Origin of the sequence: Streptomyces sp. D2-8 (assembly GCF_023184515.1) — a bacterium.
Lineage (GTDB): Bacteria > Actinomycetota > Actinomycetes > Streptomycetales > Streptomycetaceae > Streptomyces.
In genome coordinates this window covers 515,658-974,985 of the sequence record NZ_JAAHBP010000001.1, presented here as the reverse complement: position 1 = coordinate 974,985, position 459,328 = coordinate 515,658, and the positions used below count along the sequence as shown (strand labels likewise).

Genomic DNA, 459,328 nt, shown 5'->3' with positions numbered 1-459,328 from the left:
GATCGGCACGGTCGGCCAGCCGCTGCCCGGCTCGGTGATCCGGATCGCCGACGACGGCGAGGTGCTGCTGCACGGCGAGCACATCTTCAAGGAGTACTGGAACAATCCGGGCGCGACTGCCGAGGCCCTGGCCGACGGCTGGTTCCACACCGGTGACATCGGCACCCTCGACGAGGACGGCTACCTCAGGATCACCGGCCGCAAGAAGGAGATCATCGTCACCGCGGGCGGCAAGAACGTCGCCCCGGCCGTGATCGAGGACCGCATCCGGGCGCACGCGCTGGTCGCGGAGTGCATGGTGGTGGGCGACGGGCGGCCGTTCGTGGGCGCGCTGGTCACCATCGACGAGGAGTTCCTGGGCCGTTGGTGCTCCGACCAGGGTAAGCCGGCGGGTTCCACCGCGGCGTCGCTGAGCGAGGACCCGGACCTGCTGGCCGCGATCCAGGCGGCGATCGACGACGGCAACGCCGCGGTGTCGAAGGCGGAATCGGTGCGGAAGTTCCGCATTCTGCCCTCCCAGTTCACGGAGGAGTCGGGCCACCTGACGCCCTCGCTGAAGCTGAAGCGGAACGTGGTGGCGAAGGACTACGCGCACGAGGTCGAGGCGATCTACGCGAAGTGACCCTCGATCGGGCCGGTCATGGCGCGGTGTCCTCGGCGAGGACCCGCGCCATCGTGCGTTCGGCGAGCGCGGTGATGGTCACGAAGGGGTTGACCCCGAGCGACCCGGGCACGAGCGAGCCGTCGGTGACGTACAGCCGGGAGTATCCCTTGACCCGCCCGTAGTCGTCCGTCGCCCGGCCCAGCACGCAGCCGCCCAGCGGGTGGTAGGTGAAGTCGTCGGCGAAGACCTTGCTCCTGGAACCGAACAGGTCGTACCGGTAGATCGTCGCGTTGGCCGCGTTGATCCGGTCGAACAGCTTCCTGGCCATGGCGACGGAGACCGCCGAATGGGCGGCCGTCCAGCCGAGCCGGAGCCGGCCCGAGCCGGTGTCGTAGGAGAAGGACGCCCGTTCCGGGTTCCTGGTGATCGCCAGGTAGAGGCTCACCCAGTGCTCCAGGCCCGTCGGCAGCGGGGCGATCTCGGCGAACACCGGGTTGGCGGTGTTCGCCCAGTCGTCGATGCCCATGACCGGCATGGTCGACTGGTTCGCGCCGACCGTGTCCCACAGGTGGTTGGCCCGGCCGAGCATCACGTTGCCGTTGGTGCCCCAGCCGGCGCCGACACTGGCGTCGAGGCCGGGCAGGGTGCCCGTCTCCCGGGCGCGCAGCAGCAGTTCGGTGGTGCCGAGGCTGCCGCCGCCGAGGAAGAGGTACGTGCAGCCGTACTCCTTGGTCTCGACGACCCGGCCGGTCTCGTCGATGCGGTCGGCGGTCAGGACGTAGCTCCCGTCCGGCGCGCGGCTGATCTCGCGCACCTTCTCCAGGGTGTGGACGGTGACGTTGCCGGTGCCGAGCGCGGCGGCGAGGTACGTCTTGTCGAGGCTGCGCTTGCCGTGGTTGTTGCCGTAGATGACCTCGCCGCCGAGCGCCGACCTGGGGGCGGTGCCGGCCGCCTCGCGCTGCATGTGGCCGAAGTCGTAGACGCTCGGCACGAAGGTGGTCCGCAGGCCGGTCTTCTCGGCGTGCTTGCGGGAGACGCGGGTGAAGCGGTACCACTCCGTCGACTCGAACCAGGCCGGGTCGACGGTGGTCACGCCGAGGGCGGCCCGGGCGCGCGGGAAGTACGTGCCGTACATCTCGTCGGCGTCGACGGTGGGGAACTGCTCGGCGAAGTACGACCGGGGCGGGGTGACCGCCATGCTGCCGTTGACCAGGGAGCCGCCGCCGACGCCCCGGCCGACGTACACGGACATGTGGTCGAAGTGCACGCGGTCCAGGACGCCGGGGTAGCGGCCGATGTCCCTGTTGACGACGTCCAGCCAGAGGAAGGTGCCGAGCGGGGCCTCGGTGCGGGTGCGGAACCACATGGAGCGGTGGTCGGGGGCGCTGGTGGTGCAGAAGACCTTGCCGTCGGGGCCGGTGGTGTTCCACAGGCGGCCCATCTCCAGGACGATCGTGCGGATGCCGGCCTGGCCGAGACGGAGGGCGGCGACCGCGCCGCCGTAGCCGGAGCCGACGACGATCGCCGGGGCGGTGTCGACTGCGTCGGGCTGGGCGGCTCGGGCGCTTTGGAGGCCGATGCGGGTGAAGCCGAGGGTGGCTGCGGTCTGCAGGGCTGCCACGCCGAGGATGTGACGTCTTGTCAGCTGACGCTGCATCAGTTTTACTGTCATGCGCGCAGCATCGGCGGAATTTACGGTTCCGCCTAGTGGGGTGCGACTTGATCCTTGACGGCGGGTGCAGGTTATCCGTGGTTCTTCGCGCAGTTCCCCGCGCCCCTGAAGGGCACCCGCACTACAGCAAATCTTTGAGGCGCTCCGCGAGCAGGTCCCAGCGCCACTTCTCCTCGACCCACTCCCTGCCCCGCTCGCCCATCCTGCGGCGCAGCTCGGCGTCGCCGAGGAGGACGGTGATGCGGTCGGCGGCTTCCTCCGGGGAGCCGCCCCGCACCACCCAGCCCGTCTCGCCGTCCAGGACCGCGTCCGGGGCACCGCCCGAGTCGCCGGCGACGACGGGCAGGCCCGTCGCGGAGGCCTCCAGGTAGACGATGCCGAGGCCCTCGACATCGAGGCCGCCCCGGCGGGTCCGGCAGGGCATCGCGAAGACGTCGCCGGCGCCGTAGTGCGCGGGCAGCTCGGACCAGGGCACCGCGCCGGTGAAGCGGACGGCGGAGGCGACGCCGGTCTCGTGCGCGAGCCGCCGCAGGTCCTGCTCGTAGGGGCCGCCGCCGACGAGCAGCAGGATGGTGTCCGGCTCGGCCGCCAGGATGCGGGGCATGGCCCGGATCAGGGTGTCCTGGCCCTTGCGCCGCACCAGCCGGGAGACGCACACCACCACCGGGCGGTCCGTCAGGCCCAGTCGTGCCCGGATCTCGTCGCCGCCCGAGCCGGGGTGGAAGGTCTTCTCGTCGACGCCGGGCGGCAGCTGCGTCATCCGGGCGGCCGCCTCGGGCGTCAGGGCGGAGGCGATGCGCGAGCGGGTGTACTCGCCGAGGTAGGTGACCGTGTCCGTGGCGTCGCCGATCCGGCGCAGCAGCTGCCGGGCGGCGGGCAGCTGCGCCCAGCCGGCCTCGTGGCCGTGCGTGGTGGCGACCAGCCGCTCGGCGCCCGCGCCGCGCAGGGCCGGGGCCATCAGGCCGAGCGGGGCCGCCGCCCCGAACCACACCGAGGTGCACCCGTGCTCCCGCAGCAGACCGACGGCCCGCCGGGTGGCGCCCGGAGTCGGCAGCAGCATGGTCGTACGGTCCCGTACGACGGTGAAGGGCTGCTCGGCGTCGAAGGCGCGGGTCGCCTCGACGCCCTCGCGGGTCCGCTTCCAGGTCGAGGCGTAGACGACCAGCTGCTGCGGGTCCAGCCGCAGCGCCATGTTGTGCAGGAAGGCCTGGATGCCCCCGGGCCGGGGCGGGAAGTCGTTCGTCACGATCAGGGTCTTGCGCACGCCGCCGACCCTACCGAACCGCCCTCACCGCACTGCGCGGCAGCATGTATGGCACGCTCACAGCCGAGGGGACCATCATGGCCCCATCAACACGGCGCGCGAACGGGCAGGGATCAGGTGAAGAGGACGGGCACGAGGCGGTCCCTGGCATGGCTGCCGGTGGTCTGGTGTCTCACGAGGCTGTTGCTGCTGCTGTTCGTCCTGAAGGTGTACGTCTTCCCGGGCCCGGACGTCACGAGCGACGTGCACGTGATCTACCAGGGCTGGTACGACGTCCTGCGCACCGGAACGTTCCCGCTGGAGGACGTCACCTGGCAGTACCCGCCCGCCGCCGCGCTGGCGATCCTCTCCCCCGGCCTGCTGCCCTTCCTGGACTACGCGACCGCGTTCTTCGTCCTGGTCTGCGTCACCGACCTGGCCGTGCTGGCCCTGATGACGTACGTGGGACGCCGCCCGGGCCGGTCGCTGCGCGGCGCCTGGGTGTGGGTGATCGGCGTGCCGCTGCTCGGCCCGACGGTGTACGCCCGCTACGACGTGATGGTCGCGGCGGTGGCCATGGCCGCGCTGCTCGCGGGTGCCCGGCACCCGAAGGCGATGGGGGCCCTGGCGGCCTTCGGCGCGCTGCTGAAGGTCTGGCCGGCGATGCTGCTTCTCGCCGCCCGCCGCCGCAGCGCCTGGGCGTCGGCGCTGGTGACCGGCATCGCGGTGACGGGCGTGTTCGCGCTGGCCATGCCGGGTGGGTTCGCGTTCCTGACCTTCCAGCGCGACCGGGGCACCGAGGTGGAGTCGCTGGGCGCACTGGTCTTCCATGTCGCCCGGCACTTCGGCTGGCGGGGCGAGGTGAAGCTGAACTACGGCTCGATCGAGTTCCTCGGGCCGTATGTGAGCGAGGTGAGCACGGGCGCGCTGTTCCTGACCGGGGCGGCGTTCGGCTGGCTGGTGCTGTGGCGGCTGCTGGCCCGGCGCTTCGAGGAGCACACCCTCGCCGACGCGGCCTTCGTGGCGGTGCTGATGTTCACCACCACCAGCCGGGTGATCAGCCCGCAGTACATGGTGTGGCTGGTCGGGCTGGCGGCGGTGTGCCTGTACTTCCCGGGCAGCCGGATGCGGCTGCCGGTCGCGCTGGTGCTGGTGGCGTGCCTCGTGACGGTGCTGGAGTTCCCGTACTACTTCGCCAACGTGGTGGCCAGTGACGGCCTCGGCCTCACCTTGCTGTTCCTGCGCAACGGCCTGCTGGTGGTCGCCGCACTGATCGCGGCCCGCGCCCTGTGGCGAGCGACCGTACCGCCCGTCACGCCCCCCGCTCCCGTGCCGCCTCAGCCGGCCCGTACGGACGAGACCCCGGTCTCCTCCTGAGCCGGGGCCCGCCGGAACAGCACCCCCGCCAGCCCACACTGCACCGCCGTCGCGAGCGCCAGCGCGAGACACACCCCGGGCAGCCCGAGCCCCGTCAGGACGTACGCCAGGGCCAGCTGGACCCCGGTCCCGAGCGCGGTCACCCGCAGCAGCAGCGGAGCGCCCCCGCTGCCCTCGAAGACGCCGCCGAGGGCTATGAGACAGGCCATCAGCAGCAGGTAGGGCCCGGCGCAGCGCAGGAACAGCACACCTTCGCGCGTGACCCCGGGCCCGGCGCCGAAGGCGGCCATGAGCCACGGGGCGGTGACGGCCAGCAGGACGGCCGCGGTGACGCCGAGCGCGCCGGAGACGAGCACGGCCTGCCGGCCGATCGCCCACCGTTCGTCGGCCCCGGCGCCGCGCGTGTGCGCGGTGTGGATGGAGGCCGCCTGCCGGACGGCGTAGAAGGCCATGGTCGCCACGTACATGACCTTGTAGGCGATCGCGTACGCGGCCACCGCCGTCACTCCGAGCCGCGCCACGATCCCGACCAGGACCAGGGCGCCCGTCTGCCGCACGGTGAAGTCGGCGGACATGGGCAGGCCCGTCGTCAGCGTCCGCCGCAGGGACACGGCCAGAGCCTCGCCCGGCTCCGTCCCGCGGGCCGTCCGCAGCAGGATGTCGCGCCGGATCGCGCCGAGTCCCACCCCGAGCGCCACGCACCGGGACAGCACTGTCGAGACGGCGGCGCCCCGGACGCCGTAGAGGTGGATGAAGAGCGGGTCGAGGGCCAGGATCAGGCCGTTGGACAGCAGGGCGAGCCGCATCGGTGTTCTCGTGTCGCCGGCGCCTTTGAGGATGCCGTCGACGAGTTGCTGGGCGAAGAAGACGGCCATGCCGGGTATGGAGAGCGTGAAGTAGGCGACGGCGAGCGGGAGGGCGGCGCTGTCGGCCCCGCCCAGCACCAGTCGCGCCAGCGGTTCGCGTCCCAGCAGGCCGCCCGCCACCACCAGCGGCGTCACGACCGCCCACAGGGCCCATCCGCCGCGCACGGCCGCCCGGACGGCCACGAGGTCGCCGGCACCGCGGGCGTGCGCGACCAGCACGGTCGTGCCGGAGCCGAAGACCAGGGCGACGCCGAGCAGCACGTTCTCCGTGTTGGTGGCCACGGCGACGGCGGCCACGGCCGGACTGCCCAGCCGGGCGACCCAGACGGTGTTGATGATCCCTGCGGCGACAGAGGCGAGGAGCGAGAAGTAGACGGGGCGGGCGAGCAGGACGAGCTGCGTGCGGTGGGCGTTCACGGTGACTGTTCCCCCTGGGTCCTGGCGAACCTCGATACGAGGTAACTCGATTCGAGGTAGCTCGTCAAGAGGTAGCATGCGGTCTCACCCACCCGCAAGGAGGGCCATGCTGGAGCTGTCGATCCTGGGCTTCCTGGCCGAGGAGCCGCTGCACGGCTACGAGCTGAAGGAGCGCATCAGAGCGCTCACCGGGCATGTCCGGCCGGTCAGCGACGGCGCGCTCTACCCGGCGATCACGCGCCTGGTCGGTGCGGGCCTGCTCGACCAGCACACCGAGCCGGGCGCGAGTGCGGCCCCGCGGCGGATCCTCGCCCTCACCGCCAAGGGCCGCGAGGAGCTGCTGGAGCGGCTGCGCCACCCGAAGCAGACCGAGATCACCGACCACGTCCGCTTCAACACGGTTCTGGCGTTCCTGCGCCACCTGCCCGACCGGCAGGAGCAGGCCGCGGTGTTGCGCCGCCGGCTGGACTTCCTCCAGACCCCGGCGAGCTTCTTCTACGAGTCCGGCAAGCCGGTCAGCGCCGAGGAGACGGACGACCTGTTCCGCCAGGGCATGCTCCGGGTCGCGAGAGCGACGGGCGCGGCGGAACGGGCCTGGCTCCGGGAGGCCGTCGCGCTGCTCGATCAGCCCAGCTGATCGAGCAGATACGCCCGCCACTTCTCCGTGAAGGCCTCGGGCGTCGTCCCCAGGACCTTGCGCATCGCGTCCTCTACCGCCCCGCTCCGCTCCCGGTGCTCCCCGACGGCCCGGTAGAACTCGCCCAGCCGGCCCTCGCCCCAGTGGTCGGCGATCAGCCGGCACGCCGTCCAGCCGCTCTCGTAGGAGCGGGCCAGACGGCTCGCGTCGCCGGTGAAGCCGAAGTCCTCGTCGTCCGGGAGCGCGGTGGGGACCCGGCCCTCACCGACCGCCCGGGACAGCTCGGGCGCGGCCTCGACAGGGGTGCGGCCGGCGGCGCGGTAGCCGACCCAGTCGGCGTACCCCTCCGACAGCCACAGGGGCGTTGCGGCCGTGGTGCGGGCGCGGGTGGCGACATGAGTGGTCTCGTGGGTGACGACGACCTGCTCGCCGAGGCCGCCGAGGAGCGCGAACGCGTCCGGGTTCACGATGATCCGGTCCGCCGGCGCCCCGGTCCGTGCACCCGTCTCGCCGGTGGTGACCGCCGCGATCCCGCGGTAGGAGGAGGCGGGCGAGCCGAGCAGCCCCGCCATCCCCTCCAGTGACTTCGGCACGAGCACGACGACCCGCCGGCTCCAGTCGGTGCCCCACGCGTCCGACACGGCGGGCACCGCACGGTCGGCCAGGTCCGCGAAGTCCCGCAGCGACCGCCCCGACTGCCCGACGCCGAGCACGAGACTGCGCTGCCCCCGGACGACTTGCACGGTCCCCTGGTCCCAGAGCTGCTGCGCGGCCTTCTTCGCGGGCCGGTCGGTGTCGACGGACCACTGCCCGTCCGCGTCCCGGCTCAGCCGCAGGGAGCGTCCGGCGGTCACCGGCGCCCGGTCGTACCCGGCGACGCGGTAGCGCAGTTCGGCGTCGGCGGTGGCCGTGTCGCCGGTGCGGCGCACCGCGGTCACCCGGTACGACCAGGCGGCCACGGGCACCGTGCGCAGCCTGGCGAAATCCGTCCCCGTGCCCGTCCGTTCGTAGGCCCGCTCGTCGCGGTCCAGGACCGCGGCGGCCCGCCGGTCCAGGAGCCGCTGGACGTCGGCCGTGGCACGGTCGGCCGCGGACCGCCCGCCGCACCCGGTCAGGGCGACGAGCAGCACGACGAGCGCCGGCAGCGCGGACCCCGACCTTCGACCAGCCACGTTCCCGATCGTACGGGCGCCGGGCCGCGCTGGTCAGACCCTGGTGACCGACGAGACGGGCATCATCCCGACCGGGTCGTAGCGCACGGGCGCGCCGGGGTAGGGCGCGTGGATGACCTGGCCGTTGCCCATGTACATCCCGACATGGCTGGCGTCGCCCCGGTAGATGACCAGGTCACCGGGGCGGGCCTCGGACAGCGGGACCTGCCGGCCGGCGTACCGCTGGGCCTGCGAGGTGCGCGGCAGGGAGACCCCGGCCTGCGCGTACGACCACTGCATCAGACCCGAACAGTCGAAGCCGGAGGGCCCGTTGGAGCCCCAGACGTAGGGCTTGCCGAGCGCGCTGCGGGCCGCGGCGACGGCGGCGGACCCGCGGCCCGAGGCGGCGGTGACACTGCCGAGGTCGGGCATGCCGGGGCGGCCGGAGCGGGAGGCCCGTTCGTAGGCGTCGCGCTCGGCGTCGGGCAGGGAGTTGAGCAACCGCCGGGCCGTGGCGAGCTTCTGCTCCACGGTCTTCTTGTGGGCGGCGACGGCCTTGCGGCTCCTGTCCAGTTCGCGGAGCTTGTCGGCGGCCTCCTCGCGGTCCTGGGCGAGTTCGCGCATGGCGCCCTGGAGTTCCTTCAGCTCACCGGCCTGGTGGGCGGTGAGGCGGTCGAGCCGGGACGCGTGGTCGAGGTAGTCGTCCGGGTCGTCGGAGAACAGCAGGGCGAGGGACGGGTCGATGCCGCCCGAGCGGTACTGGGCGCCGGCGAGCGAACCGAAGGACTCCCGCATGGAGTTGATGCGCTGCTGCTGGCGGGCGATGCGGTCCCGGACGGTGCCGACCTCGTCGCGCAGTTCGTCGGCGCGCTCGTCGGCCTCGTTGTACGCCTCGGTCGCCTTCTCGGCCTGCTCGTAGAGCCGGTCCACCCTGGCCCGGGTGTCGTCGAACGGTGCGGCGTCGGCCGGTGCCGCGCCCAGGGCGGCGGCCGCGACGGACAGGAAGCCGACCGCGGCACTGGCGCCCCGGTCGAACCCGGACGGTGCTGGGCGGCGATGGGACCCCACGGGAAGCCGCTCTCCTTCCGCTGGCGGACTTGGAACGCGGCAGACAGTAGCCCCGCGACAGGGGCCCGCCAACGACCATCCGTGGGTATCCAGCGCGACGCCCCGCCGCTGACGCAGGTCAATGGCGGGGCGTGGGCTCACTCGGGACTGTCGGGATTCGCCCGAACGGCGGACACGGTGTCCTGATCTTGAGGACGCCGGGGAGGCGCCGAGGGGGTGCCGGGGGCTGGGGTCAGACCCGGACGCCGAACATGAACGGGCCGCCGATGGTGTCCATCGACTCGTAGCGGACGACCGTGCCGGTGCGCGGGGCGTGGATGATCTGCCCGTTGCCGGCGTAGAGGCCGACGTGGTGCAGGTCGTTGAAGAAGAAGACCAGGTCGCCGACCTTGAGCTGGCTGACCGAGTAGATCTTGGTGCCGGCTCCGGTCTGCGCCTCGGAGGTGCGCGGGATCTGCACGCCGGCGGCGGCGTAGGCCCGGGAGGTGAGGCCGGAGCAGTCGTAGGAGCTCATGCCGGTGGCGCCGTAGACGTAGGGCTTGCCGAGCTGGCTCTGGGCGAAGGAGAAGGCGGCGGCGGCACGGCCCGAGCCGGGCGGGGCGTCGGCGGTGAGGGCGTCGCGCTCGGCGGCCCGGCTGGCGCGGTTCTCCTCCTCCTTGAGCTGTGCCTTCTGGGCAGCGGTGAGGGTGTTGAGCAGCTTCTGCGCGGAGGCGAGCTTGCCCTGGACTTCCTTCTTCTTCTTGCCGAGTTCGGTGCGGGTGGAGGCGAGGTCCTTGAGCTTCTCGGAGGCCTCGGCGCGCTGCTGTGCGAGTTCGCGCTGCTTCTCCTGGACCTTTTTCAGCGCCTCGACCTGCTGGCCGCTCAACTGGTCGAGTGTGGAGGCCTTGTCGAGGTAGTCGTCCGGGTCGGCGGAGAGGAAGAGCTGGACCGAGGGGTCGATGGAGCCGGTGCGGTACTGCGACGCGGCGGCGAGGCCCAGGCTGTCGCGCAGCTCGTTGAGCTCCTCCTGGCCGCGGGCGACGTTGTCCTGGATGGTGGAGATCTCCTTCTGGAGCTTCTCCTGCTTCTCCTTGGCCCCGTTGTACTTCTCGGTGGCGTGCTCGGCCTCTTCGTAGAGCTTGTCGACCTTGGCCTTGACCTCGTCCTTGCTCGGCTTCTCACTGGGGGCCGCGTTGGCGGCCTGCGAGCTGAAGGCGACGGCAGCGGCGGCGGCGGTGGTCAGCACGGTCACACGTGCGCGGCTGGGCTGCTTCGGACGACGGTGGGACGCCACGGGTGAAAAGCTCCTTCTGGCCCCTCCGCCGTCTCTCCCGATGAGTGATCACCCGAGCGGAGGTTCGGCCCGACCCTAGTGACCTTCCTGTGATCAGTTCAAATCCTCAGATGAAAAATCGCGTCACGGTAGGCCAACTTTTTCTCAGGACTCACGGGCGGTGAGACCCACTTGACGCAACGTGGCTCACAGGTCCCACCAATCCGGGCATCACGCCCGGACGTTACGCATGGGGCGTACGTCTCCTAGGCCCGTGAAAGCCGCTTGAGGAGCATGGCCGAGGCGACGGGGCGGGCACCGGCCCGGGCCACGCCGTCGGCGACCTCGCGGTCGGTGGACGCCACGATGACCGGGCGGCCCGGCGGTTCGGCGCGCACCAGCTGGCGGATGAGTTCGTCAGCGGTGACGCCCGGCTTCGAGAACAGCACGCGCACGCCGCGCGGCGGGGCCAGCAGCACCGGCGCGGCGAGCTCGGCGCCGTCGAAGACGCAGGTCACCTCGGCGCCGCTCTGCGCGGCCAGTTGGGAGAGCTGCCCGAGCAGCCGCAGGCGCTGCTTCTCCAGCGGCATCTGCGGATAGCCGGTCTTGGTGACGTTGTAGCCGTCGACGACCAGATGGGCCTGCGGCAGCGCCAGCAGCTGGTCGAGGACCTGCGGGTCGTGCTCGGACAGGGCGCGGGCGGCGATGTCCTTGGGGCTCATCCGGCCCGGCTCGACGGCGTCCACGGTCTCGGCGGGCCGCACCGAGACCGGCGGCAGGGCCAGTTCGCGGCGGAGCCCCTGGGTCGCGTCCAGCAGAGTGTCCAGCAGCAGCCGTACCCGCATGTCCTCGACGCTGCGGCCCTCGCGTGCGGCCCGGCGCGCGGCCTCCAGGGCGGCCTCGGTCTCGCCCAGCCGGGCCTTGACCCGCCGGGTCTCGCTCTCGGCGGCGGACACCTGAGCCTGCCCCTCGGCGCGGATGGCCTCGATCTCGCCGTGCGCCTTGCGCAGGGCGGCCTCGCCGCGCTTGACGTCGCTGAGGGCGGCGCGCAGCTTGCGGTGCAGTGACTCGGTTTCCTTCTTGGCCGATTCCAGCTCCGTGCGCAGTCGCTCGGTCTCGGCCCGGGTGTGGTCACGGGCCCGGTCGAGTTCGGCGCGCAGCCGCTCCAGTTCGGCCCGGCTCTCCTCGTCGGCGCGCTCGGCGTCGGCCCGCTGGGCCTCCTCGCCGGCGGCGGTCACCAGCTTCACCCAGCCGGGGGGTCGCAGTACGTAGGCCGCGGCCGCCACGTCGAGCGGGTCCGCGGCCGGGGGCGGGGAGCCTGAGTCGAGGGCGCCGGTCAGGTCCGGCTGGGCCTCTCTGAGCTTCTCCCCGACGCGCTGCCGGAACAGCGGGTCGGTCTCCAGCGCGGCCGCCATCGCGTTGCCGGCGAACTTCGCCCGGCGGTTCGGTGCGAACCGGGCGTACTGCCTGAGCTGCGCGGGCAGCTCGCCGACCGTCAGTGAGCCGAAGCCGTCGGAGACGATCTGCACGACCCTGCGGCGCACGCCGTCGGGCAGCGGACGGTCGAGCACCTCGGCGGCGCCGTCGCCCGGCCCCCCGCCTGTGGTCTCCACCATCCGTCACACCCCAATGCCTGTGCGGGCCTGCTCCCCTCAGGAGCCGGCGCCCGGCCTGTCCACGAGTTCCACCTGGTCCGCCGCGTTACACCAGCGGCAGCGCACCGACTCGATGGTCTCACTGAGCACCTCGCGCTCCTCGACCTTCGGCTCTCCGGCCAGGTCGAGGTGGACGTACTCGACGACCTTCGACGAGCGGGTCACGTCGAACCTCGTGAGGTTGCCGCAGAGGGTGCAGCGCCACCGCGTCTCGGCGGTCGGCAGGGGAACCGTCATCGTGACCTGTTCTCTTTCCTTCTAGTGTCCGTGACGCGACCGGCATCCCCGGTGCGTATGGCTCGTAACCCTACGGCCTGGCGGGTCCTCGCCGCCTGCGTGTCCATGGCGGCGAGGCGGTCTGGGCGGTTGCGTCCGGTTACGTCATGCTCTGTGTTCATGATCCGCAAGTGGAGTGCGTCGATCGTCCGGGCCGGCAGATCGGTCAGGGGGTCGTCGGCACCGGTGACGTACGCACTGATCGTCCTGTGCTGCCTGGCCTTCCTGGCCGGACCCGCCTCGGGCCTGAATCCGGCGTACGGCACGGGCGACGAGCTGCTCGCCGTGCAGCGGGCCTACTTCCGCCGCTGGGGCGTGATCCCCGCAGAACTGTTCGAAGGGTCCGGAGGGTCGGCCCTCACCCCCGCGACCGCGCTCTTCGTCCACGGCAGCTGGGTGCACCTGCTGGGCAACATGCTCTTCCTCTACGTCTTCGGAGCGATGACCGAGGAACGGATGGGCCGGGTGCAGTTCACCCTGTTCTACGTCGGCTGCGGCTACCTGGCCCTGCTGGGCTACGCCGTCGCCAACGCGGACTCCGAGCAGTCCCTGGTCGGCGCCTCGGGAGCGATCTCGGCGGTCCTCGGTGCGTTCCTGTACCTGTTCCCCCGGGCCCGGGTGACCAGTCTCCTGCCGTTCCTGTTCTTCCTGCCGGTGCGCTTCCCGGCCTGGGTCGTGCTGCCGTTCTGGGCGGCGCTGCAGTGGCTGGCGGCGGGGCGGGCCTCGGACGGGCCGGGGGTGGCCTACCTCGCCCACCTGGTCGGATTCGGTCTGGGCTTCGGCTATGCGTCGGTCCGCTACGGCCGCCCCACCAGCCCTACTAGAGTGAAGGCCGCCCCTGCTCCGGCCCCCGAGGGAGAGAACCAGCCGTGATCACCGCGATCGTCCTCATCAAGACCAGCGTGGACCGGATCCCCGAGATCGCCGAGTCGATCGCGGCGCTGGACAGCGTCAGCGAGGTCTTCTCCGTCACCGGCACCTACGACCTGATCGCGATGGTCCGGGTGAAGGAGCACGAGGACCTGGCGGAGGTCATCCCGGGCCGGATCAGCAAGATCCCCGGGGTGGAGGGGACGGACACGCACGTGGCGTTCCGTACGTACTCGCAGCACGACCTGGAGGCGGCGTTCTCGATCGGGCTGGACAACTGAGGACCACCCCGGCCTGAGTACACCGGCCTCCCGGCCGCCGGCTCAGGCGGAGGTGTCCGGCACGCAGCGCCCGTCCTCCGTGCGGTAGTTCCACTGGGCGCCGTCCGTCACGAGTTCCTTCACCGCCCGCACGAACCGCTCCACGTGCTCGTCCGGGGTGCCCGCGCCGAAGCTGACGCGGATGGCGTTGAGCGACTTCTCCCCGGGCGCGGCCTCCGGTGACCCGCACTCCCCCTGTGCCTGCGGGTCGCTGCCGAGCAGCGTGCGCAGCAGCGGGTGGGCGCAGAACAGCCCGTCCCGTACGCCGATGCCGTACTCCGCGGACAGGGCGGCGGCGAAGTGGGAGCTGTTCCAGCCCTCGACGACGAAGGAGAGCACGCCGACCCGCGGCGCGTCGTCCCCGAAGAGGGACAGGAACCGCACCTGGGGGACATCGGCGAGCCCCTCCCGCACCACGCGGACCAGGTGCTGTTCGCGGGCGACGACGGTGTCGAAGCCGGCCTCGGCCAGCGCCTTGCAGGCGGAGGCGACGGCGTAGGCGCCGATGACGTTGGGCGACCCGGCCTCGTGGCGGGCGGCGCTGTCGTGCCACTCCACGTCCACTCCCCCGTCCTCACGCCGGCTGACCTTGCGGCTGGCGCCGCCGCCCGCGAGGTACGGCTCGGCCGCGCGCAGCCAGTCGGCCCGCCCGGCCAGGACGCCCGAGCCGAAGGGGGCGTACAGCTTGTGGCCGGAGAAGGCGACCCAGTCGACGTCGAGGTCCGCGACGGACACCGGGTGGTGCGGGGCCAGTTGGGCGGCGTCCAGCACGATCCGCGCACCGTGGGCGTGCGCGGCGGCCGCGAGCTCCCGTACGGGCCACAGCTCGCCGGTGACGTTCGAGGCGCCGGTGACGCAGACCAGGGCCGGCCCGTAGGGGTCCCGGGCGGCGAGGGCGCGCTCCAGGGTCTCGACGGCCTCACGGGGGCTGCGCGGGGCGTCGAGGCAGGTGACGCGGGCGCTGCGCCAGGGCAGCAGGGAGGCGTGGTGCTCGGTCTCGAAGACGAAGACCTGGCAGTCGGCGGGGAGCGCGGCGGCGAGGAGGTTGAGGGAGTCGGTGGTCGACCGGGTGAACACGACCTGGTCGCCTTCGCGGCAGTCGAGGAACTCGGCGACGGTCCGGCGGGCGTTCTCGAACAGGTCGGTGGACAGCTGGGAGAGGTACCCGGCACCGCGGTGCACGCTGCCGTAGTACGGCGCGTAGGCGGCGACGTCGTCCCAGACCCGCTGGAGTGCCGGGGCGCTGGCGGCGTAGTCGAGCGCGGCGTAGGTGACCTCGCCGCCGGTCACGAGCGGCACGGTGACATCCCGGCCCAGAACGGGCAGCGGGGCACAAACGGACGGGGTGACGGCAGCGGTGGAGACAGACATGGCGGAACTCCCGTGAGAGACAGGGGGTGAGAGAAGAGGGGTGTGCGGAGGCGGGGCTCTGCGGCCCTATCGCATTCGCTTGCTCACGGAAGAACTCCTCGACGACCAGGACCCCTGGTATCGCGAGGGGTCCGCGCTTGCCGTAGACCTCGCTGCCTACGGCCTGGTCTTCACCCGGGGCACCCCGCCACGGACGGAGGGTTGCCGGACAGTCGGCCGGGGCCTCATGACTGTCACTCATGACCTGATCAGGAAAGTACGCGAAGAGATCGGCGTCCCGCAACCCGAGTCCGGATCACGGGACGCCGTACGGGCTCCGCTACGCGTTGCTCGCGGCCACCCAGCGCTCCAGCGTCCGCTTCGCCGCCCCGGAGTCGATCGACTCGGCCGCCTTCACCATCCCGGCGCGGATCTGCTCGGCCAGCGGCGCGGTGGTGGGCTCCAGGGCCACCAGTGCCGCCGCCGAGTTCAGCAGGACCGCGTCCCGGACCGGGCCGGTCTCGCCCTCCAGCAGACGGCGGGCGACCTCGGCGTTGTAGGAGGCGTCCGCGCCGCGCAGCGCCTCCACGGGGACCAGCTCGAGGCCCACGTCACGCGGGTCGAAGGTCTCCTCGGTGACCCCGCCGCCCCGGACGATCCACACCCGGGACGTGGCCGTCGTGGTCAGCTCGTCGAGGCCGTCGTCGCCCCGGAAGACCAGGGACGAGTTGCCGCGCTCGGCGAAGACGCCCGCGACGATGGGCGCCATGCGCGGATCCGCCACACCGACGGCCTGGGCGCGGACCCGGGCCGGGTTGGTGAGCGGACCGAGGGCGTTGAACACCGTGCGGATGCCCAACTGGCCGCGAGCCGCGCCCGCGTGCCGGAGCGCCGGGTGGAACTTCACCGCGAAGCAGAAGGTGATCCCGGCTTCCTCGGCGACCTCGGCGACACGGTGCAGCGGCAGCTCCAGGTTGACGCCGAGCTTCTCCAGCACGTCGGAGGCCCCGGACGCCGAGGACGCGGCCCGGTTGCCGTGCTTGACGACCTTCGCGCCGGTACCGGCGACGACGATCGAGGACATCGTGGAGATGTTGACCGTCTTGGCGCCGTCGCCGCCCGTGCCGACGATGTCGACCGTCGCCCCGGGCACCTCGATCACGTTGGCGTGCTCGTACATCGTGCGGACGAGACCGTTGATCTCCTCGACGGTCTCGCCCTTGGCGCGCAGGGCCACGACGAACCCGGCGATCTGCGCCTCGGTCGCCTCGCCGCGCATGATCCGGTCCATCGCCCAGGCGGTGTCGTCCGCGCCCAGGTGCCTGCCGTCCAGCAGGCCGTTCAACAGCAGGGGCCAGGAGCGGCCCGCCGCGGTGTCGCCTCCAGCGGGGGTCACAGCGCTCATAAGCCGCTCCAGGGGTCAGGCGTCCCGCACTACGGGACGAGAGTCTCAACGAGGTCCACCCTATCCAGCCCGGGGCAGCGCGAAGGGCCCCGTCCGGATGGGGGTACCCCCTGCTCTTTTGAGCTTGGGGGACGGACGGGGCCCTTCTGTGGCGTGGCGAAGCAGTGATCAGTGGTGGCCGTGGCCGCTCGTGATCTCCCGGTACTCCTCGGCGGTGGGCTTCGGAATCTGGGCACCCTCGCCGTAGTAGGCGTCGCTGAGCTTGGCGCGCAGCTTCTCGGAGCCCTTCACCTTGCGCTCGACACCGTTCTCGTCGACCGTCGGGCCGATCTCGGCCGGCTTGTACTGCTCGTGCGCCGTGAGCGTGTACATCTGCTCCTGGCTGAGCGGCTCGTGCACCTCGATGAACTCACCGTGCGGCAGGCGCTTGATGATGCCCGACTCGCGGCCGTGCAGCACCTTCTCCTTGTCCCGGCGCTGCAGGCCGAGGCAGATGCGCTTGGTGACGATGAAGGCGAGGACCGGTCCGAGGAAGAACCCGATCCGGACGAACCAGGTGACCGAGTTGATCGACAGATGGAAGTGCGTGGCGACGATGTCGTTGCCACCGCCGATCAGCATGATGATGTAGCCGGTGATCCACGCGACACCGACACCGGTGCGGGTCGGGGCGTTGCGCGGCCGGTCCAGGATGTGGTGCTCGCGCTTGTCCCCGGTGACCCACGACTCGATGAACGGGTAGAGGGCGATGATCCCGAGGAAGACACCGAAGAGCACCAGTGGGATGAACACACCCAGGACGAGGGTGTGGCCCCAGAGGTTGATCTCCCAGCCGGGCATCGCCCGGATCAGACCCTCGGCGAAGCCCATGTACCAGTCGGGCTGGGCACCGGTCGACACCATATCGGGACGGTAGGGGCCCAGGTTCCAGATCGGGTTGATCGTCGCGATCCCGGCGAGGGCCGCGGTGAAACCGAAGACCAGGAAGAAGAAGCCTCCGGCCTTGGCCATGTAGACCGGCAGCAGCGGCATGCCGACGACGTTCTTGTTGGTCCGGCCGGGACCCGCGAACTGGGTGTGCTTGTGGTAGAAGACCAGGATCAGGTGGCCGACCACGAGCCCGAGCATGATGCCCGGCAGCAGCAGGATGTGGATCGAGTAGAACCGGGCGACGAAGTCGGTCCCCGGGAACTCCCCGCCGAACAGGAACATCGAGATGTACGTGCCCACGATCGGCACGGACAGGATCGCGCCCTGCGTGAAGCGGACACCGGTGCCGGAGAGCAGGTCGTCCGGGAGCGAGTAGCCGGTGAAGCCGGTGAACATGCCCAGGACGAACAGCAGGAAGCCGAACATCCAGTTGATCTCACGCGGCTTGCGGAACGCGCCGGTGAAGAAGACGCGCATCATGTGCACGAACATGCCGGCGAGGAAGATGATCGCCGCCCAGTGGTGGATCTGCCGGATGAGCAGACCGCCGCGGACGTCGAAGCTGATGTCCAGCGTGGAGGCGAACGCCTCCGACATCAGCTGCCCCTGGAGCGGGACGTAACTGCCGTGGTACTCCACCTCGTTCATCGACGGGTGGAAGAACAGCGTCAGGTACACACCCGTCAGGATGATGATGATGAAGCTGTAGAGGCAGATCTCACCCAGCATGAAGGACCAGTGGTCCGGGAAGATCTTGCGCATGTTGGCCTTGGCCAGGGAGTAGATCCCCAGGCGGCCGTCGGCCCAGTCGGCGACCCGCTCTCCGGCGGGCGCCTTGCGGCGGTCGTCCTTGTTACTCATCCGCGCTCCCAGAAGGCAGGACCGACGGGCTCTTCGAAGTCGCCGAGCGCCTCGAGGTAGCCCTCGTCGTTCACGCCGATGCGCAGCTGCGGCAGGGCGTGACCGGCGGGACCGAAGATCACTCGGGCACCGTCGGACAGGTCGAAGGTGGACTGGTGGCAGGGGCAGAGCGCGTGGTGCGTCTGCTGCTCGTACAGGGAGATCGGGCAACCGACATGGGTGCAGATCTTCGAGTACGCGACGATGCCCTCGTGCGACCACTCGAGCTCGCGCTTGTCCTTGATGTCATCCGGCTGAATCCGGATGATCATCAGGGCGGCCTTGGCGATCTCGTTCTGGAACCCGTGGTCGTGCTCCTCCAGGCCCTCGGGCTTGGCGAAGGTCAGCGAACCGACCGCGACATCGGACGGACGCAGCGGCTCGTTCGTGTTCATGTTGACGAGCAGCTTGCCCTTGGACCACAGCGTGTGGCGGAGCTTGGTGCCGGGCAGCGGACCGAGGTCGCGCAGCAGCACGACGCCGGAGAGCGGCACCAGCGTCAGCGCGCCGAGCATCGTGTTGCGGATGAGCTTGCGGCGGCCGAGCGCCGACTCCTTGGCGCCCTGATTGAAGTCCGCGAAGACCTTCTCGCGGACCTCGGGCTCCGCCGCGATCGGGTGCCGCTCGTCGGCGATCTCCACGTCCGACATCAGGGTGCGGGCCCAGTGGACGGCGCCCGCGCCGATGCAGAACAGCGCGATGCCGAGCGTCAGGCCCAGCGCGAAGTTCAGCGCGCTGATGTGGCCGAGCGGGAAGATGAAGACCGACTTGTCGACCGGGATCGCCACGAAGGAGGCGATGAAGGCGACGGTGGCCAGCATCGACACCGTGAACATCAGGGCGACCGCGCGCTCGGACCGCTTGGCGGCCCGATCGTCGATGTCCTGGATCCGGTGCTCGTGCGGCGGCAGGCCCGGGTCGGCGAACGGGTGCTTGTCGTCCGCGACGCTCACCGCGCCGTGCCCGTGCTCGTCATGTCCTGCGGACTGCGCGGCGGGCAGGTTCTCTTCTGGAATGTCTTGGCTACTCATGACTTCTTGGCCTTTGCGGTCCGGGCGGCGACCCACACGGCGACGGCGATCAGCCCGCCGAGACCGAAGATCCAGCCGAACAGACCCTCGCTGACCGGCCCGAGGCCGCCGAGCTCGAGGCCGCCGGGGCTCTCGGACTTGCTGCTGTTGACCGCGTCCAGGTACGCGATGATGTCCTTCTTGTTCTTCTCCGACAGCGTGGTGTCGGGGAAGGACGGCATGTTCTGCGGGCCGGTCTGCATGGCCTCGTAGATGTGCTTCGGGTCGACATCCTCGAGGGACGGCGCGTACTTGCCGTGCGTCAGCGCACCGCCCTTGCCGGTGAAGTTGTGGCACTGCGCGCAGTTGTTGCGGAACAGCTCACCGCCCTTGGCGATGTCGGCACCCTCAGGGCCGTACTGCTCCTCCGTCGGGATGGACGGACCGGCGCCCAGCGAGGCGATGTAGGCCGCGAGCTGGTCGATCTCGGCCTGGCTGTAGATGTTCTTCTTCTTCGGGACCTGCGGGCCCTGGGAGGTGGCGGCCGGCATACGGCCGGTGGCCACCTGGAAGTCCACGGCCGCGGCGCCCACACCCACCAGGCTCGGCCCGTCGGAGGTGCCCTGACCGCCGGTGCCGTGGCAACTGGCGCAGCCGACGGCGTAGAGCTTCTTGCCCTCCTCGATGGTGAGGGACTGGGCGGTTTCGTCGGCCTGCGCCTGGTCCGCGGGCGCGAACACGGCGTACAGCCCCCCGGTGCATGCCAGCGCGAGGAGTAGGACGACGAGCGCCGCCAGCGGATGGCGTCGTCGTGCGGAGAGCTTTTTCACGGATTACCCCGGTGTCAGGATCTTCTGCGTCGATGCTTCTGGGATGCGCGCTTCGTCGAGCACGCGCGGATGCGGGCCCTGCTACTTGATCATGTAGATCGTGGCGAAGAGACCGATCCAGACGACATCGACGAAGTGCCAGTAATAGGACACGACGATCGCGGCCGTCGCCTGCTCGTGGGTGAACCTCCGCGCCGCATAGGTCCGGCCCAGGACCAGCAGGAAGGCGATGAGACCGCCCGTCACGTGCAGGCCGTGGAAGCCGGTGGTCAGGTAGAAGACCGAGCCGTACGGGTCGGAGGACAGGGACAGGCCCGCCTCCTTGACCAGCTCGGTGTACTCGAGGACCTGACCGCCGATGAAGATCGCACCCATCACGAACGTGACGATGAACCACATCCGCAGCTTCTTCACGTCACCGCGCTCGGCGGCGAAGACGCCGAGCTGGCAGGTGAGCGAGGAGAGCACCAGGATGGTGGTGTTCGCCGCCGAGAACGGGAAGTTGAGATGGCTCGCCATCTCCTTCCAGTGATCGGGACCCGTCACCGATCGCAGGGTGAAGTACATCGCGAAGAGGGCCGCGAAGAACATCAGCTCGGAACTCAGCCAGATGATCGTTCCGACGCTGGTGAGGTTCGGCCGATTGACCGACGGGTGCGCGTGCCCGGTTTCTACTGTCGTTGCTGTCGCCACGACCGACATTATGTCGGTCGCTTATCCCGCCCTCACTCCGGGGGGTGCCGTTCGGAGTGTCTAAGCCGGTCGTACCGGTGTTGACGTGGTGTTCAAGGGAGTAGCATCCGGCCCAACGGGCCTGTCCTTACGACGCTGACGTCACGGAGGAACAATGCAGCCGACCGCCACGGTGCTGGTCTACAGCGACGACTCCAACACCCGCGAGCAGGTGCGCCTCGCCACGGGACGGAGGCCGGCTCCGGACGTTCCCGTCGTGGAGTTCATGGAGTGCGCGACTCCCGCCGCGGTGCTCACGGAGCTGGACCGGGGCGGGATCGACGTCTGTGTGCTGGACGGTGAGGCCGTGCCGATGGGAGGCATGGGGCTCTGCCGGCAGATCAAGGACGAGGTGTTCGACTGTCCGCCGGTGCTGTTGCTGATCGGGCGGCCTCAGGACGCGTGGCTGGCGACCTGGAGCCGGGCCGAGTCCGCGGTGACGCTGCCGGTGGATCCGGTGGAGTTCGCGGCCGCGCTGGCTTCTCTGTTGCGGGACAAGGCGGCTTTGAACGCCTAGGGGCTCGGTTCGCCTTGTTCTTCGGCGGCTGCGGGCGCGTGGGGGCTGTTCGCGCCCACGCGGCGGAGCCGCATGTCGACACAGCCCCGCGCCCCTGAAGGACGTGCCCCTGAGGGCGTCTAGACGCTCTGGGGCCTCAGGCGGGCCCGGTCGGCGTCCGTGGGGCCGTCCGGGGTGCCGCCCAGGAGGGCGCTGCCGGTGCGCCACTTCGCCCAGTCGAGGTTCCAGTCGCCGAAGCCGTTGCCGAAGGGGGCCATCGTGTCGCCGCCGGAGTTGACGACCTTGACGATGTCGCCCTCGCGGACGGTGTCGTAGAACCAGGAGGCGTTCTCGGTGCTCATGCCGGTGCAGCCGTGGCTGACGTTGGCGGAGCCCTGGGAGCCGACCGACCAGGGGGCGGCGTGGACGTACTCGCCGCTGTTGGTGACCCGGACCGAGTGGTGCACGATCAGGTCGTAGAAGTCCGAGGCTCCGATGCTGGCGCTGGTCATGCGGACGGTGCCCTCCTTGGCCAGGACGACCTTGACGCCGTTGCGGGTCTCGTAGCCGGGCATACCCGTGGTGACCGGTATCTGCCGAACGATCTCGTCGTTCTTGTAGACGGTCATCTGGTGGGCGGCGGCGTCCGTGACGGCTATGAGCTTGTCCGCGGTGGTGAAGGTCAGCGGCTCGGCCTTGCCGCCCCACATCCGGTCGCCGATCTTGATGCCCTGCAGGTTGCTGCGGACCTGGACGGTGGCCTGGGCGGGCCAGTAGTCCTTCGGGCGGTAGTGGAGCTTCTTGTCGTCCACCCAGTGCCAGGCGCCGTCCGTGGAGGGCGTCGAGGAGACCTTGAGGGCGCGTTCCACGACGGCCCGCTGGGCCTTGTCCTTGACGGGCCGGCTCAGCTCGGCCGTGACGGGCTGGCCGACGCCGTAGGTGCCCGTCTTGGGTCCGAAGGTGACGTCCAGGCGCTTCTTGGTGGTGGGCTTGCCGGTGTCGAAGGTGACGACCTTGCGGCCGGGCGCCCCGTCCTCGTCCTCGGTGCTCACACGGACCGTGTAGCTGGCGTTGGCGGCCAGCGGGGTGGTGCTGTGCCAGCGGCTGCCGTCGGCGGCGAGTTCGCCCGCCACGTAGCGTCCTGAGGCGTCGTGGGCCGTGACGTCCGTGATGCGCCCGTCGGAGTCCTCGACGACTTCCAGGGGCTTGTCCGGGTCGGCCTTCTGGCGGCCCCCGTCGGGGGCGTTGAAGGAGATCTGGTCCGCCGCGTCGTAGGGACGGGCGGCGAGCGGGTTGCCGTCCGAGCCGCAGGCGGTGACGCCCGCGCAGAGGGTGATCACCAGCAGCGTGCAGCCGACGACGGTGCGGGGGCGGGATATCACTGTGTGGCTCATGACCTCACGCTAGGAAGCGACGTCAACAGCGGCACGCCGAGCGACTCGTACGAGTGACACGCATTACGGCAAAAGCAGGGGCCCGGACGCTCCTCTCGGAGTGTCCGGGCCCCTGTCAGGCACGGGTCGTGCTACTGGGTGCGGTTCTCACCGCGGTAGTACTCGAAGACCCAGCCCCAGACGCCGATCAGGATGATCGGCAGCGAGAAGTACATCAGCCACCAGCCGACGGCGACCGACAGGAAGGCGAGGGCACCACCGATGCCCAGGGAGAGCGGCTGCCAGCTGTGCGGGCTGAAGAACCCGACCTCGCCGGCGTCGTCCGCGACGTCCGCCTCCTTGTTGTCCTGCGCACCGACGTCCACCCGCTTGGCCGTGAAGCCGAGGTAGAAGCCGATCATGATGGACAGGCCGAAGGCCAGGAAGAGGGCCGTGGTACCGGCCGGCTCCTTCGACCACACGCCATAGACCACGGCCATGACGAGGAGGAAGACGCTCAACCACATGAACATCTTGCCCTGGATCTTCACTTGCCGGCCTCCTTGCCGCCAGCGAGGGCCTTGTCACCGTGGCCCGCGTTCTCGAGCTGGTCGAGAGCGGCGATCTCCGGGTGGTGCAGGTCGAACGCCGGGGATTCACTGCGGATCCGCGGCATGGTGATGAAGTTGTGCCGCGGCGGCGGGCAGGAGGTCGCCCACTCCAGGGAGCGACCGTAGCCCCACGGGTCGTCGACGCCGACCGGCTTGCCGTACTTGGCCGTCTTCCACACGTTGTAGAAGAACGGCAGGATCGACATGCCGAGCAGGAACGAGCTGATCGTCGAGACCGTGTTCAGCGCGGTGAAGCCGTCGGCCGCCAGGTAGTCGGCGTAACGGCGCGGCATGCCCTCGGCGCCCAGCCAGTGCTGGACCAGGAACGTGCCGTGGAAGCCGATGAACAGCGTCCAGAAGGTGATCTTGCCGAGGCGCTCGTCCAGCATCTTGCCGGTGAACTTGGGCCACCAGAAGTGGAAGCCGGAGAACATCGCGAACACCACGGTGCCGAAGACGACGTAGTGGAAGTGGGCCACCACGAAGTAGGAGTCGGAGACGTGGAAGTCCATCGGCGGCGAGGCCAGGATGACACCGGTCAGACCACCGAACGTGAAGGTGATCAGGAAGCCGGCCGCCCACAGCATCGGTGTCTCGAAGGACAACGAGCCCTTCCACATCGTGCCGATCCAGTTGAAGAACTTCACACCGGTGGGGACGGCGATCAGGAACGTCATGAAGGAGAAGAACGGCAGCAGCACACCGCCGGTGACGTACATGTGGTGCGCCCACACCGTCACGGACAGACCCGCGATCGCGATGGTCGCGCTGATCAGACCGAAGTAACCGAACATCGGCTTGCGGGAGAAGACCGGGATGACCTCGGAGATGATGCCGAAGAACGGCAACGCGATGATGTACACCTCTGGGTGGCCGAAGAACCAGAAGAGGTGTTGCCACAGCAACGCCCCGCCGTTGGCGGAGTCGAAGATGTGCGCGCCGAACTTGCGGTCCGCCTCCAGGGCGAACAGCGCGGCCGCGAGGACCGGGAAGGCGAGCAGGACCAGGACACCGGTCAGCAGCACGTTCCACACGAAGATCGGCATGCGGAACATCGTCATGCCGGGGGCGCGCATGCAGATGATCGTGGTGATGAAGTTGACCGAGCCGAGGATGGTGCCGAAGCCGGAGAAGGCCAGACCCATGATCCACATGTCGGCGCCGATGCCCGGGGAGCGGACGGCGTCCGAGAGCGGGCTGTAGGCGAACCAGCCGAAGTCGGCCGCACCCTGCGGGGTGAGGAAGCCGCCCACCGCGATGAGCGAGCCGAACAGGTACAGCCAGTAGGCGAACATGTTCAGCCGGGGGAAGGCCACGTCCGGCGCGCCGATCTGGAGCGGCATGATCCAGTTCGCGAAGCCGGCGAACAGCGGCGTCGCGAACATCAGCAGCATGATCGTGCCGTGCATCGTGAACGCCTGGTTGAACTGCTCGTTCGACATGATCTGCAGACCCGGCCGGGCCAGCTCGGCGCGCATGAGCAGCGCCATCACGCCACCGATGACGAAGAACGCGAACGACGTGACCAGGTACAGCGTGCCGATCGTCTTGTGGTCCGTCGTCGTCAGCCACTTGACCACGACACTGCCGCGGTTCTGGCGCCTGACCGGCAACTCGTCCTCGTAGTGGGACCCTGCTGCCGCGGCACCCTGGGGTTCGTTGAGGATGCTCACAGGTTGTTCGTCTCCCGGTTCTTCTCGTGGCTCGTCTGCGCGATGCCGGCAGGAACGTAACCGTTCTGCTGCTTGTCCACGAGGTCCTTGAGGTGCTGCTCGTAACGCTCCTGGGAGACGACCTTCACGTTGAAGAGCATCCGGGAGTGGTCGACACCGCAGAGCTCGGCGCACTTGCCCAGGAAGGTGCCCTCCTTGTTGGGGGTCACCTGGAAGGAGTTGGTGTGGCCCGGGATGACGTCCTGCTTCATGAGGAACGGCACCACCCAGAAGGAGTGGATGACGTCACGCGAGGTCAGGACGAAGCGGACCGTCTTGCCTTCGGGGAGCCAGAGCGTCGGGCCCGGGTTGTTGGTCTGCGGGTTCCGCGTACCGGGGGTGCCGCAGTCGTAGACACCGCCGGCGTCGGCCGGGAAGTCCTTCTTGAAGCGGTCCGGGATCGCGTCCAGGTCCTTCGAGGTCTTTGCGTCCCCGGTGGAACCGGCGACCGGCTCGATGTAGTTGAAGCACCAGCTCCACTGGAAGCCGACCACGTTGACCGTGACGTCGGGCTTCTTCTTGAGGCTGAGCAGCTCGGACTCGTCACGGGCTGTGAAGTAGAACAGCACCGAGACGATGATGAGCGGGACCACGGTGTACAGCGCCTCGATGGGCATGTTGTACCGGGTCTGCGGAGGAACCTCGACCTTGGTGCGGCTGCGCCGGTGGAAGAAAGCACTCCACAGGATCAGACCCCACACCAGCACGCCGACGGCGAGCGCAGCCGCCCAGGACCCCTGCCACAGGGAGAGGATCCGCGGAGCCTCTTCCGTGGTCGGGGTGGGCATACCAAGGCGGGGGAAGTCTTCCCAGTTGTACGAGCAACCGGTGGCTGTCGCCAAGACCAGGCCCGCGGTCAGTGCCTGCAGCAGCTTCCGCCGCATCGGGCGCCGCGGCGAGCGGTCGGAGCCGTTGGGACTCACGTAGCGCCTTCCCGAGAGTCTCGCCCGCGCGGATCGGCTGCGGCCTGGCCTTCTCGCTGGTCGGTCGCGGCCCTGCGTCGGGCAGGGGTTTGGATGTTTATGCGGACCAAACCCTAGCCGACGCCCTCCGGGGGTTCTCGGGGAGGGGTGCCTACTCACTCGGGTGGTTCGCTGAATTGGCGGCTGCGGGCTGTTTGTGGCTGTTCGCGCCCCGCGGCGGAGCCGCAGATGTCACCGCCCCGCGACCCTGAGAACCGCTGCCCCCCGGGACGTTCTAGCGTTGCTGTGTGCCCTACTTCGATGCTGCTTCCGGTGCTCCGCTCCATCCCGTCGCCCGGCAGGCTCTGCTGGCCTCGCTCGACGAGGGGTGGGCGGATCCCGCGCGTCTGTACCGGGAGGGGCGGCGTGCCCGGGTGCTGCTGGACGCGGCGCGGGAGGCCGCTGCCGAGGCGGTGGGATGCCGGCCGGACGAACTGGCCTTCACCTCGTCCGGAACCCGTGCCGTGCACACGGGGATTGCCGGGGCGCTGGCCGGGCGGAGGCGGATCGGGCGTCACCTGATCGTGTCAGCGGTCGAACACTCTTCTGTCCTCCATTCGGCCGAGCTGCACGAGGCGGACGGGGGGTCCGTCACCGAGGTGACCGTAGACCGGGGCGGGGCGGTGGATCCGGTCGCCTACGGGGATGCCCTGCGCGCGGACACCGCACTGGCGTGTCTCCAGTCCGCCAATCACGAGGTGGGGACCGAGCAGCCCGTCGCGGCGGTGGCCGAGGTGTGCCGGGAGGCCGGGGTGCCGCTGCTGGTGGACGCGGCGCAGTCGCTGGGGTGGGGGCCGGTGGACGGGGGCTGGTCGCTGCTGACGGCCAGTGCGCACAAGTGGGGCGGGCCGTCCGGGGTCGGGCTGCTCGTGGTCCGCAAGGGTGTGCGGTTCGCGGCGCAAGGGCCGGTGGACGAGCGGGAGTCGGGGCGGGCGCCCGGTTTCGAGAACATCCCGGCGATCGTGGCGGCGGCCGCGTCGCTGCGGGCCGTGCGGGCCGCCGCGGCCGAGGAGGCGGTGCGTCTGCGGGAGCTGACGGAGCGGATCCGGGCGCGGGTGCCGCAGCTGGTGCCCGACGTGGAGGTGGTGGGCGATCCGGTGCGCCGGCTTCCCGGGGTCGTCACCTTCTCCTGTCTCTACGTCGACGGCGAGGCGCTGCTGCACGAGCTGGACCGGGAGGGTTTCTCGGTCTCGTCCGGCTCGTCCTGCACGAGCAGCACGCTGACGCCCAGCCATGTACTGCGGGCGATGGGCGTGCTGAGTGAGGGGAACGTGCGGGTTTCCCTGCCGCCGGGGGTGGCGGAGGAGGATGTGGAGAGGTTCCTGGCCGTCCTTCCCGGGGCTGTGACGGCCGTGCGGGAGAAGCTGGGCGCGCCGGTCGCCTCCCCGGTCGCCCGCGAGGAGGACGTCCTGGTCGTGGACTCCCTCGGCAAGCGCTGCCCGATTCCGGTGATCGAGCTGGCGAAGGTCATCGGCGATGTGCCCGTGGGCGGGCTGGTCCGGGTCCTGTCGGACGACGAGGCGGCCCGCCTGGACATCCCGGCGTGGTGCGAGATGCGAAGCCAGGAGTACCTGGGCGAGGAGCCGGCGGAACAGGGGACGGCGTACCTGATCCGCCGGGCGAGCTGAGCGTCCCGGGGCGCGGGGCTGCGCCGATGTGCGGCTCCGCCGCGTGCGCGCGACCAGCCCCCACGCGCCCGCGGCCGGCGACGGTCAGGCGAGACGCCCTTGGACCTCCGTCGCCGCCTCGTCGCCGTACGCCTTGGTGAACCGCTCCATGAAGTGCCCCCGGCGCAGCTGGTACTCCTGCGTCCCCACCGTCTCGATGACGAGGGTCGCCAGCATGCAGCCGACCTGCGCGGCCCGCTCCAGGGAGACACCCCACGCCAGACCCGAGAGGAATCCGGCGCGGAAGGCGTCGCCGACGCCCGTGGGGTCGGCCTTGCGCTCCTCGTCGGGCGTGCCGACCTCGATCGGGTCCTCACCGGCCCGCTCGATGCGGACGCCGCGCGCGCCCAGGGTGGTCACGCGGTGGCCGACCCGGGAGAGGATCTCGGAGTCGCTCCAGCCGGTCTTGGTCTCGATGAGGCCCTTCTCGTACTCGTTGGAGAAGAGGTACGTCGCCCCGTCCAGAAGGATGCGGATCTCCTCGCCGTTCATCCGGGCGATCTGCTGGGAGAAGTCGGCGGCGAACGGGATGGACCGGGAGCGGCACTCCTCGGTGTGGCGGAGCATGGCCTCCGGGTCGTCGGCGCCGATGGAGACCAGGTCGAGGCCGCCGACGCGGTCGGCGACGGTCTTCAGCTCGATGAGGCGGGCCTCGCTCATGGCGCCGGTGTAGAAGGAGCCGATCTGGTTGTGGTCGGCGTCCGTCGTGCACACGAAGCGGGCGGTGTGCAGCGTGTCGGAGATGCGGACGGAGTCGGTGTCGACGCCGTGCCGCTCCAGCCAGGCCCGGTACTCGTCGAAGTCCGCGCCCGCGGCGCCGACCAGGATCGGCCGGGTGCCGAGCTGCCCCATGCCGAACGCGATGTTGGCGGCGACGCCGCCGCGGCGGACGTCGAGCTTGTCGACCAGGAACGACAGCGAGACCGTGTGCAGTTGGTCCGCTACGAGCTGGTCGGCGAAGCGGCCGGGGAAGGTCATGAGGTGGTCGGTGGCGATGGAGCCGGAGACTGCGATGCGCACGGCGTGGACTCTCCTGAGGGAGGCGGACCTTGACGGTTCACGCTATCGGGTGGGCGGGGCGGCTCTGAAGGCATCAAAACTACCCGATAGTAGATCTTTCTCCGTGAGCTCGACCGTGCCTACGGTGCCGCTATGACGAACCTCAAGGTCCACGCCCCCGCTCCGGTCGATCTGGAAGGCGAGCTGGCGTCGCTGCCGGGTGACGGGGCGCGGATGGCTCCGCACTGGGCGGTTCCCGACCGGGTCGCCTCGCGGCCGGTCTCCCCGGCCCTGATCCACGGCGTGTCCGTACCCCTGACGTCGGCGCGGCTGCTCGACGCCATGGAGGAGTACGGGGACTGAACGGCGCACTCGCGGGAACCGTGTGCTCCCCCGCTGCGTCCCATCGCTGTCCCCCGTAAAGGGGAGGCGGGATACGACCCACCAGCGGTCCGTGTGTGACCGGGCCGGGTCCCATGGGACAGCTGTGCAGCCGAAGGAGCGATGCGGTGAACACCGAGCGACCCGACAACGACGACGACGCCAGGGAAGCGGGCGGCGCCACCGCCGACGCCCCGGAGGTCGAGGAGCCGGGTACGGCGGACGCCGGGGCCTCGGCGGACGCCGGGACCTCGGCGGACGCCGGGACCTCGGCGGACGCCGAGGTGCCGGCGGAAGCCGGGGCGTCGCCGGGTGCCGCTGAGCCCGAAGAAGCCGCCGACGCCGCCGAGGCCGAAGACACCGCCGAGGCTTCCGAGACTTCCGAGGCTCAAGGTGAGACCGCGCGGGCAGCCGAGGGCGGTGCGGGCGAGACGGCGGCCCCCGCAGCCGAAGAGCCCGGTACGCCGGAGGCCGCCGAGACGGACGCGCCCGAAGACCGGGGTGCCGACGGCGAGCGGGCAGCCGCGACCGGGGCCCCCGAAGCCGCCGCGGATGGCGCGGGCGACGAGGAAGTCCACTCCGGCTCGGCACCGGCACCGGCACCGGCTGGCGACGTCACATCCGACGACACCGGCACCGAGAAGTCCCGCCCCGGTGCCACCCCGGCACCCGCCGGCGACCTCCCCCGCGACGAAGAGGACTTGGTCCGCCACGGCGGTGGCCGTCCCCGTACGCCCGCGATCATCGCCTCCGTCGCCGCCGCCGTGCTGCTGATCGGCGGCGGTGGGGCCTGGCTCGCCTCCAACGCCTCCAGTGGGCCGGGCGGCGGCCAGACGTCCGGTGCGCCCGGTGGGGACGACACTCCCCCGCCGCTCGCGCTCGACGGCTACTCGGAGTCCACGGCGGACGGCGGCAACGGCATCGCGCCCGGCGAGCCCAACCCCTACGGCGCCACCTACCGGGTCGACGGCCCCCTGCCGGACGGCCCTGGCAAGGCGCCGGTGTACCGGGCACGGGGCGAGGTCACCAAGCAGGAGGTGGCCCGGCTGGCGAAGGCCCTCGGGATCGAGGGGACGCCCGTGGCGCGGGGCGAGGCCTGGAAGATCGGGGGCCAGGACGGGTCGGGTCCGAGCCTCCAGGTGAACCAGCAGGCGCCGGGGGCCTGGACGTTCAGCCGGTACGCCCCGGGCACCGACAACTGCAAGGGCACCGACACCTGCACCGCCCCCCAGTCCGGTGGCACACCGGTGAGCGAGGACGTGGCCGAGAAGGCCGCCGCGCCCGTGCTGAAGGCGGTGGGTCAGGACGACGCGAAGCGCGACGCGAGCCAGGTCATGGGGGCCCAGCGGGTGGTGAACGCGGCTCCCGAGGTCGGCGGGCTGCCCACGCACGGCTGGACGACCGGGATCACGGTCGGTGCGGACGGCGAGGTCGTGGGCGGCAGCGGTCAGCTGAAGACTCCGGTGAAGGGCGACACGTACCCCGTGGTCAGCGCCGGGAAGGCGCTGGAGCTGATGAACGGGCAGCCGAAGAGCGATCACCGGATGGGCATCGGCGGCTGCGCCAGCCCCGTGCCGCTCAAGGACAAGCTGGAGCAGCCGTGCGAGCAGCCGGCGAGCGGTGCTCCCGAGCAGGACACGGTCACGGTCGAGAACGCGGTGTTCGGGCTGGCCGCGCACGTCGTCGACGGGCGGCAGGCGCTGGTGCCGTCGTGGCTGTTCGAGGTGACGGCGCCGGGCGCGAAGGACCCGTTCACCGTGACGTACCCGGCGGTGGAGCCGAAGTACCTGGCCTCCCCCGAGCCGAGTGAGCCGGGTGACCAGCCGACGTCGGCTCCCGGTCCGCGCGAGGTGAAGGTGGACGGGTACCGGGCCGAGGGCTCGGAGCTGACGGTGACCTTCACGGGCGGGGTGTGCGCCGACTACGACGTGAAGGCGAGCGAGAAGGGCGACGAGGTGACGGTCTCCGTGACGTCGACCCCGTGGCCGGACAAGGTCTGCGTCATGATCGCCAAGCAGTTCCAGGAGACCGTGCCGCTGGACGAGCCGCTCGGTGACCGGGCGGTCGTCGACACGGACGGCAAGGCGGTCCCGCTGGCCAAGGAGGGCGCGCGGCTGCCGGCTCCCCCCACGCAGGAGCGCTAGACACACAGGAGCGCCAGAGCCGTACAGCGCGAAGGCGGCGGCCCCGTCGGAGGGGGCCGCCGCCTTCGTCGTGTCCGCGGCCGCCGGTGGCGGCTCGGCAGGCTCAGCTGAACGAGTCGCCGCAGGCGCAGGAGCCCGTCGCGTTCGGGTTGTCGATCGTGAAGCCCTGCTTCTCGATGGTGTCCACGAAGTCGATCGTGGCACCGCCCAGGTACGGAGCACTCATGCGGTCGGTGACGACCTTCACACCGCCGAAGTCCTTCTCCACGTCGCCGTCGAGGGCGCGCTCGTCGAAGAAGAGCTGGTAGCGCAGGCCGGAGCAGCCGCCGGGCTGGACGGCGACGCGCAGCGCGAGGTCTTCGCGGCCTTCCTGGTCGAGCAGCGCCTTGACCTTGGACGCGGCGGCGTCGGTCAGGATGATGCCGTCGGTGACGGTGCTGGTCTCGTCCGATACGGACATCTACATCTCTCCCGGGTTGTACGGAGACTGCTTGCCGACGGTTGCAACCGGCGGGGCCGCGGATTCATTCCGGGCCGGGCGTCGATCCCGGCTCCTTTTCATGCTCGCACACGCACCGGGAACCGGAAAACGGCTCTTTCCGGGTCTTCCCGGGAATGAACGACGGCTCACCGGGATTCACGTCACACCGACGCTATGGACATCGTCAAAGTGACGTGAAGCGGTTATGATAGATAGCGTCAAATCGACGAAAAGTCGCAGAAACAGAAAGGGTGCGTGTCGTGACCACCGCCCAGACCCAGGAGCTCGACGTACAGCCGACGCCCCTCGCCCTGCTGCTCCTCGGCCGTGAGGCCGACCCGAAGAGCGAGCGCGGTGTGGAGTGTCCCGGCGACCTGCCCTCGCCGTCCGACCCGGACCTGGTGGAGCGCGCCCGCAAGGCGAAGGAGAAGCTCGGGGACAAGGTCTTCGTGCTCGGCCACCACTACCAGCGCGACGAGGTCATCCAGTTCGCCGACGTGACCGGTGACTCGTTCAAGCTGGCCCGGGACGCGGCCGCCCGCCCGGAGGCCGAGTACATCGTGTTCTGCGGCGTGCACTTCATGGCGGAGTCGGCGGACATCCTGACGTCCGACGACCAGAAGGTCGTCCTGCCCGACCTCGCCGCCGGCTGCTCGATGGCCGACATGGCGACGGCCGAGCAGGTCGCCGAGTGCTGGGACGTGCTGACCGAGGCCGGGATAGCCGAGCAGGTCGTGCCCGTCTCGTACATGAACTCCTCCGCCGACATCAAGGCGTTCACGGGCAAGCACGGTGGCACCATCTGCACCTCGTCCAACGCCAAGCGGGCCCTGGACTGGGCCTTCGAGCAGGGCGAGAAGGTGCTCTTCCTGCCGGACCAGCACCTGGGCCGCAACACCGCCGTGCGCGACATGGGCATGTCCCTGGAGGACTGCGTCCTCTACAACCCGCACAAGCCGAACGGCGGTCTGACGGCCGAGGAGCTGCGCGCGGCGAAGATGATCCTGTGGCGCGGCCACTGCTCGGTGCACGGCCGATTCAGCCTGGACTCGGTGAACGACGTGCGCGAGCGCATCCCGGGCGTGAACGTCCTGGTCCACCCCGAGTGCAAGCACGAGGTCGTGGCCGCGGCGGACTACGTCGGTTCGACGGAGTACATCATCAAGGCCCTGGAGGCCGCGCCGGCCGGCTCCAAGTGGGCCATCGGCACGGAGCTGAACCTGGTCCGCCGCCTGGCGAACCGTTTCGCGCCCGAGGGCAAGGAGATCGTCTTCCTCGACAAGACGGTCTGCTTCTGCTCGACCATGAACCGCATCGACCTCCCCCACCTGGTCTGGGCGCTGGAGTCCCTGGCCGAGGGCAACCTCGTCAACCGCATCGAGGTGGACAAGGAGACGGAGGCCTTCGCGAAGCTGGCCCTGGAGCGGATGCTGGCGCTGCCGTAATCCGCCCCCTGCCCGTCGTCACCCCGAGTGCGGTGTCCGCTCGGGGTGCGCGGGGTCGAGGCTGAAGACGGCGCCGCCGGGGGTGGTCGCGACCAGGGCGCCTTCGAGGAGCCGTACCCTGCCGGCACCCCAGTCGGTGCTGTTGCTCTGTTCCCGCGGCAGCGTCTCCCACAGCAGCGTGCCCTTCTTCGCGTCGAGCGCACCGACGCGGCCGCTGGCACTGGCGAGGTACAGGGCCCGGGTCCGCGGGTCGTACGTCGCCTCGCTCGGCTGTTCCAGGCTGGTCGGGGTCTGCCACAGCGGGCGGCCCGTGCGGGCCGACACGGCGGTGACCCGTCCGCTGGCGGTGGCGAACCACAGGGTGCCGTCCGCCGTCGTCACCTGTCCCTCGTACTCCTCGGCCAGCTTCGTCGTGCTGTGCGCACCGGTGCCGGGGTCCACCCATCGGATCCCCGCGTACGGCGCGTCCTGCCCGACGAGGGTGTTCCCGTCCTCGTCCTGGGTCAGGTCCAGGAACAGGAGCCGACCGTCGAAGGCGCCGAGCAGCCCGGCCTGGCCCGGTACGGTCAGCCGGCGTGCCGGGCCGTCGGCCCGGTGCAGTTCCATGACCAGGTTGGCCTCCGGCCCCTCCTCCGGGGTGCACTGCAGGTACAGCTTCCCGGCGGCCTCCACGATCCCGCAGAAGTGCTTCGCGGGCAGCCGTTCCGTCCAGCGCGGGTCGCCGGTGCGGGGCGAGCGGGCCGTCACCGAGGTGCCGTCGCCCTCCGGGATCACGACGAGGTCGCCGGAGACGACCACGTCCACCCGCTCGTCGTTCACCGCGCGGTCCCAGAGCCGGTCGCCGGTCCCGGTGTCGAAGGCGAAGACCCGGGTCGCCCCTTCGCCGGGGGGCTCCTGCTGGACCAGGACCGCGTCGTCCCGGATGCCGAGGATCTCGAACCTGGAGATGTCGTCGCCGGTGACGGACGCCGGCGGGCCGGCGCGCCAGACGGTCCCGCCCGTCCTCCCGTCCAGGCGTACGGGCAGGATCCCGTCGCCCGCGCAGTAGACGGCACCCTCGTACACCTGACACCCCGGCCCGCCCCGCAGCCCGCCGGTCTGCGGCTTCGGCGTCTTCCGCACGCCGCGCCCGGCCGTCTCGTACACCGTCGTCTGCCAGGGCTTCCAGCCGGTGGGCGGCGCCGCCCACCGGGAACCCGCGGAGGGTGAGGAACCGGACCGGTCCGCGCTCTGCGCCCAGCCGGGGCCGAGCGTCAGATAGGCCGTCAGGCCGAGGGCGACCGCGCCGACCGTGCCCGTCACGGCGAGCAGCGGGCGGATACGGCGGCGGGGGCGGACGGGGCCCGGCGGGTCCGCCACGGTCACGGGGCGGGTCACCTCGACGGCCGGGAGCCGCTCCGCGCGCAGGGCCAGGGTGGCCGGATCGCCGTGGGCCCGCTCGGGCAGGACCGTCGCGAACTCCCGGGCCAGCTCGTCGAGTCCGGGCCGGTCCGCGGGGTCCTTGGCCAGGCAGCGCTCCAGGAGCCCGCGCAGCGGCGGCGCGACCCCGTCCAGCACCGGTGCGTCGTGGACCACTCGGTAGGCCGTCAGATAGGGGCTGTCCATGTCGAAGGGGCCCCGGCCGGTGACCGCGTACACCAGCAGTGAGCCGAGTGAGAAGACGTCCGACGCCGGGCCGACCGTACGGGCGTCGACAAGCTGCTCCGGGGACATGAAGGGCGGTGTGCCGATCATCTGGCCGGTCTCGGTCAGCGTCTGGTGGTTCTCCGCCGCGCGGGAGATGCCGAAGTCGATGACGCGGGGCCCGTCCTCGGCCAGCAGGACGTTGGCGGGCTTCAGGTCCCGGTGCACCACCCCGGCCCGGTGGATCTCCCGAAGCGCCTCCACCAGGCCCAGGGCCAGTCGACCCAGTTCGGCGTCGGGAAGGGCGCCCCGGTCGCGGATCCGCCGGGCGAGCGAGGGCCCGGGCACGTACTGGGTCGCCATCCAGGGCCGCGCCGCCTCGGGGTCCGCGTCCAGGACCGGCGCGGTGAAGGCACCGCTGACCTTGCGGACAGCCTCGATCTCCTGCCGGAACCGGGCGCGGAAGACGGCGTCCGCGGCGTACTGGGCATGGACGACCTTGAGAGCCACGTCGCGGCCCGAACGCGCCCTGCCCCGGTAGACGACGCCCATGCCCCCGGCCCCGAGCCGGTCGAGCAGCCTGTAGCCGCCGACCGCCTTCGGGTCGTCGCTGTGCAGCGGCACGCCCGAATCCCCTTCCCCCGTAGAGCAGTTCGAGCCCACAGGATACGGAACGCACAGGACGGCGGCCGGGCACCGGCCCTGGAGGTCCGGTGCCCGGCCGCCGCCGGATCAGGCCGTCACACGCCCGCGGGCTCGGGCTCCTGCGCGGTCTTCTCCTGGGCCGGGAGGCCCTTCTTCGCCGCGCGCTTCTTCGCCCGGCGCTCCTTGCGGAGTTCGACCATCGCGTAGAGCGTCGGGACGAGCAGGAGGGTGAGCAGGGTCGACGTGACCAGACCGCCGATCACGACCACGGCCAGCGGCTGGGCGATGAAGCCACCCTCGCCGGTGATGCCGAGGGCCATGGGCAGCAGGGCGAAGATCGTCGCCAGGGCGGTCATGAGGATCGGGCGCAGCCGGTGCCGGCCGCCCTCGATCACGGCCTCGACGACGCCGTGGCCCTGCTTGCGGTACTGGTTGATCAGGTCGATCAGCACGATCGCGTTCGTCACCACGATGCCGATCAGCATCAGCATGCCGATCATGGCCGGGACGCCCATCGGGGTGCCGGTGGCGATCAGCAGGCCGATCGCGCCGGTGGCGGCGAACGGGATGGAGACGAGCAGGATCAGCGGCTGGACCAGGGACCGGAAGGTGCCGACCAGCAGCATGAAGACGATCGCGATGGCCGCCAGCATCGCCAGGCCCAGGTTGGCGAACGCCTCGTCCTGGTCCTCGGAGACACCGCCGATCGACGCCGTGGCGCCGTCCGGGAGCTTCAGCGCGTTGATCTCGGACTGGAGCTGGGTGCTGACCGCGCCGGTGTTGTCGCCGGTCGGCTTCGCGGTGATGGTGGCCGCGCGCTGGCCGTCGATGCGGGTCATGGAGACCGGGCCGTCGACCAGCTTGACCGTGGCGATGTCGCCGAGCTTCGCCGCGCCGCCCAGGCGCAGGTCCTGAAGCTGCTTCAGGGTCCTGGCGGGCTTCGCCGAGCGGATGACGATGTCACGCTCGGTGTCGTCCAGGACCGCCTTGGCCGCGGTGGTGCCGCGGACGGCCTGGGCGACGGCGGCACCGAGGGTCTGGTCGTTGAAGCCGGCCGCGGCGGCCTTGTCGTTGGCCTTGACCGAGATGCGCGGCACGCTCGTCGCCAGGTCGCTGGAGACGTCCGTGACGTCGTCGAGGGAGGCGACCGCCTTGCGGACCTCCTCGGACGCCGTGCGCAGGACGTCGGCGTCGGCGGCCTTCACGACCACGCTGAGGTTCTGGCTGCCGAAGCCGTCACCGGCGGCGACGGTGGTCGTGCCGATGCCCTTCAGACCGGCCAGGCCCTTCTCGATGCCGTCCTGGACGTCCTCGTAGGACGCCGAGTCGTCGAGCATCACCTGGTACGAGGCCTGGTTGCTGTCCGTGCCGCCGCCGAAGGCCGCCATGAAGCCGGACGAGCCGATCGTGACCTGGTAGTCCTTCACGCCCTCGGTGCCGGCGAGCAACTGCTCGACCTTCTTCGCCTGGGCGTTCGTCGCGGCCAGGCTGGTGCCGGGCTTCAGCTCCTGCTTGACGGTGAGGACTTCCTGCTCGCCCTGGTCGAAGAAGTTCGTCTTCAGCAGCGGCGCCATGCCGAACGTGCCGACCAGGACGACGATCGCGAGGGCCACACTGGTGAGCCGGCGGCGGGTCGCGAAGCGCAGCACCGGGACGTAGATGCGCTGCAGGCGGCTCCTGGCCTCCTTCTCCTCGGCGAGCCGACGGGCCTCGTCCGCGTCCTCGGGGGTGCCCTTCGGGGGCCGCAGGAACCAGTACGACAGCACCGGTACGACCGTCAGCGACACGAGCAGGGACGCCAGCAGCGCGGCCGTCACGGTGAGGCTGAACGAGCCGAACAGCTCGCCCACCATGCCGCCGACCAGGCCGATCGGCAGGAACACCGCGACGGTGGTCAGCGTCGAGGACGTCACCGCGCCCGCGACCTCGCGCACCGCGGTGAGGATGGCCGACTGGCGCTCCTCGCCGTAGCCGAGGTGACGCTTGATGTTCTCCAGGACCACGATCGAGTCGTCGACGACCCGGCCGATGGCGATGGTCAGGGCGCCCAGCGTCAGGACGTTCAGCGACAGGTCGCGCGTCCACAGCACGATCAGGGCGAGGACCACGGACAGCGGGATGGACACCGCCGTCACGAGGGTGGAGCGGATCGAGGCCAGGAAGACCAGGATCACCAGGACGGCGAAGAGCAGACCGAGGCCGCCCTCGGTGGTCAGGCCCTTGATGGACTTGGACACGGCCGGGCCCTGGTCGCTGACGACCGTGAGGGTCGCGCCTGACCCGAGGTCCTTACGCAGGTCCGGGAGCTTGTCCTGGACGGCGTCGGAGATGGCGACCGCGCTGCCGTCGCGGTCCATCGTCACGGCGACGGCGAGGCTGGGCCTGCCGTCGGTGCGGGTGATGGAGTCGGCCGGGGCCTCCTGCTGCTTCACCGTGGCGACGTCGCCGAGGCGCACCGGCTTGCCCTTGCCGGGCTCGCCCGTGACCATCAGGTCCTGGATCTGCTTCAGCGAGGTGAAGCCGCCGCCGACCTGGACCGTGCGGTTGGCGCCGCCCTCGTCGAAGGAGCCGGCCGGGACGGTCGCGCCGCCCGCCTGGAGCGCCTGGGAGAGGGACTGCGAGGTCAGGCTCGCCTTGGCCAGCTTGGCCTCGTCGGGCGTGACGGTGACCTGGAGGTCGCGCACACCGTCGACGGTGACCTGGCCGACGCCGTCGATGCTCTTCAGGTCCGGCACGACGGTCCTGTCGAGCTGGTCGGCCAGGGCCTGCTGGTCGCGGCCGGAGGTGACGGCGAGGACGACGGTCGGGATGTCGTCCGTGGAACCGGCGACGACCTGCGGGTCGACGTCGTCCGGGAGCTGGACACGGGCCCGGTTGACGGCCTGCTGGACGTCGGCGACCAGCTGCTTGGTGTCGTTGCCGTAGTCGAAGGACGCCATGATCACGGCGTTGCCCTCGCTGGCGGTGGAGGTGACGCCGCTGATGCCGTCGACGGCTTCGAGGGTGTCCTCGATGGGTTCGACGACCTGCTTCTCGACCACGTCCGGCGACGCGCCCTGGTACGGCGCCAGCACGGACACCACGGGCAGTTCGATGGTGGGCAGCAGCTGCTGCTTGAGCTGGGGTATCGCGATCGCCCCGAAGACGAGCGCGATGATCGATATCAGCCCGGTCAGGGCCCGTTGCGCGAGGCTGAATCTCGACAGCCAGGACATGGGTGAGGGTCTCTCTTCTGTGGAGCGGCAGAAGCGGCAGCGGACGCGCAGATGAGCGCCCGCCCCTACACCCTGAGCCACGGGGGGCGGGGGTTCCGTAGGCCCCAGGTCCCGTTCCTTATACGGCGCATACTCCCGGCGCAGTACACCCGGGTCGAGCTCACTCCACCCTTGGACGGACCAGGCCGGACTCGTACGCGGTGACCACGAGCTGGGCGCGGTCCCGGGCGCCCAGTTTGGCCATGGCCCGGTTGACGTGCGTCTTCACGGTCAGCGGGCTGACTTCGAGGCGCTCGGCGATCTCGTCGTTGGAGTGCCCGCCGGCCACCTGGACCAGGACCTCGCGCTCCCGGACGGTGAGCGAGCCGAGCCGTTCGCCGCGGGCCGGGTCGCGGTCGCCGTCGGCCGGGTCCTCCGTGGCGAGGAACCGGGCGATCAGGCCCGTGGTGGCCGCCGGGGAGAGCAGGGCCTGGCCGCCGGCCGCGATGCGGATGGCGTTCAGCAGTTCCTCGGGCTCGGAGCCCTTGCCGAGGAAGCCGGAGGCGCCGGCGCGCAGCGACTGCACGACGTAGTCGTCGACCTCGAACGTCGTCAGGATGACCACCCGGACGTCGGCGAGGCCGGGATCGGCGCTGATCATGCGGGTCGCGGCGAGACCGTCGGTGCCGGGCATGCGGATGTCCATGAGCACGACGTCGGCGTGCTGCTCCTTCGCCATCCGGACCGCTTCCGCGCCGTCGGAGGCCTCGCCGACCACCTCCATGTCGGGCTCGGAGTCGACGAGCACGCGAAAGGCGCTGCGGAGCAGCGCCTGGTCGTCGGCGAGCAGGACACGGATGGTCATGCGGGGCCCTCCCCGGTCGGTGTGCGGTTCTTGACCGGCAGGATCGCATGGACGCGGAAGCCGCCGCCGTAGCGGGGACCGGTGGTGAGGGTGCCGCGCAGGGCGGTGACGCGCTCGCGCATGCCGAGCAGTCCGTGGCCGCCGCCGGTGTCCTGGGTCTCGTGCTCGCCGCTGCCGTCGTCGAGCACGGTGATCTCGATGTGCGGTCCGACGCGTACGACGCTGACCTCCGCCTTGGCCTGCGGCCCGGCGTGCTTCTGCACGTTGGTGAGGGCCTCCTGGATGATCCGGTAGGCGGCCAGGTCGACGGCCGCGGGGAGGGTGGTGCCCTGGTCCGCGCGGGCGACCTCGATGTGCAGGCCGGCGTTGCGGAAGGTACCGCTGAGTTCGTCGAGGCGGTCCAGGCCCGGGGCGGGTTCGGTGGGGGCCTCCGGGTCGCCGGACTGCCGGAGCAGGCCGACGGTGGCGCGGAGCTCGTTGAGCGCGGAGCGGCTGGCCTCGCGGACGTGCGCGAGGGCCTCCTTGGCCTGGTCGGGGCGTTTGTCCATGACGTGGGCGGCGACACCGGCCTGCACGTTGACCAGGGCGATGTGGTGGGCGACGACGTCGTGCAGGTCCCGGGCGATCCGCAGGCGTTCCTCGGCGACCCGGCGGCGGGCCTCCTCCTCGCGGGTGCGCTCGGCCCGTTCGGCGCGTTCCCGGATCGCCTGGACGAAGGCGCGGCGGCTGCGGACGGCGTCACCGGCCGTGGCGCCGATGCCGGTCCAGGCGAAGATCGCGAGGTTCTCCTGGGCGTACCAGGGCAGGGAGCCGGCCGACATGGCGGCGCCGGTCAGCACGGTCATGGTGAGCAGGCCGACGCGCCAGGTGGTGGGGCGGTCGGTGGTGGAGGCGACGGTGTACAGGGCGACCACGGCGGACATGGCGACCGGGGCGCGGGGGTCGCCGGTGACGGACTCGATCACGGAGACCGTGCCGGTGAGGGCGAGAACCGTCATCGGGGCGCGGCGGCGGAAGACCAGGGCTGCGGCGCCGAGGGCCATGAGGACGAGACTGAGGGCGTCGGGGGTGCGCAGGGCCCAGCTGACGCTGTCGCGGTGCCGGGGCTCCACGAAGGAGCCGGCGACCATGCAGACCAGGACGGCCGCGGCCAGCACGGCGTCCATGGCCAGCGGGTGTGCTTCGGCCCGGCATCTGGCCCGCGCGAGGGTGCTCACGGCTGTTTACGGTATCCGGGCCGGGGGCCGGGCCCCCACGCCCGCGTCGGCCCGGGCATCGGCGTGGGCAGCATTCAGCCCGGGATCAGACCGTCGTCGCTCAGGAGCTCCCGGACGTCCTCCAGCGTCGCGTCCGGAGACGGCAGGATCAGTTCCGACGGTTCCAGGGAGTCGTCGGGGAGGGGGTCGCCCAGGTCGCGGACCCTGGTCAGGAGGGCTTGGAGGGTGCGGCGGAAGCCGGGGCTGTCGCCGTTCTCCATTTCCGCCAGGAGTTCGTCGTCCAGCTTGTTCAGCTCGGCGAGGTGGCTGTCGGCCAGGCTCACCTGGCCCTCCCCCATGATCCGTACGATCATGTCGCCCTCCTAGGCGTGGACCCCTACTGCTTGTCGAAGCGCGGAGTGTCCTGCGGCTGCTGGGACTGCTGCTGGCCCGTGCCACCTTCGAGGGCCTGCTGCCCGCTGCCCGAGCCTCCGGCCAGTTCGGCCTTCATGCGCTGCAGTTCCAGCTCTACATCCGTACCACCGGAGAGCCGGTCCAGCTCGGCTTGGAGGTCGTCCTTGTGCATGCCGGAGGGGTCCTCCAGGGCACCTGAGGCGAGCAGCTCGTCGATGGCCCCGGCGCGGGCCTGGAGCTGGGCCGTCTTGTCCTCGGCCCGCTGGATCGCCAGGCCGACGTCGCCCATCTCCTCGGAGATGCCGGAGAAGGCCTCGCCGATCCGGGTCTGCGCCTGCGCCGCCGTGTACGTCGCCTTGATCGTCTCCTTCTTGGTGCGGAAGGCGTCGACCTTGGCCTGGAGCCGCTGGGCCGCGAGGGTGAGCTTCTCCTCCTCGCCCTGGAGCGTCGCGTGCTGGGTCTCCAGGTCGGTCACCTGCTGCTGGAGCGCGGCCCGGCGGGAGAGCGCTTCCCGGGCCAGGTCCTCACGGCCCAGCGCGAGCGCCTTGCGGCCCTGGTCCTCCAGCTTGCCGGACTGCGACTGCAACTGGTTCAGCTGGAGTTCCAGACGCTTGCGGGAGGTCGCCACGTCGGCGACGCCGCGGCGGACCTTCTGCAGCAGCTCCAGCTGCTTCTGATACGAGTAATCGAGGGTCTCGCGCGGGTCCTCGGCCCGGTCAAGGGCCTTGTTCGCCTTCGCGCGGAAGATCATCCCCATACGCTTCATGACACCGCTCATGGGCTTCGCGCGCCCCCTTCTGACGACCTGGCTCCAGCTCCTGCGACAGAACCCACAGTACGGGCCCTGCATCCATTACCGCACTGTTCGGGGACGGATGCGCTCATCCCCAAGGACGACTGCGTGCGCTCCCGCTCCGGCGTAGGGAGTAGGTGGTCCCCGGGGTTACCGGAGCCGTACACCCCTGGGAACATCCGGAGGCGTACGCAACGTCCCCTCTGTCCCCTTACTGACGACTGGTGTTGCCGGATCGTTCCCCACAGGGCTGGGGTCCATGCCCAGAAGCCCTTACCCTTGGGTTTTGTGTTCCGTAGCCGTGCGAAGGATGAGAAGGCCCAGGACGCCGACAAGGCGCCGGTGACCGACTCCAGTCAGCCCCGTCACCCCGAGGCCCCCAAGGGCCGCCCCACGCCCAAGCGCAGCCAGGCCCAGTCCTCGCGCCGCAGCGTGGCCAACACGTCGATGACGCGCAAGGAGGCCGCCAAGCGACAGCGCGAGGAGCGCCGTACCGCGATGGAGCGGCAGCGCCAGGCGCTGGCGAGCGGCGACGAGCGGTATCTGCCCGCGCGTGACAAGGGACCGGTCCGCCGGTTCGCGCGCGACTTCGTCGACTCCCGCTTCAACATCGCGGAGTTCTTCCTGCCGATGGCCGTGGTCATCCTCGTGCTGAGCATGGTGCGGGTGGCCTCGCTGCAGAACGTCGCGCTGCTGCTGTGGCTCGTGGTGATCGTGCTGATCGTGCTCGACTCGTTCGTCACGGCCTTCCGTCTGAAGAAGCAGCTGCACGAGCGCTTCGCGGGTGAGAACAAGCGCGGCGCCGTCGCCTACGCCCTGATGCGCTCGCTCCAGATGCGCCGGCTCCGGCTGCCGAAGCCGCAGGTCAAGCGCGGAGAGCGGCCCTGACCACGACGCCGTTCTCCGGGGGTGCGGCGGATGCCTGGCTGGACAGGCTGGGCGGGCTGCGCGATGTCGTCCGGCAGGAGCTGGTGGCCCGCCAGCTGGACGAGCAGATAGTCGGCCGGTTCCCGGTGGGTCAGCGCCTGCGGGTGCTCGACGTGGGGATGGGCCAGGGCACGCAGGCGCTGCGGCTGGCCCGGGCCGGGCACCAGGTGACCGGTCTGGAGCAGGACTCGACGATGGTCGCCGTGGCCCGGGAGTCCCTCGCCGGGGAACCGCAGGGCATCCGGGCGCGTATGCGGATCATCGAGGGCGACGGCCGGGACACCGGCGTGCACTTCCTGCCGGGCAGTTTCGACGTGGTGCTGTGCCACGGCGTCCTGATGTACGTCGAGGAGCCCGACCCGCTGCTGGCGGGCCTCGCCCGGATGCTGGCGCCCGGCGGGCTGCTGTCGCTGCTCGTGCGCAACGGGGACGCGCTCGCGATCCGGCCGGGCCTGTCCGGTGACTGGTCCGGGGCGCTGGCGGCCTTCGACACCGTCTCCTACCGCAACCGGCTGGGGCTCGACGTACGGGCCGACCGGCTGAAGGACCTGACGTCGACGCTCGCCGGGATCGGGGCGCCGTTGCACGCCTGGTACGGGGTGCGGGTGTTCACCGACACGGCGGCGGACGGCGCCGAGGCCCCGGCCGACGTGGAGACGCTGCTCGCGGTGGAGGAGAAGGCCGGGCGGACCGATCCGTACCGCGGGGTGGCCGCGCTGCTGCACCTGTGCGGCGTGCGCGGCTGACCAGCGGAACAGGGGGTGTGGGCGAGAGCCGTCGGCCCCCGCCCACCGGGCTCACGCCTCGGCCGCGTGCAGGCTCATCGGCCCGTAGATCTCCGAGGCGTCCTCGAACAGCCGCACCTGATCGGCACCGCCCTCCTGCAGGGCCTTCCAGTGCTCCCCGATCCAGGACTCGGCGTCCCCCTGAGTGGGGAACTCCTCCGGCGGCACCGCGGGCTGGACCTCCGTCCCGTCGGTCTTCTCGAACCGCCACGTCCATGCCGCCATGTACGCCTCCCATGTGTGTGAGCACACTGCACAGCAAAAGCCGGATCGTGGTCCGGCTCCTTCCCAGAGCCTATGCGCTCCGCCGGGTGTGCCGTCATAGGACTGCGGGTGACCGGTTGCGCGCGGGTTGTCACCCACGAATCCCGGACGGGGGCCGCGCGCGGGGGCTCCATACGGGGTGCCAGGCGCGCAGGTGCCGGGTGGGCAGGCGAAAATCGGTGCGTGGAACTCACTCTGCTCGGCACCGGCGCCCCCGCGGGTCTCCCCCGCCCCGACTGTCCCTGCGCGGCCTGTGCGGCCGCCCTCGGCCCGGACGCGCGGGCGGCCACCGCGCTGCTCCTGGACGGGGCGCTGCTGCTCGACCTGACGCCGGGCGCGGCGTTCGCTGCGGCACGGGCGGGCCGTTCCCTGACCGGCGTACGGCAGGTCCTGCTGTCTCATCCGCACGACGGGCCGCCGGTCGAGGTGCCCGCGGGGCTGCCGCAGCCCGGGCGGGTGCCGGACGGGCGGGAGTTGACGCTGCTGACGGGGCACCGGGTGCGGGCGGTGGCGCTGGACACGCCGGGCACGGGGTACGCGGTGACCGGGCCGGAGGGGCAGCGGCTGCTGTATCTGCCGCCGGGCGGGGCGCCCGCGGGCCTGGAGGAGCCGGCCGAGTCGTACGACATGGTCCTCGCGGATGTCGTGGGGCGGCCGGACGCGCTGGCGAAGCTGCGGGCGGTGGGGGCGGTCGGGCCGACGACCGATGTCCTCGCCGTCCATCTGGACCACGACGTGCCGCCCGGCCCCGAGCTCGGTCGGCGGCTCGCGGCGGCCGGGGCGCGGGCGGTGCCGGACGGAGTGACGCTGATGGTGGGGGCGTACGAGGACGTGCCGGACGTGCCGCGGCGGACCCTGGTGCTGGGCGGGGCGCGGTCGGGCAAGTCGGTGGAGGCCGAACGGAGGCTGGAGGCCTTTCCGGACGTGCTGTACGTGGCGACGGGCGGGTCGCGCAACGGGGACACGGAGTGGTCCTCGCGGGTGGCGGCGCACCGGGAGCGGCGGCCGGGGTCGTGGCAGACGGTCGAGACCTGCGATCTGGTGCCGCTGCTGAAGCAGGAGGGACCGCCGCTGCTGGTCGACTGCCTGTCGTTGTGGCTGACGGACGCGATGGACTCGGTCGGGGCGTGGGACGACGCGGTGTGGGCGGAGCGCGGGGAGAAGGCTCTGCGGGAGCGGGTGCGGGAGCTCACGGAGGCGGTGCGGGTCACCCGGCGGACCGTGGTCGCCGTGTCGAACGAGGTGGGGTCGGGGATCGTGCCGTCGACGGCGTCGGGGCGGCGCTACCGGGACGAACTCGGGCGGCTGAACGCGGGGTTCGCGGGCGAGTGCGAGCACGTGCTGCTGGTGGTGGCGGGGCAGGCGGTGGTGCTGCGGGGCTGATCGGGGCCCGGCGGCACCAGCGCCCGCCCCGGGCTACGGAGCTTTGCGGGCGATCACCCGGTAGGTGTTCGCGAAGCGCGTGCGGCGGGTCACCGGGGCGATGAGGTGGTCCGCCAGCGCCGCCAGGGCCACCAGAGGGACGCCCGCGCGGAGCAGGGCCGTGCGGGTGTGCCGGTGGACGGGGGGCGGGGGGATCGCCCGCCAGGGGGTGTCCGGGGCCGGCAGGGCGTGGGAGAGGGCCAGGGACGTGGCACCCGCGAGGTCGTGGGGGACGTGGACCGGGCGGTGGTCGAGCGTCAGGATCGTGCAGTTCGCCGACTCCAGTTCCGCGCGGACGTTCTGCGGCGGGAGGAGGTGGAGGTGGCGCGGCTGGTCGTAGGGGAGCCACCAGCGGCCGAGCAGGGCCGCGAAGACGCTGCGGGGGCTCAGGGTCTCGATGAGCAGATGGCCGCCGGGGCGCAGGACGGCGAGGGCGGCCCGGAGTTCCGCCCGGGGGTCCGGCGTGCCCTCCAGGTGGTGGAGCATGCTGACCACGTCGTAGCGGGCGCGCAGCGGGCCGGCGATCCGGGGGTCCGTCAGACGGCCGACGTGGGCCTCCTCGACGCGGTCGGCGGTGCGGGCGCGGACCACGCGCGGGGTGGGGTCCAGGCCGTCGAAGGCGGTGTAGGGGAAGAACTGCCGGGCCGTGGCCGGGAATCGGGCGTGGCCCGTCCCGACGTCGAGCCAGCTCTCCGGCTCGCCGCAGCGCAGCATCGCGCGGGCCGCCGAGCGGTGGCGGCGCGGGCTGCCGCGCAGGGCGAGGAGGCCGTCGCTCGCCGGGTCCCTGGGCGCCCCGCGCGCGGTCCGGTGATAGAGGGCGAGTCCCTCCGGCGTGAGGCGGGGGTTCTGGAAGGTGTGGCCGCAGTCCCGGCACGCGTCGACGGTGAAGCTGCCCGGCTTGTACTGCCGCAGGTCACCGGTGCGCAGCCGGTTCCGCAGCCGGGCGGAGCCGCACCAGGGGCAGTCCTCCCGGCGCGGTTCATGGACCCGGGCGGTCGTCGCCTGGGGGGCGGGGGGTGCTGAGGAGGCGGGGTGTGCGGGCATGGGCGGCTCCCGGGCGCGACGGCGTACGGCAAGGACGTACGGCGGGGACATCGCACGAACGCGTACGACAATCCGCTGCAAAACGGAACGTATGGGATGCGGATCTTGGGTGCAACGACGTCGCCGTGACGGAGTGGTGATGTGGCGCCGTGCTGTTCGAGCGGGGCCGGTACTGTTCGGCGAATGAGCTCGCTTAATCTCGACGACTTCACCGATCTGATCGAGCGTCCGGACGGCGGGATCCGCCGCGACGCCGAGGCGCGCCGGGAGCGACAGATCGTGCCGCCCGGGTCGCTGGGCCGCCTCGACGAAATCGGTGAGTGGCTGGCGGCGGCGCAGTCCGCCGTGCCGGTGCGGCCGGTCGAACGGCCGCGGGTGGTGCTCTTCGCCGGTGACCACGGCATCGCCGAGCTGGGCGTCTCGGCCCGGTCGGCGGGCAGCGCCGCGGAGTTGGCGCGCGAGGTGCTTCAGGGCGGCCGGCCCGTCTCGGTGCTGGCACGGCGGCTGGGCGTGCCGGTGCGGATCGTCGACATGGCCCTGGACTGCGACCCCGAGACCCTGCCCGAGGACGTCGTACGGCACCGGGTGCGGCGCGGCAGCGGGCGGATCGACATCGAGGACGCGCTGACGCTGGAGGAGGCCGAGGCGGCGTTCCGGGCCGGGGTCGCGGTGGCCGACGAGGAGGCCGACTCCGGTACGGACCTGGTGGTGCTCGGCGATGTGAGCGTCGGCGGGACGACGGTGGCGGGTGTGCTGGTCGCGGCGCTGTGCGGGGTCGACGCGTCGGTCGTCACCGGGCGCGGCGGGCTGGCGATCGACGACCTGGCGTGGATGCGCAAGTGCGCGGCGATCCGGGACGCGCTGCGCCGGGCGCGGCCGGTGCTCGGGGACCAGTTGCAGTTGCTGGCGACGGTGGGCGGGGCCGACCTCGCCGCGATGACGGGCTTCCTGCTGCAGAGCGCGGTGCGCAAGCTGCCGGTGGTGCTCGACGGGGTCGTGACGGCCGCGTGCGCGCTGGTCGGGCAGCGGATCGCGTTCCGGGCGCCCGACTGGTGGCTGGCCGCGCACGACAGCGGGGAGCCCGGGCAGGCGAAGGCGCTGGACCGGATGGCCCTGGAGCCGCTGCTGACCCACGGGGTGACCGTCGGGGAGGGTGCGGGCGGCCTGCTGGCGCTGCCGCTCGTGCAGGCCGCGGCCGCACTGGCGGCGGAGCTGCCCGAGAAGCCGAAGGAGTCCGAGGAGCCGGCCGGGGCGGAGGTCTCGGAGACGCCCGACGAGCAGTAGCGGCCCTGAGATCCAGGTCACTCACGCCTGGCTCAACTTCGTCCCGTTCCGGTCGGTCTTGGAACGTGGTGTCGGTTCGACCGAGTCGCAGACACCCTCAGACGTAACCGCGCACGGACGAGGACGACCGCCGGATGACCACGCTCACCCGCTGGGCCCGCGCCGAATGGGGTCCGCTGTACGCCGCGATGCGCGGGCCGCTGGCCGAGCGGCGGTGGCGGGCCGCGCCGATGACGGTCGCGGCCGTGTGCCTCACGGCTGTGCTGCACTTCGTGCACCACCAGGCGTGGGGCTACCGGTTCGTGCAGAACGCCGGCGGCGTGCGGGCCGAGGACCCGTTGTGGCAGGCGCTGCTGCGGACGCCGCTGTCGCTGTTCGTGCCCGCGCTGGATCTGCCGGCGTGGGGCGCGCTGGCGCAGATCCTGCTGGTGTTCGGCATCGCCGAGCTGTGCCTGGGCCGGTGGCGGACGCTGGTCCTCGCCTACCTCGCGACGCTCGTGGGCACGCTGTACGCGCGCCTGGGCATCTGGCTGGGCCCGGACTCGTGGCCGGGTCTGCCCGCCTCGGACCGGTGGGTCGTGGACACCGGGCCGTCGGCGGCGGTGGTGGGCCTGGCCGTCTTCCTGGGCCTGCGCTACCGCGCGTACCTGACGGCCACGGTGGTGATCGTGGCGATGGTGGTCGAGGTCGTGGTCAAGGAGAACCTCGCGGGCAAGGAGCACCTCGCGGCGATCGTCGCGGTGCTGGTGCTGTGCGCGGTCGGCGAGCTGCGTCAGCGGTGTTCGAGGGAGCGGGCCGGCTCGGGGTCGGGCGTGCCGCCGATCCAGTCCTGAAACCTGCGCCGGGGGCCCACCCAGCGGCGGTCGTGGTGGTAGGCCCGCAGGCCGGATTTCGCACGGGCGCGGGGGCGGTTCCGGTAGAACCGCTTGGCCCACGGGGAGGTGGGGCGGGCCAGCCGTACGGCGCCGATCAGGGCGATGAGGGGGATGATCACGCCCAGCACGGCGATGCGGACCTTGCCCTTGAACAGGGCGACGAGGGCGAACGCGAAGTTCACGAGGACGTTCCCGAGGACGACGGCGCGGTTCTGCTGCTGGTCCTCGGAGAGGTCGTTGACGCCCAGCGGCGAGAAGCCGAGCAGGAGCAGGCCGACGAGGGAGGCGGTGAGGACGACCATCTCGACGCTCTTGCGGCCGTCCGGGGTCCAGTAGACGTCGGCGAGGTGCAGCACCAGGGCGAACTCGTCGAGGACGAGGCCCGCGCCGATGCCGAAGATCACCGCGGCCAGCGCCGAGCCGAAGCCGTACTGGCCGCCGGCGACCGCGCCGAAGCCGCCGATGATCGTCAGGATGACGCCGGGCACCACGTGGTGGACGTGGACACCATCGCCGGCGCTGATGTTGCGGAAGGGGCCCTTGCCCGCCCGGATGAGACGGGTGATGCCCCGGGTGATCACGAAGGTCAGGACGAAGGAGACGAGAGCGAGAAGCAACGGCAGCTTGCCGGGTTCCATGATGTTCCGCTCGAACCATCCCATATGCGCACTTTATCCTCGGCTGCCGTTCCCGCTCTCCCGACCGGCCGGTAGCCTGCGCCGGTGCCCAGAACCTCACCCCTCGACGGCCTCCGCTTCGCCTTCGGCACCCTCACGGTGATCCCCGTCCGGGTGACCCGGTGGGACCGGGAGGCCGCACGCGGCGGCATGCTGTGCGCTCCGCTGGCCGGACTCGCGGTCGGTGCCGCTGCCGCCGGGCTCGGGCTGGTGCTGCTGTTCCTGGGCGCCGGCGCCCCGCTCGCCGCCGTGGCGACCGTCGCCGTGCCGGCCGTCCTCACCCGGGGGCTGCATCTCGACGGGCTCGCGGACACCGCCGACGGGCTGGGCAGCGGGAAGCCCGCCGAGGACGCGCTGCGGATCATGAAGCAGTCGGACATCGGGCCGTTCGGGGTCATCACCCTCGTTCTCGCCCTGCTCGCGCAGGTCGCCGCGCTCGCCCAGGCGTACGACGCCTCCTGGGCCCGGGGCGCGTGCGCCGCCGTCGTCTCCGCGACCCTCGCCCGGCTGGCCCTGACCCTGGCGGCCCGGGCCGGGGTGCCGGCGGCGCGGCCGGAGGGGCTGGGGGCGGCGGTCGCGGGCGTGGTGCCGCCGCGGGGGGCGGTGTTCGCCGCCGTCGCCGTCGCCGGGCTCGCGGCGGCGGCCGGTGCCGCCCACGGGCCGTACGGCATGGTCCGCAACGTGCTCGCGGTCGTTCTCGCCCTGGCCGCCGCCGAGGCGCTGCTGCGCCACTGCACGCGCCGCTTCGGCGGGGTCACGGGGGATGTCTTCGGCGGTCTGGCGGAGACCGCGGCGACCACGGCCCTGGTCGTTCTGTCACTGGGCTGAAACGATCTCCTCGTCCCTCTCCTTCCCGGGCCGCTCAGCCGCTAGCTTCCTACCCCGACACACAAGTGATCGGGGGATGTTCATGCCGAAGCTGCGCCGCGCCATGGCCTGGTTCGTCGATTTCGCGCTGGTGGTGGCGCTGGCCTCGGCGCTCGCCGCGCTCACCTTCCACCGGGTCTCCGCGCTCGTCACCGACGTGCCCGAGCTGGCCACCCGCGGCGGTTTCGACCTGCTGACCTCGCGCGGTGACGTGCTCGACGCCTCCCAGGACCTGGGGGTCTCGCTGTGGAGCAAGTCGGTGTTGTACGTCGAGCAGGCCTTCGGGCTGCTGGTGCTGACGGTGTTCCTCTACCAGTGGGTGTGCCTGGCCGTGGCCGGGCGCACGGTCGGCAAGGCCCTGGCCGGGCTGAAGGTCACCCCGAACCACCCGCGCGGGGTCAGGGCGGCGCGGCGGGCCGCGGTCACCACCGCGGCGGACGTCGCCGTGTACGCCGTGGCCTGCGTGCTGCTGGTCGAGGGTCGGATCGTGCTGTCGGTACTGGTGTGGGCGGTCGCGGTGGTGCTGTTCCTGCTGAACGCGCTGCCGGTCCTCTCCCCCGGCCGCCGGTCCCTCGCCGACCGGGTCGCGGGCACCGCGGTCACCGGGATCGCGCTCAGCAGGCCCGTCGCCACGCCCCCAGTTCGTACTTCTTGAGCAGCGAACTGAGCTTCAGCCGGCGCGAGTCGGCGCAGAACCGGCCGGTGGGGATCTCGTACTCGGCGTGGAAGACGGCCTTGCCCGCGGCGACGAACGGCTTCAGGGCCGTGCACTCGCCGTACTGGGCGCACTGCTCGTTGACCGCGAAGTCGAAGTCCCCGACGAGTTCCGGGATCTGGTCCAGGTCGTTCTTCAGGCCGACGGCCAGGCCGCGGTCGTGGGCCAGCCGGGCGATGAGGCGGTTGTAGCGCAGCTGGTCGGCGGCCATGAGCGGGAAGCCCGTCTCGTTGCGGTAACCGTCCATGTTGTCGGGCTCCACCGCGTCGAAGCCCTTGTCGCGGCACATGTCGATGCGGGCGGCCATGAGCGGCTCCAGGACGTCGGTGCGGCGGATGTCGAGCCAGCGCTCGCCCTTCCAGCCGTTGCCGCGGCCCAGGACGGCCTTGGGGAACTTCCCCGCGTCCGGCCGGAACTCCTCCCAGGCACCGGTGGACAGGTAGCAGATGACCTTGCGTCCGTCGTCGTGCAGCCCGGCGACCGTGTCCTCGGAGTGGTCGAAGCCGTCGATGTCGTAGACCGGCACGTCGACGGAGGTGTCCAGGCGCCCGCTGAGCTGCCACTGCCAGGCGGTGCCGGGGCGGGGTTGCCAGCGGGGGCCGGGCTTGTCGTCGGAGGTCCGGGTGCAGCCCGCGAGCAGCACGAGGAGCAGAGCGACGAGCAGGGGCAGGCGTCTCACGGGGTGTTCTCCGGGTTGTGCAGGGTGTACGGCAGGGTGCCCCAAGGATGATCTCCGGTTCCGGGCACCGCGCACAGCAGCGCCGCACCCCGCGCCCGGGCAAGACCCTCCGGGTCGGCGTCGGGTGGGACGCCGTACACCAGGTGGCACAGCCGTACGTCCGGGCCGCCGGGCCACGTCTGCGGGGGCTGCGCGCGGTACGAGGCCCAGGTGCCCTCGAAGGTGACGAGGACGTCGGCGATGCGGGCGTAGCAGGGGTGCGGTGCCGCGCCGTGGTTGAGGACGAGGGTGCCGCAGCCGACGCCCCAGGCGGCCACCGCCAGCTTCTGGTAGTGCTCGAACCCCTCGGGCCCGGACGGGACCTGGTCGAGGAAGGCGCCGTCGGTGCCGTACCAGTCGCGGTGCCGGGTGAGGTCGCGGACGACGTTGTGGGCGGCGCGGCGGCCGTAGTCGGTGTCGGCGTACCCGAGGACCCGCACTCCCGCGGCCCGCAGCCGGGCGGCGACCTCGGCGAAGGCCGCGTCGGGGCGGTCGCCGGGGCCGCTGGCCGGGTTGAGGACGACTCCGTAGAGGCGGGGCGCCGCCGCGACGATCGCGTCCCATTCGGCGGGGCGGACGGACGGGTGCTCGTAGTACGGGACCAGGAGAGTGCTCATCGGTGGGCGGTTGCCCTCCCCAGCAGGACGCACACCAGGGCGGCCTGGACGGCGGCCGCCGTGCCGTACACGACCGCTCCCGCCAGGTGCGGATCGCCGGTGCGGGTGACGAGGAGCAGGGTCTGGACGAGGGCCGCGGCGCAGCACACCGCCGTCGCGCCGGTCACCGCGCCGAACGACTGGAGCAGCAGGCCCGTCCACAGGACCACGCCCAGCAGGAGCAGCCCGGCCAGTTGGGCACCGCCCGGGACCGGGGCGTGCGGCCACAGGGCGGAGACGGCGAGGCTCAGCGCGAGCAGGACGGCGAGGTAGGCGGCCAGGCACCGCACGACCGTCAGGAGCGTGGTCCGGCGGAAGTCCCGGGCGGTGCTGCTGGCGCGCAGTCCGGAGAGGCTGTCGCTGCGGAAGCGGTACAGCAGCCACTCGGCGGGGCCCATGCTGAGGGTGAGGGCCACGGCGGCGGGCGCGGCGACCGCGCTCGACGACTCGCCGGCGAGGACGTCGCCGAGTGCCGCGTACAGCACGAGGACGCCGGTGGCGAGCCCGAACAGGGCGTACGGCAGGGAGCCCGTGAGCCGGGGTGCGGCGGAGCGGCGGTGGGCGGGGAGGGTACCGAAGGCGCCGAACGGGAGCAGGGCGACGAGGCCGGCGGTCCAGCCGTGCTCGTCCTTGAGGGCGGGCGCCACCTCGCGCAGTGCGAGCACGGCGACGGCCGAGAGGGAGCCGAGCAGCAGGGCCGGGCCCGCGGCCTCGGGCAGCGGGTCGACGAGGGACAGGACCGCGCCCATCGCCATCGGTGCGAGGGCGGCCAGCAGGAGCCGTTCGCGGCCCATCACCAGCAGGACGGTCGCCGCGGCCAGATAGCAGGACTGCCCGGCGGCGAAGGCGGCCACGGCCGGGGCGGCGCCGCCCGCGCACAAGATTGCGACCAGGGAGCCGAGCAGCGCGCCCGCCGGGGCGCCGAGCAGCAGGGCGCGCCGGGCGGCCGGCCGGTCGCCCAGCCCCAGCCACGCGTACGCCCGGTGGGCGAGGCCCTGGTTCCAGGTCCAGCCGCACAGGGCGCCGGCGAGGAGCGACACCGTGCCCGCGGGGAGGCCGAAGTCGCCGGGGCCGGCGAACAGCGGCGCTCCGAGGACGTAGGCGAGGCCGGGCAGGGCGAAGACGACGCCGCGCAGCAGGCAGCCGAGCAGGCCGGTCCGCCAGGGGTCGGGGGCGGGGCCGTCGGGCTCGGGGTAGCGGCGTTCGACGCGTTCGTAGAGCGTCTCGGCGAGCGCGAAGGAGTTCGTCACGCCGTACCGCTCGCGTATCTGGTCGTCGGAGAGGCCGTCGGACTCCAGCAGGGCGGCTATCTCGTCCGGGTGGACGGCTGCGGCTATGAAGTCCTCCAGTCTGCCGACGAGTTCGTCGACCGGGTCGGGCCGGGCCCAGCTGGGGGTGCGCTGCCGGGGAATCGCCGGGAGGGTGTCCGGGCGGGAGCCCGGGGGGAGCCAGACGCTTCCGCTCACCAGCCGGCCCCGTCCGTCGCGGTGGACGCGTACCAGGGGTCGCGCAGTTCCAGCGTCCAGTCGGCGACGGTCTCCAGCGTCGGCTCGTACACCTCGTCCTCGCCCGCGAGTTCCTTGTAGATGGTGCGGAAGGCGTCCACCGAGCGGCGCAGCGTGAACCGGTCGATGACACGCTGGCGTGACAACTCGCCGAGCTCCAGGCGCCGTCGGTCGTCCTTCAGCAGGGTGAGCGCGGCGGCGGCCATCTTCTCCGGCTCGCGCGGGGGCACCACCAGGCCCGTGTCGCCGACGGCCTCGCGCACCCCGCCGACGTCCGTCGACACCGTCGTACGGCCGCAGGACATGGCCTCGATGATGGAGAACGGGAAGCCCTCGGAGATCGACGACAGCATGACGAGGTGCCCGGCCGCGTAGGCGCGCCAGACCTCGGTGATGCGGCCCTCGAAGGTCAGGCCGTCGGTGACGCCCAGTTCGGCGGCGAGCTTCTCCAGCCGGGTGCGGTAGGCCTCGCCGCCGGGCGGGACCGGGCCGAAGAGCCTCAGCCGGGTCGCCGGGATCTCGGCGCGCACCATGGCGTAGGCGCGGAGCAGGGTCTCCAGGTCCTTGATGGGGTCTATCCGGCCGCACCAGGACAGGGTGGGGACCTCGGGCTCGGGGCCGGCGTGCGGGAAGGCGGCCGGGTCGACGCCGTTGTAGACCGTGCGGATCTTGTCGGCGTCGGCGCCGCCGCGCTCCTCCCAGCGGCGGTTGTACTGGTTGCACGGCGTGATGAGGTCGGCGGCGCGGTAGCCGTAGGAGTTCAGCTCGCGGTAGAAGCCGAGCATGAAGGCCTTCACGGGCCAGCGCTGGGCGCCCTGGCGGTAGCCGAGGTAGCGCTCGCGCAGGTAGATGCCGTGCTCGGTGAGCAGGAACGGTACCCCGTCCAGATGGCGTGCGGCGAGCGCGGGCAGGGTCGCGAGGCCGCTGCTGACGGCGTGCGCCACGGAGTCCTCGGGGATGCGGACGCCCAGCGGGCGCAGGGCGTGCTCCAGCAGGTCGGTCGCGGTCAGCGCGTCGTGCACGGTGGGGCGGGCGGCGGCCGTCGGCAGATGCGGCATGGTCCAGATCCACATCAGCGACCGCAGCGCCGGCTCGGTGCGCAGTGCGGCCGACAGGCCTCCGTCCCGGGCGAGTTCGGCCAGCTCGTTCAGGGAGTCGCCGAAGTCGGCGTGCGAGCCGGGGTCCAGGAAGGAGAGCAGGAACCGCTCATAGCTCTCGGTGAAGCGGCGGCGGGCCCTGCCGTACGGGGGCCTCGCGCGGCCGGGGCGCGGGCCCCAGGTCGGTACGGAGGTGTGGCGGTAGACGTTGGGCGGCAGCTCCCAGGTGACGGGTTCACGGCCGCTGCCGGTGAGCGAGACGATGTGGAAGTCGACCTCCGGCATGCCCTTGACGAGCTGGTCGCACCAGGTGCTGACGCCGCCGTGGACGTGCGGGTAGGTGCCTTCCGTGAGCATGGTGACATGACGGCCTGTTCGCCTCATGCGGTGTTTCCCCCTGTGGTGCGGATGGTGTGCGGGGAACTGCTGCCGGATCCCGAGTGCGGGACCGTGGTGGCTGGTCGCGCAGTTCCCCGCGCCCCTTTAGGGGTCCTTTCACTATGCCCGCCCGGGTCGCGCGGTCTGGCACCGCGCCTCGCAGCGTTGCCAGACCACGCGACCTGATCGGACGCTCATAGTGGAATGACCCCCTAGGGCAACTTGAGCGTGAGAGCCGACTGGAGTGCCGCGGGGGTCGTCCAGGCCGAGCGGGCTCCCGCGTACGGGGTGCCGAAGGCGCTGGTCCCCAGCAGGAGTTGCTTCTTCGTGCCCTCGGGGGCGGTCACCGGGATCTGCGTCCCCGACGGGGCGGTGACCGTGACCGTGTTGCCGATGCGGTACGCCGTCACCCGGTTGTTCGCCAGGGCGGTCTGCCAGGCGGCGCGGCGCTGCACCTCGGTGCCGATGGCGCTCTGCCGGGGGTTCTCCAGCGGGGTACCGTCGGTGAACAGTGCCCGGTAGTCGGCGAGCACCTTCTCCACGACCGGGTAGAGCAGCCGGTCCTCGGCCAGGTTGGACTGGTGCGCGTAGTGCGGCCGGGGGTCGCCCGCGAGGACGTGCCCGAGGGCGATGCGCGCCTCCTGCGGGACGATGTGCCCGGCGTAGCCGGTGGCCGGGTCGAGCGGCTCGTCCAGACACGTCGACGTGGGGTTGTCCTCGCAGACACCGCTGCCGCCGTCGGCCCGCGAGGTGTAGACCCAGTTGTACTCGTCGGCCATCTCGGCCGCCGTGCCCACGTTGTAGTACACGTTCATCGGGTGGCGCGGGACGGTCAGCGCCTTGCCGACGGCCCGCTGCTCGGGCTCGCGGGAGTTGTCCGAGGCGATCCACTTGACGCCGGTGTCGGCGAGGGCGCCGGCCAGGTTGGGGTTGTCGTTCGGCTGCTGCGGCAGGGTCTTCAGGCCGGAGTGCTCACCGGTGACCAGCTCGGTGCGGTCGACGGGCAGGCCCTTGTTCACCGCCCAGTTGTGGTTGTCGCGGATCTGCGCGGCGATCTCGGAGCGGCTCATGTACTTCGTCGAGCCGTCGGCGTTCTTCGCGCAGCTCCACGGCACGCTGGAGGTGTCCTGGACACAGCCGAGGAACGGGTGCGTGTAGGTGTGGTTGACCCAGCGGTACTGGGCCTTGTCGGCGAGCAGCCGGGCGGCGAGGGCGTCGGTGCCGCCGTGCTCGGTCTTCCACTCCTCGCCGGAGCCGGCGTTGAAGACCATGTCCATGGTGAAGCCGTGCTCGCGCTGCCACTGGGCGGCGTAGGCGGCGTCGTCCGCGGTCATGCGGATCGGCGTGGTGCCCTCGCCGTCACCGCCCGCGCAGTCGAAGTCGCCCGGGGTGCAGTTGCGTTCGGTGTCCCAGCGGCTGTCCGGGGCGAACACGTCGTCGACGTGCACCGCGAAGGAGTTGCGGGTCTGCCCGAGGTGCACGCCCTGGGTGAGCCACTCGACGATGCCGCGGGCCAGCAGCCGGAACTGCTGCTGGCTGTTGTTGTAGTTGAAGGTCACCACGAGTTCGCGGCGGCCGTCGTGGGCGTACTCGCCGACGAGGCTGCCGCGGCCGGTGCCGCCGGGCACGGGGATGTCGACGTAGCTGGTGAAGCCGGGGCGGGGCCGGGCGGCATAGCCGTAACTCTCCTGCACGGCCGGGGCGTTGTCCTCGAAGCGGAACGCGCCGTCGAGGTAGCCGAACCAGCCGGCCTTCCCGGCCGCGGTGACGGATGCCTCGCGCCCGTCAAGAGTGCCTGCCCAGCCACCCTCGCTGGTGTAGTCGAGTCCGACGTCCGGGTGCGCCCAGGTGTAGGCGTCGACCTGCGGGATGCCGTAGGTCCGCTCGTAGGTCTCCAGCGCGGTCTGCTCCGCGGAGCCCGCGCCGAAGGGGGCCTCGTTCGGCAGGACGACGCCCTGGTACTTGGCGCGGGGCCGGCCGCTCACGGTGTCGCTCAGGAACGACGCCGTGATCCTCGGCCGTCCGGAGTCGTTCAGGTCGATGGTCGTGTACGGGATGCCCGTGCTCTTCAGCTGGGCGGTGACGGCCTTCACGGGGCTGTCGCCGTTGTCCACCACCAGCACCTTCAGATCGATGCGTGGTTCCGTCGCGGCCGCCGCCCCGGGCGCTGCCGCCCCGGCCGTGATCATGCCGGCCGCCGTCATCGCGGCAGCCGTGTTCTTCCATCTGCGCGCACGCTGCGCCATGGTTCCTCCCCCAGAAGATCCCAGGGATCCTCTTGCGGTCGAACAGAGGAGGACCCGTGGAAATCATGCAAAGCGGCGAGCAGGACACTCACCGGATCGCGACGAGTGTGACTCAGTTCACCGACATGGAGGATCAAGAAATGGCCACTACGCCATCGACAGGTGAACGTCCGCAGGAATGAGCGAACCGGACCACGCGCGTAGTCTCGTCGTCGAGTGTTCGCCGCACCGGGGAAGGCCCCGTGAGACCCAGACCCTCAGGTCGGAATAGGGTCGGCTGCCGGGCCCGGTCGACCCACACCGCTCGACCACAGCAACTTCACATCGGAAGCGAGATTTCACCACCGTGACTGCTCTCACTCTCAGCACCGCCGCGGCGACCGGTCTGCGGGCCGACGCGATCGTGATCGGTGTCGCCAAGGGTGCCAAGGGGCCGGTCGTCGCACCGGGCGCCGAGGCCGTGGACAAGGCGTACGACGGCAGGCTCGCCGGCGTTCTGGAGACTCTCGGCGCCTCCGGCGGCGAGGGCGAGGTGACGAAGCTGCCGGCGCCGTCCGGCTTCAAGGCACCGCTCGTCCTGGCGGTCGGCCTGGGCTCGGCCCCGGAGAAGGACGCCGAGTACGGCACCGAGGCCCTGCGCAAGGCCGCCGGTGTCGCCGCCCGCGCCCTGGCCGGGTCGAAGAAGGCCGCCTTCGCCCTGCCGCTGAGCGACGCCGCCGACGCCGGCGCGATCGGAGAGGGCGCGCTGCTCGGCGCGTACTCCTTCGACGCCTACAAGGACAACGGCAAGGACCCCAAGGCGAAGAACGGCAAGGCTCCCCTCGCCGAGATCGCCCTGCTGGGCGGCAAGCCCCGCGACAAGGCGTACAAGGCCGCGGTCGAGCGTGCCGCCGCCGTGTCCGAGGAGCTCAACCGCGCCCGCGACCTGGTCAACACCCCGCCGAACGACCTGAACCCCGAGTCGTTCGCCGCGGTCGCCCAGGCCGCGGCCAAGGAGCACGGCATCAAGGTGCAGGTGCTCGACGAGAAGGCCCTGACCAAGGGCGGCTACGGCGGCATCCTCGGCGTCGGGGCCGGCTCGGCGGCGGGACCGCGCCTGGTCAAGCTGTCGTACACCTCCTCCAAGGCGAAGAAGCACCTCGCCTTCGTCGGCAAGGGCATCACCTACGACTCGGGCGGCATCTCGCTGAAGCCGGCCGGTCACAACGAGACGATGAAGTGCGACATGAGCGGCGCGGCCTCGGTGTTCGCCGCGGTGGTCGCCGCCGCGCGTCTCGGCCTGGAGGTCAACGTCACCGGCTGGCTCGCCCTGGCCGAGAACATGCCCTCCGGATCCGCGACCCGTCCGGGTGACGTGCTGCGGATGTACAGCGGCAAGACGGTGGAGGTGCTCAACACCGACGCCGAGGGCCGCCTGGTGCTGGCCGACGCGCTGTGGGCGGCGTCGCAGGAGAAGCCCGACGCGATCGTGGACGTGGCGACGCTGACCGGGGCGATGGTGCTGGCGCTGGGCAACCGGACGTTCGGGATCATGGGCAACGACGACGCGTTCCGCGCCGCGCTGTGCGAGGCGGCCGAGGAGGTCGGGGAGCCGGCGTGGCCGATGCCGCTGCCGGAGCACCTGCGCAAGGGGATGGACTCCCCCACGGCCGACCTCGCGAACATGGGTGAGCGGATGGGCGGCGGCCTGGTCGCCGGTCTGTTCCTGCGCGAGTTCGTGGGCGAGGGCATCACCTGGGCGCACCTGGACATCGCCGGGCCGGCCTTCAACGAGGGCGGGCCTTTCGGGTACACGCCGAAGGGCGGCACGGGGACGGCGGTGCGGACGCTGGTGCGGCTGGCGGAGCTGACCGCCGCCGGGGATCTGGGCTGACCCGCGCCTGAGAGTTCGGTCTCGTCCGCTGTGTGGCGAGTGCGGGGGTGTGGGGGCTGCTCGCGCGGTTCCCCGCGCCCCTGCGGGCGCTCCTTCGGGCGTGGCTCATCTGAACGTGGGGCGTCTCACACCGCAGCCCGGCGTCTCCTTGTGTGCCGACAAGTGCGAAGATGGGGCTCGGCAGGACAGGGCCCCACCGAAGGGCCGAAGAACGAGCGGCCGGACACCAGCCGCCTGCCGGTCACTGAAGACCGGCTCACGGCGCACATGCATGGAGGACGTGACGTGGCGAACGACGCCAGCACCGTTTTCGACCTAGTGATCCTCGGCGGTGGCAGCGGTGGTTACGCCGCGGCCCTGCGCGGGGCGCAGCTGGGCCTGGACGTCGCCCTGATCGAGAAGGACAAGGTCGGCGGCACCTGCCTGCACCGGGGATGCATCCCCACCAAGGCCCTGCTGCACGCGGGCGAGATCGCCGACCAGGCCCGCGAGAGCGAGCAGTTCGGTGTGAAGGCCTCCTTCGAGGGCATCGACATCGCCGGGGTGCACAAGTACAAGGACGGCGTGATCGCCGGCCTGTACAAGGGCCTGCAGGGGCTCGTCGCCTCCCGGAAGGTGACGTACATCGAGGGTGAGGGACGACTGTCCTCCCCCACGTCCGTCGACGTGAACGGCCGTCGCGTCGAGGGCCGCCACGTCCTGCTCGCGACCGGCTCCGTACCGAAGTCGCTGCCCGGCCTGGACATCGACGGCAACCGGATCATCTCGTCCGACCACGCCCTCGTCCTGGACCGCGTGCCGAAGTCCGCGATCATCCTGGGCGGCGGTGTCATCGGCGTCGAGTTCGCCTCCGCGTGGAAGTCCTTCGGCACCGAGGTCACGATCGTCGAGGGCCTGAAGCACCTCGTCCCGGTCGAGGACGAGAACTCCTCCAAGCTCCTGGAGCGCTCGTTCCGCAAGCGCGGCATCAAGTTCAACCTGGGCACCTTCTTCCAGAAGGCCGAGTACACCCAGGACGGCGTCAAGGTCACCCTCGCCGACGGCAAGGAGTTCGAGGCCGAGGTCCTGCTGGTCGCCATCGGCCGCGGCCCGGTCTCCCAGGGCCTGGGCTACGAGGAGCAGGGCGTCGCGATGGACCGCGGCTACGTCCTGGTCGACGAGTACATGCGCACGAACGTGCCGACCGTCTCCGCCGTCGGTGACCTCGTCCCGACGCTCCAGCTCGCGCACGTCGGCTTCGCCGAGGGCATCCTGGTGGCGGAGCGCCTGGCCGGTCTGAAGACCGTTCCGATCGACTACGACGGTGTCCCGCGGGTGACGTACTGCCACCCCGAGGTCGCCTCCGTGGGCATCACCGAGGCCAAGGCCAAGGAGATCTACGGCGCGGACAAGGTCGTCGCTCTGAAGTACAACCTCGCGGGCAACGGCAGGAGCAAGATCCTGGGCACCGCGGGCGAGATCAAGCTCGTCCAGGTCAAGGACGGTGCCGTCGTCGGCGTCCACATGGTCGGCGACCGCATGGGCGAGCAGGTCGGCGAAGCCCAGCTGATCTACAACTGGGAGGCGCTGCCCGCCGAGGTCGCGCAGCTCATCCACGCCCACCCCACCCAGAGCGAGGCGCTCGGCGAGGCCCACCTGGCCCTGGCCGGCAAGCCTCTCCACGCGCACGACTGACCCCTCGGTCGACGAACGCGACGACACAGACTTCCGCACTTTCCGTAAGGAGCAACCGAAACCATGGCGGTTTCCGTAACCCTTCCGGCGCTCGGCGAGAGCGTCACCGAGGGCACTGTCACCCGCTGGCTGAAGGCCGAGGGCGAGCGCGTCGAGGCCGACGAGCCGCTGCTGGAGGTGTCGACCGACAAGGTCGACACCGAGATCCCCTCGCCCGCAGCCGGTGTCCTGTCCTCCATCAAGGTCGCCGAGGACGAGACGGTCGAGGTCGGCGCCGAGCTGGCCCTGATCGACGACGGCAGCGGCGCGCCCGCCGCCGCCCCGGCCCCCGCCGCGGAGGAGGTCGCCGAGCCGGCTCCCGAGCCGGCCGCGGCCGCCCCGTCCACCGAGCAGGCCGCCCCGGCTCCCGCTCCCTCCGCCGACGCCGCTGCCGGCGGCGGCTCCGCCGAGGGCACGGACGTGGTCCTGCCCGCGCTCGGCGAGTCCGTCACCGAAGGCACCGTCACCCGCTGGCTGAAGTCGGTCGGTGACAGCGTCGAGGCCGACGAGCCGCTGCTCGAGGTCTCCACCGACAAGGTCGACACCGAGATTCCGGCGCCCACCTCGGGCACCCTGCTGGAGATCGTGGTCGGCGAGGACGAGACCGCCGAGGTCGGCGCCAAGCTCGCCGTCATCGGCGAGGCGGGTGCCGCTCCGGCCGCCGCCCCCGCGCAGGAGGCCCCGGCCGCCCCGGCGCAGCCCGAGCCCGCTCCGGCCCCGGCTCCGCAGCAGGCCGCCCCGGCCCCGCAGGCTCCGTCGGCCCCGGCCCCGCAGCAGCAGGTCACCCCGGCTCCCGGGCCGGCTCCGGCCGCTCCTGCCCCCGCCCCGGCTCCGGCCCAGGCCCCGGCCGCTCCGGCCGCCGCGGGGCCGGCCGACGACGGCGCCTACGTCACCCCGCTGGTGCGCAAGCTCGCCGCCGAGAACGGCGTCGACCTGGCCGCCGTCAAGGGCACCGGCGTCGGCGGCCGCATCCGCAAGCAGGACGTCATCGCCGCCGCCGAGGCAGCGAAGGCCGCCACCGCCGCTCCGGCTCCCGCCGCCGCTCCGTCGGCCGCGAAGAAGGCCCCGGTGCTGGAGGCGTCCCCGCTGCGCGGCCAGACCATCAAGATGCCGCGGATCCGCAAGGTCATCGGCGACAACATGGTCAAGGCCCTGCACGAGCAGGCGCAGCTGTCCTCGGTCGTCGAGGTCGACGTCACGCGGCTGATGAAGCTGCGCGCCCGTGCCAAGGACGCGTTCGCGTCGCGTGAGGGCGTCAAGCTCTCCCCGATGCCGTTCTTCGTCAAGGCCGCGGCCCAGGCGCTGAAGGCGCACGCGCCCGTCAACGCCAAGATCAACGAGGCCGAGGGGACCATCACCTACTTCGACACCGAGAACGTCGGTATCGCGGTGGACTCCGAGAAGGGCCTGATGACCCCGGTCATCAAGAACGCCGGTGACCTCAACCTCGCCGGTATCGCCAAGGCCACGGCCGACCTGGCGGGCAAGGTCCGCGCCAACAAGATCACCCCGGACGAGCTGTCCGGCGCGACCTTCACCATCTCCAACACCGGGTCGCGCGGTGCGCTCTTCGACACGATCATCGTGCCGCCGGGCCAGGTCGCGATCCTCGGCATCGGTGCGACGGTCAAGCGCCCCGCCGTCATCGAGACGGAGGAGGGCACGGTCATCGGCGTCCGCGACATGACGTACCTGACCCTGTCCTACGACCACCGCCTGGTGGACGGCGCCGACGCCGCGCGTTACCTGACGGCGGTCAAGGCCATCCTGGAGGCCGGCGAGTTCGAGGTCGAGCTGGGTCTCTGACCTTCCTGCACGGCTGAGCGGTGCCCCTGTCCGGACATCTCCGGGCAGGGGCACTGTGCTGGGGGCGCGGGGAACCGCGCGACAGGCAACGACCGGCCCGCAGCCGCCCACAGACGCATCCGACCGAGCTCCACGGCGTGCCGGAAACACCGTGTGCGCCTCGTCTCACCTGCGTGACAGCACCCACGTCGGCCTCACCCGCGGAGCGAACCGGCCGTATTGTCTAAACGTCAATCCCGACTGAGGAGCCCTCATGACCGCGCCCGTCATCCACTCGCTCCGCGAGCAGATCCGCGAGCACATCCTGGAGGGGATCATCAGCGGACGCTGGCAGCCGGGCGAGCGGATCGTCGAGCGCCGGATCGCCACCGAGCTGGAGGTCAGCCAGACCCCGGTCCGCGAGGCCCTGCGCGAGCTGGAGTCCCTGCGCCTGATCGAGTCCGCTCCGAACAAGGGCGTGCGCGTCCGCAACCTCACGGCCGCCGACCTGGAGGAGAGCTACCCGGTCCGGGCCGGTCTGGAGGCCATCGCCGCGGAGCTGGCCTCCCCGGGCCTCGCGGAGGACTGCTCGGCACTGGAACCCCACGTCAGCGCCCTGTACGAGGCCGACCGCGTCTCCGACGGCACGGCCCAGGTCCGTCACACCGTCGCCTTCCACCGCGAACTGGTCCGTGCCGCGGGCAACTCCGTCCTGCTGCACACCTGGGAAGGCCTCGGCATCGAGGTGTTCACGGCCCTGTCGATCCGCTGGCTGGGCACCCAGCAGCAGTCGTACGCCGAGGAGCACGAGGAGCTCGTCGCCGCGTTCAAGCGCCGCGACCCCCGGATCGCGGAACTCGTGAAGGCGCACGTCCTGGGCTGCGCGCCCCGGGCGTGACACTCGAGCACATCCCCGCTCAAACGCCTCCGACCTGCGAAAACCATGCGAAATCCAGTCACCGCGTGCCACTGCCGGAGGCACCGCGTGCCTACTTTCTCGTGATCAAGAGGTTTTGCCTCTCAACCCTTTGATCGATCATCGATCAGCGAGTTACAGTCGCCGACGGGCTTGCCACCCAAGCCCCGCGCCCTGTCCTGCCAAAGACAAAGGGCACCCCCGAACCCTTACCGATGAGGGAACCCCCTTCGACTGAGGAAGGCGGCGACATGACCGACCCCAACGCCATCCAGCCGAGCGAGCTCGACCAGCTCCCGGACCGGGACCCGGAGGAGACCGCCGAATGGCAGGCCTCCCTGGACGCGGTCGCCGAGGCGGCCGGGCCGCACCGTGCCGCGTACTTGATGCGGCGCACGCTGGAGCGCGCCGAGGGCGCCGGCATCGCGCTGCCGAAGCTCCTCGAGACCGACTACGTCAACTCCATCCCCACCGCCGCCGAGCCCGGCGTGCCCGGTGACGAGGCGATGGAGCAGCGGATCACCGCGTGGAACCGCTGGAACGCGGCCGCCATGGTGACCCGGGGCAGCAAGTACGGCGTCGGCGGCCACATCGCCACCTTCGCCTCCGCCGCCTGGCTGTACGAGACCGGCTTCAACCACTTCTTCAAAGGCAAAGAGGCCGACGGCTCCGGCGACCAGCTCTACATCCAGGGCCACGCCTCCCCCGGCATCTACGCCCGCGCGTTCCTCGACGGTCGCCTGAACGAGGAGCAGCTCGACAACTTCCGCCGGGAGGCGGGCGGCAACGGCCTGCCCTCCTACCCGCACCCGCGCCGGCTGCCCTGGCTGTGGGAGTTCCCGACGGTCTCCATGGGCCTGGGCCCGCTGTCGGCGATCTACCAGGCGCGCTTCAACCGCTACCTGGCCAACCGCGGCATCAAGGACACCGCCGGTTCGCACGTGTGGGCGTTCCTCGGCGACGGCGAGATGGACGAGCCCGAGTCGACGGCGGCCCTCGCGCTGGCGGCCCGTGAGGAGCTGGACAACCTCACGTTCGTCATCAACTGCAACCTGCAGCGCCTCGACGGCCCGGTCCGCGCGAACTTCAAGATCGTGCAGGAGCTGGAGGCCCAGTTCCGCGGCGCCGGCTGGAACGTGATCAAGACACTGTGGGGCACGGCCTGGGACGAGCTGTTCCGGCTCGACACCACGGGCGCGCTCGTACGCCGCCTGCGCCAGGTACCGGACGCGCAGATCCAGACGTACCAGACCCGCGACGCGGCCTACATCCGCCAGGACTTCTTCGGCGCCGACCCGGCGCTCGGGGAGATGGCGAAGCTGCTGAGCGACGACAAGATCCTCGAGTGCTTCCACCTCTCGCGCGGTGGGCACGAGGCGCGCAAGGTCTTCGCCGCGTACAAGGCCGCCGTCGAGCACAAGGGCGCGCCGACCGTGATCCTGGCCCAGACGGTCAAGGGCCACACCCTCGGCAAGGGCTTCGCGTCGAAGAACGCCAACCACCAGATGAAGAAGCTGTCGGTGGACGAGTTCAAGAACATGCGCGACCTGCTCGAACTGCCGATCAAGGACAGCGACTTCGTCGACGGCGTGGTGCCCTACGGCCACCCGGGCGCCGACTCGCCCGAGGTGCGGTACCTCCAGGAGCGGCGTGCCGCCCTCGGCGGTCCGGCCCCGGCCCGCCGCGTCCACCCGGTCGCGCCGCTGCCCGCCCCGGCGGACAAGGCGTTCGCGTCCTTCGACAAGGGCTCCGGCTCGCAGAACGTGGCCACCACCATGGCGTTCGTCCGCCTGGTCAAGGACCTGGTCCGCGACAAGGAGACGGGCAAGCGCTGGGTGCCGATCGTCCCCGACGAGGCGCGCACCTTCGGTATGGAGTCGCTGTTCCCGTCGCTCGGCATCTACTCGCCGAAGGGCCAGACGTACGAGCCGGTCGACCGCGACCAGCTGATGTACTACAAGGAGGCCCAGAACGGCCAGATCCTCAACGAGGGGATCACCGAGGCCGGTTCGATGGCCGACTTCATCGCCGCTTCGACGTCGTACGCGACGCACGGCGAGACGATGATCCCGTTCTACATCTTCTACTCGATGTTCGGCTGGCAGCGCACGGCCGACCAGATGTGGCAGCTCGGCGACCAGCTCGGCCGCGGCTTCCTCGTCGGCGCCACGGCCGGCCGTACGACCCTGACGGGCGAGGGCCTGCAGCACGCCGACGGCCACTCCCCCGTCATCGCGGCGACGAACCCGGCGGCGCTGTCGTACGACCCGGCGTTCGCCTACGAGGTCGCGACGATCGTCAAGGACGGTCTGCGCCGGATGTACGGCGAGGCGGCCCCGGGTGAGGACCAGGACGTCTTCTACTACCTGACCGTCTACAACGAGCCGCTGCCGCAGCCCGCGAAGCCGTCCGTCGCCGGTGTCGACGAGGGCATCGTCAAGGGCCTGTACCGCTTCAACACGGCGGAGTCGGCGGGCATCACGCCCCCGGCGAACGCCCCGCGGATCCAGCTGCTCGGCTCCGGTACGGCGATCCACTGGGCGCTCAAGGCGCAGCGGCTGCTCGCCGAGGAGTGGGACGTGGCGGCCGACGTCTGGTCGGCGACGTCCTGGAGCGAGCTGCGCCGGGACGCCCTGGAGGCGGACGAGGCGCTGCTGCGCGGCGAGGAGCGGGTGCCGTTCGTGCGGCAGGCGCTCCAGGGTGCCGAGGGCCCGGTGCTGGCGGTCTCCGACTACATGCGCCAGGTCCCGGACCAGATCGCGCAGTGGGTCGAGCAGGACTGGTCCTCGCTGGGCGCCGACGGCTTCGGCCTCTCGGACACCCGCGAGGCGGCCCGCCGCCACTTCGGCGTCGACGCCGAGTCGATCGTCGTCGCGGCCCTGGCCCAGCTCGCGGGGCGCGGCGAGGTCAAGGCGACGGCCGTGAAGGAAGCGCGCGCGAAGTACGGTCTGTAGGAACGCCGAAGCGGTCGCCGGCCTCCCGTGATCCGGGGGTCGGCGGCCGCTTGCGTGGTACCGCCTGGACGCTACTCGGCGTGCGGGACGGTCGCCTCCTCGGCGGTCGGTCCCGGGTCGGGATGGCCGCGGAGCCGGATGATGGCCAGCCCCAGGCCTCCCCAGACGATGAGGATCGCGATGATCATCATGATGATGGCGCCGCCGGACATCAGCGGTCCTCCTCTCCATGCCGCTTACGGTGGGCCTCGGCCTCGTCGGGGGACTCCATGTCCAGGTCGCTCAGCCCGCCCTCGGCCGCCTTCCACGGGATCAGGGAGAGCAGCACGCCGACCAGCAGCGCCGCGATCGCCACGCTCCAGCCCGCTCCCAGCAGGAAGTCGGTGGAGTAGCCCTCGTAGTTCTCGTCGAACTCGGAGCGCAAGCTGTCGATCATCATCCAGCCCAGCACCACCGGGGTGATGATGCCGAGGCAGATGCGCCACCAGTGGCCGAGTCGCACGGCGGAGGTGGCGTCGGCGTCCCGTTGCAGTTCGGGCAGCTTGCGCATGAACCAGGCCACCGCGATCACGCCGACCAGCGCGGCCATCGCGATGCCGTACTGGTTGATGAAGTGGTCGGAGGCGTCGAGCAGGAAGACGCCCTCATTGGTCGGGAACAGCAGGATGGAGGCCACCGCCACAGCGCCGCCCACGCCGAACACGGCGGGGATGCGGTGCATGCCGGTGCGGTCCTGCACCGCGGAGACCACCACCTGGACGATCGAGATCAACGAGGACAGACCCGCGATCACCAGGGACACGAAGAACAGCACGCCGAAGGCGCCGCCCAGCCACATCTCCGAGATGATCGTCGGGAAGGCGACGAACGCCAGTCCGAGCCCCGCGGTCGCCACGTCCCCGACCGGCACCCCCGCGGCCTGCGCCATGAAGCCCAGCGTGGCGAACACGCCGATGCCGGCGAGGATCTCGAAGGAACTGTTGGCGAACCCGGCGACCAGGGCGGAGCCGGTGAGATCGGCGCGGCGCCGCAGGTAGGACGCGTAGGTGACCATGATGCCGAAGCCGATCGACAGGGAGAAGAAGATCTGGCCGTAGGCGGCCACCCAGACGCTGCCGTTGGTCAGCTCCGACCAGTCGGGGCGGAAGAAGGCGTCCAGCCCCTGCGCCGCACCGTCCAAGGTGAGGGCCCGGATCACCAGGGCGACGAAGAAGACCACCAGCAGCGGGATGAAGATCTTGTTGGCCTTCTCGATGCCGCGCCGGATACCGAACGCCAGGATGCCCAGCACCACCACCCAGACGGCGATGAGCGGCCACAGCACCCCGGAGACGTAGCCGGAGACGAAGCCCGGCTCCTCGGACGCCTTGAGGAAGCTGCCGAAGAGGAAGCCCTCCGGGTCGTCGCCCCAGGCCTGGTCGGCGGAGAAGCCGATGTAACGCACCGCCCAGGCGATGATGACCGCGTAGTACGTGGCGATCACGAAGGAGATCGCCACCTGCCACCACCCGAGCACCTCCGCCGGGCGGGCCATCTGCCGCAGCGCCGCCGGGGGCGAGGTCCGGTATCTGCGCCCGATCGCGTATTCCATGATGAGCAGCGGGATACCGGCGGTGAGCAGGGCGATGAGATAGGGGAAGAGGAAGGCGCCGCCACCGTTCTCGTAGGCCACAGCAGGAAAGCGCCAGATGTTGCCGAGTCCGATGGCGGAGCCGATCGCCGCCAGCAGGAAACCCGTGCGTGTGGCCCATTGTTCGCGAGGCTGTTTCGTCATGTGTGTCCTCGTCGAGGGACGTACCGATTGATCAACCGAACCTCTGCACGCTGAACTCCGACCGACGTTAACAACGGTGACGGTGAGATCACAGGATCTGTACACCCAGGCAGGTGGCCGCGCCCGGCACAATGGCGGTCATGCGCGCTGCCCGGCTGATCAAGATGGTGCTGCTGCTCCAGTCCCGGCCCTCCATGACGGCCGCCGAGCTCGCCCGTGAGCTGGAGGTGTCGGAGCGGACGGTCACACGGGACGCGCAGGCGCTGTCGGAGGCGGGCGTGCCGGTGTACGCGGACCGGGGCCGGGCCGGTGGCTACCGGCTGGTCGGGGGGTACCGGACGCGGCTGACCGGGCTGCACCGCGGCGAGGCCGAGGCGCTGTTCCTGTCCGGGGTGCCGGGGGCGCTGCGCGAGATGGGCCTGGAGGACGCCGCCTCGGCGGCCCGGCTGAAGGTGTCGGCGGCGCTGCTGCCGTCCCTGCGGGACGCTTCCAGGACGGCCTCCCAGCGGTTCCATCTGGACGCGCCGAACTGGTTCAAGGAGCCGCAGACGCCCGCGCTGCTGCCGGCGGTCGCCGACGCCGTGTGGGACGACCGGCGGATCGGCGCCCGCTACCGGCGCGGGGAGGACGAGGTCGTCCGGGAGCTGGAGCCGTACGGGCTCGTGCTGAAGGCGGGCGTCTGGTACCTGTGCGCGCGGGTGGCCGGGAGCGCGTCCTTCCGGGTGTACCGGATCGACCGGTTCACGGCGGTGGACGCGGACGGTGAGCGCTTCGAGCGGGAACCGGACTTCGACCTGCCCGCGTTCTGGGAGGAGCGGGCGGAGCAGTTCGCGCGGTCCATCCTGCGGGCGCGGGTCGTGGTGCGGCTGTCCCCCGACGGTGTGCGCGGACTGCCGTACGCCCTCGATTCGCTGTCCGCCCGGGAGGCCCTGGCGGACGCGGACGCCCCGGACGAGGGCGGCTGGGTGACGGTGGCCCTGCCGGTGGAGTCGGAGGAGGTCGCCCACACCCAGCTGGCGGCGCTGGGCCCGGAGGTGGAGGTGCTGGCGCCGGAGAGCCTGCGTGAGCGGTTCGCCGCGGACGCGGCACGGCTGGCCCGGCTCTACCTGCCCTAGGGGGCTTCTGACGGATCTCCGTGGAAGAAGGAGCGGCGTTCGGTGCGTGCTCTCGGCGTGCCGGGCCTCGCGACACCGCGGAGATCCATCAGAAGCCCCCTAAGGGGTCCTTTCACTATGCCCGCCCGGGTCGCGTGGTCTGGCACCGCACCTCGCCGCGTTGCCAAAAGGCCCTAGTAGCTCCGCTACGAGGACCTTCCGGCGCCTTGCGATGCACGGCACCAGAGCACGCGACCTGATCGGACGCTCATAGTGAAAGGACCCCTAAGCCGGACACGGCCTCGGACGGCGCATAACGATCCCGCGCACTCCGGGTGCGCCCCTGTGTCCCAGGGCCGATGCTTGACCCGTGATGGACGAGACGGAGTTCTGGGAGCTGGTGGACGACGCCCGGGAGGCCGCCGAGGGCGACCCGGAGGAGCAGGCCGACCTGCTCGTGGACCGGCTCGCCCAGCTGGACCCGGACTCGGTCCTGGACTTCGCCCGGCACTTCGAGTCCCGCTACAACCGCGCCTACCGCTGGGATCTGTGGGGCGCCGCCTGGGTGCTGCTCGACGGGGCGAGCGACGACGCCTTCGACTTCTTCCGGTGCTGGCTGATCGGCCAGGGCCGCGAGGTGTTCGAGGGCGCCGTGCACGACCCGGACGCGCTCGCCGGTCTGCTGGGCGAGTTCGACGAGGAGATCGACGGCGACGGCGAGGAGCTCGGTTACGCGGCGGACGAGGCCTACGAGCAGCTCACCGGCGTGGTCGCCCCCGACCTGGCGATCGCGCCGCCGCCCCCGGAACCGGAGGGCACGCCGCTCGACTTCGAGAACGAGGGGCTGCTCGCCGAGCGCTACCCCCGGCTGTGGGAGCGCTTCAGGGGCTGATCAGACGACCCGGCGGCGGCTCGTGTCGGAGGGGAGGTACGCGTGCGTCTGATCGGCCCGCACCGCGTGGTGCATCGGAGCGGCGTTGGCCTGGTCGAGGGCGGACGCGGTGACCGCGGCCGGGCCCAGGACGACGGTCACGACCGCGCAGAGCACCGCCCAGGGGCCGCGCGCCGCCCCCGTCCGCGGTCCCGGGTCCCCCGCGTTCTCCGTGGCCTTCCTGCGACCGTTGTTCATGGTCCCCTCCTCCGGTCGGCTGTCTGTGGGGACGACCGTAGGGGGCGTTGATCTCAGGACGCTGCGCGTTCGCTGTGGCCTTCCTGTGCACCGTCCGGACGGCCCTGGAGCCGGGCCGCGAGCTGTCTGATCTCGGGCAGGCGGGCGTGCAGGGCGGCGCCGGGGCAGCTGGTCATGTAGCCGTCGTTGTGACCCGCGAGGGCGGGCAGCCTGGCGGTGGAGCCGGCCGCGTACCGGCTCAGGCCGTTGCTGGAGACCAGGCGGACGTCCGAGCGCGGGTCGGTGCCGGTCAGGCCCAGCTTCCAGGCGGACAGCGCGGCGATCGCGCGGATCATGGGCTGCGGGACGGGCATGCCCTCGGTGAAGGTGCCGAGGGCGGCGATGCCGGTGGTGCGGTGGTTGAAGCCCTGGGTGTGGGCGCCGGTGACGGCGCGCTCCACACCGCCGGCGCGGCCCTCGTAGATGGTGCCGCAGCGGTCGACGACGAAGTTGTAGCCGATGTCGTCCCAGTCGCGGGTGCCGGTCTGGCCGGTGTAGAGGTCCCGGATGATGCGGGGCGCGTCGGCGCAGTCGTAGCCGTTGGGCGAGTCGGTGTGGTGGACGAACACGGCGGCGACCCGGTCGTCGTAGCGCGGGCGGGGCTGCGCGCGGGCGGCGTCGCCCAGCCAGTGCGCTCTGGGCACGACGGGCGGGCGCGGGGCGGTGTAGGAGGCGGTCCGGGAGGACGGCGGGGCGGCGCGGGAGCCGGTCTCGGCGGCGTTCTCGACGCCGTGGGCGCACAGGACCAGCGCCACGACGGCGGCGACGCCCGGCAGGCAGCCGAGCACCACCCGGGCCGCGCGCGGCAGGCCGGCTATGCCGGGTGTCCCGTCGGCGGAGTGCCTGCGTGCGCCCCGCCGTCTTCGGAAGACACGCATGGTCCCACTGTCGGCCTGATCCGGTCCGTCCGCGATGTGTGATGTGCCACCCGGTGGAACCATCGTCACGGTCCGCGACGTTTTTCCGTGTGCACGCCCGCGCGGCCGATTCCGATCATCCCGTGCGCGTGTGACTGATCACCGGGCCCTCCCCCCGCGTATTAAGGGGTTCCGAGAGAAAGGCGGCGTGCGTGGACCTGCTCGACATCCTGCTGTTGCTTGTCGTCCTGGCCTACGCGGCGTCCGGGTACCGGCGCGGGCTGGTGGCCGGCTGTGTGTCGCTCGCGGGCTTCGTGGGCGGCGCGGTCGTCGGCGTGTGGATCCTGCCGTGGGTCATGGACCTGGTGGTACCGGGGACGACGCGGGCGACGGTGGCGGCGGTGTTCACGGTGCTGCTCCCGGCGGTGGTGGGGCACGAGCTGGCGGGGCGCCTCGCGCTGCGGCTGCGGCGGGAGCTGGACCGGGGGCCGCTCAGAGTGGCGGACGGGATCGGCGGGGCCGTGGCCAACTCGGTGGCCGTGCTGATCGTGGCGTGGGTGGCCGCGAGCGTCCTGGGCGCGTCCTCGTCTCCGCTGGTCACCTCGGCGATCCGGGACTCGCGGCTGCTCGGCGCGGTGCAGCGGACGATGCCGGACACGACGCCGGCCTGGTTCTCGGGGGCCACGTCCGCGCTGACGCAGGCGGGCTTCCCGCAGGTCTTCAACCCCTTCGAGAACGAGTCGACGGCCGAGGTCGCGAGGCCCACCGGCGACAGCGTCACGGCGGCGGCCACGGAGGCCGCCAAGCGGAGCACGGTGAAGGTCGAGGGCGTCGCGGGCACGCAGGGCCGCGAGGGCAGCGGGTTCGTGTACGCGCGGGAGCACGTGATGACCAACGCCCACGTGGTGGCGGGCATCGACGAGCCGACCGTGCAGATCGGCGGGGTCGGGCGGACGTACGAGGCGCGGGTGGTGCTCTTCGACCCGCAGAAGGACGTGGCCGTGCTCTACGTGCCGGGCCTCAGGGCGCCCGTGCTGCGGTTCGACGACAACGCCGAGCGCGGCGACTCGGCGGTCGTCGCGGGCTATCCGCAGGACGGCGACCTGAACCTCCAGGCGGCGACGGTCGCGAACCGGGTGCGGGCGAGGGGCCAGAACATCTACAACGACGGGACGGCCACCCGGGAGATCTACTCGATCCGCTCCACGGTCCGCCCCGGCAACTCCGGCGGCCCGCTGCTCACCACGGACGGCCGGGTGTTCGGCGTGGTCTTCGCCCGCTCCACCTCGGACGCCGAGACGGGCTACGTCCTGACGGCGGACGAGGTCGCCTCCGACGCCCGGCGCGCGTCGGCCGCGACGGCCCCGGTGGACACGGGCGAGCCGGCCCCGTCCTAGGCCTGCTCACAGGAGGCGCCCCTCACAGGAAGCGCCCCATGAACACGTCGTCGACGTACGTCCCGTCGAGCAGGAACTCCTCGGGCAGGATCCCCTCGACGACGAAGCCCTCGGCCTCGTAGAGCGCCCGGGCCGGGGTGTTGTGTCCGAGGACCCGCAGGCCGATGCGGCGGGCGCCGCGCCGGCGGGCCTCGTCGACGGCGGCCCGGACCAGGGCCCGCCCGACCCCCAGGCCACGCGCCTCCTCGGCGACGGCGAGGCCCTGGATCTGGCGGACGTGCCGGTTCGAGTCGAGCGGGGTGGGGAAACCGAGGTGGACATAGCCCGCGAGACGGCCGCCGAGCTCGGCGACCAGGCAGTCCTCGGGGGCGTGCCGCTCGCTGAAGAAGGGAGGGTACGGCGGCTGCGGCTCGGGCATCACCGCGTGCAGGTGCGACCAGGTGAGCCGGTCGAGCAGGGCCAGCTCCCCGTCGTCCTCGGGCCGGGCGGCGCGGATGCGCGGTGCGGGGAGCTCGGGCATGGGCGTCACCCTACGGCGAGCGGATCAAGGCCTTGCAAGGGTTTTACGGCGCCACCCGGCAGGATGGGTTTATGGAACATTCAAGAATTGCGGTGGCGGGTGCGTCCGGTCTCATCGGCAGCGCCCTGGTGCGGTCCCTGACCGCCGACGGTCACGAGGTGCACCGCCTGGTGCGCGGCACGCCCGGCACGGCCGGAGAGATCCGCTGGGACCCCGAGGGCGGGCACGTGGACGCGGCCGGGCTCGCCGGGTGCCACGCGGTGGTGAACGTGGCGGGGGCCGGCGTCGGCAACCGGCGCTGGACGGATGCCTACAAGCAGCGGATCCATGACAGCCGGGTGAAGGGTACGGCGGCCCTCGCCGAGGCGGTCGCCTCGCTGGACGCGAAGGACCGGCCGCGGGTCTTCGTGAACGGCAGCGCCATCGGCTACTACGGCGAGACCGGGGAGCGGACGGTCGACGAGAGCGCACCCGCGGGAGAGGGCTTCCTGCCGTCGCTGTGCGTGGAGTGGGAGGGGGCCGCCGCACCCGCCCAGGAGGCCGGTGTCCGCACGGTGTTCACGCGGACCGGGCTGGTCGTCTCCCGCAAGGGCGGCGCCTGGGGTCGGCTGTTCCCGCTGTTCCAGGCCGGGGCCGGCGGGCGGATGGGCGACGGGCGGCAGTACTGGTCGTTCGTCGCGCTGCACGACGAGGTCGCCGCGATCCGGCATCTGATCGAGACCGACGGCCTGTCCGGGCCGTTCAACCTCACCGCCCCGAACCCCGTGACGAACCGTGAGATCACGGCGGCGATGGGACGCGTGCTGCACCGCCCGACACTGTTCCCGGTGCCCGCGGCCGTGCTGCGGACCGTGCTCGGCGAGATGGCCGGGGACGTCCTCGGCAGCGCCCGGGTGCTGCCGACGCGCCTGCTGGAGTCGGGCTTCCGGTTCGCCTTCCCGGAGATCGAGGGGGCGATCCGGGCGGCGCTGTGACGGCTCCCGGCCCTGCCGGGCCGGGCCTCGGCGATGCACACCGGCCGCCTGTCCGGGATCCGACCGGCCGTTCCGAGACAGCTCCTCGAGGCGCGCACCAGCTCCCCAGTGACCACTTCATGCCCACCAGGCGTCCGTATGCGACCGCTGTGCGACCGTGCCCTGCCGATGCGCGACTCCCCATGACCGATCACGGTCCTACCCTCGACCAGAACTCGCGTATCCCTGCGGCCTGTTGAGGGCATGACGTCTCCAGCGCCCGCGCAACCTCGAGGAGGGGCACGTGCTTGAGCCCGCGTACCAGGCGGACGTGGTCGTCGTGGGGGCCGGGGTCGCCGGACTCTCGGCCGCGCACCGGCTGACCAGCGCAGGAGTGACGACCATGGTCCTGGAGGCCGCCCACGGGGTCGGTGGCCGCATGGCGACGGAGAAGGTCGACGGCTTCCGGCTCGACAGGGTCGGTCAGTTGCTGTCCACGGCGTATCCGGAACTACGTCTGACACCCGGTCTCGACGGGCTGGTGCTGCGGCCCTTCGCGCCGGGTGTCCTGCTGCACGGCGACGGACGCCACCACCGTGCCGGCGTCCAGCCGGGCGCAGGGGGCGCACGGGGCGCACTGCACGCGGTACGCGCGCTGGCGAGTGCTCCCCGGCCACCGTCCGCACCGAGGCCGCCCAGGAGGCCGGTGGCCGTGCCCGGCCGCCAGGTCTCCGTCCCCCGGAGCCGGTCCGGCGCGCCGCTCGGCACGGCCGTCGACCAGGCCCGGCTGGGTGCCGCCCTGACCCGACTGGCGGGCACACCGGCCGAACGGCTGCTGAGCCGCCCGGAGTTGCCCGCCGGCGAGGCCCTGGCGGCGCGCGGGCTGCCCGCCCGTACGATCGACGGCTTCCTGCGTCCGCTGCTCGCCGCGCTGCTGTGCGACCCGGGTCTGACGACGTCCAGCCGGTGCGCGGACCTCGCGCTGCGCGCCTTCGCACGGGGCCGGTTGTGTCTGCCGGAGGGCGGCGCGGAGGCCCTGCCGGAGCTGCTGGCGCGCACGCTGCCGCCGGGCACGGTGCACACCGGCGTGCGCGTCACCTCCGTCTCGACGACGTCGGTGACCACCGCGGAGCACGGTGAGATCCGGTGCCGGGCGGTTCTGGTGGCGACGGGTGCGCGCGCCGCCGCCGAACTGCTGCCCGGGTTGCGGGTGCCGGAGTTCCATCCGGTGACGGTGGTGCACCACACGACGGACGAGCCGCCGGGGACGGGGGCGTCCCTGCTGCTCGACGCGGACCTCGGCGGGCCGGTCGCGCACACGGCGGTGGTCAGTCATGTCGATCCGTCCCGGGCTCCGGCAGGACGGGCGCTGGTGTCGTCGACGGTTCTCGGGCGGCCGCCGGGGGATGTCGACACGGCGGTGCGGATGCATCTGGCCCGGCTGTACGGGGTGTCGACGGCCCGGTGGGAGACGCTGGCCGTGCATCGGACGGTGGAGGCGGTGCCGGCGATGCGGCCGCCGCATGATCTGCGGCGGCCGGTGCGGTTGATCGCCGGGCTGTATGTGTGCGGGGATCACCGCGACACGAGCACGGTCCAGGGCGCTCTGCACTCCGGGCATCGCGCGTCGGCGGCGATCGTGGCGGACCTGGGGGCGGGACGGTCGATGCATGTCGCTGATCCGCTGCCGTCTGTGCCCCGGGCTGCGTAGGTGGTCTGTCGGGTGCGGGCGCGCTGTGGCTGGTCGCGCCCACGCGGTCCAGCCGCACATCGACACAGCCCCGCGCCCCTGGAGCTCTCACCCCAAGGCCGCCACCTTGTCGCGGTAGGTCCGCACGGGCGCCGCGTCCTTGTACGGCTCCAGTCGCCGCTCGAAGTCCCGCACGTACTCCACCGCCCGCACCGAGCGCATCTCCGCCGCCTGGCCCGCCGCTTCCGCGGCGAGCTGGCAGGCCTGGTCGAGTTCGCCGAGGCCCAGGCGGGCGGTGGCGAGGACCACTCGGCAGAAGAGGCGGCTGCGGGCGTAGGAGGGGGCCCGGAGCTGGAGTGAGCGTTCCGCGTGCTGGGCGGCGGCGCGGAACTGCTGCAGATCACGGTGGCAGTGGCCGAACTCGTCGGCGAGCTGGGCCTCGTCGAAGAACTTCGCCCAGTGCGGGACGTCGTCCCCGGGCCGGGCCGTCTCCAGGGCGCGTTCGGCGCGGACCAGGGCCGCGGTGCAGGCCCGGACCTCGCCCAGCACCCCGTGCCCGCGCGCCTCCGAGGCGTGCAGCAGGGCCTGGACGACGGGCGGCCCGGAGGTGCCGGCACCCTGCTGCGCCACGCGGGCGAGCTGGACGGCCTCCCGCCCGTGCCCGAGGTAGACGGCCTGGCGGCTCATGGTGACCAGCACATAGGCCCCGTACGTCCGGTCCCCGGCCGCCTGGGCCAGCCGCAAAGCCTGCACGAAGTAGCGCTGGGCCAGTCCGTGCGCGGCGATGTCGTACGACGTCCAGCCCGCGAGCCGGGTCAGGTCGGCGGCGGCCGCGAACAGCCGGCGGCCGGTCTGCTCTCCGTAGGTGCCGCGCAGCATGGGCTCGCACTCGTGCTCCAGGTAGCGCACGAGGGCCTGGCGGGCGTGACCGCCGCCGTAGGCGTCGTCGAGGGTGCGGAACAGCTCGCCGACCGAGCGCAGGGCGGCGATGTCGCCGGCGGTGACCTTCTGGCCCGGTCCGCGCTCGGCCCCGCCGCGCTGGCGGGGCAGGGACGGCACGCCCTGCTCGGTCGTGGCCGTGGGGCGCAGCGCGGGGCGGCCCTGCACCGGGACGCGGGCGGCGGGCGGCTCGCCCCGGGCGACCTTCTCGTCGGCCCGGCCGATCAGCCAGTCGCGGCTGGGCACGACGAGCCCGGCCGGGGTGAAGGCGATCTTGCGGAGCTCGGCGTGACTGCCGGAGTCCTTGCGCCACAGGCCGCTGACGATGTCGACGGCCTCCTCGGGGGTGGCGGCGAACTCCAGCCCCGCGTAGACCGGGGCGCAGGCGTCCAGGCCGAGGTCCTGGGCGGTGAGGCGGCGGCCCAGACGCCGGGTGAAGACCTCGGCGATCAGGGCAGGCGTGGTACCCCTGGGCTGCTGACCGCGCAGCCACCGGGTGACGGATGTCTTGTCGTATCTCAGATCAAGCCCGTGTTCGAGACCGAGCTGGTCCACGCGACGGGCGAGTCCCGCGTTGGAGAACCCCGCTTCTGCGATGAGCGCGGCGAGCTGTCGGTTGGGGGTGCGCTGCGCGGGTCGTTCCGTCATGGTGCGGTGCGGTCTCCTGCCTTCCGGTGCTGGTGATGTGCCGGATTGCCTGTGAGCAGGCCTTTTGGCTTGCTGGACGGCGCGAATGTAGCGGAGAGTAAGCACCCCATCACACATTTTCACGGACATTCATCCGATCGTGTGAGGATTGACCCCGGGACTGACGTGTTCGGGCCGGACGTACAGTGGCTTGGGCGCGTTACGTGCCTGACACACCCGTCCGAGGGAGGCGCTTGCCGTGAGTGAGTTGCGGTTCGTCCGCATGGGGTTCGGTGACGAGGCCGTCGAGTACCAGGAGGCGTGGGACGAGCAGCGCCGGGTGCACGCGGCGCGCTTCGCCGACGAGATCCCCGACACCGTGCTGCTCCTGGAGCACCCCCCGGTCTACACGGCCGGACGGCGCACGGCGGACAACGAGCGGCCCCTCGACGGCACCCCGGTCATCGACGTGGACCGCGGCGGCAAGATCACCTGGCACGGCCCCGGCCAGCTGGTGGGCTACCCGATCCAGAAGCTCCCGCGCCCCGTGGACGTCGTGGCGCACGTACGCCGCCTCGAGGAGGCCCTGATCCGCGCCTGCGCGGAGTTCGGCCTGGAGACGAGCCGGGTCGAGGGCCGCAGCGGCGTGTGGATCCTGGGCGACCCGGTCGAGCAGCGCCCCGCGCCCGGCGGGCTGGCGCTGGACTTCGACCCCCGGCTGCACGACGAGGAGTTCGACCCGCGCATGAACGGCCCGGAGTACGCGCCGTCCAACGCGGGCCAGCGCCGGGAGGACCGAAAGATCGCCGCGATCGGCATCCGCGTGGCCAAGGGCGTCACCATGCACGGCTTCGCGCTCAACGTGAACCCCGACAACAAGTGGTTCGACCGGATCATCCCGTGCGGCATCCGCGACGCGGGCGTCGCCTCGCTGGCCGGCGAGCTCGGCCGGGACGTGACGATCGAGGAGGTCCTGCCGGTCGTCGAGCGGCATCTGCGGGAGGTCCTGGAGGGCGCGGAGCCGAAGCCGCGGGAGATCGAGAAGGCACCGGCGACCGTCAGCCCGTCCGGCGTGTAGGACGAGCCGCCGGGTTTCAAATCAACGGGCGTACCCTTGAGGACGCCGAAGAATCAATCGCTAGGGAGCCGGTCGTGTCCGCAGTCGCACCCGACGGACGCAAGATGCTGCGCCTGGAGGTCCGCAACAGCCAGACCCCCATCGAGCGCAAGCCCGAGTGGATCAAGACCCGGGCGAAAATGGGTCCCGAGTACACCGCGATGCAGAAGCTCGTGAAGAGCGAGGGCCTGCACACGGTCTGCCAGGAAGCCGGCTGCCCCAACATCTACGAGTGCTGGGAGGACCGCGAGGCGACCTTCCTCATCGGCGGTGACCAGTGCACCCGGCGCTGCGACTTCTGCCAGATCGACACCGGCAAGCCCGAGGCGCTCGACCGCGACGAGCCCCGCCGGGTCGGCGAGTCCGTGGTCACGATGGACCTGAACTACGCCACGATCACCGGCGTCGCCCGCGACGACCTGGAGGACGGCGGCGCCTGGCTGTACGCCGAGACCGTGCGCCAGATCCACCAGCAGACCTCCGGACGCGAGGCCGGCCGCACGAAGGTCGAGCTGCTGGCCCCCGACTTCAACGCGGTCCCCGAGCAGCTGGAGGAGGTCTTCTCCTCCCGGCCCGAGGTGTTCGCGCACAACGTCGAGACGGTCCCCCGGATCTTCAAGCGCATCCGCCCCGGCTTCCGCTACGAGCGCTCCCTGAAGGTGATCACCGAGGCCCGCGACTACGGCCTGGTCACCAAGTCGAACCTGATCCTCGGCATGGGCGAGACCCGCGAGGAGGTCAGCGACGCGCTCAAGCAGCTGCACGAGGCGGGCTGCGAGCTGGTCACCATCACGCAGTACCTGCGGCCCTCCGTGCGCCACCACCCGGTGGAGCGCTGGGTCAAGCCCCACGAGTTCGTCGAGCTGAAGGACGAGGCCGAGCAGATCGGCTTCTCCGGCGTGATGTCCGGGCCGCTGGTGCGCTCCTCGTACCGGGCCGGGCGGCTCTACGGGATGGCCATGGAGAAGCGGGACGGGCACATCGCGGCGCAGGCCGTCTGACGAACCGTCACCACCCCTGCCCATCGAGGGGCGGGACAAGCGTGTGAATTCGCGCACAAGAGACTACCCGCCGGTAGTGACCGATTTGACGCGGTCCTGACCGTCCTCGCAGATGAGGGCACATGTCAGGACCGCGTCGGCGTTCCACCACTCCCCGCCGGGGCTTCATGGGTGTTTGACCGGCCGGTCACGCCCTGGTAACACCAATCAGTGACGCTGAACTCACAGCACGTACACCACGTACCCGAGGGGGGACCTCACCCATGCAGGCCGCGCCGCCCGTCCGCGCCACCGCGATTCCGTCCTTCACGACCGCACTGCGTGCCGTCGAGTCGCTGCTGATGAGCAGCGGTCAGCGCACCGCTCGCCGCAACGCCTGGAACTCCGTGCTCGAGGACCGCCGTCGCGCCAAGGACCGGGTCGAGACGCAGCGCGTCATCGAGCAGTCCCTGTCCGTCCGTCCCTGATCCTCCGGCCCTCCCCCAGGGGCCCTCGCGGGCACTGCCGTCGTCGGCGCTTGCGGGGCCACGTAGACTTCGGGGCATGGCGAGGAAGGAACCTGCAGCGGACGCTGCGAACCCCGGGCGACTGAAGCAGATCGCTCTGACCTACAAGATGACCCGCAAGGCCGACAAGAAGATCGGTCTTGTACTCGCGGCAGTCGGAATCGTCACCTTCGGTGTCTTCCTCGCGATCGGTTTCTTGATCGGTCACCCCATCTATCTCGGCATCCTGGGCCTCCTGCTCGCCTTCCTCGCGTCGGCGATCGTGTTCGGGCGCCGGGCCGAGCGGGCCGCCTTCGGGCAGATGGAGGGACAGCCCGGCGCAGCGGCGGCGGTGCTCGACAACATCGGCCGGGGCTGGACGACGGCCCCCGCGGTGGCGATGAACCGCAGCCAGGACGTGGTACACCGGGCGGTCGGCAAGGCCGGCATCGTCCTGGTCGCCGAGGGCAACCCGAACCGGGTGAAGTCCCTGCTGGCCGCCGAGAAGAAGAAGATGAACCGCATCGTCGCGGACGTCCCGGTGCACGACCTGGTCGTGGGCACGGGCGAGGGCCAGGTCGAGCTGAAGAAGCTGCGGACGACCATGCTGAAGCTCCCGCGCGTGCTGACCGGCCCGCAGGTCACGGCCACCAACGACCGGCTGCGCGCCCTCGGTGACCTGATGAGCAACATGCCACTGCCGAAGGGGCCGATGCCGAAGGGCATGCGCCTGCCGAAGGGCGGGCCGAAGACTCGCTGACCCCGCACCCGACATGACCGAAGGGGCGCCCGGATCACTCCGGGCGCCCCTTCGGTCATGTCCGTCCGGGTCCGCCGGTCAGATGCGGACCTCGACCGTGCCCGCGAGCCGGTCGTGCAGGCCGCGGCCGTCGCGGTCCCAGATCAGGGCGGGGATCGCGAGGAAGAGCAGAACCGTGCGCAGGGCGGCGCGCCACGGACTGACCCGGCCGGTGTCAAGGGCGAGCACCCGCAGGCCGAGCAGGCGCTTGCCCGGGGTGAAGCCGACCGAACCGACCGTGAGGACCATCAGCGCGAACATGATGAGCGGCGCCCAGATCTGGGCCGCATCGTTGTAGCTCTGCGTGATGAGGCCGTATGCGATCAGGAGACACAGGCCCCAGTCGACGGCGAGGGCGCCGAGCCGGCGGCCCGGGCGGGCGATGGAGCCGGGTCCCTCCTCGGGCAGACCGAGCTGCTCGCCCCGGTATCCGAAGTCGACACCGGCCTCTTCCGCGGCCGCGCGGGGCCCGGAAAGCCACGATCCGAGTGCTTGCCTGTTGTCCACCCGTCCACGGTACTGCGCCCATAAATGACCAGAGCACGGCGGGGTGTGTCCGGGCTACGGTGGAGGGTGAGCCGGTTAACTTGTGCGAAACAAATGAGTCACGCCCGAGAAACCACCCGTCCCTAGGGTCGAGGTCAGCGTGTGCCACCCGCACTGGCCGCACGAACGAACTACCACCCCGGCGGGACGGTCGGGAGTAGGAGGAGCTGGATGTTCCAGAACGCCGACGAGGCCAAGAAGTTCATCGCGGACGAGGGCGTCAAGTTCATCGACGTCCGCTTCTGCGACCTGCCGGGCGTGATGCAGCACTTCACGATCCCTGCCGAGGCCTTCGACCCGGCCGAGGAGCTCGCCTTCGACGGCTCCTCGATCCGCGGCTTCCAGGCCATCCACGAGTCCGACATGGCGCTCCGCGCGGACCTGTCGACCGCCCGGGTCGACCCGTTCCGCCGCGACAAGACCGTCAACATCAACTTCTTCATCCACGACCCGATCACGGGCGAGCAGTACTCCCGTGACCCGCGCAACGTGGCGAAGAAGGCCGAGGCCTACCTCGCGTCGACCGGTATCGCGGACACCGCGTACTTCGGCCCCGAGGCCGAGTTCTACGTCTTCGACTCGGTCCGCTTCTCCACCTCGGCGAACGAGAGCTTCTACCACATCGACTCCGAGGCCGGCGCCTGGAACACCGGTGCGGTCGAGAACAACCGTGGTTACAAGGTCCGCTACAAGGGCGGCTACTTCCCGACGCCGCCGGTCGACCACTTCGCCGACCTGCGTGCCGAGATCTCCCTCCAGCTGGCCGCCTCCGGCCTCCAGGTCGAGCGCCAGCACCACGAGGTGGGCACCGCCGGCCAGGCGGAGATCAACTACAAGTTCAACACGCTGCTCGCCGCGGCCGACGACCTCCAGCTCTTCAAGTACATCGTGAAGAACGTGGCCTGGCAGAACGGCAAGACCGCGACCTTCATGCCGAAGCCGATCTTCGGTGACAACGGCTCGGGCATGCACGTGCACCAGTCGCTGTGGACCGGCGGCCAGCCGCTCTTCTACGACGAGGCCGGCTACGCGGGTCTGTCCGACACCGCCCGCTACTACATCGGCGGCATCCTCAAGCACGCCCCGTCGCTGCTGGCCTTCACCAACCCGACGGTGAACTCCTACCACCGTCTGGTCCCGGGCTTCGAGGCGCCGATCAACCTGGTGTACTCGCAGCGCAACCGCTCCGCGGCCATGCGTATCCCGATCACGGGCTCCAACCCGAAGGCGAAGCGCGTCGAGTTCCGCGCGCCCGACTCCTCCGGCAACCCGTACCTCGCCTTCTCGGCCCTCCTCCTCGCGGGCCTCGACGGCATCAAGAACAAGATCGAGCCGGCCGAGCCGATCGACAAGGACCTCTACGAGCTGGCTCCCGAGGAGCACGCGAGCGTCGCGCAGGTGCCGACCTCCCTCCCGGCCGTCCTCGACCGCCTGGAGGCCGACCACGAGTTCCTGCTCCAGGGTGACGTGTTCACCCCGGACCTGATCGAGACGTGGATCGACTACAAGCGCACGAACGAGATCGCGCCGCTTCAGCTGCGTCCGCACCCGCACGAGTTCGAGCTCTACTTCGACGTGTGATCGACGCCTGACCGAGGCATCACGCCCGCGCCCCCGCTGTTGTTCCGACAGCGGGGGCGCGGGCGTTTGTTCTATTCTTGGGGCAAGGACCACACGGGGGTGGAGTGGGAATGCCCGAGCACGAACAGGACGACCAGGATCGCGAGTTCGACCTCAGATGGGCGGACGGAGCCGAGCACAAGGAGCCCTCGGCCCGGGCCCGGATGCTCGCCGCGCGCTGGAAGCACGACCCGCCCGGGCCCGTGCCGTTCCGCGCCGACCCGGAGCACGCCGGTTCCCGCCGCCGCCGCTCCTCGTGGATCTCGACCGCCGTGGTGCTCGGGTGCGTGGCGGCGGTGATCGTGCTGCTCGGGTACATCAACTTCAGGGCGCCGTACTAAACGGCGTCGCGGCGTCGGTCCCGGATCTCGGGGAGTGGCGCGAAGCCGGCTGCCCGGTAGGTGGCGACGGCGGCGGCGTTGGAGCTCGGGGTGCAGACGAGCGCGCTCGACGAGCCCAGCTCCCGCAGGGAAGCCGCCGCGGCGACGGTGATCGCCCTGCCGTGGCCCCGGCCGCGATGATCCCGGTGCACGCCCATCGGTTCGAGCAGCCCGGGCCTGCCCGGACCGGCCGACCACACCGTCACCGTCGCCACCGCGTCGCCCCGGTCGTCGTACGCGACCAGACACCGGGCGTCGGCATACGGCGGACCGGCCGCCATCGCGTGCCAGTGCGCATCCGTGAACGTCGACTTGTCGAACGAAGCCCGCTGCACGGCCGCCCGGACATGCGCCTGCTCCGGCCCGATCACCTCGATCCGCACGCCCGGGTCCTCCACCGGCTCCCCGAGATCACGGCGCAGCGGCGTCCACGGCTCGTCGGTGTCCCAGCCGTCCTGGAACAGCAGATCCTGGACCGGTGTGCCGAGCGGCGCCTCGACGTACGCCTTCCCCTCTTTCAGCACGCCGCGCTCCGGCTCGGCCAGGTCGCCCACCAGCCGTTGTGCCAGCTCCTCGTCCTGCTGGGCGTCCGGGGCGATCGTCAGCCGCAGCAGCTCGGGGCCGTCCAGGAGCCCGACGGCGAGGATCCGTCCGTCACGGCTCCAGGTCCGCACCGCCGAGGCCGTCGCCCTCGCACCGAACCGCCAGAACCAGCCCACGTCTCCCGGATGCAGCTGCATCGGCGCCCCGTCGTACTGCCACTCCCGCAGCACGCCCACAGCCTCGCTCAAACCGTCGATGCCCGGCATGTTCAACACCATCGCCATAGCCCGATCTCACACCACCGCTCCGGCGGTACGCAGGGATATGGCCGCATGGGCCGGCTGCTAGTGCCCCGGCAGGCAACGTTCGCCCCGTCGCGACGCCCGGCACGCTCCCCCAAGCTCTTCGAGCAGGGGGGACCCCCACTCGCCGCACCGGCCGAAAGCCCAAGTACGTCCAGTACGAGGACTTCCGGCCGGCACGCCGAGAGCACGCACCGGACGCCGCTCCTTGACGGGCAAACGTTGCCTGCCGGGGCACTATCGTCCGGCCCCGTGAACGACAGTGTGTACGTGGGCAACGCCGGCAAGGACGCCGCTGTGGACCGGGGATGGATTCTCGGGCATTTCAAGGACGCCGGGGATCCGCGGCACAGCGACGCCGTGGAGATCAAGTGGGGGGTGCATCCTCGGGGGGACGAGCGGGCGGAATGGGTGCGCGGGGAGGAACGCACCGCGCTGCTGGTGCTGGTCAGCGGGCGGTTCCGGGTCGAACTGCCCGGGCGCAGCGTGCTGCTGGAGCGGCAGGGGGACTACGTCGTGTGGGGGCGCGGGGTCGATCACTCGTGGGTCGCGGAGGAGGAGTCGGTCGTGCTGACGGTGCGGTGGCCGTCCGTGCCGGGGTACGCGGTGACCCGGGGCGGCTGACGGCTTTGCCGGTCCTGGGACCGGTCACGACCCGCTCATGGGGAGCACCGGGTGCACACTGGCTGTGGGACGAGTGCGCGACTGCGGGGTGATGCAGATGCACAGCCGCTTCCGGAGCGATCGGCGGTTGACCACCCGTATGGGGATCACGCTGTTCCTGCTCGGATTGTTGTACGTGGGGTTCGTCGCCGCGTTGATCGTGCTGCTGAAGTCGTGGGTGCTGGTCGTGGTGATCGCGGCGGCGCTGCTCGGGGCGCAGTACTGGTTCTCCGACCGGATCGCGCTGTACGCCATGCGCGGGCGGGTCGTGGAGCGGGAGGAGTATCCCGAGCTGCACGCGGTGATCGACCGGCTGTGCGCCCTGGCCGACATGCCGAAGCCGGTGGTCGCCGTGTCCGCCATGGACATGCCGAATGCGTTCGCGACCGGGCGGAATCCCGATCACGCGGTGGTGTGTGTGACGACCGGGCTGCTGCGGCGGCTGCGGCCGGCCGAGCTGGAGGGCGTGCTCGCGCACGAGCTGTCGCACGTGGCGCACAAGGACGTCGCCGTGATCACCGTCGCGTCGTTCCTCGGGGTGATCGCGGGGCTGATCGTGCGGTTCGCCTTCTACTCACAGCTGTTCGGCGGGGGCAGGAGGGACCAGAACACGGCTGCCGTCTTCGCCGCGGTGATGGGGGTGGCGGCGGCCGTCTACGCGATCAGCTTCCTGCTGATCCGGGCCCTGTCCCGGTACCGGGAACTGGCCGCGGACCGTGCGGCCGCGCAGCTCACCGGCCGGCCGTCGGCGCTGGCCTCCGCGCTCACCAAGGTCACCGGCGACATCGCCCGCATCCCGACCAAGGACCTGCGCACGGCCCAGGCCTTCAACGCCTTCTACTTCACGCCGGCGCTGGGCCGCGAGCCCGGAATCGCACGGCTCTTCTCGACCCACCCGAGCCTGGAGCAGCGGCTCGACCAGCTGGGCCGGATCTCCGCCGAACTGGGCGAGGCGGCCGCACCCGGAGGGGCGTGATCGACGCATGGGGCTGCTGGACATCCTGCTCGGCCGGACCAAACCGGTGGGGGCGGATCTCGACCGGCTCTTCGCGCTGCCCTCGGCTGCCGTGACGCTGGAGGCCGCCACGGGCTTCACGCCGACCGGGCAGGGCGCGGTGTGCTTCGCCACCGTCGAGGGCGCGGCCTTCGAGCAGTCCCACCGCGAGGTGCAGGCCCTGCTGGACGCCGACACCGACCGCGAGGGCCCGCCGGTGGAGCTGCTGCGGGACGACTACGGCTACTCCTGGCTGGTCTCGCGCCGCTCCCCCGACCAGCTCTCCGCGCTCGTGAACGACCTGCACGCCGTGAACAGCCAGCTGGAGGTCACCGGGTTCGGCCCCCAGCTGCTGTGCTCCCTGGCCGGGTTCGAAGACCCCTCCGGCCGCCGGCTCGCGCTGGTCTACCTCTACAAACGCGGCACGTTCTACCCGTTCGCGCCCCTGCCGGACGGCACGCAACGGCGCGACAACGCACTCGAACTCCAGGTGCGGTCCGCGCTCCTCGGCGATCTGCGCATCGAGCAGGACCTGAGCCGCTGGTTCCCGGTGTGGGGAGCGCCGGGACTGTGAACGCCGCTCATGGGCCGGGGCCGCGTGAGTGAATGGCCGGATGAGTGAGCCGATCCCTTTCACGCATGTCATCGGAGACGAACGGCTGAGCGGGCTGTCCGCCGGCGGCGGTGAGCCGGACCGGGCGACGGTCGTGCTGCTGCACGGCGCGGGCAACGGCAGCAAGGAGCGACTGGTGCCGCTGCTGGCGGAGTTCGCCGCGCACGGCTGCCACGCCCTCGCCTTCGACTTCTCGGGGCACGGGGAGAGCACCGGACTGCTGCGGGACCTGAGCCTGCGCCGCCGCTTCGAACAGGCCGTCTCCGTCATCGACACCCGCGCGCGCGTGGACGGGCCGCTGGTCCTGGTCGGGTTCAGCATGAGCGGCCAGACGGTGGCGGATCTCGTGGGGCACTACGGGGAGCGGGTGGCGGCCCTGGGGCTGTGCGCGCCGGCGGTGTACGCGGGCGCGGCGTGGGACGTGCCGTTCGGCTCGGGCGACGGGCGGTTCAGCGAGATCATCCGCGCACCCGGGAGCTGGCGCGCGGCGCCCGCGCTCGACGTCCTGCGAGGGTTCGAGGGAAGGGCCGTGCTCGCGGTGCCGGGCACGGACGAGGTCATCCCGCTCGCCGTGACGGAGGCGTTCTCCCATGCGCTGGCCCGGCACGCGCAGTTCACCCTCTGGGAACTCCCCGACGCCGAACACCGGTTGGGCCTGTGGTTCCGTGACCATCCCGACGACCGGCGGGAGTTCGTCACCGCCGTCCTGACCGGACTCGGCGAGCAGGGCTGGACGGCGACCCGCGCGTGGGTGGCCAAACAGCTCCCGGAGGGCCGTACGGTCGACAAGTCGGCCTTTCTGACCGGTGGCTGGACCGCCCAGCTGCGGCGGCTCACCCTCGACGACGGCACCGAGCTGGCGCTGCGGACCTTCGTGAAGCCCTTCTTCCGGCGCCACGCGCCCGGGCTGCTGGCACGCGAGGCGGAGATGCTCACGCTGCTGGCGGAGCAGGAGGGCGTGCCGGCCGCCGAGCTGATCGGCGTGGACGCGACCGGCGAACACTGTGACCATCCGTCCCTGTTGATGTCCGTGCTGCCGGGGCGGGTCCGGGTCGACGAGGAGGAACTCGGCCCCCGGGTGGACCTGCTGGCGGATCAGCTGGCCCGGATCCACCGGATTGTCCCCCGGGAACGTCCGCGCGCGTACCAGGCGTGGACATCGCCGGCGGCGGTCCCGGCGGGGTGGGAGCGGGCCGTGGACGTCCTCCGCCGCGAACCCCCGCCCTACGACGGCTGCTTCCTGCACCGGGACTTCCACCCCGGGAACGTCCTGTTCACGGGTGCGGGGGCCGGTCTGCGGGTCAGTGGTGTCGTCGACTGGGTGGAGACCTCGTGGGGGCCGGCCGACCTGGACGTCGCCCACTGCTCCACGGCACTCGCGCTGCTGCACGGCCCCGAGTACGGCATCGGCTTCCGGGAGCGCTACGAGGCCTGCGGCGGGCGGCGCCTGGCCGACGGCCCGGAGCATCTGTACTGGCGGCTGCTCGATGCCCTGGCCTACGTCCCCGACGCGGCGAAACTGGCGGGGCCCTGGCGGGAGCTGGGACGGACCGATCTGACGCCAGAGGTGCTGGGCGGGCGGCTGGAGGCGTATGTGACGGAACTGCTGGAGCGGTACGCCTGAGGCGGCGGGCCGGTCACGGTCTCGAGCAGGTGGCCAAGCTCGACGCGGCGAGCCACGGCCCGGCGCCGTACCCCTACTTCCCCTACGAGCGCCAGGAGGGCTTCGCCCGCATGAACCCGCCGGTGATCACGGCACCCCGCCGGGCCGCATGAGCGAGCGCCGGGCACCCCGCGAAAGGGGTACCCGGCGCTCCGGTCGTGGGCTGCCTCGGCTCAGCGTGCGTACCGCATGAACGCGCGCACCATGTGGCACGTCGTGTCCGACGGCGGGTGGACGCCGATCAGTTCCGCCGTGTCGCGGATCGTCTCGTTGCGGGCCTGGTTCGGCATGTAGACGCCCGAGTCGAGCAGGGCGATGGCGAGGCGCATCGCCTTGAGGCGGCGGTTGTGCGTCACGTACCACTGGCGCGGCCGGCCCGGCGGCAGCGGCCGCTTCTCCACGGGCACGTACGGCAGGTCGAGCAGGACGGGACGCTTCGCGGTGGACTGGGTGGGCAACGGCTTCGACTTCAGGGCGGCAGCGGGCACAGGCATCCTCCTGTCGCGGTCGGGCGGCTCACCGAAGACGTCGGCATCCCCGGCGCCACCCTCGAACACTGTTTACAGTTTACCGCCCGGCACTGACAACGGGCAGTCCGCAGAGTCCGACAAACGCCCAGGTGGATAAGGGAATTGGCACCGTGTCACGGCAGGTCCGCGAGGTACGGATGAGGCGCCGAAAAATCGAACAAGCCGGTCGGCGCGTACCGTGTGCACATGGAGATCTGGATCAACCCCGCGTGCTCGAAGTGCCGCAGCGCCCTGACGCTGCTCGACGCCGAGGGCGCCGACTACACCGTCCGCCGCTACCTGGAGGACGTGCCGAGCGAGGACGAGATCCGCGGCGTGCTCGAGCGCCTCGGTCTCGAACCCTGGGACATCACCCGCACCCAGGAGGCCGACGCCAAGGAGCTCGGACTCAAGGAGTGGCCGCGGGACGCCGGTTCGCGCGACCGCTGGATCACGGCGCTCGCCGGGCATCCGAAGCTGATCCAGCGCCCGATCATCACCGCGGACGACGGCACGGCGGTGGTCGGCCGCACCGACGAGGCCGTACGGGAGGCCCTGTCGCGCTGACGCACCAGGGACCCCCAACCCGCTTGTGGCGCAGGTCACTTGAGTGACTCCTGTAACCGCTGAGTAACCTCGTTCGGTATCTCGTACATAGCGGCGTACGCTCCCCTACCTCTTCAGGAGGCGCGCATGTCGCGCAGGAGAACTCTCGGCACGAAGAAGAAGCTCGCACTGCTGGTGAGCGCGGCGACGGTGGCGGGAGGCGGGGCCTTCGTCATGGCGAGCACGTCGAACGCCGCCCAGACTCCCAAGTCGGCGTCGGAATCGACCGTCTGCCTGGGTCTCGCCACCGCCCTCGGCAACAACCAGAAGTTCATCGCGGACCAGCGGGCCAACCCCGACGCGCAGTCCGAGGCGCGGATCGCCAACCGTGAGGCGGTCGTCGCGGAGATCAAGCGGAAGCAGGAGGCGTCGGGGTGCGCTGTCGGGGAGTCGGCTCAGGACTCCCAGGCCGCGCAGCCGTCGCAGCCCGCCCAGTCGGCACAGCCCTCGGACCCCGCCGCATCGGCGCAGCCCTCGCAGCCCGCCGAGTCCGCCCCCGCCGCCGACCCAGGTGACGGTGCCGCGGCTTCGGGGCAGCAGGTGTGCAACGGCTCCACGGTCACGCTCTCCGGCGAGGGCGGTGCGCCTGCCGCGTCCAGCAACCAGTTCCCGGCCGGCACGAAGCTGAAGGTCACCAACCTGGACAACGACAAGTCCACGACGGTGGAGGTCACTTCGGTCTCCGGCAGCTGTGCGCTGCTCAACAACGCGGCCTTCGAACAGGTCCGTGAGCCCGGCAAGTTCCTGATCCGCCGGGCCCTGATCGAGAAGGTGGGGTGAGGCCGTACGACCCGTTGAATCGATGAGGCGGCGGCCACCCCCTCGGCCGCCCCTCGTACGTGTCACCGGTCCTGCTGCCCCCGGCCGGGGGCAGCAGGACCGGCGCGTCCGGAACGTGCGGCGCCGGTCACCGGCTGGACGGAGGGGAGCCGGTGACCGGCGCCGCCTCCGGCAAAAACGCCCTCTCGGCGTGAAGTACGGCAGAGCATGACCAGGTAACACGGGGTTCACATTCGAGCAATGGCCGGGAAATCGCCTGTTGCGAGGCTGCCGGGCGGCAGCAGACGCGGCGCCTCGGTGCCGCGGCGCCGCAGCACCCGCGATACGCGCCCAGACACACCCCCGAAGGATGTGGCCCGTGACCTTCAAGGCTGAGTACATCTGGATCGACGGCACCGAGCCGACGGCCAAACTGCGCTCCAAGACCAAGATCATCGCGGGCGCCCCCGCCGGTCTCGACGCGCTGCCGATCTGGGGCTTCGACGGGTCCTCCACCAACCAGGCCGAGGGCCACGCCTCGGACTGTGTGCTCAAGCCGGTCTTCACCTGCCCGGACCCGATCCGCGGCGGCGACGACATCCTGGTGCTGTGCGAGGTCCTGAACATCGACCTCACCCCGCACGCCAGCAACACCCGTGCGGCGCTGGCCGAGGTCGCGGAGAAGTTCGCGGCGCAGGAGCCGGTCTTCGGCATCGAGCAGGAGTACACGTTCTTCAAGGACGGCTACCCGCTCGGCTTCCCCAAGGGCGGCTTCCCGGCCCCCCAGGGCGGCTACTACTGCGGTGTCGGCGCCGATGAGATCTTCGGCCGTGACGTCGTCGAGGCCCACCTCGACAACTGCCTGAAGGCCGGTCTGGCCATCTCCGGCATCAACGCCGAGGTCATGCCCGGCCAGTGGGAGTTCCAGGTCGGCCCGGTCTCCCCGCTGGAGGTCTCCGACCACCTGTGGGTGGCCCGCTGGCTGCTCTACCGCACCGCCGAGGACTTCGACGTCGCCGCCACCCTCGACCCCAAGCCGGTCAAGGGCGACTGGAACGGCGCCGGCGCGCACACCAACTTCTCGACCAAGGCGATGCGCGAGGGCTACGACGCGATCATCACCGCGGCCGAGTCCCTCGGCGAGGGCTCCAAGCCGCTCGACCACGTCAAGAACTACGGCGCCGGCATCGACGACCGCCTGACCGGTCTGCACGAGACCGCCCCGTGGAACGAGTACTCCTACGGCGTCTCCAACCGCGGCGCCTCGGTCCGTATCCCGTGGCAGGTCGAGAAGGACGGCAAGGGCTACATCGAGGACCGCCGTCCGAACGCCAACGTCGACCCGTACGTGGTGACACGTCTGCTCGTCGACACCTGCTGCTCGGCGCTGGAGAAGGCCGGCCAGGTCTGACTGACCGGCGCGCTGCACGGCTCCCGAGGGGGCGCTCACCGTTCGCGGTGGGCGCCCCCTCGCGCTGTCTGCACGCCGCCCGGCGGGTGTCCGAACAGTGAGAGAAGGCTCCCGGCGGGCGAGCGCCTCTGCTTCAATGGGCCCATGGCCAGCCTCCAGAAGCACACCGCGACGGGTCGCCATGACCTCGAGCCCTTCTGGCCGTCCCGCCAGGACCACGATTTCGACCGGGTGTGTTGCCGCGCGATGAACGCGCGGGCCCTCTAAAGCCGTACACCCCGGCCTTCGGCCAGCGCGAACCGCGTACGTCCCTCGGCGAGCCCGACCACGAATCGCGGCCGTCGATCTCTCCGACGAACTCCTCGCGCGAAAGAGCTGACCTCTCATGGCGACCACTCGTTCTCTGTCCACCGCCGCCCCTCTCAACGCCCCCGCGTCCCACGGCCCCCGGCATCGGTTGCGTGCCGTCGACCGGGACGAGGTGGTGACGGTCGCGGACCTGCTGCCGCCGGGTGCCACCTGGCTGCCGGCGCCGCAGCACACCGTGCCCACGCTGCCGGGGCAGCCGCCGATGATCGGCTACCTGGTGCTCGTCCCGGCCGACCAGCAGCCGCCGTTCCCGGTGACGGTGCCCGGCCTGCCGCAGAACGCCGGCCCGGAATCCGGTGCCGAGCCGGGCGGCGAGCCGCTGATCCGCGTCGACACCGTGCGGCGCACCGCCCGGGTGGCCGGGCAGCCGCTCGACCTCACGTACCTGGAGTTCGAGCTGCTGGCGCACCTCGTGGCGCACCCGGGCCGGGTGCACACCCGCGACCAGCTGGTCGGCACGGTGTGGGGCTACGGGCACGTGGGCGACGGCCGCACGGTCGACGTCCACATCGCCCGCCTGCGCCGCAAGCTGGGTGTGGAGCACCGCGACACGATCCGCACCGTGCGCCGCGTGGGCTACACGTACGTGCCGCCGACGGCGCACTGAGGCGCGCCCAAGTCCCGTCCCGGTCCCGTCCCGTCGTGTCCTGTCTGCTGACAGCAGATCCCCGTTCCCTCCCCTCGCCCCACCGGGCAGAGTCACCGGCATGAGGCTTCTGATGCTGGGTGGGACGGAGTTCGTGGGGCGGGCCGTCGTGGAGGCCGCGCTGGGGCGGGGCTGGGAGGTGACCGTCTTCCACCGGGGGCGGCACGACGCGCCGCCGGGCGTGCGGTCACTGCTCGGTGACCGCACCGCGCCCGGCGGACTGGCCGCCCTCGCCGACGACCCGGGCGAGTGGGACGTCGTCGTCGACACGTGGTCGGCGGCGCCCCGCGCGGTGCGGGACACGGCGCGGCTGCTGGAGAGCCGCGCCGGCCGCTATGTGTACGTGTCGAGCTGCTCGGTGTACGCGTGGGCCCCGCCCGCCGGCTACGACGAGGACGCGCCCGTGGTGGAGGGGGCGTCGGCCGACGCGGAGCAGACCGCGTACCCGCAGGACAAGCGGGGCGGTGAACTGGCCGTGCTGGACGCCTTCGGCGCGGACCGGTCGGTGCTCGTACGGTCCGGGCTGATCCTCGGCCCGTACGAGAACGTCGGCCGGCTGCCCTGGTGGCTGGGCCGGACGGCGCGCGGCGGTCCGGTGCTGGCGCCGGGCCCGCGTGAACTGCCCCTCCAGTACGTGGACGTCCGCGACCTGGCCGGGTGGATCCTGCACGCGGCCGAGCGGGAGCTGAGCGGGCCGTACAACCTGGTCAGTCCGCAGGGGCACACCACCATGGGCGAGTTGCTGGACACCTGTGTCCGGGTCACCGGCGGCGCCGCCGAGCTGCGCTGGACCGAGCCCGGGGAGATCCTTGAGGCGGGCATCGAGCCGTGGACCGAGCTGCCGGTGTGGGTGCCGCCGGGCAGCGACCTGCACGATGCCCTGCACAGCGCGGACGTCTCCCGGGCGGTCGGGGCCGGGCTGGTCTGCCGGCCCGTCGAGGAGACCGTGGCGGACACCTGGCGGTGGCTCCAGGACATCGGGGGCGTGGCGCCCCAGCGCCCGGACCGGACGCCGAAGGGCCTCGACCCGGAGGTGGAGGCGAAGGTGATCGCGTCCGGCACCGGTGGCTGAACCACCTCCCGCTTCCCCCGGGAGGTGTACGTAGCACCACCCCCCGACCGGGTGTCCCGGCCCCGTGACCCGGCACGCCCGCTCGGCGAGACTGACGCCATGACCATGGACACGAAGAACGGCAACGGGCGGACGACAGGGCGGGGCATCGGGCTCGCCGCGATGCGGGGGCTGGCGCTGGCCCTCGTCTCCCTGCCGGGGGCGGTGCTGTGCTTCTGCCTGTCCCTGCTCTCGATCGCGCTCATCCCGATCGGGGTCGGGATCATCACGACGCCGTACGTGCTGACGGGGGTGCGGGCGTTCGCGAACTCACGGCGGGTGCTCGCGGCGGAGTGGGGCGGGGTGCGGATCCCTCCGGCGTACCGGCCGCTGCCGGAGGATGCCAACCCCTGGGCACGCACCTTCGGGATGCTGCGCGACCCGGCGACCTGGCGGGACCTGCGGTGGCTGCCGGTCGACATGACCGCCGGGTTCGTCACCGCGCTGCTGCCGGCCGTGCTGCTGATCTATCCGCTGGAGGGATTCGCGCTCGCCATCGGGCTGTGGCGGGTCTTCCCCGACGGGTACTGGTACGGGTTCGTGCCGGTGACGGGTCAGGCGTCCGCCTTCGGTGCGGCGGCCCTGGCTCTGGTGCTGCTGTTCCTCGCGCACTTCCTCACCCCGCGCCTGCTGGACGTCCACTTCCGGCTCACCCGGGCCGTGCTCGGCAGCAACCAGGGCGAACTGGCCGAGCGGGTGCGGGTGCTGACCGAGACGCGGCGCGACGCCGTGGACACCTCCGCCGCGGAACTGCGGCGCATCGAGCGGGACCTGCACGACGGGGCCCAGGCCCGGCTGGTCGCCGTCGGCATGGACCTGGGCACCATCGAGGCGCTCCTCGACAAGGACCCGGCCCAGGCCAAGGAGCTGATCGCGCAGGCCCGCAGGTCCTCGGTCGAGGCGCTGTCCGAGCTGCGCGAGCTGGTGCGCGGCATCCACCCGCCGGTCCTCGCCGAGCGCGGCCTGGGCGACGCGGTACGGGCGCTGGCGCTGCGGCTGCCGGTGGCCACCGAGGTGAGCGTGGACCTGCCCGGGCGGGCTCAGGCGCCCGTGGAGTCGGCCGCGTACTTCGCCGTGAGCGAGGTGCTCACCAACGCCGTGAAGCACTCGGGCGCCGACCGGATCTGGGTCGACCTGCACCGGGCGGACGGCATGCTCCGGGCGACCGTCACGGACGACGGCAAGGGCGGAGCGGTGATCGGGGCCGGTTCGGGGCTGGCCGGGGTCGAGCGGCGACTGGGTACATTCGACGGCGTCCTGGCCGTCAGCAGCCCCGCGGGCGGCCCCACCATGGTCACCATGGAGATCCCTTGCGCGTAGTCCTGGCCGAAGACCTCTTCCTGCTGCGCGACGGACTCGTCCGGCTGCTGCGGGCGCACGGCTTCGAGATCGCGGCGGCCGTCGAGACCGGGCCCGAACTGGCCGCCGCGCTGGCCGAGCTGGACCCGGACGTCGCCGTGGTCGACGTACGCCTGCCGCCCACGCACACCGACGAGGGCCTGCAGTGCGCGCTCGACGCCCGCGGGAAACGGCCCGGACTGCCGGTGCTGGTGCTCTCCCAGCACGTGGAGCAGCTGTACGCGCGCGAGCTGCTCGCCGACGGCAGCGGTGGGGTCGGCTATCTGCTGAAGGACCGGGTGTTCGACGCCGAGCAGTTCGTGGACGCCGTACGGCGGGTCGCCGCCGGGGGCACGGCGATGGACCCGCAGGTCATCCAGCAGCTGCTGGCCCGCCGTTCGGGCGACGACCGGCCGCTGGCGCGGCTGACGCCCCGGGAGCGTGAGGTGCTGGAGCTGATGGCGCAGGGCCGGTCCAACGCGGCGATCGCCGGGAAACTGGTCGTGACGGAACGGGCGATCGCCAAGCACACCGCCAACATCTTCGCCAAACTGGGTCTTGAGGTCTCGGACGACGACAACCGTCGCGTGCTGGCGGTTCTCGCGTATCTCGACCACGGCCGGTGAAACCGGACCCGCCAGTTCACCCACCGTGGATGATCAACAACTCCCGGTGCTCCAGCGGCTGTTGAGAACACAGAGTCCTCACGAATCTCGCATCAATTTCCGGGACCCCTGAACACCCGTGGGACGCGCTCCGTATGGAAGGGCGCCGCTTCACTCCTGTCGGGCGCCTCGATGCCCCCGAAAAAGGAAGTCAGAGGAGTTCCATGGGACGCAACACAAGAAAACGCCGTACGCCGCTGGCCACCAAGGCCGTAGCCGCATCGGCGGCCCTAGCGCTCGGTGGGGGCGGGCTGATCTGGGCAAACTTCTACGCCTCGGCGCACGAGGAGAACTCGGCGAACCAGACGAAGTCCGCGGGCGCACAGATCGCCACGATCCAGTGCCCGGACGTAGGACAGAAGCTGACCGACGTGCCGGACGGTGCTCGCCAGGGGGTGGACAAGGAGCTGGCCAACCTGGACAAGCAGATCACCGAGGCCTACACCCGTCTCGCCTCCACGCGTCAGGCCCAGGCCGGTGACTCGGGCTTCGTCAACAACGCCATCCTCGGCCCGCTGAAGTCGAAGCGGACCGCCGTCATCGACCGGATCGGCATCAACATCCGGCGGGTGGGCGGACAGGCCCCGGGCAACCTCGAGCAGCTGGCCGCGTGCCAGGGCATGGCCGCCGACGCCAACACCAACGACGGCCAGGCCGGCGACGGCCAGAACAACGACGGCCAGAACAACGACGGCCAGAACAACGACGGTCAGAACAACGACGGTCAGGACCAGGGCCAGGACAACGGTCAGGGCCAGGTCGGCGACAACGGCAACGGGGCCGCGGGCCCGGTGGCTGCCGACTTCGTCAACATCAACGATGTCCAGCCCAACTCCCGTAACCTGCCGAACGGTCTCGCCGCGAACGGCGACGGCGGGTCCACCGGCTCGTTCACCGCGAAGTGCGGTGTCAACGAGAACGACCTGTTCAACAGCGACAACCTGATCGTCGCCCCGGGTGTCGACAACGGCGCGCACCACACGCACGACTACGTCGGCAACCAGGACAACGACGCCTTCTCCAGCGACGAGGACCTGGCCAACGCCGGCACCTCGTGCCAGAACCAGGGTGACAAGTCCACCTACTACTGGCCCGTGCTGCGCCTCCAGGACGGCACGCAGGAGTTCGACGCGGGTGACCTGGGCGGTGGCGCCGAGGGCAACGTCGGCAAGATCCTCAAGGCCAGCCAGGCGGACATGAAGTTCGTCGGCAACAAGGCGGGCGACGTCGTCGCGATGCCGAAGTTCCTGCGCATCATCACCGGTGACGCCAAGGCCTTCACCAACGGCCTCGCCAACGCCAACACCTCGTTCAGCTGCACCGGCTTCGAGGACCGGCAGGTGACGGACAAGTACGTGATCTGCCCCGAGGGCAGCCAGGTGGTGCGGACGTCCAACTTCCAGAGCTGCTGGGACGGACAGAACATCGACAGCGCCAACCACCGTGACCACGTGGCCTTCGTCCAGCAGGACGGCAGCTGCGCCAACGGCTTCAAGGCGATCCCGCAGCTCCAGGTCCGCCTGGTGTACGACGTTCCCGCCCCGACCATCGAGAACGGTCAGGTCAAGAGCCCGTACGCTGTGGACGGCTTCCCGGAGCAGCTGCACAAGCCGATCACCGACCACAACGACTTCATCAACGTCATGGACGAGAACCTGATGAACACGGTGGTTCAGTGCATCAACAGCGGCCAGGACTGCGAGTAACGGCCCGCTAGAAAAAGCCGGCGGTGGGAGATCCCACCGCCGGCTTTCTCATGCGTCCGGCGAAGCGACGCGGTCAGTTGTCGTGGTGACCGGAGTGCGCCGGCTTGTCGTCCTTGCCTCCGCCGGGGGCGTGACTCGCGTGGTTGAGCCCCACCTCCACGGTGCCGCCCAGCGTGCCGCGCAGCGCCTGCAGCACATCCTCGTGGCCGACGGCCACCCACTTGCGGCCAACCAGGTAGAAGCCGCCGTAGTCCTTGGCCGTGTTGATCCACTCGCGCTGGCCCCGGTCCGTGGAGAAGGTCGCGAGGACGTACTTCTCCTTGCCCTTCTTGCAGAGGGCCTGGCGGATGGTGTCGGCGTCGGTCTGCATGTTCGGCTTGCAGTCGGCCTCGGCCGCGATGTGCTCCAGGCTGCCGGTCACCGCCTCCGGAACGGCCGCCTCGTCCTTGTCGCCGGATCCGCCGCAGCCGGTCAGCGCCAGTATCGCCACCGCGCCGCTCAGCGCGAGCATCGGTCGGGTCACCCTCATCTGTTCCTCCGGTCCTTGGCGGCACGGTCCTTGTCACGGCACGATCCGGACGCATGCCGCACGGAGCCCCGGCAAGAGGCTCTCGCCTTCGATACGGGTGCGGCGCCCTCCGTGCTCAAATTCCCCTGCCCCGGTGTGCACTCCTGTGCGAGGGTGGCCCGGTGGATCAGGACTGGGAAGACCGTGTGGCCGCCCTGTGGGACCGTATCGACGACTACGCCGAGACGGAGGAGGACGAGGCCCGCTTCCGCGCCGACGTCGACGCCCTCGTCGCCGAGCTGCCCGAAGGCAGTCCGCACGCCCCGTTCGAGCAGGCCTGCGCCTGGGACTCCACGGGCCGCTCCGACAAGGCGGTCCCCCTCTACCAGGAGGCGCTCAGGCGTGGCCTCGCCGACGTCAGCCACTACAAGGCCCGCCGGACGAAGATCCAGCTGGCCAGCTCGCTGCGGAACATCGGCCGGGCCGAGGAGGGCGTCGCCCTGCTGACACCCGAACTGGTCGCGCCGTCCGACGAGCTGGACGACCCCGTACGCGCCTGCCTCGCCCTGTGTCTGTCGAGCCTCGGCCGCGACCGGGAGGCCCTGGCGCTGGCCCTGGGCGCCCTGGCCCCGCACCTGCCGCGCTACCAGCGGTCCATGGCGAACTACGCCCGGCTGCTCGTGGAGCCAGGGGAGCACCCGGGGGCGTGACGCTCCGCAGCCAGGTGACCATCCAACGATTCGCTCGTTCTGCTGAACGTGCAGTCACAGGATGTCGCCCAGCGCCCCGCGCCCTCCTCCGCCGGCCCGGTCGTCGACGTCGAGCAGGCCGAGGCCGCGCTCGTCGAGCACTACCCGCGGCTGGTCCGGCTGGCCTACCTGGTGCTGCCACCCGGGCTGGGCCGTAGCCGCCGCGTCCTGACCGCACATGCCCTCACCCAGCGGGCACTCCCCCGCAACCGCACCCCCGCCCCGGTGATCCCGGCCCAGTCCACCGGCCGGGACGGCGACCCGGGCTACGCCCTGGTCCGTCTCCAGGTGCTGCGCACGGCACTGGAGGCGGGGCTGCCGCTGAGGGCGAGGGCGTGGCCCAAGAGGTCCCAGCTGCCGCCGCTGCTGCCGCACGTGTGGGGCCTGAAGCTGTTCCCGCGCTCCGGCGGCGCCGACGAACTCGCCCTGGACCAGCGGCTGTCCACCCTGTCGGGCCCGGCCCGGGCCGCGTACGCGCTGCGCGGCCTGGAGCGGCTCACGGACGACGGGGTGTGCAAGGTCCTCGCGGCGGCGGGCGTCGCCGACCCGGAGGGTGCGGTACTGGAGGCCGGCGGGATCCCCGCCCAGTACGGGCTGCTCGACTCCCCCGAGTTCGACCCCTGCTCGCTCCAGGCCCGCCCCACCGACCTGATGCGCCGCCGCCAGCACCTGAAGGCCGCCCTGGCCGCCGGTGCCGCCCTGCTGGTGTGCGGGGCGCTGCTCGGCCTGCCCGGTGACGGCTGGGGCCCCGACGGCGCCGCGGCACCTCCGTACGCGCGCAACCCGGCCGCGCAGGCCGCTCTGGACCCGGCGAAGCTGACCCGGGTTCCCCCCGCCGCGTGGCGCAGCTCGGCGCGCACCGACTTCTCCGTGTGGCCGGCCCGCGGCGACCGCACCGGCGACCAAGCCCTGCTGCGCCGCGCCCTGGCCGTGTGGGCCCGTCCCGGCGAGAGCGTCCAGGTGTCGGCGACCCCCGGCACCCTCTCCGGGGGCCCGGCCGGACCGCCCCAGCTGCTGTACGCGGGGACGGTCGACGCGGCGCGCGTGGTGATCCTGTACGACGGTCTGCGCATCGCCCGGTACGCCGAACCGAAGGACGGCACGCAGGGCGCCGCCCTCGACTTCGCCCGGGTCGACGGGGCCGGCCGGGCCGAGGCGGGCGCGGTGGTCCTGGGCCGGTCCGACGGCAACGTCCGCTACCTGACGGCCCCCTGGGTGCGGAAGGCGGGCGAGCGGGACCTGATGAAGCCCGGCTCAGGGGCGATGGACCTCGCGCTCACCGGCGGGGTGACCGCACCGCTGGCCAGCCCGGCCCTGCGGTCCGGCCCCTGCACGTCGTGGAACGTGGTCCAGCTGACCGACGACACCGGGACACGGCTGCTGACCGACCTCGGCGAACTGGTCCCCGCCCGGCTCACCGCCGGACGGCCGGGCTCCCCGGGTGAGGTGTCCGGCGCCGCGGCGCTGCACATCTGGCAGCCGTTCGCCTGCTCGCTGGGGACGGTGCGTTCGGCGGGGGTGCGGAGCGTCAACGCCTGGGCGTTCAACGAACAGCCGCTGCCCGACGCGAGCGGCTCGGGAGCGTGGGTGTGCACGCGGGCCGAGACCTGGCGGGGCGGCGGGGCGCGGGTGCTGGCGCAGTTCCACACGCCGGGCGGGGCGTACGGGGCGGTGGCGGCCAAGGCCGAGAACGTCCCGTCGTGCGGACCGCGTGACCCGCATGTGCTGGCCGGGGTGCTGTGGAAGGCGAAGGCCGGCGACTGGTACCTGCTGGCCGCCGGCAGCCGTGAGACCGCGTCGATCCGGGCGACGGGCGGAGTGAACGGGGCGGCGCGGAGCAGCCGGCTGACCGTACCCGCCGAGCAGGGGGCGCAGGCGCAGCTCAAGGGCACCCTGAAGGACGGGCGTTCGCTCGGCGGGCTGCGCTGACGGGGGCGGATTTCGGGCCCGTCCGGTGAGGGCGGTCGAACCCCGCGATCGATCCGGCCCGTTCGAGGCCGGAATCAATCGGTAAGGTGTTCGTATGACTACCGGGGTTCGCCGCAGAATGGGAGTCGAGGAGCGGCGGCAGCAGTTGATCGGCGTCGCCCTCGAACTGTTCAGCCGCCGCTCGCCCGACGAGGTCTCCATCGACGAGATAGCGTCGGCCGCGGGCATTTCACGCCCGTTGGTCTACCACTACTTTCCCGGCAAACTCAGCCTGTACGAGGCCGCGTTGCAGCGTGCCTCGGACGACCTCGCGGCCCGGTTCGTGGAGCCTCACGAGGGTCCGCTGGGGGCGCGCCTGCTGCGCGTGATGCACCGCTACTTCGACTTCGTGGACGAGCACGGGCCCGGTTTCTCCGCCCTCATGCGCGGCGGACCCGCTGTGGGTTCCTCGACGACCAACGCGCTCGTCGACTCCGTACGGCAGGCCGCGTATGTCCAGATCCTTTCGCACCTGGGCGTGACCGATCCGCCCGCGCGCCTCGAACTGGTCGTCCGTTCCTGGATCTCGCTCGCCGAGTCGACGGCGCTGATCTGGCTGGACGGCCGGCGCATCCCGCGCGAGGAGCTGGAGCCCCAGCTCGTCAACGACTTCGCGGCCCTCGCCGCGGTCAGTGCCGCCTACGACGAGGAGATGGCCGCGCTGCTGCGCGGCATCGTCAAGGACGAGCCGGCCGACGGCCCGTTCGCGTACCTGGCCGGCCGGCTCGTCACCCTGGCGAGCTGAGCCCGCTCAGCTCTCGGACTTCGCGTACGACGGATCCAGGTCGCGGACCTCGGCGGAGGCGTGCAGCGCGAGCCCCTCGGCGGGCTTCAGGTGGGTTCGCAGCAGCTCCAGCGCGGCCTGGGTGAGCCGTGCCTTGGTCTCGTCGGTGCGGCCGGCGAGCAGGGCGATGTGGACGTGCACATGGGCGTGCCCCTCGGCTTCGGGGCCGACCACGATGTCCTCGGTCGGACGGAACCGGGTCTTGCACGCCGGGGGCTTGGCGGCCGCGATCTCGACGGTCGCCTCGTGCAGCGCCTTCGCGAAGCCGGGCCGGTCGAAGTCGTCCGCGAGGTCTGCGGAATAGTCGACGGTGATCTGCGGCATCAGTACTCCTGTTCTGGGCGGCCAACGGGCTCACCCTAACCGCAGGGCAAGCATCGCGATGTCGTCCTCGCGGTCGTGGCCGAAGCAGCCCAGCAGCACGTCGCAGAGGGTGTCGAGGCCGGGCGGGGCGTCGGCGGCGGCCGTGCGGAGCTGGTCCATGGAGGCGGACAGGGGAATGCCGCGGGTCTCGATGAGACCGTCGGTGACCATGAGCAGGCGGTCGGTGCGGTGCAGACGGCACTCGGTCGCCGGGGGCCGCTCCAGGCCCAGCCCGAGCAGCGGGCCCCAGGCGTCGGCGTACCGGGCGCCGCCCCCGTCGCGCAGGAGCAGCGGCGGGATGTGGCCGGCGTTGGCGATCCGTACCCGCCCGCTGCCGGGGTCGACCAGGGCCAGGCACACGGTGGCCGTGACGTCGGGGTGGTACTGCTGGAGCATCCGGTCGAGCCGCGCGGCCAGCACGACCGGGTCGCTCTCGTCGACGCAGTAGGCGCGCAGGGCATGGCGGATCTCGACCATGACGGTGGCCGCGTCCAGGGAGTGCCCGACCACGTCCCCGACGGCGGTGAGCACCCCGTCGCGGGTGCGCAGGGCGGCGTAGAAGTCGCCGCCGATCTCGGTCTGCTCACAGGCGGGCACGTAACGGACGACGATGTCGACGCCCGGCAGGTGCGGCAGCTTGTGCGGCCGGGGCAGGAAGCTGTGCTGGAGGGTGAGGGCGACATGCCGCTCCACCTGGTACATCAGCAGCGGTTCGGCGGCGAGCACGGTGGCCTGGGCGAGGCGGGCCCGCAGCCCGTCGTCCGCGGGGTCGCTGATCGCCGTACGCCGGACGGGCGTGGCGAGGCACACCGTCGTCCGGCCGTCCTGGGCCGTCGCCACGGTCAGGCGGGCGTCCTCCTCGACGCCGGGCCGGAAGATCCCGGCCGGCCAGAGCGGCGCGGGGACGACGGTGGTGTGCACGCCCGTGCGGCCCTCCGCGAGCCGGGTGACCAGCCGGGCCGCCGCCCGGTGGGCGTCGCCGTCCGCGGCGGCGGGGTGACATCTGGCCGTGCCGCGGTACGGCTCGTCGTCCGGGCCGACGACGAACACCACGGCGGGTGAGGCGGTGAGGCGTGCGGCGCCGTCGGCGGCCGCGGCGGCCAGTTCCCGCGGGCAGCGGGCCGCCTGCACGGTGATGACGGCCTCGGCCAGCAGCGTCAGCCGGTGGACGACGGTCTCGGCGCCCGTGGTGCGGCGGGCCCCGCGTAGGGCGGCCCGGACGACGGCCTGGATCTCCCGCGGTTCGGCGGGCACGGTCAGATAGGCGTCCCCGCCGGCGTCGAGTCCCCGGCACCGGTCGCCGGGTGCGGTCGCGGCGGCGGAGAAGTGCACGACGGGCAGCGCTGCCGTGCGCGGCTGGGCCCGGACCCGGCGGCACACTTCGAAGCCGCTCATGTCGGGCAGACCCACGTCGACGAGGGCCACGTCGGGCAGGGTGCCGTCCCGCAGCCGGACGTCGAGTTCGACGAGCGCCTCGGCGCCGCTGGCGACGGGCACGACCCGGTGGCCGGCCCGTTGCAGCACCGCACCCATGGCGTACCGGCTGGCCGCGACGTCGTCCACGACCAGCACGGTGGTGCCGGGGCTCTGCTGCGTGCCGCTGGCGTCCATCTCGACGGCCCTTCGGGGCGTATGGGGGTGGGGCAGACCGTAGGACACGGCCTGCCCCACCAACGTAGTGCGCTATCCGGCGGTCCGGGTGAAGACGGCGACGGTGCGCCCCGGAACGGCGAACGTGCCCGATTCGGCCGCGTAGGAGGAGGACTTGACGATAGAGTCCGCCCCCGCCGCCTGCACCGGATGCAGCCGGTAGCCGGCCCCGGCGAGTGCGGGGACGCGCTGCTCCTGGCGCTGAGGCGTGGCGTTGAAGACGACGACGAGGTCACCGAGCCGCATGGTGATCACGCCGGGTGTCTCGTCCGTGCCGGACAGCGGGAAGGAGAGCCGGGACTGCACCTGCCCGGCCGTGCCGAGGGAGAAGTCCTGCTCGGCACTCCGGATCCGCAGCAGGTCGCGGTACGCGGCCGAGGTGCCCTCGATCTGCTCGCAGCCCACCTCGACCTTGCTCAGCAGGGGCTTGGCGTACGGCCACTTGTCGGTGTTGTCGGCCGCCATGGGCAGTCCGCGGCCGAAGCCGTTGCCGTCCTCGCAGTTCCAGTGGACGGCGTTGAACCAGTCGCCGCTGTCGTAGGAGTTGCGGTCCAGGGACTTGGAGCGCAGCAGGTCGGTGCCCGCCTGGGAGAGGGCCGGGCCCTGCGAGAGGGTGGCCGTCGCCATGGCCAGGACCTGCATCCGGGCCCGGTCGGCCGCGTTCGTCGAAGCGGGCAGCTTGAAGGCGAGCGCGTCGAACAGGGACTCGTTGTCGTGGGCGTCGGCGTAGGCGAGGGCGTCACCGGGGGCGTCGGCGTAGCCGGCGGGGGCGCCGTTGTACTCGACCTCGGAGCCCTTGACCTCCTTGCCGCCGGTGTCGGTGAACCGGTAGCCGGCGAGGTTGCCGGAGAGCCCGACCTTGATGAGGTCCTGGTAGTGGAGCAGGCGGGCCTTCTGCTCGGCGCGAGTGCCGTTGTTCTTCGAGGAGTTGGGGTCGGTGTACAGGCCGGACGCGAAGCCCTGGACACCGGGGTCCTCGTCGAAGGGGCCGCCGCCGCGCACCGCGTCGCGGGCGCGGTCGGAGAAGGTGGCGATGCCGGTGCCGGCCATGTTCTTCTGCGTGGCCTGCGTGAACCGGGCGTCGTCCGCGACCTCGCCGAAGTTCCAGCCCTCCCCGTAGAGGATGATCTTCTTGCCGTCGACACCGTCCTTCGCGAGGGTCAGCGCGTCGAGGGCCTTCCTGACGGCGAGGATGTTGGCCTTCGGGTGGTGGCCCATGAGATCGAAGCGGAAGCCGTCGACCTTGTACTCCCTGGCCCAGGTGACGATCGAGTCGACGACGAGTTTGCCCATCATGGCGTTCTCGGTGGCGGTGTTGGCGCAGCAGGTGCTGTTCGCGACCGAGCCGTCGGCGAGGAGCCGCTGGTAGTAGCCGGGCACGATCCGGTCGAGGACGCTCGTCTTCTCCTGGCCGCTCGCCGCGGTGTGGTTGTAGACGACGTCCATGACGACCCGCATCCCGTCGTCGTTGAGCGCCTTCACCATCCTGCGGAACTCGACCGTGCGGGCCGTGCCGTCCGGGTCGGTGGCGTAGGAGCCCTCGGGGACCGTGTAGTGGTACGGGTCGTAGCCCCAGTTGTAGGCGTCCTTCGCGGCGATCTTCCCGACGCACTCCTGCTGCCGGTCGGAGTCGGCCGGGAAGGAGGCGAGGTCGCAGTCGGTCGTCGCCTGGTCGGCCTTCTTCTCCGGGATGGTGGCGATGTCGAACGCGGGCAGCAGATGCACGTACGAGGTGCCCGCCTTCGCCAGCTCGCGCAGGTGCCGGGAGCCGTCGCTCGCCGTGTCGGTGAAGGCCAGGTAGGTGCCGGGGTGCTTCGCCGTCCGGTCCTCCACGGAGAAGTCCCGGATGTGCAGCTCCTGGATCTGCGCGTCCCTCAGCGGTACGGCCTTGGGCTTGGTGTACGCCGACCAGCCGGAGGGCTTGAGGGCCTTGTCGTCCAGGTCGACGACGAGGCTGCGCTCCGAGTCGGCGGTGAGGGCGAGGGCGTAGGGGTCGGTGACCTTGTTGGTGACGATCTTGCGGACGCTGGGCGCCCAGACCTTCACGACGTACCGGTAGGGCTTGCCCTTCCAGGACGCCGGGCCGGTGACGGACCAGACGCCGGTGGTGGCGTGGCGCTTCATCGGGACGGTGGAGTCACCGATCTCCAGGGACACCTGCTGTGCGGTCGGCGCCCAGACGGTCAGGGTGGGGCGGCCCTTGGAGAACGTGGGCCCGAGGTCGGTCTCGGTCGCACTGGAGTACAGGTCGTCGAGGACTCCGGCGATCTGGACGCCGGTCGCCGCGAGCACGGCACCGTTGGCGGCGTGCTGGGTGGCGACGACCTGGCCGCGCAGGGCCTCGCGGACCCGGTCGCGGTCGCGCGGGTCGACGGTCCAGGCGTCGTACTCCTTCAGATGCGGGAACGTCGCCTTCTGGGCGTCGGTCAGCTCGCTCTTCGACAGGCGCAGCCACTTCGCGCTCCCGGTCAGGGCGCCGTCCCTCACCGCGAGGGAGCCGTCGCGTGCGTAGAGCAGCTGGGTGGAGGCGGCGGCGTCGGAACCGTTCCAGGCGAGGGTGTTCCGGTCGATCCAGACCGCCTTGGAGGTGGTCAGGTCGAGGGCGGCCGCGCTGCCCGCGGGCTGCGGGAGCAGGTACTTCTCCTGGCCGCTCACCAGCCACACCTCGTGGCCGTTCGCCTTGAGGTCGAGCGACTGGTCGGTGGGCAGGTCCTTCTCGTCGCCCTTGTGCAGGATGTAGCTGAGGCTGGTGGCACCGTCGGTGAGCGGTACCTCGAAGACTGCGCCATAGGAATCAGTCTTGACCGGCTTGAGCGGGTTCGACCAGTCGGTGGGATTCGCGGCGCCGGTCCAGACGTGCAGGCCCCAGCCGTCGTAGGTGCCGTCGGCCCGGTGGTAGTGCAGGACGGCCTTGCTCTTGTCGGGCGCCGGATACTCGGGGCGCTCGGTGGTGACGGTGTCCTTGCCCTGCTCGATCCAGACCTCGCCGGTCTTGGTGACGTCGATCGTGCGGTCGGTGGAGACGTCCTTGGTGCCGTCCTTGTCGATGACGAGGAAGCCGACGCTGGAGGCGCCCGGCTTGAGCTTGACGTAGGCGAAGGCGCCGTAGGCGTCACGGCCGATGAAGGCGTGGCTCTCGGGCCACTCGGTGGCCTCGCCCTCGGCGAGGTCGCCCCAGGCGTACAGGCCCCAGTCGGCGTAGTCCCCGTCGGCGCGCTTGTAGTGGACGATCGCGTAGTCGCGGGAGGACGCGGTGGGCGGCTCCTCGGCGGGCGGGGTGCCGGTGGTGGACGCGGCCAGGGCGCCCGCGGTGCGGCCGGCCGAGTCGATCACCACGGCCTTGTACCGCAGGGCCGTGCCGGGCGCCACGTTCTTCCCGATGGTGTGGGTGACCTTGTACGGGGCGTGGTCGGCGGAGCCGAGGACCCGCCACTTTCCGTTGCCGGTCTGGGCGGCGAAGACGACCCGGTTCAGCTGCCCGCCGTCGACGTCGGCGGTGACCTCGACGGTGCCGGTGGCGCCGGCCGCCGGGGCCTTCAGGGTGATCGTCGGCGCGGTGGCGGGCTTGGCGAGCCTGCCGGACGCCTTGAGGACGATCGCCGAGCCGGCCGGGACGGTGACGGTGAGCTTCTTGTCGCCGTCGCTCTTGGCGGAGGCGCCGGTGCCGTAGATGCCCTCGAAGGTCATGCCCGCCGAGCCGGTCGCGAAGGTCGCGGTCTTCTTCTCGGCGGCGTTGTTGAAGGCGACGACGTATTCGGTGCGGGTCTTGGCGTCCGTGCGGGAGAAGGCGTAGACGCCCGGGCCGTCGGCCGCGTACCGCTGCTGCTGGACGCCGTCGGTGAGGGCCGGGTTGGCCTTGCGGAGCCCCGCGAGCGCACTGATCTGCCGGTAGAGGGGCGCCTTGGTGTCGTAGGCGTCCTCGGCGTGGGTGTCGTCGGTGCCGATGCGGTCGTCGTCGAGGTAGTCGGCGGTACGCGAGGCGAACATGCTCTGCCGGGCGTCCTTGTCACCGCCCGGGCCGGTGAAGCCCTGCTCGTCGCCGTAGTAGACGACGGGGTTGCCGCGGCTGAGGAACATCAGCTCGTTGGCGAGCTTGTCCTTCCTCAGCAGCTCGGCGTCGGTGGCCTTCGGGTTGTCCTGGTTCAGGAAGGACCCGATCCGGCCCATGTCGTGGTTGCCGAGGAAGGTGACCTGCTCGTACGCGTTGGCCTTGCCGGTCGTGTACTTGTAGTCGTCGCCGAAGACGCCCGCGAGCTTCTGCGCGCTGCCGCCCTGCGAGGCGTACTGGCGGGCCGCCTCCTGGAAGGGGAAGTCGAGTGTGGCGTCGAGCCGGCCCTGGGTGACGTACGGGGAAGTGACGTCGGTGTCGGCGGAGTAGACCTCGCCGAACATGAAGAAGTCGTCGCGGCCCTTCTTGGCCGCATAGGAGTCGAGGGCCGTGGCCCACTGCGTCCAGAACTCCATGTTGACGTGCTTCACGGTGTCGATCCGGAAGCCGTCGATGTCGAAGTCGCGCACCCAGCGCTGGTAGATCTTCTCCATGCCCCGCACGACCTCGGGCCGCTCGGTCCACAGGTCGTCCAGGCCGGAGAAGTCGCCGTGCGCGGAGCTCTCACCGGCGAAGGTGGAGTCGCCACGGTTGTGGTACATCGTCGGGTCGTTGAGCCACGAGGGGACCTTGTTCTTCTTGGCCACCACGGGTGTGCGCGGGAAGGAGCCGCCGTCGACCTCCGGGAAGTCCCGTCGCCCGTCGGCGTAGTCCGCGTCGTCGAAGGGTTCGCCGTCCTTCGTCAGGTACGGGAAGGCGCCCTTGGAGAGGTAGTCGTACGACTTCTCCTTGTAGTCGACGACGTCCGCCGTGTGGTTGGTGATGACGTCGAAGAAGACCTTCATGCCCTTGGCGTGGGCCTTGTCGATGAGGGTCTCAAGGTCCTTGTTGGTGCCGAAGTGGGGGTCGACCTGGGTGAAGTCGGTGATCCAGTAACCGTGGTAGCCGGCCGAGGCGTTCGCCCCGGTGCCCTGCACGGGCTGGTTCTTGAAGATCGGGGCCATCCAGAGGGCGGTGGTACCCAGGCCCTTGATGTAGTCGAGCCGCTTGGTCAGGCCCTTGAGGTCGCCGCCCTGGTAGAAGCCCTTGTCGGCGGGGTCGTAACCGGTGGTGAGGCGGGAACCGGTCAGGCCGCCCTTGTCGTTGCGCGGGTCGCCGCCCGCGAAACGGTCCGGCAGGACGAAGTAGAACTGCTCACGGGTGGCGTCGTGGCGGGCGGGCTCTGCGGCGAGCTTCGCGTCGGACGGGGGCGCCGGCGGGGTGGCGGCCCCGGCGGCGAGCGGCTGGACGAGTGCTGCGGCCAGCGCGGTGGCGGTGACCGCGGCGACCCGTCCGGCACGGGCGGTTCGGCGCCTTGCGGGCGCACGCCATCTCGGTATCACTGACGTGGACTCCTTGCATTGCGGCTCTCTCGGGTCCGACCCCGCGCGACCGTATCGCCGCCGAAACGCTTACAGCAAGAGTCTTGAAACTGCTGGTAAGAATTTTCAGGACCCGGGCAGGTCGAGCGCAGCGTTCCGCAAGCGTCGATCCCGCCCGCACCCCAACGGGAGGCCCGGGCTCAGCAGGTGGGCTTGCCCGAGTGGAGGGCGAGGGCGGTGTTCGCGCCGAGCGTGGCGGTGAACTGCCCGCTGGAGTTCACCGTCACGGTCCTGTTGTTCTGCACATCGCAGTACGTCCCCGCCGGCAGCGACGTCTGGTACGTCCGGGTCAGCGACCCCGACTCGTGGTTGATGGCCACGAAACCCTTGCTGCCCCGGCCGAAGGCGATGGCGTCGGCGCCGTTGTCCCACCAGTTGGTGACCGCCTGGCCCCGGGTGGCGTTGCGGAAGCCGACCATGGACTTGATCTCCGGCCAGTTGTGCTGGCACTTCCAGCCGTCCTGCCAGCAGGCGCCGACCTGGCCGCCGTTCGGCGGGCCGGCGTCGTGGTCGGTGAACTCGTAGCCGGAATTGATGTCGGGGGCGCCGTACGGCCAGGCCAGCATGAAGACGTTGGCCAGGGTGTAGGTGGCGCCGTCCTTGTAGCTGAGGGTCGAGCCGTTGCGCTCGGTGTCGTGGTTGTCGACGAAGACACCGGAGACGCCGCTGTTCAGGTAGCCCCAGCCCTCGCCGTAGTTCTTCAGGTAGGCGAGGTTCTCGTTGTTGAAGACCCGCTTGAGGTCGTAGGCGTAGCGGAACTCCTGGACGTCGCCGTTGCCGGTGTACTCGGTGGGCTGGACGGCCTCGCCGGAACCGTGGATGACCTCCTGCTTCCAGTACACCGAAGGGTTGCTCAGCCGGGACTTGACGTCGGCGAGGTCGGCGGTGTCCATGTGCTTGGCGGCGTCGACGCGGAAGCCGTCGACGCCGAGGGAGAGCAGGTCGTTCAGGTAGCCGGCGATGGCGCCGCGGACGTGGTTCTCGCCCGTGTCGAGGTCGGAGAGGCCGACCAGTTCGCAGTGCTGGACGTTCCAGCGGTCCTGGTAGTTGCTGATCTGGCTCGTACAGTCGTCGAAGTCGGGCGCGGAGTACAGACCGGGGTAGGTGTACTTGCTGTACGACGAGCCCCCGGTGCCGGTGCCGCTGCCGGCCGACATGTGGTTGACGACGGCGTCGACGACGACCTTCACACCGGCCGCGTGGCAGGTGTTCACCATGTTCTGGAAGGCCGTGCGGTCGCCGAGCCGGCCGGCGATCTTGTAGCTGACCGGCTGGTACGAGGTCCACCACTGCGGGCCCTGTATGTGCTCGGCGGGCGGGGAGACCTGGACGAAGCCGTACCCGGCGGGCCCGAGGGTGTTGGTGCATTCGCGGGCGACCGAGGCGAAGTTCCACTCGAAGAGGACGGCGGTGACGTCCTTGGTGCCAGGTGGGGAGGCCTGCGCACTAGTCGGGTTCATGACAATCGAAACCGCGGCGAGCGCGACGGCGGTGGCGAGGAATCTGCGGGTCATGTGGGGCTTCCTTCTTCGTTGAAGGTTCTTGCTGCAAGGTTCAGAAACCTTGCGGTGACGCAGATATTAGAGGCCCGCCGCCCGAAAGGGCAGCGGGCCGTACGAAATTCAACGCAAAAATCAGGCGCGGGCCCCCGCGGTCGCGGTGGTCCACCACACCGTGGTGTCGGCCGGCACCTTCGCCTCGTCGTCGACCTCGACGATCTCCCCGCTCGCCACCAGCACCCGGCCGTACGCCGGCATCGCCACCGACTCGCCGGTGGTGTTCGCGACGCACACGAACTCCCCGCGCCGGAAGGCCAGCACGCCCTCGGGCGCCCGCAGCCACTCCACGGACGTGCCGGCACCCAGGTCGGCCTGCTCGCGGCGCACCGCGAGCGCGGCCCGGTACAGCTCCAGGGTCGAGCCGGGCTCGCCGGTCTGCGCCTCGATGCTCAGCTCACCCCACCCGTCGGGCTGCGGCAGCCAGCTGCCGCCGTCACCGAAGCCGTACGACGATCCCGTCCGGGTCCACGGGATCGGCACCCGGCAGCCGTCGCGGAAGCCGTCCTGGCCCGCGCCCCGGAAGTACGCCGGGTCCTGGCGCACCTCGTCCGGCAGGTCGACGACGTCGGGCAGGCCGAGCTCCTCGCCCTGGTAGATGTACGCCGAGCCGGGCAGCGCCAGCATCAGCAGGGTCGCGGCCCGGGCCCTGCGCAGCCCCAGCTCGCGGTCGCCGGCCAGGCGGATCTGGGTGCCGAGGCCGGGCGGGTTGGCGAAGCGGGTGGCGTGCCGGGTCACGTCGTGGTTGGACAGCACCCAGGTGGCGGGGGCGCCGACCGGGCGCATGGCATCCAGCGTGCGGTCGATGACCTCGCGCATCTCCTCGGCGTCCCAGTGGGTGCTGAGGTACTGGAAGTTGAAGGCCTGGTGCAGCTCGTCCGGGCGGACGTAGTGGGCGGTGCGCTCGATGGTCGGCGTCCACGCCTCGGCGACGAAGATGCGCTCACCCGAGTATTCGTCGAGGATCAGCCGCCACTGCCGGTAGATCTCGTGCACGCCCTCCTGGTCGAAGAACGGCATGACATCGTTGCCCAGCAGCTTCACCTGGTCGTGGGATCCGAGGTCGGGCAGCCCCTCCGCCTTCACCAGACCGTGGGCGACGTCGATACGGAAGCCGTCGACGCCGATGTCCAGCCAGAAGCGCAGGATGGAGCGGAACTCGTCGCCGACCGCCGGGTGCTCCCAGTTGAAGTCGGGCTGCTCGGGGGCGAAGAGGTGCAGGTACCACTCGCCGGGCGTGCCGTCGGGTTCGGTGACGCGGGTCCACGCCGGGCCGCCGAAGATCGACTCCCAGTCGTTGGGCGGCAGTTCGCCGTTCTCCCCCTTGCCGGGGCGGAAGTGGTAGCGCTCCCGCAGCGAGGAGCCCGGGCCCTCGGCGACGGCCCGCTTGAACCACTCGTGCTGGTCGGAGGAGTGGTTGGGGACCAGGTCGACGATGATCCTCAGGCTCAGCTCGTGGGCGTCGCGGATCAGCGCGTCGGCGTCCAGGAGGTTACCGAACATGGGGTCGACAGCGCGGTAGTCCGCGACGTCGTAGCCGGCGTCGGCCTGCGGCGAGGCGTAGAAGGGGCTGAGCCACACGGCGTCCACGCCGAGGTCGCGCAGGTACGGCAGACGGGTGCGGACACCCTCCAGGTCGCCCATGCCGTCACCGTTGCTGTCGGCGAAGCTGCGCGGGTACACCTGGTAGATGACCGCGTCCCGCCACCAGTCGCGGCACTTGGCGACGGCCACGGCGGACGTGGGGGTGGGGGCAGGTGCGGCTGAGTGCTGGCTCATGTCGTCCTTGATGCGTCACAGGATGTCGGTCATGGATGGCGTCGGTGGGGGTGACGAGGCGGCCGCGGTACAGCGGGGTCGGATGGGCACCGCGGCCGCCTCGGGCTGGTGGACTGCCGTTCGGCTGCGCCCCGAGGGGCGCCGGGGGTCAGCCCTTGGTGCCGCCGGCGGTGAGCCCGGTCACGAGGTTCTTCTGCACAAGGTAGAAGAACGCGGAGACGGGTATCGCGATGAGCACCGCGGTCGCCGCCATCAGGTTGCGCTGGGCGTCGTGCTCGCTGACGAAGCTCTGCAGACCGACGGCGAAGGTGTACTTCTCGTCGTCCAGCATGAACACGGTGGCGAAGGCGACCTCACCGAAGGCGGTGATGAAGCTGTAGAAGGCGGCCACCGCCAGACCCGGCCGGGCGAGCGGCAGGATCAGCCGGAAGAACGTACCGAAGGGCGTCAGTCCATCCACGCGGCCGGCCTCGTCGATCTCGAACGGGATGGTGTCGAAGTAACCCTTCAGCAGCCAGGCGCAGTAGGGCACCGCGGTCGAGCAGTAGACCAGGACCAGACCGAAGTAGGTGTCGACGAGCTGCAGGCTCGACAGGATCTGGTACATCGGCACGATCAGCACGGCGATGGGGAACATCTGTGTGCACAGGAGCACCCACATGAACTTCTTGTAGCCCGGGAAGCGCATGCGGGACACCGCGTAGCCGGTCGTGGCGGCGATGACCACTCCGATGACGGTGGTTCCCAGGGACACGATCAGCGTGCTCTGGAGCCAGTGGAAGAAGGCGGTCTCCTGGAGCACGAAGCTGTAGTTGTCCAGGGTCATCTTCGACCAGATGCGCCCGGGGTGCAGGTAGTCGTCCTTGTCCGGGCCGAGGGACAGGAAGACCAGCCAGACGATCGGGAAGAGCGCGATCAGGCTCGCGAGGATCAGCAGGCCGTGGGAGAGGAGGTTCCCGGCCGCGTTGCGCCGGCCGCGCCGGCGCGCGGGGGCGGACGCGGGGGCGATCGCGGGGACCGGAGCCTCGCCCGCGGACTGCTGGACGGTCGTGGTGCTCATGGGGACTCCTGCCTCAGATCGCGAGCTGCTGCTCATCGCGGTTCAGCCAGCGGCGGTAGAAGGAGGTGAAGACGATCAGGATGCCGAGCAGCAGGATGCCGTAGGCGGCCGACTGCGCGAAGTCGCGCGGCTGCTGTCCGAAGCCGAGCTGGTAGGCCCAGGTGACGAGGATCTGCGCGTCCGGCGCGGTGTTGCCGAACAGCAGGAAGATGATGGCGAACTGGTTGAACGTCCAGATCACGCCGAGCAGCACCACGGTGGAGCTGACCGACCTGAGGCCCGGCAGGGTGACGTAGCGGAACTGCTGCCAGCGGCTGGCGCCGTCCATCTCCGCGGCCTCGTAGAGGGAGGAGTCGATGGACTGCAGACCGCCGAGCAGGGAGACCATCATGAACGGCACACCGCACCAGGTGTTGACCATGATCGCGGCGAAGCGCTGCCAGAAGGTGTCCTCCAGCCACGCCGGGCTCGGCAGGTGCAGCATCTCCAGGGCGGAGTTGATGATGCCGGAGTCGGCGAGCATGAAGCGCCAGCCGAAGACGGTGACGAAGGTCGGCACGGCCCACGGCAGGATGAGGATCAGCCGGTAGAAGGTGCGTCCCCGCAGCTTCTGGTTGAGCAGCAGCGCGAGGCCCAGACCGATGGAGTAGTGCAGGGCGACGCACAGGGCCGTCCACACGATCGTCCAGATGAAGTGGGACCAGAAGCGCTCGTAGGCGGTCTCCCCCCACAGGATGTCGGCGTAGTTGTCGAAGCCGATGAACTTGTAGGTGGCCTCGATCTCGTTGACGCCGATCGTCCGGGCCGTGTTGAGGCTGGTCGCGTCGGTCAGCGTCAGATAGAGGCCGTAGGCCAGGGGGTACAGCACGAGGACGCCGAGCACGACGGCCACGGGCGCGATCATCACGTAGGCGTACCAGTGCTTCTGGTAGCTGTGCTTGAGGCGCCGGCCCAGCCCGGACCGGGGACCGCGGTCACCGCTCCGCCTGCCGGTCGCTCGGTCGATGGCGACTGTCATGTTCGACAACCTTCTTCGCGAACTGGAGATCAGCTGGAGATCAGGGGGTACGGCACACAGGCCGGTGGCCGCCGGATCCTTCCCCCCTCTGCGCTGGAGGATCCGGCGGCCACACGGGCCTACTTGCTGTAGTCCGGGAGCAGCTTGGCGATGGAGGTCTCGGCGCTGCTCAGCCCCTGGTCCAGGGACTTCTTGCCACCGGCGATGGCGAGCAGTTCGTCGTCCAGCGGCGTCCACAGCGAGCTGTACTCGGGCAGCTCCGGACGCGGCTGGGCGGCGGCGAGCACGCCCTGGTAGCCGGCGATGCCCGGGTCGGCCTTGACCTGGTCGGTGTAGGCGTCGTCGCGCGTCGGCAGCGTGTTGTTCTTCAGCGCGATGGTCTCCTGGGCCTTGGCCGAGGTCATGAACTTCACGAACTTCAGCGAGGCCTCCTGGTGGGCCTTGTCCGAGCCCGCGTACACCGAGAGGTTGTGGCCGCCGGTCGGGGCGCCCGCCTTGCCGGAGGAGCCGGCCGGGACGGTGGCGATGCCGAGGTTGGCCTTGTCCTTGAACGCCGAGCCCTTGTAGAAGTTCGTGATCTCCCACGGGCCCTGGATGATCGAGGCGACCTTGCCGCTGACGAACGCCTCCTGGATGTGGGCGTAGGCGTCGGCGGTGGTGTCGGCCTTGTGCAGGCCCTTGCCCTTGAACAGGTCCTGCCAGGTGCCGTAGGCCTTCTTGGCCGCGGGCGAGGTGACCGTGATCTTCTTGGCGTCGACGTCGACGGTGTCGGCGCCCTCGCCGTAGAGGAAGGAGTGGGCGTAGTAGGACTGGGTCGAGCCCCAGTAGCCGTCGACGCCGGTCTTGTCCTTGATCGTGGCCGCGGCCTTCTTCAGGTCGTCCCAGGTCTTGGGAGCCTCGACGCCGGCCTTCTCGAACAGGGCCTTGTTGTAGACCAGGGCCAGGGTGTCCGTGGTGAACGGCGCGCCGTAGGTCTTGCCCTCGTACTGGGCCTGCTTGATCAGGTTCGGCTTGAACTCGTCCTGCTCGGCCAGGGCGTCGGTGCCGTCCAGCGGCAGGAAGAAGCCCTTCTTGGCGAAGGCGGGGGTCCAGCCGACCTCGGAGCGCAGCACGTCCGGGGCGCCCTTGGAACCGGCGGCGGTGTCGAACTTGTTCTGCGCCTGGTCGAAGGGGACGTTGACGTACTTGACCTTGATGTCCTTGTTGGCGGCCTCGAACTCCTTGACCAGGGCCTTGTACGTCGGCGCCTCGTTGGTCGCGTTGGAGGTGTCCCACCAGGTGATGGTGACCGGGCCGCCGGCCTCGTCGCCGCTGTCGCTTCCGCCGCAGGCCGTCGCCGCCAGGGCGAGGGACGCCACCAGCGCGGTGGCCGCTATGCCACGCCGCATGAGTTCTCCTTGAGGGTGAAGCCCGTTCGTGCTGCCGACTGCGCCGTTGGCGGCCGGGCGTCGGTGACATTAACCGCGCAGCAAAAAGTTGCAAGCGATGCGGATGGTTACCCCGCCGTGACCTCCCCTCGACCCCTGTCACGCCCGGAGTTCCGGCTGTTCGACAGGCAGTCGGACGGCTGTGCAAGACTCTGCAAGCACTTGCTATCCGTTTCCGCCGGGGGAATCATCCGTTGCGGACCGGACGCCGACCACGACTCTTTTTGGGGACCGCGATGACCCAGCAACCCGCAGCGGGCCGTGCGACGGCACGCATCAGGCGTCCCGTCGGTGTGCAGGGAGAACCCCGGCCGCTACAGTCCAGTGCTGTGACCACACGGCTTGCCGACATCGCGTTGCAGGCGGGGGTGAGCGAAGCGACCGTCAGCCGCGTCCTCAACGGGAAGCCGGGCGTCGCCGCCACCACCCGCCAGTCCGTGCTGGCCGCTCTCGACGTGCTGGGCTACGAACGCCCGGTGCGCCTGCGCCAGCGCAGCGAGGGGCTGGTGGGGCTGATCACCCCGGAGCTGGAGAACCCGATCTTCCCGGCCCTGGCGCAGGTCATCGGCCAGGCGCTGACGCGGCAGGGCTACACGCCGGTACTGGCCACCCAGACCCCGGGCGGCTCGACCGAGGACGAGCTCACGGAGATGCTCGTGGACCGTGGGGTCGCCGGCATCATCTACGTCTCCGGACTGCACGCGGACACCACCGCCGACATGCAGCGCTACGACCGGCTGCGCGCCCAGGGCGTGCCCTACGTGCTGGTCGACGGCTTCTCGCCGAAGGTGCAGGCGCCGTTCATCTCCCCCGACGACCGCGCGGCGATGAGCCTCGCGGTCACGCACCTGGTGTCCCTGGGGCACACCCGGATCGGCCTGGCCCTCGGGCCCAAGCGGTTCGTGCCGGTGCAGCGCAAGATCGAGGGGTTCGTGCGAACAGTGCAGGACCAGTTGGGTCTGGGCGCCGAGACCGTCGAGGCGGAGCTGGTGCAGCACTCCCTGTACACCCTTGAGGGTGGTCAGGCGGCGACCACGGCGCTGATCGAGCGGAACTGCACGGCCGTGGTGTGCGCCAGCGACATGATGGCGCTGGGCGCGATCCGGGCGGCCCGGCAGCTCGGCCTGGACGTGCCGAAGGACTTCTCCGTGGTCGGCTTCGACGACTCCCCGCTGATCGCCTTCACCGACCCGCCCCTGACCACGATCCGCAAGCCCGTCCCGGCGATGGGGCAGGCGGCCGTGCGCACGCTGCTGGAGGAGATCGGCGGGACGCCCGCGCCGCACAGTGAGTTCGTGTTCATGCCGGAACTGGTGGTGCGCGGTTCGACCGCTTCGGCTCCCGGGGAACGCGGTCGTTCCTGAGGCCCGCGGCCTGATGTCGCCCTAGGACATGCGGCTCGGGCCGGGCCGCGGGATGATCGGTGGGGAAGTCCTTTTCTGGCAGACTTTGCGCCTATGGGTGAAACGACCGTAACGAAGCCGGAGGGCCTGGAAGCGGCCCTCCCGGACCCCGTTGCGGCCGATCCGGGGCGTGGTCCGCTGAACCGGCTGCGCACCCCGCGCCGGCCCCGGTTCTGGTTCGAGATCCTGCTGATCGCGGTGAGTTACTGGACGTACTCGCTCGTCCGCAACGCCGTACCAGAGCAGAAGGCCGAGGCGCTGCGCAACGCCGACTGGATCTGGCGGGTCGAGCACCATCTGGGCATCGCCGTCGAGGAGTCGGTCAACCACGCCGTGAACGCGGTGCATTGGCTCATCGTCGGAATGAACTACTACTACGCGACGCTCCACTTCATCGTCACGCTGGGTGTCCTGGTGTGGCTGTACCGTCGCCATCCCGGCCGTTACGCGGCAACCCGCCTGGTGCTGTTCGCGACCACGGCCGTCGCCCTGGTCGGTTACTACCTGTATCCGCTGGCGCCCCCGCGGCTGATGAACGGCGGCGACTTCATCGACACGGTCATGGTCCACCAGACCTGGGGTTCGATGGCGTCCGGCGATCTGAAGCACATGTCCAACCAGTACGCCGCGATGCCGTCGATGCACATCGGCTGGTCCGTGTGGTGCGGGCTGACGATCTTCGCCCTGGCGAGAATCCCCTGGGTGCGGGTGCTGGGCGCGCTGTACCCGGTGCTGACGCTGGTGGTCATCGTGGCCACGGCCAACCACTTCTGGCTGGACGCGGTCGGTGGCGTGCTGTGCCTGGCCTTCGGGTTCGCGGTGGCCGGGGTCTGCTACGGACGGCAGCCGTACGCGCTGCCGCAGACGGTGCCGGCGCGCGGACCGGACGCCTCCCGGAAGCGGAACGGGCCTGATCCGAACAGCCGCCGGCGTCAGCGCTCGGCCGCCCCGTAGAACAGCTCCTCCACCACGCCCCGCGCCCTGCGTGCGGTCCGCCGGTACCCGTCGAGCATGTCGCCGACATGACCGGGGCCGTAGCCCAAGTACCGTCCTACGGCGGCCAGTTCCCGGGGATCCGAGGGGAAGGTGTCGGCGGCCCGGCCGCGGACCAGCATCACCGCGTTGCGGACGCGGGTCGCGAGGACCCAGGCCTCGTCGAGGGTCGCCGCGTCCTCGTCCCGGATCAGCCCGGCGGTGCGGGCCGCGGCCAGGGCCTCGCGGGTGCGGGTGGTGCGCAGGCCCGGCTCCGTCGAGCCGTGCCGCAGCTGCATGAGCTGCACGGTCCACTCCACGTCGGACAGACCACCCGGCCCGAGCTTGGCGTGCAGCTTGGGGTCGGCGCCGCGCGGCAGCCGCTCGGACTCCATGCGGGCCTTCAGCCGCCGGATGTCGCGGACGGCCTCGTCGGCGAGCCCGTCGGCCGGGTAGCGCAGCGGGTCGACCAGCTCGATGAAGCGGCGGCCCAGGTCCTCGTCGCCTGCGACGGGCTCGGCCCGCAGCAGCGCGTGCGACTCCCACGTCAGGGCCCACCGGCGGTAGTACGCCGCGTACGAGGTGAGGGTGCGGACCAGCGGCCCGGACTTGCCCTCGGGGCGCAGGTCGGCGTCGATGAGCAGGGGCGGGTCGGCGCTGGGGATCTGCAGCAGGCGGCGCATCTCGGAGACGACCTTGTTCGCCGCCTCGGAGGCCTCCCGCTCGTCGACGCCGTCGCGCGGTTCGTGCACGAACAGCACGTCCGCGTCCGAGCCGTAGCCCAGCTCGTGGCCGCCGAACCGGCCCATGCCGATGATCGCGAACCGGGTGGGCAGGTCGTCCCCCCAGCCGTCCCGCACGACCGCGCGGAGCGTGCCGGCCAGGGTCGCGGACGTCAGGTCCGAGATCGCGCCGCCGACCCGGTCCACCAGCGCGCCCTGGTCGGCCTCGGCGGGCTGCTCCTCGGTGCCGTAGGAGCCGACGATGTCGGCGGCGGCCGTGCGGAACAGCTCGCGGCGGCGCACACCGCGGGCGGCCGTGACCGCCTGGGCGCCGCCCTCGGCGCGCTTCACCGCGGCGAGTATCTCCTGCTCCAGATGGGCGCGCGACCGTGGCTCCAGGCCGCCGCCGTCGCCGTCGCCGAGCAGCGCGACCGCCTCCGGGGCGCGCATGAGCAGGTCGGGCGCGAGCCGGCCGGCGGACAGCACACGGGCGAGGTTCTGCGCGGCGGCGCCCTCGTCCCGGAGCAGCCGCAGGTACCAGGGGGTCTTGCCGAGCGCGTCCGAGACCTTGCGGAAGCCCAGCAGGCCCGCGTCCGGGTCGGCCGAGTCGGCGAACCAGCCGAGCAGCACGGGCAGCAGGGTGCGCTGGATGGCGGCCTTGCGGGTGACGCCGGAGGCCAGTGCCTCCAGGTGGCGCAGGGCGGAGGCCGGGTCGGCGTACCCGAGGGCGACCATGCGTTCCCGGGCCGCTTCGGTACTGAGCCGGGCCTCGCCGGTGGCGAGCTGGGCCACCGCGTCGAGCAGCGGCCGGTAGAAGAGCTTCTCGTGCAGCCGGCGTACGACGCCCGCGTGCCGCCGCCACTCGCGGTGCAGGTCGGCGACCGGGTCCTTGCGCAGGCCCAGGGAGCGGCCGATGCGGCGCAGCTCGGCCTCGTCCTCGGGGACGAGGTGGGTGCGCCGCAGCCGGAACAGCTGGATGCGGTGCTCCATGGAGCGCAGGAAGCGGTAGGCCTCGTCGAGCTGGGCCGCGTCGGCCCGGCCGACGTAGCCGCCGGCGGCGAGGGCCCCCAGCGCGTCCAGGGTCGTACCGCTGCGCAGGGAGGTGTCGGCCCGGCCGTGCACCAGCTGGAGCAGCTGCACGGCGAACTCGACGTCCCGCAGGCCGCCCGGGCCCAGCTTCAGCTGGCGGTCGACCTCGGCGACGGGGATGTTCTCCACGACCCGGCGGCGCATCTTCTGCACGTCGGGGACGAAGTTCTCGCGCTCGGCGGCCTTCCACACCAGGGGCTGGACGGCGGCGACGTACTCCTCGCCGAGGTCGAGGTCGCCGGCCACCGGGCGGGCCTTGAGCAGCGCCTGGAACTCCCAGGTCTTGGCCCAGCGCTGGTAGTAGGCGAGATGGCTGGAGAGAGTCCGCACGAGCGGGCCGTTCCTGCCCTCGGGCCGGAGGTTGGCGTCGACGGGCCAGATGGAGCCCTCGACCGTCGTCTCGGAGCAGATCCGCATCATGTGCGAGGCGAGCCGGGTCGCGGCGCGCACGGCCTTGGTCTCGTCGGTCCCCTCGGTGGCCTCCCCGACGAAGATGACGTCCACGTCGGAGACGTAGTTCAGCTCGTGGCCGCCGCACTTGCCCATCGCGATGACCGCGAGCCGGCACAGGGCGGTGTCCTCGGGCGCCGCCGCCTCGGCGATGGCGAGGGCGGCGCGCAGGGTGGCGGTGGCGAGGTCGGCGAGCTCGGCGGCGGACTCGGCGACGCCCGTGGTGCCGCACACGTCCCGGGCGGCGATGGACAGCAGGCAGCGCCGGTAGGCGACGCGCAGGGAGACCGGGTCGGCGGCTTCCGCGAGGCCGGCCTCGAACTCCTCCACCCCGGGGTGCAGGTCGTACGCCTCGTACATGACGAGGGCCTGCCAGTCGTCCGGGTGCCGGGTGAGGTGGTCGGCGAGGGCGGTGGAGGCACCCAGGACGCCCAGCAGCCGGTCGCGCAGCGGCTTGGAGGAGATCAGGGTGTCCAGCAGTTCCCGGCGGGCGCCGGGGCTCCGCTGGGCCTCCAGCAGCCGGACGAGTCCGAGCAGCGCGAGATCGGGGTCGGCGGTGACGCCCAGCGCCTCCAGCAGCACCGGGTCGTCGCGCAGAGGCGCGAGCTCAGGGCTGTCCAGGAGCCGCTCGGCGGCGGACGCGTCGGTGAAGCCGTGCCGCAGCAGCCGTGTGAAGGTACTGCTCCTGCGCCCCGGCGCCGCCGTCATCCGGGCCTCCCTCGCACTGTTCCTCGGACATCCATCGGATCAAGGTCATACGGCTTTGAGCCTAACCGCACAGGCCGGGGGAAGCGCCGACGAGTTCGGCAGGCGGACGGGGCCGCGCGTGCTACGGGGACTGGCCGCGACGTGGGAGGCGACGTACGGCGCTTTCTGGCCACATGGGGTACGGGAAGGCCATTTCCGCCACGGCACGGGCCGTGGGGCCGTCCACTCGGTGGCGCCGCACACCGTTTTCGGCTTCGGTGAGGGGGAGCCGTTCAGCCGGACGAGCCGGCGGTTCGCACGAGGCCGGACGAAGGAGTCACGCCATGGACATCACCCTCGAAGTCATCCCGCTGCCCGTGACCGACATCGACCGCGCCCGGGACTTCTACCGGGACAAGGTCGGCTTCCACGTGGACATCGACCAGGAGGTCATGCCCGGGATGCGGATCATCCAGCTGACCCCTCCGGGTTCCGGCTGCTCGATCGCCCTGGGCGAGTCGATCTGGCAGATGACCCCCGGCCCCACCCCGGCCCCCGGCTCCTACCAGGGCCTGCAACTGTGCGTCGCCGACATCAAGGCGGCCCACGCGGAGCTGGTCGCCCGCGGCCTCGACATCTCGGAACCGGTCCAGTACTCCCCGGACGACGGCGCCACGTTCATGCACTTCCAGGACCCGGACGGCAACGGGTGGGCGGTGCAGGAGTACCGGCGGCGGGCCACGGAGCCGCTGCATCAGCTGCTGGCCGACCTGAAGCGGCAGCAGGCCTGACAACCCGGTCAGGAATCGAGAAGCACGGTTCCCGGAGCGCGATTAGCGTCGTTGTCATGACTTCCATCGCATCCGTCACTCTCGAGGTGGCCGACCCCGCCGCCGCCGGCCGCTTCTACTCCGCCGCCTTCGGGCTGGACGACCGGCTGCGCCTGCGGGCGTCGGAGGCACCGTCCTCCGGCTTCCGCGGGTTCACGCTGTCGCTCGTGGTCTCCCAGCCGGCCGATGTGGACGCCCTCGTCGACGCGGCCGTGCAGGCCGGCGCGACGACGCTGAAGCCCGCCGCCAAGTCGCTGTGGGGCTACGGGGGCGTCGTGCAGGCCCCGGACGGGACGATCTGGCAGATCGCGTCGTCGTCGAAGAAGAACACCGGCCCGGCGACCCGGCAGGTCGACGAGTTCGTCCTGCTGCTCGGCGTCGAGGACGTGAAGGCCAGCAAGCAGTTCTACGTCGATCACGGCCTGGCCGTGGGGAAGAGCTTCGGCGGCAAGTACGTCGAGTTCGCCACCGGACCGGGCCCGGTCAAGCTGGCCCTGTACAAGCGCCGCGGCCTCGCCAAGGTCGCCGGCGTCTCCCCCGACGGCACCGGCTCCCACCGCCTCGTCATCGGCGGCGACGCCGGGCCGTTCACCGACCCGGACGGATTCGCGTGGACGACGGCGTCGGAGAACGCGTCGGTGTGAGCGGTGCCGCGGGATGTCCGTCGGCCGAGGCCGGCGGGACCTACAGCGCCGGAAGGTTCTTCCGCAGTTCGAACGCGGTCACCTCGGACCGGTACTCCTCCCACTCCTGGCGCTTGTTGCGCAGGAAGAAGTCGAAGACGTGCTCGCCGAGGGTCTCGGCGACGAGGTCGCTGCGTTCCATGAGGGTCAGGGCCTCGCCGAGGTTCTGGGGAAGCGGCTCGATGCCCATGGCGCGGCGCTCCGCGTCGGAGAGGGCCCAGACGTCGTCCTCCGCGCCGGGCGGGAGCTCGTAGCCCTCCTCGATGCCCTTGAGGCCGGCGGCCAGCAGCAGCGCGTACGCCAGGTACGGGTTGGCGCCGGAGTCGAGGGAGCGGACCTCGACCCGCGCCGAGCCCGTCTTGCCGGGCTTGTACATGGGGACGCGGACGAGCGCCGAGCGGTTGTTGTGGCCCCAGCAGATGTACGAGGGGGCTTCGCCGCCCGCACCCGCGGTGCGCTCCGCGCCGCCCCAGATGCGCTTGTAGGAGTTCACCCACTGGTTGGTGACCGCGGAGATCTCCGCCGCGTGCCGCAGCAGGCCCGCGATGAAGGAGCGGCCGACCTTGGAGAGCTGGTACTCCGAGCCCGACTCGTAGAAGGCGTTGCGGTCGCCCTCGAAGAGGGAGAGGTGGGTGTGCATGCCGGAGCCCGGGTGCTCCGAGAACGGCTTCGGCATGAACGTCGCGTGCACGCCCTGCTCCAGGGCCACCTGCTTCATGACGAGGCGGAACGTCATGACGTTGTCGGCCGTGGACAGCGCGTCGGCGTAGCGGAGGTCGATCTCCTGCTGGCCGGGGGCGCCCTCGTGGTGGGAGAACTCCACCGAGATGCCCATCGACTCCAGCATCGTGATCGCCTGGCGGCGGAAGTCCATGCCGACGTTGGTCGGGGTGTGGTCGAAGTAGCCGGAGTTGTCGGCCGGGGTGGGGCGGGAGCCGTCCAGCGGGCGGTCCTTCAGCAGGAAGAACTCGATCTCCGGGTGGGTGTAGAAGGTGAAGCCCAGGTCGGAGGTGCGGGCCAGGGCGCGCTTGAGGACGTAGCGCGGGTCGGCGAAGGACGGGGAGCCGTCCGGCATGAGGATGTCGCAGAACATGCGGGCCGTGCCCGGGGCCTCCGCACGCCAGGGCAGGATCTGGAAGGTCGACGGGTCCGGCTTGGCGATCATGTCGGACTCGTAGACCCGGGCGAAGCCCTCGATCGCGGAGCCGTCGAAGCCGATGCCCTCGTCGAAGGCCTGCTCCAGCTCGGCCGGGGCCACGGCGACGGACTTGAGGAAGCCCAGCACGTCCGTGAACCACAGGCGTACGAACCGGATGTCGCGCTCCTCCAACGTCCGGAGCACGAACTCCTGCTGCTTGTCCATCTTCCGCTTCCCCATCCTTGCTGGTCAGGCCGCCTGTCTTCCGTACCACGGGAGGCGGTCGGGCACCTGAGCATCCCACCACACCACCATTTCGTACGCGTTGCGGACCATGATCGCCCGGGCGACCCGGGGCCGAACGCCTCACACACGGCAGGTGAACTGCTCTTCCGCCCATAGTGCCTGCTCGCACCGACATCCGTAACGGCCGGTTCCCCTCCCCGCGCCCCAGCTTAATTTGCATCTCAGATGCAAGTTTAAATATCGTGCGCACAGTCGAGCCCTGAGGAGCCCTGATGCTGTCCGACCAGTCCGCCGCCACCGTCCGCGCCACACTCCCCGCCGTCGGCGGGGCCCTCGGCGCGATCACCGAGCGCTTCTACGCCGGGCTGTTCGCGGCCCACCCGGAGCTGCTGCGGGACCTGTTCAACCGGGGCAACCAGGCCTCCGGCACCCAGCGGCAGGCGCTGGCCGGTTCCATCGCCGCCTTCGCCACGCACCTGCTGGACCGCCCCGGGCAGCGGCCGGACGCGATGCTGCAGCGCATCGCCCACAAGCACGCCTCGCTCGGCGTCACCCCGGAGCAGTACCGCATCGTCCACGAGCACCTCTTCGCCGCCATCGCCGAGGTGCTCGGCGACGCCGTCACGCCCGAGGTCGCCGCCGCCTGGGACGAGGTCTACTGGCTGATGACGAACGCCCTGATCGCCGTGGAGCAGCGGCTGCGCGAGGAGCGCGGCGGGCACACCTGGCGGGCCTGGGAGGTCGTGGAGCGGGTCGCCGAGACCGCGGACGTCGCCACGTTCCGGCTGCGGCCGACCGACGGCGGCCCGGTGCGGGACTTCCTCGCGGGCCAGTACGTCTCCGTCCGCGTCGCCCTCGCGGACGGTGCCCGGCAGATACGGCAGTACAGCCTGTCCGGGGCGCCCGCCCCGGACCTGCGGCAGATCAGCGTGAAGCGCGTGCGCGAGGCCGGCGCCCCCGACGGCGAGGTCTCGAACCACCTGCACGCGCGCGTACAGGTGGGCGACGTCCTGGAGCTGTCCGAGCCGTACGGCGACCTGGTCCTGGACGCCGGCCCCGACACGCCGCTGCTGCTGGCCTCGGCGGGCATCGGCGTGACCCCGATGACCGCGATGCTGGCGCACCTCGCCGACTCGGGGCACCGCGCCCCGGTCACCGTCGTGCACGCCGACCGCTCCCCCGCGGCCCACGCCCTGCGCACCGACCACGAGGCCTACGCGGCCAAGCTGCCGGACGCGGCCGTCCACCTCTGGTATGAGCAGGACGCCCCCTCAGGCGCCCACGCCGGCCTGGTCGACCTCACCGGCGTCCCCCTCGCCCCGGGCACGCGCGCGTACCTGTGCGGCCCGCTGCCGTTCATGCGGGCGGTACGGACCCAGCTGATCGCGAAGGGCGTGGCACCCGCCGACATCCACTACGAGGTGTTCGGCCCGGACCTGTGGCTGGCGGGCCGGGAATAGGGCCTGCCGTTCGGATCAGGCCCTAGCCGTCACGGGGGTCGGCGCCCCGCGAGATCCCCAGCAGCAGTGCCCCGGTCGGCTCCGCCACGATGTCCTCAACCGTGACCGGGTCCAGTGAGGTGAAGAACGCCTCCTGGGCCCGGCGCAGGGCGGTACGCAGGCGGCAGGCCGATTTGAGGGGGCAGGGGGTGGGGCCCTCGCAGTCGACGACGTCGCCGCTGCCCTCGAAGGCGCGGACCACGGCGCCCACCGAGGCCCTACGGCCCTGCTCGGTGAGGGTGAGTCCGCCGCCGCGGCCGCGGCGGGCCTCGAGCAGCCCCATGTGCTGGAGCTCGGCGACGACCTTCGCCAGGTGGGTGTACGGCACGTCCATGCCGTCCGCGACCTCCCGGGTCGTCGGAGTCGACTCGCCCGCGACGGCGAGCCGCATCAGGACCCGCAGGGCGAGGTCGGTGGAGCGCAGCAGCCGCATGCAGGCAGCGTAGGTAATGGGAATCCGTGGTTCAAATTATCCGGTGGGAGCGGGCCCCGGACCCCCGAAGCTGTCGCGCGGCTGTCGGTGCCGTATCGATTCGGCCCATTCCGGTGGCTGCTCTACGAGGCGCCACGCCTCCCCCATTACGATCAGCCCACCCGACCGTCACTTTTCCCACGAAGGACACCTCATGGGCTCCGCCAACAAGAGCAGCACGGACCGCAAGGCGCGAATAGAGCAGATGCGGCGCGCCGAGCAGTCCCGTGAGCGTCGCAACCGGGCCCTCACGATCGGGGCCAGCGTCGTGGTCGTGGTCGGACTCGTGGTCGGCGGCGTCGTGCTCGTGCGGTCCCAGGACGACAAGGGCAGCACCACCGCGGCGGCGAGCGACTCCTCGGGCAAGGGCAAGTTCGTGACGGGCAAGGACGGCGTGAAGACCTGGGAGGGGAAGCTGGCCCGCAACCACGTCACCAAGGCCGTGAAGTACGCCTCCGAGCCGCCGGTCGGCGGTGACCACAACCGGGTCTGGATGAACTGCAACGGCGACGTCTACACCGAGCAGCTCGACAACACCAACGCCGTGCACTCGCTGGAGCACGGCGCGGTGTGGGTGACGTACAACGCCGCGGCGAAGAAGGCCGACATCGACGCGCTCGCGGCGAAGGTGAAGAAGACGCCGTACACGCTGATGAGCCCGGTGGACGACCAGAAGGACCCGATCATGCTCTCGGCGTGGGGCCACCAGCGCACGGTGACGGGCGCGAGCGACCCGAACGTGGACACGTTCCTGGAGAGGTTCGTCCAGGGCGAGCAGACCCCCGAGCCGGGTGCCGCCTGCACGAACGGGCTGTCCAGGTGAGGCACGTCGGTCTGATCGCCGGGGCCGCGGCGGCGGCGCTCGTCTCCGCCGGTGCGATCACCTACGCCGTCGCCGGGGACGACGGCAGCGGCAGGACGCCGTCGGCCGAGTCCGCGGACGCCGGGTTCGCGCGGGACATGGCGGTGCACCACCAGCAGGCCGTGGAGATGTCGTACATCGTGCGCGACCGCACCGAGGACGAGGCGGTCCGGCGCCTGGCGTACGACATCGCGCAGACGCAGGCCAACCAGCGCGGCATGATGCTCGGCTGGCTCGACCTGTGGGGCCTGCCCAAGGTGTCCTCCGAACCGCCGATGACCTGGATGGACATGGGCGGCATGGCCTCCGGCAAGGACGGCGCGCTGATGCCGGGCATGGCGACCAACTCCGAGATGAAGAAGCTCGGCGAGCTCAGCGGGAAGCGGGCGGAGGTCTTCTTCCTCCAGCTGATGACGGACCATCACAAGGGCGGCGTCCACATGGCCGAGGGCTGTGCGGACAAGTGCGCGGTCGGCGTGGAGAAGCGGCTCGCGCAGGGCATGGTGGACGCGCAGCAGTCGGAGATCGGCCTGATGACGGACATGCTCAAGGAGCGGGGCGCGGCGCCGCGCTCGTAGGGACGGTGGGCGCGTAAGCCCCACATCGCCCCGCCCGGCTGCTTCTTGGGCTCTTCTTGGCCTCCGTGGAGCGCTTCTTGGGCTGCGCCATTCCCTGGCATGAACGGTTCATCGCGAGAGTGGCGACCGTCGAGTGATCCACTCGCGACGAACCGCACGGGGGGTTCCATGAGATCCAACCGCGCTGCCGCTTCAGTCGGCCCTGGCCAAGGGGGTGGTGGCAGTGGACATGAACGACGACCACCTCGCCGCCTGGCACCTCGACATCCACGGCAACCCCGTCGGCGAACCCAAGCGCTTCTTCTACGAACTGTCGGGCAGCACACAACACCGGGACGCCCAGATCCGCCACGCGCTGACCCGGCTGCTGCACCACACCCGCCGCCGCGCAGCCACGGCGATCGCGCTCGGGGACCTCGACTTCACCGACGGCAAGAGCCGGGAGAAGCGTGGCCGTAACAAGCGATTCCGCCGTCCGGTCTCCCGCTTCCCCACCGCGCGCCTCAAAGCCAGGCCGGTGTCGATGGCCGCTGAGCAGAACATCGCCATTGTCGCGGTCGACCCCGCCTACACCTCCCGGTGGGGTGCCCAGCACTGGCAGCAGCCGCTGACCACACCCACCCGCAAGACCACCCGCCGCGACGCGGCAGCCGTGGCGATCGGACGGCGCGCCCTGGGGCATCCGATCCGGCGACGGGCGGCACCGCCCCGTAACGACCAGAGCGATCGTTGCGGGCACCGGACCGTCCAGGCCGGACCGGGCACCCCGGGGCGTGAGGAACCCCGCCCCCGCATTCCCGGACCACGACCAGGAGTCGTGCCGCCCGCACGCCGAGCGAAGGCGGGCGACCAGCGTGCCCAACACCGTTCGGAGCACGCGGCTGAGCACGAGCCCTGGCACCAGGACTCACTCCCACTCAGTCTTCAGGAACGGTGACCCACACCACCCCATTGCGTCGCTCTGACGATTACACTGGGCGGCGTGCCTCAACTACGTCTCGCCCTGAACCAGATCGACGCCGGCGTCGGCGACCTCGCCGGGAACACCGAGTCGATCGTCCGCTGGACCCGGCACTCCGCCGAGCAGGGAGCGCATCTCGTGGCGTTCCCGGAGATGGTGCTGACCGGGTATCCCGTCGAGGACCTGGCGCTCAGGTCGTCCTTCGTGGAGGCCTCGCGCACGGCGCTGCGCTCGCTCGCCGCCCGCCTGGCCGAGGAGGGCTTCGGAGAGCTGCCGGTGATCGTCGGCTATCTCGACCGCAGTGCGACCGCCCAGCCGAAGTACGGCCAGCCGGCCGGCGCGCCGCAGAACGCGGGTGCGGTGCTGTACGGCGGCGAGGTGGTCCTGAACTACGCCAAGCACCACCTGCCGAACTACGGCGTGTTCGACGAGTTCCGCTACTTCGTGCCCGGCGACAGCATGCCGGTGCTGCGGGTGCACGGCGTGGATGTCGCCCTGGCCATCTGCGAGGACCTCTGGCAGGACGGCGGCCGTGTCCCCGCCGCCCGTTCGGCGCAGGCGGGCCTGCTGGTCTCGATCAACGCCTCCCCGTATGAGCGCAACAAGGACGACACGCGCCTGGAGCTGGTCCGCAAGCGGGCCCAGGAAGCCGGCTGCACCACGGCGTACCTGGCCATGATCGGCGGCCAGGACGAGCTGGTGTTCGACGGCGACTCGATCGTCGTCGACAGGGACGGCGAGGTCGTGGCCCGGGCGCCGCAGTTCTCCGAGGGCTGTGTGGTCCTGGACCTGGACCTGCCGGCGGCGTCGGCGGACGCGCCGACGGGCGTGGTCGACGACGGTCTGCGCATCGACCGGGTCGTCCTCTCGGAGGAGCCGCTCGCCCCGTACGAGCCCGAGCTCACGGGTGGTTACGCGGACCGTCTGGAGGACGACGAGGAAGTCTACTCGGCGCTGGTCGTGGGCCTGCGGGCGTACGTCGCGAAGAACGGCTTCACGTCGGTCCTGATCGGCCTGTCGGGCGGTATCGACTCGGCGCTGGTCGCGGCGATCGCGTGCGACGCGGTGGGCGCGCAGAACGTGTACGGCGTGTCGATGCCGTCGAAGTACTCCTCGGACCACTCCAAGGACGACGCGGCCGAACTGGCCCGCCGCACGGGCCTGAACTACCGCACGGTCGCGATCGAGCCCATGTTCGACGCGTACATGGGCTCGCTGGGCCTGACGGGCCTGGCGGAGGAGAACCTCCAGTCGCGTCTGCGCGGCACGCTGCTCATGGCGATCTCCAACCAGGAGGGCCACATCGTCCTGGCCCCCGGCAACAAGTCGGAGCTGGCGGTCGGCTACTCCACGCTCTACGGCGACTCGGTCGGGGCGTACGGCCCCATCAAGGACGTCTACAAGACGTCGGTCTTCCGCCTCGCCGAGTGGCGCAACCGGGCCGCCCTGGAGCGCGGCCAGACCCCGCCGATCCCCGAGAACTCCCTCACCAAGCCCCCGAGCGCGGAACTGCGCCCGGGCCAGGTCGACACGGACTCGCTGCCCGACTACCCGGTGCTGGACGCGATCCTGGAGCTGTACGTCGACCGGGACCGGGGCGCGGACGAGATCGTGGCGGCCGGTTTCGACGCGGAACTGGTCGCGAAGACGCTGCGCATGGTCGACACGGCCGAGTACAAGCGGCGCCAGTACCCGCCGGGTACGAAGATCTCGCCGAAGGGCTTCGGCAAGGACCGGCGGCTGCCGATCACGAACGGGTGGCGGGAGTCGCTCTGACGGGCAAGGGTCGGGAGGTACAAGCCTCGGCTCGGCATCCCGGGCCCGGCGGTCGCCCAGCGCCACACGGCGCTGGAGGCCGCCGGCCCCGTCGAGACCCGAGTTCCACCTGACCACGGGAGCCCGCCGTGAGGATCCATCTCACCAGCGTCTTCGTCGACGACCAGGCCGAAGCCCTCCGCTTCTACACCGAGGTCCTCGGCTTCGTGAAGAAGTACGACGTCCCGGTGGGCGGGAAGGACCGCTGGCTGACCGTCGTCTCCCCCGAGGAGCCCGGCGGCACGGAACTGCTGCTGGAGCCCGCCGGCCACCCGGCCGTCGAGCCCTACCGCGACGCGCTCGTCGGCGACGGCATCCCGGTCGCCCAGTTCGCCGTCGACGACGTCCGGGCCGAGCACGAGCGCCTGAGCGGCCTCGGCGTCCGCTTCACCCAGGAGCCCCTGGACATGGGCCCCGTCACCACGGCCGTCTTCGACGACACCTGCGGCAACCTGATCCAGATCGCCACCCGGCCGCAGCAGTGAGCCTGCGGCGCGCCGGGTCCCACGCACACCGCCACCACCGCGACCGGCAGCCGACCGGGATGCCCGTCAGGTAGCGTCGGGCCCGTCGTGAAGGGGGCCTGGTCATGAGTGAGCGTGCCGTTCCGGCGCGTGTGCTGACCGCCGAACGCCTCGCCGTCGAGGCGGGGTTCGCGAAGAGCTGCATCCCGGAGGTCGGCAGGCTGCTGAGGACGGCCGCCGCTGCCAAGCCCGGTGGGGTCGTCGCCGAGAGCGGCACGGGGTCGGGGGTGGGGACCGCCTGGCTGCACAGTGGTCTCGGGGTCGGTGCGCGGCTCGTCACCGTGGAGCGGGACGAGGAGCGGGCCCGGCGCGCTGCAAGGATCTTCGCCGACGACAGCCGCGTCAGCGTGCTGGCCGGCGACTGGCGGCTGCTCGAACGGCACGCCCCGTTCGACGTGTTCTTCTGTGACGGCGGCGGCAAACGCGACGATCCCCGGAGGGTCGTCGAACTGCTCGCTCCCGGGGGGATTCTCGTCCTGGACGACTTCACTCCGTCGGCCGAGTGGCCGCCCCGGTTCGGGGGTGAGGTGGACGAGCTGCGCCTGTTCTATCTGACCCATCCGGAGCTGGAGGCCTCCGAAGTCCTCACCACGCCCACGAGTTCAGCGGTCGTCGCGGCGCGGCGCCAGGCCCCCCGGTAGGCAGAAAGAACGGCAGCTCATGGGACCGGGTCCCACGGGCTGCCGCGTGCCGGAAGCCGTCAGTGGCGCACTGCTTCCGCCTCCTGCGGGACATGGCTCGCCACGATCCGCTCGCGTCCGGCGACCGGAGCCCGGCGCCGGTCCACCGCGTAGGCCAGCGACGCCACGGCCAGGCCGAGGACGGCCAGGGCCACGCCGGCCAGGGCCGGGGAGGTGACGCCGAAGCCCGCGGCCAGGGCGAGGCCGCCGATCCAGGCGCCGCCGGCGTTGGCCAGGTTGAAGGCGGCCTGGTTGGCCGAGGAGGCCAGGGACGGGGCCGAGGAGGCCTTCTCCATGACCATCAGCTGCAGCGGGGAGCCGGTGGCGAAGGCCGCCATGCCGAGCAGGATCACGGCCACGGCGGCGGTGATCTCCGTGCGCATCAGCAGCGGGAACAGCGCCAGGACCGCCACCAGCGAGGCCAGGCCGCCGAACAGCGTGCCGCGCAGGGAGTGGTCGGCCAGGCGGCCGCCCAGCAGGTTGCCGGCGGTCGCGCCGACGCCGAACAGCGCCAGCAGCAGGGTGACGCCGGCGCCCGCGTAGCCGGCGGCATCCGTGAGCATCGGCGTGATGTAGCTGTAGGCCGCGAAGAGGGCGCCGAAACCCGCGACGGTCGTGCCGAGCGACAGCCAGACCGGGAGGGAGTTCAGGGCGGCGAGTTCGCCGCGCAGGCCGTGGGCGGTGGTGTGCTCGTGGTCGTGCGGGATGAGGAGGGCGAGCGCGGCGATCGCCGCCAGGCCGATGGCGCTGACGCCGAGGAAGGTCGCCCTCCAGCCGAGGTGCTGGCCCATCAGGGTCGCGACCGGCACGCCCGCGACGTTCGCGACCGTCAGGCCGAGGAACATCAGGGAGACCGAGCGCGCCTTGCGTTCGGGGGCGACCATGCTCGTCGCGACGACGGCGCCCACGCCGAAGAAGGCGCCGTGCGGCAGACCGCTCAGGAAGCGGGCGGCCAGCAGCCAGCCGTTGTCGGGCGCGAGGGCCGACAGAGCGTTGCCCACGACGAACAGTCCCATCAGGCCGATCAGGACCGTGCGCCGGGACATCCTGGCGGTGACCGCGGCCAGCAGTGGGGCGCCGATGACGACGCCCAGCGCGTACGCCGACACCAGATGGCCGGCGCTGGGTATCGAGATGTTCAGGTCGTCCGCGACATCGGGCAGCAGCCCCATCATCACGAACTCGGTCGTGCCGATGCCGAAGGCGCCCACGGCAAGGGCGAGCAGGGCCAGGGGCATGAAGGAGCCTTTCGAGACTTGCTTGGAGATCCGTACGCGTATGTTCAAGTACGGAACAAAGTCTCGCAGGCGCGCTATTCCACGAGGTGACGCCGCAGCTGCGGATTTCTGTCGGAAATGCCCTGACCAGCGGGTTTCAGGAGCCGCTTGTGGTGACCCTCACACGGGCGGCGACGGGGAGATGGTCGCTGCCGGTCTGCGGGAGGGTCCACGAGCTCTCCGGCTTCAGGCCCCGGACCATGATCTGGTCGATGCGCGCCATCGGGAACGAGGCGGGCCAGCTGAAGCCGAAGCCGTTGCCGGCCGCGCCCTGCGTGGAGCGCATCTGGGACGTGACGGCGTTGAGCGCGCGGTCGTTCATGGTGCCGTTCAGGTCGCCGAGCAGGACGACGTTCTTCAGCGGCTCGTGGGCGATGGCCTCGCCGAGGTAGTCGGCGCTGCGGTCGCGCTGGCGGGCCGTGAAGCCGGCCTCCATCTTCACGCGCACCGACGGCAGATGGGCGATGTAGACCGCGAGCTGCCCGGACGGGGCGGTCACGGTGGCGCGCATCGCGCGCGTCCAGCCCATGTCGAGGTCGACGTCCCGCACGCCGGTCAGCGGGTACTTGCTCCACACGCCGACCGTGCCCTGCACCGAGTGGTAGCGGTAGGTCGACGCCAGCGCCTGCTCGTACGTCGGGACCTCGTCCGGCGTCAGCTCCTCCAGGGCCAGCACGTCCGCGCCGGAGGCGGCCACGTCACGGGCGGTGCCGGCCGGGTCCGGGTTGTCGGCGTTGACGTTGTGCGTGACCACCGTGAGGTCGCCGCCGGTCGCGGTCTTGTCGCTGAGCTGGCCGCCGAAGAGGTTCAGCCACACCACGGACGGCAGCACCAGTGCGATCAGCGCGGTCGCGGACCTGCGGACCAGGGCGAGGACGAGCAGCACCGGGACGAGGAGCCCCAGCCAGGGCAGGAACGTCTCGGTGAGGCTGCCCAGGTTGCCGATCGCGTTCGGGATGCGCGAGTGCAGCCCCATGACCAGGGCCAGCAGCGCCGCGCAGGCGGCGACGAACAGTCCGCGCCGCCAGATCCTCGGGTCGCCCCGCCAGGAGCCCGCCAGCCGGTCGAACAGGCGCCGAAGCCGGGTTCCCCGGTGCTCGGGCCCCGAGCCGCCGTTGTCCGTCTCCGTCATGTACGCCTGCTGGGCCATACCGTCGCCTCACTGCCTGCCGTGCACACCATCGCCCCCGTGTCTTTACGACCCTAGGGGATGATCCGTTCCGTTCCCGCCGTCCCTCGACGGCCGTACGGGGGCGATGACGTTCGACCCCCCGCGGTGAGTTCCGATCACGCCCGCCGAAAGCGCCCTCTGTGACGAAACGCGCACACTAGGAGCCGCGGGAGGCCGAACTGACAGAGGGTGAGCTGCCGGGGCGCAGTCCTTCGAGCAGGGTGTCGACGACCTGCTCGGCGAGGTCGTCGGGGAGGTCGGCGTCGGGGCGCAGCACGGCGCGTACCAGCACCGGGCCGACGAACAGGTCGTTCAGCAGTTCGAGGTCGAGGTCCGCGCGCAGTTCGCCGTTCTCCCGGCCGCGGCGCAGGACCTCCAGGCCGAGCCGGCGGCGCGGGGCGACGACGGTGGCGTGGTACGCCGCCCAGAGCTTCGGGCTGCTCTTCATCTGGGCCTGCACGCTGTGCAGGATCGCCGAGGAGCGGTTGGCCAGGCCGCGCCGGCGCACCTGCTCCAGCAGGACCACGAGGTCGTCGCGCATGGAGGTGCCGGGGAGCGGCGGGTCCGGGGGCTCGGCGGCGCGCACGACGTCGACGAAGAGCTCCTCCTTGCCGCTCCAGCGGCGGTAGATGGTGGCCTTGCCGACGCCGGCGGTGCGGGCGATGCGCTCGATGGACAGCTCGGCGAGGGGCACGCCCTCCTCCAGGAGCTTCATCACGCCCTCGATGATGGCGCGCTCGACGGCCTCGCTTCGGGGGCGGCCCCTGGTGGGACCGTCGTGCGGGGAGTGCCGTTCGGCGAGGCTCACGTCGCTGCGTCCTTTCCTGACGGGGCACATGCGTTCCCGGCTGCGGGAAAAGGGAATTCTCCCGCAGGTCTACGACCCTGTGTGCGACAACTCCGCTCCCTCGTCGGCCTGCTGGGACGCCGACGGCTTCCCCGGCAGGCACAGCACCACGACGACCGCTCCGGCCAGGGCGACGCCCGCACCGCACAGGGCGGTGACGTGCATCGCGTGCAGGTACGCGTCGTAGGCCGGGGTGACGAGGGACTCGCCCCGCGGGCCCAGCTCGGCCGCGACGCCGAGCGTGGCCTCGATGGACTCCCCCGCGGTGTGGCGCAGGGCCGGGGGCAGCGCACCGAGCTTGTCCTCGATGCCCGTGCGGTAGGCCGTGGACAGCACCGAGCCGAGGACGGCGATGCCGAGGGCGCCGCCGACCTGCCGGAAGGTGTTGCTGAGCGCGGAGGCGGAGCCGGCCTTCTCGCGGGGCAGGGCCTGCATGATGACGACGCTGACCGGCGTCATGATGTGCGCCGTGCCGGTGCCCATGAGGAAGAAGATCACTTCCAGGATCCAGATGGGGGTGCCGGCGTCCAGGGTGGTGAAGGCGGCCAGCGTGGCGGCGATGACGAGCAGGCCGGCCGTGGTCGTGGCCCGGTTGCCGAAGCGGTCGACCACCAGCCGGGCGCGCGGCGCGAAGATCAGCTGGGCGGCGGCCAGCGGCAGCATCAGCAGGCCGGTCTGCAGCGGCGAGTAGCCGCGCACGCTCTGCGTGTAGAAGACGGAGAAGAAGGTCACGCCCATCAGCGCGAAGAAGACCAGCGCGACGGCGGCGATGGCCGCCGAGAAGACCTTGCTCCTGAAGTACGTGACGTCGACGGACGGGTGGTCGCTGCGCTTCTCGAACACGACGAAGGCCACGAGCACGGCGAGCCCGGCGCCGATCGTCGCCAGCACGGTGGCGTCGGTGAAGTCGGCGAGCCGGCCGCCCTCGATGATGCCGTAGACGAGCAGCACCAGGCCGACGACGGACAGGACGACGCCGACGGGGTCGATGCGGCCGGGGGCCGGGTCGCGCGAGTCGGGCACCAGCCACAGCATCAGCGCGAGCGCGAGCAGCACGATCGGCACGTTGATGAGGAAGACCGAGCCCCACCAGAAGTGGTCGAGCAGCACGCCGCCGGTGATCGGGCCGATGGCGATGGCGAGGCCGACGCCACCCGACCAGATACCGATGGCCTTCGGCTGCTCCTCGCGCTCGAAGACGTTCATGAGGACGGCGAGGGTGGCGGGCATCACGAACGCGGCACCCAGGCCCATCACGGCCCGGAAGGTGATCAGCTCGCCCGGCGAGCCGGAGAACGCGGCGCACGCGGAGCCGATGCCGAACACGGCGAGACCGCCGAGCAGCACCCTCTTGCGGCCCAGCCGGTCGCCGAGCAGCCCGGCGGTGAACAGCAGGCCCGCGAAGACGAGGGTGTAGGCGTTGATCGCCCACTCCAGTTCGCTCTGCGTGGCGCCCAGGCCGGTGGGAGCCGGGGTGGAGATCGTCTTGATGGCGACGTTCAGGATGGAGTTGTCGAGCACCACGATCAGCAGGCTCATCATCAGCACGCCGAGGATCGCCCAGCGGCGCCGGTGCACCGCTTCCGGTACACGCGGGCCGGCGGGGGCGGCGGGGTCGGCAGGAGCAGTCATGCACGCAACCCTAGAACCATTTCGATACGAGACCGTCTCGTATTGGAATTCTCTTACCGGGATCTTACGCAACTTTCCGCTCGCGGGCTCCCGGGCGGAACTCACAGGGGCTCCCCAGGGGCTCCTCTAGCCCTCGGTGGCACGAGGTGCCACCATGGACGTGGTCCGGGGACGCCGTCAGGGCGCCTCGAGATGACGTGTTAGGAGCCGTGTAATGACGCAGCTTCCGGCTGCCCAGACTGCTCAGGCGAAGCCCTCCGACAGCGGCAAGGCGCTGTACGGGGGCAAGGGCACCCGCCGTATCACCGTGCGCGACATCGCCGCCGCCAAGGAGCGCGGCGAGAAGTGGCCGATGCTCACCGCGTACGACGCGATGACCGCGTCCGTCTTCGACGAGGCCGGGATCCCGGTGATGCTCGTCGGCGACTCGGCGGGCAACTGCCACCTGGGGTACGAGACGACCGTGCCCGTCACCCTCGACGAGATGACGATGCTGTCGGCGGCGGTGGTACGGGGCACCTCGCGTGCCCTGATCGTCGGCGACCTGCCCTTCGGCTCCTACCAGGAGGGTCCGGTGCAGGCGCTGCGCTCGGCGACCCGGCTGGTGAAAGAGGCGGGCGTGCAGGCCGTGAAGCTGGAGGGAGGCGAGCGGTCGCACGAACAGATCCGGCTGCTCGTCGAGTCCGGCATCCCGGTCATGGCGCACATCGGACTGACCCCGCAGTCGGTCAACGCGATGGGCTACCGCGTACAGGGGCGGGGCGAGGAGGCGGCCCAGCAGCTGCTGCGGGACGCGAAGGCCGTGCAGGACGCGGGGGCGTTCGCGGTGGTGCTGGAGCTGGTTCCGGCGGAGCTGGCCGCCGAGGTGACGCGGGTGCTGCACATCCCGACCGTCGGGATCGGGGCGGGCCCCGAGACCGACGCGCAGGTGCTGGTGTGGACCGACATGCTGGGTCTGACCGGCGGGCGGGTGCCGAAGTTCGTGAAGCAGTACGCGAACCTGCGTGAGGTCATGGGGAACGCGGCGAAGGCGTTCGCGGAGGATGTCGTCGGCGGAACGTTCCCGCAGGAGGAGAACTCCGTCCACTAGAGCCACAGCGGCACCACGGACAGCCCGTCGACCTTCCCCCAGTCGACGGGCTGTCCCCTTTTGCGCCTGAACCGGCGCCGCTCTCGCGGAGGTGGCCGGTCGCCGTCGTGGTTGCTCAATGTGAGGGTCGCGGTGGCCGTCGGTGGGGTGTCGGCGGCTTGTCGGTGTTTTGTCGGTGGGCCCTGAGACGGTCTGTCCCATGACGCGAATCGACACACGAACCGGCGGCGCCGCTGTGACCGTGCGGGGGCTGGTGAAGCACTACGGGGAGACCAAGGCTCTGGACGGGGTCGACCTGGAGGTGCGGGAGGGCACCGTGATGGGGGTGCTCGGGCCGAACGGGGCCGGGAAGACCACCCTCGTGCGGATCCTGTCCACGCTGCTCACGCCCGACTCGGGGCAGGCGACGGTGGCCGGGTACGACGTCGTACGGCAGCCTCGGCAGCTGCGGCGGGTGATAGGGCTCACCGGGCAGTACGCCTCCGTCGACGAGAAGCTGCCCGGCTGGGAGAACCTGTACATGATCGGCCGGCTGCTCGACCTGCCCCGCAAGCAGGCACGCGCGCGAGCCGACGAACTGCTGGAGCGGTTCTCGCTGACCGACGCCGCCAAGCGGCCCGCGAGCACCTACTCCGGCGGTATGCGGCGGCGGCTCGACCTGGCCGCCTCGATGATCGGCCGGCCCGCCGTCCTCTTCCTCGACGAACCGACCACCGGGCTCGACCCGCGCACCCGCAACGAGGTGTGGGACGAGGTGAAGGCCATGGTCGGCGGCGGTGTGACCGTGCTGCTGACCACGCAGTACATGGAGGAGGCCGAGCAGCTCGCCTCCGAGCTGACGGTCGTGGACAAGGGCAAGGTCGTCGCGGGCGGGGGCATCGAGGAGCTCAAGGCCAAGGTCGGCGGGCGGACCCTGCGGATCCGGCCGGCCGACGCCCTGCACCTGCGGCCGCTCGCCGGGTACCTGGACGATCTCGGCATCACCGGGCTCGCGACCACCACCGTGGACACCGACTCCGGCACCCTCCTCGTCCCGATCCTCAGCGACGAGCAACTGACCGCCGTCGTGGGCGCCGTCACGAGCCGCGGCATCACGCTCGCCGCCGTCAGCACCGAACTGCCCAGCCTGGACGAGGTGTTCCTGTCCCTCACCGGCCACCGTGCCAGTGCCCCGCAGGACACCGCGCCCGCCGAGGACCTTCAGGAGGCCGCCGTATGAGCGCCGTGACCGTCGACGACGCCAAGGTGGACGCCCGCATCTCGCTGCGCGGGCACCTGCGGCACACCAGTGCCCTCGTCCGCCGCAACCTGCTGTGGATCCGCCAGGACCCGGAGTCGATGGCCGACGCGCTGCTGATGCCGGTCATCTTCACCCTGCTGTTCGTGTTCGTGTTCGGCGGCTCGATCGGTCAGGCGCTGGGCGGCGGGCAGGATCAATATGTGCAGTACGTGATCCCCGGCATGATCGCGATGATGAGCATGACGCTGTCCCAGGGCGTCGGCACCGGCTTCAGCCAGGACTTCAACTCCGGTGTCATGGACCGCTTCCGGTCCCTGCCCATCGGGCGCGGCTCGGTGCTGTTCGCGAAGATCTCGGTGGAGCTGCTGCGGATGCTGTTCGCGACCGCCGTGCTGATGATCGTCTCCGTGGCGGTCGGTTTCGACATCACCAACTGGCCCGGGCTGTTCGCGGCCGTGGCCCTGTCCACCGCGTTCGCCTCGTCGATCATGTGGGTGTTCCTCACCCTGGGCGTGATCATGAAGAGCGCGCAGTCCGTACAGGCGATGGGCTTCCTGGTGCTGTTCCCGCTGCAGTTCGGCTCGTCGATCTTCGCGCCGACCACGTCGATGCCGGGCTGGCTCCAGGCCTTCACCGACTACAACCCGCTGTCCACGCTCGCGGACGCCGCGCGCGGCCTGATGGTGGGCGGGCCGGTCGCGCACGACCTGTGGGTGACGCTCGGCTGGTCGGTGGCGATCACGGCCGTGATGGCGCCCGTGGCGATCCACAAGTTCCGCACCAAGAGCTGACCCACGCGCCCGGTCCGCGTCAGAAGAGGGCGGCGGCCTCCTCGAGGGAGAGTCCGCCGCCCGCGGCGTACGCGGCCTCGTACGCCGCGTCGCCGAGTTGCGCCCGGGCCCGCCGCACCGCCTGCTCACGGGTCGCGCGCTCCTGCATCCGGGCGACGTGGCCGACCGGCAGCAGGGCGTCGAACGCACCCAGGCAACGGGCCGCGTCGACGGCGCGCCGACCCCTGTCGAGGGCGGCCAGGGCCCCGGCGCCGATGAGCAGGTACCCCGAGCGCATATGGGGCGCGACAGCCTCGGACAGCGGGTCGGCGGCGCGCTCCAGCGCCTTGCGGATGCGGTCCAGGCAGTCGTCGTAGCGCTCCTCCTCGGCGTCCAGCCAGGCCTCCGTGCCGAGGATGAAGGCGTCGAAGACGATGAAGTGGGCGATACGGAAGTCCTGGCGCAGCCGCCGCAGTTGCTCGCGGGCCTCGGCGACGCGGCCCGTCATGCCGAGCCGGCCGGCGAGGAACAGCCGGGCCGCGGGCATCGCCTCGCTGTGCGAATCCTCGCGCTGGGCGATCACCTCGCGCAGCAGCCGCTCGCCGCGTTCGCCCTCGCCGGCCTCCAGCAGCGCGCTGCCGAGCCGGGCGGCGAGGACGGCTGCCTGGGCGCGGGCACCGAGCTGCTCGGCGTGGGAGATGGCCGCCTCGTATTCGGCGGCGGCCCGGGCGTGGTCACCCTTGCGTTCGTGGGCCTCGGCGCGGGCGGAGAGGGCCTCGGCGATGCCCCAGGCGTCACCGAGACGCCGGTAGATCTCCAGCGACTCGTCGGCGTCCCGGGCGGCGTCGCCCGCCCAGTCGGTGCGGTTGGCGAGGAAGTTGGCCCGCATCTGGAGGCCGGAGGCCAGCTCCCAGTCGAAGCCGGGGGTCTGCCGGCAGGTCTGGACGGAGGCGTCGATGATGACGCGCAGCCGGTCCATGTCGCCGGTCAGCATCACGGCGAAGAACCAGAACAGGCCGGGGAGCCGGCAGTTCTGCGGCAGACCGGGCTCGTAGGTCCGGGCGATGGTGCGCAGCTTCCGCTGGGACCGCGGGTTCTGCCAGGCATCCAGTTCGGTGTCCATGCACGCGAGATGGGCGAGGTGGATGCCGCGCCGGGCCTCGGCGAGGACCTCGCCGGTCATCGGGGGCGGGGCGTCGGTGCAGCGCTGCCACACCGCGGTGGCGGGGCGGACGGGTTCGGTGAAGGGGTCGGGGCCGAGCGCGATGACGTCGCGGTACCAGTTGCGCGCCTCGCTGCGCAGGTCGCGCATCTGCCAGTACCAGACGAGGGACAGCGCCAGGCACAGCGCCTCCTGCTCGTCGCGCAGGGCGACGGCGTGGCGCAGCGCGGTGCGCAGGTTCTCGTACTCGCGCTCCAGCCGGTGGATGGCGGAGAGCTGGTCCGGACCGCGCAGCAACGGATCGGTGGTGCGGGCGAGTTCACGGAAGTACGTCAGATGGGCGCGCTCGGCGTCGGCGCGCCGCCCGGACTCGTCCAGCCGTTCACCGGCGTACTCGGCGACGGTCTCCAGGAGCCGGTAGCGCATCTCCCCGTCGGCCGGCTCACCGGGCGGGGCGGCCACCACCAGGGAGCGGTCGACGAGCGAGCCGAGCGTCTCCAGGGCGGCCGGCCCGCACACCGCCTCGGCGGCGGGCAGGTCGCAGCCGCCGGAGAAGACCGACAGCTGGCGCAGGACCTCCCGCTCGTCCTCGTCGAGGAGGTCCCAGGACCAGTCGACGACGGCTCTGAGGGTCTGCTGGCGGGGCAGGACGGTGCGGCTGCCGGAGGTGAGGAGACGGAAGCGGTCGTCGAGCCGGTCGGCGATCTGGCGGGGTGTGAGCATCCGCAGCCGGGCTGCGGCCAGTTCGATGGCCAGCGGCAGGCCGTCGAGGCGCCGGCAGATCTCCGCGCACGCCCCGGGATCGTCCTCGATCCGGAAGCCGGGCCGGGCCGCCGCGCCCCGGTCGGCCAGCAGCCGCAGCGCGACCGGCTCGGGCAGCGGCTCCACCGGGCGCAGCAACTCCCCGGGCACGCCGAGGGGTTCCCGGCTGGTGGCCAGGACGGTGAGGTCCGGGCAGCGCGCCAGCAGCTCCTCGGTGAGCCGGGCGGCGGCGTCGGCGACGTGCTCGCAGTTGTCGAGGATCAGCAGCATGCGGGGCCGGGAGCAGTGCTCGGCGAGCCGCTCGACGGGGTCGTCCAGCCGGTCCGCGACGGCGGCGCGGATGCCTTCGGCGCCGGCTCCGTACAGCACGGTCTCGCGGGCGCCGACGGCGGTGAGCACGGCCTCCGGTACGGCGTCGGGGTCGTCGACGGGGGCGAGTTCGGCGAGCCACACACCGCCGGTCATGGCCTCGCGCACGGTCTCGGCGGCCTCCTGCGACAGGCGGGTCTTCCCGGCGCCGCCGGGGCCGAGCAGGGTGACCAGCCGGGCCGCCGCGAGATCCCCGCGGAGGGTCTCGATGTCGGTTTCCCGGCCGATGAACGAGGTGAGGCGGGCGCGGAGGTTGCCGGCGGATCCGCCCGGCCCCCCGGCGGCGGGCGCGCCTGCGGGCATGTCCCCGAGGCGGAGCAACTCCGCGTGCAGGGAACGCAGTTGCGGCCCCGGGTCGGCGCCGAGACGGTCGGCGAGCAGCCGCCGGACATCCTCGTAGGCGTCCAGTGCCTCCGCCGCCCGGCCGGCGTCCCGCAGGGCCCGCAGGCGCAGGGTCTGGAGGGGCTCGTCCAGGGGGTGGCCGTCGCACAGGGCGGTCAGTTCCGGCAGGGACTGCTCGGCCTGGCCGAGGGCGAGGGCGGCGGTGTGGCGGGCGCGCAGCGCGTCCAGGCGGCGGGTGTCCCGGCGGGCCGCCTCGGCGGTGCGGTCGGGCAGGTCGGCGAGGGCCGGGCCGCGCCACAGGGCGAGAGCGTCGTCGAGGACCACGGCGGCCTTGGCGGGGTCGCCGTCGGCCAGCGCCCGCAGTCCCTCGCCGGCCAGCCGCTCGAACCGGTTCAGGTCGACGTCGTCGGGCGCGGCCGTGAGCCGGTACCCGCCCTCGACGGAGGCGACCGCGTCCGCCCCGAGCGCCCTGCGCAACCGCCCGACCAGTGCCTGTAGCGCCCCGTGCGCGTCGGCGGGCGGCCGCCCGCCCCACACCTCGTCGACGAGCAGCCCCGCGGGCACGGTCCGTCCGGCGCGCAGTGCGAGCACGGTCAGCAGCGCGCGCAACCGCGCCCCACCGACCGGAACGACCGTCCCGTCGGCGCGGAGCGCCTGTGTGGTGCCGAGGATGCGGTAGTGCACGGGGTCATTGTCTCCGGTGTACGGGGGCGGGTCACGGCGGTTGACGGCGCGGCGGGCCGGTCAGGGGCGGGTGTTGGGGCTGGGTCATCGGTGGCGCCGGTCCGGTGCGGGTGTGGGGGCCTCGGGGTCATCGGCGGCGCGGGCAGGGCGGGGCCGTGCACGGACCGGCACCGGCCGCCGGAGTCACAGCAGCCGGACACGGCTGAGCCCCTCACCCACCCGCGCGAGACGCCGAGGTCACAGCGGCCCCGCACGGCAGGGCCCCCAGGTCGGTGTGGGTGTGTCGGGGTCATCGCGGGGCCGTTCACGCACCCGCGTGGCGGCGCCGGGCCCGTCGCCGCGGGGGTGTCGCCGTGCTCAGCGTCTCCAGGAGGGCCGCCAGGTCCGCCGCCCCGATGCCCCGGGTCTCCGCGCCGGGCTCCGCGCCCTGCTCCGGGATGCCCCGGGCCTCGCGTACGGCGTGGGAGAGCCGGGAGTCCGTGCCCGGCACGTCCAGGGTCACCACCACGCCGGACTCGCGTGAGCGCCGTCCCCGCCCGTCAGCGGCCCGCTCCCCCTCGGTCTCGGTGAACCATCGCGGGCAGCGCTCCACCGCCCGCAGCCCGCGCTTGCCCGCCACCGGCTCGTAGGAGCGCGATCCGGGCGCGGTCTCGGCCCAGGCCTGGGTCAGCACCTGTACGGCCCGCACCCGGCCGCCGGCCTCGGGCCACTCGGCGCCGTGTCGCTCGACGGACAGCAGCCCGACCGCCCGGGTCCGCTCCCCCGGCTCCGGGCGCCGGTCCTCCTCGGCGTCCGGGTCCGCCCCCAGGGCCACCGGCAGGCCCGTCTCCTCCCGCACCATCCGCACGCCGCCCACGTCCTCCACCGGCCCGGCGACCTTGGTGAGCTGGTCGTGCCAGCCGCCGCCGAGCACGGTGTCCGAGTCCAGGAGCAGCAGCGGCCAGCTCACCTCGTCCCCCACCGAGAACGGCGTGCCGCAGCACTCCATCTGCCAGTCCTCGTAGTACACGTGCCACAGCCCCATGCCCCCACCCTCCCCGGAACCGACCACCCCGCGCGAGACGTTTTTCACCTGCGCCCGGTACCGTCGGGCCGTCCCACCCCGTGTCGATGAGTGCAGGGAGCCCCATGACCACCGCCATCACCCGCCACAGCGAGCGGCGGATCAGTCCCGTGTTCGTCGGGATCGTCGCCGTGACGGCGGTCACGGGCTGGGCGACCTGGACCGGGTTCGCCGAGCAGCCCGGTGTCGCCGTGTTCCTGTTCGTGACGGCGGCGTGGATCGTCTCGCTGTGTCTCCACGAGTACGCGCATGCGCGTACCGCCCTGCACAGCGGCGACATCTCGATCGGCGCGAAGGGCTATCTGACCCTGAACCCGCTGAAGTACACACACGCGCTGCTCAGCATCGTGCTCCCGGTGATCTTCGTGATCATGGGCGGGATCGGGCTGCCCGGCGGTGCCGTGTTCATCGAGCGGGGGCGGATCCAGGGGCGCTGGAAGCACAGTCTGATCTCGGCGGCGGGACCGCTGATGAACGTGCTGTTCGCCGTCGTCTGCACCGCCCCGTTCTGGCTGGACGCGCTGGACGGCGTGCCGAGCGACTTCCGGTTCGCCCTGGCCTTCCTCGCGCTGCTCCAGGTGACGGCCGCGCTGCTGAACTTCCTGCCGGTGCCGGGCCTGGACGGCTACGGCGTGATCGAGCCCTGGCTGTCGTACGGCATCCGGCGCCAGGTGGAGCCGTTCGCGCCGTTCGGCCTGCTGTTCGTGTTCGCGCTGCTGTGGCTGCCGGCGGTGAACGGCGTGTTCTTCGACGTGGTCGACACGATCCTGAAGTCCCTCGGGATCAGCGACTTCGAGACGTACTGCGGTCAGGAGCTGTACCGCTTCTGGCAGGGCTCGAACGAGTTCTGCTCGGCGGCCCCCTGACGGGCGCGGATCAGCCGGTGACGGACTTCTGCTGCCTGGCGCGCTTGACGTAGTACCAGCACATGTTGGACGACAGGCCCGCCAGCAGCACCCACACGATCCCCAGGAAGCTGCCCCGCGTGAACGAGACGACGGCGGCGGCCACCGAGAGGACGCAGACGATCAAAGCGTAGAGGCCGAGGCGGGGCATGAGGGTGACTCCTGTCAGGGGACACTGCGGCACTGCTGGTGCCGTCCAGTGTCCCCCATGGAGCTCACCGGCTCACACGTCGGTGACGCGGAGCCCGGCGTGCGCCTTGTACCGGCGGTTCACGGAGATCAGGTTCGCCACCAGCGACTCCACCTGGTGGGCGTTGCGCAGCCGCCCGGCGAAGATGCCGCGCATGCCGGGGATGCGGCCGGCCAGGGCCTGGACGATCTCCACATCCGCGCGGACCTCTCCGAGCACCATCACGTCGGTGTCGATCTCGTCGATCTCCGGGTCCTGGAGCAACACGGCCGACAGGTGGTGGAAGGCGGCCGTGACCCGGGAGTCCGGCAGCAGGGCGGCGGCCTGCTCGGCGGCGCTGCCCTCCTCCGGCTTGAGGGCGTAGGCGCCCTTCTTGTCGAAGCCGAGCGGGTTGACGCAGTCGACGACGAGCTTGCCGGCCAGTTCCTCGCGCAGGGATTCGAGGGTCTTGCCGTGGCCGTCCCACGGCACGGCGACGATCACGATGTCGCTGCGGCGCGCGGTCTCGGCGTTGTCGGCGCCCTCGACGCCGTGGCCGAGCTCCTCGGCGGCTGCCTGGGCACGGTCGGCGGCACGCGAGCCGATGATCACCTTCTGGCCGGCCTTGGCGAGCCGGTAGGCCAGGCCCTTGCCCTGCGGCCCGGTCCCGCCGAGCACCCCGACCACGAGTCCGGAGACGTCGGGCAGGTCCCAGGGGTCCTTGGCGGGTGCCTTCTGGGCGTTGGCGGTGGCAGCACTGTCGGTAGAGGTCATGGCCCCGACTCTACGACCGCGGCGGCGCCCCTACGGCTCAGGTCAGCTGGATCGGGTGGCTGGGGGTGGTGGCGTACCAGCGCCACTCGGGCCGCTCGGTCTCCTGGGTGATCTCCTTCGGGGCCGACCAGGTGCGGCCCTCGTCGTCGCTGTGCCGCACCCGGACGCGGCGCCCGTCCGCCGCGCTCACCTTGCCGCGCCGGATGGCGTCCTCGGTGGCGAGGGCCGCGTTGCGCACGTGCACGAGGAGGACGCGGCCGGTGTCGAGGACGGCCGGGGCGGGATTGCCGGCGAGGGCGTCGCCGTTGCGACCTGGAACGGCCCCCAGGTCGGCCGCCCCCCTCGCAGAAGGCGAGCAGGTCACCGGCGCCGGTGGCGACGACGGCGGGGGTGCGGAAGCCGGCGTACCCCTCCTGCCCGGCGCGGAAGGGGACGCCGGTCTCGGTCATCGGCGGGTTCCTCCGGTCGTTCGACGGCGGTACGGGTGAGCGGTCGGCCTCCCCAGGCCGGGCGAATGCGGGGTGAACTCCACGTCACGAGTGACCGTTTGGGGCAGGATGCGTTCCCATGGATGCGGTACGGGTCGCACTGCTGCGGGAAGTGCTCGCCGGGACGGAGTGGCTGGGGGCCACGCGGCGGTTCGCCGGGGCGCTGCGCGGCTCGGTGGTGTCGCACGGGGGCGGGCTGCTGCTCGTCGGCACGCCGGAGTACGAGCCGTGGCATCTCGCCGCGCACCTGGTGGACGAGGCCGCCTGGTCGGGCACGCCGGAGCTGGCCCCGACGCTGGTACGGCACGGCGCGCACCCCTCGGATCCGGCGCATCTGGCGGTCGGTCTGGGACGGCTGGAGGCGGCCCGGCGGGGCGAGACGCTGCTGGTGGTCGCTCCGGAGGGGCCTGCCGCACGGCTCCTGGAACGGGTGTCCGACGCGCGTCGGGCCGGCGCGACGGTCCTGGCGCTCGGCCCCGGCCAGGGCGAGCTGCCGTCCATGGCGCACGAGGCCCTGGCCGTCCCCGACGGCTCGGAGCTGGACCTCGACACGGTGCAGCACCTGGTCAGCGCGGCGGCTGGGGAGAACGCCCTGCCGGCCCCGCGGGGGCGGCGTCGCCTCCGGGACCGGGTGGCGCGGCTGGCGGAACACCTGACGGCACCGCCACCGGCCCGCTGGTGACGTCGGGCCTCCCGCTGCCGACCTCGGGGGCACCCCGCACATCACGAACGCCCGGGGCCGCGGCCCCGGGCGTCGGTGGGATCAGTTCTCGTCGTCCCGGCCGCCCGCCGGGGCGTCGTGCCACTTGGGGTCGTTCTCCCACTGGAGGTTGCGCTCGCGGGCGGTCGCCATCGCGTGTTCGGCCTCCGTACGGGAGGCGTACGGCCCGAACCGGTCTTTGTTGGGGCATTCCGGCCCCTCCTCGACCTTCTTGTGCTCCAGGCAGTAGTACCACTCACCCGGCTTGCCGACCGTGCGCTTCTTGAACAGGGCCATGACCAGCTCCTCTCGCCATCGACATGTTCCCCCATGGCCGCTGGTTAGACTCGCTGGCATGTCTGGCCAGTCGCTGCTCGTACCAGGGGAGCTGTCCCCCACCCGTTCCGTGCCCGGAAACATCCGTCGTCCCGAATACGTCGGCAAACCCGCGCCGACGCCGTACACCGGACCGGAGGTGCAGACGCCCGAGACCATCGAGGCGATGCGCTTGGCCGGCCGGATCGCGGCCCGGGCGATGGCGGAGGCCGCGAAGCTGATCGCCCCCGGGGTGACCACGGACGAGCTGGACAAGGCGGCGCACGAGTACATGTGCGACCACGGCGCCTACCCCTCGACCCTGGGCTACCGCGGCTTCCCGAAGTCGCTCTGCACGAGCGTCAACGAGGTCATCTGCCACGGCATCCCGGACTCGACGGTCCTGCGCGACGGCGACATCGTCAATCTCGACGTGACGGCGTACATCGGCGGGGTGCACGGCGACAACAACGCCACGTACCTGGTGGGTGACGTCGACGAGCCGTCGCGGCTGCTGGTGGAGCGGACCCGGGAGTCCCTCGACCGGGCGATCAAGGCGGTCAAGCCGGGCCGGCAGATCAACATCATCGGCCGGGTCATCGAGTCGTACGCCAAGCGCTTCGGCTACGGAGTGGTCCGGGACTTCACCGGGCACGGCATCAACTCGTCGTTCCACTCGGGCCTGATCATCCCGCACTACGACAGCCCGCACGCGACGACGGTCATCCAGCCCGGCATGACGTTCACGATCGAGCCGATGCTGACGCTCGGCACACACGAGTACGACACGTGGGACGACGGCTGGACGGTCGTCACGAAGGACCGGAAGCGGACGGCCCAGTTCGAGCACACGCTGGTGGTGACGGACACGGGCGCGGAGATCCTCACGCTGCCCTAGCCCCCCCGGCCCACACACCGCGGAACGGCCCGCTCTCCCCGGAGGGCGGGCCGCTCTTTTCGGAGTGAGGTTTTTGCCGACAGGTCGTCGGGAAAAGTGTGGCCATGGATTCCTTTTCGACGCTCCTTCGGACCGCATCCCGTGAGCAGCACGAGCAGGTCAGGGGCTCGACCTTCATCGGTGACCTGCTGGGGCACAAACTGGGAGTCGATGCGTTCGCGCGCTACACGGAGCAGCTGTGGTTCGTGTACGGCGCACTGGAGTCCGGCGCCCGGCATCTGGCCGCGGACCCGGTGGCCGGTCCCTTCGTCCGTCCGGAGCTGTTCCGCATGACGGCGCTGGAGCGTGACCTGGAGTACCTGCGCGGTCCCGGCTGGCGGACGACGGCCGGCGCGCTGCCGGCCACCCTGGAGTACGCGGACCGGATCACGGCATGCGCCCGCACCTGGCCGGCCGGGTACGTCGCCCACCACTACACGCGCTACCTCGGCGACCTCTCCGGCGGGCAGATCATCCGCGACACGGCCGAGAAGACGTGGGGTTTCCCGAAGAAGGGCGACGGGGTCCGCTTCTACGTCTTCGAGGAGATCCCCAACCCGGCCGCCTTCAAGCGGACCTACTGCGAGCTGCTGGACGCGGTGCCCGGTGACGAGCTGGAGCGGCAGCGGATCGTGGCCGAGTGCAAGCGGGCGTACGAGCTGAACAACGCGATGTTCGAGGCACTGGGCGAGGAGTTCCCCCTGACGGCGTGAACGGACGGGCCCCCTCGCACGCGGCGAGGGGGCCCGGGTTCGGCTCGGGAGAGAGCCGGGGCTGTCCTGCTCAGATGTCGAACGGGCCGTTGTGGCAGACGGCCCCGCCCCACTCGATCTCGGCGGTCTCGGCCTCGAGCTCACCGAAGTACGGGCTGCACGCCACGTGGTGGCCGTCGCGGTACTCCGAGCCGTCGTCGTTGGCGGAGGCGGCCGCCGCACCGGTGGCGGACAGGGCGGCGGTCAGGGCGACGACGGCCAGAGCGGAACGAATGCGCATGAGAATCCTCTCGCGGTGGTGCTTGGCCGCGCCCAGAGGTCCCCGTTCACCGCCGCGCACACACGCTGTTCCACCCGCACGGACGCGCTCCGGCCGGGTCAGCGCTCCAGGTGGACCCGTCCGCCGACCTCGGTCCATCCGCCCGGCTGGGGTGCGGCCAGGATCTGGGAGCCCGCACCCTGGGTGATGTTGAGGGCCCGACCCAGCCGGTCGGTGAGCAGCAGGGCCGCGGCCCCGGTCGCCTCGTCCTCGTCGATGCCGTCACCCCGGCCGGGGAAGGCCCGGGCCCGGATCCGCCCGGCGGGCTCGTCCTCCCACGCCCAGGCGTAGATCCACTCCCCCGGCGGCGGCACGGCCAGGTCCTCGACCTCGGCGGCGCTGCCGTACTGCCGCAGCGTCCGCGGCGGCACCCACTCCGCCCGCGCCTCGATCCAGCAGAACTCCCCGTCCTGCCGGGCGCCGGTCACCCCCGCGGGCGTGACCAGCTCGGGCACGTCGAGCAGCCAGGCCGCCCCGACACAGGGATGCCCGGCGAAGGGCAGCCGTAGCGTGGGGGTGTAGATGTCGATCACTCCGCGCTCGGGATCGTCGACGAACACGGTCTCGCTGAACCCGACCTTCGCGGCGAACGCCTGCCGCTCACCCTGCTCGGGCATCACGGACCCCTCGCGCACGACACCGAGCTCGTTGCCGTACCCACCCTTCGGCCCGCAGAAGACGCGGAGCACGTCGTAGTCAGTCACGTGGTGCATTCAAACATCGCCCGGACGGTCGAGGCACCGCAGGCGAGGTGGGGCATCCACGAGATCCCGAGATACCACCTTTGACCTTCCTTTGACTCAACCATGACAGCGATTTTTGGCCACTTGGGCCATCCTTATGTGCCGTCTTAGGTGAGCCTCACCTTCCTCTCTCCTGGAGCCTTCATGCGACCCGCCCGCCCCGCTTCCGCCGTCCTCGCCGCCGCGGCGGCCCTGGCCGCCGTCACCGGCTGCACCGAGAAGAGCGACGCCAAGGACGGCGACCACGTGATCAACGTGACGGCGACGGACGACACGTGCCAGGTGTCGAAGAAGGAGTTCCCGGCCGGGCACGTCGAACTGGCCGTCGAGAACAAGGGCTCCAAGGTCACCGAGGTCTACGTCCTCTTCCCCGACGACCGCGTGGTCACCGAGCGGGAGAACATAGGCCCCGGCACCAAGCAGCGGGTCACCGCCGAGGTGAAGGCCGGCGACTACCAGATCGCCTGCAAGCCCGGCATGAAGGGCGACGGCATCCGCCAGGCCGTCAAGGCCACCGGCGGCAAGGCCGTCAAGCGCGACCCGCGCCTGGACAAGGCCGTCGCGGCCTACCGCGCCTACGTCCAGCAGCAGGCCGACGAGACGCTGCCGAAGGCCGAGGCGTTCGCCCGGGCCGTCAAGGACGGCGACCTCGAAGCGGCGAAGAAGGCGTACGCCCCCTCCCGCATCGGCTGGGAGCGCACCGAGCCGGTCGCCGAGTCGTTCGGCGACATCGACCCCAAGGTCGACGTCCGCGAGGACGGCCTGGAGGACGGCCAGGACCCGGCCACCGACTGGACGGGCTGGCACCGCCTGGAGAAGGCCCTGTGGCAGGACAAGAAGATCGGCGACCGCGAGAAGGACCTCGCCGACCTGCTGATCAAGGACCTGAAGGACTGGCAGGCCCGGGTCGGCAAGGCCGAGATCACCCCCACCTCCATGGCCAACGGCGCCAAGGAACTCCTCGACGAGGTCGCCACCGGCAAGGTCACCGGCGAGGAGGAGCGCTACTCGCACACCGACCTGGTCGACTTCAAGGCCAACGTCGAGGGCGCGCAGAAGTCGTACGACCTGCTGAAGCCGGTCGCGAAGGAGAACGACGCGGTCCTCGTCACCGAACTCGACGAGCAGTTCACGGCCCTGGACAAGCTGCTCGACCGGTACCGCCCGAACACGACGTCGTACGACTTCACCTCCTACGACAGGGTCGGCAAGACCGACCGCAAGGAGCTCTCGGACGCGGTCAACGCCTTGGCGGAGCCGCTGTCGAAGCTCGCCGCCGCCGTTGTGAAGTAGCGGGGGGCCACGATGACAAACACCAACTCCCCCTCTCCCAGCCGCCGTTCGCTGCTCGGCTGGGGCGGCGCGGGCCTGGCGATCGGCGCGGCCGCGGCCGGCGGCGCGGTGGCGATGGCCCGCACCGAGGACGACACCGAACCGGCCGGCTCGGCGATCGCCTTCCACGGCCCGCACCAGGCGGGCATCGCCACCCCGGTGCAGGACCGCCTGCACTTCGCTGCGTTCGACGTGACGACCGATGACCGGGACGCCTTCGTCCGGTTGCTGAAGGACTGGACGGAGGCCGCCCGGCGCATGACGGCCGGGCACGCCGTCGGCGAGGGCGCCTACGGCGGCCTGGCCGAGGCGCCCCCGGACGACACGGGCGAGGCGCTGGGCCTGAAGCCCTCCCGCCTGACCCTCACGATCGGCTTCGGCCCGTCCCTGTTCGAGAAGTTCGACCTCGCGGACCGCCGCCCGGAAGCCCTGGTCGACCTGCCGAAGTTCGCGGGCGACAACCTGGACAAGAACCGCAGCGGCGGCGACCTGTGCATCCAGGCCTGCGCCGACGACCCCCAGGTCGCGGTCCACGCGGTGCGCAACCTGGCCCGCATCGGCTTCGGCAAGGTCGTCATCCGCTGGTCCCAGCTCGGCTTCGGCAAGACGTCGTCGACGACGCCCGAGGCGCAGACGCCGCGCAACCTGATGGGCTTCAAGGACGGCACCCGCAACATCGCGGGCACGGAGACGGACCGCCTGAAGAAGTTCGTCTGGGTCGGCGAGAAGGACGACCCGGCCTGGATGCGGGGCGGTTCCTACCTCGTCGCCCGCCGCATCCGCATGCACATCGAGACCTGGGACCGCACCTCGCTGCAGGAGCAGGAGGACATCTTCGGCCGCGACAAGGGCGAGGGCGCCCCGGTCGGCAAGGCCAAGGAGCGCGACGAGCCGTTCCTGAAGGCGATGAAGCCCGACGCGCACGTCCGGCTCGCGCACCCCGACACCAACCACGGGGCGACGATCCTGCGCCGCGGCTACTCCTTCACCGACGGCACGGACGGCCTCGGCCGCCTGGACGCGGGCCTGTTCTTCCTGGCCTACCAGCGCGACGTCCGCAAGGGCTTCATCCCCATCCAGCGCAGCCTGGCCGCGGACGCGCTCAACGAGTACATCCAGCACGTGGGTTCGGCGCTCTTCGCCGTCCCGCCGGGCGTCCGCGACAAGGACGACTGGTGGGGCCGGGCGCTGTTCTCGAAGGAGGCCTGAGCCCGTGTTCTCCAACTACCTGATCGGTCTGCGCGAGGGCCTGGAGGCGAGCCTGGTCGTCTGCATCCTCATCGCCTACCTGGTCAAGACGGACCGCAGGGACGCCCTGAAGCCGATCTGGACCGGCATAACCGTCGCGATCGCCCTCGCACTCGGCTTCGGCTGCGCCCTCGAATTCGGCTCCCAGGAGCTGACGTTCCAGGCGCAGGAGGCCCTGGGCGGATCCCTCTCCATCCTCGCGGTCGGCCTGGTGACGTGGATGGTGTTCTGGATGCGCCGCACGGCCCGCCACCTCAAGTCGGAGCTGCACGGCAGGCTGGACGCGGCGCTGGCGATGGGCACGGGCGCGCTGGTCGCGACGGCGTTCCTCGCGGTGGGCCGCGAGGGCCTGGAGACGGCCCTGTTCGTCTGGGCCTCGGTCCACGCGGCGAGCGACGGCACGCCCCGCCCCCTGCTCGGCGTCGCCCTGGGCCTCCTGACGGCGGTCCTCCTGGGCTGGCTGTTCTACCGGGGCGCGCTGCGCATCAACCTGGCGAAGTTCTTCACGTGGACCGGCGGCATGCTGGTGGTCGTCGCGGCCGGCGTCCTGGCCTACGGCTTCCACGACGTCCAGGAGGCCGACTTCCTGCCCGGCCTCACCGACAAGGCCTTCGACATCTCCGGCACGATCCCCCCGGACAGCTGGTACGGCACGCTCCTGAAGGGCATCTTCAACTTCCAGCCCGACCCCACCACCCTTCAAGTGGCGGTATGGCTCCTGTACTTGATCCCGACCCTGGCCCTGTTCCTCGCCCCCGGCCGCACCACCACCACGACAACACCGGTGCGCGACAAGGTGTGACAACGCACGGCTGTCGGCCCCGATTGCCCGCAGCTGAGCGGGACTGCGCGCCCGCCCCCGCGGACCCGCACCCGCGTACGGCGAGAAGGGGCCGTGTCGGGGGGTGTCCGCCCGCAGCGGTTGGCGCGTCGACGACCAGTCAGTCGGCGTGAGACCCCATCGCGCCGTTCCGAGGACGGACACCCCCCGACGCGGCCCCGACCCACACCCGGCGCCAGGCTAAGCACGCGCACCCACCCACCCACCCCCGCCCAATCGCCGGAGGCACCCGGTAGGGTTCGCCTCCGGAAAGGGGAAGGTGAAGGTACCCGATGAGCAGGGATCGCGACCCTCGAACGCTCCGCAGGCCCGCCCGGAGCGCCCTCATAGCAACCTCGGCGACCGCTTTGTCGCTGACGGCCAGTGGATGCGTCGTCGTACACGGCGAACGGGAGATCCTCCCGTCCACGACCCGCGCCGAAGCCGCCGAGGCCCTCCAGGAGTTCACCACGGCGTACAACGAGGCCGACAAGGCCTACGACGGCACTCTGGACGCCGACCACACCACGGGCGCCCTCGCCGACATCGACTCGGCCCGTCTCAAGGCCGGGAAGGCGAACAACCCGGACGGCAACCCGAGCCACACCCCGCTGAAACTGACGGACGCGAAGTTCACGATCCCCAAGAAGGCCGGCTGGCCCCGCTGGTTCGTCGTCGACGCGGCCGGCAACAAGGGCGGCACCGCCCGCTGGCTGCTGGTGTTCACCCGCAGCAGTCTGGACGACCCGTTCCAGGTGGCGTACCTGACGCTCGTCGCCCCGGGCAAGGTCCCGCAGTTCAAGAAGGACGCCGACGGCTGGGCCGAGTCCGTCCCCGTGAACTCCACCGACCTGGCCACCGACCCCGGCGACCTGAGCCGGACGTACGCGACGTACCTGAAGAGCGGCGGAGAGGCCTTCACGGACGGCGCCCACACCAGCCAGTGGCGTGCCCTGCGCCAGAAGAACGGCAAGAAGCCGGGCATGGTCACCCAGTACATCGACGAGCCGCTGACGAACGGCGACTACGCACCGCTGGCGCTGCGCACGGCCGACGGCGGGGCGCTGGTGTTCTTCACCACTCGGCACTACGAGAAGCAGACGGCCCACGCGGGCACGTCCGTCCCCGAGCCGAACAAGGACGTCCTCGCCCTGACGAAGGGCGAGATCAAGCAGTCCCTCACGATGGAGTTCGTCTCCAACGAGGTGGCGCTGGACCCCAAGGGCCAGGGCAAGGTGACGATCCTGGGCAGGATCCAGGGCATGACGTCGGCGGAGGGCTCGTAGACCCGGTCCTCACGGCACGGTCGCCGACAGGCCTCAGTGCCGCAGAGGCCAGCCCGCCCCGCTGGCCTGGTCGGCATCCTCACCGGCATAGCGCCCGCCGACCTCCGTGAGCACCTCCAGCAGGCTCAGCGGATCCGGCAGCGCGTGCTCCGGCCCGCGCACCCACCGCACCGCCTGGCCCTCACCGGGCAGCCGCGCCGGCGGTACGAGGACGTAGGAGCCCCGGCAGTGCCAGCGCAGTCCGGGGTGCTCGTCCGCCGTCTCGGGGTGGCAGTCCAGTTCGCACGGCCACCACTCGTCCTCGTCCTCGGGCGTACCGCGGGTGAGGGTGAAGAAGAGGAGGCGGCCGTCGTCGCTCTCGGCGACCGGCCCGACCTCGACACCGGCGGCGAGCAGCCGCTCCAACGCGTCGCGACCGGCATCGAGGGGCACGTCGAGGACGTCGTGCACCATGCCGGTCGCGGTGATGAAGTTGGCCTGCGGCTGATGGCGGGCCCAGCGCTCGATCTGGGAGCGTTCGGTGGTCGACTGCGTCTGCCAGGCGAAGGACACCGGGTGCCGGGCGGGGGTGGGACAGCCGACGCGGTCGCAGGAGCAGCGGTACCCGGACGGGTGGGCCGCGGGCGCCAGGGGCAGTCCCGCGTCGGCGGCGGCGAGCAGCAGGGCCTCACGGCCGCCGTCCCCGGCGGTCTCCTTCGGCCGGCGCCCCGCGCGCAGCCACTGGGTGAGTTTGCCCTGCCGGCCGGTCCGGCCGCCGAACTGCGCGCTCATCTATCCCCTCGCCTCGCCGTCGTGCGGAACAGCATGCCTCATGGTCCCATCTTCCCGCACACCGGGGGGCCAGTGCCCACATCCGGGACAGGAAGGGCGCAACGTACACCGGGTGTCCGATGGGATGAGAAACGACGAGCCACCCTCTCCACCATGATCGGGTGTCATTGCCCGCTTTGCCGTGACATGGCGTCCTACCGTGGTCGCCATGGTCACATGGATCGCGCTGACGGGTCTGGCCTCCGTGGCTTCCATGGTCTCGCTGACCCTCACGGGCCCCGGCGGCCGCGCCCCGGCCCCGCTGGAGTGGGGCGCGGGTCCGCTGACCGTGGCGGCCCTGCCCCGGATCACCTACGTCGCGCACCGCGGCGGCGCCCGTGAGGTCCCCGAGAACAGCATGGCGGGGCTGACGGCCGCCTACGAGCGCGGGACGGCGCAGGTGCTGGACTTCGACACGCGGCTGCTGCGCGACGGCACGCCGGTGGTGTTCCACGACGAGACCCTGAACCGCACCACCTACCTGGGCGGTGAGGTGCGCGGCCTGGACGCCCGGGAGTGGCAGGGCGTCCGGCTGCGCCCGAAGGACCGGCTCCCGGGGAGCTGGCGGTCGGAGCGGCCGCCGACGGTCGCCGAGGTGCTGGATCGTTTCGGCGGGCGGATCGTGCTGATGCTGGAGGCGAAGGACCCGCGGAGCCTGGACCGGCTGGCCGCGCTGATCCGGGCCCGCGGCCTGACCCGCTCGGTGTTCGTGAACTCCAACGACCCCGAGGTGGCCCGGCGCGTCCACCGCCTGGGGCTGCTCGCGCAGTTGTGGCGCTCGGCGCGGCAGTTGCGCACGGACCGCCCGGAGCGCTGGCGGTCGTTCGTGGACCTGCTGGACGTGGACCACCGGGCGCGGGACGTGGATCTGGTGCGGGCGGTGAACTCGGGGATCGCGCGGGTGTGGGCGCACACCGTGGTGACGGACGCACAGCGGGACCGGGTGCTGGCGCTGGGCTGCGGCGGCGTGATCACGGACGCGCCGGGGCGCCTCGCCCGGGCCGCTCAGCGCGGGGCCAGGCCGTGAAGGGCATAGTCGACGAGGGTGTCGGTGTACTCGTGGGAGATCGGGCCCGTGCGCTGGAGCCAGCGCTGGGCGAGCGGGGAGATGAAGAGCTCCAGGGCGATGCGCGGGTCGATCTCGGGCCGTACCTGGCCGGCGTCCTGTGCGGCGCGCAGCCGGCCGATGTAGAGGTCGAGTGAGGGCTGCATCAGCTTGGCCACGAGCTCGCGCCCGAGCTGCTCGTTGACGACGCCCTCGGCGGCCAGGGCGCGGGAGGGCGCCTCGAACCTCGGGTCGCGCAGTTCGTCGACGGTGGCGCGCAGGACGGCCTTGAGGTCTGCGGCGAGGTCGCCGGTGTCCGGGAAGGTGTACGGCTCCGGCCCGGCCTCCGGCGCGGACTGCTCGGCCAGGTCGAGGAACGCCTCCATCAGGACGTCCGCCTTGGACGACCACCACCGGTAGATCGTCTGCTTGCCGACGCCGGCGCGGGCGGCGATGCCCTCGATGGTGGTCTTCGGGTAGCCGGCCTCGACGACGAGCGCGAGGGCGGCGTCGTAGATGGCGCGGCGGGACTTCTCGCTGCGCCGGGTGGAGTCGGGGGCGGGCTTGCCGGGGGCGGGCTGGGCGGAGTTCTGGACGGCCATGGGTCGAATTTACCAGGTTGACAAGACGGAGCGTCTCGCGGACAGTGGAGCAGTATGCACGAGACGAACCGTCTCGTCGCGGAAGATGTCAGGGAAGAAGTCAGGGAAGGAGCCCGGGATGACCCGAGGCGGAGCCGGAAACATGCTGGGTGTCGGCGGATCGCGCAGCAACCTCGGCCGCAGGGCGCTGCGCGGCGGCGGCCAGGGCGGCCGGATCGGCGGCGGTCTCGACCCGCAGGCCCAGAAGCGCGAACTGCTGCGCAAGCTCCAGGAGAAACGACAGCAGCGAGAAGCGCAGGAAGAGGGAGGCACGGCGGGCGAGGCGTCGTGAGCCTCCCCCGCGCGAGGGAGAGCGGACCCCCGCGCGCGGGATCCTCCCGAGCTGTCCGACGGATGTACTGAGGCGGTCGCGGCAAGCGACCGGCGGACGCCCGCCCCACGGACACCCGGGAGGACTCGGCTCATGACCGCATGGACCAGACGACGGCTGCTCACCTCGGCGGCCACGGCCGTCTCGGCGGCGGGCCTCGCCGCCACGGCGGCCCGACCCGCGCGAGCGGCGTCAGCGACCGCCCGCCCCGGGGACGCCGACGTGGCCGACGCCCTGCGGGCCCTGCCCGGACTGCGCCTGATCGAGGAGCGGCAGGACGCCGAGGCGGGGTACCGGCATTTCGTCCTGGGCCTGCGCCAGCCGGTCGACCACACGAACCCGGACGCCGGTACCTTCGAGCAGCGCCTCACCCTGCTCCACACCGCCGCCGACCGCCCCACCGTGCTGTTCAGCACCGGCTACCAGGCGGTCCTCACCCCACGGCGGACCGAACCGGCGGTCCTGCTCGGCGCCAACCAACTCCAGGTCGAACACCGCTACTTCGGGACCTCGCGCCCCTCGGACCCCGGCTACGCCCACCTCACCGTCCGCCAGGCCGCCGACGACCACCACCGTGTCGTCCGGCTCTTCCGCCGGCTCTACCCCGGCGCGTGGCTCTCCACCGGCGGCAGCAAGGGCGGGATGGCGAGTGTCTACCACCGCCGTTTCCATCCCCATGACGTGACCGGCACCGTGGTCTACTCGGCCCCGAACAACGTCGACGACCGCGACGACTCCGCGTATCTCCGCTTCCTGGAGACGGTCGGCACCCCCGACGCCCGGGAAGCCCTGAAGGCGGCCCAGCGGGCGATCCTGCTGCGCCGTACCGAGATGGTCGCCCGCTACGAGGGCTGGGCGGCCGCCACCGGCGACACCTTCCGGCTCGTCGGCAGCGCCGACAAGGCGCTCGAAATCGCCGTCCTGCGCGCGCCGTTCATGTTCTGGCAGCGCGGCACACCGGCCGACGTCGCCGCGATCCCCGGACCCGGGGCGACGGCCGACGAACTGTACACCTGGCTGGACGACACGGCGGGCCTGGCGCTGTACGCCGACACGACCGCCCGGCACTACATCCCGTACTGGTACCAGATCGGCACCCAGCTGGGGTACGTCAGTGTCCCCACCGCCCACCTCGCCGGCCTGCTCCGACACCCGGGCGCCATCGAGCCGCGCAGTTTCGTCCCCCGGGACATCCCCCTGCGCTTCGACCGGGGCGCCATGCCCGACATCGACCGCTGGGTCCGCCGCCGCGGCAGCCGGCTGCTGTTCGTCCACGGCACCCAGGACCCATCCGTGGCCGAGCACTTCCGCCCCGGGGGGCCGGACTCACGGGTGCTGTGGGTGCCGGGCGGGAATCACGGTGCCGACCTCGCGGACCTGTCCCCCGCCGACCGGAAGTCGGCGGAGGACACGCTGGTCCGCTGGGCGGGTCAGGAGTACCTCACGCACACGTTGGACACGTAGCCCACGGTGCCGCGGTAGTTGACCTTGCGCCGGTAGTGGTAGCTGTCGATCCCGCAGGTGTTCTTGTAAGAGCCACCGTCGACACCCTTGATGTCGCAGCCCTTGGTGCCCTTGTACCAGAGGCGCAGGCTGGTGGACTTGGTGCCGGCCGACCTGCGGACGTGGACGGTCGACAGGGCCGTGAGGCTCTGGCACTTCGCCGACGCCGCGACGGTGTCATGTCGTCGCTCCGGTCGGCCGCCGTGCCGGAGGCGCTCGGCACGAACCCGGCCAGGGCCAGGGCCGCCACCGCCGGCGGAGCGATCAGCGGCTTCTGAAGCTCAGGCAGGGGGCCAGGCGTCTCCCCAGTCGGCGTCCCGTGCGGCCTTGTACAGGTCGCCGTGGCGTTTGGTGACGGTCGTGCGGCGCAGGGACGGTTCCGTCTCGCACAGGTCGAGGAGGACCTGTCCCTTGCGGATCTGGGGGCGCCGGACGACCCGGGAGGGAGCCGGTTCGACGGGGAAGCGGGCGGCGGCGACGTAGGCGAACTTCTCGTCCTCATACGCGAGGGAGCCGCCCTTGACCTGGCGGTGCAGGGAGGAGCGGCTGACCCGGGCGGAGAAGTGGCACCAGTCCGTGCCGGGGGCGATGGGGCAGGCGGCGCTGTGCGGGCAGGGGGCGGCGATGCGGAAACCGGCGGTGATCAGCCGGTCGCGGGCCTCGATGAGGCGGGCGTAGCCGTCGGGGGTGCCGGGTTCGACGATCACGACGGCCCGGGCGGCGGCCGCGGCGGCGTCGACGAGGGCGGTGCGGTCGGCGGCGGTCAGCTCGTTGAGGACGTAGGAGACGGTGACGAGGTCCGTGCCGTCGAGGGTGAGCGCCGCTCCGATCCGGGAGCGCTGCCAGCGGACGTCCCTCAGCTCCGGGTTGGCCGCGGCGATCTCGCGCCCCAGGGCGAGCGCGGGCTCGGACCAGTCGAGCATGGTGACGGGCCGCTGCCCGCCCCACACCGCGCTCACGGCCCAGGCCGCCGCGCCCGTGCCCCCGCCGAGGTCGGTGTGCCCGCCCGGCACCCACTCGGGTGCGGCGTCCGCGAACGCCTCCAACGCGGAGCGCACGGCCTCGAAGGTCGCGGGCATCCGGTAGGCGGCGTAGGCGGCGACGTCGGCCCGGTCCCGGAGGATGGGAGCGTCGGTCGGGGTGGCCCCCCGGTAGCTGGCGATCAGCCGCTCGACCGCCTGCGAGGCCTGCCGGGGCGGCAGCCCGTCGAGCAGACCGGCGAGGGCGGCACGGAGGTTTTCGGCCGGGAGTGCGGGGGCGTTCACCCGGCGATTCTACGAGGCGGACCGGGGTGGGCGCCGCGCCCGCCCGGGGGCCCGCCCGGACCCCCGACCACCGGCCGACCGCACCGGCACCTCCCCTCCCCCTCCGCGCCCGGGACGGCAGGGCTCCCCCGGACCGACCGCGTCGGCCACCGCAAGAGGACGCGAACGCCCGGGCCGGGGCCCGACGAGGCCACCGCGAGAGGCCCGCAAACGCCCGGGCCGGGGCCCGCCGCGCTCGCCCGGGGAGACCCCCGGGCTCCCCGACCACCGACCGGACTGCACCGGCACCACCCGGCCCCGGGACCGGCAGGGCTCCCCCGGACCGTCCACGCCGGCCACCTCAAGAGGACGCGAACGCCCGGGCCAGGGCCCGACGAGCCCGCCGGGGCGGTCGCCGCGCACGCCCGGTGGGGGGATCCCCGCCCGGGACCGGCAGGGCTCCCCCGGACCGTCCACGCCGGCCACCTCAAGAGGACGCGAACGCCCGGGCCAGGGCTCGACGAGCCCGCCGGGGCGGTCGCCGCGCACGCCCGGTGGGGGGACCCCCGCCCGGGACCGGCAGGTCCCCCCGAGCCACCGTGAGAAAGCGCGACCACCCACCCACGGGGCCCGTCAAGGCCGTGAGGAGGTTCAGGACGTCACCCTTACCCGGAGCCCCCGGCGCACCCCTCGCCGAAGCCGGCCCCCGAAGAGATCACCGCACCGCCCGCGCCACCCGCGACGCCGCTGCCGCCCTCGGGGCGCTGTCCGGGCGGCGGCGGATCGGATGGACGGTGTTCGTGAGGAGGATCAGGAACGTGTCCGTGGCCGGGTCGAGGACGAGGGACGTGCCCGTGAAGCCCGTGTGGCCCGCCGCGCCGCGGCCCGCCAGGTCGCCCATGAACCACGGCTGGTCGAGGGAGAAGCCGAGGCCCGGCGGCGTGAAGAGGAGCTCGACGAAGTCGGGGCCGAGGATGCGGGCGGGGCCGTAGGAGCCGCCGGCGAGGAGGGCGCGGCAGAACACCGCGAGGTCCCGGCCGGTGGAGAACAGGCCCGCGTGCCCGGCCACGCCCCCGAGCGCCCAGGCGTTCTCGTCGTGGACCTCGCCCCGCAGCATCCCCCGGTCCGCCTTGGCCCACGGCCGGCGCTGGTCCTCCGTCGCCGCGGCGTCCGGGCACGGCCCGAAGTCCGTCGCGGCCATGCCCAGCGGCCGGGTGATGCCGTCGTGGATGAGGACGTCGAGCGTGCGGCCGGTGACGCGCTCCAGGACGTACTGGAGGAGGAGCATGTTGAGGTCGGAGTAGCAGTACGCGCCCGGCACCCCGACCGGCGGCTCCGCCTGGAGCGCCGCCAGCCGCTGCGCGTCGTCGGCGCAGTCGTACAGGGGGAGTTCGGGCCGCAGCCCGGAGGTGTGGGTGAGCAGCTGCCGTACGGTGATGCCGTGCCGGGCGGCCGCCGTGAAGTCGGGCAGATACGCCCCGACCTTCGCGTCGATGCCGAGCGTGCCGCGCTCGATCTGCTGCACGGCGGCCACGGCCGTGAACAGTTTCGTGAGGGACGCAAGGTCGAAGGGCGTGCCGACGGTCATCGGGACCCGGTCCTCGGGCGGCAGTTCCACCCCGGCGTCGGTGTCGGGGTCGTAGGCCGCGTAGCGGACGGCCCAGCCCGCCGCCTCCTCGACCGCGACCACCGGGCCGCGTCCCACGACCAGGACGGCGCCCGGCGCCCAGGGGCGCTGCCCGGTGGTGAGGACGTGCACCTCCCGGACAAGCTGGCGCAGTTCCGCGGGGTCGAGTCCGGCCCGTTCCGGCGTGCCGTCGCGCAGTCTGGCGCTCAGCTGACTGCTCCCTCCGCGCTCGGGCGGTTGCTCTCCTTCTTCCAGGGTCGGCACATTCCCATGAAGCAGGCCAGTGCCACCAGTGCGGCGGCCAGTTGGACGACGGCCATCGGGAGGGCGGTGTCCTCCCCGGCGACGCCGACGAGCGGGGAGGCGACCGCGCCGATGAAGAAGGAGGACGTGCCGAGCAGGGCCGACGCGGAGCCGGCGGCGTGCTTGGTGCGCATCAGGGCGAGGGCCTGGGTGTTGGGCAGGGTGATGCCCATCGCGGACATCAGCACGAACAGCGCGACGGCGACGGGCGTCAGGCCGACCTCCCCGAAGACGCCGAGGGACATCAGCAGCAACGCGGTCGCGGCGGTGATGACGATCGCGAGGCCGATGCCCAGCACCCGGTCCAGGCTGACCCGGCCGACCAGGACCTTGCCGTTGATCTGGCCGACGATGACCAGCCCGACGGAGTTGACGCCGAACAGCAGGCTGAACGTCTGCGGGGAGGCGCCGTAGATCTCCTGGATGACGAACGGGGAGGCCGCGATGTAGGCGAAGAGGGAGGCGAAGGCGAAGCCGCCGGTGAGGGTGTAGCCGGCGAAGGACCGGTCGGCGAGCAGGCCGCGCATCGAGCGCAGGGCCTCGCCGACGCCGCCGCTGTGCCGCTCGGCGGGTGCCAGGGTCTCGGGCAGCCGCATCCAGACCAGGGCCCCGATCAGCACGCCGATGACCGTGAGGACGGCGAACACGCCCCGCCAGTCCGTGACGCGCAGGACCTGCCCGCCGATGAGCGGCGCCACGATCGGGGCGACCCCGGAGATCAGCATGAGGGTGGAGAAGAAGCGGGCCATGGCCATGCCGTCGTAGAGGTCGCGGACGACGGCACGGGCGATGACGATGGCGGCGGCACCAGCGAGGCCCTGGGCCAGCCGGAAGGCCACCAGGAGCTCGACGGTGGGGGCGAGTGCGCACAGGACGGTGGCGACGACGAAGACGGCGAGCCCGGCCAGCAGCGGGCGGCGACGCCCCCACCGGTCGCTCATCGGCCCGACCACGAGCTGCCCGAGCGCCATGCCGGCCAGGCACGCGGTGAGCGTGAGCTGGACGGTCGCGGCGGGCGCGTGCAGGGAACGGGTGACCTCCGGCAGGGACGGGAGGTACATGTCCATCGCCAGCGGAGGCACGGCGGTCAGGCTGCCGAGGAGGAAGGTGACCAGGAGCCCGGTGCGGCGGTGCGGTGTGCGGTCGGGCCGCTCCGTCCCGGCTGCGGCCTCCTGCGCGGTGTTCGATATGGACGCCCCACCCTCGGGCATGAGTCCCTCCCTCTGCGAGTCGATCGCCACCTATGCTCTCAGCTCGTACGGACTGCTCGTACGACTGCTCATACGAACAGCTCGTACGGTCGGTTCGTACGGAATGCTCGGGGTCACGAGGTGGAGGCGGGGCGCGATGACGGCGGACACGGTGCGGTGGGGGATCCTGGCGACCGGCGGGATAGCGGGCGCGTTCACCGCGGATCTGATCGACCTGCCGGACGCGGAGGTCGTGGCGGTGGCGTCGCGTTCGGAGGCCTCGGCGAAGACGTTCGCGGAGCGGTTCGGGATACCCCGGGCCTACGGCGACTGGAACGCGCTCGCGCAGGACGAGGACATCGATGTCGTCTACGTCGCCACCCCGCACACGGCGCACCGGACCGCCGCCGGGCTGTGTCTCGCGGCCGGGCGGCACGTGCTGTGCGAGAAGCCCTTCACGCTGAACGTGCGCGAGGCGGAGGAACTCGTCGCGCTGGCGCGGGAGCACGGGCGCTTCCTGATGGAAGCGATGTGGATGTACTGCAACCCGCTGGTGCGGCGGCTGAAGGCGCTGGTCGACAACGGGGCGATCGGCGAGGTGCGCAGCGTCCAGGCCGACTTCGGGCTGGCCGGCCCGTTCCCGCCCTCGCACCGGCTGCGGAACCCGGAGCTGGGCGGCGGCGCGCTGCTCGACCTGGGCGTGTATCCGGTGTCGTTCGCGCAGCTGCTGCTCGGGGAGCCCTCGGACGTCGCGGCGCGGGCCGTGCTCTCCGAGGAGGGCGTCGATCTCCAGACGGCGGCGGTGCTCTCCTGGGACGGCGGCGCGCTCGGTTCGGTGCACTGCTCCCTCGTGGGCGGTACGGCGACCTCCGCCTCGGTCACCGGCTCGAAGGGCAGGATCGACATCCCGCACGGGTTCTTCTTCCCGGAGAGTTTCGTCCTGCACCGGGACGGCCGCGACACCGAGGAGTTCACGGCGGACCCGGCGGACGGGCCCCGCAACAGCCTGCGCCACGAGGCGGCCGAGGTGATGCGGGCCGTGCGCGCCGGTGAGACCGAGTCCCCGCTGGTCCCGCTCGACGGCACGCTGGCCGTGATGCGGACGCTCGACACGATCCGGGACCGCGTCGGGGTCCGCTACCCGGGCGAGACCCCGGACGAGGACCTGACGGCGGAGCTCACGCCGGCGTGAGCCGGCGGGCCCTCCCGTACGCTGCGGGCCCATGAATGCCAAGGACAATGCGATCGCGGTGGTGACCGGGGCGGGTTCCGGCATCGGCCGGGCGGTCGCCGTGGAACTGCTGCGCGCGGGCTGGTCGGTGGCACTGGCCGGCCGACGCGTCGAGACGCTGGAGGAGACGGCGGCCCTGGCGCCCGGGGCCGATTCTCTGGCGGTACGGACGGACGTCTCACGCCCCGAGGACGTGAGCGCCCTCTTCGCCGCCACCGTCGAGCGCTTCGGCCGGGTCGACCTGCTGTTCAACAACGCGGGCACGTTCGGGCCCGGCGGCGTGCCGGTCGAGGAACTGCCCTACGAGGCGTGGCGGCACGTGGTGGACACCAACCTCAACGGGGCGTTCCTGTGCGCGCAGGCGGCGTACCGGCAGATGAAGGAGCAGGACCCGCAGGGCGGCCGGATCATCAACAACGGCTCGATCTCCGCGCACACGCCCCGCCCGCTGTCGGTGGCCTACACGGCGACCAAGCACGCCCTGACCGGCCTGACGAAGTCCCTCTCCCTGGACGGGCGGCCGTACGGGATCGCGGTGGGGCAGATCGACATCGGCAACGCGGCCACCGACATGACGTCCCGTATGCAGACGGGAGCCCTGCAGGCAAACGGGGAGGTCGCCCCGGAACCCGTGATGGACGTCGCGGACGTGGCCCGCACGGTCCGGCACATGGCGGAGCTGCCGCTGGAGGCGAACGTGCAGTTCGCGACCGTACTGGCGACGGCGATGCCGTACGTCGGACGCGGCTGAGCTCGCGGCGGAGTTCGTCAACTCGTCAACCTGCACAACCGGAATAAGAACGTCCGCACCATTGCGGCCGGTAGGGAGCTTATGCTCAAATCTCCTACACGAAAGCTTCACAGTTGGAGCAGAGAGCTTCCGTCGGCCACATCCAGGGGGGGATGCGGCAGTCGTTCCACCGCACCGGGTGGGGGTGGATTCCGCGAGGGACCGCGGAGTACGCACCGGTGCGCGTGGAACGGCTGCCGCACACGTCAGGAGCCGGATGTGGGATCACCGCCCGAGCAGCCGGTCGACCTCTGCGAGTTGCCCGCTGGTCAGGGCCCCCTTCTCCAGCGCCCCCGCGTTCTCCTCCGCCTGGGCGACCGACCGGAAGCCGGGGATGGGAACCGTGCGCGGGCTGCGTGCCCACAACCAGGCCAGGCCGCCCTGGGCGAGCGTACGGCCCCCGCTGGTGAGGACGTCCCTGAGAGCATCGACGCGAGCGAGCCACTCCGGGTCGGCGCCGGACCCGTCACCGAAACCCTGCAGCCAGGCCGGGGGCCTGCTGCGGATGTCCCCGGCCTCCAACGGCTGCCGGTCCCGGCGCTTCCCCGCGAGCAGCCCCATGGCGAGCGGACTGCGGTTGATGCTCGCGAGGCCCGCCTCCTCACACAGCCGGAGCATCGCGGGCGCGTCCTGGAGGACGTTCAGCGCGTGCTGGACAGCGGCGCAGTGCCGACCCTCGGCGAACACGGCGGCGCGCACGGGGTCGTCCGTGCTCCACGCGTAGGCCCGTATCAGCCCCTCGCGGACCAGTTCCTCGCACGCGTCCCGGAGCAGGGCGGCCTGCTCGGTGTCCGCGTCGGAGAGATGGAACTGGTAGAGATCGACGTAGTCGGTGCCGAGCCGGGCCAGGGACGCGGTCAGGGCGCGGCGCAGATACGCCGGGGAGTCGTCGCTGCCGGTGAGGGTGCGGGTCTCCTCGTCGAACACGTTGCCCCACTTGGTGGCGACGACGACATCGGCCCTGCGCTTGCCCAGGGCCCGGCCCAGCACCCGTTCGCTGTGCCCGGCGCCGTAGGTGTCGGCGGTGTCGAAGAAGGTGACGCCCAGGTCGAGGGCGCGCCGCACCGCCCGTACCGACTCCTCGTCGTCGACCGTGCCCCAGCCGAGCGGCTGTCCGTCGGCGGCCTGCCATTCACCGCCGATCGCCCAGCAGCCGAAGCCGAGGGCGCTCACCTCGATGCCACTGCGTCCCAGCGGCCGTGTGGTCTCCATGCCGGGAGAGGCTAGAAGTTGGAGTGCACACGAGGACAAGCCCCTGCGGGAGACGGATTTCAGGCCTGCCCGGTCTCGAAGCGCGTGATCCTGCCGTCGTCGTCCACGGTGAAGCTCCACCGGGTGCGCATCTCGCCCCAGGTGTCGTTGCTGTAGCGGGCGAGGAGGGAACGGCCGCCGTTGGACTCGTTGTCGACCTCCATGTGGCCGTGGGAGGAGAAGATCTCCCGGTCCACCCAGTCGGCGAGGTCGCGGTCGGAGCCGTCGTCCGTCATGGTCGCGCCCGGGGCGAGGAGCTCCATGAAGCTCTCGCGGTCGTGGTTGTTCACGGCGGCCACGAAGGCACGGACGGCCGGATCGCTGAGGCGCGTGGTCTGGATCGTCATGCCAGCCAGCCTCGTACCGGCCACCGCCCCACGCCACCCGTGCCACCCGAACGGCGTCCCCGGCGGCTCCGCCAGGTGTAGCCCCGGGTCGCGGGTGCGACGGTGGAACCCGGCGAGAGACGCCCTTTCTGTTCCTACTGCTCTGTTCCTGCCGCTCTGTTCCTGCCGCTCTGTTCCTACTGCCCGCTCCGGGAGACGACGTGACGCGTAACGACCGACGTGATCTGGGCCTGCTGCTGCTCCGGCTGGGGGCGGGCGGCGCGCTGGCCGCCCACGGCGCGCAGAAGCTGTTCGGCTGGTTCGGCGGGCACGGCATCGAGGGGACCGGCCAGTTCATGGAGTCCGTCGGCTACGTGCCCGGCAAGGCCAGCGCGACGGCGGCGGGCCTCGCGGAGACCGGCGGCGGCACGCTGCTGGCCCTGGGCCTGGCGACCCCGGCCGCGGGCGCGGCGGCGGCCGGCGCGATGGCCGGAGCGGCGGCGGTGCACGCCCCGAACGGCTTCTTCAACCAGGGCGGCGGCTACGAGTACGCGGCGACGCTGGGCCTGACCGCCGCGGGCCTGGCCGTCACCGGCCCGGGCCGCCTCTCCCTGGACCACCTGCTCGGACACGCGGTGAACCGCGGCTGGATGATCCCGGCGGCCTTCGCGGCGACGGCGGCGGGCACGGCGGTGGTGGTGGGGGCTCGGGCGAGGCGGTTGCGGAAGGCGAAGGAGGGGGAGCAGGAGGCGTTGTTCGAGGAGGAGTACATGGAGTAGGGGGCCGGGGCCCGGGGCGTTGTCAGTCCCGCATGGCAGGCTGCGGCTCCATGAACGAACAGTCCTCCGCCCCTGAACTCTGGTCCACCATCGACGCCTTGTCGGAGTGGCTCGACACCAACCGCCCGGTCGAGGGCCGCGAGGGCCTCCTCCTGCGCATCCTGAAGCTCTCCGAGGAGGTCGGCGAGGTGTCGGAGGCGGTGATCGGGGCGACGGGGCAGAACCCGCGCAAGGGGGTCACGCATACGTGGGAGGACGTGGAGGCGGAGTTGTGTGATGTCGCCATCACGGCGTTGATGGCGTTGCGGACGCTTACGCCGGAGGCACGGGAGGTGTTCGGGGGCCATCTGGAGCGGGTCAGGGAGAGATCGCTGACGTCGACGCGCCCGTGACCGCTCCGTTGGTCCCGTCCGGGTTGACCAGAACTGCAGCCTGCTGAGCCGGGGACGTCCGCGAATCGGTGACTGGCTGGACAATCCTCGGATTCCGTACGCCCGGGCAGCTCCAGATCGCTACCGTGAGGGCCGGTACATAGGGAGGGAGCCCATGCGGGCAGACACGGTCGACTTGCGGCGGATTTTCGGCAGGGACGTTCGGTACACGGTGCCTCTGTTCCAGCGGCCCTATGTATGGGACCGCGACGACAACTGGTCCGCTCTCTGGGAGGACATTCGCCGCACGATCGAGCGCGCCGAGCAGGCTTCGCGCACCGGGGAGACGGTGGCGCCCCACTTCCTCGGCGCGCTGGTCTTCGATGAGACGCCCTACCTGTCGTCCAATTTGGAGACACGGCAGGTCATCGACGGCCAGCAGCGGTTGACCACGCTCCAGCTCTTCCTGTTCGCAGCCCGGCTCTCCGCCACGTCGCGCGACCATGAGCGTTCCGTGAGACTGTTGACCAAATTCCTGGAGAACGACGCCGATCTGTTCGATCAGCGGAAGCACCCCGATCATCTCTACAAGCTCTGGCCGACCAACGCCGACCGCAAGGAGTTCCGGGCGGTGATGCTCGGACAGGCGGGTAACGGGCGGCTCGCCGAGGCCGTCACGTACTTCCGGCAAGAGATCGACGCCTGGCTTGCCGAGTCGTCCGAACCTGACGATCGGCTCGAGACTCTGGTGCAGACGATGCGGGAGCACCTGCGTCTGGTTGTCATCGACCTGGAGAAACACGATGACGCACAGGTCGTCTTCGAGACACTCAACAGCCGCGGCACACCGCTGGAACATGCGGACCTGATCAAAAACCTGTTGTTCCGTAACGCTGAACACGCCAATGCCGACGTCGACCGGCTTTACACCACCTACTGGGCGCCTTTCGATCAAGACGAATGGCGGACCGAACAGACCACTGGTCGTATCACACGCAGCCGCCTCGACGTTTTCCTGACCTACTGGCTCACGATGCGCAGCCTGCGCGAGTTCACAGCGTCAACCCTGTTCAAGGAGTTCGAGCGCTGGCTGCTCGACTCGTGCGACCACACCGTCAGCACTGAGGACGTCTTCGGCGAGCTCGCCCGATACGCCCAGATCTACGACAGCATCGACCAGCACCCCTTAAACGGCGTCGAGGGCCGGTTCCTGTACCGGATGAAGGTCATGCAGACCTCGACGCCGATGCCCCTGCTGCTCTTCCTCTACGGGCTGGGGGAGGATGTGTTGCCCGTCGAGCGACGGCAACGGGCGATCCGTGCCATCGACAGTTACCTCGTGCGCCGGGCGATCCTCAACCTCAGCAACCGCGACTACAACCACGTCTTCCGCGAGCTCGTAGGGGCCGCGACGCAGCAACCCGAGTGCGCGGATGAAGCCGTCATGAAGGCTCTGTCCTCCTTGCAGGGCCATCACCGGCAGTGGCCCAGTGACGCCGAGTTCCGTGCGGCGCTCGAACAGGCTCCCCTCTACTCCCGTCTGTACCGCCACCGTGTCCGCGTCCTCCTTGAGGCCCTTGAGGACGAGCTGCGTACCGACCACACCGAACAACTCATCGCACCGGTCGGCGAGCATGTCGCCGCGAAACTGACCATCGAGCACGTCATGCCGCAGAGCTGGCGTGACAACTGGCCTCCCCTGGAGAACGATCCGCTTGAAGGTGCCGACCGCGACGAGCTGGTTCATACGCTCGGCAACCTGACTTTGGTCACGGCCCGCCTGAACCCAGCTCTGGGGAACATGCCTTGGCGCGAAAAGCGGCAGTGGCTCAGCGAGCACAGCCTCCTGCGTCTCACCCATGGATCCTTGCTCAATCCTCCGCCAGCCGTCGGCATCAGCGACTGGGCCTCGAACTGGGACGAGGATCGCATCCGCGCACGCGGGAAGTATCTGGCGTCCCTGGCCTTGAGTATGTGGCCGTCGGCAGACGCCTTGCTCGCACGCCCTCTCGACGCAAAGCCTGCCACCAAATAATCGTCTGGGTTCAGCCGGTCCGCTCGATGCGCTCAGGTTGTCGGCCGGATCGGCTAGCTTGTTGCTGAGCCGCTTCCCCAGCTCCAGCCCTGCGGACCCGACCGAAGGACAGACGTGCAGACCACGCCGCTCAGCCCCGAAGATCCGGCACGGATCGGCGGCTTCGAGCTGTTGGGCCGGATCGGCCAGGGCGGCATGGGACAGGTGTACCTGGGCGAGTCCCCAGGTGGTGAGCCGGCCGCAGTGAAGATCATCAAACCGTCGGTCGTCGATTCGACCGCCCGACTGCGCTTCGCGCAGGAGATCGAGATCCTGAAGACGGTCTGGGGCGCGCGGATCGCGCAGCTCCTCGACGCGGACGCGGAGGCGGAACAGCCCTGGCTGGCCACCGAGTACGTGGAGGGACCTGACCTCGGCAAGCATGTGGTGACGCACGGCCCGCTGCCCGCGCTCCTCGTCCTGTCGCTCGGCGCCACTCTCGCCGAGGGCCTGGGCTATGTACACAAGCAGGGACTGCTGCACCGGGATCTGAAGCCCGCGAACATCCTGCTCGGCCCTAACGGTCCCAAGATCATCGACTTCGGCCTGGCGGTCTTCGCCGAGTCGAGCGCCTCCCTCACCGCCGCCAACACCGTCGTAGGCACCCCGTCCTGCATGCCGCCCGAGCAGGCCAACGGTGTGAAGCCTCTGACGAGCGCCGTCGACGTGTACGCACTCGGTACGGTTCTGCTGTTCGCCGCGACCGGCCACCTGCCGTACCACGCGAACAACATCCACGTGCTGTTCCACATGGTGACCGATCCGGCGACCGCCCCCGATCTGACCGGGGCGCCGCCCGAGCTGGTCCCCCTCCTGACGGCCATGCTGTCCCACAATGCTCAGGACCGGCCCACGATCACCGAGGTCGTCCAGCAGTGCCGTGGCCTGGTCGAGGCGCAGGGGCTGAAGCTCGCCCAGGCACGTCGGCGTCTCACCACCTACACGGCGGCGCCACCCCAGGATTTCCCGACGCTGCTGTCGGTACCGGTACCGGAAAGCGCGACGCCTCCGCCCCTCCCCGTCGTATCCGATCCGGCAACCACGCAGCTCCATGACGAGCTGCCGACCGTACCCGGGGTCGCGGAGGAACCCGCTCCGGATACCGGGCCGACCATGCGTCTGGCCGCGCCACGGCAGGCAGCGCAGGCCGAGCCGCCCGCTCAACCGGCGCCTGCGGCGGCGGTGCCTCAGGACACAGAGGATCAGCAGAGCGCTCAGAACGCACAGGACATGCCACGGCGGCCCCGCCCCACCGGTCGGACCCCGGCCCGTTCCCTGCGCCATTCCGCCCAGGCCCGCCGCACCGCCCAGCAGCTGCGCGAGGCCTACGCGGCGCGCGCCGCGTTCTGAGCCACATCCCGCCCACCGTCCCGGGGGCCTCCCCGGCATCCCCGCCCGCGCATCATTGACCTGCGAGTCTGCCCCAGTGAGGGTGGTTCACGCGCTTTGCCGCCCATACGGCACAGTGGAGCGGTACAACAGCGTGAGCGACAGGTCTGCCCGAGCCGGGCGGCGACCGCGACAACAGCACAGCACGACGGACACGGGAGGCAGCGGGTGACCGCCCAGCAGAGCAGCACCGCACCGGTCGGCCCTCGCCCTGACGGGGAGGACCAGTTTCCGGCAGGCGCGCAGGTCTTCGTGCGCGACGAGGTGTGGCTCGTGCGGAACTCCGTGCGCACCGAGCACGACGGGGCCAAGGTCGACGTCGTGGGCGTGTCCGACTTCGTACGGGACCAGGAGGCCGTGTTCTTCACCGGCCTGGACACAATCGAGCTGATCGACCCCCGCCGGACGAGGCTGGTCCGGGACGAGTCGTCGAACTTCCGCCGCTCCCGTCTCTTCCTGGAGGCGGTTCTGCGCAAGACCGCGCTGCCGCAGTCCGAGCGCCGGCTGGCCCTCGCCGACTCGTTCCTCCTCGACTCCCTCCCCTACCAGCGCCGCCCCGCCGAGCTGGCCCTGTCGGGCCGCAACCTACGTCCGCGGCTGCTGATCGCCGACGTGGTCGGTCTGGGCAAGACCCTGGAGATCGGTCTGACGCTGGCCGAGCTGATCCGGCGGGGGCGTGGCGAGCGGATCCTGGTGGTCACCCCGCAGCATGTCCTGGAACAGTTCCAGCACGAGCTGTGGACCCGGTTCGCGATCCCTCTCGTGCGGCTGGACTCGATCGGCATCGAGCGGATCCAGCGGGAGATCCCCGCGGGCCGGAACCCGTTCACGTACTTCAAGCGGGTCATCGTCTCGATCGACACCCTGAAGAACACCGACCAGTACAAGCATCACCTGGAGCGGATCAACTGGGACGCGGTCGTCATCGACGAGTCCCACAACCTGATCAACCGCGGCTCCCTGCGCAACCAGCTCGCGCAGATCCTCGCTCCGCGCACGGACGCCCTGATCCTGGCCTCCGCGACCCCGCACAACGGTGACGCGAAGTCGTTCGCGGAGCTGATCGGCCTCCTCGACCCGGCGGCGATCCGCGATCCGGAGCACTATCGTGCCGAGGACATCGAGCACCTCTTCATCCGCCGTACGAAGATCAGCCCCGAGGTCCGCGAGCAGATGAAGGGCCAGTGGGCGGACCGCGGCCCCTCCCAGTCGGTACGGTGCGCGGCCACACCCGCCGAGGAGAAGATCTTCGAGGAGCTGGCGGCGGTCTGGCTGCCCGGGGAGAACGGCACCTCGGTGAGCGCCGTACCCCTCTTCCCGTACACCCTGCTGAAGTCGTTCCTGTCCTCGCCCGCCGCTTTGAAGGCGACGGTGGCCGCACGCATCAAAACGCTGGAGAAGAAGGACGAACCGACGGCGACCCGCGCCGAACTCGCCGCGCTGCGCACGCTCCAAGAGCTGGTGGCGCCGATGACGGAGACGGACTCGGCGAAGTTCACGGCGCTGGTCGAGCAGTTGAAGGCGATCGGTATCGGCCCGAAGTCGGACACGCGGGTGGTGATCTTCTCCGAGCGGGTACAGACCCTGGAGTGGCTGCGTACGGTGCTCCCGGTGGCGCTCGGTTTCCGGGGCCGGGCGGCCGAGGAGTCGACGCGGGTGATGCACGGCGGCCTGTCGGACGAGCAACAGATGCAGTGCGTGGAGGACTTCGGCCTCGCGGACGCGCCCGTGCGCATCCTGCTGACCGGCGATGTGGCGTCCGAGGGCGTCAACCTGCACCGCCAGTGCCACCAGCTGATCCACTACGACGTGCCATGGTCGCTGATCCGCATCGAGCAGCGCAACGGCCGTATCGACCGGTACGGGCAGGCGCACCAGCCGCAGTTCCGCGCGCTGATCCTCACCAGTGAGGTGGAGGGAGCGAAGGACGACACGGTGGTGGCGGAGCGACTGCTGGACCGGGAGGACCAGGCGCACCGGGCGCTGGGCACGGCCGAGGCGGTGACGGGCCTGTACCGGGCGGAGGCCGAGGAGAAGTCCCTCATCCAGGATCTGCTGCGCGGCCGTACGGTGGACGAGTCGCTGGACGCGCACCGGGCGGAGGCCGAGGCGGACGCGGCCATGGACGACTTCCTGGCGGACTTCTTCGGTTCGGTGGGCGACGCCGAACCAAGCATGGGGGACGGCGATCCGCAGGACGCGCAGGGAAGCGGCTCCGACGCGTTGGCACCGGGCGGCGCGGCTGCGGGCAACGCGGCGGTGCCGCGGCTGTTCACGTCGACAGCCGAGTTCCTCGACGAGGCACTGCGCGAGGTGTTCCCCGACGCGACCACCAGCCTGGACCTGCACCGGGACACCGAGTCGGGCCTGCTGTCCTTCCGCCCGCCCACCGACCTGGTGCACCGTCTCAAGGCACTCCCGCTGGACTACGTACGCGAACAGCGTCTGCGCGAGCGGCTGTTGGTGACCTTCAACCGCCGGCTCGCCGAGCACTCCCTGAAGCGGGCCCGCGAGTCGTCCACGTCCAGCTGGCCGGAGATCTCCCTGCTCACGGATCTGCATCCGGTGGTGGAGTGGCTGACGGACAAGGTCCTGGTACGCCTGGGCCGCCAGGAGGCCCTGATCATCACGGCGGACGTGCCCGAGCCCACCTATCTCGTCCAGGGTGTCTACTCCAACGCGTTGGGCCGTCCGACCGTCGTCAAGTGGATGGGCGTGACGCGGGGCGGCACGGTCGAGGACGACATGGTCGGGCTGCTGCACCGCTCCGGGGTCGGACCGACCATGGCCAACCCGATGCGCCACGGCGAACCGGTGACCGCGCTGGAGGCCGGCATCCCCGACGCGCTGGCCGCTGCCGAACGGTTCCTCGACCAACACCGTGACGCCTGGGACGAGCCGCTGCGCAAGCCGATCGACGACTACAAGGCACGCCTGGGCGACTGGGAGCAGCCCACCCTGGCCGGGGAGCGGACTAAGAAGTCGCTCGCCTCGCTCGCGGACTCGCTGCTGACCACCGGCCGCCCGCTGATGCGGGTCCTCGCCGTCCTGGTCCCCGATCCGGAAGCGCCCTCGTATCCGCCGTCCACGGCTTGAGCCCCGCGCCGCCCACCCACGGCCCGGCCCCGCCCGCCAGGCTTCCCGACCTGTGATTCCCTGAGAAGAGACCGGACATGACGTACGACTCCCTGGTCAACCGAGGAGACTACTTCTCGGCGCACTACCTCGCCGAAGTGCTGCCCAAGGACCTCAAGTCGGGACTGCTGGCCACCTGGAAGCAGCGCGAGGACGAGGCAAGGGCAGAGGCCGAGCGGGCGGCCACGGCGGGAGCCGACGCGACGTCCGAAGCGGCCCCGGGGGAACCGGACGCCGACGCCCTGCCGGTCACCCCGCGCGCAGGCCTGCGTGAGCTGCGTCGCCGCTACTTCCGGGCCCGTTCCTCCTTCGCCCTCCCCGAGGACGAGGACGGTACGGCCGCCGCCCAGGACACCGAGGACGACTCGGCGACGTACGACTCCCCCGCCTGGTGCGAGCGGGTCCGCACCCTGAACGCGGAGGTGCTGCGCGCGCTCGGCTACGACGCCAAGCCGCGCACGATGACGGTCACGCGCGCCGACCAGCCGTACGAGGTGCGGGTGGCCCACGCCGAGAAGGGCCTGGTCGCGGTCGACTGCGGCTGGGCCGCCGAACCGGACGCCGCCCTCGACCCGGAGGGCCCCGGCCGCCTCCTGGAGCCGGTACCGCTGGACGGCCGGAACACCGTACCGACGGGCTCGAAGCTCGCCTCGTTCCTCTTCGCCTGCGAGGACGCGCCCCGCTACATGCTGCTGCTGGTCGGCGGGGTCGTCGTCCTCGCGGACCGGATGGTGTGGGGCGAGGGACGCTACCTCGCGGTCTCCCTGGACGCGGCCCTGCAACGCAACGACACCAAGGCGGGCGGCGAACTCGACACGATCGCCGCCCTGTTCGGCGCGGACTCGCTGCGCACCCCGGAGGAGGGCGGCGAGAACCCCCTCTCCGAGCTCGTCGACAAGTCCACCAAGCACGCGGTCGGCGTCTCCAGCGAACTGCGCGACGGTCTGCGCCTGAGCGTCGAGCTGATCGCGAGCGAGGTCCTGGCCCGGCTGCGCGACCAGGACGTACGCCCCGAGGACATCGGCGAACTGCCCGATCTCGGCAAGCAGTTGACCCGCGAGTCACTCCGCTACCTCTACCGCGTCCTGTTCCTCCTCTACGCGGAGGCCCGCCCCGAGCTGGGCATCCTGCCCGCCGACTATCCCGAGTACCAGCAGGGCTACGGCCTCGGCCGCCTCGGCGAACTGATCGCCGAACGCGACCTGGTCGACGAGAAGTCCCGTCAGGGCACATACCTGTACGAGTCCCTGGACCTGCTGTTCCGCAAGGTGCAGGAGGGCTACCGTTCCCGCCGCACGCACGGGCCCGCAGCCTTGGAGACGGACGGCGTCGAGGCGGACGCCAAGACCAGCGAGGACGTGGGCCTGCGCTTCGAGCCGCTGCGCTCCAAGCTGTTCGAGCCGGAGTCGATCCGGCTGATCGGCCTGGGCGCGATCCCGCACCCCCACGACGACTCCGACGACGCCGACGGGTACGACGAGGAGGACGCCGAGGCCGGCCTTGAGGGCTCAGGCCGACTCCTGGACACCCGGCTGCGGAACGCCACCCTCTACAAGGTGCTGCGCCTGCTGATGATCACCCGCGGCAAGAAGGGCGAACGCGGCGGCTTCATCTCGTACGCCCAGCTCGGCATCAACCAGCTCGGGGCCGTGTACGAGGGTCTGATGTCGTACAGCGGATTCATCGCGGCCGACAACGAGGATCTGTACGAGGTCGCCAAGGGCGGCGATCCGAAGGACGGCTCCTGGCTGATCCCGAAGTCGAAGATCGACGACTATCCGAGCAACGTGTTCGTGTACCGCCGCGACGAGGAGACCGGCGAGGACGTCCGCGTCACCTACGAACCCGGCTCGTTCGTCTACCGCCTCTCCGGCCGCGACCGCCAGACCTCCGCCTCGTACTACACCCCCGAGTCCCTCACCAAGGTCACGGTCCAACTGGCCCTCCAACACCGCCTGGACCAGGACGGTACGACGACCGAGGCGCGCGAGCTGCTCGACTGGAAGATCTGCGAGCCGGCGCTCGGCTCGGGCGCGTTCCTCAACGAGGCCATCAACCAGGTCGCGTCGGAGTACCTGCGCCGCCGCCAGGAGGAGCTGGGCACGCCGATCGACACGGAGAAGTACGCGATCGAGCTCCAGAAGGCCAAGGCGTACATCGCCCTGCACAACTCCTACGGCGTCGACCTCAACGAGACCGCCGTGGAGCTGGCTGAGGTGTCCCTGTGGCTCAACACCATGCACCCCGGCATGGAGGCCCCGTGGTTCGGCCTGCACCTGCGGCGCGGCAACTCGCTGATCGGCGGCCGGCGTGAGGTCTACCCGGCGGAGAAGCTGAAGAAGGCGGCCTGGCTCGGGACGACGCCGGAACGCTTCCCCCTGACGGACGCGGCGAACGGCCTCCCGGTGACGGTGACCGAGCGCACGACCCGGAGCGGTTCGGTGCAGCGCGTCACCGAGAACGCCGTCCACCACTTCCTCCTCCCCGCGAAGGAGTGGGGCGCGGTCGCGGCCGAGAAGGAGGCGAAGGCGCTCGCCCCGGAGGCGGCGCGCACGCTCGGCAACTGGCGCAAGATGATCACCCGGACGCCCACCGCCAAACAGTCGGAACGGCTTCAGGCCCTGGCCCGGCGGGTCGAGTTCCTGTGGGAGCTGGTCGTACGGCGCCTGGAGATCTCGGAGCGGGACATCTCGCGCCGGATCGACGTGTGGGGCGCGGAGGACGGCTGGCTGCGGTCACCGGAGGTCGCGGTGCAGCGGGAGAAGGTCGTCGCTGACCTGACCGCTCCCGACACCCCGTACTGGCGCCTCAAGACGCTGATGGACGCGTGGTGCGCGTTGTGGTTCTGGCCGGTGCAGGAGGCTGGGCTGCTGGACGGTACGGCGGCGGTGTATGAGCGGGGGGCTGAGGAACTTCCTTCGGGTGCGGTGGCGGAGGGGTTGCGGGCGGCGGACGAGTCCGGGGTCCTGATGTCCTGGGAGACGACCGACCTGTTCGGCGAGGTGACTGGTGAGGGCGAGCTGACGGCGGCCTCGGTGGAGCGCCGGCGGACGGGGCGCCGCAAGGAGGCCATCGGGGGTGCGCGCAAGCGGGCGGTGGTTCCGCTGGCGGGGCTGGACGACTGGCTGGAGTTCGCGGAGGCACTGATCGGCACGGAGGATGTGCCGGCGGACTCGCTGGTGGCGGAGTTCGGGACGCTGGCGGAGCTGGAGCCTTATGAGGATGCGCTGCCGGATCTGATGGGCATGGAGCATTTCCAGCAGTTGGAGTTGCGGTTTCCATGGGCTTCGGTGGCGGGGGATGTGGCGCGGGCGCAGGGGTTCTTCCACTGGGAGTTGGACTTTGCGCAGGTGTTTGCTAAGGGTGGGTATGACTTGCAAGTTGGGAATCCGCCTTGGGTTCGGCCTCGGTGGCAGGAGGATCTGGTCCTTGCGGAGCTAGAACCATGGTTTGTACTGGCAGAGAAGCCAGGCGTGACTGAGTGGCAACTCCAGAAAGAAGACGTATTGGGAGAGGCAAACGCCGTCAACTCTCAATATTTCCTGATGGAGCTAGCTGCCAACACTGGCGTGGTTGCAATGCTGGGAGACCCTGCAACGTACCCACTGCTCACAAGTACGCAGCCGGACCTATATCGGGCTTTCATGTGTCGAGCATGGGGAAATCTAGGCCCTAACGGGATCGCCGGACTAATTCACCCCGACACACACTTTGGCGGCACCAAAGAGGGGAAGCTCAGAGAAACAGCCTACGCCCACCTGCGCCTCCACAGTCAGTTCATGAACAAGATGAAGCTTTTTTCTGAGATTAGCGACAATGCCCTCTTTGGCCTACACATCTACGGGCGACGCCAGCCGACGTCTTTCGCTCACGTGAGCTGGCTTTTCGCAGCAGAGACCCTAGTCGACTCCCTTAAGCATAGCGGAGAGGGCCGGACTCCCGGCATACGACACATGGGCGCATGGGATCTCCGCCCTCACCGTACGCGAATTATTTCGGTAGATGATGAGCGATTGGATAGCTGGCGACGGCTCTCAACCGATACCGCCGCACCACTCACCCAAACGCCCCTTCTGCACCCGGTGACCACCTTGGAAGAGGGAGCAATCTACGCACTGAGCGTGGTTAGAGATCGGGCCGTTGACCAAAGGCCACGAATCAGCAGCGGATATCACGAAGCCAACGGCAAGAAGGACGGCTACATCCGCTGGGTGAACAGGGAAGTCGCCACCCTGGACGACGTTGTACTTCAGGGTCCACATTTCGGCGGCGCACTTCCCTTCGCTAAGGAACCCAAGATCCCCTGCCGAAGCAATAATGACTGGCTCCCCGTAAAACTGTCGGACCTCGAACCCAACTTCATCCCCAAAACAAACTACACGCGCGCGTGCGCATTGAGCAGATATCAGGAAGCTCAAGATATCTGGGACGGTCGACGCTACACAGAGCATTTTCGCCTCGCCTGGCGACGCATGATCCCATTCAATAGCGAACGCAGCCTATTCTCAGCCCTCATTCCACCTGGACCCGCACACGTCAATGCCGTCCATTCCATGGCATTGGACAATAATCGACTCACTGCCCTTAGTGCAGGATTCTGGGCTTCTCTGCCGCTGGACTACCTACTGCGCATTACCGGGCGGGCGGATCTTCAGGTTGGAGGAGCACCTGACATGCCCGCCCCCACCCCGAATCATCCTCTAGCGCACCCTCTTCTTCTCCGAACTTTGCGCCTGAACTGCTTGACCGGCGCCTATGCACCTATTTGGCGAGAACTCTTCCATGCCACCTGGCTTGGATACGAAAACTGGGCTGCGAAATGGCCCAACCTTTCGCCTATTTCGGAGCATCTCGTATCCAACTGGACAAGCGAGACGCCTCTCCGTACCGAATACGAGCGCCGCGCAGCCCTCGTCGAAATCGATGCCCTCGTGTCTGTATGGCTTGGCATCACTGCCGATCAGATCACTGCAATCTATAAAACTCGCTTTCCCGTCCTTGCGGAACGCGAAGCTGAAATGTACTTCGACGCAAATGGGCGTAAGGTCGCCCGCGATTCATACGCCTATGGCCACAGCCAAACCAAGGAGACCTACCCCGCCCTTCTAGCGCACCTCGTATCACCCGACACCACCCCACCCCCCGAGGGATACCAAGCCCCCTTCTACAAAGCAGACCGTGAGGCCGAGATGCGGGGTGCTCATGCACACTTCCAAGCGCGCTTGGACGCCGAGATTGCCGCAGGGCGATGGACTCCACCCGAAACCTGCGGACGGTGGGACGAGGCGCCGGTAGATGACTGACCGTCAGTGGCGCGTGCCGACGCCACACCCGCCGTACCCCACCCCGCCCCACGCCTCCCGATAGGTTCCGTCCATGCCAGGACAGTTGCTCGAACTGCACGTGGAGAACTTCCGCAGTCTGCGGGACGTGACCATCCCCTTAGGGCCCCTCACGGTCCTCGTCGGTGCGAACGGTGTCGGCAAGTCGAACGTCCTCAAGGTCTTCGAGCTACTCGCCGACATCATCCGAACCGACCTCGAACCCGCCCTCGAAACCCGAGGCGGGTTCGACGAGGTCGCCTTCTGGGGCGGCCCCAAACGGCCGACCACCCTTCGCATTCGACTCAAGGCGACCTGGACCACCCACTCCAGCCCCAATGCCCCCGACGAGTACGACCTCAAGGTCCGGCGCTACTCAGCACCGAGCAACCGGGACTACGGCCGCTACCGCCTCACCCGCAGCGAGAGCTTCCAGTTCAAGCGGACGCGGGGGCGAGGACGCCGTATCACCGTGTCGGGCGAGCGCGCCACCGTGGTCGACACCCGGCCGAGCAGCGGTCTTGAGGACAGCAGCGAGTTCGGCATCCAGCGACTCAGCAGCGGCCTCTCCACCCTTCCCCGCCTGACCAGCACGGAAGGCGGCACTGAGGTCGCGCGGGTTGCGCACCAGCTTTCCTCGTTCCGGGTGTTCGATGTGAACGTGGACGCGGCGCGCCAGCCGTCCCGGGTCAACTACGACGCCCTGTCGTCCAACGCAGACAACCTGGCCGCCTTCTTGTACGTACTCCACATGGGCGACCACACCGGGGACGAAGATCTTTGGGACCGGCTGGTGGACGACGCGCGTTCCGTGCTCCCCCAGTTGCTGGACATCGAGTTCGTCCAGGTCGGAGGCGGGGCCGACCGAATCACGGTCTTCCTTCGCGAACGTGGTCTGCGGCGTCCCACTCCCCTTGCCGACGCCAGCTATGGAACCGTCCGCCTCCTCGGCCTCCTGGCTCTGCTCTACGACCCCTCGCCCCCCGCCCTCACATGCATCGAGGAGATCGACCACGGTCTTCATCCGCAGGCACTGCGGCTGATCGTGGAGCGGTTGCGTGAGGCCAGCGCGCTCACTCAGTTCATTGTCGCCACCCACTCCCCCGCCCTCACGGATCGCCTTCTGCCCGAGGAAATCGTGATCTGTGAGCGCGACGACGACGGCGCCTCCCTCATCCCCGCCATCACCACGGGCGACGTACGCGCGATCGTCGAGGAGAGCGGAGACCTACCGCTCGGCGAACTCTGGTTCTCCGGCGTCCTCGGAGGCGACCTCACCGGGGAGGAGCTGTGAAAGCCAGAAACAAAGGGCCGCAGGGGCGCGGTGTCATCGTGCTCGCCAGCGAGGACTCCAACGACTGCCGGATCGTCGCCGAGATCATCAAGCAGCATCACCCGGACCTTGGCAACGCCCGGCTCGTCGAGATCAGCGACAAGACTCGCCTCAAGACGGCCACCGGCTCCGAACTCGCCGCCCGCATCCGCACGATCATCGGTAAAGCGAAGGGCCGGGCGCTCCGGGCGAAGGGCCCGCTGGTCGGGCTGGTGATCCACGAAGACTTGGACGGCTACACGGACGCCGCGTACACCCGTGTCCGTGCGAACGTCGCCGGAGCTCTCACCCGTGAAGGCCCCTGCAACTCGGCGTTGGCGCTGGCCGCTTGGGAGTCGGAAGCCTGGCTCTTACTCTTCCCGGACGCCTTCCCTGCCGTCCGACCCAACTGGAAGATTCCCGCGCAACTCCAAGGCCGCGACACAGGAACCATCAAGAGCCCCAAGGAAGAACTCAAGCGCAGGCTGGGTTCCCCGGCCTTCCGGGAGAGTGACGGGCCCAAGGTAGCCGAGGAGGCCCGGTCGCTAGGCCTACTAGCCTCGGGCCCGAACGGTACCAACCGCTCCTACAAGGACTTCGTCCACGAACTCGGCCAGTGGTCCGCAGCCTCCGTTCCAAGTCCCCGCCGCAGGTGAGCCGTTCAAAGCCGCAGGGTGATACTCAGGTGGTCTGGTCGACGGCGTACCCGACGAACACCTGCCAGGCATCCGGGCCAACAGCCAGTCCAGGACGGGCAGTGTCCTTGGAGTCCCGCACATGGACAGCCTGAGAACAGGTGGCTACCTCGACACACTGACCACCCTCACCGCTGCTGTAGGTGCTCTTGGCCCAGGTCAGTTCCGTCGCGCCCTTCATAGCTCCCCCAGCAGTCCCTCGATGAAAGCCATCGACTCTCGTGGAGTGAGAGCCTGAGCCCGGATAATCCCATACTGCGCCTCAAGCTCCCGAACGGGCGTCCGCTCGGTATAGAGGTGGCTACTTTTCTGAACCTCTGCGTATGCGATCCGCTGCCCCGCCCTGGTCTCGATCAGAGTGAAAGGACCTGCAAGTCCCGCATGGTCCTCCCGCTGCAACGGCATGACTTGGATCTCGACGTTGCGGTTCTGCCCGGTGAGCATGATCTGCTCAAGTTGGCTGCGATGAACCTCAGTACCGCCGATGGGGCGGCGCAGTACAGCCTCCTCGATGACGAAGCTCATCAACGGTGCGGGCCATCGGGAGAAGATCTCTTGCCTGAGCATCCGGGCGGCCACCCTCTGCTCGATCGTCTCCTCGTCCAAGAGCGGTCGGCGCATCGCGAATACGGCGCGCGCGTACTCCTCTGTCTGTAGAAGCCCATTGATCAAGTGTGTGTCGTAGACATGCAGCTCAACCGCCTCCGCCTCCAACCGAGCCGCATCCCGGAAGAACGCCGGGAACTGCGCCCGCGCAACCTCCTCCTTCATCTCCTGCAAGACCCCGCCCGCGTCAAGCAGTTCGTCCGCCACGTCAATGAACCGAGGCGGCGGCACCCGCCTCCCCTGCTCGAACGCCGCGATCGTGGACGCCGAGTACCCGGTCCGCGACCCGAACTCGGCCCGCTCCAACCCCGCCCGCAGCCGGAACCGCTTCAGCTGCCGACCGAACACTCGGAGGATGCCCGACCCCGGCTCGGGCGACCTCGAAGCCTCCGTCTCGCCCTCCGAGGCCATGTCCGCAGCCATGGTTTCGTCCGGCTGCTGTACCAGTTCGCTCACCCGCCCGCTCACCTCCACCGCCCGTACCCACTGACGGCCACGCTAGAAAGCACACGGTCACTACACCGCCAAACCTCGAAAGTTCACCCGCACAAGTGCTCATGCCGCCGAGAGAAGCACTTCGGCCTTGTGACGACCATGCCGTTCCCGGCAAACCCGGCCGAGGGGCCGAGTCGCGGTCGAGGTGAACTGCTGCTCACATGGAGGGGGTTGATAGATTTGCGTGAGCGACGGAAGGCAGCTATTACACGGCTCGCCTAAGCATGACTGGCGACGGGACGGGGGGACCGAATTGGCTTGGGAAGAGTGGGAGAGGGCCAAGGCTGCGGCGTCGGAGGGCCAGGCTGCGCGGATGCGGCTGAATCAGGCCGGGGCGGCAGGTGCCGGCGACTCGGATCTCGTGGTGCACCAGGACGACCTCGGGGCCGTCGGTCACGAGGCGTTCATCCTCCACGGCGAGCTGAAGAAGAAGGCCGACGTCGCCGGTACGGGCGTGGACAAGAACGGATCGGGGTCCACCATGCAGGCGGCCGCCGCGCTCAAGAGCCACAACCTCGGGCTCGGTGCGGAACTGGAGTCGACGGTCGAGATCTGGACCTCGCAGGTGAAGCACGTCCTCCAAGCCTGCGCGCACATCTCCAACCACCTCGACTACAGCAAGAAGCTGTATGCGCGGGAGGACGCCGGGATCGCCGCCGAGATCCGGGGCCGTACTGGACCGTTGCCCGTCTCAGCGCTGAACGACTACTTCAAGTAGGTCGCGCCATGGGAGATTTTTCGTACTCGGACCTCATGGCCCTGGACCTCACCAAGCTGGGCACGGCTGCGTCCGACTGGAGAACGATGGCCGGCGATCTGGCCAAGCTCACGACCGACGTACGGGACGGCTTGACGAAGAAGTCCGACGGCGCCCGTTGGAAGGGCGTCAACGCCGGCGTGACCAAGGACTTCGTGCGCAAAACGGCCAAGGAATTCACGGACCTCCAGACAGAGGCCGAGAGCATCGCCAACGTCCTCGGCGACGCCCACGCCGAGCTGACGCGGTACCAGAAGCAGGCGCAGAGCCTCACCGATTCGGCGCGCAAGGGCGACCCGGCCCACGAACCGCCGGACCCAGGCCTCCTCGTCTTCGACGGTCCGGGCGGCACGGTTCGCGTCTCGGAGGCGATGTGCACTCCCGAAGGCCCCGACCAGCGCACCAAGGACCGGATCCAGTGGTACGCGGACACTCTCACCGGAATCGTCCAGCACGCTGCCGAGGTCGACGCGGCGGCAGTACGCGCGCTGCGCAAGAGCCACGGCAACGACCCGCACAACGCGGGCCATGCTAAGTACACCTCCCTTGACGAGGAACAACTGCCGCGTGCGAAGGAACTGGCCGCGCTCGGCGGGGACGCGAGCCCGAAGCAGCGGGCCGAACTGGGACGCCTGTGGGAGTCCCTGAGCCCCGAGGCACGGGCACAGCTCTGGCTGGCGCAGAAGGACGACCTGCTGGCAGCAGGCATTCTCAGCCCCACCATGCCGCAGATCGCGGCGGACGCGGGCTCGGGAAAACACGGGTCCGAATCACCAGGCTTCGACGAGTGGGCCACCAAGCAGAAGATGGAGTTGCTGACGGAGGGCGCCGACTGGAAGGGCATGACGGACGCGTCCCGTCATATGGCCCACTACCTGGGAAACAGCGGCAGCGTCATGAACCTGCCCGTGGACAAGATGATGACGGACGTCCCCGCCTTCAGGACGTACGTCGACGACATCGTCCGGCTGAACCAGGACGACTGGCGCAAGCAGGCTCTCGCGGAGTTCGAGAAGAACGGAGGAAGACCGGTCGCCTTCCCGGTCGAGGCGAAGCAACCCGAGGGCTTCTACTTCACTCAGCAGGTTGATCCCAACTGGTTCTACGCGGTGGGCGGCGCCAATACCAACGTCACCGGCGTGGTGACGGCCGTTCCGGATGTGAATGGCAACCCCAAGATCAGCATCGACTACCAGGCAAACGTCTGGGACCGCTACAACTGGGACGAGGGCAAGGGCGTCAACGTCGGCCCGCTGGACATTCCCGACGGAGAGATGGCCAAGCTGCACCGGGTAGGCCTCGCCCAGGAGTTCGACATGACGGGCAGTAGCAGCGTCAAGAACTACGATCTCGGCTCCTCGGAGCCCAACGACGACCCGCTACCGGGTCCCGACGACAGCAGGGACGGACGCTTGAATCCCGGCCGAGAGCAACAGCAGGACCGTACGACCGGCAGGGCGGCGGAGAGGGCGGACGGCCGATGAACGACGTCGACGCGTACCGGGCACCCGAGGAAGGCGGCGGCAACGGCGGTCGTGGTGGCCGCCGCTTGTGGCTCATCGCAGGCGTGACCGCCGGCGTACTGGCCCTCTCGGGCGCCGTGACCACAGGGGCGTGGCTCCTCGCCGACCGGGGCGGTGACGGCGCCGACGACCGCGTGGCGGAACAGGCTGCGGACGCGAAGTGGGCCGAGGGAATCTCGTCGGAGTGGATGAGCGAGCAGATGGGCCTTGACGTCCCGGTCACAGCCCGGTCCCCACAGGCCGCGTACGAGGTCACCTCCCGTTTCGACACGGGCCTGCTCACCTTCACGCTGACGAGGTCCGAGGCGGAGACCTACCTGAAGGAGCATCCCGCGGAGGGCAAGTGGCTGGAGCCCTCGTCCGCGCAGGCCGACGTAACTCCCCATGACTTCGCCCACCTCGGGCTCCCGGAACCCGAGACGTTCAAGGACGGCATGCGCTACGGCTACGTCTGCCCCGACGCCGCCAAGGCCACCGAGGACCCCGGCACCTCCGGAACCCCCGACAACCCGTACGGCACGTCCGACGCGTACGACACGTCCGACAAGCGCTGCGTCCGTCTGTACGCACACGAGTACTCGCCGAAGCGCACCCGCATCTACCTCCGCGCCCACTTCGAACCTGGCATCAGCCCTCTTCCTGCGACCCCGTCCTCATCGGCATCGGCAGACTGAGGACCTCGTCGGTGACTGTCGCCGCGATCGTGGACGCCTGGTTCCCGGTCCGCGACCCGAAGTCAGCCCACTCCAGGTCTGTCCGCGGCCGAAACCGCTTCAGTTGCCGTCCGAACCATCGCCATCCAGGTGCGACGTGGCGCCGAGGTTCTCGGCTACGACCCCGAGCACCTCACCGATCAGCAGGGCGGCACAGTGGAAACAGCCTTGCAGGATCTTGCGCAGAACATCTTCATCGCTTCGGAGTACCTGGCCCAACTCAAGGCGGAGAGCGAGTTCGCCGATGTGCCGGCCGAGGAGATGACACCGGCCCAGTACCAGGAACTCGCCGCGCGTTACAACGGCGGGCCGTACTGGGAGACCGACGACGCCCAGGACTACGGGCGTGGGTGCGCGAACGATCTGGACGAGGCAAGGAACGCACTGCGCTGATGACCAGCCCTTCCCACGTGGACGACGACCGCGGCTGCCTCCGTGTGGTCCTCGCTGTACCCCTCACCCTGCTCACCCTCATCGCCGCGTACTTCTGCTGGACGGCACTGACCATCACGCCGTCCGGCACCTGGGACGACGACGCGTACGCCGGAATCGTTCTGTCGTGCGTCCTCACCATCGCTGCCGCCGGGGCCGCAGCGGCGCTGTGGCTGGTGCCTTCGGTGCGGAGGGCCATGCCGTGGTGGTGGATATTGCCGGCTCTGCTGTTGGGCGTGGTCGCAGGAGCGCGGTGGGCCGTGGGCGGATAGGCCAACCGCCCACCGTCGCACGCCACATCCGCCATGCCTTGCGAGGCCCATCGCGCATGGTCACGAAACGTACGAGGCCATACGGATTGTCAGATCCCGCGGATACCCTGTCGGGGTGTACGACATGACGGATCCGGTCGCCGCTCGTCAGGCAGCGAAAGCCGCTGAACAAGAGCGCCTGAAACGTGCGCGTGAACGCCGGGAGAGCCAGGGCTCCTCAAGCGTGAGCGGTTTCGTTCAGCGCAAGTGGCGTTGGCTCGGCGTCGGGGGCGGTGAAGCGGTCGAAGCCGTGCTGGCCATGCTCACGGAGGCAGCGGCAGCCACCGGAATGCCTGAAGCTGAGCGGGCGGTCCTCGCGCAAGCCCTCGAAGGTGATCCGGACCGTGAGAGCCTGCTACCCGCGGTGCGCGCGGGGTTGAATCTCCTTCCACCGGAGTCGGTGCTCGGCCATCTGCGGAACCTCTGGGCGACCGGTGTGCGATGGCTCAACGAGGCAGGCCTGGAGCGGTGCAGAGTGCTGTGTTCGACGGCGCCCAGCCTGGACCTGATCAGCAAACGTGCCCACGCGGTCTCAGGCGGCCCCGCCTTCAGCCTCTTCGCGACCGCGGCCACTCGCGGCGCAATTCCCGTGCCGAACCGCTTTCTCGACGAACTTCTCGCATGGGCGCCCCTGTCCGTCATCGACGATCTGATCGACCACGGCGGCCTCATGCCCGAGGACGCACCCTGGACGAGACGGGACGAGCGGGAGGGCTTGTATCTGCGGGCCCGTCTCGCCCCCACAACGGTCACCGGTGAGCAGGCCGAGCGCCTCACATGGCAGGCGTACCAGCGTCGGCAGTCCTTCCTCCTCGGCGAGACGCTCGTCCGAGAGGAACCGGACGATGTGTGGGACCTGCTGTACGACGTCGTCATCGAAGGCGACGTGACGGCCATGGACGCACTCGACATGGCTCTGCCCCGGCCTCAGCAGATCGAGTTTCGCGACCTCAAGTCGGGTGCGTTGTCCGGGCAGTGGCCGCCGAGCATGACCGACGACCGAGGACTTTGGCTGCTCATGGCCACCCTGTGGCGCCCAGGCAACCTTGTCGACGCCGGACGGAGTCCGTTCTACGCCCTCGTCGCCCTGAACCGTGCCTACGACCTCGTGAAGTTTGGTGACCTGGAAGCGGCGGCCCAGCAGGCTCGCTCCCTCACCCGTGACAGCGTGAGCAACCGCAAGGTTCCCGCGGACCTGGTACTGGAGGCCAACGTCCTCGCGGCGTACGTGGCCGTGGCACAGAGCGAGCAGCTCGATTCCCCCGCGGGACGGGACAAGCTTCTCGACTCCGCCGAGGAGTACGCCGGCAAGGCCGCCACGCAGGGAGGGGTCGTCGCCGAACGCAACCTCCGGCTCCTTCGCGGCTGGAGGGCGACGAGAAGGAACGACCGCGGTCGGTTCAGCAATCCCTTCCTCGACATCGGCCTCGATCACGGAGCCGACGGGTGGGAGGAACGCTGCCGGGAGATATTCCGGGAGCGCGAGGGCGACGCCAGGGGCCAGTCGGAACTGAACATGGCCGAGGAACGCATCCGAGGCGCGCTGCGCGGAGAGGCGGGCTGGGACGTCATCTACCAGCTGCCGCTCGACCGGTCGCGATACGACATGCCCTCTCAGGTGCCGAAGCATCTGGTGCCTCCGGTGGAGGCCCTGCCACGCCGGACCGCGGTGACGAGTGGCGGCGAGCTGGAGGCCATCCGCGCCCGGGCCGCCGTAGAACTCCTCGACGACTTCCGGACCACCGCGCCGCGCCTCGACCGCCACAGCTCCGCACGATGACCGCTTCGGCGCCGTCGTCCTGACCCACCGTCCGAGCCGAACGAAGTAGAGCAGCCTGATGCCTCCCAAGAAGAAGATTCCCAAGAGAGAGCGACCACACCGCCCGTGCCCCGCGTGCGGCCAGACGCAACCCGGGGCACAGGGCGCGCCGTCACCACACAAACCCGGAGGTCTGAAGCGCCGCCGGGGGCAGCACACGGATGCCCCGGTCAAGCCCACGGAGGCCCGTGCCGTCGAGGCTCCCCCTCGTCCCGATCCGATCGACGCGATGACGGTCATCAAAGGGGTGGCGGCCCGCGTACCGGAGGCACTGGAGGCTGCCGGGGCCGAAGCAGCGCCCCCGGCCGGCGCGCTCACCGCGGCGGTGCGCAGGGCGGTGCTCGACGAGTTCCGCACGCGCGCCCAGTTCGCCGGACGTCTCGCCGAGATCGACGCGCTGCTGTGGTCCCGGGCGGGAGACAGCCGCGAGACCGTCGAGGGCGCGATGACGGCGCACCTGCGGGAACTGCGGCTGCTGCGGGTTACGGAGCCGGAGGAGAGCGACCGGTTCGTGGTGACCGAGGGCGAGGGAGACGCCTTCGAGTTGCTGAGTCCGGCATACGTCGACGAGTTGACAGGGAAGGTCATTCTCGCGGGGCAACTCCGGCGCATCGCCGGGCCCGCGGGCATGAAGGCGGGGGAGGAAGCATGACGGCAGCCGGAATCGACTTCGGGACCACCAACTCGGTCGCCGCCCAGTGGAACGGCGAGTACGTCGAGTTGCTGGAGATCGGCGGGCAGGGCCTGGACGCGAACTGGAGGCGCGAGGGGTTCGAGCTGCTCTACCCGTCGGTCGTCGGCACGAGTTCCCTGCGGCCGGGCACCCTGTTCGGCTGGGAGGCGAAACTCCGTTCCGAGCAGGCCGTCGAGGCGTGCAAGCGGATGCTGCGCGAGGAGCCGTTCGTCAAGCTGGGCGGTGAACGCTTCGCCGCGACCACCGCCGCCGCCGGCGTCTTCCACGCCATCGCGGGGGCGGCGGAGGAGGAGGCCGCCACCGAGATCCGCGAGGCCGTCATCACCGTGCCCGCCAACGCGACCGGCGCGGCCCGGTTCCGGACCCGTGAGGCCGCCCGTGCCGCGGGCATCACGGTCCGTACCCTGCTGAACGAGCCGACGGCGGCGGCGATCGCGTACGCGCACGAGATGGAGATCGACGGCGAGTTTCTGGTCTTCGACTGGGGTGGCGGCACGATGGACGCCACCCTCCTCCTTCACGATGACGGGTTCTTCGACGAGAAGGCGAGCCGGGGCGTCAACCGCCTCGGCGGCCTGGAGATCGACGCCCGACTGCGCCGCATGGTCCTCGACCAGGCGCCTGCCCGCGGGCGCTGGAGCGACTCCGAGAAGCGGATGTTCGCCCTGGAGATCGAGCGGGCCAAAATCCTCCTCTCCCACCAGGAATCGGTCCGCATCCAAACGCCCGACGACGTCACCGTCGAGATCGGGCAGGACGAGTTCTCCGAGGCCATCCAGGACCTCATCAACCGGGCCCTCGACCCGGTTGAGGAATGCCTGGAGCAGGCTCGGATCGACCCGCAGGACCTCACCGCGGTACTGATGATCGGCGGCAGCAGCCAGATCCCGGCAGTGCGCGCCGCGGTCTCGGAGGCACTCGACTGCGAACTCGTGGACACCTCCCTGTGCGACCCGATGACCGCGGTCGCCGAGGGAGCGGCGATCAGCGCCGCCGCCATCGACGGCGAGCTGAAGAGCATCATCCGGGTGGTCAACACGCACGCCCTGGGCACGATCACCAAGGACCGTGGGGGCAGGCGGAAGTTCAGCGCCCTCATCGACCGTAACCAGCGCCTTCCGCAGCGGCGCGTGAAGTCGTACGAGCCGACGAAGGACAACGTCTCCCAGCTCAACGTCGAGGTCTGGGAAGGAGACCCGGACCGCGAGGTCAGCCACCCGGACAACGTCAAACTGACCGACCTCGTTCTGACCTACCCCCGACGCTGCACGGCCGAGGACGGTGTCTTCGACCTGGAGTACACCTACAGCAAGGAAGGCCTGCTGACCGTCCGGGCGACCCTCCAGAAGACCGGCGAGGTCGTCCTCGACGGCGAGGTGAAGGTGTTCGGGGACGGGAACGTCCTGCCGGAGGTGAAGAAGGAGCTCGACCGGCTGCTCGCCCTGGCGCCGGCCGCCCGGCCCGCGGCCACCCCGACCCATCCTCCGCAGGTCCGGCCCCAGGGCCAGGGCAACGGGGCGCCCAAACCCGCCCCGCCTCGCTCCGCGCCCCGGTCGGCCGACGCGAACACGGCCGCGCCGCCGCTCGTGATCGACGGATCCAACCTCGCCTGGAACGGACGCCCGCCGCGTGCTGCGGGCGGGAAGCCGAGCTTCGCGGCACTACAGGCGGCTGTCCGGTCGCTGCGGTTCAAGCACCCCGATTGCGACATCCATGTGGTGGTCGACGCCACCCTGCGCCACGACGTGTCCGCCGAGGAGAGGCCCCTCGTGGAGGCAGCCATCGCCGACGGCACCGTCGTACAGCCTCCGGCCGGGACCGAGGGGCGGGGCGACGCACTGGTGATCAGCATCGCCGAGGAGGTCAGCGGAGTCATCGTCTCGAACGACAACTTCGCGCCCTTCCAGAAGGCGAATCCGTGGCTGCGGGTCGCTGGACGGGTCATGGGGGCGACTCACTCACAGGGTGTGTGGGTGTTCAACCGACGCGTACCCAATCCGGCGCCGCCTGCCCAGCGAAGGTGACGCGCTGGGGGCGGATCCGTACGGACGAGAACACGCTGAGGCAGTCAGAGACATGGAAACCCGCGCCCTGGCGCCGACGTGCGCAATCGTCCTCCGGGGCGGCCGGACAGCGATGGGGGGGCCGCCAGTGGAGAGCGTGAGGTTGTCGGTCGTCTCGGTGGTCGCGGTGGTCGCGTTGCTTCTCGCCACCGGCTGCTCGGCTCGGCCGAGCACCGGTCAGGCGGAGAGCGACGTCTGTCCGCCCGTCGCGTCCGACGTCTCAGCCATTCCCACGCGCGCATCCGGGCCCGTACGTCAGGTCGAGTTGGGGGACGTGCGGTGCTCGGACGCGGACTCGGACATGAGCGCGGTGGACATTACGGTGAAGAACACCGGCACGGGCGAAGCCAACTACGACGTCACCGTCGAGTTCATCGACTCCGAGCAGCGCTCGCTCGCCACTGAGCACACCTACTTCGGCCACGTGAGCGCCTCGGCGACCATGTCGAGGACGGCCTACGCCGTACGGCCGGCCGATGGCCGCGGGCTGGCCGTCCGCCTCGTCGATGTGAAGCGTGAGGTCGTTCCGACGATAGCCCCGGCAAGTGCTCTGGATACGGCGGTGGACCTCTTCGTGGAACAGGGCCTCGTACCCGCCGGCACTCCGTACGGGGATTGCCCGGACGCCGCACCTCAGGCCTATTGGCTCGGTGACCGAGGAAACTGCTGGACCGCCGTCAACACCCTGCCACCACTGCCCGCCACGTCAACGCCGCCGCCCACCCTCACAGTTCCGACGCCCACGCCCGCGCTCCCCGGAACCGTGTGCCGCGACGGCTGGGTCTCCGGATCCACCGGCCGCGGCACCTGTTCCCACCATGGCGGCACCCGCCGCTGAGTCCGGCCGGGGACTGCCCCAACAGCGCGGCTTCTTCCGGGCGGAACGCAGGGCGCTGACCGTAGTCGATCAGCTACTGTACGGACACGTTCGATTCATCGGCGGTATATACGTATGCGGAGGGGCACATCTTGGTCGGCAGCGCTCCCGTGCCGGAGCCGAAACAGTCGTCACCGGGCCCCGCGTCCGCTGCGTCCTCGACGCAGCGGAACGACGAACCACTCGTCGAGCTGACCGACACCGGGCTCAGCGCCGGCATCGAAGCGGAGGATCTCGGTCCGAGCCACCGGGCGCCGTTCGACCCGGAGCTGATCGACGTCTATCCGCGCGCGACGACGATCGACCTGATGCTTCAGCGCCTCAAACGCGGGCTCATCGATCTGCAACCCGACTTCCAGCGGCGCTCCGGCATCTGGAACGAGACGGCCCAGAGCAGACTGATCGAGTCCCTCCTCCTGCGCATTGCGCTGCCCACGATCTACGTGGCGGAGGAGGCCGACGACTCCTGGACCGTTGTGGACGGGGTGCAGCGGCTCACCACCATCGTCCGGTTCGTCAAACCTGAGGCCGCCGGGCTGGAACCGCTTGTGCTCGGAAACTTGGAGTACCTCGACTACAACGGCAAGACGTTCGAGGACCTGCCGGGGCGCATGCAGACCCGCATTCTGGAGACCGAGCTGTCCTTGCTGCTCATCCGGAAGGGCACGCCCGAAGAGGCCCGGTTCAACATCTTCACGCGGATCAACACCGGAGGGCTGCCCCTCTCGCAGCAGGAGCTGCGGCACGCGCTCATTCCCGGTCAGGCGCGAGATCTCCTGGCCCGGCTCGCCGAGAGCCCCTTCTTCCTCACCGCGACCGCAGGCAGCGTCTCCCCCAGCCGCATGGCGGAGCGTGAACTGTGCCTGCGTTTTCTCGCGTTCTGGCTCACTCCACCAGGGCGATACGTCACCCAGGACTTCGACGGCTTCCTACGTGCGGCGATGCACCACATCAACAGGCTGACTCCCGCGGAGATGGAGGACCTGGAAGCCCGCTTCTGCCTCGCCATGCTCGACAGCGAGCGGGTCTTCGGCGACCAGGCGTTCCGCAAGCAGTTCGACACATCGGTACGGCGTTATCCGATCAACAAGGCACTCTTCGAGGTGCAGGCCGTGACCCTGGCCCAGTGCACACCGGAGGAAACCAAGGTGCTGTCCGAACGCGCGGACACCGTCGCGGTGAAGTTCCAGCGGCTGATGGAGGATCCGGCGTTCTACGACGCCATCTCCTCGGGCACTGGCGACGCCAACAAGGTCAACTACCGCTTCCAGTCCATGAAGGACCTGTTCCGCGAGGTGTTGGAGTCCACGAATGCTTGAGTCGCTCACTCTCACCAACTTCAAGGCGTTCGCCCACCAGGAACTCCGTCTGGCCCCCTTCACCCTGCTCACCGGGCTCAACTCCTCCGGCAAGAGTTCCGTACTCCAGTCCCTTGCACTGCTGCGGCAGTCGTACGAGTCGGGTGACCTTGCCCCGGTCGGCGGCGGCGAGGCCGGGCTGCTGCTCAACGAGGAGCTGGTGCAGCTCGGCATCGGACAGGACGTACGGCACGAGGCATACGACGAGACCGGTCCGCACATCTCGCTCGCGGTGCGCGGTGACGGAGCTTCCATCCGATGGAGCGCCCTCTACGAGCGGGAAGCCGACCATCTGAAGCTGCTGTCGGACACGGACGAGGACAGAGACAGCAAGGACCTTGCCGGTCTGATGCCGACCCTGTTCGGGCCGGGCTTCCAGTACCTGAAGGCCGACCGTGTCTCACCCCAGGTCAGCTATCCACGCTCGCACCACGCCGTGACCACGCGCGGGTTCCTCGGCGCGCATGGTGAGCACACCGTGAACTATCTGCGCGCTCACCAGGACGATCCCGTCGAGGCGTCAGCGCTCCTCGTCCCGGACGCGGCGTCCGTCACGCTCCTCGGCCAGACGGAAGCCTGGATGCAGAAACTGTGCCCCGGGGTGAGCCTGGAGGCGGCCGGCATCGACGGCACCGACTCCGTCCGGCTCAGCTACCGCTTCGGATCGGGTGTCTCCCAGTCAAACCGGTACCGCCCTACCAACGTCGGCTTCGGACTCACGTACGTCCTGCCGATCGTCGTGGCCTGCCTGTCGGCCAAGCCGGGGACACTGATCCTGCTGGAGAACCCGGAGGCGCACCTGCACCCGCAGGGCCAGACCTGGATGGCGTACCTGGCGAGCGCTGCGGCGGCCGGCGGGGCGCAGATCGTGATGGAGACGCACAGCGATCACGTACTCAACGGACTGCGGCTCCGCGTCAAGCAGGGGCTGCTGAGCGCGGACGCGACCGCCGTGCATTACTTCCGTCGCAAGGATCAGACCTCGGAGGTCGTCAGCCCGGTGATCGGGCCGGACGGCCGGCTCTCCGAATGGCCCGAGGGTTTCTTCGACGAGTGGGAGAACTCCCTCGATCAGCTGCTCGACTGAGCAGGCACACAGAGCCATTGAAGCGCCCCGGGGGGTCGGGGCCATCGGCGGGAACGAGAATGGGGTAGGGCGTGCCGCTGCTTGTGTTTCTCAACGAACAGTCCTGCGCGACGAAGTGCGGGCCCGACGAGGTCGCTTCGGGTATGCGCACCTTCGTGGACGTGCTCCGGGAGTTACGGCGCTGGCGGGACATCAGCCTCGCCACGCAGAGCCCGCTCGACCAGGCGGAACTCGCGGACGGCTACTACTACGCACAGTGGCGCAACGACGCCCGCAACAGGGACGAACACCGCTTCATCCAGCGGATGCGCGACCGCTGCACGACCTTCACGGCCGCTCTCCACGACGCTGCGGCGCCAGACCGGGACGACATCTGGCACCGGCACAACGGGGTCGACGTACACGGGCTCGGCGCGGCCCAGATGACGGACGGGCTCGCCGTGAGTCTGCCGCTCGCCCCGGACTGGGACACGGCCTGGCTGGAACTTCGCATCGAGGAACTGTCGGAGGACCCCGAGACCGGGGAGACCGTCGCCGATGAGTACCCGGAGACGATTCGGCATGCCTCCCAGAAGGCGCACCTCCGTGACCACGAGGAATGGGGGCGGCTGGAAGGACTGGACAGCGTCTCCAGCGGAGCTGAACTCTGGGCAGGACATACGGACTTCTTTCCCAACCTCCAGTTCCTCGACCGGGTGCAGGACGATCTGGAGAACCTCGACCCGAAGTGGTTCAAAGGCGCGCGCCGGTTGCTGCGCCAGCTTCAGGCGAGCGCGGAGGCATGGGACCCGGTCACCTCCCCCACCGGCCCGCACTGGGAAGCCCCGAACATCAGACCGGAACACGAAAGCGCCCGCAGAAACCGGTTCTGGGAGGACAAAGACGGCGAGAGCCGTTGCTTCGAGCTCCACGGGAACCTCAACCGCAACGCCGGCCGCATCTACTTCAGGCTCGTTCACGACGAGAAAGCCATCCGCATCGCTCACATCGGGCGCCACCTCTGAAGCAGACACCCACGGCCCGCTTCCACCAGCAAAGGCGCAGGTGACATGACTGATTCCACCGCCGTTCCCGCAGAGACACAGTCCCGCGCCCGCTACCTCCTGGACGGACGGCGGGTGACCCTCTCCGACCTGCTCAGCGCCGGGCTGCTCGTGGAGGGCGAACACCTGACGTTCGTACGGCCCCGGATGGGTGAGACGCACGAGGCCACGGTCACGTCGCGGGGATGGATCCGGCTGGCGGACGGGGAGGAGTTCCGCTCACCGTCCAAGGCGGCCATGGTCGCTGTCGGGTACGGGACGTTCGACGGGTGGGCGGCTTGGCAGGTGGACGACGGCAGATTCCTGATGCAGTTGCGCCAGGAGCTGCTGGACCGGGCCGCCGAGGAAGCCGACCCGACGGAGCCGGAGGAGCAGCAACAGACGTCGCTGTCGCCCAGCGAGCGGCACGCCCAGCTGAAGAAGGCCCGTGACTCGGCTGAGGCAGGAAGTCCGTTCACCCTCTCCGTGCAGGAACTGCTCGGCTGGTGGGGTGCGACAGGCCGAGGCCTTGTCAACGAGCAGATCGAGGCCGAACTCGCCAACCACAGCCTCGTCACCTCGCCCGAATTCGACAAGGTCCCCCTGACCGCCACGATACGCCTGGTCAAAGCCGCGGAAGAAGACACCGAGGACGTCTCCCTGACCGGGCCTCCTGCGCGCACCGCAGTGCCGTCCGGTACGTCCGAAGAACAGGAATCACGCGAGACCGGGCTCACTGTCGGCACCCTGCCGTCCGCCCTCGGCGGCGTCATCAGCGTCAAGCCGACGGCCACCTTCGAGGAGGTCATCACGCTGATGGTGCTCCACGACTTCTCCCAGCTGCCCGTCCTCGCCGGTCCGCACAACCTGCGAGGGTCCGTCTCGTGGAAATCCATAGCCCGCACCCGGCACGCCGATCCCGGCGCCCACCTCTCCCAGGCCATCGTGCACGCGCGGGACGTCCGCTACGACCACGACCTGATCGACGTCCTCCCCACGCTCGCCGAGCACGACTTCGTCCTCGTCAGGGACCAGCGGAACGCCATCGCCGGCATCGTCACCGCCGCCGACGTGGCCCAGGCCTACGGTGATCTGGCCGGACACTTCCTCCTGATCGGGGAGATGGACCGCCGCCTGCGACAGGTCATCGCGAGTGCCTTCACCCTGCCCGAAGTGACGAAACTCTGCGACGCCGAGGGCGAGCGCATCACTTCCTTCGGCGACATGACCGTCGGCGACTACCAGCGCGTACTGGAGAATCCAGGGCTGTGGGAGCAACTCGGCTGGCCGCTCGACCGCAAGGTGTTCATCGCGCGACTCGAAGAGATCCGGAAGATCCGCAACAACGTCATGCACTTCAACAGCAGCGATCCCCTGCCGAAGGCGGACGTGGACAAGATCCGAAACCTCAACAAGTTGCTGAGGGAGTACGGGGAGTAGTTCCAGAACTCACCGCCGCACACCGCCGCCTACAGGTAACACAACGACGCTTACGGCGCCTGGCTGTGTGCGCGTCGGACCTGGGCACATCTGGGTGCGCACCGGCAGCGTAGGTGCCATGAACAGCGAGCACTCAGTCACCTCCACAACATGTGACCCGGCTCAAGTACGCAGCACCACAGATGAGTTCACGATGCGCTTCAGCCCGACTCCTCGGGGCGCCCGCCTCGCCCGCCGCATGGTCGCCGACAGACTCGACGCGTGGGGCCATCCCCACACGTCCACGGCGAACGAGACGCTGACCCTCATCACGGCAGAGCTGGCCGCCAACGCAGTGCGCCACGGTCACGTACCGGGTCGTGACTTCGAGGTGCGGCTCATCGCCACCGGTGAGACGTTGCGTGTGGAGGTCTCCGATACGCGTACGGAGCGAGTTCCTGTGCTGTCCTCGCAGGAGGCTCCCGGCGACGCCGAGTCCGGTCGCGGGCTGATGCTGGTGGCCGCGCTGGCCGACCGGTGGGGCGTCGCGCCACGCGTAACGGCCCCCGGAAAGACGGTGTGGGCGGAGACGGGCTGCCCTCTCACCGGCCGCTCGCCCAACCACGGGATGCAACGATGATTCGCGTACTCTCCGTGCATGGTTTACGTCATAGCGCTCAGCGAGAAGGAACTCGACCGTATTGACATGGACTTACGGTTGAAGCAGTCCTTCACCAAGACTGTCGCCGCCGATGCCTTGCCCAGCGGTTCCGAGCCTCAGATCACTCTGCTCGTCACACGGTCGTCCACAGCCGGGCAGGCATCCCCACTGGTCTGGCTGGGAGTCGTGCGGCAGCCACGCGGAGAGAAGGTGGCCGCAGTCGACTCACGGGTCAACGTGGAACTGCTGCGAGAATGCCCCGTCCCCGTGTCGATGCAGGCCATCGAAGAGAAACTCCCGTTTCACTTCCGCAACGTGGTCGCTGCCGCTTCGGGCAGAGAAGTCACCATCCTGGACGACGCAGTATCCGACGCTCTTCTTTCGGCTATCGCCCAGCACCATGAGAAACTGCACCAACTGCTCGGCTTTCTTGGTGAGGCTGCCGCGCCAGAACGCCTCGATCCGCTGGGGCGGGTTGAGGACGCCTCTTGGCAGGAGCAACTCGAAGCAGCCCGTCTGGCAATGGTAACCGTAGGGATTCCGCCAGCTCGGCTTGCCGCGTGGCGACGCCCGGCCGATCGCCACGCGCCCGTTCTGGCTGGTTTGATCGCCGAACCCTATGAACCGTCGCTACTCGATTACGACATGCATCACTTCTTCGACGGAGACGACGTCTTCCAGTCCATGGGACCGCCGTACGTCGGCGGCTCTGTCGGCTCTACCTTTCGATGCGACATCCAGGTCTTCGAGCACCTCGGCCGCCGTATCGAAATCGCGAATGTCAACGCGTCACCGGTCGAAACTCGCCTCGGAACCGACTTGATTTTCTACCACGAGCCGACGCAGAGCTTCGCGCTGGTGCAGTACAAGCGCCTGCCGCACGAGGCCGGGAACCGCTGGATTCGCGTTGACAAGAAGCTGTTGAGTCAGCTGGACCGACTGGAGCGAGTGGCCGCCCTCAGCCGCCCGGCGGGCCATCCCCACGAGTGGCGCCTAGGCCCTGACCCATGCTTTGTGAAGCTTGCCTACTGGCCGCTGACGGAGACCATCGACCCGGGCCCCTCTCCGGGCATGTACCTGCCGGTACCGTACGTACGGCTGCTGCTGGAAGACGACGTCACACGGGGCCCCAACGGTGGACGGATGCTCGGGTACCCACAGGTCGACCGATATCTGACGAACACCGAGTTCACCACACTCATCAAGAACGGACTGGTGGGGACCGTCGGCACGACGATCGAGCAGCTCGCGGAAATCGGTGCGCAACGGGCCGAGGAAGACAAGATGTCCGTAGTCCTCGCCGTCGAGAGAGCCACCGGCCCACTGCGCGAGACGGTCAAGGAGCGGCACAGACGCAATCACGCTCAGGGGTACGACAAAGCGCTCGCCAACCGCTTGCGCAGGCAGCGACGTCCGACACCACCCATTCCCGGCCAACAGATGTTCCCCGAGACCTGAAATCGGCTCTGGTGGGCTGATAGAAGTCAGCCTCCGTCAATGCCCGAGACTTCGCGTCACGAACGTCATGTGCTGGACGTTTCCCTGCCGGTTCCAAGTGGAGTGGTTCCCTGTGGTCTCGACGCCCCGGACCCGGTCACAGAGCCACTCCTCGCCGGCACTCGCCGCCGCTCCCCGGAAGTCGCTGAGGCCCGTGAGCCACCTGGCGGCCTCCCGGTTGGCCTCGTCGTACTGCCTGCCGTGCGGCACCTTGGACAGGTGGTAGGAACGGGCGGTCGTGTAGCGCAGCACGCCCCAGGGTGGTCCCCCGCTGCGTGAGGGCGGGGGCTGGGTGACGTAGGTGGCCGGATGGATCCCGTAGTCGCCGTAGCGCAGTCAGGACAGGTACTGGCGTTCGCTGTGGCGGATTTCCTGCCAGGTCTCCCAGTCCGTGCGCGGGGCCTCGTACGGGACGCCCTCCCGGAAGTCGTCGGGCGGTTCGGGGAAACCGCCGACCGCGACGGTCACCGTGCGCCAGGAGGTGAGTGGGACCAGGGTGTCCAGCGCGCGCACGGCCTCCTTGGCGGCGTCGGGGCGGTCGGGCAGGACGGTGGCGAGGTCGAGGAACAGGTCGGCGGGGTGGCCCGAGGGCAGCCGGTCGAGCAGCACGGCCACGTCCGTGGCCGTGCGGTCGTTCCAGTCGCCGGGGAGTCGTACGCGGATACCGAGTCCGTCCTCCCGGTGTCGGGCCGCGGCGAGGGCGAGTGACTGCTGGGCGCCGGTGCGCCCGGGTCCGGTGACCGGTCGCAGGTTGCGGTGGTCCCACCACTCGGGGGTCAGGACGTCTGCCAGGACCGCTGCTTCGACGTCGTCTGCGAAGGGCGCGTCCAGCCACCCGGACCCGAGGCGCTGTGCGGCGGCGATGGCACCGGCCTCTTTGGCGACGCGTTCGGCCAATGGTTTCGGCAGCATGCCGGGGCGGGGAGGCAACGTCCACAGCGGGGCGACCTGGCGCTGTACGTCCGGCGCCAGCGCGCGGTAGGCGGCTGCCGCGTGCGGCCGGGTCGGCAGAACGGGAACGTACGGCGGTACGGACATGGCGTTCTCCCTCGGCGCTGCCCGTGTGCGGTGTTTCCTTCGCTTGCCCTCGCTTTCTTTCAGGGTGAAACCACTTGTGAATATCGGAAAGGGCGCCAATCGGCCACGCTCGGTGTCAACACCCGCCATCCGGCGCGGGAGCTCTCTGCGGAGGTCACGGGCCGCAGGTGTGGCCGTCCCCTCACACACTGTCCGACCTGCGCTATACGGTTGATCCGCACCACACGAACCGGCACCACACCGCACCACACGAGGCGACCGCTGCCACGCGAGCGCCCCGGGATCCGCAGACGTAAGGGGAGCGTCGTGAAACCCACTCTGGCCGCCGCGCAGCTGCGGGGCAGTCTGACGCAGTACCTCACGACGACCTACGCGCTGGCCGACGACGACACCCGCCGGGCCCTTGAGCGGTTTCTGGGGGATCCGGAGTCCGGGATCTTCCGGGGTCCGTATCTGCGGATCAGGACGCCGTTCCACAAGGCGGACGACGGGTGGGAGCGGCATCTGGAGTGGCAACCTGGGTTCACGCCGTGGCGGCACCAGGCCAAGGCGTGGCAGCGGCTCAGCACACTGGGCGGCAGGGAAGCCGAGCCGACGCTCGTGACGACCGGCACGGGTTCCGGAAAGACGGAGTCGTTCCTGGTGCCGGTGCTCGACCACTGCCGACGGCAGAAGGCTCTCGGGCGGCGTGGTGTGAAGGCCGTACTGCTGTACCCGATGAACGCGCTCGCCACCGACCAGGCGGGCCGCATCAGCGACTACCTGACCGCACCCGACCTCGCCCAGGTAACGGCGGGTCTGTACATCGGCGACCGGCCGGACACCGACTTCCGGCGGGTCATGACACGGCGCGAGGAGATGCGTGTCTCCCCGCCGGACGTGCTGATCACCAACTACAAGATGCTGGACCTGCTGCTGCAGCGTGGTGAGGACCGGGCACTGTGGGACGGCGCGGACGTCGCGTACGTGGTGCTGGACGAGTTCCACACCTACGACGGCGCGCAGGGCACCGACGTGGCCATGCTGCTGCGCCGGCTGGCGACGGCGGTCGACGCCGCGCGGCCGGACCGACCGCTGGGGCGGATCTGTCCCGTGGCGACCTCCGCGACGCTCGGGGCGGGACGGGCGGGTACGCCGGCCGGGGGCATTCTGGACGTGGCGGCGCAGGTGTTCGGCATGCCGTTCACGGCGGACGCGGTCATCGGCGAGGAAAGACTGACCGCCAAGGAGTTCACCGGCGAGGTCGACTACGCGCTTCCCGAGCCGCCCTCTCCGCAAGAGGTCATCGCGGCGTCGGGCGGCATCGGGGTGGAGGCGAAACCGGATCTGCTGGACCTGGACGGACTCGCCGCCCGCATGCTGGGGCGGCAGGGCCTCGACGCATTCCGTATCGGCCGCCTGCTGAAGCGGCACGACTTCACTCAGGGCGTGCTCGCGCTGCTCGACGGCGAGCCACTGGACGAGTGGGGCCTGCGGGACCGGCTCGCGCGCTTCGGATACGCCTGGGGGCGCACCGCCCGGGAGAATCCGCAGCTGGTGCTACAAGCCCTGGCCCGTTTCGTGGCCTTGCTGTCCGCCGCTCGGGATCCCGACTCCGACGAACGGCGTCCGCGTCCCCTGCTGCACGTGGAGGCTCATCTCTGGGTGCGGCCGGTGACGCGTGTGCTGCGCGGGGTCGGCCGGACACCGGAGTTCCGCTGGTACGAGGACGACCGCGCGCAGGCCAGACGCGCCGCCCTGGCCGCGTCTCCGCCGTCGGACGAGGAGGACGGCCCCTCCGCCGGCAGTGGGTCCTCTGCCGGGGCGAACCGGCCGCAGCCTCTAGCGGGCACGGATACGGCGGTGCGCCCCGCCCAGGTCCATCTGCCCGCCGTCTACTGCCGCGCCTGCGGACGCTCCGGCTGGGCCGCGCTGTCCCCGGAGGCCGATCCGCAGCAGCTCGTCATGGCGCAGGACCGGATCTGGCGAGCGGGTGTCGGCCGGGACAAGCGCCGCATCCGCTACTTCATCTCCGCGACCGAGCCGGAGCGGCGCCAGGCACTGGACGCGCTGGCCGGGCGACTGCCCGCGGGTAGCGGCGTCGATCCCCTCTCCGTGGTGGTACTCGACGGGGCACAGGGCACCTACCGGCTGCCGACGGCGGCAGACGACGGGGACCTGGTGGACGCCTGGTTCGCGCTCGCGCTGCTCGACAAGAAGACCGCCGACAAGGCGGCCAGGGACGACCGCTGCCCGGCGTGCAACACCGACAACAGCATCCGGTTCCTCGGTACGGCGCAGGCGGCACTGGCCTCGGCCACCGTCACCCAGCTCTTCACGGGCGGGGACATCGCGCTGGTACCGGAGGAACGCAAGACACTGCTGTTCAACGACTCCACGCAGGACGCCGCGCACCGCGCCGGATACGTCGCCAACGCCTCGTACAAGTTCTCGCTGAGGTCGCTGCTCGCGCACAACCTCGACGGCTCCGGGACGGCGACCGCGCTCAACGATCTGATCGGCAACGTACTCGACTCGGTGGACGACCCCGAGGCGCTGGCCGCCGTCGTTCCGCCGGATCTGCACGACGAGCCGGGTGTCGACCGGGTGCTGTCGGGGCGCGGCACCGGGGACGCCCGTACCTGGCGGCTGATCGGTGAACGGCTGGCGTTCGCCACGGTCATGGAGTTCGGGCTGCGGTCACGGCTGGGACGCACCCTGGAACTCACGCGGACCGCCGCCGCCGAGGTCGTGGTCGAGAACCCTGAGAGAGTCACCGATCTCGCCCGTGATCTGCACCTCGCGCTGCCGGGACAGATGGTGATGGCGGGTGGCCTCCCCACACCCGAGAGGTATTTCGCCTACGTGCGAGGCCTTCTGGAGCGGCTGCGGCTGCGCGGCGCGATCCGGCATCGGTGGCTAGAGCAGTGGATGCGGGAGGCCGGCGCCGACCGGTTCCTGATCAGCGGGCGGCGGCCCGACGGCATGCCCGCGTTCCCGGAGGGGATCGCCCCACCGCGGTTCCTGTTGGACGGGCAGAAGGACCGGTCCGAGTTCGACGTGGTCACCGGCCGTCTCGGCTGGTTCCAGGACTGGACCCGCCGCTGTCTCGGGCTGGACGCCCCCGGAGCGACCGAGTACCTCCGTCGGCTCCTGCCCGCCCTCGCCGACGAGCATGTGCTCAGCGTGCGGACGGCGAAAGACCGCACCACACGCGTCTACGGTCTTCAGCCCGGCCACATCCAGGTGCGGCTGCTGGACGACTCGATCGTCAACAAGTCGTTCGTGGCGTGCGAGGACTGCGGCTGGCAGCAGGTCGTGCCGCCGGAGCGGCGCACCCGCTGGTACGGCCATCCGTGCCCGCGCTATCGGTGCAAGGGATACCTGACGCCACCGCAACCGGGGATGCACCGCGTGACACCGCCTGAACCGCACAGCGGCAGCGGGGGCGTCACCGGCTCGGGCTTCGGCGCTCTCCAGGAACGCGACTACACGAACGACTACTACCGGCGGCTGTACCTGACCGGCGGCACCTTCCGCGTGGTCACAGCCGAGCACACCGGCATGCTGACCCGTGCGCAGCGTGAGCAGGTCGAGCGGACCTTCCGCGCCGGAACGCACTACACCGACCCCAACGTTCTGTCCTGCACGCCCACGCTGGAACTCGGCATCGACATCGGCGACCTCTCGGCCGTACTCATCGGCTCGCTGCCGAAGGGGCCCGCCAACTATGTGCAGCAGTCGGGCCGCGCGGGACGCAAGACCGGCAACTCGCTGGTCGTCGCCTTCGGCGGACGCCGGGCCCGGGACCTGTACTACCTGGACCAGCCGCGAGAGATGATCGCCGGCGACATCGTTCCACCGGGCTGCTATCTGTCGGCGGTGGAGATCCTGCGCCGCCAGTACACCGCATGGCTGCTGGACCTCGCCGCGCGAGGCGGGCTCAGGACCGCGGACGGCGAGCAGTTGCAGCCGGTGCCCCGGCTCGCCTCCGCTCTCTTCGGCACGACGGGTTGGTGCCAGGACCTCGCGGACGCCGCACAGACACACGGGGCGACCCTCGTCGAGCAGTTCCTGGCCCTGTTCCCCGAAGGCGGATCCCACGTACGAGGCCATGGCGAGTCCGCCGTGCGGGACGGTGACGACGCCGGGGTGTCCACGCACGCCGCCGACGCGCTCCGGGAGTACGCGACCGGCGGCATCGTACGTGCGCTCCAGGAGGCGGAGGAGAACTGGACGGGACGGCGGGAGGAGCTTCGGCGCAGGATCGCCGCGATCGACGAAGCCGTCGACTCACTGGCCCGCACGGACGAGGTCCAGGACCGGGAGCGGCGGGAACTGCTCGCCGAGCGCCGCAGCACCGGCGATCTGCTGCGGGACCTGAGCCGGACCAGCGCGCACGGCACCCTCGTCGAGCTGGGTCTCCTGCCGAACTACAGCCTGGCCGACACCACGACCCAGCTGGAGGCCTCCCTGTACTGGTCCGAGGTCCCCTCGGACACCGACGAGACCACCCAGACGCCCGGCGGAACCGACGCACCGAAAGAACACCGACCCCCCGCCGGTACGCCTCGCATCTACCGCAGCGAGACCCGCGACTACGAGCGCTCCCGCAAGATCGCCCTCACCGAACTCGCCCCGGGCAACAGCTTCTACGTCAACGGCTACAAGCACGTGGTACGCGCCCTCGACATCGGCAGCCCCGAACGCCGCGCCTGGTCGGTGTGGCGACTTTGTCCGTCCTGCGGATACGTGCGCACACGCGACGCCCAGACCGACACCTCGCCCTGTCCGCGCTGCGACGGGCGCGAGATCGCGGACGCGGGCTGTGTCCAGTACGTGCTCCAGCCGCGCCGGGTCGTAGCGCGCGACAAGCGGGACGACGCACGAGTGCGCGACGACCGCGACGAGCGCGCCCGCCGGCAGTACGCGGTCCTCACCACGGTGGACATCGACCCCGCGCACCTGGCAACTGGTTCCTGGCGGCATGACACGGCGACCTTCGGCGTGGACTTCTCCCGCCGAGCTGTCATCAGAACACTGAACCTGGGACTCGACCGGCAGGACGGCAGCTCCACGGTTCCGCTGGCGGGCGAGGACGTCCGGATCAACCCGTTCTACGTCTGCACGAGCTGCGGCGGCGCGACGGCAGACGGCCGACCGGTCGTCGACCAGTCGCAGCACGCGCTGACCGAATCGGGGGCCGCCACCACGAAGGGGAGCCTGCACCATCTGCTGTGGTGTCCCCGGCGGCGCACTCAGGGCTCCGGGCACGGCGAGAGGCAGGGAGTAGGCCAGGACGTACCGCTGCTCCTGGCCCATGAGTTGACCACAGAAGCCGTGCGGATCCTGCTGCCCGCCTCCGTGACACGAGCCCGAGAGCGGCTCGCCTCCTTCACCGCGGCGCTGTTCGCCGGTATCGCGGCGCGCTACGGCGGCGACCCCGACCACATCGAGATCGCCGCCGCCTCGATGCCGGACAGCCCGGAACAACTCGGCTCCGACTTCCCCCGGCGCTTCCTCGTCGTCTACGACCGGCTGCCCGGTGGCACCGGCTACCTGCACCGGCTGGCATCCGCGGCCGGGTTCCGTGAGGTGCTGCTGAAGGCGCGCGAGGTAATCGAGAACTGCCCATGCCAGCAAAAGGAGTTGGACGGCTGCCACCAGTGCCTCCTGCGCAGGGTGCCCCCGTCGGACTACGACCGGGTCTCCCGCCGCGAGGTGCAGTCCATGCTGGACGAACTCCTGGGCGCCGACGGCGAACGCTGGCAGACCTCACCGGTCTCGACGACCCGCCAGATTCCGCTGGAACAGCAGGCGGAGAGTGACCTGGAGGTCATGTTCGTCGACACGCTGGAGGAGTGGGCCAAGCAGCCGGAGTCCCGTGCGGCGGCGGACACGTACACCACCCCGGCGGGCACCCGGGCGCTGGATCTGCGGCTGACGACCGGCGACGGAGCCACGGTGAGCTGGCGGGTCTCGCAGCAGCGCGTCCTCGACGGAACCCGGCCCGACGTGCTCTTCGAGCGGCTCGACGCTCCCGGCCCACGGCTCGCCGTCTATCTGGACGGATACCGGTACCACGCGAGCCCCGAGCACAACCGTCTCGCGGACGACGCGACGAAACGCGCCCGGCTGCGGGCCGACGGGCTGCGGGTGTTCCAACTGACGTACTACGACGTCAAGGAATGGCGGCGCCGCGTCCGCGACACCGGCTATGCCGGAGTCGCCCCCGTCGATCCGGTATGGACGCCGTACGACTCGGCGGCACAGGACCGGGCCCGCTCCTACTACGCCCAGACCCGGGGCGGGCTGCCCGGCGAGTTGTCGGAAACCGTCTGGGTCAACCCGGCCGAACTGCTGCTCGCCTACCTCCGTGCCCCTGACGCGCAGCGGTGGCACCACCGCGCCGAAGCCACCGTGGCCGGCCTCATCGGAACCCCCGGCCTACGGGACGCACCGGTCGGGGCGGAAGCGGTCGGCCGAGCCGTCGAGGCGGCATTGCGCGACGAGGTCGTAAATGAACCGAAGGGGCCTCTGCGCGTCCTCGTGGCGACGGACCGGTCCGGATGCCGACTCGTCCTGGTCGCCGACGTGCGGCACCGGCCGCCGACATGGACGGGGTTGACACTCCTGGACGACAGTGCCCACGCCGTCACGGAGGAGAAGACCCACAAGCGGCGTTGGCAGGCCTGGCTGTACTGGAGCAACGTGCTGCAGTTCCTGGAGCACGGCGGGGGCGACAGCGCACAGCTCACCACCACCCTGCTCGACGGCTTCACCGCCGACGTGCTCACCGTGACCGGCGGACAGGGGTGGCTGTCCTCGACGCGGATCACGCCGGTCGTCAGTGGCGAGCCCCAACGGGAACCGGACAGCCTGCCACCGGTCGCCGTGACCGCCGGACTGCCCGCGGTACCGGCGAGAACAGAGGAGCCACCTTCCGGAACCCGGCCTGCGCGGGAGGGCGCCTGGGACGCGGTACTGGAGTACGTGGACCCCGACGAAGCCGGCCTGGCCGAACTGGCTCACGCACTCGCCGACCTGGGCGTACCCGCGCCTGAGGACGGCTTCGAACTCGACGAACACGGCTGGCAGGCCGAACTCGCCTGGCCCGACGCCCGGCTCGGCGTGGTACTGGCACCGCAGGGGACGCCCGAGGAGCCGGATCACGAGGCACAGGACCGTGACCGTGCCTTCGGCGCCGCCCATTGGGACGTACGTCCGGCAGGCGGGTGGACCGCGGAGGAGATCGCCGGACGCCTCGGCGTCGCTGCCGCGCGGACACCCGACCGCAGTCCTACAGACGCGGGTCGGCCTGACACCGGCACGACGAAGAACGACAAGAACGAGAACGAAGACGGGGAGCTGGCATGACGAGGACCGGGGGCGTGACGCTGCGCCTGCTCGACAAGGCGGACAAAGAGATCCTCCGGCTCCCGCGCACGGTCAAGGGCGCGCTGTTCGACTTCCAGCACAAGTTCAAGGAGAACCCTCGGACCCCGGGGCTCAAGCTCAAGCAGCTCAAGGGCGACAGCCGCATCTGGTCCGCTCGGATCAACGACGAGTACCGCGCCCTCCTGCTCAAACTGGCCGAGGACGACTGGCTCATCGTCTCGGTCAAGCACCGCAAGGAGGTCTACGACCGGCTGGCGTACGGAATCAACACCGTCACCGGCGGGATCGAGTACGTCGACCTTCAGGTGGTGGAGGACAGCGTGCTGCGGCGCATCCCGCCGCAACAGCCGTCGACCGCCACTCCGGCCGTCCCAGCACCGCCCGCTGAAGCCCGACCGCTCGCTCCCGAGCCGCTGTTCGCCGCCTGGACCGACGGGCAGCTGATGGAACTGGGCGTGGCCGAGCCCCTGGTTCCGGTCATCCGCTCCCTCACCACCGATGAGCAGCTCCTCGGCCTGATCGAGTACGCTCCGCAGCTCACCGGCGAGGTCCTGCTCGCGCTCTATGACGGAAAGCCGTTCGAAGAGGTACGGGACGAGGTCACCGCCCCCGTCGCCGCTCCGGAGCCCGTCGACACCGAGGACTTCCAGACGGCCGCCGAACGGCCGGCCACCGTTGTCACCACCTCCGACGACGCGCTGCGCGAGGCACTGGAGGCAGGAGACTTCGGCCGCTGGAAGGTCTTCCTCCACCCTGCTCAGTCCAAGTTGGTGGAGCGCCGCTACTCCGGACCCGCACGGGTCGGCGGCGGCCCAGGCACCGGGAAGACCATCGTCGCCCTGCACCGTGTCCGCCACCTCGTTTCCCAGCTGCCGCCCGGTCACAACAAGCCGGTGCTGCTGACCACCTACAACAAGAATCTCGCTGCCGACCTGCGCTCCCGCCTTCTGGAACTGGGCGGTGAGCAACTACTGTCGCGCGTGGAGGTAAGCCACGTCGACCAGCTCGCGCTACGCGTGGTGAGGGAAGCCGAGCCCGGCAGCCGCAAGCAGACCATCGACGACAGCCAGGCCGTACGGGAATGGCGGGCGATGCTCGACGAACTCGGCGAGAGCGACTGGGACGCGGAGTTCCTGCACGACGAGTGGACGCAGGTGATCCTCGGGCAGGCAGTCGGCACCCGCACCGACTACTTCCGGGCTCGCCGGGCCGGACGCGGCAAGAACATCGGCCGGGCGGACAGGGCCGCCATCTGGCAGCTCGCTGAACGCTTCACGCAGCGTCTGGACCGGCTCGGGCGCCAGACGTGGGATCAGGTCGCCGAACGGGCCGCCCGTCTGGAGATAGGGCGCGAGCAGCGCATCCGCGCCATCGAACGGCAGCGGGAGGAAGCGAGCGGCCTGGACAACATCCACCTCCAGGACGGCTCAGGCGGCTGGCTCCGCTACCGGTACCGGCACATCGTGGTCGACGAGGCTCAGGACCTGCGCCCCGCCCACTGGAAGATGTTGCGCGCCATGACGGCCCGTGACTCGGATGACCTGTTCCTCGTGGGCGACACCCACCAGCGCATCTACAAGAACCAGGTGACGCTAGGCAGCCTCGGTATCAACATCCGGGGCCGGTCCGCGAAGCTCAGCCTCAGCTACCGCACCACACGGCAGATCCTGCGCTCCGCGCTGGAGGTGCTGGGCGAGGAGACCTACGACGACCTCGACGGGAACTCGGAGACCCTCGCCGGATATCGTTCCGTGCTCAGCGGCAGCGCACCCGGCATGCACCCGTGCACGGACTGGCAGACGGAACGCGAGGCGATCGCCGCGCACATCCTGTCCTGGGACGCCCACCCGGACGAACGGATCGCCCACGAGCAGATCGCCATCTGCGTTCCCACTAATCTGATGGCGAGTGAGCTGGGGAGCACGCTCGGGGAACACGGCATCCGGGCCCTGGAGATCGGTGCCGACGGCGCGCGGGGCGAGCCCGGAGTTCACATCGGGACCATGTTCCGGTTCAAGGGGTTGGAGTACCAGCGCATGATCATCGCCGGGGTCAGCGACGGTCTGGTCCCCCGCCAGCAGGTCAACCAATTGCGTCAGGTGGACCCAGCCCGGTACCGGAGGGAGCTCCAGCGAGCGCGATCCCTGCTGTTCGTGGCGGTGACCCGGGCACGCGACAGCCTCGACATCTTCTGGCACGGCACCCCGAGCCCGTTCCTGCGCCGTCTGCCGTGAGCGGGACGCAGGAGCAGCGTATCTGCCCCTTCACAGGCAACGCAGGTAGCGACAGACGAGTCGGGCTGTCCGCCGAGGTCCTTTCCCCGGGGCTCCTCACGGAGCCCCGGGCGACGGCCATCCACGCACGAGATCACGCCACTTCGGCCTCTTCTGCGTTGCGCGTGCAACGCAAGGTACGGAAGGATGTTCGACGAACTGTGAGTCACGCGTGACGTGTGAGTAAGCTGCAGTGATCGCGCATCGTTACTGCGCAACACGCTTACGGGGGTAGGGGTATGAAGTTCGACATGGGATCGACGACCCTGTCGGAGCTCGGGAAGAGCACCGTCGGTTCGTCCGAGGACCTGGGCACGCTGATCACGTGGCTGATCCAGGCGGCGGAGCCGCTGGAGGGGAAGTTCAACGGGGCGGGCAAGGCCGCGTTCGACAGGTTCAAGTTGCATGCCGACGAGACCACGGATGCGCTGAACAGTTCGCTGGGGGCAATCCTGGGCGGTCAGTCCGGGATGGACACCGCGTTCGGGACCGGTGACGTGGAGTTGGAAGACAACGCCCATCAGAACATGGGTGCCGCCAACTTCGACGCGGCTCGCTTCGGCGCACGGTAGCCACGGAAGCGCGCAGGCGCCCGTCGGCCGTCGTCCGTCGGCCATAGCCACCTTCACCGTCACCGTTTTCAAGGGGGAACTGACCATGGGGCAGAACCAGGACCGCCGTTCGTACGACACCGGCGCATCCGGCGAGGTCCAGATCAGCCTGCACGCCGTCATCGGGCAGTTGGAGCGCGTCCTGGCCGACCGCGACCGCGCGGTGAAGGCCGCGATGGCCGACTTCACCGCGGACGGCGTCGCCGACGAGTACCACGGCAAGGAGAATCGCTGGCACCGCGCCGCCGGTGAGGTCCGCGAGATCATCCGGCTGGTGCGCACGACGATGGAGCAGAACGACGGGACCGCGCAGACGACCCTGGCCAAGGCACGGGCGGCCGTCGACAACATCGGCTGACACGGAACGCGGAGCGCTAGCAGGAGCAGGGAAACGGGGGCTGACGCATGCCGGCGTGGGACATCTCTCCGTCCGGGGTCCAAGGTGTGGTCTCGAACGTGGGCGACGTCATGAAGGTCCTGGACGAGATCGTCCAGGCGTACTCGGGTGACGTGCAGGGAGCGGCTACAACGGCCGGGACGCTCGCTCCGGGCGGGGCGGGCGGGGAGCACAAGGGGCAGACCGGGTTGGTCGCCGCAGCCCTAGCCGAGTTCATGGAAGGCACCGCGGACGAGCTGAAGTTCATCGGCGAGCGGGTCGGCAAGTCGGTCAACGGCGCGGTGGAGGCCACGGTGGCGTACCGGGACGGTGACCTGGAGATGGCTGCCGAGGTGCAGCGTCGGGCGGCCGGGCTGGTCAGGCCCGACATGCCTGACGGCTGGAAGGCCGGCCGCCTGTGATCAAGCCGGAGTCCATTCCGCTGTTCACCGGTGATCTCGATCAGCTGGAACAGCACACAGACGCCCTGCGGAAGGAAGCGGACGGCATCCGCCAAGCCGGCGGTGAGGCGCATCGGCAGTTCCAGGGCCTGTCGGCCTTCTACCAGGCGCCAGAAGCGGAGGACCTCTTCGCCTCCACCACGCCGGTACGCGACGCCGCCGACAGGTTCGGAGACAAGGTCGCCACGGTGGCCGACGCGCTGCGGACCTACGCGGCCGAAGTCGCACCGATCGCGGAGCGGTTGGAGCAGTTGCAGAGCCAGGCGACCACGTTCATGGCGGGGCTGAAGACCAGCAGCGGGGCGTTCGACGAGAACTGGACCGATGACGCCGACAAGGTCTCGGAGCACCGGGCTCTGATGCATGACGTGAACGTCGCGCAGGAGCAGTTCGCCGCTGCCGAGATCGCCTGCAACAACAAGATCACGGCACTGGTCGGCGGCACGCAGTACGTGATGAACACCGGCGCGAAGCAGTTCGTACCGCGCGGCGCGGAACTCTACGGCTACAGCGCGGAGGTGCTGGACCAGGCGAAGGAACTCCCGTGGGGCACGCCGGTCACCCAGTCGCACGACTGGTGGGATCCGGACGACCTCGGCTATTACGCCAAGAGTTTCTTCTGGGACGGGATCATCGTCGACAACGTCTGGGGCACCATCGACGGCCTGGCGACCCTCACCGGATTCCACGGCTCGGACAGTGCCGGGCAGGCCTGGGAGGGCTTGGTCCGGGCTGTGGTCGGGGCGGAGACCTATCTCATGGAGTCCGGTGGCCCCGAGCCCACCGGCGTCTTCGCGTCCGACTTCGCCCAGGAGAGCAAGGGGTACGCCAAGGAGTTCGCGAAGGGCTTCGTCGCCTGGGACATGTGGGAGGAGAACCCGTCCCGCGCCGCGGCCACTGTCGTTTTCAACGGCCTCACCCTGGGCGTCGGCCCGCTCAAGGTCGCCTCGGCAGGGAAAGCAGGCGCGGCGGCCAAGACCGCTGCCACGGTCGCGAAGGTCGGCGAGGTCATCGACCCGATCAGCGCCGCGGTCAAGGTGACAGGGCATGCCATTCCCAGGATCGCCCAGGTGACGGAGAGCCTGCGCGGCGTCAACAACGTGCCTGCACTCCGTAGCCCGCACAGCGTCCTGGAGTTCTCCGACGCGTCCGGACGCTCCGTGCTCGTCGTCGAAGACGGGAGGTTCGTCGTCCTCAAGGACGGCGAGGTCGTCAGCGATGCTCCGCTGCGGGAACGTTCCCTCACGGCAGAGACATCGCCGGGTGAGATGGCGATGCAGGAGCGGGAACTCGTCGGCGTCGGTGCGACGTCGCGGGCGCCTGAGGCCAGTGCTCGCTCTGGGGGCAGTCTGCCGCCGAGGGCGGGGCATGAGCCACCAGCCGGGGGGCGTGACGGGGATACGCCGCGTGGGGCCGGGGAGATGGCCCACAGTGGTGGAGTCCCACGTGCCAGCGATTCCAGAGCGTCCGGTCCGGGTGCGGGGACGGTCGGCAACGGCCATGCCGTCAGTGGCTCCGGCGGTCTCGGGGGCGTCGGCCCTGATGACATCGGCCGGAGCGGAGGATCAGACGGTACGTCCGTGCCGGACAGTGACGCCACTGCCCAGCAGCCTCATGTCCCGGCTCGCCCCAGCTTCATGCGGGACGGAGACAACCCGTACGGACCAAGGGGTTCACTCACCCCCAGGCAGATCATGGAGATCCAGGTCTACCGTGCCAACCATGAGCCCGGATACCTCAAGCAGTACTTTGCGAAAGACGGGCGGCGTCTCGACGTCGACCTGCCTGACGAGAGTGGATTTCCGCCACCTCAGTTGGTGAAGGATCCCCAGAATCCGAAGGTCTGGATCTCGAAGGATGATTCTCCGCCTCCGCTACCGCCGAAGTACGTTCCTGATGGAGACGTTAAGCGCGGGCCGGACACGGTCACCACGCCTGATGCTGTCCGCGCACTGAACGACGCCGCCCAAAGGCGCCACGCCTCGATCACAGCCGACACCCCTTGGCACGACAAGGTCAAAGAAGCCAAGGCGAACTATAAGCAGGTGGCATCTCCTGAGAACCTTGACGCGCTGAAAAACGTAAAGGCCAGTCACGCTCCGTTCCACAACCGGATGAGGCTGGACGCCGAGGCATACGGCGAGGCAATAGCCGAGCATCATGTGATCCCGGAGCACTATCCGGGTGCCACCTGGGAGAAGCTCGACGGCCCGGGGAATGGCAATGACCAGTTCGATCAGCTCTGGCGGCGGAAAGACGGCGGCTTCGTCGTGGTCGAGGCCAAGAGCAATGTGGGTACGGAAATCGGCAAGAGGGACTTGCCAAACGGTTTCAGCGTCGCGCAAGGATCGAGAGAGTACTTCCTTGACATCTTGAATGAGATGAAGAAGCGCGGACTCAATGGAAACCGCAACGAAGCCAAACTGTACAAGGAACTGAAGGCCGCCCTCAAGCAAGGGAAGGTCGACTACATCCTTGTCAAGGGTAAGTCCAACGGTGGCGAGTACGCTGGATACTATATGCGTCGGTTCGATTTGGGGTGACGGGAGACTTTGGTGACCGTGACGGTGGAACGGCACAGCAGGCCGCAGCAGTTGGAACATGCCGCTGTGCAGGACCTCGCCGACGAGCTGAAGGACAGCATCCAGGATCTGGGGCAGTCGCCAACGCTGTTCGGCATGGCACTGAACGAGGCGCTCCTGCTGGTACAAGCGCGGGCTGAGACCAACCCTCGGGCCAATCTCCTCGAGACATGGGAGGCCACGGTCAGCGCCATGCAGGTAGGTGAAGCGGCTTTCGCTGCGGCAGCGGCCACGGAGGGCACCCTGCAGCGCCGCATCGTCGACGAGCTGCGCGCGATCCCCGCGACGGGACCTCAGTCCTACGCCAACGCAGGCAACTGGCTCACGTCGCTGTGGTTCGTGATCATCTGCCGCGACCAGGAACGCATGACACAGATGTGCAGAATCCCCATGGAGGTTCTTCGCGCTTCGGGGGGCCAGGGCGACGAGTTCGTCTATCGCTGGGTCGACGCACTGCAAACCTACTGGCTCGAAGAGCCTGGGCTGGTCGAGAAGTTGACGGCTGCCATCGAGGCGTCCCATCCAGACGTGGCGACCGTCGCCCCCAGGGATCTGCTCCAGAACGTCCTCTATCCGCCGATCAACCTGTTCCACCATTTTCTGCGCAAGGATCACGAAGGCTTCAATGGCGCATTGGCCGAGGCTCTGGAGCTGCACAAGGCCTACTGGACCGCGAGCGAGGATCGGGCGGCCGACTTGGCCGGCTCTCTCGCCCTCGGTCCGCTTGCCATGGCTTGTCTCGCCTACGATGCAGGTTTCCCCATCGAGGTCGAGTCTGACTACCTGCCTCATCACCTGCTGCGGCGGACTTGGGTGGGCGAGTTTCCGGTGTGAGGCGTGCGCCCTATCGAATGCCGAATTCCCCGTTGAAGAACAGGTGACCGAAGACTGTGACAGCCCAGGACTACGACAGTCAGCTCCTTGAATCGGTCTCCGTCCGCCGCCGTCGCCTCCGCGACGCTCTCCTCTTCGGCGCGCAGCGGCAGCGGCGGTCGCTCGATGAGCGGATGGGGAAGGTGTTCGCCGGCCTGGTCATCGCGGCGGTGGTGTGTGCCGGGTGTGTGGGGTGGTCTTTCGTGTCGCACAGGGTCATCGGGAAGAGCCCGTACGGCGCGTCTGTGCCGTCCTCGGGGCAGAACTCTCCCAGCACTGCCGCCCCTTCTGCCTCTTCTTCTCGATGATAGGTTCGAACGCGTGATGTCCACGGGGTCCTTGAGTCGTTCGGCGACCAGCAGCCGTACGGCGCTGAGCCGGGTCACACTGGTCGGCGAGCGACGTCGGGTCGACCTCGTACTGCCTTCGCGGGAGCCCGTCGGGGTTCTGCTACCGGAGATCATGCGGCTCTTGGACGACCGTGTGGGGGACCGGCCCGAGTTGCGGCATCTGGTCACCCCGGACGGGTCCGCCCTTGCGCACGACAGCACTCTGGAGTCGTCCGGTGTGGCCGACGGGGCCGTGTTGCGGCTTGTGCGGGTGGAGGATGCCCCTTCCGCTCCTGTCGTCCATGACGTAACCGACGAAGTCGCCGACGATCTCGACCTGCGGGTCTGGCGGTGGCGGCCTGTCGTGCGGCGCGTTGTCGCCGGGTGCGCAACCATCCTTTGGGCCTTGGCCGCCGGGCTCCTGGCCCGCGACCAGTTCACCCTTTCATCGGTCGGCGCGGGGCTTCTCGTCATTGCCGCGGCGTGTGCCCCGGCCGGTGCACTCCTCGGGCGGGCCCGGCGGCACACGCTCGCCGCCACCCTGATCGTCACGGCCGCGGCCCTGGCCGTCCTGGGCGCCTGGACCTGCGCCGACGCCCACGGCTGGGGCGGAGCGGCGCGGCTGGCGTGCATCGCGGGCGCCGTGACACTCGCACTGCTGCTCGCCGGGTGGTTCACGCCCATCGGACGTGGGGCGCTGATCGGTGCCGGGGCTGTCGCCGGTTGCCTTGTGGCGTGGGAAGCAGCTCTCGGGCTGCAGGGCGGGGCAGGCACAGCAGCCGAGCAAACCCGGGTGGGCGCGCTGCTCGCCGTCGTCTCCCTCGTCGTCCTCGGGATGCTGCCTCGGCTCGCGCTGATGGCGTCAGGACTGACCGGTCTGGACGACCGTCCCACGGGTGGGGTGTCGGTGAGCCGGTACCGAGTGAGCACGGCGCTCGCGGCCACCCACCGCGGGCTGGTGCTGGCCACCGTTGCTCTCGCCGCGTCCGCGGGCGCGGCCGGCGTGCTCGTCCTGGGCACCGTGTCGGTGTGGAGCGTGCCGCTCGGCATCACCGTCATGGTGGTGCTCGCGCTGCGGGCGCGTGCCTTTCCGCTCACCGCCGAGGTCGTGGTGCTGCTCGTCGCGGCGGCCGTCGTCGCCGTGCGTCTCGTCGTGGTGTGGGGTGAGCGCACCGCGGCCGCAGGTCCGGTCGCCGTGCTCGGGCTCCTCGCCGTCGCACCTCTGGTGGTGCTGGCCGTGGAGCCGGCCGAGCATGTGCGGGTGCGGCTACGGCGCGCCGGTGACCTGCTGGAGTCCGTCGCCGTGATCGCCCTGTTCCCGTTGGTGATCGGTGTGTTCGGGGTGTACGGGCGGCTGCTCGGCACCTTCGCGTAGGACAGGGTGACCGGTATGACAGGAGGCGGGGACTGGCAGCGCGACGTGCTGCGCGAACTCACCGACCAAGAGCCGATTGCCGTGCCCGAGCACCCGGCAGTCCAGGCTGCAGTCTCCGATACACCTGACTCCACACCTCCTTCGACACCGGCCCGCCGCCGAACGCACGCCCCTCAAGTCCCGGTCCCGGCCCCTGAATCCCACCCCACCGTCGACCCCCGCCTCGCCATCGCCCTGGGCAACCCGCAGCACGGCGACTCGGCCGCACGCCGCGCCGGCGCGTCCCTGCGCCGCCTTACCGCCTCCGCCACCCAGGAGGTCGCCGAACAGACCCGTTTCGCCCAGGAGTTGCCGCAGCCCGTCACCACCGGACGGGTCATCGCCGTTACCTCGATCCGCGGCGGCGTCGGCAAGTCCACGGTCTCCGCGCTGCTCGGCCGTACCTTCAACCACTACCGGCACGATCCGGTGCTCACCCTGGAGGCGGACGCTGCCCTCGGCACGCTCCCGGTGCGGATGGGTGCGGACACGGTGCGCTGGTGCTGCGCCGACCTGGCCCGGATCCTGACGCCCGCGATGCAGCTCACGGACGTCACGGGCTACCTGGTGCCCGTGACCGATGGTGGCTGGCTGCTGCCCGCGAGCCAGGGACGGGTCGGCGCCCCCATGGACATGCGCACCTACCGGACGGTGACGCTGGCCCTGCGCCGGTACTTCGCCGTAACGGTCGTGGACTGCGAGACGCTGCCCGGCGAGGTGGCACGTACGGCGATGGACACCGCCCACGCACGAGTCGTCGTCGCCCCGATGACCGCCGAGGGCATCCACGGCACCCGCCAGGTCCTCGACTGGCTGGGGCAGTTGCCGCATTCGGCTCTGGCCACCACCGTGGTCGCCCTCAGCGCGAACTCCCCCGACACCACCCTCGACCCGAAGACGGCCGCCGCGCACCTGCGCGAGCCCGGCGTGCCCGTCGTGCTGCTCCCCTACGACCGTCATCTCGCCCAAGGAGGCCCCATCCACACCGCCATGCTGGGCCGGAGCACCCGGGACGCGGCCGTCCGCCTGGCGGCCGAAGTGATGCAGCGGGCGGTGAGGGTGCGATGACCCAGCAGGTGATCCACCGGCCCGCCCGCAGCACCCGTCCTCTCGATCCAGCCACACCCCGCACCATCGAGGCGCCTCCGAACCTCCCGGAGGGCAAGGTCGGCAATGCCGCCACCGCACTGCTGCCCATGGCCGGTGTCGTCAGCTCGGTCGTGCTGATGACGGTCATCCGGAACAGCCAGTTCGCCGCGATCGGCGCGATCGTGCTGGTCGTCGCCCTGCTGGGAGCGGTGGCGCTGTTCTTGTCCCAGCGCGGCAAGGCACAGCGCACCCGGCGCGTGCAGCGCGAGCGATACCTGGAGTACCTGGAGGAACTGCGCGAGGAACTCGGCACCGCCGAGCGGGAACGACGGCAGGCGGCGCGCGAGCTGAACCCACCGCCCGAGGCCCTGTACGACCTCGTGCGGGACCCGGCCAGGTTGTGGGAGCGGCGGCGCCGGGACACTGACTTCCTCTCGGTGCGGGTTGGCACCGGCGACGTGCCGACACATGAGCTGAGCATCGCGCAGAACAGTACCGGCGGTGTCCTCACCCCACCGGACCCGTTCATGCTGAACGAGGCCCGCGCCCTGCAGGGCCGCTTCGGCACGGCCACCGACTTCCCGCTCACCGTGCCGCTGGACCGGGCAGGGAACGTCAGCATCATCGGCGACCGGGAAGACGTCCTGCGCGTCGCCCGCGCGCTGCTGCTGCAGACCGTCGTGACGCACGCGCCGGACGACGTCGCCGTCGCCCTCGGCACCAGCGACGAGCCGGAGTGGACGTGGGCCAAGTGGCTGCCTCACGTCCTCGACCCACAGATGTACGACGGCCCGGTCGCCGCCCGCCGCTTCGCCACCGACCTCACGGAGCTGGCGCGGCTGTGCGGCCCAGGCCTTCGGCAGCGTGCCGCGTACGCGGCCGAGGTACGCCGCGGACTGTCCGGCAGGACCCAGGAGGCGCTGCGCCTGACCTCCCGCATGCTCATGGTCAGCGACTCGTACGGCGACACCGCAGCCGAACTCCCGTGCGCCGACTCGGCGATCGGGCTGCCGGAGATGGGCGTCACCGTGCTCCACCTGCTTCAGCGGCAGGTGCACGAGCCCGATCAGGTCAGCGTGCGCATCACCGTCGACGGCGACCGGATCGCCGTCGACGACCTGCGCGCCCCGGACACGCCCTCCGCCCACGGCACGGTCGACGCGGTGACCACTGCCGGAGCCGAGGGCATCGCCCGCATGCTCGCCCCACTGCGTCTGTCGGCCGAGTCAGCGGCCGAGGGCACACCCGTGTCCGGCCCGGTCGACTTCCCCGCCCTCCTGGGTATCGACGACCCGGCCGCCCTCGACCTGCACCGCCTGTGGGCGCCCCGCGGCGAGCGTGACTTCCTGCGCGTCCCCATCGGCCTCACCGACCGCCACGAGCCGGTGCTGCTGGACCTGAAGGAGTCCTCGCAGCTCGGCATGGGCCCGCACGGACTGTGCGTGGGCGCCACCGGCTCCGGCAAGAGCGAACTGCTGCGCACCCTCGTCCTCGCCCTCGCCGCCACCCACTCCCCGGAAGACCTGGCCCTCGTCCTGGTCGACTACAAGGGCGGCGCCACCTTCGCCCCTTTCGCGGAACTCCCCCACGTGGCCGGCGTGATCACCAACCTGGAGAACCAGGCCGGGCTCGTCGAACGCGTCCACTCCAGCCTCGCCGGCGAGGTCAAACGCCGCCAGCGAGTACTCAAAGACGCCGGGAACGTCGCCGACATCGGCCACTACGCCACCCTGCGCGCGACGGCCCGCCCCGACCTGGAACCTCTCCCCCACCTGTTCATCGTTATCGACGAGTTCGGCGAACTCATCACCGCCAAGCCGGACTTCATCGACCTGTTCCTGTCCATCGGCCGCATCGGCCGCTCCATCGGCGTCCATCTGCTGCTGTCGAGCCAGCGCATCGAGGGCGGCAAGCTCAAGGGCCTGGACACCTACCTGTCCTACCGGCTCGGCCTGCGCACCTTCTCCGCCGACGAGTCCCGCACCGTCCTCGACACCACCGACGCCTTCCACCTGCCGCCTCTGCCCGGCTTCGGCTACCTCAAGGTCGACACCTCCACCTACGAGCGCTTCAAGGCCGGATACGTCTCGGGTCCCTACCGCGGACCGGCCCAGCGCGACCAACGCGACGAAGAGCCACTCGCCCGCCCCTACCCGGCGTACAACACCCCTCTGGAATCCGAGGCGGTGGAGGAGCCCGTCGCCACCCAGCGGGAAACCGGCCCGACCGTCCTGTCCGTCATGGTCGGCCAACTGGCCACGGCAGCACCGCCGGTACGGCGCATCTGGCTGCCCCCACTGCCCGACGCCACCACCCTCGACGCGGCCGCAGGCCCCCTCCGAGCCGACACGGACGGGGTGCGCCTCACCCACACGAGCGGTCCGATGACCGTCCCGCTCGGCATCCTGGACGACCCCGCCCGGCAACGGCAGCAGCCGTGGCAGCTGGACCTGACCGTCGCGGGCGGGCACGCAGCCGTCATCGGCGGCCCGCAGTCCGGCAAGACCACCCTCCTGCGCACCCTCGCCCTCTCCCTGGCCCTCACCCACACCCCGTCCGACGTCGCCGTCTACGGCCTCGACCTCGCAGGCGGCGGCCTGTCCGCCCTCGCCGGACTACCGCACGTCGGCGGCATCGCCTCCCGCGCCGACCACGAGCGGGCCGCCCGCACAGTCGCCGAGGTGCGCGGCATGCTGGCGATCCGCGAGGAACTGTTCCGCGAGCACGGCATCGACTCCGTCGACCAGCTGCGCCACCTGCGGGCCACGGGGCGGCTGCCGGAGCTGGCCGCTACCGACATCGTGCTGATCATCGACGGATACGGCGCCCTGCGCGACGAGTTCGCCGACCTCGACGACCCGGTGGCCGACCTGCTCAAGCGCGGCGGCGGCTACGGCATCCACGTCGTCGCCGGCATGCTGCGCTGGAACGACGTCCGCATCGCCACCCAGTCGATGTTCGGCACCCGCGTCGAACTGCGCCTGAACGACCCGGCCGACTCCTCCATCGACCGCAAACTGTCCGAGACCCTCGCCCCGGACACCCCCGGCCGCGTCCTGACCGACGGCAAGCTCTTCGCGCAGGTCGCACTGCCCCGCATCGACAACCGGCCGGAGACCGGCGATCTGGGCCCGGCCCTCGAACGCACCGCCCGCACCATCCGTGCCTCCTGGCACGGCGAACTCGCCCCGCCTGTACGAGTACTGCCCACCCGCCTGCCCGCTGCCAAGCTGCCGTCACCGGCCACCGAACCGGCGGCGATCCCCGTGGGTGTCGACCAGGAGACCCTCGCGCCGGTCCTGCTCGACCTGTTCGGCATGGACCAGCACCTGTTGATCCTCGGCGACAACGAATGCGGCAAGACGAACCTGCTCAAGCTCATCGCCACCCAACTCGTCGAACGGTACGGCGACAAAGAACTCGTCTTCGGCGTCTACGACCCCCGCCGCGGCCTGCGCGGCGTGGTCCCCGAGCCCTACCGCGGCGGCTACGCCCACAACGCCAAGCTCGCGAACGCGCTGTCCACGGGCATCTCCACGGAGCTGGAGAAACGCCTGCCGGAGACGGCGGACCCCGACGCCCCGCTGACCGGCGAGCCCGCCTTCACCGGGCCCCGCATCGTGATCCTGGTCGACGACTACGACATCCTCACCACGGCGGGTCAACAGCCCCTGGCACCCTTCCTGCCCTACGTCTCCTCCGCGCAGGACATCGGCCTGCACTTCGTCATCGCCCGCCGCGCCGCCGGCTCCTCCCGCGCACTCTACGAACCCCTTCTGACCACCCTCCGCGAAACCGGCACAACCGCACTCGTCATGACCGGCGATCGCACCGAAGGCCAGTTGTTCCCCGGCCTGTACGCGTCCCAGCAGCCGCCGGGCCGGGGCACACTCGTCCGCCGCGGTCGCCCCCACCAGCTCATCCAGACCGCCCTCGCAGATGAAGAAGGCCCGTGACCAAGGACGTCATCGCCCTCACCCCCAAGATGCCGGACCTGCCCACCCTGCTCGCGGGCCTCTACGCCGGCGGCCCCGACCTCGGCGTGAACACGACGACCGAGGGCGCGGTCGTCCAGCTCTGCGGCCCCGACGGCCATCCCCTTGTCTCGGTGGAGGCGCCCATCCTCGTCCAGGTCCCCGGCGAGACCACGCGTCTGCTGGACCACGCGGTCGAGGACGGGCCGGTGTGGTGGACCGAGGCCCGCGCCTCGACCGCCGTAGCCGAAGCCGGACGGCTCGCGGGCTCCTTCGCCGGACGCCTGGCCTCCGTGCTGGGCGGAACGGTATGGCCGCCGGAGGCCGCCACCACCGACGTAGTCCCCCTCACCACCGACGTCTCCGCGCTCCCCGTGCCGGCCATCACCGCTCCCGCCGTGGACGTCCTCACCGACACCACAGCCGTGGTCATCCAGGACCGCCCCCTGATCGCCATGACCAGCTGGCTCTCCGACGCCCTGCGCACCGCGGCCACCGCCGAGCGCGCCCTGCAGATCGTCACCCCGCCCACCGCGCGCCTCACCCTCCCCACCCGCACCGCTCTGCGGGGTCTGCCCAACCGATGGGTGGTACAGGACCCCGAGCACGGCTATTACGACGGGCTGTCCGGCGCCATACTCCACTGGAAGAACGGCACCTTCACCCCCGCACACGACAAGCAAGGCGCCACCAGGGTCGCCGAGGCCTTCGCCCCCACCCCGGACACCGGTGACCGCCAGCTGATCCTCACGCTGCGCACCCGCCACCCCGCCGACGAGAACGTCATCCTCGGCCGCGCCATCGAAACCGCCTTCCGGCACCTGACCGGCGCACCGCCAGCGGGATGGAGCACCGCCGAACCGGTCAACCTGCCCTGGTCCACACGCCAGTTGACCGACCTGGCCCGCACTCGCGCGCCCCGGCCCACCTGGCTCGTCGCCGTCGGACACCCCGACCGGCCCGCTCTCGCCACCGTCCGTGTGTTCCGTACACCGGCGGGAGTCGAGGAGGACATTACTCTCGCGCTCGGCTACGGCGGTGACGAGACGCCGCCCATGGACGCGGTCGAGGAACTCGCGACCGCACTCGACGCCGAAGACGGTCTCGTCACCCTGCTCACGTCGCTGCGTGCGGCGCGCCGCGACCTCACGGTCCCGCCGCTCTTGGAAGCCCCGCCAGTTCCCGTCGCGTTCACCCTCGGCAGTGCCGAGGCCGACGCCGTCGGTCACGCCCGTGCCGGGCATCCGCCCCTCGGCCCCGTGCCCAGGCGGCTCGGCCTCGCTGCCAGGCCCGCCCTTCACTACCCCCTGGGAGACGGAACCGACCCCGGCACCTGGAGCGTGTTCCAGCGGCTCATCCATCATCTGAGAGGCGGATGAAGCCCTGATAAGCGGCAGACGAGTCGGGCTGTACGCCGGGTTCTGTTCCCGGGGTTCCTCGCGGAGCCCCGGGCGACGGCCATCCATCTAGGGCCGGCGTTGCCGCCGGCCTCGTGCGGTCTACCCGCGGACTCGGGCGGGCAGCCCTCGATCGTCCGCGCAGGGTCACCTTCGAAAAGGCGGCCCCTCTTGACCTTGCTCCGGGTGGGGTTTACCTAGCTGCCTGAGTCACCTCAAGCACTGGTGGTCTCTTACACCACCGTTTCACCCTTACCGAGGACCGAGGTCCCCGGCGGTTTGCTTTCTGTGGCACTGTCCCGCGGGTCACCCCGGGTGGCCGTTAGCCACCACCCTGCCCTGTGGAGCCCGGACGTTCCTCGGGAAGCTCCCCGTCAGGGGGACTCCACGCGGCCGTCCGCCCGGCTCGTCTGCCGTGTCGACCATGGTACCCGGCGGACGTCCCGCTTCGGCGCCGCGGCCGTCGCCAGCACCGAGCCCGCCAGGATCAGAGTGAAGGCGACGCCGATGCCGAGGGTCAGCTCCTCGTCCAGGAACAGCGCGCCCGCGGCGACCGCCACCGCCGGGTTGACGTACGTGATCACGCCAGCCCGGGTCGGGCCGATCTCCTTGATCAGCTCCAGGAAGGCCACGAACGCGACCGCGGTGCAGATGACGCCGAGACCGGTGAGGGCTGCCAGGACCTCGCCCGACGGCATGGTGGCGGGCCTGGTCAGGAAGGCCGCGGGGGCGTAGACGACGGCGGCGAGCGTGAGGCAGGGGGTGATCAGCTGGAGGGTCGGGACGTCCTTGAGGTACCGGGCCGCTATCAGCGGGGCCGTGGCATAGCCGACGACCGTCACCAGCACCTCGGCCATCGACAGGGCGTCGCCGCCGGTGAGGTGCGGCAGAGTCAGGACGGTGACCCCCGCGAGGCCGAGGGCCAGGCCCGCGATGCGGCGGGCGCCCACCCGCTCCCCCGCGCCGAAGAAGCGGGCCAGGAGGAGGGCGACGATCGGCACTCCCGCGATCAGGAGTCCGGCGGTCGAGCTGGACAGATGGCGTTCGGCGTCGGTCAAGGTCCACCACGGGCCGATGATCTCGATGACGGCGAAGGCCAGCATCGGCTTCCAGTGGGTCCGGACCGTGCGGCCGTAGCCGCCCTGGCGCAGGGCGAAGGGGAGCAGGAGCGCGGCGCCGAGGGCGCAGCGCGTGAACACCACCATGGACGGGGACAGGTCGTCCACCGCCACCTTGATCATCAGGTAGGGGACGCCCCAGATCACTCCCATGAGGGAGAACAGGAACCAGCCGCGTGCAGTCATGCGGTGAGTCTCGGGCGCCTCACCCCGCGGTGTCTTGAACGCTGTTGCGGTACGCCGCCGGGGTCACCCCCAGCACCCGGCGGAACCAGCGGGTGAGGTGCGCCTGGTCGGCGAAGCCGACGAGGCCGGCGACCTCGGCGGGGCGCAGTCCGGCTTCCAGGAGGCCGCGGGCCCTGGCGACCCGGTGCTGGGCGAGCCAGGCGTACGGCGGTAGGCCCATCGTCGTGCGGAAGGCGCGCAGGAGTTGGTAGCGGGAGAGGCCCAGGTCGGTGGCGAGGGCGGCCAGGGACGGGGGGTCCAGCAGTTCGTCCGCCAGGCGGTCGCGTACCGACCTGGCGATGTGGCCGGCGCCGGGCACGGTGTCGTCGGTCGCCCGGGCCGTGGAGTGGCGGCGGGCCAGGGCCGTCAGCAGCCAGGGCAGCCGGGACTCGGCCTCCAGCGGGTCGGGGCAGGTGCTGATGTCGGTGTGGGCTGCGCGGAGGGCTGCCGCCAGTTCCGGGTCGTGGAGGACGGGGTTCCAGAAGTGCGGGAGGCCGCCGAGGGTGCCGTCGGTGAGGAGGGCCGGTTCGGCGTAGAGGGCCTGGTAGGCGTAGCCGTCGCAGGCGGCCGGGCCGCCGGTGTGCATCTCGCCGGGTTCCAGGACGACGATCGAGCCGGGGTAGGAGTGGATGTGACCGCCCCGGTACGCGATGACCTCCGAGCCGCCGACCGTGACGCCGATGGTGAACTCGTCGTGGGCGTGGGGCGCGTAGACGTGGCTGTCGAAGTGGGCGGTGAGGAGGTCGAGGGGCGGGCCGGCACGCCCCAGGCGTGCCCTGGTCCAGCGGGCCTGTTCTCGTATCCCCATGTCGCACCCCCGCCCACAGGGGATCAGAGGAGGTCGGCCGTGTCCAGGTCGAAGGCGAACGGTTCCGGAAGAGCGATGGGCTTGCCGAAGGGGCGGGCGCAGTGCTCGCGGTAGTCGTCATCCTTCGGCTCGCTGAACACCGTGACTTGCGCCGTGTCCCGGTCGACGAGCAGATAGAGCGGGATGCCCGCGCGGGCATAGCAACGGCGTTTGGCCTCGCGGTCGGCCTGCGGCTTGGTGGAGGTCACCTCCATCACCATCGCGACGCCGTCGCAGGGCATCCACGAGTCGGCTCCGGCGAACAAGTCGCGTTCGATGGGGCCGAAGGCGACGTCCGGAACCAGGTGGTTCTTGGGGCAGGAGCCTCCGCTGCGCACCTTCAGCCCCTTGTTGCCCGAGAAGTCCATGTCGGTCCGCGAGTGCCTGATCACTTGCCTCACGATCCGGCTGATGTACTTCTCGTGATCCCCGTCCGGCGGCGGCGTCACAACGATCTCCCCCTCGATCAGCTCGGCCCGGAAACCCTCCGGGGTGTCCAGGGCGAGAAAGCCCTCCAGCAGGACGTCTTCCTGCGAGAGCGGCTCGTGGGCCATGGCAGTCATGTCACGCCCCTCCTTCGGTCGCTCGCCAGACTGGGACATCGGCTGATCACCTGTCCGTGAGATCGGGATCCCTTCCCTCGATCGTGGCACACGATCAACGCCGCCGTCAGGCACCGAGCCGCTCGCTTGACCTTGCCTCAGCGTCAACGTCTTCACTGGTGGCATGCGGATCGGAGAACTCGCCGTCACCGTCGGCGTCACCACGCGGGCCGTGCGGCACTACCACCATCTGGGGCTGTTGCCCGAGCCCGAGCGGCGGGCCAACGGGTACCGGGAGTACGGGTTGCGGCATGCCGTCGTGCTGGCGCGGATCAGGCGGCTGACCGAGCTGGGGCTGGGGCTCGCGGAGGTGCGGGACGTGCTCGCGGACGATGCCGGGAAGGACCTCGTCGAGGTGCTCACCGAGCTGGACGAGGATCTGGCGCGGCAGGAGGAGGCCCTCCGGGAGCGGCGGGCGCGGTTGCGGGCATTGCTGGACGCGGAGGGCGGGGTGCCCGCCGAGGGGCCGGTATCGCCCGAGCTGGCCGCGCTGTTCGCCGGGACCGCGCATCTGTCGGACTCGCGCATGGCCGCCAAGGACCGCGAGATCATCGCGTTCCTGGAGACCGCCATGCCGGCCGAGGACCGGGAGCGGTTGGTGTCGTCGGTGGGTGAGGCGCTGGGGAGTCCGGGGGCCGTGGCGCGGGCCGGTGAGGCCTACGCGCTGCTCGACGCGCTCGCCGGCGCCGAGCCCGATGACCCGCGCGTCGCCGAGGCGGCCCGGGCGCTCGCCGGCTGCATTCCCCCGACGCTGTTCCCGGAGGCCGGTGAGCTCGATCAGCACGACGGCGTTCTGCGCGCGTTCTACGACGACCTCGCCCCGGCCCAGGCGGAGGCCGTCCGCCGTACGCTGCGGATCCTCACCGAGGAGCGGCGATGAGGGTCGGAGGGCTGCTGGTCCGGCACGAGGTGCGGTTGCTCGCGAGTCTCTGCCTGTGGGTGGCGCGGCGTACGCACGGGACGAGGAGCGGGTCGGCCTTCGGGTACGCGCGCGGGCAGGGCGCGATGATGGCCGGGTTCGCGTTCGTGTGCCTGGTCGAGACGGTCGCGCTGTCCGTGCTGCTGCGGGACTGGCCGGCCGTGCACGCGGTGTTCCTCTTCCTGGACGTGTACACGATCGTGTTCGTCGTCGCGCTGCACGCCTCGTCCGTCGTACGGCCGCATGTGCTGGATGCGGACGGCGGCTCGCTGCGGATACGGCGGTACGTCCATGTCGATCTGCTGGTGCCGCTGGAGCGGATCGGCTCCGTGCGGCGTGAGCTGCGGATGACGCACGAACCGGCCGACGGCGAGCTGAACGTCGAGGTCGGCTCGCAGACCACCGTCACGCTCGAACTGACGACACCGGTCACGCACGTCACCTTCTTCGGGCGGCGCCGCGAGGTGCGGCTCGTCCGCTTCCACGCCGACGACGCCGACGGCCTGGTCCGCGCCCTCGGCCGGGCGCGCGTCTGAGCTCCCTGTACGCCCCCCGTACGCTGTCGGCGGAGTTCGATCGAAGGAGTACGCGTGCTTGTCCTGCTGCCGCCGTCCGAAGGCAAGGCCTCCTCCGGCCGCGGTGCCCCGCTGAAGCCGGAGTCGCTGTCGCTGCCGGGGCTGACCGCCGCCCGGGAGGCCGTTCTCACCGAGTTGGTCGAGCTGTGCGCCGGCGACGAGGACAAGGCGCGTGAGGTGCTGGGGCTCAGCGAGGGGCTGCGGGGCGAGGTCGCGAAGAACGCGGAGTTGCGCACGGCGGGGACGCGGACGGCCGGGGAGATCTACACCGGCGTGCTCTACGACGCCCTCGGCCTGGCGTCCCTCGACACGGCCGCCAAGCGGCGTGCGGCGCGGTCGCTGCTCGTGTTCTCCGGGCTGTGGGGTGCCGTGCGGGTGACGGACCGGATTCCGTCCTACCGCTGCTCGATGGGCGTGAAGCTGCCGGGGCTCGGGGCGCTGGGCGCGCACTGGCGGACGCCGATGGCGTCGGTGCTGCCCGAGGTGGCCGGGAGCGGGCTGGTGCTGGATCTGCGGTCCGCCGCGTACGCCGCCGCCTGGAAGCCGAAGGGCGAGGTCGCCGGGCGCACGGCGTCCGTGCGGGTGCTGCACGCGCCCACGCGGAAGGTGGTCAGCCACTTCAACAAGGCGACGAAGGGGCGGATCGTGCGCGGTCTGCTGACCTCCGGGGCCGACCCGAAGGGACCGGCCGAGCTGGTGGAGGCGCTCCGGGATCTCGGGTACGTCGTGGAGGCGCAGGCTCCGGCGAAGTCGGGGCAGGCGTGGTCGCTGGATGTGCTGGTGGACGAGGTCCACTAGCCAGCATTGCAGTGTGCGCAATGACCTTTGCGCACTGTGCTCGGGCGACGGCAGGATGACGCCATGGCCTCCTCTCCCCTGCCCGCCTCCGTGCTGGACCTGGCGCCCGTCGTCCCTGTCGTCGTCATCGAGGATGCCGGCGACGCGGTACCGCTGGCGCGGGCGCTGGTCGCGGGCGGGCTGCCCGCCATCGAGGTGACGTTGCGGACGCCCGTGGCCCTGGCGGCGATCCGGGAGATCGCCCGGGAGGTGCCCGGGGCGGTCGTCGGGGCCGGGACGGTGATCAGCCCCGAGCAGGTCACGGCGGCGGTGGCCGCGGGCTCCCGTTTTCTGGTCAGCCCCGGCTGGACCGACGTCCTGCTGGAGGCGATGCGGGCGTCCGGGGTGCCGTTCCTGCCGGGGGTGTCGACGGCGTCAGAGGTCGTGGCGCTGCTGGAGCGCGGGGTGTGGGAGATGAAGTTCTTCCCGGCGCAGGCAGCGGGCGGCACGGCGTATCTGAAGTCGCTGTCGGGGCCGCTCCCCCAGGCCCGTTTCTGCCCCACGGGCGGGATCGGCCCGGCCACCGCCGCGGACTATCTGGCGCTGCCCAACGTCGGCTGCGTGGGCGGGAGCTGGATGCTGCCGCGGGATGCCGTGGCGGCTCGCGACTGGGGCCGCGTCGAGGCGCTGGCCCGGGCCGCGGCGGCGCTCAGCGCAGGTGGGACGTGTCGTTGAGGAGGCGGACGCTGGCGTTGCCGTCCGCGTAGTACGCGACCACCGACAGGGACGCGGCCGACAGTTCCATGCGGAACAGCGACTCCGGCGGAGCGCCCAGGGCGAGCCGGACGAGCGTCTTGATCGGCGTCACGTGGGTGACGAGCAGGACCGTGCGGCCCGCGTGGGCCGCGACCAGCTTGTCGCGGGTGGCGGCGAGCCGGGTGGCCGTCGCCGCGAAGCTCTCGCCACCGCCGGTGGGTTCGGCGTCCGGGGAGGCCAGCCAGGCGTTCAGGTCGTCGGGGTGGCGCTCGCGCACCTCGGCGAAGGTGAGTCCCTCCCAGGCGCCGAAGTCGGTCTCGCGCAGCCCGTCGTCGATGCCTACGTCGAGTCCGAGCCGGGCGGCGACGATCCCGGCGGTCTCCCGCGTACGGGCGAGCGGCGACGACACGACGGCCTGGATGGTGCCCCGCCGGGCCAGCATCGCAGCGGCCCGTTCGGCCTGTTCCCGGCCGGTGTCGGAGAGGGAGGGATCGGTTCCGCCGCTCCCGGAGAACCGCTTCTGCGGAGTGAGCAGCGTCTCGCCATGCCGCAGCAGCACGAAGGTGGCAGGGGTTCCCATGTCGGCGGGGGCCCAGCCGGGGCTGGCGACGGCCTTGGCGGCACGGGCGTCGGCGTCGGCCTTGGCGATGCGGGCGTCGGCGTCGACCTTGGCGATGCGGGCGTCGGCATCGGCCTCGGTGCCACGGGCGTCGGCACCCCCGTCGGCCTCGGCGGCACGGGCGTCGGCACCGGCAGCACCGGCAGCACCGGCAGCACCGGCAGCACCGGCAGCACCGGCGTCAGCGTCCGCCCTCACTGCACGGGCGTCGGCGTCGGTCTTCGCGGCGCGAGAAGCGCCCCCGGCAACCGTGTCCAGCTCAGCCGTGGACTCCGACTCCGACCACCGCTCGCCCCTGGCCCCCGCGTCCATCGCCTCGTTGGCCAGCCGGTCGGCGTGCTTGTTCCGTTCCCGCGGAATCCACTCGTACGTGACCCTCCCGGGCGGGAAGACCCGGGCCGCCTGCGCCGCCAGTGGCTTCATGTCGGGGTGCTTGATCTTCCAGCGGCCCGACATCTGCTCGACGACGAGCTTGGAGTCCATCCGGACGTGGACCGTCGCGGCCGGGTCCAGCGCGTGGGCGGCGCGCAGGCCGGCGAGGAGGCCGCGGTACTCGGCGACGTTGTTCGTGGCGACGCCGATGTACTCGGCGGCCTCACGCAGGGTCTCCCCCGTTTCCGCGTCGCTGACCACGGCCCCGTAACCGGCGGGCCCCGGGTTGCCCCGCGAGCCGCCGTCGGCCTCGACGATGAACTCCCGCACCGGAAGGGCTCCCTGAAGGCCTAGATACCGGACTCGGACGTGCGCACCAGGATGCGGCGGCAGTTCTCGCAGCGGATCACCGTGTCGGGCGCCGCCTTGCGGATCTCCGCCAGCTCGGTGATGGCGAGTTCCTGCCGGCAGCCCTGGCAGCTGCGCGCGTACAGCTTCGCCGCGCCGACGCCGCCCTGCTGCTCGCGCAGCTTGTCGTAGAGCTTGAGCAGATCGGCCGGAATCGAGCCGGCGATGACCTCGCGCTCCTTGGTGACGGTGGCGACCTCGCCGTCGATCTGCTCGAAGGACGCGTCGCGGCGCGCGGTCGCGTCGTCGATCTTCGACTGGACGGAGGTGTCGCGCTCGGTCAGCTCGGCGACCCGCTCCTGCGCGGACTCGCGGCGCTCCATGACCTCCAGCACCACGTCCTCCAGGTCACCCTGCCGCTTGGCGAGGGAGGCGATCTCGCGCTGGAGGTTCTCCAGGTCCTTGGGGGAGGTGACGGCGCCGGAGTCGAGGCGCTGCTGGTCGCGGGTGGCGCGCTGGCGCACCTGGTCCACGTCCTGCTCGGCCTTGGTCTGCTCGCGGGCGGTGTCGCTCTCCTCGGTCTGCGCGGCGACGAGCAGGTCGCGCAGCTGGGTGTGGTCCTTGGTCAGCGACTCGATCTCGGCGTGCTCGGGCAGCGACTTGCGCTTGTGCGCCAGCTGCTGGAGGCGGACGTCGAGGTCCTGGAGGTCGAGGAGTCGGATCTGGTCGGCGGGCGCGGCGTTCAGTTCGGGGCTCCAAGGGGGTCAGAAGTGGTCGAGGCCGCGTGCGCGGTCCAGGGGTCGGTGACCGTCTTCGAGACGTGGACGCGCAGGTCCCATCCGTTCCGGTCGGAGATCTCGTCGAGCTGGCTCGCGGCCAGCTCGCACCAGGGCCACTCGGTGGCCCAGTGCGCCGCGTCGAGCAGCGCGAGGGGGCTGTGGGCGCGATCCGCCAGGAACTCGGCCGCGGGGTGGTGGCGCAGGTCCGCGGTGAGGAATGCGTCGACCCCGGCCGCGCGGACGTGGTCGAAGAGGCTGTCGCCGGAGCCGCCGCTGACGGCGACCGTGCGCACGGGCGCCTCGGGGTCGCCGGCGACGCGGATGCCCTGCGCGGTGGCGGGCAGCCGCTGGGCGGCGCGGGCGGCGAACTCGCGGACGGTCACCGGGTGGTCCAGGGCGCAGAGGCGGCCGAGGCCCCGGCGGCCCTCGGGGTCGGTGGGGTCGGGCACGAGCGGCCCGGTGACCCTGAGGTCCAGCGCGGCCGCGAGGGCGTCGGAGACACCCGGGTCGGCGGTGTCGGCGTTGGTGTGGGCGACGTGCAGCGCGATGTCGTTCTTGATGAGGGTGTGCACGACACGGCCCTTGAAGTGCGTCGCCGCGACCGTCGTCGTGCCGCGCAGATAGAGCGGGTGGTGGGTCACGAGCAGGCCGGCGCCCAGTTTCACCGCCTCGTCGACGATCTCCTGGACCGGGTCGACGGCGAACAGGACCCGCGTGACCTCCTGGTCCGGGTCGCCCGCGACGGTGCCGACCGCGTCCCAGGACTCGGCCCGCTCGGCGGGCCACAGGGTCTCCAGCGCGGCGATGACTTCAGACAGACGGGGCACGGGGCCAAGGCTACCCGCCTGATCTGTGGCGTTGCACCGCCACCGCCCGCTCCTGGCACCCATGGCCCCGCTCAGCACAATCACCCCCTTCTCCTCAGGCGAATCGTTCCTGGAACACCCTTATGTGTGAAGTCTGCGCCCGTGGAATTCCCCGCCCGCGCGTGCGACCTACGTTCGTCACTGGAGGTGACCGAACGATGACGGTCTGTGTGATCGAATCTTCGGCGGGACACGAGGACGAGCACGTGACCGCGCCGACAGGCTGCACGCTCACCGCGGACGGTGCCTACGGCGCGCGCCTCGCGTCGGCCGGCGACTCCTGGTTCCCGGAGCGCTGGACCCTGGACGGCCCCGAGCCGTACGCGGTGCCCCTGCCCCGCAACCAGCCGGAGGAGCCCGGCACCGAGGTGCAGCCGATGGGCGACGGGCGGGTCCTCATCCACCGGGTGGTGGCCGGGCGGCACGCCTTCTCGCTGCTGTACCCGACCGGGCCCGGTACCGGCGAGCTGCCCCTGGGCGCGGTCGAGTGCCCGGACGGGACCGCCCGGTTGCGGCTGCTGCCGCCCGCCCCGGGCGGCGAACGGGCCTACGCGCTCGCTGTCGGGCCGCGTGCGACATCGGTGTGGCTGGTGGCGGGCGGCGCCTTCGGGCCCGAGCTGCTGGCCGAGCTGCCCGGCCGCTGCTCGGGCGGGGTCTGGCTGGACCGGACGGAACGGCTGCTGGCGCTGGACCGGGAGACCGGCGGTCGCGTCAAGGCCGTTGTCGTGGACCTGGAGTGCGGGGGCGAGGTGTCGCCGCTGCTGCAGATCGCCGCCGGGAGCGACGACCGGCTGCTGCTCGCCGACCACGACAGCGGGCTGCTGATCGTCCGCTCGGACGCGCCCTCGCCGGGGCAGGGCCGGATCGGCTGGGGCGTCCTGGGCAGCACGCTGCCGGTGCGCTTCCCGGAGTGCCTGCGGGTGCGGGACTGCTCCGTCACGCCGTTCGCGATCCAGCCGGGGCAGGTGCTGACGCCGGAGAGCTGTGCGGTGGCGCTGCGGGTGGACGGACCGACGGGCAGCTGGGTCGGTGTCTGGCGGCCCGCCGAGCGGCGGGTGCACCATCTCCCCGCTCCCGAGGGGTGGTTGGCGGGGACGGGCCTGTGGACGCCGGAGGGGGTGCTACGGCTGCCGTACGCGACGGAGGCCGTGCCGTGCGGGGTGGCGCAGGTGAGCCCGCCCGGGGCCGTGCTCGCCCCGGCGCCGGAGCCGGACCCGGCACCCCCGCTTCCGGAAGACCCGGGGCACCCCGGGCACCCCGGGCACCCCGGGCACCCCGGGCACCCCGGGCACCCCGAGGAGCCCGAATCACCCGCCTCACCAGCGCAGTCCGCCCCGCCCCCGACCCCTGCGGCGGCACGCCCTGTGCCCCTCCAGGAGGCGCCGTTGGGACGCCTTGTAACGAACTAGTGCCGGTTGGCGTGGCTGGCTGGATCCGAGGTCAGGGGTGCCGGTTAAACTCACCCGGCTGTAAAAAAGATCATGTTGACGGGGTGAATTCCATCCGATGAGCGACGCCAGCACGACCCAGCCGCGTACTGCCGACGTCCAGCAGACCTCCTCCGGCCACGGCCGGCACCGTGGTGAGGTCTCCACGCAGGACGGCGAGACGGCTCCGCGCGGACGCCACCGCAAGCCGGTGGCGGAGACCGAGCAAGCCGTGACTGCGGCCTGACGGCACGTCAGTCACCAGACAGCGAACGGCCCTTCCCGCTGAGCGGGGAGGGCCGTTCCGTGTCTCTCACCCGCGTCCCAGGCCCAGCACCTCCGCCGCCGCGAAGGTCTCCCCGACCGGCCGGTCCGCGTAGTACGGCCCGAGGACGGCCTCCAGCTCGTCGTAGGTGAAGGCGTCCTGCTTGCTGTCGAACTTGGCGGCGACCCGCGGCCGTTCGACGACGGCGACCATCCCGCCGTGCACCACGAGGAGCTGCCCGTTGACGTGGGCGGCGGCGGGTGAGGCCAGATAGCCGACGAGCGGGGCGACGTGCTCGGGGGCGAGCGGGTCGAGGCCGGCGCCGGAGGGCTGTCCGATGCCCGCGAAGACGTCCTCGGTCATCCGGGTGCGGGCGCGCGGGCAGATGGCGTTGGCCGTGACGCCGTACCTGCCGAGGGCGAGGGCGGTGGAGGTGGTGAGGCCGACGATTCCGCCCTTGGCCGCCGCGTAGTTGGGCTGCCCGGCGGAACCGGCGAGGAACGCCTCCGAGGAGGTGTTCACGATCCGCCCGAACACCGGCTCCCCGGCCCGCTTGGACCGCTCCCGCCAGTGTGCGGCGGCGAACCGGGTGGTGTTGAAGTGGCCCTTGAGGTGCACGCGGAGGACGGAGTCCCACTCCTCCTCGGCCATCGAGAACACCATGCGGTCGCGCAGGATGCCCGCGTTGTTGACGAGGATGTCGAGCCTGCCGAACGCGGCGACGGCCGACTCGACGAGGGTGCGCGCCTGCGCGAAGTCGGAGACGTCGCCGGTGTGCGCGAGCGCGGTCCCGCCCGCTGCCCGGATCTCGGCGGCGACCTCCTCGGCGGGCCCCGCGGACGCCTCGCCCGTGCCGTCGCGGCCGGGCTGCCCGTAGTCGTTGACGACGACGGCGGCGCCGAGCCGGGCGAGTTCCAGCGCCTCGGCCCGGCCGAGCCCGCGGCCCGCGCCGGTGACGATCGCGGACAGTCCCTGGAGCGGCAGCGGCATGGTGGGGGTCCTCACATCTCGATGCACGTACGCAGGGCGGTCCCGGTCCGCATCTGGTCCAGGGCCTCGTTGATGTCGGCGAACGGGACCCGGTGGGTGATCAGGCCCGCCAGGTCGACCCGGCCGGAGCGCCACAGGGCGATGGTGCGTTCGTAGGAGCGCAGGACGTCTCCGCCGCCGTACATGGACGGCAGGATCCGCTTCTCGTCGAAGAACAGCTCGAACATGTTGAGCTGGAGGAAGTCGTCCATGGCGCCGGCGCCGACCACGACGAGGGTGCCGCCGCGCCGGGTGTTCTCGTACGCGGTGCGTGCCGTGGCCGACCTGCCGACGACCTCGAAGACGTAGTCGAAGCCCTCGCCGGCGGTGATCTGCTGTTTCGCGTCGGGCAGTTCGTCGGGCGAGACGGCCCGGGTGGCCCCGAACTTCAGCGCGGACTCGCGGCGCGCGGCGATCGGGTCGACGGCGACGATCTCGGCGGCTCCCTTGAGCCGGGCGCCCTGGATCACGGAGATGCCGACGCCACCGCAGCCGATGACCGCCACCGACGAACCGGCCTCCAGGTCGGCCGTGTTGAGCGCGGCGCCGAGGCCGGTGGTCACTCCGCAGCCGATGAGGGCGGCGATGTCGAAGGGCACGTCGTCGGGTATCGGCACCGCGCAGCCGGCGTCGACGACGACCTCCTCGGTGAAGGTGCCGGTGCCGGCGAAGCCGAAGACGTCCCCGCCCGGACGCTTGAAGTTGGGGGTGCCGGCGTTCATGAAGCCGGCGAGGCACAGCTCGGTCTGGCCGCGCTTGCAGGCGGGGCAGGCGCCGCAGGCGGGCAGCCAGCACACCACGACCCGGTCGCCGGCCTTCAGGTGGCTGACGCCCTCGCCGACTTCGAGGATCTCCCCCGCGCCCTCGTGCCCGGGCACGAACGGCGCGGGCTGCGGCAGCACTCCGCTCATCGCGGACAGGTCCGAGTGGCACAGCCCCGTGGCGCGCACCCGGATCCGCACCTTTCCGGGTCCGAACCCCACCGCCTCGACGTCGTCGAGGACCTCCAGCTTGTCCTGGCCGATCTCGTGCAGTACGGCTGCGCGCATGGTGCGGGCTCCCCTCGTACGGCGGTGTGGACTCAGGTGTGTTCGACGATGGTGTCGGCGAGGACGGGCGCGTCGTCCCTCTCGACGGCGCTGACGGCGACCCGGGTGGACTCCGGCGTGGGCCACATGCGGATCCGCAGGGTCTCCCCCGGGTACACGACCCCGGCGAAGCGGGTGGTGTAGGACCGCACCCGGCTCACGTCCCCGCCGAGCAGCGTGTCGACGACCGCCTTGAGCGTCATGCCGTAGGTGCACAGGCCGTGCAGGATGGGCCGCTCGAATCCGGCGACCTTGGCGAACTCCGGGTCGGCGTGCAGCGGGTTCCAGTCGCCGGAGAGGCGGTAGAGCAGGGCCTGGTCGTCGCGGATCGGCCGTTCGACGGTCCGGTCGGGTTCGCCCACGGGCGGCTCGAGTCGGGCCGAGGGGCCGCGGTCGCCGCCCCAGCCGCCCTCGCCGCGGATGAAGATCTGGGCGTCGTTGGTCCACAACGGGCCGTCGGCGTCGGCGACTTCGGTGCGCAGGACGAGGACGGCCGCCGTGCCCTTGTCGTACACGGCGGCGATCCGGTTGGTCGCGGTGGCGGTGCCCGTCGCCGGGAGGGGCCGGTGGATGACGAGGCTCTGGCCGCCGTGCAGGACGCGGGCCAGCTCGACCTCGATGCCGGGCATGGACAGACCGCTGGTCACGCCGGGCTTTCCGGCGCCCGCGACGGTGGCGAAGCTCGGCAGGACGTGCAGCCGGGACTCCAGGGTGTAGCGCAGTTCGTCGGGGTCGGTGGCGGGGCTGCCCGCGCCGATGCCGAGGTGGTAGAGCTGCACGTCCTTGTGGTCCCAGGAGAGCTCGCCGGTCCGGGGTCCGGCGGCGAGCGCCTTGGCTGCGTCGATGGGCATGGGGCTCCTGATCGCCGGAGGAAGGACCTCGGTACGGCCGTCCGCACCGTCGGCCGCACCGAGGCCGTCTGGGACCGGACCGGGACGCGAACTGAAACGCGTTCCAGTCCCGCGCCCTCTGTATAGCCGAGGCCCCGGCACTTGTGAAGACTACTGACGCCGCGTCAGAACGGCGTGGCGATGACATGTGTCCTGCCGGAGTGTCGGCGGGGTCGCGGGCCGTGGGCGGGTTCGCGCTGACGGCGGAACTTCCGCCGGACCCGGCGGAGGAGCGACCGGCGGGGGCGGGACGTTTTCGCAGCGAAGCGGACGTGTACGTTGACCGGTGGTCCGCGCCACCACACGCCTGGGTCGTGTCCGCAAAGTCCCGTCGTTCGCCCGGAGGGCGGGCCCCGCGGCGTCTGGTGCGTGCTCTCGACGTGCCGGGCGGAGACCCTCGTACTGGATCGTACTTGGGGCTTCGCCCGGTGCGGCGAGAGTGCGTGCCAGGCGTCGCGGGGCAGGCGGGACTTTGCGGACACGACCCAGGGCGTCGGCAACTGCTAGGGGAACTGGAGCACATGGGACGCGTCGCCGTCATCACCGCGCCGAACATCGGGTACCGCAACACGGGCATGCTGACCGTGGACTTGGCGTTCGAGTCCCTGCGGCGGCGGATGGACACCGCCGTCGACGCCACCTGGTACACGCTGCACACGCCGGAGACCGTGCCGCTGCGCGACGGTGCGCGCGGTACCGGGTTCCCGTTCCGTTTCCTTCCGCTGGCCGAGCACCTCGACACGCTGCGCGACCATGACGCGGTCGTCTTCTGGGGCGACTTCCTGCATACCCGGCACTACCTGGCGCAGGACGCGACGAACCGCCTGCTCGACTTCGGCTTCGCCGCGGACCGGGACGACGCCCGGGCACAGCTGAACCGGGCCCTGCTGTTCGCGGACCAGCCGGACGAGCTCCTCGCACGGACCCTCAGCTACGGCGGGACGATCCTGCACAACACGCAGTCCGACTACGAGGACAAGGAGTACGGCCCGCTGTTCTCCCGCCTCGTCACACGCAGCCACCGGATGTGGGTGCGTGATCCGCTCTCGGCGGCGAAGATCGCGCATCTGCGGGGGGACCGTACGACCGACCACTTCGGTGCGGACGCGGCCCTGCTGTCCCGCCCCGGCGACCTCGGCCACCTCCCGACCACGCAGTGGTCCCGGTCGGTGCCCGACGGCGGTGCGATCGGCGTCTTCCTCGGCGCCCGTACGCCGATCCCCGACTGGCTGCCCGCCTTCTGCCAGGGCCTGTCCGACCGCCTGGGCGCCCCGCTGGAGTGGCTGCCCTGGTTCGACCGGGACGTGCCCGCCCGGGTGAGCCACATCGCGGCCCGCCCGGGGGACCCCACCGTCGGCGACCTGGTCGGGGTCCTGCCCCGCTACCGGCTGGTCATCACGGACACGTACCACCTGGCCGTCAACGCATGGGGCGCCGGTACCCCGGCGGTGTGTGTCGGAGCGCCCGAGCCGACCCCCAAGACGCACGACGACTACCTGACGCTGAGTGATGTGAAGAAGCACGTCTTCCACATGGCGTACGACGCGACGGACTTCTACCTGACCACCCAGGAGGGGCACGGGCAGGACCTCGACCGGCTCGTCCGCCTCCTGGAGGGCGGCGGCGCCGACACGGTCGCGGCGCGCATCCGCGACCACGCGGACTGTTCGGCGAGGGCGTTCACGCGGACGCTGACCTCGCTGCTGGACACCGGCCGCCCCACCCTGAGCCCGTGACCGACCGACCCATCCGCGTGCTGCTCGCCGAGGACCAGGGTCCGCCGCGAGGACTGCCTCTGACGCTCTGCGTCCGCCTGTGCCCTATGCCCGCCTGAAGAACGCGGTCCACAGGAAGGACTCGCCGAAGCACTCCGACTCCTCCGGCTCGTCGCGCATCCGCCGCAGTTCGAGCTCGGTCAGGCCGGAGAAGATCCCGCGCAACGCCTCGGGAGTGTAGGCCAGTCCGCCCCTCAGCCCCGCCCCCTCGCGGTAGAAGTCGCCGTCGGGCAGCTCCGACCCCATCCCTCCGGCCCCGGCGGCGAAACACGTGAGGCCGAACAGGCCACCGGGTGCCAGGAGTTGCTCCAGCAGGGCGAGGTAGCCGACCCGGCGGTGCGGAGGGAGATGGTGGAAGCAGCCGGAGTCGTAGACGAGGTCGTACGGTCCGGTGAGTTCCGTGGCGGCGAGCGCGAAGGCGTCCCCGCGGTGGAACCGTACGCCCTCGGCTCCCGCCTCGCGGGCGCGTTCCCGGGCCCAGTCCAGGGCTGCCGGGGACAGGTCGACCGCGTCGACCTCGAACCCCCGCGCGGCCAGATACAGCGCGTTGCGCCCCGGCCCGCATCCGAGGTCGAGCGCCCGTCTCCCGCCGGCCTGCCTCCGCTCCACGGCGGCCACCAGGCTCTCATCCGGCTTCGCCACGAAGAACGGCACCGTCCGCGACCGGTCGGCGTAGAAGCGGTCCCACCAGTCGGCACCGCGCCCCGTCCATCGGTCGGCCTCGGGTGCGAACAGCCCGTCGAGCAGGGCGAGTACGTCGTCGACAGTGCGTATGTTCCGGTCCATCCGGCCCCCTTCCGCGTCCGCCCACAGTAGGTCCGGACCTCACGAAAGGCCAGGTCAGGGCGGTCTTCTGGCGTAACCGGGAGGCCCTGCACCGCCCTTGGGGAGACGTGGAGGCACCCCGCGGACGGACCACTGCGGCCCCGGACCGAAACAGCGCCGGCGCGCCCGGGGAGGGCCGTCACGCCCCCGTTCCGGGCCACGCCACCCGTGGTTTCTCAGGCGCCCTGCCGCTCGCCCGCCCGCCGCGGCAGCCACACCCACATCAGCACGACCCCGGCCGCCAGCACCACGGCCCCCACGCGGAACGCGAGTGCGTAGCCCTCGGTCAGGGCCTGCGGGGTCGTGCTGCCCGCCGACTCGGACGCAGCCAGGGTGGACAGGACCGCCAGGCCCAGCGAACCGCCCATTGTGCGGGACGTGTTGACCAGGCCGGAGACCAGGCCCGCCTCCTCGGGGGCAGCGCCGGACGTGGCAAGGGAGGCGAGGGGGGTCGCCGCCAGGCCCGCGCCGAGCATCATGAGGATGCCGGGGACGAGGATGGCCGTGAGGTAGGGGGCGTCGGGGGTCATCGTGGACTGCCAGGCGAAGCCGGCCACGGCGACCAGGGTGCCCAGCGCGGCGACGTTGCGCGGGCCGATCGGCCGCATCAAGCGGGGTGCGAGCTTGGAGCCGAGGATGACGGCGAGGGAGCTCGGGACCAGGGCGAGGCCGGCTTCGAGCGGGGTGTAGCCGAGGACGTTCTGCGCGTAGAGGGTCATGAAGAACCACATGCAGAACATCGCGGAGCCGCACAGGAACATCGAGACGTTCGCCGAGGAGACCGAGCGGATGCGCAGGAGGCCGAGCGGCATCAGCGGGCTCGCCGTACGGGCCTCGACCGCGAGGAACGCCCCGAGCAGGGCCGGCCCGGCGAGCAGCGGCAGCAGGGTGGCCGGTGCCGTCCAGCCTTCCGCCTCCGTCTGGGAGATGCCATAGGCCAGCGTGCCCAGACCGGCCGTGACGAGCAGCGCGCCCGGCAGGTCGAGGCGCCGACCGTCCCCGGCCCGGCCCTCGGTGAGGAACCAGGCGGCGGCGCACAGCACCACGGCTCCGACAGGCACGTTGATCAGCAGGACCCAGCGCCAGGAGAGCGTCTCCACCAGCAGCCCGCCGACCAGACCGCCCGCCGCGCCGCCGCCGGCCCCGACCGCCGTCCAGGTCCCGATGGCCCGGGCCCTCCCCCAAGCTCTCGGCTCCGCTCGAGCAGGGGGAACCCCCATGGCGCCCTCCGGCACCGACGCCGTGAGGATCGTCAGCGTCGAGGGCGCCAGCACCGCCGCGCCCAGCCCCTGCACGGCCCGCGCCACCAGCAGCTGCCAGTCGTCCTGTGCCAGCCCGCCGGCCGCCGAGGCCAGGGTGAACAGGCCGAGCCCGACGAGGAACATGCGCTTGCGGCCGTAGAGGTCACCGGCGCGCCCGCCGAGCAGCATGAACCCGGCGAAGGCGATGGCGTAGGCGTTCACCACCCACTGCAGGCCCTGCTCGCTGAGCCCCAGCCCGGTCCGCATCGACGGCAGCGCCACGTTGACGACGGACACGTCCAGCACGACGAGGAACTGCCCGGCGCACGTGAGCGCCACGACGAGCCAGGTGGGAGGTGCGGTACGGCGTGGCGTACGGGTCGTTTCGGCGGCGTCGAGCATGGGTGTCATGCTCTCAACCGCTCCACATCCCCTGCATCGGGATTTCGACCTAGGGCTTTGTCCGGGCAGCCCAGGGCCCGGCGCCCTTCCCCAAGAGGAGGTCAAGTTTTCGTTAGGGTGCCAAAGCAACGGAATAGTTGCCTGGACATACAAGGTTCAGAGTCCACGTAACCCGACGCTCCCCGGCCTGGAGGCCCCTCTCAATGACGCAGACGACGACAGACCGCCCGGCCGGCAGAGCGAGCGGGGCCGTGGTCCCGGTGCTCGCCTTCGCGGGCATCGTTGTCGCGGTGATGCAGACCCTGCTCGTTCCGGTGATCAAGGATCTTCCGCAGCTGCTGGACACCGCCCCCAGCAACGCCACCTGGGTCCTCACCTCGACCCTCCTCTCGGGCGCGGTCGCCACCCCCATCATGGGCCGCCTCGGCGACCTCTACGGCAAGCGCCGCATGCTGATCCTGAGCCTGGCCGTGATGGTCGTCGGCGCCCTGGTCAGCGCGCTCACCAGCGATCTGCTGCTCATGATCACCGGTCGTACGCTCCAGGGCTTCGCGATGGGCGCGATCCCGCTCGGCATCGGCCTGATGCGCGACATGCTGCCCCGCGAGAAGCTCGGCTCGGCGATGGCCCTGATGAGCTCCTCCATAGGCGTCGGCGGCGGCCTCGCCCTGCCCGCCGCCGCCCTGGTCGCCCAGCACAGCGACTGGCACGCCCTCTACTACGGCGCCGCCGGCCTCGGGGTGCTCGCCATCGCCCTCACCCTCCTCGTCGTACCGGAGTCCCCGATGCGCGCCGAGGGCACCTTCGACCTGCCGGGCGCGCTCGGCCTCTCCGCCGGTCTCGTCCTGTTCCTGCTGCCGATCACCAAGGGCAGCGACTGGGGCTGGGCCTCCGGCACCACGCTCGGCCTGTTCGCCGCCTCGGCGGTCGTGCTCGTGCTGTGGGGCGTGATGGAGCTGCGCGTGAAGGCCCCGCTGGTCGACCTGCGCACCACGGCCCGCCCGGCCGTGCTCTTCACCAACCTCGCCTCGATCATGGTCGGCGTCTCCTTCTACGTCGTCTCCCTGGTCCTGCCCCAGCTGCTCCAGCTGCCGGAGTCCACCGGCTACGGCCTCGGCCAGTCGATGGTCGTCGCGGGTCTGCTCGTCGCGCCGCTCGGCCTGACGATGATGTTCACGGCGCCCGTCTACGCCCGGCTGTCCGCGAAGTACGGCCCCAAGTTCACCCTGATCCTCGGCCTGCTGATCATCGCGATCGGCTACGGCGCCGGCCTCGGCCTGATGAGCGCCGCCTGGCAGAGCCTGGTCATCTCGGTCCTCCTGGGCGCGGGCATCGGCCTCGCCTACTCCTCGCTGCCCGCGCTGATCGTGGGCGCGGTCCCGGCGTCGGAGACGGGTGCGGCGAACGGGCTCAACACCCTGATGCGGTCCATCGGCACCTCGGTGTCGAGCGCCGTGATCGGCATGGTGCTGGCGAACACCGCGAACAACGTCGGCGGCGTCGAGATCCCGACCATGCACGGCTTCCGGGTCTCCTTCCTGATCGCGACGGGCGCGGTGGCCGTGGGCCTGCTCCTGGCGCTGTTCCTGCCGGGCCGACGGCCGACGGACAAGCCGCAGTTGCGCGCCAGCAGCGAGGACGCGGCGCTGGAGCGCGCCGAGCAGGTCCTGCGCGGCTTCCGCGGCCGGGTGCTGGGCGCCGACGGCTCTCCGGTCGCCCGCGCCAAGGTCACGCTGATCGACCGCCGCGGCCGCCGGGCCGGCGCGACGCTCTCCGCCGAGGACGGCAGCTACGCGCTCACCGTCCCGGCCCAGGGCTCCTACGTCGTGGCCGCCCGGGCCACGGGTCACGGCCCGCTCGCCTCGTCCGCGACCCACGCGGGCGACGAGCGCCCGGTCGACCTGGACCTGTCGCTGCCGGGCGAGACGGTCTCCGCCTGACCCCGCCCGACCCTCCTACTCACCGGTATCCCCTGTCGTCCCCCGCGGCAGGGGATACGGCACGATGGGCGCGCTGACCGTCGTACGACCGAGAGGAACCCCATGCACGCGGCCCCGAAGCCCGAGATCCTGGCCGCCTTCGAGGCGGCGAAGGGGTTCATGCCCGCCGGCGAGGGTCTGGCGTTGTACGCGGCGGCCGTGGAGGCCGGGCGGCTCGGGCTGCCGCTGCTGGAGGTCGGCACCTACTGCGGCCGGTCCACGATCCTGCTCGCCGACGCGGCCCGCGAGGCCGGGGTCAGCGCGCTCACCGTCGACCACCACCGCGGGAGCGAGGAGCAGCAGCCGGGCTGGGAGTACCACGACCCGGAGACGGTCGACCCCGAGATCGGCCTGATGGACACGCTGCCCACGTTCCGCCGCACGCTCCACCGGGCGGGTCTGGAGGAGCACGTGGTCGCGCTGGTCGGGCGTTCCCCGCGGATCGCCGCGTTCTGGCGGACGCCGCTGGGGTTCGTCTTCATCGACGGCGGCCACACCGACGAGCACGCCACCGCCGACTACGAGGGCTGGGCCCCGCACGTCGCCGAGGGCGGCCTGCTGCTCATCCACGACGTCTTCCCCGACCCGCAGGACGAGTTCACCGGCCAGGCCCCCTACCGCGTCTACCTCCGGGCCCTCGCCTCCGGCGCGTTCACCGAGGTCTCGGCGACGGACTCGCTGCGGGTCCTGCGGCGCACGGGGCCGGGCATCTGACGCACTGCCACGCCCTCCGGCGGCTGGGCGGGTGAACTGCACCCCCCGCACCCCCTCACGGTCGGCCCAGGGGCGGCGTGGCGAGTCGGCGGGCGACCGGCGCTGCCCAAGGATCCGGGCGCGTGGCAGACACCTTCGAAGAGCTCGTGGAGAAGCAGCGCGCGGCGGACGAGGCGTACGCCCGCGTGCGTCACCTCCAGGACGCGTACGGGCCGCCCACCCAGACCAAGTGGAGCGACCAGCAGACCACCACGTGGGAGACGGCCTGGCGCGCCTGGCGTGATCTCGCCCGGGACGTCCAGGCGGCGGTGACCGGGTACGCGAAGCAGGAGGGCACCCCGCGCCAGGAGGTGGAGGCGCGGGTGAAGGAGGCGGTACGGCACGGGGACGGCGGCGGGAACGGGGGGTAGCGCGCGCCCTGTCGGGCCGTCCTCGGCCCGCTGCCCTCACGTACGGCCGCTAGGGTGGCAGCCGTGTCGTACGCAGGCCCGGACTTCGAACCTCCCCAGCCCCGCCGCCCCCGCCGCGGCCCCCTGACCGTCGCGCTCGCCGCGCTGGTGCCGGGGGCGCTGCTCGGCTGGCTGGTGTACGAGACGGTGGGCGGCTCGGGGGACGGCGGGGGTCCGGGGCAGGCGACCGTACGGTCCTCCCCGCCCGCCGCGTCGAGCGCGCCGTCCGACGACGCCAAGGAGCCGAGCGCCTCCCCGAAGCCCACGGACACGTCCTCGGCCTCCGCGCCCGCCGCCTCCGGCCCGCTCAAGGGCAAGGTCGTCGTCATCGACCCGGGGCACAACCCGGGCAACTTCCAGCACGCGTCCGAGATCAACCGCACGGTGGACATCGGGACGAACCGGAAGGAGTGCGACACCACGGGCACATCCACCAACGACGGTTACACCGAGGCCAAGTTCACGCTGGACGTGGCGCACCGGATGCGCACGCTCCTTCAGGAGCAGGGCGCCACGGTGAAGCTGACGCAGGACGGCGACCGGCCGTACGGGCCGTGCGTGGACGAGCGGGCCCGGATCGGCAACGAGGCGAAGGCAGATGCCGTGGTCTCGATCCACGCGGACGGCTCGGGCTCCGGCAACCGCGGCTTCCACGTGATCCTGCCCGGCGCGGTCGAGGCGGGCGCCGCGGACACCCGGGCGATCGTCGCTCCCTCCCGCGACCTCGGCGACCACATCGTGGGCCGCTTCGTGGCCGTCACCGGCAGCGCGCCCTCCAACTACATCGGCGACGGCGGCGGTCTCGTCACGCGTAAGGACCTGGGCGGTCTCAATCTGTCAACGGTTCCCAAGGTGTTCATCGAGTGCGGCAACATGCGCGATAGCAAGGACGCGGCGTTGCTCACCAGCGGCGCGTGGCGACAGAAGGCGGCGCGAGGGATCTCTGAGGGAATCGTGAGTTTCCTGCGCGGGTAGTCCCGGACCGGCAGATCCCGGCGGACACCCTGATCGGGCGGACGATAGGGTCCTCCTTACGATGAGGGGCCACCCCCGCGCTTCACACCGAGTCCGGACGGCGGCATGGTGACAGCGACGCCTCTACCGACGATGAGACGACCTACGAAGGACCTGAAGTGAATATCCGCTCCCTCACTCGGGGCGACGGCGTGGTGATCGGAGCAGCGGTATTGCTGTTGATCGCGTCGTTCCTCGACCTCTACTCGTTCGACAATGTCCCCGACAGCGTCGACCTCCCCATGCTGTGGGGCAGCGGCCCGGTCGTGTTCAGCGTCGTGCTGGCCGGGATCATCGGCGCCGCGCTCGTCGTCGTCTCCCGGGGCCTGCCGCAGGCCCCGAAGGTCGCGGGGATCGAGCTGGGCCAGTTCGGCGCCGCCTTCACGGTGTTCGCCGCGTGGAGCGCGCTCGGCAACATCTTCGACGTGCCCGGTGGCTACGACAACATCGAGGGGACCAACTCCGACTTTGTCCCGAGCCCCGGCGTCGGCATGATCCTCGCCCTCGTCGCCACGCTGCTGATGGCCGCCGCCGCCCTCGCCACCCCCCTCGTCCCGGCCCTCAAGGGCGCCCTCCTCCCGGCCCCCCGTCCGGCCGCCCCGCAGCCCTACGGCGCCCAGCCTCCCGGTGGGTACGGCTACCCGGGCGCGCAGCAGCCCGGCGGCTACGGCCAGCCGCAGCCGGGGCAGCCGTACGGCGGTCAGCCGCAGCCCCAGCAGGCGCAGGCGCAGGCTCCGCAGCCGCCGGCCGGGGACTTCTCGCCGTTCTGGTTCGCGGTGCCGGTGCCGCGGCCGCTGTTCGCGGAGGACGGTTCGCCCACGCCGATCGCCGAACTCGCCCCGGGTACCTGGTACCTGGCCGTCGAGCAGCGCGGAGCGGCCCTGGTCGCCCAGACGCAGGACGGCCGCCGCGGTGTCCTTCAGGACACCTCGGGCATCCAGCGCGGCTGAGCCCCGCAGCAACGCACGGCCCCTCGCCCTTCCGGGCGGGGGGCCGTTGTCGTACAGTCGGCGTCCCGCTCCGAACTGACGGACCGTCAAGGAGTAGAGATGCGCCTCGGTCTCGCGCTCGGCTACTGGGGCCGCGGCCCCTCCCCCGGCCATGTGCCCCTCGCGCAGGAGGCGGAGCGGCTCGGCTACGACTCCGTCTGGACGGCGGAGTCCTGGGGCTCGGACGCGTTCACCCCGCTCACCTGGATCGCGGCCCACACGTCCCGCGTCCGTCTCGGCACCGCGGTCGCGCAGATGGCGGCCCGGTCACCGACCACGACCGCGATGCACGCCCTCACCCTGGACCACCTCTCCGGCGGCCGCATGATGCTGGGCCTCGGCCTCTCCGGCCCGCAGGTCGTCGAGGGCTGGTACGGCCGCCCGTTCCCCGCCTCGCCGCTCACCGCGACCCGGGAGTACGTCGACGTCCTGCGGCAGGTGCTGCGCCGCGAGGCACCCGTCGAACTGGCGGGCCGCTTCCACTCCCACCCGTACCGGGGCCCGGACGCCACGGGCCTCGGCAAACACCTCAAGCCGATCACGCACCCGCTCCGCCCGGACCTGCCGATCCTGCTCGGCGCGGAGGGCCCGAAGAACGTCGCCCAGACGATCCGGATCGCCGACGGCTGGCTGCCGCTGTACTGGTCGCCGACCCGGCCGGAGGTCTACGGCCCGGCCCTGGCCGAGCTGCCCGAAGGGTTCCTGGTCGCGCCGATGGCCCAGGCCCGGGTCTGCGACGACGTCGCCGAGGGCCTGCTGCCCGTCAAGGCGATGCTCGGCTTCTACATCGGCGGGATGGGCCACGCGGCCCGCAACTTCCACGCCGACCTGATGGCCCGCATGGGCTTCGAGGCCGAGGCCCGCCGCATCCAGGAGCTGTTCCTCTCCGGCCGCCGGGAGGAGGCCGTCCTGGCGGTCCCCGACGCCTTCGCCGACGAGATCTCCCTGGTCGGCCCGCGCGAACGGATCGCACAGCGACTGGAGTCGTGGCGCAAGGGCCCGGTGACGGACCTCCTCGTGCTCAGCCCCGACCCTCATACCCTGCGCGTACTCGCGGAGTTGAACTCCTGAGCGAATCCCCGGGTTTCATCCGGAGTTCAAGGGCAATCCGGAAGGTATGTCCCCTCGATATCGCAACGGTGCGAATCAAGCCGGCACGATCGTCGCGGTCGTGGCCGACATCATGGCCCTCATCCTGGGTCTTTGGATCCTGATGTACCTGCTGGACGCCAACCCCGGCAACTCGTTCGTCCAGTTCATCCACGACGCGGCCCGCTGGCTCGCAGGCTGGTCGCACGACCTGTTCACGTTCGACGAGGCGTGGGCCCGAGTGGTCTGCGGCTACGGCCTGGCAGCAGTGGTGTACCTGTTCATCGGACACGCGATAGCCAGTCGCGCACACCGGCACTGAGAACGCCTTCAGGGCTTCGCCCTCAGGGGCGCGGGGCTGTGTTCGACATGCGGCTCCGCCGCGTGGGCGCGATCAACCACACACAACTCGCGCCCCGCCATCCGGCAGCAACTCCCGAGTTCCTAGGCGCAGCAGTCCGACTCGAGCCCGACAGGCAAGTCCGTACCACCGAACACCTGGCACGTGGCCTCGTGACCCCCCAGCGCGGCCACGGCCAGCAACAACGACCCCGCGGTCCACGTGGTCAACTCCCGCGGCCAGACCGCCTCGTCGTCGAAGACGTACCCGGTCCAGTACAGCCCGCTCTCCGGATCGCGCAGGTGCTGGATCGACTGCAGGATCTCCAGCGCGCGGTCCGATTCGCCCATCGCCCACAGCGCGAGCGCGAGTTCGGCGGACTCACCTCCCGTGACCCACGGGTTGGGAACCACGCACCGCACGCCCAGTCCGGGGACGACGAACCGGTCCCAGTCCTCCTCGATGCGGGCCTTGGCCTCCGCACCGGTCAGCGCACCGCCGAGCACCGGGTAGTACCAGTCCATCGAGTACCGGTTCTTGTCGAGGAACCGCTCGGGGTGGTGCCGTATGGCATGCCGCAGGGCGCCTGCGGCCAACTCCCAGTCCGGTTGGGCCTCTTCCCGCTGCTCGGCGATGGCCAGGGCGCAGCGCAGCGCGTGGTGGATGGAGGAACTCCCCGTCAGCAGGGCGTCCGTCGTCTCCGTGCCGTCGTCGTCGCGCCGCCAGCCGATCTGACCGCCGGGCTGCTGGAGGCGGAGCACGAACTCCACCGCCGCGTACACCGTCGGCCACATCCGGTCCAGGAACGCGTCGTCGCCGGTGGAGAGGTGGTGGTGCCAGACGCCCACGGCTATGTAGGCGACGAAGTTGGTCTCCCGGCCCCGGTCGGTGACCGCGCCGGAGTCGCCGTCGGCGTAGGCCGCGTACCAGGAGCCGTCCTCGTTCTGGTGCCGGGCCAGCCACAGGTAGGCCCGCTCGGCGGCCTCGTGCTCGCCGGCCGTGTCGAGGGCCATGGCCGCCTCGACGTGGTCCCACGGGTCGAGGTGGTGCCCCCGGAACCACGGGATCGCACCGTCCTCGCGCTGCACGGCGAGGATGCCGGCGACGGTCGCGGCGGCCTCCCCCGCGGTGAGGACCCCGGGCAGGACCAGATGTTCCGTCCGGGGAGTGGTCACGTGGCGTCCGCCCCGTTGTCGGCCAGACGCGGCAGGTGCGGCTTGGTCGCGTACGCCACGAAGCTCTTGCCGATCAGCGGGTTCAGCGCCTGCTCGGCGACCCGGGTGGCCAGCGGCTTCTTCATGATGTCCCAGACGAGCAGCTTGTGGTACGCGCGCACCGGCAGCGCCTTGTCGTTGTCGACGCCGAACGCGCACTTGAGCCACCAGTAGGGCGAGTGCAGGGCGTGGGCGTGGTGGGTGCCGTAGGGCTTGAGCCCGGCCTCGCGGATCTTCGCGAGCAGTTCGTCCGCCTTGTAGATGCGGATGTGGCCGCCCTCGACCTCGTGGTAGGCGTCGGAGAGGGTCCAGCAGACCTTCTCGGGGCCGTAGCGCGGGACGGTGACGGCGATGCGCCCGCCGGGCTTCAGCACCCGCACCATCTCCGCGAGGACGCCCTTGTCGTCCGGGATGTGCTCCATCACCTCGGAGATGATCACGACGTCGAAGGACTCGTCGGGGAAGGGCAGCGCGAGGGCGTCGCCCTCCATGGCCGTGGCGGTGGCGCCCTCGGGGGCCTCGCCGGCCTCCTTCATCGCCGCGAACCACTTCGCGACCTCGCGGATCTCCTCGGCGTTCTGGTCCAGCGCCACGACCTGCGCGCCTCGCCGGTAACACTCGAACGCGTGCCGCCCGGCCCCGCAGCCGAGGTCCAGGACCCGGTCCCCCGGGGCGAGCGGGAACCGGGAGAAGTCGACGGTCAGCACGTGGCCCTGCTTTCGGAGTTGACGCCTTCTACATCTGTGGGAGCCGCGGACACGGCCCCCGCCGAGGTGACGCCCCCGGCACCCGCCGAAGCGACACCCCCGGCCCCTGCGCCGGCCACAGCACCGGCACCCGCCGACGCCGCCGAGTCGGCACCCGCCTCCCCGGCGGAGCCGGCCTCCGTCGAGGCCGCGGAGCGGCTCGGAGACCGGGGCGCGGAGCGGTCGAGAACACCCGTCGCGGAGCGACCGGAGGCCTCCGGCGCGGAGCCCGCACGTGCCGTCGCGGAACGGCCGGAAATCCCCGGCGTGGAGTGGTCGGCGGCGGCACCGGACCGGTCGATCGCTTCGCGGTATCGAGCCACCGTGCCCTCCGCCGCCCTGGCCCAGGTGAAGTGCCGCAGGACCCGTTCGCGTCCGGCCGCGCCGAGGCGGGCGCGCAGGTCCGCGTCGCCCAGCAGTCGGCCCAGGCCGGCGGCCAGCGCGCCCGCGTCGCCTGGCGGTACCGCCAGGCACGTCTCCCCGTCGCGGCCGGCGACCTCGGGTAGGGCGCCGCCGGTCGTGGCGAGCAGGGGCGTGCCCGTCGCCATGGCCTCGGCGGCCGGGAGCGAGAAGCCCTCGTAGAGCGACGGCACGCACGCGACCTGCGCCGAGCGCACAAGGTCGACGAGTTCCGCGTCGGAGATGCCCTTGACGAACTCGACGGCCCCGGCGAGGCCGTACCGCTCCATCGCCTGGGCGACCGGCCCCTCGGTGGGCCGCTTGCCGACGACGACGAGATGGGCGCCGGGGTGCTCGGTCCGCACCTTGGCCAGCGCCTCGACGAGATGCACCAGGCCCTTCAGCGGCACGTCCGCGCTGGACGTCGTCACGATCCGGCCCGGCACGACCGGCACCGAGGGATCCGGCGAGAACAGGTCGGTGTCGGCGCCGATGTGGACCACGTGGATGCGGTCGCGCCGGACACCGAGGTGGTCGATGATCTCCTGCTGCGACGTGCCGGACACGGTGAGCACGGACGGCAGCCGGCGCGCGACGCGTTTCTGCATGCGCGTGAAGGCGTACCAGCGCCGCACCGACAGGCGTCGCTGCCGGCCTTCCGCCGCATCCAGCTCCAACTGCCGGTCGACGGTGATGGGGTGGTGGATGGTCGTCACCAGGGGCGCGCCGACGTCGCCCAGCAGGCCGTAGCCGAGGGTCTGGTTGTCGTGCACGACGTCGAACTCGCCGCGGCGGGCACGCAGATGGCGGCGGGCGCGCAGCGAGAACGTCAGCGGTTCCGGGAAGCCGCCGGTCCACATCGTCGCGACTTCCAGCGCGTCGATCCAGTCGCGGTACTCGCCGCGCCCCGGTGTGCGGAAGGGATCCGGCTGGCGGTACAGGTCGAGGCTGGGCAGCTCGGTGAGGCTCAGCCCGTCGTAGCCCTCGTCGAGGACGGGGTACGGCTGGGCGCCGATGACCTCGACCCGGTGGCCGAGGCGGGCCAGTTCGCGCGAGAGGTGCCGGACATAGACACCCTGCCCGCCGCAGAACGGGTTCCCTTTATAGGTGAGGAGCGCGATATTGAGCGGTCGCAAGCCGTCGGCAGCGGGGTCCTCCGGAGCCCCGGCCTCCCTGGCCTCAGCGGTCACTCCGAGCCCCCTTCTCCCTGCACTGTCCCGCGAGACTACGCCGGGACGCTAATCTAGAACAAGTTTCAGACTTGATCGTTCGGAGGCTCTGAATCTACCGGCAGGTAGGGGCACTGTGAGCAGTGGATCAGGTGATTCACGCCACGACCGGCGCCGTGCCATGCTGTGTGATCACTCGTCCTCACGGACGGTCACGGAACGGGACCGAACCATGCCCGCAGAAGCCAAGGTGAGCGCCAAGGTGAACAAGCCGGCCAAGGTGGAAGCCAGAGCGGCAGCCCCCGCCTCCCCGCCCCTCACGGAGCGGCAGGAGGCCCGCCGCCGCCGCATCCTGCACGCGAGTGCGCAGCTGGCCAGCCGGGGCGGCTTCGACGCCGTGCAGATGCGCGAGGTCGCGGAGTCCTCCCAGGTGGCGCTCGGCACGCTGTACCGCTACTTCCCTTCCAAGATCCACCTGCTGGTCGCCACGATGCAGGACCAGTTGGAGCACATGCACGGCACACTGCGGAAGAAGCCCCCGCAGGGCGAGACGGCGGCCGAGCGGGTCGCGGAGACGCTGATGCGGGCCTTCCGGGCGCTGCAGCGCGAGCCGCATCTGGCCGATGCGATGGTCCGCGCGCTGACGTTCGCCGACCGCAGCGTGAGTCCGGAGGTCGACCAGGTCTCCCGTCAGACGACGGCGATCATCCTGGACGCGATGGGCCAGGAGAACCCGACCCCGGAGCAGCTCTCGGCGGTCCGGGTCATCGAGCACACCTGGCACTCGGCGCTGATCACCTGGCTGTCGGGCCGCGCCTCCATCGCCCAGGTGAAGATCGACATCGAGACGGTGTGCCGCCTGATCGACCTGACCGCGCCGACCTCCTGACATGCGAAGGACCTACGAGACGGGTTCCCTTCGCCGGTATGGTCCGGATCAGGTGATGGGGGTCGCCTCAGGGTGCCGGTTTTCGGCCCGGCTCCCTTCGGCCTCTCAGCCCTACCGTCTCAGTCGGCACCGGCGGAGACTGCAGCCTCCAGCCGACGTCGGCCACTCCGGTCGGACTCCCTCACTCGCCTCGTAGGCCTGCTTCCAGGATAGAACTCCCCTCCAGGAATGAAACCCCCTGAAGGGGAACTTTTCGGGCGCTACTCCTCCGGCGGGAACACGACCTCGCCGCTGTCCCCCAGGGTGATCGTGATCGCCTCCGTCGGACAGCTCTCCGCCGCCTCCAGCACCCGTTCGTTCGCGTCCATGTCCGGGGCGGCCGGACGGGACTGGCGGGCGGTGTCCAGGCGGAAGCCCTCCGGCGCGTGGTGGAGGCACTGCGCGGAGCCGATGCACAGGGAGCGGTCGACCTCGACGTGCCAGCGGTCGCCCATCGCTACGCCTGCGCCGGGAGGTGGATCATCTTGTGCTCCAGGTACTCGCCGTACCCCTCGGGCCCGAACTCCCGCCCCAGGCCCGAGTTCTTGTAGCCGCCGAAGGGCCCCAGCATGTCCAGGCTGAAGGTGTTGACGGAGTACGTGCCCGTACGGACCTGGCGGGCGATGTCGATGCCGTGCTCGACGTCAGCGGTCCAGACGCTGCCGCTCAGCCCGTAGTCGGAGTCGTTCGCGATCTTCACGGCGTCGGACTCGTCGTCGTAGGGCAGCAGGCAGATCACCGGGCCGAAGATCTCCTCGCGGGCGATGCGCATGGAGTTGTCGACGTCGCCGAAGAGGGTGGGCTCGACGTACCAGCCGCGGTCGAGGCCGGCCGGGCGTCCGCCGCCGGTGAGGATCTTGGCGCCCTCCTCCTGCCCGATGCGGATGTAGTCGAGGTTGCGCTGCTGCTGCCGCCGGGCCACCAGCGGGCCCACCTGGGTGGCCGGGTCCAGCGGGTCGCCGACCGTCAGGGCGCCCGCCGCGGCCGCGAGGGCGTCGGCGAACTCGTCGTAGCGGGAGCGCGGCAGGAGGATGCGCGTCTGGGCGACGCAGGCCTGCCCGTTGTTCATCCAGGCCGCGGGGGCGATGCCCGCCACGGCCGTCTCGACGTCCGCGTCCGGCAGCACGACGGCCGCGGACTTGCCGCCGAGTTCGAGCGTGACGCGCGTGAGATTGCGGGCGGCCACCTCCATCACGCGCTTGCCGGCCGCGACCGACCCGGTGAAGGAGACCTTGTCGATCCCCGGGTGCCCGACCAGGTACTCGCTCACCTCCCGGTCGGCGGGCAGGATCGACAGCACGCCCTCCGGCAGCCCGGCCTCGCGGGCGATCTCGCCGAGCAGATAGGCGTCGAGCGGCGACTCGGGCGAGGGCTTGAGCACGACCGTGCAGCCGGTGAGCAGCGCGGGGGCGAGCTTGGCGGCGGCGACGAACTGCGGGACGTTCCAGGGGGCCACGGCGGCCACGACCCCGACGGGCTCACGCCGTACGAGGATCCTGCCCAGTACGCCGTCGCGCCGCTCCTCGTGGGTGAAGTTCCGTGCGACGGTGATCGCCGAGTCCCAGACCATCACCGCGCCGAGCGCCTGGGCGAGGACGCTCCAGGAGTACGGCGAGCCGTTCTGGGCGGAGATCACGCGGGCGATCTCGTCGTGCCGGACGGTGACGGCGTCCTTGATCCGGCTCACGACCTCGATCCGCTCGTCGAGGCTCATGCGCGGCCAGGGCCCCTCGTCGAACGCCCGCCGCGCCGCCGCCACGGCCCGGTCCACATCCGCCGTCGAGGCGTGCGGGACGCGTCCGATGACCTCCTCGGTGTGCGGTGAGATCACCTCGATGACGTCCTGGCCCAGGGGGTCGGTCAACTCCCCGCCGATGAACAGCTGTCCGTGTTCCACGAGCTCGGTCATGGCCGACTGCCTCCCCGGGAGCGTGCTCTGACGGTGCATCAGATACGCCCACTGATACCAGCCCCGCCCGAAGGAGTCCACGGACCGCACAGCACGGGACGCCTCCCATTGGAACCCGTTCTAGTTATAGTGACGGGGAGCCGGCGACAGGGGAGCCCATGACACAGGTGACCGACCACGGCGGAGGCGTCCGGTCCCTCCGGGTCCCCATCCCGGACAACCCGCTCGGCCACACGCTGGTGTACGTCGTCGACACCGACCGCGGCCCGGTCCTGATCGACACCGGCTGGGACGACCCGGAGTCCTGGGACACCCTCACGCGGGGCCTCACGGCCTGCGGCACCTCGGTCGCCGACCTCCACGGCGTGGTCATCACCCACCACCACCCGGACCACCACGGCCTGTCCGGCCGGGTCCGGGAGGCGTCGGGCGCCTGGATCGCGATGCACGCGGCGGACACCGCGGTCGTACGGCGGACCCGGCAGGCCCGTCCCGAGCGCTGGTTCTCGTACATGGCGGCCAAGCTCGCCGCGGCGGGCGCGCCCGAGGAGCACATCGCGCCCCTGCGGCAGCCCCGCCACCGCACCCTGCCCGGTCTCTCCCCGGCCCTGCCGGACCGCGACATCGTCCCCGGCGAGCTCCTGGAACTGCCCGGCCGCCGGCTGCGCGCGATCTGGACCCCGGGGCACACACCCGGCCACGTATGCCTCCACCTGGAGGAGACCCACCCGGCGCAACTCCCGGGCCGGGGACGCCTGTTCTCCGGCGACCACCTGCTGCCCGGGATCACCCCGCACATCGGCCTCTACGAGGATCCCGAGGACACCACCGTCACCGACCCCCTGGGCGACTACCTCGACTCCCTGGAACGTGTCGGCCGGCTGGCCCCCGCCGAGGTCCTCCCGGCCCACCAGCACCCGTTCTCCGACGCCGCCGCCCGCGTCGGCGAGTTGCTCACCCACCACGAGTCCCGCCTGACCGCCCTGCTGGCCCTGCTCGCCGAGCCCCTCACCCCCTGGCAGCTCGCCGAGCGCATGGAGTGGAACCGCCCCTGGGAGCAGATCCCCTACGGCTCCCGCACCATCGCCGTATCTGAGGCCGAGGCGCATCTGCGGCGGCTGGTGAAGCTGGGGCGGGCGGAGGCGGTGCCGGGGAGCGAGCCGGTGACGTACGCGGCGGTGTGAAGGCGGCGCAGGCTAGGTGCGACGTGAGGTGAAACCGCGTCGCCGGGTGGCCCGCCGGGCTGCTACGAAACTCCCATGGACCCCATGGAACGCCTCCTCGCCGAACGCGCCTGCGAGCGCCTCATCCTCGACTTCGTCCACCGGCTGGACCTCGGCGAACCCTCGTCCGTCGCCGGGCTGTTCACCGAGGACGGCGTCTGGCAGTGGCCGCATGACGGGCGGCTGGTCGAGGGCCGCGACGCGTTGCGCACGTACTTCGGCTCCCGCCCGGCCGACCGGCTCTCCCGCCGCATGATGTCCAACGTCCTGGTCACGGTGACATCACCGGACACGGCCGGTGCGGTCTCCTACTTCACGACGTACCGCGTCGACGGCTATGAGGGTGGTGTCGTCCCGGCCGGACCGCCGGTCCAGATCGGGCACTACGAGGACACGTTCCGCCGGGCCGACGGGACCTGGCTGCTCGCCTCACGGACCCTGCACCTTCCCTTCGGCGGACCCACCCCTCGTCCGAACGTGCACGCGTCATACGGCTCTTGACGTTGCGGAGCGCCCCCTAGGATGGTCGGACGCAACGCTCGCACCGGGAGAGATGCCCATGGGCACCGAAGAGGCCGCACGCACCACGACCGGCAGCGGGGCCCTGGACGGCGGGTGTGCCGGGCCCATGGTGCCGCGCCTCGCCCTCGGCGCCCGGCTGCGCGGGCTGCGGGAGGAGCGGGGCATCAACCGGGCGGACGCGGGGCACGTCATCCGCGCCTCCTCCTCCAAGATCAGCCGGATGGAGGCCGGCCGCCACGGCTTCAAACTGCGTGACGTCGCCGATCTGCTCACCCTCTACGGCGTCACGGACGAGGCCGAGCGCGCCACCCTGCTGGCGCTGGCCGAGCAGGCCAACACCCCTGCCTGGTGGCGGTCCTACAGCGATGTGGTGCCCGCCTGGAGGCAGACCTACCTCGGGGCCGAGCAGGCGGCGAGCCTCATCCGCTGCTTCCGGGTCCAGCGCGTCCCCGGCCTGCTGCAGACCGCCGACTACGCCCGGGCCGCCGTCCGGCTCACGCACCCGGACGCCGGTGCGGCGGAGATCGACCGCCGGGTCGCGCTGCGGATGGCCCGCCAGCGGATCCTGCACCGGCAGCCGGCGACCCAGCTGTGGGCCGTGATCGACGAGGCGGCGCTGCGCCGCCCGGTGGGCGGCATCCGTGTGATGCGGGAGCAGCTCAGGCATCTCATCGAGATCTGCCGGCTCCCGCACGTCACGGTACAGATCCTGCCGTTCCTCGCGGGGGCTCACGCCGCGGAGGGCGGTCCGGTCACCATTCTGCGGCTGCCCGGCGGGCAGTTGCCCGACGTGGTCTACCTGGAGCAGCTCACCGGCGCCCTCTACCCCGACCGGCCGGCCGAGATCGAGTGCTACTGGGACGCCATGAACCGGCTGGTGGTCGAAGCCGAGTCGCCGGACGAGACTCCGACCATCCTGCACCGCGTCCTTCAGGAGACCTGACGGCTCAGCGTTTGAGGGCGACGCCGCCGTACTGGTGGACCTCCGCCGGGAGGCCCAGGGCCGCCGCGTCGGGACGCCAGCGCGAGCAGGACGCCACGCCCGGTTCGAGCAGCTCCAGACCGTCGAAGTAGCGCGCGATCTGCTCGGGGCTGCGCAGGATGTACGGGATCGAGCCGCCGTCGTTGTACTGCTGGATGGCGCGGACGTAGTCCTCGCTGGTGTCGGTGGAGTCGTACTGCACCAGGAAGCTGCCGGGAGGCAGGGCGTCCACCAGCTGCCGCACGATCGAGCGGGCCTCGTCGTGGTCCTCGACATGGCCCAGGATGCCCATCAGCATGAGGGCGACGGGCCGGTCGAAGTCGAGCGTCTTCCCGGCCTCCCGGACGATCGTGTCCGGCTCGCGCAGGTTGGCGTCGACGTAGTTGGTGACGCCTTCGGGGGTGCTGGTGAGCAGCGCGCGGGCGTGGGCCAGGACCAGGGGGTCGTTGTCGACGTAGACGATCCGGCTCTCCGGGGCCACCCGCTGGGCGATCTGGTGGGTGTTGTCCACGTTGGGCAGGCCGGTGCCGATGTCCAGGAACTGGCGGATGCCCTCTTCGGCGGCCAGGTGGCGCACGGCGCGGGCGAGGAAGTAGCGGGCGGCGCGGGCGCCGGTCTCGATCCCGGGGAAGATCTCACGGAACGCGTCACCGGCCACCCGGTCGACTTCGTAGTTGTCCTTCCCGCCCAGCCAGTAGTTCCAGATCCGGGCCGAGTGCGGCACCGAGGTGTCGATCTTGGGGAACGGCTCCTGCTCGGAGTTCTCCACCTGGTCGGTCATGGACGCTCCTGCGTGTGTGGTCGGGGAGCCCCACGTTAGCCGTTCTGAGCCCTGGAGAGGATCAACTCCGCTGCGGAGAAGAGGAGTTCACTGCCACCTGACTCACCCCCGACGTCACGCACGCGGCGCGGCACCCACACCTCGTCGATCTCGTACACCGGCGCGGTCCTGCCGATGGACGGCGGTCTGGGCATGGGGCACCGAGACCGCCGCGCCGGGAAGGACGGGTGGAGTCCGGTGCTCAGTGGTGTTCGGAGACGAGTACCGCGTGGGTGCCGGGTTCCAGTGCCTGGAAGACGTGCGGGACGTCGGCCGGGTAGCAGATGTAGTCGCCCGGGTGGAGTTCGACCGGGTCTTCGGTGGTGCCGACCAGTGCTCGGCCCGCGCTCAGCACGACGTGTTCTACGACGCCGGGCATGTGCGGGGCGGAGGAGCGTTGCGGTCCGGGCTCGGCGGTGACGCGGTAGACGTCCCGCCGCGCCGCGGGCGGGGAGGCGGCGAGCAGGGTGGCCCGGTAGTGGCTCTGGGTGGATCCGACGGCCGGCCCTTCCCCCGCGCGGATCACCTGCACCTGCGGCCGGGGCGCGGCCAGCAGCCGGGAGAAGGGGATGTCCAGGGCCACACAGAGCGCCCACAGTGTCTCCAGGCTGGGGTTCCCTGCGCCGGTCTCCAGCTGGGAGAGCGTGGATTTGGCGAGCCCGGCCCGGCGGGCGACCTCGGTGAGGGAGAGTCCCGCCCGGACGCGTTCCGCCCGCAAGGAGGCGGCGATCACTTCGATCGGCGGCTTGAGGGCGGGGTCGGTGTCGGTGTCGGTGTCGGACACTGTGTTCGCTCCAATGGTCAATCGTTCATCTTGACGAACGCTGTGCGTTGTGTTCAGCATAAACAACATGCGTTCGTTTTGGAGAACACTGGACAAGGCTCTGCTGCGTGACATCGCGCTGGTGTGTCTGGCTGTCGGTGTGATCGGCGTGTCGTACGGCGCCATCGCGGTGACCTCCGGGTTTCCCTGGTGGTTTCCGGTGCTGACGGGGGCGCTCGTCCTGGCCGCCTCCTCCGAGTTCCTGTTCGTGGGGATCATCGCCGCCGGGGGCAGCCCGATCGCCGCACTGCTGGCCGGACTCCTGGTCAACACCCGCCACCTGCCGTTCGGTCTGGCGGTACCCGACGTCCTGGGCCGGGGCCGACGCGGCGCACTGGGTACGCACCTGATGAACGACGAGACGGTCGTCTTCGCCCTCGCCCAGGACGAGCCCGAACGCAGACGGTCCGCCTACTGGGCCTGCGGCCTGGGCATCCTGGTCTGCTGGCCCGTCGGTGCCGCGCTGGGCGCGCTGCTCGGCAGCATCGTCCGGGACACCGGCGCCCTCGGTCTGGACGCCATGTTCCCCGCAGTGATCCTCGCGCTGATCCTGCCTGCGATGAAGGAACGCTCCCTCCCACGGAGCGCGCTGGCCGGCGCGGCGCTGGCCCTGGCCGCCACCCCGATCCTGCCCGCCGGTCTGCCGGTCCTGGCCGCCCTGGCCGCGCTGCCGCTGTTCACCGTCCAAGCGCAGCACACCGTCGGGGCGAAGGAAGGAGCCACACGGTGAGCGACGCCGTACCGATGCTGCCCGCACTGGCGGCGATGTTCACCCTGGCGGCCGGGACCTTCCTGCTGCGCCTCTCGGGGCCACTGTTGCGGGCCAAGGTCAGCTTCCCGCAGCGCGCCGAGAAGCTGCTGGAGGTCTCGGCGGTCCTGCTGCTCGCCGCCCTGGCCGCCACGTCCGCCCTCACAGAGGGACACGCCTTCGCCGGTCCCGCCCGGCCGATCGGGGTCCTGGTCGGCGGAGTGCTCGCCTGGCGCAGAGCGCCGTTCCTCGTGGTCGTGCTGGCAGCCGCCGGCACGGCGGCACTGCTACGGCTCGCCGGCGTTCCGTGACACGAGCCGTTGGCCCCGTTGCTGATCGTGGTGAACGGGTGCTGCTTGCCATCGATGTATCCGACGGAACCCCGAACGCCCAGCCACACCCAAGCCGCCCCCTCGGCCCGTTTTCTACGTGCGGGTACAGTAAGCGGGTCGTCATCACACCGTACGGGGGGAAGCCGGTGCAATTCCGGCGCTGACCCGCAACCGTGAACCGCCCACGCGGCGGTGAGCCGGATCGCTTCGTACGGTTCGTGACCGGCTCACGTGCCCGGCAGCCCGCCGGTGCACGGCACCGTCGAGGTATACGGAGCCGAGCCGCCCGGGGGTGCCCCGTGCTGCCCGGCTCCCCCACAGGGAGAGGCACCCGCCGATCATGAACGTCCGCAGCAGCGCCGCGGTCCTGGCCGCCGTCGCCGTGATCGGCGCCGCCACCCCGGCCGCCGCCGACCCGTCCCCCTCGCCGTCACAGGCGTTCCCCTCCGCCCTGTACGGCGGCAAGGACCCGAAGTTCGACGGCGTCTGGCGCCAGTCGCTCGCGCTGCTCGCGCAGGACACGGTGGGTGTGAAGCCGGCGGCGAAGTCGGTGGAGTGGCTGGCACGGCAGCAGTGCGAGGACGGCGGCTTCGCCTCCTACCGCGCCGACCCCGCCGCCGCGTGCGACGCCAAGACGATGCTGGACACCAACGCCACGTCCGCCGCCGTGCAGGCCCTCACCGCGCTCGGCGGGCACGACGACGTCACCGGCAAGGCCGTCGGCTGGCTGAAGTCCGTCCAGAACGAGGACGGCGGCTGGGGCTACTCGCCCGGCGGTGCCAGCGACACCAACTCGACGTCGATCGTCATAGGCGCGCTCGCCGCCGCGGGCGAGAAGCCGGACCAGGTCGAGAAGGGCGGCAAGTCCCCCTACGACGCGCTGCTGAAGCTCGCGCTGCCCTGCGGCGGGGACGGCGACGGCGCCTTCGCGTTCCAGCCGGACAAGAAGGGCAAGCTCGCCGCCAACGCCGATGCCACGGCGGCCGGTGTGCTCGGCGCGCTGGGCCAGGGCATGGTCGTCGAGCCCGGCAAGAAGTCCGACGCGACCTGCGAGAAGGCCGAGACGCCCGAGCAGGCGGCGGCGAACGGCGCGAGCTACCTCACCGCCGCCCTGGCCAAGGACGACAACCACCTGATGTCCGCCCTGGCCGGTGCCGAGCCCCAGCCCGACCACGGCAACACCGCCGACGCGGTCGTCGCGCTCGCCGCGCGGGGTGACACCGCGCAGGCGGAGAAGTCCGTGCGGTGGCTGGAGAAGAACTCCGCCTCCTGGGCCGCGCAGAGCGGTCCGGCCGCCTACGCCCAGCTGATCTTCGCCGCCCGCGCGACGGGCACGAACCCGCGCGACTTCGGCGGCGCGGACCTCGTCAAGCAGCTCAACGCGACGGGCCCGGCCCCGCAGACCGCCGGGAAGGCCGAGACCAAGGCCTCGGACGAGAAGGAGGACTCCGGCTCGGACTTCTTCGGGGTCTGGTGGTACGTCGGTATCTTCCTCGTCGCCGGAATCGGCATCGGGTTCCTGTTCACCGGCCGCAAGAAGCAGCAGCAGCCGTGATCCGCCGGGCCGTTCTCCTGCTCCTGGCCTCGCTCCTGCTGTGCGCGGGGGCCGGCCAGGCCCAGGCCGCCGGTTACCGGTACTGGTCGTTCTGGCAGCGCGACGCCGGTCACTGGGTCTACGCCACCCAGGGCCCGTCCCTGGCCCGCCCCTCGGACGGCGACGTCCAGGGCTTCCGCTTCGCGGTGAGCGAGGACTCCGCGAACGCGTCCCGGCCGCGCGGCACCGCCGACTTCGCGACGATCTGCGCGAAGACGCCCGCACAGGACGGCAGGAAGCGGGTGGCCCTGGTCATCGACTTCGGCACACCGTCGGACGCCCCCGACGGCGAAACCCCGCCCGCCGCCCGCACGGCCTGCGCCCGGGTCTCCCCCGACGCGACCACGGCCGAGGCCCTGGCGGCGGTGGCCAAGCCGCTGCGCTACGACACCAACGCCCTGCTGTGCGCGATCTCGGGCTATCCGGAGACGGGCTGCGGCGAACAGGTCTCCCAGAAGGAACAGAAGCGGAAGCCGGTGGCGGAGCAGAGCTCCCCGTCGGACGACGGCCCGTCCCTGGGCCTGGTGGCGGGCATCGCCGTGGTGGTGGTCCTGGGCGGGGCGGCGATCTGGCAGGTACGACGGCGTGGGTAGCAGCCCCCGGCACCCGCACCTGGCCGCCCTGCACCCCGGCGCCTGGTGGCTCTGGTCCCTTTCCCTGGGCACTGCGGCCACCCGCACCACCAACCCCCTGCTCCTCGCCCTCCTCATCGCGGTCTCCGCCTACGTCGTGGCCACCCGCCGGCCCGACACCCCCTGGTCCCGCTCCTACGGCGCCTTCGTCAAACTCGCCCTCGCCGTGATCCTCGTCCGCCTGCTCTTCGCGACCGTCCTCGGCTCCCCCATCCCGGGCACGCACACCCTCCTCACCCTCCCCGAGCTCCCCCTCCCCGCCTGGGCCCAGGGCATCCGCCTCGGCGGCGAGGTGACCGCGGAAGCCCTCACCTTCGCCCTGTACGACGGCCTGAGACTGGCCACCCTCCTCATCTGCGTCGGCGCCGCGAACGCCCTCGCCAGCCCCTCCCGCCTGCTCAAGTCCCTCCCGGGCGCCCTGTACGAGATGGGTGTCGCGGTCGTCGTGGCCCTCACCTTCGCCCCGAACCTCATCGCCGACGTCCGGCGCCTGCGTGCCGCCCGCCGTCTGCGCGGGCGCCCGGACAAGGGCGTCAGGGGCCTGTTGCAGGTGGGTCTCCCGGTCCTGGAGGGCGCGCTGGAGCGCTCCGTCTCGCTCGCCGCCGCGATGGACGCCCGCGGCTACGGCCGTACCGCCCAGGTCCCGCCCGCCGTACGCCGTACCACCGCCGCCCTCACCCTCGGCGGTCTGCTCGGCGTCTGCGCGGGAACGTACGGCCTCCTCACGGCCGAGGGCGCCGGCTACGGCTTCCCCCTGCTCCTCGCGGGTCTCACCGCAGCCCTCGCGGGTCTCAGACTGGGCGGACGCCGCACTGTCCGCACCCGCTACCGCCCGGACCGCTGGGACGTGCGCGCCTGGCTGGTCACGGCCTCCGGCGTCGCGGTGGCGGCCCTGCTCGCCCTCGCCGCGGCCCGCGACCCCGCGGCCCTGCACCCGGGCGTGGTCCCCCTGGTCGCCCCCACCCTCCCCCTCTGGCCGGCCGCGGCCGTACTCCTCGGTCTGCTTCCCGCGTTCGTCGCCCCCGATCCCAAGGAGCCGTCGTGATCCGCTTCGAGGATGTCTCCGTGACCTACGACGGGGCCGCCGAACCCACCGTGCGGGGCATCGACTTCGAGGTCCCGGAAGGCGAACTCGTCCTGCTGGCCGGCCCGTCCGGGGTCGGCAAGTCGACCGTCCTGGGCGCCGTCAGCGGACTCGTCCCGCACTTCACCGGCGGCACCCTGCGCGGCCGGGTCACGGTCGCGGGCCGCGACACCCGCACGCACAAGCCGCGCGAACTGGCCGACGTCGTGGGCACGGTCGGCCAGGACCCGCTCTCCCACTTCGTCACCGACACCGTCGAGGACGAGCTCGCCTACGGCATGGAGTCGCTGGGCCTCGCCCCGGACGTGATGCGCCGCCGCGTCGAGGAGACGCTCGACCTGCTCGGCCTCGCCGACCTGCGCGACCGGCCGATCGCCACGCTCTCCGGCGGCCAGCGGCAGCGCGTCGCGATCGGCTCGGTCCTCACCCCGCACCCGAGCGTCCTCGTCCTGGACGAGCCGACCTCCGCGCTCGACCCGGCAGCCGCCGAGGAGGTACTGGCCGTCCTCCAGCGGCTCGTCCACGACCTCGGCACGACGGTCCTCATGGCCGAACACCGCCTGGAACGCGTCATCCAGTACGCCGACCAGGTCGTCCTGCTTCCGGCCCCGGGCGCACCCCCGGTCCTGGGCGACCCGGCCGAGGTGATGGCCGTGTCCCCGGTGTACCCCCCGGTGGTGGCCCTGGGCCGCCTGGCGGGCTGGACCCCGCTCCCCCTGACGGTCCGCGACGCCCGCCGCAAGGCAGGAGACCTGAGGCAGCAGCTGGAAAGCGCCGCCCCCAAGGGGCGCGGGGAACCGCGCGATCAACCACATGCGGCCCGCACCCGCCAACGACCCCCACAACCCACCCCCGTAGGCGCCGCCCACATCCAAGCCCTCTCGGTCACCCGCTCCCGCATCCAAGCCCTGCGCACCATCGACCTCACCATCACCCCCGGCGAGACCATCGCCCTCATGGGCCGCAACGGCGCCGGAAAATCCACCCTGCTCAACTCACTCGTAGGCCTCGTCACGCCCAGCTCCGGAACCGTCCGCGTCGGCGAAGCCGCACCCCACCGCACCGCGCCGAAGGACCTCGTCCGCACGGTCGGCCTGGTCCCCCAGGAGCCTCGCGACCTGCTCTACGCCGACACCGTCGCCGCCGAGTGCGCGGCGGCCGACCAGGACGCGGGCGCGGAACCCGGCACCTGCCGGGCCCTGGTCCGCGAGCTGCTGCCCGGCGTCACCGACGACGCCCACCCCCGGGACCTCTCGGAGGGGCAGCGGCTCGCGCTCGCCCTGGCCGTCGTGCTGACCGCCCGGCCCCCGCTGCTCCTGCTGGACGAGCCGACCCGGGGCCTGGACTACGCGGCGAAGGCCCGGCTGGTCACGGTGCTGCGCGCGCTGGCCGCCGAGGGGCACGCCATCGTCCTGGCCACGCACGACGTGGAACTCGCGGCCGAGATCGCCCACCGGGTGGTGCTGCTGGCCGAGGGCGAGGTGATCGCGGACGGCCCGATGGCGGACGTCGTGGTCTCCTCGCCGTCCTTCGCGCCGCAGGTCACCAAGATCCTGGCGCCCCAGCACTGGCTCACGGTGTCCCAGGTCCGCGCGGCCCTGGAGGAGACCGGCCGATGAGTCTGAGGGAGACCACCCGCACGCACCCCCAGCGGCAGGCCCGGGCGGTCCGTCTCGGGCCCCGCTCCCTCGCCGCCCTGGCCCTGGTCAGCGCGGTGGGCGTGGCCGGCTTCACGTGGCCCTTCCTCGCCCCGCCCACCTCGCAGCTCAGCGCGCACGCGCAGGACGCGCCCTGGCTCTTCGCGGGCCTGCTGGTGCTGCTGGTGGCGGTCGTGGCCGCGGCGATCTCGGAGTCCGGGCTCGGTCCGAAGGCGGTCGCGATGCTCGGCGTGCTGGCCGCCACCGGAGCGGCTCTGCGGCCGATCGGTGCCGGTACCGCGGGCATCGAGCCGATGTTCTTCCTGATGGTGCTGAGCGGCCGGGTGCTCGGCCCGGGCTTCGGGTTCGTCCTCGGCTCGGTGACCATGTTCGCCTCAGCGCTGCTCACGGGCGGGGTCGGGCCATGGCTGCCGTTCCAGATGCTGGCGATGGGCTGGTTCGCGATGGGCGCGGGCCTGCTGCCCGGACCGGACCGGCTGCGCGGCCGGGCCGAGCTCGCGATGCTCGCCGGCTACGGCTTCCTCGCCGCGTTCGCCTACGGCACGGTGATGAACATGGCGGGCTGGCCCTTCATGAGCGCCCTCGCCTCGAACGTGGCCTTCGATCCGCACGCGCCGGTCGCCGCGAACCTGGCCCGTTTCGTCGCGTACTGCGTCGCCACCTCGCTCGGCTGGGACCTGGGCCGGGCGGTCGTCACGGTCGTCCTGACGCTCACCCTCGGCCCGGCGGTCCTCAGGGCGCTGCGCCGGGCCACGCGCCGGGCGGCCTTCGAGACGCCGGTCACGTTCGAGGCGCCCCGGCAGTGAGGCCCCCCACATGACCCGCGTCACGTACGAAGCGCGTTCGTAGGCACCCGGTCCCGGTCACAGGGCCGGTGCCGCGCCGGACATGCGGCCCGGCCTAGTAAGACAGGGTTTTGCCGGTAGGGGCGGGGCCCTGTTTCCTGGACGACCAGGCGACGGCCCCCTGATCCCCGGGGCCGTCGCCTGTGCCATGTCCGGACCGGTACGTCAGCCCCGGTACGTCAGCCCGTGCTCACCGGAAGCTCCTTCACCCCGTTGATCCACGCCGACCGCAGCCGGCGCGGATCCCCGACCAGCTTCAGCCCGGGCATGGCGTCGGCGATCGCGTTGAAGATGAGGTTGATCTCCAGCACGGCGAGGGACTTGCCCAGGCAGTAGTGCGGACCGCCGCCGCCGAAACCGAGGTGCGGGTTGGGGTCGCGGGTGACGTCGAAGGTGTCCGGGTCGTCGAAGACCTCGGGGTCGTGGTTGGCGGAGGCGTAGAACAACCCCAGCCGGTCGCCCTCGCGGATGCGCTTGCCGCCGAGTTCGGTGTCCTGGGTGGCCGTGCGCTGGAAGGCGGCGACCGGGGTCGCCCAGCGCACGATCTCCTCCGCCGCCGTCTGGGGCCGGTCGCTCTTGTACAGCTCCCACTGCTCGGGGTGGGTGAGGAAGGCGTGCATGCCGTGGGTGATGGCGTTGCGGGTGGTCTCGTTGCCCGCGACGGCCAGCATCAGCACGAAGAAGCCGAACTCGTCGGAGCTGAGATTGCCCTCGTCCTCCGCCGCGACCAGCTGCGTGACGATGTCGTGGGCGGGGCACCGCTTGCGGTCGGCGGCCATGTTCATCGCGTAGGCGATGATCTCCGTGGCCGACTCGGCGCCGACCTCCTCGGTGATGGCGTACTCGGGATCGTCGTACGCGATCATCTTGTTGGACCAGTCGAAGATCTTGTCCCGGTCCTCCTGCGGCACACCCATCAGCTCGGCGATGGCCTGGAGGGGCAGTTCGCAGGCGACCTGGGTGACGAAGTCGAACGGCCCGGTGTGCGCGCGGGCGGAGTCGACGATGGAGTGGGCCCGCGCCCGGAGCCGGTCCTCCAGCGCCCGGATCGACCGGGGCGTGAACCCGCGCTGCACGATCTGCCGGACCCGGGTGTGCTCCGGCGGGTCCATGTTCAGCAGGATCAGCCGCTGTGCGTCGATGGCGTCGCGCTCGATGTGCTCGTTGAAGCGGATGATCGCCGTGTTGAGGGACGACGAGAACAACTCCGGGTGCGTGGAGACGTACTTGACGTCGGTGTGCCGGGTGACGGCCCAGTAGCCCTCGTCCTGGAAGCCGGCGAGACCGGCCGGCTGCGCCACCCAGCAGACCGGTTCGACCCGGCGCAGCTCGGCGAACTCCGGCAGGGGCACGCGATGATGCAGCAGGTCGGGGTCGGTGAAGTCGAACCCGTCGGGCAGCGCGGGACAGGGCATGGGCGGCTCCCACCACTCGTACCGACTCTGAGGTCTGACGGCCCATCAGCTGTGCGGAGTTGCGGTGACGGTAGTAACGGGTTCTACAAGTAGCAAGAGGCACGGGCCCGCCAATTGCCCGCACGACCCTTGCGGTCACCGAGCGCCCCTCAGCACACTGCTTGCAGAACTAGAACGCGTACTAGTTCCGCTGAGCCTCCCGGAGAGGACCCGCACCCATGGCTGCCGAACCCGTGATCGTCGAAGCCGTACGCACCCCCATCGGCAAGCGCGGCGGCGCGCTCGCCAATCTGCACCCCGCCTATCTCCTGGGCGAGACCTACCGCGAACTCCTCGGCCGTACCGGCATCCCCGCCGACTGCGTCGAGCAGATCGTCGGCGGTACGGTCACCCACGCCGGCGAGCAGTCCATGAACCCCGCGCGCACGGCCTGGCTGACGATGGGGCTCCCCTACGAGACGGCCGCGACGACCGTCGACGCGCAGTGCGGGTCCTCCCAGCAGGCCTCGCACATGGTGGCCAACATGGTCGCGGCGGGCGTGATCGACGTCGGCATCTCCTGCGGCGTGGAGTCGATGTCGCGCGTACCGCTGGGGTCGGGCTCGAAGCACGGGCCCGGCAAGCCGTTCCCGGACGAGTGGAACGTGGACCTGCCCAACCAGTTCGAGGCGGCCGAGCGGATCGCCCGGCACCGGGGGCTGACCCGCGAGGACGTCGACGCCCTGGGCCTCGCCTCGCAGGAACGGGCCGCTCACGCCTGGGCGGAGGAGCGTTTCAAACGGGAGACGTTCGCGGTCCAGGTCCCCACGACCGAGGAGGAGCAGCATGCCGGCCAGGGCATGTGGCGCCTGGTCGACAAGGACGAGGGCCTGCGCGACACGACGGCGGAGGCGCTGGCCGCGCTGAAGCCGATCATGCCGACGGCGGTGCACACGGCGGGCAACTCTTCCCAGATCTCCGACGGGGCGGCGGCGATCATGTGGGCGTCGAAGCGGACGACGCGGGCGCTGAAGCTGCGCCCCCGGGCCCGGATCGTGGCCCAGGCGCTGGTGGGTTCCGACCCCCACTTCCACCTCGACGGCCCGATCGACGCGACCAAGGCGGTCCTGGGCAAGGCCGGAATGTCCCTCAAGGACATCGACGTGGTGGAGATCAACGAGGCGTTCGCGTCCGTGGTGCTGAGCTGGGCGCGGGTCTTCGACCAGGACCTGTCGAAGGTGAACGTCAACGGAGGCGCCATCGCGCTCGGGCACCCGGTGGGAGCGACCGGGGCCCGGCTCATCACGACGGCACTTCATGAACTGGAGCGCGCGGACAAGGAGTTCGCGCTGATCACGATGTGCGCGGGGGGCGGTTTGGCCACCGGCACGATCATTCAGCGGTTGTAGAGGTCCAGTTGACGAAGGTGGTGAACGTGGCGGGATCGAGGGTGAGCATCGGTCCCGCCGGGTTCTTGGAGTCGCGTATCGCGACGGTGGTGTGCGGGGTTTCGGCGACTTCGAGGCACTGGCCGCCCTGGTCGCCGCTATACGTCGACTTACGCCACTGCATCTCCATAGCGATCCTCCATTACGCGCCGGATGAGCTCCGCCGAGTCGGTGAGGGAAAGCGCGGCGGCCCGGAGGTGATCGTAACGGAGCGAACACTCCCTGACCGTGTCCGGGTTCGCGGTCGGATGCCCGCTGCCGTACCCCTCCGTGTAGACGATGGTGGGGTCGGTCGAAAAGCGGTAGACGTCGAACGAGCCTTGCAGCCCCGGGTGCGCACCCGTCGAGAACGGCAGCACCTGGATGTTGATCCGAGGGTTGCTCTCGAAGGACAACAAGTGGGCGAGTTGTCCCCGCATGACCTCCGGGCCGCCGATCTCCAGGCCCAGCGCGGCCTCACTGAGGACCGCCCAGAAGACCGGCGGCTCCCCCTTCTCGAATACGCGCTGCCGAGCCAGGCGCACTGCCGTGCGGTCTTCGAGGTCCGTCCGGTCGAAAGCGCCGAGCACCGCCTGGGCGTACCCCTGGGTCTGGAGGAGGCCGAGAACCATGTGCGTCTGGAAGGAGCAGACCTCCGTGGCCCGCATCTCCAGCTCCGCCACCTGCTGGAACCAGGCCGGAAGCCGACTCCGCAGCACCAGTTCGACGAGCCGGGAGAACATGCCGTCCGTGCCCAGCGCCGCATCCGCCCGTTCACTGAACTCCGGCGTCGGAACCTTGCGGGCTGTCTCGATCTGCCCCACCAGCGAGCCGGTGTAGTTGAGGATTCCCCCGAGTTGCTTCAGCGTCAGCCCGGCCGCCTCCCTGTGGCGTCGTAGCTCGAAGCCGTAGTAGTCGAGCGGGGACGCACCCGGGTCAAGGGCGTTGATGTTGGTCACGCAGAGCCCCTCTCACGCAACCCCGTCCACCACGGGACGGGTTGTATCCGTTCCGTAGCCGAGGGTAGTCACCGCACGTCAGCCTCGTCCCGTGAACGAATACATTCCCGCCCAGTACGCGATGCGCCTCACCGTCGGTGAACACGCCCCCCGGCACATCCGCCGTATCGTCAGCTCGTTCCTCGGCGAGTGGGGGATGCCCGAGCTGTCGGACGCCGTGGAGCTGGGCGTGACGGAACTGCTCGCCAACGTCGTACGGCACGTCCCGGACCGCCGCTGCGCGCTGCTGTTGCTGCGGCAGCGCACGGGCGTACGGGTGGAGGTCACGGACGGCAGTGACGAACTGCCCCGCACACCAATCTCGTTGGACACGGACGCCGAGAACGGCCGAGGCTTGCTCCTGCTCGACGCGATGGTCGACAAGTGGGGCGTGTCGCTGTGGTCCGGAGGCGGGAAGACCGTGTGGTTCGAATGCGGGGGCGACTCATGCAAGCGTTCATGATGTGTCCATGCGGCGGGACTGCCGGCCGCGAAGCCCCCGGGGCCCGTCCGACGCCGGACCCCGACGACGAGGAGGAAGGTGCCGTCATGCTGGGAGTGGAGAACCTGCCCACCTACGCTCTGGGCGCGCTGCTGATCATCCTGCTGCCGGGCCCCAGCTCCCTGTTCACGCTGTCGGTCGCAGCACAGCGGGGGATCAGGGCCGGATATCGCGCCGCCGCCGGGGTGTTCCTGGGCGAGACCCTGCTCATGATGGCGACGGCGGCCGGACTCGCCTCGCTGCTCCAGGCCAACGAGCTGCTGTTCGCCCTCGTGAAGTACGCCGGGGCCGGCTATCTGACCTGGATCGCCGTGGGCATGATCCGGGGGGCATGGGCGATGTGGCGCCGCCGCGACGAGAGGAACGCGAAGGACGGCGCGGCCCCGGAGCCGTCGACGGGTGGGCGGTTGTTCCGGCGCTCGTTGGTGATCACCGTGCTGAACCCGAAGGCGATCCTGTTCTTCATCTCGTTCTTCGTGCAGTTCGTCGACCCCGGCTACGCGTACCCCGGGTTGTCCTTCGCCCTGCTCGCGCTCGTCTACCAGATCATCAGCATCGCGTACGTGACGGCGCTGATCCTCGGCGGCACCTGTCTCGCCGCGCAGTTCCGCCGCCGCCGGAAGCTGTCGGCGGGCCTGTCGACGGGGGCGGGAGCTCTGTTCCTCGGTTTCGCGGCGAAGCTGGCCACGACCACCAACTGAATTCGCCCATGGAGCGGAAGCGACCGCGCAGCATGCGGCGAGCGCACCAGGGGCTGCGTGTACAACTGACAGTGCGGGGCGGGCCGACGGAAGGCGGGGACAGTGGGTGCAGGGCAACGGCGGTGGGCAGAAAGGCCAGTTCATCCGGCCTCCGAGGGGAGCGCCATATGACCGTTCTCCGGCACTCCGTATCCGTCCTCGCCCTGGAACCCGACCGGCTCCGGATGCTCACCGAGCTGATCTTCGATCTCGCCGAATCCACCCGGGCCCGGGGAGGGGAGATCGTCCTGGAAGACGGACGGCCGGTCGCGGACCTGCGGCTGGCCAAGGGGCGGCATCTGCGGCCCGGCGCGCGGTACGAGCTCTCGGAGGACGGTGCCACGGAACAGGTGGCCGTGCTGGTACGTGAGTGGCAACGCCGCAGCGCGATCGCCGTGGAACAGCTACTGGTCGCGGACGATGTGACGGTGTGGACGGCTCTGCGACTGCGCGCCCCCGACCGGCCGCGGCTGCTGGAGGCCGAAGGACGGGTGCGGGGCCCCGAGGGGTCGGGAGCGCTACGCCGGGGGACGGGAAGGGCGCGGCTCGACCTGACCGCATGGTGGGCGGCGGCCGACCTCGCGCCCGGTGCCCCGTCGGCGACGCGTGCCCCGGCGACGGCACGGCTGAAGCACCGGCTGGTCAAGGCGCATCTGAATCTGCGGCCGTGGCGGGCCGACGCCGGACGGTGGCAGGTGGACGTCGCGGTCACCGTGCGTGGGCGGTGGCTGTTGCGGCCGGTCGTCGCTGTCGCCCTGATGGTGGCCGGGGGCCCGGTGCGGCGAGGCTTCCGGACCGCGGTGGAACAGGCGGCTGACGCATGGAACCGGTCGATCGGCGAACTGCTGGCGCTCACCCCGGACGACCTCCGGGCCGAGCTGACGAGGAACGCCACCGAGCGGATTCGGGAGGAGTTGATGGACGCTCGGCCCCCCGAGTCCCATGGGTCGGCTTCCTGATTCCCCGCTTCCCGCACGGCCCACTCGAACACCCGCCGGTCACTTGAAGCGCCGAGTCACAAGACCTTGTACCGGATCAGCGCCGAGCGCGGTCCTTCCGCGGATCCGCGATCCCACCGCTGAGCCCGGCCGTAGCCGCCACCGTGCGTGCCCGCGGGCCCTGGAGGAGGTGGGTGAGGCCGAAGCCCACCGCGACCACCAGCGCTCCCCCGGCCGCGTCGAGCACCCAGTGGTTCGCCGTCGCGACGATCGAGGCGAAGGTGAACAGCGGATGCAGCAGGCCCAGCGCCTTCATCCACCACCGTGTCGCCAGCACGGCGATCACGACACCGCACCACAGCGACCAGCCGAAGTGCAGCGACGGCATGGCCGCGTACTGGTTGGTGAGGGCCGTGAGCGTGCCGTAGTCGGGCTGGGAGAAGTCCTGGGTGCCGTGCACGGTGTCGATGAAGCCGAGCGTCGGCATCAGGCGGGGTGGGGCAAGGGGGTAGAGCCAGAAGCCGACCAGGGCGAGCAGGGTGGCGAAGCCGAGGGCGGAGCGGGCCCAGCGGTAGTCGCCGGGGCGGCGCCGGTAGAGGACCGCGAGGACGGCCAGCGGGACGGCGAAGTGGAACGACGTGTAGTAGTGGTCGAAGAAGTCCCGCAGCCAGCCGATCCCGACGACGGTGTGGTTGGCCCAGCGCTCGATGTCGAGGTGCAGGACGCGCTCGACGTCGTAGATCTGCATGCCGTTCTCCTCGGCCTCGGCGCGCCCGGCCGAGTTGCTGCCGCCGGTGGCGGCGAGGCGGACCTGGGAGTAGGCGGCGTAGGTGACCCGGATGAGGAGCAGTTCGAGGAGGAGGTTCGGCCGGGTGAGGACCCGGCGCAGGAACGGCACCACCGGCACGTGCCGGAAGCGGGCCGCTCCTGCGGGTGCGTAGGCGGTCGGTGTCGGCGACCGGTAGAAGGGCGAGGCGCGGGACAGGAACGGCACGGCGGTGGCGGCGGCGAGCGCGGCCAGCAGGACGACGTTGTCGCGCACGGGGTTCAGGGACGCCATGTTCGGCAGGATCATCTTGGCCGGCAAGGTCATGACCACGACGACGGTGACCGGCCACACGTACCGGTCGCGGGCGCGGGTGCCGACCCGGCCCACGACCGCGAGCAGCACCCACAGCAGCTGGTGCTGCCAGGCCGTGGGCGAGACGACGATCGCGGCGCAGCCGGTGATCGCGACGGCGAGGAGCAGCTGGCCGTCGTCGAAGTAGTGCACGGCGCGGCGCAGGGCCAGGACGGCGACGGCCGCGCCGAGCGACAGGAAGAGCGCGACCTCCAGGGGGCCGTTCAGGCCGAACCGGAGCAGGGCGCCGTGCAGGGACTGGTTGGCGAGGTCGTCGGCCCGGCCGCCGAGGCCGGCGCCGGCCATGTGGTGGACCCAGTAGGTATACGTGTCGTGCGGCATCGCGGCCCAGGCGAGCGCGGTGCAGGCGGCGAAGGTGACGCCGGTGGCGAGCGCGGCGCGTCTGCGGCCGGTGAACCACAGCAGGGGCGTGAACAGCAGCAGGGTGGGCTGGAGCGCCGCCGCGACGCCGATGAGCAGGCCGCTGGTCCGCTGGCCGTGGGCGGCGAAGCAGCCGAGCAGGACGAGCAGGACCGGGATGATGCTCGTCTGGCCGAGCCACAGGGTGTTGCGGACGGGCAGGGACAGCATCAGCAGGCTGATGGCGACCGGCGCGGCCAGCAGGGCCGTGCGGCGGCTGACCGGCTGGGGCAGGGCCCGGGCGGCGATCAGGCCGAGGGCGGCCACGAGCAGCAGCGTGCCGAAGGTCCAGCCCCAGCCGAGGGCCTGTTCGGCCGAACGGGTGAGGGGCTTGAGGACGAGGCCGTTGAAGGGGGTGCCGGTGAAGCGGGTCGAGTCGTAGAGGGAGCCGTTCACGTGCAGGACGCCGTTCGGCCCGACCCAGGTCTCCAGATCCGTCAGCCGCTCGCCCCTCGGCGTGCCGAGCACGACGGTCACCTGTCGTGCGGCGAGGGCGGCGACGATCAGCCACAGCGCGAGACAGGCCATGCGCAGGGGCGTGCGGGAGGGTGTGCGGGTCCTGCCACCGGCTGTCGCTCCGAAGGCTTCCGCCGGCCGTCCGCTGCGCTCCGCATTCGCCACGCCTCGTCGACCTTCTACCCGGTATGCCCCCCTTCGCCCGGTTGACGATAGTGCGCGAGGCGCGTGGTTGCCTCTCGTGACGCGAGAAGGATCACATCAAGATCGCGCGGGAACCACCGCGCCAGGGCAGAAGCGCCTGCACAGCAATGATTTACGTGCAGTATGCAGCTAATTGTGCACGGCCCGTGATCGGGGCAAATCCGCCTATCGTCGCCCTTTCGGCCCGTACGACAGCGCCGCCGCGCGGGACCGCCTCCCCGTCCCCGTCGAAAGGTAGGCGAGCGAGTCTTGTCGACTGCCTCAGTCGTCGCCCCCGTGTCCCTCGCGAAGGACCGCACAGCGAAGACCCCCGACCCCACCGTCACCGACCCCGCGCTCGTCAAGCGCGCCGTGAAGGCGGCGGCGCTGGGCAACGCGATGGAATGGTTCGACTTCGGCGTCTACAGCTACATCGCGGTCACGCTGGGCAAGGTCTTCTTCCCCTCGGGCAACCCCACCGCCCAGCTGCTGTCCACGTTCGGCGCCTTCGCCGCGGCCTTCCTGGTCCGCCCCCTCGGCGGCATGGTCTTCGGCCCGCTCGGCGACCGCGTCGGCCGCCAGAAGGTTCTCGCCCTCACCATGATCATGATGGCGGCGGGCACCTTCGCGATCGGTCTGATCCCGTCGTACGCGACGATCGGTGTCGGCGCGCCGATCCTGCTCCTGGCGGCCCGTCTGGTGCAGGGCTTCTCCACCGGCGGCGAGTACGCGGGCGCCTCCACGTTCATCGCGGAGTACGCCCCCGACAAGCGGCGCGGCTTCCTCGGCAGCTGGCTGGAGTTCGGCACGCTCGCCGGCTACATCGCCGGCGCGGGCCTGGTCACGATCATGACCGCCCTGCTCTCCGCCGACGACCTGACCTCCTGGGGCTGGCGCATCCCGTTCCTGGTCGCGGGCCCGATGGGCATCATCGGCCTCTACCTGCGGCTGCGTCTGGAGGAGACCCCGGCGTTCGCGGCCGAGGCGGAGAAGGCCGAGAACAACCGCCCGAAGACGCCGCTGCGCGAGACGGTCACCGGCCAGTGGCGCGCGCTGCTGCTCTGCGTCGGCCTGGTGCTGGTCTTCAACGTCACCGACTACATGCTGCTGTCGTACATGCCGAGCTACCTGACCGGTCAGCTCCACTACGACGAGACGCACGGCCTGCTGGTCGTCCTCGGCGTGATGGCCGTGATGATGATCGCCCAGCCGTTCGTCGGCGCGCTGACCGACCGGGTCGGCCGCCGCCCGGTGATCGCCACCGGCTGCGCGGGCTTCCTGCTGCTGTCCGTCCCGGCCCTGCTGCTGATCCGCGAGGGCAGCCTGCTCGCGGTCGCGCTCGGCATGGGCGCCCTCGGCCTGCTGCTGGTCTGCTTCACCGCCGCGATGCCCTCGGCGCTGCCGGCGCTGTTCCCGACGAAGGTCCGCTACGGCTCGCTGTCGATCGGCTTCAACGTCTCGGTGTCCCTGTTCGGCGGTACGACCCCGCTGGTGGTCACGGCCCTGATCGGCGCGACCGGGAACATGATGATGCCCGCGTACTACATGATGGCCGCGGCCGTGATCGGCGGTTTCGCGGTGTGGCGCATGGCGGAGTCGGCGGGGCGCCCGCTGCCCGGCTCGGCGCCCTCGGTGGCGGGTCGACACGCCGGGTGAAATCCCGCTGACAGCGACGCACGCACCAACTATCTTCGTCAGCGCCAGTAGTTAGGGATGCTAACTATGCTGACGAAAGGTAGAGGTGCATGAGCGAGTCGCACGTCTGGGACGAGGTCGACACCTATTTCACCGCCCACCTCGCCCCGGACGACGAAGCCCTGGCGGCCGCCCTGCGCGACAGCGACGCCGCCGGGCTTCCGCACATCAACGTCGCCGGAAACCAGGGCAAGCTCCTCCAGCTCCTCGCCCAGATCCAGGGCGCCCGCCACATCCTGGAGATCGGCACGCTCGGCGGCTACAGCACCATCTGGCTGGGCCGCGCCCTGCCCGCCGACGGGCGGCTGGTCTCCCTGGAGTACGACCCCCGGCACGCCGAGGTCGCCGCCCGCAACATCGCCCGCGCCGGCCTGGACAAGCAGGTCGAGGTGCGGGTGGGCCCGGCCCTGGAGTCGCTGCCCAAGCTGGCCGACGAGAACCCGCCCCCGTTCGACCTGGTCTTCATCGACGCCGACAAGGCCAACAACCCGCACTACGTGGAGTGGGCGATCAGACTCACCAGCACGGGCAGCCTGATCGTCCTCGACAACGTCGTACGGGGCGGCCGGGTCGTCGACGCGGAAAGCACCGCCCCGGACGTGACGGGCACCCGCACCGCGATCGAGCTGATCGCCGGCCATCCGAGGCTCAGCGGCACGGCGATCCAGACGGTGGGCATGAAGGGCTACGACGGGTTCGCGCTGGCGCGCGTGCTGGCGTGAGGCCCCGCGTGCCGACGTGGGGCCCCGCTGTCACACCTCGTGGTAGAAGCCCACGTTGACGCTGCGCGGGGCGGTGCGGTCCTGGATGATGATCTCGCCGCTGCCGCCCCTGGGCAGCGGGACGGTGCCGCCGTAGCCGAGGGGCTGGACGTACTCCCCCATGGTCAGCCGCACTTCGGAGGACGGGTCGGGCTGGGAGCCGCGCAGCCAGGTGAGCTGCCAGGTCCCCTCCGGCCCGCACAGGAACTCCAGGTGGACGCGCGAGACGAACAGCCAGTCGTCCGGCGTGCTCAGTCGGCACACGGACTTGTCGCGGCCCACCCGCAGTACCGCGCCCGGCTCGCTGGGCGCTTCGGCCATGAGCATGCCGGCCGTGGCGCCCGCCTCCGCCTCCGCGACGGTGGCCATGGTGAGTTCGAGCACGTGCGCTCCTTCTGAGACGTCCTAGTAGACCGCCGCATGATAGAACGCCAGGCCGCGCGGTGTCCGGCACAATGGCCTCATGACCGAGCGAAAGCCACCAGGCGTCGACTTCGAGTCCTGGGTCGACAAGCAGATCCGTGACGCGGAGGCGCGCGGGGAGTTCGAACGGCTGCCGGGAGCGGGCGCACCGCTCCCGCCCGACGTCGAGAGCACCTACGACGAACTGTGGTGGGTCAAACAGAAGATGGCCCGCGAGGGCTTCTCCGTCCTCCCGCCGGCGCTGGCCCTGCGCAAGGAGGCGGAGGACGCGCTGGAGGCCGCGCTCGCGGCCCCCTCGGAGCGGATCGTCCGGAAGATCATCGGCGAGGTCAACGACAAGATCCGCGACATGATGTTCAAGCCGCCGCCCGGCCCCCCGCTGGGAAAGAAGCCGTACGACGTCGAGGACGTCGTACGGCAGTGGCGGGAGCGCCGGGCGGATCGGTGACCGGGGGTTTCCTCCCGGGTCAGACGTGCAGCAGCCGTTCGGCCAGCTCGCGGTAGTCCTTCAGGGCCAGCCGGAGCTGCTCGGTGTCGGCCGACGAGACGGACCTGCTCTCGCCGCCCTCGACGGACTGCCAGGAGTGGCGCAGGGTGCGACGGCGCTGTGTCACGGCCTCGGTGAAGCGGGCCGCGATCTCCTCCAGCACGTGGTCGGCCTCCTCGACGGCGGCCCGGGGCCCGTCGACGAACCCGGCGACGGCGTGCTGCAACTGCGAGCCGAGCTTGTCGGACTCGTCGTGGGCGAGCAGGTGGGACCGGTTCTTGGCGGATCCGGCCTTGTCCGGGCCGGAGCCGTAGTCACCGCGGGGCGCGCCGGTGCCGGGCGCATCGGTCCCGTGCCGGTCGGTGCCGGGCACATCGGTGCCGTGCGTCGCGGCGCGGTCCGCGTCGGTGCCGTGCCTGGCCCCGCGGTCCGTTTCGGTGCCGTGCGGGGTGCCGCGGTCCGCGTCTGTGCCGCGCGTGGCGCCGCGGTCCGCGTCTGTGCCGTGCGTGGCGCCGCGGTCCGTTTCCAGGCCTCGGGCCGTGTCGTGGTCCGTGCCCGGTGCGGTCGGGCGGCGGCCGGTACCCAGGGCGCTCTCGCCACGGGCGTCCGGGGCGGCCGGCGTGTGGTCGCCGGGCGGTCGGGTCATGTCGGTCATTGCCTCAACTCTCCTTCGCCTGACGTCGGTTGATCGCCCACGGCATGTGCCCGCCACGGGCCGGAGCCTTGCGGCCGCCGTTCAGTCCGGCACGGTCGCGTCCGTCGTGCCGTCCCTCCTCATGACGTCCGTGGGTGTGGCCGCCGCCGTCGTGGCGGGCCGGCTTCACCAGCTCCTCGAACAGGGCGCGGGCCGCCACCATGGCCTCACGCATGTCTTCCGTACCCTGGCCGCCGTCGCGGGCGTCCTCCGCGCGCAGGTGCGCCGCGCGGTGCACGCGCCGGTAGCCGTCCACGTGGTGGGCGTGGTGCACGGACAGCGCGGCCAGCTGTTCCTCGTACTGCCCGCCGTCCGGGAAGCCCCGGGCGCCGGCGAGCTCGGCGAGCAGCCGGTCCGCCTCGGAGACCGCCTCGCGCGGCGAGTCGACGAACCGCTCCTGTGCGGCCGTCCAGCGCGCCTCGTACTGCTCGCGCTGCGCCGGCTCCAGCGACCGCTCGCGCAGGTCGCCGTGGCGCTGCACGCGCTCGGTCAGTTCGCGCTCGGCCGCTTTGGCGTCACCGTCGTGCCGGGCGACGGCCCGGTCGTACTCGGGTCCGAAGCGCCGCTTCAGGCTCGGGCCCCGCCGAGGCCCGCGGGCGCGCAGGGTCATGACGGCCGCGATGATGACGACCGCCGCGATCACGATCAGAGCAATGATCAGGCCAGTGGACATGAATGCCTTCCGGGTTCTCGGCCCAACCGGCTCTCCTCGCGAGCCGGTTCGCCCGTCGGGTTGCCCCAAAGCCCGTATCCAAACGGCGCCCGGGCGCATCGAGGCGCGAACACCCGGCCGGAACTATTCGCTTGCGTGTCCGGTGGGGCGCCTGTGAAGAATGCGCTTCATGACCTGGACCGTGGACCCGGAACCGTACGACTCCCCCGTCGCCGCCGCTCTGTGGCGGGCGTACTACACCGAGGTCAGCGACCGTTGGTACCTGCTGCACGAGGGGCGCCGGACCGACCCGGCCGAGCTGGAGCGGGCGATCGCCGCCCAGCCGGGCGCCGACCTCGCGCCCCCGCGCGGCCGGCTGCTGGTCGCCCGGTACGGCGGTGAGCCGGCCGGCACCGCGGGCGTACGGCTGCTGGACGGCACGACCGCCGAGCTCAAGCGGGTGTTCCTGCACGAGCCGATGCGCGGCCGGGGCGGCGCCCCGCTTCTGGTCCGGGCCGCCGAGGACACCGCACGCGCGCTCGGCGCCACCCGGATGATCCTCGACACCCGCGGCGACCTCGTCGAGGCCCGCGGCCTCTACGCCCGCCTCGGCTACGCGGAGACCGGACCTCACAACGACGAGCGCTACGCGGAACACTGGTTCAGCAAGGAGCTGACCTGAACTCAGGCGCTCTGCTCCGTGGAGCGCAGGGAGTACGGCCGCTCGCGCCGCGATCCGCACAGTTCGGTGCTCAACTCCCGCACGAGCAGCACCAGGTCGGTCGGCCGGTCCGGCCCCCACCAGTCGCCGAGCAGCTCGGCGAGGGACTCCTCGCGTGACTCGGCCAGCCGGCCGGCGACCTCGCGTCCCTCGTCGGTCAGGACCATGTCGACGCCCCGGCGCACGGCGAGGTGACGCTCCTCGGCCTGCCGGGCGGCCTCCATGACCACGGTCAGGGGCACGGGCATGGCATCGGCGAGCACGCCCGGCTCCACGGAGCCGTAGCGCCGCATCCGCAGCAGCAGCCAGCTCGTCGCGGGCAGCAGGTCGTAGCCCGCCCGGGCGGTGATCTTCCGGTAGATCTCGCGGCGTCCCGCACGGGTGCCGAGCACCGACAGCGCCCGGCACACCTCGTCGTACGAGGTCCGCTCGACGGGGTTGCTGGCCAGGGTCTCGGTGACGTCGGGCGCGGTGACCGAGCCGCGCAGCCGGTCCTCCTTCAGGAACCAGGCCAGCACGAAGCCGAGCAGCGCGACGGGGGCGGCGTACAGGAAGACGTCCGTGATGGAGACGGCGTAGGCGTGCAGGGCCGGCGGGCGCAGGCCGGACGGCAGGGCGGCGATGCCGCGCGGGTCGGCCTCCAGCGATTCCACGGAGATGCCGGGCGGGAGCCGGGCGCCCCGCAAGGCGTCCGTGAGCTGGTCGCCGAGCCGGCCCGCGAAGATCGTGCCGAAGACGGCGACGCCGAACGAGGCGCCGATGGAGCGGAAGAAGGTCGCGCCGGAGGTGGCGACGCCCAGGTCCTCGTAGGGGACGGCGTTCTGCACGATGAGCACGAGGACCTGCATCACCAGGCCGAGACCGAGCCCGAAGACGAAGAAGAAGCCGCTCAACTCGGCGGTGGAGCTGTGCTCGTCGAGCTGGTGGAGCAGGAGCAGCCCGAGCGTGGTGATGCCGGTGCCGGCGATGGGGAACACCTTCCAGCGGCCGGTCCGGCTGACGATCTGCCCGGAGGCCGTCGAGGCCAGCAGCAGGCCCACCACCATCGGCAGCATGTGCACACCGGACATGGTCGGGCTGATGCCCTGCACGACCTGGAGGAAGGTCGGCAGATACGTCATGGCGCCGAACATGGCGAACCCGACGACGAAACTGATCACGGCGGCGAGCGTGAAGGTGCGCACGCGGAACAGCTTGAGCGGCAGAACGGGTTCGGCGGCCCGGCGTTCGACGGCCACGAAGGCGACGGCGAGGACGACGCCCAGGACCGCGAGGCCGACGATCCGCCAGGAACCCCAAGCCCAGGTCGTCCCGCCGAGCGAGGCGACCAGCACCAGGCAGGTGGCGACGGCGGCGATGAGGAAGGTGCCGAGGTAGTCGATGACGTGCCGCTGCGCCTTGCGCGGGAGGTGCAGGACGGTCGCGATCACGGCGAGCGCGACGACGCCGACGGGCAGGTTGACGTAGAACACCCAGCGCCAGCTCAGATGCTGGGTGAACAGCCCGCCGAGCAGGGGCCCGAGCACGCTGGTGGCGCCGAAGACGGCACCGAACAGTCCCTGGTATCGGCCGCGTTCGCGAGGCGACACCAGATCGCCGACGATCGCCATCGACAGCACGATCAGTCCGCCGCCGCCGAGCCCCTGCAGGGCCCGGAAGGCGATCAGCTGGCCCATGTCCTGGGCGGCGCCGCACAGCGCGGACCCGATCAGGAAGATCACGATGGCCGTCTGGAACAGCCTCTTGCGCCCGTACTGGTCGCCGAGCTTGCCCCACAGGGGGGTGGCGGCGGTCGCGGCGAGCAGATACGCGGTGACCACCCAGGACAGGTGATCCAGACCGCCGAGATCGCTGACGATCGTGGGCAGCGCGGTCGACACGATGGTCTGGTCGAGGGCGGCGAGCAGCATGCCGAGGAGCAGGGCGCCGATGGAGACCAGGACGCTCCCGGGCACCTGCTCATGGGGGTCCGCGCCCTGGGGCGTCAGTGTGATGGCGTTCCCGTCCCCGGCCATGAGACCTCCCGTGTCTCCTGTGACATTTTCCATCGTGACCGCTGTGGCCTGTTATGGCCCGCTGGGCCCTTTTGGAAGCTGTGGTTCCGGGGGCTCGTCGACCGCACTGTGGAGAAGATCTGGATAATCTCTGGAGTTCGCGAGGGGAGGGAGGAACGCGTGGAACCGCCTAACGGCCACCCGTGCCCGGAGTGCGGCGCACCCAGACAGCGGGACAACACCCCCGCCTGCGCCTGCACCCACCGCGCCTCCGAGGCCCTCCGCGACGCCCGCACGGCCCAGGCGGCGGCAGCGGAGGACTTCGACCCGCTGCGGATACGCCCGTACGTGGAGATCCCGGGCGAGGAGCCCTCCGGGCCGGGCGAGGAAGCACACCGGCAGCACGCGTCCCGTACGGCCGACGAGGAGCAGCCCCCCTCACCGGCCGGGCCGACCACGCCCAGGCGCCCGGGGGGACCCACGGGCGCGTCCGAGGCAGCCCCGGCCACGCTCTCCCCCACCGCCACACCCCCGCAGGCGCCTGGCGACGCGTCCCGGCGGCCTGCCGTCGGCACCACGGAGCCACCGCGCGCCGAGGGCTCCGGGCCCACGACCGAAGCCACACCGGGCGAAGCCGCGACGGACACCAGCACCACGCCCTCACCCCGGTCCGCCCCGCAGACACCCGGAAACGCCCCCCGGCAGCCTGGGACCCAGCCCGCTCAGGCAGCACACGCACAGGACCCCGGCCCCACGGCCCAAAGCACGCCGGGCCAAACCGCAACGGGCGCCACCGCAAGGGCCTCAGACCGGGCCGCACCGCAGGCATCCGGAAACGCCCCCCGGCGCCCTCGGACCCACCCCGCGCAGGCACCACACGCCCCGGGCCTCGGACCCGCAGCCCACGGCACACCGGGCGAAGCCGCGACGGACACCAGCACCACGCCCTCACCCCGGTCCGCCCCGCAGACACCCGGAAACGCCCCCCGGCGGCCTGGGACCAGCCCCGCGCAGGCATCACGCGCTCAGGAGCCCGGGCCCACGGTCCACAGCACGCCGGGTCGAGTCGCCGCGGACGCCACCGCCGCGTCCCCGCACCGGGGAACCCCTCAGGCCCCCGGAGACGCCGCAGGCGCTCCGGGCCGGGCCGCGGCAGCCGGGGGCGGCGGCGCGCTGCCGCCCACGGAGGCCTCGCCCCCCGGGCGTGCCGTCCCGCCGCCCCCTCCCGCCGACGCCACCATGCCCCTGCGCCCGGTCGACCCGGACGCCACCGCCGTGTTGCCGGCCGCTCCCGTCACCTCGGTGATTCCGACGCCCCTGGCCCCTGCCGCGTCGGAGCCGAGCGTCACCGATCTGCGCATGTTCGACGGAACGGCGGGGGCGGACCGCGGCGCTCCGGAAGCGGGCCGGTCTCGCCCGCGGAGGTCCGGGCGACGGCGCCGGACGACCCTCCTGGTCGCCGCCGCCGGAGCCTGTGTCGCCGTCGTCGCGGCGGCGGGGTACGCGAGCGGGCTGTTCTCCTACGAGAGTCCGTCCCGGGACACCGCCCTGCCGGACGACATCCGCGCGAGCGTGCCGGACGCCCCGTCGAGCAGCCCGGCGTCCACACCCCCGGAGGGCACCGCCTCGGCGGCTCCCCCGGCCCCGGCCGCACCGCGGCCGTCGCCGTCCCGCAGCGGGAGCCCGTCCGCCTCGCCGTCGCCGTCCGCACCGAGCGCCTCGGCGAGCCCGTCGAAGTCGCCCTCCCCGTCGGCACCACAGTCGTCCGCCACGGCGACCGGCCCCGGCCAGGCGCCCCCGGACAACTCCCGCCAGAACGGCGGCCCCACCGTCCTGCGCCTCGGCGACCGCGGCCCGGAGGTCACCGAACTCCAGCTCCGCCTGCGCCAGTTGTACCTGTACGACGACGACACCGACGGCACCTTCGACGACCGGCTCGAGGACGCGGTCCGCACCTACCAGTGGTCACGCGGCATCCAGGTCGACGACCTGGGCGTCTACGACCAGGAGACGAGGGCGAAGCTGGAGTCGGAAACCCGGGAGCCATGACCGGCCCGGCCGCCCTACTGTGACGCCGTGACCACTCAAGTGATCGTCCTCAACGGCGGTTCGAGCTCGGGGAAGTCCGGGATCGTCCGGTGCCTGCAACAGGTCCTGCCCGATCCATGGCTGGCCTACGGCGTCGACTCGTTCGTCGACGCGCTGCCCGCGAAGCTGCGGGACTCGGACGGCGGGATCACCTTCACGGCGGACGGCGGCGTCAGCGTGGGCGCGGAGTTCCGGGCCCTGGACGCGGCCTGGACCGAGGGCATCGCCGCCATGGCACGCGCCGGCGCCGGGATCATCGTCGACGACGTCTTCCTCGGCGGCCCGGCGTCCCGGCAGCGATGGGAGAAGACCCTGTCCGGCCTCGGCGTGCTGTGGGTCGGCGTCCGGTGTGACAGCGCGGTCGCCGCGGGCCGCGAGACCGCCCGGGGAGACCGGGTCCGCGGCATGGCCGCGTCCCAGGCCGAGGTCGTCCACGAGGGCGTGAGCTATGACGTGGAGGTGGACACGACGCACACCGAGTCCCTGGAGTGCGCGCGCGTCATCGCCGCCCACGTGACGCGCGCACCCTCGCGTTCCACGTGACTCACGCCCCCTCGCCGCCCCGGTGACCCGGGCGACCGGAGATGAGCCGATGTGCAACCGACCGGAGATCAGCCGATGTGCAGGCGGATCGTCCCGTCGCCCACGGCCTCCACGCGCACCTTCGTGAGATCCTCCACCACCACGTCCGGCTCATGGAACGCGGCCCGCGGCCCGATCCCGACGACCGTCATCCCCGCGGCGCGCCCGGCCGCTATCCCGGCTCCGGAGTCCTCGAACACCACACAGTCCGCGGGGGCGATCCCCAGCTCGGCGGCGCCCTTCAGGAAGCCCTCCGGGTCGGGCTTGCTCGCCCCGACGGACTCCGCGGTCACCCGCACCTCGGGCAGTCCCAGACCGGCCGCCGCCATCCGCGCCGTCGAGAGCGGCACGTCGGCGGAGGTCACCAGCGCGTGCGGCAGCCCCCGCAGCGAGGCCAGGAACTCCGGCGCCCCGGGGATCGCGACGACTCCGTCGGTGTCGGCGGTCTCCTCGGCGAGCATCCGGGCGTTGTCGGCGTGGTTGTGCTCCATCGGCCGGTCGGGCAGCAGCAGCGCCATGGAGGCGTAGCCCTGCCGGCCGTGGACGACCTTCATGACCTCGTCCCCGTCGAGTCCATGACCCTCGGCCCAGCGCCGCCAGACGCGTTCGACCGAGGCGTCCGAGTTGACGAGGGTGCCGTCCATGTCCAGCAGGAGGGCGCGGGCGGTGAGCACGGCGGTGGCCGTCATCGGCAGCTCCAAGGCTCAGGGCGCGTTCCAGCGCGGGAGAGGGGCGGACGACGGATCGCGACCGGCACGCCCCGGGGAGACAAGGCGGCCCCGCCCGCCGGTCAGGGAAAACGGGCGGAGGCCACTTTGTTCCTCCACGGTACAAAACAATCCCGGCTTCGCGCCAGGGGCCCCCACCGGACGTTCACCCACTGTTCAGCTCGCCCGGCTCATCCGGTCACGGCCTCCCACAGGCTCCACAGCCCGAGCGCCAGCATGACCAGCGCCGCGATCTGCGTGATCAGCCGCAGCGGCACCTTCTTCATCAGCGCCTTGCCGCCGACGATGCCGAGCCCGGCCACGGCCCACAGCGCGAGCACCGCCCCGAGCCCGACGGAGAGCGGGTCGTCGTAGCGGGCGGCCAGGTTCGCGGTCATGATCTGGGTGAGATCGCCGAACTCGGCGACCAGGATGAGCATGAAGCCGGCGCCCGAGACCTTCCAGAAGGACTGATTCTCCGGCCGCCGGATCTCCTCCTCGTCCTCGCCCTTCTTCAGCAGCAGCACCGCGGCCCCGCCGAGGAAGAGCACCCCGGTGAGGGCCTGCACGATCTGCTGCGGCAGCAGCGTCAGCACGCTGCCGGCCGCGACGGCGAGCGCGACATGCAGCGCGAAGGCGGCGGCGACACCGGCGAAGACGTAGGAGGCGCGGTAGCGGGTGCCGAGGACGAGACCGGCGAGGGCGGTCTTGTCCGGCAGTTCTGCGAGGAAGACGACACCGAAGACGACGGCCGTCACGGTCAGGCTGATCAAGGGTTCCTCAATCGGTCGGGGCCACCCCACCGAGAGTGCTGACTCTTCGCACAGGACACCTCGGCACGGCAGCACACTCGTCACCCGCGCCAGGGGGCACGGGCGTGCACTGCTTTGCCGAAGGTCTCGCTGGCAGGTCCACGAAAGGACCGGCCTCCGGGCGCCGGCTCAGGCGGGCTGAGCAGTATGTCGACGGTCCGGCGAAGAGCTACTCCCCTTCTGCGCCGTCCATGCTACGCGACGACTCCGACGTGAAAACTTTCCGCGTGAACCTTGTCATGTCATGCACGTGTCACTAACTTCTCACCGGGCGCACATCTGTGCGCAACACGGCACCGCGAGCATTCCCCTCGCTCGCTAGCCAACACCCCCCTCTCCCCAGGGAGTTCGCATGCCCAGGTTCTACGCGCGTCGACGGCTGAGCTTGGCCGCGGCGGCCACCGCGCTCATATCCGCCGCGACCCTCTTCAACGCTCCCGCGGCCTCCGCCGCCCTCCCTACCCCCGTGAGCGCCGCCACCGCCCGCACCTACCTCGCCTCGCTCACCGTGGCCACCGAGGACCGCACCGGCTACAACCGCGACCTCTTCCCGCACTGGATCACCCAGTCCGGCACCTGCAACACCCGCGAGGTCGTCCTCAAGCGCGACGGCACGAACGTCCAGCAGAACTCCTCCTGCGCCGCCACCAGCGGCAGCTGGTACTCCGTCTACGACGGCGCCACCTGGTCCGCCGCCTCCGACGTCGACATCGACCACCTGATACCGCTGGCCGAGGCCTGGGACTCCGGCGCCGACTCCTGGACGACGTCCCGCCGCCAGTCGTTCGCCAACGACCTGACCCGCCCGCAGCTCATCGCGGTCACCGACAACGTCAACCAGGCCAAGGGCGACCAGGACCCGGCCACCTGGATGCCCTCCCGGACGGCGTACCGCTGCACCTACGTCCGCGCCTGGGTGCAGGTGAAGTACTACTACGGCCTCTCGGTCGACTCGGCCGAGAAGTCCGCGCTCCAGAACTACCTCGCGAGCTGCTGACACGCGCATTTCGTGTCGGGAGCTCCCCGCCGGCCTCCGTCGTTCCGTACCGTACGGGGCGACGGAGAGGGGAACGACATGAGCGCACTGCGCCTCGGACCGCTGCTGAGGTACACCGACGGCTCGTCCGCGACCGTGTGGGTCGAGACGAGCGGTCCGTGCACCGCCGAGGTGCGCTGCGCCGACGGCGCCGGCGGCACGGCCCGCAGCTTCCAGATCGCGGGCCACCACTACGCGCTGGTCCCGGTGACCGGCCTCACGGCCGGCACGACCACGACGTACGAGGTGCTCCTCGACGGCGCCCGGGTGTGGCCGCTGCCCGGCTCCCCCTTCCCGCCCTCGGCGATCCACTCGCCAGGCCGGGAGGACGACTTCAACGTCGCCTTCGGCTCCTGCCGCTGGGCCTCCCCGCCGGCGGGCGGGGACGACCCCGTCGGCCCGGACGCCCTGGACGCCCTCGCCACCCGCCTCGCGGCCGACCCCGAGGGCGAGCGGCCGCACGTGTTGCTGCTGCTCGGCGACCAGGTGTACGCCGACGAGACCTCCGACTCCACACAGCGCTGGCTGGCGGGTCGCCGCGACGTGAAGGAGGGGCCCGGCAGCGGGGTCGCGGACTACGAGGAATACACGCACCTCTACTACGAGTCGTGGCTCGACCCGCGCATCCGCTGGCTGCTGTCCACCGTGCCCAGTTTCATGATCTTCGACGACCACGACGTGATCGACGACTGGAACACCTCCGCCGCCTGGCTCACCGACATGCGGGCCACCGACTGGTGGCAGGAGCGGCTGCTGAGCGGCCTGATGTCGTACTGGGTCCACCAGCACCTGGGCAACCTGTCCCTCGACGAGCTGGCGGCCGACCCGGTGTACAAGGCGGTCGGCGAGGCTCCCGACGGCACCGATGTGCTGCGCGGCTTCGCCGCCCGGGCCGACGACGACGCGACCGCGGCCCGCTGGAGCTACCGGCGCGACTTCGGGCGGGTGCGCCTGGTGATGGTGGACAGCCGGGCCGCCCGGGTCCTCGCCGAGGACGAGCGCGCGATGCTCGACCCGAGCGAGGAGGCCTGGCTGCGCGAGCAGGTGCTGGACACACCCGGGGCGTACGACCACCTCCTGATCGGCACCTCGCTGCCCTGGCTGCTGCCGCACCTGGTGCACGACGCCGAGGGGTGGAACGCGGCACTGTGCGGCGGCGAACGCGGAGCCCGCTGGGCGCGGTTCGGGGAGAAGGTGCGGCGCGCCGCCGACCTGGAGCACTGGTCGGCGTTCCCCGAGTCCTTCGCGGGGCTGGCCGAGCTGATCGCCGAGGCGGGCTCGGGACAGGAGGCGCCTGCGACGGTGTGCGTGCTGTCCGGGGATGTGCACCACGCCTACATCGCCGAGCCCTCGTGGCCCGGCCCGGGCCCGGACGCCCGGGTGGTGCAGCTCGTCTGCTCCCCGGTCCACAACTCCGTGCCGCTGTCGATGCGGCTGGCCTTCCGGATCGGCTGGAGCGCGATGGCGCGGGGGCTCGGCCGCGGCCTCGCCCGGCACGGGCGCCTCGCGGACCCGCCGGTCGGCTGGCGCAAGACGGGCGGCCCCTGGTTCGGCAACCAGCTCATGACGCTGACCCTGCGCGGCCGCTCGGCCCGCCTGCGTCTGGAGCACGCCAAGGCCCGCGAGGGAACGGGTCCACGCCTGACGACCCTCCTGGACTCCGAGCTTGCCCCGTAACCCTCCCGTTCCGCCCGTTTATTGCCGCTGCGTTCCGGGATGCCCCGTGATGCTAGTGAGGCATCCCACAGCGACCGTCAATCCTTCCCCACGAGACTCGGCTACCGCTCCCGGCGACGGCATGATGAGGCGGACCGTCCGCTTCCTGCACGGCGGACCGCCGACACGCGCCCCACACGCCCGGGAGTTCCACCCTTGTCTGCGTCGCCCGAGGAAACCGAGGAATCCGTACCGGCCGAGGGTCCCGGACCGGCCGCGAGACCCGCGCGAGTCTCGGTCGCCGTGGTCGGCGCCGGACCGCGCGGCACCAGCGTCCTGGAACGCCTGTGCGCCTCCGCCCCGGAACTCCTCCCGCCCGGTGCCCGGCTGACGGTCCATGTGATCGACCCGGACCCGCCGGGTCCCGGCCGCGTCTGGCGCACCGCCCAGTCGTCCGAGCTGCTGATGAACACCGTGGCCTGCCAGGTGACCCTGTTCACCGACGACAGCGTGGACTGCTCGGGGCCGATCCGCCCGGGTCCGAGCCTGCACGAGTGGGCGGGCGGCAGGCTGGGCCCGGACGAGTACCCGACCCGGGCCGACTACGGCCGCTACCTGGAGTGGGTGTTCGCCGAGGTCGTGCGGCAAGCGCCGCCCGCCGTACGGATCGAGACGCACCGGGCCCGCGCGGTACGGCTCGACGACACCCCCGGGGGCCGCCAGACCCTCACCCTCGACGACGGCCGCACCCTGACCGGCCTGTCCGCGGTGGTCCTGGCCCAGGGGCACCTGCCGAGGACCGCCGACCCGGACCGGCTGCGGCTGGCGGCCCACGCCGCGCGGCACGGCCTGCGCCACGTCCCGCCCGCCAACCCGGCCGATGTCGACCTGTCCTCCGTGCCCCCGGGCGAACCCGTCCTGCTGCGCGGCCTCGGTCTCAACTTCTTCGACCACACGGCCCTGCTGACGACCGGCCGCGGCGGCCGTTTCGTCCGGGACGCCGGGGGCCTGCGCTACCTCCCCTCCGGCCGTGAGCCGCGGCTCTTCGCCGGTTCGCGGCGCGGCGTCCCGTACCAGGCGCGCGGCGACAACGCGAAGGGGGCCTACGGCCGGCACGTCCCGCTCGTCCTCACCCCGGAGGTGATCGCCGGGTTCCGCAAGCGCGCGGACTCCGGGGAGGCGCCCGATTTCCTCATGGAGATATGGCCGTTGGTGGCGAAGGAGGTGGAGACGGTCTACTACGGCGCGCTGATCCGGCGGACCGCGGCCTCCGCCGGGCGGGCGCGGGAGTTCGCCGGCCGCTTCCTCGCCGTCCCGCACGGTGACCCTCTGGAGGCGTCGCTGCTGGACGAGTTCGGGGTGCCGGACGCCGACCGCTGGTGCTGGGAGCGGATCTCCCGCCCGTACGCCGGACGGGACTTCGCGCATCCCGGCGAGTGGCGCGACTGGCTGCTGTCGTATCTGCGCGAGGACGCCGCGCAGGCCGCCCTGGGCAATGTGCACGGCCCGCTGAAGGCGGCCCTGGACGTGCTGCGCGACCTGCGCAACGAACTCCGGCTGATCGTCGACCACGGCGGCCTCGCCGGCGCCTCCCGCCGGGACCACCTGGACCGCTGGTACACCCCGCTCAACGCGTTCCTGTCCATCGGCCCGCCGCGGCGCCGCATCGAGGAACTCGCGGCCCTGATGGAGGCGGGGGTCGTGCAGGTGCTCGGGCCGCGGCTGCGGGTGACGGACGAGGACGGGGCCTGGGCCGCGCACTCCCCCGACGTGCCGGGTTCGGCCGTGCGTGTGAGGACCCTCATAGAGGCCCGCCTGCCGGAGCCCGACCTGCGGCACACCGCCGACGCCCTCCTGGCCGGCCTGCTGCGAAGCGGGCAGTGCCGCCCGCACACCGTCGACGGTTACGAGACAGGGGGGTTGGACGTCACGGCGCGCCCCTATCGCCTGATGGATCGTCAAGGAGTTGCACACACAAGGCGGTTCGCGTTCGGCGTGCCGACAGAAGGCGTGCACTGGGTGACCGCCGCGGGAGCTCGCCCAGGGGTGGATTCGGTCACACTTTCGGACGCGGACGCGGTGGCGAGAGCCGTTCTACGTGCGGCTGAGCCCGGAACCGAGCCCCAACGGGAGGCAAAGCCGTGGCCAAATGTTGAACTTGCAAGCATCAATTAGGCACACCTAACGTGGGCTACTCCGCGGTATCCGTCCCCGACCGGCCTCCCCAGGGCCGGCCAACCGAAGGAGAGACCCCCCGCATGACCGCTCGCCTCAACGGCGCCCAGCCGTACGCGCTCGGACTGTTCCGGATCGTCACCGGCCTGCTGTTCGCCTGCCACGGCGCCGTCGCGCTCTTCGGCGTCCTCGGCGGCGTGGACGGCAAGGGCGGCACCGCCGCGACCGGCGCCTGGCCGAACTGGTACGCGGCCGTCATCGAACTCGTCGGCGGCACCCTGGTGCTGCTGGGCCTCGGCACCCGCATCGCGGCGTTCATCTCCTCCGGCGCGATGGCGTACGCGTACTTCAAGGTCCACCAGCCCCAGGGCCTGTGGCCGATCGAGAACAGCGGCGAGGGCGCGGCCATGTACTGCTGGGCCATGTTCCTGCTGATCTTCACGGGCTCCGGCGCGTTCGGCCTGGACCGGCTGCTGACCAAGCGCACCTCGACCCAGGAGCAGCGCTCCGCGGACCAGACGCCGGTGGCCGCCTGAGCCGCCCGGCCCGCCGGACACACAGCGGCGCCTTCCCCCCCGGGGGAGGCGCCGTTCTGTCTGCACCCGCACACATCCCGACAATTCGGGATGAGCCAAGACGAGGTGAACAGTCCGCACCGAACGTATGAGCCCCCCGTGAACCGCCCGTCACACCCCAGGCGTACGCTCTATGGCTGTCATGGCCACTCCTGCCGCTCCCCCCGCGCCACCGCGGCACGGTCTGGCCCACGGGGGAGTCACGGGGAGTTGCGGTGCTTGAGCAAGTGGGGTTGCCGATCGGCAGTCCATGGATCTACGCGGTGGTGGCCTTGTCCGTCCTGCTCGACGTGTTCCTGCCGGTGCTGCCCAGCGGCATCCTGGTGATCACGGCGGCCACGGCGGCGGCAGCGGGCACGGCGACCGACGTGCCCGACATCCTCGCCCTGATCTTCTGCGCGGCCACCGCCTCCGTCCTGGGCGACCTGGTCGCCTACCGCCTCGCCTGGCGCGGCGGCGCCCGCCTGAACCGGGCGATCTCCCGCTCCCGGCGGCTGACCACCGCACAGGAACGGCTCGGCGCGGCCCTCGCCCGGGGCGGCGGCGCCCTCGTCGTCCTCGCCCGTTTCGCACCCGCCGGCCGCTCGGTGGTCTCCCTCGGCGCGGGCGCCGCCCACCGACGCGCCCGCGACTTCCTGCCCTGGTCGGCCCTGGCCGGCTTCACCTGGGCCGTGTACAGCGTCGCCCTCGGCTACTTCGGCGCCCACTGGCTGGGCGCGAGCTGGCTGGCGACGGCGGTGTCGGTGGGGGCGCTGTTCGGCGCCGGGGCAGGGGCGGTGTACGTGATGCGGCGCGAGCCGCGGACGTCGTAGACCGGCTCCGACCCACCACCACGACCACCCAGACCTGGAAGCGGCTGAGACATTGATCACGACGGCGTCGCGGAAAGCCTCTCGGACACGACGGATCGTCCTCGCCGCGAGGCGGCACCCACGGGCCATGCTGTGGGCGGCGGCAGGCGTGATCACGCTCGGATTCCTCGTGGCGCTCCAGATCGCCGCACACCACCTCGGCATACCGGGGCCGATCACCACGCAGGCACGCGAGGTGATCTACGCCCCCAAGTCCGGCTTCCTGCTGTACGCCAGCCTGGCACTGACGATGGTGGTGCTCACCTGGCGGCAACGGCTCATCGCCCTCGGCACCGCGATCGGCATCGACCTCGTCTTCCTGCTGGTGCGGTGGGCGATCGGCGCCTACCCCGCCGAAGGCCATCCGTTCGGCAACGGCGCGCTGTGGGTGATCCTGGGCTGTGCGGTCTTCGCCCTCGCGCGCCGCACCGGCCCGGAACGCGTCCTGATACTGAAGGGCGTGGGGCTCGGACTGCTGCTGGTGACGGGCCGCAAGACCGGTGACACCTGGCTGCTGATCACGTCGCAGACCCGCCCGGTCATACTCGACCCGTACATCGCCATGGCCGATCACGCGCTGGGCAACCCGTCATGGCTGGCGGGCCGGCTCCTCAGGGCGAGCGGCCCGGTGGGCGAGCACGCCCTGGACTACGTCTACGCCCAGCTCGCGGTGGCCGCGGTCTGTGTGGCGCTGTACCAGCTGCGCAACGTGGCGGCCGAACAGCGCTTCCCGCGCCACCACCTGGTGCGCACCTTCCTGCTGATAGGCCTGCTCGGACCGGCCATCTACATGATCTACCCCGTGGTCGGGCCGATGTTCGCCTACGGCCCCGAGGGCGGGCACTGGGCGGCGGCCGACCTGTGGCCGGACACCCTGCCGCCGATCACCACCCCGTACGCGATGCCGTTCGACGAGATCACCCCGCGCAACTGCATGCCCAGCCTGCACACGGCATGGGCCACCACGATCTTCATCCACTCCCGCAAGGGACCGCGCGCTCTACGTCTCGCCGGCACGTTCTGGCTGGTCGGCACCCTCGCCGCGACCCTGGGATTCGGCTGGCACTACGGCGTGGACCTCGTCGCCGGCGTGGTGTTCGCGTACACGGTCGAGGCGGCGCTGCGCACGTACGACCGCGGCTGGGACCGCGCGGGAACCCAGCTGATCGTCTACGGGACGACCGTCTTCGCGGTGCTGCTGGCGTCCTACCGCTTCCTGCCGCTGGAGATGGCCGCATACCCGTGGCTGTCCGGCCCCCTCTGCCTGCTGGCGATGGCCTCGGTCGTCTACGGCTACCAGCGGACCGTCAGGCTGTGGGAAGCGCAGCCCACCGCCGCGCCGCAACCCGAACCGCGGCCCGAACTGGCGGTCTGAGGCTCTTGCTCGCGCCTTCCGCGCCCCGGCCCTAGCTCGCCTTCCGCGCCCCGGCCCCGCGGACCTCGAGGCCGTCCAGCAACTCGGCCGTGGCCTGCGCGATGGCCTCCACGGCGCGGTCGAACACCTCCTGGTTGTGAGCGGCGGGGGCGCGGAATCCCGAAACCTTCCGCACGTACTGCAGGGCGGCAGCGCGCACATCCGCCTCGGTGGCCTCTTCGGGCATGGCGGGCGGACGCAGCGTCTTGATACTCCGGCACATGCCCCCAGTCTCACCCTTTCGGCCCTCGCAGGACAGCGACGCCTGCCATGATCGCTCCGAGGCGGCCACCGTCCCGGGGCCGACCGACGAGAGGAACTCCTCGTGGCGAACGAACTCACCGTGGCCGTCCTGGGCCCCGGCGGCGTGGGCGGCCTGCTCGCCGCCCTGCTCTCCCGCACCGGCCACCGCGTGATCTGCCTGTCCGGCGAGAAGACCGCCGAGGCCCTGCGCACCGACGGCATCCAGGTCCGCAGCGCCGCATTCGGCGACTTCACGGCCCCCGTCGAGGCGGACACCGAGCTGCGGGAACCGGTCGACGCGTGTCTGGTCACCGTCAAGCACACCACCCTCGACGCCGCCCTGGCGCGAGTCCCCGCCCCGGTGCTGTCCGGCGGCCTTCTCGTGCCGTTCCTGAACGGCCTCGAACACCCGGCGGCCCTGCGCGCCCGACACCGGCCCGACCGCGTGGCCCCCGCCGTGATCCGCGTGGAGTCCACCCGTGTCGCGCCGGGCGTCATCGAACACGGCAGCCCCTTCGCGGAGATCGACCTGACCGGCACGGACGTGCCGCGGCCCCGCCTCGACGCCCTCGCCGAGGCCTTCGCCGCCGCCGGTCCGGCCACCCGCGTGCTGGAGGACGAGACGGCGGCCCTGTGGGCGAAGATGTCGTTCCTGGCACCGTTCGCCCTGCTGACCACGCGCTACGGCCTCCCCCTCGGCGATGTCCGCACCCACCACCGCGACGAACTCACCGCCCTGGTCGAGGAGACGGCCGCGATCAGCCGGGCGTGCGGCGGCCCGGCGGACCCGGCCCGGGCCCTCGCCCGCTACGACGCCTTCCCGCCGTCGACGAAGTCCTCGATGCAGCGCGACGCCGAGGCCGGCCGGCCCCTCGAACTGGACGCCATCGGCGGCGCGTTGCTCCGCGCGGCCGAGCGCCACGGCGTACCGGCTCCGGTGGCGGCCCGGGTGGTGGGCGAGCTGACGGACAGGTCCGGGGGCTGAGGACGGGCGCCGACGCGGCGCCCTTGCGGTGGGTACACCCGTTCGCATGAACCACAGGAAGGAACTCGCCTGCCAAATTCGAACAGGCGTATCATTGGGCCGTGGCTACGACCTATGACTTTCCGAGTGATCTCCTGGCCGGTCAGGAGGAACTCCATCAGGTCCGGGCCGAGCTGTCGGCCCTGCTGAAGCGGCTCCCCTGGTCGGTGGAGCCGCTGGACGGCTTCAGCGACGACAACGGCTGGCGCAAGGTGGAACGGCCCGCCTCCCCCGGCTGGACCGCCGACGAACAGGCCGAAGTGGAGAAGCTCCGGCAGCGGGAGCACGAACTCGCGGTGTTCGTCAGCACCCACCGCTACTGGTCCGAACTCGCAGGCCCCGAGCGGGTGGCGGCCCGCTCGGAGCTGAAGCACGCGCACGAGGCGCCGCCGGAGGAGACCGGCGACGCCTCGTGACACCTCGCCGTCAGGTCAGCCAGTGCTCTGGCTCTTGCCGAGGAGCTTGTTCATCTCGCTGATCTCGGCGTTCTGGGCGGTGACGATGTCGTCGGCCATGGCCTTGGCAGGGCTGTGGCGGCCCTTGCTCTGCTCGGTCCGGGCCATCTCCACGGCCCCTTCGTGGTGCTCGACCATCAGGGTCAGGAACTGGACGTCGAAGGCCTTGCCCGTCAGCTTCTCCAGCGCGGCCATGTCCTCGCCGCTCATCATGCCGGGCATGCCGGAGTGGCCCGACGCGGAGTGGTCCATACCGCCGCCCGAGGCCCCGGGGACGTCCTCGCCCCAGGTCTTCAGCCAGCCGGTCATGGTCCGGATCTCCGGGTCCTGCGCCTTCTCGATCCGCCGGGCGAGGTCCTTGACCGCCCCGGAGGAGGCCCGGTCGCCGGCCAGCCGCGCCATCTCCAGCGCCTGCTGGTGATGCGGGATCATGCCCTGCGCGAAGGCGACGTCCTGGGGGTTGTGGGCGCCGGCGGGCGACGGGGTCGCGGTGGCGCTGTGGCTTCCGGCGTCGCCGTGACCGGCACCGCCGGCGGCACGGTCGGCACCGTCACCGCCGCAGGCGGTGAGGACGACCGCCGCGGCACCCGTCGCCGCCACCAGGGCAGCACGGCGCGCCACGGTACGAATGCTGTTGCTCATGCGTGAACTCCTGCTTCTGCAAGGAAGGAACTGAGGTTTCCGGACACGACGGGACATCACGCCGCCACCGGTCGGTGCCGGCCGGCGTGATGCGTGTGTCTAGATCCGCAGAAGCTGGAGCTCGGCCAGGGAAGGCGGGGCCCGCGCACCATCCGTATCCACGACCGCGTACGCCCGAACGGCGCTCTCCCCCACACCCACGGGGACCGGGTCCTGAACCAGCGGAGGCAACACCGGCCCACCGCCCACGGCACCCGACGCACAGCTCGCGTCGGCGTGCTGGAGATGCCCGTCACCGCAGTGCCCGTAGGGCATGACTTGGGCCTGGGGCATGGGAGTCAGGGGCGTATGGGCCTGGGGCGCATGGCCCTGGAAGGCGGCCGCGTGCTGCGTGTGCATCCGGTGAGGGAGACCGCCGCCGGGCGCCAGCCCGTGCATGCCCAGCAACCCCGCCAACAGCCCCAGCACGCACAGCACATGCCACCGCCGCACGGCGGGTCGGGGAGCGCGCTGCTCGGGGCTGTTCACGGGCTCATCGTAGAGACAGTTCTGAGCCGACGCCGCCCCGGGGCGGCGGACGGGCGTACGAGCCACTGCCGGACGTGCGAAGGACCGCCCTCCCATCAGGTGAACTCATTCAACCCTCTACAACCACACGGCGTCCCCGGCGGGTCGTACACCCGCACCACACGAATGATCCCGAGGGGGACCCATGAGCCAGCAGTACCCACAGCAGCCGAACCAGCCCCACCCGCAGCAGCCCGGTTACGGCGCCCCGGCTCCCCAGCCGCCGAAGAAGCGCGGCGTGGGCAAGATCGCGGGCCTCGGCTGCGCGGGCATCCTCGCCCTCTTCGTCATCGCCGCCGTGGCCACGGGCGGCGGGGGCGACGACAGCAGCGACACCTCGAACAAGGACAAGGCCGTCGCCGCCGAAGGCAAGCCGGGGGGCGACAGCCCCAAGAAGGCCGAGTCGGCCGACGAGAAGCCCCAGGCCGAGCAGTTCAGGAGCTGCGTCGCCGAGAACGGCACGGCGACGGAGAAGGCCGCCGTCGAACACGTCACGAAGGTGACCGGCGCGGACAAGCGCAACGACATCCTCGACGCGGCGGAGGTCTTCACCGACTTCAGCGGCGGCATGATGGGCCCCCACCAGGGCGAGGGCAAACTCATCGCCTCCGCGTTCACCTCCTGCTACGAGTCCGAGAACGGCCTCGTCACGGTGTACGACGAGGACGGCGAACTCCTCGCCAACGCGAACTACTGACCCCTGCCGCCGGGGGCACGCCCACAGGAGAGGCCCTCCAGGAGCATTCCTGGAGGGCCTCGGACCCGAAACTCGGTGCGGTGGGCGCGGACGGTTTCGAACCGCCGACATCCTGCTTGTAAGGCAGGCGCTCTACCCCTGAGCTACGCACCCGGCTCCCGGGCCACGCCCAGGACGAGTCGACAGCCTACATTGCCCGGGGCACGGTCCCGCAAACCCGTATCGCGGGACCGTACCGGGTCCCGCACCTGGGGATAACCCCACTCCTGATCCGGGAGCGGCCCGGATCCCCCGGTGAGCCCCGGATCCCTACGGTCGTAGAGCGCCCCAGAGCGCCGTCGTTAGTCCAGGGGGAGATCGTCATGACCACACGCACCGCCACCGTCCGCGCCGCCCTCGCCGGTGCCGTCGTGGTGCTCGTCGCCGGGCTCAGCGCCTGCGCGGCGTCCGCCGGGGACGACACGGACCCCGACCACCGGTCCTTCGCCCTCCAGGGCCGCACCCTCACCGTCGACTCCGACGACTCGGCCCTCGAGATCGTCGCCTCCGACGAGAACCCCGCGGGCAGGATCGGTGTCACCCGCTGGTTCCAGGGCTCGGTCGTCGTCGGCAAGGACCCCGAGGTCACCTGGGACATGCGGGACGACCGCCTGGTGCTGCGCCTGGCGTGCTCCGGCGTCGTCGCCGACTGCTCGGCCAAGCACCGCATCGAGGTGCCGCGCGGCATCACCGTCAAGGTCGAGGACGGCGACGGCAGTGTCCGCGCCCGGGGCTTCCGGGACCCCCTCAGCATCCGCACGGGCGACGGCTCCGTCCGGGTCACCGACACCACCGGCCCCCTGGAGCTGCGCACCGGCGACGGTTCCATCCGGGCGAACGTCGCCTCCCGTGACGTCCGCACCCACACCGGTGACGGCTCGGTCCGCCTCGAACTCGGCGTCGTACCGGACCGCGTGGAGTCCCGCAGCGGGGACGGCTCCGTGAACTCGCCCTGCCCCGAGCCACCTACCGCGTGACCACCGAGACCGGTGACGGCGGCGTCGATGTGTCGGTGCCCCGGGACGAGACCAGCTCCCATGTGGTGTCCGCCCGCACCGGCGACGGCAAAGTGACGGTCCGGACAGCGAACTGACCGGCCCGTGTGTTCGTCCTTAACCGGTGGGAGAATGACACCGGGCAGGGTGGACCACAGCACGGGAGAGGGATGTGACGGCGACACCAGGACAGCCGGAATCGCCGTCGGTGCCGCGCGCACACAGCCCGCGCCGCCGCACCCCCCGCACCCCCGGCCTGCTCACCTTGATCGTGCTCCCCCTGCTGGCCGTGCCGGCCCTGCCCGCCGCCTTCGCGGGCGGGGGCACCCGCCGCTGGTTCGGCGGCCGGGCCGAGAACCAGCGGGCCGAGGCCCAGGCCGCGAAGGACGCCGCCGCGGCCGCCTTCTACGAGCTCGACACCGCCCAGCGCGACCTGCGCATCTCGATCGAGACGATCACCGCCGTCGACGACTCCCCCGCCGCCCGGCGCGCCGTCGCCGACTTCGACGCCCTCGGCAACCGCATCGACGAGGCCAGCCACCGCTACATCAACGCCGTCGACGCCCACGACCTCGACCGCGACGACCTGGAGGCCGCCGCCGCCTCCCGCGCCCGCACCGAGCTGACCGCCGCCAAGGAGGAACTCGGCCGGGTCAAGCAGGAGCTGGACCGCTTCACCGACGGCCTCGGCCCGCTCCTCGGCAAGGCCGAGACCCAGCTGGCCCGCCTCGCCCCGGCCGTCGAGCGCGCCCGCCAGGCCCTGCTCGCCGCCTCCAACGCCCTGGACTCCGTACGCGCGTCCGGTCTCAAGGCGGACGACCTCGCCGCCCGGCTCGCCGTCCTGTCCCCGGAGCTCACCAAGCTGAACCAGGGCGCCGGACAGCACGGCGTCCCGGACACCCTGGTGCGGGCCGAGCGGGTCACCCGGGAGGCCGAAGCGGTCCGTGTCGAGGCCGAGCGGCTGCCGGACCGCGCCGCCGAGATCGACCACCGCCTCGTCTCCCTGCGCACCCGCGCCCAGGCCCTCACCACCCGCTCCGAGCAGGTCGAACCGACCCTGAGCGAGCTCCGCCGCCGCTTCACCGCGGCCTGCTGGCAGGACCTGCAGCAGGTCCCCGACGCCGCCGCCGAGAACGTCCGCCAGGCCGAGGCCAGACTGGCCGAGGCCCGCACCGCCCGCGGCGAACAGCGCTGGGCCGACGCGACGGCCCTGCTGTCGACCGTACGAGCCCTCCTGAACAACACCGACGAGGCCGTCTCGGCCGCCGGCGACCGCCTGCGCCGCCTGAACGCCGTGCAGAAGGACCCCGAGCAGGAGATCGACCGCACCCGCTTCGCCATCCGCGACGCCCAGCGCCTCGCCATGGCGGGCCGCAACACCCCCGACCCGCGCCACGCCCGCCCCCTGGACGACGCCGTGTCCCGCCTGGACCGCGCCGTCGCCACGCTCGAGGGCCGCCACCCCGACTACTGGCACTTCCTCACGGAGACGGAAGCGGTCCGCCGGGCAGTGGCCCACGTGGTCTCCGAGATCCGCGAGGAACGCGGGGCCGGCCAGTGACCGTGCCGGTTAACCTGTGCGCATGCCTCGCTACGAGTACCGCTGCCGGACCTGCGGCGACACCTTCGAACTCAGCCGTCCCATGGCCGAGTCCTCCGACCCCGCGGCCTGCCCCTCGGGGCACGACGACACGGTGAAGCTCCTCTCCACGGTCGCGGTCGGCGGCTCCGCCTCCGCCCCGGCCCCGGCACCCCGCGCGGGCGGCGGCGGTGGGGGCGGCTGCTGCGGAGGCGGCTGCTGCGGCTGACGCACTTCCCCAGGGGTTCTTCCTCAGGAGTTCTTCAGCTTCGGTTTCCTAGCGTGGCGGCATGACAGCCATCGCAGCGGACGCCGGACCGCAGTGGGTCAACGACCTGATGGACGCCCTGGGCGCGCCGGGTGCCGGTCTCGCCATCGCCCTGGAGAACCTGTTCCCGCCGCTGCCCAGCGAGGTGATCCTGCCCCTCGCCGGGTTCGCCGCGAGCAGCGGCCGGATGAGCCTGCTCGCCGCCCTGCTGTGGACGACGGCCGGCTCGGTGATCGGCGCCCTCGCGCTGTACGGAGTCGGTGCGCTGCTCGGCCGTGACCGGACGGTGGCGATGGCGGCCCGGCTGCCGCTGGTGAAGGTCTCGGACATCGAGCGCACGGAGGCATGGTTCCTGCGGCACGGCACCAAGGCGGTGTTCTTCGGCCGGATGATCCCGATCTTCCGCAGCCTGATCTCCGTGCCGGCGGGTGTCGAGCGCATGCGGCTGCCGGTGTTCCTGGGGCTGACCACGCTGGGCAGCGCGATCTGGAACGCGGCGTTCGTGCTCGCGGGCTACTTCCTCGGTGCGAACTGGCACCAGGTGACGGACCTCGTCTCCACCTACTCGAAGGTGGTCCTCGCCGTGGCGGCCGTGGCGGTGGCGGCGTTCATCACCGTACGGCTGCTACGACGCCCAGAAAGGGGCGCGGGGAACTGCGCGACGAGCCACGACGAGCCCGTACACGCACAACCACCGCACCCCTCGAACTCCTAGGCGAACCGGCCGGACCCGGCGGCGGCGAGAAGCTCCCGCAGGATCCGCTCCCCCGCAAGAACACCCCGTTCGGGAAGCGCCCTGAGCGCGGGGGCCGTCCAGCCTGTGTCGGCCAGCTCGCCGTGGCCGGGGCGCCAGCCCTGGTCGGCCGCGAGGAGCAGGTCGGCGTCGAGCAGGGAGTCACCGGCGGCGAGGGTGAGATCGGCACCGGTCCGGCGGGCGACCTCGCGCATCGCCGCGCTCTTGGTGAGCGGCTTGGGAACGGCGTAGATCTTGCGGCCCTGGAGGGACACCGTCCAGCCGCGGTTCTCCGCCCAGACCGCGAGTTCCTTCACCCAGTCCTCGTTCAGCAGTTCACGCTCGACGACGAGGTAGGCGAAGAGGTCGTCGGCGACGCGGTGCTTGCGCACCCAGACCGGGTCGGCGGCCCTCAGCAGGTGTTCCTGCACCTCGCTGAGGGGCGCGCACTGGTCGGCCAGCCGTGCGGTGACCTGCGCGTGCCAGTCGGGGTCGGAGACGCCGTCCACCAGGAGGTGTCCGCCGTTCGCGCAGATCGCGTACGTGGGCTCCGGGCCCGGCAGGTTGATGCGCTGGTACTGCTTGCGCGTCCGGGTCGTCGTCGGCACGAACACGGCCGCGTCGCCCAGGTCGGTGAGGAGCCGGGCCGCGGTCTCCGTCATGTACGACAGCGGCTTGCTCTCGTGCACCTCCACGCACAGCAGCCGGGGCGCCCGTGCGTCCGGCATGGTCAGCGCCAGAGCCGCGGAGGAGTAGATCAGGGTGCGGTCGAGGTCGCTCGCGACGAGTGCGGGCATCAGATCGTCACCGCCTTGCCGTCGGCGCCGGTCGCGCCCCGGGTGTACTTGGGGTGGATCAGGCCGACGCAGGTGTAGGGCAGTCCGTCGACCTCCTCGACGGGCACGCCGCGGTGTTCGGCCAGCAGGCGCACGTGGTCGAGATCGCTGCCCGCCCCGGCCCGCGCGAGGACCTTCCAGGGCACGCGGCGCAGCATGACCCGGGTGGTCTCTCCGACGCCGGGCTTGACGAGGTTCACGTCGTGGATGGCGTACTCCTCGCTGATGCGCTCGACGGCGGCCCAGCCCTCCCAGGTGGGCGAGCGGTCGGTCGCGAGCAGCTCCTTGGCCTGCGCGCAGGCGGCGTCGGCGACCTCGGGGAAGCGGGCGGACACGGCGTCGAGGAAGGCCACCGAGACGTCGGTGCCGGCGAGTTCGCGGTAGAACTTCGCGCCGTGGAAGTCGTCCGGGCCGACCAGGTCCGCGCGGAGCACGGTGCGCGAGATCAGGCCGGAGACGGTGGAGTTGAGGCAGGCCGAGGGGATGAGGAAGTCCTCGCGGGTGCCGTAGGTCCGCACGCAGGAGCCCGGGTCGGCCAGCACCGCGATCTCGGGGCTGAAGCCGCTGATGCCGTCGGACTTCTCGAACTCCTCCAGGGCCTGGGCGAGTTCGCGGGTGATGGCGCCCTTGCCGGTCCAGCCGTCGACGAAGACGACGTCCCGGGGGTCGTGGTGCCGGGCGAGCCAGCGCAGCGCGTTGGCGTCGATGCCGCGGCCGCGGACGATCGACACGGCGTAGTGCGGCAGGTCGAGGCCGTGCCGGTGCTCGGCCCAGCGGCGCATGAGGATGCCGACGGGCGTTCCGGCGCGGGCCAGGGAGACCAGGACCGGCCGCGGGGACCGCTCGGCGAGGACCGTCTCGGTGACGACGCCGACCGCCTGGGCGATACGGGCCGCCGACTCCTCCAGCGCGGCGTGGAACAGCTCCTGGTACTGCTCGCTCGGCTGGTACTCCACGGGCAGCGACTCCGCGTAGTGCGCGCCGCCGCTCTGGATCGCCTCCTCGCGCTCCTCGGTCGGCGCCTCCAGCGTCACGTCCGAGAGGTTCTGGAGCAGCCAGCCGACCTCCTCGGGCGCGTACGAGGAGAAGGCGGGGCCGCGCAGGGGCTCGGGCAGCATGGAGGGCCTTTCGGGGGCGTGCGACGGTATGACGGCGAGGAGGACCCGCGGCGTGTGCGCGGCGAGCCGGGCCAGCAGACCGTCGGGCGCGTGCAGCGCGGGAGTGTCTCCGGCCGAGTCGACCACCGCGACGACGGCGTCGCATCCGGCGCCGGCGACGTTGTAGGCGTACCGCTCGCCCGGGCCGTCGGCGGGGTCGTCGTGGGCGGGGAAGGCGAGGCGGGTGCGTATCGCGTAGCCGGGGTCGTCGACGGCCAGGACGGGTGAGCGGGTGGTGGTCGAGTAACGGACCTCGGCGTCGGCGGTCCGCTCCAGCTCGTGGGCGAGCCGGAGGGGGGCGTACATCAGCTCTTCGAAGCCCAGTATGTGTACGCGCCGGGCGCCCTCGGGCAGCGCGTCGGCGATCCGGGCCGCCATGCCGGGCAAGGCGGCCTCCAGCCGGCCGCGGTGCTCGGGGGTGAAGCCGTGCCGCCCGCCGTCGGGGAGGCCGGCAGGCCAGCGGAGGTCTACGCGGGTGGTGTGAGGGTGGGTTCGCTCGTCTTCCGGCTGTGGGCCGGTGGGGGTTGCTCGCGCAGTTCCCCGCGCCCCTGAGAGGGGCGTGTCGGCAGCGCCCTCAAGGGGCGCGGGGAACTGCGCGTCCGGCCCAGACGGCGCCGCAGCCGACGACGAACCCTCCGTCGCACTCTCCGACTCGTACCGCGCCACCAGCTCCTGCCCCTTCTCCAGCACCCCCTCGGGGAGCCGTACCGTGCCGGAAGCCGCTGCCACGAGGTCCACCCGCGCGCCGATCTCGCGGGCGAACTCCTCCAGCCGGCCGGCGTCGGCCGGTGACCGCATGTCCACCAGCGCCACCACGACGTACCGCCGCCGCGGATACCGCTCGTGGAGGTCCCGGACGGTGTTCAGCACCGTGTTGCCCGTGGAGAACTCGTCGTCGACCAGGACCAGCGGCCCGTCGCCGGTGAGCAGCGCGGGGTCCTCCGGCAGCAGCAGATGCGAGGTCGCGTGGGAGTGGGACTCCTCGAAGCCGCCGGCCGGGTCGAGACCGGCGACCGGGCGACGGGTGGAGTGCAGGTAGGGCGCGAGGCCCAGCCCGTCGGCGACGGAGTGGCCGAGGCCGGTCGCGGTCTCCGCGTAGCCGAGGACGACGGCCCTGCGGGCCTCGTCGTCGCCCAGCAGGTCACGCACCCGGCGGCCGAGTTCCCGTCCGTAGCCGTACACCACGGACGGCGACTGCGGCACGTGCTTGCCGAGCACGTTCGACACGAGCAGGTGAGCCCGCTTGGGGTTGCGGCGCAGCGCCAGCCCCAGCAGGCCCGCCAGCCGGTCCTCGCCGACGAGCTCGACACCGAGCCGCTCGGCGACCCAGGTGCCGGACCAGACGCCGTCGGTCGCGTCGGCCGGCCCGGCCGGCGCGTCGGCGCGCACCTCGCGGTGCTCCCCCTCGTTCACTGCTCTCTCCGCCTTCTCCATGCGATTCAGCCCGGCAGTCCCGCCGCCAGCAGTTCCACGAAGCCGATGTCCTGGTTCGCCACGCCGAAAACCTCGGCACGCAGCAGGGTCCGCTCGGCCCAGGCCCGATGCGGTTTCACCTCGTTCATCTTGTTCGTGTACGACGATCTCAGCACACCCCCGCCGCCGCGCTCGGGGCGGAGGATGTCCTGGGCGTCCGAGAACTCCTCGTGGCTGACGACCGACAGGGCGTGCACCGGCAGCACGTGCGAGGGGTGGATGCAGGTCTTGCCCAGCAGGCCGTTGGCCTGGTCCAGGGAGATCTCCCTCAGCAGGCCGTCCATGGCGTGCTCAATCAGCTTCTCGCGCAGTTCCGCGGCCTGCACCTCCAGGAAGGGGCTCTGCCGCAGCAGCGGCTTGAACATGCGCTCCTGGACCCGGAAGTACTCCCACACCGGCCCGGTCACGGTGAAACCGGTCCCGTCGGCGCGGCCCAGCATGTTCACCACGTCGGCGATCACGGAGGCGACGACCTGCACGTCGTAGGCCGTCATGTCGGGGCCTCGGCGCAGTCCGTAGGAGGAGCAGAAGTCCGTCACGCCGAGGCGCAGGGCGAGCACGCGGTCGCGGTACTTGTCGATCGCCCGGAAGATGCCCTCCAGGGTGTCCACGCGCGACTCCCGGTAGAGCAGGTCCGGGGACTCCAGCACGGGCATGGCGAACAGGCGACGGCCGCTTTCTGCCTCGGCGGTGGCCAGGGCCTCCAGGAACGGAATGCCGCGTTCCTCGGTGAATTTGGGCAGGACGAATCCGGACAGCAGCCGGACGGCGGGGCCGAGACGTCGCACCAGGTCGGGTATCTGCCCGGGGGCGCGGACCCGGATGAACAGCAGCGGCAGGTCGGCGTCCGGGAGGTCGTCGAGGGCCGCGAACTGACGGACGAGGTTCTCCTCGCCGGGGCCGACGTCCGCGTCGTCGATCGAGTCCTCCAGGCACAGCACCATCGAGACCACACCGCGCCCTGCCTGCTTGAGGACGTCGTCGGCCAGGCGGGGCCGGGTGGCCGGGCTGTACAGCGTGGCACCCAGGGCGGCCGAGAGCAGCCGGGCAGGAGATTCCGGGGTGAACACGCACGGCTCGCGGAAGAAGAGACGCTTCCGCACCTCAGGGGCGATGTGCCCGAAATGACGCATGGAACTCCCCCGTGGTGGTGATGCGGCCTGCGAATCGATGAAAGGTGGCCGGTAATAGTACGTAGAAGTCCATGGCAGAGGTTCCCATCAGGCATGAATTTCAGGTAACGCGGGCAAGCACAGCCAGGCCCGACCATGACGACGGTAGTCCGCGACGGCCGTGGGCGCCGTTCGTGACCGCGGCCCCCGCGTTGTCGTGAGCAGGACCGAGAAGGCAGGATGACCGCATGACGCACGCGATGCTGAAGGGGTCGAACGTCCCGCTGGAAGCCACCACGGTGCGCGCCGTGCTGCGCTGGACACCCGGGCAGGGGGTTCCGGACGTCGACGCCTCCGCGCTGCTCCTCGGCCCCGACGGTCGTGTGCGCTCCGACGAGGACTTCGTCTTCTACAACCAGCCCCGGCATCCGGCCGGAAAGGTGTGGCGGCTCGGCAAGAAGCGGGTCGCCGAGGGCCTGACCGACACGATCCAGACAGAGCTCACCGGTGTCGAGTCGGAAGTCAGCCGGATTCTGCTGGTCGCGTCCGCGGACGGCATGACGTTCGACCGCGTACAGGAACTGCGCATTCTGCTGTACGACGCGGCGGGCACCGGCACCGAGGCGCTGGCGTACTTCGACGTCAAGCCGGAGACGGGCGAGGAGACCGCGCTGATCTGCGGCGAGCTGTACCGGCGCGGCGAGGGCTGGAAGTTCCGGGCACTGGGCGAGGGCTATTCGAACGGGCTGAAGGGCCTCGCGACCGACTTCGGCATCTCGGTGGACGAGTCGGAGGTGATGGAGGAGCCGACCACCACGGTCCCCGCGCCCGCGACCACGAACACGCCCGCGCAGCCGACGACCGCCGGCCCCGCCCAGCAGTCCCCCGAGGTCTCCCTGCCGCTGCCGCCGGAACAGTATCCGCAGCAGCCGCCGCCGACCCAGCCGGCCTACGGCTACCCGCAGCCCACCGGCCGGCCCGCGTACGGCTACCCCCAGGCACCGGCCGCGGCGGGTGCCGCGGGGGCGCAGGCCGGCTACGACTACCCCCCGCCGGTGACGGCGGTCCCCGCCCCGGACTTCCGGCTGCCCCCGCAGGGCCCGCAGTTCATCGGACGCTGAGCAGAGCCCCGGGGTGGGGCTCACCAGGGCTCCGCGGTCAGCGGTCGACCTTGGACTTGTAGCCCCGCCCCCACTGCAGTCCCCACCCGTACAACCGGTCGAGCTCGGCCTGGAAGCCGTAGACGAACTTCGCCTCGCGGCGGACGATGATCTCGTTCTTCACCTTCTCGATCATGACGATGGCGCAGGAGCGGGCCTGCGGCTGGCGTTCGTCGAGGTGGATCTCGACGCGGGGGCCGTTGCTCGGGTAGAGGGTGACGATGGCTTGGGCGCGGTCGAAGGCGGGCGTCTGGTCGTAGATGTAGACGAAGACCAGGAGCCGCTTGATGTCGTCGCGGTGGTCGAGGTTGATGTACATCGTCTCGCCGGACGCGGAGCCGAACCGGTCGTCGCCGCTGAGCTTGACGTACGGCGGGGCGTTGACGTCGCCGAAGTAGCCGCCGAGGGGCTGGACGACGCCCTTGCTGCCGTCCTGGAGTTCGTAGAGACAGCCGAGGTCGAGGTCCACGTTGACCATGCTCTGGCTGTGGCCGACGACCTCGGGGGGCTTGAGGGCCCGGAAGGGGTGGCGCAGCAGGCTCTCGCGCTGGGAGCCGCCGATGTCGGACGTGCGCATCCGCCAGCTGAGGTTGACGCGCAGATGGCCGGTGGCCGCGCCCTGCTTGGTGAGCGATATCTGCGTCCGTCGCTTGGTCAGTTCGATCGCGTTGGTCGACGCGTCGCCCGAGTCGAACTGCACCTCGCCGCGCCGGAGTCCGTCGAACAGGCCCATTCCGCCCCCCACGTTCACTTGGAGACCGCGGGTCATCGCCGTACCCACGGCCCTTGACGACCGAACGGGGCGGCCTGCCGAGGAGTCCTCGGTGGCCGCCCCGCTCAGAGCGTTCCTCACCCGGAGGGGTGTCACACCCCGGACGAGACCTCAGTCTTCTCGTCCGAGCCGGCTTTTCCCTCGGCCGCCGCCAGTGCCTTGTTGCGGCGGACGGAGGACCAGAAGGAGGCACCGATGAGGACGACGCCGATGAGGCCGGTGACGATCTCGTTGATCTGGTACTGGATGGTGACCAGCAGGATCATGGCGAGCGCGCCGATGGCGTAGTGCGCGCCGTGCTCCAGGTAGACGTAGTCGTCGAGGGTGCCCTGGCGGACCAGGTAGACCGTCAGCGACCGGACGTACATGGCGCCGATGCCGAGGCCGAGAGCCATCAGGACGATGTCGTTGGTGATGGCGAAGGCGCCGATCACGCCGTCGAAGGAGAACGACGCGTCCAGGACCTCGAGGTAGAGGAACATGAAGAACGCGGCCTTGCCGGCCAGCTGCACCGCCGAGCGGGGCTTGCCGCTGCGCTCGGCTGCTTCCTCCGCCTCGTGCTCGCGCTCCTCCTCCTCTTCGAGCTTGTCCTCGAAGTAGCCGGAGAGCCCGCCGACGATCATGTAGGTGATCAGGCCGCCGATACCGGCGAGCAGGACCGTCTCCGCCTTGTCGACGTGGGTGCCGCCGTGCTGGTGGGCGTGGGTGGCGAAGGTCATCGCCGAGATCAGCAGGACGATCAGCGCGATGCAGACCGACAGCATGTCGACCTTGCCGAGCTTGGACAGCGGGCGCTCCAGCCAGCCGAGCCACTTGATGTCCCGGTCCTCGAAGACGAAGTCCAGGAAGATCATCAGCAAGAACATGCCACCGAAGGCGGCGATCGACGGGTGGGCGTCGGTCACCAGCTGCTGGTACTGGTCCTTGTCGTTCAGGGCGAGGTTGACGGCCTCGATCGGGCCCAGCTGGGCGCTGACCGCGACGATCACGACGGGGAAGACCAGCCGCATGCCGAAGACGGCGATCAGAATGCCGATCGTGAGGAAGATCTTCTGCCAGAAGGCATTCATCTTCTTCAGGATCCCGGCGTTGACCACCGCGTTGTCGAAGGACAGCGAGATCTCCAGGACGGACAGGATCGCGACGACGCCGAGCGCGGTCCACCCGCCGAACAGGAGCGCCGCGACCAGGCCGAGCGCGGTGACCGCGAACGACCACCCGAAGGTTTTCAAAACCACTGGCTACCCAATCGTGTGTGTACGGGGCTCCCCCGCGCCGTACCCGGCTTTACGAACTTTTGAAGCCGAAGTCTAGTCGTCCGCCCTCCGCGCCCCACTGGGCCCCGGATTTTGCTCATAACGCGTTATGAGACGTTGACCCCGAAGTCCAGCGCGATGCCCCGCAGCCCCGACGCGTACCCCTGTCCCACGGCCCTGAACTTCCATTCGCCCTGGTAGCGGTAGAGCTCGCCGAAGATCATCGCGGTCTCCGTGGAGGCGTCCTCGCTCAGGTCGTAGCGGGCGAGCTCCTGGCCGTCGGCCTGGTTGACCACACGGATGAAGGCGTTGCTGACCTGGCCGAAGGTCTGGCCGCGCTCGTCGGCCATGTGGATGGAGACGGGGAACACGATCTTGTCGCACTGCTGCGGGACCGTGGGGAGGTCGATCAGGAGCGACTCGTCGTCGCCGTCGCCCTCGCCGGTGAGGTTGTCGCCGGTGTGCTCGACCGAGCCGTCCGGGCTCTTGAGCTGGTTGTAGAAGACGAAGTACTCGTCCCCGAGCACGCGCCCGCTGCTGCACATCAGGGCGCTGGCGTCGAGGTCGAAGGGCGCTCCGGTGGTGGAGCGCGCGTCCCAGCCGAGCCCGACCAGCACCTGAGTGAGGTTGGGTGCGGCCTTGGACAGGGAGACGTTGCCCCCTTTGGCGAGCGTGACGCCCATGTTGCTGTCCCTCCCCTTGGGGCCACAGGCCCGGTGGTGTTTCTGAGGTGGTCCTGCACGTCCGGCGCCGCACGTAAACCGTGCGGCGCCGGACAAGTGACGCTTCGGACCCTTTCGTCAGGGCCTTCAGGTGGTTCAGACGTTCACGCCGAAGTCCTGCGCGATGCCGCGCAGGCCCGAGGCGTAGCCCTGGCCGATGGCGCGGAACTTCCACTCCGCGCCGTGCCGGTAGAGCTCACCGAAGACCATGGCGGTCTCGGTGGAGGCGTCCTCGCTCAGGTCGTACCGGGCGATCTCGGCGCCGCCCGCCTGGTTCACGACGCGGATGAACGCGTTGCGCACCTGGCCGAAGGACTGCTGGCGGGTCTCGGCGTCGTAGATCGAGACCGGGAAGACGATCTTTTCCACGTCGGCCGGGACGGTGGCGAGGTTGACCTTGATCTGCTCGTCGTCGCCCTCGCCCTCACCGGTGAGGTTGTCACCGGTGTGCTCGACCGAGCCGTCCGGGGTCTTGAGGTTGTTGAAGAAGATGAAGTGCTGGTCGTTGCCGACCTTGCCGGAGTTGTTCAGCAGCAGCGCGCTGGCATCCAGGTCGAAGTCCGTGCCGGTCGTGGTGCGGACGTCCCACCCCAGACCGATGATGACCGCGGTCAGGCCCGGCGCCTCCTTGCTCAGCGATACGTTGCCGCCCTTGCTGAGGCTGACTCCCACGAGTCCTCCATTGGTGTCCAGGGGCGGGATGCCCCGTTGTGCTCGGATGTCGGATCAACGATTCGATCCTAGTGACGGGTTCCCGCCCCTCGCAGGCCCTGAAGCCGACAATTCAGCGGGTGTCGAGCGCATGCCGCCCGACCGGCGTCACAGGGAGTCGAGCGCCTTCACGTAGTCGTTCAGGTCGCGCGCGTCCGGCAGACCGTTGACGACGGTCCACCGCACGACGCCCTCCTTGTCGATGACGAAGGTGCCGCGCACGGCGCAGCCCTTGTCCTCGTCGAAGACGCCGTAGGCCCGCGAGACGTTGCCGTGCGGCCAGAAGTCCGACAGCAGCGGGTACTCCAGGTTCTCCTGCTCGGCGAAGACGCGCAGGGTGTGGATGGAGTCGTTGGAGACGGCGAGCAGCTGGGTGTCGCGGTCCGAGAACTGCGGCAGGTGGTCGCGCAGCTCGCACAGCTCACCGGTGCACACGCCGGTGAAGGCGAAGGGGTAGAAGAGCAGCACCACGTTCTTCCGGCCCCGGAAGTCGGACAGCCGCACGGCCCTGCCGTGGTTGTCCTTGAGCTCGAAGTCGGGGGCCTTCTCGCCGACCTGGATCGCCATCGCTGTGGGTGTCCCTTCGTGGGGCTTTTCGGGTGGGACCACCCTACGCAGGCACCGGCACAGGCCGGTGGGCGGGCCGACGGCTTGCGCCGGCCCGCCCCGCCGTACGACTAACGCTTGGACTTGGCGGCCTTGGGCGTGGCCAGCCGGCTGCCGCTCCAGTCCTTTCCGACGCTGACGCTCTTGGACGCCGTCAGACCCGCCGTGGTGGCGGCCTCCGAGATCTCGCTCGGCTCCACGTACCCCGAACGGCCGGTCTTCGGCGTCAGGAGCAGGATCGCGCCGCCCTCTTCGATGTACGTGGTGGCATCCACCAGCGCATCCGTCAGGTCGCCGTCGTCGTCACGGAACCACAGCACAACGGCATCGGCCACGTCGTCGTAGTCCTCGTCCACCAGGTCGGCCTCGATGATGCCCTCGATGGCCTTGCGGAGCTCCTGGTCCACGTCGTCGTCGTAGCCGATCTCCTGGACCACCTGCCCGGGCTGGAACCCCAGCCTGGCGGCAGGGTTCGTCCGCTCCTCCGCGTGGTCCGCGGTCGCGCTCACGGGTTGCCTCCTGATCATGTTTTGGGAATAACTCAGCCACGCGCGTGCGCGAAGCATTGGCCGTAGTCCACACGGGCGGGACCGATCGCGCAAGTACCCGGCCGTTCAGACCGCCGAAACGGTGACGATCCTGGCGCTGCCACCGCAACTCCAGGCACACCATCATGGTCCGTGGTGACGTACACCACACCTTTCTGCCCTGTTTGGGCGTTTGGGAATCGTCTGTGGGTACGAGACTCGAAGGTATTCGCCCCATACGTCGCGGAGTCGATCTCACGTCTGGGTTACCGCCGGGTAGAGATGACGATTCCCGGCCCCGAGGTGGACCATGGGAGCGGCGCGCCCCCCAGCGACGACGCCCCGGCGACGAAAGCGAAACAGCGGCCCTCGCAGGCCCTCTGACAGGTAAGGAACAGCGTGGCTTCCGCATCCGATCGCAACCCGATCATCATTGGCGGCCTTCCGAGTCAGGTTCCTGACTTCGATCCCGAAGAGACTCAGGAGTGGCTCGACTCCCTCGACGCCGCAGTCGACGAGCGCGGCCGGGAGCGGGCGCGCTACCTGATGCTGCGGCTGATCGAGCGGGCCCGCGAGAAGCGCGTGGCCGTGCCGGAGATGCGCAGCACGGACTACGTCAACACCATTCCCACCAAGAGCGAGCCGTTCTTCCCGGGCAACGAGGACATCGAGCGCAAGGTCCTCAACGCCACCCGCTGGAACGCGGCCGTGATGGTCTCCCGGGCCCAGCGCCCCGGCATCGGCGTCGGCGGCCACATCGCCACGTTCGCGTCCTCCGCCTCCCTGTACGACGTCGGCTTCAACCACTTCTTCCGCGGCAAGGACGAGGGCGACGGCGGCGACCAGGTCTTCTTCCAGGGCCATGCCTCGCCGGGCATCTACGCCCGCGCCTTCCTGCTGGACCGGCTCAGCGAGCAGCACCTGGACGGGTTCCGCCAGGAGAAGTCGAAGGCACCGTACGGCCTGTCGTCGTACCCGCACCCGCGGCTGATGCCGGACTTCTGGGAGTTCCCGACGGTGTCGATGGGCCTCGGCCCGATCGGCGCGATCTACCAGGCGCGCATGAACCGCTACATGCACGCGCGCGGGATCGCCGACACCTCGAAGTCGCAGGTGTGGGCGTTCCTCGGCGACGGCGAGATGGACGAGCCGGAGTCGCTGGGCCAGCTGTCCATCGCCGCCCGCGAGGGCCTGGACAACCTCACGTTCGTCGTCAACTGCAACCTGCAGCGCCTCGACGGGCCCGTGCGCGGCAACGGCAAGATCATCCAGGAGCTGGAGTCGATCTTCCGCGGCGCCGGCTGGAACGTGATCAAGCTGGTCTGGGACCGCAGCTGGGACCCGCTGCTGGCCCAGGACCGCGACGGTGTGCTGGTCAACAGGATGAACACCACGCCGGACGGACAGTTCCAGACGTACGCCACGGAGACCGGCGCCTACATCCGCGACCACTTCTTCGGCGACGACCACCGGCTGCGGGCGATGGTCGAGGGCATGACCGACGACCAGATCCTGCACCTCGGGCGCGGTGGTCACGACCACAAGAAGATCTTCGCGGCGTACAAGGCGGCCGCGGAGCACAAGGGCCAGCCGACGGTGATCCTGGCCAAGACGATCAAGGGCTGGACGCTGGGCCCGAACTTCGAGGGCCGCAACGCCACGCACCAGATGAAGAAGCTGACGGTCGACGACCTCAAGCGCTTCCGCGACCGTCTGCACCTGCCGATCCCGGACAAGGAGCTGGAGTCCGGCGTGCCGCCGTACTACCACCCGGGCCGGGACTCGGAGGAGATCCAGTACATGCACGACCGCCGCAAGGGTCTCGGCGGTTACGTCCCCACGCGCGTGGTCCGCTCCAAGCCGCTGGCGCTGCCCGAGGAGAAGACGTACGCGACCGTGAAGAAGGGCTCGGGTCAGCAGTCCATCGCGACGACCATGGCCTTCGTCCGACTCCTGAAGGACCTCATGCGGGACAAGGAGATCGGCAAGCGGTTCGTGCTGATCGCGCCGGACGAGTACCGCACGTTCGGCATGGACTCGTTCTTCCCGAGCGCGAAGATCTACAACCCGCTCGGGCAGCAGTACGAGTCGGTCGACCGCGACCTGCTGCTCGCCTACAAGGAGTCGCCGAACGGCCAGATGCTGCACGACGGCATCTCCGAGGCGGGCTGTACGGCGTCGCTGATCGCCGCCGGCTCGGCGTACGCGACCCACGGCGAGCCGCTCATCCCGGTCTACGTCTTCTACTCGATGTTCGGTTTCCAGCGCACCGGCGACCAGTTCTGGCAGATGTCCGACCAGCTGGCGCGCGGTTTCGTCCTGGGGGCGACCGCCGGCCGTACGACCCTGACCGGTGAGGGCCTCCAGCACGCGGACGGCCACTCGCAGCTGCTGGCCTCCACGAACCCGGGCTGCGTCGCGTACGACCCGGCGTTCGGCTTCGAGATCGCGCACATCGTCAAGGACGGCCTGCGCCGGATGTACGGCGGCTCCGAGGAGCACCCGCACGGCGAGGACGTCTTCTACTACCTGACCGTCTACAACGAGCCCATCCAGCACCCGGCCGAGCCTGCGAGCGTGGACGTCGACGGCATCCTCAAGGGCCTCCACCGGTTCAGCGAGGGCACGGGCGGCTCGATTCCGGCCCAGATCATGGCGTCGGGTGTCGCGGTGCCGTGGGCGGTCGAGGCGCAGAAGATCCTGGCCGAGGACTGGAACGTCAAGGCGGACGTCTGGTCGGCGACCTCCTGGAACGAGCTGCGGCGCGAGGCCGTGGACTGTGAGGAGCACAACCTGCTGCACCCCGAGGAGGAGCAGCGGGTGCCGTACGTGACGCGGAAGCTGGCGGACGCGCAGGGGCCGGTGGTGGCCGTGTCCGACTGGATGCGCTCGGTTCCGGACCAGATCGCGCGCTGGGTGCCGCAGACGTACCAGTCGCTCGGCGCCGACGGCTTCGGCTTCGCCGACACACGGGGTGCGGCCCGCCGCTTCTTCCACATCGACGCGCAGTCGATCGTGGTGGGGGTGCTGACCGAGCTGGCCCGTGCGGGCAAGGTGGACCGCTCCGTGCTCAAGCAGGCCATCGACCGGTACCAGCTGCTCGACGTGTCGGCGGCGGACCCGGGGGCCGCGGGCGGCGACGCGTAGGACGCCGGCGTCGCACGCCGTTCCTTGGGGCGGCACCCCGACCGGGTGCCGCCCTCCGCGTTTCCTACCATGCTCCCCATGACGCTCCCGATGACAGAACAGACCGCTCTGGCCCGTTGGGAGCGGCGCACTCAAGGCCCCCTGCTGGCGCTGGCCGTACTCTTCGCGATCGCCTACGCCCTCCCGATCGTGACTCCCGAGGCCCGGGAGGAGCTGCTCACGGCGTGCCACGTCACCAACTGGGCGGTGTGGGCCGCTTTCGCCGTCGACTATCTGGTCCGGCTGCTGCTGGCCGAGGACCGGCTGCGGTTCGTCCGCGGAAATCCGCTGGCTCTGCTGGCCGTGGTGCTGCCGCTGGTACAGCCGCTGCGGCTGCTGAAACTGGTGTCGATGCTGTTCCTGGCCGGGCAGCGGGCACGGATGGCGTCGCAGGTACGGGTCACCACGTATGTCGCCGGGTCGTGTCTGGGACTGCTCGTGTTCGGCGCGCTGGCCGTGCTGGAAGTGGAACGGGACAACCCCGGGGCTTCCATCCAGACGCTCGGGGACGCCGTCTGGTGGGCCTTCACCACGATGACCACCGTGGGGTACGGGGACATGGCACCGACCACGGGGCTCGGGCGGATCCTCGCGGTCGGGCTGATGCTGTCCGGAATCGCGCTGCTCGGTGTGGTGACGGCGAACATCGCGGCCTGGTTCATCGCGCGGTTCGAGAAGGACGACGCCGAGGAGCAGCGGCAGACCGAGGCGATACAGGAGCTGACCGAGGAGGTGCGGGCGCTGCGGGGGGAGTTGGCGGCGCTCAAGGGGGCACCGGTCGAGTAGGAGTGGGCCAGGGCACATGGGTGGGCCCCCGGTCGCATCGCCGGAGGCCCTTCCCTCGTCCCACCCGGGTCAGAACATGCCCATGCCCGGTGTGGCCGCCCCGGACAGCCAGATGATGGCCAGGAGCGTGTCGATGGCGCCCAGGACCAGGGCGATCACGGCCGCGGTGGGGCGCGAGCCCGACCACGCGCGGCCCATGGCGAGCCAGCCGCAGACCATGGCGGCGGGACCGAGAACGATCCCCAGCACGAAGAAGCCTGCAACGGCGCAGATGACTCCGATGAGTCCGAGTGTCGCGCGATCCGTCCCGGTCCGTGACCACGTCCGGCCACGTGAGCGGGGGTGCCTGCGCGTACCGTGTCCGAAGCTCGCCATCATCAACTCCCGTAAACCCTCGATCGGTTGGGGTTCGGTTCGGGTATGACACGGCGAGTACCCCGTCAGCGGGCTTCAATCCCCGCCGCCTGCGCGCCGCCCCCCCTCCGGCAGCGCGCCGCAGCGCCCGTCCTCCATGCCCTGCGGAGGACTTGACCCACTGTGACCTGCGGCGCGTGCCGGAGGGAGAGTTCGGCGGCTCGTTCACACGGATAGGCGAACGAGCCGCCGGGGAGCGTCAGATGTGTGCCGCGCCCGCACCGGCCTCCGCGTTCGCACCGCGCTTGGTGAGGAACGCGACGAACACGGCGACGGCCGCCACGCCCGCAGCGGTCAGGGAGGCCAGGCTCATGCCGTCGATGAACGTGGTGTGCGCGACCTCGGTGATCTTCGCGGCGATCTGCTCGGGGGTGCCCTCCGGCACCGGGGCGCTGCCCTGCTGAACGGCCAGCGCGGCCTGCTCGGACTGGGCCGGGGTGAGCGGCGGCAGCCCCGCGTCCGCCCAGTTGCCGGCGAACTCGTTGTCGACCTTGGAGGCCATCACGGCGCCCAGCACGGCCGTACCGAGACTGCCGCCGATCTGCATGGCGGCCTGCTGGAGACCGCCCGCGACGCCCGAGAGCTCCATCGGGGCGTTGCCGACGATTACTTCGGTGGCGCCCACCATGACCGGCGCGAGGCCGAGGCCCAGCAGGGCGAACCAGACGGACATGACGCCGCTGCCCGTGTGCGCGTCCAGCGTGGACATGCCGTACATGGCGATCGCGGTGAACGCCATGCCGCCGGCCAGCGGGATGCGCGGGCCGAACTTGGTGATCATCACGCCGGCGAGCGGGGAGCCGACGATCATCATGCCGGTGAGCGGCAGCAGGTGCAGACCGGCGTCGATCGGGCTCATGCCGTGCACGTTCTGGAGGTAGAACGTCACGAAGAACAGGCCGCCCATGAAGGCGATGGCCATCAGGACCATGAGCACGACACCCGCCGACAGCGGGACGGAGCGGAACAGCCCCAGCGGGATCAGCGGCTCCTTCACCTTCGTCTCCCAGACGGCGAAGAGCCCGAAGCCGACCACCGAGGCGACGATGAACGCCCAGGTCTGCAGATCGCCCCAGCCCCACTCCGGTGCCTTGATCAGAGCCCAGACGAGGCAGAACATCGCGGCGGACAGCAGGAAGATGCCGAGGAGATCGAAGGAGCGCGGGGCGTTCTCGGCGCGGTGGTCGAGCAGGATCAGCACGCCGAGGACGACGGCGAGGACACCGACCGGCACGTTGATGAAGAACACCGACTGCCAGTTGACGTGCTCGACGAGCACGCCGCCGAGGATCGGGCCGCCCGCGGTGGACGCGCCGATGACCATGCCCCAGATGCCGATGGCCATGTTCAGCTTCTCGGCCGGGAAGGTGGCCCGCAGCAGGCCGAGCGCGGCCGGCATCAGCAGGGCGCCGAAGAGCCCCTGGAAGACGCGGAAGACGATGACCGCCGTGATGCCCTTGGACAGCCCGATGGCGGCCGAGGAGGCGGCGAAGCCCGCCACGCCGATGAGGAAGGTCTGCCGGTGACCGAATCGGTCACCGAGTTTGCCGGCGGTGATCAGGGACACCGCGAGAGCGAGGAAGTAGGCGTTGGTGATCCACTGGAGATCGGACCATGAGGCCCCCAGGTCCTTGCCGATCGCCGGGTTGGCTATGGCCACGATGGTGCCGTCGAGGGCCACCATCATGACCCCCACAGCGACGGTGATGAGGGTGAGCCAGGGGTGCCCTCGCAGCCCCTTGCCCGGCGTCGCGTCCGACGGCGCCGCCGGTGCCTTGCCCCCCGACCCCGTCGTGTCGATGGTGGTCTGACTAGTCATACGCCGAGGCTAATGACAGCCGCTGACAGTTGACAAACCAATTCACTAGTCGGTAACTGACACGACATCCCCGTATAGCCTGAACTGGGAGAACACGTCAGACGAGAGGCATGCCTTGAACCTGCGCGAACGCAAGAAGCGGCGCACCCGGGACGCACTGCTGCGGGCCGCGCTGGAACTGTTCGCCACGCGCGGGTACGAGGAGACGACCGTCGACGACATCGCCGCCGCCGTGGACGTCTCGCAGCGCACCTTCTTCCGCTACTTCGCCGGCAAGGAGGAGACGGCGTTCTTCGTGCCGCGCCTCGCGGAGACGCTCGTCGTGGAGGCCCTGCGCACGCGCCCGCCGGACGAGGTGCCGCTGGAGGCGCTGCGCCGGGCCGTGCTGGAGAGCTGGGACGCCATCAACGAGGCGGTCGAGGAGCTGGTGCCGATCGAGCTCCACATGCGCGTCTACCGGGTGATCGAGTCGACGCCCGCGCTGCTCGCCGCCCATCTGCGGCGGTCGGCGGAGCTGGAGGAGCAGCTCGCGGGGATCATCGCCGAGCGCGAGGGACTCGACGTGGACGCGGACCCCCGGCCGAGGATCGTCGTCGCCCTCTTCGGAGGGGTGATTCGCGTCACCGAACGACTGTGGTCCGCGGGGGACGACCTCAGCATGGAGGGAATGCGCCAACTCACCACCACATACCTGGACGAGGTGGGTCCCGCACTGGCCGGGAACTGGCGTGCGGAGCAGTCCCCTTAGCACATCCACCGAAACGTGATCCCGGTCACTTGGTTAACGCGAGACCCTCTCGTTCTCCTAGTGTGTCCTTTCAGTGACTTCCTTCGGCACCTCCCCGCAACTGAACGTCTGGCGCGCACTGCTCGCTCTGGCCGTCGTGTTCGTGATGCTGGCGACCACCGGCTGGACGGCCCTGCGCAACCAGCGGGGCGCCACACCGCTCCAAGCCTCGCTCTCCGCCTGGGAGCACGGCCGGATCGGCGGGCACCGGTTGCCGGACCCGCAGTCCGAGCCGACGAAGCTGGCCCGCTTCTTCACCTCGCTCACCGAGCAGGACCGTACGACCCTGGTCCGCAAGTACTCGCTCGCCGTGGGCAACATGAACGGCGCGCCGGTCGAGCTGCGCTACCGCGCCAACCACCTCGCGCTCGCCAAGGCGCGCAAGGTCGAGCGCGAACGCATGCACGACCAGCGCCTCACCCCGGCCGGGCAGCACGAGGCGGGCCGCAGGATGCACCGCTTCGAGGACCTCATGGAGAAGGGCCGGCACATCCTGGCCTTCGACCCGGACGGCTCGGGCCGGGTGGCGGAGGTCTTCGGCAACCTGCGCAGGGCGGAGCGGGTCTCGGTCGTCGTCCCCGGTGTCGACACCGACCTGCTCACCTTCCAGCGCACCAAGCGCGAGTACTCCGCGCCCGTCGGGATGGCCAAGTCCCTGTACGCGGCCGAGCGGAAGGTGAGCCCCTCGACCCGTACGGCCGTGATCGCCTGGGCCGACTACACGGCGCCCAGCGGACTCGGCATCGACTCGGCCACGGCGATGCGCGCCAAGGAGGGTGCCGTACGGCTCGACGCGCTGGTGCGGTCGCTGCCGGGCAGCTCGCCGGTCTCGCTGTTCTGCCACAGCTACGGCTCCGTGGTGTGCGGCGTCGCCGCGCGCTCGCTGCCGGGCCGGGTGTCCGACATCGCGGTGGCCGGCAGCCCCGGCATGCGTGTCGAGAAGGCCGCCCAGTTGCACACCACCGCCCGGGTGTGGGCGATGCGGGACTCCGACGACTGGATCCAGGACGTGCCCTACCTGGAGGTCGGCGGACTCGGCCACGGCGCCGATCCGGTCTCCGCAGGGTTCGGGGCGCGGGTGCTGTCGGCGGCGGGTGCGAAGGGTCACGCGGGTTACTTCGAGCCGGGAACGGCAAGTCTGTTCAATTTCGCAGAGATCGGCGTTGGCGCATACCGCTCGGTGCACTGCGCGCACGAAGACGGCGTCTGCCGTACCGGTTTGTCCGGCACGGCGGCGGCCTGACGCGCGTAGAGGCGAAGAAGTTGCGGTCTGCTCGGGAGGGGGACGGAGGAGCGCGTGCCGCATACGATGAGCCGCATGGGTGACGTACTGGCCGGATTTCATGCCGCCTGGGAGTTCGAGTCCGACTCCGTGCTCATCCGCTACGAACGAGGGATTCGAACACCCAAGCTCTTCCAGGCCCTCGGGGAACGTCGTGTGCCCCTGGAGGCGATCGCCGGGGTGACGCTGACCCGCGGGAAACGCGGCACGGTCGTGCTGCGTGTCGAACCGCGGCCCGGGGCGGACCCGTTGATGGAGGCGGCCGCCGGGCAGCTGAAGGAGAGCGGCGACCCCTACCGGCTGGTGCTGCCCGCCGACCGGGAGGTCCTCGCGGAGTACTACGCCGACGAGCTGCGGACCCTGCTGACCGAGTCCGGGCCGGCGGACCGCTTCCTCGTGGACCCGCCCGAGGGGCCGCTGTCGTTCAAGGCGTACGACGGGAAGGCGACCTTCGACGGACGGACCGTGAACTTCCGGTGGTTCTGGACGGGGGCGTCGTCGGCGAAGTGGAAGGCCGGCGACCAGAGCTTCTCCGTCGGGGAGCTGAACGGGGTGGAGTGGCGGTCGCCGGAGGTGTTCGAGGGGCATCTGCGGCTTTTGCAGCGGGATGCGGGAGCGCCCGGGGCGCAGGCCGATCAGGATCCGGCCGCGGTGGTGTTCGGGCTGGGGTACGGGCCGGTGCACGAGTCGCTGCCGTTCGCCGCCGCGGTGTTGGCGGCGGTGCGGACGTCGAGTCCGGTGGCCGCCGTGCCCGCGCCGCGGCGTGATCCCGCGGACATCGCCGAGCGGATTCGTCACCTGGGTGAGCTGCATCAGGCCGGACTGGTGACGGATGAGGAGTTTTCGGTCAAAAAGGCCGAGTTGCTGGCGGAGCTTTAGCGTCTGCGGGGTGCTGCGCGCCGGCGGGTGCGGGCCGGATGTGGCCGGTCGCGCAGTTCCCCGCGCCCCTGAAGGGGCGCTTCGCTACTCCCGGCCCGCTGACGTGAAGGTCATGTCCGCGTAGCGCGTGCCCGCCACCTGGGCCGCTATGCCGTCCAGCAGGTCCAGTTCCTCGTCGGTCAGGACGATCCCGGTCGCCGCCGTGTTCTCCTCCACCCTGCCGGGCTTGCGGGTGCCCGGGATCGGGATGACCGGGAGGTCGTGGACCGTCGCCTGCTGCTGGGCCCAGGCCAGGGCTGTCTGACCGAGCGTCGCGTCGTGCGCCTTGGCCACCGTGCGGATCAGCTCCAGCAGGGTCGCGTTCGCCGTGGCGTTGTCGCCCGTGAAGCGGGGCTGCTGACGGCGGAAGTCACCGGCGCTCAGGTCCTGGTCGGCGTTGGTGAAGGAGCCGGTGAGGAAGCCCCGGCCGAGGGGTGAGTAGGAGACGAGGGCCACACCCAGCTCACGGGCCGCCGGGACGACGTGCGCCTCGATGTCACGGCTGAACAGCGACCACTCCGACTGCACGGCGGCGATGGGGTGGACGGCGTGGGCGGCACGCAGTTCACCGGCCGTGACCTCGCTCAGGCCGAGGTGCTTGACCTTGCCCTCGCGGACCAGGTCGGCCATGGTGCCGACGCTCTCCTCGATCGGCACGTTCACATCGCGCCGGTGCATGTAGTAGAGGTCGATGGCGTCGACGTCCAGGCGCTTCAGGCTCGCCTCGACGGCCTGGCGGATGTAGGGCGGATCGTTGCGGATGACCCGGCGCGTCGGGTCGTCCGGGGGGATCGACAGGGCGAACTTGGTCGCGATGACGACCTCGTCGCGGTGGGCCTTGAAGAAGGGCGACAGGAACCGCTCGTTCTCGCCGGCGCCGTACGCGTCGGCCGTGTCGTAGAAGGTGACGCCCAGTTCGAGCGCCCGCTCCAGCGTGGCCCGGGACGCGTCCGCGTCCGCGGGGCCGTAGCCGAAGCTCATCCCCATGCAGCCGAGGCCCTGGACGCTCACCTCGGGACCGTGGTCGCCGAGCTTCGCCGTCGTGATCTTGCCGTCCGTCATCGGGACCTCTCCGACGCCGGGGCACGCCCGGCGTCCGCGTAGAAACTGATCTTCCGGTCGAGCACGGCGAGCGTGCCCCGGAGTTCGTCGATCCTGGCCAGGACGTCCTCACGGGTCGTCTTCAGCAGCTCGAAGCGCTCGCCGTAGGTGTGGTCGCCCTCGCGCACCAGTTCCGCGTACCGCACCATGTCCGCGACCGGCATGCCCGTCAGGCGGAGCTTGCCGACGAGGTCGAGCCAGTCGAGGTCGCGGTTGGTGTAGCGGCGCTGGCCGGTGTGGGACCGGTCGATGTGCGGCATGAGTCCGATGCGCTCGTACCAGCGCAGGGTGTGGGCCGTCAGGCCGGTCAAGGCGACGACCTCGCTGATCGTGTAGCGGTCCTGGCCGTCCGGGCGCCGGTTCTGCTGCGGCGGGCCGGCGCAGGTGTCGGCCCCGGTCCCCGTGGTCTCCATCACCGTCATGACCCCAACGCTAGAACCTTGGAGCGCACTCCAAGCAAGCGCCGACGGTAAGAAATCGGCAGGACGTTTCGTGTTCGGTGTGGACGTCTCCCTCGGCTTCCGGCCCAAGCCCGACCCTTTGCCGGAGCTCGCGCTCTGAGCGCATAGGCTCGAACGCATGTCGCTGAAGAGCCTCGCGTTGATCGAGAACTGGCCGGTTCCCACCGCTGCGGCGGGCGCCGTACGAGCGGACGGCACCGTCCTCGGCACCCACGGGCCGGCCGGCCGGCGGTTCCCGCTGGCGTCGGTGACCAAGCCGCTGGCCGCCTACGCGGTGCTCGTGGCGTACGAGGAGGGGGCCGTCGAGTTCGACGAGCCCGCGGGTCCCTCCGGGTCGACGGTCCGGCACCTGCTCGCGCACACCTCGGGCCTCGCCTTCGACGAGCACAAGGTCACGGCCCCGCCCGGGGAGCGGCGGCTGTACTCCAACGCCGGTTTCGAGCAGTTGGGCGACCATGTCGCGAAGGCCACCGACATCCCGTTCGGGGAGTACCTGCGCCAGGCCGTGCTGGAGCCGCTGGGCATGACCTCGACGACCCTGGAGGGCTCCCCGGCCAAGGACGGGGTGTCGACGGTCGAGGACCTGCTGCGGTTCGCGGCCGAGGTGCAGGCGCCGCGGCTGCTGGATCCGCGTACGGTCGCCGGGGCGATGACCGTGCACTACCCGGGCACCAAGGGCGTCCTACCGGGGTACGGCCACCAGAACCCCAACGACTGGGGGCTGGGCTTCGAGATCCGCGACTCCAAGTCGCCGCACTGGACGGGCTCCTCGTCCTCGCCGCGCACGTTCGGGCATTTCGGGCAGTCGGGTACGTTCCTGTGGATCGACCCGGACGCGGGCGCGGCCTGCGTGGCGCTGACGGACCGGGCGTTCGGGTCCTGGGCGATCGAGGCGTGGCCGGCGTTCACGGACGCGGTGCTCGCGGAGCTCTAGCGAAGCCCCCTAGGCCATCTCCCAGATCAGCAGCTCCGCCTCGGTCACGCCCTCGGCCTCCAGGCCTTTGGCGTCCGTGATCCGGGCCGCGTCACCGGCGCCCAGTTCCTCGCCGTCCAGGCGGACGTCGCCGCGCACGACGTGCACGTACGCGTACGCCCCGTCCGGCACCGCCGTCCGCTCCCCGGGCCCGAGGCGCCGCACGTGCAGCATCGCGCCCGCCTCCGGGAGGGCGTAGGGCGTCGAGTCGGCGATGCCGTGGACGACCTCGTAGAACGGGTCACCGCCGGGTCGGAGCGGGGCCAGCCACATCTGGATGAAGGTCAGGGACTCCGGGCCGTCGTTGCGCTCCACGTGCCGCACCCCGCCCGCCGAGCTGAGCCGCTGCACGTCGCCGTGGCGCACCACCGACTCCTGCCCGGTGGAGTCCCGGTGGGTCAGCTCGCCCGCCACCACCCACGTCACGATCTCGGTGTGGCTGTGCGGATGCTCGTCGAAGCCGGCACCGGGCGCCAGCCGCTCCTCGTTGCACGCGAGCACCGCACCGAAACGGAGGTTGCCCGGGTCGTAGTGGGAGCCGAAGGAGAAGGCGTGCCACGACTCGATCCCGGCCGCCGGGTCGCCGCCCTGGTAGCGCTCACCGGCGCGCCGAATGTCCATCACGGAGTCCACCGTAGACCCGGCGGCCCACCCTCCCGTCCGGATAAGGCAGTCTTGTCCCCGTGCCCGAACCCGAAACCAGCAAGAACGAAGCCGCAGCCCACGACGTCCATCCGCATGCCGCGACGCTGAAGCGGCTGGAGAAGTCGTCCGGATCGCTCGCCGCGCAGGCCATCGCGCGGATGGACGAGACGCTGCCCTGGTACCGGGCCATGCCCCCGGAGAACCGTTCCTGGATCGGTCTGGTCGCGCAGGCGGGTATCGCCGCGTTCACCGAGTGGTTCCGGCGCCCGGACGCCCCGCAGGCCATCTCCACCGACGTGTTCGGCACCGCGCCGCGCGAGCTGACCCGGGCGATCACGCTGCGCCAGACGGTGGAGATGGTGCGCACCACCATCGAGGTCATGGAGAGCGCGATCGACGAGGTCGCGGCCCCCGGCGACGAGCGGGTGCTGCGCGAGGCGCTGCTCGTCTACGCCCGGGAGATCGCCTTCGCCACGGCCCAGGTGTACGCGCAGGCCGCCGAGGCGCGCGGCGCCTGGGACGCCCGGCTGGAGTCCCTGGTCGTGAACGCCGTGCTCAGCGGCGAGGCCGACGAGGGAGCCGTGTCCCGGGCCGCCGCCCTCGGGTGGAACTCGCCCGAGCACGTGTGCGTGGTGCTCGGCACGGCGCCCGACGGTGACAGCGAACTGACCGTCGAGGCCATACGGCGCGCGGCCCGGCACGCCAAGCTCCAGGTGCTCACCGGGGTGCTCGGCGACCGACTGGTCGTCATCGCGGGCGGCAGCGACAACCCGCTGGCCGTGGCCAAGTCGCTGATCGGCCCGTTCGCGGCCGGGCCGGTCGTGGCGGGCCCGGTGGTGCCGGACCTGCTGGCCGCGACCCGGTCCGCGCAGGCCGCCGCGGCCGGGCTGAAGGCGTGTTCCGCCTGGCAGGACGCCCCGCGCCCGGTCCTGGCGGACGATCTGCTCCCGGAGCGGGCGATGGCCGGGGACCCCTCGGCCCGCGAGCAACTGGTGGAGGAGATCTACAGACCACTGGAGGAGGCCGGGGCCGCGCTCCTGGAGACCCTCAGCGTCTACCTCGAACAGGCGAGCAGCCTCGAGGGCGCCGCCCGGATGCTGTTCGTCCATCCCAACACCGTCCGCTACCGGCTTCGACGTGTGACAGACGTCACCGGTTGGTCACCCTCCGATGTACGCTCTGCGTTCACACTGCGGATAGCGCTGATCCTGGGGCGTCTGGTCGATGGAGATCTCCAGCCCTAAGGTTTTGTCGGGGCTCGACAAAACCCCCTCGTGTTCTTCGTCCTTGTCCCCACGGGCGGCCGTGCCCGTCCCCAAGAGAGAGTGTGAGAGTGCTCGTACTCGTGGCTCCCGGCCAGGGCGCTCAGACGCCCGGCTTCCTGACTGAATGGCTCGACCTCCCCGGTGTTCGCGGTGCCCTTGAGGCCTGGTCCGACGCCGTGGGACTCGACCTGATCCGTTACGGCACCGAGGCCGACGCGGAGGAGATCCGCGACACCGCGGTGGCGCAGCCGCTGCTGGTCGCGGCCGGACTGGCGTCCGCGCGACTGCTCTTCGACGATCCGGCCGACCTGCCCGCGAAGGTCGGCGCGATCGCCGGTCACAGCGTCGGCGAGATCACGGCCGCCTCGCTCGCCGGGGTGCTCCCCCACGAGGAGGCCCTGCGTCTGGTCCGCACCCGCGGGCTCGCCATGGCCGAGGCCGCCGCCGTCACCGAGACCGGTATGGCCGCGCTGCTGGGCGGCGACCCCGCCGTGACGGTTCCGCACCTGGAGAAGCTGGGCCTGACCCCGGCGAACATCAACGGCGCGGGCCAGATCGTCGCGGCCGGCACCAAGGAGCAGCTCGCCGCGCTGGAGGCCGACAAGCCCGAGGGCGTGCGCAAGGTCGTCGCGCTGAAGGTCGCCGGCGCGTTCCACACGCACCACATGGCCCCCGCGGTCGACACGCTGGCGAAGGCCGCCGAGGCCCTGGCGCCCGGCGACCCGAAGCTCACTTACGTCTCCAACGCCGACGGGCAGGCCGTCGCCGGCGGCGCCGAGGTGCTGGACCGTCTCGTCGGCCAGGTCGCCAACCCGGTCCGCTGGGACCTGTGCATGGAGACCTTCAAGGAGCTCGGCGTCACGGCCCTGATCGAGCTGTGCCCCGGCGGCACCCTCACCGGCCTGGCCAAGCGGGCCCTGCCCGGGGTGAAGACGCTGGCCCTGAAGTCCCCCGCCGACCTCGACACGGCTCGCGAGCTCATCGCCGAGCACAGTGCCTGACAAGGAGCCGGAGAGCATGGCGAAGATCAAGCCCAGCAAGGGCGCCCCGTACGCGCGCATCCTCGGCGTCGGCGGTTACCGCCCGACCCGGGTCGTGCCGAACGAGGTGATCCTCGAGACGATCGACTCGTCCGACGAGTGGATCCGCTCGCGCTCCGGCATCGAGACCCGGCACTGGGCGAACGACGAGGAGACCGTCGCCGCGATGTCCATCATGGCGTCCGGCAAGGCGATCGCGGACGCCGGGATCTCCGCCGAGCAGATCGGCGGCGTGATCGTCTCGACGGTCTCGCACTTCAAGCAGACCCCGGCCGTCGCCACCGAGATCGCCGACAAGCTCGGCACCGCCAAGGCCGCCGCGTTCGACATCTCGGCCGGCTGCGCGGGCTTCGGCTACGGCCTGACGCTCGCCAAGGGCATGATCGTCGAAGGTTCCGCCGAGTACGTCCTGGTGATCGGCGTGGAGCGGCTGAGCGACCTGACCGACCTGGAGGACCGGGCGACGGCCTTCCTGTTCGGCGACGGTGCCGGCGCGGTCGTCGTCGGCCCGGCCCAGGAGCCCGCGATCGGCCCCACCGTGTGGGGCTCCGAGGGCGACAAGTCCGAGACCATCAAGCAGACCGTGCCGTGGACGGACTACCGTTCGGGCGAGGTCGCCAAGTTCCCCGCCATCACGCAGGAGGGCCAGGCGGTTTTCCGCTGGGCCGTGTTCGAGATGGCGAAGGTCGCCAAGGAGGCGCTGGACGCCGCCGGCATCACCGCGGACGACCTGGACGTCTTCATCCCGCACCAGGCCAACGAGCGGATCATCGACTCGATGGTGAAGACACTCAAGCTGCCGGAGTCCGTCACGGTCGCACGTGACGTACGCACCACCGGCAACACCTCGGCCGCCTCGATCCCGCTCGCGATGGAGCGGCTCCTGGCGACCGGAGAAGCGAAGAGCGGCGACACCGCGCTCGTCATCGGCTTCGGGGCGGGTCTCGTCTACGCCGCGACTGTCGTTACCCTCCCCTAGGCACTCCGTGCCGGATCATGCGGTCCGGTGCGGGAAGAAACACCTGCCACACCCTCTGGATATCTACGAAGGAGCGCCAACATGGCCGCCACTCAGGAAGAGATCGTCGCCGGTCTCGCCGAGATCGTGAACGAGATCGCCGGCATCCCGGTTGAGGACGTCCAGCTGGACAAGTCCTTCACCGACGACCTGGACGTCGACTCGCTGTCCATGGTCGAGGTCGTCGTCGCCGCCGAAGAGCGTTTCGACGTCAAGATCCCGGACGAGGACGTCAAGAACCTCAAGACCGTCGGTGACGCGACCGACTACATCCTCAAGCACCAGGGCTGACCGGCCGATCAGGCCGTCTGTCTGACTGCCCCGCCACCCGGCGGTGGCGCCGCTTAATCCTCGGATCCGTTGGAGAAAGAATTCCCGTGAACTCGACCAATCGCACCGTGGTCGTCACCGGTATCGGCGCAACCACACCGCTGGGTGGCGACGCAGCCTCTACCTGGGAGGGCCTGATCGCCGGCAAGTCCGGCGTCAAGCCCCTGGAGCAGGAGTGGGCCGCCGACCAGGCGGTCCGTATCGCGGCCCCGGTCGCCGTGGAGCCGACCGAGGTCATCCCGCGGCCACAGGCCCGCCGCCTGGACCGATCGGCGCAGTTCGCGCTGGTCGCGGCCAAGGAGGCCTGGGCCGACGCCGGTTTCGAAGCGAAGGCCGGCGAGGACCCGAACATCGACCCCGACCGGCTCGGCGCGGTCATCGCCTCCGGTATCGGCGGCGTGACGACGCTGCTCGACCAGTACGACGTGCTGAAGGAGAGGGGCGTACGCCGCGTCTCCCCGCACACCGTGCCCATGCTGATGCCCAACAGCCCGTCGGCCAACGTGGGCTTGGCCGTGGGCGCCCGGGCGGGCGTGCACACGCCGGTCTCCGCCTGCGCCTCGGGCGCCGAGGCGATCGGCTACGCCATCGAGATGATCCGCACCGGCCGTGCCGACGTCGTCGTCGCGGGTGGCACGGAGGCGGCGATCCACCCGCTGCCCATCGCCGCGTTCGGCAACATGATGGCGATGTCGAAGAACAACGACGACCCGCAGGGCGCGTCGCGTCCCTACGACACGGCCCGCGACGGCTTCGTCCTCGGTGAGGGCGCCGGTGTCGTCGTCCTGGAGTCCGCCGAGCACGCCGCGAAGCGCGGTGCCCGGGTGTACGCCGAGGCGGTCGGGCAGGGCATCTCCGCCGACGCGCACGACATCGTGCAGCCGGAACCGGAGGGGCGGGGCATCTCGCACGCCCTGCAGAACCTGCTGGACCGCAACGACCTGGACCCGGCGGAGATCGTGCACGTCAACGCGCACGCGACCTCCACGCCGGCCGGGGACATCGCCGAGCTGAAGGCGCTGCGGAAGGTGTTCGGCGACGACGCCGACCACTTCGCGGTGTCCGCGACGAAGTCGATGACCGGGCATCTGCTGGGTGGTGCCGGTGGTGTGGAGACCGTTGCCACGGTGCTCGCGCTGTACCACCGGGTGGCTCCGCCGACCATCAACGTCGAGAACCTGGACCCGGAGGCCGAGGCGAACGCCGACGTCGTCCGCGGTGAGGCTCGCAAGCTGCCCGTCGAGGGCCGTATCGCCGCGCTGAACGACTCGTTCGGCTTCGGCGGGCACAACGTGGTGCTGGCGTTCCGGACGGTTTGATTCGCTGAACGGTGGTTGGCCCGGACTCCCTGAGTGGAGTTCGGGCCAATCGCCGTTTTGTGTCGCGTTGTCTGCCGGGTGCGGGCGGGTGGGGGCTGATCGCGCAGTTCCCCGCGCCCCTAAAAGAATGGCGTCACACCACCTGGTGGAGCCAGCGGACCGGGGCGCCCTCGCCCGCGTAGCGGAAGGGTTCCAGCTCGTCGTCCCAGGGCTTGCCCAGGAGTTTGCTGAGCTCGGCCTCCAGGTCGGTCTCGCCGCGCTGGCTGCGTTGCAGCGCCGCGCGCAGCCGGTCCTCGGGGATGAGGATGTCGCCGTGGATGCCGGTGACGGCGTGGTAGATGCCCAGGTCGGGGGTGCAGCTGTAGCGCTCGCCCTCGGCGGTGGGGCAGGGTTCCGCGGTGACCTCGAAGCGCAGGAGGCGCCAGCCGCGGAGCGCCGAGGCCAGCTTGGACGCCGTACCCGCCTGGCCCTGCCAGGAGAACTCCGAGCGCCAGGTGCCCGGTGCGGCCGGCTGACGGATCCAGTCCAGGCTGACGCGTGTGCCGAGCACCCCGGCGACGGCCCACTCGACGTGCGGGCACAGCGCGCGCGGCGCGGAGTGCACGTACAGAACTCCACGTGTCGTCACCGGAACCTCCGGGCAGAGCGGGACATGGTGCTAACGGGCGGAACGGCTGTGACCGGGCGGGTCACGTTGATGGCGAGGCTACCGTGCGGTGGCGCAAGGAGTGTGACGTACGGTCGGTCCAGGTGCCGGGAAACGCCTGCCATTCACCCAGGGGGACGCTTGTACGGGTGTGAGCCGTTGCACCTGATCGGTCGGGAACCCTCGTGCGTTGTTATTGGTTGGGGAGACAGGCACGGCGTGGCGAGGGGATGGACCAGGGATGCGGAAGCGAGGCCGTCGCACACGGAGTGTTCTGGCCGTGGTCGCGGCGGCCGTGCTGGGTGTCGCGGGGTGTGATGCCGTGGGGGGCGATTCCGCCGCCCCGTCCGAGAGCCCGAAGCCGTCTGTGAAGCCCACGCCCCTGTGGGACCGCAGCCCGGGCTCCGTCGCGGCCGTCGGTGATTCCATCACCCGGGGGTTCGACGCCTGTGACGTGCTGTCGGACTGTCCGGAGGCGTCCTGGGCGACCGGCGCCAGCCCCGAGGTCGACTCGCTCGCGGTGCGGCTGCTGGGCAGGACCGGGGCCGCCCGGCGGAGCTGGAACTACGCCGTGACCGGGGCGCGGATGGCCGATCTGCCCGGGCAGATGGCACAGGCGGTACGGCGGAAACCGCAGCTGGTGACGGTGATGGTGGGGGCGAACGACGCCTGCCGCTCCACCCCTTCGGCGATGACGCCGGTCTCCGCCTTCCGCGCCGACTTCGAGGACTCGCTGCGCAGCCTGCGCAAGTCCCTGCCCAAGGCGCAGGTGTTCGTGGCGAGCGTGCCGAACCTGAAGCGGCTGTGGTCGCAGGGGCGGAACAGCCCGATGGGCAAGCAGGTGTGGAAGCTGGGCATCTGCCCGTCGATGCTGGGCGACGCGGACGCCCTGGACTCGGCGGCGACGCTGCGGCGGGGCACGGTGCAGAAGCGGGTGGAGGACTACAACAAGGTCCTGGGGGAGGTCTGCGCCGAGGACAAGCGGTGCCGCTACGACGGGGGCGCGGTGTACGACTACCGCTTCGGCACCGCCCAGTTGAGCCGCTGGGACTACTTCCACCCCAGCGTGAACGGACAGGCCCGGTTGGCGGAGATCGCGTACCGCACCGTCACCGCGAAGAAGCCCTGACCCGGGCCCTGGCCTAGAGTTCCGCACATGAACGAACTCTTCGGAACACTTTCCGACGGGACCCCGGTGCACCGCTGGACCCTGGAGCGGGCGGGCGTGCGGGTGCGAGTCCTGTCGTACGGCGGGATCGTGCAGTCCGTGGAGGTGCCGGACCGGGAGGGCCGGGCCGGGGACGTGGTGCTGGGGTTCCCGGATCTCGACGGGTATCTCGCCCATCCGGAGCCGTACCTCGGTGCCCTGGTCGGGCGGTACGCCAACCGGATCGCCGGGGGCCGGTTCACCCTGGACGGGCGGACGTACGCGCTGGAACCGAACAACGCGCCGAACTCGTTGCACGGCGGAGCGCGCGGCTTCGACAAGCGGGGGTGGGACGCGGAGCCCGTCGAGCACGGGGTGCGGCTGACGCGGGTCAGTCCGCACGGCGAGGAGGGGTTCCCCGGGCGGCTGGAGGTCTCGGCGACGTACACGCTCCAGGAGAGCGGCGCGCTGCGGATCGCGTACGAGGCGGTGACGGACGCGCCGACCGTGGTGAACCTGACGAACCACAGCTACTTCAACCTGGCCGGTTCCGGTGACGCCGGCGGCCATGAGCTGCGGCTGGCCGCCTCCCGGTACACGCCGGTCGACGCGGACCTGATCCCGGCCGGCGACCCCGACGAGGTGTCCGGCACGCGGTTCGACTTCCGGGAGGCCCGCAAGACCGGGTCCGGCTACGACCACAACTTCGTGCTCGACAAGGGTGTGACGGACACTCCGGTGGAGGTCGCCGAGCTGCATGACCCGGCGTCCGGACGGGTGCTGACGGTGGCGACCACCGAGCCCGGCCTCCAGCTGTACACCGCCGACCACCTGGGCGAGCCGTTCGCGCCCGGCGACGGCATCGCGCTGGAGACCCAGCACTTCCCCGACTCGCCGAACCGGCCGGAGTTCCCGACGACCGTGCTGCGGCCGGGCGAGGTGTTCCGCTCGGAGACGGTGTACGGGTTCGGCACCCGCTGAGGGACCCCGTGACAGACCACGAGCCCCGGTCCGGAGGTCAGGTCCCGGGCCGGGGCTGCATGGTGGGGAACCCGTCCCGGATCAGACGTTAATCGTCGCGGTGATCCTGCGGTCCGTGATCGAGCGTCCGACCTGGATCTCGTACGAACCCTTCACAAACGACCACGAGCCGGTCGCGTCGTCCCAGATCTCGAAGGCGCGGCGCGGCAGTTCGACGGTGGCCTCGACGCTGTCGCCGGGTGCGGCCCGGACGCCCGCGAAGCCGGCCAGCCAGCGGGCCGGGCGGGTGGGGTCGGGGTCGCCCGGGGCGAGGTAGAGCTGGACGACCTCGCGGCCGGGGCGGTCGCCGGTGTTGCGGAGGCGGACCGTCGCGGTGGTGGTCTCGGCGGTCTCCTCCACCTCGACCGAGTCGTAGGTCCAGTCGGTGTAGCCGAGGCCGTGGCCGAAGGGGTAGGCGGGGCTGCGGCCGTGCTTCTCCCAGGCGCGGTAGCCGATGAAGACGCCCTCGTCGTAGGGCAGTTCGCCGTTCTCCGGGACGACCTGGGTGACCGGGGCGTCGGCGAGGGTGCCCCAGGTGGTGGGGAGGCGGCCGCCGGGTTCGTGGGCGCCGATGAGGACGTCCGCGAGGGCCGCGCCGCCCTCCTGGCCGGGGAACCAGGACAGGAGCACGGCGGCGACCTCGTCCCGCCACGGCAGTTCCACCGGGGAGCCGGAGTTGACGACCACGACGGTGTTCGGGTTGGCGGCGGCGACGGCGCGGACCAGGTCGTCCTGGCGGCCGGGCAGGCGCAGGTCGGTGCGGTCGAAGCCCTCGGACTCGACGCGGTCGGTGGTGGCGACCACGACGACGGCCGTGTCGGCGGCCCGGGCGACCGCGGCGGCCTCGGCGATCAGCTCGTCGGCGTCGCGCTGCGGGTCCTGGTGGGCGAGGGTGAAGCCGATGACCCGCATGGGGTGATCGCCGAGCGGCGGGACCGTGTAGGTGAGGGATACCTCGACCGGTTCGCCCGCGGTGAGTTCGAGCCGGGCGTGGGGCACCGGGGCGCCGAAGAAGGCGGCGAAGGGGTCGCCGTCCTCCGCGGGCCGCTGCACGTCGTCGAAGTAGGTGGTGCCGGCGACGGTCAGCCGGAAGGGGCCGAGGCCCTTGAAGCCGAAGGTGTGCGTGCCGCTCTCGCGCGGGGTGAAGGTGCCGGTCAGTTCGACGCTGTGCAGGGTGTCGTGGGTGACGCCGTCGGGGAGGTCGGCGCCCATCCACTGGATGTGGCCGCTGGGCGCCGAGCGCGTGCCGATGACCTGGCCGGTCGCGTCCCGGCAGACCGCGCGCAGCTCGAAGCCCCGGTCGGCGACGGGGAGTTCGGTGTTGGGGTCGGCGCCGAGGGCGTAGGTGAGGGTGCCGTCGGGGAGGGCGGCGGTGAGGCCGTCGAGCGGGGAGACGACCCGGGCGGGGAAGACGGTGGCGGAGCCGCCGCCGAGGACGCGGGCGTCGCGGGCGGCGGCGCCGATCAGCGCGATGCGGCCGGGCTTCAGCGGCAGCGCGCCCCTCTCGTTGCGGACGAGGACGAAGGAGCGGCGGGCGATCTCGCGGGCGAGCGCCCCGCCGTCGACGGTGGCGGGCGGATCGGTGACGGCCGGTTCGGCGCCGTCCAGGATGCCGACCCGGGCGGCGAGGCGCAGCACGCGGCGGACGGCCTCGTCGACCAGTGCCTCGTCGGCCTCGCCGTCCCGCACGGCCCGGGCGAGGGCTTCGCCGTAGACGGTGCCGGGGCCGGGCATGGCGATGTCGAGGCCGCCGGTGAGGGCGCCGGTGGTGGAGCGGGCGGCGGTCCAGTCGGAGACGTTGACGCCGTCGAAGCCCCACTCGCCGCGCAGGACCTCGTTGACCAGGTGGTGGTGCTCGGTCATGGTCGGGCCGTTGACGGAGTTGTAGGCGGTCATGATGCCCCAGGGGTGGGCGTTCTCGACGATCGCCTCGAAGGGGGCCAGGTACAGCTCGCGCAGGGCGCGTTCGCCGACGCGGTTGTTCACGGTGAGGCGGTCGGTCTCGGCGTCGTTGGCGACGAAGTGCTTGACGGTGGTGCCGACGCCGCCGGACTGGACGCCGCGGACGTACGCGGTGCCGATCCGCCCGGTGAGGTACGGGTCCTCGCTGTAGGCCTCGAAGTGGCGGCCGCCGAGCGGGGAGCGGTGCAGGTTGACCGTGGGGGCGAGCAGGACGTGGACGCCCTTGCGGCGGGCCTCCTGGGCCAGCAGGACACCGGCCCGGTGGGCGAGGGCGGGGTCCCAGGTGGCGGCGAGGGCGGTCGGGGAGGGCAGGGCGACGGACGGGTCGTCGGCGCTCCAGTGCACTCCGCGGACCCCGATCGGGCCGTCGGACATGACCAGTGAGGCCAGTCCGGCCTCCGGCAGCGCGGGCAGGCTCCACATGTCCTGGCCGGCCAGGAGCCGCGTCTTGGCGTCCAGGTCGAGCTTGCCGAGGGCCGCCTCGACGGCCGCCTCGCGCCGTACCTCTGCTGTCTCCGCCACGTCGGCACCTCCACGTCGAAAGCCGCTGGATGTCACCATCGTGCCCGGACCACCTGTGACGCGGTAGGTTTCGTTACTTCCTCGTGATGATCGGTGGTTCGACATGTCGTACGGTGACGCCATGACGGCCAGGACGAGAAGCGAGGAACGGCGCGCGGAGATCGTGCGGGCCGCTCTGGAGGTGATCGCCGAGCGCGGTTACCGGGGGGCGAGCCTGGCCGCCGTCGCCGAACGGGTCGGGCTCACCCAGCAGGGGCTGCTGCACCACTTCCCGACGAAGGAGGCGCTGCTGGTGGCGGTGCTCCAGGAGCGGGACCGCTGGGACGCGCTGCCCGCCGGGCGGCTGCGGCTCGACCTGCTGGCGTCGCTCGTCGAGTACAACGCCATGCGGCCCGCCATCGTCCAGACCTTCTCGGCGCTGCTCGGCGAGAGCGTCACCGAGGAGCATCCGGCCCGGGCGTACTTCACGGAGCGCTATGTCGGGGTGCGGGCCGGCATGGCCGGGATCCTGCGCGCCGAGTACGGCGACCGGCTGCCGAGCGGCCTCACCCCCGAGCGGGCCGCGCCGCTCCTCGTGGCGGTCCTGGACGGGCTGCAGTACCAGTGGCTGCTGGACCCGGAATCGGTGGACATGGCGTCCGCGTTCCGGGACTTCCTGACGCTGCTCGGCGAGAACGAGAACGGGACCGAGAACGAGAACGACGGCTGAACTGGCGGGCCGCCTCGAAGGTCTGTCTGCTCGGTGAGCGGGGCGCCCTCGGCGATCTGCCCGGAGACGAACAACAGGGCGCTGCCGTCCGCCTGAGCGCGGTGCGGGAGGCGACGGCGAAGATCCCCGCCTGAGCCCCGCCCATGGCGTGGACCGCATCCGTCACGCGATACTGCGGCCGTCCGGCACCGACCCCCCACCGCGACGGAAGGCCTGAACACCCTTGAACTCCCTACGCGTTCGCCTCGGCGTCCTCGGCCTCGCCCTGCTCACCGGCTTCACCACCCCGACGGCCGCGAGCGCCGCCCGGGCGGCCCCCTCCCCCACCGTCGAGGAGCAGCGGCTGGGCGGAGCCGCCCCCCAGGAGATCCTGCGCCGCTCCGGATTCGACACCGTGGCCCCGAGGTTCGCCGAAGCGCTGGAGGCGGCCCGCTCCTACGGGGAGGCCCGCCGGGCGGTGGCGCGCGAGGGCTCGCGGCTGTGGCGGCGTGCGGTCGACCGGGCGCAGGGGCGGGGACCGGCCGGCGGGGACATCAGCCGGGACGACGACCGGCCGTTGTACTGGGCGCGGCTCGGCATGACGCGTGAGGTGCGCACCTGGGAGCCGGAGTTCGGCCTGACAGGCGGGCAGCGGGCCACGCTGCTGGACGAACTGGAGCGCACCTCGCGCGGCCAGGACGCCATCCGCTATCCACACGGCCATGGCCTGAAGCGGATCCTGCTCACCGGCTTCGACCCGTTCACCCTGGACCGGGACATCCGCATCTCCAACCCGTCCGGCGCCACCGCGCTGGCCTTCGACGGCACGGTGATCGAGACGGCGGACGGCCCGGCCCGGATCGAGACGGCCGTGTTCCCGGTGCGCTGGAAGGACTTCACCGACGGAACGGTGGAGCGGACCCTGCAGCCGTACCTGCCGAAGGTCGACCTGTTCACGACGGTGAGCCAGGGCCGGGTCGGGCGGTTCGACATCGAGCGGACCAACGGGGCCTGGCGGGGCGGCTTCGGGGACAACGACAACATCGGCCGCACCGAGACCGTGCCGGTGTCCGACCCGGCCTCGCAGCCGCAGTGGACGACGACCACGCTGCCCCACGCGGCGATCGTCGCCGCGCCGACCGGCCGTTTCCCGGTGTACGACAACACCGGTGTCACCGAGATCCCGGCCGGCGGCACCGAGCCCGTCGTACGCCCCGACGGGCCGACGCCCGGCTCGACCGCCCGCGCGGGCGGGGGCGGGGACTACCTGTCCAACGAGATCGCCTACCGGGCGACGCTGCTGCGGGACCGGCTGGGGCTGCACGGCACGCTGCCGGGCGGGCATGTGCACACGCCGGTGCTGCGGTTCGGCGCGGGGAACACCACCGAGGTCACCGACCCGGAGTTCGTGCGGAACCGGCTGGACATCATCGCGCAGGTGAGGACGATCCTGAGGGTGGCTGCGGAAGGGTCGTGACGTCCCCGCCGCCCTCCTTGCCGCCCGCGCCGCCCTCGTCGGTCTCCTCGCCCAGCAGGTCGCGGGCCATGAGGGTGGCGCCCGCGACCGCGCCCGGCATCAGGAACACCGCGACGAACGGCACCAGAAAGGCCACGGCGAGCGGTGTGCCGAAGCCCCAGACGAGGGTCTTGCGGGAGCGCAGCAGGGTGAGGCGGGTGCGCAGTTCGACGCTGCGGCGCTGGAGGGCGACGGCGGTCAGTTCCTCGGTGAGGAAGAACCCGGTGACGAAGAACCCGATCACCGGGACGGCCGTCTGCCCGACGACCGGGATGAAGCCGCACGCGAACAGCAGCACGCCCCACAGGGCGGCCCGCACCACGATCCGGAGGCTGTCCCGGGCGGAGATCCACAGTTCGCGCCAGAGCGGCAGCCCCGACTCGGGGGCGTACCCGTCCGGGGACACGTCCCGGTCGACCCTCTCGGAGAGGTTCTCGTAGAAGGGCTGCCCGATCAGCAGGGTCACCGCGGTGAACGTCACGACGGACAGGAGCAGGGCGAGGACGAACAGCACGGCGGTCAGGAAACCGCGGAAGAGCCCGAGCCACGGGCTCGACCAGCCGTCGGCGAACGGCGTCGCCCAGGCCACGGCGTCCTCGCCCCACAGCGCCAGCGCGACGAGCGCCGCCGCGTACAGGACGAGGGTGATCAGACCCGGGAGCAGCCCGAGGCCGTAACTCCTTCCATGCCGGGCCACCCATCGCTGGCCCTTCAGGAGATACCGGAAACCCGTCCCTAGATCGCGCATGGGGAAACCCTATCCGGGCCCGTGTCGCGCTCTTGACGCTCTCCGGTCACACCGCTGTCACAGGTCGCCCAGGTCAGGCGAGGCGCGGCGGGAGAGCCATCCGGGTCAACGGTGACACCAACGCGCCCTTGTTGCCGTTGAGTCGAACCGGTACACCTCGCCGTACCGATCTCAGGAAGCTCAGGAGGAGGTACGCGTGCGCACCACGAGAACCGTTCCTGCGAGACCCGTACTGATCGTCGCCCTCACCCTCGCCGCGGCGGGTTCACTCCTGCTCGCCCCCGGCGCCGCCGGCGCGGACCCGAAGCCCGTCACCCGGGAGGGTGCCGCCGTGGACGACCGGGCGGCCCGGGCTCCCGCGAGCGCGGCCCGGCGGGCCCTGGCCGCTCCGGAGGCGACGTCCACCGCGACGGCCGCCCGCGCCTACCCCCGCCGCCAGACCCTCTCCCCCGACCCGGAGAACCCCGGCGACAAGTCCCTGAAGCTGGGCCTCACGCCGTACCACGCGATCGCGCCAAAGCTGAACGCCCTGCAGCGCCTCGGCGACCGGGTGAGCGTGGAGGTGGCGGGCCGCTCGGCCGGCGGCAACCGCCTCTACCTCGTCACCGTCACCGCCCCGGAGACCACCCGGCAGGCCCGCGCCCAGGAGCGGATGCGCGAGCTGATCGGCAACGCGCCCGCGGCGGCGGCCAAGTCCCGTGAGATCAAGCGTGATTACAAGACCCCGGTCTTCGTCAACAACAACATCCACGGCAACGAGTGGGAGGGCACGGACGCCTCCCTGGAGGTCATCGAGCAGCTCGCGACGGCGAAGGACGCCAGGACCAGGGACCTCCTCGCGCACAGCCGTCTGTACTTCAACATCACGGCCAACCCGGACGGCCGCATCGCCGGCACCCGCGCCAACGCCAACGGCTTCGACCTGAACCGCGACTTCGTCACGGCTTCCCAGCCCGAGACGCGGGCGATGCGCCGGATCGAGCTCGACAAGCAGCCGGCCGTCCTGCTCGACCTGCACGGCTACGTCAACGGCACCCTCATCGAGCCCACCACTCCCCCGCACGGCGAGAACTACGAGTACGACCTCTTCCTGAAGAACACCTACGCCAACGCCCTCGGCATGGAGTCCGCGGTCAACGCCCTCGGCTACACACCCGCGAAGGACGGCGTGGAGGCGGCCCAGATCCCGTTCCGCGACCAGGAGGAGGGCTGGGACGACTGGCCGCCGATCTTCACCCCGCAGTACGCGGCCTTCCACGGCACGGTGGCCGCGCACACGGTGGAGATCCCGCTGGCGGTGAACAACGAGGAGTACGACGACCTGCCCGTCCCGGAACTGCGCCGCCGTTCGGCGGTCAACACGGCCGTGGCGCGCGCGGCGATCCGCGCGACCCTGGACCATGTCCGCGAGCACCGCGCCACCCTGCTCACCGACCAGATCGAGGTCTTCCGCCGCGGCGCGACGGGCGCCGCGCAGGTGCCGGTGTCCCCGGAGACGGTCCCCGGCGTGCCCGGCATCGGCCCGGAGGACGTCTACACGACCACGTTCCCGCGCGCCTACGTCATCCCGCCCGGCGACGCCCGCACCCAGCGCTCGGGTCCCGCCGCAGCCCGCCTGGTCGACCACCTCCTCGCCAACGACGTCCGTGTCACCCGTGCCACCCGCCCCTTCCGGCTCGCCGGACGGACGTACCCCGGCGGCTCGTACGTCGTCGACATGCACCAGCCCAAGCGCGGCATGGCGAACGTGCTGCTGGCCGACGGCCGGGACATCAGCGGCAAGGTGTCGGTGATGTACGACATCTCCGGCTGGAGCCTGGGCAGTCTGTGGGGCGCCACGGTCGAGCGGGTGCCGTCGGGCAGCCTGCGGGGCGCACCCCTGCGCGCGATCGGCGAGGCCGCACCCCTCGCCCGCGTGCCCGCGCACGGCAACCTCCGGCTGCGCCTGACCGACCCGCGCGAGATCGCCGCGCTCAACTCCCTGCTCCGGCAGGGCGTCCGGGTCCGGCAGGCGGCGGACGGCAGCGCGATCGTCCCGGCGTCGGCCCGCCGCGAGGCGCGCACGGCCGCCCGCGCCCACGACGTCTCCTTCACGGCCACTCGGCAGACCGGCACGGCACCGCTGCACCGCCTTCGCGTCGCCGCCGCCGTCACGCCGGGCGAGCTGTTCGCCCTGCGGGAGATGAACTTCGACGTCACACCGGTCTCGACGGCCGTCCTGAACGCGGGCTTCGACTGGTCCGGCACGGACGTGCTGTTCGTGTCCGCGGGCCTGGACCACGCGGACCTGACCGCCCCCGCCCGCCGGGCCCTGGACGGCTTCCTGGACGGGCACGGCCTGGTCGGCCGGGGGGCGACGGGAGCGGCGCTGAACGCGGCGGCGGGCCTGCTGGCCGTCAAGCCGGTGGAGGGCAACGCAGACGCGAACGGTGTGGTGCGGGTGGTGAATTCGGGCTCCGTCACGCGCGACGCCCCGGGCCACGGCTTCGTCTACGCTCCGCTCTGGTTCACCGACCCGGGCCCCGGCGTCCGCGTGGAGCAGTCGTACGCGACCGGGAACCCGCTGGTCTCCGGGCACTGGCGGCCGCTGCCCGGCGGCACCGGCGGTCCCGCCGCTGCCGCCGGGCAGGCCTCGGTCGTCAGCGGCGGCCACACGGTCCTGTTCGGCACCGAACCACTCTTCCGGGACCACCCCAAGGGGGAATTCCCGCAGGTGGCGAGGGCATTGTTCACAGTGGCACACAGCGCTTCAGTTGAGGAGAGCGGATGACGCAGGAGATCCACGGCACCGTGGCGGACGGCTTCGAGACGGTGCGCGAGGAGTTCACCGCGTTCGTCGCCGGGGAGCGAGCCGACTACGAGGGGCAGCTGTGCGCCTACGTCCACGGCCGGAAGGTCGTCGACCTGTGGGCGGGGACCGACGCGGACGCCCTCTACGGTGTGTTCTCGTCCACCAAGGGCGCCGCCTACCTGGTCGTGGCTCTGCTCGTCCAGGACGGCACGCTCGAACTGGACCGCAAGGTGACGTACTACTGGCCGGAGTTCGCGGCCGAGGGCAAGGGCGCCCTGACACTGCGGGACCTGCTGGCGCACCGGGCGGGCGTGGTCGGCACGGACACCGGCTTCACGCTCGCGGAGCTGGCCGACGACCGCCAGCTCGCCGAACGCCTCGCCGACCAGCGGCCGTTCTGGCGCCCCGGCACGGCGTTCGGCTATCACGCGCTGGTCGCCGGCGCCCTGGCCGGCGAGGTGGTACGCCGCGCGACGGGCCGCACGCTCCAGGAGGTCTACCAGGAGCGGATCAGGATCCCGTACGGGCTGGACGTCCACCTGGGTCTGCCCGCGCCCCAGGAGCCCCGCTTCCGCACCACCCAGCCGATGGCCCCGACCCCGGACCAGCAGGCCCTCCTGGACGCGGCGTCCACGGGCCCGCACTCGCTCACCTCGATCGCCTTCAACCGCAACGCCACGGAGCCGACCGACCTCGTCTCCCTTCCGAACATGCCGCTGATCCGGGCGAAGGGCCCGGCCTCGGTGGGCGGGGTGGCGTCCGCGCGGGGCCTGGCGGGGATGTACGCGGCGGCGATCAGCGAGGTGGGCGAGCAGCCGGCCCTGCTGAAGCCGGACACGGTGGCGGAGTTCGGGCAGTTCCACTCGGCCGGCTACGACCTGGTGGCCCGGGCGCACAAATCGTTCGGGCTCGGCTTCCAGATGACGGCTGACACGTGGCACCCGTTCCTCGGCGCCGGGACGATCGGGCACAGCGGCGCGGGCGGCTCCCAGGCCTTCGCGGACCCGTGGAGCGGCCTCTCCTACGGCTACACGCGCCGCCGGTTCGCCTTCCCGGGCGGGGCGGCCCGGGAGAACGACCGGCTCGCGCGGGCGGTCCACGCGGCGGCGCTCGCCCTCTGAGCCCGGGCACGGGCGAAGGCCGCACCCCACGTCCAAGGGTGCGGCCTCCGCGTACGCAACGACTGTCGTCAGACCAGCGTCACGGTGATGTCGCCACGGGTCGCCTTCGAGTACGGGCAGACCGCGTGGGCCTTCTCGATCAGTGACCGGGCGGCCCCCCGGTCCACCTTCGGGATGTCGGCCGATATCTCGACGATGATCCCGAAGCCGTCCCCGTTCTTGCCGAGGCCGACCTTGGCGGTGACGGTCGAACCGGTGAGGTCGGCGCCCTCCTCACGGGCGACGACGCCGAGGGCCCCCTGGAAGCAGGCGCTGTACCCGGCGGCGAACAGCTGCTCCGGGTTGGTTCCGGCGCCGCTCCCGCCCATCTCCTTCGGAGGGTTGACGACGACGTCGAGCTTGCCGTCATCGGTGGCGACCCGGCCGTCGCGCCCGTTCTCTGCGGTGGCGACGGCGGTGTACAGGACGTCGGACTGCTGGATCGGCATGCGGTGGTGTTCCTTCGGTCGTCCGCCGCGGCTCGCGCCCGGGCCGGACGGATTCGGAAACAAGTTACCGCATGTCGGAATCCTGAAGGAAGGTGTCAGAGCTTGACGATCATCTTCCCGGTGTTGTCGCCGCGCAGAACACCCAGGAACGCCTCCAGGTTGTTCTCGATGCCCTCGACGACGGTCTCCCGGTACTTCAGCTCACCGGAGGCGACCCAGGGGGCGACCTCCTGCACGAACTGCGGCTGCAGGTCGTAGTGGTCCCCGACCAGGAAGCCCTCGATGCGGCCGCGGGTCGCGATCAGGCGCGCGAGGTTCTTCGGGCCCGGGGCGGGCTCGGTGTTGTTGTAAACGGAGATCATGCCGCAGACGGCGATCCGGCCGCCCTGGTTGAGGGAGCCGATGGCCGCCTCCAGGTGGTCACCGCCGACGTTGTCGAAGTAGACGTCGATCCCGTCGGGGGCGGCGGCGCGCAGCTGCTTGGCGACGGGCCCGTCCTTGTAGTTGAAGGCGGCGTCGAAGCCGTACTCCTCCACGAGGAGCTTCACCTTCTCGTCCGACCCGGCGGAGCCGATGACCCGCGAGGCACCCTTCAGCTTGGCGATCTGCCCGACCTGGCCGCCCACGGCACCGGCGGCACCGGACACGAAGACGGTGTCGCCCTCCTTGAAGGCGGCGGTCCGCAGCAGACCCGCGTAGGCGGTGAGGCCGGTCATGCCCAGCACACCGAGGTACGTCGACAGCGGCGCGGCCTCCGGGTCCACCTTCACGGCGTTCTTCGCGCCGACGACCGCGTACTCACGCCACCCGAAGAAGTGCAGGACGTGATCCCTGACGGACAGCCCCTCGGCGTTCGAGGCCACGACCTCGCCGACGGCGCCGCCCTGCATGACCTTGCCGAGCTCGAAGGGGGCGACGTAGGACTTCGCGTCACTCATGCGGCCACGCATGTACGGGTCCACGGAGAGGTACTTGTTCCGGACGAGAACCTGTCCTTCACCCGGCTGCGGAACCTCGGCCTCGACGAAGGCGAAGTCCTCGGGCTTCGGCCAGCCGACGGGGCGGCTCGCCAGGTGCCACTCTCGGCTGACGGCGGGGAGGGTGGGGGTGTCGGTCATGGTGCGCCTTACCTCACTGGCTCGATGCGGATGTTTCAGTACCTGAAACAACCATGCTCCTGAAAATTTCAGGTTGTCAAATAACCGGGTACCCTCGATCGCATGGCCTCCACCACACCGACGCCCCAGAACGTGAGCAACCGCCCGGACCCGCTGACCATCGAGGTCGTCGAGCTGATCGGGGAGGTCGTGGCGCGGTTCCACGAGGACTACGAGTCGGCGGCGGCGCAGCACTCCCTGACCGGTGCGCAGGCGCGGCTGCTCAGCCTGCTGTGCCTCGAGCCGCTGCCGATGCGGAGGCTGGCCCAGCAGCTGAAGTGCGAGCCGTCCAATGTGACGGGGATCGTGGACCGGCTCGAGGCGCGGGGGCTGGTCGAGCGGCAGCCGGACCCTGCCGACCGCCGGGTGAAGGTGGCGGCGGCGACGGCGGAGGGGCGGCGGGTGGCCCGGAGCCTGCGGGAGTCACTGCGGTTCGCCCGGGAGCCCCTGGCCGGGCTCTCCGAGGAGGAGCGGGTGGCGTTGCGGGACACGCTGCGGCGGATGCTGGCCTGAGACCGGCTGACGCTGGTGAAGGCAGCCGGCCGGCGGCTGCCGGGCACCCGACGACCGGGGTCAAGTGGCTTGCACAGAAGGGCTCTTGGCGCGTTTGCCCCGTCATCGCGGCGACCACCTGGTCAAGGTTGGCACGCGCGTCGCAGGCGTCGGGAGCGAGCACGACCACCTCTTCCAGCGCCTCCCGGGCGGCGGGCAGGTCTCCGGCGGCCGTTCCCGCTGCTCCGGCGAAGTCGGCCGGGCGGGCGCTACGTGCACCACCAGAGGAACCGCGTGCACGGCTGCGCCTCGGACGGTTCCGGTTCCGGTTCCGGTTCCGGGGCCTGGGTGGTCGGGCCCGAGGTCGGGGCCGGGTCCTGGGCCGGCGGGGCGGCCGTGGGCTCGGCGGCCGGGCGGCTGGGGGCGCCTCCCCCCGTCGCCGACTCGGGGTCCCTCGAGGCTTCGTCGCCCTTCGGGGACTCCGACTTCTCGCCCTTCGGGGATTCGGAAGCGGACGGCGAGCCGGATGCCTCCGGCGAGGCGGAGCCTGACGAGCCTTCAGCTCCGGCCCTCTTCCCGTCCGGACCGCGGCCCGGCTCCCCCGCCTCCCCCGAGGCGTCCCCGTCCGCCGACTCGCCTCCGGCCGCGGCCGGCTTCGGCGTCGACCTGGGGGCGTCCATGCCGAGCTCCGCGAGGCTCAGACCGCCCGCGGCCAGCACGAACCCGGCCGCGACGAACAGGGTCCGGCGCCGCCGGCGGCGGTGTGCGGCGGCCTTGCGGTCCCGCCGGCTCGACCCGCCCGGGCCGTCGGCGGCCGGGCCGTGCCCGCGTCCACGCCGTCGGGCGGCGCGCCCCACGGGCTCGCCGTCGTCATCGCCGTGCGGGTCGTCACCGTCGTGCGGGTCGTCACCGTCGTCGTATCCGTCGTCGTATCCGTCGTCGGAAGCGCCCGACGCGTCCGACACGTCCGGCGCGTTCGGCTCCTCCGGCCAGTCCGGCCCGCCCGACCCCGCCGGCCTCTCCGGCGCACCGTCGGCGTGCCCGGACGCCGTGGCGCCGTACTCGCCATTCCCGCCATACCCGCCATACCCGCCGTACTCCGGCTCGCGCCGGCGCAGCGTTTCGGCTGAGGTGCCGCACCCCGGGCAGGCAAGGGCGCCGTTGAGGTGCCGTCGGCACGGGTCGCAGTAGTCCATGACGCGGGAAGATTAAGTTCCGCGCAGGTCACGTTCCTAGATCCAGCTGTGAAGGTTCTGTAGGGACACGGCTCCTCCCTGGTTTCGAAACTGTCGAAACCGTTATGCGCGCGACCCATTGACACCCCCGCCGCCCGATCCTTACTGTCACGCCAGCATTTCGAACGTGTGCCGAAATCTCGAACAGACCGAGTCGCCGGGCCGCGAGCGAGACGCTGACGGAACACACTGACGGAACTGAACCGACGAAGCTGCGAGGGACAACCGCCGTGCGCATCACCGGAATCAGCACTCACGTGGTCGGGACGCCGTGGCGCAACCTGACCTACGTCCAGGTGCACACCGACGAGGGGATCACCGGAGTCGGCGAGACCCGGATGCTGGGACACACCGACGCCCTTCTCGGTTACCTGAGGGAGGCCGAGGCCAACCACATTCTCGGCTCGGACCCGTTCGCTGTCGAGGACCTCGTCAAGCGCATGAAGTACGGCGACTACGGCCGCGCGGGCGAGATCGTCATGTCCGGCATCGCCGTGATCGAGATGGCCTGCTGGGACATCAAGGGCAAGGCCCTCGGCGTCCCCGTCTGGCAGCTGCTGGGCGGCAAGGTCACCGACAAGGTCAAGGCGTACGCCAACGGCTGGTACACCACCGAGCGGACCCCGGAGGCCTACCACAAGGCCGCCCAGGGCGTGATGGAGCGCGGCTACCGGGCGCTCAAGATCGACCCCTTCGGCACCGGCCACTTCGAGCTGGACCACCAGCAGACCCTGTACGCCGTCTCCCTGATCGAGGCGGTCCGCGACGCCATCGGCCCCGAGGCCGAGCTGATGCTGGAGATGCACGGCCGCTTCTCCCCCGCCACGGCCGTGCGCCTGGCCAAGGAGCTGGCCCCGTTCAAGCCGGCGTGGCTGGAGGAGCCGGTCCCGCCGGAGAACCTGAAGGCGCTGGAGAAGGTCGCCGCCAAGGTGGACATGCCGGTCGCCACCGGTGAGCGCATCCACGACCGGATCGAGTTCCGGGAGCTGTTCGAGAGCCAGGCCGTCGACATCATCCAGCCGGACGTCGGCCACATCGGTGGCATCTGGGAGACCAGGAAGCTCGCCGCGACCGCCGAGACCCACTACATGCTGGTGGCTCCGCACAACGTGGGCGGCTCGGTCCTGACCGCCGCGTCCCTCCAGGTCGGCTTCACCTCGCCGAACTTCAAGATCCTGGAGCACTTCAACGACTTCGCCGACGCGGAGATCAAGAAGGTCGTCAAGGGCGCCCCGCAGGTGAACCCGGAGGACGGCTGCTTCCACCTCTCCGACGCGCCGGGCCTCGGTGTGGAGCTGGACGTCGACGCCGCCGCCGAGTTCCCCCAGCAGCAGGCCCGTTTCGACCTCTGGGCGGAGGGCTGGGAACAGCGCAAGCCGAAGGGCGCGCAGTGAGTACCGCGGTCGTCGTCGACGCCCCGGGCGAGCACCGTCTCGTCCCGCACGAGCCCCGGCAGCCCGAGCCGGGCGAGGCCCTGGTGCGCGTGCACGCCTCCGGGATCTGCGGCAGCGACCGCGAGGTCTACCAGGGCAACCGCCCCGAGGGCTTTGTGCGCTATCCGCTGACCCCGGGCCACGAGTGGTCCGGGACGGTTCAGGCCGTGGGCGCCGGTGTCCCGGAGTCCCTCGTCGGCCGCAAGGTCGTCGGTGAGGGCTTTCGAAACTGTCAGGTCTGCGACCGCTGCCACGCGGGCGACACGACCCTGTGCACGGCCGGCTACGAGGAGACCGGGTTCACCCAGCCGGGCGCGATGGCGGCCACGCTGACCCTCCCCGCCCGTCTCCTGCACGCCCTCCCGGACGACTGCGACCTCACGGCCGCGGCCCTCCTGGAGCCCGCCGCGTGCATCGCGGCCGCCGCGCTGAAGGGCAACGCACAGCCCGGCGAGCGCGTCGCCGTGGTCGGCACCGGCACCCTCGGCATGTTCGCCGTGCAGTTCCTCAAGGCGAACTCGCCGTCCGAGCTGCTGGTCGTCGGCACCCGCCGGGACCGCGAGGCGCTGTCGCGGCAGTACGGCGCGACGGACTTCCGGACCAAGGACCAGGAACTCCCGGACGACTTCGACGTGGTGATCGAGACGGCCGGGTCCGCGGACGCCGCCCGGATCTCGGCCGGCCTGCTCAGGCGGGGCGGCCGGCTGGTCCTGACCGGCATCCCGGCGCCGCACGCCGACGGTCTCGACCCGACCGACCTCGTCGTACGGCAGCTGGAGGTGCACACCGTCTTCGGTGCGCCGCCGGACGCCTGGGCGCACACGGTGCGGGTGTTCGCCGCCGGTCTGCTCGATCCGCTGCCGCTGGTGACGCACGAGCTGCCGCTCACCGAGTTCTCGCAGGCCATCGAGCTGGTCGGGGCCGGCGATCCGAAGGTGGGCAAGGTCCTGCTCCGCCCCTAGACGTACGCCGGCACGGGGGCAACCTGACGGCTCCCGTACCGGCGTACACCCAGCCTTGCCATACCCAGAGCCGCGAACCTCGTCCGAAATATCGAACCGAAGGACATTCCTGTGACCGACGCTTCCGCCACGGCAGCCCGCAGGCCCGGTGAGCAGGCGCTCACCGCCCTGGGCCTGAGCGCGCCCGCCCCCGATCCCGCCGACGCCTCTGCGCACTCCTTCCCCGGCGGCGGCCGCTGGCGCACCGAGATCCCCTCCTGCGAGGGTCCCGAGGCGCTCGCGGTGGTGCTGAAGGAGGCCTCGCGGCTGGACGTGCCGATCCACCGGATCAGCCAGGGCAGCGGCGTGTGGATGCTGACCGACGCCGAGATCACCGAGATGGTCGAGGCGACGGCCGAACGCGACATCGAGCTCTGCCTGTTCACCGGCCCGCGCGGCACCTGGGACATCGGCGGGTCCACCCGCACCGACTCGCGGGGGGCCGGACTGCGCGCCCGCGGCCACGACGCCGTCGCCGGCTGTGTCGAAGACGCCGTCAGGGCGACGGAGTTGGGTGTCCAGTGCCTGCTCGTCGCCGACGAGGGCGTGCTGTGGACGCTGCACCGGGCGAGAGCCGCCGGAATCATCCCGGCCGACACGACGCTCAAGGTCTCCGCGCTCATCGGCCCCGTCAACCCGGCCGCGTACGCGGTCTACGAGCGCCTCGGCGCCGACTCGGTCAATGTGCCGAGCGACCTGACGCTCGATCACCTCACGGAGATACGCCGGGCGTCCGGCGCTCCGATGGACATGTACATCGAGGCCCCCGACGACCTCGGCGGCTATGTGCGGATGTACGAGGTCGCCGAGCTGATCCGGCGCGGCGCACCGCTCTACCTGAAGTTCGGCCTGTCCAAGGCGCCCGGGATCTACCCCTACGGGCACCACATGCGGGAGCTGACCCTGGCCACCGCCAAGGAACGCGTGCGGCGTGGCCGGCTCGCCCTGGACCTCCTGGCCCGCCATGGAGCGGACGGCGACATGGCGCCGCTCGGCTCGCGGCTGCCGGGCGATCTCCAGCGTTTCGAAATCTCGTCATAACGTTCCGGAAACTCACCTTACAAAAGACGACACAGCCGCGCACAATCCCACACATCTCCTCTCGGTCTTTCCGGCACGACCACCCGGAGCGACTTCGCGCCCTCCAGACCGAGCCCTGCACACAGATCAAGGATGATCATCATGCGTAACCGCAGAGCCGCTCTCGCCGCCATAGCCGGAGCCGCGTCCCTCGCCCTGACCCTGTCCGCCTGCGGCCAGAACAGCGAGGGCGGCAGCAACGAGGGCGACGGTGACACCAAGGGCGGGACCATCGGCATCGCGATGCCGACCAAGTCCTCCGAGCGCTGGATCGCCGACGGCAAGAACGTCGTGACGGAGCTGGAGTCCAAGGGCTACAAGACCAAGCTGGTCTACGGCGAGGACGACCCGGACCAGCAGGTCTCACAGGTCGAGAACCTGATCACACAGGGCGTCAAGGCACTGATCATCGCCGCCATCGACAACAAGTCGATGAACAACGTGCTCCAGCAGGCCAAGGACGCGAACATCCCGGTCATCTCCTACGACCGCCTGATCCTCGGCTCGCAGAACGTCGACTACTACGCGTCGTTCGACAACGAGAAGGTCGGCGAGCTCCAGGGCACCTACATCGTCGAGAAGCTCGGCCTGAAGGACGGCAGCAAGAAGGGCCCCTTCAACATCGAGCTCTTCGCCGGCTCCAACGACGACAACAACACCCGCTACTTCTTCGGCGGCGCGATGAAGGTCCTGCAGCCCTACATCGACAAGAAGCAGCTCGTCGTCCGCTCCGGCCAGACCAAGCTCAACCAGGTCACCACCCTGCGCTGGGACGGCGGCACCGCCCAGAAGCGCATGGACGACATCCTGACCTCGGCCTACAAGCGCGAGCGCGTCGACGCGGTCCTCTCCCCCTACGACGGCATCTCCATCGGCATCCTGTCGGCGCTGAAGTCGGACGACTACGGCTCCAAGAGCAAGCCGCTGCCGGTCGTCACCGGCCAGGACGCCGAGGTCGCCTCGGTGAAGTCGATCATCGCCGGCCAGCAGTCGATGAGCGTCTTCAAGGACCTCCGAAAGCTCGCCAAGGTGTCCTCGAACATGGTCGACGCGCTGCTGAAGGACAAGAAGCCCGAGGTCAACGACACCAAGACCTACGACAACGGCTCGAAGGTCGTCCCGGCCTACCTGCTGGAGCCGGTCGCCGTCGACAAGAGCAACTACCAGAAGGAGCTCGTCGACTCCGGCTACCTCAAGGAGAGCGACCTCAAGTAGTCCCCGCCACCGACCGACGATTCACCACTGATTGGAAGGCACGACCATGGCGGGACCCGTCCTGGAAATGCGCTCGATCGTCAAGACCTTTCCCGGCGTCAAGGCGCTGTCGGACGTCACACTGACCGTCCGGCAAGGCGAGGTCCACGCCATCTGCGGGGAGAACGGCGCCGGCAAGTCGACCTTGATGAAGGTCCTCTCCGGCGTCCACCCGCACGGCACGTACGAGGGCGACATCCTCTTCGAGGGAGGGGTCTGCCAGTTCAAGGACATCCGGGCCAGCGAAGAACGCGGCATCGTGATCATCCACCAGGAACTGGCCCTGGTGCCCTACCTCTCCCTCGCGGAGAACATCTTCCTCGGCAACGAGCACGCCACCCGGGGGATCATCAGCTGGACCGAGACCCTGCGGCACGCCACCGAACTGCTGCGCCGGGTCGGTCTCTCCGACCACCCGGACACCCGAGTCGCCGACATCGGCGTGGGCAAGCAGCAGCTCGTGGAGATCGCGAAGGCCCTGTCGAAGAGGGTGAAGCTGCTCATCCTGGATGAGCCGACCGCCGCGCTGAACGACGAGGACAGCGGCAAACTCCTGGATCTCATCCTGGAGTTGAAGAAGCAGGGCATCACCTCGATCATCATCTCCCACAAGCTCAACGAGATCCGCAAGGTCGCCGACTCGGTGACGATCCTCCGCGACGGCCAGACCATCGAGACCCTCGATGTGAAGGCCCCGGAGACCACCGAGGACCGGATCATCAGCGGCATGGTCGGCCGGGACCTGGAGCACCGCTTCCCGGAGCGGTCGCCGCACGAGCCCGAGGAGGGCGCGGCCCCGGCCCTGGAGATCCGGGGCTGGACCGTGCACCACCCGATCGACCAGCAGCGCAAGGTGTGTGACGACGTGTCGCTCCACGTGCGGCGCGGGGAGATCGTCGGGATCGCCGGTCTCATGGGTGCCGGGCGCACCGAACTCGCGATGAGCGTCTTCGGCCGCACCTACGGCCGGTACGCCGGCGGCACGGTCCTGAAGGACGGCAAGGAGATCCGTACGAAATCCGTCCCCGAGGCGGTCAAGCACGGCATCGCGTACGTCACCGAGGACCGCAAGCACTACGGACTGAACCTCATCGACACCATCAACCGGAACATCTCGCTGAGCGCCCTGGGCAAGGTCGCCAAGCGCGGTGTGGTGGACGAGCACGAGGAGCGGCAGGTCGCCGAGGGCTTCCGCAAGTCCATGAACATCAAGGCGCCGACGGTGTTCGAGCCGGTGGGCAAGCTGTCGGGCGGCAACCAGCAGAAGGTCGTCCTCAGCAAGTGGATCTTCTCCGGTCCGGACGTGCTGATCCTGGACGAGCCGACGCGCGGCATCGACGTCGGTGCCAAGTACGAGATCTACACGGTCATCGACCAGCTGGCCGCCCAGGGCAAGGCGGTCGTCTTCATCTCCTCCGAGCTGCCCGAACTGCTCGGCATGTGCGACCGCATCTACACGATGGCCGCGGGGCGGCTGACGGGTGAGTTCTCGCGGGCCGAGGCCTCCCAGGAATCGCTGATGCGTCAGATGACGAAGGACAAAGAGGTATCCCGATGAGCACGGACGTGACCGCCAAGAGCCCGGCCCCCGCGCCGCCGGGCAAGAGCGGCGGAGTCGCGGGCGGCGGCCTGCTGCAGCTGGTGATGGACGGCATGCGCCGCAACATGCGGCAGTACGGCATGCTGATCGCGCTGGGCCTGATCGTGGCCCTGTTCGCCGTGTGGACCGACGGCGACCTGCTGCTGCCGCGCAACGTCTCCAACCTGGTGCTGCAGAACAGCTACATCCTCATCCTCGCGATGGGCATGATGCTGGTGATCATCGCCGGTCACATCGACCTGTCGGTCGGATCGCTGACGGCGTTCATCGGGTCGATGGCCGCCGTGTTCATGGTCAAACAGGACCTGCCGTGGCCCGTCGCCGTGGTGCTGTGCCTGGCCGTGGGCGCGGTCGCGGGTGCCGTACAAGGGTTCTTCATCGCCTACGGCGGGATACCGTCGTTCATCGTGACCCTCGCAGGCATGCTGATCTTCCGGGGTCTCACGGAGATCTTCCTGGAGGGCCAGACCCTCGGCCCGTTCCCGGAGGGGCTGCAGAAGGTCGCCAACGGGTTCCTGCCCGAGGTCGGCCCGACCACGAACTACCACAACCTCACCCTGCTGCTGGGCTTCGCGATGATCGCCTTCGTGATCTTCCAGGAGGTCCGTGACCGCAAGCGGCAGCAGGAGTTCAATCTGGACGTCCCGCCCGCCAAGCTGTTCCTGCTGAAGCTGGTCGCGATCGGCGCCGCGGTGCTGACGCTCACCATGCTGCTGGCCAGCTACAAGGGCGCCCCGATCGTGCTGCTCGTCCTGGGCGTGCTGCTCGTCGGCTTCGGCTACGTGATGCGCAACGCGATCATCGGCCGCCACGTCTACGCGATCGGCGGCAACCTCCCGGCGGCCAAACTGTCGGGTGTGAAGGACAAGAAGGTCACCTTCCTGGTCTTCCTGAACATGGGCATGCTCGCGGCCCTGGCGGGTCTGGTCTTCGCCGCCCGCTTCAACGCGGCCTCCCCCAAGGCCGGCCTCAACTTCGAGCTGGAGGCGATCGCGGCCTCGTTCATCGGCGGTGCGTCGATGAGCGGCGGTGTCGGCACCGTCCTCGGCGCGATCATCGGCGGCCTGGTCCTGGGCGTGCTGAACAACGGTATGAACCTCGTCGGCATCGGCACCGACTGGCAGCAGGTCATCAAGGGCATGGTGCTGCTGGCGGCGGTCGGGTTCGACGTGTGGAACAAGCGCAAGGTCGGTTCGTAAGTCAGATCGGGGCCCCGCCGGGAGGCGGGGCCCCAGTTCTTTCCCACGCAGTTTCCCAATGAAGCGGAGCCGCACATGGAACTGAACAGACGCACGGTCATCGCGGGAGCAGCGGCGGCGGGCATAGCCGCCACCACGCTCGGCGGCACGGCGCACGCCACGGGAGGCAGGAAGCCGGTGAAGACGCTCTTCGGCAAGCTCGCCGACGGCACGAAGGTCTACAGCTGGTCGCTGGAGAACGGCGGCACCCGCCTGAAGGTCCTCTCCTGGGGCGGTGTCGTCCAGTCACTGGAGATCCCCGACCGCCGCGGCCGGTACGCCAACGTCTCCGCGGGCTTCGACAACCTCGAGGACTACGTCGCGAAGACCCCGTACTTCGGCGCGCTGATCGGCCGCTACGGAAACCGCATCGGCAAGGGCAAGTTCACCCTGGACGGCAAGGACTACCAGCTGTCCGTCAACGACGGTGAGCAGAGCCTGCACGGCGGCGCGCAGGGCTTCGACAAGCGCGTGTGGGACGTCGAGCCGTTCGCCAAGGGATCCGACGTCGGCCTGCACCTGTACTACACGAGCGTCGACGGCGAGATGGGCTACCCGGGCACGCTCAAGACGAAGGTGACGTACACGCTCACCCGGCACGGCGACTGGCGCGTCGACTACGAGGCCACCACGGACAAGGCCACCGTCGTCAACCTCACCAGCCACGTCTACTTCAACCTCGCCGGCGAGGGCAGCGGCACGATCGAGGACCACGAGCTCCAGATCGCTGCCTCCCGCTACACCCCCACCGATTCGGGCCTGATCCCCACGGGCGAGTTGGCCAAGGTCGCGGGCACCCCCTTCGACTTCCGCCGCGCCAAGCCGATCGGCCGGGACATCCGCGTCTCGCACCCGCAGCTGGTGACCGCCAAGGGCTTCGACCACAACTGGGTCCTCGACAAGGGCATCACCGCCCGGCCCGAGCACGTCGCCACCCTGCGCGACCCGGCCTCCGGCCGCACGATGAAGATCGCCACGAACGAGCCGGGCCTGCAGTTCTACTCCGGCAACTTCCTCGACGGCACGCTCACCGGCCCGTCCGGCCGCACCTACCGGCAGGGCGACGCGCTGTGCCTGGAGACGCAGCACTTCCCGGACTCGCCGAACAAGCCGAAGTTCCCGTCGACGGTGCTGCGACCGGGGCAGACGTACCGGACCACGACGATCCACACGTTCGGCTGCTGAGGCCACTGACAGGCCTTCACAGATTGAGCACAAGTTCTGACCGTTCTCGCGACGGTTGAACGGTGCCACTGTGGTCTCCGTATGAATGGGCGGCCCGCGCTCCCCCGCGCGGGCCGCCCTTAAACGTCGGGTCCGGCCGTCCCCAACGGGCCCGCCTCATACGGAGGTTCCATGGCCGACAACGTCACGTCGCTGTTCCGCAGTACCGCGGCACACAGCCCGTCGATGGCGGCTCTGACACGTGAGGGCGGCGAGGGAGCCGGCCCCGTGGACTTCTGTATCCCCTGCAACCCGTACTTCCCGACCCCGGCCATGTTCGAGGACATGGCGGGCCGGCTGCGCGACATCATCACGTACTACCCGAGCAGCGCCGACACGATCACGGCCGAGCTGTGCAGCCTGCTCCAGCTGCCGCCGCAGTGTGTGGCCATGGGCAACGGCTCGACCGAGCTCATCACCTGGATCGACCACCTGCTGGTCCGCGAGTCCCTCGCCGTCCCCGTCCCCACCTTCGGCCGCTGGACCGACCAGCCCATGGAGACCGGCAAGCGGGTCGACATGTTCCCGCTCCAGGAGTCCAGCGGCTTCGCCCTCGACCTCGCGCAGTACGCCGAGTTCATCCGGGCCCGGGGCACGCGCGTCGCGGTGATCTGCAACCCGAACAACCCCGACGGCGGCTTCCTGCACAAGCACGCCATCGTGCAGTTCATGGACGCCATGGCCGACCTCGACCTGATCGTCATCGACGAGTCCTTCCTGGAGTTCGCGGACGCCGAGGCCGAGCCGTCGGTCGTCCAGGAGGCGATGCTGCGGCCCAACGTCGTCGTGCTGCGCAGCCTCGGCAAGAACTTCGGCCTGCACGGCATCCGTTTCGGCTACCTCGTCTCCAACCCGGCGCTCGCGGGCCGGATCCGCTCGATGCTGCCGAAGTGGAACCTCAACTCCTTCGCCGAGCACGTCGTCTTCATGCTCAAGGAGCACGGCGCCGAGTACGCGCAGAGCCTCCAGCAGGTGCGCCGCGACCGCCTCGACATGGCCGGCCAGCTCTCCTCCCTGCCCGGGCTGACGGTCTACCCGTCGCAGGGCAACTTCCTCTTCGTGCGCCTCCCCGTGGGCGCCGAGGGCACCGTGGTCCGGGACCGGATGCTCACCGAGCACAGGATCCTGGTCCGCGAGTGCGGCAACAAGATCGGTTCGTCCAGTCGCTTCCTGCGTCTCGTGGTGCGCCCCCAGGTGGACGTGCGTCGCCTGGTGTCCGGCCTGGAACAGGTGCTCTACGGGACGTCCAGGAGGGGAGCCGCCGTACCCGAGCTGGGCAATGGGACCAGCTACAGCTCGGGTACGGCGGCCGTGGACCGTCTGGTGAGCGAGACGAACGGGTCGGGTATGCGGGGGCTCGCGGCGCAGGCGGTGGGGATGGCCGCGGCGCCGGCAGCCGCTGCGGGGGCCGGTGGGCCCGGGCTCGCCCCGGCGGCCGCGAGTACGGGTGGGGTACGGCTCGCCCCCGCCGCGGCGGCCGCGAGTACGGGTGGGCAGGGACTCGCCGCTGCCCCGGCGCCCGCACCGGCTCCCGTCCCGGCGCCCGCACCGGCTCCCGTCCCGGCGCCCGCACCGGCCACCGGCATCGGCATGCCGCTCCCCGCCGCCGCGTCCGCCGTACCGGCGGGCACGGGCGGTGGGATGCCGATGCCGGCTGCGGCCCAGATGCCGCAGCCGCAGATACCGCAGCCCCAGATGCCGCAGCCGCACATGCCGCAGCCCCAGATGCCGCAGTCGGTGCCGCAGCCCGCTCCCCAGCCGGTGGCCGCCCCGGCCCCGCCCCTGGCGCCCGCGGCCCAGGCGCCGGTGCCGACCCCGGCTCCCATGCCCGCGCCGACGCCCGTGTCCGCCCCGTTCACCGGGCCCACGCCGCCCGGCGTCCCGGCCCGTGGGGGCCTTACGGCCGCGCAGGTGCGGGGCACGAACGGGCTGACGCCCGCGCCCGCCACGGGGTGGCCCGCCGCGCAGAGCTGGCCCAACGCGGCGGGGATGGGGCAGGCCGGGTAGTTCGGCGGGGCCACTGCAGGGTCAGTAGGCGACGGGCCAGCCGCTGCTCCAGTTCAGGAGGTTGATGCCGAGCTTGGGCGTGCCGTTCGCGTTGCCGTCGTAGTAGTGGTAGACGATCAGGTCGCCGTCGGCGTCTTTCAGGATCGACTGGCCGCCGGGGCCGATGACGTTGCCGTGCGACTCCAGGACGGGGGTGCCGCCGTTCTTCATCAGGTCGACGCCGTTCTTGTCGCGGTACGGCCCGGTGATGCTGGAGGCGCGCCCGACCTTGACCTTGTACGTCGAACTCGTCCCGCTGCAGCAGGTGTCGTAGGAGGCGAAGAGGTAGTAGTAGCCGCCCCGCTTGACGATGAAGGGAGCCTCGACGGCCTTGGTCCCGGTGGGGCGGGAGGCCAGTGAGTACCGCGCGGTGTTGGAGCCGAGCTGCTTTCCGGTGGACGGGTTGATCTGGATCATCTTGATCCCGGTCCACCAGCTGCCGAACGACAGCCACCACTTGCCGTCGTCGTTCACGAAGAGGTTCGGGTCGATGGCGTTGAAGTCGCTGCCGGAGTTCGACGTGTAGACGGTGCCCTGGTCGGTCCAGCTACCCGGCTGGCCGGTGCTGGAGGTCGCGAGGCCGATGGCGGAGGTGTTCGAGCCGAACTTCGAGACGGAGTAGTACATCAGGTACTTGCCGCCGTGGTACGAGATGTCCGGCGCCCAGGCCTCCGGCACGGAGGAGTAGTTCCGCCACCAGCCGGGCCTGGAGCCGAAGGCGTCAGCGCTGTTCCGGAACGCGGTGCGGTCGCCGGACGCCTTGCCCGCGATACCGCCGCCGGTGGCGTACAGCAGGTACTGGCCGGACGAGGTCCGGATCATCGACGGGTCGTGCGTGACGACGTCGCCGGTGACGCGGCCGGGGTTGGGGTACGCGGACGCCGTGCTCGGAATCAGTGCCAGGAGAGCGGCGGCAGGGAGGGCGAGCAGGGCGGTTCGACTGCGGAGCGTACGGGGATTGCTGAGCGTACGGGGACTGCGGCTCATGCGGGTCCTCTCCTTGCGGTGGGGGTGAAGAGCTGCTCGACATTTCGAACAACATTCGCAAGTTCGAACGGACCGTAGAATCGAACACCTTGCGCGTCAACGGTCCGCGCAGCAACAGCTGCGCGGACCATGGAAGTTCGACTGAGGTGCGAGGGCCGGGCGCGGCCCTGCCGTGGACGTGTCAGCCGGTCGGGAGGCCCAGCCCGTAGTACGTGACGTGGTAACCGTCCACGTACTCGGCCTCGCCTCCGACGATCAGACCGGTCGGCTCGCTCACCCCCGCCGCCCTGGCCGTCGCCACGAGCATCTCCGCGAGGGCGCGGCCCTTGGGTTCGCCGGGGCCTCCCGCGTCCACGCGCCACACCGGATCGTCGTCGCGCCAGACCGAGGCCGTGGCCGGGTGTTCGGCGACGGTGCCCCAGCCGAGCGCGGCCGCGTCGACGCCGTCCGGGGCGAAGCAGCCGATCGACAGCCGGTCGCCGCACGCCACGTCGAAGAGGAGGGGCGCACTGCCGCCGGTCCGCCCGTAGAACGGCATCCCGAAACCGATACCGAGGGCGGTCGCCTCCGCGGGCAGGGCGTCGAGGAAGTCGCCCAGCGTCCGGGTGACGGTCTCCCAGCTGCGGGCGGTCCAGCCGCCGGGGAAGCCGAGGCCGGCGTTGGCCGGATCGCGGTTGCTGCCGAAGAAGCCGCTGATCGCATGCTCTTCGCCGCTGCCCTGGCGCCAGAACCAGTTCTCGGCCGGGCCGGTGGGCTGCAGGACCAGCTCCGGCCCCGACTTCCCGGCGCGCAGCTCCAGGGTGTCCGGGCTGCCGCGCCAGCGCATGAAGGGGGCGCCCCACGGCGGCCCGCTGTCGTAGAAGGGACCCATGTCGCCGTGCGAACCCATGACGGACGGCCGGCCCAGGGCCGCGGTCAGTTCCTCGCCGGCCGCACGGAAGGCGGCGGCCTGTGCCGCGGCGTCGGGAGCGGCGGTCGCCACCGGCACCGCGAGCTCCACGTACGACTCGCCGTCGGTGTAACGCTCTTCGTAGGTCCCGACGGGACGCAGGCGGGCGTCACCCGAGAACCGGCCGGTGACCAGGACGGGATGGTCCACTGTGCCGCCCCGGGCCCAGCCGAGCCCGTCCGCCAGGGCGTTCACCCCGTCCGGCGTCCAGCCGCCGGTGTCCGCCGCGAGAAGTCGCCGGGCGAGGTCCGCGAGGGATGGTTCTTCAGTGCTGCCCCGTTGTCCGTTCATGCGCTCATCGTGCCGCAGCCCTATCCCTCGACATCGAGCGCGGTCCCGTACAGCCGGTCCACCTTCAGCCGGATGACGAGGCGCCGCTCGTCGACCAGTTGCCGGAGGAAGGCGTCCTCGTCCTCCGGTTCGGCGCCCGCCGGGATCATCGCGAGCAGTTCCCGGCCGACCGTGTCGCCGGGGACCGTCGTGACGTCGGAGACCTCGGCGTCGCCCTCCGCGACGGCGAACGACCAGACGTCCGCGCCCTGCACGTGCAGCGCGGCACGCGGTTCACGGCGCAGGTGCCGGACCTTGACCCGGTCGGCCGTCGTCGAGAACCGCACCGTGCGGGACTCGGCGTCCCAGCTGTACAGCATGGTGGTCAGGTGGGGGTGGCCACTGCGCTTGACGGTGGCCAGCGTGCCGAACTGCTGCGCACCGAGCAGGTCGGAGAGGGCCGCGTCGGACAGGAGGCGAGGTGCCGGTCTCTGAGTCATGACATCGCCAACGCCGGTGCGGGGCGAATCATTTCAGGGTGCCGGCAGGAGTCCGACCTCGGCGCGTACGGTCTTGCCGGGCGCCGGCTTCCGCTCCAGGACCTCCCACCGGTCGGCGAGCGCGGCGACCAGGAGCAGTCCCCTGCCGTGCTCGTCGAGGGAGCCCGGCCGCTCCACGCCGCGCGGCCCTGGCGGGTTCAGCGGTCCGCTGTGCGTGTCGGTCACCTCGACACGGACACTGCCGCTGACAAGCGACAGCCGCAACTCGAAGTCCCTGCCCGGCACGCGCCCGTGCGTCACGGCATTGGCGGCCAGCTCGGAGACGATCAGGGCGACGGCGTCGGAGGCGTCCGTGCCGTGGGGGATGCCCCAGCTGTGCAACCGTCCGACGGCCAGGTGCCGGGCCAGGCGGGCGCCGCGGGGAGTGGCGCTCAGGCGCTGCACGAACACACGGACGGTGACGCCGGGTTGGGGAGTGGCAGGTGCTGTCATGCGGCCAATGTCCCGCGCCGGAACCCCTCTGTGCGAGGTCGGAGCCGCGTACGCCGGTGCGGCGTACGCGGTCACGGACTGGACGGTACCGGTGACGTGCCGTAACCATGACGCGCGGGAGGTGATCGACGGTGGTCGATGGCGCGGTGGGGGCGGGAACGGGCGGCGAGCCGGAGTCGTCGGACAGCCTGCGGACGTTCGGAGCGGTGGTCCAGGGGTTGCGCGAGCACGCGGGGCTGAGCCGGGAGGAGTTCGGCGAACTGGTGCGGTTCTCCAAACACACGGTGGCGTCCGTGGAGTTGGGGAGGCGGATGCCGGATCCGGTGTTCGTGGAGCGGGCGGAGGAGGTGTTCGGCAGGACGGGGGCGTTGCAGAAGGCCGCGGGGTGCCTGGAGCGGCAGCCGGGGTTGGCGGCTTGGTTTCGGCGGTGGGCTCGGTTGGAGGCCATGGCGATCACGCTGTACACGTACGAGTGCCGCATGATTCCTGGCTTGTTGCAGACAGAGGCGTATGCGCGGGCGCTCTTCGCCAATCAGCTACCGCCGTTGGACGACGGACAGATCGAGGAACGGTGGGCCGCTCGGGCTGAACGGCAGAGGCTGCTGAGGGAGCGACCGAACACCGCGTTCAGCTTCATCCTGGAGGAGCACCTGTTCCTGCGGCGCCTAGGTGGGGGTGAAGTCACCCGTGAGCTCATCGGTCACCTGCTGGAGATCGCGGAGCTGCGGAACGTCGAGGTCCAGATCATGCCGACGACGCAAGCGGCACACGCGGGGTTGGCGGGTCCCATGCAGTTGCTGGAAACACCCGAGAACCGGTGGCTCGCCTACAACGAAGGCCAGCGCGGAGGCCAGTTCATCTCTGACCCGAAAGAGATCAGCGTGCTTCACAGGCGGTATGCCAGGATGCGTTCGCAGGCTCTCTCCCTCGAAGACTCCTTGAGCCTGTTGCAGCGGATGCGAGGAAACCTATGAGCACCGTCGAACTGGCATGGTTCAAGTCCAGCTACAGCAGCAGTGGCGACGGCGATTGCGTCGAAGTGGCCGTGACCTCATACCCCGACACCATCCACATCCGCGACTCGAAGAACAAACAGGGCCCCCAGCTCACCCTCTCCCCCACCGCCTGGTCCGCCTTCCTCACAGACGCCTGCAAGTAACGGTCGGGGCCGCCCGCTTCCTGGCCGGTGCCGTGCTTCCACGGCACACGGCCCCGGCCCCAACCTTCTCTCAGTGTGCTCCGGGGCCCCTCGTCACCGCCGCCCGCCGAACTCCCACGCGTGCACCTCGATGCCTGCGTACCGCCCCTGGTGGGTCAGCACGGCACGCGCCGCCTCCGCGTCCGGGGCCCGCACCAGCGCTGCCGTCCCCACCCACACGGCACCATCGTCGGACAGCAGCGGCCCGTAGGCGATCAGCTCGTCCCGGTCGTACGGCACGTCGAGGTCGACGGCCGTTCCCGAGCCGAAGCCGAGCACGAGGAATCGGTCCCCACCACTCGGTCCACCGGGGAACTCCCACATGGTGCGCCCCAGCAGATTGCGCCACCGCCGCAGCAGCACGTCCCGGTACGCCCCGGCCTGGTAGTTGGGCTCGTCGAAGGCGAAGGCCCGGGCGGCGGCGACATCCGGCAGGTCGACGATGTGCACACTGCCCGTGGGCGTCTCACCGTCATCAGCGAAAGTCGGCCCACGGGCGATCAACTCCGCCTCGTACCTGTCCATATAGGCCCAGTGCGCTTCCCCCAGCTCCTCGCGCAAGGGCAGGGAGCCGGGCCGGTCGCGGTGGTAGCAGAAAAACTCCATGGCTCATCCAACCTCGGTGGCTACTCTCGTGTCTCCCGTCGTCACGACCGCAGGAGAGCAGACCGTGCGCAGCGCCGCCGTAACACCCGAGGGCGACCGAATCCGCTGGGTCGAACTGCCGGGGCAGGAACCGCCGCGCGTCTACGTGCACGGGCTGGGCGCCACATCGCCCGCCTACTTCACATCCGTCGCGGTCGACCAGAAGCTGTCCGGGCACCGCTCACTGCTCCTGGACCTCCTGGGCCACGGCATCAGCGACCGCCCGGCGCACTTCGACTACACCCTGGAGTCCCACGCCGACGCCCTCGCCAACGCTCTGACGACAGCGGGCGTCTCGGCCGCCGAAGTGATCGCCCACAGCATGGGCGGCTCGGTGGCCATCGTCCTGGCGGCCCGCCACCCCCACCTGGTCTCCCGGCTGGTCCTGATCGACGCCAACCTCGACCCGGTCCCGCGCACGCCCGGCTCCTCGGGCAGCAGCGGCATCGCCGCCTACTCCGAGGAGGAGTTCGTGACGGGCGGCGGCTGGAAGGAGGTCCGCGACCGGGTCGGCGCCCACTGGTGGTCCACAATGCGGCTGGCCAGCCGGGAGGCCCTGCACCGCAGCGCGGTCCATCTCACCCGCGGCACCGTCCCCACCATGCGTGAGCTCCTGGTGGAACTGAAAATCCCCCGCGCCTTCCTGCTTCCCGAGTCCGACGGCCCACTTCCGGGCACCGCGGCCCTCATCGAGGCCGGGGTGTCCGTCGTCGCGATCCCCGACTGCGGCCACAACATCATGCTGGACAACCCGGAGGCCTTCGTGGCCGTCACGTCCGCCGCCCTCACACCCCCAGCCGAGAATTGAGCCAGGTCCCGCGCCCTGCAACCTGAGAACGAGGCAGGGGCTCGGCTTCTTGGGCGAAGTGCACGGGCTCCGCGAGGGTCTGGTCCAGTTGTCCCGTAGCCTGAGGCGAACGTGTGCGCACTTGAGCGCATTCTCAACCTGGTGGCTGCGGCGCTTCACCATCCGGCGCCGCACAGCCCGCTACCTACTTGCGGATGAGACGTCAAGCGGACGAGATGCCGACTGACTGTTGCCTCTCCCAGATCTCAGGTGGAACCAACAAAGGTCCCACTACGGATTGGGCACCGCTGAGGTAGCAGATCCACCTCAACTCGTCGCATGCAAACACAGGCTCTCCGTGGGAATCCATCCAGACCTGGACCACATTCCCGCCAGCCTGATTCGCATCCCACCATTCCCAACCAGGCCGCCAGCCGAAGGCGGAAGGGCCTTGGGCGCGAAGGTCGCGAAAAGGCCGACGAAGATCCAGACGAAGAAGCGCAGCCCCACTTTCTCCAGGCCGCTGGGGTCGCACCCTCGGCGATGATCCCTGCGCATCTGCGGCGTTGTCATCGGTCACGGCCTGCTGAAGCGAGGGGGCGTCAGCCTGGCTGGCGCCCCCTCGGTCCATCCGTAGTTCGGTCACTCAGCTTCTCTGACGGCCTCCACGATGCAGCGCTTCTGGAAGCGAACCACTTCAACGCATCTGGCGTTCTGCTGTTCTTCCTCGATGCTCAATGTGGGCAGGTCCTCCCGTTCGAGCAGTCCTTCATAGCAGAAGGACAGAACGCCGTAGAGCACATCTCCCGTCAGCCCTTCCGGCGCATCAGCGCACGCAAGAAGGGCTGACAAGACATGCGAAGTGCCGGGCTCATACGCCTCGTCGTCGACCTCGACATACTTGTCGAGTGTCTCCTCGGGGAGTGTGATCTTCTCGAGGCCGGACTGAACGGCTTCCCGTCCCGCCCTTATTCCTTCCTCGATGTAGCTTCTGACGACCTCTACTTCGATGGGTCCGATCGACTCAAGAGTCCATTCCATGACCCTCATGGCCAGCACCAGACGCTGAGCGGGCGGGATTTCCCGCAAGCTATTCCGCAGAGGACTCATCTCTTGGTCCCACAGAAGCACTGTCAATCTCCCCTTCTTCTAACCGGTCCCTGCGCCACACCTGCCTACGACTCGGATATTCGGGTATCTTCCACTTCCGATTCGCCCGCCGCAATCCTGGCGACGAGGGCCACACGGTACTCGCGAGATGGCCATGCGCCCCGAAGAGCCGGCCTCTCCGCGGTCGACCGCATTGAGCAAGATCTGCTCCGCATCGGTCTGGCCGGGACCCTTGAGACGAGCACCGAACACTCGCCGGTACCCGAGTGACTCCGCCGGGGCACGCGCATCTTCTTTCATCTTGTTCTGGTTGGTTGCGTAGACCAGTTCGCCGTCAAGTACGGCGGTGGTTACAGTCGTTCCGTTATGTTATGAACCGTCGCCCTCGCGGCAGTCCAAGCCTTCACCGCTCCGACCTGCACCCACGTCCCCGAGGACGTCTGGAGCCACTGCCCCGGCTTGAGTTCGCCGGCGTCGATCCACTCCCGCAGGGACGGGACCCAGAAGGGGTGGCCCGCGGTGGCTGTGATCGTCGTCTTCGTTCCAGACTTGGACGAGCCGTCGTGGATCGACAGCGTCACCTTCACCAAGTGCTTGGCGCCCTTGCTGAGGATCGTCGCCGTGGCCGTCTGAACCGACGTACGACCCGTCTTCGGGTCCGTGGCGATGACCTTGTCACCGGCGTCGACCTTCTCGATCGGCTTGACGCGCAGCCGACGCTCCCACCTAGGGCGGGTCCATGAGGCGGCTCCCCAGATGTCTCTCGTGGGGAGCCGCCCGTGGTGGGGAGGTCAGAGCGCCCAGATCAAACGGCCTCGTCACTCGTCAGGCGTACAAGTACCTCAGTGGCATCATGCACTGCGGCTTTCAATGCCTTGCGGCGACCGCGCAGTTGCGTGACCCTTCCGCCAGCCGCGCGGTGTGCCGCTTCGTACTCCACCCACGCTTCGTAGGCGACTCGCAGAGCATCGGAGCCGGCGCGCCCCCGTTCGAACTGCTGCCGCATCGTGAGGGGCGGTTCGTGGCCGCCCATCCACAGTTCGAGTCGGGCATGCGCAGCCATGTATTCCGCGACCAGCTCGACCAGATCGTTCCCGATGATGTTGCTTCCGATCATCTGGACACCGAGATTCAGATGCGCGGAGGCGGTGGGCGATTGGAGAACTGGAGGGGCTTCCCGAGCCTGCGGCTGGCCCTTGAGCCATTCCCAGCCTTCCGGTGTCATTACTAGAGCCTCCTCTGCCGGTATCTGGAGTTGAGGAGCCAGCCTGCGATGTTCTGTGATTCGGTTGCCGGCACGTCCACTCCTCCGGCCTTGAGTATCCTCGCGCAGTACGTGACGCAGTTGTTCCTGTCATTGTCGTGCGGACCGAGGTCCATGTCTTCCATGGCGTACTGCGCCAGTTGTGCGTTTCGAGCGTTCTGTAGAGGAACTCTGACGACGATGGTTCCCGGAGAATGCGGCTTGCTCCGAACCCCGGGGATGGAGGCCTCTCCCGGCCGCGACCGCGCCTCGGTGTGCAAGGTCGTGTCACCGTGGGTCACGGAAATGGAAGCGTGCCTCTGCTCGTCGTCCAAATAGACGTCGGCGTACCCTTCACCACAATTATGGGTGAGCAGCGGAGTGGTCCCCGCCAAGGCGTAGTACGTATGCGCATCCGTGACGGTCAGGTTGTGAACCGTCGCCTTCGCGGCAGTCCACGCCTTCACCGCCCCGACCTACACCCAGGTCCCCGATAAAGTCTGGAGCCACTGCCCCGGCTTCAGTGCGCCGGCGTCGATCCACTCCCGGAGGCTCGGCACCCAGAAGGGTGGCCCGCGGTGGCTGTGACTGTCGTGGCCTTCGTTCCCGACTTGGACGAGGACGCGCCGTCGTGCATCGACAGCGTCACCTTCATCAAGCGCTTGGCGCCCTTGCCGAGGATCGTCGCCGTGGCCGTCTGAACCGACGTACGACTCGTCTACGGGTCCGTTGCGATGACCTTGTCACCGACGTCGACCTTCTCGATCGGCTTGGTCGAGCCGGCGGCCATCAGGACCCGCGTGCCGGGCACGAAGCTGTTCGGCGACTCGCAGCCTATGCTCCTCACCGAGGCGCACGCGGTGGCCCGCTGCAGAGGAGCGGGCCACCGTGCGGAGACGTTGGACCGTCAGTCCTCGTCCAGCAATCCAATGTCCTCAGGAAGGGTACGCATCGATCGCTGCCTTACTGGGTCGGCCTCCGAATCGGCAGCTGTTCGGATGAGAGAAGCGAGCTCCGCCCGCTCTGCGCGCCCTAGGTCTCGGGCCATCGCAGCAACGGGCTCCACGATGTCCGAGGCGACGTCAGGATCAAGGTCGCCATCATCCGTCAGGTCGATGGAAACCAGAAGGCTCGAGAAAGCCTTCACCAGGAATTGCTCGGTGTTCATCTCGGTACAACCTTTACTCTGATGTTTGTGATCAGGAGCGAGCCAAGAACTCGACGTGCTCTCCTGGCTTCGCCTTCTGTCGGTACTTCCCATCGGCCCGAGTACCCGTTTTGCTCGAGCGCCACAGACTGTCGGATGGCCTGCAGGTACGTCTTGTTCCGCGTCGTGACAGCCAACTTACGGTCGATCAGAACCCCATTTGACGCGTCGAAACCATCGAACTTGACCTGCGAAAGGCTGCTGCGCCCTGGCAGGTAGTACTGCAGTGCGGGCGCGAGACCTGCTCTAGAACCTGCCGCTCCGTCGTCGTAGGCACGGGCCTCCGGGCTCATATGCGCATTTTCGTTGACCCAGTAAACGGTGCCATCACAGTTGTGCGTGAGGAGGGGCTCTGCCCCCGCCAGCACATAGAACGTATGCGCATCTGTAACGGTCAGGTTGTGAACCGTCGCCCCAGCGGCAGTCCAAGCCTTCACCGCCCCGACCTGCACCCACGTCCCCGAGGACGTCTGGAGCCACTGCCCCGGCTTCAGTTCGCCGGCGTCGATCCACTCCCGCAGGGACGGGACCCAGAAGGGGTGGCCCGCGGTGGCTGTGATCGTGGTCGTCTTGATGGAGGACTTTGACGAGCCGTCGTGTATCGACAACGTCACCTTCACCAACTGCTTGGTGCCCTTGCCGGTGATCGTCGCCGTCGCCGTCTGGACCGACGTACGGCCCGTCTTCGGGTCCGTGGCCACGACCTTGTCACCGACCTTGACCTTCTCGATCGGATTGGTCGAGCCGTCCGCCATCAGGACCCGGGTGCCGGGCACGAAGCTGTTCGCCTCGCAGGCGGCGCCCTGGGCCACGTCCTTGGCGGTTTCCTTGGCCTCGTCGCGCACTTCTCGCGCGAACTTCTTCACCGCCCGCTTCACCTGCGACGGCTTCGGACGCGTCGCCGCACGTGCCTCGTCTGACGGGGTAGCCGTCAACGACGGCCACCACCCCATGCAGAAGCCCCGCCAGGACGACCTGACGGGTCAGGTATCGCAGGGGCCGCTCGTCCAACGGGCGGCCCCTGTCGCAGGGCGAGGCACCCAGGCCCTTGGAACTGATCCGGCAACGCCGAGATCGGCGCGAATGGCGAGCAGGCCCTGTCAGGCTCACCCCCATCCCCCGAAGCGAGGCTCCAAGTATTCACCGAACAGCGAGTCGTACGCTTGCCCGTCCGCATCGGTCACTCCGTAGTCGGGCTCGGTCCTCGAAGCGGCCGCGTGCAGCCGGATGACAAGCTCGGCAACGGGCACGACGCGCAACGACAGGATTGCGGCAACGAGAGCACGTTCCTTGGCGATCTCGGGGTTGTCTCTCACCAAGTGCCGCTCGAGGTGCTGGGCAGAGGCTTGCATGACATCCAAATTCCCTCCGCCGGAAAACCCCAGGCAGTCCTGCCACGCCATCCCAATGATGATCTCCAATGCGTCCGCCAGGTTATCGGCGATCAGTCCGCCCTCCCCCTCGGAGCTCGCGAACACCACCGGCCGACGACGGTCCCCCTCAACACACAAGAGATACGCCCCTCCGGCGAACTCCCCAGCGATTGGCTCCAGCGACGCACCCGAGGCAAGCCCCAAGCCGTCGCCGCACCACTTCCTACCGACGTCGAAGCTGAAGGATGACCGTAATAAGCCTTGAATCTCCGGGGTCTCAGATATCAGACCGAGCAGTTGATCATTTGAGGTCACAGCACCGAGGCTATCAAGTGCCTCCGGCATGCGAGGCCCGCCTGATGGCGCTTGGTCTTGCTCGTGCCTGTTCTCGCGCACACGTCCTCATGAACTGAACGAGATCGCGGTCTTGGGGATACTCCCCCTTGATTTATACGGCTTCACTACGCCGGTGTTTCGCTCTGGGTTTACCCCGAGCGAAACACCGGCGTTCACCTGGTGAGTATCAGCGTCCCAAGCGACTCCGGACGTCCTCGAGCCGCTTTCGACCAGCAGCCCGGTCTCGTTCCCTGAAACGCGAGAACGAGGAAGGGTTCGGCGCCTCTGCCAGAGGCGTCACAACAGCTTGCCGTTGAAAGTCGGCTTCTTGCGTGAAGTGCACGGGCTCCTGGAGGTTCTGGTCCAGTTGCCCCATAGCCGTGAGACACGCGTGTGCGCACTTTAGCGCATCGTCAACCTGGCGGCTGCAGCGATACAGGGCCGCGTAGCGCAGCGAGAGCACTGCGTAGAAGGAATAGATTCCCGCTACGTCGGCAAGCTCTTCGTCGGACGGCAGGAGTTCTTGGAAGCTCTCCAGGCAGTCGACGTACCTCCGGAAATGCTCGGCCGGAGTATCGAGGTTCCACAGATCTTCCTGGAGTCGGACGGCGGTGTCGACGTCACTGACTCGCATGGGGTCAGGGCCGGACAATCCCGTGAAGAGCTGCACCATCCGCTCCGCACAGCCCGCCACGAAGATTTCCACCTGACTCTGCGACAGCTCTCCCAGAGCCGCAGCAACAGCTTCGTCGACTACCACTCAAAGCTCCTTTGGCGAGTCGTGGTGTTCCCATTTCCGGGATACACCGTACCCATCATCCTACCGCCCGTACCTCGGATGAGTGGCGCGCAAATACCCCGGCAGACGTTTCGAGAAGTCCCTCCCGCGACCGGCGTCCACCCCATTCTATTAATGAAGAGCAAAGCGTTCTGCTCCGCATGAGTTCCCGGGACATTATCAGCCACAATCTCGCCTCTGCGGATTGCAGACATCTGAGCGGGCGTTAGACCATCGCCGGAGCCGGCAACAACGTTGACCTGCCCCCGGGGCGTATTCGCCCGGACTACCGCGACGGTGCTCACATTCTTGCGAATGAATGCATCCGGCTCAGCCGCATGTATTTCACCCGCCCGCGCGGATAGGTCGCAATTGTGCGCGAGCACTGCCGAAGTGCCGGCAAGAACGTAGAACGTATGCGCATCCGTGACAGTGAGGTTGTGAACCGTCGCCCCAGCGGCCGTCCAAGCCTCCACCGCCCCGACCTGCACCCACGTCCCCGAGGACGTCTGGAGCCACTGCCCCGGCTTCAGTTCGCCGGCGTCGATCCACTCCCGGAGGGACGGCACCCAGAAGGGGTGGCCCGCGGTGGCTGTGACTGTCGTGGTCTTCGTTCCCGACTTGGACGAGGACGCGCCGTCGTGTATCGACAGCGTCACCTTCACCAACCGCTTGGTGCCCTTGCCGAGGATCGTCGCCGTGGCCGTCTGGACCGACGTACGGCCCGTCTTCGGGTCCGTGGCGATGACCTTGTCGCCGACCTTGACCTTCTCGATCGGCTTGGTCGAGCCATCCGCCATCAGGACCCGGGTGCCGGGGACGAAGCTGTTCGCCGACTCGCAGCCGATGTTCTGAGCCTCGTCCTTGGCCGTTTCCTTGGCCTCGTCCCGTACTTCCCGTGCGACCTTCTTCACCGCCCGCTTCACCTGCGACGGCTTCGGACGCGCCTTCGGCTGTGAACGCGGTTTGGCGCGCGGTTTCGGGCGGGCCGCCGCCTTGCGGGCCGCCGCTCGGCGAGCTGCCGCCTTGCGGGCCGCCGCACGTGCCGCGCGGGCACGAGCCTGCGCCGCCGCGCGACGGGCTGCCGCGCGTTTCGCGGCAGCACGGGCCGCCGCTCTCTTCGCCGCCGCCCGCTTCGCCGCGGCCGCCTTCCTCGCCGCTTCCCTGCGGGCCTTCGCCGCCGCGCGCTTCGCGGCCTCGAGCGCCCGCTTGCGTGCGAGTGCCGCCGCCCGCCGGGCTGCCGCCTGGGCCGCCTTGCGCGCCGCGATGATCGCGGCCCGTCGAGCGGCCGCGCGGATCGCGGCCTGGATGGCGATGCGGGCCGCGATGCCGATCAGGATCGGGAAGAACTCGCCCGTGGGGTCGGAGAAGGTCGCCGGTGCGTTGTTGCTGTAGGCGTACGGGTTCATCGTGGCCGGCTGGCCGTAGTCGACCATCGGGTCGACCGAGATGAACCTGCCCGTCACCGGGTCGTAGTCACGGGCGCCCAGACGGGTCAGGCCCGTGTCCGGGTCGACCGTGCCACCGACGAAGCCCCGTTGTCCCGGCCAGTCGGTGGGCTGTTGCCCCCGTGCCTCACCGAACGGCATCGACTTGCGGCGCGTGACACCCATGGCCGGGTCCACCATGTCCACGACCGTGTGGGACGTGCCGTGATGGTCGGAGATCATGAGCTCGCGAATGCCGCCGGTCGCACGAACCGTGGTCATGCCGTCGGGGTGTGCGTAGAAGCGTTCCGCCTTCGCCGTCATGTTGTCGGCACTGACCGTCAGCTCCGCCTCACCGAGGTACAGCGTGCGGCTGCCGTCCGCGCCGGTGCGGATGAGGCGTTCGCCGTCCGCGCCGTACAGGTACGACGTGGTCTTCGTTCCGCCGCCCTCGACCGGCTCGGTCACCTTGCGCAGCTGGCCCTCGACGTCCCATTCGAGGGACTGTTGGGTGCCGCCGTGCTGGCGCTTGGTGGTGTTGCCGGCCTTGTCGTAGGAGAACGTGTTCAGGCGTTCGCCCTGCGGGCCCGCCGACTTGATCTCCGCCAGCGCGTTGGGGCCGCCGACGCCCGGCTTGCCGTAGGTGTAGGTGCGCTTGACGTCCTTCGCCGTGTCCCCGGTCGGGTCGTGCTCGACGAGTTCCTTGCGGTTGCCCGCCTCGTCGTAGGTGTACGACTGCCAGTACGCCTCCGGGCCGCCGACCGTGCTCTTGGACGGGCCGGCCGCGCAGTCGTCCGCCTTCGCCGACCAGGCCGAGGTCATCTGCCGCAGCTGGTCGTAGACGAAGCACTGCGTGTCCCTGCCGCCCGCGTCGCCTGCCGCGGTGCCGGGCACATCCGTGATCTTGGTGACGTTTCCGGCCTGGTCGTAGCCGTACCGGGTCTCGCTGATACGGGCAGGAGCGAGGGAGCGGTCGAAGGTCGCCGTCTGGAGGCGGCGGGTGAACTCGTCGTAGGTGTAGGTACCGTGGACCCGTTTGGCTGCCGGGCCCGCGTCCGTGCGCAGGATCTCGCCGAAGGCGGAGTACTCGACGTCGGCGAGGTACGTGGACGCCCCGCCGATGGCGATGGGCAGGTCGTCGGAGTTGTAGCGGAAGACGACCTTCTCGGTCACCAGGCCGCCCATCCCCGGGACTTCGGCCCAGAACAGGTTGCCGGTCGGCGTGTAGTCGTAGCGGTAGGTGTACGTGCCGGCCACACCGATCTCGGCTTCGGGGATCACCGTCTTCGACGACTTCACGCGGTAGGCCTTGTCGTACTCGGTGACCTCCTCCCGGTACTCGCGTCCGCCGTCGTAGCGGATCGCCGCCGTGGGCAGGCCCTTGGCAAGCGTGTCGTACGTCCACTCGACGCGCTTGGGACCGGTCTCGCTGTCTTCGCGCAGAGTGGTCGGCCGGCCGCCTTCGTCGTACGTGGTGACCAGCGTCCGCTCGAGCGGGTCTGTGGTCGCGACCACGTTGTCGGTGGCGTCGTACCGCATCTTGGTGCGGCCACCGTCGGGGTCGATGACCACGGTCTGACGGCCCCGCTTGTCGTACTCGAAGGAAGTGGCCGCACCGCCGGGTGCGGTGACTTTCCTCAGGTCGTCGAGGTCGTCGTACTCGTAGACCGTGTCGCGCCACTTGGTGCGTTCGGTGTTCGTGTACTCGCGCAGCCGCTCGGTGCGGCCCTCGGCGTCCTCGAAGACGGTCGTGACCGTGTCGCCCTTGGGCGGGATGGTCGTGGTCGCGTCGCCGTTCCGTTCACCCTTCGGTGTCCAGTACTGCGGGAAGCAGCGCATGGTGTTGGACTCGGGCGCCGCCGGCATCTTCCTCGGCTCCAGTGCCTGGCACTCGCGCGGCGAGTAGGTGACGCCGATGCGTCCGCCGCTCTCGGTGTCGATGGCGTGGATGCGCAGGCGGGAGAAGGGCGGCAGGCCCTCCACGCCGTCGACGCGGTTGTCCATCTGGGTGCCGGCGAAGGTGACCTTGGGCATGGCGGCGGTGCCGTCCGCCCCGTGTCCCGTACGGGTGATGGACTTCAGCCACAAGGCCGGTGAGGTGCCGTCACCGGTGGGCGGGTAGGACTGTTCCAGCGTCCAGGAGTCGACGGTGTTCAGCGCGCCGCCGGAGAGCACCTGGGTAGTGATCTTCTCCAGGCGCTTGGTGGTCCAGAACGTCGGGGAGTACTTGTCGGTGCACTTGGCGCCGGAGGCGCAGGCCTGGTCCAGCGGTACGTCCGGCCAGTGCTTGGCGTTGGCGGTGGTGCGCTTGGACTCGGCGCAGTCGAAGGTGCTGGTGGGTACGCAGCGCTCGGTCGTCTTGAAGGCGACGCGTCCCGCAGGCTGGACGCCGAAGAGCTTGTCGGAGCGCAGGCCGTAGTCGATGCGGTCGAGCTGGGCGGAACGGTCGTAGGAGATCTGCTGGTCGGCCTTCATGTTCTGGCCGTAGTAGTTCTTCCACTTGGCCCACCACAGGGTCATGGCGTCGCCGAGCGGGTCGACGACGTAATCCAGGTTCCAGCGGTAGCCCTGGGCACAGTCCGAGTCCATGAAGGCGGTGGCGTGGCACGGCTCGGTCGGGTGGTTGCCGAACACCGGGACGGTGAGGGCCGAGTTCGTGACGGTGCCGTCGGGGGCGCCGGGCAGTTTGTTCAGACCGAAGTGGTACCGGGTGCCGTCGGTCGTGGTCAGGACCCAGTACTCGCCGTCCTTGGTGCCGTTCGCGGCGCCCTTCTTGTGCTCCAGGCGCGAGCCGTCGTCGTCGGCGGGGCGCCACTCGTCGGTGCCGTCCTTCTTGACGAGTTCGGTGGTGTTGCCGCCGAGGGACATCACGACATGGTCGGATCCCCAGCAGAGGTCGCCGCTGTCGCTAGTGTTGTTGGGCTTGTGCTCCTTGCCGCTCTCGTCCTTGATCGGCGCCTTGTCGTCGGAGCAGGAGCGATAGCGGCGCTCGATGAAGCCGGGTTCGTAGTCCCATCCCTCGGCGATCCAGGATGACTGCCCGTTGGTGGAGGCGGTGCGGCCGTCGACGGACTGAGAGGAGTAGGAGAGCTCGACCTCCGGCTGCGGGCCGCCGGGCACCTCGGGTGCCTCGATCGGGTACGTCCACGAGAAGCCTCCGGACGAGGAGCCGGCCATCCAGGAACCGGACGGGGACAGCGAGGTGGCCTCGTGGCTGCCACCGGGCCCGGAGGCGGCGGCGGTCGCGGCGAGCACGGTGGGTGCGGCGCTCGCGGTGGCGAGGTCGACCGTGGCGGTCACCTTCTGCTCCGCCGGGTCGTTGGCCCCGGTCAGTTCGGTGCGGTCACGGCAGCCGTCCTTCTCCGGCGTGGTCAGCGCACAGGAAGGGAGCTGCACGAGGCGGAGCCGGGAGCCCCAGTCGCCGCCGTAGGTGTCCTTGAACGACGAGTAGTCCAGCTCGATCTCGACCGAGCCGGAGGCGCACCACGCTGATGGTCGGCGGCGGACTGCTCTGGGCGTTGCTCTCGCTGTCCATGGTCGACGAGATCGACGGCCCGGGCCGGTCCATGCCGCTGCCCTTCCTCGCCTTCTACGTACTGGCCGGGACGGGACTGGCCGGGGCCGGGGGCGGTACGGGACGCCGGGGCTAGGGGTGTCCGGAACACCTTGTGAGGGGCGACCCGCCGGTCGGCGGGCCGCCCCTCACCCCGTCACGACTTCTTCGGGCACTGCTTCCACGCCAGGTGGTACACCGTGCTGATGTCCCCGTCCGTGGAGTCCATCGTCATGAAGCTGACCTTGTCGGCCGACTGGGTGCCGGCGTTGACCCGGAGCTCGGTGTTGATGTTGAAGTTGCGCTGGACTCCGCAGGGTGCGTAGACCAGTTGGGCCCAGTCCGTCTCGTCGGTGGCCGACCAGTTGTCGTTGAGGGGGCCGCTGAAGGGGTGGTTCTTGTAGACCGTGCTGGGCGAGCCCTGGAAGTAGTACGAGGCCCGCTGGGTGCCGCTCGCGCCGCGCTGGAGGGCGGCGAAGCCCCGGTAGTCCGCGCTCGCGATGGCGTAGGTGAAGCCGCCGGGGACGTGGACGACCAGGCTCAGCTGGCAGTTCCTGCGGAACGCGGTCGGGTCGGAGTTCCCGCCGGCCTGGGCGAGGTAGTCGCTGTAGGTGACCGTGAACGCCGTGTTGTCCTCGGAGACGGCGACCGCCGCCGTGCCCTGCGGGCAGCCGGAGCCGTTCACCGTGGCGACCTTGATGATGATCTTGTCCGGGGGCGGGTCGTCGAACCCGGAGGACGGGGATTGTGCGGGAAGTGCGCTGGTGAGCAGCGCGGCGATCGCGCCGCTCAGGAGCAGGCCACCGGCCATGTTTCTCCCATCCGTGCGTGGGGGGTGGATCGTGGCGATTGACGAGCATGCGCATGTCAAAGCGACAGGCGTACGCACCCCCGACCTGTGACCTTCCCATGAAGGAGATGTGAAGAGCGGGAGCGGTCGCATCGTACGCAGCCCCGCAGAGGTCGGCCAGGTCGCTGTCCGGCCATTCACACTGGCGGGAATTCACCCGGGTACCGGCAGGCGCATAAGGTGCGTTGCACCAGTGCGTCAGACCGAGGACATCCCGAGGACATCCCGAGGACGGAATGAGGATCACGCAGAGCGCCCCGCACGGCCGCCGATCAACGGCTCCACGACCGCTCGTACCGCGCAGAGTCCGCACGTGCAGAGATCCTCACAGGACCATGGTCGCCGTCACCCTGTAGACATTGAGCACACTCAGCACGCAACACAGCGAGCACACGCACGCACCCACCGCCGCACCGACGCAGTACGCACCACGCACCGCAAGGCACAACAGGAGGCGCTCCCTTGGAGCTCAGCAGGCGTACCTTCCACGCTCTGGCCGGCACGGCGGCGCTCGGCTTCGCGCTGACCGGCAGCGGGTCGCCGACCTCCGCCAACCCGGCACGCACCGCGCCCACCGGCCCGCCGCCACCGGTGCCGAGCGCGGACGGCAGACGGCACGAGATCGGCTTCGACCACTACTCGCTGCTGGTCGACGGCCGTCGCCTGGTGCTCTGGTCGGGCGAGTTGAACCCCTTCCGGCTGCCGAGCCCGTCGCTGTGGCGGGACGTGCTGGAGAAGATGCGTGCCCACGGCTACAACGCCGTCAGCGTGTACGTCGCCTGGAACTACCACTCCCCCGCGCCCGGCCGGTACGACTTCACCGGCGTGCGCGACCTGGACCTGTTCCTGCGGACGGCCGCCGAGACGGGGATGTACGTGATCCTGCGGCCCGGGCCGTACATCAACGCGGAGGTCGACGCCGGCGGCTTCCCGGGCTGGCTGACCGCCACCGAGGGCCGGGCCCGGACCTCCGACCCGACGTATCTGCGCTATGTCGACGAGTGGCTGAGCGCCGTCAACGCCATCGCGGCCAAGCGTCTGTTCACGCGGGGCACGGGCACGGTCCTGCTCTACCAGATCGAGAACGAGTACGACGCGCACGTCGACGAGCCGTCCGGGCGCGCCTACATGTCGTACCTGTACGAGAAGGTCCGCGCCGACGGCATCGACGTACCGCTGTTCCACAACGACAAGGGGCCGGGCGGCCACTGGACGCCGGGGTCGTTCGGGACCGGCGGCGAGAAGGGGCGCTGGCTGTACGGGTTCGACGGGTATCCGGAGCCGGACGAGGTGCCGCCGGACTGGGGGTCGTTCGGGACCGGCGGCAGGAAGGGCGGGGCGACGGCCAGTCCGCGGACGCCCGGGTTCGTGCCCGAGTCCGGCGGGGGCTGGTTCGACCCGTGGGGCGGGTCCTGGTTCGACGGCAAGGGGTACGCCGAGGCGCGCCGGACCCGGGACGCGGCGTACGAGCGGCGCTTCTACCTCACCAACCTCGCCAACGGCATCACCCTGCACAACGTCTACATGACGTACGGCGGCACCTCCTGGGGCTGGCTGCCCGCACCGGCCGTCTACACCTCGTACGACTACGGCGCCGCGTTCGACGAGGCCCGCAACGCCACCCCGAAGCTCGCCCCGATGCACCAGATCGGGCAGTTGCTGCGGTCCGTGCCCGACCTCGCCAGGCTGAACCGGGCGAAGTCCCTGCGGGCGGCCGACGAGCGGATCAAGGTCTACCCCCTGACCAACCCCGACACCGGGGCCCACTTCTACGTCCTGCGCAACGACACCGATGAGGCGGTCTCCTCGACGCTGCCGGACGCCGGGATCGACGTGCCGGTCACCGTCCCGGCCCGGGACGCCAAGCTGATCGCCGCCCATCTCAGGCTCGGGAAGCGGACGCTGGTGCACTCCACCGTGCAGCCCATGGTGAGCCTGACCGCCGGGCGGCAGGACATCGCCGTGTTCGCGGGCCGCCGGGGCGAGATGGCGCAGGTCGTGCTGGACTGCGCGGACGAGCCGACGCCCATGCGGCTGGACGCGGAACCCGCCTGGGCCTACAACCTCGGCAAGCTGCACGTCACCGCCCCGCTCGGCGCCGGCGGGCTGAGCCGGGTGCGGGTCGAGGGCGACGGCGTGGACACGCCGATGCTGCTGCTGTTCGCCGACGACGCCACCGCCCTGCGGCTGTGGCCCTACGAGACCCCGTCCGGCCAGCTCCTCGTCTACGGCCCCGCCCTGCTGCGGTCGGCCACCCTGCGCGGCTCCACGGTCCACCTCACCGGCGACACCACCGGGCAGACCGGCCTGGAGGTGTGGGGGCCGCGCGGCATCACCCACGTCACCTGGAACGGGCGGCCGGTCCCCACGCGGATCAGTGCCTCCGGCAGCCTGCTGGCGCTGCGGCCGCTGCCCGGTGTGACCCGGCCGGCCCTGCCCGCACTGGACGGCTGGCGGCGGCGGACCGGGAACCCGGAGGCCGATCCGGACTTCGACGACTCGGACTGGACGACGGCCGACAAGGAGACGACCTTCAGCACCACGCCCGTGCCCGACGGGCAGCCCGTCCTGTTCGCCGACGACTACGGCTTCCACTACGGCGACGTCTGGTACCGGGGCGAGTGGACCGGGGCGAACGGCATCGAGTCCGTGTCCCTCGCCTACAGCTCGGGCACCCAGGGCCTGCTGATGGCCTGGCTGGACGGCGAGCCGCTGGGCACGCACCGGATGCCGGTCCCGGACAAGGACCGGGCGCGGCAGGGGACATGGACCGCGAAGGCCGCCTTCGACCTGCCGGAGAAACTGCGGGAGACGTTCCGTGAGGAGCGGGAGAAGGAGCGGGAGCAGGGCGGGAAGCGCGACCGGCACGTGCTCTCCGTGCTCGTGCGGCGGATGCAGCACGACATGGACGGCAAGGCGCTCGACACGCACAAGGCCGCACGGGGACTGACCGCCGTCACCTTCGAGGGCGACTCCCCCGAGGTCGCATGGCGGATCCAGGGCACCGCCATGCCCGACCCCGTGCGCGGCCCGATGAACACCGGCGGGCTGCACGGGGAGCGCGAGGGCTGGCATCTGCCGGAGTACGACGACGGGGACTGGAAGGACGCCGAACTCCCGCGGTCGGACCGGCGGCAGGGCGTCACCTGGTACCGGACGGACTTCCGGCTGGACGTCGCCCCGGGCGTCGACGCCTCGATCGGGCTCGTCCTCGACGATGATCCGGACCGGGCCTACCGCGTCCAGATCTTCCTCAACGGCTGGAACATGGGCCAGTACATCAACGACGTAGGCCCGCAGCACACGTTCGTGCTGCCGAACGGGATCCTGCGCACACGTGGTGCCAACACACTGGCGTTGGCGGTGTTGTCCGACGGGACCACACCGTCCGGGCCGGGGGAGGTGCGGCTGACGCTGCTGGGCGCCGCCGCCGGAGGGGTGCCCGTCAAGCAGGTGTGACCGGATCGAGCCGTCCCCGTGCATTGCCTTCTCCGGCACGCTGGTTCACCGTGTTGACCCTTCAGACCGGCGACCGGGAGGGGACTCTGGTGCGAAGAAGGCGATTCATCAGCGGATTAGTCGGTGCCGGGGCGGGTCTTGGACTCGTCCCGGCGGGCGGGGGGCCGGTCGCGGCGGCGGCTGCCCGGGCGACCGGCGCGGCCCGCGAGTGGCGGGCCGCGCCCGCACCGGACGGCACAGCGGCCGCCCAGTTGCGGGACGTCGCCGCCGCCGGGGACGGCCTGGCGTGGACCGTGGGCGAGGAGGGCCGCAGCGGAAGCACCCTCGGCTCCCCACTGGCCCTGGTGTGGGACGGCACGGCCTGGTCGCGGACCGGCCTCGGCCATCTGGGCTTCCGCGGCTACCTGCACTCCGTCGCCGGGACGTGCGCCCGCTCGGCGTGGGCGATCGGCACCGACACGGCCGGCGTCACCCATCTGCTCGCGTGGGACGGAGGCACCTGGCGGGAGACCGACTTCCCCGGCCGCGGCCGGTCCGGCACCTCCCTCACCGGCGTCGCGGTCGACCCGGGCGGCGGAGCCTGGTTCTCCGGGCGCACCTCCGACGGCCAGTTGCTCCTGCACCACGACGGCACCACCTGGACCTGGCTCCCCGCGCCGCCGAGCGCGCCCACGGCCACCCCGTCGGGTGTCCAGCTCACCCCGCGCGGCGACGTCTGGCTGTACGGCGTCGGCATCGTCGCCCGCTGGGACGGCTCGGCCTGGACCGAACTGCCCGCCTACCAGGGCCTGCGCGCGAGCATCACCGGGCTGCTGCCGGTCTCCGACGACGACCTGTGGCTCGTCGGCTACGACTACGGGGTGGGCGGCCCGGTCGGCAAGCCTCCGGGCGTCCTGCTCCTGCACGGCGACGGCAGCACCTGGCAGGGCGTCACCGAACCGTTCGGTGTCGGCATGCTCAACGGGATCGTCGCCGACGCGCAGGGGCGGCCCGACCGGATCGCCGGCTGGGACTTCTGGGACCAGACCCGGGCCCACTACCTGCGCTGGGACGGCACGGCCTGGGTGAGCGAGCGGGGGCCGGTCGCCACGACCCCCGTCGTCATGAACGCCCTGGCGAAGGTGCCGGGTTCGGCCGGCTACTGGGCGGTCGGGACGACCTCGACCGCGGCGTCCTCGACCGCCCGGCTGCACATCGAACGCTGACCGGCGGCTGTCACGCCAGCCGGATCACGTTCCAGGACAGCGGCTCCAGGACGGCGCTCAGCGTGCCGTCCCTCAGAGCCGTGCCGTCGACCGGGTGGGGGGCGACCCGCTCGGGTTCGTCGAGGGTGTTGCGGGCGTCGGGGTCGGCGTCCGCGAGGGCGCTGTGCTCGACGACCCGCGTCAGGTCGAGGCCGCTCAGGGCGACTTCGAGCGGCAGGGCGTCGGTGCGGCCGCGGTTGACCGCGAAGACGGCGACGGTGCCGTCCTCGGCGCGCACGGCGGTGGCGTGCAGCAGGTCGGTCTCGCCGTACCTCTTCGTCTCGTACGTCGGCGAGTCCACGCGGACGTCCAGGACCTGGCCGCGGCCGTACCGCGCCGCCTGCGCGAACGGGAAGAACGTGGTCTGCCGCCAGGCCGGGCCGCCGGGCTCGGTCATGATCGGCGCGATGACGTTGACGAGCTGGGCGAGGCAGGCGACCGTGACACGGTCGGCGTGCCGGAGCAGGGCGATGAGGAGCGAGCCGAAGACGACCGCGTCCGTCACGCTGTAGTTGTCCTCCAGCAGGCGCGGGGCCTCGGGCCAGTCGTCCTGCTCGAAGGTCTTGGCGCGGGCCTCCCACTCGGGCAGGTACCAGACGTTCCACTCGTCGAAGGAGAGGTTGATCTTCTTCTTCGACTTCAGCCGGGCGCCCACGTGGTCGGCGGTCGCGACGACGTTGTCGATGAAGGACTCCATGTCGACGGCGGAGGCGAGGAAGGAGTCGAGGTCGCCGTTCTCGGGCCAGTAGTAGGCGTGCAGCGAGATGTAGTCGACGAGGTCGTACGTCTCCTTCAGGACCGTCGCCTCCCACTCGGCGAAGGTCGGCATGGACTGGCTGGAGGAGCCGCAGGCGACGAGCTCGACGCCGGGGTCCAGCTGGCGCATGGCCCGGGCCGTCTCGGCGGCGACCCGGCCGTACTCCTCCGCCGTCTTGTGGCCGGTCTGCCAGGGGCCGTCCATCTCGTTGCCGAGGCACCACAGGCGGATGCCGAAGGGGTCCTTGTCGCCGTGGGAGACGCGCAGGTCGGACAGGGCGGTGCCCGCGGTGTGGTTGGCGTACTCCTGGAGTTCGAGGGCCTCGGCGACCCCGCGCGTGCCGAGGTTGACGGCCGTCATCGGCTCGGCCTGGGGGCCGATCTTGCGCAGGAAGTCGATGTACTCGGAGAGGCCGAAGCGGTTGGACTCCGTCGAGTGCCAGGCGAGGTCGAGGCGGCGGGGGCGGTCCTCGGCGGGGCCGACGGAGTCCTCCCACTTGTAGCCGGAGACGAAGTTGCCGCCGGGGTAGCGGACGGCGGTGACGCCGAGTTCCCGGACGAGGGCGAGGACGTCCTGGCGCAGGCCCTTGTCGTCGGCGGTGGGGTGGTCGGGTTCGAAGATGCCGGTGTAGACGCAGCGGCCGAGGTGTTCCACGAAGCTGCCGAAGAGGCGAGGGTTGACCTCGCCGACCGTGAAAGCGGGGTCGAGGGTGAAGCGGGCGGTGTGCATGCTTGCCTTTCGAGGTTCAGTTTCGTCTGCGGGTGTGTGGTGGCCGGTCGCGCAGTTCCCCGCGCCCCTTGGGGGTCTCCTACTGGCCTGCCAGGCCTGTGTGGGCGACGCCCGCCACTATCTGCTTCTGGAAGAACACGAACACGATGATCAGCGGCAGGCCCGCCATCAGGCCGCCGGCCATGAGCTGGGCCCACTGGATGCCGTAGGAGTTCATGACGGTCGCGATGCCGTTCGGCATGGTCATCAGGTCGGGGTTGTTGGTCACCATGTACGGCCAGAGGAAGTTGTTCCACGAGGCGATGAACGTGAAGATGCCGACCGCGGCGAGGGAGGGGCGGGAGAGCGGCAGGACGATGGTGAAGAAGACCCGCCAGCGGCCCGCGCCGTCGATGAAGGCGGCCTCCTCCAGTTCGCGCGGGATGCCCTGGAAGAACTTGTAGAGGATGTAGACCATCGCGGCGGGCGCGCACTGCGGCAGGATCATCCCCCAGTAGGTGTCGACCATCCCCATCTGCTGGACCGTGGTGAACAGCGGCACGCCCAGCACCGCGGGCGAGATCATCAGGCCCGCCATGACCAGGCCCATCAGGACGCCCTTGCCGCGGAACTCGGTGCGGGCGAAGCCGTAGCCCGCGAGGGCGCTCACCAGCAGGACGACGGACGTCACGCAGACCGAGACGACCAGGGAGTTCACGAACCAGTTGGTGATGTTGCCGGACTCGAACAGGGCCCTCCAGGCCTGGCCCGTCCAGTCCTCGGGGAGCCAGTGCGGCGGGACCTCCACCGCCTCGGTCTCGGACTTGAGCGAGGTGAACAGGCCCCAGGCGAAGGGGGCGAGGAAGACGATCGACACGGCCGTACCGAGGAGGGTGAGCAGGATCTGGCCGGGCGTCCACGCCTTGGTGGTCATCGGGCGCTCTCCTCACGGTTGCGCAGCAGCCACATCCGGGCGAGGGCGACGGCCGCGATGATCACGAAGAAGATGACGGAGATCGCGGAGGCGTAGCCCACGCGGTAGCTGGTGAAGCCCTCTTCGAGGGTGTACTGCACGAAGGTGCGGGTCGACCCCTCGGGTCCGGGGAGGAAGTCCATCATCACGACGGCCTGGTCGAAGATCTGGAGCGAGGCGAGGACCTGGAGGGCGATGACCAGGCCGGTGATGTTGCGCAGCATCGGCAGGGTGATGTGGACCATGCGGTGCCAGGCGTTCGCACCGTCCAGTTCGGCGGCCTCGTAGAGGTGGTCCGGGATGCCCTGGAGGGCGGCGAGGTAGAGCAGGAAGCTGAAGCCGACGGTCCACCACAGGGTCGTGATGACGATGGCGAGCATCGCGTAGGACGTGTCGGTCAGCCAGGGCGTCTCGATGCCGAAGACGTAGTTGATCATTCCGGTGCCGGGGTTGAACAGCCACTGCCACAGGTTGGCCGCGACGGTGGACGGCAGCAGGAACGGGGCGAAGAAGCAGAGCCGCCACAGCCACTTGCCGCGTTCGATGTGGTGGGCGAGCATCGCGAGGAGGAACGCGAGGACGGTGATGCAGGGGACGATCAGGAGCGTGAAGTACGCGCTGTGGCCGAGGGACTCCCACACCAGGGGGTCGTCGAGGGCCTCGCGGTAGTTGTCGAGGCCGACGAAGCTCGCGCCCTCGCCCGTGATGTTGGCGTCGGTGAAGCTGAGGTAGACGCCGCGCAGCAGCGGCCAGATCACGAACAGGGCGAAGAGCAGGAGGAACGGGGCGACGAACCAGCCGCCGTGCTGGAAGCCCTGCCTGCGGCGGAGGGTGGCGCTGCCGGCGGCGGTCTTCGCGCGTGCGGGTGCGGCGACGGTGTGGGCGCTGGTCGCCATCAGGCGGCACCTCCTTCTGCGGCTGTCTTCCCGTCCATGGGGTTCTTCGTGGCGAGGAGCCGGGTGAGCGCCTTCCTCATGCGGTCGGCCGCGGCCTCCGGCTTGGCGGAGCCCGTCGTCGAGGAGACGACGATCGGGCCGACGCGCTGGGCGAGGATGCCGGTGGAACCCGCGAACCACACCTTCGGCTCGGTGGCCTGGTGGTCCATGGCGGAGACGTACTCGCTCTGTGGGTCCAGCTTCTTGTACGCCGCCGTGGACAGGGTCGGTGTGTACGCGGGGATGTGGCCGCCCGCCGCCCACTGCTGGGCGTGCTGGACGACGTAGGCGGCGAGCTGGTGGGCGGCCTCGTCGGTGGCGCCGCCGCGGTCGGACTGGTGGGGCAGGACGAAGGAGTGCGACTCGGCGTGGGTGGCCTGCCGGCCGAAGACGGGCGGCAGCGGGGTCGCTCCGTAGTCGAGCTTCGCTCCGGAGTAGACCGGGACCGACCAGTTGCCCTCCCAGACGAAGGGGGAGCCGTTGAGGAACTGTTCGGCGCTCGCGAGGCCTCCGAAGCCCGGGTCGGAGTATCCGTCGGTGACGTGCCGGCGCAGGAACTCCAGCACCTGGACGGCCTTGTCGGTGTCGAAGGTGACCTCGGTGTTCGCGGCGTTGAACCAGGTGCCGCCGAGCTGGGTGTAGAACGCGACGAAGAACCACCACTGGAAGTTCTGGTCGCTGTTCCACATACCGATGGTCTGGAGCCCCTTCTTCGTGGCCCGCTTTGCCTCCTTCAGCACGTCGAACCACTCGTCGGTGGAGGTGACCGGCACGATCCGGCCGTCGTCGCCGAGCAGCCCGGCCTTCTTCAGCACGTCCTTGCGGTAGAAGCAGAGCTGGACGTGGATGTCGAGCGGGAGGGCGTAGAGCTTGCCGTCGATGACGCCGCGCTTCCACAGGGTGGGGTTGTAGTCCTGCTCCCGCACGCCGTACTTGGCGAGCAGGCCGACGTCCCAGGGGTCGAGGAGGCGGCCGGGTGAGAAGCCGGTGACGCGGCCGAGGTGCATGACGCCGAGGTCGGGGGCGCGGTTGCCCGCGGCCGCCATGGCGAGTTTGGTGTAGAAGGGGCTGCCCCACTGGAGCGTGGAGTCCTTCACCGCGATGTCCGGGTTCGCCTTACGGAAGGCGTCCAGCATCGCGATCATGTTGGCGCCGTCGCCGCCGCTGAAGAGGTTCCAGTAGCGCACGCGCGTGTCGGCGCCGGCGGCGAGTGCGTCGGCTCCGGTGCCGAGCGCGGCGAAGCCGAAGCTGCTCGCGACGAAGAGTCCGCCGAGCCCGCCGAGAAGCTGCCTGCGATTCAGGTCAGGTCGTCCCATGCCCTGCCCTTACGATCGATGACCAGTATCCGTTCGATATTTCGGATGACGCTCGCCACTTCGAACGGGACCGTAAGTTCGAAGCGCTTGCGCGTCAATGGTCCGGCTCGACTTCGGTCAGGACTTTCCGGGCAGAAACGGTCGTTCTCCGTTGAACATCGGACGTCGGATCGCATGACGCGCACACTTTCGGGCGCGTAGTCTCGGACGCGCCGCAAGGCCGTCGGCCGGTGCTGAGAAGGGGGAGCGATGGACATCGCGGGCGCGCGGATCAGGGCCGCCCGAGTCACCGCCGCGCTCAGGCGCTCACGCAGTGGCTCAGCCATGCGCGGCCTGGCCGCCGAGCTCGCCACCGCGGTGCGGGAAAGACCCCGGTACCCCACCGACATACGGGAGTTGTGCCGGGCGCTGTGCGAGGAGATGAGCACCCGGCGCGGCGGACGGCCCGTCGAGCTGCGCTTCGAGCGCTTCCCGGACGAGATCGAAGTGACGGGCCTGTGGGTGGAGTTCCAGGACTTCGACCTCGTCATCGTCGAGGAACGGGCCGAGGCCGTGCAGCAACTGGTCATCCTCGGGCACGAGCTGTGGCATCTGCACGCCGGGCACGGACATCACCACGGGGCGGGTGCGGCGGCGGCCCACGCGTTCGCCGACCGGCCGGGGTGGGAGGACGTCGCGCTGGCGGTGGCCGCCCGCAACGGCTCCCGGGAACGGGACGAGGCCGATGCCGATGCCTTCGGACATCGGCTGGCCGCGGGGTGCCGGGCGCTGCTGCCGGGTGAGCGCGCGCCGGACGTACCCCTCGAACCCGTGCAGCGGTCGCTGGGCTACCGGGGCCCGCGAGGAGGTGCGGCACCGTGACGACGGTCGCGCTGACCCCGGCCGAGTTCGTCAACCAGTTCTACCCGAACTTCTGGTGGATCCCCGCGGGGGTCCTGGCCGCCGCCCTGGCCATCAAGCTGCCGAGCATCATCCGGCTCTGGAAGGACCCGATGCTGCGCGCGGTCGGCGGGCTGCTGCTGCTCGCCTGCGCGGTGTTCGTCTTCGTGGCGCCGTCGACGATCGCCCGGGTCAACCGGCTCACCGGAGTGGCGAACTTCTCCGGCCCCTGGGTCTACTCGCTGCTCACCGCGTTCTGCGCCTTCTGCCTGCTGCTGATCATCTCCTGGCGCAACGGCCTGTCCGACCGCTCGGACCGCACCCGGCGCGCGATGCGCGGGGTCGTGGCGGTCTACTCGAGTGTGATCGTCGCGATGTGGGTGCTGTTCGCCCTCGCGGACGTGCCGGTGGAGCGGCTGCGGGATCTCGACACGTACTACGCCAACACCCCGTACATGCGCGAAGTGATCGTGCTCTACCTGCTCGCGCACACCGTGGCCGCGCTGGTCACCAACGGGCTGATCTGGAACTGGGTCCGCACCGACGGGCTCGACTCGCTGCTGCGCTGGGGGCTGAAGTTCCTCGGCGTGGGCTACGCGGCGCAGTTGCTCTTCGACGCCGCCAAGATCAGCGCCGTGGTGGCCCGTTGGTCCGGGCGGAATGTGGACTGGCTGAGCACGGCCGTCGCCCCGCCGCTCGCCTGCCTGTCCGCCGTGCTCATCGCGGTCGGCTTCATCTTCCCGCACGCCGGGCAGTACCTGCACGGCCGCTGGCACGTCCGGCTCGCCCATCACGAACTGCGGCCGCTGTACCTGCTGATGAAGACGGTCAACGGCGCGGGAGTCCCGTTCCTGCTGCGCGCGACGCCGGAGCTGCGACTGGTCCGCCGGGAGACGTTCATCCGCGACGTGCTGCTGCCGCTCGCCCGGCACCTCGACGAGGACCGGCGCGAACGGTTCCACGACGCCGCCCTCGCCCTCGGCCATCCGCCCGACCTGGCGAAGGCACTCGCCGCCACCGCGGCGATCCTGGACGCGGCCGACGCCAGGAACCGGACACGGGAGGACGACGGCACCGGTGCCCGTGACACCACGGATCTGCTGCGCGAGATCGGCGCCGTGTCCCGGGCCCTGCGCCGCACGGAGGACCTTCGGGCGATCCGCACCCTGGCGCATACGGACGGCAAGTCGCTCACCGGCTGACCACGCCCCGGGGTTGCCCCCGGCGGCCACGGGTGCCGTGTCCGGCCACGGCCGGTGCCCGCCGTGCCCGGCCGGATTCGCGGACGAGACCCGCACGGGGGGCCACGGGCACGGTACGTGAAGGTACGGTGAGAGCCGTCCGGGACAAGGCCCGCATGGCTCGAAACCGTTGCTCGCGGCCGGTGTTGGGCGCTGCACGGCTGTGGCCGGACATCGGGGAATGCCCTCAGGGCAAAGGAGCCTTCATGGCTGAGTGCGGGGAGTCGCATGTCGCGTAGAGCTGTCGTCATCGGTGCGGGTCTGGCCGGCATGCTGGCCGCGGCGGCCCTGTCCGCCGTCGCGGACGAGGTGGTCGTGCTCGACCGCGACGATCTGCCCGAGGGGCCGGAGCACCGCAAGGGCCTGCCGCAGGGTCGCCACGCGCATCTCCTCATGGCCGGCGGTCTGGCCTCCATGGAGGACCTGGTGCCGGGCGTGAGCATGCGCAAGCACCTGCTCGCCGCCGGTGCGCACGAGATTCCGCTCGGCTCGGGCATGGTCGCCCTCACGCCCGAGGGCTGGTTCCGGCGCTGGCGTCACCCCGGACCGCGGATGCTGACCTGCACCCGGGCCCTGCTCGACTGGGCGGTGCGGGGCGCTGTGCTGGACAACACCGGGGTGGTGATCCGCACGGCGCGGGTGCTGGAGCTGACGGGGTCGCGGGAGCGTGTGACCGGGGTTCGCCTCTCGACCGCCGCCGGGGAGGAGGATCTCGCCGCCGACTTCGTGGTGGACGCGAGCGGACGTGGCTCGCGGATCGTGACCTGGCTGGCGCGGCTGGGCGTCGACGACGTGCGCGAGAAGACGGTGGACGCCGGCCTGGTGAACGCCACCCGCCTCTTCCGCACGCCCGAGGGGGCCGGGCGTTTCCCCCTGACCATGGTGCAGGCCGATCCGTATCAGGGACGGCCCGGCCGCAGCGGCATGGTGCTGCCGATCGAGGGCGACCGCTGGATGGTCAGCCTCGCCGGCACACGGGGCGGCGGCGAACCGCCGTCCGACCCGGACGCGTTCCTCCGGTACACCCTGGACCTGCCCGACCCCATCGTGGGCCGGCTGATCTCCGGCGCGGAACCGCTCACCGAGGTCCATGTCAGCCGCAGCACCAGCAATCACCGCCGTTACCTGGAGAGGGTTCGCTCCTGGCCCGACCGCCTCGTCGTCCTCGGTGACGCGCTGGCCACGTTCAACCCCGCCTACGGACAGGGCATGTCGGTGGCCGCGCTGGGCGTCCGGGAGCTGGACCGCGAGCTGCGGCGGTCCGGCCTCGGCGAGCCCGGGCTCGCCCGGCGTGTGCAGCGGCGGGCGGCCCGGCCGGTGGAGGCCGCGTGGACGATGGCGGTGAGCCAGGACGTCTGGTACCCCGGGACGCGTGGGGGCTCGCCCGGGGTCGCCGACCGCCTGGTCACCGCCTACACCCGCCGCATGATCCGCACGGCGACCGGCTCGTACACGGCGGCGTCGGCTGTCTGGGACGTGATGAGCATGACGACGGGGCCGACGCGGCTGCTACGGCCCTCGACGGTACTGGCGACGCTGAGCGGGCCGCCGTTGCCGGCGGCGGTGGGGGCGCCGCTGACGGAGGACGAGCGGTCGGTCCTGCGGCGACTGGACCGGACGGGACGCTGAGACAGGGGCGTTCCGGTCGGGTCCGCGCCCCGTCGGCGTACCCACGCGCGGGCGTCTCGGGGAGCCGGCCGCCCTGCCGCGCCCCCCTGGCGCTCGTCAGCCGGCGAACGCGGGCTGCGCCAGCCCCTTCCCCGCCCCGGGTACCACGAACAGGGACCCCGCCAGCGCGGGCGGATCGGTCAGCCCCGCACGAGCGGTCGTCACGTACAGGTCGGTCAGCCCGTCCCCGCCGAACGCACAGGCCGTCACCAGCGGCACCGGCAGCTCGATCACCCGGTCCAGCTCACCGTCGGGTGTGTACCGCCGCACCGCCGACCCCTGCCACAGGGCGACCCACACACACCCCTCGGCATCCACGGTCAGCCCGTCCGGGAAGCCCGCGCCGGACTCGATCTCCGCGAGGGTCCGCCGCCCGGAGATCCGGCCGTCCGCGTGGTCGAAGACGTCGACCCGCCGGGTCGGGGAATCGATGTAGTACATGAGCCGCCCGTCGGGGCTCCACCCCGTGCCGTTGCTGACGGCCACGTCGTCGAGCACGACCTCGACCGTGCCGTCCGCGGCGACGCGGGACAGCGATCCGCCCCCCGGCGCCTCGTCGTAGCGCATCGTGCCCGCCCACAGCGCGCCGTCGGGCGCGACGGCGGCGTCGTTGGCGCGGTGGCCGGGGACCGGCTCGTGGTGGAGCCAGCGGAAGCCGCCGTCGGGGTCGAGGAGGCCGATGCCGTCGCGCAGGTTCAGCACGAGCCCGCCGCCGGCGCGCGGCTTGACGGCGCCGATGTGCTGTTCCGTGCGGCGCACGCCGCGGCGCCCGGTGGCCGGGTCGTACGTGTGCAGGCGGGAGCCGAGGATGTCGATCCACAGCAGCCGGCCGGCCGCCGCGTCCCAGGTGGGCCCCTCGCCGAGCTCGGCCTCGGCCCGCACCGCGACCTCGTACGGCGTCGTCACGCCATGCCCCGGTGACCGAGGTGCTCGGACAGCTCGGCGGCGCCCTTGGCGGCGAGCTGCTCCAGCTCGGCGCGGCGCTCCTCGCTCCAGCGGATCATGGGCACGGAGATCGACAGGGCGGCGACGACCTGCCCGGTACGGTCGCGGACCGGCGCGGCCACGCAGGACACGTCCGGGTTGGACTCGCGGTTCTCCACGGCGAGGCCCCGCTCACGGATCTCGGCCAGGGCCTCGCGCAGGGCGCCCGGGTCGGTGATGCTGTTGGGGGTCATCGCGACCAGCTCGGCGCCGTCGGGGATGCGCGCGGTGAGCTCCGGCTCGGGAAGGGAGGCCAGCAGCATCTTGCCGACGGAGGTGCAGTGGGCGGGCAGCCTGCGGCCGGCCGCCGACACCATCCGCACGGCGTGCGTGGAGTCGACCTTGGCGATGTAGATGACGTCCGTGTCCTCGAGGATCGCCACGTGCACCGTCTCGTCGCAGGTCTCGGCGACGGACCGGGCGACCTGCTGCCCCTCGGCCGCGAGGTCGAGCTGCTCGGAGTAGCGGGCGCCGAGCTGGTACGGGCGTACGCCGAGCCGGTAGCGTCCGGGCTGACCGGGCAGCGGAACGATGTACTTCCGGGCGGCGAGCGTGGTCACCAGCTCGTGCACGGTGGTGCGCGGCAGCTGGAGCCGGCGCACGATGTCGGGGGCGGAGAGCGTCCCGTCCCCGTCGAGAAAGAGCTCGAGAATGTCGAGAGCCCGGGTCACGGCTGGTACGAGGCGTCCCACGACCGGCACCCTCCCTATATATCTCAGGCGCCTGCGTTCGAGATTTCAACAGGCGATCGGCATGACGAACACAGGCTAGCCATAGAGGTATGCCCGGGCAATGGGCAGAGTCCCGGCGGGTGGAATCCCACGAGCAAGCCGGCTCACCGCCGCCCCCGCGACACCCCCAGCTCCCCTCGCAGCCGCTGCGCCCGCAGCACCAGTTCGAGTTCGAAGCGGCGGTCGGGGTCGTCGATCTCGTCGCCCCACAGTTCGCGGATCTGGCGCAGGCGGTAGCGGACCGTCTGGGGGTGGACGCCGAGGCGGGCGGCGACCTCCGGGGCGCCGCCTCGGGTTTCCAGCCAGGCCAGGAGGGTTTCGGCGAGGCGGCGGCCGTGGGTGGGGCCGCAGTGGGTCAGGGGGGCCAGGCATCTCAGGGCCAGGTCGTCGATGAGTTCCTCGGGCTGGAGGAGGACCAGGGCCTCGGTGTGTTCGGTGCAGTAGAGGACCTCGCCGGAAGGGAGGAGGTCCCGCTCCATCAGGCGGACCGCGGCCTCCGCCCAGCGCAGGGACTTGGCCGCGTCGGTGAGCGGGACCGGTGGACCGATGGCGCCGGACCAGCCGGCCAGCGCGCGGTGCATGAGCTCGGAGCGGCCCGCCGCGTCCGGCTCGGGCACGACCATGCGGGGCTGCTCGTACTCCATGTCGAGCAGGACGCCCTGGCCGACCGCGGGGGCCATCGCCTCGCGGGCCGGGCGGAGCAGGACGCCCACCGCGACCTTCGCCGGCAACGGCCAGCCGATGCGGGCGGCCCGTTCGGTCAGGGCCTCGGCGGGGTCGCCGCGGTGGTGCTCGGCGAGGAGGAGTTCCATGAGGCGGCGTTGCAGGCGCAGGCGTTCGCCGGCCTGGCGGGCGGCGGCCTCGGCGTAGCCGCGTACGGACTGGTCGACCAGGCCGTCGAGGTACTCGTAGCCCGCGTCGACGAGTTCGTACATCGCCGGGGGCGGGATCTCCACGCGCTGGCCGATGTCGGCGAAGCGGCGCCAGGCCAGGCGTACGCCCATGCGGTAGATGGCCTGGAGGGAGTCGAGGGAGCGGCCGTTCAGCCCCTCGCCGCGGCCGAAGTCCTGGAAGACGCCGGGCGGGACGGTCGGACGTCCCTCCGAGTGCTCCAGGTGCTGCACGAAGACCTCGATGGCGCGGCGGATGCCGACCAGGGCCATCGGCTCGCCGGAGTCGTCGAGGACGACGGGCAGATGCGGGTACTCGCGCTGGATCTCACAGAGGATCTCCTCGGCGAGTGCGGGCGCCTCGGCCATGGCGATCGCGGCGAACCGGCGCACCTGGAAGCGCGGTACGTCGTGCCACGCCGAGCGCGTCGTGAGGGCTGCGGTGCGGGCGGCCGTCACGGTCAACTCCCCTGACCGTCTTGCTCGTACGTGATCAGGGGGGTGTTCGGTTGGTCGGGTGTGGCTTCGAGCAGCGCGACCACGCCCAGCGCGGCGCCCACGGCGAGGGCGGCGGCGAGCGCGACGGTCAGCGCGGCAGCGAGCAGTCTGGACATCGCAGGGTCAGCCTCTCTGTCCGGAATCGTCCGGAGATCATCCGGAGGTCGCCCCCACCCCGGGCGTCCCGTCCCTGCCTGTCGCGCCCCAGTCTCGACAAGCATTGACACCCCGTCAAGAGCGGCCTACGGTTCCCGGCCCAACCGCACGTGCGCATTCCGCCGCCGTGCCGGCCCTCTCGTACGTCGAGCCGTCCCAAGCCACTGGAGTGCCCGGATGCGCCGTACAACCTCCCCCTTTTCCCTGGTCCTGCTGGGTCTCGGCACGTTCCTGCTGGTGCTGGCGCCCCTGCTCGCCTGGTACGTGGAGCCGCGTGCCGCGGTGAACCCGATCGACATCGACACGACCGCCGTCTACACGGGCCGGGGCAGCGTCTTCGACACTGACCGGATCGAGACGGTCCCCGACCGGAAGATCACCGTGACCCAGCGGGTGCGGGGCAACGTCGAGGACAGCGAACGCACCGGCAACGCCGTCTGGGACGTGACGACCACGGTCGACACCGACAAGTCGCTGCCGGCCGCCGATCCGCACGACGCGCTGGACTTCGTGCCGCACCGCTGGGTGATGGACCGGAAGACCACGCGGCCGGTGCACTGCTGCGGGGAGAAGCCGTACATCGAGGGCGAGGCGTACCTGAAGTTCCCCTTCGACGTGCAGAAACGCTCCTACCAGTGGTGGGACAACACCCTCGGCGACACGGTCGTGCTGCGCTACCGGGGCACCGCCAAGATCCAGGGCTACACGGGCTACCGGTTCACCGGCTCCGTGCCGCCGACGAGGACCGGCACGCGCATGGTGCCCGGCAGCCTCGTCGACCAGCCGAACCGGCCGCAGGTGCTGGCCGAGGAGTGGTACTCCAACCACGGCTTCGAGCTGGTCGTGGACCAGGCGACGGGCCGCGTGATCTACGCGCAGACCGGCCCGAAGCGGACCCTGCGGGCGCCGGGCGGGAAGAAGGACGCGGCGGTGCTGCTGGACAGCCGGAAGGTCTCGTTCACGACCGGGACGCAGAAGGAAGCGGTGCGGCTGGCGAAGCGGGACAGCGGGCAACTGCGGATGGTGGGCACGACGCTGCCGATCGGGGCGGCGGTGGGCGGCTTCGTGCTTGCGGTGGTGGGTGGCGTTCTCGTGGCGCGTGGGCGGAAGGAGCCGGAGAGCCCCGTTCCGGCCGATACGTCCGGTACGCCCCAGCCCACCCTCACGATGTGATGTGACGTCAGTTCTAACAAAGCCCGAAATTGTCACGTCGGTGAGTAGCCGTGGAGAACGTCCGGGCGAAAACTGTCCAACCCCACCCCGAGCACAACCCGTCCACACTCCCCTCCCAGGAAGAGCTCAGGCCCCCCACAGGCAGACTCCCGCCAGGGACGAACCCCACGCTTTCCCACGCTGAGTTCCGCACCCCGAGACGAGTTGGAGCACCCATGCCCCAGCACGTACCGTCCGCGCTGCGCGCCGTGTCCCCCCGCGCGCCGCAGCACCCTCCGGCGCTCCCCCCACAGCCGCGCCGGATCGTCTTCCTCGCCCACCGTGATCTGGACAACCCGTCGGCCGGCGGCTCCGAGCTGCTGGTCGACAAACTCGCCGACGGCCTGACCCGCCTGGGCCACCAGGTGACCCTGCTGTGCGGGGGGCCCGCGGCCTTCCGCGACTACCGGGTCGTGTCGGCGGGCGGCCCGTACGGGCACTACCTGCGCGCACGGTCGGCCTTCACCCGCCGGGTCGGCGACTGCGACCTGCTGGTCGAGGTGTGCAACGGCATGCCGTACCTGGCGCCGCTGTGGCATCAGGGGCCCACGCTGACCCTGGTCAACCACGTCCACACCGACCTGTGGAAGATGCGCTTCGGCGGGCCGCTGGCGCCGGCGGCGCGGATCGGCCGAAGACTCGAACACTGGGCGCTGACCGGGGCGCAGCAGCGGAACCTGCTCGTCGCCGTGTCCTCCTCGACCGCGCACGCCCTGCGGGCGATCGGGGTCGAGCGGGACCGGATCAGGGTCGTGCACAACGGGGTCGAGGAGCCGGGCCCGCGGGCCGACCGCTCGGCCGAGCCGTTGTTCGTCGCCGTCGGGCGGCTGGTCGAGTACAAGCGGATCGATCTGCTGCTGCGGCTCTGGGAGCGGGTGCGGCCGGTGACCGGTGGCCGGCTGGTGATCGTCGGTGACGGGCCCGAGCGAGAGCGTCTCGAGCGGCTCGCCGGTCCCGGAGTGGAGTTCACCGGCTATGTGACGGAAGCCGAGAAGCACCGGCTGCTGTGCGCCGCCTGGCTGTTGCTGCATCCCTCCGCCGTCGAGGGGTGGGGTCTGGTCGTGACGGAGGCCGCGGCCCGGGAGACGCCGAGTGTGGCCTTCGACGTGCCGGGGCTCAAGGACTCCGTGGTGGACGGCGAGACCGGAATCCTCGCGCGCGGCGAGTCCTCGTTCGCCGCGGCGTGGTGTGCGCTCGCCCTGTCCGGGCGGCAGCGGGAGCTGATGGGGAAGGCGGCCCGGGAGCGGGCGGCGCAGTTCCGGTGGGACCGTACGGTCCGGCAGTTCAGGGCTGTCGCCACGGAGGCGGTGAAGGGCTGGGCCCCGTGAGACCACCCCTGCGCCCGCGCGGCGGAGTCACGCCTGTCACAGCCCCGCGCCCCCGGGAAGGCACCTCCCCGCGCCCCGGTTTCAAGGATCCGTCCCTTCGGCGCTCGGTCGCCCTGTTCCGTGCCTTCCGCCACGAGCAGGACGACCCCGAGGCCTGCTACTCGCTGCTCGCCCGCGACGCCGTCGACCAGGTCGAGGCCTACGACGGGTCCGTCGCCGGGCGTACCGTCCTGGACGTCGGCGGAGGCGGCGGGTACTTCACCGAGGAGTTCCGGCGGCGCGGGGCGAACGCGTTCCTCTTCGAGCCCGACATGGCCGAACTCGGCGGGACACCCCCGGCCGCGGCCGTCGTCGCCGACGGGTATCTGCTGCCCCTGCGGGACGGCGTCGCGGACGTCACCTTCTCCTCCAACGTGCTGGAGCACGTGGCGGATCCGGAGACGTTCCTCAGCGAGCTGGCCCGGGTGACGCGGCCGGGCGGGCTGATCTACGTGTCGTTCACCAACTGGCTGTCGCCGTGGGGCGGGCACGAGTGGGCCCCGTGGCACTACTTCGGTGCCGAGCGGGCCCGGGCCCGCTATCTGCGGCGGACCGGCAGGCCCGCCAAGCACACGCTCGGCGAGAACCTGTTCGCGGTGCACATCGGCTCCACCCTCAGGCAGGTGCGCGCCCGGGACGACGTCACGGTCGTCTCGGCGCGCTCCCGCTACTGGCCGTTCCTCGCGGAGACCGTCGTCAAGGCGCCCGGCATCCGCGAGTTCGCCACCTGGAACCTCCTCCTCATTCTGCGGCGGTGCCCTACATGACAACCACGGTCCAGGCTCCTCCCCCGGCAGCCGTCCCCACCACCGCGACCACCTCGGGCCCGCCCGACGGCCCGCGGTCGCGGCGCTGGCTGCTGGGTTTCTGGGCCGTGGCGTTCGTGCTGTTCCTCGCGGTGCAGCCGGGGCGGCAGACCTTCGACACCAAGCTCGGTGTCACGGTCGACCCGGGGCAGTTCCTCGCCGATCTCGGCCAGTTGTGGCACGACCGGGCCGGATTCGGCGGGATCCAGGACCAGTACGTCGGCTATCTGTGGCCGATGCTGCCGTTCTACTGGCTGTGCGACCTGCTGCGGCTGCCGGTGTGGCTGGCGGAGCGGCTGTGGCTGTCGCTGATCGTGTCCGTCGCCTTCTGGGGGGCGCTGCGGCTGGCGGAGCGGCTGCGGGTGGGGAACGGGGCGTCCCGGCTGCTGGGGGCCGTGGCCTATGCGCTGTGGCCGCTGTTCACGACCGTCATCGGCTCGACGTCGGCCGCCGCGCTGCCCGGGGCGTTCCTGCCGTGGGTGCTGCTGCCGCTGACGAACGAACGGTACGCCGCCCGGGTCGCTGCCCTGCGGTCGGCGCTGCTCGTGCCGTTCATGGGCGGGGTGAACGCGTCGGCGACCCTCGCCTCGCTGCTGCCGGTCGGGCTGTACCTGCTGTCCCGGCCGCCCGGGCCACGGCAGCGCAAGCTGATCGCCTGGTGGGCGCCTGCCGTGATCGTGGTGACCGCCTGGTGGTGGGTGCCGCTGCTGCTGCTCGGGGTCTACGGCGAGAACTTCCTCCCCTATATAGAGACGTCGCAGACGACCACCGACACCATGTCGGCGACCGAGGCGCTGCGCGGCGCCGGGAACTGGGTCGCCTATCTGCACCTCGGTGAGGCGTGGCTGCCGGCCGGCTGGGCCGTGGCCTCCTCCGTCGTCGTGATCCTGTGCTCGGCACTGGCGGCCGGACTCGGGCTGGCCGGGCTCGCCCGGCGGGACATGCCCGAGCGGCGGTGGCTGGTGCTGACGGTGCTCGTGGCGATGCTGGTGCTGCTCGCCGGGTACGGCGGGGCGTTCGGGGCGCCGTTCCACGGGGTCGTGCAGGGCTGGCTGGACGGGTGGCTGTCGCCGTTCCGGAACATCTACAAGTTCCAGACGGGCGTGGCGCTGGCGCTCGTGCTGGGGCTGACGCATCTGGTGGGTGTGGCCGCCGAGCCGCGCGGGGCCCGGCAGGTGCGCGGCCGGCGCTTCGCCCCGCTGATCGCGGCGGTGCTGATCCTGCCGGGGCTCATGTGGCCGTACCTCAACGGCTCGATCCTCAACCCGGGTTCGTTCCAGAAGCTCCCCACCTACTGGCAGGCCACGGCCGACTGGCTGGAGAAGTACTCGCCCGACTCGCGGGCCCTGGTCGTCCCGGCGACCGCGCACGGCGTCTACTCCTGGGGCTCCCCCATCGACCAGCCCCTCGACGTGCTCGCCGAGTCGCGGTGGGCGCAGCGCGACTACGTGCCGTTCGGCACGCCCGGCAACCGGCGGGCGATGGACGCCGTCGAGCAGGCGCTGATGTCCGGTGCCGAAGTGCCGGGCCTGGCCGACTACCTGAGCCGGGCCGGGCTGTTCTACGTCGTCGTACGCAATGACCTCGACCCCGACCAGATCGGCCATGTGCCCACCACGACCGTCAAGCGCACCCTGGAACAGTCGGGGTACGAGCGGGTGACGGGGCTCGGGCCGGTGATGACCGGCGGCCGCATCGCGCAGGACGCGCCGCTCCAGGTCGAGGGGCTGTACCCGCGGCAGCGGGCCGTGGAGATCTACCGGCCGACGGGTGAGGACGTGATCCGGCCCGGGCAGGCGGGGCTCGCCCCGGTCGCCGACACGGCCGTGGTGTCCGGCGGGCCGGAGGCACTGCTGCCGCTGGCGGAGCGGCTGCGCGGCCGGGCGACCGTCCTGACCGGCGACAACCATCCCGGGCTCGGCACCCCGGCCGTGCAGGTGACGGGCGACGGGCTGCGGCGGGCGGACACCCGGTTCGGGCTGGTCAACGCCGGTACGTCGTACACGTACACGCGCGACGAGCGCAACGCGCCGGACGCCCAGCAGGACCCGGGCGAGAAGCCGCGCCAGATCCTGCCCGCCGAGGGCACCGAGCACCAGACGGTGGCCGAACTGCGAGGCGCCCGCTCGGTGTCGGCGTCCTCGTACGGCAACTGGCTGTTCCACCTCCCGCAGTACGACCCGGTGAACGCCTTCGACGGCAACCCGGACACCGCGTGGGCGGAGGGCGCGCCGGACACGCCGGACGGGCAGTGGCTGCGCATCGGCTTCACCGGCTCCTACGACATGCCGTCCTCCTTCAAGGTCACGCCGCTGCCGCAGGAGAGCGTGCGCGCGGCTGCGACGAAGGTGCGGGTGGAGACCGAGAAGGGCGCGAAGACCAGTTTCCTCCAGCCGAACGGCATGACCCAGCGGATCAAGGCGCCCGAGGGCGCGACGGATTGGCTGAAGCTGACGATCGTGGACTCCGTGGAGCGCAGGGCCGGTCTGACCGGCGCGGGCTTCTCCGAGATCGACCTGCCGGACGTGCAGGTGACACGGCTGCTGCGGCTCCCGGTGGACGCCGAGGACGCCACGTCGGCCGCGACCGTCGTCTCCCTGCACCGCGCCTCCGACCCCACGGGTCTCTCCGCGACCGGCACCGAGGCGGGCCTGCACCGCCGCTTCACGACCCAGGCCGCCGGGACGTACGAGGTGAAGGCGAGCGCGGTGCCGGTGCCGGGCGCGGAACTCGACGAGCTGCTCTACGAGGTCGCGCCCGAGCAGCAGGCCCGGATCGTCGCCACCGCCGATTCCACGGCGCGCCTCGGCGCGGGCCTCGGGGCACGCAACCTCACCGACGGCGATCTGACGACGGCGTGGATCGCGGGTGACCGGCCGACGCTCCACCTGCGCTGGGAGGGCAAACAGCCGGTCGGCGAACTGGTGCTGGCCCCCGCGGGCGGCCTGTCCGCCCGGGCCTCCGAGGTGCACATCAGCTCCCCGGACGGCGCCGCCACCGCCGGTGTCGACAAGAACGGCTGGGTCCGTTTCCCGGCCATCACCACCGACCGCCTCGACATCACGATCACCGAGACGGCCCCCCTGACCCTGCACAACCCGGTCGCCGACGAGGACCTGCGCCTCCCGGTGGGCCTCACGGAGGCGTACCTCCCGTCCCTCGACCAGTACCGCACCCCGCAGCCGGACGGCACCCGGAAGTTCTCCCTGCCGTGCGGCAAGGGCCCGGACGTGGCGCTGGACGGCGAGCTGTACCAGACGAGCGCGAAGGGGACCGTACGGGACCTGGTGGAGCGGCGGGGCGTACAGGTGACGCTCTGCCAGGACGGCCGGAGCGACACCGAGGTGCAGCTCGGCACAGGCGACCACCGGCTGGAGGGCGGAGACGCCGGCCCGCTCGCGCTGACGGACGTGACCCTGACCCGCGGCACGGTCCCCGAGGCCGCGGCGGCCGGGCGCGACCTGCGGATCCGGGACTGGCTGGGCGACCGGCGCGAGGTGACGGTCGGCTCGGGCGCGGCCTCGTACCTCACGACGTACGAGAACTTCAACGACGGCTGGCGGGCCACCCTGAACGGCAAGGAGCTGACCCCGGTGCGGCTGGACGGCTGGCAGCAGGGCTGGCGGGTCCCGGCCGGGGCGGGCGGCGCGGTCAAGCTGTCCTACGAGCCGGCCACGACCTACGACGCCGCCCTGATCGGCAGCGGCGTCGGCACGGCGGCCCTGCTGGGTCTCGCGCTGTGGCGCCGCCGCGCCGCCAACCCCGACGCACCCCAGCCGGTCCCGCCGCTGCCCGGTCTGTGGCTCGGCACGGTGGCGCTGACGCTGGCCGGGGTGGTGATCGCGGGCTGGTTCGCGCTGCTGGTCCCGGCGCTGGCGCTGCTCGCCGCGCGGCGGCACGCCCTGCTGGTGCCGATCGCCTTCGCCGCCCTGGCCGCAGCCGGGATCGTCGCGGCCTTCGGGGCCGGGGAGCCGGTGGGCGCGGGCGCGGGAGCGTTCGGGCATCTGGCCCAACTGCTGGCGCTGATCGGCCTGTTCGCGGGGCTGGTGAGCCTGCGCGAGAGGCCGGCTCCGGAGGCGTCGACGCAACAGCTGCCGAGGACGGACCCGGGGGAGGGCAAGCCCGCATGACGGCACCGGTACGCATCCCGTTCCCGGTGGTGGACGAGGTCTCCCGGCACTGCCTCCAGGAGGCGGAACCGGAAACGGTCCACATCGAGGTCCACCTCCCGGGCCCCCTCGACCAGGCGCGTCTGCGCAAGGCGTTCCTGGAGGCCCTGCACCGGCATCCGCGGATCCTGATGCGGGAGGCGAGAGGGCCGTGGTACCGGCGGCAGTACGAGTGGGAGCTGACGCCGGAGCCCGATGTGGAGGTGGTGACCTTCGCCGCGCCGGGCCCACGAGCCCTGCGGGACGCCCGGACCCGGGCCCTCACGGACGCCCCGCCGTTGTCGCTGTCGCCGCCGGTACGACTCGACGTGGTGGACTCGGTCCTCCTCCTCACCATCAACCACACCGCCCTGGACGGCCCGGCCTGCCTGCGCGTCCTTGCCACGGCCGCCGAGCTGTACGGAGGCCGGGACAACTCCCCGGCAGCGCCCCCGGCCCGCCCCGCCGAAGCCCGGCGGGAAGTCCCGGACACCCCGGCCACCTGGTCACCTCCCGCGCGGGTGGCGCACGGCACGCCCGATCCCTCCCCCGGCAACGGCCTGCTCGTCACCGAGCTCCCCCTCCCGCACCGCCCCAAGGGCTCCCCGTACACCGTCAACGACCAGCTCATGGTCACCACGGCCCTGACCATCGCCCACTGGAACAGGGAGCACGGCGCCCGCCCCCGGCCCCTGCGCATCACGATGCCGGTGGACGACCGCCCCCGCGACACCACGATGCCCATCGGCAACGGCACCCGCCTGGTCGAGGTCCCCTTCGCACCGGCCGAGCTGGACCACCCGGACATGTCCGTCCTCCTCCGCCGCACCGCGGAGCGGACCCGCGCCCTGAAGTCCCTCCCCCGCCCTCAACTCGGCCACGGCGCCGCCCTCCTGACCGCGCCCTGGGCGCCCGTCACCGCACGCGCCGCCCTCACCCGCACCCTGCGCAGGGCCGCCGCACCCTGGACGTCGACGACCCTGCTCAGCAACATCGGCCGTATTCCGTACCCGCTGGACTTCGGCGAGGAGGCGGGCCGCGCGCACGCGGTGTGGTTCTCGGCGCCGGCCCGGATGCCGCGGGGCCTGACCGTGACCACCGCCTCCACGGCCGGCCGTCTCCATCTGGCCCTGCGCTGGTCGAAGGCCCTGCTCAGCCACGGCGACGGCGCCCACCTCCGCGACCTCTTCGAGCACTATCTGCACACCACGGAGGTGACCGCGTGACGGCACCGACCACCACCGAACCCCCACCCCGGGACCTGCGCGACTTCTACGAGAACCCCGCCGTGCCGGTCGCCTCCGGCACCCCGCGCAGCCTCCGCCAGGCCCGCATGCTGGCCCGGGCCCTCGGACCGGCGGCCCACACCCCCCGGACCGTTCTCGACATCGGCTGCGGGGACGGCACGGCAGCCGCCACCGCCGCCCCGCTCCTGACCGGCCACCGCGTCATCGGCGTCGACTGGTCCCAGGACGCCCTGCGCCGCGCCCGCACCCGCATCCCCTACGCGGTGCGCGGCGAACTCACCGGCGGCGGACTGCCGTTCGCCGCCGGATCCGCCGACGCCGTGCTGTTCAGCGAGGTCATCGAGCATCTCGTCGACCCGGACGCCGCCCTGGACGAGATCCGGCGGATCCTGCGCCCCGGCGGGCATCTGATGCTGTCCACGCCGAACCTCGCCGCCTGGTACAACCGCGGCCTGCTGCTGGCCGGTGTGCAGCCCGTGTTCTCGGAGGTCAGCCTGCGCGGCATCCACGGCCGCCCGGGCAAGGAGGTCGTGGGGCATCTGCGGCTCTACACCGCCCGCGCGCTCAGGGAGTTCGTCGCCGCGTCCGGGTTCACCGTCGAACGGCTCGAAGGGGCCCCCTTCCACGGCGTGCCGCGCCCGCTGCGCCCGCTGGACCGGCTGGCCTGCGCCCGGCCGCAGCTCGCGTCGATCCTGCTGCTGCACGCCAGGAGGACGTAGCCCATGTGGTGGGGAGTGGCCGCCGCCCTGCTGGCGAACACCCTGTACAGCCTGGGCTTCGTGCTGGAGAAACGGGCGCTCACCTCCCTGCCCGAGGTGACGATCCGGCAGCCGGCCCGGCTGCTGCGCCTCGTCCTCGGCAGCCCCCTGTGGATCGGCGGTTCGCTCTCCCTGGCCGCCGGGTTCGCCGCGCAGCTCGTCGTCTACCGCACCCTGCCGATCGCCGCCGCCCAGGGCATCTTCGTCTCCGGCCTGGTGCTGCTCGTGCTGTTGTCGGCGCGGCTGCTCGGGGAGGAGACGTCCGGCCGGGAACGGTACGCGCTGGGCGCGATCCTGCTGGCGCTGCTGATGGTGGTGCTGTCGCTGCGGGAGGGTTCGGACACCGTCAGCCAGGACGCGCCCTACCAGCTGATCCTGCTGGTGTGCGTGCCGTCGCTGGCCGCCGGGGTGTGGCTGTACGGCTCCGCCGAGCGGCGCACCCGCAACCGGCACCGGCGTCCCACGACCGGAGTCGAGTACGGCGTGGCCGTGGGCCTGCTGTACGGCGTCAGCTCGCTGGCCATCAAGGGCGTCTCCAGCCATCTGACGACCCACGGGATCGGCGGCGCCGTGCTGGACCTGCTGAGCTCGCCCTATCCGTATCTGCTGCTGTTCACCGGTGTGTTCGGCCTGGTGATGTCGCAGGCGGCGCTCCAGCGCTGCCGGGCCTCGCTGATCGTGCCGGTGTGCACGACCGTGACGAGCCTGTTCACGGCGGTGCTCGGCACGCTGTCGTTCGGCGAGGCCCTGCCGGACGAGCCGCTGCGGCTCGCGCTGCGGGTGGCGGGCACGGCCCTGGCGGTGGCCGTGCTGCTGACCATGCCGAAGCACGACACCACTCCCCAACCCTCCCCACCCGCCAAGGAGCTGGCATCCCCATGAAGCCCGACGACCCGCTGCTGAAGATCCTGGCCTGCCCGCTCGACAAGGGCCCGCTGCATCTGCTGGCCGAGGAGGCCGGGCGGGAGGAGGCGCTGTACAACCCGCGCCTGCACCGCCGTTACCCGATCACCGACGGCATTCCGCAGCTGCTGCCGTCCTCGGGCGAGCAGGTGCCGGACGCCGAGCACGAGGAACTCCTCAAGAGGATGGCACCGTGACCAGCCTGGCAGCCCGCGTCGCCCCCCTTCTGCCCACCCGCCTGGTGGCCGCGACGGCCCGGGCCCTCTACCCCCGGTTCGAACCGGAGCTGGCCCGGCTCGCCGAGCTGTGCCCGCCGGGCTGCGGTACGGCGGTGGACGTCGGCGGCTGGTACGGGCCCTGGACGCACCGCCTGTCCGGCCTGGCCGAGCAGGTCGTGACGGTCGAGCCGGTGCCCCATCTGGCCCGGCTGCTGGTCGCCGCGGCCCCGCCGAACGTCCGCGTGATCCGCGCCGCGGCCTCGGACCGGCCGGGCATCGCCCGCCTGTGGCTGCCGCCGGACGACTCGGGCGACCGGGGCGTGTCCTCCCTGGTGCGGCGCGACATCCACGGCCGCGCGCTGGACGTCCCCTGCGTCACGCTGGACGAGCTGGGCCTGCGCGACGTCGGCTTCATCAAGATCGACGTGGACGGCAACGAGCTCGCGGTGCTGCGCGGCGCGACGGGCCTGCTGGCCCGCGACCGGCCGGCCCTGTTCGTGGAACTGGAGTCCCGCATCCAGCCGATCGCGCCGGTGGTGACCTACCTGTCCCTGCTCGGTTACGACGGCTGGGTCCTGCCCGGCGACACCTGGGTGCCGCTGGCCAGGTTCCCGCTGGAGAACCACCAGGCGGACGCCTCGTACGTCGTCTCCCACGGCCTGCTCCGCCGGGTCCTGCCCTCCCCGCTCCTCAGGGGCCCGCGCTACGTCAACTCCGTCCTGTTCCTGCCCGACGGCCGCCGCCCCGGCAGGACCCCGGTGGGCGACGATGGGTCCCATGCCCTCCGGAAAGCACCCCGCTAGCCCCTTCACCCCGCTCGACTTCCAGCTGGTGCTGCTGCGTCGCATGGCCGACCACAACCCCCGGCTGGTGGAGGGCGCCCGCCATGAGCTGGGGGTGTCGATCGCGGACATGCGCGAGGCCAACCGGCGGTGGCAGGCGATGGTCCGCTCCCCGCGTTCGCGCGCTCCCCTGTCCCGCTACCGTCAGGTGCTGGGCGAGCCGGAGTCCCGCACGCCGCGCCGGATCGGCGATCTGGACTGCGAGGCCTGGCTGTGGCCGGTCCCGCTCTGGCCGTCCTTGCGCTTCGAAGTGCTGACCGCCGCGAACCGCGCGGTGTGGAACGAGTGGCTGGTCCGCGCCCCGGGCGCGAACGGCCCCGCCCTGCGCACGCTGGACGACCTCACCCCCTGGTCCTGCACCGTCGACGAGGCGGCCCGTGCCTTCGCCCCGGCGCGTCCCCTGGAGGGCACGGCCCCGACCCGGTGGGGTCTGGCGTTCACCGCGCCCGACGCGCAGGGGGTGCGGCGGGAGGCCGTCGCGGAGTTCACCTGGGGGCTGGTGCAGCGGGTGTCCGTCACCGGCCGTCAGGACTGAGGGGCACCGACCCGGTCCGGGGCCGGCCGGAACCGGTCGTAGAAGGCGGCCCTGAGGGGCGGGGCCCGCCCGCTCCTCGGTCTCCGGCGCGGGGCCCGCCCGCCCTGCGTTCTCCGGAAGGCGCCGGCGGAGCCCTGTCGATCAGCCGGCGGCGGCCAGCACCGCCCGCACGACGTGCCGCACGGAGTCCGGGTGCAGATCGAGGAACAGGTTCGGCTCGATCAGCTCCAGCTCCATCACACACGGCTTCCCGTCCGGTCCGGTGACGAGGTCCACGCGCGCGTACAGCGGCTCCGCGTCCCCGGGCACGGCGGCCAGGGCCCGCTCGGCGACGTCCAGTTCGGCGCCGGTCGGCTCCCAGGGGCGCAGGTCGGGATGGGCGACCTTGTCGGCGTCGTAGGGCATGCCGGGCGCGAGGACGGCGCCCTTGACGCTCGCGTGCAGCAGGCGTCCGCCGAAGAACTGCAGGGCCCGCTCGCCGTGTGTGTCGATGCCGGCCAGATAGGGCTGCACCATCACGGTGAACCCTTCGGCGTGCATCCGCTCGACCTGGCGTGCGGCGGCGTCCCGTTCCCCGGCCGGGTAACGGGCGGCGTACCGGGCACCGGCCCCGGAGGCGGGCTTGACGACGTACTCGCGGTCGGCGGACAGGTCCACAGGGTCGCCGGGCGCGAAGTACCGGGTGGGCACGGCAGGCACTCCGGCCTCGGCGAGCTGCCCGAGGTAGCGCTTGTCGGCGTTCCACCGCACGACGTCGGCCGGATTGGCGAGCCGCGTCGCCTTCCCGCACCGCTCGGCCCACGCCGTGAACTCCCCGGCACGCCAACTGTAGTCCCAGGTGGACCGGATGAGGACGAGATCGAACCCGGCCCAGTCCACCGCGGGGTCGTCCCAGTACACGGCGACGGCCCCGGCCCCCGCCTCCCGCAGCGCCTCCACCAGCACCGGGAGATCCCGGTCCTTGCTCTCGGCGCCACCGGGGTCGTAAGTGACGAGCGCGATACGCGGACTGCCGGCCACGGCGACTCCATCCTCGGGCAGCAGATCGAACGATGTCCGCCGCAGGCTAACAATCCCCTCCGGAACCACGACACCCGATTTGACCTTCACCTTCTGTGAAGCCACGGCATCGGTGGCGGAACGGACGAGCCCGGGGGACCGCGGGAGGACGCATGGCCATGCCCGAAACCGTTCGGGCGCCGGCCGCGGCGGCCGGCGAGGTGGGCGGCCCGGGCGACGTCAGCTGGCGGACGTGGTGGAGCCCTGACCCGGACGGCCCAGGGCCGCGGGCCTCGGACAACGTGGACCCGCACAGCGACTGAGCCAGTGATGAACTCCACAAGGAGTCCATGCCTATTGCTCCGATTTGCACAGCTTCCATCGTGATCATTCGATCCGATCTTCTCCCTATAGTTACCTGGCCATCACCAAGGGGTGGGGCATGTGCACATAAAGGGGGGGAGTGAAGAAGCGTCTTGTAGCGACGACCGCGTCGCTGGCACTTTGCTTGTCACTCACCGTTCAGTCGGCCGAAGCGGCCCTGGACGACGGCAGAGCCGACGGGCTACAGCAGCTCGCTTCGGACCAGGGGGGCGCGGGCGATCGCGCGCAGAGCACCAAAGCGCCCGACGAGACGGCGGCCAGACTGGCCGCCGTCCTCCAGGGCAACCGCGTCGAGGTGCTGTCAGCACGGACTGAAGACTCGACGAGCTGGGCCAATCCCGACGGCACGATGACCACCGACGTTGCTTCGGGAACCATCCGGGTCAAGGAGAACGGCCGGTGGCGTCCCATCGACACCGAGCTGGTCGATGCGGGAAGCCGACTGGAGCCCAAGACCGCAGCCGCCGACGTCGAGTTGTCTGACGGCGGCAGCGAGGACTTCGCACAGGTCAGTAGCGGCGACCGCACGTTCGGACTGCACTGGGGCAGCTCACTGCCTGCTCCCCGGATCGACGGTGACACCGCCGTCTACTCCTCCGTGGTGCCGAACGGGGACCTCCACGTCACCGCGCTGCCGCACGGTTTCACCGAGTCGCTGATTCTCAACAAGCGGCCGACTGGTCCTGTGGAGCTCCGCCTCCCTGTGACTCTCAAGGGGGTGAGGCTGGAGAAGACCGCTGAGCGGCACCTTCGGCTTGAGGACGCCCGTGGCTCGCTTGTGGCGAGTGCGCCTGCCCCCCGGATGTGGGGTACGGGCCTCGACCCCCGCTCGGGCGACCCGGCCAAAGCCGCGGAGATCGCCACGACGGTCGAAGAGACGCCCGAGGGAACCGTGCTCGTGCTGAAGCCGAGCAATGATTTCCTCAGCGATCCGGAGGTGACCTACCCGGTCACCATAGATCCGACGACCACTCTCGCCGCCTCGACCGACACCTGGGTCGCCACGAACTACCCCGACTCCCAGCGTGGTTCTACGGAGCTGAAAGCGGGGACGTACGACGGAGGCACCACGAAGGCCCGGTCGTACGTCAAGTTCGACGTCGCGAAGTACGCGGGCAAGCACATCCTGAACGCAAGCCTCCGGCTGCATTCGTACTGGGCGTCCACCTGCGCCACGGACGGCTCTGGGGTCGAGGTCCGGCGGATCACGGGGAGCTGGGACCCCAGCAAGGTCGCATGGGGCGGTCAGCCTGCCACCACGACCGCCGGCGGCGCGGTGTCCAAAGCCGCCTACGGCCACAGCTCGGGCTGCCCTGCCAACTTCATGCGCTGGAACGTCACAGACATCGCACAGGCCTGGGCGGACGGTACTCCCAACCACGGCCTGCAAATCAAGGCGGTGGACGAACTGGACTCCAAGAGCTGGCGCCGCTTCCGCTCCGCCAACTACGTCGACGGATCCCAGGGCCCCACCGAGCCCGCCCTGTCCGTCACGTACAACACCAAGCCCGGCGTCGCCTCACCGGTGAGCCCTGCCGCTGACGCGGCCACCGCCGACACCACGCCGACACTCCAGGCCAAGGCCACGGACGCCGACGGCAACCCGGTGCGCCTGACCTTCGAGGTATGGGACTCGACCGGCACCAGCAGGGTCGCCTCCGGCACGTCGGCGTACGTCGCATCCGGAACGCCGGGCAACTGGACCTCGCCCGCTCTGGCAGTCGGTACCTACAAGTGGCGGGTCGCCACTTACGACGGGACCGACTGGAACGGCAACTGGTCGGCCTGGCGCACCCTGAGCGTGGACCCGTCCGTCCCCGCCGCTCCCACCGTATCCTCGTCGACCTACCCGGCTGATGGACTCTGGCACGGGGACGCGGGCACTGCAGGAACGTTCAATCTGGTGGATCCCGCCGGCAAGGCGGTCGTGGCGGAGTACGCCCTCGACGGCGGGGCGACGCAGACCGCCGTCCTCACCGGCGGCAAGACCACCGTCACCGTCAATCCCCCCACCCGCGGCACCCACACTCTGACAGCCCGGGTCAAGAGCGCCGCGGGTATCTGGTCCGACCGGGCCGAGTACACCTTCCGCGCGGGCGCCATCACCGGCGAACTCCCCACGACGTTCGTGAACGAGATCGCCGAGGCACACTTCGCGGACCTTCTCCACCCCCACGAAGGACTGGAGGAAACCGAGGAGCTGGAGGATGAGATCGCGGAGGAAGACGACACACCTCCCGGCTACGTCGAGGAGATCGACCCGGAGAAGCCGGAAACCGAAGACTCCGCAGCCCAGACGGCGACGACCCAGCTGCCCCTGTCCTCCGACGGCTCGCTGGCCGGCAACAGCGCAGACGGTGCGGGCCAGACTCTGATCAATCTCCCGGTTGCCTCCGCCACACCCGCACAACTGAGCGGCACCGGACTGGTGATATACCCGAACACCCAGCGTGACGCCGACACCATCGCCGTCCGCGACAGCGAGAATCGAGTGGAAGTCTTCCACCAGCTGCGCAGCAGCGCGGCACCGCAGACGTTCAGCTACCAGATCAACCTGCAAGCAGGGCAGGAGATCTCCGGCGTCTCCAACAACACGGTGATGATCGCGGACGGACAGAGCAATCTGGTCACCTTCCTCAGCGCCCCCGTGGCCGTCGACGCGAAGGGGACCGAAGTTCCGGTGACGATGAAGGCGGCCGGGGCGAGCATCGAGGTTTCCCTCGCCCCCGCCGCCGGGCAGACCCTCGCGTTCCCAGTGCTGCTCGATCCGAGCGGAGCAAGCTACGACGTGACTCCCTCCGAGCGCAGATACTGCATGTGGAACCCCTATGACTGTTCCAAGGCCCGAGACATGGCAGAGGTCGCGGTCAAGTACGCCAAGGACTACTACGCCGACAGCTCCCTCTGGCTGGGAAAGGGTGACGCTTTCCGGCACTGCTACTGGAACGCACTGATGGAGATCTACATCGACCACGAGACGGCCTACGAGGTAGCCACTCGGCACGAATCGCAGTCGAGAGGCAACGACAAGGAGATGGATCTCAGGAACAACAAAAAGGGACGCGCGATAGGCAGGTACTACAACGAGAGACACTCGAACGGAGAAGCCTCCAAGAAGGCCAGGGCCTCGTGCAAGAGCAACTTGTCCAGGGGCAACCTGTGGATCGTCAAGAGCGGCCGACTCGTCAGGAGCAACGCGTGAAGAAGGCACTGACCCATCGAGTAGCACCGATCCTCCTGCTGGTACAGGCCGCATACCTCGCCCTGCTCGAGTTCGCATTCGCTTTCCTGGCCCCGGAAACCGGGGAACTCGACCACACCGAGCCTGCTGGAAGCAGCGCCATCTTCTACGCCCTCGTGGTCGGCGCGGCGTTCCTGGGCCTGATCGGGGGAGCCGCGCTGCTGGGCTCGGCTCAGCTTCGGGCGAAGACGGCCGGCCACCCTCTGCGTGTCGTGTGGCTCGCGCTGCTCGGGCTCGGTGAGCTCGCTGTGGCCGCAATGTTCTTGAAGTCGATCGTCGCCGAATCGGTCGGCCCGGATACGGTGATCGGCATGCTGGCCATCGTCATCAGTTGCGGTGTAGGCCTCTGCTGCTTCGACGAATCCAGAAAGGCGATCCGCCGCACACCACGCGCCTCGGCCTGAATGCCGGCGGGCGGAGCCGGGAAAGCGATCCTCGGCTCCGCCCGCGGCGCGTATCACCGGTGCGAACGCCGCACCGGGCACCCGACATCCTCCGGGTCGTGGGAGCGGAAGCCCGCCGAGTCCCTCGGGGTCACCCCGCCGGCGAAGTCCGGGCCCGCGGCATCCATGTGGGCCCCCCAGACCCTGGTAGCCGGCATCGCCGAGAGTCTGCGCGGCCGGGCCGTGGACCAGGAACCCGTCCTCGCCGTCGTCCTGCTCTGCCAGATCGGCGCACCGGTCTCGGCGTTCGCCTCGTCCGCGGGCACCATGGGCGCCCTGCTCCCCCTGGCCGTCCCGTTCCCGGAACAAGGCGGGATCGGCGTGATCGGCATGGTCGCCGCGCTCACCGTGTCGGCGACCGTCGAGGACCTCAGCCCGTTCTCCACGAACGGCGCGCTCGTCCTGGTCTCCGTCCCCGACGTGGCCGCGAGCGTTTCTTCCGGCAGCCGATGGTGTACGGAGGGATCGTGGTGGCGGTCGTACCTGCGGCGGCCTGGCTGGTGATGGTCGTCCCCGGCTGGGGATAGCAGGCCGATGCCCCATGGAACAGACAGACAGGCAAACAGCTAAGGAGACGGACGCGTGACCCCTCTCTTCCCGGCCCTGACCGAAGCCCCGGCCGACCGCCCCGCCCTCCGGTTCGGCGAGCGCTCCCTGACCTACGCGCAGCTCGCCGCCGCGGCCGGAGCGCTGACGGGCCGCATCGGCGAGGCCACGCGGGTCGCCGTCTGGGCGACGCCCACGATGGAGACGGCCGTCGCGGTCGTCGCCGCGCTGCTGGCCGGAGTGCCCGCCGTACCGCTCAACCCCAAGTCCGGCGAGAAGGAGCTCGGTCACATCCTGTCCGACAGCGCCCCCGACCTGGTGCTCACGGCCCCGGGCGACCAACTCCCTTCGCCTGTACGAGACCTGCCCCGCCTCGACGTCGACGTCCACGGCACCGGCACCGCCCCCGAGGACCACGCCGACGACGAGGCCCCGGCCCTGATCGTCTACACCTCCGGCACCACCGGCCCGCCCAAGGGCGCCGTCATCCCGCGCCGGGCGATCGCCTCGACCCTGGACGCGCTGGCCGACGCCTGGCAGTGGACCGGCGACGACGTCCTCGTCCACGGACTGCCGCTGTTCCACGTGCACGGCCTGGTCCTGGGCACGCTCGGCCCGCTGCGGCGCGGCGCTTCGGTGCGGCACCTGGGCCGCTTCAGCACCCAGGGCGTGGCCCGCGAGCTGACCGGCGGCGCGACCATGCTGTTCGGCGTGCCGACGATGTACCACCGCATCGCGGAGGCGGTGACGAGCGACCCGGAACTGGTGAAGGCGCTGACCGGGGCGCGGCTGCTGGTCTCCGGTTCGGCCGCGCTGCCCGTGCACGACCACGGCCGGATCGCGACCGCGACCGGGCGGCGGGTGATCGAGCGGTACGGCATGACGGAGACGCTGATGAACACCAGCGTCCGTGCCGACGGCGAGGCCCGCCCGGGCACGGTCGGCGTGCCCCTGCCGGGCGTGGAACTGCGGCTGGTCGAGGAGGACGGCTCGGAGGTCACCGCGCACGACGGGGAGACGGTGGGCGAGATCCAGGTGCGCGGCCCGAACCTGTTCACCGAGTACCTCAACCGCCCCGACGCCACCGCCGCCGCCTTCACCGCCGACGGCTGGTTCCGCACCGGCGACATGGCGGTGCGCGACCCCGACGGCTACGTCCGGATCGTCGGCCGCAAGGCCACCGACCTGATCAAGAGCGGCGGATACAAGATCGGGGCCGGTGAGATCGAGAACGCGCTCCTCGAACACCCCGGGGTGCGGGAGGCGGCCGTCACCGGGGAGCCGGACCCCGATCTCGGTGAGCGGATCGTGGCGTGGATCGTGCCGGCGGATCCCCAGTCGCCGCCCGGGCTGGAGGAGTTGGCCGACCATGTGGCGCAGCGGCTCGCCCCGCACAAGCGGCCCCGGGTCCTCCACCACCTCGACGCACTGCCCCGCAACGACATGGGGAAGATCATGAAGCGGGCGCTGGCCCATGGCTGAGCGCCTCTCCGCCCGCGCGGTCGTCACCGCCCTCGCCGACGACGGCACCTTCGCCGAACTACCCGCCCCCACACGGCAGTCGCGGCCCGACGGCCCGCTCGCCTGGCCGGGCTACGACGCCTCCCGCGCCCGGGCCGCCGAACGCACCGGCGAGCAGGAGTCCGTGGTCTGCGGCACCGCCCGCGTCGGCGGCATCCGGGCCGTGCTGATCGCGTTCGAGTTCGGCTTCCTCGGCGGCTCCCTGGGCGAGCGCACCGGCGACCGGCTGGAGGCGGCGTACGCGTACGCCCGCGAACGCCGCTTCCCGGTCGTGCCGCTGGTGGCGACGGGCGGCAGCCGCATGCAGGAGGGCATGCTCGCGCTGACCCAACTCCAGCGGGTGGCACGTCAGTCGGCGCTCACCCGGGAGGCCGGTCTCGCGCAGGTCGCGGTCCTGCGCGACCCGACGACCGGGGGCGGCTGGGCCACTCTCGGCGCGGGCGCCGACGTGGTGCTCGCGCTGCCCGGCGCCCAGGTCGGCTTCGCAGGCTCCCGGGTGCGGCCGGCGGACGCGGACCCGGCGGCGTACACGGCGGAGGCGCAGGTCGCGTCGGGGGCGGCGGACGCGGTCGTTCGGCCGGAGGAGCTGCGCGAGACGCTCGGGCGGTGGCTGCGGTTGCTGACCCGCCCGTCCACCACGCCCGCCCCGCCGCCCGAACCGCTGGGCGGGTCCGCGGTCCTGCCCGCCACGGGCTGGGACGCCGTCCGCCGCGCCCGTTCCCCGCAACGACCGCGCGCGGCAGCCTACTTGGACGCCTACTTCACCGACCGGGCCGCGATCAGCGGGGACCGCTGCGGCGGCACGGACCCGGACGGCATGCTGTGCGGCTTCGGCACGCACGAGGGCCGTACGGTCGCGTACGCCGCGCAGACCGGGACCGCGACCCGCCCCGCCGGCTATCGCACCGCGGCCCGGCTGATCCGCCTCGCGGACCGGCTGGGCCTCCCGGTGCTGACCCTCGTGGACACCCCGGGCGCGGCCAACGACGCGGAGGCGGAGCGGCAGGGCGCGGGCGCGGCGATCGCCGACCTGTTCGGCGCGGTCGCAGGGGCCCGCACCCCGGTGACCACGCTGGTGATCGGCGAGGGCGGCTCCGGCGGCGCACTGGCCCTGGCCGCACCCGGCAACACCTGGGCCACCCCCGACAGCTACTTCTCCGTGATCACCCCCGAACTCGCGGCGGCCATCCTCAAACGGCCCCCACGCGAGGTGGAGGCGACGGCGGACCAGCTCCGCATCCGGCCCCAGGACCTGGTGGAGCTGGGGGTGATCCGGGGGACCGTCGGACCGTGACCCGGGTGAATGCCCGATGCGTCATCAAGTACCTTCCGTCACAATGGGAATGCCCAACGCAACGAACGACGGGGGTTCCGTGGACGGGTTGGTCGAGTTCAGAACCGGTGACGGTGCCGTGGTCGCGGTCGAGGCGGTGGAGGAGCGGTCCGGCTCCCGCCTGGTCGCCCGCGGCGACGGTACGGTCCAGGCGGCCCGCACCTTCGAGGGTGCCCTGGACGGCGTGCGGGCGGCGGCCGAGTCCGCGCTGCGCGTCTTCCGGGACGGCTCGCTGAGGCCCGACGGGGTGGAGATCGAGTTCGGGGTGAAACTGGCCGCCGAGACGGGCGCGTTCATCGCCAAGGGCACCGCCGAGGGCCATCTGGTGGTCAAACTGACCTGGTCCCCGTCCTCGCCGGAGGCCCCGTCCTCGCCGGAGGCCGGCGCCGCCTCATGAACAGCGCCGTGGACAGCACACCGGCGAGCGCTCCGCACAGCGCCGAGTGGCACGCCCGGATCGAGTTACGGGGCCGGGTGGCCGGAGCGGGTTTCCTTCTCACCCCGAGCACGGTGCTGACGTGCGCTCATGTCGTCGGCGACGGCGAGGACCTGGCCGTGACCTTCACGGAGCGGCCCGGCACCCCGGCCGTACCCGCCCGGGTCGTCGCGCACGGCGGCTGGAGCGGCGGCGTCACCGACCCCGGCGACCTGGCCGTGCTGGAGCTGGACCGGGAGATGCCGATCGCCCCGGCCGCGCTGGCCCCGGTCGACGCGGCGCACGGCCCGACGGCCCGCAAGCTCGTCGTCTACGGCTTCCCGGACGGCTTCGACGAGGGCACCCTCGCCGAATGCCGTGTCACCGCACCGCAGTTGATCAGACGGGAGTGGCTCCAGCTGGAGGCCTGGCACCAGGGCGGCCAGCCCCTGGCCCCCGGCTTCAGCGGGGCCGCCGTCACGTTGGCCGACACCGGCGAGGTCGTCGGCATGGTCACGGCGGACGCCGGCAGCGGGGAGGTCCGCACCGGCCGGATGATGCCCACCCAGGTCATGGCCCGCTACTGGCCGGACCTGCAGAGCCTGGTCCCCACCTCCGACCACACCACCGCCGACCGGGCCCGGCTACGCGCCCTGGTCGAGAAGGCGGCCCGCGCGGGCGTCGACTGCGACCCGGTGCGGCTGTACACGGCGGCGGCCGACCCGTTCGATCCCCCGCCGCCCGAGGAGGGGTTCGACTCGCTGTGGTCGGCGGCCCTGTTCGTGCTGTGCGAACTCGACGGCCCGGGCGCCGCGCGGACCGTCGCCCGGTTCGCCGACCGGATTCAGGACCTGCTGCACCCCCCGGCCGTGGAGCCGTCGGCGCCCGACTGGTCGCCGATCCTCGTCGAGCTCGGGCACAGCGGAGCGGGCGACGACCTGGTCCGCGTGGAGGTGTCCGCGTACAGCGAGGGGCGGCGGCACCCGGTCGACTCCGGCACGGTCGAGCAGCACCGGCTGCACGCGTACGTGCAGGAGGGGATCGAGGCGGCCTTCCGGTATCTGACGCCCGGCGCGGACGAGTTGGTCGCGTTCGCGCTGCCCCGTGACTGGCTGGACTGGCCGGTCGACCGCTGGGAGAGCGCCCCGGACGACGACACGCCGCTCGGCTGCGTCTACCCGCTGGTCGTCACCGACCACGCCCGCCGCAAGGCCAGCACCCGACACGTGCTGACCCGGGCGTGGAAGCGCCTCGACTCCTGGCCGGGCGCGCGGATGCACCGGGTGGAGTGCGGCGGGCCGGAGGAGCCCGGGCGGCTGCGGTTGCGGCTGCGGCAGCACGACGCCTGCCTCGCCGGGTTCGGCACCGCCCCGGCCACCGCCCGCACCCGGCGGCACTTCGACACCTCGCTCGCCGCGCCGGCCCCGCTGATCGTGTGGTCGCGGGGCGGCTGCGGCTCCGGGCAGGAGGAGTGCGCCGGAGCGGACGGCTGCACCGGAAAGGCGTTCCTCGACGCGCTCGACACCCACGTCATGGCCGTACCGCCCGCCGAACTCCCGCGCCACGTCCTCGCCCTGCGCGAGGAGGCGCTCGCGGAGGAGGACCACTGGGCCCGCGGCATCCAGCTGCTCTGGGACGACCCGCGGGTCTTCACCGACCCGCACGCCGTCGCCGCCGCGCACGCGAGGTCGCCGGTGGCCTGACCCACCCGCCCGCGACGCGCCTGAGAGACACCCGCACGAAAACGGAGAGCGGAGACCACTCCCCATGCCGCACTGGTCCGTCTACACCGGCCGCAACGAGCCGCACGACGGCATCGACGACCTGCCCGCCCCGCCGCCCTGGCGTGCCTTCGACGGCGGGCCCGCCCTGCCGCCGCCGCACGACGGTGACGACGTGACGGCCGTCTCCCCCGACCGTGTGCACCGGGCGAAGTCGTATGTCGCCACCGAGGAGAGCGTCCGGCTCGTCAACGCCGCGCTGTGCCTGCGCCGCCCCCTGCTCGTCACCGGCCCGCCCGGCACCGGCAAGTCGTCCCTCGCCTACGCGGTGGCGCGTGAGCTGCGGCTCGGCCCGGTGCTGCGCTGGAACATCACCAGCCGCAGTTCGCTGGCCGACGGCCTCTACCAGTACGACCCGCTGTCCCGGCTGTACGCGGCCCGGGAGGGGCAGGACAAGCCGGGCGGTGTCGAGGACCACCTGCGCCTCGGCCCGCTCGGCACGGCCCTGCTGCCCTACGGCCGGCCCCGCGCGCTGCTCGTCGACGAGATCGACAAGAGCGACCTCGACCTGCCGAACGACCTGCTGAACGTCCTGGAGGAGGGCCAGTACGAGATCCCCGAACTGGTCCGTGCCGCCCGGCACTCCGGCGACGGCGCGGCCGAGGTCCTCGCCGACGGGACGGACACCCCGGTCACCGTGCGGCGCGGCCGGGTCCGCTGCCGCGCCTTTCCGTTCGTCGTGCTGACCAGCAACGGGGAGCGTGAGTTCCCGCCGGCCTTCCTGCGCCGCTGCGTCCGGCTGAAGCTGCGCCGCCCCGGCCGGGACCAGCTCACCCGCATCGTCCGGGCCCACCTCGACACACCGAGCGGCGACGCGGACCGCCTGATCAACCGCTTCCTGGAGCGGGCCTCCGGCGGCGAACTGGCCACCGACCAGCTGCTGAACGCCCTCTACCTCACGGGAGTGGCGGGCCTGGACGCCGAGTCCCGCGACGACCTCGCCGAGCAGCTGATGCCGTACCTCAGTGCGACGGCCGACGGCGATGGCTTCTGAGGGTCCCGAGCCGTCCCCGGTCGGCCGGCTGGCGGCGGCACTGTCGGCGGCCGGCGCTGCGCCGACACCGCGGGAGATCGCCGAACTGCTGTGGGTGGCAGGCCAGTTGGAGCCGCCGACCGGGGAGCCCGAGAGCGGCCGGCCGATCGTTCCCGAAGCTCCCGCCACCGGCGCGGAGGCTCCCGGCCCCGAGGAGCCGGCCCCCGCCGCCCCCGTACCGCCGCCCACCGCCGAGCCTCCTGACCGGGCCGCCCCCGACCGAGTCCCCCTCCGTCTCCCCACCCCACGGTCCCCGGACCGCCCGCACCACCACCCCGGCGGCGGATCACCCCTCCTCGCGCCCGCGCCGCCGATGCTGCCCCATCCCCTCGCGCTGCAGCGCGCCCTGCGTCCGCTGCAGCGCAAGGTGCCCTCCCCGCATCTGCGCCTGCTGGACGAGCGCGCGACGGCCGACCGGATCGCCCGGCTCGGCGCCCACCCGGACGTGTGGTTCCCCGTGCTGCGCCCGGCACCCGACCGCTGGCTGCGCCTGAACCTCGTGCACGACACCGGCCCCACCATGCCGGTCTGGCACCCCCTGGTGAGCGAACTGCACACGGCGCTCGCCCAGTCGGGCATCTTCCGCACGGTCACCCTGCACCCGGCCACGCCCGACGGCCGGGCCCGCCATGTCCCCGTCCTCGACGACGGCCGCACGGTCACCCTCGTCGTCAGCGACTGCATGGGACCGCAGTGGCGCCCGGGCGAGGCGGGCGACCGCTGGTACCGCACCCTGCGGCACTGGGCCCACCACATGCCGCTCGCCGTGGTCCAGCCCCTCCCCGAACACCTGTGGTCCACCACGGCGTTGCCCGCCGAGCCCGGCCTGCTGACGTCACCGGCCACCGCGGCCCCCACGGCGACCCTCGCGTTCACCCCGTACGACGCGTCACCGCCCCCGGAGGGGGCCGTCCCGCTGCCGGTCCTGGAACCGGGCGCCCCCTGGCTCGCGCACTGGGCGACCCTGCTCGCCGACCCGGGCGGTGCCCGGACACCCGGCGCGGTGGCCTGGCTGCCGCCCGTTCCCGCGCCCCCCGCCGAGCCCACCCCCGACATCACCACCTCCTCCCCCGAGGACCTGGTCCTGCGCTTTCGCGCCACCGCCTCCCCGGAGGCCTTCCGCCTCGCCGGGCACCTCGCGCTGGCGGTCCCCTCGGTCCCGGTGATGCGCCTCGTCCAGCGGACCCTGGAACGCGACCCACGCCCCCAGCACCTGGCCGAGGTGATCCTCAGCGGCATGCTCACCTCCGCCCCCGGCCCGCCCGGCTCCTACGAGTTCCGGCCCGGCGTACGGGAGTTGCTGCTGCGCTCCCTCCCCCGCACGGCCCGCGGCCGGACACGGGAGTTCCTCGAACAGGTCGGGGGCCTGATCGACGAGCGCGCGGGGCTCGCGGCCGGGGAGTTCCGGGCCGAGACGGACGGCGGCCGGGGCGAGGCGGGCCCGGCGTTCGCGACGGTCAGCGAGGAGACCGTGCGGCGGCTGGGCGGGGAGGTGCTGTTCGCGGGGCGGTACCGGCTGACCGGGCGGCGCGACTGGGAAGGGCGCGTGTCCCGGGCCGTGGACGTCCGCACCGACCGGCAGGTGATCGTGCGCCGGTACCGTGAGCAGCCCGCCCCGCAGGAACGGTTCCTGAGCCAGGCGCGGGCGCTGGCCGGGATCGACGATCCGCATGTGGTGAAGGTGCTCGACTTCGGGGTGGAGGGCGACGCGCCCTACCTGGTGACGGAGTTCGTGGACGGCCTGACGGTCTCCGAAGTGCTCTCGGGCATCACCTTCCCGGCCTTCGCCCGCCTGGTGTGCCAGGGCATGGCAGGGATGGAGGCCCTGCACGCGCGCGGCCTGGTGCGCGGGGAGCGCGGGCCGGCCGGTCTGCTGCTGCGCCCCGACGGCACGGTGCTGCTCAGCCGCATCACCCTGGGCGAGGAGTCCCGGGACAAGGCCCCCGAGGCGGACGTCGCGGAGTTCCGGTGGCTGCTCAAGCAGTTGGCCGCCGGCGCCCAGGTGCCCGCCGAGCACCGGGAACTGCTCGATCTGATCGACCGGCACGAACTGCCCGAAGCCGCCGCCTACGCCGCCCGCCTGCCCGCCGAGTGGCCACCGCCGCGCTCCTTCACCCTGCTCGGTCCCCTGCGCATCAGCGCGGGCACGGAGCCCGTGGAACCGCCCTCCCCGAAGGCCCAGGCGCTGCTGTGCATGCTGCTCCTCCGGCACGGCGTGCGCGTGCCCCACTCCGAACTGGCCCGCGGGCTGTGGGAGGAACCCCTGCCGGAGAGCGAGGCCGCCCAGCGCCTCGACGCCCTGGCGGCGGAGGTCCGGCAGGTACTGCCGGACGGCGGCCTCGTCGCCCTCTCCCACTCGTACGCCCTGCACGTACCCGACGTGTACGTCGACGTGCTGCACTGCGAGCGGCTCCTCGCGGGTGACCCCGCCGACCCCCGGCGCGCCCTCGGCCTCTGGTACGGCGACCCCCTCGACGGCGTCCCGGGCCCCGCCGCCGCGGCCACCCGGGACCGGCTGCGCGCCCTCAGGGCGGATCTGCGGTCCGGGCCGGAGGCCTCCGCCCCCACGATCCTCTTCGAGGCCGACGACCTCACCGGCCACCCCGAGGCCCGCATCACCCTCGAGTACGCGGTGCACGAGATGCTCTCCCGCGGCGCGCTCGCCCCCCACCGGTTCGACGTACGCGTCCGCGGCAGCGGCTACGAGGTCCACACCGAACCCGGCACCTACCTCCTCCCCGTCCTGGTCGCCGTGCTGCGCGGCCTGCCCGAGGTCCTCACCGGGCTCGTGGACCCGCCGCCCCTGACCGTCACGTTCTGGGACCGGCCCGCGCCGCCCCCCGAGCCACCGCCCGTGCCCGCCGACATCCAGGTGATCGTCTCCCCGGCCGTCTACGAGCAGTTCGCCGCCAGCTCGGCCGCCCAGGGCCCCCAGCGCTTCCAGCCCCTCTACCAGGACGGCGCCACGGACACCCCGCCCGTCGCCTGGTACTGCCCGCTGTCTCCCGCCACGACCCCCGAACCCGAGGCCCGTGACCTGGTGCAGGGCCCCTTCATCACACGCGACCTGCGCCGGCTCGGCATACCGGCACCGGGCCGCACGGCCGTCGTCCACACCCGGCCCGACGGCCCGCTGATCCTCCTCAACCCCGCCCGGCCGCACGGCGAGGGGACGCCGCGGCTCGTGACGTACTACGAGGTGGACCTGACCACGCACCAGGCCCACCACCGGGTCTCCCTGCCGAGTTCCGGCAAGGCCGCCTTCGCCGCCGCGGTCGAGCTGTCCTGGCACGTGGAGGACCCGGTCGCCTTCGTGCGTGCCGACGTCGGCCGGGTGTCCGAGCCGCTGCTCGGTCATCTGCTGGAGGAGGCCGCCCGTATCACCCGCCGGCATCCGCTGCGCCGGGCCGGTGCCGCCCAGCGCGCGGTCAACGCCGGGCTGCGCCACTGGCCGGTGCCCGGGCTGTCGGTGACGGCGTCGGTGCAGCTCGGCCCCGAGGGGGCGGCCCTGCCCGGACCACAGGGGACCGCTCCCGCGCAGCGCCCGCTGCCGCGGCTCCTCGGCGAGGCCGAGACCGTGCTGCTCGGCTTCGACGGCCCGATGGCCCGCCTGTTCTCGGCGAGCACCGCACGCGAGGCCGTGCGCGACCTGCTCGCCCTCGTCGACGAGCACCGCGACCCGCGGCACGCCCTGCCCGGCGCGGTGCGGGAGACGTTCGCCCATCCGCTGGACGTGCTCCGGGCGTTCGCGCAGGACCCGCTCGGGCCGCTGCTGCGGGAGCGTCTGGACGAGCTCGAACTCCTGGCGGTGCCGCACGCGCCGGCGACGCACAACTCCGCGCCCCTGATTCGTACCCTGCATGCCTCCGGCCGCCGCGTCGGTGTGATCACGGACGTCTGCGCCGAGGCCGTACCCCGCTATCTGCGGCCCTACGGAAACCTGCCCCTGGCCGGCGTCCACGGACGCGCCGAGGACCTCTCTCTGCTCACCCCGCACCCGGACTGCATGCTGCGTGCACTGGAGGCCTGTGACGGGTCCGCAGCGACGGGCCTGGTGATCGGTTCCACGGTCGCCGAGCTCGCCGCCGCCCAGCGGGCCGGGCTGCGCTTCGTCGGCCTCGCCCGGAACACCACCACCGACCGGCAGCTGCGCGAGGCCGGCTGCGAGACCACCGTGACCTCCCTCGCGCCCCTGCTGGAGGCCGCGCACTCCCTGTGACGGAACGTCGAACCCCCCGTTCGGCGGCACCCCGCCCGGCCCCCCACGAAAGGCGCCCCGGCCCGCTCCCGCGCACGATGCGAAGGAGGCCCGCCACCCGGCGGACCCACGTCTGCGAGGCCCGCCACCTGGCGGCCCCCCACGGTCTGTGCTCTCGGGAGGACCTGCCATGACCGCCAGTCTGGAGCAGCTGCGCCGCTGCCATTTCGCCGTCGACCTGGGGGCGGCCCGCACACGCGTCTACGTCAAGGGCGCCGGGCTCGTCGTCGACCAACCGTCCGCCGCCGCCGTGAACACCCGTACCGGCGCGCTGATCGCGGTCGGCGAGCTCGCCGAGAAGATGACCGGCCGCACCCCGCACTACATCCGGGTGGTACGGCCGGTCTCCGGCGGCACCGTCGTCGACATCGAGATGGCGCAGCGCATGCTGCGGCACCTGCTCGGCGACAAGATGCGCCGCAGTCTGCGCCGCAAGCCGATCCTGCGCGCCGCGGCCTGCATCCCGCACGACGCCGACCCGCTGGCCCAGCGTGCCGCGATCGAGACCCTCGTCGGCCTGGGGGTGCGCCGCGTGGAACTGGTCGACACGCTCATCGCCGCGGCCGTCGGCTGCGGGCTGCCCGTGGAGCAGCCCGAAGCCACGATGATCATGGTGTGCGGTGCGGCGGCCACGCAGGTGGCCGTGCTGTCCCTCGGCTCGATCGTCACCGCCGAGCGCATGGCGGTGGGCGGCGAGGCCGTCGATCACGCGATCGTGCAGCACCTGCGCCACGAGCACGAGCTGATGCTGCCGAGCCAGTCGGTCCGGCCGTTGCAGCTGGCCCTGTCCGGCAACGGCCTCACCGCGCAGGGCCCGGCCTCCACGGAGATCCACGGCCGGGACGTCGCCACGGGCCTGGCCCGCTCCGTCCAGGTCGACACCGCGGCCGTACGGGACGCCATCCAGGCGCCGCTCACCGCGATCCTCGACGGCATCGGCAAGGTGCTGCGGGACTGCCCGCCCGACCTGGTCGCCGACCTCGCCGACCGCGGGATCATGATGGTCGGCGGCAGTGCCCTGCTGCCGGGCCTGGACCAGATGCTGCGGCAGGCGACCGGCATGCCGGTGCACATCGCCGAGCGCCCGGACGTGTGTGCCGTGCAGGGTCTCGGGGCGATGCTGGAGGGCAGGATCGCGCCGCTGGCGCTGGACCCGCTGGGCACCTGAGCGTCAGGCGCCGGTCAGCAGGCGAACCAGCAGCGCACGGTCGTCCCGCTGTCGCCGCGGTGCACCCGCACCAGGTCGGCGATCAGGTTGACCAGCAGGATCCCGCGCCCGCCGCGCTGCTCGCGGGGCACGGGCCGGCGTCCGGCCAGGAGGTCCGCGAGGTGCCCCTCGTCGCGGACCTCGCACACCACGTAGCCGTCCTCGGCCCACACCCGCAGCACGCCCGAACCGCCGCCGTGCACCACGCTGTTGGTGGTGAGCTCGGCCGTGGCGAGGGCCATGTCGTCCAGCTTCACGCCGACGAGGCCGAGCCGCGCGCCCTCCCCGACGGCCACGTGCCGGGCGTGGGAGAGCGAGTCGGAGTGGAAGGCGAACGTCAACGCCTCCCGCACGGGCGGCAGCGGCTCGTTGTAGCGGACGACGACGTCCTCGGGGGCGTACGCGTCGCTGTCCTGCTCCGCCCGGGAGCCGGGGTGGAGGACGGTGGGGTGGGTCGCGTACGCGTCGGCGACGATGTGCTCGGGCAGCCGCGCGACGTCGTACGGGCACATGATCGTCGCCGTACGGCCCCGGAAGGCGGCGTTGATGAGCGCCTCGTGCTGGGCGCAGGCCGGGTACTCGGTCTCGGAGCGGCCCGCCCAGACGGGCTCGCCGATGATCCGCACCCGGCGGCCGGGGGGCTGGGCGTCGGCGAAGGCGCGCAGCACGCCGGGGATGATCCGCCCGGGGTTGCGTCCGGCCTCGCGCATGTCGAGGAGCCGCACGGCGTCGGCGGCGTCCCCCAGCGCGTCCCTGATCAGGGCGAGGTTCTTGCCGGGCACGGCGACGGCGACCGGCTCGCCGGCGTCCAGGCCGGCGTGCACGAAGGGCAGGGTGCCGTCGAGGTACTCCTGCTCGTCCCGGTAGAAGAGCGCGGGGTGGGCGAAGGGGTCGAGGGGTCCGAAGGGCTCGGTGACGGCGGCGGTCATGACGTCGACACCTCGATTCCCGGCTGGCCCGGCCACAGCAGGTCCAGCGTGCGCCGCAGCGCGGGCGGCGGCCGGCGCACCACGAACCGCCGGCCGTCCCGGAGCTGCCCTGCGGCGGCCGCGAGCGCACCGGCGCCCGCGACGTCGACGAACGTCACGCCGGACAGCTCGAGGTAGTACACGTCCTCGTCCTCGCGAACAGCCCGTTCCAGTACGCCTTCCCAGATCGCACGTGTCGTCAGGCCGACTTCTCCCGCCGCCCTCACGCCCTGCTGACCGGCCAGCGGGAACACCGCAAGGCCCGGCACGGGGCCGCGGGGGCCGGTCGCCGACAGGTGATGCCGAGTGTTCAAGCCCCTCTCCCCACGCTTGTGGACCACTGGCGCTCGTACCCGTACGGGAGAAGCTCATTCCCCCGAAACGTGTGTAGTACGCCGTACGGCGGGCAGGCGCACCTCACACCGACGTCCACGGGGGTGAGTGACGTCGTGCAGTCCGGCGAGACGAACAGGACCGACGAGGACCGACAAGGCGGTGACATGACCTCAGCGGCATCACCACATCTCACAGGAGGGCTGGACACCCTGGTCATCTGTGGCCGCGTCGACGCGGACCGCGCCGAGTTCACTCCGCGGGGTGAGCTCGTCCACGGCTGTGCGGAAATCCTGGCCAGAACCCTGGCCGGCCTGCCGGCCACCGTCACCCGGGTCGATCTGGACATGGCGGGCGTGCACTTCATGGACACGGCCGGTCTGCGGTTCCTGGAGGTGCTGGCCGACCACGGCCGGCAGCAGTACGTGACGGTGACGACGACGAACTGGAACGGCCAGCCGCGCCGGATCCTGGAGCTGGCTGGCCTGGACACGACCGACCCGCTGACCGGCCTGGACATCACGGGCCCGGTTCCCGACGTGCCGCCGGCCGCCCCCGCCTCCTCGGCGGTCGCCCTGGAACGGGCCGAGTGCCTGCACGTCCTCCAGGAGGAGGTCGAGCAGCTCCGCCAGGCCATCGCCTCCCGCCCCGTCATCGACCAGGCTCGGGGCATCCTCATGGCCACGCACGGCTGCACGTCCTACGAGGCGTGGCACATCCTGCGGGAGACGTCCCAGCTGTCGAACACGAAGCTGCGGGATGTCGCGGCGGCGGTGACGGCGAGTGCGGAAGCGGACGGCCCGCCGCCGTCGGCCGAGCTGCGCACGGCGCTCCAGCGGGCTGTCGAGAGGCGCCGCCGGCTCTGAGGAGCCCGGGGCGTCCGGTTGTCTGCCGGAGGCCCCGCTCCCCGTCCCGGGCGGAGGGCGAAAGAGACGGAACCCGGGGCACCGGCACCGAGAAGGCCACATGGATGGAGGGGACGCGACGGGGCACCCGTATCTCCCGACCAGTCAAGGGAGTTACTTGTGATCATCGCCGTCGTCATCGCCGGGTGCGTGCTCCTGGCCGTGCTCGCCTTCCTCGTCCCCCGCCTCTCGCACCACCCCGAGCGCGGTACCCAGCGTTCGCTCGGCGCCGGCGCCCGGGCCGGCAGCAAGGCCCCCGGCGTCCTGGGCAGGCTCTTCAGTAAGCCCTTCCACTCGAGTTCCCGCGCGGTGAGCCGCAGCGGTTCGGCCGGCCGCCGCACCCGGGGCCGCATGCCCTTCTGACCCGCCACGCGGCCGTGCCGCCCGGCATGCTGGTCCGGTACGCAGGGCAGGCAGAAGGAGACCTTCTCGATGGGCACCGCAGTGCACGTCCCGCAGACGCGGGACATGATCGGGGAGGAACTCTCCGGAGACGAGGCGTTCACCGCGCTGCGGCGCTACGGTGGCCGCCGGCTGTTCCTCGACGCGTTCACCCGGTTCCGCTACGCGGACGGCTTCAGCAGCTCCCGCTCCCTGGCCTTCCAGGTGGTCCTGGGCATGGTGCCGTTCACCATCGCCCTGGTCGGCGTGGCCACCACCGTGCACACGGAGAGCGTGGGGCGGATCATCGAACTCACCCTCGGCCGGATCGTGCCCGGCGCCAGCGCGAAGCTGATCGAGGACGCTCTCGACAGCACCGAGCGCAGCGCCGGTTCCGGCGTGTGGGGCGCCGTCGCCATGTGGCTGGGCCTGGCCTTCGCGGTGCTCAACCTGACCTCGGCGATGGCCCAGGTCGAACGCGGCGCCAACCGCATCTACGGCATCGAGCGCGACCGGCCCTTCCTGGCCAAGTACGGCCGTTCCCTGCTCCTCGCCCTCGGCGCGGGCATGCCGATGGTGCTGGGGTTCCTCGTGCTCGTGGCCGGTGACGCCGTCGGCAGCGCGGTGGTGCAGGCCCTCGGCTGGTCCCGCACCTGGCTCGACTGGTGGAGCGCGCTCGACGTGCCGATCGGCGTGCTGCTCGCGTGGGTCGCCTCGTCGGTGATCTTCCGCTGGGCGCCGCGCCGGGACCAACCGGGCTACACCTGGCTGGCGTTCGGCTCCGCGGTCCATCTGGTGCTGTGGATCACGGCCACCTGGCTGCTGGCCCTCTACGTCGCCGAGAGCGGCTCCTTCGGCGCCGTCTACGGGCCGCTGACGGCCTTCGTCGCCCTGCTGCTGTGGGCCAACCTGACCGGGGTGGCCCTGTTCCTCGGCATCGCGTTCGCCGCTCAGCTCGAGGCGGCCCGGGCCGGCATCACCGAGGCCGTACGGCCCGATCCGGGACCGGGGCCGTGACGTACCCGGCACCGGCGGGGACGCGCGAGCGGGCCGGGGCGGATCGCTGACGCGTACCCAGGCCCTGTGATCACCGCGCTGAACCAGGACGTATCGTCCTCGGTGTGAGCGATGTGCCCCCCGCGACCACAGCACCGGCAGAGCGAGAAGCGGCCTCCGGATCCCCCGGACCAGCCGGACGCCCGGTGACCGGCGACGATCCGGCCCTGCGGGCGGCCTACCGACTGTGCCGGCGCCGGACGAAGGACCAGGACCCGGCGGAGTACGCGCTGATCCAGCTGGTGCCCGCGGCCCTGCGCCCGGCGCTCCACGCCCTGTGGGCGGCCGCCAACGCCCTCGACGACTTGGGCGACGACCGCACCGCACCCGCCGCCGAGCGGGCCGCCCGGGTCGCGGCCTGGATCGCCGCCCTGCACCGCGAACTGCCCACCGGAGCAAGCCCGGACCCGGTCCGTCACGCCCTGGTGGACACCGCGAACCGCTGGCGCCTGGACCTGTCCGAGCTGCGGGACGCCATGACCCAGGTCCAGGACGACACCCGCGGCAGGCACTTCGCCGACTGGGCGCAGTGGCGCACCTGGGGCCGGGACAACCTCCTGCCCTGGTTCGGCCTGGTCCGCACGGTCTTCGACCGGGCCGGCGTCCCCGTGGCACTGCGTCTGGACACCCGGGAGACCTACGAGGAGTTCCTCGACGGCGTCCGGCTCACCGACATCCTCACCGACCTGGCCGCCGACCTCGCCCAGGGCGACCTCCTCCTGCCCGCCGAGGCCCTCGACCTCCACCCCGGGTCGGCGGCCGACCTGGCGCAGCGCCGCTGGAGCCCCGCCGTCGCCGCCCTGATCGCGCATCTGACCGGCCTGGCCCGCCAGTGGGTGACCCAGGAGGCCCTCACCCGCGGCATGCACCCCGGTCCCGCCACGGTCCTGCACACGATGGCCGCCCTGCTGCACGCCCAGCTCGACGCCGTCGACGCGGCCGGCCCGGCCCTGCTGAACTCCCCGCCCCGGCCGGCGCTCCGCACCCGGGCCCGCGTCCTCGCCCCCGCCCGGGCCCGCGCGGCCCTGGCCTGGAGCCTGACCCCGCTGACGGTGCCGCCGCCGCACCACCCCGGCAGCCCCGGGCCACCGGCACCCGCCCGGCCGGCGCCCACCAGCACCTTCCGGCGTCCGCCGCCCCACCCGAGCGGCGAGCAGCCCCCCGCGATCCCGCCCGGCCGGCTGCCCGCCCACGTCGCCGTGATCATGGACGGCAACGGCCGCTGGGCCCAGCAGCGCGGCCTGCCCCGGCACGAGGGCCACCGCGCCGGTGCCGGCGCCGTCCGCGAGGTGGTCCACGGCGCCCTGGACATCGGCCTGCGCCACCTGACGCTCTACACCTTCTCCACGGAGAACTGGCACCGCGACCCGGAGGAGGTCGACGCGATCCTCGGCCTGCTGCGCGGCGAACTGGCCGAGGACCCCTTCCGCGACCTGGACGTCCGGCTGCGCTGGCACGGCCGCGCCGGCCGCCTGCCACCCGACCTGGCCGACCTTCTCCATCTGCGGGAGCGCACCACCCGCGCCCGCACCGGCCTGACGCTGACGATGTGCATCGACTACGGCGGCCGGGACGAACTCACCCGCACGGCCGCCGCCCTGGCCGGCCGGGCGCGGGCCGGCCATCTGGATCCCGCCCTCATCGCCGAGGACGACTTCGCACGGCACCTGCCCCTGGCGGACATGCCGGACGTGGACCTGCTCTGGCGGACCGGCGGCGAACAGCGCGTCTCCAACTTCCTGCCCTGGCACACGGCCTACGCCGAGCTGCACTTCACCCCGGGCCTGTGGCCCGACACCGACCGCCGCGACCTCTGGCAGGCGCTCACCACCTACACCCACCGCCAGCGCCACCACGGCGCGACCCCGGCCGCAGCGGCTCAACTCACCCCGGGCGTCACCAAGTGACACTCGGGCCGTCGCCTCCGGGGGCCGTCGGCGACGGTGGCCGTGACCAGTGTGCTTGGCCAGGACTGAAACGAGGGGACGGGGTCGGGATCTCGCGGCCGGTGCCGCTTCGGATCGCTCTCATCGAATGCGCATGGCCGCTGACACCGCCTTGGCTCGGGGCGGGGCCCACGTGGACCGCGTACATGCCGAAGACGGCCAGGCCGCGGGCCAGGTCCAGCCCGATCAGCCGGCCCACGCCCGGCGCGCCCATCAAGGGCTCACCGCGCTCGCGTGCAGGGGACGGTGCGTCAGCCGGTGGGGAGTCCGCATGCTGTGTCATGCCCCTCAGGCTGGAGACCGGGTCGATCATGGACTATCCGGCAGAAGGCTGTGCTGTCCCTGCCGACTGGTGGGAGCCACCCCGCCGTGTGGCTGGAGCTGCCGCTCGTCGGGCCGCCGGGGCTCTGTATGGCTCTAGGGTCGAGGCGGCATGGGTTGGACGGCGTGGATGAAGATGAGGCGGAGCGCGTGATCCGGGTAGTGGTGGTGGACGACGAGGCACTGGTCCGCTCGGGCTTCGAACTCATTCTGGGCACGTCCGAGGACATCGAGGTCGTCGCGACGGCGCGCGGGGGCGATGCCGTCGAGACCGTCCGCCGGGAGCGGCCGGACGTGGTGCTGCTGGACATCCGGATGCCGGACGTCGACGGGCTGACCGTCCTGCGCGAGTTGCGGACGACGCCGGACGCTCCGGTGGTGGCGATGCTGACGACGTTCGACGCCGACGAGTACATCCTGACCGCGTTGCACTGCGGTGCGGCCGGTTTCCTGCTCAAGGACACCGAGCCGGAGCAGCTCGTTCAGCTGGTGCGCACCCTGGCCGCGGGCGGTGTGGTGCTGTCCCCCAAGGCGTCGCGGACGCTGCTGCACAGCCACCCCGGCACCGGTACGGCCGTCGATGAGGAGGCGGCCCGGGTCCGGCTGCTCACCGCCCGCGAGCGCGATGTGCTCGTGCTGGTGGCGGAGGGGCTGTCGAACGCCGACATCGGGGCGCGCCTCCACCTGGGCGCCGGCACGGTGAAGGACCATGTCAGCGCGATCCTCACGAAACTGCGGGTGACGAGCCGGGTGCAGGCCGCGCTGCTGGCGCAGCGGGCCGGGTTGCTCGACGAGCGTCCGTGGTCGGAGGCGGGACGATGAGCCGTGCACGCGCTGTGTGGAAACGTGTTCCCGCTCCGGTCGTCGACATCGTCCTGGTGACTGTGGCGGCCGTGGACGTATGGCTGAACATGTGGGACCACACGCTCCTCGGTGTCGCGCTGGCCGCGGTGGGCTGCGCCGCGTTGGTCTTCCGGCGCAGGTTCCCGCTCGGCGTGTTCCTGCTCACCCTGCCCATCGCGCTGATGCAGGATGTCGCCGTCGCTGTGCTCGTGGCGCTGTTCACTCTGGCCGAACACTCCCGCAACCGCCGTCTCCTCGCGGTGTGCGTCGCCCTGTCCGCCATCGCGAGCAGCACGCCGTGGCCCCTGGCCGAGGTCGACCGGACCATGACGCTGGTCTTCTTCGTGTACGGCCTGGCGACCGCTGCCGCCCCTGTTCTCTTCGGACAACTGCTCCAGGCGCAACGGGACTTGGCGCGGCGGCTGGCCGAGATCGAGGAGGCCAGGGAGCACGAGCGGGCCCTGCACGCGCAGGCCGTACTGGCCCGCGAACGCGCCCAACTGGCCCGCGAGATGCACGACGTCGTCTCCCATCAGGTCAGCCTGATCGCCGTACGGGCCGGAGCCCTGCAAGTCGCCACCAAGGACGCGGACGCCAAAGAGGCCGCCCGCACGATCCGTTCGCTGAGCGTCACCACGCTCGACGAACTGCGCACCATGGTCACGCTACTGCGCGCCTCCGGCGGCGACGCCACGGAGCTGACGCCTCAGCCCACCCTGGCCGACCTGCACAAGCTGGTGGAATCAAGCGGCATTCACGCGGAGTTGACGGGTGAGCTGCCGCCCACCGTGGGCACACCCTCGCAACGGGCCCTCTACCGCACGGTCCAGGAGGCGTTGACCAACGTCCGTAAGCACGCCCCCGGCGCCACGGGCTGCGTCGAGCTGTGGCAGGACGGCGACGACGTCGGAGTGACCGTCACCAACACCCCGCCCACGCGTCCCTCCCTGGCCCTGCCCGGTTCCCAGCAGGGCCTGATCGGTCTGCGGGAACGGGCCGAGATCCTGCACGGCACCCTGGAGTCGGGCCCGACCGCGGAGGGCGGGTACCGGGTACGGCTGCGGATTCCGCTCAGCGCGGAGTGACCGCCCCCTCATACTGTTCCGTCGGCCTGCGGCTCACGAGATCCACTCGGGGGCCGCGGTCGGCCTTTCACGGTTTCGGTTTCTGTGGGTGTCGGTGCGTGGGGTCGTCCGGCCGGGAGTGGGGCCGTGGACGGCCGGACAACCCCGCGTGCGGTGGGTCATCGCGCGAGGGCCAGGAGCTGGGTGGCCGCCAGCTGCGCGTACAGCCGGTCCTGGGCCACCAGTTCCTCATGGGTGCCCACCGAGCGAACCCGGCCGGCCTCCATGACGACGATCCGGTCGGCGCCGATGACCGTCGACAGGCGGTGGGCCACCACCAGCACGGTGGCCTCGCGGGCCACGTCCGTGATGACGTCCCGCAGCGCCAGCTCGTTGTCGGCGTCGAGCTGTGAGGTCGCCTCGTCAAGGAGCAGCAGCCGGGGCTTGCGCTGCAGGGCGCGGGCGATGGCGATGCGCTGCCGCTCGCCGCCCGACAGCTTCGAGCCGCGGTGTCCGAGGTACAGCAGGAAGGCGATGAGGGTGGACACGGGAATCGCCCCGGACGCCACCCGCGCCCCGCCGAGCCCGCCACGGCCTCCCACTTCGCGCTCTTCACCCCGTGCCGCCACGCCCGGCGTGCCGCCGTCTCCACCCGGGCGGTCTCCCGCTCCTCGGCACCGGACGCCTTCACCGTGCGAAACGCCCCGAGAACCCGCTCCAGCGCGACGGAGATCTCCCCGACCGCCTCCTGCGACCGCTCGGTGGCGCGGGCGATCCTCGGCATCACCAGCGCGACGGCCCCGCCGACCAGCACGACCGCCCCGAGCGTCACACCCAGCAGCACGACGTCCAGGTACGCCATCATCACGATCGCCGCCACGAAGGCCACCGCGCCGGTGGCCGCGGAGACGACCGCCTGGGTGCTGACCGCCCGCAGCAGCGTGGTGTCCGAGGTGACCCGGGACATCAGATCCCCCGGCGGGATCCGCTCCCACTCCGCGATCCGCAGCCGCAGCAGCCGTCCCACCAGGGTGCGCCGCGCGGCCAGGACCACCGACTCCGCCGTCCGCTCCAGCACATACGCGCCGAACGCCTCGACCGCCGTGCCCAGCAGCACCAGTGCGGTGAGCGCGATCAGGATCCCGGCGATGGTCTCACCTGTCGCGAGCCGGTCCACCAGTGTCTTCGTGGCCAGCGGCTGCAACAGTCCCCCGGCGGCCCCGACCAGGGCGCACAGCAGGCCGAGGGCGACGGCCCACCGGTGCGGTCGGACGTACGCGCCCAGTGCCTTGACCGTCTCTCGGGCGGACACGGAAGGTTCATCCGTCGTGGGGGCGGATGCGGTGTTCACGAAGTTCCTTTCTTCTGCGGTGTGCGCTCATGCGTCAAGCCGAGGAACTCCAGAAGCTCGCCCCTGCCGGGGACGGCGTCACGGCCCGGTCCTTCGGCCGATGACCGAGGGAAGTGCCGGTCGCCATGTGTCGCGCACGGTGTGTCATGCCTCCAGCCTGGAGGCCCGGCCGCCCGGCGCCCATCCGGCAACCGTCGGGTTCACCCCGCCGAGTGGCTGACGACGACCGCCGTCCGGTCGCGCCGGACCGGTCGGGGCGAGCCTCCGCCGGTCGGCGGGGCGGTACCCGCCGACCGGCGGGGCCGTTACCGAAGCCTGCCGGATGGTCCGCCGCCTGACGTCCACGCGAGATTCTCCGTATGACACAGACACAGCCGCCGCAGGAGACGTCGGCTCCGCAGGAGAACTCGCCCAACTCGCCTCCGCAGCCCCGAATTTCCCCCGAATCCGCCGTGCCCGCCTCGCGCGGTCCTTCGATGGGACGCCTCGTCGGGGTGGACCTGGCCCGCGCGCTGGCGGTGTTCGGCATGTACGTCGTGCACATCGGTCCCCCGCTGTCGGCCACGGACGGCGTCGCCAGCTGGGTCCGGTACATGGCGGACGGTCACTCGTCGGTCCTGTTCGCCACCCTCGCCGGGTTCTCACTGATGCTGCTCGCCGGTCGCCGGGAGCCGAAGACCGGCCTGGCGGGCCGGCAGGCGAAGGCCCGGATCGCGATCCGCGCCGTGGTCCTGCTGGCGCTGGGCACCGCGATGGCCATGGAGTACGGGGGAGTGATCATCCTCGGCTTCTACGGGGTCTACTTCCTGCTCGCCCTGCCCTTGGTGCGACTGCGGGCCAAGACCCTCGCGATCACCGCGGCCGTACTGGCCCTCGTCACACCGCAGCTGCTGTTCGCCCTGAACTCGGTGCTGAACGAGCCGGTCCAGCAGAGCATCAACGCCTACGACCCGCTTCGCCGGCTCAGCGACGTGGGAGTGCTCGATCTGCTGTTCACCGGCTTCTACCCTACGATCACATGGATATCGTTCGTGATCGCCGGTATGGCGCTGGCCCGCCTCGACCTGTCCCGGACCGCCGTCCAGTGGCGCCTGGCCGCACTCGGCGCCGCCCTCACCGTGGCCGCGTACGGCATGTCCTTGCTGCTGGCCGGCAAGACCGCGTTGAACAGCTTGGCGGAAGACGGGCCCTCGTCCGGTGGCTCCGGGTCGATGTCCGGTGGCTCCGGTTCGATGCCCCCCGGCGGCGGGTCCTTCGAGCCCGAGGCATCGATGCTCCTGACGGCCGGGCCCCACAGCGGCACCACGTTCGACATCATCGGCAGCGTGGGAATCGCCATCCTCGTGATCGTGGGCGCGACGGTGGCGATGGACCGCCTCCGGCGACTGCGCCGCCTGGCCACACCGATCATCGCGGTGGGCACCATGTCCCTGACCGCCTACGTCGGCCACTTCGTCGCACAGTCCGTGCTGTCCGGGTCCGGCGGGTCCAGCGGCCCCGGCAGCACCCAGCAGTCCTGGGTGCCGCTGCTCATGTACGTCCTCGGGGCGATCGTGTTCGCCGCGGTCTGGTCCCGCTTCTTCCGCCGCGGCCCCCTGGAGTACCTGCTCAACGCAGCCACCACGCCGGCGAAGTACATCCGATGAGACTTACAGCTCGGCCCGCCCTGCGGTCACAGCTCCCGCACGTACGTGTCCTGGTACGCCGCCCTCCCCCCGAACACGTTCAGGCCGACGTGTCCGCTCCTGTACGTCGTGTCCGTCACGTCCATGATCCGGGTGCCGTTGAGGAACACCTGGATGCGGTCGCCCTCGGTGAGGACGCGGACGGGGTACGTCGTGCCGCGGCGGACCAGGGCTGGGACGCGGGCGAGGGCTTTGACGTCGTCGAAGTAGCCGTCGGTCTTGGCGACCAGGCGGATCACTCGCAGGTCGGGGTCGATGTTGAGGCAGTAGGCGTCGGCGCCGTCAAAGGAGGCGCGCCAGAGGAGGGAGAGGGCGCCGCCGGTGTCCGGGTCGGGGCTGCCGAGTCGGACCAGGGTGGTGAGGTCCAGATCGGTCGCCGTGCGGACCGAGATGGCGTTGGAGTCCTTGTCGAAGGTCGCGGCGCGGCCCGCGCCGTCCGTCGACCAGCGGCCGGCGGGAGTGATGGTCAGCTTGCCGAGGTCCGAGCGGAATTCGCCGCCGATCGGGGCGGTCGGTAGCGGTTTCACTCGGTCCACGAGGCGGTAGGTGCTGTCCAGCTTGTGCACCTTGAGCGACTCGATGTGTGCGGTGCCGCCCTTGGCGTAGAAGGCCATGCCGTCGGAGTCCGGCGTTGGGAAGATCAGGCTGGTCACGGCGGCCTGTCCGTCGGCGCCGAATGCCTCGACCGATGAGGAGTCGATGTACACGCGCAGGGTGACGCGGCCGTCGGTCGGCTTCATCGGGGCGGTCGTGCGGCCCGTGAAGTGCTGGGTGAAGTCGCTCAGGCCCGAGGCCGAACGATCGACGAACAGCATTTTCGCCTCGGCGTCGTATCCGACCGTCGTGTGCTGGTCGTTGTCGGTCCGGAGGCGGAAGCCGATCTCCGTGGCGGTGCCCAGTGTGACTTCGGCCTCGATCTCGTAGGCGGTGCCCGTGACACGTGTGAGCGGGTTCGTGGAGTCGGGGCCGACGGAAAGGTTTTTGCGGGTCGTGGTGGAGGTGCGCAGTGCGGTCAGTTCGCGGACCGGGCGCTGGACCATGCGTACGCCGTCGGCGGTGTCCGTGAGGGTCAGTTCGCGGGGAGTGCTCAGCTGGCCCTTCCAGGTGCCGGTCGGGGCGCTGAACGGGTAGTCCCAGTTGCTCATCCAGCCGAGCCAGACGCGGCGGTCGTCGGGCAGGCCGTAGAAGGACATGGCGGCGTAGTAGTCGCGGCCGGAGTCGGCGCGCAGGACCGTGCCGGCCTTCTGATCGGGAGTGAAACCGGTGCCGTTCCACTCACCCGTGAAGTACTGGGCGGCCGAGCCGTTCGTGGCGCGTACGGCACCGGTGCTCAGGGTGAGGACCCACTTCACCCTGTCCTTGTCGCCGTCGACGGGGAGCGGGAAGAAGTCGGGGCACTCCCAGACGCCGGGTGTGGCCCAGTCGCCGTAGCCGAAGGAGCTGACCTGGGTCCAGGTGAGGAGGTCGGTGGAGGTGAAGAAGCGGATGTGGTCGCCGCCGGAGACGACCATCAGCCACTGGTCGTGGGCCTCGTCGCGGATGACCTTCGGGTCTCGGAAGGTCCAGCCGGCGTCTGGGCCGCCCGGGTTCTGCACGGCCGGACTCGAGCCGCCGTGCAGCTGCCAGGAGCGGCCCTTGTCCTTGCTGTACGCGATGCGCACGCCGGCGTTCCCGCCCGGCTTGTCCGGGTGGTAGCTCGTGTAATAGGCGATCAGGCCCGAGCCGCCGTCGAAGAGACCGGAGGTGTCGTCGGCGTCCACGACCGCGCAGCCGGTCCAGCAGTGACCATAGGTGTTCCAGGGCAGGGCGATCGGCAGGGGCTGCCAGTGGACGAGGTCGGTGCTGACCGCGTGCGCCCAGCGGCCCTCGTCCTGGTGGAAGAGGTGGTACTCGCCGTCGTGGTGCAGCAGGCCGCAGGGGTCGCTGGTGGAGCCGGTGAGCTGGGAGTAGTGGTACATGGGGCGATACGGCTCGGTGAAGTAGTCCGCGGTGCTGTGGACTTCGACGTTCTGGAAGTACGACGTCCCGTGCGCGGCCGCGGTGCCGAAGGCGGCGCCCTTGGTGCGGGACACGCGGGTCTTGAGCGCCCGTACGCCGTCCACGTACACCTCGATGGTTCTGCCCGTCGCACGGGCCTCGACGCGGTAGGTGCCGCCTGACGCGATGCGCCGGACCGGGCCGGAGGCGGAGGCGAGGCAGATGCCGGAGGAGCGGTCCAGCAGGACGACGGCGTCGCGGCCGGCTTCCAGGCGGGCTTCGTAGCCGCCGGAGCCGTTCGCGGACGCGCGCAGAACGAGGCCGGGCGAGGAGGAGCGGTCGCCGGGTGTGATGTCGGCCCTCGCCACCAGATCGCCGTCGGTGCAGGGGGCCGTGCGCAGGCCGTTCTCGCCGCGGATGCCGCGCAGGTCGGGCGTCCAGGTGCCGGAGCGGGCCGTCCAGCCCTGGAGGCCGGTGGCGAGGTCGGCCGCGGCGATGTTCTCGAAGGACACCGCTCCGGCCGAAGCCGTGACGGCGAGTCGGCCCTTCGTGTGGGCGGAGTCCTGGGCGGTGATGACGGGGCTGTAGCCGTCGGGAGAGAGGAAGTCGGTCTGCCAGTGCACGCGCAGTTCGTCGTGTTCGGCTTCGACGCGCAGACGGTAGACCGTGTCAGCCTCGATGGTGGTCGCGTAGGTGCCGAGGGTGACGTCGCCGTCGATGCGGTAGAGCCTCAGCCTGCCCTGGTCCGCGTCGACTTGGACGCCGTAGCCGCGCGTGGCCTTGGCGTCGGTGCGCACCAGCAGTGCGGCGCAGGCGGAAGCGTCGTGCAGGAGCAGGTCGGCCTGGAGCGCGGTGTCGTACGTCGTGGTCGTGGTGATGGCGCGGGCGGTGGCTCCCTGGGTCGGTGCCGCGCGCCAGCCCAGCGGACTCGCGGTCCAGATGCCGCCGCTCGTGGCCCAGCCGGTGAGGTTGGTGGTGACCGAGGAGAGGGAGGGCGGGCCGAAGGTGACCTTGCCGCCCTGGGCGAGCAGGCCCACCGAGCCGGTGTCGTGGCGGTGGTCCTCGATGTGGAGGAGCCGCTTGCCGTCGACATGAACCGTCAGCTCGGGTCCGTCGACTGCCACTTCGAGGTCGTAGGGCTTTCCGGCCTGCGCGCCCGGGAGTGGAGCGGCGGCGAGTGTGTCGCCGCGAGCCAGGTCGTAGAGCCGTATGCGGGCGCGGCCGGGGTCGAGGGCGACCGCGTATCCGGTCGAGCCGTCGAGGGCTGTTCGGAACACCAACGCGCCTACGGAAGAGGAGGATTGGGGCGTGACGTGGGCCGCGTACGTACCCTTGGCCGCGAGTTGCTGCTCGGACAGGGCGAGGGCGGGCCCGCGACGGCCGGCGGTCGCCTTCTGGCCGCCGTCGGAGGTGCGGGTCCAAGTGCCGGCGACGGGGATGGGGTCGGGAATCGGGGTGGCGGCGGGGGTCGCTCCGGCGGCGCTCGGGGCGGCGGCCTGTGCTGCGGGGAGGATGCCTCCGAGAGGCACCAGGGTGGCGGCGGTTCCTCCGGCGAGCAGGAGGGTACGGCGGGACACGCTCATGGCGGCTCCTGAGGGAGAACAGGGGGAGGGTGGGCCACGGCCCGCGGGGACGTCCGCCCCGCGGGCCGTGGTCGTGTGTAAGTCCGTCACGGCCACAGCGGCCGGGGCCCGTCGGTGAAGGCCGACGCCATCTGCCAGGCGTCGAACCGCTCCAGGGCCACGTCGCCGTCGGCACCGATACCGACGCCGACGGCCTCGTCCGGGCGGGTGGGGTAGATGCGGGCGGTCAGGGCACGCCCGCCTGCGAAGATCTCCAGTGCGGAGTGGTCGACGAGGACGCGCAGGTCGACCCGCCCGTCGGGGTCCAACGGCAGTTCGCCGTACCGGGGTTCGGTGTCGACCGTCGGGTCGAGGCTGCTGGTATCGCGGTGCAGCCGGAGGGTGCCGCTCGCTCCGTCGTGCGACCGGCTCACCTCCACGACCGTGCGTTCCGCGCCGTCCGGTGTCTCGCGGAGCACGAGCCGGGCGGTCGCTCCGGGAGCGAGCCGCAGGGTTGCCTCGATGTCCAGCTGGTCCCCGCGCACGGCGGGCAGCCGGGTGTACGGGTCGGCAAGCCTGCCCGGAGCCGCCTCTACGCGCTCCCGCCGCAGCTCGGTCAGCTCCGGCACCGGGGCCTGATGCAGGCCGCCGTCCGTGGCGAGCGTGACGACCCTCGGCAGGGACATCACACCGCACCAGCCGGCCTGCGCGTTCGCCTCGTCCGTCCGGCCCTCCTGGAGCCAGCCGAACATGATGCGGCGGCCGTGCTCGTCACGGGTGGACTGGGGGGCGTAGAAGTAGCGGCCGCCGTAGTCGAGCCGGTGGAGGCCGGTCGGGGTGAAGGTGTCGCCCTGGTAGCGGCCGGTCCAGTACAGGGGGTGGTGGGTGATGCCCTCGTCCCAGGCGGAGAAGACCAGGGCGTCGGTGCTGCCGGACTCCCCGCCGAGCCGGAAGAGGTCGACGCACTCCCACATCGTGCCGGTCCAGTCGAGCTCGCCCTGGTTATGCGAGGCGTCGCCGGTCAGCAGGGGGCCGACGTAGCGCCAGCTGCGCAGGTCGTCGGATTCGTACAGGAAGGCCGTTCCGCCGACGCCCCGGATTCCCGAGCCCACCAGCTGACGCCACACCGTGTTCTCGCCGGAGCCCTCCCGCCAGACGCAGTGGTCGCGGAAGGCGGTGGTGTCGAGGCCCTCGGGCGGGGCTGTGATGACCGGGTTGGCCGCGTCCTTGGTCCAGTACCTCAGATCCGCCGATCCCCTGGCCACGCACGGGAGTTCATGCTCGCCGTGTCTGCCCGAGTAGACGAGCGTGGGCACCCCCCCGTCGTCGACGAGGACTCCGGACCAGCAGCCGTCGCGGTCCGGGCCAGTGGTGCCGGGGACGAGGGCGACCGGTTCGTCGGTCCAGTGGACGAGGTCGGTGGTGGTGGCGTGGCCCCAGTGGATGCGGTGGTGGGCGGCGGCGAGCGGGTTGTACTGGTAGAAGAGGTGGTAGACGCCGTTCCAGTGGGTCAGCCCATTGGGGTCGTTGAGCCAGCCGCCGGGCGAGGTGAAGTGGAACCGGGGGCGGTGAGGGTCGCGCAGAGCGCGCTCTGCCAGCCCCTCGGCGGTGTGGCTGCCGGAGGAAAGCGTGAGGTCGTGGGTCATGCGGCGGTGGTCTCCGCTTTCTCGGTGTCGTCGGTGGCCTCGCCGTCCGGCCGGTCTGTGGCCTTGAGGACGCGGCGGGCGATGTCGGAGGCGGGTGCGCGCAGATGGCAGCGCACCCAGTGGGGCTGTCCGTCGTTCTCGCCGAGGATGTGGCGGACGGGCTCGGTGCGGCTGCACGTGCCGTCGTCGCCGTAGGGGCAGGACGTGGGGTCGAGGATCGCCTCGCGCAGGCGTGCGCGCTCGACGGGGTCGTAGCTGCCGGCCCGTTCGGGGTCGGGTACGGCGGACAGGAGAAGGCGGGTGTAGGGGTGGGCGGGGGTGTCCATCACCGCCAACGCGTCGCCGCCCTCGACGAGTTCGCCGGCGAACATGACCATCGTGGTGTCCGCGAGGTAGCGGGCGGAGCCCAGGTCGTGGGTGATGTAGAGCATGGCGATGTTCCGCTCGTCGCGCAGGCGCCGCATCAGGTTGAGCACGCCGACGCGCACGGAGACGTCCAGCATCGACGTCGGTTCGTCGGCCAGGATGAGGCGCGGTTCCACCGCCAACGCGCGAGCGATGGAGACGCGCTGGCGCTGGCCGCCGGAGAGTTCGTGCGGGTAGGACTGGAGCATGTCCTCGGTCAGGCCGACCGTTTCTATCAGCTCGCGCAGCGCCTGTGGTGTGGCGGAGCGGCCGTGCAGGACGAGGGCGCGGGTGAGGAAGTGCTCGATGCGGTGGACGGGGTTGAGAGAGCCGAAGGGGTCCTGGAACACCATCTGGACCTTGCGGCGGTACGCCCGTGATACCCGGCGCCGTTCGGTGCGCAGGACATCCTCGCCGTCGAGCAGCACCTGTCCGGCGGAGGGGTGTTCGAGGCGGGCGAGACAGCGGGCGATGGTGGACTTGCCGCTGCCGGACTCGCCGACCAGGGCGGTGATCCGACCGGCAGGGAGATCGAAGGAGACGTCGTTGACGGCTCGGACGCGGCGCCGGGAGAAGACGGTGCCGACCTGGAAGTCCTTGGTCAGACCGCGTACGGACAGCAGGGGCTGGGTCATCGCGGGGCTCCCTGGGCACTCTGGGCCGCCCACCGGCCGGGGGCGATCTCGCGCAGGTCGGGGATGTTCGTGGAGCAGTCCGAGCGGTCCTCGGGACAGCGGACGTGGAAGCCGCAGCTGTCGGCGGTGCGCGGGGCGTCGAAGAGGCCGGTGAGTTCTTGGCGTGGGCCGGTCAGCGGCGGGAAGGCGTTCATCAGCGCCTCGGTGTAGGGGTGGAGCGGATTGGCGAACAGGTCCTTGGCGTCGGCGAGTTCGACGATCCGTCCGCCGTACATCACGCCCATGCGGTCCGAGAGCTCGACCATCAGGGACATGTCGTGGGTGATGAAGAGGATGGAGAAGCCCAGCTCCCGCTGGAGATCGCGGATCTGCGCCATGATCTCCTGCTGCACGACCACGTCGAGCGCGGTGGTCGGCTCGTCCATGATCAGCAGCCGGGGGCGGAGCGCGACGGCCATGGCGATGACCACGCGCTGGCGCATGCCGCCGGAGAGCTGGTGCGGGTACGCCTTCAGCCTTCCCGGGTCGATGCCGACCAGCTGAAGCAGCTCGCCGGCCCGCTCCCGCGCGTCCCGCTTCTTCATCCGCTCATGGGTGGTGAAGATGTCGACGATCTGCTCGCCGATGGTCAGGACGGGGTTGAGCGAGTTCATCGCCGACTGGAAGACCATGGCGATCTCCCGCCACCGGAAGGCGCGCAGCTCCCGTGCGTCCAGGGCGAGGACGTCCCTGCCCTGGAAGCGGATGCTGCCCGCGGTGATCTCCGCCGGGGGCTTCAGCAGCCGCATCACCGCGTTGGCGATGGTCGACTTGCCGCAACCGGATTCTCCGGCGAGGCCGAAGACCTCTCCGGCGCCGATGGAGAAGGAGACGTCGTCGGCGCCAACGACTGATCGTCCGTCACTGCGGTATTCGACGCGCAGGCCGGTCACCTCAAGTACGGGTTCCATGGCTCAGCCCCTCCTCTCACGGCGGGCACGGCGGTTGCGCAGCCTGGGGTTGGTGATCTCGTCGACGGCGTAGTTGACCAGCGCGAGCGCGAACGCGACGAGCGCGATGCACAGTCCGGAGGGGACGAAGGCCCACCACGTGCCGGTCATCAGCGCGCCGTCGTTGCTGGCCCAGTACAGGTTGGTGCCCCAGCTGACGACGCTGCTGTCGCCGAGGCCGAGGAACTCCAGGCCGGCCTGGGCGCCGATACCGAAGATCACGCAGCCGAGCAGTGTGGTCATCACCACGGACGCCATGTTGGGGAGGATCTCGCGGAACATGATCCGCAGCGGGCGCTCCCCCGTGACGACGGCCGCGGCCACGAAGTCCTTACCGCGGATCGACTTGGCCTGTGCGCGCAGGACCCGGGCCGAGCCCGCCCAGCCGGTGACGACGAGGACCAGGATCACGGTGGAGGTCCCGGGCGGCAGGAACGCGGCCAGGATGATGAGCAGGGGCAGGCCGGGCAGCAGCAGGAAGATGTTGGTGACCAGGGTCAGCGCGTCGTCCACCATGCGGCCGAAGTACGCGGACGCCAGGCCGACGACGATGGCGACCGCGGTTGCCACGAGCCCCACGGTGAACCCGACGAAGAGAGAGCTGCGCGCGCCCCACAGGGTGAGGGCGAGCACGTCCTGTCCCTTGGCGGTCGTACCGAACCAGTGTGCGGCCGAGGGGGCCTGGCTGCCCGTGGAGTTGATGAGCGACGGGTCGCCCGGTGCCAGGACGGGCGCGAGCAGGGCCAGCAGCACGAAGAGAGCGAGCAGGACCAGCCCGGTCAACGCCTTCTTGCTGTCGGTGAGCTGGCGCAGCAGTCCGCGCCTGCGGGACGTGCGCGCGGGGGCTGTCGGCGTGGTGGCCGTCGCGATCTCGATGGCGGTCATGTCGGCAACCTCCTCAGCGGACGCGGACGCGCGGGTCGAGGCGGACGTAGACGAGGTCGACGAGCAAGTTCGCGAGCAGCACCGCCGCCGTGATCGTCAGGAAGATGCCCTGCATCAGCGGGTAGTCCAGGCCCTGAACGGCCATCAGCAGCTGGTAGCCGATGCCGGGGTAGGCGAACACGACCTCGGTGAGCAGCGCGCCGCCGACGACGAAACCGAGTGCCATGCCGAAGTTGGTGACGGAGGGCAGCAGGGCGTTGCGGGCTGCGTAGCGGAACATGATCCGCGAGGGGCTGAGCCCCTTCGCCTCGGCCATCGTGATGTAGTCCTCGGCCGCCGTGGCGATCATGGTGTTGCGCATGCCGAGCATCCAGCCGCCGATGGAGACCAGCACGATGGTCAGCGCCGGCAGCACCAGGTGGGTGGCGACGTTGGAGAGGAACTCGCCGTTGAAGCCGGGGGTCAGTCCGACGTCGTAGGCGTGCCGCAGCGGGAACCAGTTCAGGCTCACCCCGAACAGGTACAGCGCGCCCATGGCCAGCCAGAAGTACGGGAACGAGCCGACGAAGATCAGCAGGGGCGGGAAGGCGGAGTCGAGGACGCCGCCGCGCCGCCAGGCGGCGACGATGCCGAGCAGGTTGCCGACGACGGCCGCGATGACGAGCGCGACGCCGCCGAGCAGCAGGGTCCAGCCGATCTGTGAGCCGATCACCTCGGAGACCGGGGTGGGGAAGCGGGTGATGGAGATGCCGAGGTCGCCGGTGAAGACGCTCTTGACGTAGGAGACGTACTGCTCCCAGAGGGGGCGGTCGTCGAGGCCGAAGAGTTTTCGCAACTGGGCTATCTGGTCGGGCTGCATCGTGCCCTGGGCCTGCGCGAACATCCGGGAGACCGGGTCGCCCGGCATGAAGCGCGGGAGAACGAAGTTCAGGGTGATGGAGGCCCAGAAGGCGAGCAGATAGAACCCCAGGTTGCGCAGGATCAGACGCACGGGTCGTGCTCCCTGTCGGTGGGGGTGAACGTGGGTGGCGGTGCGCGGGGAGGGGGCGGCCGTCCGGGGAGGAGGGCGGCCGCCGGTCCGCGGGCGGCGTCAGCCCTTGACGGGCTTCAGCGACGTGAGCACGAGAACCGTGCTGCCGTTGCGGTTGCCGAGGGTGGCGTACGGGTTCTCTTCGGTGGGCCAGCCGGTGAAGCGGGCGTCCGTGTACGCGCCCCACTCGGGACCGGTGAAGAGCGGGACGACGGGCGCGTCCTTGTCGTACAGCTCCTGCAGACCGTCGATCTGCTCACGCTGCGCACTCTCGTTCGCGGCGGCGGCGAAAGCGTCGATGAGCTTGTCGGCCTTCTTGTCACCGAAGCGGTGGTAGTTCTCCGTGGCCTGCTTGCCGACCGGCCGCACCATCTTGGTCGACATCACGCCGCGGAAGTACTCGTACGGCGTGGCGCCGTTGTTGCTCCACACGATGCCGGTGTCGAAGGTGCCGGTGTTGTACGAGGACTGGACGGCCGACCAGTCGGGCGTCTTCACGGTGGCGGTGATGCCGACCTTCGCCAGGTCCTGCTTGATGATGTTGGCGACCGAGATCCAGTCGGAGGAGGCGGAGCCGACGGAGATGTCGAGCGTGAAGTTCTTGCCGTTCTTCAGCTTCCGCTTGCCGCCGCTCTCCTTGTAGCCGGCCGCGTCGAGGGCCTTGGCCGCCGCGTCGGTGTCGTACTTCGTCCAGGCGCAGGACGCGGCGAGGTCCTTGTCGCGCCACTTGTCGTACGTGCGGGCCAGGCCCGTGCAGTCGGCGGGCTCGGCGTAGCCGCTCATCGCGACCTCGGTGATCTGGTCGCGGTCGACGGCCATGCTGAGCGCCTTGCGCACGGCCGGGTCGTCGAAGGGGGCCCTGGTGGTGTTCAGCTGCCAGTTGATCATGGCGCCGGTGGCCGGGAACCAGTAGTGGTTGTGCTTCTTGTCCTTGGCGACGAAGGACTTCTCGATGTCCGGGATGAACGACTGCGTCCAGTCCACCTCGCCGTTGGTGAAGGCGATGTTGGCGCTGTCGTTGCCGGAGAAGGCGAGCATCCGGATGCCGGCGATCCGCTGCTTGGCGGGCTGCCAGTAGTCGGGGTTCTTGCGCAGCTCGTACGACTGGCTCTGGAACTTCTCGATCTTGGTGTACGGGCCGGTGCCGACCGGGTTCGGGTTGGTGAACTTCGCCGCGTCCTTCACCTTGGACCAGATGTGCTTCGGCACGATGTAGTGGCCGCTGATCTCGTAGAAGGCGGGCGAGAACGCCTTGTTGAAGGAGAACTTCACGGTGTGGGCGTCGACCGCGGTGACCTTGTCGAGGTAGTCGTAGCCGCCCAGCACCTTCTTCTGGAGCTCGAAGGTGTAGACGACGTCGTCGGCGGTGAGTGCCTGGCCGTCCGACCACTTGACGCCCTCGCGCAGCGTGAAGGTGAGGGACTTGCCGTCCTTCGCCTCTTCCCACTTGGTGGCCAGCCACGGGGTGTCCTTGGCGTCCGCCATGCTGTGCACGACCAGCGGCTCGTAGACGGCCTCCTTGGTCATCGGGGCGGCCTGCGGGGAGAGCGGGTTGAAGTTGCGCGTGAACGTCGCCAGATCCTCGCGCGGGATGGTGAGCAGCTGGTTGCCCGAGGTGTCACCGGCGCCGGAGGCGCCCGAGCCACCCGTACAGGCGGACAGGACCAGGGCTGCGGCGGCGGCCGCGGTGACCGCTCTCAGGACGACCCGGGGCCGCCGAGAAGGTATGCGGGAGGGTGCCATAATGGAGACTCTTTCCTCTCTTCAACACACAGGACGAAGACGGGATGGGATAACTCGGCGGAATGATTCGCAGTCAGACCGACGAGCGTTCGAGCAGCGGGCAGTCGATCGTCACCCGGCGGGTGTCGAGCGGCTGCCCCGCTGCGAGAGCGGCGAGCATGTCGACGCCCTTGGTGCCCATGGCCTCGAAGGGCAGGGCGAGCGTCGTCAGCTTCGGCCGCAGATAGGCGGCGATGAGTTCCTGGTTGTCGAACCCCACCACGGCCACGTCGTGCGGGATGCGCAGCCCACGTTCCTTGATCGCGTCGTACGCGCCCATCGCCATCCGGTCGTTTCCGCAGAACAGCGCGGTCGGCCGGTCGGCGGCCGGGCGGTCCAGCAGTTCGCAGGCGGCGGTGTAGGCGCCGTCGGCGGTGGCCCAGCCGGGGATGACGAGGGCAGGGTCGGGCGTGATCCCGGCCTCGCGCAGAGCACGTTCGTACCCCTCGCGCCTGCCGATGGCGGCCGGGATCGCCGGGTCGAGGTTGATGAACCCGATGCGAGTATGACCGGCGTCGAGGAGCCGTCGGGTCGCCCGGTGCCCCCCCGACTCCTCGTCGGGCAGGATGCACGGCAGCTCCCCTTCCGCGTCGTAGCAGTTGACCAGCACTGTCGGCACCTCGCGGACGGCTTTGGGGAGCATGACGGCCCGGTGCCAGGTCGTGGCGTACAACAGCCCTTCCACCCGGTGCTCCAGCATCTGGTCGAGCGCGGCAGCCTCCTGGGCGGGGTCGCCCTCGCTCGCGGCGATCAGCAGGAACCTCCGGTCACCCCAGGCGCGGCTCTGCGCGCCCGTGATCACCTCGGCCGCGAAGGGGCCGGTCACGATCTCGGTGATCAGTCCGTACCACCCGCTGCGGTTCGCGGCCAGCGCCCGCGCCCCGGCGTTGGGCCGGTAGCCGAGCTCGTCGATCGCCTCCAGGATCCGCCGACGGGTCTCCTCGGGGATGGCGGCACCGGGCTTGTCGTTGAGGACGAAGGAGACCGTGGTCCGCGAGACGCCCGCGTGGCGCGCCACATCGCTCATGGTGACGCGCTGCGACTTGTTCGTGGCCACTTCCAGTCCCTTTCGCCCGACCGGGGGCGAGATACCGCCTCCGGTTTCGCGCTTTAATAACGCGCGTTACTTCCGTGTGGCAGGGAAGTTACGTCCGTCTTGAGCGGCATGTCAATACCTATGTATGGGCTGCATCTGGCCACCGGCCCGTTGCCGGGCAGCCCCGCGCCGTTTCGAGAGAGGCAAGCAGTCGCCATGGCCCGACCCCAGGCCACCTACACCTTCTACGCCGACAGCGCCGCCGGCTGAGGGTCGACCGACGAGGAACTCGCCGCCACGAGGTCGGACGGCGCGGCTTGCCTGCACACAGGCTCCCTGGCGCTGATACGCCAGCCCGGTCGCTCGGCGGACGCGGCTCCCTCGCCTCCCTCGACGGCCTCCGCGTCACCGTCCCTCCTCGGACGCCTCGGTGACCGACGCGGACGAAGCGGTACTGGAGACCGACCTCGAACGACTCCTGCCACATGCCTGAACGCGGCATGCCCGTTCCCGCGACGTCGACTGCCGAGCTGAGGGGCAAAGACGCAAGGCTTCGCCGAAACGGAAGACGCGCGTCATGCGGAGTGCAGGAGCGGGGAGCGGACGGTTCATCCATGGATCGCCCCCAGCCGGGAGAGTTCGGATCACCGGCCGTCACGCAGAACCAGCATCGACGCGGTGCCGGAGCGGACGAGCCCGGTCAGTCTGACCCGTTTCAGTACGAGCGGCTTCGCCGACGCTTCCAGCTCGGGCCGCGACGGCAGCCCAGCGATCGAGAGGTCGCCCAGTATCCCGGTGCGCACCACCACTCACCGCACCGGACCCAGCCGCTCAAGCCAGGCAGCGCAGGCGAAGGCCCCCAGGCAACCAACCATGATGACAACGCGGTTGAACTCACGAGCAGCGGATTCAGTCCGTTGGCCCAAAGTCCTGAATCCGTACGCCCGCTGAGACGTTTCCGCAGGTCACAGACGTGCATGGTGGGGCGGGTGGGACTCGAACCCACGGCCGACGGATTATGAGTCCTTTGAGGATCTTGGCGGTCCTTGTCAGTGTGTGTCGATTCACGGCGTTCTTGCAGGTCAGGCGCGTGCATCTCTGTCAGCCTTGCGCGGTTTTTGTCGGTCGGTTCCTGTCCTTGCGGTCCCTCTCTGGTCCCTGACGCTCCCTGAGAGACTTGCCCGATACGGAATTCTGGACGTCGCTCCAGCTCAGCGGACGCGACTCGAACCACAGCGCAGCGGATTTCCCTTCCAACGCGCAGAGGCTCCGCCCCGGTACTCGGGGCGGAGCCTCTGCGGCCGTAGTCGCAGGCCAGGAGATCTACGTGCAGGCTACCGACCAGCCACGTACTGCACCAGGGCGAGCTGCCTGCCCCTGCTCGATGCGAGGGCTATCCCAACGGACACAAGTGGACTCCTGGTGTCGCGCGTCATAGCCGATAGGAGAAGCGCAGGGCGCCGCCCTCCTCGCGGTAGCGGCCGCGTCCTTGCTTACCGAAGGGGTTCGGGAGCATGTGGATGTCCACCCGTTCCGGGTCAAGGACGGAGGTGACCACGAGAAGCCGCCAGCGTTCATTGCCTGCGTGCTGCTGCGCCGCGCGTACCTCGCTCTCCCCCAGTTCGATCTGGCCACCGTCGCCTCGAGTCGCCTTCACCTCGAACATCATGGGCCGCTTACCAGAGCCGACCTTGAAATCAAACCCGAGGCCGTCGTCTCCGGACGGCCCGGGGAATGCCTTTCGGCGATTGCTCGACACCCAGCTGGTCTCGTCCATACCGGCGGAGTAGCGCCCGCGGAGCCAGTGGTACGCGTACCACTCCCCCATGTATCCGAGGGCTTCGCGCTGGGCGGGCGACAGCCCAGCGTCCGAGGCGCCGCCGTACCGCCTTCCGCGCCTGCGATCGGTCGCGGGTGTCCGACTTGCGGGTTCCATTGGCTGGAGCCGGGTGAAGATAGCGCGGCCACTTGAGAGTCCGGGGACTGCGCCGTTGTCGAGGGCCCGCTGGAGCTCGACAGTCAGTTCGGTGAAGTCGCCCGACTGCACGTCGAATTCCCGGCCGCCGACGGAGAGTATTCTCCGTCGGCGCTCCCGCTCGCGACGCTCGTGTTCCGCCGCGTTCCGCACCCGGTCCAGGTCAACCGTGGTCAGCCCGTGCTGGCCGGGATCGGTCGTCGCTGGCATCCCGTCCGGCCAATGGCCGAGAACGGCCAGCCAGGCAACGACGTCGTCTGGGGTGAGGAGGCGGAAGTCCAGCGCGCCGGCCTCGTCAAGGTGCGCGGTGATGCTCTCCGCCGGATTGGCACCGGCCAGCGCCGCAGGTAGCGGGCGCCCCGCTGCATTGACTAGAACGACGAGGCCTGCGGCCGTGGCGGCGATCACTCGGTTATTTCCGCTCCGCACCTGGTCGATCGCCGGAAGAGTGTCGCCCTTGCGGGGAGCTGGTTCGCCCAGCCGCAGCGTTAGCTGCTCTTCGACGTGCCGCTCCAGCAGCTCGCTGCTGGCCGTGTCCACGGTGTACGCCCATGCCGCCGGGGCTGTGATCCAGTCCAGTGAGCGCAACGACGGCCAGTCCGCCAGCGGGCGCCGTGCGTCGAAGTCGTTCTTGGCTGTCCAGCGCAGCCGGTTCACAAGCTCCTTCTTGTGTAGGTCGAGGTAGCCGCGTACTGCCTCCTCGTGGGCCTCCGCATGGCTGATCGGATCATGGTGTGGCGCCAGAGTCTGCAGTGTGTCATTCAGAGCGGCGAAGTCGATCCCGAGGACGAGCCGCAGTTCGTCGATGCTCCGGGCAGTGCGAGCCCGAGCGATGAACTGCTCCGGCGGCAGCGGTAGTTCGTCTGCGTATTTCACGAGCGCGGCCTGGAACTCCCTGGTGTCGCGCGGCGGCGGCACGGTCAGCATGTCCGCTGTGTCGGCGCCCAGGATGTGGACGAGGAAGGGATGGCATCGCTTCAGCACCACGCCGATGGCTCCGTCGATGCGCCGGCTGGTCTCCTCAATCTGATGGACCATGACTCCGAGGGCTTCTGCGAGTTCGTCTTGCGCGGGTGAGCGCAGATCGGCGTGGCAGGACGCGAGCTGGAGGGCGGCGAGGCGCAGCCGGATGCCGAATTCCCGGTGTCCGAGCAGATCGGCGAGCGCCTCCGAAAGCCGGGCTACCTCCGCCCAGTCCGGGTCCGCTTGCCGGGCCAGCAGAAGGGGATGCTTGGGATCGACGAGGGGCAGAATCCCGGCGAGTCGGTCCGGCATCGTCACGGTACGACCGTCAAGTTTGATCTCCCAGGAGCCGTAGCGGTGCAGCCGGATACGGCGGACGGCAGACGTCAGGTCGGTCAGTTCCGCCTCGCTCGGTCGAGGGCCGTCCGCCACGTGGTCGGCGAGAACGCCTACGGCCAGGGTGAGCCAGGGCAGACAGTCGACGAGCGGCTCGCCCATGGTGGCGGGATTCACCTCCTCACCGTCGACGGTCACTGAGAACGTCGCGTCATCGACGTGCCGGACCGCGTTCGGACGGCCGAGCCTGAGGCGTTCGGCGACCTGCGCGGCGACGCCAGGAACCACCAGCAGCGGACACTCCATCTCGCGTACCAGCCGGCCGGTCAGGCCGTCGCGCTCGCCACTGACGTACAACACGGATTCTGTGCCCTTCAGTTCGGACAGCGGCACGGCTACCAGCCGCTGCCCCGATTCGGCGAGCAGGACTGCGTCCTCAGGCAGCACGCCGTATGGCTGCTGCACAAGGTGCTTCCACGCGCGCTCGTTGGTGCGCTGCGCGGCGGGCCGGTCCTCGCCGCTGACCGCGCCCTCCGCCACGAAACGCCCCAACGCGGAGACGAGGCGTGCGCTGTCCCGTGCGTGATCCCAGGTGGGCAGCCCCATGGAGCGCAGCCGGGTGCTGACCTTCTCCGGTTGGAGCAGATGGCGTATGCGGTGGTCGACGGTCGGCGCGTAGGCAGGTTCGTCCTCCAGCCCGGGCGGGCAGTGCCAGGCATCGGCCGGCCGTACGAACCGTACGGCCCGGCTGCGGTCCCGTACCGGAAGCCATGGTTGCTCCCTGATGAAGGCGGCCAGGGGTGTCAGCACCAGCTCCTGGTCGTCCCTTCGGCTTCCTGCACTAGTCCATGTGCTGGTGAAATACGCGTCCCTCCAGTAGGCGAGAGCGTGTAGGACGAGCCTCGCATACGCCAGCCGGGCACTTTCGCCGAGCCGGCTGACAATGTCCTGGCCCGGGATCCGGTAAGCAGGGGTGCCGGTGTACGGCGTTTGGGGATAGCGCGCGTTGGACCGCCGACGGTCGATGTGCGGCTCCCACTGCGCCACTACCTCGGCGGGCACGTTCGCCATGCGGACCAGCGGGCGGGTGGTCAGTTCATGGCCGTCCGCGCGTGTCGTAGCCCCCCTGGTGGAGATCGGGATCAACCCGTCGGTCACCCCCACTTCGCTCAGGAACGCCCGCCACTCGTCGGCCGTCTCCCCTCGCTTGACGAACGCGTCCGGTGCCGCGATCAGTCGCTTGGCGATCCATCTGAGGCTCTGGGACGCCTCCTGTCCAGCGGTGACAACTGCAGCCAGATCGTCCCCGGTGGTGCCGTCCCACCCTCGGCCGAAGGCCGCGCCGTTCGCCTCGATCAAGGCTCCGTCCGCGGACGGCACGTACAGTCCCAGCGACGAGGCCGCAAATCCGCCCGGTGACCGCCGCGACCGCCACAGCCGAAATACGAACCGGAGGGCTTGGAGGCGCAGCTTGTGGTCCTTGCTTTCCACAAGGGCACGGCTCACATGTTCCAGCAGGCCCTTCATATCGAAGGGCCGGACGAGCCCGGCGCTCTCAAGGAAAGTGCGGGCGGGCAGGCGCCGTACGTGCCCCGTGCCATCGGTCCAGGTAAGGCCTGGGTGCAGGTAGAAGAGCCGCTTGCCGAGCAGTGCGGGAACCGACAGCGCCTCCGAGTCGTCTGTCTCCCCTCGCACGGGCTGGAAGAACGCGTCACGCCGAGCCCGACGTGCGGTCCGCTTGCCTTGCGAACCGCTGTGCCCTGCGCCCCCGTTGGCGTGTCGCAGAGTTCCGTCGTCGGCCAGGAGCAGCCTCTTGCCGCGCAACACGCGGCCGTCTTCCTCGAAGAGAGCGGCCAAGTCGTCGTACACGGCGTTCCATACGCCGACGGGCTCGCCAACCCCGGACTTGGGCAAGGGGAGCGTAGCGGCCATCCGCTCCACGTGATCAGCGAGCGCCTCCGGTGTCGGCTCCCAGGGGCACTTCAGCCCCTTGCACATCACGGCAAGTCGCCTGAGACGATCGGTGCCGAGCTCCGGGTCGGCAACCACGGCACCGGCCTCGTGCGCGCGCTGTGCCGTGAGCACGGACAAGTTGAGATCGGGCCAGAGGACCGCACGCCGGGGCGATGCCCAGGTCAGGTGGGGTGCCGCGCCATCGCTGGCGAGGACGGGCACGAGCGGTACGTCGGCCAGCTCGCAGCCGTGCACATGCCGGGCCGCTGTGACCAGCAGCCCAGCGGACCGGTGCCCGTTCTCCCAGCTCACCAGGTCTACCGCCACCTGCCGAAGCCGCAGATGCTGCATCGTGCGCAGCCGCGCGGAGGCGGCCAGACAGGTCTCGGCGAGGGCGTCAAACAGCATGGCGTTCAGCGGATGTTCGCGGTCGAGGTCGGTCCGGTCCATCTTGGTGAAGAACGGGGCGTTAACGTGCCCGGCGAAGGGTGTCGTCACACCCTCACCCAGCGGCAGGAAGGTATAGGTCTGTCCGCGCCGTGTTTTCCCCGCGACGGCGAGCGGTGCAGCGATCTCGATCACAGCAGATTCGGCCCACTCCCGCCACTTGTCATCGAGGAGGCCGAGGTCGACGGCTTCCACGAGCGTCTGGTCAAGTCGCTCCGGCGCCACCCTGCCACGCGCGACGAGGAACGCCCCGGCCGGTCCCAAATCCACTTCCGCGAAGAAGAGCGCGGCGGTCGAGGCGTCCTCATCCTCGGGAGCGAACGAGCTTTCCACGCGGGTGAGTTCATGGATATCGCGCACCTCGCCCTCAACCCTGCGCTCGAGTGTCAGACGAGAGAGACGGTCCAGAAACAGCATGATCGGCGCCTTGGCCTCAGCGAGCTCCTCGAGCCGGAGGCGAGCCTCGGCGCGGGCGGCCTCGCTCTGCAAGGGGATCCGGACAACGGTGACGTGGCCCAGCTTGGCCAGCTCGGCGCAGACCGGCGGCACTTGCTCAACCGGAAATGGAATCTGGAACGGTGGAAATTCAGCGACCGCTCTGCGCGCCGTGTCCGCGTCCCCGAGGAGCTCCTCTACGTCGCTCTCCCGAGCAAACCGAAAGCAGTAGCCGTCCAGTTCCGAACCGCCCGGTCCGTCCGGATCAGAGCTGTAGATTTCGGGCCCCTTGCTGATCAGCAGGACGCTCCGGAATCCCACGCCCTTATTGCCGATCCCCTCTCCGATGACCTTCGAGCTCTGGGCGATCTTGCACACGTCCTCAACGTTCTGCCAGGTGAACGGTGTACCGCCGTTGGCGACGTATAGAGTTCCCCACTCGCCTTCGTCCTCGTCGAGCAGCACATGCACCTGGCCGTCATGGCGCTCCCTGGGGTGCGCGTCATGACCGTTCTGCAGCAGTTCCAACAGGAAGCGTCCGGCGTAGTCCCGGGCGCTGCTAAAGGACAAAGCACGCAGTTGAAGGGCCGGCCGCCATCTCGTCGGCCGCCGCCAGTCTTCTAGCACTCCGAGCGCGTACTCCCGGAGTTGCTGCGCACACACGTCACCAGTCATAGTCCCCCCTCGCCTCAACGTCGGAACGGACCGTATCCCGCACCTCTGACACCTATCGTTCACAGACCACGATCGGGTGAAGATCACCAGATCAGCTTGACCAAGGCTCTGTCCGTCCGGGCCCGCGGCACCCGCGCGGAGGCGGTGATGTCGCTCCCACATGCATAGAGCGAAAACCATCGTGCCGCCGTGGGAATTGGTCCGCCCTCGTCACTCAAGGGCTGAGGCGAGGCACGAGGTCGTCGGCCTTGGCGAACTCGAAGGCGCACCCTCAGAGCAATGGCGTACTGCGGCCCGCGCTAACAGCTATCTCTTCGGCAGCAAGGTCGGACTAACGAGTCTGTGGCCTACCCAGGGATCATGTTTGCGGCACACAACCATGAGATTCGTGGGTGTCAATGCTCCCTTGGTGTTACGGGGGGCCACGAACAGCTCGTCGGTCTCAAGTTTCGCTCCACAGCCATCGGGCGTCTCACATCTCGCGCGCGTAGCAACTATGCGCAGCATCCATAGGGGCTGGGGTACTGAGACATGACCGAGTGATGGATGCTCTATCACTCCACTCGACCAAGCCTTGGCGTCATACAAACTCCAGAGGCTACTCTTTGCAATGTTGCACCAGCCGCACGCTAGCCTGAGGTTTTCTTCGTCTGTCGCACCACCTTCCGCGACGGGAATAACGTGATCGAGTTCCACCGTCAAATGTCGCGGCTTCACGCCTCTTGGGCGAGTGAAATCCACGAGCTTGTGAGGCTCCAACGGCACCCTCGTCCGCTGCAGAAATAGATCCCTGGCGTGCGAGGAAAATTTATATCCACAGAGATAGCAACGCTGCAACGGTTCGTCCCTAAACCAGACTGCGTCACGTAGTGCGCGATCAATTCGCTCACGCCCCGCGTTCCGCCTCGCCGCCACTTCCCGCCACGCGAAGGTCGCGAGCTGACGCGATACGGCCCGAATTTCATCATTTGGCACCGTTGGGTCAAGCTCGCGCAAGCATGCGGAGATCTCCAGGAAGAGATGACCGATATTATCGGAATTTCTCGCATATCTCCCAAGGTCGACGATACCTTCGATGAACCATCGACCGACAGTCATCGAATAATCAGCACGAAGAATCCACCCGTTCTTACCCAGCAAATCCCCAGGAATACTCAGCTGCGCAATTTCCCTCAACCCGTCTTCCGACCACCTATTCGGAAGGGTATCGCCGAGCACACGGTAGAAATTGCGAACCCCATGTGTATCCATATCGCGTTACGGCTTGAACGAGTGCGGCAGCTTCGTGGGGACCTTTCGATACTCATGCCAATTCTGTGACCACAATTCTTTAACCACCCGTTGATCCTTCTTGGTTCTCTCCAGACGCCAATTCCTGTTAAAGTAAGACGAACTCACCCGCCCATTCTTCAACCACTCATCGAGTGTCCGGGAGAAGTCCGCCATGTTTTCAAGCGGCTCAGCCTGGGTGTAAATGTAGTCGAAGTAGTCGGTGGCGAGGATTGTCAAAGAAATCTTGTTGAACAAGTTACTTGTCGCCGTGCTGCCCCATCCATTAAATGTGTCGACATCGACTGGATCACCAAAATAGTCGCGAATACGGGTATAGAACTGGATAAAAACGTCGCGCCACGGGCCGTCAGGGCGAGACCACTCTTCTAGCCGCTCGGTTTCCGACTCCCCAGAGACCAATCCACACTGGGGGAAGTATTCCTTTTTCCATTCGCGCGCGTAGTCAACTTTCGCGTGATACGGCTTGCCGCCTTGGAGCTTCCGAAAGATCGACACAAGCCCTTGAAGTACACTCCACTGCAACAGGTCGGTACGGTCTCCGCCCATGCCTGTTTGGACCAAGCCTCGGAACGGGCTTCCTTCGGCCCTTGTGAGATAGGCGACTGCCTGTGAGTCCTCGAGCTTGATGCCTGCCTTTTGAAGGCGCTCAGCTACGGGCTCCAGCTCTTCACGACTCAGACTGGTGGAGACAATCGTCCCGAGTAGCGCCTTCCCCATGGGAATAGCTTTCTGATTTACGACGACAAACTGAAATACGTGTTCACTCGGGCTGTCATCCATTAGGAGAGAAAACGGTAGCTGACGAGACTCCCTGAGGATTAGCTGCCGTTCCGCGTCCGCGGGATTCATTCCTTCCGCAGTCGCAGTGAGGATATAAGCCTGGCCCTCAGGAGTCTTCGGAGCGTGACTTGCGGAAACGACAGCGCCGCGCAGCCGGTGCTGTCCGTCAACGAGCACTACTGGCTTTAGATAGCCAAGCAATGCCGACTTTGTGAATCCTTGAACAGAGTCGGCATCCTGAATCCCTAGATGCTCCAAAACACGGATTCTACCCTTAAGTTCAGTATAAAAATCTACAAGATGGGTCTCTTCGGCGAGCATGATAGTCCCGGCGTCGTCGCTGTCCTCACCGATCGCCTCAGCAACGGTCACCGTTTCGTCGTTTTGGCCTTCACTCTCGTCGTCTTCATCGGAGCCTGACGAGGATTCATTCCGAAGGTTTTCACGCTCAAGGAGAACGGCTACACGATTCTCGTCCACAACACTGTCGTCGAGTATGCTGACACGCGCTTCAAGGCGGGCGACCAGACGCCTCAGGAGGTCAATCATGGGGACTTGCGAGTAATCTTCGTATGTGATCCTCAGAGTCCCGAAAGGGGAGCCCGACTTGAGCTCCTTGAACTCAATTCTTTCATGATCCTGCAATGCGCCCAGCAATGGGTTCTGAGCAACGTTACGATGATTGCTGAAGAATTTTGTCAGTTCACGAACCCGTGTCGGATCTTCTTCTCGCTGGAAGCCAGAGGTCTCTTCCTCATCTAGCCTGCGCCGCTGTGGGACACCCGCCCACTTCTCGATATCCACGGCTGGGGCGGAAAATAGAATCAGTGGCTTACTTTCCGGGGTCTGCCACGTGCGAAATGCCTCATAGGTGCGAATAACCTCGCTCACCCGTTCCTCCTTCATGTCAATGACCCCGACACCCGCGTGCGAAGGGATAGCCAGCCCCTCAAACCGGAGGCCGATGCTAGCAGTCTGCCCATGCCCAACGGTTCCAATTCGTATGAGAGTTGTCTGCCCATCACCTCGGCCGCGCCCTCATAACTATCTCGCGGCTGCTGCCCTGGAGCGCGTCTGCATCACGTCTGCGGGTGCCAGACTGTTGCCGGCGCCGGTAGGCCACAAGTGCAGTCCGTGCCTCGTGATGACGAGCTCACTTCACCAAACCGAGTTGTGTCAGCCACCGGAGCACCAACGCGGCCTGGGTGGAGCTCAGTCCGGCCGGCGGATCCTCTCGAACTAGCTGCCGCCGCGCGCTCTCACCCACCACGTCACTGACGAGGTCTCGTACCTCTACTGCCCCTGCAATTCGTGACAAAAAAGCGTCACCAAGCAGACGAGGATCTCGATCGTCGAGAAATCGCCGGCCCTTGAACGTGAGGGTGACATGGTCGCTCTCAATCTCAGCGAGGCCGAGAGAGAGGAGAACTCGCATCCGCCGTCGCGCTTCGTCCGCTCTTGTGATGCTGGGAAACTGCTTCTGGAACAGGGCGATGTAGTCGTCCAGGCTAGGCTGCGCCTCCGCCAACCGAGCCATGGCTGCCAGCGTGGATAGGTAGTCGGCGCTGCGTCCTCCTGGTAGCTGTGCCAGGAAGAACTTCTGCCCTCCCTGCCTGGCAGCAGGCGAGACCTGATCGTCATCCGTCGCGGACGGGGTAGCGTGCAGCCCGCCAGTCAGAAGCTGCTCATCCAGGGAGAAGAATGCGACTCGAGATGTCTGGACTCCGAAGCCATGCTCTGCCATCAGGTCTGCAAGCATGCGGCCATCAATGAGATGGACGGGGTTCCCGTCCTGACGAGCTGCATCCTTGATCGCCGGACCTGCAAAGTGGCTGGTTGTCACGATCACCCCCTGTTGGGTGGATTTCAGGGATCCTCGAAGCCGTTGAACCTCCGGCCGCCCCACGGGCTTTCGCCACCGCTTCACTTGCAGCGCGGTGGGCACGCGCGTCACGCCGCGGGCGGACAGAATCGCATGCACATCGATGCCCCCGTCGTTCGATCGTTTGGTTACTCGGACCTCTTCGTACCCGATGGCAATGAGCAACTGGGCCACGATGTGTTCGAACACGATCGGGTCGCACTCTCTGAGCTGCTCAAGGAGGTCCTGCTTGACCTTTTCGTTCCATTGCTCGACTGCTGCTTCTGCTGGATTACCCGGAGGACGGAGACGCACTGACTCACCGTCAGTGATGCCGAAACGTGGGCGCTTGCCACGAGCTGTCCGGCGTAGCTCGTCTTCCCTGAGCGCCTGCACCAATTGATGCTCCGCTGCCAGCGTCGTTGCGGAAGCATCTTCATCTGGAGCAAGCTCCTTGATTAATTCTGTGACCGATAGCGGCCCCAACTGGCGTTTGCGCAGGACACGTTCAACCCGATCGGCAAGCGTCTCACCAGACTGCGCCACGTCGGTCATTCCTTCTCTCCCCCAGGGACGGATTTAGCCGGTCGACCGCCGACGCACTGTGCGCCCTGATCGGCCCTACGACTGATCGAAAGACCCACCTCACACGAGCGGATCAATGTTCTTCAGGTGGGTCTGCCATGCGCCGGCACGGCTGGCGCTCATCCTCGGCGAAGGAAGCGTGGGCAGCCAGCGGTCCGCGCTCGACGCCCAAGCCTCCACCGAAACGACTCCTCGCTAGTGCATCCCGCCTACCTGTCCGCCTCTGCCCGAGCATCATCCAGGTCGAGCTCTCCCTGCTTGCTGCGGCGAATCGGCTGGCTCAACCACGCGTCGAAGTCGTCGTCCGACACAGCAAACCAGTCCTTAAGGGCTTTCTTGAGCGCAGCATGCGCTTGCTTCTCTGCAACTGGTCGGAGATCGCTTTCCTGTGCAGTGGGCTGGTTCGTCTTGAGAGCCTTGAGTTGCTGTTTGATACACAGGTCCAGGTACATCCGCCGGGCTTCGCCGAGCTTGATGTCGAACTCTTCGCGGTCTGGCAGCCACTGGGCTACGTGGGGCCACGCCGTGGGGACAGCCACAGCCTGCAGCCAGAAGTAGCGGAAGTAGACGGCCTGCGCTGATTCCATGTTCCCGATCTGGTTGATCGGGTTCGTGACCCCGGCTTTGTTGAAGGCGACCTTCCTGTCACGAGCCCGCCCGTGCTCGATCTGGAAGAATGCGTTCCAGGCATCGACCAGTGCTTCCGCGAAGGCCGGAAGGTCTTTGAGATCGACACCGCCTGGCTGTGTCTTTCGAACCTCCCATAGCGAGCCCATAGTCATGACGAGGCCGAGCTGGCAGGCATGGGTGTTGAGCACGCTGTAGGCGTCCTTGCAACGCTTGACGCGCTCAGGGCGAGTCGACCCTAGGTACTCCTGAGCGCGGTACTGGTCGAAGTCTTCCTCTTTGCCTTTGAGGGCTTCCCAAGCTCGGATGACGTCCGACTTGGGCAGTCGGCGGTCCGCGTTGTCCCTCTGATCCATGTAGTGGTCATAGCTGTCACGCAGCGTCCAGAAGACACCCACTCCACCGAAGAGAGCATCGTGGGCCAGGGCCGCGAATGTGTCGGCAACATGCCAGTCGTCCTTGAGCTTGGTCAGCGCGCTGGCGTGGGCTGCGTACGGCGCGGTCCTCGACAGCAGCGTCAGAATTGCCCTCCCCCACGTCTCCTTGAACCTCGCGCTGATCGTCTCCATCTTTCCTAGCGGGAATTGCTTGTCTCCGAGGGTGTCCCGATCAAAGGGGATGCCCCCGTCTTCGAAATACCTCTCCAGGAGAGTCCCTACGTCGAGCTGTTCGCGCATGAACTCGTCACGCTGCAGGTCACCCTCCTTTCCGGAGATCCCCTGCGCGACATTGGTGAGGTACTTCGACGGTCCAAAGATGCAGCGGTTCACGGCCATCTTGAGGAGGTTGATGTTCGTGAGTACCGACCACCGCGCGGGGCGGTGACTGTTTACTTCGGGGTTGTCGTACTCCACCGCATACAGGGGCAGATAGGAGTCATCCTTCCTGCTCCGCAGCTCACTAAGCATGCTCCGCGTCAGGACGTTGGAGAGTTCGGCGTCCGAGAGCAGGATGATGCGGGACTCGCTCGGGGGGCGTGCCTCCTTGTTGACATCAACGAACAGCTTCCGGGCCGCTTCGTGAGGCCGCGATCCGTCCCCGGTCTGTTCCGGGAACCAGCACACGGTGACCGGCACTTCGACCTTCGACAGGTCGGGTTCGCCGGCACCGTGCTGCTCCAGCACACGGCGTACCTGGTGCTCATAGAAGGAGCGGTACTTGACCGCGGAAGTGTCCTGCCATGAGTTGGTCAGAGTGCGCTCAATCGCGAGGAGCGCCATTGCGCGATGCTGGCCGTCAAGAACAACCAGGCTTGCTTCGGAACGGTTCCACCAGAGCTTGCCCACATTGGCTCCGTGCGGCTGTCCATCGGAGGCGAGGAGGCGATGGACCTGGAAGGCGCTGCCAGCGCGTTGTTCCTGCCAGTTGGCTTCGTCGGCGCTGATGGAAGTCACCTCCCCCAGTACGGGAAAGGCGGTGGGGCGCTTGTTCCGGAAGGGAAGCACGACGGCCACGATCGGTGGGAAGAAGGCAGGCCCTGTCGTCTGTGGTTTGAGCAGATAGGGGATCAGATTGACAGCCACACGGTGATCATCGAGGTCGCGTTGCAGAAGCTGGTTAAAGTCGAGGTCGCCGGCATCCATGACTTCACGAACCGGAGCCAGGTTCTTGGTGAGCTGCCGCTCGGGCGTGTTGGCGTCACCACCGAGTCGGGCCTTTGTCATGATGTAGTCGACCCTCCCCGCCGGGGTGTCGAAGCTCCCCCACGTTCCCTGCACGTAGTCGCGGAACGTGAGCCCACTGCCCGAGCCGAACATCCTTCACTGCCTTCCCACGCTGCTTCGGTTGTGACGCCGACGCCTAAGTCGCCAGCGCACGGTGCCTTACTTGCTGAGTCTTCTCACGACATCCTGCAGGTCACGCGCTGACTGCGTGTCCCATTGAAGGAAATGACGCAGCTTCACCCACAGAACGCGCCACGGTGGGCACCCCTACGCGCCACGGTGGGCACCCCTAGGACGGTGCCGGTCGGGCCCATCGTCCGCCTCCGGAGGCTCACTCGTCCTTCAGTTCCTCCTTGAGCATGACCCCCGTGAACAGACCCCAGTAGGTGCGAAGCTGACTGAACTGTTCGTCCGGGTTCTCGTGCATGGCTTCCGCACGCGCATAGCCCATGAACAGCAGGTCGATCGCGGCCTCGGCCCGGCGCGCGAGATCCAGGACGTCCTCAGGGCTCATCCCCTCGGCACCATCGTCAGCGATCTTCTTGAGTGGACCGTAGACGTCCCGGAAGAACGAGTGCCGGTGGTTGAACTTCACGACGGACTTGCCGTTGAGGTGATGAACCTCGAGGAACTCCTTGCCGGGCCAGCTTCCGTCGAGCAGGGTGATGGGCTTGGTGCGAATCTGTTCGCGAAGCGTCTCGATCTTGGCGCTGTCGGTCTCCACGTCCAAGCCCATGTCCTCGGCAGCGTGCTGGACGACCTCCTCTTCCTGTTCCGCAGTGGCAGTCCTGCCGGCGACGCCCCGAGGGAGGCTCGGATCGGTCCGTTCAGCGGTGGCCATGCTGCTGCTGTGCTCGCCCTTGGCGAGACGCTCCCGGGTCTCAACTTCCCCCCAGTACTCGCGGATCGCCTTCCGAGCCCGCAGGACAGGGAGCTTCAGCCAGTCGCGCAGCTCGTTTCGAAGCCTCGTCACAGGCTCTGCTCCGCGCTTCACGTTGCGCACCTGGAAGTACTCATCCAGTTCCGCTGTAAAGCTCACTTCGATGGCGACGTACCGGATGACCTTGTCGGTACGGCTGGTGTCGAGGAGGTGAGGAACCACGTCGTAGTAGATCTCGCGCCCGTTACGAAGGATGCTGATCCTTGCCGCGTTCTCACGGCTGATCTGGTATTCCCTGATGTCCTCGCCTCGGTGGTCAACGTCGCCGCCGGCTCCCTTCCACGGGCGAAACTCGGCGGGTACCAGCGCCACGGCAACGTGGACTTTGTGGCCGTCGACTTCCAGGTCCCCCTCTTCGATGAGTTGGCCTCGCGGGTCCAGCTTCTGAGGCTTGTACCTGGCGATGATCCGGGGGTTGTCTCGCAGGAAGAGCGGGTCGTGGAGCGATACCGTTTTGCCGTCGAGCTCGAATGTGCGGCCCGTGTCGATGTAGGTACGGTATGCGCGAGCGATGAACTTGCGCAGGTCCGCGATCTTCTCTTCCAAGGAGGTCCCATACGCGCCCCCGCTGGCGAGGCGGTCGATCTTGCCGATCACGACTACGGTGCCGGAGGTAAGAGGGCGTCCGTCGCGCCCGACCATGAGCGCGACCGCGTCTTCGGGCCAGGCTGCGACCTCATCGGTGGTGATGTACTGCTGCTTGCCCTCCCTGATCTCTTCGAGATCGATGTAGCTGTGGTAGATCTCGGGTCCGCTGGCTCGCTTGCTGTAGATGTCGATCCGCTCTCCCAGGCTCAACCCGGCGAGCTTCAGCCCCATTCCGAAACGCCCGAGACCTTGGCGCTGGTTGTAGCGGGCGCTGTATCCCATCGACAGGACGTTGTGCATGATCGCTGGGTCAATGCCCACGCCGTTGTCAGCGATGATGAAGGCATCGATGGACTTCTTCTTCGGCCCGTAGATCGGGAGCACACGCATCAGCGTTGCCTCGGCCTGGATGGAGTTGTCCAGCGGCTCGCCAATCGCTGCCGTGAGGTCGAAGCCGGCATCGCGCATCGATTCCAGAGCACGGTCGAGTTGAATGATGCTGGCGCGCTGGCTGTCTGCCGACAGGAACAAGGGGTTCGTCATGACAGGACCTCACTGTTGGGGGCGGAAGGCTGGTGCAGATGGCGAAACTGTCGGGCTGCTTGTTGCTCTGACTGGCAGAACACGCAAGCGGTCTCGTGGAAGTCCGGCCGATCTGGGTGGATGCGGTTGGTCAGTTGAGGAGAGAGTGCGTGGAACAGGGCACACTCCATCTCGAAGGCATTGGCCGGGCTGTTGTGTACGTCGTACGTGAAGTACGCGCCACGCTGGTCGCTGCAGTGACGTAGCAGTCGCCGGCGGATGTCGGTGTCGCTGCGTCCGACGTATCGGGGCACGCCTGCGGGCGTATAGAGCACGTAGCTGCCGACTACTTGAGGTGGGATGAGTGCCCGTATGAGCCAGGGCCTCAGGCGGAGAAGTCGTGGTCTCATGCGGCTTGGACCGATGCCGCCCAGAGTTGGCGAGCCTGCTTGCGTGCCCGGGAGACGCGCTCCCGGGCACGGAGCAGGGGGAGCCCCTGTCGGGTGGCCAGGGTCTCGGCATCGTCTCCGCGCGCCAGGGCTTGCAGTACGACGCGTTGGGACTGCGGGATGCCTGGCTCTGCACGGAGCCATTCGTGGATTTCGATGAGTGGGTAGCCCTGGTCCACGGCCCCGTGCTCGGAGGAGAGCACTCCGAGGGAGATGCTGGGGGCGATCATTTTGCGACGCTCCAGCACCTCGTAGGCATGCCCCATCGCTGACCGCGCGCGGTGCTCCGCTGGTGTGGAGTCGTCGCAGGGGTTCCGCAGAAGTTCGTCGAGGGCGCGATCGATCCTGTCGAGCTGATAGGTGTCGCAGGTGTCCAGGGCGCGCTTTTGCAGCGCGAGGATTGCCCCCTCGACCGGGTGGCTGATCATGTTCGCTCCGTCTTGTCTGGCGGCGAGCCCCATGCGGTGGCTCGCGTCCGAAGGGTGAAGCGTTGCTATGTGGTTGTCCTGCGAGGGTACTAGATGGCGCTGACAGTCGGAGGTGAATCTCCTTGCTTGACACGGCGCCTGACTGACCCTCACCTATATAGGTCGGGTGAGGCCGTTCATTGTTGCAGGGGTTGTGGAGGAAGCTCTGGCCCATGGTGCTGGAGCGAGCGAAGCTGCTGGTGTCAATCCCCTCGAACCGTGGAGACCTTCCTATGCAGCCAGCCCCTCGCCGAAGCTGGCCCAGTAGTCGTGTTCGTAGTCGATCGGGCTCTTGAAGCCACACACGCTGTGTAGCCGTCGAGCGTTGTAGAAGTCGGTGATCCAGGTCGCGATCCGGATCCGTGCCTCGGCGCGGGTGGCAAAGGCGCGCCGATGGACGTACTCGACCTTCAGGACGCTGTTGAACGCCTCGCTGACGGCGTTGTCGAAACAAGATCCGACCCGGCCCATGGACTGGAAAACCCCCAGCTTGCGGCAGGCCCGGCGGAACTTCCGCGAGGCGTACTCGCTGCCGCGGTCCGTGTGGAAGATGACGCCCCGCACGTTTTCGCCGCGGGTGGCCGCAGCCATGTGCAGGGCGGCCACGACCAGGCCGGCGTCGTGGTGGGCGCCCATCGCGTAGCCGAGCAGACGACGGGAGAACAGGTCGATGACCGTGGCCAGATACAACTTGCCCTCACCGGTCTCGATCTCCGTCATGTCCCCGCACCACACCAGGTCGGGCGCTTCGGCGGTGAAGTCCCGGCTGACGAAGTCCGGGGCGGCCGGTCGCCTCCCCGGCCGGGTCAGCCCGCGCCGGTGGCGGACCTTGCGGGCGACCAGGCCGAGTTCGGCCATGAGCTTGGCGATGGTGTTCACCGAGACCCGCCAGCCCTGCCGCACCAGCTGGATCCAGATCTTCGGCGAGCCGTAGGTGCCACCGGAATCGATGAACTCCTCCCGCACCGCCTCGGCCAGCTGCCGGCGGCGTACTTCACGCTGGGTCGGCCGACGGGCGCGGTGCTTGTAGAACCACGACTCGCTCACGCCCAGGGCTCGGCACGAGACGCGGTGCGAAATGCCGTGCTCGGTCCTGAAGTCGCTGATCACCCCGACCACTTGGGACGGGTCCGCCACGGCTACTTCACCCACAGAACCATGCAGCGTTTGAGGACATCACGCTCCATGACCAGTTCATTGTTGTCCCGCTTGAGCTGGGCTTTCTCCCGCCGCAACCGCTCCAGCTCGTCACTCTCACCAGCTGGCGCCGTCCCGGCCCGGCGAGCGCGCGAGACCCAGCTGGCCAGCGTGGTCTCGTTGATGCCCAGGTCCTTCGCGACCTCGGCGATCGGCTTCCCGGTCTCCGTCACGATCCGTACCGCACCTTCACGGAACTCGGGATCGAACCTCCGTCGCTTCTCCGCCATGACTCCCAACTTCCCCTGCAGTCATGGTCTTCACGCTACGAGGGGAGGGACACTGGCAATGCGTCAGGGCCCGCCCTCCGGAAGGAGAAGCGGGCCCTGATGAGACGTAGTAGAGGGTTACCCCGTGGCGGTGGAAACAAGTTGCTCGATGGACCGGAGGTCGCTTCCCCCACCGTGCAGGTAGCCGATGCCGCGGTGCAGGTGGACGGTCAGCGTCCGAGCGACAGCCTCATCGGAGAGCTCCTCGCCGTCCATGAGGCACCGTTGTTTGAGCAGGGCAAGGTAGATGTCCCCGTACGGACTGGTGAATGTCTTCCACGACATCTCGACGTTGGAATCAGTCACGACGTCCTTCACCAGAGGCGTGGAGGAGTCCCGGAGCGACAGGGCCAGCGCCCACCGGCACAGCTCGTTCCACTGAGTCAGACCAGTGTTGCGCTTCAACCAAATGAGCTGCTCCTTCGCCGTCTGCGAGAGGCGAACTGTCTCAAGCGACATGCGGGGCTCCTGCAGTCCACCAGTACCCAGCCTCGACGGTGGTGGTGAACTGGGTGTCGTCGTGAACAAGGGTGTACGTATGTGCAAGGGATGGCTTCAAGCGAGCGAGCAGGCTCTCGTCGATCTCTTCGTCTGTGGACAGCAGGAGAACTTGTCGACCAGCCTTCGGGAAGTAGCGATCGACCAAGTGCTGACGGTGCCGGCTGTCGAGGCGCCCCAGAGGCGTATCGATCACGCTGGGCAGTCGATTGCCAGCAACCTTGGCAAGACCCCAGAGCAGCGAGATGGCTAGTAGCTGCCGTTCGCCTGCGCTGAGCCGTCCTGGATCGATGGGTTCCCCATCGGAGTCCGCGAGGGTCAGGGTGGAATTGGCAGTGTCGATCCGCAAATCGTGGATGAGGCCGCTCTTACGCATCAATGCCTTGAAGCTCTGGAGGACAGCGACTTCTAGACGACTGATGTGTCGCCGGAGCAAGGCTTCACCGAACTTCTCCAGGGTGCCGCGTGCCCTCTCCGCGTACTCGACGATTCGATTGAGCTCCTCGATTTCAATCAGCGTCTTGACTCGCTTCTTCTGTGCCCGCTCCAGGTCGGCGCCGATGCGAAGGTGGCGGCTCTTGGCCTCCTCCCATTGCACCTCACAGCGCCTAAGTTCATCCTTGGCAACGGCGAGTGCATCCATCGCCTCGTTGCGCTCCTCAACAAGGTCCTTGATCAGTTTCTCATCCGGGACACCAGCAAGGAGGCGGTCGGCGTCATCGAGGCGGTCAGCCGTCTCCGCAGACTCTTTGAGTAGCTCACGAGCGCGGGATGCATCCCGCGCCAGAGCTTCATCGAGCGCAGAGAATTGCTGAAGCGCGTCAAGCGGAAGACTCAGGCTTTGCTTGAGTTCTGCCGCGCTCTCGCGCTTCTGGCGGTCCGTGGCCAGCTTCTTCTTCAAAGCCGTGCGCACGGCAGCCGTTACCGACGCAGGCAGTTGGTCGAGGAGCCACGCGTCACGCTCCTCTAGGACACCGACCACACGTGTGGCATCGTCAGCATCCTTTTCCCGAACTGCCTGTTCACGGAGGGTTGCCAGTTGCTGAGGGAGCATGAGGAGAGGAAGCGGACCCGACGCTAGGGAACGCAGTGCCGTACGCTGTGCCGCCAAGCGTTCGGCGATGGCTTCCCGATTGGCCTCAAGTTCCTTCAGGCGTTCA

General features: G+C 70.7%; 396 protein-coding genes, 1 tRNA gene, 1 other RNA gene, 7 pseudogenes and 2 riboswitches (2 of these 407 only partly in view). Of the genes and pseudogenes, 225 read left to right on the top strand and 180 right to left on the bottom strand.

Translation table 11 applies throughout. The annotated features are described in order from the left end of the window. Window positions 1-622, top strand: the final stretch of a protein-coding gene (locus tag G3I77_RS04355) for a long-chain fatty acid--CoA ligase (RefSeq protein ID WP_248501194.1). It extends 1,175 nt beyond the left edge of the window; 622 of the gene's 1,797 nt are visible here — the last part of the coding sequence; its start codon lies off the left edge, out of view; the stop codon is at window positions 620-622. 16 nt (window positions 623-638) lie between these two features. On the opposite strand, the gene G3I77_RS04350 is transcribed toward G3I77_RS04355, so the two are convergent. Next, complete coding sequence (locus tag G3I77_RS04350; protein WP_248501193.1) at window positions 639-2,261, bottom strand: GMC oxidoreductase; 1,623 nt, start codon at window positions 2,259-2,261, stop codon at window positions 639-641. A 136-nt stretch (window positions 2,262-2,397) separates the two neighbouring features. Next, on the bottom strand, window positions 2,398-3,540 hold the full coding sequence (locus tag G3I77_RS04345) for a glycosyltransferase family 4 protein (protein WP_248501192.1): 1,143 nt from the start codon (window positions 3,538-3,540) through the stop codon (window positions 2,398-2,400). A gap of 117 nt (window positions 3,541-3,657) precedes the next feature. Here G3I77_RS04345 and G3I77_RS04340 point away from each other — a divergent pair, with 117 nt between their 5' ends. Beyond that, a complete protein-coding gene (locus G3I77_RS04340) occupies window positions 3,658-4,896 on the top strand; it encodes a glycosyltransferase family 87 protein (RefSeq protein ID WP_248501191.1) in 1,239 nt (412 codons plus the stop codon). On the opposite strand, the gene G3I77_RS04335 is transcribed toward G3I77_RS04340, so the two are convergent. Continuing rightward, window positions 4,857-6,179 (bottom strand): MATE family efflux transporter, encoded by a 1,323-nt coding sequence (locus G3I77_RS04335; protein ID WP_248501190.1) that lies wholly within the window; start codon window positions 6,177-6,179, stop codon window positions 4,857-4,859. The two genes, G3I77_RS04340 and G3I77_RS04335, sit on opposite strands and share 40 nt — an antisense overlap. A 106-nt stretch (window positions 6,180-6,285) precedes the next feature. Here G3I77_RS04335 and G3I77_RS04330 point away from each other — a divergent pair, with 106 nt between their 5' ends. Beyond that, window positions 6,286-6,816 carry a PadR family transcriptional regulator gene (locus G3I77_RS04330; RefSeq protein ID WP_248501189.1) on the top strand — a complete coding sequence of 177 codons (531 nt, stop codon included), beginning with the start codon at window positions 6,286-6,288 and terminating at the stop codon, window positions 6,814-6,816. On the opposite strand, the gene G3I77_RS04325 is transcribed toward G3I77_RS04330, so the two are convergent. The 5 genes from G3I77_RS04325 to G3I77_RS04305 all read right to left on the bottom strand — a co-directional run bounded on the left by G3I77_RS04325 (window position 6,804) and on the right by G3I77_RS04305 (window position 12,179). Beyond that, the gene (locus G3I77_RS04325; RefSeq protein ID WP_248501188.1) at window positions 6,804-7,988 is read right to left on the bottom strand and encodes a hypothetical protein; all 1,185 of its coding nucleotides are present in this window, start codon (window positions 7,986-7,988) and stop codon (window positions 6,804-6,806) included. The two genes, G3I77_RS04330 and G3I77_RS04325, sit on opposite strands and share 13 nt — an antisense overlap. 33 nt (window positions 7,989-8,021) lie before the next feature. Continuing rightward, window positions 8,022-9,035 carry a C40 family peptidase gene (locus G3I77_RS04320; RefSeq protein WP_248501187.1) on the bottom strand — a complete coding sequence of 338 codons (1,014 nt, stop codon included), beginning with the start codon at window positions 9,033-9,035 and terminating at the stop codon, window positions 8,022-8,024. Window positions 9,036-9,267: 232 nt separating this feature from the next. Further along, window positions 9,268-10,308 (bottom strand): C40 family peptidase, encoded by a 1,041-nt coding sequence (locus tag G3I77_RS04315; protein ID WP_248501186.1) that lies wholly within the window; start codon window positions 10,306-10,308, stop codon window positions 9,268-9,270. Window positions 10,309-10,553: 245 nt separating this feature from the next. Continuing rightward, on the bottom strand, window positions 10,554-11,903 hold the full coding sequence (locus G3I77_RS04310; protein ID WP_248501185.1) for an NYN domain-containing protein: 1,350 nt from the start codon (window positions 11,901-11,903) through the stop codon (window positions 10,554-10,556). A gap of 36 nt (window positions 11,904-11,939) precedes the next feature. Then, on the bottom strand, window positions 11,940-12,179 hold the full coding sequence (locus G3I77_RS04305; RefSeq protein ID WP_248501184.1) for a hypothetical protein: 240 nt from the start codon (window positions 12,177-12,179) through the stop codon (window positions 11,940-11,942). A gap of 159 nt (window positions 12,180-12,338) precedes the next feature. Here G3I77_RS04305 and G3I77_RS04300 point away from each other — a divergent pair, with 159 nt between their 5' ends. Both G3I77_RS04300 and G3I77_RS04295 read left to right on the top strand, forming a co-directional pair. Further along, entirely contained in the window at window positions 12,339-13,091 is a 753-nt protein-coding gene (locus tag G3I77_RS04300) for a rhomboid family intramembrane serine protease (protein WP_248501183.1), read from the top strand. Beyond that, window positions 13,088-13,369: an Lrp/AsnC family transcriptional regulator gene (locus G3I77_RS04295; RefSeq protein ID WP_030848030.1), complete on the top strand. Its 282-nt coding sequence runs from the start codon at window positions 13,088-13,090 to the stop codon at window positions 13,367-13,369. The genes G3I77_RS04300 and G3I77_RS04295 overlap by 4 nt, the downstream gene beginning before the upstream one ends. 42 nt (window positions 13,370-13,411) lie before the next feature. Here the strand turns inward: G3I77_RS04295 and G3I77_RS04290 are convergent, their stop codons facing one another. The 6 genes from G3I77_RS04290 to G3I77_RS04265 form a co-directional block, all read right to left on the bottom strand. Next, window positions 13,412-14,779 (bottom strand): aminotransferase class V-fold PLP-dependent enzyme, encoded by a 1,368-nt coding sequence (locus tag G3I77_RS04290; protein WP_248501182.1) that lies wholly within the window; start codon window positions 14,777-14,779, stop codon window positions 13,412-13,414. 128 nt (window positions 14,780-14,907) lie between these two features. Further along, a riboswitch (SAM riboswitch) is annotated at window positions 14,908-15,024 on the bottom strand. A gap of 74 nt (window positions 15,025-15,098) precedes the next feature. Beyond that, a complete protein-coding gene (trpD, locus tag G3I77_RS04285) occupies window positions 15,099-16,163 on the bottom strand; it encodes an anthranilate phosphoribosyltransferase (RefSeq protein ID WP_248501181.1) in 1,065 nt (354 codons plus the stop codon). A gap of 168 nt (window positions 16,164-16,331) precedes the next feature. Next, entirely contained in the window at window positions 16,332-17,954 is a 1,623-nt protein-coding gene (locus G3I77_RS04280) for a cytochrome bc complex cytochrome b subunit (protein ID WP_248501180.1), read from the bottom strand. Continuing rightward, complete coding sequence (locus G3I77_RS04275; RefSeq protein ID WP_248501179.1) at window positions 17,951-19,024, bottom strand: ubiquinol-cytochrome c reductase iron-sulfur subunit; 1,074 nt, start codon at window positions 19,022-19,024, stop codon at window positions 17,951-17,953. The genes G3I77_RS04280 and G3I77_RS04275 overlap by 4 nt, the downstream gene beginning before the upstream one ends. After that, on the bottom strand, window positions 19,021-19,833 hold the full coding sequence (locus G3I77_RS04270; RefSeq protein ID WP_248501178.1) for a cytochrome c: 813 nt from the start codon (window positions 19,831-19,833) through the stop codon (window positions 19,021-19,023). Before G3I77_RS04270 ends, G3I77_RS04275 begins: the two co-directional genes overlap by 4 nt. An 81-nt stretch (window positions 19,834-19,914) precedes the next feature. Continuing rightward, window positions 19,915-20,535: a heme-copper oxidase subunit III gene (locus G3I77_RS04265; protein WP_030249479.1), complete on the bottom strand. Its 621-nt coding sequence runs from the start codon at window positions 20,533-20,535 to the stop codon at window positions 19,915-19,917. Window positions 20,536-20,680: 145 nt separating this feature from the next. Here G3I77_RS04265 and G3I77_RS04260 point away from each other — a divergent pair, with 145 nt between their 5' ends. After that, window positions 20,681-21,082, top strand: a complete 402-nt coding sequence (locus G3I77_RS04260) for a hypothetical protein (protein ID WP_248501177.1) — start codon at window positions 20,681-20,683, stop codon at window positions 21,080-21,082. Between the two features lie 119 nt (window positions 21,083-21,201). Here G3I77_RS04260 and G3I77_RS04255 read toward each other — a convergent pair whose 3' ends face one another. The 4 genes from G3I77_RS04255 to coxB form a co-directional block, all read right to left on the bottom strand. Continuing rightward, window positions 21,202-22,455: an Ig-like domain-containing protein gene (locus G3I77_RS04255; protein WP_248501176.1), complete on the bottom strand. Its 1,254-nt coding sequence runs from the start codon at window positions 22,453-22,455 to the stop codon at window positions 21,202-21,204. A 131-nt stretch (window positions 22,456-22,586) separates the two neighbouring features. Then, complete coding sequence (locus G3I77_RS04250; RefSeq protein WP_248501175.1) at window positions 22,587-22,985, bottom strand: cytochrome c oxidase subunit 4; 399 nt, start codon at window positions 22,983-22,985, stop codon at window positions 22,587-22,589. After that, entirely contained in the window at window positions 22,982-24,718 is a 1,737-nt protein-coding gene (ctaD, locus tag G3I77_RS04245) for a cytochrome c oxidase subunit I (protein ID WP_248501173.1), read from the bottom strand. The genes G3I77_RS04250 and ctaD overlap by 4 nt, the downstream gene beginning before the upstream one ends. Beyond that, window positions 24,715-25,680 (bottom strand): cytochrome c oxidase subunit II, encoded by a 966-nt coding sequence (gene coxB, locus G3I77_RS04240; protein ID WP_248501172.1) that lies wholly within the window; start codon window positions 25,678-25,680, stop codon window positions 24,715-24,717. Before coxB ends, ctaD begins: the two co-directional genes overlap by 4 nt. 287 nt (window positions 25,681-25,967) lie before the next feature. Here coxB and G3I77_RS04235 point away from each other — a divergent pair, with 287 nt between their 5' ends. Continuing rightward, window positions 25,968-27,347, top strand: coding sequence for a cysteine desulfurase/sulfurtransferase TusA family protein (locus G3I77_RS04235; RefSeq protein ID WP_248501171.1), 1,380 nt, complete (start codon window positions 25,968-25,970; stop codon window positions 27,345-27,347). An 84-nt stretch (window positions 27,348-27,431) separates the two neighbouring features. Here G3I77_RS04235 and G3I77_RS04230 read toward each other — a convergent pair whose 3' ends face one another. Further along, window positions 27,432-28,406, bottom strand: coding sequence for a carbohydrate kinase family protein (locus G3I77_RS04230; RefSeq protein WP_248501170.1), 975 nt, complete (start codon window positions 28,404-28,406; stop codon window positions 27,432-27,434). A 132-nt stretch (window positions 28,407-28,538) separates the two neighbouring features. Here G3I77_RS04230 and G3I77_RS04225 point away from each other — a divergent pair, with 132 nt between their 5' ends. Both G3I77_RS04225 and G3I77_RS04220 read left to right on the top strand, forming a co-directional pair. Beyond that, the gene (locus tag G3I77_RS04225) at window positions 28,539-28,748 is read left to right on the top strand and encodes a hypothetical protein (RefSeq protein ID WP_248501169.1); all 210 of its coding nucleotides are present in this window, start codon (window positions 28,539-28,541) and stop codon (window positions 28,746-28,748) included. A 146-nt stretch (window positions 28,749-28,894) separates the two neighbouring features. Further along, window positions 28,895-30,910, top strand: a complete 2,016-nt coding sequence (locus G3I77_RS04220; RefSeq protein WP_248501168.1) for a hypothetical protein — start codon at window positions 28,895-28,897, stop codon at window positions 30,908-30,910. Window positions 30,911-31,013: 103 nt separating this feature from the next. On the opposite strand, the gene G3I77_RS04215 is transcribed toward G3I77_RS04220, so the two are convergent. Continuing rightward, window positions 31,014-31,370 (bottom strand): iron-sulfur cluster assembly accessory protein, encoded by a 357-nt coding sequence (locus tag G3I77_RS04215; RefSeq protein ID WP_031109243.1) that lies wholly within the window; start codon window positions 31,368-31,370, stop codon window positions 31,014-31,016. A gap of 281 nt (window positions 31,371-31,651) precedes the next feature. Here G3I77_RS04215 and nadA point away from each other — a divergent pair, with 281 nt between their 5' ends. Next, window positions 31,652-32,836, top strand: coding sequence for a quinolinate synthase NadA (gene nadA, locus G3I77_RS04210; protein WP_248501167.1), 1,185 nt, complete (start codon window positions 31,652-31,654; stop codon window positions 32,834-32,836). Window positions 32,837-32,854: 18 nt separating this feature from the next. On the opposite strand, the gene G3I77_RS04205 is transcribed toward nadA, so the two are convergent. The 6 genes from G3I77_RS04205 to G3I77_RS04180 all read right to left on the bottom strand — a co-directional run bounded on the left by G3I77_RS04205 (window position 32,855) and on the right by G3I77_RS04180 (window position 41,524). Continuing rightward, a complete protein-coding gene (locus tag G3I77_RS04205) occupies window positions 32,855-35,083 on the bottom strand; it encodes a protein kinase (RefSeq protein WP_248501166.1) in 2,229 nt (742 codons plus the stop codon). Window positions 35,084-35,199: 116 nt separating this feature from the next. Next, window positions 35,200-38,319 carry an efflux RND transporter permease subunit gene (locus tag G3I77_RS04200; protein WP_248501165.1) on the bottom strand — a complete coding sequence of 1,040 codons (3,120 nt, stop codon included), beginning with the start codon at window positions 38,317-38,319 and terminating at the stop codon, window positions 35,200-35,202. Window positions 38,320-38,479: 160 nt separating this feature from the next. Beyond that, complete coding sequence (locus tag G3I77_RS04195) at window positions 38,480-39,163, bottom strand: response regulator transcription factor (protein ID WP_248501163.1); 684 nt, start codon at window positions 39,161-39,163, stop codon at window positions 38,480-38,482. Then, window positions 39,160-40,380 (bottom strand): sensor histidine kinase, encoded by a 1,221-nt coding sequence (locus G3I77_RS04190; RefSeq protein ID WP_248501162.1) that lies wholly within the window; start codon window positions 40,378-40,380, stop codon window positions 39,160-39,162. Before G3I77_RS04190 ends, G3I77_RS04195 begins: the two co-directional genes overlap by 4 nt. 74 nt (window positions 40,381-40,454) lie before the next feature. Next, window positions 40,455-40,733, bottom strand: a complete 279-nt coding sequence (locus tag G3I77_RS04185; RefSeq protein WP_248501160.1) for a hypothetical protein — start codon at window positions 40,731-40,733, stop codon at window positions 40,455-40,457. 23 nt (window positions 40,734-40,756) lie between these two features. Then, window positions 40,757-41,524, bottom strand: a complete 768-nt coding sequence (locus G3I77_RS04180; protein WP_248501458.1) for a PspA/IM30 family protein — start codon at window positions 41,522-41,524, stop codon at window positions 40,757-40,759. A 330-nt stretch (window positions 41,525-41,854) separates the two neighbouring features. Between G3I77_RS04180 and G3I77_RS04175 the strand changes: the two genes are divergently transcribed. Next, complete coding sequence (locus G3I77_RS04175; RefSeq protein ID WP_248501158.1) at window positions 41,855-42,454, top strand: DUF3043 domain-containing protein; 600 nt, start codon at window positions 41,855-41,857, stop codon at window positions 42,452-42,454. Window positions 42,455-42,537: 83 nt separating this feature from the next. Continuing rightward, entirely contained in the window at window positions 42,538-43,239 is a 702-nt protein-coding gene (locus G3I77_RS04170) for a methyltransferase domain-containing protein (protein ID WP_248501157.1), read from the top strand. A 51-nt stretch (window positions 43,240-43,290) separates the two neighbouring features. Here G3I77_RS04170 and G3I77_RS04165 read toward each other — a convergent pair whose 3' ends face one another. Next, window positions 43,291-43,503, bottom strand: a complete 213-nt coding sequence (locus G3I77_RS04165; protein WP_248501155.1) for a hypothetical protein — start codon at window positions 43,501-43,503, stop codon at window positions 43,291-43,293. A gap of 222 nt (window positions 43,504-43,725) precedes the next feature. Between G3I77_RS04165 and G3I77_RS04160 the strand changes: the two genes are divergently transcribed. After that, the gene (locus G3I77_RS04160) at window positions 43,726-44,925 is read left to right on the top strand and encodes a bifunctional adenosylcobinamide kinase/adenosylcobinamide-phosphate guanylyltransferase (RefSeq protein WP_248501153.1); all 1,200 of its coding nucleotides are present in this window, start codon (window positions 43,726-43,728) and stop codon (window positions 44,923-44,925) included. A gap of 33 nt (window positions 44,926-44,958) precedes the next feature. Here G3I77_RS04160 and G3I77_RS04155 read toward each other — a convergent pair whose 3' ends face one another. Continuing rightward, on the bottom strand, window positions 44,959-46,008 hold the full coding sequence (locus G3I77_RS04155; RefSeq protein ID WP_248501151.1) for a class I SAM-dependent methyltransferase: 1,050 nt from the start codon (window positions 46,006-46,008) through the stop codon (window positions 44,959-44,961). A 183-nt stretch (window positions 46,009-46,191) separates the two neighbouring features. On the opposite strand from G3I77_RS04155, the gene cobT reads away from it, so the two are divergent. Then, window positions 46,192-47,292 carry a nicotinate-nucleotide--dimethylbenzimidazole phosphoribosyltransferase gene (gene cobT, locus G3I77_RS04150; RefSeq protein ID WP_248501149.1) on the top strand — a complete coding sequence of 367 codons (1,101 nt, stop codon included), beginning with the start codon at window positions 46,192-46,194 and terminating at the stop codon, window positions 47,290-47,292. Window positions 47,293-47,426: 134 nt separating this feature from the next. Then, window positions 47,427-48,125, top strand: a complete 699-nt coding sequence (locus G3I77_RS04145) for a hypothetical protein (RefSeq protein ID WP_248501148.1) — start codon at window positions 47,427-47,429, stop codon at window positions 48,123-48,125. Here G3I77_RS04145 and G3I77_RS04140 read toward each other — a convergent pair. Beyond that, on the bottom strand, window positions 48,065-48,829 hold the full coding sequence (locus tag G3I77_RS04140; protein ID WP_248501146.1) for a hypothetical protein: 765 nt from the start codon (window positions 48,827-48,829) through the stop codon (window positions 48,065-48,067). The genes G3I77_RS04145 and G3I77_RS04140 overlap by 61 nt on opposite strands. Before the next feature lie 60 nt (window positions 48,830-48,889). Between G3I77_RS04140 and G3I77_RS04135 the strand changes: the two genes are divergently transcribed. Both G3I77_RS04135 and G3I77_RS04130 read left to right on the top strand, forming a co-directional pair. After that, a complete protein-coding gene (locus G3I77_RS04135; protein ID WP_248501144.1) occupies window positions 48,890-49,672 on the top strand; it encodes an adenosylcobinamide-GDP ribazoletransferase in 783 nt (260 codons plus the stop codon). Between the two features lie 82 nt (window positions 49,673-49,754). Next, a complete protein-coding gene (locus G3I77_RS04130; RefSeq protein ID WP_248501142.1) occupies window positions 49,755-50,366 on the top strand; it encodes an RDD family protein in 612 nt (203 codons plus the stop codon). Here the strand turns inward: G3I77_RS04130 and G3I77_RS04125 are convergent. The 5 genes from G3I77_RS04125 to G3I77_RS04105 form a co-directional block, all read right to left on the bottom strand. After that, window positions 50,326-51,105: an endo alpha-1,4 polygalactosaminidase gene (locus tag G3I77_RS04125; RefSeq protein ID WP_248501140.1), complete on the bottom strand. Its 780-nt coding sequence runs from the start codon at window positions 51,103-51,105 to the stop codon at window positions 50,326-50,328. The two genes, G3I77_RS04130 and G3I77_RS04125, sit on opposite strands and share 41 nt — an antisense overlap. Beyond that, entirely contained in the window at window positions 51,102-51,761 is a 660-nt protein-coding gene (locus G3I77_RS04120; protein ID WP_248501138.1) for a spherulation-specific family 4 protein, read from the bottom strand. Before G3I77_RS04120 ends, G3I77_RS04125 begins: the two co-directional genes overlap by 4 nt. Next, window positions 51,758-53,266 carry a hypothetical protein gene (locus tag G3I77_RS04115; RefSeq protein WP_248501137.1) on the bottom strand — a complete coding sequence of 503 codons (1,509 nt, stop codon included), beginning with the start codon at window positions 53,264-53,266 and terminating at the stop codon, window positions 51,758-51,760. Before G3I77_RS04115 ends, G3I77_RS04120 begins: the two co-directional genes overlap by 4 nt. Continuing rightward, window positions 53,263-54,786 carry a GT4 family glycosyltransferase PelF gene (pelF, locus tag G3I77_RS04110; protein ID WP_248501135.1) on the bottom strand — a complete coding sequence of 508 codons (1,524 nt, stop codon included), beginning with the start codon at window positions 54,784-54,786 and terminating at the stop codon, window positions 53,263-53,265. The genes G3I77_RS04115 and pelF overlap by 4 nt, the downstream gene beginning before the upstream one ends. A gap of 206 nt (window positions 54,787-54,992) precedes the next feature. Further along, complete coding sequence (locus G3I77_RS04105; RefSeq protein WP_374385342.1) at window positions 54,993-56,984, bottom strand: hypothetical protein; 1,992 nt, start codon at window positions 56,982-56,984, stop codon at window positions 54,993-54,995. Between the two features lie 98 nt (window positions 56,985-57,082). Here G3I77_RS04105 and G3I77_RS40585 point away from each other — a divergent pair, with 98 nt between their 5' ends. The 6 genes from G3I77_RS40585 to aceE (G3I77_RS04080) all read left to right on the top strand — a co-directional run bounded on the left by G3I77_RS40585 (window position 57,083) and on the right by aceE (G3I77_RS04080) (window position 66,267). Further along, window positions 57,083-57,208 (top strand): hypothetical protein, encoded by a 126-nt coding sequence (locus G3I77_RS40585; protein WP_282572395.1) that lies wholly within the window; start codon window positions 57,083-57,085, stop codon window positions 57,206-57,208. A gap of 164 nt (window positions 57,209-57,372) precedes the next feature. After that, on the top strand, window positions 57,373-58,899 hold the full coding sequence (locus G3I77_RS04100) for a leucyl aminopeptidase (protein WP_248501133.1): 1,527 nt from the start codon (window positions 57,373-57,375) through the stop codon (window positions 58,897-58,899). 285 nt (window positions 58,900-59,184) lie between these two features. Further along, entirely contained in the window at window positions 59,185-60,573 is a 1,389-nt protein-coding gene (gene lpdA, locus G3I77_RS04095; protein WP_248501131.1) for a dihydrolipoyl dehydrogenase, read from the top strand. Between the two features lie 63 nt (window positions 60,574-60,636). Next, window positions 60,637-62,418 carry a 2-oxoglutarate dehydrogenase, E2 component, dihydrolipoamide succinyltransferase gene (sucB, locus tag G3I77_RS04090; protein ID WP_248501129.1) on the top strand — a complete coding sequence of 594 codons (1,782 nt, stop codon included), beginning with the start codon at window positions 60,637-60,639 and terminating at the stop codon, window positions 62,416-62,418. A 253-nt stretch (window positions 62,419-62,671) separates the two neighbouring features. Continuing rightward, a complete protein-coding gene (locus tag G3I77_RS04085; protein ID WP_248501128.1) occupies window positions 62,672-63,295 on the top strand; it encodes a GntR family transcriptional regulator in 624 nt (207 codons plus the stop codon). Between the two features lie 269 nt (window positions 63,296-63,564). Continuing rightward, window positions 63,565-66,267 (top strand): pyruvate dehydrogenase (acetyl-transferring), homodimeric type, encoded by a 2,703-nt coding sequence (aceE, locus tag G3I77_RS04080; RefSeq protein WP_248501126.1) that lies wholly within the window; start codon window positions 63,565-63,567, stop codon window positions 66,265-66,267. A gap of 71 nt (window positions 66,268-66,338) precedes the next feature. Here aceE (G3I77_RS04080) and G3I77_RS04075 read toward each other — a convergent pair whose 3' ends face one another. Beyond that, window positions 66,339-66,479, bottom strand: a complete 141-nt coding sequence (locus G3I77_RS04075; protein WP_248501124.1) for a methionine/alanine import family NSS transporter small subunit — start codon at window positions 66,477-66,479, stop codon at window positions 66,339-66,341. After that, the gene (locus G3I77_RS04070) at window positions 66,479-68,041 is read right to left on the bottom strand and encodes a sodium-dependent transporter (RefSeq protein ID WP_248501122.1); all 1,563 of its coding nucleotides are present in this window, start codon (window positions 68,039-68,041) and stop codon (window positions 66,479-66,481) included. The genes G3I77_RS04075 and G3I77_RS04070 overlap by 1 nt, the downstream gene beginning before the upstream one ends. Window positions 68,042-68,181: 140 nt before the next feature. Here G3I77_RS04070 and G3I77_RS04065 point away from each other — a divergent pair, with 140 nt between their 5' ends. Further along, the gene (locus tag G3I77_RS04065; protein WP_248501121.1) at window positions 68,182-69,156 is read left to right on the top strand and encodes a YafY family protein; all 975 of its coding nucleotides are present in this window, start codon (window positions 68,182-68,184) and stop codon (window positions 69,154-69,156) included. A 352-nt stretch (window positions 69,157-69,508) separates the two neighbouring features. Beyond that, window positions 69,509-70,027: a DUF4240 domain-containing protein gene (locus G3I77_RS04060; protein WP_248501457.1), complete on the top strand. Its 519-nt coding sequence runs from the start codon at window positions 69,509-69,511 to the stop codon at window positions 70,025-70,027. On the opposite strand, the gene G3I77_RS04055 is transcribed toward G3I77_RS04060, so the two are convergent. Together G3I77_RS04055 and G3I77_RS04050 are read right to left on the bottom strand one after the other, a co-directional pair. Further along, window positions 70,028-70,264, bottom strand: coding sequence for a hypothetical protein (locus tag G3I77_RS04055; protein WP_248501120.1), 237 nt, complete (start codon window positions 70,262-70,264; stop codon window positions 70,028-70,030). It abuts the gene before it with no gap. Window positions 70,265-70,317: 53 nt separating this feature from the next. Beyond that, on the bottom strand, window positions 70,318-71,094 hold the full coding sequence (locus G3I77_RS04050; protein WP_248501456.1) for a peptidoglycan recognition protein: 777 nt from the start codon (window positions 71,092-71,094) through the stop codon (window positions 70,318-70,320). 278 nt (window positions 71,095-71,372) lie between these two features. Here G3I77_RS04050 and G3I77_RS04045 point away from each other — a divergent pair, with 278 nt between their 5' ends. After that, entirely contained in the window at window positions 71,373-72,557 is a 1,185-nt protein-coding gene (locus G3I77_RS04045) for a MarP family serine protease (protein ID WP_248501119.1), read from the top strand. Between the two features lie 22 nt (window positions 72,558-72,579). On the opposite strand, the gene G3I77_RS04040 is transcribed toward G3I77_RS04045, so the two are convergent. After that, entirely contained in the window at window positions 72,580-73,077 is a 498-nt protein-coding gene (locus tag G3I77_RS04040; protein WP_248501118.1) for a GNAT family N-acetyltransferase, read from the bottom strand. A gap of 71 nt (window positions 73,078-73,148) precedes the next feature. Between G3I77_RS04040 and G3I77_RS04035 the strand changes: the two genes are divergently transcribed. Together G3I77_RS04035 and G3I77_RS04030 are read left to right on the top strand one after the other, a co-directional pair. Next, window positions 73,149-74,051 (top strand): TIGR01777 family oxidoreductase, encoded by a 903-nt coding sequence (locus tag G3I77_RS04035; RefSeq protein WP_248501117.1) that lies wholly within the window; start codon window positions 73,149-73,151, stop codon window positions 74,049-74,051. 283 nt (window positions 74,052-74,334) lie between these two features. Beyond that, window positions 74,335-75,741, top strand: coding sequence for an NAD(P)/FAD-dependent oxidoreductase (locus tag G3I77_RS04030; protein ID WP_248501116.1), 1,407 nt, complete (start codon window positions 74,335-74,337; stop codon window positions 75,739-75,741). An 87-nt stretch (window positions 75,742-75,828) separates the two neighbouring features. Here G3I77_RS04030 and G3I77_RS04025 read toward each other — a convergent pair whose 3' ends face one another. Further along, a complete protein-coding gene (locus tag G3I77_RS04025) occupies window positions 75,829-77,307 on the bottom strand; it encodes a regulator (protein ID WP_248501115.1) in 1,479 nt (492 codons plus the stop codon). A 238-nt stretch (window positions 77,308-77,545) separates the two neighbouring features. Here G3I77_RS04025 and lipB point away from each other — a divergent pair, with 238 nt between their 5' ends. The 4 genes from lipB (at window position 77,546) to G3I77_RS04005 (ending at window position 80,649) form a co-directional block, all read left to right on the top strand. Continuing rightward, window positions 77,546-78,364 (top strand): lipoyl(octanoyl) transferase LipB, encoded by an 819-nt coding sequence (gene lipB, locus G3I77_RS04020; RefSeq protein ID WP_248501113.1) that lies wholly within the window; start codon window positions 77,546-77,548, stop codon window positions 78,362-78,364. 74 nt (window positions 78,365-78,438) lie between these two features. Beyond that, window positions 78,439-79,404 (top strand): lipoyl synthase, encoded by a 966-nt coding sequence (gene lipA / locus G3I77_RS04015; protein ID WP_248501111.1) that lies wholly within the window; start codon window positions 78,439-78,441, stop codon window positions 79,402-79,404. 263 nt (window positions 79,405-79,667) lie between these two features. Then, window positions 79,668-79,871 carry a hypothetical protein gene (locus G3I77_RS04010; protein ID WP_248501110.1) on the top strand — a complete coding sequence of 68 codons (204 nt, stop codon included), beginning with the start codon at window positions 79,668-79,670 and terminating at the stop codon, window positions 79,869-79,871. 76 nt (window positions 79,872-79,947) lie between these two features. Next, complete coding sequence (locus tag G3I77_RS04005; RefSeq protein WP_248501108.1) at window positions 79,948-80,649, top strand: DUF4191 domain-containing protein; 702 nt, start codon at window positions 79,948-79,950, stop codon at window positions 80,647-80,649. Window positions 80,650-80,727: 78 nt separating this feature from the next. Here G3I77_RS04005 and G3I77_RS04000 read toward each other — a convergent pair whose 3' ends face one another. After that, entirely contained in the window at window positions 80,728-81,195 is a 468-nt protein-coding gene (locus tag G3I77_RS04000) for an RDD family protein (protein ID WP_248501106.1), read from the bottom strand. Window positions 81,196-81,405: 210 nt separating this feature from the next. Between G3I77_RS04000 and glnA (G3I77_RS03995) the strand changes: the two genes are divergently transcribed. Beyond that, window positions 81,406-82,815 carry a type I glutamate--ammonia ligase gene (gene glnA / locus G3I77_RS03995; protein WP_248501105.1) on the top strand — a complete coding sequence of 470 codons (1,410 nt, stop codon included), beginning with the start codon at window positions 81,406-81,408 and terminating at the stop codon, window positions 82,813-82,815. A gap of 110 nt (window positions 82,816-82,925) precedes the next feature. Continuing rightward, window positions 82,926-83,195 carry a hypothetical protein gene (locus tag G3I77_RS03990; protein WP_248501103.1) on the top strand — a complete coding sequence of 90 codons (270 nt, stop codon included), beginning with the start codon at window positions 82,926-82,928 and terminating at the stop codon, window positions 83,193-83,195. Here the strand turns inward: G3I77_RS03990 and G3I77_RS03985 are convergent. Continuing rightward, window positions 83,192-84,061, bottom strand: a complete 870-nt coding sequence (locus G3I77_RS03985) for a GNAT family N-acetyltransferase (RefSeq protein ID WP_248501102.1) — start codon at window positions 84,059-84,061, stop codon at window positions 83,192-83,194. The two genes, G3I77_RS03990 and G3I77_RS03985, sit on opposite strands and share 4 nt — an antisense overlap. 270 nt (window positions 84,062-84,331) lie before the next feature. On the opposite strand from G3I77_RS03985, the gene G3I77_RS03980 reads away from it, so the two are divergent. The 5 genes from G3I77_RS03980 to G3I77_RS03960 all read left to right on the top strand — a co-directional run bounded on the left by G3I77_RS03980 (window position 84,332) and on the right by G3I77_RS03960 (window position 88,125). After that, window positions 84,332-84,703: a signal peptidase I gene (locus G3I77_RS03980; RefSeq protein ID WP_248501100.1), complete on the top strand. Its 372-nt coding sequence runs from the start codon at window positions 84,332-84,334 to the stop codon at window positions 84,701-84,703. Window positions 84,704-84,800: 97 nt separating this feature from the next. Next, entirely contained in the window at window positions 84,801-85,718 is a 918-nt protein-coding gene (gene htpX / locus G3I77_RS03975; RefSeq protein WP_248501098.1) for a zinc metalloprotease HtpX, read from the top strand. 7 nt (window positions 85,719-85,725) lie between these two features. After that, a complete protein-coding gene (locus G3I77_RS03970) occupies window positions 85,726-86,310 on the top strand; it encodes a hypothetical protein (protein ID WP_248501097.1) in 585 nt (194 codons plus the stop codon). 40 nt (window positions 86,311-86,350) lie between these two features. After that, window positions 86,351-87,973 carry an alpha/beta fold hydrolase gene (locus G3I77_RS03965; RefSeq protein WP_248501096.1) on the top strand — a complete coding sequence of 541 codons (1,623 nt, stop codon included), beginning with the start codon at window positions 86,351-86,353 and terminating at the stop codon, window positions 87,971-87,973. Window positions 87,974-88,002: 29 nt separating this feature from the next. Further along, window positions 88,003-88,125, top strand: a complete 123-nt coding sequence (locus G3I77_RS03960) for a hypothetical protein (RefSeq protein ID WP_374385300.1) — start codon at window positions 88,003-88,005, stop codon at window positions 88,123-88,125. A 60-nt stretch (window positions 88,126-88,185) separates the two neighbouring features. On the opposite strand, the gene G3I77_RS03955 is transcribed toward G3I77_RS03960, so the two are convergent. Then, window positions 88,186-88,500, bottom strand: a complete 315-nt coding sequence (locus G3I77_RS03955) for a hypothetical protein (RefSeq protein WP_248501095.1) — start codon at window positions 88,498-88,500, stop codon at window positions 88,186-88,188. A 228-nt stretch (window positions 88,501-88,728) separates the two neighbouring features. Between G3I77_RS03955 and G3I77_RS03950 the strand changes: the two genes are divergently transcribed. The 8 genes from G3I77_RS03950 (at window position 88,729) to G3I77_RS03915 (ending at window position 97,132) form a co-directional block, all read left to right on the top strand. Continuing rightward, complete coding sequence (locus tag G3I77_RS03950) at window positions 88,729-89,088, top strand: arsenate reductase family protein (RefSeq protein WP_248501094.1); 360 nt, start codon at window positions 88,729-88,731, stop codon at window positions 89,086-89,088. 126 nt (window positions 89,089-89,214) lie between these two features. Next, window positions 89,215-89,907, top strand: coding sequence for a hypothetical protein (locus G3I77_RS03945; RefSeq protein ID WP_248501093.1), 693 nt, complete (start codon window positions 89,215-89,217; stop codon window positions 89,905-89,907). Window positions 89,908-90,265: 358 nt separating this feature from the next. Beyond that, window positions 90,266-91,297 carry a glutamine synthetase gene (glnII, locus tag G3I77_RS03940; protein WP_248501092.1) on the top strand — a complete coding sequence of 344 codons (1,032 nt, stop codon included), beginning with the start codon at window positions 90,266-90,268 and terminating at the stop codon, window positions 91,295-91,297. Window positions 91,298-91,682: 385 nt separating this feature from the next. Further along, on the top strand, window positions 91,683-92,273 hold the full coding sequence (locus G3I77_RS03935) for a winged helix-turn-helix domain-containing protein (protein WP_248501091.1): 591 nt from the start codon (window positions 91,683-91,685) through the stop codon (window positions 92,271-92,273). A 100-nt stretch (window positions 92,274-92,373) separates the two neighbouring features. Then, window positions 92,374-93,384 carry an SDR family oxidoreductase gene (locus G3I77_RS03930; RefSeq protein WP_248501089.1) on the top strand — a complete coding sequence of 337 codons (1,011 nt, stop codon included), beginning with the start codon at window positions 92,374-92,376 and terminating at the stop codon, window positions 93,382-93,384. Window positions 93,385-93,483: 99 nt separating this feature from the next. Beyond that, window positions 93,484-94,743, top strand: a complete 1,260-nt coding sequence (locus G3I77_RS03925) for a sensor histidine kinase (protein WP_248501087.1) — start codon at window positions 93,484-93,486, stop codon at window positions 94,741-94,743. Beyond that, window positions 94,734-95,387 carry a response regulator transcription factor gene (locus G3I77_RS03920; protein WP_248501086.1) on the top strand — a complete coding sequence of 218 codons (654 nt, stop codon included), beginning with the start codon at window positions 94,734-94,736 and terminating at the stop codon, window positions 95,385-95,387. Before G3I77_RS03925 ends, G3I77_RS03920 begins: the two co-directional genes overlap by 10 nt. A 203-nt stretch (window positions 95,388-95,590) precedes the next feature. Continuing rightward, window positions 95,591-97,132 (top strand): DUF1996 domain-containing protein, encoded by a 1,542-nt coding sequence (locus G3I77_RS03915; RefSeq protein WP_248501084.1) that lies wholly within the window; start codon window positions 95,591-95,593, stop codon window positions 97,130-97,132. 73 nt (window positions 97,133-97,205) lie between these two features. On the opposite strand, the gene G3I77_RS03910 is transcribed toward G3I77_RS03915, so the two are convergent. Then, window positions 97,206-97,661, bottom strand: coding sequence for a hypothetical protein (locus G3I77_RS03910; RefSeq protein ID WP_248501082.1), 456 nt, complete (start codon window positions 97,659-97,661; stop codon window positions 97,206-97,208). 161 nt (window positions 97,662-97,822) lie between these two features. Between G3I77_RS03910 and G3I77_RS03905 the strand changes: the two genes are divergently transcribed. From G3I77_RS03905 to G3I77_RS03895, 3 genes are all read left to right on the top strand, one after another. Then, on the top strand, window positions 97,823-98,350 hold the full coding sequence (locus tag G3I77_RS03905; protein WP_248501081.1) for a tetratricopeptide repeat protein: 528 nt from the start codon (window positions 97,823-97,825) through the stop codon (window positions 98,348-98,350). A 48-nt stretch (window positions 98,351-98,398) separates the two neighbouring features. Further along, entirely contained in the window at window positions 98,399-100,318 is a 1,920-nt protein-coding gene (locus G3I77_RS03900; protein ID WP_248501079.1) for a hypothetical protein, read from the top strand. A 94-nt stretch (window positions 100,319-100,412) separates the two neighbouring features. Continuing rightward, window positions 100,413-101,102 carry a TetR/AcrR family transcriptional regulator gene (locus tag G3I77_RS03895; protein ID WP_248501078.1) on the top strand — a complete coding sequence of 230 codons (690 nt, stop codon included), beginning with the start codon at window positions 100,413-100,415 and terminating at the stop codon, window positions 101,100-101,102. A 6-nt stretch (window positions 101,103-101,108) separates the two neighbouring features. On the opposite strand, the gene G3I77_RS03890 is transcribed toward G3I77_RS03895, so the two are convergent. From G3I77_RS03890 to G3I77_RS03855, 8 genes are all read right to left on the bottom strand, one after another. Next, window positions 101,109-101,465, bottom strand: coding sequence for a 5-carboxymethyl-2-hydroxymuconate Delta-isomerase (locus G3I77_RS03890; RefSeq protein WP_248501076.1), 357 nt, complete (start codon window positions 101,463-101,465; stop codon window positions 101,109-101,111). Window positions 101,466-101,495: 30 nt separating this feature from the next. Continuing rightward, window positions 101,496-103,115, bottom strand: coding sequence for a fused response regulator/phosphatase (locus G3I77_RS03885; RefSeq protein WP_248501074.1), 1,620 nt, complete (start codon window positions 103,113-103,115; stop codon window positions 101,496-101,498). 72 nt (window positions 103,116-103,187) lie between these two features. Next, window positions 103,188-108,584, bottom strand: coding sequence for a pullulanase-type alpha-1,6-glucosidase (pulA, locus tag G3I77_RS03880; protein ID WP_248501073.1), 5,397 nt, complete (start codon window positions 108,582-108,584; stop codon window positions 103,188-103,190). Between the two features lie 179 nt (window positions 108,585-108,763). After that, a complete protein-coding gene (locus G3I77_RS03875) occupies window positions 108,764-110,137 on the bottom strand; it encodes an alpha-amylase family protein (protein ID WP_248501071.1) in 1,374 nt (457 codons plus the stop codon). A gap of 120 nt (window positions 110,138-110,257) precedes the next feature. Further along, on the bottom strand, window positions 110,258-111,958 hold the full coding sequence (locus G3I77_RS03870; protein WP_248501070.1) for a glycoside hydrolase family 13 protein: 1,701 nt from the start codon (window positions 111,956-111,958) through the stop codon (window positions 110,258-110,260). A gap of 148 nt (window positions 111,959-112,106) precedes the next feature. Continuing rightward, window positions 112,107-113,018, bottom strand: a complete 912-nt coding sequence (locus G3I77_RS03865) for a sugar ABC transporter permease (protein WP_248501069.1) — start codon at window positions 113,016-113,018, stop codon at window positions 112,107-112,109. 13 nt (window positions 113,019-113,031) lie between these two features. After that, window positions 113,032-114,036, bottom strand: a complete 1,005-nt coding sequence (locus G3I77_RS03860) for a carbohydrate ABC transporter permease (protein ID WP_248501067.1) — start codon at window positions 114,034-114,036, stop codon at window positions 113,032-113,034. Between the two features lie 119 nt (window positions 114,037-114,155). Next, on the bottom strand, window positions 114,156-115,424 hold the full coding sequence (locus G3I77_RS03855; protein WP_248501066.1) for an extracellular solute-binding protein: 1,269 nt from the start codon (window positions 115,422-115,424) through the stop codon (window positions 114,156-114,158). Window positions 115,425-115,792: 368 nt separating this feature from the next. Between G3I77_RS03855 and G3I77_RS03850 the strand changes: the two genes are divergently transcribed. Together G3I77_RS03850 and G3I77_RS03845 are read left to right on the top strand one after the other, a co-directional pair. Beyond that, a complete protein-coding gene (locus tag G3I77_RS03850) occupies window positions 115,793-116,827 on the top strand; it encodes a LacI family DNA-binding transcriptional regulator (protein ID WP_248501065.1) in 1,035 nt (344 codons plus the stop codon). A gap of 93 nt (window positions 116,828-116,920) precedes the next feature. After that, window positions 116,921-117,820, top strand: coding sequence for a phosphatase PAP2 family protein (locus G3I77_RS03845; RefSeq protein ID WP_248501064.1), 900 nt, complete (start codon window positions 116,921-116,923; stop codon window positions 117,818-117,820). Here G3I77_RS03845 and G3I77_RS03840 read toward each other — a convergent pair. After that, a complete protein-coding gene (locus G3I77_RS03840; RefSeq protein WP_248501063.1) occupies window positions 117,799-120,807 on the bottom strand; it encodes a bifunctional [glutamine synthetase] adenylyltransferase/[glutamine synthetase]-adenylyl-L-tyrosine phosphorylase in 3,009 nt (1,002 codons plus the stop codon). The two genes, G3I77_RS03845 and G3I77_RS03840, sit on opposite strands and share 22 nt — an antisense overlap. A gap of 323 nt (window positions 120,808-121,130) precedes the next feature. On the opposite strand from G3I77_RS03840, the gene G3I77_RS03830 reads away from it, so the two are divergent. After that, window positions 121,131-121,577, top strand: a complete 447-nt coding sequence (locus G3I77_RS03830; protein WP_248501062.1) for a VOC family protein — start codon at window positions 121,131-121,133, stop codon at window positions 121,575-121,577. A gap of 56 nt (window positions 121,578-121,633) precedes the next feature. After that, window positions 121,634-122,260 carry a VOC family protein gene (locus tag G3I77_RS03825; RefSeq protein ID WP_248501455.1) on the top strand — a complete coding sequence of 209 codons (627 nt, stop codon included), beginning with the start codon at window positions 121,634-121,636 and terminating at the stop codon, window positions 122,258-122,260. A 40-nt stretch (window positions 122,261-122,300) separates the two neighbouring features. Here G3I77_RS03825 and glnA (G3I77_RS03820) read toward each other — a convergent pair whose 3' ends face one another. Next, window positions 122,301-123,662: a type I glutamate--ammonia ligase gene (gene glnA, locus G3I77_RS03820; RefSeq protein ID WP_033312643.1), complete on the bottom strand. Its 1,362-nt coding sequence runs from the start codon at window positions 123,660-123,662 to the stop codon at window positions 122,301-122,303. Between the two features lie 293 nt (window positions 123,663-123,955). Here glnA (G3I77_RS03820) and G3I77_RS03815 point away from each other — a divergent pair, with 293 nt between their 5' ends. After that, entirely contained in the window at window positions 123,956-125,143 is a 1,188-nt protein-coding gene (locus G3I77_RS03815; RefSeq protein ID WP_248501061.1) for a globin domain-containing protein, read from the top strand. A gap of 22 nt (window positions 125,144-125,165) precedes the next feature. On the opposite strand, the gene G3I77_RS03810 is transcribed toward G3I77_RS03815, so the two are convergent. Then, window positions 125,166-125,615, bottom strand: coding sequence for an Rrf2 family transcriptional regulator (locus tag G3I77_RS03810; RefSeq protein WP_248501059.1), 450 nt, complete (start codon window positions 125,613-125,615; stop codon window positions 125,166-125,168). Between the two features lie 193 nt (window positions 125,616-125,808). Here G3I77_RS03810 and G3I77_RS03805 point away from each other — a divergent pair, with 193 nt between their 5' ends. The 6 genes from G3I77_RS03805 to G3I77_RS03780 all read left to right on the top strand — a co-directional run bounded on the left by G3I77_RS03805 (window position 125,809) and on the right by G3I77_RS03780 (window position 131,035). After that, window positions 125,809-126,477, top strand: coding sequence for a DUF3105 domain-containing protein (locus G3I77_RS03805; RefSeq protein ID WP_248501057.1), 669 nt, complete (start codon window positions 125,809-125,811; stop codon window positions 126,475-126,477). Then, the gene (locus tag G3I77_RS03800; protein ID WP_248501055.1) at window positions 126,474-127,094 is read left to right on the top strand and encodes a DUF305 domain-containing protein; all 621 of its coding nucleotides are present in this window, start codon (window positions 126,474-126,476) and stop codon (window positions 127,092-127,094) included. Before G3I77_RS03805 ends, G3I77_RS03800 begins: the two co-directional genes overlap by 4 nt. Before the next feature lie 229 nt (window positions 127,095-127,323). After that, window positions 127,324-128,031, top strand: a complete 708-nt coding sequence (locus G3I77_RS03795) for a hypothetical protein (protein ID WP_308311356.1) — start codon at window positions 127,324-127,326, stop codon at window positions 128,029-128,031. A gap of 45 nt (window positions 128,032-128,076) precedes the next feature. After that, on the top strand, window positions 128,077-129,831 hold the full coding sequence (locus tag G3I77_RS03790; RefSeq protein WP_248501054.1) for an NAD+ synthase: 1,755 nt from the start codon (window positions 128,077-128,079) through the stop codon (window positions 129,829-129,831). A gap of 128 nt (window positions 129,832-129,959) precedes the next feature. Then, the gene (locus G3I77_RS03785; RefSeq protein WP_248501053.1) at window positions 129,960-130,355 is read left to right on the top strand and encodes a VOC family protein; all 396 of its coding nucleotides are present in this window, start codon (window positions 129,960-129,962) and stop codon (window positions 130,353-130,355) included. A 98-nt stretch (window positions 130,356-130,453) separates the two neighbouring features. Further along, window positions 130,454-131,035: an O-methyltransferase gene (locus tag G3I77_RS03780; protein WP_248501454.1), complete on the top strand. Its 582-nt coding sequence runs from the start codon at window positions 130,454-130,456 to the stop codon at window positions 131,033-131,035. Window positions 131,036-131,094: 59 nt separating this feature from the next. On the opposite strand, the gene G3I77_RS03775 is transcribed toward G3I77_RS03780, so the two are convergent. The 4 genes from G3I77_RS03775 to G3I77_RS03760 form a co-directional block, all read right to left on the bottom strand. Beyond that, complete coding sequence (locus tag G3I77_RS03775) at window positions 131,095-132,312, bottom strand: MFS transporter (protein WP_248501052.1); 1,218 nt, start codon at window positions 132,310-132,312, stop codon at window positions 131,095-131,097. Window positions 132,313-132,448: 136 nt separating this feature from the next. Beyond that, the gene (locus G3I77_RS03770; protein WP_248501050.1) at window positions 132,449-133,501 is read right to left on the bottom strand and encodes an endonuclease/exonuclease/phosphatase family protein; all 1,053 of its coding nucleotides are present in this window, start codon (window positions 133,499-133,501) and stop codon (window positions 132,449-132,451) included. A 178-nt stretch (window positions 133,502-133,679) separates the two neighbouring features. After that, window positions 133,680-134,360, bottom strand: coding sequence for a TetR/AcrR family transcriptional regulator (locus G3I77_RS03765; RefSeq protein ID WP_374385286.1), 681 nt, complete (start codon window positions 134,358-134,360; stop codon window positions 133,680-133,682). Between the two features lie 39 nt (window positions 134,361-134,399). After that, complete coding sequence (locus tag G3I77_RS03760; RefSeq protein WP_248501048.1) at window positions 134,400-136,001, bottom strand: MFS transporter; 1,602 nt, start codon at window positions 135,999-136,001, stop codon at window positions 134,400-134,402. 214 nt (window positions 136,002-136,215) lie between these two features. Here G3I77_RS03760 and panB point away from each other — a divergent pair, with 214 nt between their 5' ends. From panB to G3I77_RS03745, 3 genes are all read left to right on the top strand, one after another. Then, window positions 136,216-137,091, top strand: a complete 876-nt coding sequence (panB, locus tag G3I77_RS03755) for a 3-methyl-2-oxobutanoate hydroxymethyltransferase (protein ID WP_248501047.1) — start codon at window positions 136,216-136,218, stop codon at window positions 137,089-137,091. A 199-nt stretch (window positions 137,092-137,290) separates the two neighbouring features. Continuing rightward, entirely contained in the window at window positions 137,291-138,310 is a 1,020-nt protein-coding gene (locus tag G3I77_RS03750; RefSeq protein ID WP_248501046.1) for an ATP-binding cassette domain-containing protein, read from the top strand. Beyond that, a complete protein-coding gene (locus G3I77_RS03745) occupies window positions 138,307-139,122 on the top strand; it encodes an ABC transporter permease (RefSeq protein WP_248501045.1) in 816 nt (271 codons plus the stop codon). Before G3I77_RS03750 ends, G3I77_RS03745 begins: the two co-directional genes overlap by 4 nt. 19 nt (window positions 139,123-139,141) lie before the next feature. Here the strand turns inward: G3I77_RS03745 and G3I77_RS03740 are convergent, their stop codons facing one another. Both G3I77_RS03740 and G3I77_RS03735 read right to left on the bottom strand, forming a co-directional pair. Further along, a complete protein-coding gene (locus G3I77_RS03740) occupies window positions 139,142-142,420 on the bottom strand; it encodes a BTAD domain-containing putative transcriptional regulator (protein WP_248501044.1) in 3,279 nt (1,092 codons plus the stop codon). Window positions 142,421-142,724: 304 nt separating this feature from the next. After that, the gene (locus G3I77_RS03735; RefSeq protein ID WP_248501043.1) at window positions 142,725-143,444 is read right to left on the bottom strand and encodes a DUF6578 domain-containing protein; all 720 of its coding nucleotides are present in this window, start codon (window positions 143,442-143,444) and stop codon (window positions 142,725-142,727) included. Window positions 143,445-143,548: 104 nt separating this feature from the next. Between G3I77_RS03735 and G3I77_RS03730 the strand changes: the two genes are divergently transcribed. Next, window positions 143,549-144,349 carry a site-2 protease family protein gene (locus G3I77_RS03730; protein ID WP_248501041.1) on the top strand — a complete coding sequence of 267 codons (801 nt, stop codon included), beginning with the start codon at window positions 143,549-143,551 and terminating at the stop codon, window positions 144,347-144,349. 10 nt (window positions 144,350-144,359) lie between these two features. Here G3I77_RS03730 and G3I77_RS03725 read toward each other — a convergent pair whose 3' ends face one another. From G3I77_RS03725 to G3I77_RS03715, 3 genes and pseudogenes are all read right to left on the bottom strand, one after another. After that, window positions 144,360-144,539: a hypothetical protein gene (locus tag G3I77_RS03725; protein WP_031111070.1), complete on the bottom strand. Its 180-nt coding sequence runs from the start codon at window positions 144,537-144,539 to the stop codon at window positions 144,360-144,362. A gap of 72 nt (window positions 144,540-144,611) precedes the next feature. Continuing rightward, window positions 144,612-145,331, bottom strand: a complete 720-nt coding sequence (npdG, locus tag G3I77_RS03720) for an NADPH-dependent F420 reductase (protein ID WP_248501039.1) — start codon at window positions 145,329-145,331, stop codon at window positions 144,612-144,614. A gap of 40 nt (window positions 145,332-145,371) precedes the next feature. Beyond that, window positions 145,372-145,780, bottom strand: a pseudogene (locus tag G3I77_RS03715) (exo-alpha-sialidase); the annotation flags it as partial. 118 nt (window positions 145,781-145,898) lie between these two features. On the opposite strand from G3I77_RS03715, the gene G3I77_RS03710 reads away from it, so the two are divergent. Beyond that, window positions 145,899-146,501: a hypothetical protein gene (locus G3I77_RS03710; protein ID WP_248501037.1), complete on the top strand. Its 603-nt coding sequence runs from the start codon at window positions 145,899-145,901 to the stop codon at window positions 146,499-146,501. Window positions 146,502-146,582: 81 nt separating this feature from the next. Here G3I77_RS03710 and G3I77_RS03705 read toward each other — a convergent pair whose 3' ends face one another. Further along, window positions 146,583-146,816 (bottom strand): hypothetical protein, encoded by a 234-nt coding sequence (locus G3I77_RS03705; RefSeq protein ID WP_248501035.1) that lies wholly within the window; start codon window positions 146,814-146,816, stop codon window positions 146,583-146,585. A gap of 58 nt (window positions 146,817-146,874) precedes the next feature. Between G3I77_RS03705 and map the strand changes: the two genes are divergently transcribed. Together map and G3I77_RS03695 are read left to right on the top strand one after the other, a co-directional pair. Further along, complete coding sequence (gene map, locus G3I77_RS03700) at window positions 146,875-147,732, top strand: type I methionyl aminopeptidase (RefSeq protein ID WP_248501034.1); 858 nt, start codon at window positions 146,875-146,877, stop codon at window positions 147,730-147,732. A 104-nt stretch (window positions 147,733-147,836) separates the two neighbouring features. Further along, a complete protein-coding gene (locus G3I77_RS03695; RefSeq protein WP_248501032.1) occupies window positions 147,837-148,484 on the top strand; it encodes a heme oxygenase (biliverdin-producing) in 648 nt (215 codons plus the stop codon). Window positions 148,485-148,554: 70 nt separating this feature from the next. Here the strand turns inward: G3I77_RS03695 and G3I77_RS03690 are convergent, their stop codons facing one another. Further along, on the bottom strand, window positions 148,555-148,764 hold the full coding sequence (locus G3I77_RS03690; RefSeq protein WP_248501031.1) for a hypothetical protein: 210 nt from the start codon (window positions 148,762-148,764) through the stop codon (window positions 148,555-148,557). Window positions 148,765-148,862: 98 nt separating this feature from the next. Then, the gene (locus G3I77_RS03685) at window positions 148,863-149,507 is read right to left on the bottom strand and encodes a PhzF family phenazine biosynthesis protein (protein WP_248501029.1); all 645 of its coding nucleotides are present in this window, start codon (window positions 149,505-149,507) and stop codon (window positions 148,863-148,865) included. Window positions 149,508-149,690: 183 nt separating this feature from the next. Here G3I77_RS03685 and efeO point away from each other — a divergent pair, with 183 nt between their 5' ends. The 4 genes from efeO (at window position 149,691) to G3I77_RS03665 (ending at window position 154,232) form a co-directional block, all read left to right on the top strand. Then, entirely contained in the window at window positions 149,691-150,839 is a 1,149-nt protein-coding gene (gene efeO / locus G3I77_RS03680; RefSeq protein WP_248501028.1) for an iron uptake system protein EfeO, read from the top strand. A gap of 12 nt (window positions 150,840-150,851) precedes the next feature. Next, window positions 150,852-152,087, top strand: a complete 1,236-nt coding sequence (efeB, locus tag G3I77_RS03675; protein WP_248501026.1) for an iron uptake transporter deferrochelatase/peroxidase subunit — start codon at window positions 150,852-150,854, stop codon at window positions 152,085-152,087. A 4-nt stretch (window positions 152,088-152,091) separates the two neighbouring features. Continuing rightward, the gene (gene efeU / locus G3I77_RS03670; RefSeq protein WP_248501024.1) at window positions 152,092-152,928 is read left to right on the top strand and encodes an iron uptake transporter permease EfeU; all 837 of its coding nucleotides are present in this window, start codon (window positions 152,092-152,094) and stop codon (window positions 152,926-152,928) included. Window positions 152,929-153,239: 311 nt separating this feature from the next. Continuing rightward, entirely contained in the window at window positions 153,240-154,232 is a 993-nt protein-coding gene (locus G3I77_RS03665; RefSeq protein WP_248501022.1) for a hypothetical protein, read from the top strand. A gap of 33 nt (window positions 154,233-154,265) precedes the next feature. On the opposite strand, the gene G3I77_RS03660 is transcribed toward G3I77_RS03665, so the two are convergent. Continuing rightward, on the bottom strand, window positions 154,266-155,003 hold the full coding sequence (locus G3I77_RS03660; RefSeq protein ID WP_248501021.1) for a bifunctional DNA primase/polymerase: 738 nt from the start codon (window positions 155,001-155,003) through the stop codon (window positions 154,266-154,268). 208 nt (window positions 155,004-155,211) lie between these two features. On the opposite strand from G3I77_RS03660, the gene G3I77_RS03655 reads away from it, so the two are divergent. Further along, window positions 155,212-156,069 (top strand): glycerophosphodiester phosphodiesterase, encoded by an 858-nt coding sequence (locus tag G3I77_RS03655; RefSeq protein ID WP_248501020.1) that lies wholly within the window; start codon window positions 155,212-155,214, stop codon window positions 156,067-156,069. Here G3I77_RS03655 and G3I77_RS03650 read toward each other — a convergent pair. Further along, on the bottom strand, window positions 156,048-156,689 hold the full coding sequence (locus tag G3I77_RS03650) for a TetR/AcrR family transcriptional regulator (protein WP_248501018.1): 642 nt from the start codon (window positions 156,687-156,689) through the stop codon (window positions 156,048-156,050). The genes G3I77_RS03655 and G3I77_RS03650 overlap by 22 nt on opposite strands. 118 nt (window positions 156,690-156,807) lie before the next feature. On the opposite strand from G3I77_RS03650, the gene G3I77_RS03645 reads away from it, so the two are divergent. Continuing rightward, window positions 156,808-157,020 carry a DUF6243 family protein gene (locus tag G3I77_RS03645; protein WP_248501016.1) on the top strand — a complete coding sequence of 71 codons (213 nt, stop codon included), beginning with the start codon at window positions 156,808-156,810 and terminating at the stop codon, window positions 157,018-157,020. Window positions 157,021-157,152: 132 nt separating this feature from the next. Continuing rightward, window positions 157,153-158,523, top strand: a complete 1,371-nt coding sequence (locus G3I77_RS03640) for a S28 family serine protease (protein ID WP_248501014.1) — start codon at window positions 157,153-157,155, stop codon at window positions 158,521-158,523. Window positions 158,524-158,843: 320 nt separating this feature from the next. Here G3I77_RS03640 and G3I77_RS03635 read toward each other — a convergent pair whose 3' ends face one another. From G3I77_RS03635 to G3I77_RS03625, 3 genes are all read right to left on the bottom strand, one after another. Further along, the gene (locus G3I77_RS03635; protein WP_248501012.1) at window positions 158,844-159,827 is read right to left on the bottom strand and encodes a small ribosomal subunit Rsm22 family protein; all 984 of its coding nucleotides are present in this window, start codon (window positions 159,825-159,827) and stop codon (window positions 158,844-158,846) included. 694 nt (window positions 159,828-160,521) lie between these two features. After that, on the bottom strand, window positions 160,522-161,697 hold the full coding sequence (locus G3I77_RS03630; RefSeq protein WP_248501010.1) for a serine hydrolase domain-containing protein: 1,176 nt from the start codon (window positions 161,695-161,697) through the stop codon (window positions 160,522-160,524). Beyond that, window positions 161,640-162,947, bottom strand: coding sequence for a multidrug effflux MFS transporter (locus G3I77_RS03625; protein ID WP_248501009.1), 1,308 nt, complete (start codon window positions 162,945-162,947; stop codon window positions 161,640-161,642). Before G3I77_RS03625 ends, G3I77_RS03630 begins: the two co-directional genes overlap by 58 nt. A gap of 136 nt (window positions 162,948-163,083) precedes the next feature. On the opposite strand from G3I77_RS03625, the gene G3I77_RS03620 reads away from it, so the two are divergent. Together G3I77_RS03620 and G3I77_RS03615 are read left to right on the top strand one after the other, a co-directional pair. Then, window positions 163,084-164,118, top strand: a complete 1,035-nt coding sequence (locus G3I77_RS03620) for a Gfo/Idh/MocA family protein (RefSeq protein ID WP_248501007.1) — start codon at window positions 163,084-163,086, stop codon at window positions 164,116-164,118. 31 nt (window positions 164,119-164,149) lie between these two features. Continuing rightward, window positions 164,150-164,908 (top strand): SDR family oxidoreductase, encoded by a 759-nt coding sequence (locus G3I77_RS03615; RefSeq protein ID WP_248501006.1) that lies wholly within the window; start codon window positions 164,150-164,152, stop codon window positions 164,906-164,908. 264 nt (window positions 164,909-165,172) lie between these two features. Here G3I77_RS03615 and G3I77_RS03610 read toward each other — a convergent pair whose 3' ends face one another. Both G3I77_RS03610 and G3I77_RS03605 read right to left on the bottom strand, forming a co-directional pair. After that, the gene (locus G3I77_RS03610) at window positions 165,173-166,159 is read right to left on the bottom strand and encodes an aldo/keto reductase (protein WP_248501005.1); all 987 of its coding nucleotides are present in this window, start codon (window positions 166,157-166,159) and stop codon (window positions 165,173-165,175) included. Between the two features lie 59 nt (window positions 166,160-166,218). Beyond that, on the bottom strand, window positions 166,219-166,545 hold the full coding sequence (locus tag G3I77_RS03605; protein WP_248501004.1) for a nuclear transport factor 2 family protein: 327 nt from the start codon (window positions 166,543-166,545) through the stop codon (window positions 166,219-166,221). 200 nt (window positions 166,546-166,745) lie between these two features. Between G3I77_RS03605 and G3I77_RS03600 the strand changes: the two genes are divergently transcribed. The 8 genes from G3I77_RS03600 to G3I77_RS03565 all read left to right on the top strand — a co-directional run bounded on the left by G3I77_RS03600 (window position 166,746) and on the right by G3I77_RS03565 (window position 181,561). Beyond that, window positions 166,746-167,303, top strand: a complete 558-nt coding sequence (locus G3I77_RS03600) for a DoxX family protein (RefSeq protein ID WP_248501002.1) — start codon at window positions 166,746-166,748, stop codon at window positions 167,301-167,303. A 50-nt stretch (window positions 167,304-167,353) separates the two neighbouring features. Beyond that, entirely contained in the window at window positions 167,354-167,695 is a 342-nt protein-coding gene (locus tag G3I77_RS03595) for a MazG-like family protein (protein WP_248501001.1), read from the top strand. Between the two features lie 154 nt (window positions 167,696-167,849). Next, window positions 167,850-169,709, top strand: coding sequence for a DUF262 domain-containing protein (locus tag G3I77_RS03590; RefSeq protein ID WP_248500999.1), 1,860 nt, complete (start codon window positions 167,850-167,852; stop codon window positions 169,707-169,709). Between the two features lie 114 nt (window positions 169,710-169,823). Next, window positions 169,824-171,098 (top strand): serine/threonine-protein kinase, encoded by a 1,275-nt coding sequence (locus G3I77_RS03585; protein ID WP_248500998.1) that lies wholly within the window; start codon window positions 169,824-169,826, stop codon window positions 171,096-171,098. Between the two features lie 207 nt (window positions 171,099-171,305). Then, window positions 171,306-174,233 (top strand): DEAD/DEAH box helicase, encoded by a 2,928-nt coding sequence (locus G3I77_RS03580; protein WP_248500997.1) that lies wholly within the window; start codon window positions 171,306-171,308, stop codon window positions 174,231-174,233. Window positions 174,234-174,310: 77 nt separating this feature from the next. Then, window positions 174,311-179,575: a class I SAM-dependent DNA methyltransferase gene (locus G3I77_RS03575; protein ID WP_248500995.1), complete on the top strand. Its 5,265-nt coding sequence runs from the start codon at window positions 174,311-174,313 to the stop codon at window positions 179,573-179,575. 73 nt (window positions 179,576-179,648) lie between these two features. After that, window positions 179,649-180,887 (top strand): AAA family ATPase, encoded by a 1,239-nt coding sequence (locus tag G3I77_RS03570; RefSeq protein WP_248500994.1) that lies wholly within the window; start codon window positions 179,649-179,651, stop codon window positions 180,885-180,887. A 38-nt stretch (window positions 180,888-180,925) separates the two neighbouring features. Beyond that, a complete protein-coding gene (locus tag G3I77_RS03565) occupies window positions 180,926-181,561 on the top strand; it encodes a hypothetical protein (protein WP_248500993.1) in 636 nt (211 codons plus the stop codon). Between the two features lie 25 nt (window positions 181,562-181,586). Here the strand turns inward: G3I77_RS03565 and G3I77_RS03560 are convergent, their stop codons facing one another. Continuing rightward, a complete protein-coding gene (locus tag G3I77_RS03560) occupies window positions 181,587-181,781 on the bottom strand; it encodes a DUF397 domain-containing protein (RefSeq protein ID WP_248500992.1) in 195 nt (64 codons plus the stop codon). Next, window positions 181,778-182,629, bottom strand: coding sequence for a helix-turn-helix domain-containing protein (locus tag G3I77_RS03555; protein WP_374385341.1), 852 nt, complete (start codon window positions 182,627-182,629; stop codon window positions 181,778-181,780). The genes G3I77_RS03560 and G3I77_RS03555 overlap by 4 nt, the downstream gene beginning before the upstream one ends. A 385-nt stretch (window positions 182,630-183,014) precedes the next feature. On the opposite strand from G3I77_RS03555, the gene G3I77_RS03550 reads away from it, so the two are divergent. The 15 genes from G3I77_RS03550 (at window position 183,015) to G3I77_RS03475 (ending at window position 198,895) form a co-directional block, all read left to right on the top strand. Beyond that, complete coding sequence (locus G3I77_RS03550; RefSeq protein WP_374385269.1) at window positions 183,015-183,419, top strand: hypothetical protein; 405 nt, start codon at window positions 183,015-183,017, stop codon at window positions 183,417-183,419. Between the two features lie 8 nt (window positions 183,420-183,427). After that, window positions 183,428-184,942 carry a hypothetical protein gene (locus G3I77_RS03545; protein ID WP_248500990.1) on the top strand — a complete coding sequence of 505 codons (1,515 nt, stop codon included), beginning with the start codon at window positions 183,428-183,430 and terminating at the stop codon, window positions 184,940-184,942. After that, a complete protein-coding gene (locus tag G3I77_RS03540; RefSeq protein ID WP_248500989.1) occupies window positions 184,939-185,655 on the top strand; it encodes a hypothetical protein in 717 nt (238 codons plus the stop codon). The genes G3I77_RS03545 and G3I77_RS03540 overlap by 4 nt, the downstream gene beginning before the upstream one ends. Before the next feature lie 129 nt (window positions 185,656-185,784). After that, window positions 185,785-186,087: a hypothetical protein gene (locus G3I77_RS03530; RefSeq protein ID WP_248500988.1), complete on the top strand. Its 303-nt coding sequence runs from the start codon at window positions 185,785-185,787 to the stop codon at window positions 186,085-186,087. After that, the gene (locus G3I77_RS03525; protein WP_248500986.1) at window positions 186,087-186,398 is read left to right on the top strand and encodes a hypothetical protein; all 312 of its coding nucleotides are present in this window, start codon (window positions 186,087-186,089) and stop codon (window positions 186,396-186,398) included. The genes G3I77_RS03530 and G3I77_RS03525 overlap by 1 nt, the downstream gene beginning before the upstream one ends. Window positions 186,399-186,621: 223 nt before the next feature. Beyond that, on the top strand, window positions 186,622-188,217 hold the full coding sequence (locus G3I77_RS03520) for a hypothetical protein (RefSeq protein WP_248500985.1): 1,596 nt from the start codon (window positions 186,622-186,624) through the stop codon (window positions 188,215-188,217). Window positions 188,218-188,485: 268 nt separating this feature from the next. Then, complete coding sequence (locus G3I77_RS03515) at window positions 188,486-188,908, top strand: hypothetical protein (RefSeq protein ID WP_248500984.1); 423 nt, start codon at window positions 188,486-188,488, stop codon at window positions 188,906-188,908. Then, entirely contained in the window at window positions 188,905-190,974 is a 2,070-nt protein-coding gene (locus G3I77_RS03510) for an Hsp70 family protein (protein WP_248500983.1), read from the top strand. The genes G3I77_RS03515 and G3I77_RS03510 overlap by 4 nt, the downstream gene beginning before the upstream one ends. Before the next feature lie 340 nt (window positions 190,975-191,314). Next, window positions 191,315-191,851, top strand: a complete 537-nt coding sequence (locus G3I77_RS03505) for a hypothetical protein (protein WP_248500982.1) — start codon at window positions 191,315-191,317, stop codon at window positions 191,849-191,851. Window positions 191,852-191,982: 131 nt separating this feature from the next. Beyond that, entirely contained in the window at window positions 191,983-193,209 is a 1,227-nt protein-coding gene (locus tag G3I77_RS03500; protein ID WP_248500981.1) for a DUF262 domain-containing protein, read from the top strand. Then, a complete protein-coding gene (locus G3I77_RS03495) occupies window positions 193,202-194,335 on the top strand; it encodes a DUF3696 domain-containing protein (RefSeq protein ID WP_248500980.1) in 1,134 nt (377 codons plus the stop codon). Before G3I77_RS03500 ends, G3I77_RS03495 begins: the two co-directional genes overlap by 8 nt. Window positions 194,336-194,406: 71 nt before the next feature. Next, on the top strand, window positions 194,407-195,339 hold the full coding sequence (locus G3I77_RS03490; protein ID WP_248500979.1) for a hypothetical protein: 933 nt from the start codon (window positions 194,407-194,409) through the stop codon (window positions 195,337-195,339). 45 nt (window positions 195,340-195,384) lie between these two features. After that, window positions 195,385-196,797: a CBS domain-containing protein gene (locus G3I77_RS03485; protein WP_248500978.1), complete on the top strand. Its 1,413-nt coding sequence runs from the start codon at window positions 195,385-195,387 to the stop codon at window positions 196,795-196,797. 193 nt (window positions 196,798-196,990) lie between these two features. Next, on the top strand, window positions 196,991-197,416 hold the full coding sequence (locus G3I77_RS03480) for an ATP-binding protein (protein WP_248500977.1): 426 nt from the start codon (window positions 196,991-196,993) through the stop codon (window positions 197,414-197,416). 18 nt (window positions 197,417-197,434) lie between these two features. Further along, a complete protein-coding gene (locus G3I77_RS03475; protein ID WP_248500976.1) occupies window positions 197,435-198,895 on the top strand; it encodes a hypothetical protein in 1,461 nt (486 codons plus the stop codon). A 36-nt stretch (window positions 198,896-198,931) separates the two neighbouring features. Here the strand turns inward: G3I77_RS03475 and G3I77_RS03470 are convergent. Continuing rightward, window positions 198,932-199,972 (bottom strand): annotated as a pseudogene (locus tag G3I77_RS03470) (hypothetical protein). 306 nt (window positions 199,973-200,278) lie between these two features. Between G3I77_RS03470 and G3I77_RS03465 the strand changes: the two are divergent. The 12 genes from G3I77_RS03465 to G3I77_RS03410 all read left to right on the top strand — a co-directional run bounded on the left by G3I77_RS03465 (window position 200,279) and on the right by G3I77_RS03410 (window position 222,710). Next, the gene (locus G3I77_RS03465; protein WP_248500975.1) at window positions 200,279-207,328 is read left to right on the top strand and encodes a DEAD/DEAH box helicase; all 7,050 of its coding nucleotides are present in this window, start codon (window positions 200,279-200,281) and stop codon (window positions 207,326-207,328) included. Continuing rightward, window positions 207,325-209,583, top strand: a complete 2,259-nt coding sequence (locus tag G3I77_RS03460) for a UvrD-helicase domain-containing protein (RefSeq protein WP_248500974.1) — start codon at window positions 207,325-207,327, stop codon at window positions 209,581-209,583. The genes G3I77_RS03465 and G3I77_RS03460 overlap by 4 nt, the downstream gene beginning before the upstream one ends. A gap of 278 nt (window positions 209,584-209,861) precedes the next feature. After that, a complete protein-coding gene (locus tag G3I77_RS03455) occupies window positions 209,862-210,194 on the top strand; it encodes a hypothetical protein (protein WP_248500973.1) in 333 nt (110 codons plus the stop codon). Window positions 210,195-210,279: 85 nt separating this feature from the next. Then, window positions 210,280-210,591, top strand: a complete 312-nt coding sequence (locus tag G3I77_RS03450; protein WP_248500972.1) for a pore-forming ESAT-6 family protein — start codon at window positions 210,280-210,282, stop codon at window positions 210,589-210,591. Between the two features lie 47 nt (window positions 210,592-210,638). Next, complete coding sequence (locus tag G3I77_RS03445; RefSeq protein WP_282572389.1) at window positions 210,639-211,031, top strand: DUF6507 family protein; 393 nt, start codon at window positions 210,639-210,641, stop codon at window positions 211,029-211,031. After that, window positions 211,028-213,613, top strand: a complete 2,586-nt coding sequence (locus G3I77_RS03440) for a hypothetical protein (protein ID WP_248500970.1) — start codon at window positions 211,028-211,030, stop codon at window positions 213,611-213,613. The genes G3I77_RS03445 and G3I77_RS03440 overlap by 4 nt, the downstream gene beginning before the upstream one ends. Window positions 213,614-213,625: 12 nt before the next feature. Then, window positions 213,626-214,486: an immunity 49 family protein gene (locus G3I77_RS03435; RefSeq protein ID WP_248500969.1), complete on the top strand. Its 861-nt coding sequence runs from the start codon at window positions 213,626-213,628 to the stop codon at window positions 214,484-214,486. Between the two features lie 56 nt (window positions 214,487-214,542). Further along, entirely contained in the window at window positions 214,543-214,833 is a 291-nt protein-coding gene (locus G3I77_RS03430) for a hypothetical protein (protein ID WP_248500968.1), read from the top strand. A 16-nt stretch (window positions 214,834-214,849) separates the two neighbouring features. After that, the gene (eccD, locus tag G3I77_RS03425; protein ID WP_248500967.1) at window positions 214,850-216,229 is read left to right on the top strand and encodes a type VII secretion integral membrane protein EccD; all 1,380 of its coding nucleotides are present in this window, start codon (window positions 214,850-214,852) and stop codon (window positions 216,227-216,229) included. A 15-nt stretch (window positions 216,230-216,244) separates the two neighbouring features. Continuing rightward, window positions 216,245-217,336, top strand: coding sequence for a hypothetical protein (locus G3I77_RS03420; protein WP_248500966.1), 1,092 nt, complete (start codon window positions 216,245-216,247; stop codon window positions 217,334-217,336). Further along, window positions 217,333-221,313, top strand: coding sequence for a type VII secretion protein EccCa (gene eccCa / locus G3I77_RS03415; RefSeq protein WP_248500965.1), 3,981 nt, complete (start codon window positions 217,333-217,335; stop codon window positions 221,311-221,313). The genes G3I77_RS03420 and eccCa overlap by 4 nt, the downstream gene beginning before the upstream one ends. Beyond that, window positions 221,310-222,710 (top strand): DUF6177 family protein, encoded by a 1,401-nt coding sequence (locus G3I77_RS03410; protein WP_248500964.1) that lies wholly within the window; start codon window positions 221,310-221,312, stop codon window positions 222,708-222,710. Before eccCa ends, G3I77_RS03410 begins: the two co-directional genes overlap by 4 nt. A 15-nt stretch (window positions 222,711-222,725) precedes the next feature. On the opposite strand, the gene rnpB is transcribed toward G3I77_RS03410, so the two are convergent. The 4 genes and pseudogenes from rnpB to G3I77_RS03390 form a co-directional block, all read right to left on the bottom strand. Beyond that, window positions 222,726-223,137: RNase P RNA component class A (gene rnpB, locus G3I77_RS03405), an RNA gene on the bottom strand. Between the two features lie 115 nt (window positions 223,138-223,252). Beyond that, window positions 223,253-223,969, bottom strand: a pseudogene (locus G3I77_RS41075) (DMT family transporter); the annotation flags it as partial. Window positions 223,970-224,051: 82 nt separating this feature from the next. Continuing rightward, window positions 224,052-224,879, bottom strand: a complete 828-nt coding sequence (locus tag G3I77_RS03395; RefSeq protein ID WP_248500962.1) for an AraC family transcriptional regulator — start codon at window positions 224,877-224,879, stop codon at window positions 224,052-224,054. Window positions 224,880-224,902: 23 nt separating this feature from the next. Further along, on the bottom strand, window positions 224,903-225,481 hold the full coding sequence (locus G3I77_RS03390; RefSeq protein WP_248500961.1) for a Uma2 family endonuclease: 579 nt from the start codon (window positions 225,479-225,481) through the stop codon (window positions 224,903-224,905). Between the two features lie 163 nt (window positions 225,482-225,644). Here G3I77_RS03390 and G3I77_RS03385 point away from each other — a divergent pair, with 163 nt between their 5' ends. The 4 genes from G3I77_RS03385 (at window position 225,645) to eda (ending at window position 228,526) form a co-directional block, all read left to right on the top strand. After that, window positions 225,645-226,400 (top strand): MerR family transcriptional regulator, encoded by a 756-nt coding sequence (locus G3I77_RS03385; protein WP_248500960.1) that lies wholly within the window; start codon window positions 225,645-225,647, stop codon window positions 226,398-226,400. Next, entirely contained in the window at window positions 226,397-226,975 is a 579-nt protein-coding gene (locus G3I77_RS03380; protein WP_248500959.1) for a hypothetical protein, read from the top strand. Before G3I77_RS03385 ends, G3I77_RS03380 begins: the two co-directional genes overlap by 4 nt. Window positions 226,976-227,029: 54 nt before the next feature. Next, window positions 227,030-227,812: a peroxide stress protein YaaA gene (gene yaaA / locus G3I77_RS03375; RefSeq protein ID WP_248500958.1), complete on the top strand. Its 783-nt coding sequence runs from the start codon at window positions 227,030-227,032 to the stop codon at window positions 227,810-227,812. Between the two features lie 63 nt (window positions 227,813-227,875). Beyond that, window positions 227,876-228,526, top strand: coding sequence for a bifunctional 4-hydroxy-2-oxoglutarate aldolase/2-dehydro-3-deoxy-phosphogluconate aldolase (gene eda, locus G3I77_RS03370; protein WP_248500957.1), 651 nt, complete (start codon window positions 227,876-227,878; stop codon window positions 228,524-228,526). Here eda and G3I77_RS03365 read toward each other — a convergent pair. The 3 genes from G3I77_RS03365 to G3I77_RS03355 are packed head-to-tail and all read right to left on the bottom strand — an operon-like array spanning window position 228,501 to window position 231,492. Beyond that, window positions 228,501-229,868 carry a bifunctional RNase H/acid phosphatase gene (locus G3I77_RS03365; protein WP_248500956.1) on the bottom strand — a complete coding sequence of 456 codons (1,368 nt, stop codon included), beginning with the start codon at window positions 229,866-229,868 and terminating at the stop codon, window positions 228,501-228,503. The two genes, eda and G3I77_RS03365, sit on opposite strands and share 26 nt — an antisense overlap. A gap of 20 nt (window positions 229,869-229,888) precedes the next feature. Next, complete coding sequence (locus G3I77_RS40830; protein ID WP_308311359.1) at window positions 229,889-230,632, bottom strand: C4-type zinc ribbon domain-containing protein; 744 nt, start codon at window positions 230,630-230,632, stop codon at window positions 229,889-229,891. Next, window positions 230,629-231,492 (bottom strand): Nif3-like dinuclear metal center hexameric protein, encoded by an 864-nt coding sequence (locus G3I77_RS03355; protein ID WP_248500954.1) that lies wholly within the window; start codon window positions 231,490-231,492, stop codon window positions 230,629-230,631. The genes G3I77_RS40830 and G3I77_RS03355 overlap by 4 nt, the downstream gene beginning before the upstream one ends. Before the next feature lie 197 nt (window positions 231,493-231,689). Here G3I77_RS03355 and G3I77_RS03350 point away from each other — a divergent pair, with 197 nt between their 5' ends. After that, window positions 231,690-232,940, top strand: a complete 1,251-nt coding sequence (locus G3I77_RS03350; protein ID WP_248500953.1) for a hypothetical protein — start codon at window positions 231,690-231,692, stop codon at window positions 232,938-232,940. Window positions 232,941-233,037: 97 nt separating this feature from the next. After that, window positions 233,038-233,205, top strand: coding sequence for a hypothetical protein (locus G3I77_RS03345; protein ID WP_248500952.1), 168 nt, complete (start codon window positions 233,038-233,040; stop codon window positions 233,203-233,205). Window positions 233,206-233,271: 66 nt separating this feature from the next. Here the strand turns inward: G3I77_RS03345 and G3I77_RS03340 are convergent, their stop codons facing one another. The 3 genes from G3I77_RS03340 to G3I77_RS03330 are packed head-to-tail and all read right to left on the bottom strand — an operon-like array spanning window position 233,272 to window position 236,191. Continuing rightward, the gene (locus tag G3I77_RS03340) at window positions 233,272-234,213 is read right to left on the bottom strand and encodes a 3-oxoacyl-ACP reductase (protein ID WP_248500951.1); all 942 of its coding nucleotides are present in this window, start codon (window positions 234,211-234,213) and stop codon (window positions 233,272-233,274) included. 11 nt (window positions 234,214-234,224) lie between these two features. Further along, complete coding sequence (locus tag G3I77_RS03335) at window positions 234,225-235,301, bottom strand: Zn-dependent alcohol dehydrogenase (protein WP_248500950.1); 1,077 nt, start codon at window positions 235,299-235,301, stop codon at window positions 234,225-234,227. A gap of 32 nt (window positions 235,302-235,333) precedes the next feature. Beyond that, the gene (locus G3I77_RS03330; protein ID WP_248500949.1) at window positions 235,334-236,191 is read right to left on the bottom strand and encodes a MaoC/PaaZ C-terminal domain-containing protein; all 858 of its coding nucleotides are present in this window, start codon (window positions 236,189-236,191) and stop codon (window positions 235,334-235,336) included. A 560-nt stretch (window positions 236,192-236,751) separates the two neighbouring features. Between G3I77_RS03330 and G3I77_RS03325 the strand changes: the two genes are divergently transcribed. After that, a complete protein-coding gene (locus tag G3I77_RS03325) occupies window positions 236,752-237,966 on the top strand; it encodes a polysaccharide pyruvyl transferase family protein (RefSeq protein WP_248500948.1) in 1,215 nt (404 codons plus the stop codon). Window positions 237,967-238,050: 84 nt separating this feature from the next. Here the strand turns inward: G3I77_RS03325 and G3I77_RS03320 are convergent, their stop codons facing one another. Together G3I77_RS03320 and G3I77_RS03315 are read right to left on the bottom strand one after the other, a co-directional pair. Beyond that, window positions 238,051-238,791: a class I SAM-dependent methyltransferase gene (locus G3I77_RS03320; RefSeq protein ID WP_248500947.1), complete on the bottom strand. Its 741-nt coding sequence runs from the start codon at window positions 238,789-238,791 to the stop codon at window positions 238,051-238,053. 215 nt (window positions 238,792-239,006) lie between these two features. Further along, window positions 239,007-240,482 carry an MFS transporter gene (locus G3I77_RS03315; RefSeq protein WP_248500946.1) on the bottom strand — a complete coding sequence of 492 codons (1,476 nt, stop codon included), beginning with the start codon at window positions 240,480-240,482 and terminating at the stop codon, window positions 239,007-239,009. A 194-nt stretch (window positions 240,483-240,676) separates the two neighbouring features. Here G3I77_RS03315 and G3I77_RS03310 point away from each other — a divergent pair, with 194 nt between their 5' ends. The 7 genes from G3I77_RS03310 (at window position 240,677) to G3I77_RS03280 (ending at window position 247,029) form a co-directional block, all read left to right on the top strand. Further along, window positions 240,677-242,413, top strand: coding sequence for an MFS transporter (locus G3I77_RS03310; protein ID WP_248500945.1), 1,737 nt, complete (start codon window positions 240,677-240,679; stop codon window positions 242,411-242,413). A gap of 102 nt (window positions 242,414-242,515) precedes the next feature. Continuing rightward, entirely contained in the window at window positions 242,516-243,166 is a 651-nt protein-coding gene (locus G3I77_RS03305; RefSeq protein ID WP_248500944.1) for a class I SAM-dependent methyltransferase, read from the top strand. Between the two features lie 122 nt (window positions 243,167-243,288). Next, window positions 243,289-243,576 carry a hypothetical protein gene (locus tag G3I77_RS03300; RefSeq protein WP_248500943.1) on the top strand — a complete coding sequence of 96 codons (288 nt, stop codon included), beginning with the start codon at window positions 243,289-243,291 and terminating at the stop codon, window positions 243,574-243,576. A 63-nt stretch (window positions 243,577-243,639) separates the two neighbouring features. Further along, entirely contained in the window at window positions 243,640-244,590 is a 951-nt protein-coding gene (locus tag G3I77_RS03295; RefSeq protein WP_248500942.1) for an N-acetylmuramoyl-L-alanine amidase, read from the top strand. A gap of 158 nt (window positions 244,591-244,748) precedes the next feature. Next, complete coding sequence (locus tag G3I77_RS03290; RefSeq protein ID WP_248500941.1) at window positions 244,749-245,579, top strand: DUF5336 domain-containing protein; 831 nt, start codon at window positions 244,749-244,751, stop codon at window positions 245,577-245,579. 99 nt (window positions 245,580-245,678) lie between these two features. Continuing rightward, window positions 245,679-246,689: an LLM class F420-dependent oxidoreductase gene (locus G3I77_RS03285; RefSeq protein ID WP_248500940.1), complete on the top strand. Its 1,011-nt coding sequence runs from the start codon at window positions 245,679-245,681 to the stop codon at window positions 246,687-246,689. 46 nt (window positions 246,690-246,735) lie between these two features. Next, entirely contained in the window at window positions 246,736-247,029 is a 294-nt protein-coding gene (locus G3I77_RS03280; protein ID WP_184911953.1) for a hypothetical protein, read from the top strand. Window positions 247,030-247,151: 122 nt separating this feature from the next. Here the strand turns inward: G3I77_RS03280 and G3I77_RS03275 are convergent, their stop codons facing one another. From G3I77_RS03275 to G3I77_RS03265, 3 genes are read right to left on the bottom strand one after another with little or no spacing between them, the layout of a single operon-like run. After that, window positions 247,152-248,222, bottom strand: a complete 1,071-nt coding sequence (locus tag G3I77_RS03275; protein ID WP_248500939.1) for a prenyltransferase — start codon at window positions 248,220-248,222, stop codon at window positions 247,152-247,154. Further along, a complete protein-coding gene (locus G3I77_RS03270) occupies window positions 248,219-248,968 on the bottom strand; it encodes a class I SAM-dependent methyltransferase (RefSeq protein WP_248500937.1) in 750 nt (249 codons plus the stop codon). Before G3I77_RS03270 ends, G3I77_RS03275 begins: the two co-directional genes overlap by 4 nt. Continuing rightward, window positions 248,962-250,596, bottom strand: coding sequence for a glycosyltransferase family 4 protein (locus tag G3I77_RS03265; RefSeq protein WP_248500935.1), 1,635 nt, complete (start codon window positions 250,594-250,596; stop codon window positions 248,962-248,964). Before G3I77_RS03265 ends, G3I77_RS03270 begins: the two co-directional genes overlap by 7 nt. Window positions 250,597-250,807: 211 nt before the next feature. On the opposite strand from G3I77_RS03265, the gene G3I77_RS03260 reads away from it, so the two are divergent. After that, window positions 250,808-251,464 (top strand): TetR family transcriptional regulator, encoded by a 657-nt coding sequence (locus tag G3I77_RS03260; protein ID WP_248500934.1) that lies wholly within the window; start codon window positions 250,808-250,810, stop codon window positions 251,462-251,464. A 260-nt stretch (window positions 251,465-251,724) separates the two neighbouring features. On the opposite strand, the gene G3I77_RS03255 is transcribed toward G3I77_RS03260, so the two are convergent. Both G3I77_RS03255 and G3I77_RS03250 read right to left on the bottom strand, forming a co-directional pair. Continuing rightward, entirely contained in the window at window positions 251,725-251,958 is a 234-nt protein-coding gene (locus G3I77_RS03255; protein WP_248500933.1) for a ferredoxin, read from the bottom strand. 2 nt (window positions 251,959-251,960) lie between these two features. Then, complete coding sequence (locus G3I77_RS03250) at window positions 251,961-253,412, bottom strand: aldehyde dehydrogenase (RefSeq protein ID WP_248500932.1); 1,452 nt, start codon at window positions 253,410-253,412, stop codon at window positions 251,961-251,963. A 158-nt stretch (window positions 253,413-253,570) separates the two neighbouring features. On the opposite strand from G3I77_RS03250, the gene G3I77_RS03245 reads away from it, so the two are divergent. The 3 genes from G3I77_RS03245 (at window position 253,571) to G3I77_RS03235 (ending at window position 256,100) form a co-directional block, all read left to right on the top strand. Further along, window positions 253,571-254,596 carry an MBL fold metallo-hydrolase gene (locus G3I77_RS03245; RefSeq protein WP_248500931.1) on the top strand — a complete coding sequence of 342 codons (1,026 nt, stop codon included), beginning with the start codon at window positions 253,571-253,573 and terminating at the stop codon, window positions 254,594-254,596. Window positions 254,597-254,671: 75 nt separating this feature from the next. After that, entirely contained in the window at window positions 254,672-255,136 is a 465-nt protein-coding gene (locus tag G3I77_RS03240; RefSeq protein ID WP_248500930.1) for a nuclear transport factor 2 family protein, read from the top strand. Window positions 255,137-255,194: 58 nt separating this feature from the next. Next, complete coding sequence (locus tag G3I77_RS03235) at window positions 255,195-256,100, top strand: helix-turn-helix transcriptional regulator (protein WP_248500929.1); 906 nt, start codon at window positions 255,195-255,197, stop codon at window positions 256,098-256,100. A 4-nt stretch (window positions 256,101-256,104) separates the two neighbouring features. Here G3I77_RS03235 and G3I77_RS03230 read toward each other — a convergent pair whose 3' ends face one another. The 3 genes from G3I77_RS03230 to G3I77_RS03220 are packed head-to-tail and all read right to left on the bottom strand — an operon-like array spanning window position 256,105 to window position 257,743. Continuing rightward, window positions 256,105-256,920, bottom strand: a complete 816-nt coding sequence (locus tag G3I77_RS03230; protein ID WP_248500928.1) for an SAM-dependent methyltransferase — start codon at window positions 256,918-256,920, stop codon at window positions 256,105-256,107. 35 nt (window positions 256,921-256,955) lie between these two features. Continuing rightward, complete coding sequence (locus G3I77_RS03225; RefSeq protein WP_248500927.1) at window positions 256,956-257,114, bottom strand: hypothetical protein; 159 nt, start codon at window positions 257,112-257,114, stop codon at window positions 256,956-256,958. Between the two features lie 47 nt (window positions 257,115-257,161). Further along, window positions 257,162-257,743 (bottom strand): XRE family transcriptional regulator, encoded by a 582-nt coding sequence (locus G3I77_RS03220; protein ID WP_248500926.1) that lies wholly within the window; start codon window positions 257,741-257,743, stop codon window positions 257,162-257,164. Window positions 257,744-257,810: 67 nt separating this feature from the next. Here G3I77_RS03220 and G3I77_RS03215 point away from each other — a divergent pair, with 67 nt between their 5' ends. The 7 genes from G3I77_RS03215 to G3I77_RS03185 all read left to right on the top strand — a co-directional run bounded on the left by G3I77_RS03215 (window position 257,811) and on the right by G3I77_RS03185 (window position 264,636). Beyond that, the gene (locus G3I77_RS03215; protein WP_248500925.1) at window positions 257,811-258,512 is read left to right on the top strand and encodes an AzlC family ABC transporter permease; all 702 of its coding nucleotides are present in this window, start codon (window positions 257,811-257,813) and stop codon (window positions 258,510-258,512) included. 14 nt (window positions 258,513-258,526) lie between these two features. Continuing rightward, window positions 258,527-258,841 (top strand): AzlD domain-containing protein, encoded by a 315-nt coding sequence (locus G3I77_RS03210; protein WP_248501452.1) that lies wholly within the window; start codon window positions 258,527-258,529, stop codon window positions 258,839-258,841. Between the two features lie 158 nt (window positions 258,842-258,999). After that, a riboswitch (cobalamin riboswitch) is annotated at window positions 259,000-259,066 on the top strand. Between the two features lie 136 nt (window positions 259,067-259,202). Next, window positions 259,203-260,417 carry a prenyltransferase/squalene oxidase repeat-containing protein gene (locus G3I77_RS03205; protein ID WP_248500924.1) on the top strand — a complete coding sequence of 405 codons (1,215 nt, stop codon included), beginning with the start codon at window positions 259,203-259,205 and terminating at the stop codon, window positions 260,415-260,417. Further along, entirely contained in the window at window positions 260,414-261,049 is a 636-nt protein-coding gene (locus tag G3I77_RS03200) for an SCO2322 family protein (RefSeq protein ID WP_248500922.1), read from the top strand. The genes G3I77_RS03205 and G3I77_RS03200 overlap by 4 nt, the downstream gene beginning before the upstream one ends. Next, window positions 261,042-262,133, top strand: a complete 1,092-nt coding sequence (locus G3I77_RS03195; RefSeq protein ID WP_248500920.1) for an energy-coupling factor transporter transmembrane component T — start codon at window positions 261,042-261,044, stop codon at window positions 262,131-262,133. Before G3I77_RS03200 ends, G3I77_RS03195 begins: the two co-directional genes overlap by 8 nt. Next, complete coding sequence (locus G3I77_RS03190) at window positions 262,130-263,791, top strand: ABC transporter ATP-binding protein (protein ID WP_248500919.1); 1,662 nt, start codon at window positions 262,130-262,132, stop codon at window positions 263,789-263,791. The genes G3I77_RS03195 and G3I77_RS03190 overlap by 4 nt, the downstream gene beginning before the upstream one ends. Then, window positions 263,788-264,636, top strand: coding sequence for an ECF transporter S component (locus tag G3I77_RS03185; RefSeq protein WP_248500917.1), 849 nt, complete (start codon window positions 263,788-263,790; stop codon window positions 264,634-264,636). Before G3I77_RS03190 ends, G3I77_RS03185 begins: the two co-directional genes overlap by 4 nt. Window positions 264,637-264,854: 218 nt before the next feature. Here the strand turns inward: G3I77_RS03185 and G3I77_RS03180 are convergent, their stop codons facing one another. Beyond that, window positions 264,855-266,090 (bottom strand): cytochrome P450, encoded by a 1,236-nt coding sequence (locus G3I77_RS03180; protein WP_248500915.1) that lies wholly within the window; start codon window positions 266,088-266,090, stop codon window positions 264,855-264,857. A gap of 218 nt (window positions 266,091-266,308) precedes the next feature. Between G3I77_RS03180 and G3I77_RS03175 the strand changes: the two genes are divergently transcribed. Beyond that, window positions 266,309-267,478 carry a steroid 3-ketoacyl-CoA thiolase gene (locus G3I77_RS03175; protein WP_248500913.1) on the top strand — a complete coding sequence of 390 codons (1,170 nt, stop codon included), beginning with the start codon at window positions 266,309-266,311 and terminating at the stop codon, window positions 267,476-267,478. On the opposite strand, the gene G3I77_RS03170 is transcribed toward G3I77_RS03175, so the two are convergent. Beyond that, entirely contained in the window at window positions 267,462-267,647 is a 186-nt protein-coding gene (locus G3I77_RS03170) for a DUF397 domain-containing protein (protein WP_248500911.1), read from the bottom strand. The genes G3I77_RS03175 and G3I77_RS03170 overlap by 17 nt on opposite strands. After that, a complete protein-coding gene (locus G3I77_RS03165) occupies window positions 267,628-268,455 on the bottom strand; it encodes a helix-turn-helix transcriptional regulator (RefSeq protein WP_248500910.1) in 828 nt (275 codons plus the stop codon). The genes G3I77_RS03170 and G3I77_RS03165 overlap by 20 nt, the downstream gene beginning before the upstream one ends. Window positions 268,456-268,546: 91 nt before the next feature. Between G3I77_RS03165 and G3I77_RS03160 the strand changes: the two genes are divergently transcribed. The 3 genes from G3I77_RS03160 to G3I77_RS03150 all read left to right on the top strand — a co-directional run bounded on the left by G3I77_RS03160 (window position 268,547) and on the right by G3I77_RS03150 (window position 270,695). Beyond that, window positions 268,547-268,957 carry an ATP-binding protein gene (locus G3I77_RS03160; protein WP_248500908.1) on the top strand — a complete coding sequence of 137 codons (411 nt, stop codon included), beginning with the start codon at window positions 268,547-268,549 and terminating at the stop codon, window positions 268,955-268,957. 86 nt (window positions 268,958-269,043) lie between these two features. Beyond that, on the top strand, window positions 269,044-269,697 hold the full coding sequence (gene leuE, locus G3I77_RS03155; protein WP_248500906.1) for a leucine efflux protein LeuE: 654 nt from the start codon (window positions 269,044-269,046) through the stop codon (window positions 269,695-269,697). 167 nt (window positions 269,698-269,864) lie between these two features. Beyond that, the gene (locus tag G3I77_RS03150; protein WP_248500905.1) at window positions 269,865-270,695 is read left to right on the top strand and encodes a hypothetical protein; all 831 of its coding nucleotides are present in this window, start codon (window positions 269,865-269,867) and stop codon (window positions 270,693-270,695) included. 76 nt (window positions 270,696-270,771) lie between these two features. Here the strand turns inward: G3I77_RS03150 and G3I77_RS03145 are convergent, their stop codons facing one another. Further along, complete coding sequence (locus G3I77_RS03145) at window positions 270,772-272,835, bottom strand: phosphatase PAP2 family protein (protein ID WP_248500904.1); 2,064 nt, start codon at window positions 272,833-272,835, stop codon at window positions 270,772-270,774. Between the two features lie 288 nt (window positions 272,836-273,123). Here G3I77_RS03145 and proP point away from each other — a divergent pair, with 288 nt between their 5' ends. Beyond that, window positions 273,124-274,509 carry a glycine betaine/L-proline transporter ProP gene (gene proP, locus G3I77_RS03140; protein WP_248500903.1) on the top strand — a complete coding sequence of 462 codons (1,386 nt, stop codon included), beginning with the start codon at window positions 273,124-273,126 and terminating at the stop codon, window positions 274,507-274,509. 89 nt (window positions 274,510-274,598) lie between these two features. Continuing rightward, entirely contained in the window at window positions 274,599-275,270 is a 672-nt protein-coding gene (locus G3I77_RS03135; RefSeq protein WP_248500902.1) for an O-methyltransferase, read from the top strand. 30 nt (window positions 275,271-275,300) lie between these two features. On the opposite strand, the gene G3I77_RS03130 is transcribed toward G3I77_RS03135, so the two are convergent. Further along, the gene (locus G3I77_RS03130) at window positions 275,301-275,693 is read right to left on the bottom strand and encodes a hypothetical protein (protein WP_248500901.1); all 393 of its coding nucleotides are present in this window, start codon (window positions 275,691-275,693) and stop codon (window positions 275,301-275,303) included. Between the two features lie 79 nt (window positions 275,694-275,772). Here G3I77_RS03130 and G3I77_RS03125 point away from each other — a divergent pair, with 79 nt between their 5' ends. After that, window positions 275,773-276,180 (top strand): DUF1992 domain-containing protein, encoded by a 408-nt coding sequence (locus G3I77_RS03125; RefSeq protein ID WP_248500899.1) that lies wholly within the window; start codon window positions 275,773-275,775, stop codon window positions 276,178-276,180. 19 nt (window positions 276,181-276,199) lie between these two features. Here G3I77_RS03125 and G3I77_RS03120 read toward each other — a convergent pair whose 3' ends face one another. Further along, the gene (locus G3I77_RS03120; RefSeq protein WP_248500897.1) at window positions 276,200-276,874 is read right to left on the bottom strand and encodes a hypothetical protein; all 675 of its coding nucleotides are present in this window, start codon (window positions 276,872-276,874) and stop codon (window positions 276,200-276,202) included. A 4-nt stretch (window positions 276,875-276,878) separates the two neighbouring features. Next, window positions 276,879-277,586 (bottom strand): hypothetical protein, encoded by a 708-nt coding sequence (locus G3I77_RS03115; RefSeq protein ID WP_248500896.1) that lies wholly within the window; start codon window positions 277,584-277,586, stop codon window positions 276,879-276,881. 169 nt (window positions 277,587-277,755) lie between these two features. On the opposite strand from G3I77_RS03115, the gene G3I77_RS03110 reads away from it, so the two are divergent. Then, complete coding sequence (locus G3I77_RS03110) at window positions 277,756-278,247, top strand: GNAT family N-acetyltransferase (RefSeq protein ID WP_248500895.1); 492 nt, start codon at window positions 277,756-277,758, stop codon at window positions 278,245-278,247. A 2-nt stretch (window positions 278,248-278,249) separates the two neighbouring features. On the opposite strand, the gene G3I77_RS03105 is transcribed toward G3I77_RS03110, so the two are convergent. Then, window positions 278,250-280,301 carry an MFS transporter gene (locus G3I77_RS03105; RefSeq protein ID WP_248500894.1) on the bottom strand — a complete coding sequence of 684 codons (2,052 nt, stop codon included), beginning with the start codon at window positions 280,299-280,301 and terminating at the stop codon, window positions 278,250-278,252. Between the two features lie 1,218 nt (window positions 280,302-281,519). Between G3I77_RS03105 and G3I77_RS03100 the strand changes: the two genes are divergently transcribed. Continuing rightward, window positions 281,520-282,329, top strand: coding sequence for a peptidoglycan-binding protein (locus G3I77_RS03100; RefSeq protein WP_248500892.1), 810 nt, complete (start codon window positions 281,520-281,522; stop codon window positions 282,327-282,329). 27 nt (window positions 282,330-282,356) lie between these two features. After that, window positions 282,357-282,911: a chloramphenicol phosphotransferase CPT gene (gene cpt, locus G3I77_RS03095; protein WP_248500890.1), complete on the top strand. Its 555-nt coding sequence runs from the start codon at window positions 282,357-282,359 to the stop codon at window positions 282,909-282,911. Between the two features lie 68 nt (window positions 282,912-282,979). Here the strand turns inward: cpt and G3I77_RS03090 are convergent, their stop codons facing one another. Together G3I77_RS03090 and G3I77_RS03085 are read right to left on the bottom strand one after the other, a co-directional pair. Then, window positions 282,980-283,639 carry an HAD-IA family hydrolase gene (locus G3I77_RS03090; protein ID WP_248500889.1) on the bottom strand — a complete coding sequence of 220 codons (660 nt, stop codon included), beginning with the start codon at window positions 283,637-283,639 and terminating at the stop codon, window positions 282,980-282,982. Window positions 283,640-283,848: 209 nt separating this feature from the next. Then, on the bottom strand, window positions 283,849-284,430 hold the full coding sequence (locus tag G3I77_RS03085) for a TMEM165/GDT1 family protein (protein ID WP_248500888.1): 582 nt from the start codon (window positions 284,428-284,430) through the stop codon (window positions 283,849-283,851). 391 nt (window positions 284,431-284,821) lie between these two features. On the opposite strand from G3I77_RS03085, the gene G3I77_RS03080 reads away from it, so the two are divergent. The 6 genes from G3I77_RS03080 to G3I77_RS03055 all read left to right on the top strand — a co-directional run bounded on the left by G3I77_RS03080 (window position 284,822) and on the right by G3I77_RS03055 (window position 292,137). After that, window positions 284,822-285,466, top strand: coding sequence for an HNH endonuclease family protein (locus tag G3I77_RS03080; protein WP_248500887.1), 645 nt, complete (start codon window positions 284,822-284,824; stop codon window positions 285,464-285,466). A gap of 78 nt (window positions 285,467-285,544) precedes the next feature. After that, on the top strand, window positions 285,545-287,182 hold the full coding sequence (locus G3I77_RS03075) for an alkaline phosphatase D family protein (protein WP_248500886.1): 1,638 nt from the start codon (window positions 285,545-285,547) through the stop codon (window positions 287,180-287,182). A gap of 282 nt (window positions 287,183-287,464) precedes the next feature. Then, window positions 287,465-289,336, top strand: a complete 1,872-nt coding sequence (locus G3I77_RS03070) for an FAD/NAD(P)-binding protein (protein WP_248501451.1) — start codon at window positions 287,465-287,467, stop codon at window positions 289,334-289,336. Between the two features lie 83 nt (window positions 289,337-289,419). Beyond that, window positions 289,420-289,872: a DoxX family protein gene (locus G3I77_RS03065; protein WP_248500884.1), complete on the top strand. Its 453-nt coding sequence runs from the start codon at window positions 289,420-289,422 to the stop codon at window positions 289,870-289,872. A 254-nt stretch (window positions 289,873-290,126) separates the two neighbouring features. Continuing rightward, on the top strand, window positions 290,127-290,723 hold the full coding sequence (locus tag G3I77_RS03060; RefSeq protein ID WP_248500883.1) for a VTT domain-containing protein: 597 nt from the start codon (window positions 290,127-290,129) through the stop codon (window positions 290,721-290,723). Between the two features lie 127 nt (window positions 290,724-290,850). Continuing rightward, window positions 290,851-292,137, top strand: coding sequence for a phosphatase PAP2 family protein (locus tag G3I77_RS03055; protein ID WP_248500881.1), 1,287 nt, complete (start codon window positions 290,851-290,853; stop codon window positions 292,135-292,137). A 31-nt stretch (window positions 292,138-292,168) separates the two neighbouring features. Here G3I77_RS03055 and G3I77_RS03050 read toward each other — a convergent pair whose 3' ends face one another. Beyond that, the gene (locus tag G3I77_RS03050; RefSeq protein ID WP_234845278.1) at window positions 292,169-292,399 is read right to left on the bottom strand and encodes a DUF2277 domain-containing protein; all 231 of its coding nucleotides are present in this window, start codon (window positions 292,397-292,399) and stop codon (window positions 292,169-292,171) included. Window positions 292,400-292,501: 102 nt separating this feature from the next. Here G3I77_RS03050 and G3I77_RS03045 point away from each other — a divergent pair, with 102 nt between their 5' ends. Both G3I77_RS03045 and G3I77_RS03040 read left to right on the top strand, forming a co-directional pair. Next, complete coding sequence (locus G3I77_RS03045; protein WP_248500880.1) at window positions 292,502-293,404, top strand: 2-dehydropantoate 2-reductase; 903 nt, start codon at window positions 292,502-292,504, stop codon at window positions 293,402-293,404. 101 nt (window positions 293,405-293,505) lie between these two features. Further along, entirely contained in the window at window positions 293,506-293,859 is a 354-nt protein-coding gene (locus G3I77_RS03040) for a hypothetical protein (protein ID WP_248500878.1), read from the top strand. Window positions 293,860-293,874: 15 nt separating this feature from the next. Here G3I77_RS03040 and G3I77_RS03035 read toward each other — a convergent pair whose 3' ends face one another. Further along, the gene (locus tag G3I77_RS03035; protein ID WP_248500876.1) at window positions 293,875-294,540 is read right to left on the bottom strand and encodes a DUF305 domain-containing protein; all 666 of its coding nucleotides are present in this window, start codon (window positions 294,538-294,540) and stop codon (window positions 293,875-293,877) included. A gap of 99 nt (window positions 294,541-294,639) precedes the next feature. After that, window positions 294,640-295,068, bottom strand: a complete 429-nt coding sequence (locus tag G3I77_RS03030) for a DUF6153 family protein (RefSeq protein WP_248500874.1) — start codon at window positions 295,066-295,068, stop codon at window positions 294,640-294,642. 184 nt (window positions 295,069-295,252) lie between these two features. Between G3I77_RS03030 and G3I77_RS03025 the strand changes: the two genes are divergently transcribed. Then, on the top strand, window positions 295,253-295,804 hold the full coding sequence (locus G3I77_RS03025; protein WP_248500873.1) for a hypothetical protein: 552 nt from the start codon (window positions 295,253-295,255) through the stop codon (window positions 295,802-295,804). An 81-nt stretch (window positions 295,805-295,885) separates the two neighbouring features. Here G3I77_RS03025 and G3I77_RS03020 read toward each other — a convergent pair. After that, window positions 295,886-295,957 (bottom strand) — tRNA-Val (locus G3I77_RS03020). Window positions 295,958-296,166: 209 nt separating this feature from the next. On the opposite strand from G3I77_RS03020, the pseudogene G3I77_RS03015 reads away from it, so the two are divergent. The 4 genes and pseudogenes from G3I77_RS03015 to G3I77_RS03000 all read left to right on the top strand — a co-directional run bounded on the left by G3I77_RS03015 (window position 296,167) and on the right by G3I77_RS03000 (window position 299,400). After that, window positions 296,167-296,936, top strand: a pseudogene (locus G3I77_RS03015) (DUF4097 family beta strand repeat-containing protein). A 74-nt stretch (window positions 296,937-297,010) separates the two neighbouring features. Beyond that, window positions 297,011-298,399 carry a hypothetical protein gene (locus G3I77_RS03010; RefSeq protein WP_248500872.1) on the top strand — a complete coding sequence of 463 codons (1,389 nt, stop codon included), beginning with the start codon at window positions 297,011-297,013 and terminating at the stop codon, window positions 298,397-298,399. Between the two features lie 22 nt (window positions 298,400-298,421). Next, window positions 298,422-298,646 carry a zinc ribbon domain-containing protein gene (locus G3I77_RS03005; protein ID WP_104780813.1) on the top strand — a complete coding sequence of 75 codons (225 nt, stop codon included), beginning with the start codon at window positions 298,422-298,424 and terminating at the stop codon, window positions 298,644-298,646. A 61-nt stretch (window positions 298,647-298,707) separates the two neighbouring features. Next, the gene (locus G3I77_RS03000) at window positions 298,708-299,400 is read left to right on the top strand and encodes a DedA family protein (protein ID WP_248500871.1); all 693 of its coding nucleotides are present in this window, start codon (window positions 298,708-298,710) and stop codon (window positions 299,398-299,400) included. Here G3I77_RS03000 and G3I77_RS02995 read toward each other — a convergent pair. The 3 genes from G3I77_RS02995 to G3I77_RS02985 are packed head-to-tail and all read right to left on the bottom strand — an operon-like array spanning window position 299,397 to window position 304,017. Then, window positions 299,397-300,215, bottom strand: a complete 819-nt coding sequence (locus tag G3I77_RS02995; RefSeq protein WP_248500870.1) for an HAD family hydrolase — start codon at window positions 300,213-300,215, stop codon at window positions 299,397-299,399. The genes G3I77_RS03000 and G3I77_RS02995 overlap by 4 nt on opposite strands. After that, window positions 300,215-302,845, bottom strand: coding sequence for a phosphoribosyltransferase (locus G3I77_RS02990; RefSeq protein WP_248500869.1), 2,631 nt, complete (start codon window positions 302,843-302,845; stop codon window positions 300,215-300,217). Before G3I77_RS02990 ends, G3I77_RS02995 begins: the two co-directional genes overlap by 1 nt. A gap of 5 nt (window positions 302,846-302,850) precedes the next feature. Next, complete coding sequence (locus G3I77_RS02985; RefSeq protein WP_248500868.1) at window positions 302,851-304,017, bottom strand: HpcH/HpaI aldolase/citrate lyase family protein; 1,167 nt, start codon at window positions 304,015-304,017, stop codon at window positions 302,851-302,853. 227 nt (window positions 304,018-304,244) lie between these two features. Between G3I77_RS02985 and G3I77_RS02980 the strand changes: the two genes are divergently transcribed. Beyond that, a complete protein-coding gene (locus tag G3I77_RS02980) occupies window positions 304,245-305,117 on the top strand; it encodes a TerD family protein (RefSeq protein WP_248500867.1) in 873 nt (290 codons plus the stop codon). Window positions 305,118-305,154: 37 nt separating this feature from the next. Here the strand turns inward: G3I77_RS02980 and G3I77_RS02975 are convergent, their stop codons facing one another. The 6 genes from G3I77_RS02975 to G3I77_RS02950 form a co-directional block, all read right to left on the bottom strand. Beyond that, complete coding sequence (locus tag G3I77_RS02975) at window positions 305,155-305,889, bottom strand: Tellurium resistance (RefSeq protein ID WP_248500866.1); 735 nt, start codon at window positions 305,887-305,889, stop codon at window positions 305,155-305,157. A 131-nt stretch (window positions 305,890-306,020) separates the two neighbouring features. After that, a complete protein-coding gene (locus tag G3I77_RS02970; RefSeq protein WP_248500865.1) occupies window positions 306,021-307,166 on the bottom strand; it encodes a DUF475 domain-containing protein in 1,146 nt (381 codons plus the stop codon). 125 nt (window positions 307,167-307,291) lie between these two features. After that, window positions 307,292-307,867 carry a TerD family protein gene (locus G3I77_RS02965; protein ID WP_248500864.1) on the bottom strand — a complete coding sequence of 192 codons (576 nt, stop codon included), beginning with the start codon at window positions 307,865-307,867 and terminating at the stop codon, window positions 307,292-307,294. A 135-nt stretch (window positions 307,868-308,002) separates the two neighbouring features. Next, a complete protein-coding gene (locus tag G3I77_RS02960; protein ID WP_248500862.1) occupies window positions 308,003-308,578 on the bottom strand; it encodes a TerD family protein in 576 nt (191 codons plus the stop codon). Window positions 308,579-308,725: 147 nt separating this feature from the next. Next, window positions 308,726-309,184, bottom strand: a complete 459-nt coding sequence (locus tag G3I77_RS02955) for a peroxiredoxin (protein WP_248500860.1) — start codon at window positions 309,182-309,184, stop codon at window positions 308,726-308,728. A gap of 110 nt (window positions 309,185-309,294) precedes the next feature. Next, window positions 309,295-309,732 (bottom strand): DUF3052 domain-containing protein, encoded by a 438-nt coding sequence (locus G3I77_RS02950; RefSeq protein WP_248500858.1) that lies wholly within the window; start codon window positions 309,730-309,732, stop codon window positions 309,295-309,297. Between the two features lie 417 nt (window positions 309,733-310,149). On the opposite strand from G3I77_RS02950, the gene aceE (G3I77_RS02945) reads away from it, so the two are divergent. Together aceE (G3I77_RS02945) and G3I77_RS02940 are read left to right on the top strand one after the other, a co-directional pair. Next, window positions 310,150-312,897 (top strand): pyruvate dehydrogenase (acetyl-transferring), homodimeric type, encoded by a 2,748-nt coding sequence (gene aceE / locus G3I77_RS02945; RefSeq protein ID WP_248500856.1) that lies wholly within the window; start codon window positions 310,150-310,152, stop codon window positions 312,895-312,897. A gap of 90 nt (window positions 312,898-312,987) precedes the next feature. Continuing rightward, window positions 312,988-313,722 carry a potassium channel family protein gene (locus G3I77_RS02940; RefSeq protein WP_248501450.1) on the top strand — a complete coding sequence of 245 codons (735 nt, stop codon included), beginning with the start codon at window positions 312,988-312,990 and terminating at the stop codon, window positions 313,720-313,722. A 69-nt stretch (window positions 313,723-313,791) separates the two neighbouring features. On the opposite strand, the gene G3I77_RS02935 is transcribed toward G3I77_RS02940, so the two are convergent. Together G3I77_RS02935 and G3I77_RS02930 are read right to left on the bottom strand one after the other, a co-directional pair. After that, entirely contained in the window at window positions 313,792-314,100 is a 309-nt protein-coding gene (locus G3I77_RS02935; RefSeq protein WP_248500854.1) for a small hydrophobic protein, read from the bottom strand. A 235-nt stretch (window positions 314,101-314,335) separates the two neighbouring features. Then, window positions 314,336-315,955 (bottom strand): MFS transporter, encoded by a 1,620-nt coding sequence (locus tag G3I77_RS02930; protein ID WP_248500853.1) that lies wholly within the window; start codon window positions 315,953-315,955, stop codon window positions 314,336-314,338. A 115-nt stretch (window positions 315,956-316,070) separates the two neighbouring features. On the opposite strand from G3I77_RS02930, the gene G3I77_RS02925 reads away from it, so the two are divergent. From G3I77_RS02925 to G3I77_RS02915, 3 genes are all read left to right on the top strand, one after another. Continuing rightward, on the top strand, window positions 316,071-316,703 hold the full coding sequence (locus tag G3I77_RS02925) for a TetR family transcriptional regulator (RefSeq protein WP_248500851.1): 633 nt from the start codon (window positions 316,071-316,073) through the stop codon (window positions 316,701-316,703). 73 nt (window positions 316,704-316,776) lie between these two features. Further along, complete coding sequence (locus G3I77_RS02920; RefSeq protein WP_248500850.1) at window positions 316,777-317,985, top strand: alpha/beta hydrolase; 1,209 nt, start codon at window positions 316,777-316,779, stop codon at window positions 317,983-317,985. Between the two features lie 66 nt (window positions 317,986-318,051). After that, a complete protein-coding gene (locus G3I77_RS02915) occupies window positions 318,052-318,903 on the top strand; it encodes a DUF4429 domain-containing protein (protein ID WP_248501449.1) in 852 nt (283 codons plus the stop codon). Between the two features lie 84 nt (window positions 318,904-318,987). On the opposite strand, the gene G3I77_RS02910 is transcribed toward G3I77_RS02915, so the two are convergent. Together G3I77_RS02910 and G3I77_RS02905 are read right to left on the bottom strand one after the other, a co-directional pair. Then, window positions 318,988-320,004, bottom strand: a complete 1,017-nt coding sequence (locus tag G3I77_RS02910; protein WP_248500848.1) for an aldo/keto reductase — start codon at window positions 320,002-320,004, stop codon at window positions 318,988-318,990. Continuing rightward, a complete protein-coding gene (locus G3I77_RS02905; RefSeq protein ID WP_248500847.1) occupies window positions 320,001-320,465 on the bottom strand; it encodes a MerR family transcriptional regulator in 465 nt (154 codons plus the stop codon). Before G3I77_RS02905 ends, G3I77_RS02910 begins: the two co-directional genes overlap by 4 nt. Window positions 320,466-320,622: 157 nt before the next feature. Here G3I77_RS02905 and G3I77_RS02900 point away from each other — a divergent pair, with 157 nt between their 5' ends. Beyond that, on the top strand, window positions 320,623-321,438 hold the full coding sequence (locus G3I77_RS02900; protein WP_248500845.1) for a serine hydrolase: 816 nt from the start codon (window positions 320,623-320,625) through the stop codon (window positions 321,436-321,438). Window positions 321,439-321,447: 9 nt separating this feature from the next. On the opposite strand, the gene G3I77_RS02895 is transcribed toward G3I77_RS02900, so the two are convergent. Then, entirely contained in the window at window positions 321,448-322,098 is a 651-nt protein-coding gene (locus tag G3I77_RS02895; RefSeq protein ID WP_248500844.1) for a pirin family protein, read from the bottom strand. 62 nt (window positions 322,099-322,160) lie between these two features. On the opposite strand from G3I77_RS02895, the gene fasR reads away from it, so the two are divergent. The 5 genes from fasR to fabF all read left to right on the top strand — a co-directional run bounded on the left by fasR (window position 322,161) and on the right by fabF (window position 327,094). Then, window positions 322,161-323,366 carry a fatty acid biosynthesis transcriptional regulator FasR gene (gene fasR, locus G3I77_RS02890; RefSeq protein WP_030836904.1) on the top strand — a complete coding sequence of 402 codons (1,206 nt, stop codon included), beginning with the start codon at window positions 322,161-322,163 and terminating at the stop codon, window positions 323,364-323,366. Window positions 323,367-323,455: 89 nt separating this feature from the next. Then, entirely contained in the window at window positions 323,456-324,388 is a 933-nt protein-coding gene (locus tag G3I77_RS02885) for an ACP S-malonyltransferase (protein WP_248500842.1), read from the top strand. A gap of 16 nt (window positions 324,389-324,404) precedes the next feature. Next, window positions 324,405-325,406, top strand: coding sequence for a ketoacyl-ACP synthase III (locus G3I77_RS02880; protein WP_248500840.1), 1,002 nt, complete (start codon window positions 324,405-324,407; stop codon window positions 325,404-325,406). Window positions 325,407-325,487: 81 nt separating this feature from the next. Next, on the top strand, window positions 325,488-325,736 hold the full coding sequence (locus G3I77_RS02875; protein ID WP_003989952.1) for an acyl carrier protein: 249 nt from the start codon (window positions 325,488-325,490) through the stop codon (window positions 325,734-325,736). A gap of 86 nt (window positions 325,737-325,822) precedes the next feature. Next, entirely contained in the window at window positions 325,823-327,094 is a 1,272-nt protein-coding gene (gene fabF / locus G3I77_RS02870; protein WP_248500839.1) for a beta-ketoacyl-ACP synthase II, read from the top strand. Window positions 327,095-327,227: 133 nt separating this feature from the next. Here fabF and G3I77_RS02865 read toward each other — a convergent pair whose 3' ends face one another. Next, complete coding sequence (locus G3I77_RS02865; RefSeq protein WP_248500838.1) at window positions 327,228-327,722, bottom strand: DUF3145 domain-containing protein; 495 nt, start codon at window positions 327,720-327,722, stop codon at window positions 327,228-327,230. 259 nt (window positions 327,723-327,981) lie between these two features. On the opposite strand from G3I77_RS02865, the gene G3I77_RS02860 reads away from it, so the two are divergent. After that, window positions 327,982-328,869, top strand: a complete 888-nt coding sequence (locus tag G3I77_RS02860; RefSeq protein WP_248500837.1) for an SGNH/GDSL hydrolase family protein — start codon at window positions 327,982-327,984, stop codon at window positions 328,867-328,869. A gap of 27 nt (window positions 328,870-328,896) precedes the next feature. Further along, window positions 328,897-329,868, top strand: coding sequence for an aldose epimerase family protein (locus G3I77_RS02855; RefSeq protein WP_248500836.1), 972 nt, complete (start codon window positions 328,897-328,899; stop codon window positions 329,866-329,868). A gap of 81 nt (window positions 329,869-329,949) precedes the next feature. Here the strand turns inward: G3I77_RS02855 and G3I77_RS02850 are convergent, their stop codons facing one another. Continuing rightward, window positions 329,950-332,430 carry a glycoside hydrolase family 3 C-terminal domain-containing protein gene (locus tag G3I77_RS02850; RefSeq protein ID WP_248500835.1) on the bottom strand — a complete coding sequence of 827 codons (2,481 nt, stop codon included), beginning with the start codon at window positions 332,428-332,430 and terminating at the stop codon, window positions 329,950-329,952. A 64-nt stretch (window positions 332,431-332,494) separates the two neighbouring features. Between G3I77_RS02850 and G3I77_RS02845 the strand changes: the two genes are divergently transcribed. Continuing rightward, entirely contained in the window at window positions 332,495-333,100 is a 606-nt protein-coding gene (locus G3I77_RS02845) for a TetR/AcrR family transcriptional regulator (RefSeq protein ID WP_248500834.1), read from the top strand. A gap of 223 nt (window positions 333,101-333,323) precedes the next feature. Continuing rightward, window positions 333,324-334,556, top strand: a complete 1,233-nt coding sequence (locus tag G3I77_RS02840) for a pyroglutamyl peptidase (RefSeq protein ID WP_248500833.1) — start codon at window positions 333,324-333,326, stop codon at window positions 334,554-334,556. Here the strand turns inward: G3I77_RS02840 and G3I77_RS02835 are convergent. Next, the gene (locus G3I77_RS02835; protein ID WP_248500831.1) at window positions 334,507-335,343 is read right to left on the bottom strand and encodes an EI24 domain-containing protein; all 837 of its coding nucleotides are present in this window, start codon (window positions 335,341-335,343) and stop codon (window positions 334,507-334,509) included. The genes G3I77_RS02840 and G3I77_RS02835 overlap by 50 nt on opposite strands. 196 nt (window positions 335,344-335,539) lie before the next feature. On the opposite strand from G3I77_RS02835, the gene G3I77_RS02830 reads away from it, so the two are divergent. Next, window positions 335,540-338,113 (top strand): M14 family zinc carboxypeptidase, encoded by a 2,574-nt coding sequence (locus G3I77_RS02830; protein ID WP_248500830.1) that lies wholly within the window; start codon window positions 335,540-335,542, stop codon window positions 338,111-338,113. After that, window positions 338,110-339,255, top strand: a complete 1,146-nt coding sequence (locus G3I77_RS02825) for a serine hydrolase domain-containing protein (protein WP_248500829.1) — start codon at window positions 338,110-338,112, stop codon at window positions 339,253-339,255. Before G3I77_RS02830 ends, G3I77_RS02825 begins: the two co-directional genes overlap by 4 nt. Window positions 339,256-339,323: 68 nt before the next feature. On the opposite strand, the gene G3I77_RS02820 is transcribed toward G3I77_RS02825, so the two are convergent. Together G3I77_RS02820 and G3I77_RS02815 are read right to left on the bottom strand one after the other, a co-directional pair. Continuing rightward, window positions 339,324-339,743 (bottom strand): organic hydroperoxide resistance protein, encoded by a 420-nt coding sequence (locus tag G3I77_RS02820; protein WP_248500827.1) that lies wholly within the window; start codon window positions 339,741-339,743, stop codon window positions 339,324-339,326. Between the two features lie 95 nt (window positions 339,744-339,838). After that, window positions 339,839-340,861 carry an NADP-dependent oxidoreductase gene (locus G3I77_RS02815; RefSeq protein WP_248500826.1) on the bottom strand — a complete coding sequence of 341 codons (1,023 nt, stop codon included), beginning with the start codon at window positions 340,859-340,861 and terminating at the stop codon, window positions 339,839-339,841. 102 nt (window positions 340,862-340,963) lie between these two features. Between G3I77_RS02815 and G3I77_RS02810 the strand changes: the two genes are divergently transcribed. Then, window positions 340,964-341,413 carry a MarR family winged helix-turn-helix transcriptional regulator gene (locus G3I77_RS02810; protein WP_248500824.1) on the top strand — a complete coding sequence of 150 codons (450 nt, stop codon included), beginning with the start codon at window positions 340,964-340,966 and terminating at the stop codon, window positions 341,411-341,413. A 248-nt stretch (window positions 341,414-341,661) separates the two neighbouring features. Here G3I77_RS02810 and G3I77_RS02805 read toward each other — a convergent pair whose 3' ends face one another. After that, window positions 341,662-342,588, bottom strand: coding sequence for a hypothetical protein (locus tag G3I77_RS02805; protein WP_248500823.1), 927 nt, complete (start codon window positions 342,586-342,588; stop codon window positions 341,662-341,664). 269 nt (window positions 342,589-342,857) lie between these two features. Here G3I77_RS02805 and G3I77_RS02800 point away from each other — a divergent pair, with 269 nt between their 5' ends. The 8 genes from G3I77_RS02800 (at window position 342,858) to G3I77_RS02765 (ending at window position 353,464) form a co-directional block, all read left to right on the top strand. Continuing rightward, window positions 342,858-344,021 (top strand): mandelate racemase/muconate lactonizing enzyme family protein, encoded by a 1,164-nt coding sequence (locus G3I77_RS02800; protein ID WP_031108125.1) that lies wholly within the window; start codon window positions 342,858-342,860, stop codon window positions 344,019-344,021. Then, complete coding sequence (locus G3I77_RS02795) at window positions 344,018-345,022, top strand: alcohol dehydrogenase catalytic domain-containing protein (protein ID WP_248500822.1); 1,005 nt, start codon at window positions 344,018-344,020, stop codon at window positions 345,020-345,022. The genes G3I77_RS02800 and G3I77_RS02795 overlap by 4 nt, the downstream gene beginning before the upstream one ends. Window positions 345,023-345,133: 111 nt before the next feature. Next, on the top strand, window positions 345,134-346,102 hold the full coding sequence (locus G3I77_RS02790) for a hypothetical protein (RefSeq protein ID WP_248500820.1): 969 nt from the start codon (window positions 345,134-345,136) through the stop codon (window positions 346,100-346,102). A 141-nt stretch (window positions 346,103-346,243) separates the two neighbouring features. Further along, window positions 346,244-347,356, top strand: a complete 1,113-nt coding sequence (chvE, locus tag G3I77_RS02785) for a multiple monosaccharide ABC transporter substrate-binding protein (protein WP_374385221.1) — start codon at window positions 346,244-346,246, stop codon at window positions 347,354-347,356. Window positions 347,357-347,402: 46 nt separating this feature from the next. Then, entirely contained in the window at window positions 347,403-348,953 is a 1,551-nt protein-coding gene (mmsA, locus tag G3I77_RS02780; RefSeq protein ID WP_248500817.1) for a multiple monosaccharide ABC transporter ATP-binding protein, read from the top strand. Then, complete coding sequence (gene mmsB / locus G3I77_RS02775; RefSeq protein WP_248500816.1) at window positions 348,950-350,194, top strand: multiple monosaccharide ABC transporter permease; 1,245 nt, start codon at window positions 348,950-348,952, stop codon at window positions 350,192-350,194. Before mmsA ends, mmsB begins: the two co-directional genes overlap by 4 nt. 75 nt (window positions 350,195-350,269) lie before the next feature. Further along, the gene (locus G3I77_RS02770) at window positions 350,270-351,418 is read left to right on the top strand and encodes an aldose epimerase family protein (RefSeq protein ID WP_248500815.1); all 1,149 of its coding nucleotides are present in this window, start codon (window positions 350,270-350,272) and stop codon (window positions 351,416-351,418) included. A 171-nt stretch (window positions 351,419-351,589) separates the two neighbouring features. Further along, the gene (locus tag G3I77_RS02765; protein ID WP_248500814.1) at window positions 351,590-353,464 is read left to right on the top strand and encodes a histidinol-phosphate transaminase; all 1,875 of its coding nucleotides are present in this window, start codon (window positions 351,590-351,592) and stop codon (window positions 353,462-353,464) included. Window positions 353,465-353,485: 21 nt separating this feature from the next. On the opposite strand, the gene G3I77_RS02760 is transcribed toward G3I77_RS02765, so the two are convergent. The 4 genes from G3I77_RS02760 to G3I77_RS02745 all read right to left on the bottom strand — a co-directional run bounded on the left by G3I77_RS02760 (window position 353,486) and on the right by G3I77_RS02745 (window position 356,701). Further along, window positions 353,486-354,490, bottom strand: a complete 1,005-nt coding sequence (locus G3I77_RS02760; RefSeq protein ID WP_248500813.1) for an arabinan endo-1,5-alpha-L-arabinosidase — start codon at window positions 354,488-354,490, stop codon at window positions 353,486-353,488. 181 nt (window positions 354,491-354,671) lie between these two features. Next, window positions 354,672-355,730, bottom strand: a complete 1,059-nt coding sequence (locus tag G3I77_RS02755) for a hypothetical protein (protein ID WP_248500812.1) — start codon at window positions 355,728-355,730, stop codon at window positions 354,672-354,674. A 20-nt stretch (window positions 355,731-355,750) separates the two neighbouring features. After that, the gene (locus G3I77_RS02750) at window positions 355,751-356,209 is read right to left on the bottom strand and encodes a TIGR03618 family F420-dependent PPOX class oxidoreductase (protein WP_248500811.1); all 459 of its coding nucleotides are present in this window, start codon (window positions 356,207-356,209) and stop codon (window positions 355,751-355,753) included. 33 nt (window positions 356,210-356,242) lie between these two features. Beyond that, on the bottom strand, window positions 356,243-356,701 hold the full coding sequence (locus G3I77_RS02745) for an ATP-binding protein (RefSeq protein ID WP_248500810.1): 459 nt from the start codon (window positions 356,699-356,701) through the stop codon (window positions 356,243-356,245). Between the two features lie 131 nt (window positions 356,702-356,832). Between G3I77_RS02745 and G3I77_RS02740 the strand changes: the two genes are divergently transcribed. Together G3I77_RS02740 and G3I77_RS02735 are read left to right on the top strand one after the other, a co-directional pair. Next, window positions 356,833-357,675, top strand: coding sequence for a helix-turn-helix transcriptional regulator (locus G3I77_RS02740; RefSeq protein ID WP_248500809.1), 843 nt, complete (start codon window positions 356,833-356,835; stop codon window positions 357,673-357,675). Further along, window positions 357,672-357,860 (top strand): DUF397 domain-containing protein, encoded by a 189-nt coding sequence (locus G3I77_RS02735; protein WP_248500807.1) that lies wholly within the window; start codon window positions 357,672-357,674, stop codon window positions 357,858-357,860. The genes G3I77_RS02740 and G3I77_RS02735 overlap by 4 nt, the downstream gene beginning before the upstream one ends. Before the next feature lie 93 nt (window positions 357,861-357,953). Here G3I77_RS02735 and G3I77_RS02730 read toward each other — a convergent pair whose 3' ends face one another. Further along, the gene (locus G3I77_RS02730) at window positions 357,954-358,505 is read right to left on the bottom strand and encodes a YciI family protein (protein ID WP_248500806.1); all 552 of its coding nucleotides are present in this window, start codon (window positions 358,503-358,505) and stop codon (window positions 357,954-357,956) included. Window positions 358,506-358,569: 64 nt separating this feature from the next. Between G3I77_RS02730 and G3I77_RS02725 the strand changes: the two genes are divergently transcribed. Then, window positions 358,570-359,352 (top strand): alpha/beta fold hydrolase, encoded by a 783-nt coding sequence (locus G3I77_RS02725; RefSeq protein ID WP_248501448.1) that lies wholly within the window; start codon window positions 358,570-358,572, stop codon window positions 359,350-359,352. Between the two features lie 398 nt (window positions 359,353-359,750). On the opposite strand, the pseudogene G3I77_RS02720 reads toward G3I77_RS02725, so the two are convergent. The 5 genes and pseudogenes from G3I77_RS02720 to G3I77_RS02700 form a co-directional block, all read right to left on the bottom strand. After that, window positions 359,751-359,862 (bottom strand): annotated as a pseudogene (locus tag G3I77_RS02720) (alpha/beta hydrolase); the annotation flags it as partial. 111 nt (window positions 359,863-359,973) lie between these two features. After that, a complete protein-coding gene (locus tag G3I77_RS02715) occupies window positions 359,974-360,381 on the bottom strand; it encodes a hypothetical protein (protein ID WP_248500805.1) in 408 nt (135 codons plus the stop codon). A gap of 410 nt (window positions 360,382-360,791) precedes the next feature. After that, window positions 360,792-361,109: a polymorphic toxin-type HINT domain-containing protein gene (locus G3I77_RS02710; RefSeq protein WP_248501447.1), complete on the bottom strand. Its 318-nt coding sequence runs from the start codon at window positions 361,107-361,109 to the stop codon at window positions 360,792-360,794. 137 nt (window positions 361,110-361,246) lie between these two features. Continuing rightward, on the bottom strand, window positions 361,247-361,666 hold the full coding sequence (locus G3I77_RS02705) for a hypothetical protein (RefSeq protein WP_248500804.1): 420 nt from the start codon (window positions 361,664-361,666) through the stop codon (window positions 361,247-361,249). 2 nt (window positions 361,667-361,668) lie between these two features. Further along, window positions 361,669-362,151, bottom strand: coding sequence for a hypothetical protein (locus G3I77_RS02700; protein ID WP_248500803.1), 483 nt, complete (start codon window positions 362,149-362,151; stop codon window positions 361,669-361,671). A gap of 111 nt (window positions 362,152-362,262) precedes the next feature. On the opposite strand from G3I77_RS02700, the gene G3I77_RS40580 reads away from it, so the two are divergent. Further along, a complete protein-coding gene (locus tag G3I77_RS40580; protein WP_282572385.1) occupies window positions 362,263-362,385 on the top strand; it encodes a hypothetical protein in 123 nt (40 codons plus the stop codon). Window positions 362,386-362,402: 17 nt separating this feature from the next. Here G3I77_RS40580 and G3I77_RS40575 read toward each other — a convergent pair whose 3' ends face one another. The 6 genes from G3I77_RS40575 to G3I77_RS02675 form a co-directional block, all read right to left on the bottom strand. Continuing rightward, window positions 362,403-362,531: a hypothetical protein gene (locus tag G3I77_RS40575; protein WP_282572384.1), complete on the bottom strand. Its 129-nt coding sequence runs from the start codon at window positions 362,529-362,531 to the stop codon at window positions 362,403-362,405. A gap of 60 nt (window positions 362,532-362,591) precedes the next feature. Further along, complete coding sequence (locus G3I77_RS02695) at window positions 362,592-362,852, bottom strand: hypothetical protein (protein ID WP_248500801.1); 261 nt, start codon at window positions 362,850-362,852, stop codon at window positions 362,592-362,594. Beyond that, the gene (locus tag G3I77_RS40825; protein WP_308311355.1) at window positions 362,849-363,757 is read right to left on the bottom strand and encodes a polymorphic toxin-type HINT domain-containing protein; all 909 of its coding nucleotides are present in this window, start codon (window positions 363,755-363,757) and stop codon (window positions 362,849-362,851) included. Before G3I77_RS40825 ends, G3I77_RS02695 begins: the two co-directional genes overlap by 4 nt. 240 nt (window positions 363,758-363,997) lie before the next feature. Next, window positions 363,998-364,609, bottom strand: coding sequence for a hypothetical protein (locus tag G3I77_RS02685; RefSeq protein ID WP_248500799.1), 612 nt, complete (start codon window positions 364,607-364,609; stop codon window positions 363,998-364,000). A 178-nt stretch (window positions 364,610-364,787) separates the two neighbouring features. Further along, on the bottom strand, window positions 364,788-365,360 hold the full coding sequence (locus tag G3I77_RS02680; protein WP_248500798.1) for a hypothetical protein: 573 nt from the start codon (window positions 365,358-365,360) through the stop codon (window positions 364,788-364,790). Next, window positions 365,354-370,201 (bottom strand): polymorphic toxin-type HINT domain-containing protein, encoded by a 4,848-nt coding sequence (locus G3I77_RS02675; RefSeq protein ID WP_308311354.1) that lies wholly within the window; start codon window positions 370,199-370,201, stop codon window positions 365,354-365,356. Before G3I77_RS02675 ends, G3I77_RS02680 begins: the two co-directional genes overlap by 7 nt. A gap of 95 nt (window positions 370,202-370,296) precedes the next feature. On the opposite strand from G3I77_RS02675, the gene G3I77_RS02665 reads away from it, so the two are divergent. Further along, entirely contained in the window at window positions 370,297-370,455 is a 159-nt protein-coding gene (locus G3I77_RS02665; RefSeq protein WP_248500797.1) for a hypothetical protein, read from the top strand. Between the two features lie 60 nt (window positions 370,456-370,515). Here the strand turns inward: G3I77_RS02665 and G3I77_RS02660 are convergent, their stop codons facing one another. Further along, a complete protein-coding gene (locus G3I77_RS02660; protein ID WP_248500796.1) occupies window positions 370,516-371,169 on the bottom strand; it encodes a DUF4360 domain-containing protein in 654 nt (217 codons plus the stop codon). A gap of 501 nt (window positions 371,170-371,670) precedes the next feature. Between G3I77_RS02660 and G3I77_RS02655 the strand changes: the two genes are divergently transcribed. Both G3I77_RS02655 and G3I77_RS02650 read left to right on the top strand, forming a co-directional pair. Next, entirely contained in the window at window positions 371,671-374,667 is a 2,997-nt protein-coding gene (locus tag G3I77_RS02655) for a beta-galactosidase (RefSeq protein ID WP_248500795.1), read from the top strand. Between the two features lie 251 nt (window positions 374,668-374,918). Beyond that, complete coding sequence (locus tag G3I77_RS02650) at window positions 374,919-375,872, top strand: hypothetical protein (protein WP_248500793.1); 954 nt, start codon at window positions 374,919-374,921, stop codon at window positions 375,870-375,872. Window positions 375,873-375,882: 10 nt separating this feature from the next. Here G3I77_RS02650 and G3I77_RS02645 read toward each other — a convergent pair whose 3' ends face one another. From G3I77_RS02645 to G3I77_RS02630, 4 genes are all read right to left on the bottom strand, one after another. Continuing rightward, a complete protein-coding gene (locus G3I77_RS02645; RefSeq protein ID WP_248500792.1) occupies window positions 375,883-377,397 on the bottom strand; it encodes an alpha-N-arabinofuranosidase in 1,515 nt (504 codons plus the stop codon). Window positions 377,398-377,476: 79 nt separating this feature from the next. Then, window positions 377,477-378,310 carry a carbohydrate ABC transporter permease gene (locus tag G3I77_RS02640; protein ID WP_248500791.1) on the bottom strand — a complete coding sequence of 278 codons (834 nt, stop codon included), beginning with the start codon at window positions 378,308-378,310 and terminating at the stop codon, window positions 377,477-377,479. After that, complete coding sequence (locus G3I77_RS02635) at window positions 378,307-379,245, bottom strand: carbohydrate ABC transporter permease (protein ID WP_248500790.1); 939 nt, start codon at window positions 379,243-379,245, stop codon at window positions 378,307-378,309. Before G3I77_RS02635 ends, G3I77_RS02640 begins: the two co-directional genes overlap by 4 nt. Continuing rightward, window positions 379,245-380,600, bottom strand: a complete 1,356-nt coding sequence (locus G3I77_RS02630) for an extracellular solute-binding protein (protein ID WP_248500789.1) — start codon at window positions 380,598-380,600, stop codon at window positions 379,245-379,247. The genes G3I77_RS02635 and G3I77_RS02630 overlap by 1 nt, the downstream gene beginning before the upstream one ends. Before the next feature lie 249 nt (window positions 380,601-380,849). On the opposite strand from G3I77_RS02630, the gene G3I77_RS02625 reads away from it, so the two are divergent. From G3I77_RS02625 to G3I77_RS02615, 3 genes are all read left to right on the top strand, one after another. Further along, complete coding sequence (locus G3I77_RS02625; RefSeq protein WP_248500787.1) at window positions 380,850-381,461, top strand: toxin-antitoxin system, toxin component family protein; 612 nt, start codon at window positions 380,850-380,852, stop codon at window positions 381,459-381,461. Beyond that, entirely contained in the window at window positions 381,458-382,681 is a 1,224-nt protein-coding gene (locus G3I77_RS02620) for a DUF6545 domain-containing protein (protein WP_248500786.1), read from the top strand. Before G3I77_RS02625 ends, G3I77_RS02620 begins: the two co-directional genes overlap by 4 nt. A gap of 267 nt (window positions 382,682-382,948) precedes the next feature. Further along, window positions 382,949-384,349, top strand: a complete 1,401-nt coding sequence (locus G3I77_RS02615) for an FAD-dependent monooxygenase (protein ID WP_248500784.1) — start codon at window positions 382,949-382,951, stop codon at window positions 384,347-384,349. 96 nt (window positions 384,350-384,445) lie between these two features. On the opposite strand, the gene G3I77_RS02610 is transcribed toward G3I77_RS02615, so the two are convergent. The 4 genes from G3I77_RS02610 to G3I77_RS02595 all read right to left on the bottom strand — a co-directional run bounded on the left by G3I77_RS02610 (window position 384,446) and on the right by G3I77_RS02595 (window position 387,607). Then, window positions 384,446-385,294, bottom strand: coding sequence for an SMP-30/gluconolactonase/LRE family protein (locus G3I77_RS02610; protein ID WP_248500782.1), 849 nt, complete (start codon window positions 385,292-385,294; stop codon window positions 384,446-384,448). Continuing rightward, the gene (locus G3I77_RS02605) at window positions 385,291-386,064 is read right to left on the bottom strand and encodes an IclR family transcriptional regulator (RefSeq protein WP_248500781.1); all 774 of its coding nucleotides are present in this window, start codon (window positions 386,062-386,064) and stop codon (window positions 385,291-385,293) included. The genes G3I77_RS02610 and G3I77_RS02605 overlap by 4 nt, the downstream gene beginning before the upstream one ends. 143 nt (window positions 386,065-386,207) lie before the next feature. After that, on the bottom strand, window positions 386,208-387,452 hold the full coding sequence (locus tag G3I77_RS02600; protein ID WP_248500780.1) for a helix-turn-helix domain-containing protein: 1,245 nt from the start codon (window positions 387,450-387,452) through the stop codon (window positions 386,208-386,210). A 2-nt stretch (window positions 387,453-387,454) separates the two neighbouring features. Beyond that, window positions 387,455-387,607: a hypothetical protein gene (locus G3I77_RS02595; protein WP_234848896.1), complete on the bottom strand. Its 153-nt coding sequence runs from the start codon at window positions 387,605-387,607 to the stop codon at window positions 387,455-387,457. A 217-nt stretch (window positions 387,608-387,824) separates the two neighbouring features. Between G3I77_RS02595 and G3I77_RS02590 the strand changes: the two genes are divergently transcribed. From G3I77_RS02590 to G3I77_RS02545, 10 genes are all read left to right on the top strand, one after another. Further along, complete coding sequence (locus G3I77_RS02590) at window positions 387,825-388,820, top strand: DUF3068 domain-containing protein (RefSeq protein WP_248500779.1); 996 nt, start codon at window positions 387,825-387,827, stop codon at window positions 388,818-388,820. A 215-nt stretch (window positions 388,821-389,035) separates the two neighbouring features. Continuing rightward, a complete protein-coding gene (locus G3I77_RS02585) occupies window positions 389,036-390,187 on the top strand; it encodes a glycosyltransferase family 4 protein (RefSeq protein WP_248500778.1) in 1,152 nt (383 codons plus the stop codon). Then, a complete protein-coding gene (locus tag G3I77_RS02580) occupies window positions 390,184-390,993 on the top strand; it encodes a class I SAM-dependent methyltransferase (RefSeq protein WP_374385205.1) in 810 nt (269 codons plus the stop codon). Before G3I77_RS02585 ends, G3I77_RS02580 begins: the two co-directional genes overlap by 4 nt. Continuing rightward, window positions 390,990-395,162, top strand: a complete 4,173-nt coding sequence (locus G3I77_RS02575) for an alpha-(1->3)-arabinofuranosyltransferase (protein WP_248500776.1) — start codon at window positions 390,990-390,992, stop codon at window positions 395,160-395,162. Before G3I77_RS02580 ends, G3I77_RS02575 begins: the two co-directional genes overlap by 4 nt. After that, entirely contained in the window at window positions 395,159-396,406 is a 1,248-nt protein-coding gene (locus G3I77_RS02570) for a condensation protein (RefSeq protein WP_248500775.1), read from the top strand. Before G3I77_RS02575 ends, G3I77_RS02570 begins: the two co-directional genes overlap by 4 nt. Further along, window positions 396,403-397,146: a class I SAM-dependent methyltransferase gene (locus tag G3I77_RS02565; protein WP_248500774.1), complete on the top strand. Its 744-nt coding sequence runs from the start codon at window positions 396,403-396,405 to the stop codon at window positions 397,144-397,146. Before G3I77_RS02570 ends, G3I77_RS02565 begins: the two co-directional genes overlap by 4 nt. A 15-nt stretch (window positions 397,147-397,161) precedes the next feature. Next, the gene (locus G3I77_RS02560) at window positions 397,162-398,067 is read left to right on the top strand and encodes a hypothetical protein (protein WP_248501444.1); all 906 of its coding nucleotides are present in this window, start codon (window positions 397,162-397,164) and stop codon (window positions 398,065-398,067) included. Next, a complete protein-coding gene (locus tag G3I77_RS02555) occupies window positions 398,064-398,285 on the top strand; it encodes a Trm112 family protein (RefSeq protein ID WP_248500773.1) in 222 nt (73 codons plus the stop codon). Before G3I77_RS02560 ends, G3I77_RS02555 begins: the two co-directional genes overlap by 4 nt. Further along, window positions 398,282-399,109 carry an FkbM family methyltransferase gene (locus tag G3I77_RS02550; RefSeq protein WP_248500772.1) on the top strand — a complete coding sequence of 276 codons (828 nt, stop codon included), beginning with the start codon at window positions 398,282-398,284 and terminating at the stop codon, window positions 399,107-399,109. Before G3I77_RS02555 ends, G3I77_RS02550 begins: the two co-directional genes overlap by 4 nt. Beyond that, window positions 399,075-399,683 (top strand): hypothetical protein, encoded by a 609-nt coding sequence (locus tag G3I77_RS02545; RefSeq protein ID WP_248500770.1) that lies wholly within the window; start codon window positions 399,075-399,077, stop codon window positions 399,681-399,683. The genes G3I77_RS02550 and G3I77_RS02545 overlap by 35 nt, the downstream gene beginning before the upstream one ends. Before the next feature lie 141 nt (window positions 399,684-399,824). On the opposite strand, the gene G3I77_RS02540 is transcribed toward G3I77_RS02545, so the two are convergent. Further along, window positions 399,825-400,703, bottom strand: coding sequence for a hypothetical protein (locus G3I77_RS02540; protein ID WP_248500769.1), 879 nt, complete (start codon window positions 400,701-400,703; stop codon window positions 399,825-399,827). Window positions 400,704-400,861: 158 nt separating this feature from the next. Between G3I77_RS02540 and G3I77_RS02535 the strand changes: the two genes are divergently transcribed. The 11 genes and pseudogenes from G3I77_RS02535 to G3I77_RS02485 all read left to right on the top strand — a co-directional run bounded on the left by G3I77_RS02535 (window position 400,862) and on the right by G3I77_RS02485 (window position 416,805). Then, window positions 400,862-401,005, top strand: coding sequence for a hypothetical protein (locus G3I77_RS02535; protein WP_248500768.1), 144 nt, complete (start codon window positions 400,862-400,864; stop codon window positions 401,003-401,005). Between the two features lie 185 nt (window positions 401,006-401,190). Next, window positions 401,191-404,268: a DNRLRE domain-containing protein gene (locus tag G3I77_RS02530; RefSeq protein WP_248500767.1), complete on the top strand. Its 3,078-nt coding sequence runs from the start codon at window positions 401,191-401,193 to the stop codon at window positions 404,266-404,268. After that, a complete protein-coding gene (locus tag G3I77_RS02525; protein ID WP_248500766.1) occupies window positions 404,265-404,711 on the top strand; it encodes a hypothetical protein in 447 nt (148 codons plus the stop codon). Before G3I77_RS02530 ends, G3I77_RS02525 begins: the two co-directional genes overlap by 4 nt. A gap of 234 nt (window positions 404,712-404,945) precedes the next feature. Next, window positions 404,946-405,277, top strand: a pseudogene (locus G3I77_RS02520) (hypothetical protein); the annotation flags it as partial. Window positions 405,278-405,332: 55 nt separating this feature from the next. Then, a complete protein-coding gene (locus tag G3I77_RS02515; protein ID WP_248500765.1) occupies window positions 405,333-406,778 on the top strand; it encodes an acyl-CoA synthetase in 1,446 nt (481 codons plus the stop codon). Continuing rightward, a complete protein-coding gene (locus G3I77_RS02510) occupies window positions 406,771-408,111 on the top strand; it encodes a carboxyl transferase domain-containing protein (protein ID WP_248500764.1) in 1,341 nt (446 codons plus the stop codon). The genes G3I77_RS02515 and G3I77_RS02510 overlap by 8 nt, the downstream gene beginning before the upstream one ends. 79 nt (window positions 408,112-408,190) lie before the next feature. Continuing rightward, window positions 408,191-408,547, top strand: coding sequence for a CU044_2847 family protein (locus G3I77_RS02505; RefSeq protein WP_248501443.1), 357 nt, complete (start codon window positions 408,191-408,193; stop codon window positions 408,545-408,547). A gap of 8 nt (window positions 408,548-408,555) precedes the next feature. Beyond that, the gene (locus tag G3I77_RS02500) at window positions 408,556-410,268 is read left to right on the top strand and encodes a trypsin-like peptidase domain-containing protein (RefSeq protein WP_248500762.1); all 1,713 of its coding nucleotides are present in this window, start codon (window positions 408,556-408,558) and stop codon (window positions 410,266-410,268) included. A gap of 64 nt (window positions 410,269-410,332) precedes the next feature. Continuing rightward, a complete protein-coding gene (locus G3I77_RS02495; RefSeq protein ID WP_248500760.1) occupies window positions 410,333-411,340 on the top strand; it encodes a MoxR family ATPase in 1,008 nt (335 codons plus the stop codon). Further along, a complete protein-coding gene (locus tag G3I77_RS02490; protein WP_248500759.1) occupies window positions 411,330-415,598 on the top strand; it encodes an SAV_2336 N-terminal domain-related protein in 4,269 nt (1,422 codons plus the stop codon). Before G3I77_RS02495 ends, G3I77_RS02490 begins: the two co-directional genes overlap by 11 nt. Window positions 415,599-415,767: 169 nt before the next feature. Then, window positions 415,768-416,805, top strand: coding sequence for a rod shape-determining protein (locus G3I77_RS02485; protein WP_248500758.1), 1,038 nt, complete (start codon window positions 415,768-415,770; stop codon window positions 416,803-416,805). Between the two features lie 14 nt (window positions 416,806-416,819). On the opposite strand, the gene G3I77_RS02480 is transcribed toward G3I77_RS02485, so the two are convergent. Beyond that, on the bottom strand, window positions 416,820-417,773 hold the full coding sequence (locus G3I77_RS02480; RefSeq protein WP_248500757.1) for an anti-sigma factor RsbA family regulatory protein: 954 nt from the start codon (window positions 417,771-417,773) through the stop codon (window positions 416,820-416,822). Then, window positions 417,770-418,126 (bottom strand): STAS domain-containing protein, encoded by a 357-nt coding sequence (locus G3I77_RS02475; protein ID WP_248500756.1) that lies wholly within the window; start codon window positions 418,124-418,126, stop codon window positions 417,770-417,772. The genes G3I77_RS02480 and G3I77_RS02475 overlap by 4 nt, the downstream gene beginning before the upstream one ends. Window positions 418,127-418,312: 186 nt before the next feature. Here G3I77_RS02475 and G3I77_RS02470 point away from each other — a divergent pair, with 186 nt between their 5' ends. From G3I77_RS02470 to G3I77_RS02440, 6 genes are all read left to right on the top strand, one after another. Next, complete coding sequence (locus tag G3I77_RS02470; protein WP_248500755.1) at window positions 418,313-419,011, top strand: ANTAR domain-containing protein; 699 nt, start codon at window positions 418,313-418,315, stop codon at window positions 419,009-419,011. Between the two features lie 159 nt (window positions 419,012-419,170). Further along, window positions 419,171-419,413, top strand: coding sequence for a DUF6411 family protein (locus tag G3I77_RS02465; RefSeq protein WP_184846013.1), 243 nt, complete (start codon window positions 419,171-419,173; stop codon window positions 419,411-419,413). Between the two features lie 69 nt (window positions 419,414-419,482). Further along, window positions 419,483-420,448, top strand: coding sequence for a YihY/virulence factor BrkB family protein (locus G3I77_RS02460; protein ID WP_248500754.1), 966 nt, complete (start codon window positions 419,483-419,485; stop codon window positions 420,446-420,448). A 104-nt stretch (window positions 420,449-420,552) separates the two neighbouring features. After that, window positions 420,553-422,394 (top strand): polyprenyl diphosphate synthase, encoded by a 1,842-nt coding sequence (uppS, locus tag G3I77_RS02455; RefSeq protein WP_308311353.1) that lies wholly within the window; start codon window positions 420,553-420,555, stop codon window positions 422,392-422,394. A 486-nt stretch (window positions 422,395-422,880) separates the two neighbouring features. Continuing rightward, window positions 422,881-423,576 carry a response regulator transcription factor gene (locus G3I77_RS02445; RefSeq protein ID WP_308311352.1) on the top strand — a complete coding sequence of 232 codons (696 nt, stop codon included), beginning with the start codon at window positions 422,881-422,883 and terminating at the stop codon, window positions 423,574-423,576. Continuing rightward, the gene (locus tag G3I77_RS02440; protein ID WP_248500752.1) at window positions 423,573-424,682 is read left to right on the top strand and encodes a sensor histidine kinase; all 1,110 of its coding nucleotides are present in this window, start codon (window positions 423,573-423,575) and stop codon (window positions 424,680-424,682) included. Before G3I77_RS02445 ends, G3I77_RS02440 begins: the two co-directional genes overlap by 4 nt. A gap of 158 nt (window positions 424,683-424,840) precedes the next feature. On the opposite strand, the pseudogene G3I77_RS02435 reads toward G3I77_RS02440, so the two are convergent. Further along, a pseudogene (locus G3I77_RS02435) lies at window positions 424,841-426,012 on the bottom strand (ABC transporter ATP-binding protein). A gap of 476 nt (window positions 426,013-426,488) precedes the next feature. Between G3I77_RS02435 and G3I77_RS02430 the strand changes: the two are divergent. Beyond that, window positions 426,489-427,658: a DUF418 domain-containing protein gene (locus G3I77_RS02430; protein WP_248500751.1), complete on the top strand. Its 1,170-nt coding sequence runs from the start codon at window positions 426,489-426,491 to the stop codon at window positions 427,656-427,658. Between the two features lie 26 nt (window positions 427,659-427,684). On the opposite strand, the gene G3I77_RS02425 is transcribed toward G3I77_RS02430, so the two are convergent. From G3I77_RS02425 to dndD, 20 genes are all read right to left on the bottom strand, one after another. Then, the gene (locus G3I77_RS02425) at window positions 427,685-431,257 is read right to left on the bottom strand and encodes a glycoside hydrolase family 32 protein (protein WP_248500750.1); all 3,573 of its coding nucleotides are present in this window, start codon (window positions 431,255-431,257) and stop codon (window positions 427,685-427,687) included. A gap of 86 nt (window positions 431,258-431,343) precedes the next feature. Then, window positions 431,344-432,882 (bottom strand): glycoside hydrolase family 32 protein, encoded by a 1,539-nt coding sequence (locus tag G3I77_RS02420; protein WP_248500749.1) that lies wholly within the window; start codon window positions 432,880-432,882, stop codon window positions 431,344-431,346. Continuing rightward, on the bottom strand, window positions 432,879-433,922 hold the full coding sequence (locus G3I77_RS02415; protein WP_248500748.1) for an ABC transporter ATP-binding protein: 1,044 nt from the start codon (window positions 433,920-433,922) through the stop codon (window positions 432,879-432,881). The genes G3I77_RS02420 and G3I77_RS02415 overlap by 4 nt, the downstream gene beginning before the upstream one ends. After that, the gene (locus G3I77_RS02410) at window positions 433,919-434,872 is read right to left on the bottom strand and encodes an ABC transporter ATP-binding protein (RefSeq protein WP_248500747.1); all 954 of its coding nucleotides are present in this window, start codon (window positions 434,870-434,872) and stop codon (window positions 433,919-433,921) included. Before G3I77_RS02410 ends, G3I77_RS02415 begins: the two co-directional genes overlap by 4 nt. Window positions 434,873-434,875: 3 nt before the next feature. After that, the gene (locus G3I77_RS02405) at window positions 434,876-435,796 is read right to left on the bottom strand and encodes an ABC transporter permease (protein ID WP_248500746.1); all 921 of its coding nucleotides are present in this window, start codon (window positions 435,794-435,796) and stop codon (window positions 434,876-434,878) included. A gap of 13 nt (window positions 435,797-435,809) precedes the next feature. Next, window positions 435,810-436,787, bottom strand: a complete 978-nt coding sequence (locus tag G3I77_RS02400) for an ABC transporter permease (protein WP_248500745.1) — start codon at window positions 436,785-436,787, stop codon at window positions 435,810-435,812. A 99-nt stretch (window positions 436,788-436,886) separates the two neighbouring features. Further along, window positions 436,887-438,569: an ABC transporter substrate-binding protein gene (locus G3I77_RS02395; protein WP_248500744.1), complete on the bottom strand. Its 1,683-nt coding sequence runs from the start codon at window positions 438,567-438,569 to the stop codon at window positions 436,887-436,889. A 73-nt stretch (window positions 438,570-438,642) separates the two neighbouring features. Beyond that, complete coding sequence (locus G3I77_RS02390) at window positions 438,643-439,665, bottom strand: LacI family DNA-binding transcriptional regulator (RefSeq protein ID WP_248500743.1); 1,023 nt, start codon at window positions 439,663-439,665, stop codon at window positions 438,643-438,645. A gap of 623 nt (window positions 439,666-440,288) precedes the next feature. Then, window positions 440,289-440,453 (bottom strand): hypothetical protein, encoded by a 165-nt coding sequence (locus tag G3I77_RS02385; protein WP_248500741.1) that lies wholly within the window; start codon window positions 440,451-440,453, stop codon window positions 440,289-440,291. A 623-nt stretch (window positions 440,454-441,076) separates the two neighbouring features. Beyond that, entirely contained in the window at window positions 441,077-446,428 is a 5,352-nt protein-coding gene (locus G3I77_RS02380) for a DUF3883 domain-containing protein (protein WP_248500739.1), read from the bottom strand. A gap of 306 nt (window positions 446,429-446,734) precedes the next feature. After that, the gene (locus tag G3I77_RS41070) at window positions 446,735-447,526 is read right to left on the bottom strand and encodes an HNH endonuclease (RefSeq protein WP_374385340.1); all 792 of its coding nucleotides are present in this window, start codon (window positions 447,524-447,526) and stop codon (window positions 446,735-446,737) included. Window positions 447,527-447,685: 159 nt separating this feature from the next. Next, window positions 447,686-449,392 (bottom strand): hypothetical protein, encoded by a 1,707-nt coding sequence (locus tag G3I77_RS02375; RefSeq protein WP_248500737.1) that lies wholly within the window; start codon window positions 449,390-449,392, stop codon window positions 447,686-447,688. A gap of 262 nt (window positions 449,393-449,654) precedes the next feature. Next, complete coding sequence (locus G3I77_RS02370; RefSeq protein WP_248500735.1) at window positions 449,655-450,917, bottom strand: restriction endonuclease; 1,263 nt, start codon at window positions 450,915-450,917, stop codon at window positions 449,655-449,657. 239 nt (window positions 450,918-451,156) lie between these two features. Continuing rightward, on the bottom strand, window positions 451,157-453,331 hold the full coding sequence (locus G3I77_RS02365) for a DNA sulfur modification protein DndB (protein ID WP_248500733.1): 2,175 nt from the start codon (window positions 453,329-453,331) through the stop codon (window positions 451,157-451,159). 238 nt (window positions 453,332-453,569) lie between these two features. Then, a complete protein-coding gene (locus tag G3I77_RS02360; protein ID WP_248500731.1) occupies window positions 453,570-455,309 on the bottom strand; it encodes an ATP-binding protein in 1,740 nt (579 codons plus the stop codon). Window positions 455,310-455,694: 385 nt separating this feature from the next. Beyond that, window positions 455,695-456,165 (bottom strand): hypothetical protein, encoded by a 471-nt coding sequence (locus G3I77_RS02355; protein WP_248500730.1) that lies wholly within the window; start codon window positions 456,163-456,165, stop codon window positions 455,695-455,697. 270 nt (window positions 456,166-456,435) lie between these two features. Beyond that, complete coding sequence (locus tag G3I77_RS02350) at window positions 456,436-457,356, bottom strand: IS3 family transposase (RefSeq protein ID WP_248500729.1); 921 nt, start codon at window positions 457,354-457,356, stop codon at window positions 456,436-456,438. After that, window positions 457,344-457,631 (bottom strand): transposase, encoded by a 288-nt coding sequence (locus G3I77_RS02345; protein WP_282572380.1) that lies wholly within the window; start codon window positions 457,629-457,631, stop codon window positions 457,344-457,346. The genes G3I77_RS02350 and G3I77_RS02345 overlap by 13 nt, the downstream gene beginning before the upstream one ends. Window positions 457,632-457,748: 117 nt before the next feature. After that, window positions 457,749-458,129, bottom strand: coding sequence for a DNA sulfur modification protein DndE (gene dndE, locus G3I77_RS02340; RefSeq protein ID WP_248500727.1), 381 nt, complete (start codon window positions 458,127-458,129; stop codon window positions 457,749-457,751). Then, a protein-coding gene (dndD, locus tag G3I77_RS02335) for a DNA sulfur modification protein DndD (RefSeq protein ID WP_248500726.1) crosses the window boundary here: on the bottom strand, window positions 458,119-459,328 show its 3' portion. Its footprint extends 782 nt past the window's final position; 1,210 of the gene's 1,992 nt are visible here — the last part of the coding sequence; its start codon lies off the right edge, out of view; the stop codon is at window positions 458,119-458,121. Before dndD ends, dndE begins: the two co-directional genes overlap by 11 nt.

What these genes read in the sequence shown, in the direction of transcription:
- G3I77_RS02590 (WP_248500779.1), top strand. Translation starts at nt 387,825, where the DNA reads ATGCGCCGTACAACCTCCCCCTTTTCCCTGGTCCTGCTGGGTCTCGGC.
- G3I77_RS04140 (WP_248501146.1), bottom strand. Translation starts at nt 48,829, where the DNA reads ATGGGATGGTTCGAGCGGAACATCATGGAACCCGGCAAGCTGCCGTTG.
- G3I77_RS02940 (WP_248501450.1), top strand. Translation starts at nt 312,988, where the DNA reads ATGACAGAACAGACCGCTCTGGCCCGTTGGGAGCGGCGCACTCAAGGC.
- G3I77_RS03885 (WP_248501074.1), bottom strand. Translation starts at nt 103,115, where the DNA reads ATGGACGCCAGCGGCACGCAGCAGAGCCCCGGCACCACCGTGCTGGTC.
- G3I77_RS02395 (WP_248500744.1), bottom strand. Translation starts at nt 438,569, where the DNA reads ATGGCACCCTCCCGCATACCTTCTCGGCGGCCCCGGGTCGTCCTGAGA.
- G3I77_RS04065 (WP_248501121.1), top strand. Translation starts at nt 68,182, where the DNA reads ATGCGCGCTGCCCGGCTGATCAAGATGGTGCTGCTGCTCCAGTCCCGG.
- G3I77_RS02630 (WP_248500789.1), bottom strand. Translation starts at nt 380,600, where the DNA reads ATGGGACGACCTGACCTGAATCGCAGGCAGCTTCTCGGCGGGCTCGGC.
- G3I77_RS02510 (WP_248500764.1), top strand. Translation starts at nt 406,771, where the DNA reads ATGGCTGAGCGCCTCTCCGCCCGCGCGGTCGTCACCGCCCTCGCCGAC.
- G3I77_RS04200 (WP_248501165.1), bottom strand. Translation starts at nt 38,319, where the DNA reads ATGTCCTGGCTGTCGAGATTCAGCCTCGCGCAACGGGCCCTGACCGGG.
- G3I77_RS03895 (WP_248501078.1), top strand. Translation starts at nt 100,413, where the DNA reads ATGACTACCGGGGTTCGCCGCAGAATGGGAGTCGAGGAGCGGCGGCAG.
- G3I77_RS03170 (WP_248500911.1), bottom strand. Translation starts at nt 267,647, where the DNA reads ATGGAGATGCAGTGGCGTAAGTCGACGTATAGCGGCGACCAGGGCGGC.
- G3I77_RS03380 (WP_248500959.1), top strand. Translation starts at nt 226,397, where the DNA reads ATGAGGGTCGGAGGGCTGCTGGTCCGGCACGAGGTGCGGTTGCTCGCG.
- G3I77_RS03655 (WP_248501020.1), top strand. Translation starts at nt 155,212, where the DNA reads ATGGTCACATGGATCGCGCTGACGGGTCTGGCCTCCGTGGCTTCCATG.
- G3I77_RS02755 (WP_248500812.1), bottom strand. Translation starts at nt 355,730, where the DNA reads ATGAACGGACAACGGGGCAGCACTGAAGAACCATCCCTCGCGGACCTC.
- sucB (WP_248501129.1), top strand. Translation starts at nt 60,637, where the DNA reads ATGGCGGTTTCCGTAACCCTTCCGGCGCTCGGCGAGAGCGTCACCGAG.
- G3I77_RS02535 (WP_248500768.1), top strand. Translation starts at nt 400,862, where the DNA reads ATGCCCGAAACCGTTCGGGCGCCGGCCGCGGCGGCCGGCGAGGTGGGC.
- G3I77_RS03330 (WP_248500949.1), bottom strand. Translation starts at nt 236,191, where the DNA reads ATGCCCATCGACGCAGCCAAGGCGCTCGCCGCCGGACCCCGGACCGGC.
- G3I77_RS03595 (WP_248501001.1), top strand. Translation starts at nt 167,354, where the DNA reads ATGAACGAACAGTCCTCCGCCCCTGAACTCTGGTCCACCATCGACGCC.
- G3I77_RS03605 (WP_248501004.1), bottom strand. Translation starts at nt 166,545, where the DNA reads ATGACGATCCAGACCACGCGCCTCAGCGATCCGGCCGTCCGTGCCTTC.
- G3I77_RS02915 (WP_248501449.1), top strand. Translation starts at nt 318,052, where the DNA reads ATGAGCCGCATGGGTGACGTACTGGCCGGATTTCATGCCGCCTGGGAG.
- G3I77_RS02730 (WP_248500806.1), bottom strand. Translation starts at nt 358,505, where the DNA reads ATGGAGTTTTTCTGCTACCACCGCGACCGGCCCGGCTCCCTGCCCTTG.
- G3I77_RS03205 (WP_248500924.1), top strand. Translation starts at nt 259,203, where the DNA reads ATGAACGTCCGCAGCAGCGCCGCGGTCCTGGCCGCCGTCGCCGTGATC.
- G3I77_RS03695 (WP_248501032.1), top strand. Translation starts at nt 147,837, where the DNA reads ATGGATTCCTTTTCGACGCTCCTTCGGACCGCATCCCGTGAGCAGCAC.
- G3I77_RS03730 (WP_248501041.1), top strand. Translation starts at nt 143,549, where the DNA reads ATGACCACCGCCATCACCCGCCACAGCGAGCGGCGGATCAGTCCCGTG.
- G3I77_RS03690 (WP_248501031.1), bottom strand. Translation starts at nt 148,764, where the DNA reads ATGCGCATTCGTTCCGCTCTGGCCGTCGTCGCCCTGACCGCCGCCCTG.
- G3I77_RS03260 (WP_248500934.1), top strand. Translation starts at nt 250,808, where the DNA reads ATGCCCGCAGAAGCCAAGGTGAGCGCCAAGGTGAACAAGCCGGCCAAG.
- G3I77_RS02985 (WP_248500868.1), bottom strand. Translation starts at nt 304,017, where the DNA reads ATGCGTCATTTCGGGCACATCGCCCCTGAGGTGCGGAAGCGTCTCTTC.
- G3I77_RS03185 (WP_248500917.1), top strand. Translation starts at nt 263,788, where the DNA reads ATGAGTCTGAGGGAGACCACCCGCACGCACCCCCAGCGGCAGGCCCGG.
- G3I77_RS04215 (WP_031109243.1), bottom strand. Translation starts at nt 31,370, where the DNA reads ATGTCCGTATCGGACGAGACCAGCACCGTCACCGACGGCATCATCCTG.
- G3I77_RS03245 (WP_248500931.1), top strand. Translation starts at nt 253,571, where the DNA reads ATGACACAGGTGACCGACCACGGCGGAGGCGTCCGGTCCCTCCGGGTC.
- G3I77_RS02660 (WP_248500796.1), bottom strand. Translation starts at nt 371,169, where the DNA reads ATGGCCGGTGGCCTGCTCCTGAGCGGCGCGATCGCCGCGCTGCTCACC.
- eccCa (WP_248500965.1), top strand. Translation starts at nt 217,333, where the DNA reads ATGACCCAGCAGGTGATCCACCGGCCCGCCCGCAGCACCCGTCCTCTC.
- G3I77_RS02480 (WP_248500757.1), bottom strand. Translation starts at nt 417,773, where the DNA reads ATGACCGCCGCCGTCACCGAGCCCTTCGGACCCCTCGACCCCTTCGCC.
- G3I77_RS02715 (WP_248500805.1), bottom strand. Translation starts at nt 360,381, where the DNA reads ATGAGGGTCATGGAATGGACTCTTGAGTCGATCGGACCCATCGAAGTA.
- G3I77_RS04330 (WP_248501189.1), top strand. Translation starts at nt 6,286, where the DNA reads ATGCTGGAGCTGTCGATCCTGGGCTTCCTGGCCGAGGAGCCGCTGCAC.
- G3I77_RS03080 (WP_248500887.1), top strand. Translation starts at nt 284,822, where the DNA reads ATGCCCAGGTTCTACGCGCGTCGACGGCTGAGCTTGGCCGCGGCGGCC.
- G3I77_RS04305 (WP_248501184.1), bottom strand. Translation starts at nt 12,179, where the DNA reads ATGACGGTTCCCCTGCCGACCGCCGAGACGCGGTGGCGCTGCACCCTC.
- G3I77_RS03230 (WP_248500928.1), bottom strand. Translation starts at nt 256,920, where the DNA reads ATGACCGACCAGGTGGAGAACTCCGAGCAGGAGCCGTTCCCCAAGATC.
- G3I77_RS02990 (WP_248500869.1), bottom strand. Translation starts at nt 302,845, where the DNA reads ATGGAGAAGGCGGAGAGAGCAGTGAACGAGGGGGAGCACCGCGAGGTG.
- G3I77_RS02805 (WP_248500823.1), bottom strand. Translation starts at nt 342,588, where the DNA reads ATGGACTACTGCGACCCGTGCCGACGGCACCTCAACGGCGCCCTTGCC.
- G3I77_RS03865 (WP_248501069.1), bottom strand. Translation starts at nt 113,018, where the DNA reads ATGAGCACCACGACCGTCCAGCAGTCCGCGGGCGAGGCTCCGGTCCCC.
- G3I77_RS02705 (WP_248500804.1), bottom strand. Translation starts at nt 361,666, where the DNA reads ATGACACCGGAAGGCTGGGAATGGCTCAAGGGCCAGCCGCAGGCTCGG.
- G3I77_RS02585 (WP_248500778.1), top strand. Translation starts at nt 389,036, where the DNA reads ATGCCCCAGCACGTACCGTCCGCGCTGCGCGCCGTGTCCCCCCGCGCG.
- G3I77_RS02900 (WP_248500845.1), top strand. Translation starts at nt 320,623, where the DNA reads ATGTCGCTGAAGAGCCTCGCGTTGATCGAGAACTGGCCGGTTCCCACC.
- G3I77_RS03760 (WP_248501048.1), bottom strand. Translation starts at nt 136,001, where the DNA reads ATGACTGCTCCTGCCGACCCCGCCGCCCCCGCCGGCCCGCGTGTACCG.
- G3I77_RS02980 (WP_248500867.1), top strand. Translation starts at nt 304,245, where the DNA reads ATGACGCACGCGATGCTGAAGGGGTCGAACGTCCCGCTGGAAGCCACC.
- G3I77_RS03390 (WP_248500961.1), bottom strand. Translation starts at nt 225,481, where the DNA reads ATGACTGCCATGGCCCACGAGCCGCTCTCGCAGGAAGACGTCCTGCTG.
- G3I77_RS03110 (WP_248500895.1), top strand. Translation starts at nt 277,756, where the DNA reads ATGACCTGGACCGTGGACCCGGAACCGTACGACTCCCCCGTCGCCGCC.
- G3I77_RS02545 (WP_248500770.1), top strand. Translation starts at nt 399,075, where the DNA reads ATGGGTCCCATGCCCTCCGGAAAGCACCCCGCTAGCCCCTTCACCCCG.
- G3I77_RS03395 (WP_248500962.1), bottom strand. Translation starts at nt 224,879, where the DNA reads ATGGGGATACGAGAACAGGCCCGCTGGACCAGGGCACGCCTGGGGCGT.
- G3I77_RS03340 (WP_248500951.1), bottom strand. Translation starts at nt 234,213, where the DNA reads ATGCCGCTGCCGCTCCAGGGACTGTCCGCGATCGTCACCGGCGCGGGC.
- G3I77_RS03640 (WP_248501014.1), top strand. Translation starts at nt 157,153, where the DNA reads ATGACCGCATGGACCAGACGACGGCTGCTCACCTCGGCGGCCACGGCC.
- G3I77_RS02380 (WP_248500739.1), bottom strand. Translation starts at nt 446,428, where the DNA reads ATGACTGGTGACGTGTGTGCGCAGCAACTCCGGGAGTACGCGCTCGGA.
- G3I77_RS03325 (WP_248500948.1), top strand. Translation starts at nt 236,752, where the DNA reads ATGGGACGCGTCGCCGTCATCACCGCGCCGAACATCGGGTACCGCAAC.
- G3I77_RS03115 (WP_248500896.1), bottom strand. Translation starts at nt 277,586, where the DNA reads ATGTCCACTGGCCTGATCATTGCTCTGATCGTGATCGCGGCGGTCGTC.
- G3I77_RS02485 (WP_248500758.1), top strand. Translation starts at nt 415,768, where the DNA reads ATGACCGCCAGTCTGGAGCAGCTGCGCCGCTGCCATTTCGCCGTCGAC.
- G3I77_RS03235 (WP_248500929.1), top strand. Translation starts at nt 255,195, where the DNA reads ATGGGCACCGAAGAGGCCGCACGCACCACGACCGGCAGCGGGGCCCTG.
- trpD (WP_248501181.1), bottom strand. Translation starts at nt 16,163, where the DNA reads ATGAGCGCTGTGACCCCCGCTGGAGGCGACACCGCGGCGGGCCGCTCC.
- G3I77_RS04290 (WP_248501182.1), bottom strand. Translation starts at nt 14,779, where the DNA reads ATGTCTGTCTCCACCGCTGCCGTCACCCCGTCCGTTTGTGCCCCGCTG.
- G3I77_RS03280 (WP_184911953.1), top strand. Translation starts at nt 246,736, where the DNA reads ATGTCCCCTCGATATCGCAACGGTGCGAATCAAGCCGGCACGATCGTC.
- G3I77_RS03590 (WP_248500999.1), top strand. Translation starts at nt 167,850, where the DNA reads ATGCGGGCAGACACGGTCGACTTGCGGCGGATTTTCGGCAGGGACGTT.
- G3I77_RS03000 (WP_248500871.1), top strand. Translation starts at nt 298,708, where the DNA reads ATGACAGCCATCGCAGCGGACGCCGGACCGCAGTGGGTCAACGACCTG.
- G3I77_RS03765 (WP_374385286.1), bottom strand. Translation starts at nt 134,360, where the DNA reads ATGTGCCCCGTCAGGAAAGGACGCAGCGACGTGAGCCTCGCCGAACGG.
- G3I77_RS04010 (WP_248501110.1), top strand. Translation starts at nt 79,668, where the DNA reads ATGCAGGCCGCGCCGCCCGTCCGCGCCACCGCGATTCCGTCCTTCACG.
- G3I77_RS03575 (WP_248500995.1), top strand. Translation starts at nt 174,311, where the DNA reads ATGACGTACGACTCCCTGGTCAACCGAGGAGACTACTTCTCGGCGCAC.
- G3I77_RS03550 (WP_374385269.1), top strand. Translation starts at nt 183,015, where the DNA reads ATGCGGCTGAATCAGGCCGGGGCGGCAGGTGCCGGCGACTCGGATCTC.
- G3I77_RS03775 (WP_248501052.1), bottom strand. Translation starts at nt 132,312, where the DNA reads ATGCCCCTGGCCCTGCTCGCCCTTGCCGTGGGCGCCTTCGGCATCGGC.
- G3I77_RS02765 (WP_248500814.1), top strand. Translation starts at nt 351,590, where the DNA reads ATGGCCGACAACGTCACGTCGCTGTTCCGCAGTACCGCGGCACACAGC.
- G3I77_RS04005 (WP_248501108.1), top strand. Translation starts at nt 79,948, where the DNA reads ATGGCGAGGAAGGAACCTGCAGCGGACGCTGCGAACCCCGGGCGACTG.
- htpX (WP_248501098.1), top strand. Translation starts at nt 84,801, where the DNA reads ATGCACAGCCGCTTCCGGAGCGATCGGCGGTTGACCACCCGTATGGGG.
- G3I77_RS03310 (WP_248500945.1), top strand. Translation starts at nt 240,677, where the DNA reads ATGACGCAGACGACGACAGACCGCCCGGCCGGCAGAGCGAGCGGGGCC.
- G3I77_RS03825 (WP_248501455.1), top strand. Translation starts at nt 121,634, where the DNA reads ATGACTTCCATCGCATCCGTCACTCTCGAGGTGGCCGACCCCGCCGCC.
- cobT (WP_248501149.1), top strand. Translation starts at nt 46,192, where the DNA reads ATGAGCTCGCTTAATCTCGACGACTTCACCGATCTGATCGAGCGTCCG.
- G3I77_RS03515 (WP_248500984.1), top strand. Translation starts at nt 188,486, where the DNA reads ATGACGGTCATCAAAGGGGTGGCGGCCCGCGTACCGGAGGCACTGGAG.
- G3I77_RS03255 (WP_248500933.1), bottom strand. Translation starts at nt 251,958, where the DNA reads ATGGGCGACCGCTGGCACGTCGAGGTCGACCGCTCCCTGTGCATCGGC.
- G3I77_RS03570 (WP_248500994.1), top strand. Translation starts at nt 179,649, where the DNA reads ATGCCAGGACAGTTGCTCGAACTGCACGTGGAGAACTTCCGCAGTCTG.
- G3I77_RS02855 (WP_248500836.1), top strand. Translation starts at nt 328,897, where the DNA reads ATGAACGAACTCTTCGGAACACTTTCCGACGGGACCCCGGTGCACCGC.
- G3I77_RS03345 (WP_248500952.1), top strand. Translation starts at nt 233,038, where the DNA reads ATGAGCGACGCCAGCACGACCCAGCCGCGTACTGCCGACGTCCAGCAG.
- G3I77_RS03420 (WP_248500966.1), top strand. Translation starts at nt 216,245, where the DNA reads ATGACAGGAGGCGGGGACTGGCAGCGCGACGTGCTGCGCGAACTCACC.
- G3I77_RS03950 (WP_248501094.1), top strand. Translation starts at nt 88,729, where the DNA reads ATGGAGATCTGGATCAACCCCGCGTGCTCGAAGTGCCGCAGCGCCCTG.
- G3I77_RS02470 (WP_248500755.1), top strand. Translation starts at nt 418,313, where the DNA reads ATGACCTCAGCGGCATCACCACATCTCACAGGAGGGCTGGACACCCTG.
- G3I77_RS03805 (WP_248501057.1), top strand. Translation starts at nt 125,809, where the DNA reads ATGGGCTCCGCCAACAAGAGCAGCACGGACCGCAAGGCGCGAATAGAG.
- G3I77_RS03660 (WP_248501021.1), bottom strand. Translation starts at nt 155,003, where the DNA reads ATGAGCGCGCAGTTCGGCGGCCGGACCGGCCGGCAGGGCAAACTCACC.
- G3I77_RS03815 (WP_248501061.1), top strand. Translation starts at nt 123,956, where the DNA reads ATGCTGTCCGACCAGTCCGCCGCCACCGTCCGCGCCACACTCCCCGCC.
- G3I77_RS04145 (WP_248501148.1), top strand. Translation starts at nt 47,427, where the DNA reads ATGACCACGCTCACCCGCTGGGCCCGCGCCGAATGGGGTCCGCTGTAC.
- G3I77_RS02495 (WP_248500760.1), top strand. Translation starts at nt 410,333, where the DNA reads ATGCCGCACTGGTCCGTCTACACCGGCCGCAACGAGCCGCACGACGGC.
- G3I77_RS03510 (WP_248500983.1), top strand. Translation starts at nt 188,905, where the DNA reads ATGACGGCAGCCGGAATCGACTTCGGGACCACCAACTCGGTCGCCGCC.
- G3I77_RS04035 (WP_248501117.1), top strand. Translation starts at nt 73,149, where the DNA reads ATGGAACATTCAAGAATTGCGGTGGCGGGTGCGTCCGGTCTCATCGGC.
- G3I77_RS03450 (WP_248500972.1), top strand. Translation starts at nt 210,280, where the DNA reads ATGGGGCAGAACCAGGACCGCCGTTCGTACGACACCGGCGCATCCGGC.
- G3I77_RS02935 (WP_248500854.1), bottom strand. Translation starts at nt 314,100, where the DNA reads ATGATGGCGAGCTTCGGACACGGTACGCGCAGGCACCCCCGCTCACGT.
- efeB (WP_248501026.1), top strand. Translation starts at nt 150,852, where the DNA reads ATGACAAACACCAACTCCCCCTCTCCCAGCCGCCGTTCGCTGCTCGGC.
- npdG (WP_248501039.1), bottom strand. Translation starts at nt 145,331, where the DNA reads ATGACCTCTACCGACAGTGCTGCCACCGCCAACGCCCAGAAGGCACCC.
- efeO (WP_248501028.1), top strand. Translation starts at nt 149,691, where the DNA reads ATGCGACCCGCCCGCCCCGCTTCCGCCGTCCTCGCCGCCGCGGCGGCC.
- G3I77_RS02850 (WP_248500835.1), bottom strand. Translation starts at nt 332,430, where the DNA reads ATGGTGACATCCAGCGGCTTTCGACGTGGAGGTGCCGACGTGGCGGAG.
- G3I77_RS03840 (WP_248501063.1), bottom strand. Translation starts at nt 120,807, where the DNA reads ATGACGGCGGCGCCGGGGCGCAGGAGCAGTACCTTCACACGGCTGCTG.
- G3I77_RS04310 (WP_248501185.1), bottom strand. Translation starts at nt 11,903, where the DNA reads ATGGTGGAGACCACAGGCGGGGGGCCGGGCGACGGCGCCGCCGAGGTG.
- G3I77_RS04180 (WP_248501458.1), bottom strand. Translation starts at nt 41,524, where the DNA reads ATGATCTTCCGCGCGAAGGCGAACAAGGCCCTTGACCGGGCCGAGGAC.
- aceE (WP_248501126.1), top strand. Translation starts at nt 63,565, where the DNA reads ATGACCGACCCCAACGCCATCCAGCCGAGCGAGCTCGACCAGCTCCCG.
- G3I77_RS04165 (WP_248501155.1), bottom strand. Translation starts at nt 43,503, where the DNA reads ATGGCGGCATGGACGTGGCGGTTCGAGAAGACCGACGGGACGGAGGTC.
- G3I77_RS04120 (WP_248501138.1), bottom strand. Translation starts at nt 51,761, where the DNA reads ATGAGCACTCTCCTGGTCCCGTACTACGAGCACCCGTCCGTCCGCCCC.
- G3I77_RS02570 (WP_248500775.1), top strand. Translation starts at nt 395,159, where the DNA reads ATGACGGCACCGGTACGCATCCCGTTCCCGGTGGTGGACGAGGTCTCC.
- G3I77_RS03705 (WP_248501035.1), bottom strand. Translation starts at nt 146,816, where the DNA reads ATGGCCCTGTTCAAGAAGCGCACGGTCGGCAAGCCGGGTGAGTGGTAC.
- G3I77_RS02835 (WP_248500831.1), bottom strand. Translation starts at nt 335,343, where the DNA reads ATGCGCGATCTAGGGACGGGTTTCCGGTATCTCCTGAAGGGCCAGCGA.
- G3I77_RS02860 (WP_248500837.1), top strand. Translation starts at nt 327,982, where the DNA reads ATGCGGAAGCGAGGCCGTCGCACACGGAGTGTTCTGGCCGTGGTCGCG.
- G3I77_RS04280 (WP_248501180.1), bottom strand. Translation starts at nt 17,954, where the DNA reads ATGAGTAACAAGGACGACCGCCGCAAGGCGCCCGCCGGAGAGCGGGTC.
- G3I77_RS03875 (WP_248501071.1), bottom strand. Translation starts at nt 110,137, where the DNA reads ATGACCCGCAGATTCCTCGCCACCGCCGTCGCGCTCGCCGCGGTTTCG.
- G3I77_RS02995 (WP_248500870.1), bottom strand. Translation starts at nt 300,215, where the DNA reads ATGCCCGCACTCGTCGCGAGCGACCTCGACCGCACCCTGATCTACTCC.
- G3I77_RS04195 (WP_248501163.1), bottom strand. Translation starts at nt 39,163, where the DNA reads ATGACCATCCGTGTCCTGCTCGCCGACGACCAGGCGCTGCTCCGCAGC.
- G3I77_RS03915 (WP_248501084.1), top strand. Translation starts at nt 95,591, where the DNA reads ATGGGACGCAACACAAGAAAACGCCGTACGCCGCTGGCCACCAAGGCC.
- G3I77_RS04130 (WP_248501142.1), top strand. Translation starts at nt 49,755, where the DNA reads ATGCCGAAGCTGCGCCGCGCCATGGCCTGGTTCGTCGATTTCGCGCTG.
- G3I77_RS02820 (WP_248500827.1), bottom strand. Translation starts at nt 339,743, where the DNA reads ATGCCGATCCAGCAGTCCGACGTCCTGTACACCGCCGTCGCCACCGCA.
- G3I77_RS03250 (WP_248500932.1), bottom strand. Translation starts at nt 253,412, where the DNA reads ATGACCGAGCTCGTGGAACACGGACAGCTGTTCATCGGCGGGGAGTTG.
- G3I77_RS03485 (WP_248500978.1), top strand. Translation starts at nt 195,385, where the DNA reads ATGACTGATTCCACCGCCGTTCCCGCAGAGACACAGTCCCGCGCCCGC.
- G3I77_RS02975 (WP_248500866.1), bottom strand. Translation starts at nt 305,889, where the DNA reads ATGGGCCTGTTCGACGGACTCCGGCGCGGCGAGGTGCAGTTCGACTCG.
- G3I77_RS41070 (WP_374385340.1), bottom strand. Translation starts at nt 447,526, where the DNA reads ATGACTGTCGGTCGATGGTTCATCGAAGGTATCGTCGACCTTGGGAGA.
- G3I77_RS03460 (WP_248500974.1), top strand. Translation starts at nt 207,325, where the DNA reads ATGACGAGGACCGGGGGCGTGACGCTGCGCCTGCTCGACAAGGCGGAC.
- G3I77_RS03615 (WP_248501006.1), top strand. Translation starts at nt 164,150, where the DNA reads ATGAATGCCAAGGACAATGCGATCGCGGTGGTGACCGGGGCGGGTTCC.
- G3I77_RS03990 (WP_248501103.1), top strand. Translation starts at nt 82,926, where the DNA reads ATGCCCGAGCACGAACAGGACGACCAGGATCGCGAGTTCGACCTCAGA.
- G3I77_RS03035 (WP_248500876.1), bottom strand. Translation starts at nt 294,540, where the DNA reads ATGAGCAACAGCATTCGTACCGTGGCGCGCCGTGCTGCCCTGGTGGCG.
- G3I77_RS03475 (WP_248500976.1), top strand. Translation starts at nt 197,435, where the DNA reads ATGGTTTACGTCATAGCGCTCAGCGAGAAGGAACTCGACCGTATTGAC.
- G3I77_RS03860 (WP_248501067.1), bottom strand. Translation starts at nt 114,036, where the DNA reads ATGACAGTCGCCATCGACCGAGCGACCGGCAGGCGGAGCGGTGACCGC.
- G3I77_RS04070 (WP_248501122.1), bottom strand. Translation starts at nt 68,041, where the DNA reads ATGACGAAACAGCCTCGCGAACAATGGGCCACACGCACGGGTTTCCTG.
- G3I77_RS03985 (WP_248501102.1), bottom strand. Translation starts at nt 84,061, where the DNA reads ATGGCGATGGTGTTGAACATGCCGGGCATCGACGGTTTGAGCGAGGCT.
- G3I77_RS02635 (WP_248500790.1), bottom strand. Translation starts at nt 379,245, where the DNA reads ATGGCGACCAGCGCCCACACCGTCGCCGCACCCGCACGCGCGAAGACC.
- G3I77_RS03065 (WP_248500884.1), top strand. Translation starts at nt 289,420, where the DNA reads ATGACCGCTCGCCTCAACGGCGCCCAGCCGTACGCGCTCGGACTGTTC.
- G3I77_RS03830 (WP_248501062.1), top strand. Translation starts at nt 121,131, where the DNA reads ATGGACATCACCCTCGAAGTCATCCCGCTGCCCGTGACCGACATCGAC.
- G3I77_RS02555 (WP_248500773.1), top strand. Translation starts at nt 398,064, where the DNA reads ATGAAGCCCGACGACCCGCTGCTGAAGATCCTGGCCTGCCCGCTCGAC.
- G3I77_RS03645 (WP_248501016.1), top strand. Translation starts at nt 156,808, where the DNA reads ATGACCCGAGGCGGAGCCGGAAACATGCTGGGTGTCGGCGGATCGCGC.
- G3I77_RS03945 (WP_248501093.1), top strand. Translation starts at nt 89,215, where the DNA reads ATGTCGCGCAGGAGAACTCTCGGCACGAAGAAGAAGCTCGCACTGCTG.
- G3I77_RS02490 (WP_248500759.1), top strand. Translation starts at nt 411,330, where the DNA reads ATGGCTTCTGAGGGTCCCGAGCCGTCCCCGGTCGGCCGGCTGGCGGCG.
- G3I77_RS02430 (WP_248500751.1), top strand. Translation starts at nt 426,489, where the DNA reads ATGGGACGCCTCGTCGGGGTGGACCTGGCCCGCGCGCTGGCGGTGTTC.
- G3I77_RS02880 (WP_248500840.1), top strand. Translation starts at nt 324,405, where the DNA reads ATGGCGAAGATCAAGCCCAGCAAGGGCGCCCCGTACGCGCGCATCCTC.
- G3I77_RS02440 (WP_248500752.1), top strand. Translation starts at nt 423,573, where the DNA reads ATGAGCCGTGCACGCGCTGTGTGGAAACGTGTTCCCGCTCCGGTCGTC.
- G3I77_RS03555 (WP_374385341.1), bottom strand. Translation starts at nt 182,629, where the DNA reads ATGGCTGCGGACATGGCCTCGGAGGGCGAGACGGAGGCTTCGAGGTCG.
- G3I77_RS04025 (WP_248501115.1), bottom strand. Translation starts at nt 77,307, where the DNA reads ATGACGGAACGACCCGCGCAGCGCACCCCCAACCGACAGCTCGCCGCG.
- G3I77_RS03935 (WP_248501091.1), top strand. Translation starts at nt 91,683, where the DNA reads ATGGCGACCACTCGTTCTCTGTCCACCGCCGCCCCTCTCAACGCCCCC.
- G3I77_RS03665 (WP_248501022.1), top strand. Translation starts at nt 153,240, where the DNA reads ATGAGCAGGGATCGCGACCCTCGAACGCTCCGCAGGCCCGCCCGGAGC.
- G3I77_RS02895 (WP_248500844.1), bottom strand. Translation starts at nt 322,098, where the DNA reads ATGGACATTCGGCGCGCCGGTGAGCGCTACCAGGGCGGCGACCCGGCG.
- G3I77_RS02875 (WP_003989952.1), top strand. Translation starts at nt 325,488, where the DNA reads ATGGCCGCCACTCAGGAAGAGATCGTCGCCGGTCTCGCCGAGATCGTG.
- G3I77_RS03120 (WP_248500897.1), bottom strand. Translation starts at nt 276,874, where the DNA reads ATGACCGACATGACCCGACCGCCCGGCGACCACACGCCGGCCGCCCCG.
- G3I77_RS04275 (WP_248501179.1), bottom strand. Translation starts at nt 19,024, where the DNA reads ATGAGTAGCCAAGACATTCCAGAAGAGAACCTGCCCGCCGCGCAGTCC.
- G3I77_RS02420 (WP_248500749.1), bottom strand. Translation starts at nt 432,882, where the DNA reads ATGACCCACGACCTCACGCTTTCCTCCGGCAGCCACACCGCCGAGGGG.
- G3I77_RS03150 (WP_248500905.1), top strand. Translation starts at nt 269,865, where the DNA reads ATGACCGTTCTCCGGCACTCCGTATCCGTCCTCGCCCTGGAACCCGAC.
- G3I77_RS02365 (WP_248500733.1), bottom strand. Translation starts at nt 453,331, where the DNA reads ATGTTCGGCTCGGGCAGTGGGCTCACGTTCCGCGACTACGTGCAGGGA.
- G3I77_RS03075 (WP_248500886.1), top strand. Translation starts at nt 285,545, where the DNA reads ATGAGCGCACTGCGCCTCGGACCGCTGCTGAGGTACACCGACGGCTCG.
- G3I77_RS02905 (WP_248500847.1), bottom strand. Translation starts at nt 320,465, where the DNA reads ATGACGGTGATGGAGACCACGGGGACCGGGGCCGACACCTGCGCCGGC.
- G3I77_RS03965 (WP_248501096.1), top strand. Translation starts at nt 86,351, where the DNA reads ATGAGTGAGCCGATCCCTTTCACGCATGTCATCGGAGACGAACGGCTG.
- G3I77_RS02625 (WP_248500787.1), top strand. Translation starts at nt 380,850, where the DNA reads ATGGACATCGCGGGCGCGCGGATCAGGGCCGCCCGAGTCACCGCCGCG.
- G3I77_RS03315 (WP_248500946.1), bottom strand. Translation starts at nt 240,482, where the DNA reads ATGACACCCATGCTCGACGCCGCCGAAACGACCCGTACGCCACGCCGT.
- G3I77_RS02615 (WP_248500784.1), top strand. Translation starts at nt 382,949, where the DNA reads ATGTCGCGTAGAGCTGTCGTCATCGGTGCGGGTCTGGCCGGCATGCTG.
- G3I77_RS02575 (WP_248500776.1), top strand. Translation starts at nt 390,990, where the DNA reads ATGACAACCACGGTCCAGGCTCCTCCCCCGGCAGCCGTCCCCACCACC.
- G3I77_RS03320 (WP_248500947.1), bottom strand. Translation starts at nt 238,791, where the DNA reads ATGGACCGGAACATACGCACTGTCGACGACGTACTCGCCCTGCTCGAC.
- G3I77_RS03560 (WP_248500992.1), bottom strand. Translation starts at nt 181,781, where the DNA reads ATGAAGGGCGCGACGGAACTGACCTGGGCCAAGAGCACCTACAGCAGC.
- G3I77_RS02685 (WP_248500799.1), bottom strand. Translation starts at nt 364,609, where the DNA reads ATGCCGGAGGCACTTGATAGCCTCGGTGCTGTGACCTCAAATGATCAA.
- G3I77_RS02415 (WP_248500748.1), bottom strand. Translation starts at nt 433,922, where the DNA reads ATGACCCAGCCCCTGCTGTCCGTACGCGGTCTGACCAAGGACTTCCAG.
- G3I77_RS03210 (WP_248501452.1), top strand. Translation starts at nt 258,527, where the DNA reads ATGCTGCCCGCACTGGCGGCGATGTTCACCCTGGCGGCCGGGACCTTC.
- G3I77_RS03795 (WP_308311356.1), top strand. Translation starts at nt 127,324, where the DNA reads ATGAACGACGACCACCTCGCCGCCTGGCACCTCGACATCCACGGCAAC.
- G3I77_RS03105 (WP_248500894.1), bottom strand. Translation starts at nt 280,301, where the DNA reads ATGGCCGGGGACGGGAACGCCATCACACTGACGCCCCAGGGCGCGGAC.
- G3I77_RS04040 (WP_248501118.1), bottom strand. Translation starts at nt 73,077, where the DNA reads ATGCCCGAGCTCCCCGCACCGCGCATCCGCGCCGCCCGGCCCGAGGAC.
- G3I77_RS03100 (WP_248500892.1), top strand. Translation starts at nt 281,520, where the DNA reads ATGCCCCTGCGCCCGGTCGACCCGGACGCCACCGCCGTGTTGCCGGCC.
- G3I77_RS02845 (WP_248500834.1), top strand. Translation starts at nt 332,495, where the DNA reads ATGTCGTACGGTGACGCCATGACGGCCAGGACGAGAAGCGAGGAACGG.
- G3I77_RS03240 (WP_248500930.1), top strand. Translation starts at nt 254,672, where the DNA reads ATGGACCCCATGGAACGCCTCCTCGCCGAACGCGCCTGCGAGCGCCTC.
- G3I77_RS03455 (WP_248500973.1), top strand. Translation starts at nt 209,862, where the DNA reads ATGAAGTTCGACATGGGATCGACGACCCTGTCGGAGCTCGGGAAGAGC.
- G3I77_RS04185 (WP_248501160.1), bottom strand. Translation starts at nt 40,733, where the DNA reads ATGATCGTACGGATCATGGGGGAGGGCCAGGTGAGCCTGGCCGACAGC.
- G3I77_RS03215 (WP_248500925.1), top strand. Translation starts at nt 257,811, where the DNA reads ATGCGTTCGTTTTGGAGAACACTGGACAAGGCTCTGCTGCGTGACATC.
- G3I77_RS03525 (WP_248500986.1), top strand. Translation starts at nt 186,087, where the DNA reads ATGACCAGCCCTTCCCACGTGGACGACGACCGCGGCTGCCTCCGTGTG.
- G3I77_RS04075 (WP_248501124.1), bottom strand. Translation starts at nt 66,479, where the DNA reads ATGTCCGGCGGCGCCATCATCATGATGATCATCGCGATCCTCATCGTC.
- G3I77_RS03335 (WP_248500950.1), bottom strand. Translation starts at nt 235,301, where the DNA reads ATGCGCGCAGCCGTACTGCACGAGATCGGCCAGGACAAGCTGGAGGTC.
- G3I77_RS02745 (WP_248500810.1), bottom strand. Translation starts at nt 356,701, where the DNA reads ATGACAGCACCTGCCACTCCCCAACCCGGCGTCACCGTCCGTGTGTTC.
- G3I77_RS02645 (WP_248500792.1), bottom strand. Translation starts at nt 377,397, where the DNA reads ATGCACACCGCCCGCTTCACCCTCGACCCCGCTTTCACGGTCGGCGAG.
- G3I77_RS04155 (WP_248501151.1), bottom strand. Translation starts at nt 46,008, where the DNA reads ATGCCCGCACACCCCGCCTCCTCAGCACCCCCCGCCCCCCAGGCGACG.
- G3I77_RS03870 (WP_248501070.1), bottom strand. Translation starts at nt 111,958, where the DNA reads ATGAGCCAGCACTCAGCCGCACCTGCCCCCACCCCCACGTCCGCCGTG.
- G3I77_RS02665 (WP_248500797.1), top strand. Translation starts at nt 370,297, where the DNA reads ATGGTCGGCGGCGGACTGCTCTGGGCGTTGCTCTCGCTGTCCATGGTC.
- G3I77_RS03650 (WP_248501018.1), bottom strand. Translation starts at nt 156,689, where the DNA reads ATGGCCGTCCAGAACTCCGCCCAGCCCGCCCCCGGCAAGCCCGCCCCC.
- G3I77_RS03725 (WP_031111070.1), bottom strand. Translation starts at nt 144,539, where the DNA reads ATGCCCCGCCTCGGCCTCTACGCTTTGATCGTCTGCGTCCTCTCGGTG.
- mmsA (WP_248500817.1), top strand. Translation starts at nt 347,403, where the DNA reads ATGGCGGGACCCGTCCTGGAAATGCGCTCGATCGTCAAGACCTTTCCC.
- G3I77_RS02695 (WP_248500801.1), bottom strand. Translation starts at nt 362,852, where the DNA reads ATGAACACCGAGCAATTCCTGGTGAAGGCTTTCTCGAGCCTTCTGGTT.
- G3I77_RS03925 (WP_248501087.1), top strand. Translation starts at nt 93,484, where the DNA reads ATGACCATGGACACGAAGAACGGCAACGGGCGGACGACAGGGCGGGGC.
- G3I77_RS03175 (WP_248500913.1), top strand. Translation starts at nt 266,309, where the DNA reads ATGGCTGCCGAACCCGTGATCGTCGAAGCCGTACGCACCCCCATCGGC.
- G3I77_RS03055 (WP_248500881.1), top strand. Translation starts at nt 290,851, where the DNA reads ATGCTGTGGGCGGCGGCAGGCGTGATCACGCTCGGATTCCTCGTGGCG.
- G3I77_RS02735 (WP_248500807.1), top strand. Translation starts at nt 357,672, where the DNA reads ATGAGCACCGTCGAACTGGCATGGTTCAAGTCCAGCTACAGCAGCAGT.
- G3I77_RS03005 (WP_104780813.1), top strand. Translation starts at nt 298,422, where the DNA reads ATGCCTCGCTACGAGTACCGCTGCCGGACCTGCGGCGACACCTTCGAA.
- glnA (WP_248501105.1), top strand. Translation starts at nt 81,406, where the DNA reads ATGTTCCAGAACGCCGACGAGGCCAAGAAGTTCATCGCGGACGAGGGC.
- G3I77_RS02640 (WP_248500791.1), bottom strand. Translation starts at nt 378,310, where the DNA reads ATGACCACCAAGGCGTGGACGCCCGGCCAGATCCTGCTCACCCTCCTC.
- chvE (WP_374385221.1), top strand. Translation starts at nt 346,244, where the DNA reads ATGCGTAACCGCAGAGCCGCTCTCGCCGCCATAGCCGGAGCCGCGTCC.
- G3I77_RS02815 (WP_248500826.1), bottom strand. Translation starts at nt 340,861, where the DNA reads ATGACCGACACCCCCACCCTCCCCGCCGTCAGCCGAGAGTGGCACCTG.
- G3I77_RS03480 (WP_248500977.1), top strand. Translation starts at nt 196,991, where the DNA reads ATGCGCTTCAGCCCGACTCCTCGGGGCGCCCGCCTCGCCCGCCGCATG.
- G3I77_RS04260 (WP_248501177.1), top strand. Translation starts at nt 20,681, where the DNA reads ATGCAGCCGACCGCCACGGTGCTGGTCTACAGCGACGACTCCAACACC.
- G3I77_RS03050 (WP_234845278.1), bottom strand. Translation starts at nt 292,399, where the DNA reads ATGTGCCGGAGTATCAAGACGCTGCGTCCGCCCGCCATGCCCGAAGAG.
- G3I77_RS03970 (WP_248501097.1), top strand. Translation starts at nt 85,726, where the DNA reads ATGGGGCTGCTGGACATCCTGCTCGGCCGGACCAAACCGGTGGGGGCG.
- G3I77_RS02595 (WP_234848896.1), bottom strand. Translation starts at nt 387,607, where the DNA reads ATGTCCAGACTGCTCGCTGCCGCGCTGACCGTCGCGCTCGCCGCCGCC.
- G3I77_RS02770 (WP_248500815.1), top strand. Translation starts at nt 350,270, where the DNA reads ATGGAACTGAACAGACGCACGGTCATCGCGGGAGCAGCGGCGGCGGGC.
- G3I77_RS04265 (WP_030249479.1), bottom strand. Translation starts at nt 20,535, where the DNA reads ATGTCGGTCGTGGCGACAGCAACGACAGTAGAAACCGGGCACGCGCAC.
- G3I77_RS03495 (WP_248500980.1), top strand. Translation starts at nt 193,202, where the DNA reads ATGCTTGAGTCGCTCACTCTCACCAACTTCAAGGCGTTCGCCCACCAG.
- G3I77_RS02965 (WP_248500864.1), bottom strand. Translation starts at nt 307,867, where the DNA reads ATGGGCGTCACGCTCGCCAAAGGGGGCAACGTCTCCCTGTCCAAGGCC.
- G3I77_RS02355 (WP_248500730.1), bottom strand. Translation starts at nt 456,165, where the DNA reads ATGATCAGCCACCCGGTCGAGGGGGCAATCCTCGCGCTGCAAAAGCGC.
- G3I77_RS02360 (WP_248500731.1), bottom strand. Translation starts at nt 455,309, where the DNA reads ATGACGAACCCCTTGTTCCTGTCGGCAGACAGCCAGCGCGCCAGCATC.
- G3I77_RS03750 (WP_248501046.1), top strand. Translation starts at nt 137,291, where the DNA reads ATGACGCGAATCGACACACGAACCGGCGGCGCCGCTGTGACCGTGCGG.
- mmsB (WP_248500816.1), top strand. Translation starts at nt 348,950, where the DNA reads ATGAGCACGGACGTGACCGCCAAGAGCCCGGCCCCCGCGCCGCCGGGC.
- pelF (WP_248501135.1), bottom strand. Translation starts at nt 54,786, where the DNA reads ATGAGGCGAACAGGCCGTCATGTCACCATGCTCACGGAAGGCACCTAC.
- G3I77_RS02405 (WP_248500746.1), bottom strand. Translation starts at nt 435,796, where the DNA reads ATGACCGCCATCGAGATCGCGACGGCCACCACGCCGACAGCCCCCGCG.
- G3I77_RS04105 (WP_374385342.1), bottom strand. Translation starts at nt 56,984, where the DNA reads ATGACGGCGGCCGGCATGATCACGGCCGGGGCGGCAGCGCCCGGGGCG.
- G3I77_RS04350 (WP_248501193.1), bottom strand. Translation starts at nt 2,261, where the DNA reads ATGCAGCGTCAGCTGACAAGACGTCACATCCTCGGCGTGGCAGCCCTG.
- G3I77_RS03745 (WP_248501045.1), top strand. Translation starts at nt 138,307, where the DNA reads ATGAGCGCCGTGACCGTCGACGACGCCAAGGTGGACGCCCGCATCTCG.
- G3I77_RS03285 (WP_248500940.1), top strand. Translation starts at nt 245,679, where the DNA reads ATGCGCCTCGGTCTCGCGCTCGGCTACTGGGGCCGCGGCCCCTCCCCC.
- G3I77_RS02760 (WP_248500813.1), bottom strand. Translation starts at nt 354,490, where the DNA reads ATGAGCCGCAGTCCCCGTACGCTCAGCAATCCCCGTACGCTCCGCAGT.
- G3I77_RS04055 (WP_248501120.1), bottom strand. Translation starts at nt 70,264, where the DNA reads ATGAACAACGGTCGCAGGAAGGCCACGGAGAACGCGGGGGACCCGGGA.
- G3I77_RS03930 (WP_248501089.1), top strand. Translation starts at nt 92,374, where the DNA reads ATGAGGCTTCTGATGCTGGGTGGGACGGAGTTCGTGGGGCGGGCCGTC.
- G3I77_RS03350 (WP_248500953.1), top strand. Translation starts at nt 231,690, where the DNA reads ATGACGGTCTGTGTGATCGAATCTTCGGCGGGACACGAGGACGAGCAC.
- G3I77_RS03305 (WP_248500944.1), top strand. Translation starts at nt 242,516, where the DNA reads ATGCACGCGGCCCCGAAGCCCGAGATCCTGGCCGCCTTCGAGGCGGCG.
- G3I77_RS03540 (WP_248500989.1), top strand. Translation starts at nt 184,939, where the DNA reads ATGAACGACGTCGACGCGTACCGGGCACCCGAGGAAGGCGGCGGCAAC.
- G3I77_RS03710 (WP_248501037.1), top strand. Translation starts at nt 145,899, where the DNA reads ATGGATGCGGTACGGGTCGCACTGCTGCGGGAAGTGCTCGCCGGGACG.
- G3I77_RS04085 (WP_248501128.1), top strand. Translation starts at nt 62,672, where the DNA reads ATGACCGCGCCCGTCATCCACTCGCTCCGCGAGCAGATCCGCGAGCAC.
- G3I77_RS03225 (WP_248500927.1), bottom strand. Translation starts at nt 257,114, where the DNA reads ATGCCCAGACCGCCGTCCATCGGCAGGACCGCGCCGGTGTACGAGATC.
- panB (WP_248501047.1), top strand. Translation starts at nt 136,216, where the DNA reads ATGACGCAGCTTCCGGCTGCCCAGACTGCTCAGGCGAAGCCCTCCGAC.
- G3I77_RS03770 (WP_248501050.1), bottom strand. Translation starts at nt 133,501, where the DNA reads ATGGCCCAGCAGGCGTACATGACGGAGACGGACAACGGCGGCTCGGGG.
- G3I77_RS02825 (WP_248500829.1), top strand. Translation starts at nt 338,110, where the DNA reads ATGACGCAGGAGATCCACGGCACCGTGGCGGACGGCTTCGAGACGGTG.
- G3I77_RS03180 (WP_248500915.1), bottom strand. Translation starts at nt 266,090, where the DNA reads ATGCCCTGTCCCGCGCTGCCCGACGGGTTCGACTTCACCGACCCCGAC.
- G3I77_RS04255 (WP_248501176.1), bottom strand. Translation starts at nt 22,455, where the DNA reads ATGAGCCACACAGTGATATCCCGCCCCCGCACCGTCGTCGGCTGCACG.
- G3I77_RS04225 (WP_248501169.1), top strand. Translation starts at nt 28,539, where the DNA reads ATGACGAACCTCAAGGTCCACGCCCCCGCTCCGGTCGATCTGGAAGGC.
- G3I77_RS02345 (WP_282572380.1), bottom strand. Translation starts at nt 457,631, where the DNA reads ATGGCGGAGAAGCGACGGAGGTTCGATCCCGAGTTCCGTGAAGGTGCG.
- G3I77_RS03855 (WP_248501066.1), bottom strand. Translation starts at nt 115,424, where the DNA reads ATGCGGCGTGGCATAGCGGCCACCGCGCTGGTGGCGTCCCTCGCCCTG.
- G3I77_RS03385 (WP_248500960.1), top strand. Translation starts at nt 225,645, where the DNA reads ATGCGGATCGGAGAACTCGCCGTCACCGTCGGCGTCACCACGCGGGCC.
- G3I77_RS02955 (WP_248500860.1), bottom strand. Translation starts at nt 309,184, where the DNA reads ATGGCGATCCAGGTCGGCGAGAAGGCCCCCGACTTCGAGCTCAAGGAC.
- G3I77_RS03090 (WP_248500889.1), bottom strand. Translation starts at nt 283,639, where the DNA reads ATGACGGCCACCGCCGTGCTCACCGCCCGCGCCCTCCTGCTGGACATG.
- G3I77_RS03610 (WP_248501005.1), bottom strand. Translation starts at nt 166,159, where the DNA reads ATGGAGACCACACGGCCGCTGGGACGCAGTGGCATCGAGGTGAGCGCC.
- G3I77_RS02930 (WP_248500853.1), bottom strand. Translation starts at nt 315,955, where the DNA reads ATGACTAGTCAGACCACCATCGACACGACGGGGTCGGGGGGCAAGGCA.
- G3I77_RS04300 (WP_248501183.1), top strand. Translation starts at nt 12,339, where the DNA reads ATGATCCGCAAGTGGAGTGCGTCGATCGTCCGGGCCGGCAGATCGGTC.
- G3I77_RS02810 (WP_248500824.1), top strand. Translation starts at nt 340,964, where the DNA reads ATGGCCTCCACCACACCGACGCCCCAGAACGTGAGCAACCGCCCGGAC.
- G3I77_RS02460 (WP_248500754.1), top strand. Translation starts at nt 419,483, where the DNA reads ATGGGCACCGCAGTGCACGTCCCGCAGACGCGGGACATGATCGGGGAG.
- G3I77_RS02370 (WP_248500735.1), bottom strand. Translation starts at nt 450,917, where the DNA reads ATGACCGACGTGGCGCAGTCTGGTGAGACGCTTGCCGATCGGGTTGAA.
- map (WP_248501034.1), top strand. Translation starts at nt 146,875, where the DNA reads ATGTCTGGCCAGTCGCTGCTCGTACCAGGGGAGCTGTCCCCCACCCGT.
- G3I77_RS03625 (WP_248501009.1), bottom strand. Translation starts at nt 162,947, where the DNA reads ATGCCCGAGGGTGGGGCGTCCATATCGAACACCGCGCAGGAGGCCGCA.
- eccD (WP_248500967.1), top strand. Translation starts at nt 214,850, where the DNA reads ATGTCCACGGGGTCCTTGAGTCGTTCGGCGACCAGCAGCCGTACGGCG.
- eda (WP_248500957.1), top strand. Translation starts at nt 227,876, where the DNA reads ATGGCCTCCTCTCCCCTGCCCGCCTCCGTGCTGGACCTGGCGCCCGTC.
- G3I77_RS03910 (WP_248501082.1), bottom strand. Translation starts at nt 97,661, where the DNA reads ATGAGGGTGACCCGACCGATGCTCGCGCTGAGCGGCGCGGTGGCGATA.
- G3I77_RS03890 (WP_248501076.1), bottom strand. Translation starts at nt 101,465, where the DNA reads ATGCCGCAGATCACCGTCGACTATTCCGCAGACCTCGCGGACGACTTC.
- G3I77_RS03135 (WP_248500902.1), top strand. Translation starts at nt 274,599, where the DNA reads ATGAGCGAGTCGCACGTCTGGGACGAGGTCGACACCTATTTCACCGCC.
- glnA (WP_033312643.1), bottom strand. Translation starts at nt 123,662, where the DNA reads ATGGACAAGCAGCAGGAGTTCGTGCTCCGGACGTTGGAGGAGCGCGAC.
- leuE (WP_248500906.1), top strand. Translation starts at nt 269,044, where the DNA reads ATGCTGGGAGTGGAGAACCTGCCCACCTACGCTCTGGGCGCGCTGCTG.
- G3I77_RS02425 (WP_248500750.1), bottom strand. Translation starts at nt 431,257, where the DNA reads ATGAGCGTGTCCCGCCGTACCCTCCTGCTCGCCGGAGGAACCGCCGCC.
- G3I77_RS03620 (WP_248501007.1), top strand. Translation starts at nt 163,084, where the DNA reads ATGACGGCGGACACGGTGCGGTGGGGGATCCTGGCGACCGGCGGGATA.
- G3I77_RS03505 (WP_248500982.1), top strand. Translation starts at nt 191,315, where the DNA reads ATGAGCGCGGTGGACATTACGGTGAAGAACACCGGCACGGGCGAAGCC.
- G3I77_RS03735 (WP_248501043.1), bottom strand. Translation starts at nt 143,444, where the DNA reads ATGGGGCTGTGGCACGTGTACTACGAGGACTGGCAGATGGAGTGCTGC.
- G3I77_RS02750 (WP_248500811.1), bottom strand. Translation starts at nt 356,209, where the DNA reads ATGACTCAGAGACCGGCACCTCGCCTCCTGTCCGACGCGGCCCTCTCC.
- G3I77_RS02410 (WP_248500747.1), bottom strand. Translation starts at nt 434,872, where the DNA reads ATGGAACCCGTACTTGAGGTGACCGGCCTGCGCGTCGAATACCGCAGT.
- G3I77_RS03845 (WP_248501064.1), top strand. Translation starts at nt 116,921, where the DNA reads ATGGGTGAAACGACCGTAACGAAGCCGGAGGGCCTGGAAGCGGCCCTC.
- G3I77_RS03125 (WP_248500899.1), top strand. Translation starts at nt 275,773, where the DNA reads ATGACCGAGCGAAAGCCACCAGGCGTCGACTTCGAGTCCTGGGTCGAC.
- G3I77_RS02910 (WP_248500848.1), bottom strand. Translation starts at nt 320,004, where the DNA reads ATGACGGACGGCAAGATCACGACGGCGAAGCTCGGCGACCACGGTCCC.
- G3I77_RS03025 (WP_248500873.1), top strand. Translation starts at nt 295,253, where the DNA reads ATGAGCCAGCAGTACCCACAGCAGCCGAACCAGCCCCACCCGCAGCAG.
- G3I77_RS04060 (WP_248501457.1), top strand. Translation starts at nt 69,509, where the DNA reads ATGGACGAGACGGAGTTCTGGGAGCTGGTGGACGACGCCCGGGAGGCC.
- G3I77_RS03810 (WP_248501059.1), bottom strand. Translation starts at nt 125,615, where the DNA reads ATGCGGCTGCTGCGCTCCACCGACCTCGCCCTGCGGGTCCTGATGCGG.
- G3I77_RS03445 (WP_282572389.1), top strand. Translation starts at nt 210,639, where the DNA reads ATGCCGGCGTGGGACATCTCTCCGTCCGGGGTCCAAGGTGTGGTCTCG.
- dndE (WP_248500727.1), bottom strand. Translation starts at nt 458,129, where the DNA reads ATGTCGCTTGAGACAGTTCGCCTCTCGCAGACGGCGAAGGAGCAGCTC.
- G3I77_RS03545 (WP_248500990.1), top strand. Translation starts at nt 183,428, where the DNA reads ATGGGAGATTTTTCGTACTCGGACCTCATGGCCCTGGACCTCACCAAG.